This is a genomic window from Streptomyces sp. BI87 (genome assembly GCF_025957665.1).
GTDB lineage: Bacteria > Actinomycetota > Actinomycetes > Streptomycetales > Streptomycetaceae > Streptomyces > Streptomyces albidoflavus.
In genome coordinates this window covers 516,154-977,526 of sequence record NZ_CP110079.1, presented here as the reverse complement: position 1 = coordinate 977,526, position 461,373 = coordinate 516,154, and the positions used below count along the sequence as shown (strand labels likewise).

The following is a 461,373-nucleotide window of genomic DNA, read 5'->3' as shown; positions in this document are numbered from 1 at the left end:
CTGGGCGGAGTCCCAGTCCCGCTGGGTCATCGCCTCGCCCTCGGGGGTGTACCAGGCGATGTCGGAGAGGTCGTCGTGGGTGCCCTGCACCGGGCGGCCGTGGAAGAAGCGGCGGCGCCGGAAGACCGGGTGGTCGCGGCGGAGCCAGACCATCGCCCGGGTGAAGTCGAGCAGCGACTGCCCGTCCTCCGGCTCCTGCGGCGTCGCCTTCCCGTCTCCCGGCTCGGGCCAGTGCACCCAGGAGACCTCGCTGTCCTGGCAGTAGGCGTTGTTGTTGCCGCGCTGGGTGCGGGCGAACTCGTCGCCGTGGCTGAGCATCGGCACGCCCTGCGACAGCATCAGGGTGGCGACGAAGTTGCGCATCTGCCGTCTGCGCAGCTCCAGCACCTTCTGGTCGTCGGTGGCGCCCTCGGCCCCGCAGTTCCACGACCGGTTGTGGCTCTCGCCGTCCCGGTTGCCCTCGCCGTTGGCGTCGTTGTGCTTGTCGTTGTACGCCGTCAGGTCGTGCAGGGTGAAGCCGTCGTGGCAGGTGACGAAGTTGATGGAGGCCAGCGGGCGCCGCCCGTCGTCCTGGTACAGGTCGGAGGAGCCGGTCAGCCGGGAGGCGAACTCCGCCAGCGTGCGCGGCTCGCCGCGCCACATGTCGCGGACCGTGTCGCGGTACTTGCCGTTCCACTCGGTCCACAGCGGCGGGAAGTTCCCCACCTGGTAGCCGCCCTCGCCCACGTCCCACGGCTCGGCGATCAGCTTGACCTGGCTGACCACCGGGTCCTGCTGTACCAGGTCGAAGAAGGAGGAGAGCCGGTCCACCTCGTGGAACTGCCGGGCCAGGGTCGCCGCCAGGTCGAAGCGGAACCCGTCGACGTGCATGTCCGTGACCCAGTACCGCAGCGAGTCCATGATCAGTTGCAGGACGTGCGGGGACCGCATGAGCAGGGAGTTCCCGGTGCCCGTGGTGTCCATGTAGTAGCGGGGGTCGTCGCCGCTGAGCCGGTAGTACGAGGCGTTGTCCAGCCCCCGGAAGGAGAGGGTCGGGCCGAGGTGGTTGCCCTCGGCGGTGTGGTTGTAGACCACGTCGAGGATGACCTCGATCCCCGCCTGGTGCAGGGCGCGGACCGCCGACTTGAACTCCAGCACCTGCTGGCCCCGGTCGCCCCAGGAGGCGTAGGCGTTGTGCGGGGCGAAGAAGCCGATGGTGTTGTAGCCCCAGTAGTTGGCGAGGCCGGCGTCGGCGAGGCGGTGGTCGTTGACGAACTGGTGGACCGGCATCAGCTCCAGCGTGGTGATGCCCAGCTCGGTGAGGTGCTCCAGGATCGCCGGGTGGGCGAGGGCCGCGTAGGTGCCGCGCAGCTCTTCCGGCAGGGCCGGGTGGAGCATCGTCAGCCCCTTCACATGGGCCTCGTAGATCACCGTGCGGTGGTAGTCGGTGCGCGGGCGGCGGTCGTCGCCCCAGTCGAAGTACGGGTTGACCACCACCGAGGTCATGGTGTGCGGCGCCGAGTCGAGGTCGTTGCGCTTCTCCGGGGAGCCGAAGTGGTAGCCGTACACCTCCTCGCCCCACTTGATCTTGCCGCTGACGGCGCGGGCGTACGGGTCGAGGAGGAGCTTGGCGCTGTTGCAGCGCTGGCCGCGCTCGGGGGCGTAGGGGCCGTGCACGCGGAAGCCGTAGCGCTGGCCGGGCATGACGCCGGGCAGGTACGCGTGGCGCACGAAGGCGTCGGTCTCGCGCAGCTCCACCGCCGTCTCGGAGCCGTCGTCGTGCAGCAGCACCAGTTCGATCCGGTCCGCCGCCTCCGAGAAGACCGCGAAGTTCGTGCCGGCGCCGTCGTAGGAGGCACCGAGGGGATACGCCTGTCCAGGCCAGACCTGCATGGCTCGACTCTTCCATCTGAGGCCCGGGACAAGCCCGGAACAGTGGGACCGCTTCGTGCTGAGTCTTCCCGAAAGTGGAGCCAGTACCTAGGACTTCGGCCGGTCCACCCGGGTGACCACGGCGGGCCGGGCCCCCGGGGTCCATTAGGCTTCCGGCAACGGCCATGACGGCCCGTCGAGTTGGGAGAAGACCCCGGGCTTCGGGCTGCACACCCGCCACACCCGGAGTACCCTTCCTTGATCGTTGAACAGGGGAGTGCCGGGGGCCTCCGGGGAGCGGAAGGCGGTACGCGGGTGAGCTCGGGAGGGCTGGAGCTGCCCCCTGGTGACCCAGGTCACGAGGGGGGCTCCGGGGAGGTCCCGTCCGGAGCGGTGTCCCTGGCGCGGCCGGTGGAGACCGGCGCCCAGATAGGCCCCGAGCTGGACTGGGGCGCCGACGCCTGGAGCGAGGTCCGCACCCGCGCCCAGCGCGCCGGGCGCGCCTACATCTGGCTCAATCTGGTCGAACAGCGGCTGCGCGCCGTGGTCGCCGCCGTGCTGCGCCCGGTCTACGAACCGGTGCACGGCGAGGACTGGGTGGTGGCCGCCGCCGGACCCGCCGGCCAGGAGTGGGTGCAGCGCGCCGTCGCCGTCCGCGAGGTCAGCCGCCGCAAGGGCTACCTGCTCGACCCGGCCGACGACAACGTGCTGAGCTTCCTCACCCTGCCGCAGCTGCGCGAGCTGATGGTGCAGCACTGGCCCTGCTTCGAGCCGTACTTCGACGACCGGCGCGCCGTCGAGCTGGCCCTCGACGAGCTGGAGGTCACCCGCAACGTCGTCTCCCGCAACCGGGCCCTCTCGCAGGCCGTCCTCTCCCAGGCCGAACGGGCCTCGGCGGTCCTGCTGGAGATGCTCGGCGCCGGCTCCGACGTGCCCTCGGCCCGGCGACTGCGCGTCGACGCCGTCGAGGACCTGGTCGGCGACCGGTACGCGGACGTGGTCGGCGTCCACCCGGACCGGGTCCGGCTGCTGCGGCAGTTCCCCGCCGAGGACCTGTTCGGCGGGGCCCGGCGCCTGGACGCCATCGGGATAGGGCTCAACCTGCTGGTGCAGAACTTCTCCGGCCGCCGCCTGGTCCGCCTCGCCGAGGAGGGCAGCCGCGTCCGGCTCCTCTTCCTCAATCCCGCCTCCAGCGCCGTCAAGCGCCGCGAACGCGAGCTGGGCCTCAAGCGCGGCGAGCTGAGCCGCTCGGTGGAGATGAACATCCTCCACATGCGCCGGGTCCGCGCCCGCCTGCGCGACCCGGGCGCCTTCGAGATCCAGGTGTACGACGAGACGCCCCGTTTCACCGCCTACCTGGTCGACGGGGACGGCGCCGACGGGGTCGCCGTCGTCCAGTCCTACCTGCGGCGCACCCGGGGCATGGAGGCCCCGGTCCTCGTGCTGCGCGGCGGCGGGCGCGTGGTGCGCGGGGAAGGCCCCGGGGAGAACGGGCTGTTCGAGACCTACCGCGAGGAGTTCGAGCTGGCCTGGGCCGACTCGCGGCCCGTCTCCTGACCGGGTGTGGCCCGCGCTCCGCCGGGCAGGTGCCGGCCACGGCGGAACCGACGACGGGGGCGCTGTCGGTGGTGCGTGCGAAGGTGGGGCACCACTGGGGGAACGCACAAAAGGAGGGGCGGCCATGGGCTGGCACCGGGAGCTGCTGATCGGGTTCGACCTGGAGACGACGGGCACCGACCCGCGGGAGGCGCGGATCGTCACGGCCGCCGTCATCGAGGTGGCGGACGGGGAGCGCCGGGGCCACCGCGCCTGGCTCGCCGACCCCGGCATACCCATCCCGGCCGGAGCCACCGCCGTCCACGGCATCACCGACGCCCGCGCCGCCGCCGAGGGCAGCCCGCCCGACCGGGTCGCCGACGCGGTCGCGGAAGCACTCACCGGGTACTGGCGCGCGGGCGTCCCCGTCGTCGCCTACAACGCCCCCTTCGACCTCACCCTGCTCGCCGCCGAGCTCCGCCGCCACCGGCTGCCCTCGCTCGCGGAGCGGCTCGGCGGGGCGCCGGTCGGGCCGGTGATCGACCCGCTCACCGTGGACCGCGCTGTCGACCGGTACCGCAAGGGGAGCCGCCGCCTCTCGGCGGTCTGCGCGGAGTACGGCGTCGCGCTGGAGGAGGCCCACGATGCCTCGGCGGACGCCCTGGCGGCGGCCCGGCTGGCCCGGGCGATAGCCCTGCGCCACCCCAAGGTCGCCGCCCTCGGCCCCGCCGCCCTGCACGAACGCCAGATCGCCTGGGCCGCCGAGCGGGCCGCCCACTTCCAGGCGTACCTGCGGCGCAAGGGGGAGCGGGGCGCGGTCGTCGACGGAGGGTGGCCGCTGCACGCCGAGGCCGCCTGAGGGACGGGCCGGCCTGCCCCGGCGTCAGAAGGGGTGCCAGCGGACCTCGGTGTCGCCGTCGCGGAGCGAGGCGACCCGGCGGCGGAACTCCGCCAGTGCCTTCGGGTTGCCCGGGGCGTGCTGGGAGACCCAGGCGCAGCTGGCCGTCTCGCGGGCGCCGCGCAGCACCGCGCAGCCGTCCCACTCCCGTACGTCCCAGCCGTAGACCGAGGTGAAGCGCCGGTACTCCTCGTCGGGGAGGCCGTACCGGTCGCGGGAGAGGGCCAGGACCACCAGGTCGTGCTCGCGGAAGTCCGAGGAGAAGGTCTCCAGATCGGTGAGGACCGGGCCGTCGGTGCCGATGTGGACGTTGCGCGGCAGGGCGTCGCCGTGGATGGGGCCGGGCGGCAGGTGCGGGACGAGGGCGGCGGCGGCCTTGGCGAAGCCGTCCCGGCGCTCGCGGAGGTAGTCGGCGTCGGCCGGGTCGATCGCGTCGCCCGCCAGGCGCAGCCAGCGCTCGACGCCGCCGAGGAGTTCCCGGCGGGGCAGGCCGAACGGCGGCGGCTCCAGGGCGTGGACCTGGCGGAGCAGGGCCGCGAGGTCGGCGGGGGCGGCCGGGCGGACCGGCTCGGAGAGGCGGCGCCACAGGGTGACGGGGTGGCCGTCGACCAGCAGCGGCTCGGGCTGGACGGCGCGGACGGCCGGGACGCCCTGTTCCTGGAGCCAGACGGCGATGCGCAGTTCGCGGCGGGCGCGTTCCAGGAGTTCGGGGGCGCGGCCCACCTTGGCCACGACGTCGCCGAAGGCGAAGACGGCGTTCTCGCCGAAGGCGAGCAGGGTCGCCTCTTCGGCGGGGGTCGAGAGGCCGGCGGCGGCCAGTACGGATCTGGCCTGGGGCTCGTCCATCGTTCCTCCGTGGGTGTGGTGCGCGGCCAGTCTTTCACCCCGGTGGGGCGGCCGGTCCGGGGACCTGCTGTGCCCCGCCGGGGCGGGCCCGGCGGGGCGCGGCTGAGGGGAGCGGAGGGCGGTCAGACGGCGACCGACTCCTCCATCTCCTCCTCCGTCTCCTCCTGGGCGGCGGACTGGACGGCTGCCGACCGGCGCCCCCGGCGTTCGTGTGCGGCCGCCGCCAGCAGGGCGACGGCGCCCACGGCCAGCCAGACGACGAGGGTCCAGAGGTGGCCGGCCAGGCCGCGGCTGTCGAAGTAGAGGACGGAGCGCAGGCCCTCGACGAAACCGGCGCCGTTCCAGAAGGCGTGCAGCGAGCCGAAGAAGCCGTTCTGGAGGTGGGGCAGGAAGAGGCCGCCGGAGCTGGTGAAGTTCAGCATCACGAAGAGCACCATCATCGCGAGGGTGGTCCAGCGCTTGAGGAAGGTGTGCAGCCCGGTGCCGATGGCGAGGATGCCGGCCGCGTAGAGCCAGCTCAGGCCCCAGACCGCCCAGAGGCTGTGGTGGGCCAGGTGGAAGACGGGGCCGGCGAGGGCGGTGCCGATGAGGCTGACGACCAGGGAGACGCCGACGACCAGCAGAGCCCGCAGCCGCATCGGCAGGGCGCCGCCCGCGCCGCCGACCACGGCGACCGAGGCGTAGCCGCCGATGCTGACGGCGACCAGGAGGAAGAACAGGCCCTGGCCGGTGGGGTCGTCCTCGACCGGGGCGGCCACGTCGGTGACGGTGAGCGGCGCGCCCTGTTCGGCGGCGAGCGGGGTGAAGACCTTCTGGACCGCCAGGGCACTCATGTCGGAGGCGGCCGAGGCGATCAGCAGCTCCGGCCGGTCGGCGTCGGGGACGAAGGCGCCGGACAGCTCCTGGCCCCGCAGCAGCTCCTGGGCCTCGCCACGGTCGGCGACGGTGCGGACGTCGAGGGCGTCCCCGCCCTCGTCCTTCAGGGTCTGGGCGAGCACCTGGGTCTGCGGGCCGGAGCCGACCACCGCCACCGGGACCTGGTGCGGCTCGGGGCTGACGAAGGCGCTGAGGTAGGCGAGGCCCATCCCCAGGCACATCAGCAGCGGGGTGACCAGGTGGAGCAGGACGTGGCGCAGCGCGCCGGAGGAGGCGGAGGCGTGCGCCGCCGGTTCCCTGACTGAAGACATCGGATCGCTCTCCCGCACCGGCGAGGCGCGGGTCCCACGCCGATGGTTGGCTCATACAACTTCTTGATTACTTTGTACCATACAACTACTTTCTCGGAGGAAGAGGTGAAGCCGGTGAACCACCGGGACGAGGCGCTGGAGACCATCCAGCGCGAGATGACGGCCTTCGCCCGTCGCGCCCGCGCGGCCGCCGCGCACCTGCACCCGGAGCTGTCGCTCGTCTCGTACACCCTGCTCAGCCATCTGGAGACCCGGCAGGGGATGCGCGCCACCGACCTCGCCGCCCACTACCTGCTCGACAAGTCGACGATCAGCCGGCAGATCGGGGCGCTGGAGCGCTCCGGGCTGATCGAGCGGCGTACGGCCGAGGGCGACCACCGCGTCCATGTGCTCCATCTCACCGCGCGCGGCAAACAGGCCCTCGACGAGGCCACCGAGGTGCGCCGCGCCGCCTACCGGGAACGCCTGGGGGACTGGGACGAGGCCGATCTCGACCGGTTCGCCGGCTACCTGCTCCGCTACAACGGCGCCGACGGGAACTGACCGGGCGCCCGCCCGGGGGACCCGGGGCGCGGTTTCCTCCTCGCCGGGAAGGGCACGCGCACTGCGGACCGGCCGCACGCCTCGCGCTTCCCCCTCCCCCCCGGCCGGAGCGCGGGCGGCGGTACGGTCATGCCCCCGTCCCCGTCCCGCCTCAGGCATCCGGAGTCATGGAGAACGTACTGCGACCGCTGATCGTCGTGGGCGGTGCACTCGCCCTCACCCTGCTGCTCGGCTGGCTCGCCGACCTGCTGCTGAGGAGGGCCAACGCCCGTCACCCGGAGACCCCGCTCTGGGGCCTGCTGCGCCGGTGCCGGCCGCCGCTTCAGGTGGTGCTGCTCACCGCGATCCTGCGCGGCGCCTACCGGCAGACCGAGCTGGACATCATCCAGGACCACGAGGCGGGCATCGGACAGGTGCTCTCCCTCGTCCTGATCGCCTCCACCGCCTGGCTGGTGCTGCGCGCCGCGGCCGCCGCCGTCGAGTCGACGTACGCGCGGTACGCCTCGATGTCCGCGGACCGGGCGCGGGTGCGGCGGGTGCGGACCCAGGTCACGCTCATCATGCGGATCGTCACCGCCGTGGTCTGCGTGGTCGCGGGCGCGGCGATGCTGCTGACCTTCCCCGAACTGCGCGCGGTGGGCACCTCGATGCTCGCCTCGGCGGGCATCATCGGCATCGTCGCCGGTGTCGCCGCCCAGTCCACCCTCGGCAACCTCTTCGCCGGGTTCCAGATCGCCTTCGGCGACATGGTGCGGCTCGGCGACACCGTGGTGGTCGACGGGGAGTGGGGCGTCATCGACGAGGTCACCCTCACCGTGGTCGCGGTCCGCACCTGGGACGAGCGGCGTATCACCATGCCCGTCTCCTACTTCACCAGCCAGCCCTTCGAGAACTGGTCGCGCGGCGGCGTGCAGATGACCGGGTCGGTCTTCCTCCAGCTCGACCACCGGGCCCCGCTCGCCCTGATGCGCAAGAAGACCGAGGAGATCCTGGAGCACTGCGAGGCGTGGGACCGGCGTTCCTGGAGCCTGGCGGTCACCGACTCCACCGCCACCACGATGGAGGTGCGTGTGGTCGTCACCGCCCGGGACGCCGACGACATCTGGACCGCCCGCTGCACGGTGCGCGAACAGCTCCTCGTCTGGCTGGCCGAGGAGCACCCGTACGCCCTGCCCCGCGTCACCACGAGCCCCGCCGACCCGGTCCCGCCCCGGCCCGCCGGCGGCCTCCTCGGCAAGGACGGCACGGCGGCGGCCGACGAGTCCCGCGAACTGCCCGACACCGGGCGGGGCTGACGCCCCCTCTCATTCCCCCGCGCGCCGGGCCCGGTCCCTCGCCGCGTCGAGGAGTTCCAGGGCCTCGGCGGCCGTCCTGCCCGGAGCCCGGTTCCACGGGCCGATGAGGTCGCGCCAGCCCCGGTCGCGCAGCTCGGTCATGAGCCAGGCGGCCGAGCGGTTGGCGGTGTCCAGGCTGCCGTGGCCCAGGCGGTGGGTGGTGAGCAGGGCACCGCACAGACAGCGGGCGCCGCGCAGGTTCCTCATCCGGTACGGACGGTTCTGCCACCCCCACTCGACCAGGACGCGGCGCGCGTACGCCATGTGGACCGAGGGGGGCACCTCGACACGGCCGGCGCGTCGCCAGCCGTACAGGCGGTCGGGCAGGATCGCCCCGACTCTGCCCGGGAGCGGGGCCGCCTCGGCCGGGACCGGTGCGGGCAGGGCGCGGGCGGCCTCGGCGACCAGTTCGGCGACCGGGACGGAGAGCAGGGCGCGCCACTCCTCCTGAGGGGCGGCCGGGTCGGGGCCGGTGGCCTCCGGGGCGGCGGTGGCGGGCCAGGAGGCGACGAGTTCCTGCCAGACGGCGGACTCGTGGAGCCGGGCCGCCTCCTCGTCCAGGGCGTTGGGGGAGGGGGCGTGCGAGAGCGTCATGGGGGTCTCCAGCGACGGGCGGTATCCGGTATGCGTCGTTCGCTGTGCTATGTCGGCTTTCCCGCCCTTCCCCTGTACCGCTACGAGGTGGGTGGCGTCCGTTCGGCGGACGGGCCGCCGGGTCGGCGGCGAAGATTACCGGCCGATCGGGTGGCTTGATCTCGACGTCGCGGCGCGGAGGCGGCCGTGGGATTCCGGCCAGCCGGTGGCCGGTTCAACTGGGGTGCCGCGCTCCGGTCGTGCCGGGCGCGTGCGGCGTATCCACGAGTCGTCACGAGCTCCGACCGCGTGATCACCAAGTCGCCGGAACGCTCGCAGAACCTTCACGTGCGTGGCCCGCATGCCCCCGGAAAGTGGGGGAAGCGACCGCCGGTGCCCGAAGTGTCAGCAGGTCGCGGATTTGTGATTACGAAAACTTGTTGAACAAGTCACAGACTCATGAAGGTCTTGATCTGCGCGCGTCAATCAGACAGTGTTTCGTCCCAGCCCCAGCGATTCGCCAGAATTTCCGGGGCAGTTGGCGTCCGGCCGCATCACGCCCCACCCCCACTGCCGTACTCGGGCGGACGGTGCGCGCCGCTCACCCTCACAACCCCCCACACAGCGCGAGGAGATCCCTCTTCATGGCAACTCACCAGCGTGCTCGCAGGACCAAGCTCACCGCCGCGATAGCCACCACCGCCATGGCGGTCGGTGTGACCGTCTTCGCGAGCCCGTTCGCCGGTGCCGCTCCGGCGCCCGCCGAGGGCAAGGTCTACGGCACCGCCGCCAAGGGCGCCGTATCCGGCAGCTACATCGTCATGCTCGACGAGAAGGCCAGCAAGGCCGAGAAGAAGGGCCTGGCCAAGGAGTACGGCGGCACCTTCAAGCGCAACTACGGCTCGGCCGTCAACGGCTTCTCCACCGCCGGCATGTCGCTGGAGGACGCCAAGCGCCTGGCCGCCGACCCGGCGGTCGAGAAGGTCGTCCAGAACAAGAAGTTCACCATCGACGCGACCCAGACCAACCCGCCCTCCTGGGGCCTGGACCGCATCGACCAGACCGAGACCGCCGGCGACGGCGAGTACACCTACCCCGACGCGGCCGGTGAGGGTGTCACCGCCTACGTCATCGACACCGGCGTCCGCGTGACCCACGAGGACTTCGAGGGTCGCGCCACCTCCGGCTACGACGCGGTGGACGGCGACGACGACGCCGACGACGGCAACGGCCACGGCACCCACGTCGCCGGCACCATCGCCGGCGCCGCCCACGGCGTGGCCAAGAAGGCCGACATCGTCGCCGTCCGTGTCCTGGACGACAACGGCTCGGGCACCACCGAGCAGGTCATCGCCGGCATCGACTGGGTCACCGAGAACCACTCCGGCCCCTCGGTCGCCAACATGAGCCTCGGCGGCGGCGCCGACGAGGCCCTCGACGCGGCGGTCCGCAACTCCATCGCCGCCGGTGTCACCTACGGCGTCGCCGCGGGCAACGAGTCCAGCGACGCCTCGTCCAGCTCGCCCGCCCGCGTCGAGGAAGCCATCACCGTGGCCTCCTCCGACGAGGACGACGCGCAGTCCTCCTTCTCCAACTACGGCGACATCGTCGACATCTACGCCCCGGGCTCCGAGATCACCTCGGCCTGGAACACCGGCGACGACGCCACCAACACCATCTCCGGCACCTCCATGGCCACCCCGCACGTCGTCGGCGCCGCAGCCGTCTACCTCGGGGGCAACCCGGAGGCCACCCCGGAGGAGGTCGCCACCGCGCTCACCGACGGCGCCACCCCGGACGCCATCACCAACCCGAGCGCCGGCACGCCCAACCTGCTCCTCAAGGTCGTCGAGTAACCACGACGCACCCCGCCGACCCGTTCGGCACCGGGTGTCCCGGGCTCCGGCCCGGGGCACCCGCCCCGCAGCTGACGACCGCCGCGCCCACCCCCACGGGGCACGGCGGTCGTTCGCGTCTCCGTTCTCAGCGGGTCAGGGGGCGACGGCGCCCTGTACGCAGTCGCGCAGCAGGGCGCGGCGGCGTCGGTGGACCGCCGGGTCCTCGTCGGCGGTGGCCGCGTAGACCCCGCTCACCGGGGACCAGGCGCAGGACATCGCGATGACCAGGGCCATGAGGTCGAAGGGGTCGCCCTCGCGGACGACCCCGGCCGCCTGGGCCCGCGCGATGGCCTCGGTCTTGACGTCGTTGGCCGGGGCCGAGTGCGCGGTGAGGTAGCCGGCGGGGTTGCGCTCCAGCCGGACCCAGGTGGCGAGCCGCACCAGTTCGGGGGCCTCCAGGTAGGCGTCGTAGAGGCGGACGGCCCAGCCGGCCAGATCCTCGGCGTCGATCGGGACCATCGTGGTGATCCGGTCCAGCGAATCGCTCACGACCGCGTCGAACAGGCCGTCCTTGTTGCCGAAGTACCCGTACAGCTGGGCCTTGTTGGTCTGCGCGGCCTGGATCACGCGCTCCACCCGGGCGCCCGCGACGCCGTGGCGCGCGAACTCCTCCGTGGCCGCGTCGAGGATGCGCCGCCGGGTCGCGGCCCCGCGCTTCGTCGAGGGTTCCGGTGCCATGGCGCCACGCTAACAGACAGACCGGTCTGTTTGCCTGGCGGCCCGTGCCGCCGTACCGTGAGCAGACCGAACAGTCTGTCTGGGGAGCCATTGATGCGTACGACCACCGGCTGGCAGAGCACCGACGGGTCCACCGCCCTGCGCAAGGTCACGGTCGAGCGGCGGGAGCTGCGCACCGACGACATCGCCGTCAGGGTCGACCACTGCGGGGTCTGCCACTCCGACCTGCACGCCCTCCACGGGCTCGGGGAGGGGACGCTGATCCCCGGGCACGAGTTCACCGGCACCGTCGTCGCCACGGGACCGGACGCCGGGCGGTTCGCCGTCGGCGACCGGGTGGCCGTCGGCAACATCGTGGACTCCTGCGGCAGTTGTCCCCTGTGCGCCCGGGGACAGGAGAACTACTGCGAGGCGTTCCCGACGCTGACGTACGGAGGCACCGACCGCGTCGACGGGACGCCGACCCAGGGCGCCTACACCCGCGAGTACGTCCTGCGCGAGGCTTTCGCCCACCGCCTCCCCGACAGCCTCGACCCGGCCGCCGCCGCCCCGCTGATGTGCGCGGGCGTCACCGTGTGGGAGCCGCTGCGCGCCGCCGGGATCGGGCCCGGCAGCCGGGTCGCGGTGGCGGGGCTCGGCGGACTCGGGCACCTGGCGGTGAAGTTCGCGGTCGCGTTCGGCGCCGAGGTCACCGTGTTGAGCCGTACGACGGCCAAGGCCGGCGACGCCCGTGCCCTGGGCGCCGCCGGCCTGCCGCCCACTACCGACGAGCGGCGGACGGCCGAGGCGCGCGGCCGGTTCGACCTGATCGTCGACACCATCTCGGTGCCGCACGACGTCGCACCCCTGCTGGAGCTGCTCACACTGGACGGCACGCTCAGCCTCGTCGGTCACCTCGGCGAGGTCCAGGTGAACGTCCTGGACCTGTGCGTCGGCCGCAAGAAGCTGACCTCGGCGGGGTCGGGCGGGCTGCCCGCCACCGCCGAGATGCTGGAGTTCTGCGCCGAGCACGGGATCACCGCGGAGGTCGAGGTGCTGCCGTCGGCCCGGGTCGGAGAGGCGCTGGAGAGGCTGGAGCGCGGCGACGTCCGGTACCGCTTCGTCCTGGACATGTCCGACCTCGACGGGTGAGCCGACCGGCTCAGCGGGGCAGGACCGCCTCCACGGCCGCGGCGATCTCCTCGGCCTCGGGCTCGGTCTGCGGCGCGAAGCGCGCGGCGACCGTGCCGTCCGGGGCGATGAGGAACTTCTCGAAGTTCCAGCGGATGTCGCCGGTGTGGCCCTCGGCGTCGGCCGTCCCCACCAGACCGGTGTAGAGCGCGTGCCGGTCCGCGCCGTTGACGTCGGTCTTCTGGGTCATCGGGAAGCTCGTGCCGTACGTGGCCGAGCAGAAGGTGGCGATCTCCTCGGCGGTGCCGGGCTCCTGCCCCATGAACTGGTTGCACGGCACGCCGAGCACGGTGAACCCGCGTGCCGCGTACCGCTGGTGCAGCTTCTCCAGCCCCGCGTACTGCGGCGTCAGGCCGCACCGGGACGCCACGTTGACGACCAGCACCGCCGAACCCCGGTACTGGGCCAGGTCGGCGGAACCGCCGGTGAGGGCGTCGATCTCGACGTCGAGGACGGACATGTCGCTCCTAGGGGAGTAGAGGTACGGGTGCCAACGGGGCCGACGATACCCGCGGCCCGGTCGCGTCCCCGGCCCTCTGCTACGGACGCCGCCGCGCCCGCAGCACGGTGTCGTGGGTGTGGCCGGTGCCCGCGGGCGGCGGGGTGGTGCGCGGGCGCGTCTCGTCGACCAGGACCGTCCACTCCTCGCCGAGGAGGGCGGCCACTTCCGCGGGCTGGTAGAAGTCGTGCGGGGTGTACTCCTGCTCCAGGTGGTCCGCCAGGTCGGCCAGGTCGTGGCCGGTGAAGAGGAGGGTGCCGCCGGGGGCTACCGCCTCCAGCAGGCCGTGGAGCGCGGTGTGGTCCCCGGTGCGGGGGAGCGGGAAGTAGTGGGCGCTGACCAGGTCGTAGGTGCGGGGCGCCGGGGGTGTGCGGGTGATGTCGGCGGCCGTCCAGGTCACCTGGTCCGCCAGCTCGGGGGCGGCCTCGGCCGCCCGGCGCAGGGCGGTCGGGGCGATGTCCACGGCGGTGACCCGCCAGCCGTGGCGGGCCAGCCAGTGGGCGTCGGCGCCCTCGCCGCAGCCCAGGTCCAGGGCGTGGCCCGGGGTGAGCTGCGCGACCTCCGTCACCAGGACGGCGTTGGGGGCGCCGCTGAAGAGCTGGTCCGTGCTGCGGTACTTCTCGTCCCAGTACTGGGCGTCCATGGGGCTCCCTCCGCGGGGCGGCCTCGGTGACCGCCGGGGGTGCCAACCTGCGTCGGGTGCCCAGGGCGGGGCCAGTTTCTTTGCCGAACCGGCAAGGTGGCCTCAAGCGCCGGCCGGGCTGAATCGGCCTCAAACGCCGGCCGGGCTGGAGTTGTGCCGGTCCGGCTCAGAGTGCCGCTTCAAGATGGCCTCAAACGCCGGCCGGGCTCAGAAAGTGGCCTCAAACGCCGGCCGGGCTCAGAAAGTGGCCTCAAACGCCGGCCGGGCTGAGGGGGAGCGGGCTGAGGTTCAAGGCCGTGGGGAACCGGTGCCTGGTGTCGGAGATCAGCTGAAACTCAGCCTGGCCGGCGTTTGAGGCCATCAGTAACCGGTGTGTGGGGCCGGAGATCAGCCGAAACTTAGCCCGGCCGGCGCTTGAGGCCACCGAGCCCGGTCGGCGCTTGAGGCCACCGAGCCCGGCAGGCGCTTGAGGCCCCGGCAGGGAGAGATCAGGCCGCCACCAGCCGCGCCCCCGCCCCGGCCTCGCGGTAGCGCCGCAGCACCAGCCGAGCGACCTCGGGCGCAGCCCCCAGCACGGGTGCGAGGACATCCGCTCCGGCGGCCCCCGCCGCGATCCGGTCCGGCAGCCGCCCGGGCGCCAGCACGTAGGGCGCGACCACCACCCGACGCGCGCCCCCGGCGCGCATCGCGGCGACCGCGTCCTCGGTCCGGGGACGCCCGGGACCGCAGGCGGAGGCGAACGCAGGCCGCACGGCGCACCAACCGGTACGCCGCCACTCCCGCGCGATGTCTGCGATCACTGCGATCGCCTCCGGGTCGGAAGAGCCCGCCGAGGCCAGGACGACCCCGGTCGAGCCACGCTGCCCCAGCTCCACCCCGGCCTCGCCGAGCCGCCGCTCCAGCGCCGCCACCAGCAGCGGTGACGGGCCGAGCACCCCGGCCTGCCGCACGCGCAGCAGCGGCAGCCGGGCCGCGCTCCCGCGCAGGACGGCGGGCAGGTCGGCCTTGGCATGGAAGGCCCGGGTCAGCAGGAGCGGCAGCGCCACCACGTCCCGTACCCCTTCGGCGTACAGCCGTTCCAGTACGGCGGGCACCGTCTCCGCGTCGAAGTCGAGGAAGGCGGCCTCGACCCGCAGGCCGGGGGCGAGCCCGCGGACCCGCTCGACGAGGGCGTGCACCGTGGCGGCGTGCCGGGGGTCCCGGCTGCCGTGGGCGACCACCAGCAGGACGGGCGCGGCGGGCGCGGGGGAGGGAAGGGTGCGGTGGCGCATGGTCAGCTCCGGGCGAGCAGCCCGCGGTTGCGCAGTACCCAGCGCTCCAGCGGGCTGAAGATCAGCAGGTCGATGGCGATGCCGACGACGAGGATGAGCAGGATGGCGAGGAAGACCATGGACATGCTGCTCGCGACGCGGCCGTTCTCCAGGAGCTGGCCGAGGCCGATGCCGAGCTCCGGGGAGGAGGCGATGATCTCGGCGGCCATCAGCGACCGCCAGGAGAACGCCCACCCCTGCTTCAGCCCCGCCAGGTAGCCCGGGAGGGCGGCCGGCATCACGATGTGCCAGGTGCCGCGCAGCCCGGTCGCGCCGAGGGTGCGTCCGGCCCGCAGGTAGAGCGGGGGCACCTGGTCGACGCCGGAGACGAGACCGTTGGCGATGGAGGGGACGGCGCCCAGCAGGATCACCGCGAACATCATCTGGTCGTTGAGGCCCAGCCAGATCACCGCGGGCGGCACCCAGGCCACCGAGGGCAGCGACTGGAGGCCGGAGAGGATCGGCCCGATCGCGGCACGGACGAACTTCACCCGCGCCACCAGCAGCCCGAGCGGCGTGCCGATGGCCAGCGCGAAGAGGAAGCCGAGCAGGCCGCGCGAGACGCTGGTCCAGATGTAGCCGAGCAGCGTCCCCTGGTACCACGCTTCGGTGACCTCGGCCCAGACGGCGCCGGGCGAGGGCAGCTTGTACTCCTCGGTGACCTGCGCCCAGACCAGGACCTGCCAGACGACCAGGACCAGGGCGACCGCGACCAGCGGCGGCAGCACCTTGCGGAGGAAGGTGTCGCGCAGCGAGGTGCGGCGGGTGGGGACCGCGTCCAGGGCGTCGAGTCCCGCCTCCAGGCCGGCCAGGTCCTCGGAGGGCTTCTTCGGCTCGCGGGGCGCCTCCTCGGCGGCGTCGCGGGTCTCAGTGCTGGCCATGGCGGCGGATCTCCCCACGCAGTTCCTCGGTGATCTCGACGGACAGCTCCGCGACGGCCGCGTCCTCGATGCGGCGCGGCTGCGGGATGTCCACCGTCCACTGCCGGGCCACCCGGCCGGGACGGGACGACAGCAGCACGACGCGCTCGGCGAGCCGGACCGCCTCGCGGACGTTGTGCGTGACGAACAGGACGGAGAGCTTCCGGCCGTCGGGGTCGTCGTTCGCGGCGTGCCAGACCCGGGTCAGCTCGTCGTGGAGCACGTCGCGGGTGATGGCGTCGAGGGCGGCGAACGGCTCGTCCATCAGCAGCAGCCGGCTGTCCTGGGCCAGCGCCCGGGCCAGCGCCACCCGCTGGCGCATGCCGCCGGACAGCTCGTGCACCCGCTTGCCGTGGGCGCCCGCCAGCCGTACCCGCTCCAGGAGTTCCTCGGCGCGCGGACGGCGCTCCGGCTTGGGGACGCCGCGCAGCTTCAGCGCCAGCTCGATGTTCTTGCCCGCCGTCAGCCAGGGGAAGAGGGCGTGCTCCTGGAACATCAGCGCCGGGCGGCCCGGCGTCTCGATGGTGCCGGCGCTCGGCGCGTCCAGCCCGGCGACGAGGTTGAGCAGCGTGGACTTGCCGCACCCGGAGGCGCCGAGCAGGGTGACGAACTCGCCCGGCGCCACGTCCAGGGTGATGTCGTCGAGGACGAGCTGGTCCCCGGCCGGGCCGGGGAAGGACTTGGAGACGTGGGCGATGCGGGCGGCGGGGGACGGCGCGGCGCCGGCGGACGTACCGTCTGCGGGGCCTGCCTCGGTGACCGTGGTGGTCATGGGAGTCACCTCCGGGAAGGGGCCCGTCCGCCCGGGGTGGGCGGACGGACGGGCTGCGGTCGGGGGTACCGGGCGGGGCGGGTTACTTGACGCCGAGTCCGGCGTCGTCCACCGCGGGCGCGCCCTCGGCCTTGAGGACCTTGTTCAGCGGCCGCAGGTCGTAGATGCCGCCCAGGTCGGGCTGCTCCAGGAGACCGGCGTCGACCGCGTGCTCGGCCTGCGAGTCGAGGGTGGCGGCCAGCGGGTCGTCGGTGATCTGGATGGACTTCCACGCCGGGTCGAGGACCTCGGCGGGCAGCGGCTTGCCGGTGAGGGTCTTCAGCGCGTCGTTGGCGGACGCCTTCGCCTCCTCCGGGTTGTCGTTGATCCACTGGTTGGTCTTCACCGACCCGCGCAGGACCGCCTCGACGGCGTCCGGGTGCTCCTCGAGGAACTTCTGCGAGACGATGATGTTGGTGATCACGAACTTCTTGTCCGGCCACAGGTCGGCCTCGTCCAGCAGCACCTTCGCGCCGTCGGCGACCAGCTTGGAGGCGGTCGGCTCGGGGACCCACGCGCCGTCCAGCGAACCGGACTTGTAGGCGTCCGGGGTGATCTTGTTGTCGGTACGGACCACCGACACGTCGCCCTTGCCGGACTGCGCGTCGACCTTCCACCCCTGCTCGGAGATCCAGTGCAGGAAGGCCACGTCCTGGGTGTTGCCCAGCTGCGGGGTGGCGATCTTCTTGCCCTTGAGGTCCTTGACCGTCTTGATCTTGTCGGGGTCGACGACCAGCTTGACGCCGCCGGAGGCGGAGCCGCTGATGATGCGCAGGCTGTCGCCCTTCGACTTGACGTAGCCGTTGACCGACGGGGAGGGGCCGATGAAGCCGATGTCGATGGAGCCCGAGTTGAGCGCCTCGATCTCGGAGGGCCCGGCGTTGAAGGTGGAGGGGACCAGTTCGGCGCCGCCCAGCTCCTTCTCGATGAGGCCCTTCTCGACGCCGACCAGCGCGGTGGCGTGGGTCAGGTTCGGGAAGTAGCCGATCTTCACCTGGTCGGTGGAGAGCTTGCTGCCGCCCGCGGCCTTCTCGGGCTTCTTGTCGGCGGCGGCGTCCGAACCGTAGCCGCAGGACGCGAGGGCGCCGACGAGCAGCGGCAGGGCCGCGACGGCGGCCAGGGCGCGGGTACGGGTACGGAACGGGGGACGGCTGGCAGGCACGGGAGGTGTCCTCTCGCAGGCCCGGCGCTTCTCAGGGACCCCGTCGTCGGGGCGGCCGGGCAGTCGGCGGTCTTCGGTGGAGCGGGTGGGGGGTGTGGGCGCGCGAGCGGTGCGCGTACGTCAGCGCGCACATCGCGCGACCCCGCCCTGCCCGCTACCGAGCGCCCCGCTGCCGACCCGGCCGCCCTCCTTCGCGAACGTCCCGTAGACGTCGGCGAAGTGGCCGGAGTGGGCGTGCCGGGCGCGGTCCGCGTCCGGAGCGGTGCTGCCGTCCGTCGTCATCTCAGAAGTCCCAGCCCTTGTCGTCGGCCTCGGGGGCCGGCTCGGTGGCGGCCGCGCTGTCGGCGAAGGCGTCGCCGGCCATCCCGGCGGTGAGCGTCGTCCCGTCCGCCGGGTCGATCAGCAGGAACGATCCGGTACGCCGGGAGAGCGCGTAGGCGTCCAGCGCCAGCGGTTCGGCGGTGCGCAGCCGCACCCGGCCGATGTCGTTGGCCTCCAGCCGCCCGGGCTCGGGGTGCTGCGAGAGGTCGTCCAGGGTGAGCCGGGAGGGGATGGCCTCCACGATCGCCTTGACCGTGCGGGTGGTGTGCTTGAGCAGCACCCGGTGGCCCACGGCGAGCGGCGTGTCCGCCACGTGGCAGACGGTCGCCGTGACCTCGCGGGTCAGCTCCGGTGCCTCGGCCACCGGCGCGATGAGGTCGCCGCGCGAGACGTCCACGTCGTCGGTGAGGCGGACCGTCACCGACTGCGGCGCCCAGGCGATGTCGGTCGGCTCCCCGAGCGCGTCGATCGCCGCGACGGTGCTGGTCCGCCCGGACGGCAGCACCACCACCTCCTCGCCGACCCGCAGCGCGCCCGAGGCGATCTGCCCCGCGTAGCCCCGGTAGTCGGGGTGCTCGGCGCTCTGCGGCCGGATCACGTACTGCACCGGGAAGCGCGGGGCGCAGGCGGTGAGGTCGTGGCTGACCGGAACGGTCTCCAGGTGCTCCAGCACGGTCGGCCCGGCGTACCAGTCCATCCGCGCCGAGGGCTCCACCACGTTGTCCCCGGCCAGCGCCGAGATCGGGATGGTGGTCACCTCGGGCACGCCCAGCGAGGTGGCGTACGCGGTGAACTCCTCGGCGATGGCGGCGTAGACGGGCTCGGCGTAGTCGACGAGGTCCATCTTGTTGACGGCGAGGACGACGTGCGGGACGCGCAGGAGGGCGGCGACGGCGGCGTGGCGGCGGGTCTGTTCGACGACGCCGTTGCGGGCGTCGACCAGGACGACGGCGAGTTCGGCGGTGGAGGCGCCGGTGACCATGTTGCGGGTGTACTGCACGTGGCCGGGGGTGTCGGCGAGGATGAAGCGGCGCCGGGGGGTGGCGAAGTAGCGGTAGGCCACGTCGATGGTGATGCCCTGCTCGCGTTCGGCGCGCAGGCCGTCGGTGAGCAGCGCCAGGTCGGGGCCCTCGTGGCCGCGGCTGAGGGAGGCGGCCTCGACGGCTTCGAGCTGGTCGGTGAGGACCGACTTGGAGTCGTGCAGGAGGCGCCCGACCAGGGTGGACTTGCCGTCGTCGACGGAGCCGGCGGTGGCGAACCGCAGCAGCGTGGTGGCCGAGAGTTGCTCGGCGGTGGTGGTGGCGGTGGTGGTGGTCACGGTTAGAAGTACCCCTCCCGTTTACGGTCCTCCATGGCGGCCTCGGAGAGCTTGTCGTCGGCGCGGGTGGCGCCGCGTTCGGTGAGGCGGGAGGCGGCGATCTCGGTGATGACGGCGTCGAGTGTGGTGGCGTCGGAGTCGACGGCGCCGGTGCAGGACATGTCGCCGACGGTGCGGTAGCGCACCAGGCGGGTCTCGACCGGCTCGTCCTCGTGCGGGCCGCCCCACTCGCCGGCCGTCAGCCACATGCCGCTGCGGCGGAACACCGGCCGCCGGTGGGCGAAGTAGATCTGCGGCAGCGCGATCGACTCGCGGGCGATGTACTGCCACACGTCCAGCTCGGTCCAGTTGGAGAGCGGGAAGACGCGGACGTGCTCGCCGGGGGCGTGGCGGCCGTTGTAGAGCTGCCACAGCTCGGGGCGCTGGCGGCGGGGGTCCCACTGCGAGAACGCGTCCCGCAGCGAGAAGACCCGCTCCTTGGCACGCGCCTTCTCCTCGTCACGCCGCCCGCCGCCGAAGACCGCGTCGAAACGCTGCTCGCGGATGGCGTCGGTCAGCGGCACGGTCTGGAGCGGGTTGCGCGTCCCGTCCGGGCGTTCGCGCAGGTCACCCCGGTCGATGTACTCCTGCACCGAGGCCACGTGCAGCCGCAGCCCGTGCTCGGCCACCGTACGGTCCCGGTACTCCAGCACCTCGGGGAAGTTGTGCCCGGTGTCCACGTGCAGCAGCGAGAACGGCACCGGCGCCGGCGCGAACGCCTTGAGCGCCAGGTGCAGCATGACGATGGAGTCCTTGCCGCCCGAGAAGAGGATCACGGGACGCTCGAACTCACCCGCCACCTCCCGGAAGATGTGCACGGCCTCCGACTCGAGCGCGTCCAGGTGGCTCAGCGCGTACGGGGTCTCGGGGCCCGTGGCCCGCGCGGAGGAAGCGACGGTGGTCATGCGCTGCGCCTTTCGTCGTCGGAGCCGGCCGGCTGTGCGGGGGTGAGGAGGCCAAGACCGGCCAGCAGGGTCCGCAGGGTCTCGGCCGACTCGGCGACCGTCGAGCCGTGGGTCTCGATCCGCAGGTCCGGGGCCTCGGGCACCTCGTAGGGGTCGTCCACCCCGGTCAGGCCGCTGATCTCGCCCGCCGCCTGACGCGCGTACAGGCCCTTCACGTCACGCTCGGCGCAGACCTCCACCGGGGTGGCGACGTGCACCTCCAGGTACGGGGTGCCGTTCTTGGCGTGCCGCTCGCGGACGGCCGCGCGGCTGTCGGCGTACGGCGCGATGACCGGGACCAGCACGGTCACACCGTGCGAGGCGAGGAGTTCGGCGACGAAGCCGATGCGCTGGACGTTGGTGTCCCGGTCGGCGCGGTCGAAGCCGAGACCGGCCGAGAGGAAGGTGCGGATCTCGTCGCCGTCGAGCACCTCGGTGCGGTGGCCGTCGGCGGCGAGCAGGGCCGCCACTTCCCGGGCGAGGGTGGTCTTGCCGGCGCTCGGCAGACCGGTGAGCCAGACGGTGGCTCCCGTCACGTTCTTCTCCTGCCTCTGCGGATGGTGCTGCGGGGGATGGATCTGCGAGGTCGCCGCCCCGGTGGGCGGTGCGTCGGTGGTGGTCATGGCTCAGCCGTGCAGCCCGCACTCGGTCTTGCCGGTGCCCGCCCAGCGGCCGGCCCGGGCGTCCTCCCCGGCCGCCACCCGGCGGGTGCAGGGGGCGCAGCCGACGGAGGCGTAGCCGTCGGTGAGCAGCGGGTTGGTGAGCACGCCGTACCGGGCGACGTAGGCGTCCACGTCGTCCTGGGTCCAGCGGGCGATGGGGGAGACCTTGACCTTGCGGCGGCGGGCGTCCCAGCCGACGACCGGGGTGTTCGCGCGGGTCGGCGACTCGTCGCGGCGCAGTCCGGTCGCCCAGGCGGCGTAACCGGACAGGCCCTCCTCCAGCGGCTTGACCTTGCGCAGGGCGCAGCACAGGTCGGGGTCGCGGTCGTGGAGCTTCGGGCCGTACTCGGCGTCCTGCTCGGCGACGCTCTGACGCGGGGTCAGCGTCAGTACGTTGACGTCGAGAACGGCCTCGACGGCGTCGCGGGTGCCGATGGTCTCCGGGAAGTGGTAGCCGGTGTCGAGGAAGACCACGTCGACGCCGGGCCGTACCCGGGAGGCGAGGTGGGCGACGACCGCGTCCTCCATCGAGGAGGTGACGCAGAACCGCTCACCGAAGGTGTCGGCGGCCCAGCGCACGATCTCCAGCGCGGGCGCCTCCTCCAGTTCGGAGCCGGCGCGTTCGGCCAGTGCCCGCAGCTCCTCCTCGCCGGCGTCGGCGGCGGCCGGTTCGGTGCGTGTCCCGCTCATATCGCCTCGCCCTCTCCGTCCGGGGTGCGGGCCACTCCACGGGTGAGCAGGCCCAGGAACTTCAGCTGGAACGCGCGGTTGCAGGCGGCGCACTCCCAGGCGCCGTGGCCCTGCTCACCGGGGCGCAGGTCCTCGTCGCCGCAGTAGGGGCAGTGGAAGGGGGCGGCACGCTCGCTCACGACAGGGCCTCCTCGTCGGCACGGGCGGCCCAGGTCGCGAACCGCTCGCCGTCCTCGCGCTCCTCCTGGAAGCGCTTGAGCACCCGCTCGACGTAGTCGGGGAGTTCGTCGGCGGTGACCTTCAGCCCGCGCACCTTGCGGCCGAACCCGGCCTCCAGGCCGAGCGCCCCGCCGAGGTGCACCTGGAACCCCTCGACCTGCGTACCGTCCGGGCCCGTCATGAGCTGGCCCTTGAGGCCGATGTCGGCGACCTGGATGCGGGCGCAGGCGTTGGGGCAGCCGTTCAGGTTGATGGTGATCGGCTCGTCGAACTCCGGGATGCGGCGCTCCAGTTCGTCGATGAGCGCGGCGCCGCGCGCCTTGGTCTCGACGATCGCCAGCTTGCAGAACTCGATGCCGGTGCAGGCCATCGTGCCGCGCCGGAAGGGCGAGGGGGTGGTGGTCAGGCCGAGCGCCTCCAGGCCGGCGCTGAGCGGGGCGACCTGGTCCTCCGCCACGTCGAGCACGATCATCTTCTGCTCGACGGTGGTGCGCAGCCGGCCGGAGCCGTGTGCCTCGGCCAGCTCCGCGATCTTGGTGAGGGTGGTGCCGTCGACGCGGCCGACGCGCGGGGCGAAGCCGACGTAGAAGCGGCCGTCCTGCTGCCGGTGGACGCCGATGTGGTCGCGCCAGCGGGCCACCGGCTGGTCGGGGGCGGGGCCGTCGGCGAGCTTGCGGCCGAGGTAGTCGTCCTCCAGGACCTGACGGAACTTCTCGGTGCCCCAGTCGGCGAGGAGGAACTTCAGGCGGGCGCGGGTGCGCAGCCGGCGGTAGCCGTGGTCGCGGAAGATCGAGATGACGCCCTCGTAGACCTCGGGCACCTCCTCCAGCGGGACCCAGGCGCCGAGGCGCTGGCCGATCTTGGGGTTGGTGGAGAGGCCGCCGCCGACCCAGAGGTCGAAACCGGGGCCGTGCTCCGGATGGCGGACGCCGACGAAGGAGACGTCGTTGATCTCGTGGGCGACGTCCAGCAGCGGCGAGCCGGAGATCGCCGACTTGAACTTGCGCGGCAGGTTGGAGAATTCCGGGTTGCCGATGACGCGGCGCTGGATCTCGTCGATGGCCCAGGAGCCGTCGATGATCTCGTCCTCGGCGATCCCGGCGACCGGCGAGCCGAGGATGACGCGCGGGGTGTCGCCGCACGCCTCGGTCGTCGACAGGCCGACGGCCTCCAGCCGGTTCCAGATCTCGGGGACGTCCTCGATCCTGATCCAGTGGTACTGGATGTTCTGCCGGTCGGTGATGTCGGCGGTGCCCCGGGCGAACTCCTCGGAGATCTCGCCGATCACCCGCAGCTGCTGGGTCGTCAGGCGGCCGCCGTCGACGCGGACCCGGAGCATGAAGTACTCGTCGTCCAGCTCCTCCGGCTCCAGCACGGCGGTCTTGCCGCCGTCGATGCCGGGGCGGCGCTGGGTGTACAGACCCCACCAGCGCATGCGGCCGCGCAGGTCGTTGGGGTCGATGGAGTCGAAACCACGCTTGGAGTAGATCGTCTCAACGCGTGTCCGCACATTGAGACCGTCGTCATCCTTCTTGAACTGTTCGTTGCCGTTGAGCGGGGTGAAGTGACCCACGGCCCACTGACCCTCACCACGGTGACGGCCCGCCTTGCGGCGCGGCGTGGCGGCAGCGGGATTCTGCGGGGTTGCGGCCATGGATGGTACGTCCTTCGGGACAGCAGGAAGCGGCTCTGACCTGGGCATACGTGCGAGCGGGCAGGCGTGCGCGACGTGGTGCGGGCCGGGCGGGGAAAGAGAGGAAGGGCGGTGCTGCGAGAACTAGCAGCCGACCCGACAGATGGCGCTGGACATGCGGCCGAGATCGACGTGCCGCCGACTCACCAAGGCAATTCCAGCTGTAGACATGACGGAAGCGTGGCACGGCGCTCTTGCGGCAGTCCACCATAATCCAACATGCGGACACCCTTGTCCCGCATCATGGGACAAGGGTGTCGGTGAGGGGGCGCGGCGGTCGTCGCCCCCACGGAACGAACAAGATGATTTACGGACATAGCGGCCAGGGTCGTCCGGACGGACCGCCCCTGACGGCAGATCAGCTCCCGGCGGCCGGCCGCCCGGGCTCCTCGCTCCCGTACGGCAGCGGGCCGGCGCCCGGCCACGGACCCGGCGTCGCCACCTCGTCCTCCTCGGCGGTCTCCGTCCGGTAGAGCCGGAAACCCCGCCGCAGGTAGTTGTCCATCGCGTGCGGCCCGTCCTTGCTGCACGTGTGCAGCCACACCCGCCTGGTCGGCGTGAACCCCTCCCGCCGCTCACCGAGGTCCCAGGCGCGTGCCACCGCCTCCGACAGCAGCGGCCCGCCGATCCCGCGCCCCCGGAAGGCCGGGATCAGCCCGAAGTAGACGATCTCCACCGAACCGTCCGGGCCCGCCTCCAGCTCGGCATACCCGGCGGGCGTCCCCCGGTCGTACGCCACCCAGGTCTCCACCTCGGGCCGGCAGACCGCCCGCTCCCACTCGGCCCAGGTCAGCGCCAGCCGGTCGGTCCAGCGGATGTCCTGGCCGACGGAGGCGTAGAGGAAGCGGCTGAACTCCGGGGAGGGGGTCTCGGCCCGCATGATCAGCGGGCCCTCGCCGTCCGGGGCGGCCGCGCGGGCGCGGGCCGGGGTCGCGGGGCGCAGGTCCGCGGGCGAGGTCTGCTCCAGGTACCAGGTGGTCACGGTGATGCTCATGCGGCCAGGCAACCACGTCCCCGACCCCGCTCAGCGGCGGGGGGCCGTCCCCGCGCGGGCCCGGGCCACCGCCGGGGCCTGCGAGTGCGGCAGCAGCGCCGACCGGTCCTCGGGCAGCACCACCTCCACGCCGGCGCCCTCCCGGAAGCGGTACGGGCGGTGCTCCAGCAGCTCGCCGAGGTAGCGGCGCATCCGCGACAGCTCGGCCCGGACCGTCACCCGGCGCCCGGCGTCCCCGAAGACCGCCTCGGCCAGCGCGCCCGCCGAACACCCCGTCTCCTCGCCCGCCAGCAGGAACAGCAACTCGGCGTGGCGCGGCGAGAGGTCGTGCGTCCACGAGCCGACCTCACCCGCCACCGTCAGCGAGGGCCGGCCCGGCTCGGAGAGGTCAAGCCGCAGCCGGGCCACCCCCGCGTGCGGGCGCAGGGCCGGGCGCAGGAGCCAGCCGCCGGGCAGCGGTTCGGCCGAGCAGAGGCCGAGGGGGCCGAGCCGGACCGGGCCCGCGCTCAGCGTGCGGGGCAGCGGCAGCCGGTCCACCGGTGCCATGCCGGTGACCGCCGCGACCCAGCCCTCCTCGTCCACGGCCACCGCCCGGCCGCCGATACGGGCCAGCAGGGGCGCCGCGACCGACCGAAGCCGGTCGAGGCCGCGCAGATGGCGGGCGCGCAGCTCCGCCTCGGCCAGCTTCGCCACCGACTCCACCAGCTTCAGCATCGCCGGATGCAGGGTCTCCAGCAGACCGCTCACGTCGACCACGCCCAGCAGGCGGCCGTCGCGCGGGTCGGTGATCGGCGCGCCCGAACACGTCCACCGGTGATGGGCGCGGACGAAGTGCTCGGCCGAGAAGACCTGCACCGGGCGGCGGGCCACCAGGGGCGTGCCGAGGCCGTTGGTGCCCGAGGTCGCCTCGCGCCAGTCGGTCCCCGGGGCCAGCCCTATCGCGTCCGCCTGACGCAGCACCGACGGATGGCCCTCGCGCCACAGCACGACGCCGTCCGCGTCGCAGACGACCATGATGTGCTGCGCCGACTCCGCCACCGAGACGAGGCCGTCCCGCAGCAGCGGCAGGACCTCGGTCAGGTGCGAGCGCTGGCGGCGTTCGGCCAGTTCGGCCGGGCTGAGCGGGCGGGGGCGGACCGCGCGCTCCGGGTCGACGCCCCGGCGCAGCATCCGCTCCCAGGAGGCGCCTATCTCCGGGCGGGGCGGGACGGCCGGGGGCTTGCCGGAGAGCGCTGCCGCGTGCGCCTCGGCCATCAGCCTCGCCGCGCGGCCCACGTCCCGGCCGGCGAGGCGGCCTAGGTCGATGGCTGCCTGGGTCACGGTGTGTCTCCTCGATCGTCGCCCGGGGGTGCGCTCCCGCGCGGGGGATGCGGGGTGCGGGGTGCGCTCCGCGCGGGGGTGTGCCGGGTGTGCTGGGGACATCGTGCCTGGGAGCGGGGGTGTGGGGGTGGAGTTTGCCGATCGGGCTGCAACCCTTTGCAACTCTCGTGCGAGGTGGGGTGGGGGTTGAAGCTTGGGGGGTGGTTTCGCCTTCGGCTCTGGCCGAGGGGGTGGCTGCTTGGGGGTGGTGCCGTGTCGGCGCGGCATCACCCCCCTTTTTGTCCTCAGGCGCCGGACGGGCTTGGGGTGTCCTCGGGCTGTGGACGGCTGGGGTGGGGTGTCCTCAAGCGCCGGACGGGCTGGAAAAGTGTCCTCAAACGCCGGACGGGCTGGAAAGACGGGCTGGAAAAGTGTCCTCAAGTGCCGGACGGGCTGATTCTGGTGGGCTTGAGTCGTTCTTCAGTGTTCCGCGAGTGGTCCGCCCGTACTGAGTGCTCTGCCAGTGGTCCGCCCGTGCTCCGTGAAATGCGGACGGGGGGGGAGTCAGGGTGTGATGCCGAGGGTGTTGGTGAGTTCCGTGATGGTGTGTTCCGGTGGCTTGCCTGCGGTGTCCAGGGTGAGGTGGGGGCGGTCCCAGGGGTCGTAGGCGCGTTGGGTGATGTCCTGCCAGGTGGGCAGGGGGAGGCCGGGGATGTCGACGGTCCGGGTGGTTGCCCGGTGTTCGTGTTCCGCCGGGTCGGAGCAGAGGAGTTCGACCTCGTGGAACTGGGCGTCGGTGCGCCTGGCCACTGCCGCCCAGGCGTCCGGGGTCGCCTTCCTGGAGTTGACGCACTCGGCGAAGACGCACTGGCCCTGCCTGAGGAGATCCTCAGCCAGGGCGAACGCGACGCCGTAACCCAGCCCGTGGGAGACGGAGTGACGCAGAGCGTCGGTGTCCGTACCGCGCTCGGCGAAGGCGTAGAGCGACTGCCGGATGGTGTCGATCCTAGATGGCTGGCGCCGAAGCGCCGCGCGACGGCTCTGCCCACGGTCGACTTCCCCGTGGCCGGAAGTCCTCCGATCACGACCAGTACGGGCCGGTCCGGGGTGGTTCGGTCTGCCGCATCGTCTGGTCCTTCCGGGGGTCGGTCAGTGTGGGGTGGCGGAGGTGATCAGGGTGCGGGCCAAGGCCGTGGCCTCGGTGAGGGTGTCGAGGGGGAGGGGCTGGGTGGCGAGGGCGCCCTCGTGGAGGAGGAGGAGCCGGCGGGCCAGGGGAGTGGGGGCGGGGCAGTCCGCGGCGGCGGCCAGGGTTTCGAAGAGGTCGAGGAGCCAGAGTTTCTGGGCGGTGGCGATGCGGTGGGCCGGGTGTGCGGGGTCCGGGAGTTCGGCGAGGGCGTTGATGAAGGCGCAGCCGCGGGTGTTCGTCGTGCTCCAGGTGGCCAGGGCCTCGAAGGGGGCGAGGACGGCATCGCGCGGGGTGGCGGAGGCGTCCACCGTGGCCTGGACGAGGGAGCGCCAGCGCCGGTCGCGTTCGGTCAGGTAGACCGCGACCAGGTGGTCCTTCGAGCCGAACTGGTTGTACAGGGTCCGCTTGGTGACGCCCGAGTGCTCGGCGATCAGGTCCACGCCGACGCCGGTGATCCCCCGCTCGTAGAACAGTTCCTCGGCCCGTTCGGCGATGCGCCGTCCGGCCGCGGTCAGGGGCCGGGTCTCCGTCGCGTCCACCTCGCCTCCTTCACTGATCGGTGTACGGTGGGGGAAGTTCACCGATCAGTATACCTGCGAGGAGGTCATGGCCATGGCTCCGCCCGAGTTCATGCGAGCGGTACGGATCACCGAGCACGGGGGGCCGGAGGTCCTCGAACGGGCCGAGGTGCCCGTACCGGTCCCGGCGGCCGGGGACGTCCTGGTCGCGGTGGCCGCGGTCGCCCTGAACAACACCGACCTGTGGACCCGCGAGGGGGCGTACGGCCGCCCCGGGGACCCGGCGGCCCGGTCGGGCTGGCGCGGTCCGCTCGACTTCCCGCGCATCCAGGGCGCCGACGTGGCCGGCCGCGTCGTGGCGGTCGGCCCGGGCGTCGACGCCGGTCTGGTGGGGCGCCGGGTGGTGATCGACCCCGCGCTCTACGACGGCCCGGGGCCGGACGCCAACCCGGTCGGCCTGATGGGCAGCGAACGGGACGGCGGCTATGCCGAGTACGTCACCGCCCCCGCGCACCAGGTGCACGACATGACGGACTCCCCGCTCACCGACGAGCAGCTCGCGACCCTGCCGACCGCCTACGGCACGGCGCTCGGCATGATCGAGCGAGGCCGGCTGGGAGAGGGGGAGACCGTCCTCGTCTCCGGGGCCTCCGGGGGCGTCGGCGTCGCCCTCGTGCAACTCGCGCGAGCACGCGGCGCCCAGGTCGTCGCCCTCAGCAGCGGCAGCAAGATCGACGCGGTGCGCGAGGCGGGCGCCCACCACGTGCTCGACCGAGCGGGGGAGGTGGCCGAACAGGTCCGCGCCGCCGCCCCCGAGGGCATCGACGTCGGCCTCGACGTCGCCGCCGGCCAACTGCTGGGCGACGGGCTGCCGCTCCTGCGTGAAGGGGGCCGCTGGGTGGTCGCGGGCGCGCTCGCCGGGTACGAGGTCGCCTTCGACGTACGCCGCCTCTACCTCCACAACGCGCAGGTCATCGGCTCGGCCATGCACACGCCCCGCCACTTCGCCCTGCTCATGGACCTGGCCCGCCGGGGAGACTTCCGCCCGCTGGTCGCCGCCGCATTCCCCCTCGACCGGGCAGCCGAGGCCCAGCAGGAGCTGGCCCGCAGGCGCCACGTGGGGAAGCTCGTGCTGCGGCCCTGACCGGGGGCGGACGCGGGGCCGGTCTCCGCGCGCTCACACCCCCGGCGTCGCCCGTTCGACCACGGCGCCCAGATCGAGCGTGTGGGGCAGAGTGCCGAAGGCGTGCCCCCAGTCGCCGCCCAGGCGGGAGGCGCAGAAGGCGTCGGCGACCTCCGGCGGGGCGAAGCGGAGGAGGAGGGAGCCCTGGAGGACCAGGGCCATCCGCTCCACCAGGCGCCGGGCCCGTCCTTCGACGCCGTCGAGGTCGGCCAGCTCGGTGAGGAGCTGCTTGATCGCTCCGTCGAGCCGGTGGTCGGCGCCCCGGGCGAGCCCCACCTCGGAGAGGAAGGCGTTGAGCGCGGCGGGCTCGCGGCCGATCGCGCGCAGCACGTCGAGGGCCTGGACGTTGCCCGAGCCCTCCCACAGGGAGTTCAGCGGGGACTCGCGCAGGAGCCGGGGCATGCCCGACTCCTCCACGTACCCGTTGCCGCCCAGGCACTCCAGCGCCTCGGCGGCCACCGCGGTGCAGCGCTTGGTCACCCAGTACTTGGCGACCGGCACCGCGATCCGCAGGAACGCCTGCTCGGCCTCGCTCCCGTCGTCGTAGGCGGCGGCCAGCCGCAGCGCCAGCGTGGTCGCGGCCTCCGACTCCAGGGCCAGGTCGGCGAGGACGTTGCGCATCAGCGGCTTGTCGGCGAGCAGCCCGCCGAAGGCCGAGCGGTGTGCCGCGTGGTGGGTGGCCTGCGCGACCGCCTGCCGCATGGTCGCCGCGCTGCCGAGGACGCAGTCCAGGCGGGTCGCGGCCACCATGTCGATGATGGTGCGCACCCCGCGCCCCTCGTCCCCGACCCGCCGCGCCCACGTCCCGTCGAACTCGACCTCGCTGGAGGCGTTGGACCGGTTGCCCAGCTTGTCCTTGAGCCGCTGGAGGGCGAAGGGGTTGCGGGTCCCGTCCTGGAGCACCCGGGGCACCAGGAAGCAGGACAGCCCGTCGGGCGCCTGCGCCAGCACCAGGAAGGCGTCGGACATCGGCGCCGAGCAGAACCACTTGTGCCCGGTCAGCAGGTACGTGCCGGCCTCGGCGAGCGGCTCGGCGCGGGTGGTGTTGGCCCGGACGTCGCTTCCTCCCTGCTTCTCGGTCATCCCCATCCCGAACAGCACGCCGGCCTTCTCGGCGGCGGGCCGCAGCCCCGGGTCGTACGTCCGGGAGGTGAGCAGCGGCTCCCAGAAGGCGGCCAGCTCCGGATCGCGGCGCAGCGCCGGGACGGCCGCGTGGGTCATCGACAGCGGGCAGCCGTGCCCCGCCTCGGCCTGCGTCCAGACCAGGAACCCGGCCGCGCGCCGCAGGTGGCCGCCGGGACGGGACCAGGCGGTGTTGAGACCCGCCGAGACGGCGTGGCCCAGCAGCCGGTCCCAGGCGGGGTGGAAGGCGACCTCGTCGATGCGGTGGCCGTACCGGTCGTGGGTGCGCAGGACGGGGCTGTTCTCGTTGGCGAGGACGCCCCACTCCTGGGCCTGCGCGGAACCGGCGGCACGCCCGAGTTCGGACAGCTCCACCCGTGCCTCGTCGAGGAGCGCCGCGTCGAGATGGCGCTCCACGCCCTCGGTGAGCGCGTGGTCCGCCGCGTAGACGTCGTAGCCGACCAGGGGCGGGGGCTGATTGGTCACGGTGTGGGTGCTGGCTGCCATGCCGCTACGGTAAGGACGTGGACCAGGCAAATGAAACACCCGAGCGGCGCTCCGGCCGACTCCGGCGGGCCCGTGCGCTCTACCGCAACGTGTCGAAGCGGAAAACCGCCTGGCTGCTGCTGAAGGACACCGTCAACTCCTGCATGGAGTACCGCATCCTCGGGCTGGCCGCGGAGGCCGCCTTCTTCACGCTGCTCTCCGTGCCGCCCCTGCTGCTCAGCCTGGTCGGCCTGCTCGGCTACGTCGACAGCTGGACCGGCGCCGACACCATCGCCAGCGTCGAGCAGAACATCCTGGAGGCGTCCCGCGCCGTCCTCACCGACCAGGGCGTCCGCGAGATCGCCCAGCCGATCCTGCACGACGTCACCAAGGGCGGCAGCCCCGACCTGATCTCCATCGGCTTCCTGCTGGCGCTCTGGTCCGGCTCCCGCGCGGTCAACGTCTTCATCGACACCATCACCGTCATGTACGGCCTGGACGGCGTGCGTGGCATCGTCAAGACGCGGCTCCTCGCCTTCGGTCTCTTCATCGTGGCCCTGCTGATGGGCTCGGTGGTGCTGCCGCTGATGGTGATCGGCCCGGACACCCTGGTTTCGGTGGTGCCCTGGGGCGAGAACCTGATCCAGCTGCTCTACTGGCCGGTCATCCTCGTCCTCTCCGTGATCTTCCTGACCACGCTCTACCACGTGTCGGTGCCGGTCCGCTCCCCGTGGATCGAGGACACCCCGGGCGCCCTGGTCGCCCTCGGCATGTGGGTCCTCGGCAGCTTCCTGCTGCGGATCTACCTGACCAACACCGTCGAGGGCCCCACCATCTACGGCTCGCTGGCCGCCCCCGTCGCCGTGCTGCTCTGGATCGGCGTCTCCGCCTTCGCCGTGCTGGTCGGCGCGGCCGTCAACGCCGCCATCGACCGCGTCTGGCCCTCCGTGGCCACCGCCGCCGCCCGCGCCGCCAACGACGCCGCCCGCGAGGAGCGCGCGGCGGCCGTTCGGGCCGAGCGGGGGGAGTCCGGCGACCTTGACGACCCGGACGACCCCGACATGCCCTCCGAGTTCCCCGAGCGCTGGTCCAAGTTCCTGCCCCCGGAGGACGTCACCGGCCGCCTGCGCGGCCAGACCCGGCGCGGCGGCACCCCGGAGCAGGAGCCGGACGGCGACGAGAATCCCCTCAACGGCGCCCCGGCCCCCCGCCCCTCCGCCCCGCCGGAACCGGCGTACCGCCCGGGCGGCGAGCGCTCCGGCGACCGCGACCGCTGATCCCGTGCACCCGCGGCGCCAGGCCGACCCCGGCACGTATCGCGAGCGTCCCGCCCGGCTCACCGGCGCGGCCCTGTGGACCCGGACGACGCCCGCCACTCCCGTACGGCCGGTGCTGCCCGACGGCTGCATGGACCTGATCTGGGCCCGGCCGCCCGACGCTCCCGGGCGGCTGCTCGTGGCCGGCCCCGACACCGGCCCGCACCCGGCCGACGCCGCCCCGGGCACCCGGTACGCCGCCGTACGCTTCGCCCCCGGCACCGCCCCCGCCCTGCTGGGCGTCGCCGCCCACGAACTGCGCGACCGCCGGACCGACCTCGCCGACCTGTGGCCCGCCGCCCGGGTCCGCGCCCTGACCGGACACCTGGAGGCGGCCCACGCACCGGCCCGCGCCCTCGACATCTGGGCAGCGCGCCACGCCGCCGACCGCCCGGCACCCGATCCGCGCCTGCTCCACCTCGTGCCCCTGCTCGCCGCCGGCACCTCGGTCACCGACGCCGCCGCCACCCTCGGCCTGGGCCCCCGCCGCCTCCACCAGCTCTCCCGCGAGACCTTCGGCTACGGGCCCAAGACCCTCGCCCGCATCCTGCGCCTGGCCCGTGCCCGGGAACTGGGCGCCACCGGCCTGTCCGCCGCCGAGGTCGCCCACCGCGCCGGCTACGCCGACCAGCCGCACCTCAGCCGCGAGGTGCGGGCACTGACGGGGCTGACCCCGGGTGCCCTGTTGCGGGGCTAGGGGGCGTCCAGCGGCGCGAAGAGGTCGACGCCGTTCCCGTCCGGGTCGGCGACCACCGCGTACCGCTGCCCCCAGACGGCGTCCCACGGCGGGGTCGTCCCCCGGTACCCGGCGTCGGTCAGCTCGGCGTACAGGGCGTCCACCCCGGCCGGCGAGTCGCACAGGAAGGCCAGCTGCGGCCCGCCGCCCCCGGCCGGGGCCTCCTCGGCCGGCACCACGTCCCACATGAGGCGGATTCCGCCGGCGACCTGGGCCTCGACGTGCGGTGCGTGTTCGGCGCCCTCGGGGAACTCCAGCCCCAGCCGCCGGTAGAAGGCGAGGGAGGCGGTGAGATCGGTGGTGGCGATGCCGAGGGCGTCGAAGCGGACGCGGCGGCCGGGTGTCTGTGTGCTCATGGCGCGAGCGTAGGCGGCGGCCCCGCGCCCGGTCTTGAACACATCGGCATCGCGCTCGGCGGGCCTATCCCCGCACCACCCCCGCCACCTCCCGCACCGCCCCCGCCCCCACCCGGCAGCAGCCGCCGACCAGCCGGGCCCCCGCCCCCACCCACTCCTCGGCGAGGCCGGCGAATGGCTGGGCGGGGCCCCGCCAGTCGCGGGTGGCCGCGTCCCAGCGCTCTCCGCTGTTCGGGTAGGCCACCACCGGCTTGCCTGTGACCTGGGCGGCGAGCCGGACCGCCGGTTCCACCTCCCGCGGATCGCAGCAGTTGACGCCGACCGCGATCACCTCCGGGGCGTCGGCGGCCAGGGCGAAGGCGTCCGCGAGGCGGTCACCGGCGCGGGTCCGGCCGCCCGCCACGGAGTACGACAGCCAGGCCGGCACCCCGAGCCCCCGGACCGCCCGCAGCAGCGCCCGCGCCTCGTCCACGTCCGGCACCGTCTCCAGCGCCAGCACGTCCGGCCCGGCGGCGGCCAGCACCTCCAGCCGGGGCCGGTGGAAACGCTCCAGCTCCGCCACGCTCAGCCCGTACCGCCCCCGGTACTCGGACCCGTCGGCCAGCATCGCCCCGTACGGCCCCGCCGAGGCCGCCACCCAGAGCGGCCCCGCCACCCCGTCGACCTCCCGCGCCTCGTCCGCCGCCCGCCGTGCCAGCTCGACACTGGTCCCCAGCAGCCGCGCGGCCGCCGCCCGCCCCACCCCACGCCGCGCGAACCCCTCGAACGTCGCCTGATAACTGGCGGTGATCGCCACCTCGGCCCCCGCCACGTAGTACGCCCGGTGCGCCGCCACCACCTCCCCGGGCGCGTCCGCGAGCAGCCGCGCCGACCACAAGGCGTCCGACAGATCGTTCCCCTGCGCCGCCAGCTGCTCGGAGAGCCCCCCGTCCACCACCACGGCCCGCTCCCCGAGCGCCGCGACGAACGAACCAGCCCCACCCACGTACGAAGTCACCCCTCCTTCGTACCGCACCCGGCCCCGTGACAGCCCCTTGCCAAGCCCGACCGGCGCTTGAGGCCATCTCTGACCGGCACGGGCAACCGGAGAGCAACCACCGACCCCGGCCCAGCCAGCCGCAGGCTCACCCGCCCCGCAGATCCACCCGCGCCAGCAGAGGCAAATGATCACTCCCGGTCGCCGGGAGCGTGCGCACCCCCACCACGCTCACCGACCGCCCCAGCACATGATCGATCCGCGCCAGCGGAAACCGCTCGGGCCAGCTGAACGCGAACCCGCCCTGCGGCCTCCCCGTCCGCCCGGTCACGGGCGCGAGCCCGCGGTCGTCGAGGGTGCCGTTGAGATCCCCGACCACGAGGACCCGCCCGGCCCGCTCCCGCTCCAGCCGCGCGCCGAGCAGCCGCGCGCTCTCGTCGCGGCGCTGGGTCCGCATCCCCTGGGAGGTGATCCGCAGCGAGGGCAGATGGACCACGTAGACCGCGACGTCCCCGTGGGGCGTCCGCACCGTCGTGCGCAGGCCGCGCCGCCAGCTCTCGTCCACCCCGGCGGGACGCAGGTCCACCGGTTCGTCGGCGAGCAGCGGGTACCGCGACCAGAGGGCGACCGTGCCGTACGCGACGTGGTGCGGGTACGCCTCGCGCAGGGCCCGGCGGTAGGACGGGGCGGCCTTCTCGGTCAGCTCCTCCACCGCGATGAGGTCCGGCCCGGGTGCGGCCAGAGCCTGGGCGGTGCCGACCGGATCGGGGTTCTCGTCGCTCACGTTGTGCTGCACCACCGACAGCCGCGCCCCGTCCCCCGAGACCCCGCCCGCCACCAGCGGCGCGAAGAGCAGCAGCCACGCGGCCACGGGCACCAGCGCCGCCCCGACCGCGAGCGGCGAGCGCCGCGCCAGCCCCACGAGCAGGAGCAGGACGGCGAGCACCCCGAGCCAGGGCAGGAAGGTCTCCACCAGACTCCCCGCCCGGAAGCGGGCGTTGGGCACCAGCCCGGGGAAGAGGAGCACCGCCGCCAGCAGCACCGACACCGCCGCGCCGAACCGCCCCGGACGCCACCTCCGTACCCGCTCGCCGTCCTTCGGGGGCCCCGCCCCGCCCTCCGCCGTGGCGGAATCGTCGTACGCCGTCATCCCTCGCGCACCCCCGTGTGCGTCCGTCGTGAACTCCCGGCCGGCCGTGTCCGGGGGTTCCACCCTCCTGTACGGCGGGGCGGGCCCCTACAGCGGGGTCCCGGGCCAGCCTGCCAGGCGCGCCCCCAGCACGGCTGTCTGCAAGGTGTAACGATGCAGCGGGTCCGCCGGGTTGTGGCCCGTCAGGCGGTGGATGCGGGCCAGGCGGTAGGTGAGGGCGCGGACGCTCAGGCTCAGCTCCCGGGCCGCCTGGGCCGCCACGCAGCCGGCGTCGAAGTAGGCGATCAGCGTGTCCATCAGCGGCTCGGCGCCGCCGCGTGCCTCGGTCAGCGGTCCCAGGACGCTGGTCACCAGGTCGGCGATGGCCTGCCGGTCCCGGGTCAGGACCGGGTAGACCAGCAGGTCCGCCGAGCGCACCACCGGATCGTCCAGGTCGAGGCGTTCGGCCAGGTCCAGCGCGTTCAGCGCCTCCTCGTAGGACTGCACCACGCCGCCCGCGCCCGGATGGGGGCGGCCCACCGCTACCTGGCCACCGTCGGTCGCCGCGTGCGCCTGCTTGGCGAAGTACAGCAGCACCTCCTCCTGGTCGGCGGGGGCGACGCAGACCAGCCGCCCGTCCTTGGTGGTCACCAGGATCGACCGCTCCCCGAACCGCCCGGTCAGCGCCCGCTCCACCACCTGCGGCACCGGGTCCGTCTCGTCGTACGGCTCCGGGCCGACCGCCACCGCCACCGCGTGCGCGTGCGACAGCAGCAGCCCGAACCGCTCCGCCCGTTCCGCGACCCGGCCGAGGTCGCTGCGCCCGTACAGCAGGTCGTCGATGAACTCCCGGCGGGCCGCCTCCTCCTGGCGCACCGCCATCCGCTGCGCCCGCTCGTACCCCGAGGCGAAGGCGTCCACGGACTGCTCCACCGCCGCCAGCACCCCGTCGACCGCCGCCGGGGTGAGGGCCGAGGCCGGCCAGTGTTCCCTGGTCATGGCGAGATGGCGGCCGACGAGGGTGCGCAGCGGTATCCCGGCATCGGCGGCGCGCTCGCCGAGCGCCCTGCGGGCCTGTATCTCCTCACGGGTGAGGCGCCGTCCGGTCCCTCCCACCTCCGCGAGAATCCGGTCATAGCCGGACACCCATTCATCGGTCCGCTGCTCGATAGTCAAGAGCCCTGTCTCCTTCTTGGCGGGTTGTTAGCGCCTTCTTAACGCCTCGGATGCGGCCTCACGAGGGGCGTGGGAGGACCGCATCCGGCATTAAGGATGCATCAAGATTGCCGGAACACGGCAATGCGGGGAGAGCCGGCGGGCTGTCAGGATGCTCTCGGTGGAAACGGGGAGAGCGTCCCGGTGCAGCACTGTGGAAATCTTCGCGGTGCCGCCGGGACGTCCCGGCCGGACCGCGAGGCCCGGCCGGCGTCCACCCGGGGGAGCGGGGTGCGAGGGGCACCGCCGCAGGCACGGAGGGGGAAGCGGCATGGACGAGTTCATCGACACGGTCAGCCGCTTCCCCACCGTCGTCTTCACCGCCGCCCTCGCCGTCGTCCTGGTCTTCTGGGTCCTGGCCCTGATCGGCATCACCGATGCCGACGGCTTCGAGGCCGACGCCGACCTCGGCGGAATCGGCCTCGGCGGGGTCCCGGTGACCGTGGCGGTCTCCGTCTACGTCACCACCGGCTGGCTCGCCAGCCTCACCGGAGGGGTCCTGGTGGGACGCACCGGCACCACGGGGGTGGCCCACGCCGCCCTGGTGCTCCTCGTCCTCGCCGCCGCCCTGCTGGCGGCCTGGGGGCTGACCCGGCTGCTGCTGCGGCCCCTGCGCGCGCTCCTCCCCGACGAACCCGGGCCGTCCCGGCTCGACTTCGTCGGCTCCACCTGCACCATCCGCACCGGGCGGGTGGACGGCAGGTTCGGACAGGCCGAGGTGGTCGCCGAGGACGGCTCCACGGCCATCGTCCAGGTCCGCACCAGTGATCCCGACCCGGCCCTCAGCTCGGGCCGGACCGGACTGCTCTACGCCTACGACGTGGCCGGAGAGTTCTTCTGGGTGGCGCCCTTCGACGCGGCGCTCGACCCGCGCATCCGCCCCTGACCTGCCGACACCGCCCGTACGACACCGAAACCGCACCAGCCGCACCACCACCCGTACGTCCCGTACGACCTGATCCAGGCCCGCACGCGCGCGTCCCGGCCCCCGCTCCGGCGGTGGCGCCGGTGTGGCGCTGTCCCCGCGGGCCCGGGGACGCCCCGGAACTCCTGTCCGGTGCCCACGACGCCCGGCACTTCCCGAGCCACCGAGCTGGGGGAGCACCGGACACCGCGGACACGCACAGGACTTCAATGCGGCCCCGCGCCGGGCCCCGCCCGGCACCGCACACCGCCCATCCGGCGGACACGGCCGTACGCCGTATCCGCCCGGACGTGCCGACGCACGTCCCCGTGACCCCGTGAGGCCGCTTGTGAATGCCATCACCTGGGGGGTCGGCGCCGCCGGCGCCGCCGTCCTGCTGATCCTGATCGCCCTGCTGCTCGTCGTGACCCGCCTGTTCCGCAAGGTCGAACAGGGCAAGGCGCTGATCGTCTCCAAGGTCCGCTCGGTCGACGTGACCTTCACCGGGCAGGTCGTCCTGCCCGTGCTGCACAAGGCCGAGACCCTGGACATCTCGGTGAAGACGCTGGAGATCTCCCGGACCGGCCGGGAGGGGCTGATCTGCCGCGACAACATCCGCGCCGACATCCGCATCCAGTTCTTCCTGCGCGTCAACAAGACCGTCGAGGACGTCATCCGGGTCGCCCAGTCCATCGGCACCGCCCGCGCCAGCGACGCCGGCGCCCTCCAGGAGTTCTTCAACGCGAAGTTCTCCGAGGCCCTCAAGACCGTCGGCAAGCAGCTCGACTTCACCGACCTCTACACCCAGCGCGAGGAGTTCCGCGACCGCATCATCGCGGTCATCGGCACCGACCTCAACGGCTACAGCCTGGAGGACGCGGCGATCGACTACGTCGAGCAGACGCCCCTGGCCCAGCTCGACGCGCAGAACATCCTCGACGCCCAGGGCATCCGCAAGATCACCGAGCTGACCGCCGCCGAGCACGTCCGCACCAACGAGTTCCAGCGGCACGAGGAGAAGGAGATCACTCGCCAGGACGTCGACGCCCGCGAGGCGATCCTGGAGCTGGAGCGGCGCCGCTCCGACGCCGAGATCAGGCAACGCCGCGAGATCGAGACGCTCCGGGCCCGTGAGGAGGCGGAGATCGCCCGGGTCGCCGAGGAGGAGCGGCTGCGCGCGCAGACCGCCTTCCTGCACACCGAGGAGAACCTCGGCGTGCAGCGCGAGAACCAGGCCCGCGAGATCGCCGTCGCCCAGAAGAACCGCGAACGCGTCATCGCGGTGGAGTCCGAGCGGATCGAGAAGGACCGGCTGCTGGAGGTCATCGCCCGCGACCGGGAGACCGAACTGACCCGGATCGCCGCCGACAAGGAGGTCGAGGCCGAGCGCCGCGACATCGCCGAGGTCATCCGCGAGCGCGTCGCCGTCGACCGGACCGTCGCCGAGCAGGAGGAGTCCATCAAGCGCCTGCGCGCCGTCGAGGAGGCCGAGCGCGACCGGCAGGCCCTGGTCATCGCCGCCGAGGCGGTCGCCCAGGAGCAGCTGGTCAAGGACATCAAGGCCGCCGAGGCCGCCGAGCAGGCCGCCGTGCACCGCGCCAACGAGGAACTGACCCTCGCCGAGGCCCGGGTCAAGGCCGCCGGGCTCGACGCCCAGGCCAAGCTGAAGCTCGCCGAGGGCATCCAGGCCGAGCGGGCCGCCGAGGGGCTGGCCCGCGTCCAGGTCCAGGAGAAGGAGGCCGACGCGCTGGAGAAGACCGGCCTCGCCGAGGCCCAGGCCACCGAGGCGCGGCTGCGCGCCGAGGCCGAGGGCGAGCGCGCCAAGGCCCTGGCCCGCGCCGAGGGCACCACGGCGCAGGCGAGCGCGGATGCCGCCGCCGTCGGCGAGAAGCTGAAGGCGGAGGCGGCCGGACTGACCGAGAAGGCCGCCGCCATGGCCGCCCTGGACGAGGCCTCGCGCGGCCACGAGGAGTACCGGCTGCGGCTCGCCGCCGAGAAGGAGATCCGGCTCGCCGGGCTCCAGGCGCAGAAGGAGGTCGCCGAGGCGCAGGCCACCGTGCTCGCCACCGGCCTGGAGAGCGCCGACATCAACATCGTCGGCGGGGAGTCGGTCTTCTTCGACCGGATCGTGGACTCGGTCTCCTTCGGCAAGGGCCTGGACGCCTTCGTCAGCAACTCCGCCACCGCCCAGCGGCTCGGCGCCGACTGGCTCGACGGCACCAGCTCCTTCACCGGCGACCTGACCAGCGTCCTGTCGTCCGTCACCAGCGGCGGCCTGCGCGACCTCAGCGCCTCCGCCCTGATGGGCCGCCTGGCCAAGGAGGGCATCCCGGCCGACCGGGCCGGCGAACTCCTCGACCGGGCCCGCGAGGCGGGGCTGCTCACCGCCGACGCGACGCCCGCACCGGCCGGTGCCGCCCGCAACGGCGCCCCGGACACGGCGGGCTGACACCCCGCCACCGACCACGGCACCGGCAACCACGGACGCTCCCTACCCGACCACCGGGGGCGCCGTGAGCCGGGAGCCGACCCGCGGGGCCCAGGGGGAGCCCCGCACCCGACCGGAGCACCGGTCCGGGACCCGCAGCTGCCGGCACAGGGGGCGGCAGCTACGGCCCGGACCGGTCCTCCGACCGACGGGGGGACACGGGGGAAACAGGGGAGGGGGCGAGCCGTCCGGGTGAGAGCCCACCCGGACGGCTCGCCGCCGCCCCCGCCCCGCCGCCCGTGCGTCGTCCGTACGCCTCCCCGCAGCCCGGCCCCGCCGCCGCCCGGCCCGCCGGAACAAGCCCAAGGAGCACCAGAGATGACCACCCCGCCCACCGCCCCGCAGCCCCAGGACCAGGCCGCCGGCCAGGCCGCGCCCCAGCTCGACGGTGCCGCCTACGACGTGCTGCGGGACCGGCTCGCCGCCCAGGCGGGCGAACTGGCCCGCCGGGCCGAGGCGCTGGACGCCCGCCGCACCGAGGCGTTCGGGTCGACGGCCCCGGCCGCCACCGGCACCCTCACCCTGCGCACCGCCCACCCGGCCCGCGCCGCCGACCTGGCCGCCCTCGGCGACGTCCTGCTGTTCGGCGTGCGCGACCTGCCCGACACCGTCACCGCCGGGGGCGGACCCGCCGTCGGGGACGTCTTCTCGCTCCACGCCCGCGACGGTTCGCCGCTGCCCGAGGACGCCGTACCCGGACTGCTCGGCGACCCGGCGTTCCGCACCGAGTTCGCCGCCCTGCACCGCTACTACCGGAGGGCCCGGCTGCTGCGCCTGCGCCGCTCCGGTCAGAAGCTGCTCGCCGTCTTCCGGACCGGCGAGCGCGCGACGGACCTGCGGGTGCTGCGCTGGTCCGTCGCCGCCGACGGCTCCGTCGCCTTCCTCGACGCCCGGGGCGAGCGCGACACCCGCGAGCCCGCACCCGGCGGGGCCGGCGTCGAGTGGACCCCGGCCACCCGCGACGACCACGTGCTCGGCCGCCACCCCTACGTCGCCGTCGCCGAGGGCGTCGGCGTCTCCACCGTCGGCGGCCACCTCACCGTCACCACCGGCGAGGACGCCACCCCCGCCCACCGGGAGCCCGTCGCCGAACCCCTCCAGTCGCTGGCCGACGCCGACCTCGCCCACGCCCGCGTCGGCCCCCTCGTCCTGCTGCGGGTCCGCCCCTACAAGGAGGAGGAGTGGCGCCACCTCGTCGTCCACACGCCGACCGGCGCCGTGCACCGGCTCGACGCCTCCGACGGCGCCTTCCGCCGCCTCCCCGACGACCAGGGTGTCGTCCACCCCGGCGGCATGTTCCTCGCCGACGGCACCGGCAAGAACTTCGAGGACCGGACCGGCACCGCCCTGGAGTTCGACCGCGAACTGCGCTCCCCGCTCGGCGAGGACGTGCTCTACGCGTACCACGCCCACGGCCTCGCCCCCGGGCTGCTCCTCTCGTACAACATGCTCCGCAAGGAGCTGGCCGCCCCGCTGCGCTGCACCGGCTGGGCCCGGCACGAGGACGGCACCCTCGCCGTGCTCCGCGCCGACGACGGCGGCGAGCCCACCCGCGTCCACCCCGTCCAGCTCTGGCGGACCCCCTACGTCGCCGACACCCGGGCCGCGGCCTACGGCGGCGAGGGCCCGCTCGCCCGGGTCGGCAACCCGGACCTGGTGCGGGCGCTGGGCGCCTGCCTCTCGCTGGCCCGCACGGCGGGCGGCGCCACCCTGCCCACCACCGCCGTCTACCGCGCCCTGCGCGACGACTGCGCCGCCGTCCTCGACCGGCACCCCTGGCTCGGCGACCCGGAACTCGGCGCGCTGCACGAACCCCTGGAGCGCGTCCGGGAGACCGCCGGGCAGATCATCGACGAGTTCCAGCACGTCACCGACCTCACCCGGCAGGCCGCCCAGGCCCTCGACGAGGCCGCCGACGAGGCCGCCGCCCTGGTCCGCCGCGTCCGGGGCGAGGCGCCCAAGTCCGCCGACGGCTGGGTCGCCTCGCTCACCGCCCTGCGCCGCGCCCACGGCCGCATCCTCGCCACCAAGGAGCTGCGGTACGCCGACCCCGGGCGCGCCGACCGGCTCGCGGAGGAACTCGGCGAGGAGACGGCCGCCGCGGCCCGCCGGGCCGTCAGCCACCTCGCCCGGCCCGACGCCTTCGCCGCCCACCACCAGGACGCGGCCCGCCTCACCGAGGAGGCCGAGGCCCTGGCCACCGCCGCCGAGGCCGCCCCGCTCACCCGCGCCCTGGACGAGCACACCGAACGGCTCACCACCGTCTCCGAGGTCGTCGCGGGCATCGACATCTCCGACGCCACCGTCCGCACCGGCATCCTGGAGGCCGTCGCCGAGGTCCTCGGCGCCGTCAACCGGGCGCGCGCCACCCTCGCCGCCCGCCGCCGCGCCCTGGCCGAGACCGAGGGCCGCGCCGAGTTCGGCGCCGGACTCGCCCTGCTCGCCCAGGCCACCACCGCCGCACTGGCCGCCGCCGACACTCCCGAGAGCTGCGCCGGACAACTCGCCGCCCTGCTGCTGCGCGTCGAGGACCTGGAGAGCCGCTTCGCCGCACAGGACACCTTCCTCGACGAACTCGCCGCCCGCCGCGAGGAGATCCACGAGGCGTTCACCACCCGCGGCCAGACCCTCGCCGACGCCCGCGCCCGCCACACCCAGCGGCTCGCCGACTCCGCCGACCGCATCCTCGTCTCCCTCACCCGGCGCCTCGCCGCCCTCCCCGACCAGGAGGCGGTCACCGCCTTCCTCGCCACCGACCCGATGGCCGCCAAGGTCACCCGCACCATCGAGGCGCTGCGCGAGGCCGACGACCCGGTCCGCGCCGAGGAACTGGCCGGCCGCCTCAAGGCCGCCCGCCAGGAGGCCGCCCGCGCCCTGCGCGACCGCGCCGACCTCTACGCCGACGGCGGCCGCACCGTACGCCTCGGCCGCCACCGGTTCGCCGTCACCACCCGCCCCGCCGAACTCACCCTCGTCCCCGACGGCGACACCCTCGCCTTCGCCCTCAGCGGCACCGACTACCGCAGCCCCGTCACCGACCCCGAGTTCGCCGCCACCCGCCCCTACTGGGAGCAGACCCTCCCCTCGGAGTCCGCCGAGCTCTACCGCGCCGAACACCTCGCCGCCCGCCTCCTCACCGACCACGGCGCCGAGGCCCTCGCCACCGCCGACCTGCCCGCACTGGTCCGCGCCGCCGCCGAGGCCGCGCCCGAGGAGGGGTACGAACGCGGCGTCCACGACCACGACACCGTACGGATACTCCGCGCCCTCCTCCCGCTCCACCAGTCAGCCGGCCTCCTCCGCTTCCCCGCCGCAGAACGCGCCGCCGCCCAGCTCTTCTGGGCCCACCACACCACGGCCGACACCCGCGCCGGCCTCGCCCGCCGTGCCCGCTCACTGGCCCGCGCCCGCGCCGCCTTCGGCCCCACCGGCGCCGAGGACGAACTGCGCGCCGAACTCGCCGACGCCCTCGCCGCGAGCGGCACCCCCGGCACCGAAGGCGTCGACATCGGCCTCGCCGCCGCCTACCTCTACGAGGAACTGGCCGACGGGCGCCCGGGGTTCGTCACCGGCGGTGCCGCCCGCGCCCTGCTGGAGAAGTTCCGCCGCACCGCGGGCCCCGCCTACGACGAGGACCTCGCCGCCCTCGGCCCCGGCTCGCTGCCCGCCGCCCACCAGCTCGTCACGGCCTGGCTCACCGCCGCCACCACCGCGAGCGGCGACACCACCGAACCCGGCGACCTCGCCGAGGCCGCCGCCACCGAACTCTGCCCTGGGCTCGACCGGTACGAGGGGGACGCGCCGCTCACCGCCACCGCCGAAGGGCTCCTCGGCGACCACCCCCGCATCCACCACCGCACCCTCACCCTGCGCCTCGACACCTTCCTCGCCCGCACCCGGCACTTCACCACCCGCACCCTGCCCGGCTTCCGCGCCTACCAGGCCCGCCGCGCCGCCCTGGTCGCCGCCGAACGCGACCGGCTCCGCCTCGACCAGCACCGCACCGGCGTCCTCACCTCCTTCGTCCGCAACCGCCTCATCGACGAGGTCTACCTGCCGCTGATCGGCGACAACCTCGCCAAGCAGCTGGGAGCCGCCGGAGCCGCCCGCCGCACCGACCACAGCGGCCTGCTGCTCCTCCTCTCCCCGCCCGGCTACGGCAAGACGACGCTCATGGAGTACGTCGCCGACCGCCTCGGCCTGCTCCGGGTCCGCGTCGACGGGCCCGCCATCGGCCACCGCGTCACCTCGCTCGACCCGGCCGAGGCCCCCGACGCCACCGCCCGCCAGGAGATCGAGAAGATCAACTTCGCGCTGGCGGCGGGCAGCAACACCCTGCTCCACATCGACGACATCCAGCACCTCTCACCCGAACTCCTCAGCAAGTTCATCCCGCTCTGCGACGCCCAGCGCCGCGTCGACGGCGTCCAGGACGGCCGCGCCCGCAGCTACGACCTGCGCGGCAAGCGGTTCGCCATCTGCATGACCGGCAACCCCTACACCGAGTCCGGCCACCTCTTCCGCGTCCCCGACATGCTCGCCAACCGGGCCGACGTCTGGAACCTCGGCGACGTCCTCACCGGCAAGGAGGACGCCTTCGCGCAGAGCTTCGTGGAGAACGCCCTCACCTCCCACCCCGACCTCGCCCCGCTGGCCGGCCGCGACCGCGCCGACCTCGACCTCTTCCTGCGCCTCGCCCGCGGCGACGCCTCCGCCCGGCCCGACCACCTGCGCACGCCCTGCCCGCCCGCCGAGCGCGAGCGCGCCACCGCCGTCCTGCGCCACCTGCTGGCCGCCCGCGAGACGGTCCTCGCGGTCAACGCCGCGTACATCGCCTCCGCAGCCCAGGCCGACGAGACCCGCACCGAGCCGCCGTTCCGGCTCCAGGGCTCGTACCGCAACATGAACCGGATCGCCGAGCGCATCTCCCCGGTCATGGACGAGGCGGAACTGGTCGCGCTCCTCGACGACCACTACCGGGCCGAGGCCCAGACCCTCACCGGCGGCGCCGAGGCCAACCTGCTCAAACTGGCCGCCCTGCGAGGCCGGCTGACCGAGGAGCAGGCCGCACGCTGGGAGCAGGTGTGCGCCGCGTACGTACGCCACCAGGCGATCGGCGGCGCCGACGGCGACCAGCTCGGCCGGGCCGTCGCCGCCCTCGGGCTGCTCGCCGACCGGCTCGCTGCGGTGGAGGGGGCGATCCGGGGCGGAGGCTCGTAGGCCGGTCAGTGGGCGACCGCGAGGACCGCGCGGTCGTCTGTGGAGACCCCGCCCGTCCATGCGTCGACCCGGGTGAGGAGGCTGTTGACGGCCGCCTTCGCCGAGGAGCAGGACATGCCCTCCAGGCCGAGCACCGGGTCGAAGAAGACGCCCTGCGGGTTGCGCGACTCCGTCACCCCGTCGGTGACGAGGAGCAGGCTCGATCCGGGCGGGAAGGCGAACTCCTGGTGCGGCGAGACCTCCTGGCCGAAGCCGGACATGCCCAGGGGAAGGTTCGGCACCTCGGCGTCCAGCTCCCGTACGTGGCCGCCGGCGACCAGGTAGGGGCCGGGGTGGCCGAAGTTCAGCAGCCGCACCAGCTCCCCGCCGTGCGGGAACTCGGCGAGGACCGCCGTGGTGAACCCCTCGATCTCCAGCTCCTCGCCGAGCCCCGGCGCCTCGCGGGTCAGCCGCCGGTCGAGCCGGGCGCCGAGCGCCTCCAGCGTGGGCACGTCCTCGGTCGCCTCCCGGAACGCGCCGAGCAGCAGGGCGTCGGTGCTGACCGCGCCCATCCCCTTGCCGCGCACGTCCCCGATGAGGACCCGCAGCCCCCACGGGCTGTCGTGGACGGCGTACAGGTCACCGCCGATCCGCGCCTCGGTCTGCGCCGCCCGGTAGGAGGCGGCGATGTCGTACCCGGCCAGCCGGACCGGCGGCTCGGGCAGCAGGGCGAGCTGCACGCTCTCGGCGACCGTGCGGACCTCGGTGATCCGTCGGCCGTACCGGATCACCAGCCGGTTCAGGTCGAGCCCGAGGGCCCCCGCGACCACCACGTACGCCAGGTCGACGAACTGCTGGGCCCAGGCCGTGCCGGACTCCCAGAACCCCGTCAGCAGTTCCGCGAGGAAGGCCACCAGGACCAGCCGGAGCGTCGCCCGGAACGACATGATCACCCCGGACGCCACACAGGCGAGGACGATCAGGGGCCCGCCGCTGACCTCCTTCGGCGTCGCCAGGTCCATCACGATGCCCAGGACCAGCAGGGCCCACGGCACCACCCCCGCATAGGCGGGCCAGCGCCGTCCGATCCGGTCCACCGCGGGGTCCTTCCTGCCGTCGGGTCGCGCGGTCTCGTCCCGCGAGTTCACACGCCTTCACCGCTCAGACCGGGCAGACACGCTTACCTGTCCGTATCTTGTTCGATTTCGCCGTGCGGCATCCGGCTGGCCGCACCGGTCCGGCCCTGTAGTCCCAGCTCGGACATCAGGGAACGAGTGACCAGCCGGCAGCTTTCAGGGCTTCGCCGCGGTGGTCCTCGGTGGGCGGTGGGCGGTCGGCCGGCACGGACAGCAGCCCGAGCATCGCGCGGCCCTCCATGGTGGAGGTACCGACGCCCTGCTCGATGACGTGCAGCCCGATGCGGCGCTCGCCCGGATCGGCTCCGAGTGTCACCAGGTGGAGAACGGAGCCGGTCTGAAGACCGGGGTCCGGGTCGGCGGTCGAGACCCGCGCGTGGTCGATGAGCCTGTGCCGGAATCCATCGGTTGGGCCGTCCGCCGGTGTTCCTTTCCGGGACGCGTTGCCCTCATCGCCCATCTGAGGGTTCGTGATCGCCGCCCCGGGGGTCGGCGGGCGGTCGTTTTCCGACGCTCGCGAGCTGGCCGGCAAGGCGCCTGGGGTGTTGAGAAATCGGAGCGTTGGGGTGAGGGGCAGGTCTCGAACCACTGAATGTTAGTTGCTAACATTCAAGGGTGAGCAGATACGCCCGTACGCACGAAACCCTCCGCACCGCCGCACTTGAGATGTTCGCGGCCCAGGGTTACGACGCCACGACGACCGCGGCCGTCGCGGAGCGGGCCGGGGTCAGTGAGATGACGCTCTTCCGGCACTTCGCCACCAAGGAGGCACTGCTTCTGGAGGACGCCTTCGACCCGGCGGTCGCCGCCGCGGTGCGCGCCCGGCCGCCGCAGGAGCACCCGATGCGCGCGGCCGCCGAGGGTATCCGTACGGTCTGGCGACAGCTTCCCGAGGACCAGGTGGAGTCGGTCCGCGAGCGGATCCGGATCATCGCCGGCGCCAAGGGGCTGCACGGCGCAATCGAGCGGAACAGCCGGGCCACCGTCGACGCCCTCGTCGGCGCGCTGTGCGAACGCGGCACCGCGCGGACCGAGGCCAGGGTCGTGGCGAGCGCCCTCGTCGCCGGACTGAGCGTCGCTCTCCTCGACTGGGCGGGCGGCGGCACGGCAGAGGCGGTGGCGCCCGGTGCGGCCGGGCTGCGGGACGTGCTTGACCGCGTCCTGGACACCCTGGGCGGCGGACGATGAGCCTCACCCTCGCCGACGTCGGCGTCCGCCACCCGGGCGGCGCGGGCGTACACGGCCTCGATCTCACCGTCGCACCGGGCGAGATCGTGGCCCTCATCGGCCTCAACGGCGCCGGGAAGACGACCCTGATGCGCCTGGCTCTCGGCCATGCTGCGACCGGCCTCGGGCGTCGTCCGAATCCTGGGCCGCCCGCTCGGCGAGCTCCCGCGCGCCGAATGGGCCCACGTGGGCCAGCTCGTCGAGGTGCCGTCCGCCTACCCCGAACTCACCACGCGCGAGAACCTCCAGATCGCCGCCCGGCTGCGCGGAGCCGCGCCTGCGACGGCGGAGGAGGCCCTCGATGAATGGCACCTCGGCGCACTCGCCGGCCGCCGCTTCGGCCGACTCTCGCTCGGCAACCGCCAACGCGTCGGCCTGGCCGCGGCGCTCCAGCACCTCCCGCGCCTCATCGTCCTCGACGAGCCGAGCAACGCCCTCGACCCCGCCGCGGTCCTCCTGCTCCGCGATGCCCTGACCCGCAGGGCGCGGGCGGGGGCCGCCGTACTCGTCAGCAGCCACCATCTCGACGAGGTCGCCCGGATCGCCCACCGCATCATGATCATGAACGCCGGGCGGCTCATCGGAAACCTCGACCCGGTGGGCGCCGACCTGGAACGGGCGTTCTTCGCCCGCGTTCTGGCCGACGACGAAACCCGAACCCGCACGAGAAGGGGGGCCCTGTGACAGCCGCGTCCATGGTGACGCCCATGACCGCCCGCACCGCTCTGGCCGCCGCGTTCCACTGCGAGCTGCGCAAACTCGCCCGCTCCCGCGTCGGCGTGCTCGGCACCGCGGTCATCGCCGGCGGCATCCTCACCATCACGGCGGGCATCAGCGGGGCCCTCGCGGGAGGCAACCCCCAACTCGCCGCGAAACTCGGCCCGACCGCCACCCTGGACTGGCCGGGGCTGCTCACGACGGTCGCGCAGATCACCGGAGCGGGCGGGCTCCTCGGCTTCGGCACTGTCCTGGCCTGGATGTTCGCCCGCGAGTTCGCGGACGGCACCGTGGTCGGCCTCTTCGCCCTCCCGGTGAGCCGCGCCCAGACCGCGGCCGCGAAGCTCGCCGTGTACGGAGGCTGGCTGGCCGCCCTGAACACGCTGCTCGTCGCGGGTCTCCTCGTCCTGGGAAACCTGCTCGGCTACGGTCCCCCGGACGCCGCCGCCTGGTCCGGGATCGGTCGCCAGTTCTTCCTCGGCCTGCTCACCGGGCTCGTCGCGCTGCCCGTCGCCTGGGTCGCGACTGTCTCCCGCTCGATCCTGGGCGGCGTCTCGACGGCGATCGGCCTCGTCATCGTCGCCCAGGTCGGCGTCCTCGCCGGCGCGGCCGGCCGGCTGCCCCTCGCCGCGCCCGCCCTCTGGACGATGGGGCACACCGCGCCCGACGGCCCGATCGCACCCGCGACGACGGTCCAGCTCGCGGTGAGCGTCGCCTTCTCGCTGGCCTTCGCGGCGCTGACCGTGCTGGCCTGGTCACGTCTCCAGTTGCGGCGCTGAAGACCAGATGGCGTCGCGTACCCCGGCGGGACAGAGGGAGGCGGCGCCCCATCTGCGATGCGGACTCCGGACCGTGCGGCATCGGTCGCTGGCGTACGGGGACAGGGCACGGTCGCGGCGGACCGCACCGCGACCCTGGCCGGCCAGCCGCCGGGGCCCAGGTCAGTGACCGGCCTCCGGCGCCAGGAAGCGCACGAACGTCCCCCCGCCGTCGGCCACGACCCGGGCCCGCACCCCGTACACCTCAGCGATCAGCCCCTCACTGAGCACCTCCCCGGGAGCCCCGGAGACCACCGCGCGCCCCGCGCGCAACACCACGACCTCGTCGCAGAACATCGCCGCGAGATTGAGATCGTGCAACGCCACCACACAGGTCACCGGCAACCCCGCCACGAGCGACATCAACTCCAACTGGTGCTGTACGTCGAGGTGGTTGGTGGGCTCGTCGAGCAGCAGATGACGCGGCTCCTGCGCCAGCGCCCGCGCGATCTGCGCCCGCTGCCGCTCCCCGCCGGAGAGCGTGTGCCAGAGCCGGTCCGCGAAGGGCACCAGCCCGGTCTGCTCCAGCGCGGCCCGCACCGCCTCCCGGTCGGCCGCACCGGGCGCCGCCCAGGCCCGCCGGTGGGGTACGCGGCCGAGCCCGACCACGTCGCGGACGGTCAGGTCGGTGTCGGTGGCCGCGTGCTGGCCGACCACGGCGAGCCGCCGGGCCGTCTCGCGGCGGCCCAGCTCGGCTGGGGTGGAGCCGTCCACGGTGACGGTGCCGCCGCTCGGCGCGAGCAGCCCGGCCAGCAGCCGCAGCAGCGTCGACTTGCCGGAGCCGTTGGGCCCGATGAGCCCCACCGTGCTGCCGGCGCGCGCCTCCAGGTCGACGCCGTCGAGGACGAGCCGACCGCCGGCCGACCGCGTGACCCGCTCGGCCCGGAGCGCCGGCCCGTCGTCGGGAAGTGCCTCGCGGCCGGTCATGAGGGCCTCCGGGTGCGGTACATGATGAGGACGAAGGCGGGCACGCCGATCAGCGAGGTCACCACGCCGACCGGGATCTCCTGCGGCGCCAGCACGGTCCGGGCCAGGGTGTCCACCCAGACCAGGAAGACCGCGCCGCTCAGCGCCGCCACCGGCAGCAGCCGGCCGTGCAGGGTGCCGACCAGGGCGCGGGCCGCGTGCGGCAGCACCAGGCCGACGAAGCCGATCGCGCCGGCCGCGCTGACCAGCGCGGCGGTGAGCAGCGCGGTGACGCTCAGCAGGATCAGCCGGGTGCGCGTCACGGAGACGCCGAGCGCGGCGGCGCTCTCCGCGCCGAAGGCGAAGGCGTCGAGCTGGACGGCCCGCGCCCCGCACACCACCAGCGCCACCACCAGCACCGCCAGGCACGCCCACACGTCGGTCCAGGTGGCCCCCGAGAGGCTGCCGAGCAGCCAGAAGAGGAGGCCCCGGGTCTGCTCGGCGTCGGCGGCGAACATCACGACGAACGAGGTGAGCGCCGAGAAGAGCTGCATGCCCGCGACCCCCGAGAGCACCACCCGGTCGGTGGTGCCGCCCAGACTGTGGCTGAGCAGCAGCACCAGCCCGAAGGAGACCAGCGCGCCGAGGAAGGCGCCGGTGGAGATCGAGAGCGCGCCGCCGCCGAGGCCGAGGACGACCACCGCGACCGCGCCCGTGGAGGCGCCGGAGGAGACGCCGAGGACGAACGGGTCGGCCAGCGGATTGCGCAGCAGCGACTGCATGACCACGCCGCAGACCGCGAGCCCGGCCCCGCAGACCGCCGCCAGCACGGTGCGCGGCAGCCGCAGCTCCCAGACGATGCCCTCGCGGACGGGCGTCAGCCCGCTCTCGCCGTCGCCGAAGCGCGAGGCGACGACCGCCCACACGTCGGGGACCGAGACCCGGGCCGGGCCGATGGTGATGGCGACCGAGACGGAGGCCAGCAGCAGCGCGAGCGCGAGGAGGCCGAGCGTCCACGCCCCCGGCCGCCGCCGCGTCCGCTCCTTCCCGGTGGGGGGCCGCGCGGCGGTGGGGGTCACTTGGCGAACCCGAACTCACGCAGCTTGGCGGCGACTTCCTCGATGCCGTCGACGGTGCGGATCGAGGGGTTCATCGCGGCGCCGCTCAGCAGCACGTACCGCTTCTCCTTCACCGCCGTCATGGTGCGGGTGGCCGGGTTGGACTCCAGGAAGGCGATCTTCTTGGCAGCGCTCTCCGCCGTCTGCGACTTGCGGGTCAGGTCGCCGATGACCAGCACGTCGGGGTCGTGGTCGGCGACCGTCTCCCAGTTGATCTGCGGCCACTCGGCCTGGGTGTCGTCGAAGACGTTCTTCGCCCCGACGGCCTCGGTGATGATGCCGGGGGCGCCGCAGCAGCCGCCCATGTACGGCGCCTCGGCGTTGGCGAACCAGTAGAGCAGGGTGGGGCGTTCGTCCTCGGGCGCCTTCTTCGTGCTGAGCCCGTCGGTGGCCTTCTCGGCGCGCCGGGCGAGGTCGGCGACGAGCTTCTCTCCGCGCTCCTCGACGCCGAAGACCTTCGCCAGGTCGGTGACCTCGCCGTGGATGGCGGCCATGGTCAGCGGTTCGTCCCGGGAGCCGTCGCCGTCGCCGGTGTGGGACTTGGCGCAGTCGGCGGGCGAGACGTACGTGCCCACACCGAGGTCCTCGAAGGCCTTGCGGGTGGCGACGCCGCCCTTGCCGAGGGTCGACTCGAAGGAGGCGGTGACGAAGTCGGGTTCCTGGTCGAGGACCCTCTCGAAGGAGGGGTTGTTGTCGGCCAGCCGCTTGACCTTGGCGTTCTCCTTGGCCAGGTGGGGGAGGACCGGGTCGGTCCAGGTGGCGGTGCCTGCCATCCGGTCGGCGAGGCCGAGCGAGAGCAGGATCTCGGTGGAGTCCTGGTTGAGCGAGACGGCGCGCTCCGGCGGCTGCTCGACGGTGAGGGTGCGGCCGCAGTTCTCCAGCGTGGTCGCCTTGGCGCCCTTGGCGTCGCCGGCCGGCTGGGAGGCACCCCCTCCGCACGCGGTGAGCAGCAGGCCGAGGACGGCGCAGGAGGCGGCGAGGGAGGTTGGGCGGAAGGGCGCAACAGGCACAGGGGTGCGGCTTTCGGTGTCGAGGCTCGGTCGCGAAGCCTGGCGTACAGGAACCCCGTCCGTACGGACGGAGGGCCAGCAGGTCTTCGGACTCGGGGTCGTCCGGACGGCGCGCCTTCCCGGGGGCTGCCCCAGTGGCGTCCTGCGCCGCCCGTCGCCCTCACCGCTGCGCGTCAGTTCCGGGTTCGCACCGGATTCCCTGACCCGTTCGCATCGAGATGCGCGGGTACGACTGGCGTGCGAAAGCTAGCACAGCGGACCTCCCGCGCCCGGGGGCGGGGGAGGTCCGTGGTGCGCGTACGGCCTGCGGTTATGCGGGGGTGCGGGGCTCGCCCGCGGCCTCCTTCGCGGGCTGGGCCCGGCGGCTGAGTGCCCCCGGCCACCAGGAGGCGGAGCCGATGTCGCGGACCAGGGCGGGGACCAGCAGGGAGCGGACCACCAGGGTGTCGAGCAGCACGCCGAAGGCGACGATGAAGGCGATCTGGGCGAGGAAGGCCAGCGGGATCACGCCGAGCGCCGCGAAGGTCGCCGCCAGGACCACGCCGGCCGAGGTGATGACACCGCCGGTGGTGGTCAGGCCGCGCCGGACGCCCTCCCGGGAGCCGTGCAGCGCGGTCTCCTCGCGGACCCGGGACATCAGGAAGATGTTGTAGTCGACGCCGAGGGCCACCAGGAAGACGAAGCCGTAGAGCGGGACGGAGGCGTCGGTTCCGGAGAAGCCGAAGACGTGGGTGAAGACCAGCGAGGCGATGCCGAGGGTGGCGGCGAAGTTCAGCGCCACGGTGAGCACCAGGAGCAGCGGCGTCACCAGCGAGCGGAGCAGCGCGATGAGGATGACCAGGATGATCGCCAGCACCACCGGCATGATCAGGTTCCGGTCGGCCTCGGCGGTGCGCTGGGTGTCGTACTGCTGGGCGGTGTAGCCGCCGACCACGGCGTCGGCGCCGTCCACCGCGTGCACGGCGGTGCGCAGCCGGGCCACGGTCTCCTTGGCGGCGTCGCTGTCCGCGCCGTCCTGGAGGGTGGCGTCGATCCGCACCCGGCCGTCCACGACGCGCGGTGCGCCGCCGCCGGGCCGCCCCGACTCGGTGACCGGCGCGACCGAGGCGACGCCCTCCGTCTTCTCGGCGGCCGCGACCACCTCGTCCACCTGGCCGACGTCGGCGATGACGACGGCCGGGTTGCCGGCGCCGCCCGGGAAGTGACGGCTCAGCGTCTCCTGGGCGGAGACCGAGGGCGCGTCGTTGACGAAGATCTCGTCCAGCGGGACGCCCCGGCTGGTCAGCGTCGGGGCGAAGGCCGCGCAGGCCACGAGGGCGGCCAGGGTGATCGCCCAGACCTTGCGCGGCGTCCGGTCGACCCGGTCCGCGACCCGCTGCCACAGGCGGTGGCTGCCACCGGTGCCGGTGACCTTGGGGCGGGCCGGCCAGTAGGCGGCGCGGCCCAGCAGGACCAGGGCGGCGGGCAGGAAGGTGAGCGCGCTGAAGACCGAGCAGACGATGCCGATCGCGCCGACCGGGCCGAGCGCCCGGTTGTTGGTGAGGTCGCTGAGGAGCAGGGCCAGCAGGCCGAGCGCGACGGTGGCGGCGCTGGCGGTGATCGGGCCGAACGACTGCCGCCAGGCGAGTCGCATCGCGGTGAACCGGTCGCCGTGCAGGCTCAGTTCCTCCCGGAACCGGGCGGTGAGCAGGAGCGCGTAGTCGGTGGCGGCGCCGATCACCAGGATCGACAGGATGCCCTGCACCTGCCCGTCGACGCGGACCACGTCCCGCTGGGCCAGCGCGTAGACCACCGCGCAGGCGAGCCCGAGGGCGAGGACCGCGCCGAAGATGATCACCAGGGGCAGCAGCACGCTGCGGTAGACCACCAGCAGGATCAGCAGGACCGCGATCAGCGCGACCCCCAGCAGCAGTCCGTCGATCCCGGCGAAGGCGTCGGAGAGGTCGGCCTGGCTGGCGGCGGGACCGGCGATGACCGCCTCGGTGCCCGGCACCTTGCCGGCCGCCTCCTTGATCTCGTCCAGGACGGGCTGGAGTTCGTCCAGGTCGGTGCGGAGCGGGACGACGCCCTCCAGCGCCTCGCCGTCCTTCGAGGCGAGGGCGGGGGAGGGGCGCCCGGCGGTGAAGTCGGCGTCCGCGAGGGAGGCGAGGGTGCCGGTGGCGGCCTCGCGGGCGTCGGCCGGGAGCCGTCCGCCGTCCTTCGCGGTCCAGACGACGAGGGCGGGCAGGGCCTCGTCGGCGGAGAAGGCCTTCTGCTCCTCGGAGACCCTGGTCGACTCGGCGCTCTGCGGCAGGAAGGCGGCCTGGTCGTTGGTGGCCACCTCGCCGAGCTTCCCCGCGTACGGGCCGAGGGTGCCGCCGATGCCGAGCCAGGCGATCAGCAGGACGAGGGGGACGAGGATTCGGGCGGTTCGGCCCTTGCGGGCGGCGCTGGACATCGCACTCCTGGGACGGTGACGCGGACGGCGCGGAACGGGTGACGGGCGGACGGGCGCGGACGCACGGCGGCGCCCGCCGAACTCTCTCGATCACTGACTATCTCAATGATTGAGAGATTCTGTGGGTCGATGCTACGCATACCAGCCCTCGGCACCGACAAGGGGTACGCCACACAGCGTGCGGGCGGGGACGCGCGACAACGGCGCCGCCTCACTCTTCCGGGTGAGTGCGGCCACCGGATGCGCGCGAGCCGCGAAACCCGCGCGGGCCGCGGGAGGGACCGGCCGCCGCTCAGCCGCCGGGACGCCGCTCCGGCCCCCGGATCTGTGCGAACTCCCCGTTCATCGCGGCGAGGAAGCGCAGCGCGGCGTCCGCCTCCTCCTGGGTCAGCCGCGCCCTGGCCGTGGCGGCGGCCGTCGCGAGCGGCCGGAAGTGGGCGCGGGCCAGCGCCTTGCCGCCCTCCGTGTAGTGCAGGTGCACCACCCGCCGGTCGCGGGTGTCCCGGGTGCGGCGGATGTGCCCGGCGCGCTCCAGCCGGTCCAGGCAGGCGGTGACCGCGCCGGAGGTCAGGCCCAGCCGCTCCCGCAGCCGGCCCGGCGTCATCGGCTCGGGGGCGTCCAGGATCGCGCCGAGCGCCTGCACATCGGTGGCGTGCAGGCCCTGCCCGGCGGCGAAGGCGTGCGCCAGCCGGTTGACCTCGCCGTGCATGCGGCGCAGCTCCACGGCGAGCGCGTAGAGGTCCGCCCCGCCACTCGCCGGGCCGCCCGCCCGGTCCGTCTCCTCATCAGTCCCGGCCACGCCGCCAGCCTATCCGCGCGCCCCGGGCACCCGGTCCGCCCCCGCCGCATCCGCGTGCCCGGGACGCGCGGAAGAGGGGACGGCGCGAGACGGTGGAGGGCGGGGGCCGGCCCGTCGTCCCGTACGGCGGTCCGGACCCGGCCGTTCCACCAGGTCACAGAAGTCGGAGAGAGGACATGAGCGAGGCGATGAGCAGCGACGAGCACCCCACCGAGTCCGCCCCGCCCGGCGACGGCGCGCTGGCCCTGGTCACCGGCGCCACCGGCTACGTCGGCGGCCGCCTGGCCCCCGCCCTGCTGGACGCCGGCTACCGGGTCCGCGCCCTCGCCCGTACCCCGCGCAAACTGCGCGACCTGTCCTGGACCGAGCGCGCCGAGGTGGTCCAGGGCGACGTCACCGACGCCGGCTCGGTACGGGAGGCGATGCGCGGCGTCGACGTGGCCTACTACCTCGTCCACGCCCTCGGCACCGGCTCCGGCTTCGAGCGGACCGACCGCGAGGCGGCCCGGATCTTCGCCCGCGAGGCCCGCGAGGCCGGGGTCCGCCGGATCGTCTACCTCGGCGGCCTCACCCCCGAGGGCGTCCCCGAGAGCCGGCTCTCCCCGCACCTGCGCTCCCGCGCCGAGGTCGGCCGCATCCTGCTCGGCTCCGGGGTGCCCGCCACCGTGCTGCGCGCCGCCGTGGTGCTGGGCTCCGGCTCCGCCTCCTTCGAGATGCTCCGCTACCTCACCGAGCGGCTGCCGCTGATGATCACCCCGAGCTGGGTCAACACCCGCATGCAGCCGGTCGCCGTCCGCGACGTTCTCGCCTACCTGGTCGGCTCCGCCGCCATGCCCGCCGAGGTCAACCGCACCTTCGACATCGGCGGCCCCGACGTCCTCACGTACCGCGAACTGATGCAGCACTACGCCGCCGTCGCCAAGCTGCCCCGCCGCGTGATCCTCCCCGTCCCCGTCCTCACCCCGCGCCTGTCCAGCCACTGGGTCGGCCTGGTCACCCCCGTGCCGACCGCCATCGCCCGCCCGCTCGCCGAGTCGCTCCGCCACGAGGTGGTCTGCCGGGAGCACGACATCACCGAGTACGTCCCCGACACCCCGGGCCGGCCGCTCGGCGTCGACGAGGCGCTGGAACTGGCGCTGCGCCGCGTCCAGGACGCCCAGGTCGCCACCCGCTGGTCCTCCGCCTCCGTCCCGGGCGCCCCCAGCGACCCGCTGCCCACCGACCCCGACTGGTCCGGCGGCAGCCTCTACGAGGACCGCCGCGAACGCCTCGTCGACGCCTCCCCCGAAGCCCTGTGGCGGGTCGTCGAGGGCATCGGCGGAGAACACGGCTGGTACTCCTTCCCGCTCGCCTGGGCCGTGCGCGGCCGCCTGGACCGGCTGGTCGGCGGGGTGGGCCTCAGGCGCGGGCGGCGCGACGCCCAGCACCTGAGGGTCGGGGAGTCCCTGGACTTCTGGCGGGTCGAGGAGATCGAGCAGGGCCACCTGCTGCGGCTGCGCGCCGAGATGCGGCTGCCGGGCCTGGCCTGGCTGGAGATGACCGTCGACCGCGACGAGGCCGGGCGCACCCGCTACCGCCAGCGCGCCGTCTTCCTCCCACGCGGCCTCGCGGGACAGGCGTACTGGTGGTCCGTCTCGCCCTTCCACGCCGTCGTCTTCGGCGGCATGGCCCGCAACATCGCCCTCACCGCCGCCCGCGAGGAGAACGCGCCGGGAACCTCCCGCCCCGCCCCCGACGGCACCGTCTCCCGCCCCTCCCCCTGAACGCCCCCACCGCCCTCCGGAAAGAGCGTCATGACCGTCTCCATCGTCCTGTTCACGTCCGACCTGCGGCTGCACGACCAGCCCGCACTGCGGGCCGCCCTCGACGCGACCGACGCCGTCGTGCCGCTCTTCGTCCGGGACGACGCCGTCGCCGAGGCCGGGTTCGCCGCGCCCAACCGGGCGGCCTTCCTCGCCGACTGCCTCACCGACCTCGACCGCTCCCTCCGGGAACGCGGCGGGCGGCTGGTGATCCGCTCCGGCGACCTGGTCGAGGAGGTCTGCCGGGTCGTCACCGACGCCGACGCCGACGAGGTCCACCTCGCCGAAGGCGTCAGTGCCTTCGCCCGCCGCCGCGAGGAACGGCTGCGCGAGGCCCTGGAAGCCGAGGGGCGGCGGCTCTTCGTCCACGAGGGCGTCACCACCGCCCTGCCGCCCGGCGCGGTCACCCCCGCCTCCTCCGACCACTTCGCGGTCTTCACGCCGTACTTGCGCAAGTGGTCCGAACAGCACCTGCGCCACCCCCTCGGCGCGCCCCGCACCGTCCGGGTGCCCGACGGGATCGGCTCCGAGGAGGTGCCCGCCCGCAGGGACGTGCGCGGGGTCTCCGCCGGGCTCGCGGCGGGCGGCGAGAGCGAGGGCCGCGACCGGCTCACCGCCTGGCTGCGCCGGGACGCCGGGGACTACGAGGACCAGCACGACGACCTCGCCGGTGACGCCACCTCACGGCTCTCCCCGCACCTGCACTTCGGCACCCTCTCCGCCGCCGAACTGGTGCACCGGGCACGCCGCGAGGAGGGCGCCGGCCCGGCCGCCTTCGTCCGCCAGCTCTGCTGGCGCGACTTCCACCACCAGGTCCTCGCCGCCCGCCCCGACGCCTCCCACGCCGACTACCGCGCCCGCGACGACCACTGGCGCACCGGCCGCGACGCCGAAGAGGAGACCGACGCCTGGCGCGAGGGCCGCACCGGCTACCCGATCGTCGACGCCGCCATGCGCCAGCTCGCTCACGAGGGGTGGATGCACAACCGGGGGCGCCTGCTCGCCGCCAGCTTCCTCTCCAAGACCCTCTACGTGGACTGGCGGACCGGCGCCGACCACTTCCTCTCGCTGCTGGTCGACGGCGACATCGCCAACAACCAGATGAACTGGCAGTGGGTCGCCGGAACCGGCACCGACACCCGCCCCCACCGGGTCCTCAACCCGGTCCGCCAGGCCCACCGGTACGACCCCGACGGGGCGTACGTACGCCGCTGGGTCCCCGAACTCGCCGGCGTCGAGGGCAAGGCCGTCCACGAGCCCTGGAAGCTCGAAGGGTTCGACCGGGCGGGGATCGACTATCCCGAACCCGTGGTGGGGCTCTCCGAGGGGCTGGACCGGTTTCGGCGGGCCCGGGGCAGGGAGTAGGGGGTGCCCCCCCCCGGCCTGGCTCGGGTTCGGCTGGGCCGGGGGTTTGGTTTCGCCCGGTTCCCGGTGGCGGTGGGGTGGCCTCAAGCGCCGGCCGGGCTGTTTTTGGTGCGGTCCGGTTTTGACCGTGCCGGTTCACGATGGCCTCAAGCGCCGGCCGGGCTGAGTATGTCCGGCTGTGACTCTGGCGCGGGTCAGGTGCGGGCGACCGGTGCCTGGAGTTCTGTCACCCAGGCGTCGTGGCTCTCGGGGCATTCGAGGCTGATCTCGCGGGGGTACCCGGACGTGCGGTAGCCGTGGGTGTCGATCCAGTGGGTCAGGGCCTGGGCGGTGGGGAGTACGGCGTCCGTCGAGCCGTGGTGGACGAGGGTGGCCGCCTGTTCGAGGGGCGGCAGGCCGCGGACGTCGCCCGGCAGCCGTTGGCGGGGTCGACGTGGGCCGGGCGCAGCAGGCCGGTGGCGTCGTAGTGACGCGGCATCCGGACCGAGACGCGGCCGTGCCGGGCGAAGTCTCCGATGGTGAACATGGTGTCTCCGAGCTGACCGCCTGACACGGTGTGAGGGTCAAGGAGCCGGGGCCCCTTGCGGCCGCCGAGGGGGCACCGTAACTCCCTTCCGGTACGAGCTGGTTGACGCTATGCCGGCCACATCCAGCCCGGCCGGCGTTCGAGGCCACCCCAGCTTCGGGAGGGACGGCGGGTTCAGGTGGGCCCGGCCGCCTCCCCCGCCCCCAGCAGCCGCAGCGCCTCCCGCAGGCTGCGCGGGCGCAGTACCCCGCCAGGGGTTCCGCCGGCCCAGCCGGGCCCGGCCAGGAGGAGCGAGGCGCCGCCGCGCGCCCCCTTGACGCCCCAGGCGCGCCCCGCCACCGCGCGGGCGAGGCGGCGGTCGGCGGTGTCCCGGGACTGGGACCACAGGACGACGGCGGCGGGGCCGGTGCGGCGGACCGCGTCGTCGAGGGCGCCCGCCGGGACCGCCCCGCCGAACATCCGCAGCGGTACCCCGCGTTCCCCGAGCCCGGCGGCGAGCGCCTCCACCGGCAGGGTGTGCTGCTCCTCGGGGACGCAGGCCAGCAGGACAGGCGGGCCGGTGGTGGCGGGGACGGGCGGGACGCGCCGCAGGGCCGAGGAGACGTGCCAGGAGAGGAGGTGCTCCACCTCGACGTACCGCTCCCCGGCGGTCTCCCACTTACGGCCGACCGCCCGCAGCGCCGGCGCCATCACCTCCTCCCAGGCGGCGGCGGTCCCCAGCCGCTCCACCACCAGGGCGAGCCGCGCCTCCACCGCCGGCGCGTCGAGCCGTACCGCCGCCCGCGCGAGTCCCCGGGTCTCCTGCCGCACCGTGCCGAGCGGCAGCCCGCTGCCCGCCGCGCCGGGGCGCGGAGCCTGCGCCGGTACGGGGAGCTGCGGGGGAGCGTCCGCCGGTCGGCCGAAGGCGCGCTGGGCCGCCCGGGCGGCCTCGCCGGGCGGCACCCCGGTGGCCGTGAGGCGGCACATCTCCTCCAGCAGGGCCACGTCGCGCGGCGTCCAGCGCCGGTGCCGGCCGTCCTCGCGAGCGGCGGGCCCCAGGCCGTACCGCCGGTCCCACGACCGGAGCGTCGTCGGGGAGACCCCCAGCCGCCGTGCGACGGTACCGGTGGTCAGTCCGGCGTCCGGGACTGAGCCTGCGGGAGCGGGGTGGGTGGGGCGGCTTTCCATGGCGCTCACCATACGGTGCACAAACGGTGCGAGTTGTCGCTCCGGCGGAAGCCGCCCAGGGTGGGAACGCCGCCGCGGAAGCGCGCCGTCCGGCTCCGAGGCAGGCGCAGCCCGTGCCCGCGCAGGGCCCGATCCGCGGAAGGACCTGCCTTGACGACCGCAGCGACGACACCTCTCCCGCCCGCGCCGTCCACCGCCCAGGAGGCCGAGATCGCCGACGGGATCAGGGCGGGCGACGCACGCTGTCTCGCCCTCGCCTACCAGCGGTGGGGAGGCCTGGTGCAGGGACTCGCCACCCGCAGCCTCGGCGACCCGCTGGAGGCGGAGGACGTCACGCAGCAGGTCTTCCTCGCCGCCTGGCGCGGCGGCACCCACTACCGGCCCGAACGCGGGCCGCTCGCCGCCTGGCTGGTCGGTATCGCCCGGCACAAGATCGCCGACGCCCTCGCCTCCCGGACCCGCAGGACCGCGCTGACGGCCGCCGCCGCCAGCCTGCCGCAGGGGCCCGACCCCGCGGCCCAGCCCGAGATCTGCCTCGACCGCGCGCTGGTCCGGGCGGAGCTGGCGCGGCTGCCCGACCCGCACCGCCGGGTGCTGTGGATGGCGTACTTCGGGGAGCTGACCCAGGCCGAGATCGCCGCCAGGACCGGTCTGCCGCTCGGCACCGTCAAGAGCCACGCCCGGCGTGGCCTGCACCGGCTGCGGGCGAGCCTGGAGCGCGCCGAGAGCGAGTGACCCGGGAGCCGCCGGAAGCCGGGGCGCGGTCCGCCCGCCGCCCCGGCGCCGTGCGGGGCGGGGGAGCGGCGGGCGGCCGGGGGCGCTACTTCGCGGAGGTGTCGAGCGCGGCGAGCGCCTGGGCCCAGCGGGCGTACTTCAGCCCGGCGAGGTCGGAGACGGTCTTGACGCCGAACGCCTCGTCGAGGAGTTCACCGTCCCGGTCCGAGACGCCCTTCAGCGCGGAGACCGGTGCCGCCAGGATTTCCGGCAGACTCTTCTCCGCCCACGCCTTGTCCAGCACCTTGTCCAGGTCGATCGAGGCCACAGCTGTCCTTTCGGGAACATGCGAATCGGTGATCCGGGCGGCCGCCCCCGCGCTCTCTACACGCATGTAGAAAGTTAGCGGTGTGGATCTTCCCGTGGGGTCCGGTCCGGTGCATCTCGCCAGAGAGTGTCCGAAAGTGCTCCCATGGCGGGGCGGAGGGCGGTGCCGGTTCAGCCGGCGCCCCATCCCGCCCCCGTGCTCCCACGCCCCTCGCCCTCCTCCGGTCCGGTCCCCTCCGCGCCCCGGGGCCGTCTGCCGGAGGCGCCGGGGGCGAGGGTGTCGACCACCTCGGCCAGCTCCTGGCAGGCGTCCTCGATGCGCTCGCGGACGTGGCGGCGCTCGGTCACCAGGGAGGAGAGCAGCAGGCCGGTCAGGGCCACCGAGACGTTGAACGCCTGGAGGTTGACCATGATCTCGCCCATCGCCCGGCCGGCGAACGGCCCCTGCTGGTTGGTGGCCGCCGTCACCGCCAGCACGGAGACGATCAGGGCCGCCGGCGCGCTGCCGGTGAGCTCGAACCGCAGCGCCGCCCAGATCAGCAGGGGGAAGACGAGGAAGAGCAGGTCGAGCGGGCTGTAGATGGCCACCCAGGTGAGCGCGGCGGTCACCGCGAACAGCCCCAGCAGCTCGGCCCAGCCCAGCGCGTCGCGCGGCAGCCTGGGCCGGAACAGCACCACCAGCACCGGCACCACGACCAGCACGCCGAGCGCGTCCCCCGCCCACCAGGCGGCCCACACCGGCCAGGCGTTGGCCGACAGGAGCTTGTCGGTGGCCAGCAGGGTGCCGGTGCCGACGGCGGCGCTCACCGTCATCCCGCCCAGCGCCCCGAGGAAGACCAGCGCCAGCCCGTCCCGCAGCCGCTCCAGCGAGGGGCGGAAGCCGACGAGCCGCAGCAGGTACCAGGAGGCGAGCGGGGCGAGGGTGTTGCCGACCGCTGTCAGCACGGAGTACCCGGAGACGGGGCTGATGCTGGAGGTCACCGCGAGCATCCCGAGCGCGATGCCCGGGGCGATCCGCGGACCGAAGGCGAAGAGCGCGGCGACGGCCACTCCGGAGGGCAGCCACAACGGCGTCACGGTCGCCCCCTCCACCACCACCTGGCGCAGCAGCCCGAGCCGCCCCGCCCCGTAGTAGGCGAGGGCGACGGCGAGGATCAGCGTCATCAGGCGCAGCGTGCGCACCGACAGTGCCGCCGGGCGCCCTTCCTGGTCGGGGCCGGCCCCGGAGGACCGGCGCAACTGCTCCAGCGACAGTCCCGCCCGCCAGGAGCCGGTCCGCTCGGGGGAGGCGCCGTCCGGCGCGAGGGGCCGCACGGAGATGCCCGAGGGGGCGGCCTCCTCCGGCGGCGCCGGTTCGTGGGCGCCCGGCGCGTCGGCCGTCCCCGGGCCGGCCGCGCTCCCGTCGCGGAGGCGGTCCGGGTGCCACCATCGGCGCGGGGAGTCGGGGCGCGGGGTCACGGGCGCCCGCCTCCCGGTGCCAGGCCCTCGTGGGAGAGGACCAGGACCGCCGCGTCGTCCAGGTGGCCGGTGCGGCCGGCCACCCGCATCACGCGGTCGGCGAGCGAACCGGGGTCGAGCCCGACACCGGCGGTCACCAGCTCGGTGACCCGGGCCAGTCCCTCCTCGATCGAGAACGAGGGCCCCTCCACGACCCCGTCGGTCAGCAGCACGTACGCCCCGGGACGGGTCCAGCGGCGGCGGGTGACCGGGTAGCGCTCGCCGGAGATGATGCCGAGCGGCAGGCCGCCCACGTCCTCGGCGATGCCGCCCCGGCCGTCGGCGGCCGCCCAGACGGCGCCGACGTGCCCGGCCCGTGCGCTGTACAGCTCGTTGGTGGCCGGGTCGAAGCGAAGGAAGGAGCAGGTGGCGAAGAGCGGCCCGTCCACGGAGACCAGCAGGTTGTTGACGCGGCCCAGGATCTCGCCGGGGTCGCTGACGGTGCTGGCCACCGCCCGCAGCGCCATCCGGACCTGTCCCATGAAGGCGGCCGCCTCCACGTCGTGGCCCTGCACGTCCCCGATGGAGAAGCCGAGGGTGCCGTCGCCGAGCTCGAAGCCGTCGTACCAGTCGCCGCCGATGTCCAGCCCGTCGCGGGCCGGTGCGTACCGGGCGGCCGCGCGCAGCCCAGGGACCTGCGGCAGACGGGCGGGAAGCATCTCCCGTTGCAACGCCTCGGCCAGCTCCACCCGTGCCTGCTGCACCTCCACACGCTCCCGGGCGACCGCGGTGAGCCGTCCCAGCCGGGTCAGCAGGGCGTCCGCGCTCTCCTCGCGCGGGGGGCGTTGCCCGTTCATCGGCCGCTCCCGGGTCCGTCGGGTCGGCCGGGGTCGTGACCGAGACACCCGTCCGCAGAAAACCTCACATCATCCTATTTTGCCCCGCTTCGTCCTGCCTGGGGGGCGCGCGGACGGGTGCGCCCGGGATACTCCGCGCGGAGCAGGGATGACGGACCCGCCCTCCGGCCGGTCATGTGACTGCTCCGGGCTTGGGGCCGATGCGGCGGGGGAGAGCGACGGGGACGTCTCGGCCGGCTCCGCCGTCGTGCGGGCCCATCGGCACGCCTCCGGCGCACAAGACGGACCACCGCCCGCCTCGAAGCGGGGCACGGAGGCAGAGCACCGGGACGAGACGGCGCGGCAGAGCCTCCCGCCCGCCTGGCGGAGGCGGTGAGGGAGGCGAGGGCCTGGGCTGCTCGCGGGGCGGGTTCACCGCCAGCTTTCACCTGAGCGCGCACGGCCGCTGCCGCCGGCTGTCCCTGATCGTCACTCCGGGACAGCGAGCGGACCGCACGCGGTTCGAGCCCGCGCCGGAAAAGATTCGTGTCCCGCGGCCCGGGCCGGGCCCGTGTCCGGTGCCGGGGCCCGCAGCCGGGAGAAGGCGATGCAGGAGGCGGAGACTGCTCGGACCTGTCAGCCGGTCAGGTGAACAACACCGCACGAAGCGCTTCGACGGTCTGCCGGACTCGCGTCAACCTCTGGCCAACCGCCAGACGATGGACTTCAGCAGCTCATCCAGCACCGCCTCGCGCTTCCGCCCCCGAGGGCGGGCCAGCCCCACCCGGCTCGGCGAAACCCCGCTGACCGGGCGGAACACGACGTCCGGATGGGAGTGGAAACGGGCCACCGACGCCGGGGCCAACGCCACACAGCCGCCGGCCACAGCTGCGAGCCACTCGTCGGGACGGCTGGTGACGGCGCCGACCCGGACGGGACAACCGTCCCGTTCTCCCACTGCCAGCCAGTGCTCTCTCCAGGCTCCGGTTTGGTCTCCGGCCGCGACGAACGGCTCGTCCCACAGGTCCCGGAACTCCACCGTCTCGCTGTCCGCCAGCGGATGCCGGGCCGGTAGCAGCACCCCACGCTCCTCGACGAACAACTCCCGCACCGTCAACCTCTCCTGCCCCGGGAACGGCAGACGCACCACTGCCGCATCCACCTCACCGCGGGCCAGCCCGGCGCTCGGGTCGGACCAGTCGAACTGCCGCAGTTCCACACGCCACTCCGGCTGCGCCTGGCGGAAATCGGCGATGACCTCAAGGATGGCCCCCGCTGCGCCGGCGTCCAGGAAGCCCAGGCGTAGCACCCGCGCTGCCCGGCCGGCTGCCCGTACCGCCTCGCCCCAGCCGTCCAGCAGCTCGGGCACCCGCGAGGCGAGCTCACGACCAGCCTCGGTCAACGCCATCCCCGACCGCGAACGCGTGAAGAGGCGCACCCCCAGATCGTCCTCCAGGCGCCGGATCTGCTTGGTCAGGGCAGGCTGTGAGACAAACAGCCTCGCGGCTGCCCTGGTCAGGCTGCCCTCCTCCGCCACTGCGGCGAAGTACCGAAGCAGGCGCGTGTCCACGTCCATGCCGCCAGGTTATAGAAGCAGCTATTGGACGGTGCCGTAGTGCCTGCGGACCCTGTAGGCATGACCGGTACCCAGCTCGCATTCCTCGCTGTCACCCTGCTCACCGCCGCCGTCAACATCGGTATGGCCGCCGCCGACCTCCTCGGAGCGCGCTTCGTGCTGGCAAACTCGGCGGAGGTGGGTGTCCCCCGGTCCTGGTTGCCTCGGCTGGCCGCCCTCAAGCTGGCTGGTGCGGCGGGCCTCCTCCTCGGCCTCTGCGGCGCCGCACTGCGGCCCCTCGGCGCGGCGGCGGCCTGCGGTCTTGTCCTGCTCTACCTGGGCGCACTCGCGTTCCATCTACGCGCCCGCGTGCTCTACAACCTCGTGTTCCCCGGTTTCTACCTGGTCACCGCCGTTGCCTCACTGGCCTTGAACGTGTCCGGCAGATGACCACATCACTCAACGTTCGACGAGAACTCTCAATCATCGCTGCGAGTGGTCACCCCGCAACATCCGCGCTGCCGGGGGAGTGGCTGGGGAGCGCCCTGGGGGCGCTCCCCTTGGCCGGTGTGAATGACCCCTGCCCGGTACGAGCAGATATCAGCAGCTCAGAGCCCCCATGGGCGGCTTCCCCGTGAGTCTGCCGTGGTGACCGTGCGTGGAGGGAGTCACATGTTGATCATGTGCCCGGCCAGGCCGTGCACCGCTTCCTTCACCGCCTCGCCCAGCGTCGGGTGGGCGTGGACGTTGCGGGCGACCTCGTGGACGGTCAGGTCCCACTGCTGGGCCAGGGTCAGCTCCGGCAGGAGTTCGGTGACGTCGGGGCCGATCAGGTGGCCGCCGATCAGCTCCCCGTGCGTGCCGTCGCTGATGAGCTTGACGAAGCCGCCGGTGTCGCCGAGGCCGTGCGCCTTGCCGTTGGCCATGAAGGGGAACTTGGCCACCTGGACGTCGTAGCCCAGCTCCCGGGCCTGCGCCTCGGTGTAGCCGAAGCTGGCGATCTGCGGCTGGCAGTAGGTGGCCCGCGGGATCATCGCGTAGTCCAGCTCCATCGTCTCCGCGTCGCCGATCGTCTCGGCCGCGATGACGCCCATCGCCTCGGCGGTGTGCGCCAGCATCAGCTTGGCGGTGACGTCGCCGATGGCGAAGATGTGCGGCACGTTGGTCCGGCAGCGCCCGTCGATGTCGATGGCGCCCCGCTCGGTCAGCGCCACGCCGGTGTTCTCCAGGCCGTAGCCCGCCACCCGCGGCTGGAAGCCGATCGCCTGGAGGACCTTGTCGGCCTCCAGCACCTGCTGCTGCCCGTCCTTGCTGACCGTCACCCGCACCTGGGGCCCGGAGTCCTCGATCGACTCCACCCGGGTCGAGGTCAGCACCTCGATGCCGAGCTTCTTGTAGCGGCGCGCCAGTTCCTTGGAGACCTCGACGTCCTCGTTGGGGACCATCCGGTCCAGGAACTCGACGATCGTCACCTTCACGCCGTAGTTGTGCATGACGTAGGCGAACTCCACGCCGATCGCGCCCGCGCCGGCGATGATGACCGACTCGGGCAGATCGCGCGTCATGATCTGCTCCTCGTACGTCACCACCCGCTCGCTCAGCTCCGTGCCGGGGAGCAGCTTGGTGGTGGCGCCGGCGGCGATGACGCAGTGGTCGAAGGTGACCGTCTGCTCGCCGCCGGGGCCCTCGACCCGGAGGGTGTGGTCGTCGGTGAAGGTGCCCCGGCCGTCCAGCTCCGTGATCTTGTTCTTCTTCATCAGGTAGTGGACGCCCTTGACCCGGCCGTCGGCCACCGTGCGGCTGCGGTCGAAGGCGGGCCCGTACTCGAAGGTGACCTCACCGTCGATCCGGATGCCGAAGGTCTTCGCCTCGTTGTTGACCAGATGGGCGAGCTCCGCGTTGCGCAGGAGTGCCTTGGACGGGATGCAGCCCACGTTCAGGCAGACGCCTCCCCAGTACTTCTCCTCGATCACCGCCACCTTCAGCCCGAGCTGCGCGGCCCGGATCGCCGCCACGTACCCGCCGGGGCCTGCGCCCAGCACCACCACGTCGAAGTGTGTACTCATGGTCACAGCCTCGCGCCTCGCGCCGCCAAAGCAAAACGGAACCCGGCCCGCCGCCCTCGCCGGCGCCGCCGCCACCGGTACGGGGGACTACCGGCCGGGCCCCGCGCTGCCTACCGTGGACCCGCGCGGGCGCCTTCGCCCGCACCGGCCGCCGCCCGCGGCCGAAGTGACGCAGGGGGAGAAGAACTTGGACGCCGAACTCGCCGCGCTCGCCGCCAGCGGAGCCAGTTCCCTGGTCGGGCTGATGGTCTCCGACGCCTGGTCGGCCGCGCGCGACCGGGTCGCCCGCCTCTTCGCCCGGGGCGGCGACGAGGACCAGGTCGCCGGCGAGCTGACCGCCGCCCGCGCCGAGCTGGCCGAGGCCGACCGGAACGGCGACGAGGAGCACCGGGCCGACATCCAGGAGGAGTGGCAGCTGCGCCTGCGCCGCCTGCTCCGCTCCGACCCGGACGCCGCCGCCGAACTGCGCGCCCTCCTCGACGAGATCGCCCCCGCCGAGCCCGCCGCGGGCGGCGTCGTGATCAACAACACCGTCAGCGGCGGCACCCACCACGCCCCGGTGATCCAGGTCGGCCAGCTCGGCCACGGCACCTTCGGCTCCCGGGGCTGACCCCCGTCCGGACGCGCCCGCCGTCTTCCGGCGTGCGCCCCCGCCCCGCCCGGCCGACGATGACCGCATGGACTCGGAGCCGACCGGGCGGGCCGTCGAGGCCGCCACCGTCGCCAACCTGCGCGACCTCGGCGGCATCCCCCTGACCGGCGCCGGGCAGGGCCGGTCGGTGCGCCCCGGCGCGCTGCTCCGCTCGGCCGACCTCGCGCACCACGATCCGCGGACCGACCCGGTCCTGACCGAACGCGGCGTCCAGGTCGTCTTCGACCTGCGCACCACCGGGGAACGCGAGGCCGCCCCCGACGTCCTGCCACCCGGCGCCCGCCCCTTCGTCGGCGACGTCCTCGGCACCCGCCCGGGCGCCGCCCCGGCCCGCCTCACGCGGTACCTGGACGACCCCGTCCTCGCCGAACAGGAGCTGGGCGGCGGCCGGGCCGAGCGGCGGTTCGAGGACGCGTACCGGCGGATGGTCCTCTCACCCGGTGCCCGCTCCGCCTACGCCGCCCTCGTGCAGACCGCCGCCGACGACGGCACCCACCCGCTCCTCTTCCACTGCACGGCGGGCAAGGACCGCACCGGCTGGGGCGCGGCCGTGCTGCTCCTGCTGCTCGGCGCCGGCGAGGACGCCGTACGGAGGGAGTACCTGGCCGTCAACGACGCGGTCCGCGCCCGGTACGAGCCGTACGTCCGCCGGTTCGTCGAGCGGGGCGGGGACCCGGAGATCGCCGCGGTGCTCACCGAGGTCCGGCCCGCCTACCTCGACGCCGCCCTGGACGCGCTCACCGAACGCTGGGGCGACATCGAGCGCTACGCGCGCGAGGCGCTCCGGGTCGAAGCGGCCCCGGACCGGCTGCGCGCCGAACTGACCGTCTGACCCGGCCGCCGGGGTCACTCCCGGTCGCGGGCCGCCTCCCGCGCGGCCGCCCTGGCCACTCTGCGCCGCCGCACCACGACGACCAGGTCGGCCACGGCGATCAGGGTGAGCACGCCGAAGATGGCGGCGAGCACGGAGAGCGAGGTGCCGCTCGGGCTGTCCGTCTCGGAGGACGAGGCGGCCCAGACGGAGAGCAGCACGGTCACCACCGCGAAGAGCGGAACGGCGACGCTGGAGATCACCAGCCGCAGGCCGAGCGCGCTGCGGGCGAGGACGGGTTCGGTTCCGGTACGGCCGCCGGTGGGTCCGGGCTGGCCGGGCGGGTGCTGGGGCACGAGGACCACCTTCCCGTGGACGTGTCGCCCGCACGCGCGCCGCTGCACCCGTACGGGCCGTCCCCTCCACGCTAGGGGATGTCCGCAACGTCCCGCACGGCGCTGCCCCAATCTCTTCGAGCAGGGGGACCCCCAGAGCACGCACCGGACAGCGCGGACACCGCACAGGACTTCACGGACACCCTGGCGCGGGCGCCCGGGCCGGGCAGGTGCTGCGCGTGCGGTCACCGCGTCCGGGGCGGAGCATGGCTGGTGGTGGGCCGCCGCCCCCGCGTCCCGCCCCGCCCGTGACCGGCCGCACAACAACTTACGGAGGCCCCGTGACCGCGCACACCACGCTCGACGAGATCTTCTCCGCGATCGACGCCGTGGACTTCCCGGACATCCCGCGCAGCGCGGGGGAGAAGGGCGCGCAGGCCCGGCAGGGCGGCAAGCCCGGCCTCTCCCAGCACGTGCGCGAGGCCCCCGAGCCCCCGGTGGACGAGGAACCGGAGCGGTAGCGCACGTCACCCGGCACCGCCTCAGGTAGGACCCGGATCTTCGGGCAGGCGCTCCACCAGAGCCCCGGCCGCCGGTGGCCGGACCGCCGTCCGGCAATCGCCCACAGGGAAGGACGCACGCATGGCCGCCCAGAAGGTCTCCGACCACATCCTCGAACGTCTGCGCGAGTGGGGCGTGGAGTACGTCTTCGGCTACCCCGGGGACGGCATCAACGGCCTCCTCGCCGCCTGGGGGAGGGCCGAGGACCGGCCGAGGTTCATCCAGGCGCGGCACGAGGAGATGGCGGCGTTCGAAGCCGTCGGACACGCGAAGTTCTCCGGCCGGGTCGGCGTCTGCGCCGCGACCTCCGGGCCCGGTGCCGTCCACCTGCTCAACGGCCTCTACGACGCCAAGCTCGACCACGTCCCCGTCGTGGCGATCGTCGGCCAGACCGACCGGAGCGCCATGGGCGGCTCGTACCAGCAGGAGGTGGACCTGCACAGCCTCCTCAAGGACGTGGCCTCCGACTTCCTGGAGACGGTGACCGTTCCCGAACAGCTCCCCAACGTCCTCGACCGCGCCTTCCGTACCGCCGTCGGCCGCCGCACCGTCACGGCGGTGGTCGTCCCGGCCGACGTCCAGGAACTGGAGTACACGCCGCCGACCCACGCCTTCAAGATGGTGCCGTCCAGCCTCGGCGTCTCGTACTCCGCGCCCGTGCCCGCCGAGGAGGAGCTGCGCCGGGCCGCCGGGATCATCGACGCGGGCGAGAAGGTCGCCGTTCTCGTCGGGCAGGGCGCGCGGGGCGCCGCCGACGAGGTGCGGGAACTCGCCGACCACCTCGGCGCCGGTGTCGCCAAGGCACTGCTCGGCAAGGACGTTCTCCCCGACGACCTGCCCTGGGTGACCGGGGCCATCGGCCTGCTCGGCACTCGTCCGTCCTGGGAGCTGATGCAGAACTGCGACACCCTGCTGGTGATCGGTTCCAGCTTCCCGTACAGCCAGTTCCTCCCCGAGTTCGGGCAGGCCCGCGCCGTCCAGATCGACCTGGACCCGCACATGGTGGGGATGCGCTACCCCTTCGAGGCCAACCTGGTCGGCGACGCCGCCGCCACCCTGCGCCGCCTGCTGCCGCTGCTGGCGAGGAAGAAGCACGGGACGTGGCGTGCGGAGATCGAGGCCGGCACCGCCCGCTGGCGGGAGGTCATGGAGCGTCGCGCGGCGCTGGAGGCGGACCCGCTCAATCCGGAGCACGTCGTCCACGCCCTCGACGCCCAGTTGCCGGACGACGCCCTGATCACCGCCGACTCCGGCTCGGCCGCCAACTGGTACGCGCGGCACCTGCGGATGCGGGGCTCCATGCGGGGCTCGCTCTCCGGGACGCTGGCGACGATGGGGTGCGCGGTGCCGTACGGCATCGGCGCGAAGTTCGCCCACCCCGGCCGCCCGGTGGTCGCGCTCGTCGGGGACGGCGCCATGCAGATGAACGGCCTGGCCGAGCTCGTCACCGCGGCCAAGTACTACCGCGAGTGGGCCGACCCACGCCTGGTCGTGGCGGTGTTCAACAACGGTGACCTCAACCAGGTCACCTGGGAGATGCGAGCCATGAGCGGAGCCCCGCAGTTCGAGCCCTCGCAGCACCTCCCCGACCTGCCCTACGCGGAGGTGGCCGCCTCGTTCGGCCTCGACGGCGTGCGCGTGGAGCGGCCCGAGGAGGTGGAGCGCGCCTGGAGCCGGGCGCTCGCCGCCGACCGGCCCTTCGTCCTCGACTTCCGCACCGACCCCGCTGTCCCGCCCATCCCGCCGCACGCCACCTGGGACCAGGCCGAGGCCACCGCCGCCGCGCTGCTCAAGGGCGACAGCGACCGGGGCAACGTGGTCAAGCGCGGTTTCAAGGCGAAGGCCCAGGAGTTCCTGCCGGGCCGGGGGAAGAGCCGCGACTGAGGCGCCGCGGCACCCTCCCCCACCACCGACGCCAGCGGCGCCCCTTCCGGGCGCCCGGAAGGAATCTCATGCCCGACAGCACGCTGACCCTGCTCGCCCAGGGGTACGCCTGGCTCCCCGACCGCTTCCGCCGCACCGGCGGAGCTCCGGTCCGCACCCGGCTCCTCGGCAAGCCCGCCGTCGCCCTGCACGGCCCCGAGGCGGTCGCCTTCTTCTACGACGAGGACCATGTCCGCCGTCGCTCGGCCCTGCCCGAGCCGGTCATCGACACCCTCTTCGGGCAGGGAGCCGTCCACACCCTCGACGGTGCGGTGCACCGGGCGCGCAAGGCGATGTTCACCTCGCTCCTGAAGGACGGCGGCCGCGTCACCTCGCTCGCCGAGGAAGTCGGGCGCAAGTGGTCGGCCGCCACAGCCGAGTGGAAGGGCGGTGCGCCCGTGGTCCTTTTCGACGAGGTCGGCCTCCTCCTCACCAAGGCCGTCTGCGCCTGGGCCGGCGTCCCGCGACAGCCGCACGAGGCGACTGCCGTCGCCCGCGACCTGCTCGCCATGGTCGACGGCTTCGCCACGGCCGGTCCCCGGCACCTGCGTGCCCGCCGGGCCCGCGCCCGCCAGGAGGAGCACTTCGCGCGCGAGATCATGAAACTCCGCGCGAGCGGGGCCCCGGAGGCGGACGGCGGCGCCTCGGTGGCGTACGCGATCGCCGTCCACCGGGACGCCGACGGGCACCTCCTCGACGCCCGGACCGCCGCCGTCGAGCTCCTCAACGTTCTGCGGCCGACGGTGGCCGTCACCTGGTACACCGTCTTCGCCGCGCATGCCCTGCACCGGTGGCCCGGGCTCCGGGCGTTCCTCGCCGAGGGCGGCCCCGCCGAGGCCCGAGCCTTCGGCCACGAGGTGCGCCGGTTCTACCCGTTCGCCCCGTTCGTGGGCGGACTTGCCGCCCGCGACCTGGAGTGGCAGGGGACGCCGATCGCGGAGGGAGCCCTGGTCCTGCTCGACCTGCACGGGCAGAACCACGATCCCGCGCTCTGGCCCCGGCCCTACTCGTTCGAGCCGGAGAGGTTCCTCGGCCACGAGCCCGGCCGGGACGAACTCGTCCCGCAGGGCGGCGGCGACGTGGGCGCCGGCCACCGGTGCCCCGGCGAGGACGTCACCCTGGCCGTCCTCGCCACCCTCACCCCCGCCCTCGCGGGGCTGGAGTACACCGTCCCGGACCAGGACCTGCGCATCCCGCTCAGCCGCGTGCCGACGGCGCCCCGCAGCGGATTCCGCCTGGCGGTACCGGGCTGAGGCCGCCGGTCCGGGCGCCCGGCGAAAACCTGTGGCCCCCTCGCCCCGCCCCGGGCTACGGTCCTCACAGTTCACGACGGTGGCCGCGCGCAGGCGCGCCGCCACCGTCCCCATGCCGTACGAACCGGGAGGTGTGACCGATGGCTGTCGAGATCGAGACGGGCTTCGCCCGCACTCAGCGTGCCGCTGTTCTCACCCGCCGCCCCCGGGCGACCGGCCGGTAGCCGACCGGCCCGTACGACGCCCCGGGGGCCGCCCTTCGAAGGGTCCCCCTTGTCTCTCCACGCCTCCACCGAGGTCTCCACCCGCTCCACCTCCGCCGCCGCCCTCGCCCCGTACGGCTGGGACGCCGGCTGGCACGACGCCTTCCGCCCCTACGCCGGGCGCGGGCTCGTCCCCGGCCGGGTCATCCGCGTCGACCGCGGCCAGTGCGACGTCGTCACGCCGGACGGCACCGTCCGCGCCGACACGGCGTTCGTCGTGCCCCGCGACCCGATGAAGGTCATCTGCACCGGCGACTGGGCCGCCCTCGACCCCGAGGGCGCCAGCCCGCGCTACGTCCGGGAGTACCTGCCGCGCCGTACCGCCTTCGTCCGCTCCGGCTCCTCCAAGCGCTCCGACGGCCAGGTGCTGGCCGCCAACATCGACCGCGCCGTGGTCGCCGTCTCCCTCGCCGCCGAACTCGACCTGGCCCGGATCGAACGCTTCACCGCGCTCGCCTGGGAGTCCGGCGCCGAACCGGTGGTCGTCCTCACCAAGGCCGACCTGGTGCCCGATGCGGCCACCCTCGGCCACCTCGTCTCCGACGTCGAGCGGACCGCGCCCGGCGTCACCGTCCTCGCCGCCAGCAGCGCCGACGGCACCGGCCTGGAACGCCTGGCCGCCCTCGTCGGCTCCGGCACCACGGTGCTCCTCGGCCAGTCCGGCGCCGGCAAGTCCACCCTGGCCAACACCCTGATCGGCGAGGAGGCCATGGAGGTCCAGGCCGTCCGCGACATGGACGGCAAGGGCCGCCACACCACCACCACCCGCAACCTGCTGACCCTGCCCGGCGGCGGCGCCCTCATCGACACCCCCGGGCTGCGCGGCGTCGGCCTGTGGGACGCGGGCACCGGCGTGGAGCGGGTCTTCGCCGAGATCGAGGAGTACGCCCGGCAGTGCCGCTTCCAGGACTGCGCGCACGACAGTGAGCCGGGGTGCGCCGTCCTGGCCGCCCTGGACACCGGGGAACTGCCGGTGCGGCGCCTGGAGAGCTACCGCAAGCTTCAGCGGGAGAACCAGCGCATCGTCGCCAAGACCGACGCCCGGCTCCGCCAGGAGATCCGCCGCGAGTGGCGGATCAAGGGAGCCGAGGGCCGGGCCGCGGCCGACGCCAAGCGCGGCCGCATCCGCTGACCGACACCCGTGCCGGGCCAGGCGAGAGGCCCGGCACGCGAGGGTCCGGGGCGCCCCGGACCCCTCGGGGTCCGCCGGTCCGCCGTGGCGGCAGGACCGGCGGACCACGGCCCGAAACGCCATGTCGCATTTCCGCCAGCCCCCGCCCTGGGGGGTCGGCACACTGGGAGGTGCCCGCCGCACCCGACGGGCGCACGCCCGCACCGCGAGGAAGAACGATGACCGCGTACTGGACCACCCACCCCGGCCCCCTCGGCGACCTCCTCCTCACCTGCGACGCCACCGGCGCCCTCACCTCGCTCACCGTCCCCGGCGCCCCCGGTGCCAAGGGCCTCCCGGCCCCCGGCGCCATCCGTGACGACGCCCCGTTCGCCGAGGCCCGCCGCGAACTCGACGCGTACTTCGCCGGGGAGCGCGACCACTTCACGCTCCGCCTCGCGCCCCCGCCCGCCACCGACTTCCGGCGCCGGGTGTGGGCCGCCCTCGACGAGATCCCGTACGGCACCACCGTCAGCTACGGGCAGCTCGCCGCCTCCATCGGCGTCGGCGGCCCCGCCGTCCGCGCGGTGGGCGGCGCGATCGGCGCCAACCCACTGCTGATCGTCCGCCCCTGCCACCGGGTCGTCGGCGCCGACGGCTCGCTCACCGGCTACGCCGGGGGACTGGAGCGCAAGACCTGGCTGCTCGGCCTGGAGCGCGCGCGGACCGCCGTGCCCGCCGGCTGACCCGGGCTCACCCCCAGACCAGCGCGCCCACCCAGGCGCCCGCCACCAGCAGGCAGGCGAAGAGTTCGACCAGGACCCGCCAGCCGCCGCGCCGCAGCACGTCCCGGACCGAGGCCGCCGCGTCGTCCCGGCGGCCCAGCCGCACCCGCTCGGCCACGTACAACCCCACCAGTGCCCCCGGGACGGCCCCGACCACCGGCACCACCACGAACCCGGCGAGCGCCCCCCACCCCGCCCACTGGGCCAGCCGCGCCCCCATCGGGTCCCCCGAGCGGCCGGGCAGCTGCCACCGCACCAGCTGGGCCAGGAGCAGCAGCACCGAGGCGCCGACCAGGACCACCCAGGCCGTGGACGACTGGTCCTGGAGCGCCCACCACAGCGTCGCCGCCCACACCAGCCAGGTGCCCGGCAGGCCCGGTACCAGCACACCCGCGAGGCCCAGCGCCATCACCACCCCGACCAGCAGCAGCTCCCAGGCACCCATGGGCCCAGGCTGCGCGCACTCACCGCCGCGCGCAGGCCGGGCGGGGCGTCCGGGCGCCCGCCGCACGGGTGGCCCGGTCAGCCGCGCGCCACCCAGCCGCGCTCGTACGCGTGCCAGCCCAGCTGAAGGCGGGTCGTCACCCCCGCCAGCTCCATCAGCCGCTTCACCTTGCGCTGCACCGTCCGCAGCCCCAGGTCCAGCTGCTTGGCCACACTCACGTCGGTCAGCCCCGCCAGCAGCAGCGACAGGATCTCCAGATCGGTCACGTCCGGGCCGTCCGGCGCCTCCTCGACGGGCCCGTCGGCGCCCAGTCGCAGCGGCAGCGCGTCCCGCCAGACCGACTCGAACAGCCCCGACAGCGACTCCAGCAGCCCGCAGGCGTGGACCACCAGCGCCGCCGGCACCGCCGCCCCGCGCGGGGTCAGCGGCACCATCGCCAGCGAGCCGTCCGCGATCACCAGCTTGGTCGGCACCCGCTCCACCACCCGCACCCGCTCCTCGCGGCCCATCGCCTCGGCCACCTCACGCAGCCCCTCGGGCCCCGCGATCACCTCCCGCTCCAGCACCACCCGGTAGGCCACACCCCGGTCGGCCGCCTGGTCCTCCGCCGCGTTCTCCTCGCCGGTCACCGCCACCGGGGTGCCGGTGACCAGCGCGCACACCTCGTGCTTCGCCCCGTACTGCATCTGGAGGAAGCGCTGCGAGACCGCCTCCGCGCCGGTCACCACCTCCACCAGATCCTGCACCGCGGGTTCGGCCGCCCGGGCGCGGAACTCCTGCGCCAGCAGCGCCGCCGCCAGCTCGGCCCGGTCCAGTTCGTGCCGGCGCTGCGTCACCAGAGCGCCGAGCGCCACCCCCGGGGGAGCCGCCACCCAGCGGCCGGCCGCCGCCGTCGACCGGGCCGCGAGACCGTGCTGCTCCAGCCTGCGCAGCACCCGCGCCGCCTCCGCCTCGTCCAGCGCCAGGCGGTGCGCGAGTTCCGGCACCTCCGCCACCCCGACCGCCACCAGCGCGCGGTACGCCGCCTCGTGCCGCTCGTCCAGACCTATCGCCGCGAGCATCGCCACTCCCCTCCCGGTCGTTCACCGGCGGGGCCGCCGGCTGGCGGAAACCAGCCACGGCACAAACCCGCCCGCGCTCATCATCCCCGTACCCCCCGGCGGTCTGCCACTGTGTCCGCACCGCGACCCGGCAACCGGCCGGGCCTGCGGCGATTCCTCCCGGTCTCCGTCGCCGGAGCCTCGCCTGCCCGCTCGGGCCGGGCGCCCGCTCCCGCCGGACAGGGGAGAGAATCCGCCGTCGCCCGCCCTCCCGAAGCGCACCTGGAATGCGTCTTCGACGGGTCGTGCCGACGCCGCCGGGCGGCCTTCCCGTGGGGGGTGGGGCCGCCCGGCGGGCGTCGGGCCCCTCCGGACGGCGGCGGCCGAAAATCCCGCTTCCCCCGTTTTCCGGCGCCCCTCGCGGTGGACAATCAAGGGCATGAGCCATCAGGGGGACAGGCGCACCGGCACCTCCGCCCAGGAGGACGCCTGGTGGGCGCAGCTGTACGACGAGACCGTCGCGGACACGGGCCCGGCCCCGAGCGCCCGCGACAGCCTGGACGACCGTTTCGCCTCGGCCTCCGGCACGCTCGACTCCGTCCCGCGGCAGCCGTCCGCACCGCCCCGCGACCCGGACCCGGAACGCCCGAAGCGCCCGGAAGCCCGGCGGGAACCGGCCCCGGAGACCGCGTCAGGCGACCCGGAGCCCGGGGGCACCTCCGGCACGGCCCGCGTGGAGGACGGGGGAGGGGAGGCCACAGCCTTGCCGAAAACCCCGGACCGGACCGCGCCCGAGCCCCCGGACGACAGCGCCGCCCCCGCCCCGGGCGGGCGCCCCTCGGCAGGAGCCCCCTGGTCGGCCGCCACGACCTCCCCGCCTCCGGCCGCCGCCGAAGCCCGCCCGGACCCGCGCACCGCTCCGGCCGCCCCCCGGACCCCGCCGGCCGGTACCTGGAGCGCCTCCGGCGGCGAGAGCGGTGACACCCCGTCGACCGCCTCCACCAGGCCCCCGACCGCCCCGGCCCCGTTCACCGACGGCTGCCCGGACGCGGAGCCCGTGCCCGCGCCCCGAGCCGACGGAGCCGCGCCACCGGAACCACCCGTGCCGCCCGCCCCGGCCACCGACCTGCCGCCCGCCCCGGAGCGCCTGCCCCGCCGCTGGCACCGGCGCAAGGAGCGCGCCACGGCCCCCGCACCCCTACAGCCACCGCCGGACGAGCGGCGCTCCTCGCAGGAGTCCGCCACCGGGCCCCGGCCGCCCGCCGGGCCTGCGGAGCCGCCGTACGTGGGCGACGGGCCGCCGACCTACGACGCCGAGCCCGCCGCGCTGCCCGCCGCCGACCCCGACCACCTGGACCAGTTGGTTCCGGACACGGTCCTGGACGGCGGCCGCCACGGCTCCCTCACCCTGCGGGCCGTCTCGCTGCGCGGCGACTCCACCCGTTTCCGGGGTGAGCCGCGCCGGGACGCGCTGCTGACGGCCCGCTTCGGCACCGGCCCGGACGCCGTCCTGCTGCTGGCGGTGGCGACCGGGGCGCGTACCGGCGCGGGGACACACCGGGCGGCCGCGGAGGCGTGCGGCTGGATCGCCCGGGCCGTCGGCCGCAGCCACGCCCGCCTGGCGGGCGACCTGCGCGACGGGCGCCGGGCCGAACTCTCCTCCGGCCTGCACCGGCTCACCGACCACGCCCTGGGCAGGTTGCGGGCCCGCGCCGCCGAACTCGGCGTCGAACCGGAGGCGTACACCGCCTCGTTGCGCTGTCTGCTGCTCCCCGCCGACCCGGCCCGCACCACCCGGGTCTTCTTCGGCGTCGGCGACGGCGGCCTCCACCGGCTGCGCGACGGCGCCTGGCAGGACCTGGAGCCGTATCCGCGGCAGGCGAAGGAGGACGGCGCGCCCCGCCCCGAGGCGGACGGGGGCGAGCGGATCACCATGGATCTGGGGATCGCTGCGCCGCCAGGTCCCTGGGAGCCGGCCGTCGAACCGGTCCGCGAACCCTTCCGCTTCCGCGCCTCGGTAGCCCGCCCGGGTGACGTGCTGCTGCTGAGCACCGCGGGGTTCGCCGCGCCCCTGCGCGAGGAGCCGGAGTTCGCGGCACGGCTCCGCGCCCGCTGGGGCGTGGCCACCCCGCCCGGCCTCGACGGCTTCCTCGCCGACGCCCGCCTGCGGGTGAAGGGGTACGCCGACGACCGCACGGCAGCCGCCGTCTGGGAGGCGTGAGCGCCCGCTCCGTGACTTGATGGATCCACCGGGTACCCGATGCGGGAACCAGGTGAATCCGTCAAGCCGCACAGGTGCGGGAAATGGGGTGCGTGAGGCATGGCCAAGCAGAACGTCGCCGAGCAGTTCGTCGACATCCTCGTCCGTGCGGGGGTGAAGCGGATGTACGGCGTGGTCGGCGACAGCCTCAACCCCGTCGTCGACGCGGTCCGCCGCACGCCCGGCATCGACTGGGTGCACGTGCGGCACGAGGAGACCGCAGCCTTCGCCGCCGGGGCCGAGGCCCAGATCACCGGCCAGCTCACCGCCTGCGCCGGCTCCTGCGGCCCGGGCAACCTCCACCTCATCAACGGCCTCTACGACGCGCACCGCTCGATGGCCCCGGTGCTCGCCCTCGCCTCCCACATCCCGTCCAGCGAGATCGGGCTCGGCTACTTCCAGGAGACCCACCCCGAACTCCTCTTCCGGGAGTGCAGCCACTACTGCGAGATGATCTCCAACCCGGAGCAGATGCCCCGGCTGCTCCAGACCGCCATCCAGAACGCCATCGGCCAGGGCGGCGTCAGCGTCGTCACCCTCCCCGGCGACATCGCCGACAAGCCCGCCCCCGAGAAGTCCATCGAATCGGCGCTGGTCACCGAACGCCCCAGCGTCCGCCCGGGCGAGAGCGAGATCGCCAAGCTGGTCGAGATGATCGACCAGGCGGAGAAGGTCACCCTCTTCTGCGGCAGCGGCACCGCCGGGGCCCACGACGAGGTCATGGAGTTCGCCGAGAAGCTGAAGGCACCCGTCGGCCACGCCCTGCGCGGCAAGGAGTGGATCGAGTACGACAACCCGTTCGACGTCGGCATGAGCGGGCTGCTCGGCTACGGCGCCGCCTACGAGGCGACCCACGAGTGCGACCTGCTGATCCTGCTCGGCACGGACTTCCCGTACAACGCCTTCCTCCCCGACGACGTGAAGATCGCCCAGGTCGACGTACGCCCCGAGCACCTCGGCCGCCGCTCCAAGCTCGACCTCGCCATCTGGGGCGACGTCCGCGAGACGCTGCGCTGCCTGACCCCGCTGGTGCGGACCAAGTCCAGCCGCCGCTTCCTGGACCGGATGCTGAAGAAGCACGCCGAGGCGCTGGAGGGCGTGGTCAGCGCCTACACCCGCAAGGTCGACAAGCACGTCCCGATCCACCCCGAGTACGTCGCCTCGGTCCTCGACGACCTCGCCGCCGACGACGCGATCTTCACCGTCGACACCGGCATGAACAACGTCTGGGCCGCCCGCTACATCACGCCCAACGGCAAACGGCGCGTCATCGGCTCGTTCAGCCACGGCTCGATGGCCAACGCGCTGCCGCAGTCGATCGGCGCCCAGCTGCCCGAGCGGGACCGGCAGGTCGTCGCGATGGCCGGCGACGGCGGGTTCTCCATGCTGATGGGGGACTTCCTCAGCCTCGTCCAGCTGAACCTGCCGGTGAAGGTCGTCCTCTTCAACAACTCCTCCCTCGGCATGGTCGAACTGGAGATGCTCGTCGGCGGTCTGCCCGCCTTCGGCACCACCAACCACAACCCGGACTTCGCCGCCGTCGCTCGCGCCTGCGGCGCCTACGGCGTACGCGTCGAGAAGCCCAAGCAACTCGCGGGCGCGCTCAAGGACGCCTTCAAGCACGACGGACCCGCGCTCGTGGATGTCGTGACCGACCCCAACGCCCTCTCCATCCCGCCGAAGATCAAGGCCGAGATGGTGACCGGCTTCGCCCTCTCCGCCAGCAAGATGGTGCTGGACGGAGGGGTGGGCAAGATGCTCCAGATGGCCCGCTCCAACCTCCGCAACATCCCCCGGCCCTGACCCGTTCCCCGCCCGGCACGTGCCATGACGCCGCACCATGCGTGCGGGCGTGCTGGACGGGCATGCATCACCGTGAGCGTGTTCGACCGCCGCACGGCGCGGTGGCCGCACGCACCCGGCGGCGACGGGACCGCCGGGAACGCCACGGGAGGACGACCGATCGTGATGTGGGCGGGGGACCCTGCGAGGAGCGGGGAGAGCGGACGGAGCAGCAGCGCGGCGGGACGCGCCGCCGCACGGAGTGCGCGGCACGGCCCGTACGCCGGTTCCCCGCCGGGCCGGGGCGACCGCTCCGGCCCGGACCGGACCCCGGTCGGGCGCCTGCACCGGACCCTGCGCCACGCCGATCTGCGCTCGGTGCCGGAGGTCCGCCGTGCCCTGCGCGCCCTGCTGCGGCCCTGCCTCGCCGAGGAACAGGCCGCCACCGCCGAACTCCTCGCCTCGGAGGTCCTCACCAACGCCCTGATCCACTCCGACCACGACGCCCTCTTCACCGCGACCGTCCACGACGGCTCCCTCAGGGTCGAGGTCCGGGACTTCACCGGCCACCCGCCCCGCCCCCGCACCCCCCGCCCGCACGAGGCGACCAGCGGCCGGGGCCTCCTCCTGGTCGAGGCGCTCGCCGACGCCTGGGGGGTCCGCCGGCACGGGGTGGGCAAGGCGGTCTGGTTCGAACTGGGGCCCGCCGAAAACGCTGTGGAGCACGACGGGCAGCCGGACGCGGCCTAGAGAGGTGCACCCGGGTACGACGGAGGGGCGGTCGCCGGTACGCACCGGCGACCGCCCCTCCAGGGACGCGGAACAGCAGACGGCCTCAGCCGAACTGCTGCTCCAGATCCTTCAGTTTCTGCTCCAGCGAGTCGAGCCGGGGCAGGGCCTGGGTGTCGTCCTCGGCGGTGAGGTCGACGGTGGTGGCCTGTTGCTGCGGCCGGCCCGAGGAGTCGGCGCCGTTGACGGCCTGGAGCGAGGGCCGGTTGCGGACCGGCAGTTGCTCCGGTGTGGCCACCGGCGGCTCGGTGAGCTGCTGCTGCGGGATGGCCGGCGCCCCGGCGTGTGCCAGTTCCACCTGGGCGCCGCCCCGCCGCCCGCCCCAGATGGTGCGCTGGCTGCGGGCGAGCGCCTTGATCCGGGCCCGGTCCATCTTCTGCTGGTCCCGGCGGCGCATCCGGTCCTGCGTCTTCTCCCGCCGGTCCTCGCGGACCTCGTCCACCGCCTCGTCCAGCGACCGCACGCCCTCCAGCAGCATCAGCGACCAGGCGTGGTACGTCTCCCTGGGCGCCCGCAGCCAGCGGACGATACGAATCTGCGGAAGCGGCCTCGGCACCAGCCCCTGTTCGCGCAGCGCCGCCCGCCGGGTCTGCTTCAGCGCGCGGTCGAAGAGGACCGCCGCCGACAGCGACATCCCGGCGAAGAACTGCGGCGCCCCCGCGTGGCCCAGCCCCCTCGGCGCGTGCACCCAGTTGAACCAGGCGGCGGCGCCGGCGAAGGTCCACACCAGCAGGCGCGAACCCAGCGCGGCGTCACCGTGGCTGGCCTCCCGGACGGCCAGGACGGAGCAGAACATCGCCGCGCCGTCCAGGCCGAACGGGACCAGGTACTCCCAGCCGCCGGAGAGGTTGAGGTTCTGCCGGCCGAAGCCGACCAGGCCGTGGAAGGAGAGGGCGGCGGCGACGGCGGCGCAGCAGAAGAGCAGGAGGTAGGAGGCGATGCCGTAGATGGCCTCCTTGCGCCTGCGGCGCTCCTCGCTGCGTTCCCAGGAGTCGTCGGCCTCCGTCTTGGCCCCGGCACGCTTCCCTCGCGCGAGAACCGCCACCGCGACCAGCACACCCAGGAGCAGAACGGCGCCGGGAAGCAGCCAGTCAAGCGATATGTCGGTCATTCTCATCTGGGGTCCCTTGCGTAGCGGTGGGGCGTTCGGGCGCCATAGTGGCGCACGGGAACCACCGCGCAGAGGGTTTCGGGACAAGAGGACGCCAAAGGGGTGGCCTACCCCGCGGAACGCCCCTCCGAACTCGAATACCCGTATGAGAAAAGGGAGTTCAGTTCGAGCGGGCCGGGTGCCGGCGCGGGCGTCAGGCGGTCGTGGCCGCCGTGGCCGTCAGCTTGCTGACGCGGTCCGCGTCGCAGGTGCGCGGGCAGGTCACGCAGGTGTCCTCGGGCCGCAGCGTGTAGAACATGCAGCAGCTCGCCCGGTCCCGGGTCGGCAGCGCCTCGCCCTGGGGGCCGGTCAGCTCACGGAAGGCGGCCGTCCCCACGTACGGCCGGGTGGCGCCCGGCAGCAGCCGCTCCAGCTCGGTCATGACCCGCTGCTCCTCGCCGAGGAGGTGGCCGAGGTACCAGAGGCTCTCGACCAGCTCGTCGGTGGCCATGCCCCACAGCGCCCGCCCGCGCCGCCGCATCCTCGGCCCGAACCCGGCCAGCAGCGGCTCCAGGTGCTCGGCGACCGCGGCCCGCACCTCTCCCCGCAGCGCCTCCTCGTCCGGTACGACCCGGGCCCCGGGCATCCCCGCCGCCGGGTCGTCCGGCAGGCAGGCGAAGGCACCGGTGCGCACCGCCATCCGGCCCTCGGTCCGGTCGTACGCCACCTGGTCCACCGGGAAGCGCGGCACGCGGCCCAGCAGGAACCAGGGGAGCGTGATGAGCAGGCAGGCGGGCCAGGCGTACCGGTGGAGGCCGAAGGTGGCGATGACGTCCGGGCGGCCGGCCTGGCCGTAGTCCCGCAGGACCTGCTCGGCGTCCCAGGCGATGAAGGCGTCCAGCTCCGCTCCGCCGGCGGCGAGCCGGTCGGCCCGGGTCCACCCCCCGCCCTCGGGGAGCGCCTCGCCCGGGCGGACCTCTTCGACGCGCAGCGAGGGGAAGACCTCGGCCAGCCGGGTGTACGCGGCGGCCAGCGGGGAGGCCGGGAGGGGGTGGAGGGCGCCGGGCGCCGGAGCGGTGATGGACATGCGGGAGGACCACCGAATCGCGATCGTTTGCAGGTAAGCCTTACCTTACCCCAGCCTTCCTCCTGCTGACCTTGCCCTATCCTCGTCGCAGGCATCCGGGTGAACCGGCCGCCCAGGCGCCCTGGGGCGACACCCCTGGCAGCCCGCGCGAGGAGGAGGAATCCGAGTGGAGCACGCCCCGCCCCGGGCCGCCACACCGGGCGCTCCCGGCCACCCGGCCGAGGTCCTCCGCCCCCGGGTCCCCGTCCAGCCCACCGCCGAGGACCGGGCCCGCGGCGAGCACATCCACGGCGAGCCCCCGGCCCCCCGCACCCCGCTGCGGCGCACCTCGGTACGCGGCCAGGTCCTCGACGGCCTGCGCGCCGCCCTCGTCGCGGGCGACCTCACCCCCGGCGAGGTCTACTCCGCCCCCTGCCTCGCCGAGCGCTTCGGCGTCTCCGCCACCCCGGTCCGCGAGGCCATGCAGCAGCTCGCCGTCGAGGGCGCCGTCGAGGTGGTGCCGAACCGCGGGTTCCGCGTCATCGAACGGGACGCCCGCGAACTCGCCGAACTCGCCGAGGTACGCGCCCTCATCGAGGTCCCCGTCATGCTGCGGCTGGCCCACTCCGTCCCCGCCGACCGGTGGACGGCCCTGCGGCCGCTGGCCGAGGAGACCGTCGCCGCCGCCGAGACCGGCGACCGGGCCCGCTACGCCGACTCCGACCGCGCCTTCCACAGCGCCGTCCTCGGCCTCGGCGGCAACCGGCAGCTCACCACGGTCGCCGCCGACCTGCACCGCCGCGCCCAGTGGCCGCTGGTCACCGGCCCGCTCTCGCGCCGCCGCGCCGACCTGGTGGCCGACGCCGCCCAGCACCTCGCGCTCCTCGAAGCCCTCGCCGGCCGCGACCTGCCGGCCGTCCAGAGCCTGGTCCGGGAGCACTTCGCCGGAGCCCGCTGACCTCGTGGGCCGCAGGGCCTCAGAGGGGCTCGGGAGCGGGCGCCAGCTGGTCCGCCAGCCAGGTCGGCACTCCGCCCAGCAGCCCGAAGAGCCGCCGTGCCTCCGCCAGCAGGCGGGACGCCTCCGGCTCCGGCTCGGTCTGCGCCAGTGAGGCCAGCGCGGGCGCCGTCCCGACCAGGAAGCCCAGCTCCTCGCGGAGCCGCAGCGACTGGGCGAAACCGTGCCGGGCCTCCGCCACCTCGCCCTCGCGCAGGGCGAGCCCGGCCAGATGGCGCCAGGTCGAGGAGAGCAGCAGCGCGTCCTCGCGGGCGGTGGCGCCGGCGTGCGCCCGGCGGTAGGCGGCGCGGGCGGCCTGCGGGGAGTCGGAGATGTGCTCGGAGATCAGCCCCCGCCGGTAGTCGAGCAGGGCCCGGCCGGGCGCGGCGGGCGTCAGCAGCGCGGCGGCCCGCCCGAGCGCGGAGCGCGCCTCGTCGGCGCGGTCGCGGACCCCGAGCACGGTCGAGGCGTAGGCGAGGTGCCCTCGTTCGCAGGCGGCGGCCCCGCGCTCCTCGTCGGTGCCCGCCAGGGCCTCGGCCTGCCGCAGCCCGTCCTCCGCCTCCGCCCAGCCCCGCCCCGTGTAGAGACAGCGCTCCACCAGCAGCGCGGTGCGCTCCAGCGCGGCGGCGGGCCCGTGCGCCTTGGCGAGCAGCGCCGCCGCGTCCGCCCAGCAGCCGCGCGACCGCAGCCGCCACACCGCCGTGCGGGTCGCCTCCCAGGCCGTCCCGGGCGGGCGACCCGCCCCGTCCGGCCCTGCGGCGACCTCCGAAGAACCCGCATCGGACATGGCGGTGTCCGCCACATTCCCTCCCCCACGCGCACCGTTGAGTGTGGCGTGCATCTCAGCACGGAACGCGGCGGTGAGCCAAGAGGTCGGGTGAAAGATTTCACAATCCTTGGGGGCGCGCTGAAGCGCGCGCAAGATCACCTTCACGCGCGGGCTCCGGCGTGCGCCGGGGTACGAATCCTGGCGACCGGAGGGCGTCGCGGACAGCCGCCCCGCTGGTCACACACCTGGGCCGGCCGGGCGCACCCGGCTCAGCCGGGTATATCCAGCCCGGCCGGCGCTTGAGGCCACGAGCCGCGGAGCGGCGAGTCCGTGCCCCGGCCGGGCGGGGCCGAGCGCGAAGCCCGGCCCCGCCCCCGCCGAGCCGTCAGAGACGGCCGGGGCTCACTTGCGCATCAGCGCGAACACCCCCCAGCCCAGGAACTCGCGCTGATACCGCGCGTACCGCACGGGATCGGTGTCGAGCGTGGACCGGACCTCGGGGGCCAGCTCGTCGCCGGGGTGGGCGTCGAGCCAGCGCCGCAGGGTGAGCCACTGGGCCGCCTGGTAGCGGTCCCAGCTGTCCTGGTCGGCCAGGACCATTTCGACCACGTCGTACCCGAGGTCGCCGAAGAGTCCGATCAGCCCGGGCAGGAGGAGGAAGTCCTCCGGGCCGCGCGCGAGGCAGCCCTCGGCGGTCTCCTGGTCGGGCACCTCGCGGCGCCAGTACGGCTCGCCGACCAGCATCAGCCCGCCGGGGCGCAGGCTGTGGGCCAGCAGGTCGACGGTGCCGGGGACGCCGCCGCCGATCCAGGTGGCGCCGACGCACGCGGCGAGGTCGACCGGCTCGTCGGAGACGTGGCCGGCGGCGTCGCCGTGGACGAAGGAGACCTGGTCCGCGACGCCGAGTTCGGCGGCGCGGGCGCGGGCCTGCTCGGTGAAGAGCGTGCTGATGTCGACACCGGTGCCGGTGACGCCCAGGTCACGGGCCCAGGTGCAGAGCATCTCGCCCGAGCCGCTGGCCAGGTCGAGCACGCGCGTCCCGGGCGCCAGGCGCAGCGCCTCGCCCAGGGCGGCGAGCTTCTCGGGGGTGAACGGGTTGTGGAGCCGGTGCTCACTCTCGCGAACGGTGATGATGCGTGGCAGATCCACGAGGGGTATTCCTTAGGTTCGATGAGGTCATGGCGTCGGGGGCGGACGGCCGACCGGAGTCGGCAGCCATGGCTCGGACCGTCATCGAAAAGCACCTCGTTCGTCCGTGTGGATCAGCAACCCGGCAAAGCTAGACCCTCCGGACCAGCGGGTCCACCCGTTTACCGCGCCCTCAGCTCATCCGCAGGGCCAGGAAGAAGTCGAGCTTGTCCTCCAGGCGCGACAGGTCCCGGCCCGTCAGTTGCTCGATCCTGCCCACCCGATAGCGCAGGGTGTTGACGTGGAGATGAAGCCGGGCGGCGCACCGCGTCCAGGACCCGTCGCTGTCGAGGAACGCCTCCAGCGTCGGGACCAGCTCGGCGCGGTGGCGGCGGTCGTAGTCGCGCAGCGGGTCCAGGAGCCGGGCGGTGAAGGCGCGGCGCACGTCGTCCGGGACGAACGGCAGCAGCAGGACGTGCGAGGCCAGCTCCTGGTGCCCGGCCGCACAGACGCTGCCGGGGCGGGCGGCGGCGACCCGGCGCGCGTGCCGGGCCTCCTCCAGGGCGCCGCGCAGCCCCTCCGCGGAGTGGACGGCGGCGCTGACGCCCAGCGTGATCCGGTCGCCCTCGCCCAGTCCGGCGGAGAGCGGAAGGCGTACGGCTGCGAGGAGTTCCTCGGCGACCAGGCCCTCGGGAGCCTCGTCGTCCGCCTCCTCGCCGGTGGGCGCCCCGTCGGCGGCCACGGCGGGCAGCGGGACCAGCGCCACGGCCTCCTCGCCGAGACGGGCCACCGCGATCCGGTCGGCCGTCTCGGGCCCGGGGGCGTCCGGCGCCACCAGGATCTCTTCGAGAAGCGCCTGGGCCGCCTGTCCGCCGCCGACGCCCGGCCCCTCGGCGGTGGCGACCACCACCTGCCAGTGCGGGGCGGCACCGAGCCCGGGCAGCAGTACCGGGGCGGCGACCCGCAGCCGGGCCGCGATCTCGGCCGGGGCGGCGCCCGACTGGACCAGTTCCAGCACCTCCCCGGCGAGCCGGCGCCGTACCGTGCGGGCCGCGTCGCGCCGGTCGCGTTCGACGGCGATCAGCTGGGTGACCCCGTCGAGCAGGTCGAGCCGTTCCTCGGGCCAGTCGGCCGCGTCCGCGCGGACCGCCAGCAGCCAGTCGGCGACGGCGGGGCCCCGGGGCGTGCCCGAGGGCGCCGAACGGATCGGGAAGAGGGCGTACGCCTCACCGTCGGCGGTGGTCCGCACCGGGCGGCGGCGTCCGGCGCGGACCGCGGCGAGGCCGTCGGCGGCGAGGTGGGAGGCCGTCTCGTGGGAGAGCGGTTCCTGGTCGCGGGGGCCGGCGACGCGGCGGCCGGTGGGGGAGAGGACCCAGGCGCGCAGGTCCAGGTCGGAGCCGAGCAGGTCGAGGACGACCTCGGGGCCGCCGCCCGCCGGCCCGGCGGTCATCAGCCGCCGGTGCCGGTCGACGACGGCGGCCAGGTCCCCGGCGCGCTCGCCCGAGACGCGGCGGACGACGTGTTCGGTGATGGTGGCGAAGGCGACCGACTCGTTGACCGCGAGGAGCGGCAGGCGGTGCCGGGCGCACGCCTCGACCAGGTCCTCGGGGACCGCGCCCAGCTCCGCCTCACCGGCGGCGAGGGCGCTCACCCCGGCGGCCGTGAGGATGCGGACGAAGGGTTCGGAGTCGGCGGGGTCGCGCCGCCAGGCCAGTCCGGTGAGGACCAGTTCGCCGCCGGAGAGGTAACGGCTGGGGTCGCGCAGGTCGGTGGTCATCACACCGCGGACCGTGCGGTCCAGCTCGTCCTCGCCGCCGAGCAGCCGCAGGCCGAGGCCATCGGTCCGAAGCAGGGCGCGCAGCCGCATCTCGTCGCCGCCGATCTCTCGTTCAGGAACAGGTGGACAGGGGTAGGGCAGGTATCACGCCGGACGCCTCCGACAGGGCCGAGCGCACACCGCTCGGCCGCGTCTGTGGTTTCCGGGGCGAAACGGCGAGGTTACCGTTCCCCGCCGTTCATATGAATCTACAAGAAGCCTGCCGTGGCCAGCCAATTCCTTCATGCGTTCAGTGACTGACCCCGGCGCCCCGCAGCCCTGTGTACTGACCGCACTTCGCGTGAACAGCGCACGAACGGGGCCGGATTCCGCGGGCCGCACCGCACCGGGGCGGACCGCCGCACCGGCCCGTGACGCACGTCCGAGCTCCGCCCCGCACGGCACGGCCGGAACTGCCCGTACGCCATCGACGCCACGACACCGGAAGAGAGCCCCGCATGGACTTCCTTCGTCCCGCCGGCTGGGAGGAGGCGCTCGCCGCGAAGGCCGAGCACCCCGCCGCCGTGCCGATCGCGGGCGGCACGGACGTGATGGTCGAGATCAACTTCGACCACCGCCGCCCCGACCACCTGCTGGACCTCGGACGCATCGAGGAGCTGACCGCCTGGGAGGACCTCGGCGACAGCGTCCGCCTCGGCGCGAGCGTCCCGTACAGCCGCATCATGAAGCACCTCCGCGGCGACCTGCCCGGCCTCGCGCTCGCCTCCCACACCGTCGCCTCCCCGCAGATCCGCAACCGCGGCGGCGTCGGCGGCAACCTCGGCACCGCCTCCCCGGCCGGCGACGCCCACCCGGCGCTGCTCGCCGCGGGCGCCGAGGTCGAGGCCGAGTCCGTACGCGGCACCCGGCTCATCCCGATCGACGACTTCTACACCGGGGTCAAGCGCAACGCCCTCGCCCCCGACGAGCTGATCCGCGCCGTCCGTATCCGCAAGGCCGACGGACCGCAGCAGTTCTCCAAGGTCGGCACCCGCAACGCCATGGTCATCGCCGTCTGCGCCTTCGGGATCGCCCTGCACCCCGCCACGCGCACCGTGCGGACCGGCATCGGCTCCGCCGCGCCCACCCCGATCCGCGCCAAGGCCGCCGAGGAGTTCCTCAACGCGGCCCTGGAGGAGGGGAACCACTGGGAGAGCGAGGCGCCGCTGCCCGACTCCCTCGTCAAGCAGTTCGCCACCCTCGCCGCCGGCGCCTGCAACCCCATCGACGACGTCCGCGGCACCGCCGCCTACCGCCGCCACGCCATCGGCGTCCTGGCCCGCCGCACCCTCGGCTGGACCTGGTCCGCCCGCGAGAGGAGCACCGCATGCGCGTGAACTTCACCGTCAACGGCCGCCGCCAGGAGGCCGACGACGTCTGGGAGGGCGAGTCGCTGCTCTACGTCCTGCGCGAGCGGATGGGGCTGCCCGGCTCCAAGAACGCCTGCGAACAGGGCGAGTGCGGCTCCTGCACGGTCCGCCTGGACGGCGTGCCGGTCTGCTCCTGTCTGGTCGCCGCCGGACAGGCACAGGACCGCGACATCGTCACCGTCGAGGGGCTGGCCGCACTGGCCGCCTGCCGCACCGAGGGCGGCGACTGCGCCTCGGGCACCTGCGGCACCGGACTGGACGAGGCCAAGCAGTGGCGTGCCGACCCGGGCAGGGGCACCGACTCGCAGACCGGCGAGGGCACCGAACTCTCCCCGGTCCAGCAGGCGTTCATCGACGCCGGCGCCGTCCAGTGCGGCTTCTGCACCCCGGGCCTGCTGGTCGCCGCCGACGAGATGCTGGAGGCCAACCCCTCGCCCAGCGACGCCGACATCCGCGAGGCCCTCTCCGGCAACCTCTGCCGCTGCACCGGCTACGAGAAGATCCTCGACGCGGTCCGCCTCGCCGCCGCCCGCCAGGAAGGCACGGTGAGCCGATGACCGCCACCGGCGTCCCGGGCCACCTCACCCAGGGCTCCGCCACCCGGGGCGGGATCGGCGAGTCGACGCTGCGGCCCGACGGCACCCTCAAGGTCACCGGCGAGTTCGCCTACGCCTCCGACATGTGGCACGAGGACATGCTGTGGGGCCACACCCTGCGCTCCCCGCACGCCCACGCCCGCATCGTCTCCCTCGACACCGGCGAGGCCCTGGCCCAGGCCGGGGTCTACGCGGTCCTCACCTACGACGACCTGCCCGCCGAGGTCAAGAACTACGGCCTGGAGATCCAGGACACCCCGGCCCTCGCCAACGGCCGGGTCCGCCACCACGGCGAGCCGGTCGCCCTGGTCGCCGCCGACCACCCCGAGACGGCCCGCCGCGCGGCGGCCAAGATCAAGGTGGTCTACGAGGAGCTGCCCCTCGTCACCGACGAGGCCAGCGCCACCGCCCCCGGCGCGCCCCTGCTCCACGAGGGCCGCGACGACCACCACGCCGCGCACACCCCGCACCCGAACATCGTGCACCGCCAGCCCATCGTCCACGGCGACGTCGCCGCGGGCCGCGCCCGGGCCGACGTCGTGGTCACCGGCGAGTACGTCTTCGGCATGCAGGACCAGGCGTTCCTCGGCCCCGAGTCGGGGCTCGCGGTGCCCGCCGAGGACGGCGGCGTCGACCTGTACGTCGCCACCCAGTGGCTCCACGCCGACCTGCGGCAGATCGCCCCCGTCCTCGGCCTGCCCGAGGAGAAGGTCCGCATGACGCTCTCCGGCGTGGGCGGCGCCTTCGGCGGCCGCGAGGACCTGTCGATGCAGATCCACGCCTGCCTGCTGGCGCTGCGCACCGGCAAGCCCGTGAAGATGGTCTACAACCGATTCGAGTCCTTCTTCGGCCACGTCCACCGCCACCCCGCCAAGCTCCACTACGAGCACGGCGCGACCCGCGACGGCAAACTCACCCACCTGGTCTGCCGCATCGTCCTGGACGGCGGCGCGTACGCCTCCTCCTCGCCGGCGGTGGTCGGCAACGCGGCCTCGCTCGGCGCGGGCCCGTACAACATCGACAACGTCGAGATCGAGACCCTCGCCCTCTACACGAACAACCCGCCCTGCGGCGCCATGCGCGGCTTCGGCGCCGTCCAGGCCTGCTTCGCCTACGAGGCGCAGATGGACAAGCTGGCCGCCGCCCTCGGCATGGACCCGGTCGAGCTGCGGCAGCTCAACGCCATGGAACAGGGCTCCGTCCTGCCCACCGGCCAGTCCGTCGACTCGCCCGCCCCCGTCGCCGAGCTGCTGCGCCGGGTCAAGGCCCGCCCGCTGCCGCCCGAGCGCCAGTGGGAGTCGGCCGGTGGCGCCGCCGACGTCCGCGCCCTGCCCGGGGGCCTGTCCAACACCACCCACGGCGAGGGCGTCGTGCGCGGGGTCGGCTACGCCGTCGGCATCAAGAACGTCGGCTTCTCCGAGGGGTTCGACGACTACTCGACCGCCCGGGTACGCCTCCAGGTCGCCGGCGGCGAGCCCGTCGCCGTCGTGCACACCGCGATGGCCGAGGTCGGGCAGGGCGGCATCACTGTCCACGCCCAGATCGCCCGGACCGAGCTCGGCGTCTCCCAGGTCACCATCCACCCCGCCGACACCCAGGTCGGCTCGGCCGGCTCGACCTCCGCCTCCCGGCAGACGTACGTCACCGGCGGCGCCGTCAAGCACGCCTGCGAGGCGGTCCGGGAGAAGGTGCTGGAGATCGGGCGCGCCAAGCTCGGCACGTACCACCCTGCCTGGGCCACCGCCGAACTCCTCCTGGAGGGCGGCAAGGTCGTCACCGACGGCGGGGAGGTCCTGGCGAGCCTCGCCGAGGTCCTCGGCGACGAGGTGGTCGACCTGGAGCTGGAGTGGCGCCACCGGCCCACCGAACCCTTCGACCTGCGCACCGGCCAGGGCGACGGACACGTGCAGTACTCCTTCGCCGCCCACCGGGCCGTCGTCGAGGTCGACACCGAACTCGGCCTGGTCAAGGTGGTGGAGCTGGCCTGCGCCCAGGACGTCGGCAAGGCCCTCAACCCGCTCTCCGTGGTCGGCCAGATCCAGGGCGGCTCCACCCAGGGCCTGGGCGTCGCCGTCATGGAGGAGATCGTCGTGGACCCGGCCACCGCCAAGGTCCGCAACCCCTCCTTCACCGACTACCTCATCCCGACCATCCTCGACACCCCGACCATCCCGGTCGACGTCCTGGAACTCGCCGACGACCACGCTCCCTACGGGCTGCGCGGCGTCGGCGAGGCGCCGACCCTCTCCTCCACCCCGGCGGTCCTCGCGGCGATCCGCGCGGCCACCGGCCTGGAGCTGAACCGGACCCCGGTCCGCCCCGAGCACCTCACCGGGAGCTGACCGGCGCCGCCCCGCCCACGCGCGGGGCGGCCCACCCGCCTCCGGGCGGTGCGTGCCTCCCCGGAAACGTCACGCCTTTCCGTACGCCCGCACCGCCCGGAGCCACGGGGCCGCCCGCTCACGGCCCCGCCCCACCGCACCACCCCCGCCCGCCGCCCGAAGAGGGCGCCGGACGCGGACCGTTCGTCTCGGGCCGTCCCCCGGGTCGTGCGTCCAGCGCACCACCCCACCCGTACCGCGTCCGGCCGTACGGGCTCTCTGTGACCCACGGGAGACACCCTCATGTCCGACCAGTCCCTCAAGCCGGGGACGACCACCGCCGACGACGCGGGCGACGGCTCGCGCGTCCCGGCGGGGCGCTCCTGGCTCGACCGGTACTTCCACATCACCGACCGGGGTTCGACCTTCGGCCGCGAGATACGCGGCGGCGTCACCACCTTCATGGCGATGTGTTACATCCTTCTTCTCAACCCGCTCCTGCTCTCCGGCCCCGACGTCGCCGGCAACCGCCTCGACCACGCCGGGCTCATCACCGCCACCGCGCTCGCCGCCGCCGTCTCCACCCTGCTCATGGGCTTCGTCGGCAAGGTGCCCCTCGCGCTGGCCGCCGGACTCTCGGTCTCCGGCGTCCTCGCCACCCAGGTCGCCCCGTACATGACGTGGCCGCAGGCGATGGGCATGTGCGTCATGTACGGCCTGGTGATCATCCTGCTGGTGGTCACCGGGCTCCGCGAGACGATCATGAACGCCATCCCGCTCGCCCTCAAACACGGCATCACCATCGGCATCGGCGCCTTCATCGCCCTGATCGGCCTCTACAACGCCGGCTTCGTCGGCAAGGGCAACCCGGTCACCCTCGGCACCGGCGGCCAGCTCAGCGGCTGGCCCGTGCTGCTCTTCTGCGTCACCCTGCTGCTGATCTTCATGCTCCAGGCGCGCAACGTGCCCGGCGCCATCCTCATCGGCATCGTCACCGGCACCGTACTGGCCGTCATCGTCAACGCCGTCGCCGACCTCGGCCCCAAGGCGTGGGGCGGCAGCGCTCCCGAACTGAGCGGCAGCGCCGTCTCGATGCCCGACTTCGGCCTCTTCGGCCACGTCGAGTTCGGCGGCTGGGGGTCGGTCGGCGCGCTCACCGTCGGCATGATCGTCTTCACCCTGGTCCTCGCCGGGTTCTTCGACGCCATGGCCACCATCATCGGCGTCGGCACCGAGGCGAAGCTCGCCGACGAGCAGGGCCGCATGCCCGGCCTCTCCAAGGCCCTCTTCGTCGACGGCGCCGGCGGCGCGATCGGCGGCGTGGCCGGCGCCTCCGGACAGACCGTCTTCGTCGAGTCGGCCACCGGCGTCGGCGAAGGCGCCCGTACCGGCCTCTCCTCCGTCGTCACCGGCCTGCTCTTCGCCGCCGGGCTCTTCTTCACCCCGCTGGCGCAGATCGTGCCCGGCCCCATCGCGGCGGCCGCGCTGGTCGTCATCGGCGCGATGATGATGCAGAACGCCCGGCACGTCGACTGGGCCGACCGCTCGGTCGCCGTACCGGTCTTCCTCACCGTCGTCCTCATGCCGTTCACCTACTCGATCACCGCCGGAGTCGGTGCGGGCGTCGTCTCCTATGTCGCGATCAAGGCCGCGCAAGGTAAGTTCCGCCAGGTCGGAGCCTTCATGTGGGTTCTGGCCGCCGTCTTCCTCATCTATTTCGCCCTCAGCCCCATCGAGAGCTGGCTCGGCGTGAAGTGACGCCGCCCGCTCCCGCAGCCGCGTAACCCGCGCCACCGCGCAAAGGAGAAGGACCGTGCTGGACATCGCCACCGAACTGCACGGCTGGACCGAGCAGGACCGCGACTTCGCCGTCGCCACCGTCGTGGCGGTCTCCGGCAGCGCACCCCGCAGGCCCGGCGCCGCACTCGCCGTCGACGCCGGCGGAACCGTCATCGGCTCCGTCTCCGGCGGCTGCGTCGAAGGAGCCGTCTACGACCTGTGCCGCCAGGCCATCGAGGACGGCCACCCCGTCCGCGAACGCTTCGGCTACAGCGACGACGACGCTTTCGCGGTCGGCCTGACCTGCGGCGGTGTCATCGACATCCTGGTCACCCCGGTCCGCCGCGGCGATCCCGCCCGGCCGGTCCTGGTCGCCGCCCTCGCCGCCGCGATCCGCGGCGAGGCGGCGGCCCTCGCCCTCGTCACCGAGGGCCCCGCCGAACTCCTCGGCCTCCCCCTGCTGGTCCGCATCGACGCCCCGGCCACCAGCGCGCTGGGCGCCCAGCCCGCCGTGGAACGGGCCGCCGCCGGCCAGGCCGCCGCCCTCCTCGACGCCGGACGCACCGCCCACGTCACCGTGGGCGGCGACGGCAGCCCCGGCTGCGGCCCGCGCACCGGGCTGCTGGTGGTGGCGAACCTGCCCGCCCCGCGCATGATCGTCTTCGGCGCCATCGACTTCGCCTCGGCCCTGGTCCGCATCGGCCGCTTCCTCGGCTACCACGTGACCCTCTGCGACGCCCGTCCCGTCTTCGCCACCGCCGCCCGCTTCCCCGAGGCGGACGAGATCGTCGTCGACTGGCCCCACCGCTACCTGGAACAGACCGAGACCGACGCCCGCACCGTGCTCTGCGTCCTCACCCACGACGCCAAGTTCGACATCCCCCTGCTCCGCCTCGCCCTCACCCTCCCCGTCGCCTACGTCGGCGCCATGGGCTCCCGCCGCACCCACCTCGACCGCAACGCCCGCCTCCGCGAAGCCGGCCTCCCCGAAACCGCCCTGGCCCGCCTCCGCTCCCCGATCGGCCTCGACCTCGGCGCCCACAGCCCCGAGGAGACCGCCCTCTCCATCGCCGCCGAGATCGTCGCCCTCCGCCGGGGCGGTACCGGAGTCCCCCTCCGGGGCGCTCACACACCGATCCACCACGACGAGGCGGACGGGCCGGAGGGGCGGGTGGGGTCGGCGGCCTGAGGGCGGGCGCCACCGCACACCGCGCCGCGAACCGACGCGGACGCCCCCTGTCCGCGTACCTTCCTAACCTGGCCAGGTGACCCCACCCCGCCTCCTGACCTCCCACGCCCTCAACCGGGCCACCCTCGCCCGCCAGCACCTCCTGGCGCGGGCGCCGCTCACGCCCGTCGACGCCGTGCGCCACCTCGTCGGGCTCCAGGCGCAGAACACCGTGCCGCCCTATCTGGCCCTCGGTGCCTGGCTCGACGGCTTCGACCCGTACGGGCTGTCGGCGGCGATGGAGGCACGCCAGGTGGTGCGCATCGTCAGTATGCGGTCGACCCTGCACACCCTCACCGCGGCCGACGCCCGGCCCCTGCTCCCGCTCGTCCAGCCCGCCCGCGACCGCGAACTGCGGGTCTTCCGGAGCAGGCTGGCCGGGGCCGAGCCCGACCGGGTCGCCGCCAGGGCCCGGGGGCTGGTCGAGGAGGAGCCGCGCACCATGGCCGAGCTCCGCAGGCTGCTGGCACCGGCCTGGCCCGAGGCGGACCCGGCCGCGCTGGCCGTCGCCGCCCGCTGCGTGCTGCCGCTGGTGCAGGTCACCCCGCGCGGGCTGTGGGGCCGCTCGGGGCAGGTCGCGCTGACCACCCTCGACCACTGGCTGGGCGACCGCGCCGACCCGGGGGACGGGCCCGCGGACCTGACCGGGCTGGTCCGGCGCTACCTCGCCGCCTTCGGCCCCGCCTCCGTCCGGGACGTACAGCAGTGGTCCGGCCTGACGCGGCTGCGCCCGCGCCTGGAGGCGCTCCGCCCCGAACTGGCCGTCTTCCGTGACGAACAGGGCACCGAACTCTTCGACCTGTCCGACGCGCCCCGGCCCGATCCGGAGGTGCCCGTACCGCCACGCCTGCTCCCGGAGTTCGACAACCTCCTCCTCTCGCACGCCGACCGCACCCGCGTCCTGCCCGACGCCCACCGCTCCCGCCTGTGGACCGGCAACCAGTCCCACCCCGTCCTCCTCCTCGACGGCCGGACCGCCGGCCTCTGGCGCCACACCCGCGAGGGCGACCACGCGACCCTCACCGTCCGCCCCTTTGTCCCGGAAGCCGACCTCACCGGTGTCACCGAGGAGGCCCGCCGCCTTCTCGCGCTGCTGCACCCGGAGGCCACGGAGCACGAGGTCGTGACGGAGCCGGCGTAGCCGCTCCACGGCGGGAAGGCGGCGGCGGAAAACGTGAGTCCGGGGAATATCGTTTCTCTTCTTCCATTCTCCGGGATCGGTGAAGTCCTGGCTCTCCGGCAGGTGTTCCCGTTCAGGTGAATCACCTCCCGGACCGGCCGTCGCGACGCTATTTCTCCCTACGATGCGTCATTAGTGCCGCCCTGCCCGATGCGCGGGAGACGGCGGCCGTGTCGATCCGTATCCGACCGAGACGACTGAGACGACCGAAAGGGAATACGTGTTCTCGAGGACGATGAATACCGTACGCACGACGGCCATGGCGCTCGCCGCGGCCACCGCGTTCACCCTGGTGGGACCTGCGGGTTCCGCCTCCGCCATCGACCACGTCACCTGTGACCCGGACCGCGGATATCTGAAGATCTGGTCGCACCTGAACGGGCGCGACAGCGTGGACTGCTACGCGAATCGCGGCAAGACCAACTTCGGCAACTGGTGGGTCGACAAGATCTCCACCGGAAACAACGTCGTGAAGTACTACGACGCCAACGGTGATGTCGTCAAGATCGACCGCAACAAGGCGATTTCGTACCCGAACCGCCCGCCGAAGGTCAAGGCCATCGAAATTCTCTGACGCTCCGACGGTGAATTCCGGGGGCGGCCCCGGCCCGCGCCGTGTGCGGCGGCGTAGGGCCGGGGCCGCCCTGCCGGTCATTCCGGCCGGCACCGGATCGGGAAGGCGCCGCCACGGCTCGGGCAACGCGCCCTCGACGAGTGCGAGGGCCCCCGGACGCGCCGCATACCGGCTCCCCGGCCTCGGCCTCCACCGGTATCCCCGCGGACCGCGCGGCCTTGGCCCGGCCGTGGCGACGGAGGCCGGCGCGGGGTGGCGTCGGGCATGGCCGGACGTACGCGATCCGGCCGCGCCCCGCCCCTCACCGTCAGCGTGCCCGGGGCCCGCGTGGCCCGGCGTAGGGCAGCGGCTGCCCGGTGTGCGCGTCCAGCAGTACCCGCTCACCCACCGGACGCCCAGCTTCACGGTGACCCGCTGCCCGATCGCCTGTTTGGTGCAGTTCCCCGTCTTCTGTCCCTTCACCGAGCCCGACAGCACCACGCTGCCGCGCGACTCCAGGGCCTCCACCACCGCGCCGTCGTCGCACGCGCCGTGCCAGGCGATCACGGTCACCGCCCGCCCGTCGCGGGAGGTGGCGACAATCCGGTCGACCTGGGGCGCCCCGCCGGTCCGGGCGATCGGTGACCGGGGGAGCGGGGACGGCGTGACCGCGGCCCAGCTGAGGGGCGCGTCGTACCCTTCCAGCCGGAAGAGCCACGCCGGGACGGTAGCCGGTCCCCGGCTGGTGGCGAGCCGCATCTCGCCCCGTTCCACCCCGGTCACCGTGAGCGGCGCGCCCTCGCCCCCGCCTCCGGCGGCCAGCGCCCGGTACGACTCCGCCGCGCTCTGCACCGGGCGCTTCAGCGAGTCGCCCTTGCCCCACCGCACCGTTCCGTCTCCCGGCTGCTGCGCGGGAAGCTTGCCGTCCAACGCGAAGTGGCGCTCCTCGTAGGCCCGTTCGTCCGCCGCACCCCGCAGCCCGCCCCTCGGTGGCCGGACTGCCGCCTCCACGGGGTGGTAGCCGGTCCGCCACGCCTTGGCGGCCGCCGACCCCTCCCAGGCTTCGGCCACCTTCTGGGCGCGGTCCGCCCGCGCCTCCCGTTCACCGCTCCCGTCCGCGTCCGGGCTGCCGCAACCCGCCACGCCCGCCAGGCAACCGGCGGCCAGAGCGGCCACCGCCCTCGTGCTCGCCCGTCCCGCCGGCCTCATCGACCGCCCCGTCCGTCGCCGCCGTCGCCGTTGCCTCCGCTGTACTCGGCCAGCAGCGCGAACCCTTGTCGGTCGACCGATGCGGCGGTGGCCGAGAGGACGACGAGGCCGGTGCCCCTGGCGCGGTCGAGACCGAGCCAGGACCGGAAGCCGCCCGTGCCGCCGTTGTGCCAGGTGACCAGCCGGCCGTCGATCTCGACCGTGATCCACGCGGCGCCGATGCGGGCGCCCGCGCCGAACGGGGCGACCGGGTCGAGCGCGCCGACCCCCGCGGCGCTCCCGTCGAGCAGGGCCGCGGTGAGACGGGCCATGTCGGCGAGCGAAGCCCGGATGCCCCCGGCGGGCCCGAGCCCCTCGCCGGTCCAGGGTTGCCGTGGCCGTCCGCCGCGACTTCGGCCGGGGAGCGCCCCGGGCCGGAGTCGGGCGGCCGTGTCGGGGGCGTAGAGGCAGTCGAGGCCCAGCGGGGTGGCGAGGCGGTGCTGGAGGAGCTGTGCGTAGGTCGTCCCGGCGGCGCGGGCGAGGGCGTGGCCGAGGAGTGCGAAGCCGAGGTTGGAGTAGCGGAGGCGGGGCTTGCCGAGGGGAACGCCCCGGGCCTGGTGGAGGAGATGAGTGAGGGTCTCGCCGTACGGGTTGGTGCCGTGGCGCCACAGGGCGAGGGTGCGGCGCCACGGTCGCGCGGACGCGGGCAGCCTGGGCAGGCCGGAGCGGTGCGTGCTGAGGGACCGTAGCGTCACGTTCGCGGCGGGGGCGTTGCCCAGCGGCAGCAGCTCGCCGAGGGTGGTCTCCGGGGCGACCTCGCCTCGTGCCAGCGCGTCGGCGTACAGCAGTCCGGTGACGCCCTTGGAGACCGAACCGATCTCGAAGTCGCCGCCCGGGCCGGCGCCCTGGGCCGCCAGGACCGTCCCGCGCGGCGAGACGACGGCTGCCCCGGCCGCCGGGTGACGCGGCCCCAGCAGTTCGCCGAGCCGGGCGGCCAGCCGTTCGTCACCGTGGACCGCCGGGCTCACGACCGCCTGCCCGACAGACCTCGTCCGCTGTGCTTCTTGTGCACCGCCTGCTTCGAGACGCCGAGGGCGGCGGCGATCTGCGGCCACGTGGCACCGTTGTTGCGCGCGCGACGTACCAGCACCGCTTCGACACGTTCCGTCTCCGCGCGGAGCCGCGCCACGGAGCTCAGTCCCGTCAGGGGGTCCTCGTCGGCCGTCGATGCCGCGAGGCTCGTCAACTCTTCCGCGTCCACGCGTCAATCATGGTTGACCGCCCGCCGGGCGTCAATCAAAGTTGACGGACATGGGGTCGCGGCGTGGGTGGTGCTCACCAGCGGGCGACGAGCGTCTCGTCCGTGCCGTCGTTCCGGTAGAGCCACATCGTCCCCGGCGCCACCTCGCCCGACGGGTGTCCCGCGATCGGCTCCCGCTGCGCCGCGCTGTCCAGCCGGCCGAGCAGGCGTAGCGCCTCGGGCAGCCCGAAGAAGGCGGCGCGCTCGATGTCGTCGTCGCCCAGCCCTCCCGCACCAGCAGGATCTCGTCCCCCGGCGCACGATCCCGATGACCAGTCGCGCCCGGGGGCGGGGCGTCCGTGCCTGCTCTTCCGTCATCGCGCAGACGGTCCGGGACGGCTGCCGGCGGTCAGGCCACGCTGTCCAGGCTCGCCCCGATGAGCGCGAACGCCCGCTCGGCCAGGTCGGCCGGGTCGTCGGCGCCCTCGCTCTCGGTCCACCGCAGCAGGACGGTGTCGAAGGCGGTCAGGGCCATGCCGGCGGCCAGGTGCGGATACAGGTCGGTGGCCGGGTCGAGCCCCAGCCGTCGCCCCAGTTCCGTGCTCAGGCCCTCGCGCCACTGTGCCTGGCGTTCGAGGAAGCGGGCGCGCAGGGCCGGGGTGCTGAGGATGAGCCGGACCAGCGGCAACGCCTTCTCGGAGTGGGCGCCGCAGGTGGTGAGGGGGATCAGGACGGTGCGCAGGAGCGCGGTCGACGGGGGTTCCCCGGCGGGGCGGGAGGCCAGCTCCGCGCACATGTCGGTGCCCATGTCGGCGAGGAACTGGACGACCACGTCCTCCTTGGAGGCGAAGTAGCGGAAGAACGTCCGCTTGGAGACCCCGGCGGCGGCCACGATCTCGTCGACCGTCACTCCGTCGAAGCCCCTGAGCGCCAGCAGTTGCAGTGCCGCCTCGGTCAGCTCGTCCGCCACGAGTTGGCGTTTGCGCTGGGCCAGGGAGAGGTCGGGGCGGGAGGTCACGGAGCCATGCTACCCCGGTGTCTTCGGTTGCCCCTGGTGGCACTCGGGCGCACCTTGACACCAAGTGTCACGCGCGGCAGTATGCGCCACATGAAGAGACCTCCGCAGAGCTGGAGTGCCGGACAGATCCCCGACCAGAGCGGCCGGGTGGCCGTGGTGACCGGGGCCAACAGCGGTCTCGGCCTGGAGACCGCCCGTGCGCTGGCCCGCAGGGGCGCGCACGTGATCCTCGCCGTGCGCGACGAGGCCAAGGGGCACCGCGCGGCCGGGCTGATCACCGCCGAGTCGCCGGCCGCCCGCCTGGAGGTACGCCGCCTCGACCTGGCCGACCTCGACGCGGTCCGCGGCTTCGCCGACGGACTACGCGCCGCCCACGCCCGGCTGGACCTCCTGGTCAACAACGCAGGCGTCATGGCGCCGCCCCGCACCCTCACCGCCCAGGGCCACGAGGTGCAGTTCGCCGCCAACCACCTGGGCCACTTCGCCCTCACCGGGCTGCTGCTCGACCTGCTGGCGGCGGGCGACGACCCCCGCGTGGTCACGGTGAGTTCCCTCAACCACCGGCAGGGGCGCCTGCACTTCGACGACCTCTCCGGCGAGCGCGCCTACGCCCCCATGGGCTTCTACAACCAGTCGAAGCTGGCCAACGCCGTCTTCGGGCACGAGCTGCACCGGCGGCTGGGCGAGGCCCGCAGTCCCGTACGCAGCCTGCTCGCCCATCCCGGCTACACCGCCACCAGCCTCTCGACGAGCGGCACGTTCGGCCTGGTGAAGCTGGTCTTCGGCCGGCTCCTGCGGCCCTTCGCCCAGCCCCCGGAGCAGGGCGCCCTCCCGCAGCTCTACGCGGCGACGGCGCCCGAGGCGGAGAGCGGCCAGTTCATCGGCCCGGACGGCATGGGCGAGTTGCGCGGGGCGCCGAAGCAGGTCGGGCTGATCCACCGGGTGACCGACCCCGAGGCCGGCCACCGGCTCTGGTCGGTCTCGGAGGAACTGACCGGGGTGCGGTACGCGTTCCAGGGGGCGAGGTGAGACCGGCCCGCCCCGCGCACCTCAGGGCAGCAGCCCCAGCCGCCGCGCCGCCACCACCGCCTCCAGCCGCGTGTGGGCGCCCAGCTTGCGCATCGCCGAGCGCAAGTACCCCTTGACCGTCTCCGGCCGTACCCCGAGCCGTCCGGCCACCGCCGCGTTGGTCGCCCCGCCCGCCACGCAGACCAGGACGTCCACCTCGCGCGGGGTCAGCACGGTGGGCGGCAGCTTCGGCGCACCCGGCGGCGCCACCGCCCCCGGTTGTCCGGCGCGGGCCAGCCGGGTGCAGGCGGCCAGGAGTTCGGCGCGCAGCGCCGGGTCCGGGAGGCGGCCCGCCAGGGTGCGCAGCTCGCCGTGGATCTCCCGGACCTCCTCCCAGGCCGCGGGCGAGGAGGCGCGGGGCGGCTCCCCGGCCCGGGAGAGCAGGTGGGCCGCCTCCTCGCGGGCCACCAGGGCCTGTTCGATGTCGCGGGCGGCCGCCACCGCCGCCGACAGGGTCCGGTCGCCGACCGGGGTGGGCGCGCGCAGCGCCCCGTAGAGCACGCCCCGGACGTGGCGGTGGACGACGACGGGGACGGCGAGGACGGAGCGCAGGCCCTCGGCGGCGACCGCCGCGTCGTACTCGTGGCTGATCCGGCGCGAGGCGCGGTAGTCGGTGACCGCGCACGGGCGGGTGAGGGCGACGGCCTTGCCGCCCAGGCCGTTGCCGGAGGAGACGTTGAGGCCGCGCAGAGCGGTGGTGCCCGTGCCGCTCAGCTCCGCGATCCGCACCTGATGGCGTCCCTCGATCAGCCCGCCGAAGGCGATCGGCAGGCCGGTGGCGCGCCGCAGCCGGGCCAGCGCCTCCCGCATCTCGGCCCCTTCGAGATCGCCGCCACGCGCCCGCCCGCGTGGGCGATCCTGTCCGCCCGTCGTCACATCCGTGCTCCTTCCTGCCCCTCCGCCCCCGCTCGCCCCGGTCCCGGACGATCGGGCACGGTCCGTCCGTACCCCCGTCCGGGGGTGGTGAGACCTGCATCACGAATTAGACGATGGTAGGCAGTGGTCCGGCAATGAGGAGGACACATGGCGGCAACCAGCGCCACCGAACAGTTCCGCGAGGCCCGGGACTTCCTGCTACGGCACCGCACCGACTACGAGACGGCGTACGCCGGTTTCCGCTGGCCGAGGCCCGAGCGGTTCAACTGGGCCCTCGACTGGTTCGACGCCGTCGCCGAGGGGAACGACCGGACCGCCCTGCACATCGTCGAGGAGGACGGCTCCGAGACCCGGGTGAGCTTCGCCGCCATGGCCGAACGCTCCTCGCGGACCGCCAACTGGCTGCGCGGACTGGGTGTCGCCGCCGGTGACCGCGTCCTGGTGATGCTCGGCAACCAGGCCGAACTCTGGGAGACCGCGCTCGCCGCGATGAAGCTCCGCGCCGTCGTCATCCCGGCCACGCCGCTGCTCGGCCCGGCCGACCTCCGCGACCGGGTGGAGCGCGGGGGAGTGCGGCACGTGATCGCCCGTACGGAGGACACGCCGAAGTTCACCGAGGTCCCCGGGGGTTGGACCCGCGTCGCCGTGGGCGCGCCGGCCGAGGGCTGGCTGTCGTACGCCGAAGCCGCCGGAGCGCCGGCCGCGTTCACTCCGGACGGGCCGACCGACCCCGCCGACCCGCTGATGCTGTACTTCACCTCCGGCACCACCGCCCGCCCCAAACTGGTCGAGCACACCCACGTGTCGTACCCGGTGGGCCACCTCGCCACCATGTACTGGACCGGCCTGCGCCCCGGCGACGTCCACCTCAACATCTCCTCGCCCGGCTGGGCCAAGCACGCCTGGTCCAACCTCTTCGCCCCGTGGAACGCCGAGGCCACCGTCTTCCTCCACAACTACACCCGCTTCGACGCCGAACGGCTCCTCGGCGAGATGGAGCGAGCCGGCGTCACCACCTTCTGCGCCCCGCCGACCGTCTGGCGCATGCTCATCCAGGCCGACCTGACCCGCCTCGCCTCCCCGCCCCGCGAGGCGCTGGCCGCCGGTGAACCCCTCAACCCGGAGGTCATCGAACAGGTCCGCCGCGCCTGGGGCGTGACCATCCGCGACGGCTTCGGCCAGACCGAGACCGCCGTGCAGGTCGCCAACACCCCTGGCCAGCACCTGAAGACCGGCTCGATGGGCCGCCCCAGCCCCGGCTACACCGTCACCCTCCTCGACCCCGTCACCGGCGAACCCGGCGCCGACGAGGGCGAGATCGCGCTCGACCTCGCCGACCGCCCCGTCGGCCTGATGACCGGCTACCGCGGCGACCCGGAACGCACCGCCGAGGCGATGGCCGGCGGCTACTACCGCACCGGCGACATCGGCGCCCGCGACGCCGACGGCTACCTCACCTACGTCGGCCGCAGCGACGACGTCTTCAAAGCCTCCGACTACAAGATCAGCCCCTTCGAACTGGAGAGCGCCCTCCTCGAACACGAGGCGGTCGCCGAGGCCGCCGTCGTCCCCGCCCCCGACCCGCTGCGGCTCGCCGTCCCCAAGGCGTACGTCGTCCTCGCCGCCGGCTGGGAGCCGGGCCCCGACACCGCCAAGCTGCTCTTCGAGCACTCCCGGGCCGTCCTCGCGCCCTACAAGCGGCTGCGGCGGCTGGAGTTCGGCGAGCTGCCCAAGACCGTCTCCGGCAAGATCCGCCGCGTCGAACTGCGGGCCGCCACCGAAGCCGGCTCGGACGCCGAGTACCGGGAGGAGGAGTACCGGTGACCACCGTCCCCGCCCCCCGCTCCGCCCTCAGCTACGCACACGGCACCTCCGCCACCCCGCTGCTGCCCGACACCATCGGCGCCTCCCTCGCCCGCACGGTGGCCGCCCACCCCGACCGCGAGGCCCTCGTCGACGTGGCCTCCGGCCGCCGCTGGACGTACGCCCGGTTCGCCGAGGACGTCGAGCGGCTCGCCCGCGCCCTGCTCGCCCGGGGCGTCCTCAAGGGCGACCGGGTCGGCATCTGGGCCACCAACTGTCCCGAGTGGGTCCTCGTCCAGTACGCCACCGCGCGGATCGGCGCGATCATGGTCAACATCAACCCGGCCTACCGTGCCCACGAACTCGCCTACGTGCTGCGCCAGTCCGGCACCGGCCTGCTGGTCGCCACCCCCGGCCACCGCACCAACGACTTCCGCGCCCTGGTCAACGAGGTCCGCGAGGAGTGCCCCGCCCTGCGCGAGACCGCCTACCTCGGCGAGGAGAGCTGGACGGCGCTGCTCGCCGCCGCCGACGCCTGCCCGCCGGACGCCCTCGCCGCCCGCGAGGCGGAGCTGAGCTGCGACGACCCCATCAACATCCAGTACACCTCGGGGACCACCGGCTTCCCCAAGGGAGCCACCCTCTCGCACCACAACATCCTCAACAACGGCTACTTCGTCGGGGAGAACGTCGGCTACACCGAGCAGGACCGCATCTGCCTGCCCGTCCCCTTCTACCACTGCTTCGGCATGGTCATGGGCAACATCGCGGCCACCACCCACGGCGCCTGCATCGTCATCCCCGGCCGGGTCTTCGACCCGGTCACCACCCTCACCGCCGTCGCCCAGGAGCGCTGCACCTCGCTCTACGGCGTCCCCACCATGTTCATAGGAGAACTGAACCTCGCCGACTTCGCCTCCTACGACCTGACCTCCCTGCGCACCGGCATCATGGCCGGCTCGCCCTGCCCCGAGGAGGTCATGAAGCGGGTCGTCACCGAGATGCACATGGCCGAGGTCTCCATCTGCTACGGCATGACCGAGACCTCCCCGGTCTCCACCCAGACCCGCCGCGACGACAGCCTCGCCCACCGCACCGGCACCGTCGGCCGCGTCCTGCCCCACCTGGAGGTCAAGGTCGTCGACCCGGGCACCGGCATCACCGTGGAGCGCGGCGAGGCCGGCGAGCTCTGCACCCGCGGCTACTCGGTGATGCTCGGCTACTGGGAGGAGCCCGAGCGCACCGCCGAGGCCGTCGACCCGGCGGGCTGGATGCACACCGGCGACCTCGCCGTCCTCCGCCAGGACGGGTACGTGGAGATCGTCGGCCGCATCAAGGACATGATCATCCGGGGCGGGGAGAACATATACCCCAGGGAGATCGAGGAGTTCCTCTACACCCACCCGAAGATCGCCGACGTGCAGGTGGTCGGCGTGCCGGACGGGAAGTACGGGGAGGAGGTGCTGGCCTGCGTCATCCCGAAGCAGAACGCCGGGCCGCTCACCCTGGAGGAGCTGCGCGCCTTCTGCCGCGACCGCCTCGCCCACTACAAGGTCCCCAGCCGCCTCCAGCTCCTCGACGCCTTCCCCATGACGGTCAGCGGCAAGGTCCGCAAGATCGAGCTCCGCGAGCGCTACGGCCGCTGACCCGGGCCCCGCTCCGAGCGGCCCCGGACGCGCGGCTCCTCCCCGCCCGCGTCCGGGGCTCGTTCACGCCCCGCCGCCCGCGCCCCGGGCCAGTTCCCCGGCCGCCCCGCTGACCGGGCGGGCCGCGCCGCTCGCGTCGAGGGCGAAGAGGGCCAGCCCGATTCCCTCGGCCCGCTCCTTCGCCCCCGCCGTGTAGCCGGCCCGCGCGAAGTGCACCGCCGGCAGCCCCGCCGCCAGCCCGCTCAGCCACAGGCACTCCACCGCCCGCGCCCCGACCGGCCGCGCCGCCGTCTCCACCTCGGCCAGCACCCCGCTCGCCCGCAGCCCCACCGTGCTGGCCTCGCGCCGCTCCATCCGCCGCACCTCGCGGTGGCCGAGCCGCTCCAGCCAGTGCACCGCCAGCGCCACCGGGTCCCAGGCGGGCGCCGAGCCGTACCGGGCCGCCTCCGGTTCCCCGCGCCCGGCCGCCTGCGGCACGGAGAGCACCGGCAGCGCCAGCACCGCCCCGCAGCCGCAGTCCAGTTCGGGCTGCGGCCAGCGGTCCTGCCGCCCGCACACCCCGCACCGCACGGTGATCCAGGAGTCCTCCCAGACCCGGTGGACCAGCTGCCGGGCGGGAGCCCCGAGCGCCGGGGGCGCCACCACGGGCGCGCCGCACCGGCACGGGTACGCGGCCGGCGCGTACTGGTGGTCGCGGCGGCAGACCGGGCAGCGCACCGGAACGCGGTCGGGCATCGCGGGCTCCCCTCGCCGGGTCGGTCGGCGGCCCATCGTCCCCCACGCCTCCTCTTGACGCTGCGGGAACCGTGAATCTAGATTGATTCCACATCACAGAATCAGTATTCCGTATCGCGAAAGTGCCTCGTTCGAGGCCGGGTCGGCCGACCCCCGGTACGGAGAGCTGATGCGGTACCCGGCTACCGGCGGGCGCGACGGGAACCGGGGCCGCCGTCGAACCAGGAGACCTCCATGGCTCGTATGACCGCTGCCCGTGCGGCAGTCGAGATCCTCAAGCGCGAAGGCGTCAGCCGCGCGTTCGGCGTGCCGGGCGCGGCCATCAACCCCTTCTACGCCGCGCTCAAGGCGTCCGGCGGCATCCAGCACACGCTGGCCCGGCACGTCGAGGGCGCCTCCCACATGGCCGAGGGGTACACCCGCACCCACCCCGGCAACATCGGGGTCTGCGTCGGCACCTCCGGCCCGGCCGGGACCGACATGATCACCGGGCTGTACTCCGCCTCCGGCGACTCCATCCCGATCCTCTGCATCACCGGACAGGCGCCCACCGCCCGCCTGCACAAGGAGGACTTCCAGGCGGTCGACATCGCCGCCATCGCCGGCCCGGTCACCAAGATGGCCGTCACCGTCCTGGAGCCGGCCCAGGTCCCCGGCGCCCTCCAGCAGGCGTTCCACCTGATGCGCTCCGGCCGCCCCGGCCCGGTCCTGGTCGACCTGCCGCTCGACGTGCAGCTCGCCGAGATCGAGTTCGACCCCGAGACGTACGAGCCGCTGCCCGTCTACAAGCCCGCCGCCACCCGCGCACAGGCCGCCAAGGCGCTCGCCATGCTCCAGGCGTCCGAGCGTCCGCTGATCGTCGCGGGCGGCGGTGTCATCAACGCCGACGCGGCGGATCTGCTCACCGAGTTCGCCGAGCTGACCGGCGTCCCCGTGGTGCCCACCCTGATGGGCTGGGGCACGCTCCCCGACGACCACCCGCTCAACGCGGGCATGGTCGGCCTCCAGACCTCGCACCGCTACGGCAACGCGACCTTCCTGGAGTCCGACTTCGTCCTCGGCATCGGCAACCGCTGGGCCAACCGCCACACCGGCGGCCTCGACGTGTACACCGAGGGCCGCACCTTCGTCCACGTCGACATCGAACCCACCCAGATCGGCCGGGTCTTCGCCCCCGACTACGGCATCGCCTCCGACGCCCGCGCCGCCCTGGAACTCTTCGTCGAACTCGCCCGCGAGCAGCGCGACGCCGGAACCCTGCCGGACCGCTCCGCCTGGGCCGAGTCCGCCCAGGAGCGCCGCGCCACCCTCCAGCGCCGCACCCACTTCGACTCGATCCCGATCAAGCCGCAGCGGGTCTACGAGGAGATGAACCGCGCCTTCGGGCCGGAGACCCGGTACGTCTCCACCATCGGCCTCTCCCAGATCGCCGGCGCCCAGATGCTCCACGTCTACCGGCCCCGCCACTGGATCAACTGCGGCCAGGCCGGCCCGCTCGGCTGGACCGTCCCGGCCGCGCTCGGCGTCGCCGTCGCCGACCCCACGACGCCGGTGGTCGCCCTCTCCGGCGACTACGACTTCCAGTTCATGATCGAGGAGCTGGCCGTCGGCGCCCAGCACCGCATTCCCTACGTCCACGTCCTGGTCAACAACGCCTACCTCGGCCTCATCCGGCAGGCGCAGCGGAACTTCGACATCGACTTCCAGGTCAACCTGGAGTTCGAGAACATCAACGCGCCCGAGCTGGGGGTCTACGGCGTCGACCACGTCAAGGTCGCCGAGGGGCTGGGCTGCAAGGCGCTGCGCGTCACCGACCCCGCCGACCTCGCCGGGGCCTTCGCGGAGGCCCGCAAGCTGGCCGAGGAGTTCCGGGTGCCGGTCGTGGTCGAGGCCGTCCTCGAACGCGTCACCAACATCGCCATGAGCGGCAGCGACATCGACAAGGTCAACGAGTTCGAGGAACTCGCCACGGAGCCGGGGCACGCGCCCACGGCGGTGCGGACGCTCAAGGGGTGAGCCGGGGCTTCAGGAGGCGGCCGCCGGGTGTGGCCGCCTCCCTCGGGCCCGTCGTGGCGGAGCAGCCCGGCATGTCCGAATCCTGCGCCCCGGCAGTCTGTCGATGTCGTCAGCGGTGCCCGCCCCGGTGGGCCCCGGGGCCCGTATGACTGGGGCAGACACCGCTCGTCGACCGCAACGCCTGACCGCGCCCGGCGACGCTGGCCCGGCTGGGGCCGGGACGCCCGCGTCGTACGCGCTGCCGCGTGCTCGGCTGCCGCGGCTTTACTTCTCGCAGTGTTTGTCCTTGCAGTGCTTGCCGCGCGTGTTCTCGATCTGCTTGGTCAGGTGCTCGTCGCCTTCGATCGTGAGGGGGCCGGTCACCGGGGGCCGAGGCAGCCGGTAGCCGTGGGGGGCCTTGGTCTCCAGCAGGTAGTAGATGCCGTCGGCCAGGTCGGCGAAGGTGCAGACGCCCTGCCTGTCGGTGGAGCACTCCCTCCCGTCCCAGGTGTCGGTGTTGTCGCCGCGGGTCTGGAGCCCGGGAACTCCGTTGGTCTCGCGCCACAGTTCGAATACCGCGCCGGCCAGCGGCTTACCCTTGTGGGCGTCCACCTTGTTGATGGTGATGGACCCGCCTGCCGTTTCGCGTACGGGCAGGCTGAGGCTGTCCTCGGCGGGACCAACCGGCTGCCCGTCGTACGTAGCAGTGGCGGTAGCGGTGTTGAGCAGCTCGCCTCGTTCCGCGTCCGCGGCCGTCACGGTGCCGATGCCGGTGCACTGGACGCTCTCACCCGGGGAAAGGGATGTCTGAGGGCAGGTGATCGGGCCGAGACGGTCGTCGGTGACGACGACCTCGTCCAGTCGGGTGTTGCCAGTGTTGGTGACCGTGTAGGTGTAAGGAACGGTGTCGCCCTCCTCCAGCGGGAGCGGCAGACCGTCCGAAACAGACTTGTCCAGGCCCAGCGCCGGAGCGGGCTTGCCGATGACGACGTTGCGGATGAGGTGGACGTTGGACCAGACGCCTGTGGAGCCGGCGAGACCGAACTTGTAGGTACTGGGCACGGGAGAGGGCGCCGGCATGCTCAGTACCTGCTGGGCGCCCTGGCCGTCCTGGAAGTCGATCCACACCGTCATCACGGGGTCGGGTGCGGGGGTGATCTCCACGGTCACCGTCCGCTTGGACGGCTCCAGGTCCTGTTCGGCCTGGACCGGGTCGCCGGAGACCTCGGTCGTCGGCCCTTCGCGTGAGCCGGGCAGGCTGGACTCCCACCCCGCCGCGTCGTGCTCCCCGGTGTAGGTCGCGCCAAGCCAGCAGTAGCCTTCGAGGCCGTCGCCGGGACCGCGCACGGTGACCATGTTGGAGCCGGTGCTGGAGGGCGTGGGGAACGCAGTGCCGGCCGGGGACCGCTGGTCGGCGGGGCAGCCGCTGCCGCGGCCTTCGCCGTCGTTGAAGTAGTTGCCGAGCACGTCGAGGCCGATTCCGAGGTAACCCTGGTCGACACCGGGGACGACGGCCTCGTCGGGGTCGTTCTTCTGGGCGTAGCCCAGGCTGCCGCCGAAGGCGCCCGGCGCGTCCAGATTCGCGGTGCCGTCCACGAGGAAGAACGAGATCCCGTCCGCTGGGCGGATCTGCCCGCCGAACTCGGCGGTGGGGCCGTACTGCCACTGCTCGAACGTCACCACCAGCCCGTCCCCGGCGGGGATGGCCTGGTTGTACAGAGCCGCGCCGCTCTGGTCGGTCTTGGCGTCGGTCAGCTGGAGGTAGCCGTTACCGGCCGCCCCGGGTGGAGGTACGGGGCCGCCGACCGCTGAGGGAGTCGGGCAGCCCCCGAGGGGGTGGGAGCCGGTCGTCGGCCCGTCGTCGTCGGCGGGCGCTCCCGTCAGGCACGCCGAGCCGTAGCCGGTGAAGCCTGGCGCGGTGGCCCCCGTGAAGTCCTCGCCCACGTAGATCGGAGGCGGGGGCTGGGCCGCGGCGGACGGCACCGTGGCAGGCAGCCCCGCCAGCAGGGCGAGCCCGCCGAGCAGCCCGACAGCGCCCCGGGCCAGGCGCGGACGGCGGATCGGTCTCCCCGAGGGCGGGGAAAGGGGTACGGCGGACGTTCGGGCAGTAACGACGGGTGCTCCTCTCGCTAGGGCGGACGGGACGGCGGTGCTCATGGAAATCCGCCGCATCCGTAGGGAGGGGGAGGAGGCGCGAGCTTGCTGCCGTCCCGGGGCAGCGCATGTGCCCCGGAATCGTGAACCGCGACCCGGGGCACTCCCGAATGCCACACTCACCGATCACTCCGATGGCGCCCCACTTTCCGCCGCGCAGGAGGCAGACGGTCGAAAGCGGGGCCAGGAGCAGCACGCGGCGAAGCGGGAGCAGGCCGTGATCGGCCGCCGCGTCCCCTGCCCCCTCCCCGAGCTCAAGGCGCCCCGTTCGGGTCTGCGGCCGCCTCGCGCCGGATCGCCGGGCGAAGTCGAGAGGTACTACCAATGCCTGCATTACATGCGAAAAACGGCCTGAGGGATAGCTTGCTGATGATGGTGTATGCGCTGGGAAGGTGGCAGGGCCGGCGTGCCCGGACGCTATGGATCTCGCATTTCTGCAGCCCCTGTACGACACCGATGCCCCTGTGGTGTCGGTGCGTTTGAACACCACGCGCTCGGCGCACGACGCCGACGAGCAGATCGAGCTGTGGTGGCGAGCCGCGCGCGGCTCGCTGGCCGCCACGGACGGAGTCGCCGCCCTGCTGCGCTACTGACTTCCCCCTGCCCCCACCCCACAGCCCTCTTCCGGGCAGGTCCGCCAGGAACGGGCCGCACCCGACAGGGCACCCCACTCTGCCGACCTTCCTCGAAGGAGATCCCGTGCCTCAGCACATCATCGTCGGAGTCGACGGAACGTCCGACAGTCTCCTTGCGGCCGACTGGGCTGCTCGCGAGGCGCGACGGCGAAAAGCTCCGCTCCTGCTGCTGTACGGCTACAAGGGGTTCGGCTTCGGCAAGGACGGATAGGAGGACGAAGAGGCCAGGAACCTCCTCGACGCCTCTCTCACGTGGGTACGCGAACACCACGGCGACGTCGAGGTGGAGGCCGAGCTGGTGGTCCGTCCGGAGGCGGAGCTGCTCGTCGAGCGTGGCGACGACGCGCAGATGATCGTGCTCGGCTCGCGTCGGCCTGGGCCGGTGACGGGCTTCATTCTCGGATCGGTCGGACTTCGCGTTCTCAGCCAGGCCGCTTGCCCCGTGGTCCTGATCCGTGGCGGCACGGTCAGCCACCGGCCGCAGAACGGCGACATCGTGGTGGGCGTCCCCGAGGACGGAGAAGAGGCCGATGCGGTTCTGGAGTTCGCCTTCCGGGCCGCGGCCACGCGAGGCGTCCCGCTGCGTGCCGCACGCGCCTGGCAGCCTCCCCCCATCGTCAACCGCCACCCCGCGGTGCTGGCCCTGTCGGAAACGCGAGGCGGCCTGGAGTCGGCTCAGCAAAGTGACCCGTACGCCCGTCTGGGGCCGTGGCGCCGGACCTACCCCGACGTCACGGTGATCGAGCACATCGAACTCGGGCCGAGCGTGGAGATGCTGATTTCTCTTGCGGCTTCGGCGCAACTCCTTGTCGTCGGCCGTCGCAGCAGACTCGGCACGCGCTACGTCGGGCACGTTGCCCACGCAGTACTCCACTTTGCCGATGTCCCCATCGCTCTCGTCCCCACCCGGTGAGTTACCCGTCAGGTGCCGTGCGGTGACCGCATCGCCCGCGGAGCCGGCTTTCAGACCACGCCCACCAGCACGATGAAGGCGGAGCGAGCGGTGAGCCGCTGTCAAGGCGGCGACGGGAGTGGGCGCCTCACCCGTCGTCGCTCCCGGGCCGGCTGCCGGATGCGGCCTCCGGCATGAAACCGAGGCCAGGGGCTCCTGCCTGGCGGCGGCGCGCGAGGCTGAGCGCCCTTGTGGAACCGGGCGTTCTCCAGCGCCGGACGGTGGCGGGAGTGCCGGTGGGAACGACCCTGATGGGCCGGCGTGGGGACGTGGGGGACGGGCCCGGGGCGGGTCGGTCCGGTGGAGGATGGCCCGCGGGCGCGGGTGGGCGGACAGTGGCGGTATGCGAACTCAACGAGTGGTGAAACGCGGGCTGTTGATCGGGTTGTGCCTGGTCGTGGCGGCGGGGGGCGTGGCCTTGGCCGCTCCCCCCGTGTCGCCTCCGGTCCTGACGGGGGTGCGGTTCTCGTTGCCGGAGGCGACGGGGAGGTATCCCGTGGGGAGTGCCGAGGTGCATCTCGTCGACCGGGAGCGCCGGGACCCGTGGGTCGCGGACAGGGCGCGGGAGCTGATGGTCGGGGTCTGGTATCCGGCCCGACGCACGCAGGGACACCCACGGCAGCCGTACATGCCGCCCGGTGTGGCGCGTGTCGTGGACGAGTCGGGTTCCTTCGGGCTGGCCGGGCCCGGCCAGGTGGACTGGGCAGGTGTCCGTACCCAGGCGGCCGCGGACGCGCCGCCGGACGATCGCCGGAGCCGGCCCGTCGTGCTGTACTCGCCGGGGTTGCAGGTGTCCAGGACGCTCGGTACCGCGACGGCGATCGAGCTGGCGAGCAGGGGGTACGTCGTCGTCGCGGTCGACCACACCTACGAGGCACCCGCGGTCGAGTTTCCGGGCGGCCGCGTGGAGCCGCAGCAGCCGATGTCCGGTACCGGGGACCTGAAGAAGATGGTGGAGACCCGGGTCGGCGACACCCGCTTCGTCCTCGATCAGCTGGCGACGGGGCGCGGTCTGCCCGAGAGACTGGGCAAGGCGCTGGACCTGGAGCGCGTCGGGATGTACGGGCACTCGGGCGGGGGCGCCACGGCGGCCGAGGCCATGCGCGTGGACCGGCGTATCGACGCGGGCATCAACATGGACGGCACACTCCAGTACGACGACACCGATTTTCTCCCCGTGGCACGGGAAGGGCTGGACCGCCCGTTCATGCTCATGGGGAAGCCCGGCCAGAGCCATCTCGTGAAGGCGTCCTGGCGGTCCTTCTGGGACCGTTCGACGGGCTGGAAGCGTGACCTGAGCCTGACGCGGGGCAGCCACTTCAGTTACACGGACGCCCAGTCGTTCGTACCCGCGCTGGACGAGCACCTCGACATCCCCGGCCCGCTCCGGGAGCAGTACATCGGCACGGTGGACCCCGTGCGCAGCACCGCCGCCCAGCGTGCCTACATCGCCGCCTTCTTCGACCAGCATCTGCGGCAGCGGCCCCAGGAACTGCTGGACGGTCCCTCCGCAGCCCACCCCGAGGTGCGGTTCGTCGACTGAGCGCCGGCAGCACGAAAGGGCCCCGGACGCACATGGCGTCCGGGGCCCAGGTGCTCCCCCGGCGGGGAGAAGTCCGACCGCGGCGGCGGCGATCGCGTTCCGGTGAGGCTCCCTCAGGGCCGGGTGCGCGCACCGGAGCGCGTTGACCACCGCACTGGCTCGTCGCCGCCGCGGTCGTACGGGCCCTCGCGCGCGGCCGGTGAGGGCCGGGCGGAAGGGCGGTATGGGGCCCGCGCCCGCCGGTCGACCCCTCATCGGGACCGGCGGGCGCGGGGCACGCTCCGGGGACGGCCTCCCCGGCTGCCGCGGAGCGTGGTTGGGGGGAGAGGGTGAGGGGTCAGCCTTCGCGCAGGGTCTGCACGGCGGCTTCGACGCGCTTGCCGTACTCGGGGTCGGCGGCGTGGAAGTGGGCGAGGTTCTTCTCGATCACGTCCTCGCGGGAGACCTGGGAGAGGCCGCCGGCGATGTTGGCGACCAGCCGGGCGCGCTCTTCCTCGGACATCAGCCGGTACAACTCGCCGGCCTGGAAGAAGTCGTCGTCCTTGGAGTGGGCCGGGGCCTCGTGGGTCCCGGTGTGGCCGTGGACCGCGAGCGGCGCGGCCAGCGGGGTGCCGGTCTCGGTGGGGCCGCCGTACGAGTTGGGCTCGTAGTTCTTCTCACCGCGCGGCTGGGCGTTGACGGCCATGAGGCCGTCCCGGCCGTAGTTGTCGGCGGTGGTGGCGCGCGGCGCGTTGACCGCGAGCTGGGTGTGGTTGACGCCGAGCCGGTAGCGGTGCGCGTCGGCGTAGGCGAAGAGGCGGCCCTGGAGCATCTTGTCGGGCGAGGGGCCGATGCCGGGCACGAAGTTGTTGGGGGAGAAGGCGGCCTGCTCGACCTCGGCGAAGACGTTGTCCGGGTTCCGGTCCAGGACCAGGCGGCCGACGCGGCGCAGCGGGTAGTCGGCGTGCGGCCAGACCTTCGTCAGGTCGAACGGGTTGAAGCGGTAGCCGTCGGCCTCGGCGGCCGGCATCACCTGGACGTAGAGGGTCCAGGACGGGTGGACGCCGCGCTCGATGGCCTGGAGCAGGTCCGTCTGGTGCGAGTTGGCGTCCTTGCCGGCCAGTTCCTGGCCCTGCTCGGCGGAGAGCGAGCGGATGCCCTGGTTGGTCTTGAAGTGGTACTTCACGAAGAAGGCGTCGCCCGCGGCGTTGGTCCACTGATAGGTGTGCGAGCCGTAGCCGTTCATGTGCCGGTACGAGGCGGGGATGCCCCGGTCGCCCATGAGCCAGGTGACCTGGTGGGTGGCCTCGGGGGCGTGCGCCCAGAAGTCCCAGACGTTGTCCGGCTCCTGCTTGCCGGTGAACGGGTCGCGCTTCTGTGAGTGGATGAAGTCGGGGAACTTCAGCGGGTCCTTGATGAAGAAGACCGGTGTGTTGTTGCCGACGAGGTCGTAGTTGCCCTCCTCGGTGTAGAACTTCACCGCGAAGCCGCGCGGGTCGCGGACGGCGTCGGCCCCGCCGAGGTTGTCGGCGACGGTGGAGAACCGGGTGAACAGCTCGGTCCGCTTGCCGACGGTGTTCAGGAACGCCGCGCTCGTCAGGTCGGAGACGTCGTCGGTGACGGTGAAGTGGCCGTACGCGCCGGAGCCGCGGGCGTGCACGACGCGCTCCGGGATGCGCTCCCGGTTGAAGCGTGCCAGCTTCTCCAGGAGGTGCTGGTCCTGGAGGAGGAGGGGACCGCCGACGCCGGCGCTGGCGGAGTTCTGGTTGTCGGCGACAGGAGCGCCCGACTCGGTCGTGAGCACACGCTTCGACATGGGGACCTTCCGTACGGGTGAGCAACTACGGAATAACTCTTCCGCTGGGTGGAGCGTTGCGTGGAGCGTAGGTTCGGCGGAACCGAACGTCAACAGTTTGTTGAATCAGCGGGTGAGGCGAATCAGCAGGCAAGGGGTCGTCCGGGCGGTGCCGCCGCCTGGGCGCGACAGGACAGGTGTCAGCGACGGCACCACCCGGACGTTCAGGGGCCGGACCGTGCGGTCCGGGCCTCCGGGGCCAGGGTCAGGCCTGGCCGCCGGAGAGGCGCTCGACGCCGCGGAGCAGCGCCGAGTGGTCGAGGCCGCCGTCGCCCTGCGCCCGCAGCGAGGCGACGAGCTGGGCGACGGCCGAGCCGACGGGCAGGGCCGCGCCGACGGTGCGGGCGGCGTCGGTGACGATGCCCATGTCCTTGTGGTGCAGGTCGATCCGGAACCCCGGGGCGAAGTCGCGGCGCAGGAAGTTGTCCTTCTTGCGGGCCAGCACGGTCGAGCCGGCCAGTCCGCCGCCGAGCACGTCGAGCGCCGCGCCCAGGTCCACGCCGGACTTCTCCAGGAAGACCACGGCCTCGGCGCACGCCTGGATGTTGACGGCGACGATCAGCTGGTTGGCGGCCTTGACGGTCTGGCCCGAACCGTGCGGACCGCAGAGCACGATGGTCTTGCCCAGCGCCTCGAAGACGGGCCGGGCCTCGTCGAAGTCTGCCTGCTCGCCGCCGACCATGATGGAGAGCACCGCCTCCACCGCCCCGGCCTCGCCCCCGGAGACCGGCGCGTCCAGGACCCGGACGCCCTTCTCCTGCGCGGCCTTGGCCAGGTCGATCGAGGTCTGCGGGGTGATCGAGGACATGTCGATCAGCAGGGCGCCGCGCTTCGCGTGGGCGAGGATGCCGTCCGGGCCGTAGGCGATCGCCTCGACCTGCGGGGAGGCCGGGACCATCGTGATGACGAGGTCCGCCTCGCGCACCGCCTCGGCGATGGAGGTGGCGGCCCTGCCTCCGGCGGCGGTGAGCCGGTCCAGCTTCTCCTGTTCCAGCGTGTAGCCGGTGACGTCGTAGCCGGCCTTGATCAGGTTCTCGGACATCGGGGAGCCCATGATGCCGAGGCCGATCCAGGCGATCGACGGGCGGGCGGTGTCGGCGGTCTTGCTCATCGGGTGCCTCTCTCGGGGTCGGGGCGGGCCGGGCGGGGCCGGCTCAGGAGCGGGCGGCGCGCAGTTCGGCGGGGAGCCAGCCGAAGGCGTCGGCGCTCGGGCGGTCGCCGGGCTTGTACTCCAGGCCGGTCCAGCCGGTGTATCCGGCGGCGTGCAGCCGGTCCAGCAGCGCTTCCAGCGGGAGCGTGCCGGTGCCGGGGGCGCCCCGGCCGGGGTTGTCGGCGATCTGCACATGGCCGGTGCGGGCCGCGTGGGAGTCGATGACGGCGTACAGGTCCTCGGTGGACAGGCCGTTCATGGACAGGTGGTACAGGTCCATCAGGAAGGTGGCGTTGGCCAGGCCGCTCGCCTCGTTGACCCGGTCGGCGAGCGCGACGGTCTCGGCGGCGCCGAGCAGCGGGTAGCGGGGCGACTCGGGCTGGTTGAGCGCCTCCAGCAGGAGCTTCGCGCCGACCCGGTCGGCGGCGCGGGCGGCCAGGACCAGGTTCTCCAGGGCGAGTTCGTCCTGCGCGGCCGGGTCGGCGCCCTCGACACGGTTGCCGTAGAGCGCGTTGAGCGCCGTGCAGCCGGTGGACTCCGCGAAGCGGGTCGCCACGTCGAGGTTGGCGCGGAAGCGCTCGGACTCCTCGCCGGGGACCGAGAGCGCGCCCCGGTCCGGGCCCGGCAGCTCGCCGGCGTAGAAGTTGAGGCCGACGAGCTGGGTGCCCGCGTCCTTCAACGACCTGGCCAGGGCGTCGAGTTCGTCCTGCGGGGGAGTGGGGGTGGCCACCCAGGGCCACCACAGCTCGACCGCGGTGAAGCCGGCCGCCGCCGCTGCGGCGGGACGCTCCAGGAGCGGCAGTTCGGTGAAGAGGATCGAGAGGTTCACATCGAACCGCTGATTGGCGTAGCCCATGGGGGGACCGATGCTCCTTCCGTATTGCGGAAGTATCTTTCTGCTCAACGGAAGATTGCCTCGGTGTTTCGGCGGCTGTCAAGGGGGTCGCGCCCCCGTCCGGGCGTTCACCTCGCCGGAACCCGGCCCCCGCCCGGGTCCGTTAGGGTCGGGGCGGCGGCCGGGTGCGAGGAGAAACAGCCAGGTCGCGACGGAACAGCGAACAGGGGTGCCATGCGATTGCGAGTGGAGTTCACGACGGAACCCTTCGACCTGGACGAGGCGCCCCCGCACGCGCTGGTCGCCCGCGAGGTGATCTCCTCGGCCGACCTCGACGCGGTGGACGTCGGCCCGTTCGGCAACACCGCCGAGGGCGGGGCCGACCAGGTCCTCGGTGCCGTCGACGCCCTCCTCCGCCAGGCGCTCGCCTCCGGCGCCACCCGCGTCTCCCTCCAGGTCAACGTCATCGAGGGCGACCGGTGAGCGCGGACGGACCGGCCGGGCCGGTGGTGGGGGAGGCGGTCGTGGGCGGGCCCTTCGTGGACGCCGTCAAGCCGCTGGTCGACGCGATGGGCGGCGAGCTGCTGCCGCCCGCCCGGGCCGGCGAGGAGGACGTGGTCCTCTCCTGGGAGGGGCGCGAGGTCGTCGCCGTGCGCCTGCCGCAGCTCAGCGACTCCCTCGACCAGATCCTCGCCGCCCTGGAGCGCAAGCACGGCCGCCCCCTCGCGGAACTCGACCGCAAGACCAAGCAGGCCGTCGTCCGCTCGCTGGAGGCGCGCGGTGCCTTCTCCGTCCGCCACGGGGTGGAGACGGTGGCGGGCGCCCTGGGGGTGTCCCGCTTCACCGTCTACAACTATCTGAACCGCTCCGAAGGCCGCTGAGAAGGCGCCGCGAGCCCGCCCGCGCACCCCGCAACATCCGCCGCCGTCCGCTGTCCGGACGGCGGCTTTTGCGTGGCCGGTGGCGTTCGGCAGCGTGAAAATGAGTTCACAGCATTGTTTCAACAAAGTGTTGACGCCGACTCGTGGACGGCGTTAGCTATCCGCAGCCCGTCCAGCACAAGGCCACGGAGGCTCCCGTGACTACGAGTTCGCCGCCTGCGTCCGGGGCATCGCCCCAGGACAGCGCGGGCCTCACCCGGTTCAACGCCCTGCCCCGCGAAGCCGCCGCCACCGTCCTCGCCGAGGTCTGCGCGGCCCGCGACTGGGCCGCCGCCCTCACCGAGGGCCGCCCCTACGCCACCCCCGAAGCCCTCTACGCCGCGAGCGACGCCGCCCTGGCCGAGCTCGACGCGAAGGGCCTCGACGAGGCGATGGCCGGCCACCCGCCGATCGGCCGCCCCAAGCCGGGCGACCCCACCTCCTCGCGGGAGCAGCGCGGCATGGCCGACGCCGACGAGGGGCTCAAGGCCGAGATGCTGGAGATGAACCTCGCCTACCAGGAGCGGTTCGGCCACGTCTTCCTGATCTGCGCCACCGGCCTCGACGGGAAGCAGATGCGCGACGCGCTCGCCGCCCGCCTGGAGAACCCGCCGGAGCGCGAGCGGGAGAACGCCCGTACCGAACTGGTCAAGATCAACCGCATCCGGCTCGGCCGCCTCCTGGCGGAGCCGGCCGCGGACGCGCCCGCCTGAGGAGGAGCACGCATGAGCACCGACACCACCGCCTCGGTGTCCACCCACATCCTGGACACCAGCATCGGCCGGCCCGCGGAAGGGGTGCGCGTCACCCTGAGCGCGCGGACCGGCGCCGGGGCGCCCTGGGCGGAGCTCGGCGCCTCCCGTACCGACGCGGACGGGCGCTGCAAGGACCTGCCGGCGCTGCCGGCGGAGACGGCCCACGTACGGCTCGACTTCGACACCGAGGCGTACTTCGCGGCCGACGGCACAGAACCGAAGAAGCAAGCCGAGGCGCAGCAGGACGCCCCCCGCGTAAGGGACAGCGGTGCGTTCTTCCCCGAGGTGGCGATCACCTTCGCCGTCTCGCCGGGCGAGCACTATCACGTACCGCTGCTGCTCAACCCGTTCGGCTACTCCGTTTACCGAGGGAGCTAGCAGACAGATGACCGTCCGACCCCAGCCCGGCCGCCCGGCCGCTTCCCGCTCCAGCCGCCCGGTGATGCTCGGCCAGAACCAGTACGGCAAGGCCGAGAACCGCGTCGTCAAGATCACCCGCGAGGGCGCGACCCACCACATCAAGGACCTCAACGTCTCCGTCGCCCTCTCCGGCGACATGGAGGAGGTCCACTACTCCGGCTCCAACGCCAACGTCCTGCCGACCGACACCACCAAGAACACGGTGTTCGCCTTCGCCAAGGAACACGGCATCGAGTCGGCCGAGCAGTTCGGCATCCACCTGGCCCGCCACTTCGTCACCAGCCAGGAGCCCATCCACCAGGCGCGCATCCGCATCGAGGAGTACGCCTGGGAGCGCATCCCCGCCTCCGACGCCAACTCCCAGTTCATCGGCGCCGACGAGGTCAAGCACTCCTTCGTCCGCCAGGGCCAGGAGACCCGCCTCACCCAGATCACCTACGACGGCGAGCGGTGGGAGGTCGTCTCCGGCCTCAAGGACCTCGTCGTCATGAACTCCACCAACTCGGAGTTCTGGGGGTACGTGAAGGACAAGTACACGACGCTCCCCGAGGCGTACGACCGCATCCTCGCCACCCAGGTCGCCGCCCGCTGGCGGTTCAACTGGACCGACGACGAGCAGCGCATGCCGCAGTGGGAGACCTCCTACAAGCAGGTCAAGAAGCACATGCTGGAGGCGTTCGCGGAGACGTACTCGCTCTCCCTCCAGCAGACGCTGTACCAGATGGGCGCGCGCATCATCAACCACCGCGCGGAGATCGACGAGGTCCGCTTCTCCCTGCCCAACAAGCACCACTTCCTCGTCGACCTGGAGCCCTTCGGCCTCAAGAACGACAACGAGGTCTACTTCGCCGCCGACCGGCCCTACGGCCTGATCGAGGCGACCGTGCTGCGCGACGGCTGCGAGCCGCGCATACCGGAAGACCTCACCAACCTCTGAGCACCAGCCGGGCCGGAGGGGAGCGGGCGGCGCCACCGCCCGCCACCCCGCCGGCCGGGGCGGACCCCGTCGTGCGGACCGGGGCCCGCCCGCACCGGCCACCCTCTCGGCACCCGGGGGCGCACCCCGGGCGCGGGTTCCCTCCCCCGCCCGGCCCCGGCACTCAAACTCCCAGGGTCCTGCCGTACCCGGCCACTCCTCGCCAAAGGACTCACCATGGCAGCACCGGCAACCCCCGGCACCGCGGAAGACGCGGACCGCCTGGTCATCGAGAACGCCTACATCGCCACCGTCGACGCGGCCGGCACCGAGTACGCCCACGGCCACGTGGTCGTCACAGGCGGCCGCATCGAGTCGGTCGGCGCGGGCCCCGCCCCGGAGGGGCTGACCGGCGTCACCCGCCGGGTCGACGCCACGGGGCACCTGGTCACCCCCGGTCTGGTCAACACCCACCACCACTTCTACCAGTGGATCACCCGGGGCCTGGCCACCGACCACAACCTCTTCAACTGGCTCGTCGCCCTCTACCCCACCTGGGCGCGGATCGACGAGCCGATGACCTACGCGGCGGCGCAGGGTTCGCTCGCCATGATGGCCCGCGGCGGCGTCACCACCGCCATGGACCACCACTACGTCTTCCCGCGCGGCTCCGGCGACCTCTCCGGCGCGATCATCCGCGCCGCCGCCGAGACCGGCGTCCGCTTCACCCTGGCGCGCGGCTCCATGGACCGCGGCGAGAAGGACGGCGGGCTGCCCCCGGACTTCGCCGTGGAGAGCCTGGACGGGGCGCTCGCCGCCACCGAGGAGACCATCGACCGGTACCACGACGCCTCCTTCGACGCGATGACGCAGATCGCGGTGGCGCCCTGCTCGCCCTTCTCCGTCTCCACCGAGCTGATGCGCGAGGGCGCGGAACTCGCCCGCCGCAAGGGCGTCCGCCTGCACACGCACGGCTCGGAGACCGTCGAGGAGGAGCAGTTCTGCAAGGAACTGTTCGGCATGGGCCCCACCGACTACTTCGCCTCCACCGGCTGGCTCGGCGAGGACGTGTGGATGGCGCACTGCGTCCACATGAACGACTCCGACATCGACGCCTTCGCCCGCACCGGCACCGGCGTCGCCCACTGCCCCTCCTCCAACGCCCGCCTCGCCGCCGGCATCGCGCGCGTCCCCGACCTGCTCGCCGCCGGTGTCCCCGTCGGCCTCGGCGTGGACGGCACCGCCTCCAACGAGTCCGGCGAACTCCACACCGAGCTGCGCAACGCGCTGCTGATCAACCGCCTCGGCCCGCACCGCGAAGCCGCGCTGACCGCACGGCAGGCCCTGCGGCTCGGCACCCACGGCGGGGCGCGCGTCCTCGGCCGCGGCGACCAGACCGGCTCACTCGAGCCGGGCAAACTCGCCGACCTGGTGCTGTGGCGGATGGACACCCTCGCGCACGCCTCCATCGCCGACCCGGTGACCGCCCTGGTCCTCGGCGCACCGGCCCCCGTGACCCTCTCCCTCGTCGGCGGCCGCACCGTCGTCGAGGACAACCACCTCACCACGGTGGACGAGGACGCCGTCGCCCGCTCCACGCGGGAGGCGGCCCAGCGCCTGGCGCGGATCGCCGCAGGCGGCTGACCCCCTGAACTCCGGCCGGGAGGGACGGTTCCCGGCCGGGGTCCGAGCAGCCGAGCGGGCTGCTCGGACGCCGCCCCGGTGCGTGGCCCAACGCCTCACGCCACCGGGGCGGTCCGTACCGACCCGCGCCGCACACCGCGCGGCCGGTACGACCTGGGCGCACCACCGCACGACCAAGAACACGACAGAGAACGCAGAACCTCGCCGCTCGGGCGCGACGAGGCGCACCGCCGCACCCTCATCTCGGGTGCGTACCACCGTATTCCTGGCATTTCGCATCACCTCCCAGAAGCACGTGCCGCATCGCGACGGCACAGGAAAACAACCGGAGGAGCCGCAGTGGCCGACACGCCCAGGTTCAACCCGAAAGACCCGGCCCACGACCCCGCCGAGGGCGAGGGGCCGATACCCCGACAGCAGACCGGTGAGCAGCAGGCGGAGCCGGACACCGGCAAACCCGCCGTGCACCCCGTCGACGAGAAGCTGCCGCCGCTGAAGATGGCCACCACCGGCCTCCAGCACGTGGCCGCCATGTACGCCGGCGTGGTCGCGCCGCCGCTCATCGTCGGCGCCGCCGTCGGCCTCAGCGCCACCGAACTCACCTTCCTCACCGGCGCCTGCCTCTTCACCGCTGGCCTCGCCACCTTCCTCCAGACGCTCGGCCTCTGGAACATCGGCGCCCGGCTGCCCTTCGTCAACGGCGTCACCTTCGCCGGCGTCGCCCCCATGCTCGCCGTGGTCGACTCCACCGACGACAAGAAGGACGCCCTGCCGATCATCTTCGGCGCCGTCATCGTCGCGGGCGTACTCGGCTTCATCGCCGCACCCTTCTTCAGCAAACTCGTGCGGTTCTTCCCACCCGTCGTCACCGGTACGGTCATCACCCTCATCGGTGTCTCGCTCATGCCGGTCGCCTTCGGCTGGGCCCAGGGGCCCTCCCCGGACGCCCCCGACTTCGGCTCGGCCACCAATCTCGGCCTCGCCGGGATCACCCTCCTGGTCGTCCTGCTGCTGCGCCGCTTCACCAGCGGCTTCGTCAAGCAGATCGCCGTGCTGCTCGGCCTCGTCATCGGCACGGTCATCGCGATCCCGTTCGGCGCCACCGACTTCGGACCGGTCGCCGAGGCCGACATCATCGGCTTCCCGACGCCCTTCCACTTCGGCCCGCCGCAGTTCGCGCTCGCCGCGATCATCTCGCTCTGCGTCGTCATGGTCGTCTCCATGACCGAGTCGACCGCCGACATGCTGGCCCTCGGCGAGATCGTCGACAAGCCCGCCGACGAGAAGACCATCGCCGCCGGGCTGCGCGCCGACACCCTGGGCAGCGCCATCAGCCCGATCTTCAACGGCTTCATGTGCAGCGCCTTCGCGCAGAACATCGGCCTCGTCGCGATGACCCGCATCCGCAGCCGCTTCGTGGTCGCCGCCGGCGGTGGCTTCCTCGTCCTGATGGGGCTCTGCCCGATCGCCGCCTCGCTCATCGCGGTCGTCCCCCGCCCGGTCCTCGGCGGCGCGGGCGTCGTCCTCTTCGGTTCCGTCGCCGCCAGCGGCATCCAGACCCTGGTCAAGGCGGGCCTGGAGAAGGACAACAACGTCCTGATCGTCGCCGTCTCGCTCGCGGTGGGCATCATCCCGATCACCGCGCCGGAGTTCTACCACGCCTTCCCGGAGACCGCGAAGATCATCCTGGACTCCGGCATCTCCACCGGCTGCGTCGCCGCCGTCCTGCTCAACCTGGTCTTCAACCACCTCGGCAGGGGCCAGGGCCGCGACAGCGACGACGTCACCGCCCCCATGGAACCAGCCGCCGACCTCCCGGCCCACCGCCAGGGCGCGGGCGCGCACTGACGCCCCCCGGCCCCGGCCGTCGGCCGCCTGCCTCCGAAGGAGACGGGCGGCCGACGGCGTGCGCGATCCGGCAGCAGGGGGCGATGTGCTGTCCCACCGGGGGACCTACCGGGCCACTTGCGCTGCGAGCTGCTGATCACTCTGGGCCCGGACTGCGCGTGCGCAGCCTGCTGGACGTACTGCCCGCCGACGTCACCCCGCTGCCGAGGGCGACCGGCCGAGAGGAAGGTCTGCGCGTCGCCCGGCCGGCGGACCGGGCTCCCTCGGTCAGGGAATGGTCCCGGTCGATCAGGGTGGAGCTGCTCTCCAGCCCGTCCTGGGCGAAGTCGCGCTGCAACCCCGGCGGAGGTCCCGCCACTTCGGCGTAGCCGAGCCGGATCAGTTCCCGTGCGAGGGCGTCGGCGCCGTCCGCCCAGGTGAAACAGTCGATGCCGCCGTGGTCGAGGGTCACCCGCCCCAGCGTGAATTGCCTCGCCCAGCCGCCCCGCGGCCGACAACTCCGCGTCGGCACGCCCCTCTGCCCTCAACGCCTCACCGATGAGGGCCAGTTGGCGTCCCGCCCGCCGCTCGTCGACACCACTCACCGCCATCCCCCCCCGGCACCCTCACTCCTCGATCCGGTACGTGTCCCCGTACACCTGCCACACCGGCGGCGGATCGAGGCGCAGGTTCCCCTCGCGGAGGAAGGCGCGCTGGGCCGTGTCGATCCGTGAGGTGTCGGTGTGTGAGGGCTCCTCGGTGAGGGCGGCCAGCCGGGCGTCGAGGAAGGCGTGCAGGTACGCCGACTCGTCGCCGCCCCGTGAGGGAGGCCGGGCGGTGTCGAGGGCGCGGCGGCGGATGGTGGTGAAGCCGACGTTCCCCGGGGCGTCGCCGTGGCCGTGCAGGACCCGGGCGTCGTAGTAGCAGAACTGGCCCTGCGCGTCACCGCCCTCAACGTGCCCCCGTGTCGCCGCTGTTACGGAACGGCGAACCGCCGCCTCCGGCCTGAGAGCAATCGCGCCCCGCACACCCGCCGTCCTCTCAGCCCCGGCGGGGTGAGGCCAGCAGATACGGTCCGGGGGGACGTACCCCCTGGTGGTGGCTGACCTGCCAGCCGGCCTCGGTCAGGGTCCGCGACCACGCCTCGTCCACCCGATCGGGCGGTGTGCCGCCCACCGGCCTGACCTGGACCGCGTCCGGCTGCGGTGTCTCGCGGACCTCGTACCCGCCGGGCTTCTCGGAGGCCGGTGCGAAGCCGGCCGCCTCCAGGGCCAGCGCCGCCGCCCGCACCAGATGCTGCCGCTCCCAGCCGCAGAGCCGGTCCGTCGCCCCGTCCGCCCGCGTCATCCGGCGCAGCTCCCGCATCCCCGACCAGGCCGCCCGTGCCTCCCGCAGCCGCGCTGCCCCGCCCGGCGGATCGTCCGGCCCGCCGGTCCGCGCGCGGAACCCGCCGTCCTCCGCCGCCGGCCGTTCGGCAGTGCCGGGCGAGCCCGGAGGCGGCGGGGAGACCGGCGCGTCCCCCTCCCGCAACCGGTGCCCCGCCGGAGTCAGGAAGCAGGCGTGCGGTGGCCTCGGATGGCGGAAGGCCAGCCCCCGCTTCACCAGCCCGTCCAGCTGCGCGGCGGTCCCCGACAACCGCCCCGTGCCCGGCTCGGCCGCCTCGATGATCCGCTGTTGCGCCCCCGTCACCGGTTTCACCATGTCCCGCACCTCCCGTCCGCGCGCACCCCGGCACGCCCACCGTCCAGAGTGCCGCGCCGCACTGACAACGCGCCCGGCCACCCGGAGTACAGTCCGACGCGATCCGGTACGAGCGGAGGACGCGAGCGGACGAGGAGGACGACCGTGGCGCTGAACAGGAAGGGATCCCGGCTCATCACCGTCGACGGCACCACGTACCGCTGGCGGGTCCGGCACAAGCCCACCTACGCCCAGGGCCTCTGCTGGACCCCGCTCACCTACGCCGTCGAGGCGGCGGCCGGCGAGGGACCGGGCACGACCCTCGTCGTCACCACCGACCGGCCCCACCCCGGCAACCGGCTGCTCGCCGGGCCCGGCTCCGTACGGCCGGAGCACGTTGCCGCCGCCATCCGCGAGGCACGGGAACGCGGCTGGCACCCGGCCCGGCCGGGCTCTCCGTTCCCGCTCGACCGGTCGGCCGGATTCCGCTCGCCGCGCTGACGCCGGAGCCCGTTCACCGCCCCAACCCGCGCCCACCGAATCCGCCCTGCCCCGCCAGCCCCTCCCACCAGGCGTCCAGGGCCACCGCGTCCTGCGTGTGCCAGTCCGGCGTCGCCTCGACCAGGCCGTGGCCGAGCCGGCGGCCGAGCGCCGTCATGGCCCGGCCGACCGGTGCCCGGGCGGCGTCGTAGGCCGCTGCCGCCGACGCCCAGTCGGCGCCCCCGGCGAGCGACGACTCCAGCACGGCCACGTCCTGGAGCGCCTTGACCGCGCCCGCCCCGGTGTGCGGACGGGCCACCGTGGCGGCGTCGCCGAGCAGGAGCAGGCGGTCGGAGGCGTAACGGGGCGCCGTCACGTCGTACAGCCGCTGGAGGAAGACCGCGTCCGGGCCGGTGCGGCGGACCAGCTCGCCCCAGAACGGGGGCAGCAGCTCGTCGGTGATCTCGTCGAGGCGGGCCCGGTGGGCCGCGTCGAGGGTGCGGGAGGAGGTGGCGGCGCCGGGGACGGTGGCGTAGAGCACCCAGTTGACGAGGCGTCCGCCCTGCCTGTCGGGGATGCGGTAGACGACCAGGTGCCCGCCGTCGAAGACGACGTAGGCGCAGACGCCGTCGGCCCAGTCGGCGAGGCCGCGCAGCCGCTCCTCCGGGCAGGCGCCGCGCCAGGCGGGGTAGCCGGCGGGGTGCCGGGTGACGCCCGGGTGGAGGTGGTCCCGGACCAGCGAGTTGTGCCCGTCGGCGCCGACCACGGCGGCGTACCGCTCCTCGTCGTCGGTGCCGCGCACCACCACACCGTCGGCGCCGGTCGTGATCCCCCGCACGGTGCTCCCGGTGCGGAACTCCACCTCGCGCGGTACCCGCGCCCGCAGCGCCCGCCACAGGTGCCCCCAGCCGTACGCCCGGAAGGGGAAGGGCTGCACCCCCACCACCCGCCCGAGGGCCTCGGGCCCGTCCCGCACGTACCAGTGCCGGACCCGCATCGGCTCCCAGGGCACCGCCTCGTCCACCAGCCCGGTGGCGAGCAGTTCGGCACAGCGCTCGGTGTGCACCGCGACCCCCACGCCCCGGTCCGCCAACTCGGCCGTGGCCCGCTCATGCACGACGACCCGCCGCGCCCCCGCCCGGTGCAGCACCACCGCCGCCGCACACCCGGCGAGGGAACCACCGATCACCGCCACGGACTCGACCACGCCGCTCGCCATCGCACACCCCTTGTCAGCGGCGGCTCGGGTGCCACCGCGCTCATGGTGCCGGAACGCGCGGGGGCGGGGAGCGGTTACGGCAGGAGCGGGGCCCGGACGCCTTCGCGCAGGTACAGGTCGCGCAGCAGGCCTATCTCGCCGCCGTGATGGGCGACTTCGACCAGAGCGTGCAGGGCGAGCTTCTGGTAGGTCTCGTCGGTCCAGCCACCGGGCCCCCGGCCCATCGGCGCCAGCAGGCGAGTGTCGTCGAGGGCCGCGAGACGGGAGACGAAGTGCTGCCAGTCCTCGGAGAGCGCCCGGATGCCGGCCTCGGCGGTGCCCGGCCACACGTGGCGGTCGCCGAACTCAGGTGCGTCGTCGAAGAAGTGCGTCACGTAGCCGCGCAGGCAGAGGGCGCCGATGTGCCAGACACGCCAGGCGATCGTCGTGACGGGGTCCGGCGCCCCCGGAGCCGGTTCCGGGAAGAGCGTGGCGACGCGGAAGACGCCGTCGTCACCGGGGCGGACGCCGACGCAGTCGCCGACCGGCTCCCAGTGGTACTCGGCGTCGGTCAGGCCGTCGAGGCGCCCGAACAGCCGGGTCCGCGCGCGTTCGAAGGTGGCGAGAAGGTCACGTGTGGCGGGGCTGTGCACGGTCAGGTCGGTCATGTCCGCTCCGGGGCTCGGTGGTTGAGGGCCGGTCGGGAGGGAGGGGGCCGGCGGTGCCCATGTCCCGGGCCCGTGTTCTGGCTTTGGTGGCGCCCCGGGCTCAACGCGAGGCGAACTCCGCGACCTCCCGCCCGTACGGCGGCTCCGCCCCCGCCCGGGAGCAGGTGACGGCGGCGGCGCGGGCGGCGAAGGTGAGGATCTCGGTCCAGCCGTCCCCGGTCAGCTCCGCCAACGCCCCCGGTGTCAGGAGGTCGCGAGCGGCGAGAGCGTGGAGGAGGGCGGCGTTGACCGTGTCGCCCGCGCCGATGGTGTCGACCACCTCGACCTTCTCGCCCGGGACCGCGTACTCCCCGCCGTCCCGGGTGCGGACGGTCAGGCCGTCGCCGCCCCGGGTCAGGACGACGGCGGCGGGACCGGCGGCCGCCAGTTCCGGCAGGCCGAGGCCGAGGCCGAGCCAGGCGGCGTCCTCCTCGCTCAGCTTGAGCAGGGAGACGTAGGGGAGCCAGGAGCGGAAGCGGGAGCGGTAGGCGTCCGCGTCGGGGATCAGTTCGCCCCGGATGTTGGGGTCCAGGGCGACGAGGACGCCGCGCCCGGCCTCGCGCCGCATCAGCTCCTCGTAGGCGCTCGCCCCCGGCTCCAGCACCAGCGAGCAGGTGCCGAAGGAGACGGCGCGGGTCTGCTCCGGCAGGGCGGGCGGCAGGGTGAAGAGGCGGTCGGCGGTGCCGCCCGTGTAGAAGGAGTAGGAGGCGGAGCCGTCCGCGCCGACGGAGGCGACGGCCAGCGTGGTCGGCTCCGGGCCGCGCTGGACGAGGCCGGTGCCGACGCCCTCCTCGGTCAGCCGCTCCAGCAGCGAGGTGCCGAAGGCGTCGGTGGAGAGGCGGGAGCAGAAGGCGGCCGCGCCGCCCAGCCGGGCCAGGGCCACGGCGGTGTTGTACGGGCCGCCGCCGCGCACCGGCCGCAGCGGCGTCAGGGCGTCGCCCCGCTGCTGCGGCACCAGGTCGATCAGAGCCTCACCGGCGACGACGATCACAGGAATGTCCTTTCGGAGTGGTACGCGGCGGCCCGGCGCTCCATCGGCCGGGCCGCCAGGGTAAACCGGTCAGACCGCTGCCGGGGAGCGGTCCTCGGCAGCGCCCACCGCGGGCAGCCCGTGCGTGCCCTTGGCGTCGGCGCGCAGCGTGAAGACCGAGACCAGGGTGAAGGTGGCCACCAGCGCCGACATCACCAGGTACGTCGGGGCGTAGCCGAGCCGGTCGTAACCCAAGCCCGCCAAGGGGGAGATGACGGCGGCGCCGGCCTGCGTCGCCATCTGGAAGCCGATCAGGTAGATGGTGGAGGAGAGACGTGGCTCGAAGTGGCGGTTCACGTACTTGAAGATCGCGATGAGCATGATGGGCAGTTCGACGGCGTGCAGCAGCTTCACCGCCGAGATCGCGACCGGGTCGGTGACGATGCCGGAGAGGAAGATCCGGGTCGCCATGATGCAGCCGGAGACCAGCAGGGACTTCTTCGGGCCGAGCCGGTTGACGAGGAACGGCGCCAGCGCCATGCCGCCCGCCTCCAGGAAGACCTGGACGGAGTTGAGATCGCTGTACATCCGGTTGCCGTCGGCGTCCGTCGCGAAGAGCGAGGAGAAGTACGAGGGGAACATCGCGTCGTAGGTGTTGTACGTCGCCGTCACCGCGACCACGAAGAGGAGCAGCCCCCAGAAGGCCGGGTAGCGCAGGAGCGCGGCCACGTCCGCGAGGGAGACCGAGGCGGCGGCGTGGTCGACGGCGGCCGCGCGCCGTCCGTCGGTCACCCGGATCGCCACCAGCAGCCCGACGAAGACCACCGCCGTGCCGGAGGCGGCCCAGAAGGTCAGGTCCGGGTCGATGGTGAAGAGGCGGCCCGCCAGGAAGGTCGCCGCCGCCCAGCCGAGCGAGCCGAACATCCGGGCACGGCCGAACTCGAAGCCGTGGAAGCGGCTCAGCCGCTCGGCATAGCTCTCCAGGGTGGCCACCGCGACCGCGAACGCCATCGCGAGGTAGGCCGAGCCGACCACGAGGCCCAGGGCGAAGTGCGCCTTGAGCAGCGGGCCGTAGACGTAGATGTACACCGGGCCGACCAGCAGCATCAGGGCGCCGATCCAGTACAGCAGGTTCTTGCGCAGGCCCAGCCGGTCCTGGAGGAAGCCGTAGACCGGCATCGTGACCAGGCAGCCGATCGAGTTGGCGCCGATCACCAGAGAACTGCGGCCCGGGGTCAGGCCGATGTCCTGGGTCAGCCAGATGGAGAAGAGTGACCAGGAGAGCGACCAGGTCACGAAGAACATGAACAGGGCCGCGCTGATCAGGCCGAAGTTCAGGCGACGTCGGCCGCGCACCGGGGCGGCCGCGGCGGGGCTCGAAGCCGCAGGGCTCTGGACGGTCATGGGCGCTCCCTCGCGCTGGGCACCGTACCGCGTCCTCGGCCGGTGCCTGACTCCTGGAGACGGGCCAGTGCGCCCGCCCCCGAGCCCTAACACGTGCTAGGGCGGGATCACTATCACGTGTTAGCTTTCGAAAGACAAGGGTTCTACGACAGGGAAGTGAACGCCCCCATGACCGACCGGAACCTCCCTCGCCACCACGTCCGCCCGGCCGCCGGCCAGTGGTGCAACGACCCCAACGGGCCGCTGTTCCACGACGGCCGCTACCACCTCTTCTTCCAGCACAACCCCGCCGCCGCCGTCTGGGGCTCCATCCACTGGGGCCACGCCTCCAGCCCCGACCTCGTCCACTGGACCGACCACGGCATCGCCCTCACGCCCACCCCCGGCGGCAGCGACGCCCTCGGCGCCTGGTCGGGCTGCGCCGTGGTGGACGAGGCCACGCCGACCGCCGTCTACACCGGCATGGACCGTGAGGACGGCATCGGCTCGGTCATGCTGGCCCGCGCCACCGACGCCACCCTCACCACTCTCAAGGCCGAGCCGGAACCGGTGGTCCCGGGCCCGCCGCCCGGCCTGGACCTGAACGCCTTCCGCGACCCCTACCTCTTCACCCACGAGGGCGACCGCTGGGCCCTCGTCGGCGCCGGACACCGCGCCACCGGCACCGGCGACGTCCTCCTCTACCGCGTCCGCTCCCTCACCGACTGGAGCTACGCCGGCTCCCTCCTCGACGCCACCGACCCGGTCGCCGCCCGCGTGGCCGCCCCCGCCACCGCCTGGGAGTGCCCGGCCCTGCTGCCCACCGGCGACGGCCGCTGGGTCCTGCTGCTTTCCCTGTGGGCGGACTCGGTCACGTACACCACCTCCTACCTCATCGGTGATCTGCGGACCGTGGGGGAGGGGCTGCGCTTCGTGGCCGCGGGCGGCGGGATGCTCGACCACGGACGCGACTTCTACGCCCCGACCGCCCTGGTCGAGGACGGGCGGACGCTGCTGTGGGGCTGGAGCTGGGAGTCCCGCACCGAGGAGGAGTCCCTCGCCGCCGGCTGGGCCGGGTGCCTCACCCACCCGCGCGAGATCGGCGTCCACCCCGACGGCACCCTCCGGCTCGCGCCGGCCCGCGAACTCGCCGCCCTGCGCGGCCCCGTGCTGCCACCCGGCTCCCCACTGCCGCCCGCCTACGAGATCGAGGCCGAGGTCACCGCGCTGCTCGCCGACAGCGAGGTGGTGCTGCGGCTCGGCTCCACGGTCGCGCTGTACGTCAACCCCACCCGGGGCACCCTCGTCCTGGACCGCTCCGGCGCGCCCGCCACGGCCACCCACCCGCTGCCGCGCACCGACCGGGCCGTCGCCACCGTCCCCGGCGGCGTCCGCTCCCGCCTGCGGGTCCTCGTCGACGGCCCGCTCCTCGAACTCTTCCTCGACGAACGGGCGATGCTGACCGAGAAGATCTACCCGGCGCCCGAGGGGCCGTACACGGTGGAGACCGTCCGCGGCCGGGCCGCCACCGAGGTCAGGGGCTGGACGGTGGTCTGACGGAGTCCCGCTCCACCACCGGGCACGGCAGCCGCAGCGCCCGCGCGGTGTCGACCTCGCCGCCGGCGCCGGCCGCGTCGAGCAGCAGCCGCACCGCCGCCGCCCCCATCGCGTGGTGCGGCAGCGCCACCGTCGTCAACGCCGGGACCAGATGGGCCGCCATCTGGTCCTGGTCGTCGTACCCGACCACCGACAGCTCCTCCGGTACGCCGATGCCCAGGCGGGCCGCCGCCAGCAGCACCCCGGCCGCCACGCGGTCGTTGGCGCAGACCACGCCGGTCGGCCGGTCCGCCGTGTCCAGCAGCGTGAGCGCCGCCGCGTAGCCCTCGTCGATCTGCCACCCCACCCGCAGCCTCCACTCCGGGCGCACCGTCAGCCCCGCCGCCCGCATCCCGTCGCCGAAGCCCCGGCCGCGCGCCGAGGCGGCGATGTCCCCGGGCCCCCCGCCGAGCAGGGCGATCCGCCGGTGCCCCGCGACGATCAGCACCTCCACCGCCGCCCGCCCGCCGGCCCGTTCGTCGGGCACCACGCTCGCGTACGTACCGGTCTCCTGCGGGAGGCAGTTGGCGAGCGCGGCGTGGGCCGGGTCGATGTCGAACGGGACCGGGGTGCGCCGCATCGACATCGCCGCGTAGACGATCCCGTCCACCCGGCGGGCCCGCAGCTCCGCCACCGCCTCGGCCTCCGCCGCCGGGTCCCGCCGCGATTCGAGCAGCAGCACCTGGTGGCCGCGTTCACGGGCCGCCTCCATCGCGCCGAGCACCAGCCTGCCCGCGAACGGGCTGGTGGCGATCTCGTCGCTGAGCAGCCCGATCACACCGCTGCGCCGTCGCCGCAGCGACCGCGCCACCTCGTCCGGCCGGTACCCCAACTGGTCGGCGGCGCGCCGGATGCGCTGCTGCGTCTCGGCGGAGAGGTTGCCCTCGGCCCGCCCGGTGAAGACGAACGAGACGGCGGCCCGCGACACCTCGGCCAGCTCGGCCACGTCACGGGCGGTGGGGCGGTTCACGAGGGGTCCTCCAGGGGGTGCGCCGGGCGGGGGCCGGGCGGGCGTCGTCCAGTATCGCGGCAGTTGAGGCGGGCCGTCTCCGCCGGGCGCCGTCCGGGCAGGCGGGTTCTCGCGGGCCTCCGTCACCGGCCTCCTCGCGTCACGGGGACGAGGAGAGCTGCTCGCGTACCCACGCGGGGTCAGGGTTGGTGTGCGGCCGGCCTGCTATGAGGACGGTGGGGACGGTCTCGTTGCCGTCGTTGGCCGCCCGGGCCGCATCGGCTCCGGCCGCATCGCGCCAGATGTCGACCCAGTACAGCCCGCCGGCACTGCGGCCCAGCCGCAGGCGCAGGCGTATGCAGTACATGCAGCCCGGCCGCCACAGGACGACCGGCTTGCCGTCGGCCGCGCTGCGGCCCTGTGCCTCCCGAAGGCCGACCGGCTTCGGGAAGATCAGGGGTGAGTGCACCGCCGCGAGGACCAGGAAGACCAGCAGGAGCAGGGCGGCCGTGCCGGGGTTGCCCGAGACGGCCGAGGTCGCCGCGACGGCGGCGCCGCCGAGGGCGAAGAGCAGGGGGAGGGTCCAGACACGTTTCATGCGAGGAGGCTATCGACGGCCGGTCCCGCCCCGTCCACAGGAGCGAGCGGATTATCGGATGAATCGGGATCGCCGGGTCCGTACGCTCGGCCCGTGACCGAGCGGATTCAGGAGATCGTGGCAGGGCTGCCGGAGCTGAAGGACGTCACCGGGGTGTGGGCGGTGGCGGACGAGCGGGTGGCGCGAGGAGACGCGGCGTTCGCCGCCGACCTGGGCGTGGCTCTCGCCCGGGCGTACGGCCAGGCGGAGCCGCTCCCGTGGCAGTACCGGAGTGTCTTCGATCATCTGCTGAGGTTGCTGGCCACCACGGCGGGCCCGGGGAACGTCGCCGGGGCAGTGCGCCTGGTCTCCTCGCCCGAGGCCGCAGACCGCAAGCGGGACCGCTACGCCGCCTCGCTGCTGGCCTCCTGCCGGCGGCAGGAGGAGCTGGCCGTGGCGTTCTCGGGCCACGCCTCCGAGGAACTCCGGGCCTGTCTCGTCCACGAACTGGTGCTCAGGGGAGTGGCGGTGGACGAGGAGCCCGGCATCGCGCGCTGGGCCATGTCGCCGCACTGGCGGTACCACCCGTTGGGATGGCTGCCCCTGACCTTGTCCGGCATGGAGGACGGGGCGGATCTGCCGAGCTACAGCCTCGGTGGGAGCAGCCACACGATGCCGTACGGGCCGTTGGAAGCCCGCCCGTACAGGCAGACCGGTGGCGCGCGGATTCCCTCGGCGGCGGAGGTGACCACGCCGCAGCGCGCCGCCGGGTTGAGCAGCGCCGTGGCGAACTGGGCCGAGGAGTCCAACGGGGTCATCGAGGCGCGGGTCTTCGAGTTCGCCGGTCCGCTGGACGCCGGGGCGGTCCCGGCCGCGCTGCTCACGCTGGGGCTGGAGTCGCTGGCGGGGGCGGGGAGGAAGAAGGCGGCCCTGTCCGTCGCCGCCTGTCCGCCTGCTCAGGCGTGGCGTGTCCTGTTCGCCGCCGCCTCGACGGGAGGGGCGTACAACTCGGGTTCCCAAGGTGCCTACGGGCGTCTGGCGACCTGGCAGTCGCTGGCTGCGCTGGCCGGGGTGGCGGACGGCGCCGGTGCTGCCGAGGTCGAAGCGCGGGTGCCGGAGTGCGCGTGGTTCGGCTTCGGCGCCCGGACGGACTGGTTCGAGCAGGTGGCCTGGGACGTCGGGCTGGCCGCCCTCTCCCCGGACGGACGCCGTCTGGCCGTGCTCGCCGCGACCGACACCGACTGAGGCGCCGGGGCCCACCGCCTCGCCCCCGCCGATAGGGTGACCCGGGCACGGCGGCGGACGGTGGAGGCGGGTATGGGCAGCGGCGGAACCCGGGCGGCGGGCGGGCCCGCGCGGCCGACCTCGAAGGACGTGGCGCGGCTCGCCGGGGTGTCGCACACCGCCGTCTCCTTCGTCTTCAACGGCCGTGCCGAAGGCAACCTCTCCGCCGCCACCCAGCAGCGCATCCGGCAGGCCGCCGAACAACTCGGCTACCGGCCCAACGCCGTCGCACGCGGCCTGCGCCGCAGCCGTACGGCGGTGATCGGGCTGGTCACCGACCACATCGCCTCCTCCCCGTTCGCGGGGGCGCTGCTGCGTGGCGCCATGGAGACGGCCTGGGACCAGGGGCATCTCGTCCTCACCGTCGACTCCACCGGAGACCGGGCCAAGGAGAACGCGGCCGTCGCCGAACTCCTCGACCGGCGGGTGGACGGCATCATCTACGCCGCCATGTCGCTGCGCACCGCCCACCTGCCCGAGGGCCTGGAGCGCACCACGACCGTCCTCGCCAACTGCCTCCCCGCCGAGGGAGCCCATGCCGCCGTCATCCCCGCCGAGCGGGCCGGCGGCCGGGCCGCCACCCGGCTGCTCCTCGACGCGGGGCACCGACGGATCGCGGTGGCGGGCGGTCTCCACGACATCGCCACCGCCGAACGGCTGCGCGGCTTCCGCGACGCCCTGCGCGGGGCCGGGCTGCACGCCCCCAAGGAGTGGACGCGACGCGAGGGCGGCGAGATCTCCGCCGGGTACCAGGCGGCCGTACGGCTGCTGGACGGAGTGCCGCCCGCGGAGCGTCCCACCGGCATCGTCTGCTACAACGACCGCGTCGCGGCCGGGGTCCTGCACGCCGCCGCCCGGCTGGGCCTCGACGTCCCCACCGACCTCTCCCTGGTCGGTTACGACGACCAGGAGCACATGGCCGCCTTCCTCACCCCGGCCCTGACCACGGTGGCGCTGCCGCACCGGGCGATGGGGGAGGCGGCGGCCCGTCTCCTGCTCGACGCCCTCGCCGCCCAGGCCGCACCCCCGGCCGAGGTGGTGCGGCTGGAGTGCCCGGTGGTGGAGCGGGCCTCGGTGGCGGCGCCCGCCATCCGTAGCTGACACGTACAAGGTTCCACCACCCAGGCCCCTGTCCCACACCCGTCCTCACCTGCCGGGAACCGGGGAAAGATTCTCGCCCTCTCTTGACCTTTAACGAGTTAGGTCTACAGTCCTGAGTCACAGTCGGCGAGCGAGCTACGAAGGGGACGGACGCGGATGCGCGGGTTGACGAGGAGGAAGCTGTTCCGGGCCGGTGCGCTGGGGGCGGTGGGCGCGGCCCTGCCGTCCGCCGCGGCCCGGGCGGTATCCGGCGACCGGAGAGCGGCGCCGGTGAACCGGGCGCGGGAGGCGGCGAGTTACCGGGCGGAGTACCACTTCACCGTTCCGGACCAGTGGAAGAACGATCCGCAGCGGCCCGTCTGGATCGACGGCGAATACCTCTACTACTACCTCTACAACGCCGACTACCTCACCGGGGGCACCACCTCGGGCACCGCCTGGCGCCTCGCCACCAGCACCGACCTCGTCCGCTTCCACGACCAGGGCGTGGCGGTGCCGAAGGACACCACGCCCAACGGCGACGTGTGGTCGGGCTGCGCGGTGGTGGACACCCACGACACGGCCGGTTTCGGCGCCGGTGCCGTCGTCGTCCTGGCAACCATGGAGCCGGACGAGAACACCAACTCCCAGGCCCAGTACCTCTACTACTCCACCGACGGTGGCCGCACCTTCCAGCCACACGGCACCGGCCCGGTGCTGCCCAACCCGGGCGTCAAGGACTTCCGCGACCCCAAGGTGATCCGCGACGAGGAACGCGCCCGCTGGGTCATGGCGCTCACCGAGAACACCAAGGTCGGTATCTACCACTCCGACGACCTCAAGCAGTGGACCTACGCGGGCGGCTTCGTGAAGGAGGGCATCGGCGTCCTGGAGTGCCCCGACCTCTTCACCCTCCGGACGGCCGACGGCGAGACCCGCTGGGTGCTGGCGGTCAGCGCCAACGGCAAGGAGGCGGGACTGCCCAACACCTACGCCTACTGGACCGGCGACTTCGACGGCACCACCTTCACCCCCGACGCCGGGGAGCCGCAGTGGCTCGACCACGGCTTCGACTGGTACGGCGCGGTCACCTGGGAGAAGCGCGGCGAGGACGGCTCCGTCGACCCGGCGGTGCGGTACGCCATCGCCTGGATGAACAACTGGGACTACCCGAACACCACCCCCACCATCGACGCCGACGGCTTCAACGGCACCGATTCGGTCGTCCGCGAGGTCACCCTCCACCGCGACGGCTCCGGTACGTACTTCCTCGCCTCGCGCCCGGTCGCCGCGCTCGACCGGTACGTCTCGCGCACCGTCGACCTCGGGGACCTGGCCGTCGACGGCGAGCTGGTCCTGGAGTACACCGGTACCGCCTACGAGTTGACCACCGAGATCACCTGGGACGAGCTGGCCGGCGCCGGGGTCCAGCTGCGCCGCTCCGGCGACGGCTCCCGTCACGTCGACGCCGGGGTGCACGGGGACTACGCCTTCGTCAACCGGCGCGGCAGCGCCAACCCCGACACCAGCGGCAGGTGGCAGGAGAGCCGCAGCCCGTTCGACCCGGCGGCGGGCAAGGTCCGGCTGCGCGTCCTCGTCGACCGCACCACCGTCGAGGTCTTCTTCGACGACGGGCGCCACACCCATTCCATGGAGGCGTTCCCGTACCTGGTCGACACGGGTCTCGCCCTCTTCACCTCCGAGGGTCCGGCGGTCTTCAACTCCACCGTGATCAGGGAGTTCACCGTCTGAGGGGGAGGCGGGCGCGAGGGCTCCGGGCGGCGGGCGCGGGGCCCTTGGCGCTTCGCCACTTCCGGCGGGCGCGGATGCGTGGAATCGGACGGTACGGCTGGTTATATCTAGCGAGGTGAGAAGGCGGGATCCCGTGCCGCCCCCGCATCGTCCGGCTCAACGTCAGTGAGGACCGCATGACTTCGTCCACCACCGCAGAACCCACGACCGCCGAGCCGGTCCGAGGACGGCGGCCGGGAAACGCGGTGATCGGCTGGCTGACGACGACCGATCATAAGAAGATCGGGAAGCTCTATCTCATCACCTCGTTCGGCTTCTTCCTCGCCGCGGGCCTGATGGCGATGCTGATCCGCCTGGAACTGGCCCGCCCGGGAATGCAGCTCGTCTCCAACGAGCAGTACAACCAGGCGTTCACGATGCACGGCACGATCATGCTGCTGCTCTTCGCCACCCCGACCTTCATCGGCTTCTCCAACGTGATCATGCCGTTGCAGATCGGCGCCCCCGATGTGGCTTTCCCCCGACTGAACATGTTCTCGTACTGGCTTTTCCTCTTCGGCGGACTCATCGTGATCGGGAGTCTGCTCACCCCGGGCGGCGGGGCGGATTTCGGGTGGACGGCCTATTCCCCGCTGAGCAGCGCCGAGCACTCGCCGTCGATCGGCGGGGACCTGTGGATCATGGGGCTCGCGCTCTCCGGGTTCGGCACCATTCTGGGCGCGGTCAACTTCATCACGACGATCATCGTCATGCGCGCCCCGGGGATGACGATGTTCCGGATGTCGATCTTCACCTGGAACACCCTGCTCACCTCGGTGCTGGTGCTGCTCGCCTTTCCCGTCCTGGCCGCCGCCCTGCTGGTGCTGGAGGCCGACCGGCGGTTCGGCGCCATGGTCTTCGCCCCGGAGAACGGCGGCGCGATCCTCTGGCAGCATCTGTTCTGGTTCTTCGGCCACCCCGAGGTCTACATCATCGCCATTCCGTTCTTCGGCATCGTCACGGAAATCCTCCCGGTCTTCTCCCGGAAACCGGTCTTCGGATACTTCGGGCTCGTCGGCGCCACCATCGCCATCACCGCCCTCTCGGCCACCGTCTGGGCGCACCACATGTTCGCCACCGGCGCCGTCCTGCTGCCGTTCTTCTCCTTCCTGACCTTCCTCATCGCGGTGCCCACCGGCGTCAAGTTCTTCAACTGGATCGGCACCATGTGGCACGGCTCGCTCTCCTTCGAGACGCCCATGCTGTGGTCGGTCGGATTCCTCGTCACCTTTCTCTTCGGCGGCCTGACCGGCGTCATCCTCGCCTCCCCGCCCCTGGACTTCCACGTCACCGACAGTTACTTCGTCGTCGCCCATTTCCATTACGTGGTCTTCGGCACGGTCGTCTTCGCGATGTTCGCCGGCTTCTACTTCTGGTGGCCCAAATTCACCGGCAAGATGCTCGACGAGCGCATCGGGAAGATGCATTTCTGGTCGCTCTTCATCGGATTCCACCTGACCTTTCTCGTCCAGCACTGGCTCGGCGCCGAGGGAATGCCCCGCCGCTACCCGGACTACCTCGCCGCCGACGGCTTCACCGCGCTCAACACCGCCTCCACCGTCGGCGCCCTGCTCCTCGGCGCCTCCACGCTCCCGTTCCTCTACAACGTCTGGAAGACCGCCCAGACCGGTACGCGCGTCCTGGAGGACGACCCGTGGGGCTTCGGCCGGTCCCTGGAGTGGGCCACCTCCTGCCCGCCGCCCCGCCACAACTTCGTCACCCTGCCCCGCATCCGCAGCGAGTCGCCCGCCTTCGACCTGCACCACCCGCTCACCGCCCGCTGGGACGAGGCCGAGGGCGCCGGCAAGCGCGACGTGCTCGAACCCGGGGGCCACGGCAAGTAGGCCGCGAGCCCGGCGCCGGTCCGCGTGCCCGAGCCGGGAGCGGGAACACGCCCCACCTGCCCGACCGCGCGTACGACAGGAGCCAGCCCGATGTCAGCACACCCTCTCCCCGGCCGTGACGCGTCCTACTGGATGGCGACCGCACCGGGCCCGGAGCGACCGCCGCTCACCGAGGACATCGAGGTGGACGTCGCCGTGGTGGGCGGCGGCATCGCCGGGCTCAGCACCGCCTGGGAGCTGAGCCTGACCGGGCGGAGCGTCGCGGTGCTGGAGGCCGGCCGCCTCGCCGCGGGCGTCACCGGCTTCACCACCGCGAAGATCTCCGCGCTGCACTCCCTCGTCTACGACCCGCTGCGGCGCAGCCACGGCGCCGAGACGGCCCGCCACTACGCCGCCTCGCAGCAGGACGCCGTGGACCACCTGGCCCGGACCGTCGCCGGCCTGGACATCGACTGCGACTTCGAACGGGCCCCCGCCTACACCTACGCCGCCGGCCCCGCCTCGGCCGGCGCGATCGAGGCCGAGGCGCGGGCCGCCGCCGAGGCGGGGCTCCCGGTCCACCACGTCACCGAGACCGGCCTGCCCTACCCTGTCGCCGGGGCCGTCCGCCTCGACGACCAGGCCCAGTTCCACCCTCGTAAGTACCTCCTCGCCCTCGCGGACGGCCTGGAGGCCCGGGGCGGCCGCATCTTCGAACGGAGCCGCGTCACCCGCCTCCGGGAGGGGCAGCCGTGCCAGGTCACCACCGAGGACGGGCGGAAGGTCGCCGCCGGGTCCGTCGTCGTCGCCACGCACCATCCGGTCTTCGACCGCGCCCTGCACTTCGCGCGCCTCAGCCCCCGCCGTGAACTGGTGGTGGCCGCGCCGCTCGACCGCGACCGGGCGCCGCAGGGCATGTACATCACCGAGGACGAGGGCAAGCGTTCCGTCCGCACCGCCCCGCTCGACGAGGAGCGCCGCCTGCTCATCGTCACCGGGGAGAGCTTCACGCCCGGCACGGGCGACCCCGTCGCCGCCTTCCGGCGCCTGGACGCCTGGACGCACGACCGCTTCCCGGCCGCCGGTCCGACCGCCTGGCGCTGGGCCGCCCAGGACCTCGACCCGGCCGACACCGTCCCGCTCGTCGGCCCCTTCCACCCTGGCGCGCGCCACATCTACGTGGCGACCGGCTTCGGCGGCTGGGGCATGACCGGAGGCGCGCTGGTCGGCCGGCTCCTCACCGCCCTGATCACCGGTTCGGACGTACCGCCGTGGGCGGAGCTGTACGACCCGAGGCGGCTGAAGAGTCTTCTGCGGGAGGGCAAGGCCCTGCTCGGCACGCAGGTCGAGGTCGCCCAGCACCTCGCCGGTGACCGGCTGCACGTCCCGCGTGTCGACAGCGTGGCGGACATCGCGCCCGGAACCGGCGCGGTGGTACGGGTGGACGGCCGCCGCCGCGCCGTCCACCGGGCCGAGGACGGCACGGTCCGGGCCGTCTCCGCCCGGTGCACCCATCTCGGCTGTCTGGTCTCCTTCAACCAGGCCGAGACCACCTGGGAGTGCCCGTGCCACGGGTCCCGCTTCGGCACCGACGGGGCCGTGCTGCAAGGCCCCGCGACCCGGCCCCTGGAACGGTTCGACGTACCCGGGGAGCCCCCGGCCGAGGACGGCGGCCACACCGGGTGAGGAAAGCCCTCCGGCGGATGTCGAGAACCCGTGTCCGGCTCCGTCCCCGGGGTGAAGGCGGCCAGAATGGGCCGCCCGCACACCGAGGAGAACCACCATGGCCAAGTACCTGCTCCTGAAGCACTACCGAGGCGCCCCGGCCTCCGTCAACGACGTGCCGATGGACCGGTGGACGCCGGAGGAGATCACGGCGCACGTCGGGTACATGAACGACTTCGCGGAGCGGCTGCGGCAGTCCGGCGAGTTCGTCGACGCCCAGGCGCTCGCCCCCGAAGGCGCCTGGGTGCGGTACGGCGGGGAGGGGCGGCCGCCGGTCACCGACGGGCCGTTCGCGGAGACCAAGGACCTCATCGCCGGCTGGATGGTCATCGACGTGGACAGCTACGACCGTGCCGTCGAGCTGGCCGGGGAACTGTCGGCCGCCCCCGGAGCCGGCGGCGAGCCGATCCACGAGTGGCTGGAGCTGCGGCCCTTCCTGACCGAGCCGCCCACCGTCACCGAGTGAGGCCCCCGGTGGACGAGACCGTCCTGCGGAGCATCGTCCCGGGCGTCATCGCCGTCCTCGTCCGCCGCGGAGCAGATTTCGCCGCGGCCGAGGACGCGGTGCAGGAGGCCCTGGCCGAGACCGTGCGGGGACGCCCCGGCGGCGAGGAGTCCGTACGGGACGCCAAGGGCTGGCTGATCACCGTGGCCTGGCGCAAGTTCCTCGACGCCACGCGCGCCGACTCCGCCCGCCGGGCGAGGGAGGAGCGCGTCGAGGGCGAACCGGCGCCGGGCCCGGTGCCCGCGGCCGACGACACCCTCCAGCTGTACTTCCTCTGCGCCCACCCCTCGCTGACCCCGGCGTCGGCGGTGGCGCTCACCCTGCGCGCCGTCGGCGGGCTGACCACCCGGCAGATCGCCGAGGCGTACCTGGTGCCCGAGGCGACGATGGCGCAGAGGATCAGCAGGGCCAAGCGCACGGTCGCGGGCGTACGCCTCGACCGGCCGGGGGACGTCGCCACCGTGCTGCGCGTCCTCTACCTCGTCTTCAACGAGGGGTACTCGGGGGAGGTGGATCTCGTCGCCGAGGCGATCCGGCTCACCCGGCAGCTCGCGGCGCGGGTCGACCACCCCGAGGTGGCCGGGCTGCTCGCCCTGATGCTGCTCCACCACGCCCGGCGCCCCGCGCGGACCACCCCCGAGGGCAGCCTGGTGCCCCTGGCCGAACAGGACCGGAGCCGCTGGGACACCGGGGCGATCGCCGAGGGCGTCCGGATCCTCCAGGCGGCCCTGGCCCGCGACCGGCTCGGCGAGTACCAGGCCCAGGCCGCGATCGCCGCCCTGCACGCCGACGCGCCGAGGGCCGAGGAGACCGACTGGCCGCAGATCGTCGAGTGGTACGACGAGTTGGCGCGGCTGACGGACAACCCGGTCGTCCGGCTCAACCGCGCGGTCGCCGTCGGGGAGGCGGACGGACCGCGCGCCGGCCTGGCCGCCCTCGCCGAGGTCGACGCGGCGGTGCCCCGCCACACGGCGGTGGCCGCGCACCTCCACGAGCGCGAGGGCGACCTGGCGAAGGCGGCCCGGCTCTACGCCGAGGCGGCCCACAAGGCGTCCGGCCTGGCCGAACGGGACCACCTGACGCGCCGGGCCGCCCGGCTCAACGCCCGCCTGCGCTGACGGGCGGCGTGCGGCTCAGCAGGTGGGGACGCCCGGGAGCTTCGCGTCCGGATGGCTGATGTAGATGTTGCTGATGAAGCCGTTCTGGTCGCGCAGTTTGCTCCACCAGTTGTTGGTGTAGCCCTCGGCGTTGACGGTGTCGCCCTGCTTCTGGCAGACCACGCGCACCGCCGTCGGTCCGGCGAGGGTGGTCACGACGGGCGCGTTGAGCCGGGCGTCGGCGCGGACGTTGACCCCCGAGCCCCAGGTGTTGAAGGGGGTCCCGCCACCGCCGCCGCACCCGTTGGTGCTGGTCAGGTGGGCCTGGTGGTAGCTGCCCGGGTAGGGGAGGGCGGCGCCGTCGATGACGATGTTCTGGCCGACCCCGTTGAGCAGCTGCTCGTAGTGGATGTGCGCGCCGGAGGAGTTGCCGGTGCTGCCGGTGGTCCCGATCTGCTGCCCCTGGGCGACGAAGGCGCCGCTCGGCACGGAGAAGGCGTTGAGGTGGAAGTAGTACGTCGTCCAGCCGCCGCCGTGGTCGACGGAGATGTAGTTGCCCGCGCCGCTCGGCTGCGAGTGGCGGGTGGCGGTGCCCGCGGCGGAAGCCAGTACGGGGGCGCCGGCGGTCGCGCCGCCGTCGGAACGCACGAAGTCCAGCGCGCGCCGCACCTCGGCCGAGTGGTGGCTGTACGTCCAGCGCTGGCCGCAGGGGAAGGGCGCCTTGAAGCCGGGGGCGGCCGCCGCCGACGTGTCCTGGGCGGCAGCGGGGCCGGCCGCCAGCCCGGTGCAGGCCAGCAGGGCGGCGGCGGCCAGTGCGGGAAGGCGTCTGAGGAACCTCACGAATGCTCCTTGGTGGGGGAGTCGGCCCGGACGGGTGGCCGGGCCGGGGGCGCGGTGAGACCTGCGGAACGTAGCGAGTGCGCGCGCGGCTGACAAGCGTGCCGTGACCGGCGGGGAGGGGAGAGCGGGTCACTATGCTCGCGGGTACCGAAGCGAGCTTGGCGCGGAGAGCCGGGCGGAGAGCCTGAGGGTCTGGAAGATGCTGAGCCAAGTCACCGCCACCCGCTACGTGCAGCCGCTGACCACCGGCGGCTCCGTCCCCGGCGTCGTCGAGGCCGACGATCTGGGGACGTACGTCGTCAAGTTCACCGGGTCGGCGCAGGGGCGCAAGGCGCTGGTGGCCGAGATCGTGGTGGGGGAGCTGGCTCGGCGGCTCGGGTTCCGGGTGCCGGAGCTGGTGCTGGTCGACTTCGATCCGGCGGTGGCGCGGGACGAGCCGCACCAGGAGGTGCAGGACCTTGTGCGGGCCAGTGCCGGGATCAACCTCGGTATGGACCTGCTGCCCGGAGCCGTCGACTTCCACCCCGGTGACCTCGCGGTGGACCCGGCGGAGGCCGGGCGGGTGGTGTGGCTGGACGCGCTGACGGCCAACGTCGACCGGACCGTGCACAGCACCAATCTGATGATCTGGCCCCCGGCCGGGACGCCCCGCTCACCCCGGCGGCTCTGGCTGATCGACCACGGGGCGGCCCTCGTCTTCCACCACCGGTGGGACAGCGCCGCCGGCGCGGTGGCCAAGCGGTACGACTTCCGCCACCACGCCCTGGGCGGCTACGCCCCGCAGGTCGCCGAGGCCGACGCGGTACTGGCACCCCGGATCACCCTCGACCTGCTCCGCGAGGTCACCGCGCTGGTCCCCGATGCCTGGCTGGCGGACGAGCCGGGCTTCTCCTCGCCGGACGCGCTGCGCGAGGCGTACGCCCGTCAGCTCGCGGAGCGGGCGGCCGTCTCCGGGCAGTGGCTGCCGCTGGAGTTCCCCTCGGCCCGGCAGCTCGCCGAGGCCGACGCCGAGCGGGCCGCGGCCACCCGGGCGGGCCGCCCCGCCTGGCTCCAGCACGTACCGGATCTGCACGGCAAGCCGGACGCGGCGCCCGACTGGTCCCGCCATCTGGGGTGAGCCGGGGCGGACGTGGCTGTGCCCCGGCGGTGGGCGCCGGGGCACAGGGCGGTGCGGTGGGGGTCAGCCGACCAGCTGCTCGTAGGCGGGCAGCGTGAGGAAGTCGGCGTAGTCGTCGTCGAGCGAGACGGTCAGCAGCAGGTCGTGGGCCTGCTGCCAGCGGCCGGCGGTGAAGGCGTCCTCGCCGATCTCGGCGCGGATCGCGGCCAGTTCCTCGGCCGCCACCTCGCGGGCCAGCTCACGGGTGACCAGGACGGTGGCGCCGTCGCGCTCCACCTCGACCCCGGCGTTGATCCACTGCCAGATCTGCGAGCGGGAGATCTCGGCGGTGGCCGCGTCCTCCATCAGGTTGAAGATGGCGACGGCGCCGAGGCCGCGCAGCCACGCCTCGATGTAGCGGATGCCGACCTGGACGGCGTTGCGCAGGCCGTCGAAGGTGGGCTCGGCGTCGAGCGAGTCGATGGCGATGAGGTCGCCGGCGGCCACCGAGACGTCCTCGCGGAGCCGGTCCTTCTGGTTGGGCTTCTCGCCGAGGACGGTGTCGAAGGACTCCAGCGCGATCGGCACCAGGTCCGGGTGGGCGACCCAGGAGCCGTCGAAGCCGTCCCGGGCCTCGCGGTCCTTGTCGTCCTTGACCTTGGCGAACGCCACCTTGTTCACCTCGGCGTCGCGGCGCGAGGGGATGAACGCGGCCATGCCGCCGATGGCGTGCGCGCCGCGCTTGTGGCAGGTGCGGACGAGGAGTTCGGTGTAGGCGCGCATGAACGGCGCGGTCATCGTCACCGCGTTGCGGTCCGGCAGGACGAACTTGCGGCCGCCGTCACGGAAGTTCTTGACGATCGAGAAGAGGTAGTCCCAGCGGCCCGCGTTCAGCCCCGAGGCGTGGTCGCGCAGCTCGTAGAGGATCTCCTCCATCTCGTACGCGGCGGTGATGGTCTCGATGAGGACCGTGGCGCGGATCGTGCCGTGCGGGATGCCGACGTACTCCTGGGCGAAGGCGAAGACCTCGTTCCAGAGGCGGGCCTCCAGATGCGACTCGGTCTTCGGCAGGTAGAAGTACGGGCCCTTGCCGAGGTCGATGAGGCGCTGGGCGTTGTGGAAGAAGTACAGGCCGAAGTCGACCAGGGCGCCGGGGAGCGGGGTGCCGTCGGCGGCGCGCAGGTGGCGCTCGTCCAGGTGCCAGCCGCGCGGGCGGACGACGGCGGTGGCCAGCTCCTCCTGCGGCTTCAGGGCGTAGGACTTGCCGGTGCGCTCGTCGGTGAAGTCGATGCGGCGCTCGTAGGCGTCGGTGAGGTTGAGCTGGCCCTGGATGACGTTCTCCCAGGTGGGAGCGGAGGCGTCCTCGAAGTCGGCGAGCCAGACGCGGGCGCCGGAGTTGAGGGCGTTGATCGTCATCTTGCGGTCGGTGGGGCCGGTGATCTCGACCCGGCGGTCGGTCAGCGCGGGCGGGGCCTCGGCGACGCGCCAGGAGTCGTCCTCGCGGACCTGCGCGGTCTCGGGGAGGAAGTCGAGGGTCGAGGTGCGGGCGATCTCGGCGCGGCGCTCGGCGCGGCGGGCCAGGAGTTCGTTCCGGCGGGGGGTGAAGCGGTGGTGGAGCTCGCCGAGGAAGGCGAGCGCCTCGTCCGTGAGGACTTCCTCCTGGCGGGGGAGGGGCTCGGCGTCGACGGTGACCGGCGTCGCGGACGGGGACGCGGGTGCGGACATGGCTGTCACTTCCTTCAGCGGGTGGGCCCCTGGCGGGGCCGGTTTTCGGGGGCGGGGGTGGCGGCACTGGGTGCCAGGGGGGAAATGGGGCTTTTGGTGGGCCGTCTTTCGTGCGGGTGGTTCTGATCAGTGGATACTAGTTTCCTTATGGTGGAAGTTCAATGGTCTGTTGATGTCGAGAATCTTCGGGTCGACAGAGGGTGGCTCTGAGTGCCATGGGGATGACTACAAGTGGGGGGTGGGGGGTTGGTGGGGACCTCCTACCCGGAGCGGGTCCTTGGCCTCAAGCGCCGGCCGGGCTGTCAGGGGCCGGGCTGACGGCCGCCACCCGTTCGCGCCTTCCCAGGGGCGCGGTGAGGTGAGGTGGACGAGGGTGGTGGGGGATGCCGTAGTGGAGGAAGGGGACCTGTGTCTGCCGGAATGCTGGGGTCGCTGGAGGCGGGGCACACGTCGTCCGTGCGTCTGCGGGTCAACGGGGAGTGGTACGCGCTGAGTCTCGACAACCGGGCGGCATTGCTGGACGTGCTGCGGGACGGGCTCGGGCTGACCGGGTCGAAGAAGGGGTGCGACCACGGGCAGTGCGGGGCCTGCACCGTGCTGGTGGACGGGCGGCGGGTCAACAGCTGTCTGCTGCTCGCGGTGGCGCTCGACGGTGCGCGGATCACCACGGTGGAGGGGCTGGGGGAGGGGGACGGGCTGCATCCGGTGCAGGAGGCGTTCCTCGACCGGGACGCCTTCCAGTGCGGGTACTGCACACCCGGGCAGATCTGCTCGACCGTGGGCGTGCTGGAGGAGGCGGCGCAGGGCTACCCCTCGGCCGCCACCGACCCGGACCATCCGGCGGGGGAGCCGGTACCGCTCACCGGTGACGAGATCCGCGAGCGGCTCAGCGGCAACCTCTGCCGCTGCGGGGCCTACCCGAACATCGTCGACGCCGTACGGGACCTGAGCTGATGCGGACCTTCACCTACGTCCGGGCCGCCGACGCCGCCGAGGCCGCCCGCGCCCACGGCGGCCGGGACGGCTCGCGGTACCTCGCGGGCGGGACCAACCTGGTCGACCTGATGAAGCAGGGGGTCGAGACGCCCGACACCCTGGTGGACATCACCCGGCTGCCGCTGGACACCGTGACCGAAGAGGCCGACGGGGCGCTGCGGATCGGGGCGCTGGTGCGCAACAGCGACCTCGCCGCCCACCCCGCCGTCCGCGTCCGGCACCCGGCCGTCTCCGAGGCGCTGCTCGCCGGAGCCTCCGGGCAGTTGCGCAACGCCGCGACCACCGGCGGCAACCTGCTCCAGCGGACCCGGTGTGTCTACTTCCAGGACCTCTCCATGCCCTGCAACAAGCGGGAGCCGGGCACCGGGTGCGCGGCCCGCGAAGGCGTCCACCGCGACCACGCGGTTCTCGGCCACTCGCCCGCCTGCGTCGCCACCCACCCCTCCGACCTGGCGGTCGCGCTGGCGGCGGCCGACGCCGAGGTGGAGACCACGGGGCCGGCCGGGGAACGCGTCATCCCGGTCACCGAGTTCCACCGGCTCCCCGGCGAACTGCCCGAGCGGGACACGGTGCTGGAGCCCGGCGAGCTCGTCACCGCCGTCCGGCTCACCGCGCCGCCGGACGGCACCCGGGCCACCTACCGCAAGGTGCGCGACCGGGCCTCGTACGCCTTCGCGCTGGTCTCCGTCGCCGCCCAGCTCACCCAGGGCGGTGACGGCGCCGCCGAGCAGGTGCGGATCGCCTTCGGCGGGCTGGCGCACCGGCCGTGGCGGGCCCGGCGGGCCGAGACCGAACTGACCGGGCAGGCGCTCACCGAGGAACGGGTGACCGCCGCGCTCGACGCGGAGCTGACCGCCGCCGAGCCGCTGCGCGACAACGTCTTCAAGATCGGCCTCGCCCGTGACCTGGCCCGCACCGTCCTGCTCGGCCTGACCCGGCCGTAGCCCCACCCAGGGAGTCCGCTCAGATGACCGACACCACCTCGGAACTGGGAACGGGCCTGCCGCGCCGCGAAGGCCGGGACAAGGTCACCGGTGCCGCGCGGTACGCCGCCGAGTTCGCCCCGCCCGGCCGCCTCTACGCCTGGCCGGTGCCCGCCACCGTCGCCGCCGGGAGCGTCCGCTCGGTGGACGCCGCCGCCGCGCTGGGGCTGCCCGGCGTGGTCGACGTCCTCACCGCCGGGAACGCCGAGTCCCGCACCCCGGCCGACGACCCGACGCTCAACGTCCTCCAGGGCGACGACGTCCCCCACCGGGGCTGGTTCGTCGCCCTCGTCGTGGCCGAGACCCTGGAGGCGGCCCGGGCGGGCGCCCAGGCCGTACGCGTCCACTACGAGACCCGGCCGCACGACGTCACCCTCACCCGCGACCACCTGGAACGGTACGTACCCGAGGAGGCCAACGGCGGCCACCCGGCGGTCCGCGAACGCGGCGACGCCCCCGGCGCCTTCGACGCCGCGCCGATCCGCGTCGACGCCGCCTACGACGTGCCGCCGCTGCACAACCACCCGATGGAGCCGCACGCCGCCACCGCTTCCTGGGAGGACGGCCACCTCACGGTGCACGACTCCAGCCAGGGCAGCACCGCCGTCCGCGCCGCCCTCGCCCAGATCTTCGGCCTGGCCGAGGACCGGATCACCGTCACCTCCGCCCATGTCGGCGGCGGCTTCGGCTCCAAGGGCACCCCGCGCCCGCACGTCGTCCTCGCCGCGCTCGCCGCCCGCCACACCGGACGCCCCGTCACCCTCGCCCTGCCCCGCCGCGACCTGCCCGCCGCCGTCGGCCACCGGGCGCCCACCCTGCACCGGGTGCGGCTCGGCGCCGACCCGGACGGCATCCTGCTCTCGGTCGAGCACACCGCGCTCACCCACACCTCCCGCATCAAGGAGTTCGTGGAGCAGGCCGCCGTCCCCGCCCGCGTCATGTACGGCTCTCCGCACAGCAGCACCGTCCACGAGGTCGTCCCCCTCGACGTGGCCAGCCCCTCCTGGATGCGCGCCCCCGGCGAGGCGCCCGGCATGTACGCCCTGGAGTCGGCGATGGACGAACTCGCCGAGCGGACCGGTCTGGACCCGGTCGAACTGCGGGTGCTCAACGACCCGGCCGACGAGCCCGACAGCGGCCGCCCGTTCAGCAGCCGCCACCTGGTGGAGTGCCTGCGCGAGGGCGCCCGCCGCTTCGGCTGGGAGGAGCGCGACCCGCGCCCGGGCGTGCGCCGCGACGGGCCCCGCCTGACCGGCACCGGCGTCGCCGCCGCCACGTACCCGGTCCTGGTCTCGCCGTGCCGGGCCACCGCCACCGCGCTGCCTGGCGGCGACTACCTGGTCCGGGTCAACGCCACCGACATCGGCACCGGCGCCCGCACCGTCCTCGGCCAGATCGCCGCCGACGCCCTCGGCGCCCCCGGTGAGCGCGTCCGCGTCGAGATCGGCGACAGCGACCTGCCCTCCGCGCCGCTGGCCGGCGGCTCCTCCGGGACCGCCTCCTGGGGCTGGGCCGTCCACGAGGCGTGCGCCGCGCTGGCCGGGCGCCTCGCGGGGGACCCGGACCTTCCGCCCGAGGGCCTCACCGCCGAGGCCGACACCACCGAGGCGGTCGAGGCCGGATCGCCGTACGCCCGCCACGCCTTCGGCGCCCACTTCGCCGAGGTGAGCGTCGACACCGACACCGGGGAGGTCCGGGTGGTGCGCGCCTACGGGCACTTCGCGGCCGGGCGCATCCTCAACGCGCGTACCGCCCGCTCCCAGTTCCTCGGCGGCATGGTGATGGGCATCGGCATGGCCCTCACCGAGCAGAGCACCCTCGACCCGGCCTTCGGCGGCTTCGCCGAACGCGACCTCGCCGCCTACCACGTGCCCGTCAGCGCCGACATCCCGGCGCCGCCCGCCATCGAGGCGGGCTGGCTCGACGAGGCCGACCCGCACCTCAACCCGGTCGGCGGCAAGGGCATCGGTGAGATCGGCATCGTGGGCATGGCGGCGGCCGTCGGGAACGCCGCCCGTCACGCGACCGGGGTGCGGTTCCGCTCCCTCCCCCTGACGCCGGACAAGGTCCGGGCCGCTCTCGCCGGGGTGGTCTGAGCCCCGGGGCGCGCGGACGCCGGTCAGGCGCCCCCGAGCCGCCACAGGTCCTCCGGCGTGTCGATGTCGTACGGCTCGGCGATGTCCCCGCACTCCACCAGCGTGAGGGCGTCCGCGTGGGCGCGCAGGTACTCCCGCGCGCCCCGGTCGCCCACCGCCGAGGCGGCGATGTCCGCCCAGTGCGCCGACCCGAAGAGCACCGGGTGGCCGCGCCGGCCCGCGTACGCGGCCGCCGCCAGCGTGCCCGGACCCCGGTACGCCGCGCGCACCCGGGCGACGGCCGCCGCGCCGATGCCGGGCTGGTCGACCAGGCAGACCAGGGCGGCGCCCGCCCCGGAGCCGGCCAGCGAGGCGAGCCCGGTGCGCAGGGAGGAGCCCATGCCGGTCGCCCACTCCGGGTTCTCCACGATCACGCGGCCGGGCAGGTCCGCGCGCTCCCGTACCGTCGGCGCCGACGCGCCCAGCACGACGTGCACCCGGGCCACCCCGGCCGCCCGGAGCACCGCCACCGCGTGTTCCACCAGGGGGCGGCCGCCGTACTCCAGCAGGGCCTTCGGGCGGCCGCCCAGCCGTCGGCCGCCCCCGGCCGCCAGGACCACTCCGGTCACCTCGTCCTCGGACCTCTCCCCGGTCCCGCCGGGTGTCCGCGCTGTCGTCTCCACGCCCCCTGCATACCGCACGGCGGCCGGCGGCCGGGAGGCGGACGGAAGCGGAACCGGGGGTGCCGAAAGGGCGGCAACGGTGCCAACAGCGGCGAATTCGCCCCGCCCGCTGGCGCGTCGGGCCTCTGCTGGCGTTTACTGAACGGCCCCGGTGCGCCTGACCACCGCGCCAGGGAGCAGAACCATCACACAGGCACGGCGTACAACGGTGTGCGCAGGGGAGGGGCCGTGTTGCGCAGTATGGACATGGACAGGGAACAGCAGGACCGGCAGGTGGTGGCTGCCTGCCAGGACCCGCGGACCGAGGAACTGCGCGGTGCCACCGCGCAGTTGCGCAGGCGGCTCGCCGCCCACCGGACGGAGTTCCCGGACCGGGCGGTCGCCGAGGACGAGCTGGCGGCCATCGGGGCGATGGCCCGTGAGGGCGCTCCGGACCAGGGGCGGCTGCGCCGCTCTCTGCTCCTGGTCGCCGCCTCGCTCGGCTCGGTGAGCGCCTTCGCCGCGGAGCTGGCGCGGCTGCGCGCCGCCGTCGAGCTCTTCGGCACGGAGGACGGCGGCTGAGCCGCCGGGTCAGCCGGGCTGGCCGGAGGCGGCCAGTTCGGCGGAGAGCTCCGCCGCCACCTGCTGGAGCACCGGCACGATGGTGGCGACGGCCTCCTCGGTGACGCGCCCCGCCGGGCCCGAGATCGAGAGGGCGGCCGCCGTGGGGGAGTCGGGGACCGGGACGGCCAGGCAGCGGACGCCGACCTCCTGCTCGTTGTCGTCGACCGCGTAGCCGAGCCGCCTGACCTCCTCCAGGGCGCCGAGGAAGGCGTCCGGCGTGGTCAGCGTCTTCGGGGTGGCGGCCGGCATGCCGGTGCGGGCCAGCAGTGCGCGCACCTCCTCCGGCGGGGTGCCGGCCAGCAGGGCCTTGCCGACGCCGGTGGAGTGCGGCAGCACCCGGCGGCCGACCTCGGTGAACATCCGCATCGAGTGCTTGGACGGCACCTGGGCCACGTAGACCACCTCGTCGCCGTCGAGCAGGGCCATGTTGGCGGTCTCGCCGGTCGCCTCGACCAGGCGGGCCAGGTGCGGCCGGGCCCAGGTGCCGAGCAGGCGGGAGGCGGACTCGCCGAGGCGGATCAGGCGGGGGCCGAGCGCGTAGCGGCGGTTGGGCTGCTGGCGTACGTAGCCGCAGGCGACCAGGGTGCGCATCAGGCGGTGGATGGTCGGCAGCGGCAGGCCGCTGCTGGCCGAGAGTTCGCTCAGGCCGACCTCGCCGCCCGCGTCCGCCATCCGCTCCAGCAGGTCGAAGGCGCGTTCCAGGGACTGCACGCCGCCGGACGGCCGGGCGGCCGCGCTCTCGGCGGAGGCGTCGGGGGTGCGGGACGTCGGCACGTCGCGTTCCTTTCGGAGCAGGCGGGCAAGGCAGCAGCCTACCCGGCGGGCGGCTCCCGCCTCCGGGACGGCCTGTACGCCGGATCTTCATCTTCTGTTATTCGGAATAGTAATTTCGCAAAATGAAAACGTCCAGCGTACGGGGGTGCCTCTTGACGGAGATGGAGCAGGGCGGCAACACTCCTTCAACAGTTCGTTGAAGCGGCGGCATGCGCACACGGTCGCCATGCACGCGGGAACAGGAAAGGGGCCGGGGTGCCGGAACTGGAACGGGTACTGCGTTCGACACGGGTCATCACTCCCAGCGGGACACGGGCCGCCCAGGTCACCGTGGCCGCCGGGAAGATCGTGGACGTCCTGCCGCACGACGCGCCGCTGCCCGCCGGGGTGCCCGTCGAGGAACTGGGGGACGCGGCCCTGCTGCCGGGGCTCGTCGACACCCACGTGCACGTCAACGACCCCGGGCGCACCGACTGGGAAGGGTTCTGGACCGCCACCCGGGCCGCCGCGGCCGGGGGCATCACCACCCTGGTCGACATGCCGCTCAACTCGCTGCCGCCCACCACCACCCCGGCCCACCTCAAGGTCAAGCAGGACACCGCCCGGCCGCAGGCCCACGTGGACGTCGGCTTCTGGGGCGGCGCGCTCCCCGACAACACCAAGGAGCTGCGCCCGCTGCACGACGCGGGCGTCTTCGGCTTCAAGTGCTTCCTCTCGCCGTCCGGCGTGGACGAGTTCCCGCCGCTCGACCAGGACCAGCTCGCCGTCGCCCTCGCCGAGATCGCCGGGTTCGACGGGCTGCTCATCGTGCACGCCGAGGACCCGCACGCCCTCGACGGCGCCCCGCAGCGCCCCGGCCCGCAGTACGCCGACTTCCTCGCCTCCCGGCCCGGCGAGGCCGAGAACCAGGCGATCGAAAACCTCATCGGGCAGGCCGCGCGGCTCGGCGCCCGCGTCCACGTGCTGCACCTCTCCGCCGCCTCGGCGCTCCCGGCCATCGCCGCCGCCCGCCGTGCCGGGGTCCGGATCACCGTCGAGTCCTGCCCGCACTTCCTCACCCTCACGGCCGAGGAAGTCCCGGACGGCGCCACCGAGTTCAAGTGCTGCCCGCCCATCCGCGAGGCAGCCAACCAGGATCTGCTGTGGGCCGCGCTCGCCGACGGCACCATCGACTGCGTCGTCTCCGACCACTCCCCGTCCACCGCCGACCTCAAGACCGGTGACTTCGCCACCGCCTGGGGCGGCATCTCCTCGCTCCAGCTCGGTCTGCCGGCCATCTGGACGGAGGCGCGGCGGCGCGGCCACACCCTGGACGACGTGGTCCGCTGGATGGCCGAGGCGCCCGCCCGCCTCGCCGGGCTCACCGCCAAGGGCGCCATCGCCCCCGGCAAGGACGCCGACTTCACCGTCCTGGACCCGGAGGAGACCTTCACCGTCGACCCCGCCGCCCTCCAGCACCGCAACCGGGTCACCGCCTACGCCGGGAGGACCCTGCGCGGAGTGGTCCGCTCCACCTGGCTGCGCGGCCGGCGCATCCTGCACGAGGGCGCGTACGCCGAACCCTCCGGCCTCCTGCTGGAGCGGGACTGACGCGGCGGCACACCCGCACCGACGGCGGCCCCACCCCCTGCTCAGGGGATGGGGCCGCCGCTGTTCGCGCCGGGGGCGCACCACCGGCGGTACCGGGCGGCGCATCCGGCCTGTTCGTTAACAGCCGGAAAATTAACGGTCGCTGACCTTGACGGCCCCCTGTCTACGCGCGTCATCCTTATGCGCATGCGAATCCCCCCACGCTTCGCCACAGCCACCGCCCTCGCCGCCGCCCTGCTGCTCGGCGGTTCCGCCGCGGCCCAGGCCGTCCCGGCCCAGGCCCCCACCGCCCACAGCCTCCGGGCCACCGTCGCCGCGCAGGCCGTCGGTGACATCTGCTACTCCGCCCTCCCCGCGCAGGCCCACGACACCCTCGACCTCATCGACGCGGGCGGCCCCTTCCCGTACCCGCAGGACGGCACCGTCTTCCAGAACCGCGAGGGGCTCCTGCCCTCGCAGTCCACCGGCTACTACCACGAGTACACGGTCAAGACCCCCGGCTCCAGCGACCGCGGCGCCCGCCGCATCGTCACCGGCTCGGGTGCCGACGAGGACTACTACACCGCCGACCACTACGCCTCGTTCGACCTGGTCGACCACGGCTGCTGACCCGTCCGACTCCGGCCCTGCGCCTCCCCGCGAGGGCCGGCCCCACGGGCCGGCGGTGCCCCACACACCGCCGGCCCGGAGCGTACCCACGGCGGGCGCCGCCTACTTGGGGCGGCTCTCCGCCAGGGCGAACAGTGCCAGCGCCAGGACGAGCGCCGCGATGCTCGCGTACACCTCGTAGCCGTCCAGGAAGCCGACGCGGGAGATCAGGCCCACGTCGAAGCGGTCGGTGAACTCGGTGACCAGTCCCATGGCGCCCTGAAGGAGCAACAGGAAACCGGCAATCTCCAAGGTTTTCCTCATGCCGCGATCCTCGTCCCGCGGACCCCCCACCCACATCGGCCGCGGGGCGAGGTCGCACCCCTCTCCGGTAGGTCACCGGCGGAGGCGACCCCCTTCCAAAGTCGACACCGCGCCGACGCCGGTCCACGGCCGGCGTCGATCGCCCGCGTTCAAGCGAGGCGGTGCGTAGATTTGCCGACCATGGGCATCCGCGCCGACCACCACCGCACCACCCCCGCCCCCGGGCCCGAGGGCCGGCCCGCCCGGTGCGGGCCCCGTGACTGGGCGGCCGACTTCGCCTGCTTCGCGGTCGCCGTGGTGATCGGCCTCACCGGGCTCGACGTCCTGCGGCAGCACCCCGGGCTCCCCGCCGGCGTCGCCGTCGCCGACCAGGTCGTGGGGGCGCTCGCCTGCGCGGCGGTCTGGGTGCGGCGCCGGTACCCGCTCGGCTTCGCCGTCGCCACGGCCGTGGTCGCCGTCGTCGCGCAGACCGCAGGGGGCGCCGCCGTCGTCGCCCTCTTCACCCTCGCCGTCCACCGGCCCTTCCGGCAGGTCGCCTGGGTCTCCGCCTTCTCGCTGGCGACGGCGCCGCTCACCTTCTGGCTCTATCCCGACCCCGCCTTCAACACGCTCGCCGCCGTCGTCTTCGCCGCCGTGCTGCTCTCCGCCGTCGTCGGCTGGGGCATGTACGTCCGCTCCCGCCGCCTGCTCCTGGAGAGCCTGCGCGAACGCGCCCGGCGCGCCGAGGCCGAGGCCGGACTGCGGGCCGCGCAGGCCCAGCGGCTGGCCCGGGAGGCCATCGCCCGCGAGATGCACGACGTCCTGGCCCACCGCCTCACCCTGCTCAGCGTGCACGCCGGGGCACTGGAGTTCCGCCCCGACGCCCCCACCGCCGAGATCGCCCGCGCCGCCGGGGTGATCCGGGACAGCGCCCACGACGCCCTCCAGGACCTCCGGGCCATCATCGGTGTGCTGCGCACCGGGGACGACACCGACGGGGCTCGCCCCCAGCCCACCCTGGACGCCCTCGGCGACCTCCTCGACGAGGCCCGCGAAGGCGGCACCCCGCTCACCCTCGACCGGCGCGTCACCGACCCCGCCGACGTACCGCCCGCCCTGGGCCGCACCGTCTACCGCATCGTCCAGGAGTGCCTGACCAACGCCCGCAAACACGCCCCCGGCGCCCCCGTCACCGTCACCCTCACCGGCGGCCCCGGTGAGGGACTGAGCGTCGAGGTGGCCAACTCCGCCCCCGCCGGGCCCGTCCCGCCCGTACCCGGTTCCGGGCAGGGCCTCATCGGGCTCACCGAACGCGCCGCGCTGGCCGGGGGCCGTCTCACCCACGGACCTCGCCCGGAGGGCGGCTTCCGGGTCACCGCCTGGCTACCGTGGGCGCCATGAGCGACACGACCGAGATCACGGTGCTCCTCGTCGACGACGACCCGCTGCTGCGGGCCGGCCTCTCCTTCATGCTGGGCGGCGCCGGAGACCTCCGCGTCGTCGGCGAGGCGGGCGACGGCCGCGAGGTCCCCGCCCTGGTCGAACGGCTCCGGCCGGACGTGGTGCTGATGGACATCCGGATGCCGCACGTCGACGGCCTCACCGCCACCGAACGGCTCCGCGCCCTGCCCGACGCCCCCGAGGTCGTCCTGCTCACCACCTTCCACGCCGACGAGCAGGTCCTGCGGGCCCTGCGCGCCGGGGCGGCCGGGTTCGTCCTCAAGGACACCCCGCCCGCCGAGATCGTCGCCGCCGTCCGCCGCGTCGCCGCGGGGGACCCGGTCCTCTCCCCGGCCGTCACCCGGCAGCTCATCGGCCAGGTCGCCGAGGACGGGGCGCACACCCGCCGCGCCCGCGCCCGCGAACGCCTCAACACCCTCGCGCCGCGCGAACGCGAGGTGGCCCTCGCCGTCGGGCGCGGCGCCTCCAACGCCGAGATCGCCGCCGAGCTGTACCTCAGCGTCGCCACCGTCAAGGCCCACGTCTCCCGCGTCCTGGCCCGCCTCGGCCTCAACAACCGCGTGCAGATCGCCCTGCTCACCCACGACGCCGGCCACCCGGCGGCCCCGCCACCGGACGGCCCCGCCTCGCCGGGCCGCTGAGCCCGCTCCCCGGTCCTGACCGCGTGGTGTGACCTTCCGGCCGGCCTCGCCGCCCGGTTCGGGGCGCTGGAGTGCGCGATCCGGACACCGCCTCGACACTTCGGATGCGGAACAGTTTTTCTCGCCGTGACGACGTGATCTTGAGGAGCTGAGGATGTCCCGGAATCCTGATCCGGCTCACCCCCCGGTGGTGGACCGCGCCACTTTCGAGGAGCACCTGGAGAGGCTCCGGGTGAGGGAGAAGGCCCATACCCGCGAAAGCGACGCGATCGCCGCCGCGCGCCTGAGGCTGCCGATGGTGGAAGTGGCCGGGGACAGCCCGATTCTCGGGCCGGACGGCCCCACCACTCTCCTGGACGCCTTCGAGGGCAGACGCCAGCTCATCGTGTACTACTTCATGTGGTGGCCCGGCCGGCCGGCTGCCGAGCAGTGCGAAGGCTGCACGTGGGTGGTGAGCCATGTGAGTGAACTGGCCTACCTGCATTCTCGCGACATCACCTTCGCGGTCTTCTCGCAGGGGCGTAACACCGCCTACGGCTTCGCGGACGCCCAGAAGTCGTACGAGGAGAGCGTGAAGTACCGGGACTTCATGGGCTGGTCCATGCCGTGGTACTCCGCCCAGCCCGCGCTCGACTCACTCCTCGTCGGACGCGAGCCCGGTCTCTTCCACCTCGTGTGCTACCTGCGCGAGGGCGATCGGGTGTTCGAGACGTACTGGACCCGACGACGCGGCGCCGAAGTCGTGGACTACAGCTACGCCCTCATGGACCTCACGGCCTTCGGCCGCCAGGAGGCGTGGGAGGACTCACCCGCCCACTGGCCACGTCTGACCCAGGCCACCCGCACGCTGAGCGGTGCCCCTGACTGGACCCCTCTGGAGCAGTCCTCCGGCGGACGCCCCACCGCACAATGGCCACGCGTCGCCGCCCACCACGCCGACGACCTCGGCACGCCCCACTCCGACGCGGCCCAGCCGGGCGAGCCAGGGCACTGCCACTGACGGTTCCGGTGCACCGGCCGGCGAACCGGTGGCCGGGGGGAGGGGGCCCGCTCGGCCGCCGCGACGGCCGGGGCCAGCTCCGCCGGGCCTACCGCGACGGCCAGGAGTACCAGCCCGAGCTGTCGGTACGGTGGTTCGGTGGAGAGCGCCGTCCCGGGCGGGCGTGGCCGGTCAGGCGCTCGGCACGAAGGGGGCTGTCGACCGCCGGGTGCTGCGCGAGGACCGCGTCGGCTTCCTCGGTGCGGCCGGCTTCGTCCGGCAGGCCGGCCCAGGCCCAGGCCGCGTACCAGGTGTCGCCCTCGGGGTGCGCCCGTGTCTGCTCGATCGCCTCCTCGGTCCGGCCCTGGCGTTCCCTGAGGGGGACGACTGCGCAGAAGACACGCCGGGACGACCCTGGCGAATGCCGCCAACCCGCGTCCTGCGTAAGGTGGTTGGGCTGGCGAGGCGCCAGGAGGTACCTGGCGCGGCGCCGGCCGAAGGGGGAGCCATGACCGATGTCGTCGACCTCGCCGCCTACGGCGAGAGGTTCACCGCCGACCCGTACCCCGTCTACGCCGAACTCCGTGCCCGCGGCCCCGTCCACCGGGTCAGCCTGCCGGGGGTGGACGGGCCCGCCGAGGCGTGGCTGGTCGTCGGCTACGAGGAGGCCCGCGAGACCCTCGCCGATCCGCGCCTGTCCAAGGACCCGACCACCCTGGGCATCCAGATCCCCGAGGGCGAGCTGATCGGCCGCCACATGCTCGTGGCCGACCCGCCCGAGCACACCCGGCTGCGGCGGCTCGTCGCCCGCGAGTTCACCGCCCGACGGGTGCAGGCGCTCGCCCCGCTCGTGCAGCGGATCACCGACGAACTCCTGGACGCCATGGTGCCGCGCGGGCGCGCCGACCTCGTGCAGTCCTTCGCCTTCCCGCTGCCGCTCACCGTCATCAGCGAACTCCTCGGCGTCCCCGTCGCCGACCGGGCCGCCTTCCGCCGCATGTCCAGCGAGGTCGTCGCCCCCTCCGGGAAGGTCCCGCCCGAGGCCAACCTCGCCGAACTCGGCACTTTCCTCGACGCGCTGATCGAGGAGAAGCGGCGCTCGGGGACGACCGGTGACCTGATCGCCGACCTCATCCGCACCGCCGACGACGAGGGCGACCAGCTCAGCTCCAGCGAACAGCGCGCCATGGCCTATCTGCTGCTCATCGCCGGCCACGAGACCACCGTCAACCTCATCGCCAGCGGCGTCCACACCCTGCTCCGCCACCCCGAGCAGCTCGCCGCCCTGCGCGCCGACCCCACCCTGACCGAGGGCGCCGTCGAGGAGATCCTGCGGTACGAGGGCCCCATCGAGACGGCCACCTGGCGGCACACCGGCGAACCGGTGGAGATCGGCGGCGTACGCATGGGCCAGGGGGAACCCGTCCTGGTCAGCCTCGCCTCGGCAGGACACGACCCGGCCCGCTTCCCCGACCCCGAACGCTTCGACATCCGCCGCCGCACCCAGGGCCACCTGGCCTTCGGCCACGGCCTGCACTTCTGCCTGGGCGCGCCGCTCGCCCGCCTGGAGGGACGGATCGCCCTCACCTCCCTGCTGGCGCGCTGCCCGGAACTGGCCGCCGACGGCGAACCCTCCGGCTGGGCACCCGGCCTGCTCATCCGCGGCGTACGCGACCTGCCCCTGCGCTGGTGAGGCAGCGGGCCCCGGCATGCGCCGGGGCCCGCGCCCGATCAGCCGCCCGGGATCTCCGCCAGCCGCACCGGCCGCCGCTCCCGCCGGGACACCTCGCACGCCTCCGCGATCCTGAGCGCGGCCAGCGCCTCGCGGCCGTCGCACGGGTTGGCCAGCTCGCCCCGGGCCACCGCGAGGAAGGCGTCCAGCTCCGCCGCGTACGCCGGGGCGAACCGCTCCAGGAAACCGGGCCACGGGTCCTGTGGCGCCGCAGGACCGCCCGGCTCCGCCGAGGTCAGCGGCGCCCGGGCGTCCAGCCCCACCGTCAGCTGGCCCGCCTCGCCGGCCAGTTCCATGCGCACGTCGTACCCGGCGCCGTTGCACCGCGTCGCGGTCGCCGTCACCAGGGTGTTGTCCTCCAGGGTGAGCAGGGCCGCCGCGGTGTCCACGTCGCCCGCCTCCCGGAACATCGCCGGGCCCGCGTCCGACCCCGTCGCGTACACCTCGGTGACCTCGCGCCCCGTCACCCAGCGGACCATGTCGAAGTCGTGGACCAGGCAGTCGCGGAACAGGCCGCCGGAGAGCGGGACGTAGGCGGGCGGTGGGGGAGCGGGGTCCGAGGAGAGGGCCCGGACGGTGTGCAGGCGGCCCAGTTCGCCCGAGCGGACCGCGCGCCTGGCAGCCGCGTACCCGGCGTCGAAGCGCCGCTGGAAGCCGAGTTGGAGGAGTGTGCCCGCCGCCTCCACCTCCGCGAGCGCCGCCAGCGTTCCCGGCAGGTCCACGGCGACCGGCTTCTCGCAGAAGACCGGCAGCCCGGCCCGCGCGGCGCGGGCGATCAGCGGGGCGTGCGCCGCCGTCGCCGCCGTCACCACCAGCGCGTCGGGCCCCGCCGCGAAGAGCGCGTCCACGTCGGCGGCGGCCTCGGCCCCGGTGAGGCCGGCCAGCGCCGCCGCCCGCTCCGGGTCCGCGTCCGCCACCACCAACGACGACACCTTCGGATGTGCCGCGAGCGTCCGGGCGTGGGCCGAGCCGATCCGGCCGGTTCCGGCGAGTGCGATCCTCATGGACCCAACGTGCAGGGCCCCACCGGTCCCGTCAACCGGTTGTCAGGACAACCGGACCGCACACCTTCCCGCCCCGGCCACCCACCCTCTACGCTCGCCTGCGTGCCCCCGACCGACCACGACCCCACCGCCTCCCTCCACCTGCGCGTCGACCGCGGCAGCCCCGTACCCCTCTATCACCAGCTCGCCCAGCAGCTGGAGGCCGCCGTCACCGGAGGCGCCCTCGCCCCCGGCACCCTCCTCGGCAACGAGATCGGCCTCGCCCGGCGCCTGGGCCTGTCCCGGCCCACCGTCCGCCAGGCCATCCAGTCGCTGGTCGACGCGGGGCTGCTGGTCCGCCGCCGGGGGGTCGGCACCCAGGTCCTGCACGCCCCGCTGCGCCGCCCGCTGGAACTGAGCAGCCTCCACGACGACCTGGAGGCGGCCGGGCTGCGCCCCACCACCCGCGTCCTGCGCTGCGTCACCGAGACCGCGAGCCCCGAGACCGCCGCCGCCCTCCAGCTCGCCGAGGGCGCCGAGGTGGTCCGCCTGGAGCGGCTGCGGCTCAGCCACGGCGAACCACTGGCCCGCCTCACCAACCACCTCCCGGCGGGCCTGCTCGACCTCGCCCCCGACCGGCTCGCCGGCAGCGGCCTGTACGGACTGCTCCGCGAGGCGGGCATCACCCTGCACAGCGCCCACCAGTCGGTCGGCGCCCGCGCGGCCACCGCCGAGGAGGCCGCCCTGCTCGGCGAGGCGCCCGGCGCCCCGCTGCTGACCATGCGCCGCCTCAGCCGCGACCACACCGGACGCGCCGTCGAACTGGGCAGCCACGTCTACCGGGCCACCCGCCACTCCTTCGACTTCCAGCTCCTGGCCCGCCGCTGAGCGGGGGCGCCCCGAGCCGTACGGGAACGGTCGTACAACGAACCGCGAACGTGGCGTCGCACACATTGACGGTCCCCGCGGAGCCCACTACAACCTCCCCTGTCCCCGCAGACGCGGGCCTCGCGCCCCGGTGGCGCCGGTCCGCTCCGGCGGCCCCGGGCCCCCGGCCCGAGACCCCGCGGGCACGGTCGGGGATACTTGGGCGGTTGGGGCGGCTTCTCCGCCCCCTTCGCATGAAGCGTCACAGCGAGAAGGGCACGGCCTCGTGGCACGGTTTCGGACCTGGGTAAGCATCGCGCTGGCGGGGGTTCTCGGCGCATCCCTCGCGGGGTGCAGCAGTACGGGCGGCAAGCGCGCCGAGGACGCCGCCAAGGCCGAGGCGGCCCAGGGGAGGGCCGCGGTGGACACGCCCCGCTGGACCTTCGCCATGGTCACGCACTCCGGCGACGGCGACACCTTCTGGGACATCGTCCAGAAGGGCGCCCAGCAGGCCGCCGTCAAGGACAACATCAAGTTCCTCTACTCGCACCACGACGAGGCCCAGCAGCAGGCGCAGCTGGTCGACGCCGCCATCGACAAGAAGGTCGACGGGCTGATCGTCACCCTCGCCAAGCCCGGCGCGATGAAGGCCGCCGTCGAGCGGGCCGTGCAGGCCGGCATCCCGGTCGTCACCGTCAACTCCGGCTCCGAGAAGTCCAAGGAGTTCGGCGCGCTGACCCACATCGGGCAGGACGAGGAGATCGCCGGTGAGGCGGTCGGCGAGGAGCTGAACAAGCGCGGCCGCAAGAAGGCCCTCTGCGTCCTGCACGAACAGGGCAACGTCGGCCACGAGCAGCGCTGCGACGGCGTCCGCGAGAGCTTCGACGGCAAGCTGATCAACCTCTACGTCGACGGCACCAACATGCCCGACACGCAGGCCGCCATCGAGGCCCGGCTCCAGACCGACAAGAGCCTCGACTCCGTGGTGACCCTCGGCGCGCCCTTCGCGGACGCCGCCGTCAAGGCCAAGGAGGGCGCCTCCAGCAAGGCCGAGATCAACACCTTCGACCTCAACGCCAAGGTCGCCCAGGGGCTGAAGGACGGCACCCTCGGCTTCTCGGTCGACCAGCAGCCCTACCTCCAGGGGTACGAGGCGGTCGACCTGCTCTGGCTGTACCACTACAACGCGGACGTCCTCGGCGGCGGCCAGCCGGTCCTCACCGGGCCGCAGATCATCACCGAGAAGGACGCCGACGCCCTCGCCGACTACACCAAGCGGGGCACCCGATGAGCGCGCCCGCCCCCGCCACCCCCTCCGGCCCAGCGGACGAGCGGCTGATCACCCGCTCCCCGCTGAAGAAGCTCCTCGGCCGCCCCGAGCTGGGCGCGGTCGTCGGCGCCGTCGCGGTCTTCCTCTTCTTCACCTTCGCCGCCGACAGCTTCCTCCAGCTCTCCAGCCTCACGACGGTCCTCTACGCCGCCTCGACCATCGGCATCATGGCGGTGCCGGTGGCGCTGCTGATGATCGGCGGGGAGTTCGACCTCTCCACCGGCGTCGCCGTGACCAGCTCGGCGCTGGTCTCCTCGATGTTCAGCTACCAGATGACCGCCAACGTCTGGGTCGGCGTCGGCGTCTCCCTGCTGCTCACCCTCGCCGTCGGTCTCTTCAACGGCGTGTTGCTGACGCGGACCAAGCTGCCCAGCTTCATCATCACGCTCGGCACCTTCCTGATGCTGACCGGCCTGAACCTCGGCCTGACCAAGCTCATCAGCGGCACCGTCTCCACCAAGTCGATCGCCGACATGGAGGGCTTCGACTCGGCCCGGGCGGTCTTCGCCTCGACGCTGACCGTCGGCGGCGTCCACATCAAGATCACCGTGCTGTGGTGGATCGCCCTGGTCGCCGTCGCCACCTGGATTCTGCTCCGCACCCGGTACGGCAACTGGATCTTCGCGGCCGGCGGCGACGCCGACGCGGCCCGCGCGGTCGGCGTGCCGGTGCGCGCCACCAAGATCGGCCTGTACCTCGGCGTGGCGGTCGGCGCCTGGATCTCCGGTCAGCACCTGCTCTTCTCCTTCGACGTGGTGCAGTCCGGCGAAGGCGTCGGCAACGAACTCATCTACATCATCGCGGCCGTCATCGGCGGCTGCCTCATCACCGGCGGCTACGGCTCCGCGATCGGCTCCGCCATCGGCGCGCTGATCTTCGGCATGACGAGCAAGGGCATCGTCTACGCCGAGTGGAACCCCGACTGGTTCAAGTTCTTCCTCGGGGCGATGCTGCTGCTGGCGACCCTGCTCAACCACTGGGTCCGCAAGCGGGCGGAGGAGACGGCATGAACGCGCACCCCGAAGCCACGCCCGAGGCCGGGGCCGACTCCGGCGCCCTCGTCGAGCTGGCCGACGTCAGCAAGTACTACGGCAACGTCCGCGCCCTGGAGGACGTCTCGCTGGAGGTCCACGCCGGGGAGATCACCTGTGTCCTCGGCGACAACGGCGCGGGCAAGTCCACCCTCATCAAGATCATCGCGGGGCTCCACCCGCACGACACCGGCACGCTGCGGATCGCCGGCGAGGAGACCCACCTCTCCTCGCCGCGCCAGGCCCTGGACCGGGGCATCGCCACCGTCTACCAGGACCTCGCCGTGGTCCCGCTGATGCCGGTCTGGCGGAACTTCTTCCTCGGCTCCGAGCCGACCACCGGCAAGGGCCCCTTCCGCCGCATGGACGTCCGCTTCATGCGCGAGACCGCCCGCGCCGAGCTGGCCCGGATGGGCATCGACCTGCGCGACGTCGACCAGCCCATCGGCACCCTCTCCGGCGGTGAGCGCCAGTGCGTGGCCATCGCCCGCGCCGTCTACTTCGGCGCCAAGGTCCTCGTCCTGGACGAGCCGACCGCCGCCCTCGGCGTCAAGCAGTCCGGCGTCGTCCTCAAGTACGTCGCCGCCGCCCGCGACGCCGGCCTCGGTGTCGTCCTCATCACGCACAACCCGCACCACGCCTACCTGGTCGGGGACCGCTTCGTGCTGCTCAAGCGGGGCGCCATGGCCGGCAGCCACCTCAAGGGCGACATCGACCTGGACGAGCTGACCCGCCAGATGGCGGGCGGCTCCGACCTGGACGAACTGGGCGAGGCACTGGAGCGCGCCCCCGTCCCCGACCATCTCGGGGGCGCCCCGGCGCGCGGCCCGGAGCCCGGCGGCCGGTGACCCGCACCCCGAGGGGCGCGACCCGGCGAGGGCGCGCCCCCCGGGCGGGCGCGTGTGCGCCGGGCGTGCCCGGTAAGGCAGAATCGTCGCGATGAGCACCTACCGCGACCTCGCACACCGCGGCTCCGCACGGGCCACCGTCCTGCGTACCGTCGGCACGCGGGAGAGGCGGTCCCACCTGACCGCGCCCCGGGTGCCGACCGTCGGCATCGACATCGGCGGCACCAAGGTGATGGCGGGTGTCGTGGACGCCGACGGCACCATCCTCGAACAGCTGAAGACCGAGACGCCCGACAAGTCGAAGAGCCCCAAGGTCGTCGAGGACACCATCGTCGAACTGGTCCTCGACCTCTCCGACCGGCACGACGTGCACGCCGTCGGCATCGGCGCGGCCGGCTGGGTGGACGCCGACCGCAACCGGGTCCTCTTCGCCCCTCACCTCTCCTGGCGCAACGAGCCGCTGCGCGACCGCCTCTCCGGCCGCCTCGCCGTCCCCGTCATGGTGGACAACGACGCCAACACCGCCGCCTGGGCCGAATGGCGCTTCGGCGCCGGACGCGGCGAGGACCACCTCGTCATGATCACCCTCGGCACCGGCATCGGCGGGGCCATCCTGGAGGACGGCCAGGTCAAGCGCGGCAAGTACGGCGTCGCCGGCGAGTTCGGCCACATGCAGGTCGTCCCCGGCGGCCACCGCTGCCCCTGCGGCAACCGCGGCTGCTGGGAGCAGTACAGCTCCGGCAACGCCCTGGTCCGCGAGGCCCGCGAGCTGGCCGCCGCCGACTCCCCGGTCGCGTACAACCTCATCGACCGCGTCCAGGGCAACGTCCACGACATCACCGGGCCGCTCATCACCCAGCTCGCCCGCGAGGGCGACGCGATGTGCGTGGAGCTGCTCGGGGACATCGGGCAGTGGCTCGGTGTCGGCATCGCCAACCTCGCCGCCGCCCTCGACCCCTCCTGCTTCGTGGTCGGCGGCGGCGTCAGCGCCGCCGACGACCTGCTGATCCTTCCGGCCCGCGACGCCTTCCGCCGCCAGCTCACCGGCCGCGGCTACCGCCCCGAGGCCCGCATCACCCGCGCCCAGCTCGGCCCCGAGGCCGGCATGGTCGGCGCCGCCGACCTGGCCCGCCTGGTCGCCCGCCGCTTCCGCCGCGCCAAGCGCCGCCGCGTCGAGCGGTACGAACGGTACGAGCGGTACGCCCAGGACCGCCGCACCGGCGACGACCAGGCCGCCGTCACCAGCCAGGAGAGCCCGTCATGAGCCTCCCCACCCCCACCGAGCCGAAGCCGGAGCCGGCCGCCGCGCCGGTGCCGCCCACCCGCGAGCAGCGCCGCCGCACCGTGCGCAGACGGTGGATCACCGCCATCGTCATCGTGCTGCTCATCGGCGTCCCCGCCGGCTACCTCCTGGTCTCCGCCGGGCAGAGCCGCGACAGCGGCCGCGACAAGGAACGCAAGTGGTCGGCGACGGGCCTGACCAGCGGCTGGCCCTCCCAGGTGCAGCGCCGCATCTACCAGGTCCCCCTCCCGGACAACGCCTGGCACGTCGCCTACTACGAGACCAACAACTGGAAGACCAGCCGCCTCTACGTGCAGTTCCGCACCACCGAGGACCAGCTGGCCACCTTCCTCGCCACCTACGGCGCCACACCTGAAGACCTGGAGCAGGGCAAGGTCACCATCAGCGCCCGCAACCAGTCCGTCACCGGCTGGGACTTCGGCGTCTCCGGCCCCTGGTCCGGCCTCACCCACCAGCAGGACGACCCGCTGCCCACCCACAACATCACCGTCACCCGCAAGCCGACCGGCGAGGCCCTGGTCTACGTGGTCGCCACCAGCACGCCGTGAGCCGTACCGGAGCCCACCGGTGAGCGGGACCGGGCAGGGGGCCGTGACCTTCCTGCCCGCCGTGCTGCCCCGGCGCGGCCGCCTCGCCTGGTGGTCCCCGGACGGCGGCGCCCCGCCCCGCGACACCGGCGCCACCACCACCCTCACCGTCGCCCGCGCCCGGGGCGCCACCGTGCGCCGCGTTCCGGTGGAGGCCGCCGTCCTCGGCGTCGAGGAGGGCCTGGCCGCGCTGCTGGCCGACCCCGCCGCCAGTCCCTCCGCCGCCTGCTGGCAGGCGGCCGCCCGGCTCGCCCTCGACCTCGTCGCCCGGGGGCGCCTGCTGCCCGGCCTCACCGAGGCCGACGAGGACGCCTGGCGCGCGGGCCCGCTCGACGCCACCGACCTGCTCCGCCTCCGCGACCTGGCGGCCGCCCTGCCGCCCGAGGGCCACCCGGTCGCGCTGGAGGGCCGCTCCCCGCTCCTGGTCCCCGCACCGGAGGCGCTGCTGCGGGCCTTCCTCGACGCCGTCGCCGACACGCTGCCCCGCACCCCGGCCGCCGCCGACGCCCTCGGCGCGCCCTTCGCCGCCACCGCGCCCCAGCGGCTGCCCGCGGCACGCGGCTGGGCCGCGCTGGCCGCCGCCGGACAGGACGCCGGGGTCAGCCTCTCGCTCCGCCTCGACCTCTCCGCGTACGGCCTCTTCGACCCCGAGGGCGAGGAGGGCCGCCGGGGCGCCGGGGCCGCCGTCCTCCAGGTCCACAGCCTCGCCGACCCCACCCGGATCGCGGACGCCGCCGCGCTCTGGTCCGGGGAGCGGCTGCCCGGCTTCGGCCCGCGCGCCCGGATCGACGCCGCGCTCGCCCTGCGCCGCGCCGCCCGCGTCTGGGCCCCGCTGGAACGCCTCGCCGACCAGCCCGTCCCCGACGTCCTCTCCCTGGACGACGCGGAACTCTCCGACCTGCTCGGGGTGGCCGCCGAGCGGCTGCGCGCCGCCGGGGTCCCCGTGCACTGGCCGAGAGAACTGGCCCGGGAGCTGACCGCCGAGGCCGAGGTGCGCGGCGCGCCCGGCTCCGCCACCGACGGCACCCCCTTCTTCGACGCCGACCGGCTCCTGGAGTTCCGCTGGCAGGTCGCCCTCGGCGGGGAGCGGCTCAGCGAGGCCGAGATGGACGAACTGGCCGAGGCCCACCGGCCCGTGGTGCGGCTGCGCGACCAGTGGGTGGTGGTCGACCCGGAGGTGGTGCGCCGGGCCCGCAAACGCGACCTCGGCCTCCTCGACCCGGTCGACGCCCTCGGCGTGGCCCTCACCGGCACCGCCGAGGTGGACGGCGAACCCGTCCAGGCCGTCCCCGTCGGCGCGCTGGCCGCCCTGCGCGACCGGCTCGCCGCTCCGCCCGGCCGCGTCGAGCCGCCGGCCGGGCTGAACGCCACCCTCCGCGACTACCAGCTGCGCGGGCTGGGCTGGCTGGAGCTGATGACCTCGCTCGGCCTCGGCGGCTGCCTCGCCGACGACATGGGGCTCGGCAAGACCGTCACCCTCATCGCCCTCCACCTCAAGCGCACCGGCACCGGCCCCACCCTGGTGGTCTGCCCCGCCTCCCTGCTCGGCAACTGGGAGCGCGAGATCGCCCGCTTCGCCCCCGGCGTGCCCGTCCGCCGCTACCACGGGCAGGGCCGCAGCCTCGGCGACGTACCGGACGGCTTCGTCCTCACCACCTACGGCACGATGCGCTCCAGCGCCGAATCGCTCGCCGGAGTCCGCTGGGGCCTGGTCGTCGCCGACGAGGCGCAGCACGTCAAGAACCCGCACTCGGCCACCGCCCAGGCCCTGCGCACCCTCCCGGCCGCCGCCCGGGTCGCCCTCACCGGCACCCCCGTCGAGAACAACCTCTCCGAGCTCTGGGCCCTGCTCGACTGGACCACCCCCGGCCTGCTCGGCCCGCTCACCGCCTTCCGCGCCCGGCACGCCCGGCTCGTCGAGTCCGGGGAGGACCCCGAGGCGGCCGAACGGCTGGCCCGCCTCGTGCGGCCCTTCCTGCTGCGCCGCCGCAAGTCCGACCCCGGCATCGTCCCCGAGCTGCCGCCGAAGACCGAGACCGACCGGCCGGTGCCCCTCACCCGCGAGCAGGCCTCCCTCTACGAGGCGGTGGTCCGCGAGTCGATGGCCGCCATCGAACGCTCCGAGGGCATCGCCCGTCGCGGCCTGGTCCTCAAACTCCTCACCTCCCTCAAGCAGATCTGCAACCACCCCGCGCAGTTCCTCAAGGAGAGCCCCGCCCGGCTGGAGGGCCGCTCCGGAAAGCTCGCCCTGCTCGACGAACTCCTCGACACCCTCCTCGCCGAGGACTGCTCGGCCCTGGTCTTCACCCAGTACGTCGGCATGGCCAAGCTCATCGGCGCCCACCTCGCCGCCCGCGCCGTCCCCGCCGAACTCCTCCACGGGGGCACGCCCGTCGCCGAACGCGAGCGCCTGGTCGACCGCTTCCAGGAGGGCCGCACCCCCGTCCTCGTCCTCTCCCTCAAGGCCGCCGGGACCGGGCTGAACCTCACCCGCGCCTCCCACGTCTTCCACTACGACCGCTGGTGGAACCCGGCCGTCGAGGAGCAGGCCACCGACCGCGCCTACCGGATCGGGCAGACCCGCCCCGTCCAGGTCCACCGGCTCATCACCGAGGGCACCGTGGAGGACCGCATCGCCGAACTCCTCACCGCCAAGCGCGCCCTGGCCGACGCCGTCCTCGGCTCCGGCGAAGGCGCCCTCACCGAACTCACCGACCGCGAGCTGACCGACCTCGTCTCCCTGCGCAGGACCACGTGACGCGCCCCACCGGCGCCCGGGCCCGCGCCTCCGCCGACGGCCTGCGCCGCACCTTCCCCGCCCAGCCGGCCGGCGACACCGCCGCCACCACCTGGTGGGGCCGCGCCTGGGTCACGGCGCTCACCGGCCAGTCGCGCGATCCCGGGCGCCTGGCCCGTGGCAGCGACCTGGCCGCGCGCGGCAGCGTCGACGCGGTCACCGTCACCCCGGGCCTGGTCCTCGCCTACGTGCACGGCAGCCGGCCCCGCCCCTACCGGGCCCGGCTGCGGGTCCGCCCGCTCACCGACGAGGACTGGACCCGCCTCCTCGACCACATCGCCGACCACCCGGCCCACCTCGCCGCCCTCCTCGACCGCGAACTGCCGCCGGCCCTCGCCGAGGGACCGGTGCCGCTGCTGCCCGGCGCCGGCGACCTGATCCCCGACTGCACCTGCCCCGACCCGGTCCGCCCGTGCAAGCACGCGGCGGCGCTCTGCCACCGCACCGCCCGCCTCCTCGACCAGGACCCCTTCGTCCTGCTGCTCCTGCGCGGCCGGGGCGAGGACGACCTGATCGACACCCTGACCCGGCTCAGCGTCACCCGCGCCGCCCCCGCGCCGGCCGGGGACGAGACCCCGGACGACGAGGCCGGGGACCCGTACCGTCCGCCGCCGCTGCCCGGCGTCCGCGCCCGCGACGTGCTCGCCGCCGGGCCCCGGCCGCCGGTGCCGCCGCCCCCGCCGGTCCCGGCCGGGCCCGCCGCCCCGCCCTCGTACCCCTCCGGCCACGGCGGCCCCGACCCGCTCGCCCTCGACCAGCTCGCCACCCAGGCCGCCGCGCGTGCCCACGCCCTGCTGGCCACCGGGCGTGATCCGCTCGCGGGGCTGGGCCACTGGGCCGACGCGGTGCGGATCGCCGCCGCCCGGCCCGGCTCGGGGCTCACCTCGGCCGCCCGCGACCTGTACGCCCGCCTCGCCCGTGCCGCCGGACGGGACGTCACCGACCTGCACCGGGCCGTCGCCGCCTGGCAACTCGGCGGCGAGGCGGGCCTCGTCGCCCTCGAGGAACCCTGGGACCCGCCGGCCGGACCCTTCGACCGCGCCCGCCCCACCCTGCTCGCCGCAGGCCACCCGCGCCTGCGCCCCGAACGCAACCGCCTCACCCACCCGGCCGGCGACCGCCAGCTCCGGCTGGGCCGCGACGGCCTCTGGTACGGCTACATCTCCGACCCCGGCCGCGAGGACTGGTGGCCCACGGCGACGCCGGGCCTGGACCCGGTGGCGGTGTTCGGGGCGCTGCCAGGCGGCGGGGCCTGAACCCCGCCGCCCGGCAGCGGGCAGGTCAGAAGCGGCTCCCGCGCGAGGGGCCGAAGAACTCGATCTCCGCGATGGCGACCTGCTTCTTCGCGGAGGCGGCGTGGGCCGACTCGATGGTGAAGCGGACCTTGGTCACCTCGCCGACCCGGAAGGGGCGGCGCTGTCCGCCCGCGCCCTGGTCGAGCGTCATGTCGAGGGTCTTCGTCTTCCCGTCGGCCAGGGTCACCTTCGCCTTGACACGGTGCGGCAGCGCCGACTCGCGGACGTGCTCGGGGCGGGCGGAGACGCCGGGCGTGATGATGACGTCCAGCAGGCGGGTGGGCTCGCTGAACCCGACCTCGATCCACTCGCCCTGGCCCGACTGCGAGACGCCCGGCCCCCACCAGGTGTTGCTCAGCTGGTCGAAGGCGAGCAGCGGCTTGTGCCCGGAGTACGACCGGGACGCCTTGATGGTGTCCGGCGCCACCGGGGCACGCTTGGCGAAGTGGTCGCGGGTGGCCTGCACCCCGTCGGGGACGTAGAGGACGGCGAGGACGAGCAGGGCGAGGGCGACGGCCGCGCCGATCCAGGTGGCGATGCGGTCGAAGACCCGGCGCAGCGGCGGCCGGTCTCCGGCCCACGGCGTCTCCTGCTGCCGGCCGCCGAAGAGGCGGCGCCACCACGGGCGGCGGCCCGGCTCGCGCTCCTCGTGGTCGTCGAGGCGCATGGCGCAGTGGCCGCAGAAGTGGCGGTCGGGGTGGTTGGCCGTGCCGCACCAGGGGCAGGGCGGTCCTCCGGTGTGCTCCTCGCGGTGGAGCGGGGCACGGACCTGCGGCCGGTCGGCGTCGGGCCGTCCGGGCAGGACGGGGGTGACGACGGGGGTGGCGGCCGGAGCGGGTTCCGGGTCCGCGACCGGGACCAGCAGCGAACGGGCCCGCTCCGCACGGGGGTCGGGGGCCTGCTCCTCGCCGCCGGTCCGGGGTACGGGGACGGTCTCGGCCTCGTGGGAGGCGGGCTCGGTGCCGGGCGCCGGGGACGGTCCGGGGGTGGACTCGCCGGCCGGCGACGCCGGGGTCGTGGGACGGTCCGGGCCGGCGGTGGCGCCGAGGGCCGTCCGGGCGGGGGCCAGGCCCGTGCCGCCGGGGCCGGGCCGGTCGAAGGCGTCCCAGTTCGCGGGGGTGGAGGCGGAGCCGCCGTCGGCCGGGGCAGCCGGAGCGGGCGAGGTGGCCGGGGCGGGCGAGGTGGCCGGGGCGGAGGCCGGGGCCGCCGCGGTGGCGCGGGGGGCGGTGCCGCGTGCCGGGTCCCAGCTGAGGACCGCGCCGCAGGCGTCGCAGAAGGACTGGCCCGGTTCCGCGCGGGTCCCGCACTCGGCGCAGTTCTTGGTGGTCATCGCTCCGATGTCCTTTCGGCGGCGGTCACTTCGACCGTGTAGGGCATGTGGGCCGGGCGCGCCGCCGCGACGAGGGCGTCGAGGCGGTGGGTGTCGGCCGGGGTGGGGTCGGGCAGCCGGAGCGCGACGTGCAGGGCCGGCCGGGCAGGACCGGGGAAGGGGCCCAGCGGGCGGGCGCTCCACGCCGCACCGCCGGACTCGGTGATCTCCGGCGTGGCGCCGAACGCGAGCCGCACCGTCTCCACCAGCCCCTGCCGGGTCCCCCGGACGCGGTGCAGGCGGGCGGTGGCGGCGACGATGGCGCGCAGCCGGGGATCAGGCTCGGTGCCGTCGGTCTCGGCGCCGATCCAGGTGCCGAGCCAGCGGGCGAAGTCGACGGGCGTCAGCGCCGGGTCGAAGTAACGGTCCAGGCAGTCCAGGGTGTTGAGGATGGGGGCGAGGACCTCGTCGAGCCCGGCGACGAAGCGCTGGGCCAGGTCGTCGTCGGCGAAGACCGCGGGCAGCATCGCGGCGAGGGGGACGGAGGACTCCAGCCCGTCGACCGAACCCCGGGCGCTCACGGGGTGTCCCCGACGACCCGGACCCGGTGGTCGTAGGAGAAGACCAGCGCGGGTGCCTCCAGGTCGATGCGGTCGGTGGGGTCGCCGCGCTTGCCGGTCAGCGGGTCGGCCGGGTGCAGCACGACCTCGTCGACGAGTTCGACGCCGGGGACGCGTTGCAGTACCGCGAAGACCTCCCCCGCCTGCACCGGGCGGCCGAAGGGCCAGCCCCGCCCGTCGGCGCCGCCGGTGAACGGGTCGAGGTGGCGGTAGAGGGCGTCGTGGGCCTGGCGGCGTACCCGGTCGGTGTCGACGGCGCGGAAGGCGTGCACCGTGGCGACCACCGTGACGCCCTGGTAGAAGGGCGGGCCGACGGCGAGCCGGGTGCCGATGAGGCGGCGCTCGTCGAGCTGGCGGGTGATGCGGTCCAGCAGGGCGTCGCCGGGGACCAGTTGCTCGAAGCGCAGCCGCCCGCCGGGGTCGGGGACGGCCTGGGGGACGACCAGGACCCGCACCGCGTACGCCCCGTGTTCGCCCTCCTCGCCCTCCAGGCAGGTGATCCGGGCCGTCTCGGGGGCGGCGCGGCGGGCCAGTTCCTCGTAGTCCCGCAGGGTGACGGCCCGTTCCTGGGCGCGCAGGGTGATGGGGGCCCGCAGTTTGGCCTCCTCCACCGTCTCGCCGTCGACCCCGCCGCGCGCCGCCTCGCGGTTGACGACCTCCCCGACGTACGGGATGGAGGTGCGCAGGACCTGGACGGCGTGGCGGGCGACGTTGCCGGCGCGGCCGCCGCCGGTGCGGTAGCGGCGGGCCCGGATGACGGCGCCCTTGGGCGGGACGGCGCCGTACTGGCGCAGGGTGCCGTCGCTCTCGCGGACCGAGGGGCCGAAGGCGATCTCGCCGGTGGCGCCGTCCAGGGTGATGTGCGGGTCGTCGGGGCGGGAGGAGGCGAAGTGCGGGACGACCTCCCAGTCGTGCCAGCCCTCGTGCGTGGCGGTCTGGAGCAGCACGGGCGGGGAGTCCGCGACGACCGGGGCGTGGGCGAGCCGCAGCCGCTGGCCGGGCAGGCCGGTGGACTCGCCGAGCGCCTCGTCGCGCACGGTCTCGGCGTGCACGGCGCGGGTGGTGCCGCCGACCGTGTACGCCTCGGCCGAGCGGATGGTGGGGGAGGTGGTGTAGAAGGGCTGGCCGGTCAGCGGCTCGGTGACCCGGCAGCGCACCCAGCCGGCCTCGTGGCCGCCGTTGCGGGAGAGGACGTGGCCCTCGGGCAGGTGGAGCACGATGTCGCCGGGGCGGTTGAGGCCGCCGGTGCCGTCCCGGTCGACCTCGCAGGGCTGCCAGCCGTCCTCCGTCCACGCTTCCCAGGAGAGCGGGGGCTGGCGCGGGTCGACGCCGACACCGTCGACGCGGCTGTCCAGTTCGAGGGCGAGGGCGCAGTGCGGGGCGGCGGCGGTGAGGCCGATCAGCATGCAGTCGCCGGGTTCCGGTGCCTCGGAGAAGCACAGCAGGTCCTTGCCCTCGGCCAGTTCGGTGGTGCGGTCGGTGACCGGGCCACCCTGGCGCTGCACCACGAGGTGGCTGAGGGCGGTCGGCACGATGCTCAGCCCGCGCTCGGTGGCGAAGACCACGGCCTCGTCCCGCTCGGTGCGGGTGGTGGCGACCTCGGTGCCGACCGGTACCGCCACCGTCTCCTCCTGCGGCGCCGAGAGCCAGAAGGTCACCTCGGTGCGGGCGGCCGACGGCGGGAACAGCGTGATGCCGACCAGGTCGAGGAAAGCCAGATGGTTCTTGTCCGGTACCCGGTTGAGCCGGTAGACGATCTGGTCGGCCATGTGGGCGACGGTCTCGACGAGGGTGACGCCGGGGTCGGAGACGTTGTGGTCGGTCCACTCGGGCGCCCGCTGCTGGATGTAGCGCTTGGCGTCGTCCACGAACTGCTGGAAGCGGCGGTCGTCGAGGTTGGGGGAGGGCAGGGACATCAGCGTTCGCTTTCGGGGAGGGTCCCGGGGCCGCCCGGGCCGGCGGCGCCGCCGGGCGTGCCCGGCTCGTCGTGGGAGGGGATGACGTAGAAGGGGAAGACCAGGCTGCGCGGGTTGTTGGTGCCGCGGATGGCGTAGCGGACGTCGATGAAGAGGACGCTGCGGTCGTGGCCCGCGGTGACCTCCACGTCGTGCACCTCGATCCGCGGCTCCCAGCGGTCCAGGCTGGTCAGCACCTCGTGCTGGATGCGCCCGGCGGTCTGCTCGTTGACCGGCGCGAAGACGAGGTCGTGGATGGCGCAGCCGAACTCCGGGCGCATCGGCCGCTCGCCGGGCGCGGTGGCGAGGACCAGCCGGATCGACTCCTCGATCTCCCGTTCGCCGCTGACCAGGGCGATGCCGCCGGTGGGGCCGATCCGCAGGGGGAAGGCCCAGCCGGAGCCCACGAACTGTTCGGACATCAGGACTCCCCGGGGGACGGACGGAAGGGCAGGGGGCGGCGGTCGCGGGGGCGGTCCGTCACAGCGGCACCGGCTTCCCGTTGATGGTGACCACGCCCATGAGCGGGATGTTGATCGCCCGCATCCCGACGCTGGCCACCGAGTTGATCTGGACCGTGCCGGTGGCGTTGAGCAGGGCGGTGCCGCTGGCCTGGAGGTTGAGGACGCCGGTCGCGTTGACGTTGAAGCCGCCCGCCAGGGTCCGCAGGTTGGTGGCGCCCCGGCTCTGCATGGTGATGATCCCGCCGCTCTTGAGGGTGAGCTTGCGGCGGGCGCTCAGGGTGAGGTCGGTGCCCGCCTCGACGGAGACGGACCTGCCGCCCTTGATGGTGACGTCCCCGTCGCTGTCGACGGTGATCTCGGTGTTGGTGCGGTCGAGGTTGACGGTCAGCCGGCCGTCCCCGGAGGCGACCCGCACGCCCTGTTTGCCGCCGGAGCGCTGGCTGAGCAGGTCGACGCGGTTGCCCTGGCGGTCGGAGAGGGTGTGCCGGGTGGCCTGTTTGCGCAGCCCGTCGTGGAGCGGCACGTCCGGGACGCGGGTCGGCAGGTCGACGCCGTTGTACAGCCCGCCGATGACGAAGGGGTGGTCGAGCGCGCCCCGGTCGAAGGCGACCAGCACTTCGTCGCCGACGTCCATCGGGAAGATCCCGCCGCCGCTCTTCCCGCCCAGTTGCACGCACCGCGTCCAGTCGCTGACGTACGCGTCGTTCAGCCAGGGGAAGGTGAGCTTGACCCTGCCCTGGCGCAGCGGGTCCTGGACGTCGGTGACGACGGCGTTGGCGACGCTGGGCAGCCGGGAGGCGCCGCCGCCCGCCTCACCGCCGCCCGAGGCCAGTCCGTACAGCGAGCGCCACTGGCGGCCGCTGACGGTCACCCAGGACTCGTAGTGTCGGCCGTCGCCGAAGACGTGCCGCACCGAGGTCACCGTGTACTTGCCCTCGAAGGGCTCGCCCACGTCGGAGAGGGCCACCGGGACGCCGGGCCGCAGCTCGGGGTTGCCGCGCGCGGCCACCTCCAGCTCCGCGAAGGACGAGGTGACGTCGGTGGCGAGGGCCTCGGCGGCGTGCTGCACCTCGGACTGCGTGTCGTACGGCGACGCGGTCTCCACCAGCGTCGCGGACTTGAAGGCGCGGGCGATCTCGCCCGGGGTGACGCCGATGCTGATGCCCGGGTCGGTGGTGAGGGTCTTGACCTCGCTGATCTTCTTCTTGGTGGTGACGTTCCAGCCGCGTGTCTCCACCTTGTTGACCTGGTCGGCGGCGGTGACGGCGGCCCGCAGCCGCAGGATGTCGTGGCCGCCCTGGAGCACGAACGGGCTCTTGTCACCGTCCGTGCCCGGCGAGGGCGCCCCCGAGGACGCCTTGGGCTTCACGAACTGGAACTTGCCCTTCGCGTCCAGTGACATCACCGACTCGTTCTCGTCGGCGAGGCGCGAGAGGAAGTCCCAGTCGCTGATGTTGGGCTGGCTGATGAACTCGTACAGCGCCGGGGTGGACTGGACGCGCCCGATCGGCACGCCCGCCTTGGCGGCCAGCCTGCGGGCGATGTCGGAGGCGGTCTGGTTGCGGTACGCGGAGACCCGGCGGCGGCGCATCAGGCGGTGCCCGAAGTCGTAGCCCCGCACGACGGCGAAGCTTCCGGTGCCGTCGTAGTCCGCCTCCAGGCCGGTGACCTCGCCGGTGAGCAGCGGATCGCCGAGCCCCTCGCCGTCGGCGACCGGGGTCAGCACCACCTCGGTGCCGAACGTCACCCCCAGCTCCCCGAGGACGATCCGGTACGGGTCGCGGAAGGTCAGCCGGAAGGCGGCGGGCACGCCCGCGCCCTGGTCGACCCAGCCCTCCACCAGCAGCGGGGCGATGTCCTTCGGAAGCTCGGCCCCGCCGATCGAGACCTGGATGACGCTGGAGAACGCGGTGCGCACCATCAGCGCCGCACCTCCTCGGCGGCGGGCAGCACCAGTTCGGTCCCGGAGCGCAGCCGCGAGGGGTCGTCGATGTCGTTGGCCTCGGCGATGGCCCGCCAGGCCGACGCCTCCCCGTACTCCCGCCACGCCAGCGACTGGAGGGTGTCGCCCGCGACCACGCGGTGCACCCGCTGCGCGGTGAGCGCCCCCGAGGTCGGGTTCTGGCCCTTGGTCTTCGAGGGGATCTCGTGCAGCCGCATCTGGCAGGTCGCCCGGATCGGCACCCCGGTGGTCCCGAAGAGCGTGTAGGACGCCTCGACCGAGGAGACGTACGCCGTGAACCGCGCTGTGGAGAACGCCCCCCACTCGAACACCACCCACGGCGGCGACGGCTGCTTCGCCGCGATGCTGCGGGCCGTCGTCTCGCAGCAGCCGAGCAGTGCCTCCACCTTCTTCAGGACGGTGTTGCCGGTCGGCTCGCCCGAGGAGTCGAGGAAGACCTCCACCGTCATCTCGCGCGGCTCGGGGCCCAGGAACTCCGGCTTGCTGCCCTTGCGCACCGCCGGGCTCGGGGTGAACTTCCAGTTGGCGCCCCGGCTGATGGTGAGCTGTGCCGGGTTGAAGTCGAAGTGGAACGTCCGGATGAGCCCGCCCGGCGTCGTGCTCTTGCCGCGCGGCGGTTCGTGGATGGAGAGGGAGGCGCGTACCAGGCTCTTGCCCGCGCCCTTGCTGCTCTTGGCCATGGGGTCCTTCTCTGCGGTCCGTCAGGTGGTGCGGTTGCGGACCGCGCGTCAGTCGGTGAAGCCGTGGTGGGCGATCTCCAGGACCTCCGTGGCGACGGCCGGGCTGGCCGGGTCGAGGGAGGGGCCCTGCCAGCTGACCGGCAGGACCTCGATCAGCCCCCAGCGCGCCACCTCGGAGCCGTCCGCGCGCAGCGCCGCGATCTGCGCGGTGGGCCGCTTGATCCCGGTCTGCACGGAGGAGATCCACTTGGCGACCTTGGTGGTGTCCGGGGTGAGCGGACGGGTCAGCCGGATCGTGGAGAAGGTGACGCGGGTCGGCAGCGCCCACACGAAGCCGTTGCTGCCGCCCTCCTGCCGGTGCTCGATCTCGACCTGGGAGGACAGGCCGTCGCAGCCGTTGAAGTAGCCGAGGCTCTCTCCGTCGATGGTGAGGGTGAACCAGATCGTCGAACCCGGGTCCTGACGCGGCATCGGTACGGCGCCCTTTCTCTCGTGTCGCCGCCCGCCGCCGGAGCGTGCGGGCGGCCGGTCGGTGGTCGGCCGGCCCTCTCGGAGCGGTCGGCCCGGTCAGCCCCGGGGGTCCCGGAGCCGCCCGATCCGCTCCCGGTCCATCCGCAGTTCGGTCCGGACCAGCCGGGTGACGCGGCCGATGATCCGGTGCACCAGCTCGTCGAGCTGGAAGTCGGTCAGCTCCCGGGGGTCCATCCCGCCCTCGGCCACGGCGCGGTACGCGGGCGGGTCCTCCCCGGCCGAGGGGGACCCGGAACCGCCCGGCGTGTACGGCGGCGGGGCACCGGGCGCCGTCGCGCTGTAGGCCGGCGGCGGCTCGTACGGAGGCGGCGGCCCGGACGGCGCCGGGGCGGGCCGCGACCGGCTCAACGAGGCCGCCACCGCCGCCGCCGCCGAGGCCGCGAGCGCCCCGGTGGTACGGCCCGGGGAACGCTGCACGGTCGGCTCGGCCGGCACCGGGGGAGGCGTCGGCCGCACGAGCGGCGTGACCGGCGGCGCCGGGGGAGGCGTGAGCGGGGCGACGCTCGGCGCGGGCCCGGCGACGGGCGCCGCCACGGGCACGGGCCGCCGCAGCGGTACGACCGGCGCGGCGGGCGGGGTGGGAGCCTCGGCCGCCCGCTGGACGGGCGGAAGCAGGGCGGCGGACGGCGGCCGGGGCGCCTCTGCCCCGGGCACGGGCGGCGGAACGGGCCCCGGGGCGGCCGCCTGCGGGCTCACGGCGATGCCCGGGGGCGGTGACGCGGGCGTGGGCTCGGGCGGCGGGGCGGGCGCGTGCGTCGGCTTCGCGACCGGTACGGGCGCCACCGCCCGCTGCACCGGCGGGGACGCGGCGGCGGAACCCCGGGCGGCGAGGGGAGTGGCGCCCGCCGGGGGGCTGGTGAGCGGGGCGCCGATCGGGGAGCGGCGGCGTGCGGGGGTGGGGCTGGGGGGTGAGGGGAGGCCCGGGGCCGGGGCGGAGACCGGGGTGTCGGCGGGTGCCGGGGAGGCCGGCGTGGGAGTCGGCGCCGGGATCGGCGCGGCCGACGGGGTGCGCGTTCTCCTCGCGACCGGTGCGGAGGTGACCGGCTTGGAGGAGACGGGGGCGCCGAGACCGGAACGGGCACGCTGGACCGGGGGAGCGGACGACGAGTGAGGCGGGACGGGGGCGCGGCCCGTGGTGGCCGGGGGCGGTACGGGGCCTGCGCTGGGCGGGAGTTGAGAGCCGGGCGTGCGCGGCGTCTGCTCCGGCGAAGGCGCGGGGAGCGGTGAGGTGCGGGGAGCCGGTGTACCGCCGCTGTCCCTGTGAGACTCCGGCGCGGGCGTCCTCGCCTGCCCGGCGCGTTCCGCCGGTGCCGGCCTCGCGGCCGAAGGGGCTGCCTTTCGCTGGACGGGCGCGACCGCACCGGTCACGGGAGACCCGGCCGAGGGACGCGCGGCGCCTGCCGCGCCGGAACGCCGCTCCGGGCTGGGCGAACCGACGCCTCCGGTGCCCTTACGGGACACGGGTGCCCGGCTCGGCGAAGGCGTGGAAGCCGTACGGGTGTTGTGCGCCGGGGGAGCTTCAGCGGCGGTACGGCCGGAGGTCGTTTCCGGCGCCGGTCGGCTCGGGCCGGTAGAGGACGACGGGGCGGAGGACGAGGAGCCCGAGCCGCCCGGCGAGGGAGAGCCGGGCGTGGTGGCGGGCCTGCTCACCGGGGCGGGCCCGGAGGGCGCGGCAGGCACGGCGGGAGGTGCGGGCCGAGACGAGGGCACGGAGCCGGACGGCGCGACCGGCGGCACGTGAGTGCCGGACCTTGCCGGAGAAACGTGCCGGTTCGAGGACGTGCCGGCCGTCGGTGAGGCGCCCCCCGGCGCCCCGCCGGCCGGGCCCGACCCCGTGGCCGGGTTCTTGGCCGTGGCCCGCTGGACGGGCATGTCCGGTCGTGGCTGGGCGGGAGTGGGCTCGGCCGGGGTCGCGGAGGCGGGCCGTACGGCCGGAGCGGGCGCGGGAGAACCAGCGGCGGATTCCGTGCTGTTGCCGGTTCGGCCACCCGTCGGCGTGCTCCGGGCCCGCTCGCCACCGGCAGCCGGTACGGGCGTGGCCGGCTGTTCCTGACGGGAGACGGCACGCCGCACCGGCGCACCGCCCTGCGTGCTGCCGCCGCCGGTGCGCCTCGAAGACGGGCGGGCGGACGGGCGGGCGGGAGCGCTCGCGGCGCCGGAGACCGGGGCGGCATCGGCGGCCGCCCTGGTCTCCGGCGCCTGTCCCTGTAGGGGGCGCTCGGGCCGGGGTGCGGGCCCGGCCGGGGACGCGGGAGTGGGGCCACCCGTGGACGCGGCCGGCCGAGTCGGTACTCCGGAAGAGGCTTCGGCCCGGCCCGCCGGGGCGCGGGTCGCTCTGTCGGCACGGGCGACGGGGGCGGACGTGTGACTACTGGTCGATGTGTCGACAACTGGCTTGTCGGCAGGCTTACTTGCCGCCTCGGTCCGTGGAGCGGCGGCTCGCTGGACCGGGGCCTGCGCCGATGTGGTGCTGCTCGGGCGGGGCGACGCGGACGGGGTCTCACGGCTGCCTGCGGGACCCGGCGCCGGGGTGCTCCCGGGTTGAACGGGGCCGGACGGCGGCCGCCCGTCACGCACGGGCTGCCCCGGCGACGGCTCCTGCCCGGAGACGCGTTCGCCTCCGGTGTGTGCTCCCGCCCCGGACGGGGTCGCCGTCCGGGGCGGGGCGCTCGGTGCGGCGGGGCGGGCAGCGGGCAGGGCGCGCCGCCGCACCTGCCCCGCGCGGGAAGGGGCCTGGGTCAGCGGCTGCCGGGGCGCGGCCGGTTCCGAGGAGACCGGTGTCACTCGCGGCCCCTGCGGACCACGCGGGCCACGGGCGGCCGGGCCCGCCGCCGGAGCCGTTGCCGGAACCGCCGCGGGCGCCCCGCGCGGAACCGCCCGCTGGACCGGCGGAGCCGACTCCCGGCGTGCGGCGGGGCGTTCCGCCGCCCGCGCGCCCGGCGAGGGCCGCACCGGGGCGGAGCCGCCGGAGCCCAGCGCGGACGCCGTCCCGGGAAGCGCGCGCAGCGGTGCCGCCGGGGGCCTCGGGGCCGGGGTGCCGACCGCCGGAGCGCCCGAAGGCAGAGGTCCGGAGGGCCGCTCCATCCCCGTCACGGGCGTCCCGGAGGTGCTGAGCGCGCCCGGCAGCAGGCCCGCACCGGCCGCGGGGTTCAGCACGGCGGGGGAGGCGGTCGCGGTGAACGACGGGTTCTGCCAGGTCGGCAGGGTGGTGCCGAAGGCGTTGTCCGCCACCCCCGCGCCCCCGGCACGCGCGGCGAGCTGGACCGGCGGCAGCCCGGACCACGAGGGCACCACGGGCATGGGACCCGGCGACGCCTCCGCCACCGGCCCCGCCGGCTCCACCGGCCCCGCCGGCTCCACCGGCGCCGGGCCGGCGGAGCCCGCGCCGGGAGTCTCCGGCGTACCGCCCCTGCGCCCCCGCAGCCGCTCCAGGAATCCCACCGCTCAGCCCTCCGCGCGCGTCACCAGGGACGCGATCTGATCCGTGTACCGGCGGCGGTCGTGGTGCTCCAGGTCCAGGATCGCCTCCAGACCCCAGTGGAAGTGGAAGGCGACGTACGCGATCTCCTCGTGCAGCCGGTCGGTCGCGTACGTCACGATTCCCCCAGGCGGCTCCCGCCGAGTTCCACCTCGAACGGCTCGGAGCAGTGCGGGCACCGGACCCCGGCCCGGGTGTGGCCCTCCGCGTTGATCTGCCGGTAGAAGTCCTGGAGGAACGCCAGGTCGGAGGCGAACATGTTCTCCACGATCCCGTCGTGCACCATCGGCAGCTCGCCGAGCCGGGTGATGACCCGGCCCAGCAGCACCACCGAGAGGTACGCCGGGTTCTCCTGGACGCGTACGTCGCGCAGCGGGACCAGTTCGTCCCGCGCCGTCGACAGGCGCATCACCCCGTCCCGGTGGACCGTGCCCGACTCGTCGACGTACCCGCGCGGCAGCTCGAAGGGGAACTCCGTGCGCAGCCGCTCCCGCTCCGGTGCCGGAGCCTCGGGGGGCGCGGGCGCGGCGGCAGGAGCGGGACGGGGGAGATCCGCTCCTGCCGCCGCGGCCGAGGGGGCGGCGCCGTGCGCCGCGGCGGCCGTGCGCCGCATTACTCGATGACCAGTTCTTCGAAGACGATGGTCACGGACTCGGTCAGCGCGGCGGCCTCGCCCGCCTTCACCGTGCTGGTGTCGATCTTGCTGCACCAGGCGTTGCGCAGGTTGTAGCGTTTCACCGGGTTGTCCTCGAAGTCCATCATGATGATCGAGGCGTTCTTGCGGGCCGTGGCCATCCGGCCGTTGATCGAATCGTTGATCCACTGCGTGAACGAGGGCGACTGGGTCATGCCGCGCACCACCGTGCACTGGCCGTCCTTCTGCGTCCCCGGCAGCAGCGCGACCTCGGCCTTGCCCGTCGCGCCGTTGTTCTGCTGGTACTTGATGACGTCCTGTTCGAGGGTGAGGCCGCTGACCTCGGCGAGGTACTCGACCATCACCCCGTCGATCTGGAGGCCGAAGTTGTGTGAGGTGAGGGCGTCACCCGGCTGGAGACTCATCTGTTCGCCGTTCTTCTGGAATGCGGAAAAAGGGTGTGACCTGCGTGCGGGAGGGGGAGCCCGGCCTACTCCTCCAGCTCACCGCTGCCACTGGAGAACTGCGCCAGCCGGAAGATCACGAACTCGGCGGGCTTGACCGGCGCGATGCCGATCTCGCACACCACCCGGCCGAGGTCGACCGACTCCGGCGGGTTGGTCTCCTGGTCGCACTTGACGTAGTACGCCTCGTCGGGGCTCTGGCCGAAGAGGGCGCCGTTGCGCCACTCGTTGACCAGGAAGGCCGAGATGTTGCGGCGGATGCGCGCCCAGAGGTTGTGGTCGTTCGGCTCGAACACCACCCACTGGGTGCCGATCAGGATCGACTCCTCCAGGTAGTTGAAGTACCGGCGGATGTTCAGGTAGCGCCAGGCCGGGTCGGAGGCGAGGGTGCGGGCGCCCCAGACACGGATGCCGCGGCCCGGGAAGGCGCGGATGCAGTTGACGCCGATCGGGTTGAGCAGGTCCTGCTCGCCCCGGGTGATCTGGAGCTCCAGGTCGACGGCGCCGCGCACCACCTCGTTGGCGGGCGCCTTGTGCACGCCGCGCTCGGAGTCGTTGCGGGCCCAGATGCCGGCCACGTGGCCGCTCGGCGGGATCAGGCGGGCCTGCCCCGACGCCGGGTCGAAGGACTTGATCCAGGGGTAGTACAGCGCCGCGTACTTCGAGTCGTACCCGGCGGTCTCCTGGCGCCAGACGCGGATCTGCTGGGCGTTCTGGCCGGGCGGCGGGTCGATGATGGCGACCCGGTCGCCCATCAGCTCGCAGTGGGCGATGAGGCCGAGCTGGACGGCCTTGACCGACTCCAGGTCGATCGCGCCCCGCTGGTAGGCGGCCATCAGGTCGGGGACGGCGACCATGGAGATCTCGTCCACCGCCTCCAGGCCGCCGAAGCCGGTGCGGTCGGCGGAGTCACCGAGGTACTGGGCGGGGCCGGGGTGCGCCGGGTCCTTCGTGGCCGGGGCGCCCGCCGGCTCCGCCGGGGCGGTGGGCGGGGCCGCCGGGGTGACCGTCTGGTTCTCCGGGCGGGCCAGCTGCCCCGTCGGCGCGGCCTCCGTCACGGAGATCAGCTTGGACTGCTCCTTGACCTGCGTGACGACGTAGGAGCGGGTGCCCTTCTTGGCGCTGACGTCGAAGGTCTCGACGGCCTTGCCGCCGTCCTTGACCACCAGCCTGAACCGCTCGGCCGCCCCCTCGCCCTCGGGGTCGGCGACCTCCACGGTCAGCGGGCCCTTGGTGCCGGGCGCGAGCGCCGTCACCGCGAAGGTGCCGAGCTGCGCGGGCTCGGCGGCCGGCAGCGCGGCCGGCGCGGTGGTACCCGTCACCGCGGCCGGGCCGGCCTCGCCGGCGGTGCCCTCGGCCGAGCCGCCGACCCGGACCACGTAGGCGGCCGAACCGCCGTTGTTGAAGAAGCCGTAGACGGAGTGGGCGAGGAAGTACCCCTCGGTGAAGTCACCGAAGGCCGCGACGAACTGCGTCCAGTTGGTCACCAGCGTGGGTGCGTTCAGCGGGCCGGACGGGGCGAGGCCCACGAAGGCCGCCACCGAGGTGCCCACCCCCTCGATGGGGCGCGAACCGCTGGCCACCTCCTCGACGTAGACGCCGGGCGACAGGTAGGACGGCATGCTCTGCTCTCCTCGGGGTACGAGACAGGACGCCGCTCACCCTCGCGCGCGAGCCGCCCCCGCCGGAACGGCCGCGGGGGCCGGTCCCGGGGCAGCGGAGCTGCCCCCAACTCTGCCCGCAGGGGCAGCCGCCGCCAACGGGCCCACCGCCCCGGGAGCCCCGCCGTGGCACGGCCGCCCGGCAGGGCACTTCCCGGCCCGAGGACGCCTGGGCCCGTGCCCGGCGCAGGGGACAGCGGGCCTGGCCGGCGCTCCGGCGGCCGGGGGTAGGGGACACCGCCCTGTGTCCTTCCCCCGAGGACGTCTCCCCACGCGTCTTCGGCCCGAGCGGGCAGCGCCCTCTCGCCCGTACGGAGGCGGACCTCGTGCACGCGAAGGACGAACAGCCCGGCAGGAAGGCTCCCGTCGGCCCCCTTCCCGCGCGCGGCGGTGCCCGCCGCCGTGGTCTCGCCGAGCCGCCCGCCACCGGACGCCGGGGGTGGAGGCCATCTCAGCACTGCTCTGACCCGCGCGCAGGCACGGGTCCGCAGTGTTCACCTCAGCTCACGGGGCGCTTCTGGTTCTCGATGTACTGCGTGACTGTGGTCAGCGGTGCGCCGCCACAGCTTCCGGCGGAGCTGGACGAAGGACGAAGATCGAGAACGCGACGAAGGCGGAGCGGGACACCTCCTCCTTCTACGGCGAGTGGCGCAAGATCGAGAAGAAGGGCAGGTCCGGCACGTACATCCCGCCGGCCCAGATGCCCCCCGGGCTCGCCGCGACCGTCGCCGGACTGCGCTCCCGGTACACGGTGTCCTCGATGGCCGGACTGCTGCACATGTCCGAGAGCACCCTGCGCCACTTCCTCCTCAAGCACTTCGGCGAGCCGCAGGAGGAGACAGCCGCGGGCGACACCGAGACGGCCGAGACGGAGGAGCTGGTGCAGGTCAAGGAGGAGTCCCCCGAACCCGGCCCGTCCGCCGGCTACCCGGTCGCCGGCTGGACCCCCGAGCCCCGCGAGGAGCCCACCCTGTACACCCGGAGCTTCGGCGGGCTCTCGCCCGACGCGGAAGCCTCCTGGGAGCCGCCCGGCACCGGACCGGCCGGCGTGGGCCGTCCACGGTCAGCTTCGGCCATCCCGCCGTCACCGGGTACACCGTGGTCGTGGACGCCTACGGGCAGCGCCTCTACCAGGAGGACGACACCGGCGACCTCTCCGTGCGCGACCCGCGGACGGGGCGGATGACCAACCCCGACGAGGACGTGGAGACGACCGGCTGACCGGGGGCGGAACCGGGCCCCGCACGGCCGCCCGAATGCGCCGGACGACCCTGCCCGCGCGGGCAACCAGGTCTGCCCCCGTGGCCCGTGACGGGGCGTCGGCCGTTGTCTAGCGTGGCTGCGTGAGCCTATGGACTTCCCTTGAGCCCGCGTCGGCGAGCGTCGAGCCCGGTGGCTCCGCGCAGGTGCGGCTGCGGGTACGCAACACCGGCGACGTGGTGGACGAGTACCGGTTCGAACCCGTGGGCGCGCTCGCGCCCTGGACCCGTGTGGAGCCGCAGACGCTGCGGCTCTACCCCGGGACGACGGGCACGGTGGAGCTGACGTTCTCCCCGCCCCGTACGCCCGACGCGGTGGCCGGGCCCAACCCGTACGCGGTGCGCATCACCCCGACCGAACACCCCGAGGCGGTGACCGTCCCCGAGGGCAACCTCACCGTCTCCCCCTTCACCGAGGTCCGCGCGGAACTGGTGCCGGTGACCGTCAAGGGACGTTTCCGCGGCCGCCCCCGGCTGGCCGTGGACAACCTCGGCAACACCAAGGTGACCGCCTCCGTCAGCGGCAGCGACAACGGCGACCACCTGTCGTACGAGATCCGGCCGCAGAACGTGCAGATCGAACCGGGGCGCGCCGCCTTCGTCGACACCGTGGTCCGGCCGCGGCAGAAGATCTGGTTCGGCTCGAAGGAGGAGCGGCCCTTCACTCTGACCCTGCGCCGCTCCGGCGCCGAGCCGGGCGAGGTGGAGGGCACCTACGTCCAGCGCGGGTTCCTGCCGCGCTGGCTCGCCACCTTCCTCGGCATCTTCATGGCCCTGGCCCTGGCCTTCGTGATGATCTGGATCGCCTACAAGCCGCAGGTCCGCACCAGCGCCACCGAACAGGCCGCCGCGGCCGACGCCCTCGCCCCCAGCCCCACCCCGGAGCCGCCGAGCCAGGCACCGCCCCCCGAGCCCGATCCGGAGCCCAGCGAAGAGCCCGCGGGCGGAGCCGACGGCGGCGGAGGCGAGCCCTCACCGACCGAGGAGCCCGGCGTGGTGCCCGCCGAACGCGTCCTGCTGCGCAACACCACCACCGGCTACTGCGCCGACGTCCCCGACCGGGGCAAGGGCAGGATCAACGAGCGGGTCCAGCAGGCCACCTGCCACGAGACGGGCGACAACCAGCTCTGGGACCTCGTGGTGACCCAGGAGAAGGGCGGCCCCAACGGCGCCCCCCTCTTCCTGATCCGGAACACCATGGACCGGCTCTGCATGGACCTGCCGGACTTCGCCGGCCAGCCGATCAGGACCCCGGTCTCGGAGTTCACCTGCGACGGCACCATGAACGACAACCAGCTCTGGTGGGCCCAGGAACTCGACAACGGCGCCTACTGGATCCGCAACGCCGCCAGCAACAACCTCTGCCTGGAGGTCGCGGGCTCCGGCGACGGCAAGATCGGCGCCCGGCTGCTCATCTTCACCTGCACCCTCACCGACGACCAGGAGTGGGAGATCATGCCCACGCAGCAGAAGACGGGCTCCTGAGGGGCGGCCGGCGGGAGCCGCGGTGAGGCCGCCTCACCAGCCGCCCTCACCGGGCACCAGGCGGCCCGCCTTGCGGTACTCGCGGCGGGCGCCCTCCAGCAGGTCCTCGCCGGTCACCGGGGTGCCCCGGCCGGCCGCGAGATAGGCGGCCGTGACCACGGCGCTGCGGATCGACCCGCCGGCCAGCTCGAACTCCCGGGCCAGCTGCGACGGGTCGGTCCCCTCCTCGTGCGGTACGTGCGAGAGGCCGTGCCGCCACAGCGCCAGACGCTGACCGGCGTCGGGGAAGGGGAAGTCCACCTCCAGGTCCAGGCGGCGGGTGAACGCCTCGTCGATGTTGGCGCGCAGGTTGGTGGTGAGCAGCGCGATCCCCTCGAAGGACTCCAGCCGCTGGAGCAGGTAGGCGCTCTCCATGTTGGCGTACCGGTCGTGCGCGTCCTTCACCTCCGAGCGCTTGCCGAACACCGCGTCCGCCTCGTCGAAGAGGAGGACCGCGTCGGTCCGGTCGGCCTCGGTGAAGATCCGCTCCAGGTTCTTCTCGGTCTCCCCGACGTACTTGTCGACCACCGAGGACAACTGGACGACGTACAGGTCGAGTCCGAGATCGGCCGCGACCACCTCGGCCGAGAGCGTCTTGCCGGTGCCCGACTCGCCCGCGAACAGCCCGAGCACCCCCCGCCCGCGCCCGCCGCCGGCGTTCAGCCGCCACTCGCCGAGCACCCGGTCCCGGTGGCGGGCGCGCAGCGCCAGCTCCCGCAACTGGCTGAGCGGCCCCTCGGGGAGCACCAGATCGCCCCAGTCCACGGCCGGCCGGATGCGCCGGGCGTGCTGTTCGAGACCGGAGGCCGACTGGCGCCGGGCGGCGCGCCGGACGTGGCCCGCGTCCACCGGACCGCCCTCGAACTCCGCCAGCGCGCGGGCCGCCCGCGCCGCCCGCCGCACCCGGTCACCACCGAGCCGGTACGGGGCCACGGCGGCGGCCAGGTCGAAGCCGTCCGCGTCCGCGCCGAGCGCCGCCCGCCACGCGGCCGTCCCGCCGGCCCGGCGCCCCGGGGCGTCCAGCACCAGCACGTCGGCGGGCGACCACTCCGGGTCGTAGGGGCGCCGGTCCGTCAGCAGCACCGTCACGTCCGGCGCGGCGGTCAGCGCCCGCACCAGCGGGCCGGGCTGCTCGGGCAGGCCGGGGACGACCACGGGCCGCCCGGTCAGCCGCGCCTCGCGCAGCAGTTCCGGGACGCGCTCCTCGGTGGCTCGGCAGCACAGCGCGTCGAGCCCGGCGGCGGGCAGCGCGGCGGCGAGGACGGCGAGGCCGTCGCCCTCGCGCGGCTCGCGCAGGTAGGCCGTGGCCGGTCCCGCGCCGAGCCGGGCGGCGAGCAGCCGGGTGAACTCCGTGGCCTCGGGGTGCTGGGGGAGCGGCGGCGGCAGCGGATGCAGCAGGCCGAGCAGGGCCGCGTCCGGGGTGTCGTCGCCGAGGAGGTGCCCGGCCACCCGGTCGGGGACGCGCAACGATCGGGTCAGGAAGGGGCGTTCGGGTTCCTCCACCTCCAGCAGGCCCCAGGAGCGCAGCGGCGCCGAGGCGTGCATCCGGGCCCGGGCCGCCGCCTGCGAGGCGGGCACCCCGCACAGCTCCAGGGCCAGTCCGGCGGTGGCCCGGCGGCGGCTCACGTCGTCGTTGAGGTAGCCGTAGAGCGGCTCGACGCCGCGGTCCACGTCCGGGGCGAGCGCGATCACCAGGAGGGCGGTGTCCAGGCCGGTCAGCCCCGCCCGGGAGGCCAGCCGGGCCAGGCGGTCGCCGGGGGCTCCGTCCGGGTGGGTCCCGGCCGCGACGGTGCCCGGGGCGGGCGCGCCCGGCGCCGGGGAGCCCTCGGCGTCCTGATCCGGCCGCCACCGGTCCAGCAGGAGCCGGGCCGCCTCGTCGGAGACGTACAGCCCGCGCAGCGGGTCCTCGGCCGTCGGGTCGCCGGCCGCCCGTCGCGCCACCAGGGCCGCCACCCCGTCGCGCAGGACGGAGAGCCGGGCCAGCAGCGCCCGCGCCGCCGCGCCGGCTGCGTCCTCGGCGAGGCCGGGCAGGGGCGGGTCGTAGGCGGTCATCACGAACCCCGGCGGCGGCGTGCCGCCTCACGGGCCGCGCGGACGGCCGCCACCTGGCGCGGGCGGTGCGAGCGTTCGCCGGAGCGGGGCGGATCGCCGTTCACGCCGCGCAGCCGCACCGTCGCCCCCTCGGTGACCGGCGGGCCCGCGTCGTACTCCGGGTAGGACGGGAAGGGCACCGTCACCACCAGGTCCACCGAGGGCTTCAGCTCACCGCCGAGCGCCGACCAGATCTCGGCGAGGGAGCGGGACTCCGTCTGGATGCCCGCCACCGTCAGCGGCACGGACAGGCCCAGCGTCCCCAGCGCGCCCGGCAGTTCGGCCGGCGGCAGGACCTCGCGGGGCAGCAGCGTCGCCAGGACGGCGGAGAGCAGGCGGTGTTCGTCCTGCGGGGTCTTCGTCCAGGCCGTCACCAGGTAGGAGAGGCGGAACCAGCGGGGCGGGCGGCGGCGCCGCACCACGACGTCCTGCGCTTCGCGGACCGGTTCCTGGCCGCGCTGGCGCCGGGCCACGTCCTCCCGGATGTCGTACAGGTAGGCGTTGACCACGGGGGCGTTGCGCCGTGCCGCCCAGTCCCGGGTGGGCGCCTCGAAGGAGACGTCGATTCCCGACCCGGCCAGCACCCCGGTGCCGAACAGCCCCTTGAGGACCTCGTCCACCTCGTGGATCACTCTCGCGCTCCCGCCTCGCCGCCTGCCGCACCGCCCTGCCGCCGGTCCGCGTGCACCACCCCCGATCCTGCCCCGGGCCCGGCCGGGCCCGCAGGCACGGCGGGGACGGCGGGAGGGCACCCCGGGCTGCCCTCCCGGCCCTCTCGGCTGCCTGTTCGGTCAGATGTATCCTTCCCGCAGGGCATAGGCCACGGCATGGGCGCGGTTGCGCAGGTGGAGCCGGGTGGTGACCCCGTGGATCACGTTCTTGACAGTGCGTTCGGAGTACGACAACTTGCCGGCGATCTCCCCGGTGTCGAGCCCCTCCGCGATCAGCCGCACCACGTCCACCTCACGTGGGGTGAGCCCCAGCGAGGGACCGCCCTGCTGCCCCGCCGCCCCTCGGTGGAGCGTGCCCACCTGGTTCAGCAGGCTCCCCAGCAGGTCCGCCGGCAGGTCGCCGTCGCCGCGCGAGGCGGCCAGCACCGCGGAGACCAGCCGCCGGGCGGTCGCCTCGTGGCGCCAGACGATGGCGCCGACCCCGCACTCGACCACGTCCAGCAGCTCGCGCTCCTGGAGCGTGCCGACCACCAGGGCGGCCCGCGCCCCCTCGCCGCGCACGATCCGGCGCAGCCGCCCGACGGCGTTCTCGTCGAGCGCGCTCTCGACCACCAGCGCGACCGTGCCCGGCGCCGACTGCTCGCGCAGCTCGACCTCCGGCTGGCGGCGCAACTGGCTGACCGCGCCCTCCCTGCTGATCGGGTCCGCGGCGACCACCGCCACCGGCACGGGGCCGCCCCGAACGCCGTCCGGGCCGGGAGCGGAACCGCTCCACGATGAGTTGAGCAACCGTCATCCCCTGTCCACGAGCCCGCCGACCGGCGCCGACCACCGGCCCCCAGGCACGATCCACACTTCTGCCGCCACCGGCCCGGGCGCAATCGTGGACCACCACGACGCACACCACGAGACCGGTGCCACCCGGCCCGCGGACACCCGCGGAAGCCCTCTGTCCTCGCAGGTGGGAGCGGTCCCGGGGGAGGGCTGCGGGTCGCCCGCCCCCCACCGTGACCGTCACCACAGCGTGCGCCGTCGAGCGCGACACGCCGTATCCCCGCGTGGGTCTTCTCACCCCACCGAACCCCGGCGCTCCCGCGTCTCACAGAGCGAGGGAGCAGGATCGAGCACACGGAGGCACCGATGACCCGACCGCCACGCGAGCACCCTCACCACGGCGGGCCCCTCGCGGCCGAGATCGAGCGCGTCCGCAACGGCAGCGGACGCCTGGTGCTGCTGCGCGGCGCCACCGGCACCGGCCGCACCACCGCCCTGGCCGCCGCCGTCCGCGCCGCCGCAGCCCGGGGCCTGCGGGTGCTGCGGGCCCGCTGCTCACCCGAGGACACCGATGTCCCCCTCGCCGCCGTCCGGCAACTGCTCAGCCCGGACGACGAGTTCCCCGACCTCGTGCCCGAGGGCGACGAACGGGGCACCGCCGCCCGGCTCTGGCGGACCCTGCGGGCGTACGCCGCCGAGGCCCCGCTGCTCGTGGCGGTCGACGACGTCCACCTGGCCGACGACCCCTCCCGCCGCTGGCTCCTGGACGCCGCCCGCCGCCTCGACCGATTACCGCTCCTGCTGGTCGCCACCGAACGCAGCCAGTACGACATCGAACCCCGGCCCCCGGGGCTCGCCCAGTCGCTGGCCCCCTCCCTGGTCCGCACCCGCACCGTCGCCCCGCTCGCCGACGAGGCCGCCGCCACCCTCGTACGCGAGGCGTTCCCGGCGGCCGGGGAGGCGTGGACGGAAGCCTGCGTACGCGCCGGGGCGGGCGTGCCGCTCCTGCTCCACGCACTCCTCGACGACCTGGGCTCGACCCCTCGGCCGGAGCCGGACGCACCCGCCTCCGACGGGGCGCCGGCCCTGCCCGGGAGCTGCGCCGCGCTCTACCCCGGCTCCTACCCGGCCGCGGTCTCCTGGTGGCTGGAGAACGCCGGGTCGGCCACCGCCGAGGTGGCCCGGTGCCTGGCCGCGCTGGAGGAGGCGTGGCCGCCGCACTCCGCCCCCGGCGACGCCGCGACGGACGCCCCGCCGGAGCCGCCCCACCCGGCCGTGCGGGAACGTCCTCCCACCGCAGGCCGGTCCGGCGCGGCGGCCCGCGACCCGGCCGGGCTCCTCGCCGAGGCCGCCGGGGCCGACCCCGCCCGCGTCGCCGGCTGGCTCGCCGCCATGGGCCGGCTCGGCCTGCTCCGCACCGACACCGCCGGCCGCCCCCGCTACGCCCACCCCCTGCTCCGCGACGCCGTCCTCACCGGCTGGCCCCTGCGGCGCCGGCAGGCGGCCCACCGGGCGGCCGCCGAGACGATGATGCGCCGGGGCGACCGGGTCGAGGAGATCGCGCGCCACCTGCTGCGGGTCCCGGCCGCCGGACCGCCCTGGGCCCTGCGCGTCCTGCGCGACGCCGCCACGGTCGCCGTGCACGACGCCCGCCCCTACGACGCCGTCGGCTACCTGCGCCGCGCCCTGGAGGAGCAACTCACCGGCGCCCTCAGGCAACGGCTGCTCACCCAGCTCGGCTCCCTGGAGTACGCCTCCGCCGACGCCCCCGCCGCCATCGCCCGCCTCGCCGAGGCCCAGCACCTCCCCGCCGGGCCGCGCGACCGGGTCCGTACCGCCGTCGCGCTCGGTGCCGCCCTGGCCGCCCGGGGCGAGATCCGCACCGCCATGGAGGTACTGCGCCGTGCGGGCGGCAGGCTCTCGGACCACCCGGGGCTGGCCCGCACCGTACGGGCCGCCTCCGCCCTCGTCTCCGACGGCGACCTCGCCAGCAGGCAGGAGGTGTACCGCTGGCTCTGCGAGACCGGCGAACGCTCCCCCGAACTGGTGGGCACCGCGGGCCAGGCGCTCCTCGTCCGGTACGCCGCGACGGCCGCGCTCATCTCGGCGCCCGAGGCGATGCGCCGGATGCGGGAGCTGCTCGCCCAGCCCACCGATCCGCTCGCCGAGCCCTTCCTCGTCGGCACCGCCGCCGCCGTCGCCCACTGGGCCGACGAGCTCGACGAGGCGGACCGGCTGGTCGAGCGGGGGCTCGCGGGGCAGCACCCCGGCCTGCTCCACCCGATGCTCGCCGCCCTGCTCAACACCGGCTCCGACATCGCCGCCGCCCGCGGCGACCACGCCCGCCTGCTCGCGGCGGGCCGGTCCGGGCCCCCGGGCGGGGCCCGCGCCGTCCCCACCAACCAGGACGCCCATGTGCTGATGGCGCTGGTGCACACCGGACGCACCGACGAGGCACGGGACTTCGCGGGCCGCTTCGACCTGCACTCGGCGCCGGACGGCTGGGAGCTGAACCGTTTCCTCTACGCGCGCGGTGTGCTGCGGGCCGCCACCGGCGACCTGGCGGGGGCGGTCCACGACTTCCTGGAGTGCGGGCGGCGGCAGACCGCCCGCGAGGTGGTCAGCCCCGTCGTCACCCCGTGGCGCAGCGCTGTGGCCGCCTGCCGGCTGGAACTCGGCGGCGGCCAGGAGGCGCTGGACCTGGCGACGGAGGAGGTGCGGCTCGCCCGGGTGTGGGGCACGCCTCGCACGGTCGGCCGCGCCCTGAGCGTCCTCGGCACCGCCACCGGCGGCCGCCACGGCCTGGAACTGGCCGAGGAAGCCGTCGACACCCTGCGCGAGGTCCCCGGCGACGCCCTGACGGAGCTGATCCCGGCGCTCCTCGCCCAGGGCCGCCAACTGGTCGCGGCAGGGGAGCGCGGCCGGGGCCGCGCCCGGCTGCGGGAGGCGGCCGGACTGGCCGAACGCTCCGGCGCCGTGCGCTGGCTCGGGCTCGCCTCCCAGGCCCTGCGCGAGGGCGGGGCACGCCACCCGGCGGCGGCCCGCACCGGCTCCGTCGCCCTCACCGACAGCGAACACCGCATCGCCACCCTCGCCGCCGAAGGGCGCACCAACACCGAGATAGCCGACCTGCTGCACCTCGCCCGCCGCACCGTGGAGACCCACTTGACCAGTACCTACCGGAAGCTGGGCATACGGCGCCGGACGGAGTTGCCGGGGAGACTGGAGCGGGGGCCGGTCCGGGCGCCACGGCCGTAGGCGAACGCGCGTGCCCCGGATAGGCTCCCGTGCCTGTGAGCGTCGTAGAACTTCGCGGCCGGCTGCGCCGGTCGGACAGGCCGGTGTCCGTCGCCGTCGTCGTCGGCAACCTGCTGCTCTGCTGCGTCGTCCTCTGGTTGGTGGCCGGGGCCGGGGCCACCACCCGGGAGGAGGAGACCGCCTCCTGGGTCCTGGGCGCCAAGATCTACGGAATCTGGCTCGCCGCCGGGCTGGTGCTGTTCGCTGTGGCGGGTCTGCCACGGACCCTCCTCAGACACCTGGCCACGATGCTGCTCACCCCGAGCGCGCTGTTCCTGCTCATGGTGCTCCTGTCGCTCATGTAGCGAGGGCGGTCCGGTCCAGCTCGTCCGCGATCGCCTCGCGCAGCACGTCGTGCCCCGGGCCGAGGGCGTACCGCCGGTCGCTCCACCGGTCCCGGGGGTGGAGCCAGACCGGCAGGCGCACCAGGTCCGCGGGCTCCCAGGCGTACCGGGGCCAGACGTGGGCGTGCAGGAAGCCGTCGGTGTTGCCCAGGATCTCCAGGTTGACGCGGAGGAAGGCGAGGTCGGCGCGCCCGCAGGCCCGTTCGACGGCCTCGCCGAGGCGGTCCATGTCGGAGAGGAAGTCCAGCCGCTTGGCGCGGGGGAGGTCCGAGAGCCTGTCCACGGCGGGGTCGTCGGCCAGGAGTACCGAGTAGCCCGGGAGGAACTGCACGTCGCCGATGACCGCGAAGCCCGCGGTCAGGCGGCGCAGCACGGTGGGGTTCTCGCCGCGCAGGGCGCTGCCGATGCGGTCCGTACGCCAGTCGTCGGTCATGGGCCGAACCTACCCCGCCGCCTCGCTCCGGGGCCCGAGCCGCCGGTCCAGGGAGGCGCCGACGACCGGGCAGTTGGCGCGGACGACGTCGAGGAAGGCGTCCAGGACGGAGGAGCGGTCCTCGGGGGAGCATCCCGCGCACCTTCCTGCGGTGCGCGGAGGGCCAGGCGCCCGCCCCGGCGGTGCGGGACCTGATGATCGCGGAGGCAGACCGGGCCATGCCCGCCCGTCCGTCCACGGTCCGGACGCTTCCCGGCGGCCACAGCCCGTTCGCCGCCCGGCCCTTCGAACTGGCGGCGGCCCTGGTGCCCTGAGCCTCAGGTTCCGCCGCGGGCGTACCGGGCCGGGGTCCGCCCGTACTCCTTGGCGAACGCCACCACGAAGGCCGACGGGCTGGCGTATCCCACCCGCCGGGCGATCCGGGTGACCGGCTCGGTGCCGAGCAGGGCGCGCGGACGGCGCCTTCACCGCCGTCGTGGGCGCCAACGCCTGCGGCTCGTCCGGCTCCTGACCCCGAACGCCGGGACCGTCCGCTGGGGCGGCGAGGATCTGCACGCCCTGCGCCCCAGGACGACGGCCCGCCAACTCGGCTTCCTCCCGCAGGGGTTGACGGCGCCCGAGAACACCCTGGTGCGCCAGCTCGTGGCCCGGGGCCGCTACCCGCACCAGTCGCTGCTGGCCACCTGGGCCCCGGCAGACGGACAGGCCGTGGCCGAGGCGATGGCGGCCGCCGGCGTCGCCGAACTGGCCGAGCGGCGCGTCGAGGAGCTCTCCGGCGGCCAGCGCCGGCGGGTGTGGGTCGCCATGGTGCTGGCCCAGGAGACCCCGTACCTGCTCCTCGACGAGCCGACCACCTTCCTCGACCTCGCCCACCAGTACCAACTGCTGCGCCTGCTGGCCCGGTTGCGCGACGAGGGCCGTACGGTCGTCGCGGTCCTCCACGACCTCAACCAGGCCTGCCGCTTCGCCGACCACCTGGTGGCAGTGCGCGGCGGCCGGGTGGCCGCCCAGGGCGCACCCGCCGACAACGTCGACGCCACCCTGGTCGAGGCGGTCTTCGACCTGGAATGCGTGGTGGTCCCCGATCCCGTCACGGGGACGCCGATGGTGGTCCCGCACGCGTGACGGCGGGGGCGTCTCACTAGGCTGACCGGGTGAACGCGCCTGGGCCGTGTGGTCTCCGGCGTACGGGGGACGGGGGCGCGAACCATGGCGAGGAACGAGCGGCGAGATCGCGACGACGTAGGAGTACGCCCCGGCCACGCACGCCGGGTCCCCTACGCCGACCCGGGCGTGCCCGACCACCGCACGCCGCTCAGGTTCCTGTGGTGGCTGACGACCAGCCAGTGGCGCCGCGTGCTGCTCGGGTCCCTCTGGGGGACGGCCTGGATGTGCCTGCTCATGGCCCCGCCCTACCTGATGTCCCGGGCGATCGACGACGGCCTGCGCGGCCGGGACGCCGGGGCGCTGCTCCTGTGGACGGGCGCGCTGCTCGCCACCGGCGCCGCCCTCGCCGTCCTCGGCATCCTGCGCCACCGCACCATGACCCGGGTCCGGGTGGACGCCGCGTACCGGACCGTGCAGGTGGTCACCCGCCATGTCACCCGCCTCGGCTCCGCCCTGCCCCGGCAGGTCTCCGCCGGAGAACTCACCCATCTCCAGGCAGGCGACATCGGCCGGATCGCCCAGACCCTGACCGTCACCGGCCCCGGCGTCGGCGCGGCCGCCGCCTACGCGGTCACCGCCGTCCTGCTGCTCGGGATCTCCCCGCTGCTCGCCCTGGTCGTCCTGCTGGGCGTCCCCGCCCTCGCCCTGACGGTCGGCCCGCTGCTCGGCCGGCTGCACGGCGCCGAGGGCCGCTACCGCGAGGAGCAGGGGCAGCTGACCGCGCTCGCCGGTGACCTGGTGGCCGGGCTCAGCGTCCTCAACGGCCTCGGCGGCAAACCGGTCTTCGCCGCCCGCCACCACGCCCGCTCCCAGGCCCTCGTCCCGCTCGGCTACCGCGTCGCCGCCCTCACCAGCTGGGTGCAGGCCCTCACCGCCTGCCTCCTCGTCCTCTTCCTCGCCGTCGTCACCTGGATCGGCGCCCGGATGGCGGCCGCCGGCACCATCACCGTCGGCGAGCTGGTGGCGGTCTACGGTTACGTCTCCGCGCTGCTGGTCCCCGTCTCGGCCCTCATCGAGGGCGCCGACGACCTGCCCCGCGGCCTCGTGTCCGCCCGCCGCGTCACCGACATCCTCGCCCTGGCCCCCGCCCCCGGCACCGCCCACCCCCGCCTCGACCCGCCGAAGGCCCCGGCCGACTTGTACGACCCCCACTCCGGCCTCACCGTCGCCCCGGGCCGGGTGACGGCCCTCGTGGGCGCTCGCCCCGAGGAGACCCGTGCCGTCGCCGAACGGCTCGCCGGGCACGGCGCCTCCGGCGTCACCTGGGGCGGGACCGCCCTGGCCGCCTGGGACCGGGACGCCCTGCGCCGCCACCTCCTCCTCGCCGACCACGACGCCTACCTTTTCGCCGGCGACCTGCGCACCGCTCTCTCCGGCCGCACCGACCGCCCCGACGACGCGGTCCGGCGGGCCCTCGACGCGGCGGCCGCCACCGACATCGCCGACGGTCTGCCCGGCGGGCTCGACGGCCACCTCGACGACCAGGCGCGCAACGTCTCCGGCGGCCAGCGCCAACGCCTGCGGCTGGCCCGCGCCCTTCTCGCGGAGCCCGACGTCCTCCTCCTGGTGGAACCGACCTCCGCCCTCGACGCGCACACCGAGGCGACGGTCGCCGCCCGCCTCGCCGCCCACCGGCGCGGGCGGACGACCCTGGTCGTCACCACCTCGCCCCTCGTCCTCGCCCAGGCCGACGAGGTCGCCCACCTGGAGGACGGCAAGGTCCGCGCCACCGGCACACACGGCGAACTCCTCGCCACCCGCCCCGCCTACGCGGCCCTGGTCCTGCGGGGCGCCGCCGCCGAGGCCGCACCCCGGCCGCTGGAAGGGGACGCCCGATGAGCCGCCCCGCCCCCGCGCCCCGCCTGCCGGTCGCCGACGCCGCGACGGTCCGCCGGGCTGTCCGGCAGCTGATCAGGGAGGACTCCCGCGCCGTCCGGGGCACCGTCGTGCTGACCTGCCTCGCCGCCCTCGCCGGGGCGGCCGGCCCCTGGCTCCTCGGCCGCATCGTCGACCGGGTGCAGGCGGGCGGCCTGGCCGTCTCCGGCATCGACCTCCTGGCCGCGGCCGTACTGGGCTGCGCGGCGGCCCAGTTGCTGCTGACCCGCTGGGCCCGCGGCGTCTCCCACCGCTTCGGCGAACGTGCCCTGGCCCGCCTGCGCGAAGAGGTGGTCGACCGGGTCCTCGCCCTGCCCGGCCGCGTCGCGGACAAGGCCGGCACCGGGGACCTCGTCACCCGTGCGACCCTCGACGTGGCGACCGTCGCGGCCACCTTGCGCTCGGCCGCGCCGGACATCTTCGTCGCCGCCGTCCAGGCCGTCTTCCTCTTCGGCGCGATCTTCCTCCTCTCCCCGCTCCTCGGGGTCTGCTCCCTGGTGGGGCTGCCGCTGATTCTGGCGGTGAGCCGCTGGTACCTGGCCCGCTCCCGCGAGGCGTACCTCGCCGAGGGCGCGGCGGCGGGCGAGGTCTCCGAGATCCTCAACTCCACGGCGCTCGGCGCTCGTACGGTCGAGGCGTACGGGCTCCAGGAGCGGCGCGGCCGTGTACTCGACGAGGCCGTCGACACCACGTACCGGGCGGGTGAGCGCACCCTCGCGCTGCGGTCGGTGCTCTTCCCGGTCACCGAGTTCGCGCACACCCTGCCGCTGGCGCTGATCCTGCTGGCCGGCGGGTTCGGATACCTGGAGGGGACGCTCTCGCTGGGCGCGGTGGTGGCCGGGGGGCTGTACATGTGGCAGCTGGTCGACCCGCTCGACCAGCTCCTCGTCTGGGTCGAACAACTCCAGCGCAGCGGCGCCTCGTTCGCCCGCATCAAGGGGGTCGGACTCGTCGCCCACGAGCAGGACACCCCGGTGGCGGCTCCCGACGGCGACCTCGTCGAGGCCACCGGCGTGGGCTACTCCTACCTCCCCGGCCAGGAGGTTCTGAGGGATGTCACGCTGACCGTGCGCCCAGGTGAACGGCTCGCGGTGGTGGGCCGTTCCGGCGCGGGCAAGTCCACCCTCGGCAAGCTGCTGGCCGGGGTGGACACCCCCGACCGCGGCAGCGTCCTGGTCGGCGGGGTCCCCGTCGCCGAGCTGGCCGCCGCCGGAGAGCTGGGCAGCCGCGTCGTCCTCATCACCCAGGAGCACCACGTCTTCCTCGGCACCCTGCGCGACAACATGACCATGGCCGCGCCCGAGGCCGACGACGCCGCCGTGCTCGCGGCGCTGACCCTCGTCGAGGCGGAGTGGGCGGCCGGGCTGCCCGAGGGCCTGGACACCCGGCTCGGCCCCGGCGGGGTCGTCCTCGAAGCGGCCCAGGCGCAGCAGCTCACCCTCGCCCGGGTCCAGCTGGCCGACCCGCACACGCTGATCTTGGACGAGGCGACCTCCCTGCTGGACCCGGGGACGGCGCGGCAGGCCGAGCGCGCGATGGCCGCCGTCCGAGCGGACCGTACCGTCATCGCCATCGCCCACCGCCTCCAGACCGCCCACGACGCCGACCGGGTCGCCGTCATGGAGGCGGGCCGCGTCGTGGAACTCGGCACCCACGAGGAACTGGTCGCGGCCGGCGGCGTCTACGCGGCGCTCTGGCGGTCCTGGAACGGCGAGGACTGAGACCGGGGTCCGCCACCGCCCTCCCGACAGGTTCCAGCCATGGTCACGGAGGCTCGTGCACGAGGTCTGGACAGCGTGCGATGCGCGTGCTGTCATGCCAACTGCCGTTCCTTCCAACGTTGTACAAACGCGTTGCCCCGACCGGAACGGCGAGCCGCCACCTCCCCCCGAAGCGTTTCCGCAGTCCACGCAAGGAGGACCCGTGCGCACCACCGGCCTCAGACGTCACGGACGTCACCTGGCACTGCTCCTGACCACGGCCCTGGCCCTCACGGCCTTCGGCGTCGCCCCCTCGGGCGCGGCGTCGGGCGACGACGAACCGGTCGCCGCCCACGGCCTCAAGGGCGAGTACTACACCCAGTCCGCCGAGGGGGCCTTCGACTTCCACGAGCTGAAGGCCACCGTCTTCGATCCGGACATCGACTTCGCCGGCCTCGACTCCCGGCTCCAGTCCACGACGGGCCAGGCGGACAACGCCAGCGTCCGCTGGACCGGCAAGCTGGTCCCGGAGAAGACCGGCGCGACAACGTTTTCCATGATCGGTGACAACGGCTTCCGGCTCTGGGTCGACGACGAGCTGGTCATCGACCACTGGGTCGACGACTGGGACAAGGAACAGATCTCCGACGAGGTCGAGCTGACCGCCGGTGAGGAGGTGGACATCAAGGTCGAGTACTTCGAGCACATCGGCGGCTCCAGCCTCCGCCTGCGCTGGACCGAACCCGGAGAGCAGAAGGAGGCCGTCCCGTCGTCGGCCTTCCGGCTGCCCGACGACTGGGAGTACGACGGAGCCATCGGCTCCACCGTCCAGGCGGACGGCCGCACCCTGAAACTCGACTTCGCCCAGAAGCCAGGACCCCTCCCGGCCGGACTCGACGACCATCTCACCGCCGTCATCGGTGGCGCGAAGTGGCCGCTGGACGGGGTGAAGCCCGACCCCGACGACCCGCGTGCCCTCCTCGTCGGCCTGGAGGAACCGGTCGTCGGCAACAAGGACGGCGACGCCCCCGGCAACGCCGACCTGACCTACGACGGCGAAGGCGGCCTCGTCCAGAGCGACGGCACACCCGTCGACGCCTTCTGGACCAGCGGCGACAACCACTCCACGCACCAGCTGACCACCCGCTGGGGCGAGGAGGTCACCCCGGCCAACGCCCACCGCGAGTACCCGCGCCCCCAGCTCACCCGCGGCGAGTGGCGCAACCTGAACGGCACCTGGCAGTTCGCCGGCGCGAAGCAGGGCGAACGGCCGCCGGTCGGCAAGAAGCTCGGCGAGGAGATCCTCGTGCCGTACCCGGTCGAGTCGCAGCTCTCCGGCATCGAACGGCACGAGGACCGCATGTGGTACCGCCGCACCTTCACCGTGCCCGCCGACTGGAAGATCGGCCAGCGCCAGCGGCTGCGGCTCAACTTCGGCGCCGTGGACTGGAAGTCCGAGGTCTACGTCAACGGGAAGAAGGTCGCCGGTCACGAGGGCGGCTACGACAAGTTCAGCGCCGACGTCACCGACGCCCTGAAGCCCGGCCGTACCCAGGAACTGATCGTCGGCGTCTACGACCCCACCGACGCCGACAGTGGCGAGAACCCGCCGATGGGCAAGCAGCGCCTGGACCCCAGCGGCATCTGGTACACCCCGTCCTCCGGCATCTGGCAGACCGTCTGGATGGAACCGGTCGCCACCGACCACGTCGACGACCTCAAGCTGACGCCCGACGTCGCGAAGGAGCAGCTCACCGTCGAGACCGAGGGAGTCCGCGACGGCCTCCCCGTACGCGCCGAGGTCCACGCGGGCAAGCGGAAGATCGCCACCGCCACCGGCACCTCCGGCACCCCGCTCACCGTGAGGATCAGGAACCCGCGCCTGTGGTCGCCCGACGACCCCTACCTGTACGACCTCAAGGTCAGCGTCGGGAAGGACAAGGTCGGCAGCTACTTCGGGATGCGCACGATCTCCGTCGAGAAGGTGAACGGCACTCCGCGCACCGTGCTCAACGGCGAGCCCGTCTTCCTGATGGCCACCCTCGACCAGGGCTTCTGGCCCGACGGCCTGCACACCGCGCCCAGTGACGAGGCGCTCGCCCACGACCTCAAGCTGCACAAGAAGCTGGGCTTTAACTCGGTCCGCAAGCACATCAAGGTCGAACCCGACCGCTGGTTCCACTGGGCCGACAAGCTCGGGCTGCTGGTCTGGCAGGACATGCCCTCCATGGAGGCGGGACGCAACCCCGGCCAGGCCGCGCGCGCCCAGTTCGAGCGCGAGATGAAGACCATGATCGACCAGCACCGCAACCACCCGTCGGTCGTCATGTGGGTCACCCTCAACGAGGGCTGGGGCCAGTACGACGAGGCCCGCCTCGGCGACCAGGCCAAGTCCTGGGACCCGACCCGCCTGGTCAACGCGATGTCCGGGATCAACCTCGGCGTCGACGGCGGCACCGGCGACATCCTCGACGAACACGGCTACCCCAGCCCCGCCCTGCCGCCGAAGCCGGACGGCGAACGCGCCATGGTGACCGGCGAGTACGGCGGCCTCGGCCTCGCGGTCCCGGGCCACGCCTGGGCGGTGCAGCAGTCCTACGTCGACGTCGACCCGGCCACGTACACGGACGACTACCTCGAAAAGCTGGACGAGGTGCGCCAGTTGGTCTGCGAAGGCAGCAACGGAGCGGTCTACACGCAGATCTCGGACGTCGAGGGCGAGCTGAACGGCCTCACGACGTACGACCGCAAGGTCGTCAAACCGGACGTGAAGCGTGTGCACGACGCCCACCGGGCGCTGATCCGTGACGCCTCGCAGGACACCGTGCCGAACTGCTCCTGACCGGCCCGCCGGCCGAGGGGGCGGGCCCGCCACGGACCCGCCCCCTCACAGTCGTCCCACAGGCAGGACTCTCCTCATGACACTGACACGCCGAAGCGTGCCCCAGAGCAGTCCGGCGGTGGCCGCCGCCGCCCTGGCCGGCGTCGGCGCCGGTACGGCCGAGGCGGCCCTGCCCCGCCCGGCGCGCGCCGAAGGAGCCGTGGCCACCTTCGCCAGGTACGTCACCCGGGCCGAGCGGATGTAGGCGGCGGCCTGCGGCAGGCACGCGAGCAGGAGCAGGGGGAGGAGCAGCGGGTGCAGGACGGCCAGGACCGCGGCGCCCGCCGTGAGCGTCGCGGCCGCCGCGAGCACGTCCTGCGCCTCCTCCACCAGGTCGGGGGTGACCTGGGCGCCGCGGTCCGCGATGTCGAAGGCGTCGTTGCAGCCGGGCTTGTTGGTGGCGGCCAGTTCGGCACCGAGTGCGGCCTCGACCATCGTCACCTCCGCCGCCCGGGCGAGCACCGGCCGCAGCCGCCCGGTCAGCCAGACGACCGCGATGGCCAGCAGCCCCCGCAGACCGGTGGCCGCGGCGATCACGGCCAACTGCGGTGCCGCCTCCCACAGGCGCTCCGTGATGTCGCCCGAGGAGACCAGCGCGGTGATCGTCCCCGTGACGGCCGGCAGGCCGAGAGCGGCGAGGACGCCCGTGGCCGTCTGGCGGACCAGCAGCCCCGACGGTCGCGGCGCGGTCCACGCCCCAGGCCAGACGGAGCGAGCGCAGGACGAGGGCCGCCAGACACCGCGCCATCGTCCGGGTGGTCAGCAGCGAACCGGCCTGGAGCCGTGACTCGTCCCGGTAGAGGTACTCCTCCTCTCGAACACCGGCCTCCTCGGGCGGGACGCCCTGCGGCGCTCCGGCCGGCCGTCCCGGCGGCTGTTCCTGTGTGACGGACGAGGTCATCGGTCCCCCTGGGGTGGTGGCTGAGGCGGTGTCGTGGGGACCAACGACGCGGCGGGGATATCGAACACACCTCATTCGGCCGTGGTGCGAGTCCCGCCGACGGCGGGCGGCGGCGCACCCGGGCTCGAGTTCCCTGGTCCGCCCGGGAGCGGCTGCCGACGTGGGACGGCCGAAACGCCGGGCAGTGCCATCAAGCCCGTGCCCGAGTTCTCAGCCCTCCGCCGGCCCCGCCGCGGCCCGCCCCAGCTCCTCCCGCAGCACATGCTTGGTGACCTTCCCCGACGGAGTGCGGGGCAGCTCCGGGCGCAGGACCAGTTCGCGCGGGATCTTGTAGGGGGCGATGCGCGGCTCCAGCCAGTCGCGGAGCGCCGCCAGTTCCGGTGCGGTGCCCTCGCGGGGGACCACGACGGCGACGACGGTCTCACCCCACTGCGGATGCGGGCGGCCGACGACGGCCACGTCGAGGAGGTCCGGGTGGCCGCGCAGCGCGCCCTCCACCTCCTGCGAGGCGACGTTCTCGCCGCCGGTGATGATGACGTCCTTCATGCGGTCCACCACCGTGACGAAGCCGTCCTCGTCGACCCGGCCCAGATCGCCGCTGCGGTACCAGTCACCCGCGAAGGCCGCCGCGGTGGCGGCCTCGTCGTCGAGGTAGCCGACCATGCGGGTGTCCGAGCGCAGCCAGATCTCGCCGGTCTCCCCGGCCCCGGCGTCCGCGCCGTCCGGCCGCACCACCCGCAGATCCACCCCGGGCATGCCGCCGCGCCCGATCGCCCCGGCCTTCGCCACCTGCTCGGCCGGGGAGAGCGAGGCGCCCACCGGCCCGGTCTCGCTCATCCCGTACACCTGGTGGAAGCTGTCCGAGCCGTAGGCCTTCATCAGGCGGCGGGCCGTGTCGGCGTCCAGCGGGCCGGCGCCGTAGATCCAGGCACGTACCGAGGTGAGGTCGAAGTCGGCGAGGTCGGGGACGGTCTGGAGCGGGGCGATGAGCGCGATCGGGGCGCCGAAGAGGGCGGTGATCCGCTCGCGCTGGATCGTCTCCAGCATGCCGCGCGGGTCGTACGCGCGCTGGAGCACGACGGTGGCGCCGAGCAGCAGGGTGCTCATCGTCCAGTTGTTGAGCGGGGAGGCGTGCCAGATCGGCATGGAGATCAGGAACCGCTCGTCGCGGTGGAGGGGGATGGTGGCCGCCGTGTACGTGGCCGTCAGGGCGATCGAGCGGTGCGTGTGCACGCAGCCCTTGGGGCTGCCGGAGGTGCCCGAGGTGTAGAGGATCTGGGCGACGGTGTCGTCCGCGCCCGGCTCCTGCTCCCGCCACGGCTCGGCGAGCGCCAGCCGGGACTCGAAGGAGTCCGCGGGGCGTGACTGCGCCTCGGCGTCCGGGTGGCTGACCAGCCACGGCACGTCCACCCCTGCCGAGGCCGCCCGCTCACCGATCTCCGCGTCGACCACCCCGAGCCGGGCGCCGCAATGCCGCAGCAGGCGCTCCACCTCGGCGGTCCTCAGCTTGTGGTTGACCGGCACCAGCGTGGCCCCCGCGTACCAGGCGCCGAACGCCGCGAAGAGGAAGGCGGGGGTGTTGTACGTCATCACCGCCAGCCGGTCGCCGGGACGCAGCCCGGCCTCCCGCAGCACCGTCGCCGCTCGCCGGGCGCTCTCGGCGAACTCCCGGTACGTCCACCGCCGGTCGCCGTAGACGACCGCCTCCTTCTCACCGGCCGAGCGAACCGCGCTGTCCAGCAGGGCACTGAGGTGCATCACGTTCTCCTGACGAGCCACCGGCCGGCGGGAAGCGGCCGTAGCGGGAAAGTCTGAATGATGGTTCACTTCTTTCATGGCCTACCGCAAGACCCCTGCCGAAATCAGCCGGCTCGAAGCCGCCCGCGACCACCTCGTGGTCCGCGCCACCGAGGTCGTGGCGGAGGTGGGCTGGGCGCAGGCGTCCGTGACCGCCGTGGCGGACGCCGCCGGTATCGCGGCCGGCTCGGTCTACCAGCACTTCCCCTCCAAGGCGGCGCTCGCCGTCGAGGTCTTCCGGCGCGCGGCCGGACGCGAGGTGGAGGTGCTCGGCGAGGTGCTGCACGGTCCCGGCGACCCCGTCGAGCGCCTGGGCCGCGGCACCGAGGTCTTCGCCCGCCGCGCCCTGGAGAACCGGGGCCTGGCCTACGCGCTGCTCGCCGCCCCCGCCGAACCCGCCGTCGGCGCGGAACGCCTCGACTTCCGGCGCCGCTACCGCGCCCTCTTCGCCGAAGTGGTCCGCGAGGGAATCGCCGCGGGCGCCCTCCCGCCGCAGAACGCCGAGATCACCGCCGCCGCCCTGACCGGCGCCATCGGCGAAGTCCTCGTCGACCCGCTCGCCGTCCCCGACGAGAACGCCACCGAGGCGCTCCTCGCCGACCTCACGGGCACCGCCCTGCGCTGCGCCGGCGCCCCGGCCACCTGACCCACCCGTCACCGCTCCCGCCCCCGCACCCCGCCCCTGGAGGACGCCCCATGCACACCACCGGCTCCGTCACCCATGAAGTGACCAACCAGGCCCCGCCGCTGACCGGCCACGACGTCGCGGACGACCCGGTCCTGCTGGAGGGCGCGCGCCGGGAGGGAGCCGCGTGGCACCTGCCCGAGCTGCACCACTTCGGCCGCTACGCCGGCAGCGAGGAGGCCCAGCACTGGGCCGACCAGGCCAACCGCCACGAGCCCGAGCTGCGCACCCACGACCGCTACGGCCACCGCGTCGACGAGGTCGACTTCCACCCCGCGTACCACGCGCTGATGGACGCCTCGGTGAGCGCCGGCCTCGCGGGCGCCGCCTGGGCCGACGAACGCCCCGGCGCCCACGTGGCCCGCGCCGCGAGCTTCATGGTGGCCACCACGGTCGAGCCGGGACACCTCTGCCCGGTCTCCATGACCTACGCCGTCGTCCCCGCCCTGCGCCACGCCCCCGACCTCGCCAAGACCTACGAACCGCTGCTCACCAGCCGCGTCTACGACCCCGGGCTGCGCACCCCCGCCGGCAAGCGCGGCCTGCTCGCCGGGATGGGGATGACGGAGAAGCAGGGCGGCACCGACGTCCGCGCCAACACCACCACCGCCACCGAACAGGACGACGGGACCTGGCGGCTGCGCGGCCACAAGTGGTTCACCAGCGCCCCCATGAACGATCTGTTCCTGGTGCTGGCCCAGGCGCCCGGCGGACTCTCCTGCTTCCTGGTCCCGCGCGTCCTGCCCGACGGCAGCCGCAACACCTTCCGCATCCAGCGCCTCAAGGACAAGCTCGGCAACCGCTCCAACGCCAGCAGCGAACCCGAGTTCGACGCCACCGTGGCCTGGCTCGTCGGGGAGGAGGGCAAGGGCGTGCGGACCATCATCGAGATGGTGACGATGACCCGGCTCGACTGCGTCCTCGGCTCCGCCGCCGGCACCCGCGCCGCCCTCGTCCAGGCCGCCCACCACGCCCGGCACCGCTCGGTCTTCGGCGCCAAGCTGATCGACCAGCCGCTGATGCGCAACGTCCTGGCCGACCTCGCCCTGGAGTCCGAGGCCGCCACCACGCTCGCCCTGCGCCTGGCCGGCGCCGCCGACCGGGCCCGGCGCGACGATCCGGGGGAGCGTGCCTTCCTCCGCCTGGCCACCGCGATCGGCAAGTACTGGGTGTGCAAGCGCCAGCCCGCAGCCGTAGCCGAGGCCCTGGAATGCCTCGGCGGCAACGGCTACGACGAGGCGTCCGGCATGCCCCGCCTCTACCGCGAGGCCCCCCTCAACGGCATCTGGGAGGGCTCGGGCAACGTCAACGCCCTGGACATGCTGCGCGCCCTCGCCCGCGAGCCGGAGTCCCTGGAGGCCTTCCGCGCGGAGATCGAGGCGGCCTCGGGAGCCGACCGCCGCCTGGACACCGCCTGGCGCGAACTGCAGACCCAGCTCACCCTCACCGAGGACGCCGAACTACGCGCCCGCCGCGTCATCGAACGCGCCGCCCTGATCCTCCAGGCCTCCCTCCTGGTCCGCCACGCCCCCGCCCCCGTCGCGGACGCCTTCTGCGCCTCCCGCCTGGCCGGGGACCGGGGGCTGGCCTTCGGCACACTGGAGCCGGGGACGGACTTCGGCGGGGTGCTGGGGCGGATTCCTGGGTGACGGTGACGACGGGGGTCGCGGCGAGCTCCCTGGGCGGCGGCTCCCGGCTCCGTCGAACCAGTCCTGAGCCGGCGTGGTGCGGGAGGAAGCGCTGGATGTCCACCGTGAGGATCTTGGTGACCGGAACGAGCGGGCCAACGCCCCCAACTCGGTGGTCATGGCGCTCACCTCCGTCTCCTACGACAGGCCTGTCGCCCGCGAGCTCACCCGAGCTCCCCACGCGGAGCAGGTGGGCCTCTACAGCCGGGCCGACGACCGGAGGTCACACCACCCGCCGAATTCACCTCTCCGCAGGGCGCGTTCCTCGTCGTCACCGGTCCAGGCGGCACTGCCATGGCCTGCGGCGGCTGGCGCCCCGCGGCACAGGTCACCGCCGAGATCAATCGGATGTACGTCACGCCGGCGGCCCGGGGGCGCGGCCTGGGCCGACAGATCCTCGCGGCCTTGGAGGGCGACGCCCGTCGGCACGGCATGACGCAGGTGATCCTGGAGACCGGGGTCGCCAACACCGCCGCCCTCGCTCCCTACGCCAGCCGTACTCCTGATTTCACCACCAAGATCCGTCAGGCCGTCGTCTCGCAGAGTCGCTATCGCATCGAGGGCTGAAGGGGGAGCCTGAGCCGGTGACGAGACGACGGCATCCTCCGGACGCGCCGAGTCGGGCCCCGCATCGCTCTTCCCCCGGCTATGTGCGATTCCCCGCGGCGTGAGAAAGTCTGAAGCGTGAGTGAGACACCAGCGAACACCCTTCAGTACCGCTTCGACGGGCCGGAAGACGCCCCCGTTCTCGTCCTGGGTCCCTCACTGGGGACGACCTGGCACATGTGGGACCGCCAGGTTCCCGAACTGGCCCGTAGCTGGCGGGTGTTCCGGTTCGATCTGCCGGGGCACGGCGGGGCGCCGGCCCATCCGGCCGGGTCGGTCGCCGAGCTGGCCGACCGGGTGCTGGCCGCGCTGGACGCCGCCGGGGTGCAGCGGTTCGGGTACGCCGGGTGTGCGCTCGGCGGGGCCGTGGGGGCCGAGTTGGCGCTGCGGCACCCCGGGCGGGTCGCCTCGCTGGCGCTGATCGCCGCCTCGCCGCGGTTCGGGACCGCCGACGAGTTCCGCCAGCGCGGGGTGGTGGTCCGGTCGCACGGGCTGGACCCGGTGGCGCGGGCCGCGCCCGAGCGGTGGTTCACGCCGGGGTTCGCCGGGGCGCAGCCCGCCATCACCGAGTGGGCGGTGCAGATGGTGCGCACCACCGACCCCGGCTGCTACATCGCCGCCTGCGAGGCGCTGGCCTCCTTCGACATCCGTGCCGAACTGGGCCGGATCGGGGTACCGACCCTCGTCCTGGTCGGCTCCGAGGACCAGGTCACCGGGCCCGCCGAGGCGCGCACCCTGGTCGCCGGCATACCGGACGCCCGCCTCGCCGTGGTGCCCGGTGCCTCGCACCTGGCGCCGGTCGAGCAGCCGGCGGCCGTCACCGACCTGCTGGTGCGGCACTTCTCCGCGCCCTGGAGCCCCGCTCCGGAGGCGACCGGCCAGATGCTGTCGCCGGTTCCGGCGCCGGTGGTCGTGCCACCCCAGCCCACCGGCCCGGTCGCCGAGATCGCCCCCTGGGTCGACCCCGACGCCGCCGTGCGGCCCGACCCGTACGAGTCCGGCATCAAGGTGCGCCGCGAGGTGCTGGGCGACGCCCACGTCGACCGCGAACTGGCCGAGGCCGACGGCTTCTCGGGCGAGTTCCAGGACTTCCTCACCCGGTACGCGTGGGGCGAGATCTGGAGCAGGCCCGGGCTGGACCGCCGTACCCGCTCCTGTGTGGCGCTGACCGCGCTGATCGCCTCCGGGCACACGGCCGAACTGCCCGCGCAGGTACGGGCGGCGCTCCGTAACGGCCTCACCGTCGCGGAACTCCGCGAGGTCCTGCTCCAGGCCGCCGTCTACTGCGGGGTCCCGGCTGCCGAGGAGGCGTTCCGGGTGGCCCGCGCAGTGGTCGCGGAGGAGACGACGCCGCAGGAGTAGGCGGCGCGTTCTTGGCGTCCGTCCGGCGAGGATCGGCACCCCGGCCCGGTGCAGGGCGGCGACGCTCGCCCGCGCGTGGGCGTAGTCGAGCCCCAGGTGGCCGAGGGCCTCCGCGACGGCTTCCGTCATGGCGAGCGTCGGAACCGCGAACCGGCCCTCGGCGGCGGTCAGTTCGGCCTCCGAGCCGGGCAGCTCCGCGTCCAGCGGCACATGGGTGACCGCGTCCACCCCGGCCCGGCGGGCGGCGGCGAAGGCGAGGGCCACCGTGCGCAGCCCCCGCCCGCGGGCGGCGCGGACCACGGCCTCCAGCGTCTCCCGGGAGAGCGCCCGGGTGCTCCCGGCACCTCCGCGGTGATCTTGACGTAGTCCACGCCCTGCTCCCCCCGCTCGGCGACGAAGGCCTGCGCGTCCTCGGGCCCGGCGAGCAGGCTGCTCTCGGGGAAGTGCGGCATGCGTGACTGGAGGCTGCCGGGCGCGGCGGCCGGGGCCCGCGCCGCGCAGCAGGGCGGCGGTGCCGGGCAGGTCGCGCAGCGAGTCGAGGAGGGCCGGGGGCCAGCCGCCCATGTCCAGGGCGGTGGTTACGCCGTGGTCGGCGAGCCGGTCCAGGGTCTCGGCGTCGCGGACGTGCACATGGGCGTCGATCAGCCCGGGGAGCAGGGTGGCGCCCTGGCAGCCCACGACCCGGGCGCCGGCCGGGTCGGTGCCGATCAGCGGCCCGTCGATCACCACGGTTGCCGGCTCCCGCAGGCGCTCACCGTCGAGGACGCGGACGTGGGTGAGGGCGGTGACGGTGCTCGCGGTCGTACGGGGCTCCACCCGGGGTGGGCGTACGGCGGGCGCGCGGGAGCGTGGCCGGACGGGCCTCGCCCTCCGCGGACCGGCTGCTCGGCGCCTTCGCCGACGCCCTCGACCGCCCGCACGGCCGCGCCCTGCGCCCGCTGCTCGCCCAGCGCGCCCGCCACCCCGAGCTGTACGCGGAGGTGTACCGGCGGGTCGTCCTGCCCCACAAGGAGATCCTGCGCGGCATCCTGGGCGCCGCCGTCGAGCGCGGCGAGGCCGGCCCCGGGGCCCTCGGCGTCCGTACCGCCTCCACCGCGCCCCGCCTGGTCATCGCGGCCCACACGGAGCACGGCACGGTCCCGCAGGGCGAGGTGGAGGCGGTACGGACGCCGAGGTGCTGATGCCGCTCTTCACGGCCCGGGGTGGGGGGAACATGCCGGGCCGGGACGACAGGAGCACGATGGGACCATGAGGTTCATCAAGAAGCGCCATTCCTGTGTCCGGCTGGAGAAGGAGTCGGGCACGCTCGTCATCGACCCGGGCGGTTTCACCGAGCCCGACGCCGCCCTCGGCGCCGACGCCCTGCTGGTCACCCACGAGCACCCGGACCACTTCGACGAGGGCCGCCTGCGTGCCGCCCTGGAGGCCAACCCGGCCGCCCAGCTGTGGACCCTCGCCTCGGTGGCGGAGGCCATGGCCGCCGCCTTCCCCGGCCGGGTCCACACCGTCGGTCACGGCGACACCTTCACCGCCGCCGGGTTCGACGTCGAGGTCCACGGCGAGCTGCACGCCGTCATCCACCCGGACATCCCGCGCGTCACCAACGTCGGCTACCTGGTCGACGGCGAGGTCTTCCACCCCGGCGACGCGCTCACCGTCCCCGACCGGCCCGTCGAGACCCTGCTGCTGCCCGTCATGGCCCCCTGGAACAAGCTCTCCGAGGTCGTCGACTACGTCCGCGAGGTCCGCCCGACCCGCGCCTACGACATCCACGACGCCCTCCTCACCGACCTCGCCCTCCCCGTCTACGAGCGGCAGATCGGCGCGCTGGCCGGCACCGACCACCACCACCTGGGCCCCGGCACGTTCACCGAGGTCTGACGGGCGTTGTCGGCGGGGTCGGTTAGGTTGTCAGGCATGCGCATCGCCACCTGGAACGTCAATTCGATCACCGCGCGCCTCCCGAGGCTGCTGGCCTGGCTGGAGAGCAGCGGCACGGACGTGCTGTGCATCCAGGAGACCAAGACCACCGAGGAAGCCTTCCCCGCCGACGCCCTCGCCGAGCTGGGCTACGAGAGCGCGGTCCGCGCCACCGGCCGGTGGAACGGCGTCGCGATCGTCTCCCGCGTCGGCCTCGCCGACGTCGTCGGCGGCCTGCCCGGCGGCCCCGCGTACGACGGCGTGGAGGAGCCCCGGGCGGTCTCCGCGACCTGCGGCCCGGTCCGCGTCTGGTCGGTCTACGTGCCGAACGGCCGCGAGGTCGGCCACCCCCACTTCGCCTACAAGCTCCAGTGGCTCAACGCCCTGCGGGACGCCGTCGCCGACGACGCGGCGGGCGACCGGCCCTTCGCCGTCCTCGGCGACTACAACATCGCCCCCCACGACTCCGACGTCTGGGACCCCACCGCCTTCATCGGCGCCACCCACGTCACCCCCGAGGAGCGCGAGGCCCTCGCCGCCCTGCGCGCCACGGGGCTGGACGACGTGGTCCCGCGCCCCCTCAAGTACGACCAGCCCTTCACCTACTGGGACTACCGCCAGCTCGGCTTCCCCAAGAACCGCGGCATGCGCATCGACCTCGTCTACGGCAACGACCCGTTCCGCTCGGCCGTCTCCGACGCCTACGTGGACCGCGAGGAGCGCAAGGGCAAGGGCGCCTCCGACCACGCCCCGGTCGTCACCGACCTCACCGTCTGAGCCGCCGGGGCGCTCACCGCGCGCGTCCCCGCCGCCCGTCCAGCACGGTCAGGTCGACGGCGTCCGCCAGCGCCTGGAGCCCCGCCTCGCCCGGGTGCAGGTGGTCGCCGCTGTCGTAGGCGGGGAGCATCCGCGCCGGGCGGTCGGGGTCGCGCAGGACGCGGTCGAAGTCGAGGACGGCGTCGAAGGAGTCCCGGTCGGCGCGGAGCGCCCGGTTGATCTCGGTCCGCTCGGCGTCGACGGCGGGGGTGCACCGTGACTCGCCCTCGCACGGCGCGAGGGTGGTCACCACGGCCCGTACGCCCCGGGCGCGCGCCCGTTCGGCCAGCTGCCGCAGTCCGCTGACGACCTCGTCGGCGCGCGCGCCCCACCGGACATCGTTTATGCCCTCGAAGAGGACGACGGTCCGCACCGAGGTCTGGGAGAGCAGGTCCCGGTCCAGCCGGTTGAGGGCGCTGACGCCACCGGTGTCGTTGGAGACGCCGTCGCCCGGGTAGCGGTCGCTGAGCACGCGGTTGGCGGAGATGCCCTGGTTGAGCACGCCGTAGCGCGGCACGCGGTCCTGCTCGCGCAGCCGCCGGGCCAGCGCGTCGGTCCACCGCTTGTTGGCGCCCTCGGTGGTGCCGACCCCTTCGGTGATGGAATCCCCGAGCACTACGACCGAACCCGGCCCGCCGCTCACGTCGACACCGGTCAGCAGCGGCCAGGTCCCCACCGTCCCGGTGTACGCGGCGCCGTCGGCGTCGGCCGCGTGGTCGCCCGGGGTGCTCAGGTACGACTTCTGCACCGCCTTGTCGTGCAGCGGGACGGAGGGCACGGCGCCGGGCAGGTGCAGGCTGACCAGCAGATCGGCGCCCTCCTCCACGGCGAGGGCGACCGGGTCGCTGACCGCCTCGGCCCCGGCGGGCAGCACCGTCGACTCCTCACCGCCGAAGGTCAGCGGCACGGGCGTGGACCGGGCTGCGGCGCCCACGGCGCGGACGGCCACGGTGGCGCTGCCGACCCGCACCGGCGTCCCCGCGAAGGTGTTGGAGAGCCGCACCCGCGCCGTCGGCCCGGACTTGGTGGGGTTGACCACCAGCCGCAGCGTCTGGTCACGCCACGGCCCGACCTCCGGCAGCCCCGCCGTCGACGCCGACCAGCTCCCCGTCCAGCCCTCCGCCGCCGGACGGACCCGCAGGTCGAAGACGTGCAGCGAGCGGCCCAGCCCCCGTACGTGCGGCAGCCGTACCGACTCCACGGTGCGGCCCGCGTCCAGCGGCACCGTCACCACGTACAGCCGGGGGCGGTCCGCGACGGGGCCCTCGCGGCTGTTGAGGTACGGCAGGGCGACGGCCTTGGTGGCGAGCGGGCCGGTGCGCCAGTCGGGGGCGGTCAGCCGGTAGCGGCTCTGGCCGCCGTCGCGGTAGTGGACGGTGCCGGTACCGGTCGCCTCGCCGCCCGTTCCGGCGACCAGGAAGGTGAGCGCGTCGCCGCGCCCCTCGACGGCCACCCGCTGTCCGTGGGCGCGCACGTTGTCGGGTCTGCCGGGTCTGGAGACCGGCCAGTCGAGCCGGGTGCCCTCCACGGCGGGGCGGGCGCCGACCCGCCAGCCGGCGGCGCGCAGCGCGGCGGCCGGCAGGGAGCGGCCCTGCCCGTCGAAGTCGGCGGCGCCCGGCCGGCCGTCCTCGCTGACCGCCCGGTTGTCGTACAGCTCGCGCAGTGGCCGCGGCTCCCGTTCCTCGGCCGCGCCCGCCGAGGTCAGCGAGGCGGCGCTGGTGATCAGGGCCAGAACGAGGGCGGGCCCCCACAGCTGTCGGCGCACAGGCGCCCCCTTCTTCTTCGGTGTCTGTCCTCGGTCGTCCTGGCGGGCACACCCGGCACGTCGCGGCCCGCCGCCGACTCGATGGTGCCGGTCGGCGGCGCCGGTGCCGTGGTGCCGGAGGTCTTCGGTGCGTCGGGCGGGGCGGGCGAAAGTCCGGACCACGGTAGGAACGGCGCTGAGGGAGCGTCAACGGCGCCTCGGCCGACGGGGCGTGAACCAGGGGGTGTCTTCGACAGTCCCCACGGCGCCGTGCGGGACTTCGAAGACACCCCCTGGCGCCGAACAGGCCATGTCCGGTCTCCGGCCGCGCGCCTGTGGCCTCCCGGCGTCCGGCGGTGCCACGCTGGACGGCATGCACATCCCCTTCCTGGACAAGTGGCGCGAACGGCAGAGCGGACCGGGACGCTCGGCCGCCGCCGTCTTCGAGGACCACCCGGACGCCGCCGCCGACCTCTTCGCCGAGTGCGAACTGCTGCGCTCGCACGCGCAGGTGGCCGGGCTGGAGCTGGACGACACCCCGGCCTCACTGGCCGCCCTCGACCAGTTGCTGCCGCGCTGGCGCGACGACCCCGAGGTGCTGCCCTGGCTCGGCAACGACGCCGGGCTGTACCTGGGCACCGTCGTGGTGCGCACCGTGCCCGGCGCGCGCTGGCACGTCTGGCCGGGTGGGCGCGTCGTGGTCCGGCTGCCCTCCGGCCGCGAACTGCACGTCGTCGAGGCCGGTGTCGAGTGGGCGGTGCACGGTGCGCCCGAGCTCTCCCAGATGTACGCCGAGATCTCCGAGGGCTGACCTTTGGCCGCCCGGGTCGCGCCCGCCGGTACCCGCCGGGCGGCGGTGCGAGGATGGGCAAATACGGTTAATCCCGCCCTGTGCGTGTCGTTTGTCCGGCCCTGAGAGGCGCTGGATAGTTTGCGCGGACCGACACCGCTGGAAGTGGGTAGAGCTGGGCATGGCTGTCGATCCGTTGATCGAGTTGCACGACGTGAACAAGTACTACGGCGACCTGCACGTCCTGAAGGACATCAACCTCACCGTCGGCCGCGGAGAGGTCGTCGTCGTCATCGGCCCCTCGGGGTCGGGAAAGTCCACCCTCTGCCGCACCGTCAACCGGCTGGAGACCATCCAGTCCGGCACCATCCGCCTGGACGGGCAGCCGCTGCCGGAGGAGGGGAAGGCGCTCGCCGGGCTCCGCGCCGAGGTGGGCATGGTCTTCCAGGCGTTCAACCTCTTCGCCCACAAGACGGTGCTCCAGAACGTCTCGCTGGCCCAGATGAAGGTCCGCTCCCGCAAACGGCCCGAGGCCGACCGGCGCTCCCGCGAACTACTGGAACGCGTCGGCCTCGCCGAGCACGCCGACAAGCTCCCCGCCCAGCTCTCCGGCGGGCAGCAGCAGCGGGTGGCCATCGCCCGCGCGCTGGCGATGGACCCCAAGGCGCTCCTCTTCGACGAGCCAACCTCCGCGCTCGACCCGGAGATGATCACCGAGGTGCTGGAGGTGATGCAGCAGCTCGCCCGGGAGGGGATGACCATGGTGGTCGTCACCCACGAGATGGGGTTCGCCCGTTCCGCCGCCAACCGGGTCGTCTTCATGGACGGCGGGCGCATCGTCGAGGACCGCACCCCCGAGGACTTCTTCAGCAACCCGGAGAGCGACCGGGCCAAGGACTTCCTCTCCAAGATCCTCAAGCACTGAGGGGGTGACGCCATGACGCACACCGACCCGATCCGCCGCCGCACCCGCCCGGGCCGCACCACCCGCCTGCTGGCCCTGGCCCTGCTGGTCCTCCTCTCCCTGGTCGCCGCCTGCGGCAAGGAGGGCAGCCCGCCGGTCAAGGGCCCCCGCGCCGACCAGCTCCCCGACTACCGCGTGGACACCGGCTTCAGCCTCCCCGAGTCACCGACCTGGCGTAAGGCCAAGTCCCGCGGCGCCCTGATCGTCGGTGCCAAGGAGGACCAGCCGTACCTGGGCGAGAAGGACCCGGCCGGCGGCGGCTACACCGGCTTCGACATCGAGATCGCCAAGATGGTCGGCGCCTACCTCGGCTTCGCCGAGAACCGCGTCCGTTTCACCACCATCGCCTCAGCCAACCGCGAGACCGCCCTCCAGAACGGCCAGATCGACTACTACGTGGGCACCTACACCATCAACGACAACCGCAAGCGGCTCGTCGGGTTCGCCGGCCCCTACTACGTCGCCGGGCAGGGCCTGCTGGTCCGCACCGACGAGGAGGACATCAAAGGCCCCGAGGACCTCGACGGCAAGCGCGTCTGCTCCGCCGCCGGCTCCACGCCGTACCAGCGGATGCAGGAGGAGTTCCCGAAGGCCGTGCTCGTCTCCTACGACACCTACTCGATCTGTGTGGACAACCTGCTGACCTACCAGGTCGACGCCGTCACCACCGACGACGCCATCCTGCTCGGGTACGCGGCCAAGGTCCCCGAGGAACTGAAGGTCGTCGGCAAGCCCTTCTCCGAGGAGCCGTACGGCATCGGGGTGCTGCGCTCGGACAACGCGCTGCGGCTCGCCATCGACGACGCCCTGGAGGAGGGGGAGCGCAAGGGCTACTGGAAGGCGGCGTACGACGCGACGCTCGGCCTCTCCGGAGTCCCCGCGCCTAAGCCGCCCGCCATCGACCGCTACGCGGCCGGCTGAGGAGGGGAGCGCCCGTGAACGTCCTGACCGACAACTTCTCCGCCTACGGCAAAGGGTTCCTCGGCACCGTCGAACTCACCGTCTACGCCTCGCTGCTGGCCCTCGTCCTCGGCTTCCTGATGGCCTCCTTCCGGGTGGCGCCCGTCGCCTCGCTGCGTTTCTTCGGCACGGCCTGGGTCACCGTGCTCCGCAACACCCCGCTGACCCTGCTCTTCTTCGCCGTCCTGCTCGGCCTGCCGCGCTTCGGCCTCGTCCTGCCCTTCCAGCTCTTCGCGGTGCTGGCACTGGGGTGCTACACCTCGGCCTTCATCTGCGAGGCGCTGCGTTCGGGCATCAACACCGTGCCGCGCGGCCAGGGCGAGGCGGCCCGCAGCCTCGGGATGACCTTCGGCCAGACCCTCTCCGCCGTGGTGCTGCCGCAGGCGTTCCGGTCGGTGATCGCGCCGGTCGGCTCGACGCTGATCGCGCTGGCCAAGAACTCCGCCATCGCCGGGGCGTTCAGCGTCACCGAACTCCTCGGCACCTACCGCACCCTCAGCGAGCTCGGTTACAACATCATCTGGACCTTCGTCTGGATCGCGCTCGGCTACCTCATCATCACCCTCACCATCAGCGCCCTGTTCCACCTCATGGAGAAGCGCTGGGGAGTCGCCCGATGACCGCCAAGTACGAGCAGGAGCCCTCGGCCCTCTACGACGTCCCCGGGCCCAAGGCCCGCAGACGCCACCGGATCTTCAGCGTCCTCGCCACCCTGGCGATCGCCGTGATCCTCGGCTGGATCGTGTACCTGCTCTTCGACACCGACCAGTTCACCACCGCCAAGTGGCGCCCCTTCGCCTACACCGGCATCCAGGAACTGCTGCTGCGCGGACTGGGCAACACCCTCAAGGCGTTCGCGTACGCCTCGGTGCTCTCCCTGGTCCTCGGTGGGGTGCTCGCCGTCGGGCGGCTCTCCGACCACCGGCCGGTGCGCTGGGTGGCTACGGTGATCGTGGAGTTCTTCCGGGCCATGCCGGTGCTGGTGATGATCTTCTTCGTCTTCGTCGCGCTCCAGGTACAGGCGCTGCCCGCCCTGGTCACCGGCCTGACCCTCTACAACGGCTCGGTCCTCGCCGAGGTCTTCCGCTCCGGCGTCAACTCCGTGGACAAGGGCCAGCGGGAGGCCGCCTACGCGCTGGGCATGCGCAAGACCCAGGTCATGGTGCACGTCCTCGCCCCGCAGGCGCTGCGCGCCATGCTGCCCGCCATCATCAGCCAGTTGGTGGTGGCGCTGAAGGACACCTCGCTCGGCTACCTCATCACCTACGAGGAGTTCCTCCACGCCGGAAAACTCATCGCCTCCAACCTCGACTACGATTTGCCCTTCATCCCCGTGGTGATGGTGATCTCGCCGATCTACATCGGGATGTGCATGCTGCTCTCGTGGTTCGCCCAGTGGGTGTCCCGCAGACAGCGCCGCAATCCGAAGGCGAAGGCGGCCGCCGTCACCCGGGCCGAACCGGGAGGGCTGCTGCCGGGCGAACGGTAGCGGGGCGACCCGGGGCACACCGCCCCTGGCCTGCCCGGCAGCAGCCGGAGATCACTTCTCGCGGACCGGGACCGACACGTGACCCGGGGCGTCCGCAGGCGAGGAGAAGGTCAGCTGCGCGCCGGACGGGTTGTGCTCGATGTACAGCGGGTCGACGGTGTCCACGACGACAGCGAGCCGGTGACCGGCCGGAACGTCGTAGGCCGTGGAGTACAGCTCCAGGTCCACGGCGAACGGCCGGCCCGGCTCGCGGTCGTGGAAGGTGTACGGGGCGTGCGTGACCAGCTTGCCGACGCCCAGCGGCCCCACGTCGTACAGGTAGGCCACGAAGGTGCCGCTGCTCTTCGTCGGCGTCACCGTGGTGTGCACCTCGGGGGTGCCGCGCACGGCCGCCCCGCCGGTGTACCGCTCGGACTGCCAGACGGCCGCGTACCGGCGGGGGAGCAGCGGCATCGACGCCATCGGGGGCGTTTGGATCAGCTGGTCGAGGGCGTTGGTGAGGAAGATGATGCCGCCGTTGGCGCCGGAGTCGACGTTGGCGCGGATGGTGTGGGTACCGGCCAGGTCGATCTTGCGGCTGTCGGCGCCGACCGACTTCCAGTCCGGGTAGCTCTCGTAGGCGCCGGTGGATCGGGACTTGACGCGGACCGGCTGCTCGCGGTCGACGCCGTTCTCCTCGCCCTTGAGGTGGTGGTCGAACCAGCGGCGGGCGGAGGTCCAGGTGTCGTTGGGCAGGCCGAGCAGGCCGGTCGCCTCCGAGGTCGCGTGGTCGCCCGGGCGGAACTCCAGCCGCTTGGGGCCGGTCAGCTTCTCGTAGAAGTCGGCGTACTGGTTGGGCGGGAAGAGGCTGTCGCCCCAGGCGTTGCCGAGCATCACGGCGGTGCCGTTGGCGTTCAGCGCGTCGAGGTGGGTGGCGGGGGAGCGCTTCTTCCCCCAGTCGATCATCTGCTGCTCCTTGTCGAGCTTGGAGCCGAGGAAGTCGCCGAGGATCTGCTTCAGTTCGGCGCTCGGGCGGCCGGTGATCAGGCCCGAGCCGCCGAGCAGGAGGGCGGCCTGGAGGTGCTGGGTGCGGCCGCTGTAGATGGAGTCGATGAGGTCGGCCCAGCCGCTGAGCGCCGCCACCGTCTTGATCCGGGGGTCGTGGGCGGCGGCGAGCAGGCTGATCCCGGCGCCGTAGGAGACCCCGGCCATGCCGACCCGCTCCGGGTCCGCCGGGGTGTGGGCGAGGGCCCAGTCGATGACGGCGGAGGCGTCGGCGATGTCCGGCGGCCCGGCCACCTCGATCTCACCGCCGGACTGCCAGAAGCCGCGCGAGTTGTAACTGACCACCACGTAGCCGGAGTCGGCCAGCTGGGTGGCCTGGGCCAGGTACTCGATCTGGGGGACCGCCCAGCTGGTGGGCAGCACGATCACCGGATGGCGGTCGCCGGCGGCGGAGCCGGTGGGCGTCACCACGTTGGCCTTGAGGACGGTGCCGTCGGCGCTGGTGATGTCGACGAAGCGGATGCCCGAGGCCGCGGCGCCGGCCTGGGCCTTGGCCGGGGTCTCGGGGGCGGCGTGGGCGGGCGCGGAGAGCGTACCGACGGCGAGCGCGGCGGTCAGCGCGCAGGCCGCGGTGGTGGTGAGGGCGGGGCGGGGGCGTCTCATGGGTCACTCCTCGCTGCGGGCAGGACAAGTGCCCCGACGGTAAGCGGAATGACTTACCGACGGTAACCGGCGGGTAGGTTACGCACGAGTAACGATTGCGGGTCGCCCGCCCTCGCGCCTACTTGGCCCGGTGCGAACCGCGCGCGGCCGGCACCGGGGCCGGCTCCTGCGCCGCCTTCGTCACGTCCGCCACCAGCTCCACCACGTCCGACCCGTACGCCGCCGAGTTGACCACCTTCAGCAGCAGCACGAAGGTGCCCGTGCCGTGCTTGCGCGCCAGCTTCTCGTGGTGCCGGGCCAGGTAGCGCGTCGCCGCCTGCGGCGTGATCGGCCGCTGCCCGCAGAACAGGAAGACCGGGCGTCCGCCCTGGCCGCCCGTCAGCCGCGCCAGCAGCACGTGCTCGCCCACGCCCTGCTCCATCCGGTACCGCTCCCCGCCGATCAGGAACGCCCCCCGGTCGGGTCCGGGCTCCGGCTCGGTGTTGATCCGCACGCCCGGCAGGAGGGAGGTGAGGTGGGCGGCCATCCGGCGATTGGACGAGGGATGGCCGACGCAGAACTCGGTGCGCTCGCCGAAGCCCTGCTGCGCCGTGTCGTGGGTGACGATCTGGGTGTGCGCCCTGCACTGCTTCACCAGCGCCGCCAGCTCCAGCAGGGCGAACATGTCGGGCCGCGAGACCACCGGCTCCGGCCCGCCCCCGTCCCGGCCGACCACCAGAAGGGACTCCGAGTGGTCCGGCAGACCGAGGAATGCCTGCCGGCGGCGGAGCCTCCGCTGCGACCACTGGGCACGTGCCAGCCAGCCGGCCGCCAGGCACACCACCGCGCCGAGACCACCGAGGAGGAGGGAGAGGTGTTCTGCTGTCATGGGCGCGCATGGTAGTGCCTCGAACGGGTGTTGCAGCACCGGCGGCGACGGCCGGGAGGCGCAACGGGGGTGCGACGGGGCGGTGTTGAACCCCGGAGCGTCCGTCGCCCTACACCCGGGCGGCTCCTACACTGACGAAATGGAGGACCACACGGCCACCGGGGCCGGTGCCCGTCCGGCGCCCGCCCTGAGGCGGTACGTCGACTCGTACGTCGGTTTCGACCTCCGCGGGCTCCCGGCCGGGGTGCACTGCGGTCCGCCGGGGCGCGCGCTCACCGTGGTGATCAGCCTGTCGGACGACCCGCTGCGGGTGGCGGCGGGTGTGGACGACGGGTCACCGGTCACCCGGTTCAGCGGCGTGGCCGGCGGTCTGATGTGCCGGTCCGTCGCGATTCACCACGACGGGCGCCAGCGGGGGGTTCAGGTGGCGCTCACGCCGCTCGGGGCCCGGGCCCTCTACGGCATGCCCGCCGCCGAGCTCGCCCATCAGCTGGTCCCGTTGGACGAGTTGCTCGGAGCGCTTGCCGGCGAGCTGTCCGACCGGCTCCGCGCGGCGAGCACCTGGGCGGCGCGGTTCGCCGTGCTGGACGAACTGCTGCTCAGGGCCGTCGGCCGTGGCGCCCACGCCGGCCACGAGCACCGGGTGCGCCCCGAGGTGGCCGAGGCCTGGCGCCGCCTCGTCGCCGCGCGGGGTGGCGTCCAGGTCGGTGCCCTCGCCGCGGAACTCGGCTGGAGCCGTCGGTATCTCACCGAGCGGTTCCGCGGTGAGCTGGGCCTGTCGCCGAAGACCTTCGCCCGGGTCCTGCGGTTCGCGCAGGCGCACGAACTGGCGGCGGTCGCGGACCCGTTGCCGTGGGGCGAGGTGGCAGCCGTCTCCGGCTACGCCGACCAGGCCCATCTCGTGCGGGACTGGCGCGAGTTCACGGGCCGGTCACCGACGGTCTGGCGTCGCGGCGAAGTCCTCCTCGGAGCCGGGTAGCCGCCGCCCGCCCCTCGCACCGGCTGCTGTTCCCTTTTCTTCAAGACTGCTCCCGCGCTGTCCCGGACGATCGTCGGCATGAGACTCGTCGACCACGCAACCGAAGCCGTGGACCTGCGGACCACTCCCGTGCACCTCGGACGGGGATCGAGAGCGAGACCCGTCGAGGGCTTCGCCTGGGACCCGGAGGTGCTCCACGCGTACACGGCCGCCGTCGCGGAGGACGGCGCCGAGGGCCGGATGGTGATGATCTTCGACGGTGAGGGGCCTGGCGGCCACTGGGAGTGTCACCCCGCCGGTGACGAACTGGTCGTCTGCCTTTCCGGTTCCGTGGCGGTCACCCGCGAGGTGGGCGGGGTGCCCGACCGCGTGGTGCTCGGGCCGGGCGAGGCCACCGTCAACCCGGCCGGGGTGTGGCACGCGGTCGACCTGGAGGGGCCGGCGTCCCTCCTGTCCGTCACCGCGACCCTCGGCACCGAACACCGCCCCCGGACCGCCACCACCCCCCGCCCGGAGGAAGCGCCGTGACGACCCGCGTCGCGTGCCTCGGCGACAGCCTCACCCGCGCGCAGGTGAGCGTCGACTACCTGGATCTTCTCGAACGCCGACGCCCGGCCGGTGACGTGCGGCTCGCCCGGTTCGGCGTCAACGGCGACTTCGCGTACCACCTCCTCCAGCGTCTCGACGCCGTCGTCGCGGACCCGCCCGAGGTGATCACCGTGCTGATCGGGACCAACGACGCCCGGGCGAGCCTCGCCGGCTACCCCGTCGAGCAGGTCATGAAGCGCAAACGGCTCCCCGAGCGCCCGTCGGCAGGCTGGTTCCAGCAGTGCCTGGGCGCCGTCGTCGCCCGGCTGCGAGCCGAGACCGACGCGAGGATCGGCCTGCTGTCGCCTCCGGTGCTCGGCCAGGAACCCGACGGGCCGGCGGCGCGGGCGTCGCTGGCGTACAGCCGCATGATCGCCGAGGTCGCCGCCGCCGAGGAGGTGGCCTACCTTCCGCTCCACGAACGCCAGACGGAGGAACTGCGCCGGGCGGACGCGCCGCCGATTCCCTACCGGGAGGCGACGCCGGCAGCCGGTGTCGGCGTTCTCCTCCAGCACGCCGTGCTGCGCCGCAGTTTCGACGCGATCTCGCGCCGGCGCGGTCTCCTGCTCACGACCGACCACATCCACCAGAACAGCCGCGGCGCCGCCCACATCGCCGAGGTCATCGACACCGGTCTGCTGGTCCGGAGCGGGTAGCCGGTCCCGGCGGCCGGCGAGCAGTCCGGCCCGGCCGAGGCGTCCTGGCCGGGCGCCCCGGGTGAAGTTACGCTGCGCGGACGGCTGCTGACTGGAGGTAAGGAATGCGTCCGTCCCCCACGCGCAGGCTCTCGCTCTGCGCCCTCGCCGTGGCGATGCTCTCGGTGGGCGCCGCCGCGCCACCCGACGCGGGGGCGCCCGAGCGGGCGGCGCCCGGCAAGTCCCCCGTCGCGGTCGGCCACGGCGGCGCCGTCTCCAGCGTCGACGAGGACGCCTCCGCCGCCGGGATCGAGGTGCTGCGCCGGGGTGGCAACGCCGTGGACGCGGCCGTCGCCACCGCCGCCGCGCTGGGCGTCACCGAGCCGTACTCCGCCGGCATCGGCGGCGGCGGGTACGCCGTCCTCTACGACGCCCGCACCGGCACCGTCCAGACCGTCGACGGGCGGGAGACCGCGCCCCGTACCGCGGGACCCGACCTCTTCCTGGAGGACGGCAAGCCCATCCCCTTCGCCGAAGCCGTCACCAGCGGCCTCGGCGTCGGCACCCCCGGCACCCCCGCCACCTGGCGCACCCTGCTCGGCCGCTGGGGCAGCAAGCCGCTGGGCGAGCTGCTGAAACCGGCCGAGCGCCTGGCCCGCGACGGCTTCACCGTGGACGAGACCTTCCGCGCCCAGACCGCCGACAACCAGGCCAGGTTCGCCGACTTCCCCGCCAGCGCGAAGCTCTTCCTGCCCGGCGGGAAACTTCCCGAGACCGGCTCCACCTTCCGCAACCCCGACCTGGCCCGCACCTACGCGGAGCTGGGCCGCAAGGGCGTCGAAGCCCTCTACCGGGGCCCGCTCGCCCGCGACATCGTGCGCACCGTCAACAAGCCGCCGGCCGGCCCCGACACCGACCGCGTCGTCCGCCCCGGCCGCCTCACCGAGGCCGACCTCGCCCGCTACCGCACCGAGCGGCACGCGCCGACCCGTACCCGCTACCGGGGCCTGGACGTCGCCTCCATCGCCCCGTCCTCCTCCGGCGGCACCACCGTCGGTGAGGCGCTCAACATCCTGGAGTCCACCGACCTGAAGGCGGCCTCTCCGGAGCGCTACCTCCACCGGTTCATCGAGGCGAGCCGGATCGCCTTCGCCGACCGCAACCGCTGGGTGGGCGACCCCGCCTTCTCCGAGGTGCCCACCACGGAGCTGCTCAGCTCCCGCTTCGCCGCCTCCCGCGCCTGCCTCATCCGCGACGACGCCGCCCTCACCAGCCCGCTCGCCCCCGGCGACCCCCGCGACCCGGCCGGCTGCCCCTCCGGCGGCACCCCCGCCCCCACCACGTACGAGGGGGAGAACACCACCCACCTGACCACCGCCGACCGCTGGGGCAACGTCGTCGCCTACACCCTGACGATCGAGCAGACCGGCGGCAGCGGCATCACCGTGCCCGGCCGGGGTTTCCTGCTCAACAACGAGCTGACCGACTTCTCCTTCACTCCCACCACCCCCGGCGTTCCCGACCCCAACCTGCCGGGCCCCGGCAAGCGCCCGCGCTCCTCCATCGCGCCCACCATCGTCCTGGACGGCGGCAGGCCGGTGCTCGCCCTCGGCTCGCCCGGCGGGGCCACCATCATCACCACCGTGCTCCAGACCCTCACCGGCGTCGTCGACCGGGGCCTGCCCCTGGTCGACGCCATCGCCGCGCCCCGCGCCAGCCAGCGCAACGCGGCCGCCACCGAGATCGAGCCCGGCCTGTGGGACTCCCCCCTGCGAGGGAGGCTGGAGAAGCTCGGCCACACCTTCCGGCAGAACCCCGAGATCGGCGCCGCCACCGCCGTACAGCGGCTCCCCGACGGCCGCTGGCTGGCCGCCGCCGAGACCGAGCGGCGCGGCGGCGGGTCCGCGATGGTGGTCAGGCCGGGCCGGCCCTGACCGTCCGGCGGCCGGCCGCTCCCCGCGCGGCCGGCCGTCAGTCGGCGGTGTCCTCGCGCAGGACCCGCCCGTCGCCCGCGTCCACGTCGACCGCCGTCGTACGGAACGACTCCTGGTCGACCACCTCCACCTGCCACACCGCCGTCCCGCCCGACTCCTCCAGCTCCGCCTTGATCGCCGTCCCCGGGCGGCGGTCGGTGGCCGCCTTCGTCGCTTCCGACGCGTCGGTCTCCGCCCCCTCCAGCAGCGTCTTCCGCTCCTCGCGGTCGTCCGGCTCGTCGTCCGGCCGGTCGTCGGCGGGGCTGTCGGAGACGGCGCCGGAGGCCGCGTCGACCTGCCGGGCGACGGCCGAGCCGTCGTCCTCGGCCAGCGTGACCGTCCAGTGCGGCGCGTCCCGCTCGGACCGGCCGAGCTCCACCGCGACCGGGCGGGCGTCCGGCTCGTCCTCGCCCGCCGCCTTCACCGCCTGGGGAAGCGAGACGGTGGTGGCGGCGAGCAGCGCCTGGTTCTCCCGCGCGTCGTCGTCCATCGGAGTGGCGGTCTCCTCCTCCGACACGGTCGGCGAGGGCGTCGGGGTCCCGCTCTGCGAGGTGCCGGGCGTCGTCCCCGTCTCCGGCTCGTTCCCGTCGGAGCAGCCCGCCGCGCCCAGTGCCACCAGGGCCAGCAGAGCGGCGGCCGGGGCACGGGAGGGGCGGCGGTGCGGGGAGCGGGGAGTGCTGCGGTTCATCGAGGGCCTCTCACAAGCGGAACGTCGTACTCCTAGCTCACTGACCCGAACCCGGGCCCGCAAACGGACCGCCACCCGGCGCATGGGCCGCCCGGGGCGCGCCCCCGCACTCCCGCGCGCCCTACCCTCTCCCCATGACCCCCGACACGACCCTCGACGAGCTGGGCAAAGCCCCCTACGTCAGCCTCACCACCTTCCGCAAGGACGGCACCGGCGTCGCCACCCCCGTCTGGGCGGTGCGCGAGGACGACACCCTGTACGTCTGGACCCGTAGCGACTCCTGGAAGATCAAGCGCCTGCGGCGCGACCCCCGCGTCCGCGTCACCGTCTGCGACGTGCGCGGCAAGGTCGCCGAGGACGCGCCGCGCGCCGAGGGCACCGCCCGCCTCGTGGAGGACGCCGACGGGCTCAAGCGCCTCCGCAAGCGCTTCGGCCGCAAGTACCGCCTCCAGTTCTACGTCCTGGACATCGGCGGGATGATCGGCCGGCTCGGCAAGCGCCCGCACACCGGAGTCGCCATCACCTTCTGACGCGGCGGCCCCACGAAAAACGCCCGTAGCCCCGCCGAAACAACCGTGGTGTTTCCTACCGGACCTGAGGAACCCCGCCCGGTGCTCCGGCGCCGGGCCTTCGGTCTGTTGGGGGCGGGCAGCGATGGCAGTGGCACAACTCCCGGGCGCGGCAGTCGACTTCGCGCGATTCCTGGCCGGGCTCACGGCCCGGCTCGACCGGCGGTCCGGGTGGCTGGCCGTCTTCCTGGAACGCGACCCCGACGGCATGCGGGCCTGCCTCGCCGGGAGTGAACTGCCGCCCTGGGACGTGGTCGACGCGCTGCTCCAGGACCTTGCCTCGGACCAGGGCGCGGCGGTGGCCCGTACCGAGGCGGCCGCCGCCCGGGCGCTGCACGCCGCCGCCACGGCCGCGCACGACGCCTTGCCTGGTGCGGCAGCCGCCCTCGCCGGCCGGCTCGACGTGATGCTCCGCGAGCAGCGGTACGCCGCCGAACGCCTCCAGGAACTCACCGCCCACCGCGCCACCGCCACCACCGAGGAGGCGGCCGCCGCCCTCGACGTCGACCTCGCCTGGGCCGAGGACGACCACCGGCGCGCCACCGCGCGCCGCGCCGAACTCCGCGCCCGCGCCGACGCCCTCGCGGCCCCGGCCGCCCCCGCCCCCGAGCGCCCCGCCCAGCTGGCCAAGCCGAAGAAGCGACCCCGGGGCGGCGCCCGCTTCGCGGGGATCGCGGAGGAGGCCGCCGAGCCGCCGCAGCCCCCCGCCCCGGTCGCCCCGGCCCCCGCGGCCGCCCTCCGGGGTGCCCGCTTCGCCGGTGTGGCCGGCCCGGCCGAGGAGCCTGCCCCGTCCCGCCCCGACCCGGAGGGTGCCCACGCGGCCACCGGTGCCGTCGCCCGGCTGCACGCCCTGCGGGCCCAGGGCAGGGGAGGCGAGGCACACGTCGTCCTCGCCGAGCTGGCCGGCTGGCCCGCGCCCCGGCTGCCGTTGCTCGCCGCCGAACTCCACCGGGCCGGGCTGGAGGCCGACTGGGCGACGCTGCTCTGGGAGGTGGCCGCGCTGCCCCCGGCCGGGCTGGTCGCCGCCGCCGACGCGCTGGCCGCCGCGGGGCGCGGCGCGGACGCCCGGCAGCTGTTGCGGCAGGGGGTGGCCCGGCCCGTCCCCGAGATCGCCGACGCCCTGCGCCTGCTCACGGGTGACGGCCGCGACCGCCAGGCCCGCGCCCTCGCCGGGGCCTACCTCGCGGTCCGCTCGCCCGAGGACGCGGCGGGCGTCGCGCGCAGCGACCCGGACCGGCTGGTCCCGCTGCTGCTGGACGCGGCCCGGGGTGTCTCCGAGGAGCGCCACTGGGACCTGGTGCACGCCTTCCGGGTCGCCGGGGTCCTCGCCTGATCCGTTCCCCGAGGAGGCGTGCGCCCGCACGGGTGCCGAACGCGGCCGACTCAGGACGTGGGCGGAGATGGTCTTGCCCCGCGCCTGCGAGGGGCTTACGTTCGTCCTCCTACGTCCCTTCTACGGGCGTAGAAAGCCCTTGCTGACGACCGGTCGAAGGAGCACCCCATGGCCCCTGTCGTACGCGCAGCACTCGTCCAGGCGACCTGGACGGGCGACACCGAATCCATGATCGCCAAGCATGAGGAGTACGCCCGCGAGGCGGCCCGCGCCGGAGCCAAGGTGATCGGGTTCCAGGAAGTCTTCAACGCCCCCTACTTCTGCCAGGTCCAGGAGGCCGAGCACTACCGCTGGGCCGAGGCCGTGCCCGACGGGCCGACCGTCTCCCGGATGCGCGCCCTGGCCCGTGAGACCGGCATGGTGATCGTGGTGCCGGTCTTCGAGGTCGAGCAGGAGGGCTTCTACTACAACACCGCCGCCGTCATCGACGCCGACGGCAGTTACCTCGGCAAGTACCGCAAGCACCACATCCCGCAGGTCAAGGGCTTCTGGGAGAAGTACTACTTCAAGCCCGGCAACCTCGGCTGGCCGGTCTTCGACACCGCGGTGGGCCGCATCGGCGTCTACATCTGCTACGACCGGCACTTCCCCGAGGGCTGGCGCCAGCTCGGCCTCAACGGCGCCCAGCTCGTCTACAACCCCTCCGCCACCTCCCGCGGCCTCTCCGCCTACCTCTGGCAGCTGGAGCAGCCCGCCGCCGCCGTCGCCAACGAGTACTTCGTCGCCGCCATCAACCGGGTCGGCCAGGAGGAGTACGGCGACAACGACTTCTACGGCACCAGCTACTTCGTCGACCCGCGCGGCCAGTTCGTCGGCGACCCCGCCGACGACAAGACCGAGGAACTGCTCGTCCGGGACCTGGACTTCGGCCTGATCGAGGAGGTCCGCAACCAGTGGGCCTTCTACCGGGACCGCCGGCCCGACGCCTACGAGGGCCTCACCGCGCCCTGACCGGCTCCACCGGACCCCCGGGCGGGGCCGCCGCACCGGCCGCCCCGCCCGCGCGCCCGCCCCCTGCACCGGTACCGGAGGGAACCCCATGAACCGTACGGTCATCCGCGGCGGCCTCGTCATCACCGCCGCCGACGAACTGCACGCCGACGTCCTCGTCGAGAACGGCCGGGTGGCGGCCCTCGCCGCCCACGGCACCGACGCGGCCGCCGGCTGGAGCGCCGAGCACGAGATCGACGCCACCGGGACGTACGTGATCCCCGGCGGCGTCGACGCCCACACCCACATGGAGATGCCGTTCGGCGGCACCCAGGCGTCCGACACCTTCGAGACGGGCACCCGGGCAGCCGCCTGGGGCGGCACGACCACCATCGTCGACTTCGCCATCCAGTCCAAGGGCGGCTCCCTGCGCGAGGGGCTCGACGCCTGGCACGCCAAGGCCGACGGGCAGTGCGCCGTCGACTACGCCTTCCACATGATCATGTCGGACGTGAACGCCGCCTCCCTCAAGGAGATGGACGCGCTCGTCGGTGAAGGCGTCACCTCGTTCAAGCTGTTCACCGCCTACCCGGGCGTCTTCCTCTCCGACGACGGCCAGATCCTGCGCGCCATGCAGCAGGCCGCCTCCAACGGCGGCCTGGTCATGACCCACGCCGAGAACGGCCTCGCCATCGACGTCCTGGTCGAACAGGCCCTCGCCCGCGGTGAGACGGACCCGCGCCACCACGGCGAGGTCCGCAACGCCCTGCTGGAGGCCGAGGCCACCCACCGGGTCATCAAGCTGGCCCAGGTCGCGGGGGCGCCGGTGTACGTCGTGCACGTCTCCGCCGAGGAGGCCGTCGCCGAACTGGCGCGCGCCCGCGACCAGGGACTCCCGGTCTTCGGCGAGACGTGTCCGCAGTACCTCTTCCTCTCCACCGACAACCTGGCCGAGCCGGACTTCGAGGGCGCCAAGTACGTCTGTTCCACCCCGCTGCGGCCCAAGGAGCACCAGGCCGCGCTCTGGCGGGGACTGCGCACCGACGACCTCCAGGTCGTCTCCACCGACCACTGCCCGTTCTGCTTCAAGGGGCAGAAGGAGCTGGGCCGGAACGACTTCTCGAAGATCCCCAACGGCATGCCGGGCGTCGAGAGCCGCATGGATCTGCTCCACCAGGCCGTGGTCGACGGCCACATCAGCCGCCGCCGCTGGATCGAGATCGCCTGCGCCGCCCCGGCCCGGATGTTCGGCCTGTACCCGAAGAAGGGGACCATCGCCCCCGGCGCCGACGCCGACATCGTCCTCTACGACCCGCACGCCGAGCAGACCCTCTCGGCCGAGACCCACCACATGAACGTCGACTACTCGCCCTACGAGGGCAAGAAGGTCACCGGCCGGGTGCGCACCGTGCTCTCCCGCGGCGTGCCGGTGATCGACGGCGGCCGGTACACCGGCCGGGCCGGCCAGGGGATGTACGTGCCCCGGGCCACCAGCCAGCACCTCGACTGAGCCGGGCGCGGGGGCGCACAGCGGTGCGGCCCCGGGGACCGTGTCCCAGGGGCCGCCGCGGTGCCGTGTGCAGGCCCGGACCTGACGGTCCGGAGGTGATCAGGAGTGCGAGGCGGTGGTGCTGGTGCCGGCGCCCTTGGGGCCGGCGAACTTGAAGTCGTTGTAGTAGTACGCCTTGCCGTGCTTGCCCTTGCCCTTGACGCCGCTGGCGGTCTTGTTGACCCAGGCGCCCTTCGGGCCGGCGAACTTGGTGACGTTCTTGTAGCTCGGGCCGCCCTTGCCCTTGCCGTGCTTGCCCTTGTCCTTGCCGTGGGCCTCCACGGAACGCTTGCCGTGGTCGTGCTTGCCGTGCTTCCCGTGGAAGCCGGAGAGGACGAAGGACGAGGCCGCGCCCTTGGGGCCCGCCACCGCGGTGTGCTTGGCGTACGAGGGGCCGTCCGAGGCGGCGGCCACGGAGGCGCCGGCGAGGACCAGGGGAGCGACGACGGCGCCGACGGCGGCGGCCTTGAGGAGGTTGCGCATGAGAGACCTTTCGGAACTGCCACACCCGCTACGAACGTGGCGGGCTTCAGAAGGAGTCTGCCGTTCTTCTTCACATTCGCGCGGAGCGAAACGGGGCCTTCATTCGGATGGATCAGCAATTACCGCGGAGCCGCAGATCGGTGGCGCGTGCGCTCGCCCCGGCCGTACCGGCCCGGGCGACGCGCGTCGCGGGCTCCCGGCTCGGTGCGCCCCGCGCCCTACTGTGAAACGCCTCCGCGCCGGCCGGGCCCCGCCCGCGCCCCGGACCACCAACTCCCACCGCCCGTACCGCCACCGAGGAGAGAGCTGGACATGGACTTCGGACTCGTTCTACAGACCGATCCCCCCGCGTCGACCGTGGTCGGGCTGATGCGCCGCGCCGAACGGAACGGCTTCCGCTACGGCTGGACCTTCGACTCGGCCGTGCTCTGGCAGGAGCCGTTCGTCATTCACAGCCGCATCCTGGAGCACACCAGCCGGCTGACCGTCGGCCCGATGGTCACCAACCCCTCCACCCGCACCTGGGAGGTGACCGCCTCCACCTTCGCCACCCTCAACGACATGTACGGCAACCGCACCGTCTGCGGCATCGGCCGCGGCGACTCCGCGATGCGTGTCGCCGGGCGCCCGCCCAACACCCTCGCCCGGCTCGGCGAGGCGGTCGACGCCATCCGGGACCTCGCCGAGGGCCGCGAGGCCTCCGTCGGCGGCGAACCCATCCGGCTCCCATGGGTCAAGGACGGCAAGCTGCCCGTATGGATCGCCGCCTACGGCCCGAAGGCGCTCGCCCTCACCGGGCAGCGCGGCGACGGCTTCATCCTGCAACTGGCCGACCCCTACCTCACCGAGTGGATGATCAAGGCCGTCCGCACCGCCGCCGCCGAGGCCGGACGCGACCCCGACGCCGTCAAGATCTGCGTCGCCGCGCCCGCCTACGTCGGCGACGACCTCGCCCACGCCCGGGAGCAGTGCCGCTGGTTCGGCGGCATGGTCGGCAACCACGTCGCCGACCTCGTCGCCCGCTACGGAGCCCACTCGGACATGGTCCCGGAGGCGCTCACCGCCTACGTCGAACAGCGGCAGGGGTACGACTACGCCCACCACGGGCGCTCCGGCAACCCCGACACCGCCTTCGTCCCGGACGAGATCGTCGACCGGTTCTGCCTGCTCGGCCCGGCCGAGGCGCACATCGAACGGCTGCGCGCTCTGCGGGAGCTCGGCGTCGACCAGTTCGCCGTCTACGCCATGCACGACGCCCGCGAGGAGGTCATCGACGCCTACGGCTCGACCGTCATCCCCGCCCTGAGCTGACCGGCGCCCAACTCGCCGGTGACGGCGGGCCGGTGGGGGCCCGGGGTCCGGCGCCGGACCTCCACCGGCCGTACGGCATGATCCCCGGCATGAGACTCCCGCGCCGGGCGCGCCTTCCGCTCCTCGTCCTCGTGCCGGCCCTGGCTCTCACCGGCTGCGGCCTCGCCGCCGAACTGGAGCGCGAGGCCGACCCGGCGCGCACCTCCCGGCCGCCGTCGCCCGACCCGTCGCCGACCCCGCCCGTACCGGAGGCGGCGCCGCCCGCCACCGAGTCCTCGCCGGCCGACGACCCGGGTGCCGCCGAGGACTGCCCCGCCTCCGGCTTCCGGGCCCGGGCGGCCGCCACCGACGCCGCGATGGGGCTGCGGGTGGGGAACGTGATCGTCTTCAACTGCGGTACGAAGACCCTGAAGCTGAAGGGCTACCCCGTGCTCCAGGTGCTCGACACGGAGCGCGAGCCGATGGAGACCGAGGTGGCCGAAGGCACCGGCCGCATCTCCATGGGCCCCGAGGACCCCGGACCGAGCCCCCTGGTCCTGGAGCCCGGCATGTCCGCCCGCTCCACGCTCGCCTGGCGCTACTGGGCCGTCGACCCCCACACCGGGAGCGGCCTCGGCGCGTACCTGCGGGTCGCTCCCGACGGGGGGACGGAGCCGCAGACCGTGGAGGTGGCCGGCGGCGGGCTCGACGTGGGGGAGGGGGTGCTGGGGACGACCGCCTGGCAGTACGACATCAGCGAGGCGCCGCCGGAGCGGTCCTGAAGGCCGGGCGAACCGGGACAGAGTTACCGTGGGCGCAGGTCACGAGCGCTGGAGGCGGAACGCGATGCACGGTGAGTACAAGGTCCCCGGGGGCAAGCTGGTCGTGGTCGACCTCGACGACGACCAGGGTGTGCTGCGCAACGTCCAGGTGGCCGGGGACTTCTTCCTGGAGCCCGACGAGGCGCTCGGCGCCATCGACGCCGCGCTGGAGGGCGTACCGTCCGACACCGACGCCACCGGCCTCGCCGCCCGCGTCGAGGCCGCCCTGCCCGAGGGCACCGTCATGTACGGGATCACCGCCGAGGGCGTCGCCGTCGCCGTCCGCCGCGCGCTCGCCCACGCCACCGACTGGACCGACTACGACTGGCAGCTCATCCACACCGAGCCGCAGTCGCCCGCCCTGCTGATGGCCCTGGACGAGGTACTGACCACCGAGGTCGCCGAAGGGCGGCGCCCGCCGACGCTGCGGGTCTGGGAGTGGGGTGGACCGGCCGTGATCATCGGCTCGTTCCAGTCCCTGCGCAACGAGGTCGACCCCGAGGGCGCCGCCCGCCACGGCATCGACGTGGTCCGCCGGATCAGCGGCGGCGGCGCGATGTTCGTGGAGCCCGGCAACACCATCACCTACTCCCTCTCCGTCCCCGCCTCCCTCGTCTCCGGCCTCTCCTTCGCCGACTCCTACGCCTACCTGGACGACTGGGTCCTCGGCGCCCTCGCCGACATGGGCATCAAGGCCTGGTACCAGCCGCTCAACGACATCGCCACCGAGGCGGGGAAGATCGCGGGCGCCGCCCAGAAGCGGGTGGTCGCCGGGGACGGCGCCGTGCTCCACCACGTGACCATGTCCTACGACATCGACGCCGAGAAGATGCTCGACGTGCTGCGGATCGGCAAGGAGAAGATGTCCGACAAGGGCACCACCTCCGCCAAGAAGCGCGTCGACCCGCTGCGCCGGCAGACGGGCCTGTCCCGCGCCGACGTCATCGACCGCATGATCGGCTCCTTCCGCGACCGCTACGGCCTGAGCCAGGGCGCCGTCACCGACCGGGAGACGGCGCTCGCCGAGGAGCTGGTCCGCACCAAGTTCGCCACCGAGGAGTGGCTCGCCCGGATTCCCTGACGGGACGCGGGAACAGCCGTTCGGGCCGGGCCGATAGCCTGCGGGGCAATCGGCACCGACAGCAAGGCGAGAGGCTGCATGTTCACCACGCGTCCCACCCTCCAAGGCACCTTCGGCATGGTCTCCTCCACCCACTGGCTCGCCTCGCAGTCCGCGATGGCCGTGCTGGAGGACGGCGGCAACGCCTACGACGCGGCCGTCGCCGCCGGGTTCGTCCTGCACGTGGTGGAACCGCACCTGAACGGCCCGGCAGGCGAGGTCCCCCTGCTCCTCGCGCCCCACGACGGCGAGGTCCAGGTCCTCTGCGGCCAGGGCGTCGCCCCCGCCGGCGCCAGTGCCGCCCACTACCGCTCGCTCGGCCTCGACCTGGTCCCCGGCACCGGCCCCCTCGCCGCCGCCGTCCCCGGCGCCTTCGACGCCTGGATGCTCCTCCTGCGCGACCACGGCACCCGCACCCTCGCCGAGGTCCTGACATACGCCATCGGCTACGCGGAGGACGGGCACGCCCCCGTCGAGCGGGTCACCGCCACCGTCGAGACGGTCCGCGAGCTGTTCACCACCGAGTGGACCAGCTCCGCCGAGGTCTACCTGCCCGGCGGCGAGGCCCCCGCCCCCGGCGAGCTGTTCCGCAACCCCGCCCTCGCCGCGACCTGGCGCCGCCTGATATCCGAGGCCGAAGAGGCCGGGGGCAGCGACCGCGTCGCGCAGATCGAGGCGGCCCGCGCCGTCTGGCGCACCGGCTTCATCGCCGAGGCCCTGGTCCGCCAGGCCGCCCGGCCCACCACGGACACCACCGGCACCCGCCACACCGGCACCCTCACCGCCGAGGACCTGGCCGGCTGGTCCGCCTCGTACGAGGCGCCCGTGACCTACGACTGGCGCGGGTGGACGGTCTGCAAGGCCGGGCCGTGGAGCCAGGGGCCCAGCCTGCTCCAGCAACTCGCCCTGCTCCCGGAGGAGCTGCCCGCCTACGGCTCGGCCGACTACGTCCACCTGCTGGTGGAGGGCTGCAAGCTCGCCATGGCCGACCGCGAGGCCTGGTACGGCGACGCCGCCGAGGTGCCGGTGGGCGCCCTGCTCTCCGAGGAGTACAACAAGGAGCGGCGCGCGCTGATCGGCGAGCGGGCCTCGCTGGAGCTGCGGCCCGGCAGCCCCGAGGGGCGCACGCCCGCGCTCGCCGCCCACGCCCGCGCGGTCGCCGCCGGGCACTCCACCCACGCCCCCGCGCCCGGCGCCGCCGGTGCGGGCGAGCCGACCGTGGCGCGCGACGGGGCGACCCGGGGCGACACCTGCCACCTCGACATCGTCGACCGCTGGGGCAACATGGTCTCGGCCACGCCCAGCGGCGGCTGGCTCCAGTCCAACCCGGTCGTCCCCGAACTGGGCTTCCCGCTCGGCACCCGGCTCCAGATGACCTGGCTCGACGAGGGCCTGCCCAACACCCTCACCCCCGGCGTGCGCCCGCGCACCACGCTGACGCCCTCCATCGCGCTGCGCGACGGCGTGCCCGTCATGGCCTTCGGCACGCCCGGCGGCGACCAGCAGGACCAGTGGCAGACCCACTTCTTCCTCGCGGTGGCCCTGCGCGAGCCGGTGCGCGGCGGACTCGACCTCCAGGGCGCCATCGACGCCCCCAACTGGCACACCGACGCCTTCCCCGGTTCCTTCTACCCGCGGGAGATGGACCCCGGCGCCGTCACCGTGGAGTCCCGGACGGACGCCGAGGTGGTCGAGGAGCTGCGCCGGCGCGGCCACCGCGTCACGGTCGGCGGCCCCTGGTCCGAGGGCCGCCTGTGCGCCGTCGCCCGCGACCCGCGCACCGGCCTCCTCTCGGCCGCCGCCAACCCGCGCGGCATGCAGGGGTACGCGGTCGGGCGCTGAGCCCGGCGCCGGCGCACCCGGAGTTCACCGAGGCGCCGCCCCCGGTTGGTCCGCCGGTGCGGCGCTGTCGGTGCGGCATGGTCTGATGGGAGACATGATCGAACACTTCTCCGAACTGAGGGGATTCCTCGACCGCCACCTCGACGACGTCACCGAGGCCGTCCGGGAGGCGGCGGCCGCCGAGATCGTCCCGCGCTTCCGGCAGCTCGCCGAGGACGACGTGGTCCAGAAGTCCGGCCCGCACGACCTCGTCACCTCCGCCGACCGCCTCGCCGAGCTGCGGCTCACCGACGCCCTCACCGCCCTCCTCCCCGGCTCCGTCGTCGTCGGCGAGGAGGCCGTCCACGCCGACCCGGCGGTGTACGGCGCCCTGGAGGGCGACGCGCCCGTCTGGATCGTCGACCCGGTCGACGGCACCCGCCAGTTCGTCCACGGCGACCCCGGCTTCTGCACACTGGTCGCCCTGGTGCGGGGCGGCGAGACCCTCGGCTCCTGGACCTACGCCCCCGCCCTCGACGAGCTGGCCATCGCCGTGCTCGGGGACGGCGCGACGCTGAACGGCACCCGGCTGGCCGCCGGTACGCCCGGCGACGGGGCCCCGCTGGACGTCGCCACCTCCCACCCGGACTTCACCACCCCCGAGCAGAAGGAGGCCCTGCTCGGCCTGTGGACGCCGGGCGTCGCGCCGCGCCCCTGCGGCTCGGCCGGGCTGGAGTACCTGGCGGTGGCGCGCGGCACCGGCGACGCCACCGCCTTCTCCTGGGAGGCAGCCTGGGACCACGCCGCCGGACTCCTGCTGGTCACCGAGGCGGGCGGCGCCCACCTCACCCGCGACCGGGTCCCCTTCCGCTACCGGGGAGGCAACGCCCTGCCCTTCACGGCCGCCCGCGATCTGGCCACGGCCGAGCGGGTGGTGAAGCTGCTGGGCGGCTGAGCGGGGCGCGGGCGCCAGGGCCCCGGCGCGTCAGGCGTCCACCACGGCGCGCACCTTGCGGACCAGCCCGGCCGCCGCCTCGACCGCCCCGGCGTCCAGCGCGGTCAGGCAGGCGGTGACCCGGTCCGCGAACCGCTCCGGCGTCCCCGGCAGCGCCGCCGTGGCCGCCAGGGCGCCCTTCTCGTTCAGCAGCCAGCGGCGGTGATGGGCGTGGAGCGTCTGCGTCAGCACGCCGAACGCCCGCGCCAGGCAGAGCGAGACGTGCAGGCTGTCGCCGCCCGGCGCCGACTTCGCGGCCGCCGCCACCGAGAACTCCGCCTCCCAGGCCGCCTCCGCCAGCGCCCGGCGCAGCGGCTCCGGGTAGCCGGGCTCCTCGCACACCTGGTGCCGCAGCGCGGCCAGCTCGCCCGCCGGGTCGGCGAGAATCCGCCCGTACGCCACCTCACCGGCGTAGGCCGGCGACCAGAAGCCCAGCGGGTGCCCGGCCTGCACCCCCACCTCGTACCGGCCCTCACGGCACTCCTGCCACACCCGCTCGACCCGGTCCAGATCGCGCAGAATCCAGTTACGCCGTCCACCCGCAGCCAGGCCCCGCCGTTGACCCACGGGCCCCAGCCGCCGGGCCCCGCCACCTCCACCGGCGAGCCCTGCGCGGCGGAGGCCAGGGCGGCCAGGCGGCCGAGGTCGGGCGTGCCCCGGTAGTAGACGCCGAGGTCCCAGTCGGAGTCCGGGCGGTGGGTGCCGCGGGCCCGGCTGCCGCCGAGGACCACGGCCCGGACACCGGGCACGGCGGCCAGCTCCCGGGCCATCCGCGTGACCGGCTCCCAGGCCACGGGCGTGTCCGCGCCGCCCTCCGGTCCGTCCGTCGTCCCCGTCATCGCGCCCCTTCGGCCGGGCGGTCCCGGCCGGAGGCCGACGCCGCAGCTGAGACCGGGTTCCGGCCCCACGGCACCGTACCGGCGGCCCCGCGCGGGCCGCACCCGCATATCCTGGGCGTCCCGGCCCGGCCGACCTAGGAGTCCGCGCATGCCCACGCTGCTCGATGCCGTCGTCGTGGGCTCCGGGCCCAACGGACTGACCGCCGCCGTCGAGCTGGCCCGGCGCGGCATGGACGTCGCCGTCTTCGAGGCGAGGGACGGCATCGGCGGGGGAGCGCGCACCGAGGAGCTGACCCTCCCCGGCTTCCGCCACGACCCCTGCTCCGCCGCGCACCCCCTCGGCGTCACCTCCCCGGCCTTCGACGCCCTGCCCCTGGAGCGGTACGGACTGCGCTGGCTCCACGCCGACCTGCCCATGGCCCACCCCTTCCTGGACGGCGGCCCGGCCGCCGTGCTGGCCCGCTCCGTCGGCGAGAGCGCCGCCTCCTTCGGCCCGCGCGACGCCGGCGCGTACCGGAGGCTGATCAGCCCCCTCCTGCTGCGCTGGGAGGCCCTCTTCCGCGACTTCATGGCGCTGCCCTCCACCGCCCTGCCCCGCGACCCGCTCACCCTGGCCCGTTTCGGCCTGGCGGGCCTGCCCCCGGCCTCGCTGCTGCTGCGCCGCTTCCAGGACGAGCGCGCCCGCACCCTGCTCGCCGGGCTGGTCGGCCACATCATGGCGCCCCTCAGCGGCATCGCCACCGGCGCCGTCGCCCTCGTCTTCGCCCTCGCCGCACACGCCCGGGGCTGGCCGGTCGCCCGGGGCGGCTCGCAGGCCATCTCCGACGCCCTCGCCGGGCTCCTCACCGACCACGGCGGCACCCTCCACACCGGTTACGAGGTCAAGCGCCTCGACGACCTCCCGCCGGCCCGCGCCTACATCTTCGACACCTCACCCACCGCCCTGGCCCGCATCGCCGGTCTCGGCGGCTATTACGACGGCTACCGCTACGGCGCCGGCGTCTTCAAGCTCGACTACGCCCTCGACGGCCCCGTCCCCTGGGCCTCCCCGGACGCCCGCCGGGCCACCACCGTCCACCTCGGCGCGAGCCCCGGCGAGATCGGCGCGGCCCTGCGCGCCGTCTCCCGCGAGGACCGGCCGCCGTCCCCGCCGTTCCTCATCACCGTCCAGCCGAGCGTCGCCGATGCCACCCGCGCCCCCGAGGGCAAGCAGGTCTTCTGGGTCTACGGCCACGTCCCCAACGGCTGGCGAGGCGACCTCACCGACGCGATCGAACGCCGCCTGGAGGAGTACGCCCCGGGCTTCCGCGACCGGGTCCTCGCCCGCGCCGCCGCCGGCCCGCCCGAGCTGGCCGCCCGCAACGCCAACTACGTCGGCGGGGACATCGCCTGCGGCGCCGCCTCCGGCCTGCAGCTCCTCCTGCGCCCCAAGCTCACCCTCTCCCCGCACACCACCCCGCACCCGGCCGTCTTCCTCTGCTCCTCGGCCACCCCACCGGGCCCCGGCGTCCACGGCATGTCCGGCCACAACGCCGCCAAGGCCGTCTGGCGCCACCTGCGAGACCCGCGGCGCCGTTAGGCTCGCCCCATGACGGACCTCACGCTGGTCAAGGGCAGCATCACCGAGCAGGCCGTGGACGCGGTGGTCAACGCCGCCAACTCCTCGCTCCTGGGCGGTGGCGGGGTCGACGGCGCCATCCACCGGCAGGGCGGCCCCGAGATCCTCGCCGCCTGCCGCGACCTGCGCGCCTCCCACTACGGCAAGGGCCTGCCGACCGGCGAGGCCGTCGCCACCACGGCGGGACGGCTGCCGGCCCAGTGGGTCATCCACACGGTGGGCCCGGTCTGGAGCGCCTCCGTGGACCGCTCGGAGCTCCTGGCCTCCTGCCACCGCAACGCCCTGCGCGTCGCCGGCGAACTGGGGGCACGCACGGTCGCGTTCCCCGCCATCTCCACCGGCGTCTACGGGTGGCCGCTGGAGGACGCGGCCCGCATCGCCGTCGAGACGGTACGGACTTCACCGACCTCCGTGGAGGAGGTGCGGTTCGTCCTCTTCGACGACCGGGCGTACGAGGTATTCGCGGCGCGCGTCGGCTGACCGCCGACAGCGCGCGCCCGGCTCGGTTCGCCCCGAGGGGTGACACCGAGTCACCGTGCGGGTCACCCGCCTGTGTGAACCCGCCCGTGCGTCTCCTTCCCCCGGGCCGGGCCACCGGGCTCCGTCTGCCGTAACGATTCCCTCCAAGCGGGACCAATGTCCCGGAGCCCGCGGTGGGTGCCGGAGGGCGGCCGAGCGGCTGTTCGCGCGCTCTCGCGCCTCGTACGAGACCCCGGTTCACGACCTTGACGCTGGGCGGACGGCGCCGCCCGGGTCGACCTGGGTGCACCCCGGGTCGGCACCGGCCGGTGCCGCGACGTGATTGCCGAAGAACCGTCATCGAAGGAGACCGATGTCCACGTTCAGCCCGCTGCGTGCCCTCACCGCGACCGCGGCCGCCGTCACCCTGCTCGCCACCTTCGGCGCGGGAAGCGCCTCGGCGGCCGACCGCACCGGCCAGGACCTGATCAACCGGACCGACGGGAGCCGCCTCGCGCTCTACGGCGACTCCACGGCGGAGGGCGCCACCGCGGTCTCCCTCCGCGACCCGGGGTGGAAGCACAAGACCGAGGTCTGGGACGAGGTCGGCGGCCGGTGGGAGAACGGCCGCTACACGCTGACCTTCAAGAACCAGGCGGCCGGCAAGTGCCTCCAGCCGGCCACCGCCGAGCCCGTCCGCGGCACCACGATCGTCGTCCGGACCTGCGACGGCTCCGACCTCCAGCGCTGGGTCCTGCGTCCGGAGGGCGACAACAACTCCCGCTGGTGGATCTGGCAGCCCAAGGTCGACACGGGGCTCGCCATGACCCTCAACCGCTACAGCGACGGCAGCTGGAACTCCCTGTACCTGGACACCTCGTACCCGAGCGCCGACCGCCTCTGGCACCTGGCGGACGACAACACCAGCTGGTGACGGAAGCCGCACGCCCCCGGAGTCCCCGGCCGCCCGGCCGGGGACTCCGCGCGTCCCCCGCCCCAGCGCCCGTACCGCACGCCCGGACGTGCCGTCAACGGGCAGCTCAGGGACGCCCTTTGGAGCAAGGTCCGAGATCTACGCCGATGTGACTCGTCCTCGCCCGCCTGACCGGTGCGGCGCTGCTGCACCTCGGCCACACCAAGGTGCCCGCGATCCTGCCCGCCATCGCCCAGGCGCAGGAGGTCGTCTTCACGATCGTCGGCTTCGTCATGCGCCTCGCCCCGCTGGCAGTCTTCGGTGCCACCGCCCACCTGGTGGGGGAGTACGGCATCGGCGCGCTCTCCACGTACGGCAAGCTCATCGCCGTCTGTTACGCGGTCGCCTCCCTCTTCCTCGTCCTGCTCGGCCTCGCCCTCAAGGCGCTCACCAGGCTGAGCCTGTGGAAGTTCGTCCGTTACACGCGCGAGGAGATGCTGCTGGCGCTCGGCACGGCGTCGGGCGAGGCGGTCATGCCGCGCATGATGCAGAAGCTCCGGCACGCCGGCTGCCGCGACGACGCGGTGGGGCTGGTCCTCCCCACCGGCTACTCCTTCAACCTCGACGGCGCCTCCATCTACCTCTCCATCGGCACGCTCCTCGTCGCCCTGCTGCTCGGCGTCGACCGCATCACGGACGCGATGCGGGTCGCCACCAACCTGCTCGACAACTGTGTGGCCGTCTTCGTCGTCTCCCGCTGGAAGGGCGCCCTCGACCGGTCCCGGGCCCGCCAGGTCCTCGCGGGTGAACTGGCCTTCGTGCCCGACCAGGACGGGCCGGACCCGGAGCAGGCCGAGGAGCGGGCGGAGCGCGTACCGGAGCGGGCCGGGTCCGCCACGCGCAAGGCCCCGCCGGGGCCGGCGGCCCCGGGCGGCTGCGCCGCCTCGCGCGCGGCCCCGCTCCCGCCCGCCCCCTCACACCGGCAGCACCGGCAGCACCGGCAGCACCGGCTGCTCCGCCACGCACACCGCCCGCGCGAACTCCTCCACCAGCGCCGGAGCCTCCTCCGGATCGGCCGCCAGCGCCCGCAGGACGGGGCTCCCGACGACGATCCCGTCGACCACGGGGGAGACCGCCGCCGCCAGGGCGGGGGTGGAGATGCCGACGCCCGCCACCACCGGCAGCGGGGTCACCGAGCGCAGCCGGCGTACGGACGCCTCCAGGCCGTCCAGGTCGAGGGGGCCCCGGTAGCCGGTGGGGGCGGTGCTGGCGGGGGCGTAGAGCCAGCCGGAGGCGAGGCGGGCAAGGAGGTCCAGGTCGGCGTCGGGGAGGCCGGGGGCGGCGAAGCGGGGGGCGGTGATCCCGGCCCGGGCCGCGATCTCGTGCCAGGCGGCGGCGTCCGCGTCCGGCAGGTCCACGATCATGGCGCCGGACGCGCCCGCCTCGGCCAGCGCCAGTGCCGTCCGCTCCGGCCCGTACCGCCGCACCGGCTCCCAGTAGCTCATCACCACCACACAGGCGCGGGCGGCCGCGTGCTCCACGGTCCGCAGGAGGTCCGCCATGGTGGCGCCCTCCTGGAGGGCCTGGCGGTAGACGGCCCGGATGAGGGGGCCGTCGTAGACCGCTTCCGCGTGCGGGATGCCGATCTCGAAGAAACCCTCCTGCCCGGGGAGCGCGGGGGCCAGCGCCTCGATGTACTGGTGGACTCCGGGCAGGCCGGAGGGAAGGAAGACACCGAGCGTGGTCCGGCGGGACTCCGAGGGCGGGGCGCTGGGGAGGTCGGTGGCGGAAGAGTGAGACATGCGTGGTCTTTCGGCGAAAACGAAACGATGCGGGCAGCGCTTCAACGATCGTGCCTGGCTGCCGATGCGGGGCGGCTCGTCCGGGTGGCGGAGCCGGACCCTCCGCGGGGCCGCCCGTAAGGCCCCGGAACACCGGTTCACCAGGGACGCGGCAACCTCCCGGGGCCGTGGTGGGGGAGCGGAATTCCCTTCCGGGGGTCCGGGCCGGGGCCGCCGCCGGCCGCCCGCACGCTGATGTCGGATTCTCGCCAGCGTTCACCCCGGGGAGCGGCGATGCTGGAGTCATGTACACCGACACCGAGCGCTGCGTACGGGCCGTGCGGTCGAAGGACGCCCGGTTCGACGGCTGGTTCTTCACCGCCGTGCTGACCACCGGGATCTACTGCCGTCCCAGCTGCCCGGCCGTGCCGCCCAAGCCGGCCAACATGGTGTTCCATCCCAGCGCCGCCGCCTGCCAGCAGGCCGGTTTCCGGGCCTGCAAGCGCTGCCGCCCCGACACCAGCCCCGGCTCACCGGAGTGGAACCAGCGCGCCGACGCCGTCGCCCGCGCCATGCGGCTCATCGCCGACGGCACCGTCGACCGCGAGGGCGTCCCCGGCCTCGCCGCCCGGCTCGGCTACAGCACCCGCCAGATCGAGCGCCAGCTCCTCGCGGAACTCGGCGCCGGCCCGCTCGCGCTGGCCCGCGCCCAGCGGGCCCAGACCGCCCGGCTGCTGATCGAGACCACCGCCCTGCCGATGGCCGACCTCGCCTTCGCGGCGGGCTTCTCCTCGGTCCGCACCTTCAACGACACCGTCCGCGAGGTGTACGCGCTCTCCCCGACCGAGCTGCGCGCCCGCAGCCGCACCCGGCCCGGCGCGGCCGGCGACCCCGCGCCCGGAGCGGTCTCGCTGCGGCTGCCGCTACGCGCCCCCTTCACCCCGGACAACGTCTTCGGGCACCTCGCCGCCACCGCCGTCCCCGGCGTCGAGGAGTGGCGTGACGGCGCCTACCGCCGCACCCTCGACCTGCCGCACGGCCCGGGCATCGCCACCCTCACCCCCGCCGCCGACCACATCGGCTGCCGCCTGGCCCTCACCGACCTGCGCGACCTCACCCTCGCCATCAGCCGCTGCCGCCGCCTGCTCGACCTCGACGCCGACCCGGTCGCCGTGGACGAGCGGCTCGCCGCCGACCCCGCCCTCGCACCGCTCGTCGCCAAGGCGCCGGGCAGGCGGGTGCCGCGTACCGTCGACGCCGCAGAGTTCGCCGTCCGCGCCGTCCTCGGCCAGCAGGTCTCCACCGCCGCCGCCCGCACCCACGCGGCCCGCCTCGCCACCGCGTACGGCACGCCCGTCGAGGACCCGGCCGGCGGCCTCACCCACCTCTTCCCGAGCCCCGCTCAGCTGGCCGGGCTCGACCCGGAGCAGCTCGCCATGCCCCGCAGCCGCCGCGCCACCCTGACCACGCTGGTCGCCGCCCTCGCCGACGGCTCGATCGGCCTGGGGCCGGAGGAGGACTGGGACGAGGCGCGCGCCCGGCTGCTGGCCCTGCCGGGCTTCGGCCCGTGGACCGTCGAGATCATCGCGATGCGCGCCCTCGGCGACCCGGACGCCTTCCCCGCCACCGACCTCGGGGTGCGCCGCGCCGCCGAACGCCTCGGCCTGCCCGGCGCTCCCGGCGGCCTCACCACCCGCGCCGCGGACTGGCGCCCCTGGCGGGCGTACGCCGTGCAGTACCTGTGGGCCACCGACGACCACCCGATCAACCTCCTGCCCGCCTGACCGCCACCAGCCCCCACCGGAGCACCGCCATGTCCAGCACCGCGGCACCGCCCACCGCCCGCTGCCACACCGTCCTCGACAGCCCTTGCGGCCCGCTCACCCTGGTCGCCACCGGCGGCGTCCTCAGCGGCCTCTACATGGAGGGCCAGCGGCACCGGCCCGCCCAGGAGACGTTCGGCCCGCGCGACGACCGCCCGTTCGGCGAGGCCGCCGACCAGCTCACCGCCTACTTCGACGGCAGCCGCACCACCTTCGACCTCGAACTCCGTCTGGACGGCACCCCGTTCCAGCGCTCCGTGTGGGAGCGGCTGCGCGCGATCCCGTACGGCGAGACCCGAAGCTACGGCCGGCTCGCCGAGGCCCTGGGCAGCCCCGGTGCCTCCCGCGCCGTCGGCCTCGCCAACGGCCGCAACCCGGTCGGCATCATCGTCCCCTGCCACCGCGTCGTCGGCGCGAGCGGCTCCCTGACGGGGTACGGCGGCGGCATCGACCGCAAGCGCGCCCTCCTCGCCCACGAGCGCGGGGAGGGGTACGCCACCACCGGCGCCCTGTTCTGAGCCCGGCTCAGCCCCGCACCTCGGGATGGGCCGCCGCGTACGCCTGCTCGAAGAGGGCCCGGACCTCGGGTCCGCTCAGCCCGGCGGCGCGCGCCTCGGCCAGCCAGGCGTCCAGCCCCTCGCGCAGCGGCGAGCCCGGACCGCCGCCGGCCGGGGCCAGCGAGCGGGTGACGAAGGTGCCGGCGCCCTGCCGCACCTCCGCCAGGCCCGCACTCTCCAGGGCGCGGTACGCCTTCAGGGTGGTGTTCGGGTTGACCTTGGTGGACGCCGCCACCTGGGCCGCCGTCGGCAGCTGGTCCCCCTCGCGCAGCGCACCCATCCGCAGGGCCTGCTCGACCTGGTGGACGATCTGGAGATAGGTGGCGACCCCGCTGCGCCGGTCGATCCGGAACACGACCATCGCCCTCACCTCCCGCTCGGCTGCCGCAACTCTACGGAGTCCCGCCGCGCCCCGCTCACAGCGGCCGCCTGCCGACTCTCACCACGACGAAGGCGGTCAGCAGTACCGTTCCGGCGAGCAGGATGCCCGCGCCGGTCCACTGCATGGCGGGCATCTGGTCGTAACCGAGGTACTCGATCACGTCGTTGACGATCCCCTTCTCCCGCAGGCACGCCTCGGAGGCGGCCTCCGTCTCCTCGGCGCAGGAGCCCCAGCCGTACAGCCGCCCGTCGGCGCTGCCCACCCAGCGGTCCAGCTCGTACGCCTCGGAGAGGCGGCCGGGCAGCTCCGTGTCGAGCGGGTAGGTGAGCATCCGGGAGGGTGCCAGACTCGTGCGGACCCGGTCCCAGACCATCTCGACGGCGAGGGCGAGGACGAAGGTGGCGGTCATCGCGACGAACACCCGGCGTGTCAGCAGCCCGACGGTGATGCCGACGGCGGTGAGGAAGAGGGCGAACGCCGGCAGCATCGGGCCGGTGTTGTCGAAGACGGCTCCTTCGATCCACTGGTTGGGCATCAGCGACCGGTGCGGCTCCCAGTACCAGGTGTGGAGCAGCCCGAGCGGGACAGCCGCCAGCAGCGCCAGCGAGTAGCACCAGGTCAGCTTGGCCAGCAGCCACTTCCGCCGGGTGACCGACTGGGTGGTGACCAGCTGGGCGGTGCCCTGTTCCTGGTCCCCGGAGATGAGCGGCGCGCCGACGAAGACCGCGAGCGCCACCGGGAGGGCGCTGAGCCCGAGCATCAGGTACCCGTGGAGACTGCCGCCGACCACGGGCTGCGGCACGTCCTTCGCGGGCCAGCCGGCCCGGTCCAGGAGACCCACCAGCTGGAATCGCTGTTGCACGATGAGCGCGCAGCCGACGGCGACCGCGGCCAGCACGCCGAGCGCGGTCGCCCGGTGCTGGCGGGCGACGAGCCAGGGCAGGCCGCGCAGCAGCCTGGGCCGGGAGACGGTCGCGGCGGGGGCGGCGGGCGCAGTGGTGGTCACGGCGTGGTGATCCCTTCGGCGGTGCGGGCGTCCGGTGCGTACAGCGCGGGCGCGTCGGGGGAGCGGAGGTGGGCCAGCAGCACTTCCTCCAGGCTGGGCCGGTCCACCGACCAGGCGTCGGGGAGCGGCCCCGAGGCGCGGATCAGCGCCTGGAACTGGCGGCCCTCCGTGCGTACCTCCACCACGGAGTGCGCGGCCAGCTCCGGCGGCGGTGTCCCGTCCGGCGCGAGACCGGTCACCAGCGTGTGCGCCGGGACCAGTTCGTCGGCGCTCCCGGCCAGCCGCACCCGCCCGTCGGAGAGGACCAGCAGGTAGTCACACATGTCCTCGACCTCGGTGAGCTGGTGCGAGGACATCAGCACCGTCGTGCCGCGCTCCACCGCCTCCGCCATCAGCAGGGTGCCCATCTCGTCCCGCGCCAGCGGATCGAGGTCCGCCATCGGCTCGTCGAGCAGCAGCAGATCGGGGCGTTTGCCGAAGGCGAGGGCGAAGCCGACCCGGGTGCGCTGGCCGCCGGAGAGCGTGCCCACCCGGGCGTCCAGCGGTACGCCGCCGGAGCGGACGATGCGCTCGGCCGCCGCCATGTCCCACCCCGGGTTGAGCTCGCCGCCCATCCGCAGCGTCTCCGCCACCGTGAACCGCTTGAAGAGCGGCTTGTCCTGCCCCAGGAAGGCGAACCGCGGCATCACCGCCGGATCGTCCACCGGGGTCCCGAAGAGCCGCAGGTCGCCCTCGGTCGGCTGGAGCTGGCGGGTCATCAGCCCGAGCAGGGTGCTCTTGCCGGCGCCGTTGGGCCCCACCAGTCCGCAGATCCGCCCCGCCGGAAGCCGGAAGGAGCAGTCCCGCAGGGCCCAGCCGCGCCGGTAGCGCTTGCCGATCCCGTCCGCCCGGACCGCCCACTCCCCGGCACCCGGGGTGCCGGTCGCTGTGCTCATCTCTCTGTTCCCTGCCCTCGGTCGTCGATCGGTGGTCGACTGTCAATCAGTCATTCCATTAATGGAATCATGGACTTGGGGGAGGCGTGTGTCAAGAAACGGACAGGGCGAAGCCGAGGGAGGAGAGGAGGGCGGGGGCGGGAGCGGGGAAAGGCGGGCGGAGAGTCAGTCCGCCGACCCGGCCCGCAGGCGCTGGGTGCCGATCGCGGCGAGGAGGGCGAGCTTGCTGTCGGACGGGCTGCCGGGCTCCGCCGAGTACGTGACGATGCGCAGGTCACCCCGGTGGGTGCGGAGGATGTCGCAGTCGAGTTCGAGCAGCCCCACCTCGGAGTGGGTGATCCGCTTGACGGTCGGGCCGTGCTCGGCGACCTCGGGCCGCCGCCACAGCTCGCGGAACTGCTCGCTGCGCTCGCTCAGCCGCTCGACGAGCCGGTGCAGCCGCGGGTCGTCGGGGCAACGCCCCGCGCTGCGGCGCAGGTCGGCGACGAACGAGGCGTCGAGCGCCTCGGGGGAGCCGGGGCCGTGGAGGTGGCAGTCCGAGTCGCTGGTGAAGTGCAGCCACAGCAGATTGCGGTCGGCCTCCCGCAGAGTCGACAAATCGCCCATCAGCGCGGCCCACAGCGGGTTCCACAGCAGCAGGTCCCACATCGCGTCGACGACCGCCACGGGCCGCTCCCCGGTGCGCTCCACCAGCCGCCGCACGCTCGCCGGGACCAGCCGGTTGATCCGGCCGCCGTCCATCGCGTGCCCGGCCAGGCGGAACAGGTGCTCCTGCTCGGTGTCGGAGAGCCGGAGCGCCCGCGCGAGCGCCGCGCACACCTGGGCGGAGGGCGCCGCCGCCCGCCCCTGCTCCAGCCGTACGACGTAGTCCACCGAGACCCCGGCCAGCACCGCCACCTCCTCGCGGCGCAGCCCGGACGTGCGCCGGCCGGTGTGCGCGGTCAGGCCCGCCTCGGCCGGCGCCAGCCGCTCGCGCCAGGCCCGCAGCAGGGTGGCCAGCTCACCGGAGGCATTCATTCCTCCATGGTCGCAGCCCGCCCGGGGAGACAGCCTGGTACTGCCGGTACCAGGAAGAAACCTCTCTGGCCCCCGGCCACGGCCCGGCGCAGACTCGCTGCCATGACCGCCACCCTGATCACCGGGGCCAACAAGGGCCTCGGCTTCGAGACCGCACGCCGCCTGACCGCCGCGGGGCACACCGTGTACGCGGCCGCCCGCAACCCGGAGAAGGCCGCGCGCGCCGCGCGCGAGCTGGGCGCCCGCCCGCTGGTCCTGGACGTCACCGACGAGGCGTCGGTCGCGGCGGCCGCAGCCCGCGTCGAGGAGCAGGGCGGACTCGACGTCCTGGTCAACAACGCGGGCATCAGCGGCGGCCCCAAGCCCGCCGGCGCCTTCACCGCCGCCGACGTCACCACCGTGCTCGACACCAACGTGGTCGGCATCGTCCGCGTCCTGAACGCCTTCCTGCCGCTCCTGGAGCGCAGCACCTCGGGCGTCGTGGTCGACGTCGGCAGCGGACTCGGCTCCTTCGGCCGCGTCCACGACCCCGAGCGCCCCGAGTTCCAGCTCCCCGGCGTCATGGCGTACGCGGCCTCCAAGTCGGCGGTGTCGATGCTCACCGTCCACTACGCCCAGGCGTACCCCGGACTGCGCGTCAACGTCGTCGACCCCGGTCCCACCGCCACCGACCTCAACGGCCACCGTGGGTCCCAGACCGTCGAGGAGGGCGCCGAGGCCATCGTCCGCGCCGCCCTGCTGACCCCCGAGGGCCCCACCGGCACCTTCTCCGACGCCGCCGGCGTCAGCCCCTGGTGAACCCCCTCCTCCCTCCTGGGAAACGAGCCGCCGCATGATCGTCGCCACCGGTGCCACCGGCCCCTACGGCCGCCAGGTCGTCGAACACCTCCTGGACCTCGGTGTACCGGCCGCCGGCATCGCCGCCGCCGTCCGCACCCCGGCCAGGGCGGCCGGCCTCGCCGCCCGCGGCGTCGAGATCCGCACCGCCGACTACGACCGGCCGCGGACCCTGCGTACCGCCCTCGCCGGGGCCACCAAGGTCCTGCTGGTCTCCTCGACCGGGCCCGACGAGGTACGCGTCGCCCAGCACCGCGCGGTGATCGACGCCGCCCGCGAGGCCGGGGTGGAACTGTTAGCCTACACCTCGGTCACCGACGCCCCGGCCAACCCGATGGGCCTGGCCCGGGTCCACCGGGACACCGAGGCCGCCCTCGCCGCCTCCGGGCTGCCCGTCGCCCTGCTCCGCAACGGCTGGTACACCGAGAACCACACCGGCACCCTGCGCGACGCGGTCGCCCGGGGCGTCCTCGCGGGCAGCGCGGGCACCGGCCGCATCGCCTTCGCGAGCCGCGCCGAGCTGGCGGAGGCGGCCGCGCGCGTCCTCACCCTCGACGGCCAGGGCGGCCGGGTGTACGACCTGACCGGCGACACCGCCTGGACCCTGGCGGAGGGGGCCGCCGAGGCGGCCGCGCAGACGGGGACCCCGGTGGCCTACCAGGACCTGCCGCCCGAGGCGTACCACCGGCTCCTCACCCAGGCCGGCCTGCCGGCCCCCGCCGTCGAGCTGATCGTCGACTCGGACCAGTGCATCGCCCGGGGCGCCCTGGAGCACTCCAGCGGCGACCTCCGCGCGCTGCTCGGCCGCCCCACCCAGACCCTGGCGGCCGCCGTCACCCGCGCGCTCGAGGAGTGACGGGCGGCGGGGCCGTCACCTCCGCAGCCCCCGCAGCAACTCCGGCAGCGCCGTGCCGATCGGCTCCCTGACCACCTCGTCGGCGAGCGCGTCGTACGGGGTGGGCTCGGCGTTGACGACGATCAGCCGCGCCCCGTGCTCCGCCGCCAGCCCGGCCAGCGAGGCGGCGGGCTGCACCTGGAGGGTGGAGCCGACCGCCACGAAGACGTCGCACGCCCGGGCGATCTCCCTCGCCTGGCCCAGCACCCGGGGGTCCAGGGCCTCGCCGAACATCACCGTCGCGGCCTTCAGCACGCCGCCGCAGGCGCGGCACGGCGGATCGGCCTCGCCGGCCTCCACCCGCTCCAGCTCCCCGTCCATCGAGCTGCGCACCCCGCACACCGTGCAGACCACCTCGCGCGCCGTGCCGTGCAGCTCCAGCACCTTCCGGGCGGGCAGCCCGGCCCGCTGGTGCAGCCCGTCGACGTTCTGGGTCAGCACCCGCACCGGGGTTCCGGACCGCTCCAGCTCGGCCACCGCGCGGTGCGCGGCGTTCGGCTCGGCCCGCAGCGCCGGGCTGGTCCGCCGCATCTGCCAGGACCGCTTCCGCACCTCGGGGTCGGACATGTACGCCTCGTACGTGACCAGCCGTTCCGCCTCGGGGTCGCGGCGCCACAGCCCGTTCGGCCCCCGGTAGTCGGGGATGCCGGAGTCGGTCGAGATGCCGGCGCCGCTCAGCAGTGCGACCAGCGGGCGGGAACCGGGGGAGGATTCGGTGGCGGACATACCGGGAGGGTAGGTCCTGGCCCCCGTCCGGCGCCCGGGCTTGTTCCGCCGGGGGCCGCCCGCTGCTAGAGATCGTCTTCAAAGGTGATCAGGTGATGAGGAATCATGCTTGTCATGGTGCGTCGTCATGAACTGTCCGATGCCGAGTGGGCTGTGTTGTCGCGGTTGCTGCCGAGTTCGGGGACTGCGGGGCGGCCTCGTTCGGACGACCGGCTGGTACTGAACGGCATCGTGTGGAAGCTGCGGACCGGATCAGCCTGGCGTGATGTGCCGGAACGTTATGGCTCCTGGCAGACCTTGTACACGCGTTTTCGCAGGTGGGCACTGGACGGGACGTTCTCGCGCATGCTGCGGGCCGTTCAGGCGGAGAAGGACGCGGCCGGGGACATCGACTGGCTGGTGTCGGTCGACTCCACCATCGTTCGGGCGCACCAGCATGCCGCCGGCGGCAAAAGGGGGCGGTTGACAGGGACGAAGCGGGTGATCACGCCCTCGGCCGATCCCGTGGTGGACTGAGCACGAAAGTCCACCTGGCCTGCGACGGGCGCGGCCGCCCTCTCGGATTCGTCCTGTCGGGCGGCAACGCCAACGACTGCACCCGCCTCGAGAAGGTGATGGACTCGATCAGCGTGCCCAGAGTCGGGCCCGGGCGTCCACGCTCCCGGCCCGACCGTGTGGTCGCCGACAAGGGCTACAGCTCTCGAAAGATCCGCGCCTACCTGCGACGACGCGGCATCCCGCACACAATCCCCGAACGCGCCGACCAGATCCTGGGCCGGCTGAACCGCGGCACACGCGGCGGACGGCCGCCCGGCTTCGACCGGTGCATCTACCGCCGTCGCAACGTCGTCGAGCGCTGCTTCAACCGCCTCAAGCAGTGGCGCGGACTGGCCACCCGCTATGACAAAACCCGCGAGTCCTACCAGGCGGCCGTCACCATCGCCTCAATCCTGCTCTGGATCTGACCTTTGAAGACGACCTCTAGCTACGCCCCATGGCCAAGGTGACCGTAAGTATCGATGCCGAACTCGCCGTCGAAGTCATGGTCCTGGCGGGCGTCAAGAGCCCGCAGGACGCCGTGGAACTCGCCGTGCGCGACTTCATCGCCCGCGGCCACCGCACCGAGGCCCGCGTCGCCACCCAGGAGGAGCTGCGCGAGCGCACCCACCGCGAGGTCCACGGCCCGCAGGACCACCGGCACGGCGGCTGAGGGCGGCACCGGCAACTCGTTTGCCCCCGGGCCGTCGCTGCTGATGGGATGCCCGCATGGGACATCTCGAAGTGGCGCACCTGGAGTACGACCTGCCCGACGGGCGCACTCTGCTGGGCGACGTGTCGTTCCGGGTGCCCGAGGGCGCCGCCTACGCCCTGGTCGGGCCGAACGGCGCCGGCAAGACCACGCTGCTGCGGATCGTCTCCGGTGAGCTGAAGCCGCACGGCGGCACCGTCACCGTCAGCGGCGGCCTCGGCGTGATGCCCCAGTTCGTCGGCAGCGTCCGCGACGAACGCACCGTCCGGGACCTGCTGGTCTCCGTCGCCCCGCCCCGCCTGCGCGAGGCCGCGGCCGCCGTCGACCGCGCCGAGCACGCCGTCATGACCGTGGACGACGAGGCCGCGCAGATGGCGTACGCCCAGGCCCTCGCCGACTGGGCGGAGGTCCAGGGGTACGAGGCCGAGACACTCTGGGACATGTGCACCACCGCCGCCCTCGGCGTCCCCTACGAGCGGGCCCAGTGGCGCGAGGTCCGCACCCTCTCCGGCGGCGAGCAGAAGCGCCTCGTCCTGGAGTACCTGCTGCGCGGCCAGGACGAGGTCCTCCTCCTCGACGAGCCGGACAACTACCTCGACGTGCCCGGCAAGCGGTGGCTGGAGGAGCAGATCCGCCAGACCCGCAAGACGGTGCTCTTCATCTCCCACGACCGCGAACTCCTCGCCCGCTCCGCCGAGAAGATCGTCAGCGTCGAGCCGGGGCCCGCCGGGGCCGACGTCTGGGTGCACGGCGCCGGGTTCGACACGTACCACGAGGCGCGCAAGCAGCGGTTCGCCCGCTTCGAGGAGCTGCGCCGCCGCTGGGACGAGAAGCACGCCCAGCTCAAGAAGCTGGTGGTCAACCTCCGCCAGGCCGCCGCCGTCTCCCACGAGATGGCCTCCCGGTACGCCGCCGCCCAGACCAGGCTGCGCAAGTTCGAGGAGGCCGGGCCCCCGCCCGAGCCGCCCCGCGAGCAGGACATCCGGATGCGGCTGCGCGGCGGCCGCACCGGCGTCCGGGCGCTCACCTGCGAGCAGCTGGAGCTGACCGGCCTCATGCACCCCTTCGACCTGGAGGTCTTCTACGGCGAGCGGGTCGCCGTGCTCGGCTCCAACGGCTCCGGCAAGTCCCACTTCCTGCGGCTGCTCGCGGGCGAGGACGTCGCCCACACCGGCGAGTGGCGGCTCGGCGCCCGTGTCGTCCCCGGCCACTTCGCGCAGACCCACGCCCACCCCGAACTGCACGGGCGGACCCTGCTCGACATCCTGTGGACCGAGTACGCCCACGACCGGGGCGCCGCCCACTCGGTCCTCCGCCGCTACGAACTGACCCTCCAGGCCGAGCAGCGCTTCGACCGCCTCTCCGGCGGCCAGCAGGCCCGCTTCCAGATCCTCCTGCTGGAACTGGCCGGGACCACCGCCCTCCTCCTGGACGAGCCCACCGACAACCTCGACCTGGAGAGCGCCGACGCCCTCCAGGACGGCCTGGAGGCGTACGACGGCACGGTCCTCGCCGTCACCCACGACCGCTGGTTCGCCCGCTCCTTCGACCGCTTCCTGGTCTTCGGCTCCGACGGCCGCCTGCGGGAGACGAGCGAGCCGGTCTGGGACGAGCGGCGGGTGGAACGGGCCCGCTGAGCCGGGACGGCGCCGCCGCCCGCCACGGGAAGAATCCCCAGGTGGCCTGGGCAGCGCCCCCGCCGGGAGGTTAGTGTCGCAGCGGCGCGACCGCCCTGCCCCCGGGCAGGGCCCGAGGAACAAGGGGATGCAACGGGTGGCTGACACTCGCCGTACGACACACGCACGTGTGCTGATCGCCGCGGACAAGTTCAAGGGGTCACTGACCGCCGTCGAGGTGGCCGGGCACGTGGCCGCGGGGCTGCGCCGGGCCCGGCCAGGCGCCGAGGTCGAGGCGCTGCCGGTGGCCGACGGCGGGGACGGCACGGTCGCCGCCGCCGTCGCCGCCGGGTTCGCCCGGCACACCCGGGAGGTGACCGGCCCCACCGGCGAGCCGGTGACCGCCGCCTGGGCCCTGCGGGGCACCACGGCCGTCGTGGAGATGGCTGAGGCGTCCGGTCTCCAGCACCTCCCCGGCGGCGTCCCCGCGCCGCTGACCGCCACCACCCACGGCTCCGGGGAGCTGATCGCCGCCGCCCTGGACGCGGGCGCCCGCACCCTGGTCTTCGGCGTCGGCGGCAGCGCCACCACCGACGGCGGCGCCGGCATGCTGACCGCCCTCGGCGCCCGCCTGCTCACTGCCGACGGCACCCCGGTCGGGCCCGGCGGCGCCGCCCTCGCCGAGCTGGCCCGCGCCGACCTGAGCGGCCTCGACCCGCGCCTGGCCGAGGTCGACCTGGTCCTCGCCAGCGACGTCGACAACCCACTGACCGGCCCCACCGGCGCCGCCGCCGTCTACGGCCCGCAGAAGGGCGCCGACGAGGACGACGTCCGCGCCCTGGACGCCGCCCTCGCCCACTACGCCCGCGTCCTCACCGAGGCCCTGGGCGACCGCGCCGCCGAGGCGGCGAAGGCGCCCGGCGCCGGAGCCGCCGGCGGCATCGGCTTCGGCGCCCTGGTCGGCCTCGGCGCCCGCTTCCGCCCCGGCATCGAGGTGATGCTCGACGTCCTCGGCTTCTCCGACGCCCTGGACCGCGCCGACCTCGTCATCACCGGCGAGGGCTCCCTCGACACCCAGACCCTGCACGGCAAGGCCCCCGCCGGCGTCGCCGCGGCGGCCCGCGCCCGGGGCATCGACACGGTGGCCGTCTGCGGCCGCCTGGCCCTCGGCCCCGAGGCCCTGGAGAAGGCCGGCATCCGCCGTGCCTACGCCCTCGCGGAGATCGAGCCCGACCCCGAGCGCTGCTTCAGCGAGGCGGGACCGCTGCTGGAGAAGGTCGCCCGGACCCTGGGCGAGGAGTGGCTCGCCTGAGGCGGGCCCGTACCGCGCACGCGAGAGGGGCCCCGGACCGATCCCGGTCCGGGGCCCCTCTCGTACGTACTGTCCCGCCTCGCCCGTCAGGGCAGCTGGGCCGCCCGTGCCTCGCGGCGGTTGTCGCGGAAGTTGTTCACCCGGCGCGCCGTGGCGAAGAGCGGGATGACCGCGCCCAGCACCAGCTGGAGTGCGCAGCCCGTCTGGAGCAGGAGCTGCCCGCCGGGGGCGTCGAACGCCCAGGCGGCCAGCAGGCCCATCGCGGCCACGATCCAGCTCAGCATGGCCACGGCCAGCGGACCCCGCGGCTTCGGGTACTCGACGCGGCTCACCATCAGCCAGGCCGTACCGAGAATCGCCAGCAGCGTCGCCACGAAGGGCAGCTCCAGGAGCACGATGGAGACCACCGTGAGCGCTCCGAAGGGGCTCGGCATGCCCTGGAACATGCCGTCCTTCAAGGTCACGCAGGAGAACCGGGCCAGTCTCAGCACCACCGCCAGCAGCACCACGACCGCGCCGAGCGCGGCCACCCGCTGGTGGGCGTCGTCCGCCACCATGCCGTACACCAGGACGAAGTACGCCGGTGCCAGGCCGAAGCTGATCAGGTCCGAGAGGTTGTCCAGCTCGGCGCCCATCGGCGAGGAGCGGAGCTTGCGCGCCACCAGCCCGTCGAAGAGGTCGAAGACCGCCGCGCAGAGCATCAGGATCACGGCGGTGGCGGCGGAGTGCCGCGCCATGCCGCTCTCGTCGCTGCCGGTCAGGTGCGGGATGAGGATGCCGGTGGTGGTGAAGTACACCGCCATGAACCCGCACGTGGCGTTGCCCAGGGTCAGGGTGTCCGCTATCGACAGGCGCATCGACAGCGGCATCTCCTCGCCGCTGTCCTCGTCCTCGTCGGCCTCGGGCACCCAGCCCGCCTGGGTATCTGAGTCAGACACGGTCAATGCGAGTCACCCCCGCAGTTGTCGGTTGGCCGACCTCCACGTCGACCTCCACACCCTCGGGGAGGTAGATGTCGACGCGGGACCCGAAGCGGATCAGCCCGATGCGCTCACCCTGCTCCACCTTGGTGCCCTGCGGGACGTACGGCACGATGCGCCGTGCGACCGCGCCGGCGATCTGCACCATCTCGATGTCGCCGAGCTCGGTGTCGAAGTGCCAGACGACGCGCTCGTTGTTCTCGCTCTCCTTGTTGAACGCCGGAACGAAACCGCCGGGCACGTGCTCGACGGAGGTCACCGTGCCGGCCAGCGGCGCGCGGTTGACGTGGACGTTCAGCGGGCTCATGAAGATGGCGACACGGGTGCGCCCGTCCTTCCACGGCATGATGCTCTGCACCACGCCGTCGGCCGGGGAGATGACCCGGCCCGGAGCGATCTCGCGCTCCGGGTCGCGGAAGAACCACAGCATGCCCGCCGCCAGAGCGGTGGCGGGCACCGCCAGGGCCGCCGCGCGCTTGGAGCGGCGCGAGCGGACCAGGCTGACGGCTGCGGTGGCGACGGTCGGCAGGAGCCACGGCGATGCGCCGCGGGCGATGCGGACCGAGCCGCGCGGTGCAGTGTTTTGGCTGTGGGGCATGGATGACCTTCGTAGCGGATGATGCCGCGCTGCAACGGGGGACGGCGGCTTTCCGGGGATGGTATCGGGTGGCGACCACAACTGGCCAAGCCAGAAACCGTAGTCGACGGCTGAAGAGCGCCGGTCAGGTGTGATCTTCTTCTCGAAAAAATCCCTCAAAGAGGACAATCAGCCCTGGAAACGGTACTCCTCCAGGAGCCTCCTGCCGATGATCATTTTCTGGATTTCGGCGGTCCCCTCACCGATCAGCAGCATCGGGGCCTCGCGGTACAGCCGCTCGATCTCGTACTCCTTCGAGAAGCCGTACCCGCCGTGGATGCGGAAGGCGTCCTCGACGACTTCCTTGCAGTATTCCGACGCGAGGTACTTCGCCATCCCCGCCTCCAGGTCGTTTCGTTCCCCGGAGTCCTTTTTGCGGGCCGCGTTCACCATCATCGCATGGGCCGCCTCGACCTTGGTGGCCATCTCGGCGAGCTTGAACTGGATCGCCTGGTGCTGCGCGATCGGCTTGCCGAAGGTGTGCCGCTGCTGCGCGTAGGAGACGCCCAGCTCGAAGGCGCGCTGGGCGACGCCGCAGCCGCGGGCGGCCACGTTGACGCGCCCGACCTCGACGCCGTCCATCATTTGGTAAAACCCTCGGCCGGTGGTGCCGCCGAGCACGCGATTGGCCGGAATGCGCAGTCCGTCCAGAATCATCTCGGTGGTGTCGACACCCTTGTAGCCCATTTTCTCGATCTTGCCGGGGATCGTGAGTCCCGGCCGGACCTCGCCGAAGCCGGGCTCCTTCTCCACCAGGAAGGTCGTCATCGACTTGTGCGGCGCGGTGCCCTCGGGGTGCCCCTCGTCGGTCCGGCAGAGCACCGCCACCAGGGTCGAGGAGCCACCGTTGGTCAGCCACATCTTCTGGCCGGTGAGCGCGTACTCGTCGCCCACCTTGACGCCCTTGGTGGAGATCGCCGAGACGTCCGAGCCGAGCGCCGGCTCCGACATCGAGAAGGCGCCCCGCACCTCGCCGGTGGCCATCCGCGGCAGGAAGTACTCGCGCTGCTCCTGCGTGCCGTGCTGCTTGAGCATGTACGCGACGATGAAGTGCGTGTTGATGATGCCGGAGACCGACATCCAGCCGCGGGCGATCTCCTCCACGCACAGCGCGTACGTGAGCAGGGACTCGCCCAGCCCCCCGTACTCCTCGGGGATCATCAGCCCGAACAGGCCGAGCTCCTTCAGCCCCTCCACGATCTGCGTGGGGTACTCGTCACGGTGCTCCAGCTCGGTGGCGACCGGAATGATCTCCTTGTCCACGAAGTCGCGGACGGTGGAGAGGATCTCCTGCTGGATGTCGGTGAGGCCGTGGGTCTGGGCGAGTCGGCTCATGACTACTTCTCCTGTGCCTTCAGCTCGGGGCGGCCGGGCTGCTCGCCGCCGCGCTCCTTGATGTACGTCTCGGTGGGGACCATCACCTTGCGGCGGAAGACGCAGACCAGCGTGCCGTCCTGCTTGTAGCCCTTGGTCTCGACGTGCACGATGCCGCGGTCGTTCTTGGAGCGGGACGGCGTCTTGTCCAGCACCGTCGTCTCGCCGTAGATCGTGTCGCCGTGGAAGGTCGGCGCCACGTGGCGCAGGGACTCGATCTCCAGGTTGGCGATGGCCTTGCCGGAGACGTCCGGCACCGACATGCCGAGCAGCAGCGAGTAGATGTAGTTGCCGACCACCACGTTCTTGCCGAAGTCGGTCGTGGACTCGGCGTAGTTGGTGTCCATGTGGAGCGGGTGGTGGTTCATGGTCAGCAGGCAGAAGAGGTGGTCGTCGTACTCGGTGACCGTCTTCCCGGGCCAGTGCTTGTAGACCGCGCCGACCTCGAACTCCTCGAAGGTGCGTCCGAACTGCACGGCTCAGCCCTCCGGCGCTTCGAACTTGGAGGTACGGGTCATGCCGGCGGCGCGTCCCTTGCCCGCGATCACCAGGGCCATCTTGCGGCTGGCCTCGTCGATCATCTCGTCGCCGAGCATCGCCGAGCCCTTCTTGCCGCCCTCCTCGGAGGTGCACCAGTCGTAGGCGTCGAGGATCAGCTCGGCGTGGTCGTAGTCCTCCTGCGAGGGCGAGAAGATCTCGTTGGCCGCGTCGACCTGGCCGGGGTGCAGCACCCACTTGCCGTCGAAGCCGAGGGCGGCGGAGCGCCCGGCGACCTCGCGGAACGCGTCCACGTCGCGGATCTGGAGGAAGGGCCCGTCGATCGCCTGGAGGTCGTGGTGGCGGGCGGCCATCAGGATGCGCATCAGGATGTAGTGGTAGGCGTCGGCCGGGTAGCCGGGCGGCTGCTGGCCCACGACCAGGGTCTTCATGTTGATCGAGGCCATGAAGTCGGCCGGGCCGAAGACGATGGTCTCCAGGCGCGGCGAGGAGCCGGCGATCTCGTCGACGTTGACCAGGCCCTTGGCGTTCTCGATCTGCGCCTCGATGCCGATCCGGCCGACCTCGTACCCCATCGTCTTCTCGATCTGGGTGAGGAGCAGGTCCAGGGCGACGACCTGCTGGGCGTCCTGCACCTTCGGCAGCATGATGCAGTCGAGGTTGGCGCCGGCGCCCTCCACGACCGTCACCACGTCGCGGTAGGTCCAGTGGGTGGTCCAGTCGTTGACGCGCACGACGCGGGTCTTGCCGGTCCAGTCACCGTTGTTGAGCGCGTCGACGATGGTGTGCCGGGCGCCCTCCTTGGCCAGCGGCGCGCAGGCGTCCTCCAGGTCGAGGAAGACCTGGTCGGCGGCGAGCCCCTGGGCCTTCTCCAGGAAGCGCGGGTTGGAGCCGGGGACGGCGAGGCAGGAGCGGCGCGGCCGGAGCCGGTTGACGGTCGTCATGCGGGGACCTCCAGAGGGTCGAGCTTGTTCACGAGGCGGATCTCGTCGACGATACGGCCGATGATCTCCGTGATGCCGAAGTCCTTGGGCGTGAAGACGGCGGCCACACCGGCCGCCTTCAGGTCCTCGGCGTCGCTGTGCGGAATGATGCCGCCGACGATGACCGGGATGTCGGCGGCCCCCGACTCCCGGAGCCTGACCAGGACGTCCGGCACCAGTTCGGCGTGCGACCCGGAGAGGATCGACAGGCCGACGCAGTGCACGTCCTCGGCCACGGCGGCGGACACGATCTGTTCGGGCGTGAGGCGGATGCCCTGGTAGACCACCTCGAACCCGGCGTCGCGGGCGCGGACCGCGATCTGCTCCGCGCCGTTGGAGTGGCCGTCCAGACCGGGCTTGCCGACCAGCAGGCGGAGCTTGCCCACCCCGAGGTCGGCCGCGGTCCGGTCCACCTTGGCGCGCACCGCCGCCAGTGGTGAGCCCTCCTCGGCGGCGACGGCCACCGGCGCCCCGGACACCCCGGTGGGGGCGCGGAACTCGCCGAAGACGTCCCGCAGGGCCCAGGACCACTCGCCGGTGGTCACCCCGGCCCGGGCGCACTCCAGGGTGGCCGGCATGAGGTTGGCGGTGCCGGCCGCCGCCCGCTTCAGCCCCTCCAGGGCCTGCTGGGCGCGGGCCTCGTCGCGCTCGGCCCGCCAGGCGTGCAGGGCGGAGACGACGCGGGCCTCGTTGGCCGGGTCGACGGTCATGATCGCCGTGCCGAGGTCGGCGGTGAGGGGGTTGGGCTCGGTCGTCTCGTAGCAGTTGACGCCGATGATCTTCTCCTCACCGGCCTCGATCCGGGCGCGCCGCTCGGCGTGCGAGGAGACCAGCTGCGACTTGAGGTAGCCGGACTCGACGGCGGCCATCGCGCCGCCCATCTCCTGGATGCGGCCGATCTCGGCGAAGCACTCCTCGACCAGGGCGGAGACCTTGGCCTCGATGACGTGCGAGCCCTCGAAGATGTCCTCGTACTCCAGCAGGTCCGACTCGTGGGCCAGCACCTGCTGTATGCGGAGCGACCACTGCTGGTCCCAGGGCCTGGGCAGGCCCAGCGCCTCGTTCCAGGCGGGCAACTGGACGGCGCGGGCGCGGGCGTCCTTGGAGAGGGTGACGGCCAGCATCTCCAGGACGATCCGCTGGACGTTGTTCTCCGGCTGCGCCTCGGTCAGGCCGAGGGAGTTGACCTGGACGCCGTAGCGGAACCGGCGCTGCTTGGGGTTCTCGATGCCGTACCGCTCGCGGGTGACGCGGTCCCAGATGCGGCCGAAGGCGCGCATCTTGCACATCTCCTCGACGAACCGCACGCCGGCGTTGACGAAGAAGGAGATCCGGGCGACGACCGAGCCGAACTCCTCCTCGGGGACCTGCCCGGAGTCGCGTACGGCGTCCAGCACGGCGATGGCCGTGGACATGGCGTACGCGATCTCCTGGACCGGGGTGGCCCCCGCCTCCTGGAGGTGGTAGCTGCAGATGTTGATCGGGTTCCACTTGGGGATGTTCGCCACGGTGTACGTGATCATGTCCGTGGTGAGCCGGAGGCTCGGCCCGGGCGGGAAGACGTGCGTCCCGCGCGAGAGGTATTCCTTGACGATGTCGTTCTGGGTGGTGCCGGAGAGCCGGGTGATGTCGGCTCCCTGCTCCTCGGCCACCACCTGGTAGAGCGCCAGCAGCCACATGGCCGTGGCGTTGATGGTCATGGACGTGTTCATCTGGTCCAGGGGGATGTCCTGGAACAGCCGCCGCATGTCACCGAGGTGCGAGACGGGGACCCCGACCCGGCCGACCTCGCCGCGGGCGAGGATGTGGTCCGGGTCGTAGCCGGTCTGGGTCGGCAGGTCGAACGCGACCGAGAGTCCGGTCTGCCCCTTGGCGAGGTTGGACCGGTACAGCGCGTTGGACGCTTCGGCCGTCGAGTGACCCGCGTACGTCCGCATGAGCCACGGCCGGTCCTTCTGGCGCTCTGTCATGGAGGGAACCTCAGATGTTCCGGAAGCGGTTGATGGCGTCGAGGTGCTGGGCACGCATCTCGTGGTTCCGCACACCGAGGCCCTCCTCGGGGGCCAGCGCGAGCACGCCGACCTTGCCCTGGTGGAGGTTGCGGTGCACGTCGTAGGCGGCCTGCCCGGTCTCCTCCAGGGAGTAGACCTTCGACAGGGTCGGGTGGATCTTTCCCTTGGCGATGAGGCGGTTGGCCTCCCAGGCCTCGCGGTAGTTGGCGAAGTGGGAGCCGATGATGCGCTTCAGCGACATCCACAGGTAGCGGTTGTCGTACTCGTGCATGTAGCCCGAGGTGGAGGCGCAGGTGGTGATGGTGCCGCCCTTGCGGGTGACGAAGACGGAGGCGCCGAAGGTCTCGCGGCCGGGGTGCTCGAAGACGATGTCGATGTCCTCGCCGCCGGTGAACTCGCGGATGCGCTTGCCGAAGCGCTTCCACTCCCTCGGGTCCTGGGTCCGCTCGTCCTTCCAGAACTTGTAGCCCTCGGCGTTGCGGTCGATGACCGCCTCGGCGCCCATGTTCCGGCAGATCTCCGCCTTCTCGGGGGAGGAGACCACGCAGATCGGGGTGGCGCCGCCGGCCAGCGCGAACTGGGTGGCGTAGGAGCCGAGGCCGCCGCTGGCGCCCCAGATCAGCACGTTGTCGCCCTGCTTCATGCCGGCGCCGTTGCGGGAGACGAGCTGCCGGTAGGCGGTGGAGTTGACCAGGCCCGGGGCGGCCGCCTCCTCCCAGCTCAGGTGGTCCGGCTTGGGCATCAGCTGGTTCGACTTGACCAGGGCGATCTCGGCGAGGCCGCCGAAGTTGGTCTCGAAGCCCCAGATCCGCTGCTCGGGGTCGAGCATCGTGTCGTTGTGGCCGTCGCTCGACTCCAGCTCGACCGAGAGGCAGTGCGCGACGACCTCGTCGCCGGGGTTCCAGGCGTTGACGCCGGGTCCGGTCCGCAGGACGACGCCCGCGAGGTCGGAGCCGATGACGTGGTACGGCAGGTCGTGGCGCTTGGTCAGCTCCGAGACGCGGCCGTACCGCTCCAGGAAGCCGAAGGTGGAGAGCGGCTCGAAGATCGAGGTCCAGACGGAGTTGTAGTTGACCGAGGAGGCCATGACGGCCACCAGGGCCTCGCCCGGGCCGAGTTCGGGGAGTGGCACGTCGTCGAGGTGGAGCGACTTGCGCGGGTCCTTCTCGCGGGTCTCGAGGCCGGCGAACATCTCCGTCTCGTCCTTGTGCACGGTGACGCCCCGGTAGGACTCGGGGAGCTTCAGTGCGGCGAAGTCCTGCGAGGTGGCGTCCTGCGACTGGATCGCTTCGAGGATTTCCTTCACGGTGGTGCCTCCGGCGAAGGGCGTAGTGAGGGCTGAGGGGTGAGGGACCCCTGAGCGAGGGGCGTTGGACTGCTGTGGTGCCGTCGGTCCGGCGGTGGTGCGGGTCGTGCGGTGGTGCGGCCGCGCCGGTGAGCGCGAGTGCCTGTGACGCAGGCGTCCGGGCGCACGGTGAGGGAACCGCGGGGACAGCCGGCGTACGCGGGATACGTGTGCGCCGGCCGCCCGGACTCCCTCAACGTATGGCACTGCGTGACAGCACACAAGGCACCGAGTGCCAAGAATTTCTCTCGTTTGAAATCTGCTGGTCACATATGAGCGATGATCGATCAAGGGGGTCCCACAACGCCGGGTATGACCCCTTTCGGCCGCCGAGGTTCACCCCGGCGGCCGACAGCCCCGCCGAGGCCCGGAACGCCGACGAGCCCGGTGGGCCGCGGCATCGTGTGCCACGGCCCACCGGGCTCGTCTCTCGCGGCCCTCGCGGGGCCACGCGCTCCGCTACGGCTGCCGCAGCGCCTCGCGGATGGTCCGCATCACCTCGTCGAGCGGGGCGTCCGTACGCGCCACCGTCACCAGCACCTCGTCCTGCCGGGTGGTGGCCGCCGCCGGGGCCTGCCCGGCCTCCTCGGTGGACTTGCGGCCGGCCCCTATGCCGCTGCCGAAGGTGTTCCGGACGATGCCGAAGGCGTGGTCGAGCTGGCTCTCCACGTCGCCCTGGCCGTCCGCCCGCAGCCAGCGTCGCAGCACGTGGTTGTGGGCGGTCACCACCGCCGAGGCGGCCACTTCGGCGAGCAGCGGGTCGTCGCTGCCGTCCATGTGGGCGTGCTCGTCGAAATGGCCCAGCAGGTAGCGGGTGAACAGTCGCTCGTACCGGGCCACCGAGGCGATCTCCGCCTCCCGGAGGGTCGGCACCTCGCGGGTCAGCTTGTAGCGCGCCACCGAGATCTCCGGATGGCCCGCGTACATCTTCATGACTTCCTTGATGCCCCGGCAGACCGTGTCCAGCGGATGCTCGTGCGCGGGTGCCGCGTGGAGCACCGCCTCCACGCGGGTCAGCGTGTCGTCGTGGTCCGCGAAGATCGCCTCTTCCTTGGAGCGGAAGTGGCGGAAGAAGGTCCGGCGGGCCACCCCGGCGGCCGCGGCGATCTCGTCGACCGTCGTCGCCTCGTACCCCTTGGTGGCGAAGAGTTCCATCGCCGCCGCCGACAGTTCGCGCCGCATCTTGAGGCGCTGCGCCGCCGCGCGGCTCCCGGCGGAGCTCTCCGGGGTCTCGGCGGGAGTGGCGGTTCGGGTGGTCCGTCGTGCGGAGTCAGCGGGCTGGGCCATGGACTGAACGTACTCCATCGGCGCGTCGGCCCGCGCCCCGCCCGGGAGCGGGACGCCGCGTGCGCCCCGCTCCCGGGCGGGCGGCCCGAGCAGCCCGCCCCACTGACCTGCCGGCTCAGCGGCGGGCATGTTCGCGGAAACCCCGGCCCGACTTGCGGCCGAGGCAGCCCGCGGCCACCAGGTGTTCGAGGAGCGGGGCGGGGGCCAGGCCCGGGTCGCGGAACTCGCGGTGCAGCACCTGCTCGATGGCGAGCGAGACGTCGAGGCCGACCACGTCGAGGAGTTCGAACGGCCCCATCGGGTAGCCGCCCCCGAGCTTCATCGCCGCGTCGATGTCGTCCAGCGAGGCGTAGTGCTCCTGGACCATCTTCACCGCGTTGTTCAGGTACGGGAAGAGCAGCGCGTTGACGATGAAGCCCGCCCGGTCGCCGCAGTCCACCGGGTGCTTGCGGATCTTGGCGCAGACCTCGCGGACGGTGGCGTGCACGTCGTCGGCGGTCAGCACGGTGCGGACCACCTCGACCAGCTTCATCGCCGGGGCCGGGTTGAAGAAGTGCATCCCGACGACGTCCTCGGGACGGCTGGTGGCCGTCGCGCAGGCCACCACCGGCAGCGAGGAGGTGGTGGTGGCGAGCACCGCGCCCGGCTTGCAGACCTTGTCGAGCGTGGTGAAGAGCTGCCGCTTGACCTCCAGGTCCTCGGCGACCGCCTCCACGGCGAGGTCCACCTCGGCGAAGGCGTCCAGGGTGCCGGCCGGGGTGATCAGCTCCAGCGTCGCCGCCGCCGCCTCGGCGGTCATCCGCCCCCGGTCGACCGAGCGGGCCAGCGACTTGCCGATCCGCGCCTTGGCCTTCTCCGCCTTCTCCTCGCTGCGGGCGGCGATCACCACGGAGTACCCCGCCTTGGCGAAGACCTCCGCGATGCCCGAGGCCATCGTCCCCGACCCGGCCACACCGACCGAGCTGACCGGGCGCCCCTCGGCCGGACCCGCCTCGCCGGAGAGCGGGGTCAGCGCGTCCCGCACGACGGTGGCCGAACCGGGGCTCTCGTACGTGTAGAAGCCGCGGCCCGACTTGCGGCCGGTCAGCCCGGCCTCGCTGAGCTGCCGCAGGATGGGCGCGGGGGCGTGCAGCCGGTCGTGGGACTCGGCGTACATCGCGTCCAGCACGGTACGGGCGGTGTCCACGCCGATCAGGTCGAGCAGCGCGAGGGGCCCCATCGGCAGGCCGCAGCCCAGCCGCATGGCCGCGTCGATGTCCTCCCGCGAGGCGTACTTGGCCTCGTACATCGCGGCCGCCTGGTTGAGGTAGCCGAAGAGCAGGCCGTCCGCCACGAAGCCCGGCCGGTCGCCGACGGCCACCGGCTCCTTGCCCAGTTCGAGGGCGAGTTCGGTGACCCGGGCGACCGCCTCGGGCGAGGTCAGCACCGAGGAGACCACCTCGACCAGCTTCATCGCCGGCGCCGGGTTGAAGAAGTGCAGCCCCAGCACCCGTTCGGGGAACCGCGACTCGGCGGCGAGGCGGGTCACCGACAGGGCGTTGGTGCCGGTGGCCAGGATCGCGTCCGGGCGGACCACCTCGTCCAACTCGCGGAAGAGCCGCTGCTTGATCTCGTACGACTCCGGGACGACCTCGACGACCAGGTCGGCGTCGGCCGCGGCCTGGAGGTCGGTGAAGACGCGGAACCGGGTGAGCGCGTCGGTCCGCTCGCTCTCGGTCAGGCGGCCCTTGGCGACGGCGCGGGCGGTGGAGTTCTCCAGCGCGGTCACGGCGAGGGCCGCCTGCGCCTCGCTGACGTCGATGCCGACGACCTCGCGCCCGGCGCGGGCCAGCACCTCGGCGATGCCCGTGCCCATGGTGCCGAGGCCCACGACGGCGACGGTGCCGAAGGCGGGAGCGGGGGAGGACGCGGAAGGGGACAGGGAAGGACGGTCCATCGAGGACTCCTGGGATGAGGGGTGACGACGGCCGGGGCGCCTGGCGCACCCGGATGAGGGGAGAGCGGCGGGCCTGTCCCGGGCCACACCGTCGTACGTACTGCTGCCGGACCGACCGGCGGGTCCCCGTGGGCGGTGGCTGCGTCACCAGGCCACCGAGGGGAGCGATGCGCGGGTGTCCGGCCCGCGCTCCTCTGAGCATAACCAGTGGGTAATGAGCGCGCCAGTCCCTTGTTCGCCGCCCTGGCGCTCCCGGCCGGTGTGCGGACCCTCGTCACGGGCCCGCACACGGGCGCGGGGATCAGCCGCTCGCCGCCCGGGCCGGTACGGCCTTCCCGGGCTCGCCGGTGGCGCCCGCCGCGTGGTGGCGGCCGATCGGGAGCATCAGAGGGCGGCCCGAGACCGGGTCCTCGATGATGCGGCTCTGAAGGCCGAAGACGGCGCGGACGGTCTCCTCGGTCAGCACCTCGGACGGGGTGCCCTGGGCGTGCAGCCTGCCGTCGGCCAGCGCGATCAGGTGGTCGGCGTACCGGGCGGCGAGGTTCAGGTCGTGCAGGACCATGACGATCGTGGTGCCTCGGGCGGCGTTCAGGTCGGTCAGCAGGTCCAGGACCTCGACCTGGTGGCTCACGTCGAGGAAGGTGGTCGGCTCGTCCAGGAGGAGCAGGTCGGTCTGCTGGGCCAGCGCCATGGCGATCCAGACCCGTTGGCGCTGGCCGCCGGAGAGTTCGTCCACGGCGCGCTCCGCCAGTTCCTCGGTCTGCGTCGCCTCCAGCGCCGAGGCCACGGCCGCGTCGTCCTCCCGGCTCCAGCGCGAGAAGACCCCTTGGTGAGGATGGCGGCCCCGCCCGACCAGGTCGGAGACGGTGATTCCCTCGGGCGCGAGCGGCGACTGCGGCAACAGGCCCATGGTGCGGGCCAGTTCCCTGGCCGGGAAGCGGTGCACCTGGCGCCCGTCCAGCAGGACGCGGCCCGCCCGGGGGGCCAGCAGCCGCGACATCGACCTCAGCAGCGTCGACTTGCCGCAGGCGTTGGCGCCGACGATGACCGTGATCCGGCCCGGCGGAACCGCCAGGTCGAGCGAGTCGATGACGGTGCGGTCGGCGTAACCGAGGGTCAGTTCCTCGGCGGTCAGGGAGTGTTCGGTGGTCACAGAGAGCCTCCCGCCCGGTTGGTGCGGACGATCAGGTAGACGAGGTAGGGGGCGCCGAGCACACCGGTGACGATGCCGACCGGGTAGCGCTCGCCGAAGGCGAACTGGCCGCAGAAGTCGGCGACGAGGACCAGCAGGGCGCCGACGAGACCGGCCGGGACGAGCAGCGAGCCGCCCGCGCCGACGATCCGGGCGGCGATCGGGCCGGAGAGGAAGGCCACGAAGGCGATCGGCCCGGCCGCCGCCGTCGCGAAGGCGATCAGCCCGACGGCCGCGACGATCACGGTGATCCGGGTCCGCTCGACGCGGACGCCGAGCGCCGAGGCGGTGTCGTCGCCCAGTCGCAGCGCGGCCAGGTTGCGGCCCTGCCCGAGCAGCAGCGGGGTGAGGACGGCCGCCGCGACCGTCGCCGGGACGACCTCGTCCCAGGTCGCGCCGTTGAGGCTGCCGGTCAGCCACCGCATCGCCTCCTGGAGGTCCCACTCGGCCGCCTGGGACAGCACGTACGAGGTGACGCTGTCGAGCATGGCGGAGATGCCGATGCCGATCAGGATGAGCCGGGTGCCCGCGACCCCGCCCTTGAACGCCAGCGAGTACACCAGCAGGGCGACGCCGAGGCCGGCCGCGATGGCGATCACCGAGACCTGCACCTCGCCGAGGTGGAGGGTGACGATGGCGATGGCGGCGGCCGCGCTCGCGCCGGAGCTGATCCCGATGATGTCCGGGCTGGCCAGCGGGTTGCGCAGCATGGTCTGGAAGGTGACGCCCGCCAGGCCGAAGCTGAACCCGGCCACCAGAGCGAGGACCGCGCGCGGCAGCCGCAGCTCGCCCACGGTGAAGGAGGCGCCCGGCACCTGCTCGCCGAGGATGACCCGCAGCACGTCGGCCGGCGGGTAGTAGGTGCGCCCGGCCACCAGCGTCACGGCGAAGGCGGCGACCACGAGGACGGCCAGCGCCAGGACGACGAGGCGGCGGCGGGAGGCGCCCCGGAGGCGGCGCCGGGTGGCGGCCGCGACGGAGGCGGGGGCCGGTGCGGCGCCGGGCCGGGTGAGGACGGGGGCGCTCACAGGGCACGCACCTTCTGTCGGCGGACGATGTAGATGAAGAAGGGCGCCCCGATCAGCGCCGTCACGATGCCCACGTCGATCTCGGAGGGCCGCGCCACGACCCGCCCGACCACGTCGGCGGCGGTCAGCAGGACCGCGCCCAGCAGCATGGAGAGCGGCAGCAGCCAGCGGTGGTCGACGCCGACCAGCAGCCGGCAGGTGTGGGGCACGACGAGGCCGACGAAGGCGATCGGCCCGGCGACGGCGGTGGCCGCCCCGCAGAGCAGGACGGCGCCGAGCGCGGCCACCGCCCGGACGAGGGCGACGCGTTCGCCGAGCCCGGCCGCCAGTTCGTCGCCGAGCGCCAGCGAGTTGAGGGCCCGTGCGGAGAGCAGGCAGAGCAGGAAGCCCGCCACCAGGAAGGGCAGCACCTGGCCGATCCGCTCGTAGGAGGCGCCGCCCACGCCGCCGATCTGCCAGAGCCGGAAGCTGCCCGCGATGTCGTTGCGCGGCAGGACCACCGCGCTGACCAGCGAGGCGAACGCCGCCGAGGTGGCCGCCCCGGCCAGCGCCAGCTTCAGCGGGGTGGCGCCGCCGCGGCCGAGGGTGCCGACGGTGTAGACGAAGAGCGCGGAGGCCGCCGCCCCCACGATGGCCACCCAGATGTACGAGGTCGGGGAGGTCAGCCCGAAGAAGGCGACGCCGGTCACCACGGCGAGCGAGGCGCCCATGTTGACGCCGAGGATGCCCGGGTCGGCCAGCGGGTTGCGGGTCACGCCCTGCATCACGGCGCCGGAGAGCGCGAGCGCCGCCCCGATCACCACCGCCAGCAGGGTGCGCGGGATGCGTTTGGCGGCGGCCGCCTCGCCCAGCGTGCCGTCGGCGCCGCCGATCGCGGCCTGGACGTCCGCCCAGGGCACGTCGCGCGAACCGTGGGCGAGGGAGGCGACCATGACGGCGGCCAGGACCAGCAGGGCGGCGAGGAGCCAGAGAGTGCGGACACCCGCCGGACGCCGGGGAGCGGCGTCCGGCGCGCGCCGGGTGTCGAGGGTCGTCACTTGACCTTGTCCGCGGCCTTGGCCAGCGCGGCGGCGTAGTCGTCGAGCACGTACGAGATCGACAGCGGGGTCGGGTTGGCGGCGGTGGCCAGCGGAGAGGAGCTGCCGGGCAGCAGGTAGACCGAACCGCGGTCGATGGCGGGCATCTTGGAGAGGACCTTGTCCTTGCTGACGTTCTCGAGCAGCTCGCCCTTCTCGTCGCCGTAGCCGGTGACGATGTCGACGTCGTCGAAGGTGTCGATCTGCTCGGCGCTCCGCGTCAGCGCGAACTTCTCGGTGCCCTTCGACGCCTTCTCGATGCTGCCAGGGGTCTTCATCCCGAGGTCGAGGAAGAACTGCGTCCGGGTGTCGTGCGTGGTGTAGAAGCCGATCTCGCTGACGTCGTTGGGGTCGAGGTGCGTCATGAACATCGCCGTCTTGCCCTTGAGCTGCGGGTACTTGGCGGCGGTGGCGGCTATCTCCCCGTCCAGCTCCTTGATCAGCTTCTCGCCCTCGCCGGAGAGGCCGATCGCCTCGCTGTTGGTGCGGATGATCTCGCGCCACGGGGTGGCCCAGGGGGCGTCCGGGTAGGCGACGACCGGGGCGATCTTGCTGAGGGTGTCGTAGTCCTTCTTGGTCAGCCCCGAGTACGCGGCGAGGATCACGTCGGGCTTGGTGTCGGCCACCGCCTCGAAGTCGATGCCGTCCGTCTCGTCGAAGAGGACCGGGGTCTTCGCGTCCAGCTCGTCGAGCTTCTCCTCGACCCAGGGCAGCACCCCGTCGCCGTCGTCGTCACCGAAGTTGGCCGCCGCCATGCCGACGGGGACGACTCCGAGGGCCAGCGGTACCTCGTGGTTGGCCCAGTTGACCGTGGCGACGCGCTTCGGCTTGGCCGGGATCGTGGTCTCGCCCAGAGCGTGCTCGACGGTCAGGGGGAAGCTGCCGGCGGAGCCCTTCTGCTCCTTGCCGCCGGCGTTGTCCTTGCTTTCACCCTCTCCGCCGCTGCCGCAGGCGGAGAGGGTGAGCAGGGCGGCGGCCGCTGCGACCAGGCGAAGGCGGTGTGAGGACATGGGTGCGTGCCCAGCTTTCGGGTGTCGGGGGTGACGCTGCTCGCGCGGGAGGGCAGGGGGTGCCGTCGCGGAAGGGCGCACCGCGCTTGCACAAGCGACTTAGGTAAGGCTTGCCTTGGCACTTTATGAGAGGGGAGTGGCGTGTCGCAATCAACCGGATGCGACATCCGCTGTAGCGATCGGGACAGCGAAAGGGGCGTGACGGTACGCCGGAGGCGCCGGTGTCCCGGCCGCCACCCGGATCAACTCGGCCGGAACGTCCCCGGGGTGAGCCCGGTCGCCCGCCGGAAGGCGGCGCCGAAGGCGCTGGAGGAGCGGTAGCCGACCTGCTCGGCCACGGCCTCCACCTCCCAGCCCCGGGTGAGCAGCCCGATGGCGTGCTGGGCGCGGACGGAGGCGACCCAGCGCGCGAAGCTGGTCCCCGTCTCGGCGGTGAACGCCCGGGTCAGCGTGCGCGGGCTGACCCCCAGCGCGGCCGCCCAGTCGGTCAGTGTCCGCCGGTCGCCCGGGTCTTCGCGCACCGCCTCGGCGATCGGCCGCAGCAGGGCGGAGGACGGCAGCCGGACCAGCAGTTCACGCGGGGCGGGGGCGAGCACGTCCAGCACCAGCGCCTCGGTGGCCGCTCGCGAGGAGGGGCGCAAGTCCGGTTCGCCGAGCCGCTCCAGCAGGAGCCGCAGCAGCGGGGTGATCTCGACCGCCACCGGGGTGTCCGAGATCGACGAGGTGGTGCGGAAGCCGAAGAAACTGGCGCGCAGGCAGGTTCCGGCGGCCGCCACCCCGCCGTGCAGGGTGCCCGCGGGCATCCAGAGCCCGACCGTCGGGGTGATGGTCCAGATCCGCGACCCCACGATCGCCGAGGAGGCGCCCCGCTCGTTCCAGAGCAGCTCGTGGAAGGGGTGGGAGTGGTCGTTCCACGCCGTGTCGTGCGGGACGACCTCCTCGTACCCCTGGATGACGAAAGGCGTCTCCACCGCGCCGGGCGCGTGGGCCGGCAGCGTGCGGGTCTCCCTGGTCACGCGGCCAGCTTATGAGGTGGTCGGCCCGGGCCTGCGAGGAGCCCCGATCCGCCGGGAACCACCGGATTCGGACATTCCCCGGATACCGGCCCCGGTCCCGGCCTAGGGTCGGGGAATGGACCAGGATGTGTGGCGGAACCTGCTGGCGCGGGTCTCCCGGGAGGCCGGGGAGGACCCCAGGGTGGAGTGGCTCGCGGCCACCGGTGTCGAGGAGCTGAACGCCGTCCTCACCGCGCCCCAGGAGCCGTTGTGGGCAAGGGAGCTGGCGGCCTTCCGGCTCGGTACGGCGGGGGACACGCGGGCCTTCGAGACGCTGGTGCTGCTGCTCAACCACCGCGAACCCGCCCGGTGCGCGGCGGCGGCCCACGCCCTCGCCGAACTGGGCGACCCGAGGACGGCCCGGGCCGCCGCCGCCCTCGCCACCAACGAACTCCGCGTCGCCTACGCCCTGCACCCGGTGCGCCTGCTGGTCGCCCTCCGCGCCCCCGAGGCGGTGCCCGCCCTCATCGCGGTGCTGGAGCGCCGGCTCGCCCCCGGCGACCGCTACCAGGCCGTCGCCCTCGCCTGCGCCGACGGCCTCGGCGAACTGGGCGACCCCTGCGCCCGTCCCGTGCTGCGCGCGGCGCTGGGACGCCCCGGGCTGGCGATCGTCGCCCGGGGCGCCCTGGACCGGCTGCCGCGCTGAGCGCGACTCAGCCGCGCCTGGGGAGCAGGCCGTGCAGCGCCTGGCCCGCGGTGCGCTCCGAGGCATCCGGCGCCGCACCCTTCGCCGCGGCCGGCTTCGGCTCGGGCAGCGCGGCACAGGTCGCGTCCGCCTCGCCAAAGCCGGTGCCGCGCGGCACCGTGCCGTCGGCGAGGTAGCGGGCCAGGTGCCGGTCGAGGCAGGCGTTGCCGCCGAGGGTCACCCCGTGGTTGCCGCCGCCCTCCTCGACCACCAGTGAGGAGCCGCGCAGCTTGCGGTGGAGCGAGACGGCGCCCTCGTACGGGGTGGCGGCGTCGCCGGTCGCCTGGAGGATCAGGGCCGGGGGGAGCTTGGTGTTGGTCACGTCCGGCGGGGTGAGCGGCGGGACCGGCCAGCTCGCGCACGGCGCGTTGTACCAGGCGTTGTTCCAGGCCAGGAAGGGCGCCTTCGCGTGCACCCGCCAGGTGTCCGCCCGCCACTGGTTCCACTCGCGGGGCCAGGCCGCGTCCCGGCACTGCACCGCCGTGTACACGCTGTACCCGTTGTCGCCGGCCGCGTCGCTCTCGGCCAGCGCCCGGTACGCCGTGACCAGCGGCCCGCTCTCCCCGTCCTTGGCGTACGCCGCGAAGGCGGTGGCCAGCCGGGGCCAGTACCCGTCGTAGTACCCGCCCGGCAGGAAGGTGTCCTCCAGCTCGGCCGCGCCGACCTTCCCGCCCGCAGGCTCAGCGGCGACGGCGGCCCGCATCCGCGACCAGGCCCCCTCGACCGCGGCCGGGTCCCCGCCCAGGCCGTAGACCGCGTCATTCTTTGCGACCCAGGCGAGGAAGGCGCGGTGACGGTCCTCGAACGCGTAGTCCTGGGCGAGGTTGCTGTCGTACCAGACGCCGTCCGGGTCGACCGCCGAGTCCAGCGCGAGCCGCCGCACCCGCTCCGGGAAGAGCTTGGCGTAGACGGCTCCGAGATAGGTCCCGTACGAGTACCCGAGATAGCTGATGCGCGGGGCGCCGAGCGCGGCCCGGATCACGTCGAGGTCGCGGGCGGCGCTCCGGGTGTCCAGGTACGGCAGCAGGTCACCGTGGCGCTCCCCGCAGGCGGCCGCGAAGGCCGTGGCACGCTCGCGGTTGGCGCGCTCGACGGCCGGGGTCAGCGGCAGCGTGTCGGGGCGTACAGCCGCGAAGTGGCCGGGCCGGCAGTCGAGCGCGGGCTCGCTCCGGCCGACCCCCCGCGGGTCGAACCCGATCACGTCGTACCGGCCCGCCACCTCTTTCGGCAACGCCGACGCCACATGTCCGGCCAGGCTCAGCCCACTGCCGCCCGGCCCGCCCGGATTGACCAGCAACGGCCCCAGCGAGGACTTCGCGGTGTGCGGCACCCGGCTGAGCGCCAGCGTGATCCGCCGCCCGTCCGGCTTGGCATGGTCGAGCGGAACCTTCACGGTGCCGCACTGGAGCGTGGGGTACGCCTTGGTCGCGCAGTCGCTCCACCGGATTGGTGCGGGCGCGGCCGGGGCTTGCGGTGCGGCCGCCGAGGGCACCGTCGGACCGAGCACGGCAACCGAGACGGCGGCACCGCACACCGCCAGGACACGTCTGTTCACTTGGCCTCCAGGCTCCACAACCGGGCACCGCACCCTGCGGCCCCCGCCGCATCGTCCCGGACCCGGATGCCCCGAGTGGGCGATTCGTCCGACAGTCGGCGTGGTCGGGCGGGGCGGTTGTAGTGCAGGGTGGGCGCGCGCCCCGGGGCGCACGCCCACCTGGCGGCGCCCTCACCCTGCGAGCTGGTGAGCTGCCTCGACTCGTCCGATGCCACGGCGAGGCCGTAGGTGCTGAACCGGCCGGTGATTCGGCGCTCCGATTCATGTGGTTCTGCGGTCTCTTGACGGATGGTGCCCGGCGGATGACTCTCATAGAGCATCCTGCAACTCCGCGCGATTCGGGCGGCGTTATGACGTTGCGATGCATCTCCAAGGACCCCAACACGAACGGGGATCACTGCCCTACTGTGTGGTACGACGACGTGGCAAAGGAGTTCGTCGTTCAAGGGTGGAAGGCGGGGGTGGAACTGGAAGCCGCGTGCCTGACCACCGGTCCGATCCCGGACACCGAGGCTGTCGTCCGTCTGCCCGCCCGCATGATGGAGATCCTGAGGGAGGCGTGTGATGTCGCAGCCGAAGACGGCGCCTCCGTTCGCTGAGCTGATCGCGGGGTGCGAGCGGTCGGCGGTTCACCTGGAGACACGCGACGTCTACGGCGTGCCCGAGGAAGACGCGGACTTCTGCGCCTTCTTGGCTGGCCAGCGGTGCGACCAGGCCGACCGTGGCTCGTGGTGGAACGATTTCCACTCCACCATTGCTGACGCCGTCGGGCGCGGAGTCTCAGTCCGGCGCATGCGGGTGGTGTCGGAGCCCGTCACCGACTACATCCGGTTTGAGTACGCGGATCTCTGGATCTTCGACGACCGGCTCGTGCGGTACAGCATCTTCTCCGGCGGCGGAGCTTTCGTAGAGGATCTGCTCGATGACGACCCTGCCACGGTCAAGAGCTACGCCGAAGCCTGCGAGCTGATCTGGAAGCGCGCCACCCCGCACGACGAGTTCACCGTCTGACGCACGTGGCAGCAACGCATCACCAGTCGTCCGCAGCTCTCGCGGCCCGTCAGCGTCTCGCCGACCGGCTGCGTGAGCTGCGGCTCGACGCCGGACTCAGCGGCCGGGACGTGGCCGCCCGCACAGGCTGGCAGCCCTCGAAGGTGAGCCGGCTGGAGACCGGCAAGACCCCGCCCGCCGACGCCGACATCAGAGCCTGGTGCGCGGCGTGCGAGATGGACGAACTGGCGCCGGACCTGATCGCGGCCGGCCGCGCGGCAGCTTCCATGTACAGGGAATGGCGGCGCCTCCAGAGGGCGGGCCTGAAGTACCTCCAGAACTCCTACGTGCCCTCCTACGCGCGGACCAAGGAATTCCGCGTCTACTCCTCCACCGTCGTCCCCGGCATGCTCCAGACACCTGACTACGCCCTGGCCATGCTGCGGAGCGTGGCGGCGTTCCACGGTGGCGTGGGCGACGTGGAGGCGGCGGTGCAGGCGCGCATGGAGCGGTCGGAGATGGTGCGGAACAGTGGCAGCCGCCTTGTCGTCGTCCTGGAGGAATCCGTCCTCCGGCACGTACTGGGCGGGGCGGAGGTCATGGTCGCGCAGCTGGGGGCCCTGCTCTCGGCCATGTCCGCGCCGCCCGTCTCCCTCGGGATCATCCCCGTCGGCACCCTCCGCCAGGACCTGTGGACCCTGGAGACGTTCACGCTGCTCGACGCCGAGCGCGTGTCCGTCGAACTACTGACGGCGGCCGTCACGGTCACGGCGCCGTCCGAGATCGCCCAGTACCGGCGAGCCTTCGCCGCGATGGCTGAGCACGCCGTCTACGGGGCTCCGGCACGCGAGCTGGTCGCGGGGGCGATTCAGAGCCTCTCGCAGCTGCCGTGGAACTCGGTAGAACGATGTGGAATCCCGGAAACAGGAGCTTCTACTTTCGTGACACCTAACGCGTTGTCACGGAGGGTGGCCATGAATCCCATTATCGCGCTGACCGGCCCCGTCTTTCTCACCGACCCCTTGTTCGACCCGCCCGAGCCCGCGCCCGGCTGTGATGTCTGCGGGGCCCTGATCGAACAGTGGCGGCGTGCCTCGGTGGTCGGGGCGCCCGAGTACGACCCCGGTCGGGCCTCCGATTTCGCCGTGGAGATCCGGCGGCATCCGCACGGGAAGGGGCGGCAGGCGTGAGGGCGTTGCTGCGGCACGTGGTGTGGCGGCTCGGGCTGGCCTCGCCGGTCGCGGATCTCTACGCCGAGTGCGTCGTCTGCGGGGAGCGGTCGCCTGTGATGCACGACCGGGACGTGAGGGCGGCCCGGAGGACTGGTGCATCGCCCACTCCGGCGGGCACCCCTCCCACCGGGCCTTCCGCGCCTTCGTCGTGAGCGCCCGGCGGACGGAGCCGGACGACACCGTGGGGGACCCGTCCGCGACGGGCTGATGGGTTCACGGGCCCCGTGCCGAGGCGGGGCGGGGCTGCCCCGGACCGCCCGCCTCACAGCAACGTCAGCTGCTCCGGCTCCGACCGCGTCGGCACGTCCTCCCGCTCCGGCCGTATCCGCCGCGCCGCCCCCGAGCGGGCCGGTCCGATCCCGTACTCCCGGGCCAGTTCGTGGACCTGGCCCGTGATGCGGCGCTGGTAGCTCTTGGGGGCGTAGGCGCCGGAGGCGTAGAGGCGTTCGTAGTGGGGGACCAGGTGGGGGTGGTGTGCGGTGAGCCACTGGAAGTACCACTCGCGGGCGCCGGGACGCAGGTGGAGGACGAGCGGGGTGACCGAGGTGGCGCCGGCCTCGGCGATGGCGCGGACGGTTGCGCGGAGCTGGTCGGGGTGGTCGCCGAGGTAGGGGATGACGGGGGCCATGAGGACGCCGCAGTCGATGCCGCGTTCGGCGAGGGCGCGGATGACGTCCAGGCGGCGTTCGGGGGCGGGGGTGCCCGGTTCGACGGTGCGCCACAGTTCGCGGTCGGTGAAGCCGACGGAGACCGAGATGCCCACGTCGGTGACGGCGGCGGCCTCGGTGAGCAGGTCCAGGTCGCGCAGGATCAGCGTGCCCTTGGTCAGGATGCTGAACGGGTTGGCGTGGTCCCGCAGGGCCTCGATGATGCCGGGCATCAAGCGATAGCGGCCCTCCGCCCGCTGGTAGCAGTCGACGTTGGTGCCCATCGCGATGTGACCGCCGTGCCAGCGCGGGCCGCCCAGCTCGCGGCGGAGCAGGTCGGGGGCGTTGGTCTTGACGACGATCTGCGAGTCGAAGCCGAGCCCCGTGTCGAGGTCGAGGTAGCTGTGGGTCTTGCGGGCGAAGCAGTACACGCAGGCGTGACTGCACCCCCGGTACGGGTTGACCGTCCAGGTGAACGGCATCCGTGAGGCGCCCGGGACGCGGTTGACGATCGAACGGGCGCGGATCTCGTGAAAGGTGATTCCCCGGAACTCGGGGGTGTCGACGGTACGCGTGACGACGGCGTCGGCTCCGAAGAGCGCGGCGTCGGAGCCCGGGCGGACCGGCTGCTCGGCAAGGTTCTCCCAGCGCATGGTCTTCCTCCTGACGTCGTTCGCCACAATAGAACATCTGTTCCCATGATCGCCGCAGGGTGGTCCGGGCCGGGATTTGAGCGGCCGGGGCGGGGGTGGTTGGCTTTGTCCGACCCGTAACCCGAGTGCTGGAGGAAGTGGACATGGCACAGGTCGAGGCCACGACGGAGCGGACGATCGCGGCGAAGCCGGACGACGTCTTCGACGCGCTGGCCGACTACAGCGGTACCCGTCGTACGGTCCTTCCCGAGCAGTACAGCGAGTACGAGGTGCGTGAGGGCGGCGACGGCGACGGCACCCTCGTCCACTGGAAGCTCCAGGCCACCAGCAAGCGGGTGCGGGACTGCCTGCTCGACGTCAAGGAGCCCGCCGACGGCGAGCTGGTCGAGACCGACCGGAACTCCTCCATGGTCACCACCTGGACGGTCACCCCGGCCGGGCAGGGCGGGGCGCGGGTGCAGGTGCGCACCGTCTGGAACGGGGCCGGCGGGATCGGCGGCTTCTTCGAGCGGACCTTCGCCCCCAAGGGGCTGGCCCGCATCCACGACCAGACCCTCGCCAAGCTCGCGGCCGAGCTGGAGAAGTAGCCCCGGGGAGGGGGCGCCGCCCGCGCGCGGCGCCCCTTGCCCGTCGACTCCGGCGCGCTGCCACCTCACCGTTTCGAGTGGTTTTCGCGGGCGGCGCCCGGTCGCCCGCAACGCTCCCACCGGCGCGGATGCCCCTTGTCCGGGCCCGCGCGCGTGTCGCCCCTCTTGCCCCGACTTGTGTGCGGGCGCGCAGACTTGGCGCCAGTCGTCGGCGCAGTCGGCGCGGCGCGACGAGGGGAGAGTGACGTGGGCGGGACGACGCTGGAGCACAGGACGGCCTCGGAGGAGGAACCCTCCGGGCCCCCCGCGCCCTCCGGCGCCCCGAAGCCCGAGGGGGCGTACACCGCCGACGACGCGCCCACCCTGCCCCTGGCGGCCGGCGAAGCGTTTCCGCCCGGCGAGGGCCACGGTGACGACGGCGGCGACGGTGGTTCGGCCGCCCCCGCCACCGGTGACGCGGGGCTCAGCCCCCGCCAGGTGCGGATGGTCTTCATCGGGCTGATGCTCGCGCTGCTCCTCGCCGCGCTGGAGCAGATGATCGTGGCCACCGCGCTGCCGAAGATCGTCGGCGAGCTGCACGGTCTCGACAAGATGTCCTGGGCCATCACCGCCTACCTGCTCACCTCGACCATCTCGCTGCCGGTCTACGGCAAGCTCGGCGACCTCTTCGGCCGCAAGGGCGTCTTCCAGTTCGCCATCGTCGTCTTCATCGTGGGGTCGGGGCTCGCGGGCTGGTCCCGTTCGATGGACGAACTCATCGCCTTCCGCGCCCTCCAGGGGCTCGGCGCGGGCGGCCTCATGATCGGCGTGCAGGCGATCATCGCCGACATCGTGCCGCCCAGGGAGCGGGCCCGCTACATGGGGCTGATCGGCGCCGCCTTCGGCCTCGCCTCGGTCGCCGGGCCGCTGCTCGGCGGCTTCTTCACCGACCACATGTCGTGGCGCTGGTGCTTCTACTTCAACGTCCCCTTCGGCCTGGTCACCCTCGCCGTGGTCGCCGTCGTCCCCAAGCTCCCCAAGCCCGCCACCCGCGGCCGCCTCGACGTGCTCGGCATCCTGCTGCTGGCCACCGCCTCCACCTGCCTGGTGCTGCTGACCAGCTGGGGCGGGACCGAGTACGCCTGGGGGTCGGGGGCCATCCTCGCGCTCGCCGCCGGAGCCGTCCTCTCGACCGTGCTCTTCCTCGTCGCCGAGCGGTACGCGGCCGAACCCCTCATCCCGCTGCGGCTGTTCCGCGAGTCGATCTTCAACCTCACCGGCCTGATCGGGGCGGTGGTCGGCATCGCCCTGTTCGGCGCCGCCAGCTACCTGCCGACCTTCCTCCAGATGGTCGACGGCGCCAGCGCCACCGAGTCCGGCCTGCTGATGCTCCCCATGATGGGCGGCGTGGTCGGCGCCTCGATCCTCTCCGGCCAGCTCATCAGCAAGACCGGGCGCTACCGCCCGTACCCGATCGCGGGCGGGGTCCTCGCCGCGCTCGGCATGTGGCTGCTCTCCCTGCTGGAGACCGGCACCTCCCGGCTGCACTACAGCATCTGGATGGCGGTGCTCGGCGCCGGGATCGGCCTGATCATGCCGGTGCTGGTGCTCGCCGTGCAGAACAGCGTCCGCCCCTCCGACCTGGGCACCGCCACCAGCGCCAACAACTACTTCCGGCAGATCGGCGGCAGCGTCGGCGCCGCCGTGTTCGGCACCCTCTTCGCCCAGCGCCTCACCGACGCCCTAGCCGACCGGCTGCCCGCCGGGGCGCCCACCGGGACCGTCGACGCCGAGGCGATCACCCCGCAGGCGGTGCACGCGATGCCGGCCGCCCTGCGCGACCCGTACATCCAGGCGTACGCCGACGCCATGCCCCGGATCTTCCTCTACCTCGTGCCGGTCCTCCTCCTGGGCCTGCTGCTCGCCTTCTTCCTCAAGGAGACCCCCCTCGTGTCCCACGCCGCGTCCCGGCCCGCCTCCGTCCCCGCCGCCGAACCGCACGCCGCACCCGCGCCCGAGGCCGCCGTCCCGCCCGTACCGCAGCTGCCCGCCGCCCGGACCGGGCACACCGCCGGGGTCGCGGTCTGCGGCAGCGTCCAGCACTCCGACGGCACCGCGGTGCCGCGCGCCGCCCTCACCCTCATCGACGTGACCGGCCGCCAGATCGGGCGGGGCGCCAGCGACGGCGACGGGCGGTACGCGCTCGCCACCCCGGGCAGCGGCAGTTTCGTGCTGATCGCGGCGGCCGGCGGGCACCAGCCGCAGGCCGTCACCGTCACCGTCGGCGAGCGGCCGGTCGAGCTGGACGTGGTCCTCGGCGGCGCCGGACGCCTCGCCGGTTCCGTCCTCACCGCCGACGGCCTGCCCGTCCGCGACGCCACGGTCACCCTGACCGACGTACGCGGCGAGGTCGTCGCCTCCACCCGCAGCGGCCGCGAGGGCGGGTACGTCATCTCCGAGCTGGTCGCCGGGGAGTACACGCTCGCCGCCAGTGCCCATGCCTACCGCCCGACCGCCCTGCCGGTGAGCGTCCAGGCGTCCCGCGAGACCCGGCAGGACGTGGAGCTGGCCGGGGGAGCGGTGCTGCGCGGCACCGTCCGCGCGGGCGGCGGGCGGCCCGTCGAGGACGCCCGTGTCACCCTGCTCGACGCCGGGGGGAACGTCGTCGACTCCCAGACCACCGCCGCCGACGGCACCTTCCGCTTCGTCGACCTCTCCTCGGGCGAGTACACCGTCATCGCCTCCGGCTACCCACCGGTCGCCACCGTCCTCCAGGTGGCGGGCGGCGGCCGCACCGAGCGCGACCTGCTCCTCGGCCACGAGGACTGAGCCACCCGGGCGGCACCGGCCGGGGCGCCCGCGCCCCGGCTGAATCCCCCTACCCGCCGACCCCGCCAAGGCGTACGGTGACCCCGCCGGGCGGAACAAGATCCGCCCCCGTAGCCGAACGGAGCGGGTGTGAAGATCCTGATCAGCGCGGACATGGAGGGCGCCACGGGGGTGACCTGGCCGCACGACGTGCTGCCGGGGCACGCCCAGTGGGAGCGGTGCCGGTCGATGTTCACCTCCGACGTCCAGGCCGCCGTCCTCGGCTTCTTCGACGGGGGCGCCGACGAGGTGCTGATCAACGAGGCGCACTGGACGATGCGCAACCTCTTCCTGGAACGCCTCGACCCGCGCGCCCAGATGCTCACCGGCCGCCACAAGAGCCTCAGCATGGTGGAGGGCGTCCAGCACGGCGACGTCGACGGCATCGCCTTCCTCGGCTACCACGCGGGCGCCGGCATGCCGGGCGTCCTCGCCCACACCTACCTCGCCAACTCCCTCACCGGCGTCTGGCTCGACGGCGTCCGGGCCAGCGAGGGCCTGCTCAACGCGCACGTCGTCGCCGAGTACGGGGTGCCCGTCGTCCTGGTCACCGGCGACGACGTGGCCTGCGAGGACTCCCGGGGGTACGCGCCCGAGGCCGAGCGGGTCGCGGTCAAGGACCACGTCTCGCGGTACGCGGCCGTCTGCCGCACCCCCGAGCGGACCGCCGCCGACATCCGCACCGCCGCCCGCGACGCCACCCGCCTCGCCGTCCGCCACGAGCCGGTGCAGGCCGGGCCGCACACCGTCGACCTGGAGTTCGACGCCGCCCACCTGGCGGCAGCCGTCACCGTCGTCCCGGGTGTCGCCCTGACAGGGGACCTCCGCGCCAGCTACACCAGCGAGACCATGTACGAAGCCATCCGGACGTTCAAGGCCGTCACCACGGTCGCCCAGAACGCCGTGGAGGAGACCTATGGCTGACCAGCCCGCCCCCACGACCACCCTCACCGGCGTCGACGCCGCAGCCCTGGAGGAGGTGGTCACCTACACCTCCGAGCTGATCCGCATCGACACCACCAACCGGGGCGGCGGCGACTGCCGCGAACGCCCCGCCGCCGAGTACGCCGCCGAGCGGCTGGCCGGTGCCGGACTCGACCCGGTGATCCTGGAGCGCACCCCCGGCCGGGGCAACGTCGTGGCCCGCATCGCCGGCAGCGACCCCAGCGCCGACGCCCTCCTGGTCCACGGCCACCTCGACGTCGTGCCCGCGCAGGCCGAAGACTGGACGAAACACCCCTTCTCCGGCGAGGTCGAGGACGGCGTCGTCTGGGGACGCGGCGCCGTCGACATGAAGAACATGGACGCGATGATCCTCGCGCTGGCCCGCTCCTGGGCCCGCACCGGCGTCCGCCCCCGCCGCGACCTCGTCATCGCCTTCACCGCCGACGAGGAGGCCAGCGCCGAGGACGGCTCGGACTTCCTCGCCGACCGGCACGCCGCGCTCTTCGAGGGCTGTACCGAGGGCATCAGCGAGTCCGGCGCCTTCACCTTCCACGATGGTTCCGGCCGCGAGATCTACCCCATCGCGGCCGGCGAACGCGGCACCGGCTGGCTGGAGCTGACCGCGCGCGGCCGCGCCGGGCACGGTTCCAAGGTCAACCGCTCCAACGCCGTCACCCGCCTCGCCGCCGCCGTCGCCCGCATCGGCGCCCACGAGTGGCCGGTCCGCCTCTCCCCGACGGTCCAGGCGGCCCTCACCGAACTCGCCGCCCTCTACGGCATCGATGTCGACCCCGGCGCCGAGGGCTTCGACGTCGACGTGCTGCTCGCCAAGCTCGGCCCGGCCGCCTCCCTGGTCGAGGCGACCGTCCGCAACAGCTCCAACCCGACGATGCTGAACGCCGGTTACAAGGTCAACGTCATCCCCGGCGAGGCCACCGCCATGATCGACGGGCGGTTCGTGCCGGGCGGCGAGGACGAGTTCCGGGCCACCCTGGACGAGCTGACCGGGCCCGACGTGGAGTGGCGGTTCCACCACCGCGAGACGGCGCTGACCGCGCCGGTGGACTCGCCGACCTTCGCCCTGATGCGCGAGGCCGTCGAGGAGTTCGCCCCCGGCGCCCGCGCCGTGCCGTACTGCATGTCCGGCGGCACCGACGCCAAGCAGTTCTCCCGCCTCGGCATCGCCGGCTACGGCTTCTCCCCGCTGAAGCTGCCGCCCGGCTTCGACTACCAGGCGCTCTTCCACGGTGTGGACGAGCGCGTGCCCGTCGAGGCCCTGCACTTCGGTGTCCGCGTACTCGACCGGTTCCTGCGCAGCGCCTGACCCCGGGCCCGCCCCGCGACGGCGCGGGGCGGGCTGCCGCCGCCCAACGAGGAGTTGGAAGACTTCATGAGCACGCCCGCGCCGTACGGTGCCTGGCCTTCGCCCATCGACGCCCGCCTCACCGCCGCCCACGACGGCCGGCCCGAATCCGTCGCCCACCTCGGCGACGACCTGTGGTGGACCGCGCCCCGGCCCGCCGAGGGCGGCCGCCGCACCCTGGTGCGCCGCCGCCCCGACGGCACCGAGGAGTCCGTACTCCCGGCCCCGTGGAACGTCCGCAGCCGCGTCGTCGAGTACGGCGGGCAGCCCTGGGCCGGCGCGCCGGGCCCCGACGGGCCCCTCGTCGTCTTCGTCCACTTCGCCGACCAGCGGCTCTACGCCTACGAGCCGGACCGGCCCGGCGCCGAGCCGCGCCCGCTCACCCCGCTCTCCGGCGTCGGCGGCGGGCTGCGCTGGGTCGACCCGGTGGTGCACGCGGCCACCGGCGAAGTCTGGTGCGTCCTGGAGGAGTTCATTGGCGAGGGCCCCACCGACGTGCGGCGCGTCCCGGCCGCCGTACCGCTCGACGGCAGCGCCGCCGAGAACCGCGACGCCGTCCGCGAACTCGACACCGACCGGCACCGGTTCGTCACCGGACCCAAGCTCTCCCCGGACGGGCAGCGCGCCGTCTGGATCGCCTGGGACCACCCGCGCATGCCGTGGGACGGCACCGAGCTGAAGATCGCCGAGGTGACGGCCAGTGGCCCGTTCACCGGCGTGCGGACCCTCATCGGCGGGCCCGAGGAGTCCGTCTGCCAGGCCGAATGGGCCCCCGACGGCTCCCTGATCGCCGCCACCGACCGCTCCGGCTGGTGGAACCTGCACCGCGTCGACCCCGCCACCGGCGAGGCCAAGCCGCTCTGCCCGCGCGAGGAGGAGTTCGGCGGGCCGCTGTGGCGGATCGGGTCGCGGTGGTTCGCGCCCATGGAGAACGGCCTGATCGCCGTCGTGCACGGCCGGGGCTCCACCCGCCTGGGCATCCTCGACCCGGACGCCGGGGAGATCTGCGACGCCGCCGGACCGTGGACCACCTGGACCGCCTGTCTCGACGTGCGCGGCAGCCGCGTCACCGGGGTCGCCGCCGGGCCCCTCAGCGCCGCCGAGATCGTCGAGCTGGACACCGTCACCGGCCGGGCCAGGGCCGTCGCCGCCCGCCACACCGACGCGGTCGACCCGGCCTACCTCCCGCACCCCGAGGAGCGGGTTTTCACCGGCCCCGGCGGCCGCGAGATCCACGCCGTCGTCTTCCCGCCGCGCCACCCCGAGCGGCACGGTCCCGAGGGCGAACTCCCGCCGTACGTCGTCCGGGCACACGGCGGGCCCACCGGGCAGGCGACCGCCGATCTCTCCCTGGACATCGCCTACCTCACCTCGCGCGGCATCGGCGTCGTGGCGGTCAACTACGGCGGCTCCACCGGCTACGGCCGCGCCTACCGCAACCGCCTGCGCGGGCAGTGGGGCCTGGTCGACGTGGAGGACTGCGCGGCGGTCGCCGCCGCGCTGGCCGCCGAGGGCACCGCCGACCCCGGCCGCCTCGCCGTCCGGGGCGGCAGTGCGGGCGGCTGGACGGCGGCCGCCTCGCTCGCCGGGACCGACGTCTACGCCTGCGCCACCGTCATCTACCCGGTGCTCGACCTGGCCGGCTGGGCCACCGGCGGCACCCACGACATGGAGTCCCAGTACCTGGAGTCGCTGATCGGCCCGTTCGCGGAGGTCCCCGAGCGGTACGCCGAGCGCTCCCCGACCGAGCGCGCGGACCGGATCAGCGCCCCCTTCCTCCTCCTCCAGGGACTGGACGACCCCATCTGCCCGCCCGAGCAGAGCGGGCGGCTCCTGGAGCGGATGGCCGGACGCGGCGTCCCGCACGCCTACCTCGCCTTCGAGGGCGAGGGCCACGGCTTCCGCCGCGCCGACACCATGATCGCCGCGATGGAGGCCGAACTCGCTCTGTACGCGAAGGTGTTCGGGTTCGCCGCCGAGGTGCCGGAGCTGGAGTTCCGGAACTGAGCCACCCGTACGTCCCGGGCCGCCACCCCTCGCCGGGTGGCGGCCCTTCCCCCTGACACCGCACCGGAGCGTCCCCCTTGCCGTACTCCCTGAGCCCGCTCACCCGCCCCGCCCGGCTCGCCCCCGGCGCCCGGGTCGCCGTGGTCGCCCCCGCCGGGCCGGTGCCCGAGGAGTCGCTGGAATCGGGCCTCGACCTGCTGCGCGGCTGGGGCCTGGACCCCGTGGTCGCCCCGCACGTGCTCGACCGCCACCCCGCCTTCCCCTACCTCGCGGGCGAGGACGCCGACCGGGCCGCCGACCTCCAGAACGCCTGGTGCGACCCCTCGGTCGACGCGGTGTTCTGCGCCCGGGGCGGCTACGGCTGCCAGCGGATGACGGGGCTGCTGGACTGGGAGGCGATGCGCGCCGCACACCCCAAGCCATTCGTCGGCTACAGCGACATCACCGCCCTGCACGAGCAGTTCGCGGTCCGCCTCGGCGTGGCGACGCTGCACGCCCCCATGGCCGCGACCGCCGGTTTCCTCAAGAACGAGGCCGCCCGGGAGCACCTGCGAGCCACCCTCTTCGACCCCGAGTCGGTCCGCGTGCTGACCTCCGCCACCGGCCGCGTCCTGGTCCCCGGCCGCGCCCGGGGCGTCACCCTCGGCGGCTGCGTCAGCCTGCTCGCCGCCGAACTGGGCGTGGCTCACACCCGCCCCTCGGCCACCGGCGGCCTGCTCCTCATCGAGGACATCGGCGAGGAGGCGTACCGCCTCGACCGCATCCTCACCCAACTGCTGCGCGCCCGCTGGCTCGACGGGGTGAGCGCCGTCGCCCTCGGCTCCTGGGAGGAGTGCGGCCCGTACGAGGAGGTGCGGGCCGTGCTGCGTGACCGGCTCGCGCCGCTCGGGGTGCCGGTGGCCGAGGAGTTCGGCTTCGGGCACGGGGAGGGGGCGCTGACCATGCCGTTCGGGGTGGGGGGCGAACTGGACGCCGAGGCAGGGACGTTGACGTTGGATGTGCCGGCGTTGGTCTGAGGAGCGGGGCGAGGGGAGCCCCCGCGGGGCCGGGTGGACCGAGGCTCGTGCAGGGCTACAGCGCCAGTGAGCGGCGAGGACATCCTCAAGAAGGAACGAGGCGTCCGCCGGAACGCCGCCGCCTCCGCGTACCGCCCCGGCGCAGACGCCCAGGGCCTTCCTGAGCGCCCATGACCGCCCTGCCAGATCGCCTCGTCCACCTCCGGCCGGTCGCGGAACGCGGCCCGGCTCTTCCCGGTCGGCATGGCCCCGAGCGCCGTCTCGTCCTCGACGACGGCGGCGTCCAGGACGCCTCTGGCCGGCGGGACCGGAGGGGCCGGCGGCAACGCGGGGGCGAGTGCCGGCAGCCACCGGTGTTCCTTCTCGACCGCCGGCGCGTACTCCTGGGCCGTCGGCAGCCGTGCCCAGCATCTCGTCACCGAGGCGAAAGGCGCAGTTGTCCCACCCCTGCCCGTCGACCGGCCGGATCTCAAGGCGGGACCATCGCGGGAACTGGGCGGCGATCAGCCTGGCCGCCACGACGGCGTCCACGGGTTCCCGGTCCGGGAGCCGGCAGAAGCTCGGGCGTCTCGGTCACCGTCCGCGACCGTACGAGCCCCTGCCGGCCGGAACGAGCGATTTCCGGGCGCCCGGTCCCGCCGCATGGGGGGAGCGGACGGCGCACGCCCGCGCGCGCCTTCACCGAACCTCCCGGAACAAACCCCGGTCGCGTCCGTTGACCCGACAGTGAGCTGGGCCACACGATGAGCGCTGCCCGTGTTTACCCGCGGGTAAGTCCGTCTCAGTGTGGAGGCCCCCGTGACCCGTGCCCCGTCCCGTTTCCGCCCGCCGCTGGCGGCCGCCCTCGGTCTCGCTCTCGCCGCCGCGCTCGCGCCCGCCGGTGCGGCGCACGCCGACGCGGTGGCCGAACCGGCCGTCACCGCGCTGAAGTTCACCGTGGACGTGGGCGGCAAGCGGTGTGCGGTCGATGCCGACCTGTACGTACCGGCGGGCGTCGACGCGGGGAACCGGGCCCCCGCGGTCCTCACCACCAACGGCTTCGGCGGCGACAAGGCCGACGGCTCGACCGCCGCCACCGCCCGGACCTTCGCCGCGCGCGGCCTGGTCTCGCTCGCCTACTCGGGGCTGGGCTTCGGCCGGAGCGGCTGCCCGATCTCGCTCAACGACCCGGCCGTGGACGGTCGCGCCGCCTCCGCGCTCATCGACTTCCTCGCCGGAACCAGAGCCGCCGACGACGGCACCCGCCTCGACCTCGTCACCCTCGACGCCGAGGGCGACCCGCGCGTGGGGATGATCGGCGGCTCCTACGGCGGCTCCATCCAGCTCGCCACCGCCGCCGAGGACGACCGCGTCGACGCCCTCGTCCCGATGATCACCTGGAACGACCTCTCGTACTCCCTCAACCCCAACAACGCCGAACAGCACCAGGGTGTCTCCTCCGACACTCCGGGCGTCTACAAGAAGCAGTGGACCGGCGGCTTCTTCCTCATCGGGGAGGCGCAGGGGCTGCTCAACCCCAGCCTCGACCCGTCCCGCATCGGCGGCGGGGGCTGCCTGCACTTCGTCGCCGCCGCCTGCGACACCAAGCGCGTCCTGGACTCCGGCAAGCTGCCGAAGGAGAAGGCGGACAGGGTCCTCGGCTACGCCCGCAGCGTCTCCCCGGTCTCCTACCTCGACCGGGTCAGGACCCCCACCCTGCTCGTCCAGGGCCAGGCCGACACCCTCTTCAACCTCAACGAGGCCACCGCCACCTACGAGACGCTCAAGGCGCAGGGCGTCGACACCGCCATGATCTGGCAGTCCTGGGGCCACAGCGGCGGCATGACCGACCCGGCCTCCGGCGAACTCGACCTCTCCGACCCGGACCTGGAGTCCAGCTACACCGGCAGCCGCATCGCCGCCTGGTTCGACAAGTACCTCCTGGACAAGGAGACCGACACCGGCCCGGCCTTCGCCTACTACCGCGACTGGGCCCCCGCGGGCCAGGCGTACGCCACCGCCGACGCGCCGCCCGCCCCCTCCCGCGCCCTGCACCTCTCCGGCGACGGCGCCCTCGTCGACCAGCCGGACCAGGTGGTGCGCGGCAGTCGCGAGTACCGCAACTGGCTCATCCCCACCAGTCACTCCGAATCCTCCCTCGCCGGGGTGATCGGTCTGCCCGACCCCAAGCCGCACGACCTCAAGGGCACCGCCCTCGACTGGACCACCGCCCCGCTCGACACGCCCCTCGACGTGGTCGGCGCCCCGCAGCTCCGCCTGAAGGTGGTCTCCCCGCGCGCCGAGAAGAACCAGGACTCCGGCGACGCCGCCGACCAGCTCGTCCTCTTCGCCAAGCTCTACGACGTCGCCCCCGACGGCACGAAGACCCTGGTCCACCGGCTCACCGCCCCTGCCCGCGTCGCCGACGCCACCCAGCCCTTCACCGTCACCCTCCCGGGCATCGTCCACCGCTACGAGGCCGGGCACCGGCTGCGCCTGACCGTGGCCGCCAGCGACGGCGCGTACTCCGGCAACCGGGGCGTCAAGCCGGTGACCGTCACCCACGCCCCGGGCGACTCCGGCACCCTCACCCTGCCGCTCGCCCAGGACTGACCGGACCGCCCGCTCCCCGCCGCCCCGGCCGCCGCCCGGGGCAGCGGGAGCGGGGGAGCGGACCCCTGTTACGGTGCCGCGCATGCGCGCACCCCTCGGCTCCTTCGACAACGCCCTCCCCGCCGCCGACCGCCTGGACCTGCTGCCCGCCCCCGTGGCCGAGGCCGTCAAGGAGGGCGGGCCCGGGACCGCGGAACTGATCCATGTCGACACCGACCCGGCCATCGCCGACACCACCGCCTTCGTCGCGCACCACGGCGAGGACCTCATGGAGGCGTCCGCCAACTGCGTGATCGTCCTCGGCAAGCGCGGCGCCGACACCACCCCCGCCGCCTGCCTGGTCCTCTCCCGCCACCGGGTCGACGTCAACGGCGCCGTCCGCAAGCACCTCGGCAGCCGCAAGGCGTCGTTCGCGCCCCGCGAGTTCGCCACCGGCGAGACCGGCATGGAGTACGGCGGGATCACGCCGGTCGGCCTGCCCGCCGGCTGGCCGTTGCTGGTCGACCCGGCCGTGGCCGACGCCCCCTGGGTCCTGGTCGGCAGCGGCGCCCGCCGGGGCAAGCTGATCCTGCCCGGCAGGGAGGTGGCCGCCCTCCCGTACGCCGAGATCGTCCCGGGACTGGGCCTGGCCCCCTGAGACCCCCGCTCCCCGTGGTGCGGGAGCGGCCCGCCTCCGTGATGCTGACGGGAGGCACGAAAGACGTACGGCAGGAGTGAACGACTTCGCATGAACAGAGACACCGTCACCGAGGGCGGCCCCGCGGACCACAGCGGCGCCCGCCGCCCGGCCCCCGCACCCGTCGCCGAGGGCGAGCGCACCACGCTGCGGCCCCTCACCCTCGCCGACGGGCCGGAGTTCACCGCCCGCGCCCGGGAAAGCCGCGAGCTGCACCGGCCCTGGCTCTTCCCGCCCGCCGACGCCCGCGCCTACGCCGTCTGGGCCGGCCGCCTGATCGGCGACGAGGACCGGGCCGGCTACCTCGTCCACGAACGGGCCACCGGCGCCCTCGCCGGCTACGTCGCCGTCAACAACATCGTCGGCGGCGCCTTCCGCTGCGGCGCCCTCGGCTACGGAGCCTTCGCGGGGTGCGAGGGGCGCGGCCTGATGACCGAGGCCCTCGGGCTGGTCGTCGCCCACACCATGGACACCCTCGGGCTGCACCGGCTGGAGATCAACGTCCAGCCCGGCAACGCCCCCTCGATCGCCCTCGCCCGCCGCGCCGGCTTCCGCCTGGAAGGGTTCTCGCCCGACTTCCTCCTCATCGACGGGGCCTGGCGCGACCACGAACGCTGGGCCCTCACCCAGGAGATGCGCGAGGCCGCCGGCTGACCCACTCCGCCGCAGACGCCCCCTGGCCCCGGCACCCGGTCAGGGGGTTCCATGGCGGCGAGGGGCGCGAAGGAGCGCCCCGGTGAGGGGAGTTACGCCTTGGCGACCACGATCCGGCACGACCGGCTGACCCTGCCCGCCGCACCCCTGGGGGCGGTCAACCCACTGGCCCCTTTGCGCCCGCTCGACGAGACCCACACCGTCGACCCGGCGACCGTCCCCGGGCTCCCGCCGGACATGGCGCGCGGACTCGCCTGCGCCCCGCTGACCTCACTCCTTCCCACCCGCGTCCTCGACGGCTACGAACGCCGCCGTGTCCCCACCGCCCTGCCCACCCTCGTCCTGGAGAACAGCCGGTTGCGCGCCACCGTCCTGCCCGGCCTCGGCGGACGCGTCCACTCCCTGTTCCACAAGCCGACCGGCCGTGAACTGCTCTACCGCAACCCGGTGTTCCAGCCCGCCGACTTCGCCCTCAACGGAGCCTGGTACTCCGGCGGCATCGAGTGGAACATCGGAGCCACCGGCCACACCACCCTCTCCTGCGCCCCGCTGCACGCCGCCCGCGTCCCCGCCCCCGACGGAGGCGAGATGCTCCGCCTCTGGGAGTGGGAGCGGCTGCGGGACCTGCCCTTCCAGGTCGACCTCTGGCTCCCGGAGGACTCCGACTTCCTCCTCGTCGGCGTCCGTATCCGCAACCCGCACCTCACCACCGCCCCGCTCTACTGGTGGTCCAACACCGCGGTCCCCGAGGAACACCGCGTCCTCACCCCGGCCGACACCGCCTGGCACTTCGGCTACGAACGCCGCCTGCGCCGCGTCCCGTTCCCGCACCACGACGGCGCCGACCGCAGCCACCCCGCCCACTCCCCCCACCCGGCCGACTACTTCCACGAACCCCGCGACCCCACCGCCCGTCCCTGGATCGCCGCCCTGAGCGGCGACGGACACGGCCTCGTCCAGACCTCCACCGGCGAACTCCCCGGCCGCAAACTCTTCGTCTGGGGCTCCGGCCCCGGTGGCCGCCGCTGGCAGGAGTGGCTGACCGAGCCCGGCACCGGCGGCTACGCCGAGATCCAGGCGGGCCTCGCCCGCACCCAGCTGGAACACGTCCCGCTCCCCGCCGGCGCCGAGACCGCCTGGCTGGAGGCGTACGGGCCGCTCCACGTCGACCCCGGCGCCGCCCACGGCCCGGACTGGGCCGCCGCGACCACCGAGGCGGGCGCCGCCCTGGACCGTGCCCTGCCGCCGGAGGAACTGGCCGCCGCCCGCGACGCCTGGCGCGCCGTCGCCGACGCACCGCCCGGCGAGCGCCTCGCCACCGGCTCCGCCTGGGGCGCCCTGGAGGTCCGCCGCGCCGCGCTCGACCTGCCCGGTACCCCCTTCGACGACGCGCCGGGCCCCGAACAGCGCCCGTGGGCCGCCCTGCTGGACACCGGCGCGCTGCCCGCCGAGGCCCCCGGGCCGGACCAGGACCCCGGCCCGACCCTGGTCTCCCCGGCCTGGCGCGACCTGCTGGAGACCGCCCCGCCCGACCCGCTCACCGAGTACCACCTCGGCGTCGCCCAGTGGCACGCGGGCGACCTCGCCCAGGCCGTCCGCAGCTGGGAACGGGCCCTGACCGCCACCGGAGCGGCGGACACCGCACGCTGGCCCGCCCTGCGCGCCCTCGCCGTCGCCGACACCGCCGCACGCCATCCCGTACGCGCTGCCGAACGGTACGCCGAGGCGCTGGCCGACGCCCTGGCGCGGCGCGGCACCCCCGCCGGAGAGGACCCGGACGACGAACCCTCGCCGCTGGTCGCGGCCCTGGTCCGGGAGGCCGTCCCGGCGCTGCTCGCGGCGGACCGGGCGGGGGCGGCCCGCGAGGCGTACGGGCGGCTGCACCCGGCGACGCGCGCCCGGGGCCGATTCCGGCTCCTGGAGGCCCAGTTGCTGCTGGCCGAGGGGGAGCGCGAGGCCGCGCTCGCCGTCTTCACCGGCGGGTTCGAGGTGGCCGACCTGCGCGAGGGCGACGAGGTGCTGAGCGAGACCTGGGCCCGGCTCAGCGACGCACCCCTGCCCGCCGCCTACGACTTCCGGATGCGGCCCGCCGGGCAGGACGGCTGAGGAGGCGTCAGGCGGAGGCGCCGAGCCGGTCGGCGTACTCGAAGACCGAGCCGTCCGGGTGCATCGCGACCAGCGTGCGCCCGGCCGGTGTCGCCACCGGGCCGGCGATCACGGCGGCACCGGAGGCGGCGAGGACCTGCCCGGTCTGCTCCACGTCGGCCACGGCGATGGTCGCGGCGACCTTCCGCAGCACGTCCAGGTCGGCCTTGGGCCCGCTCATCAGCAGGAAGCAGCCGACGGCGGCGACGGAGACGCCGCCCTGCTGGTGCCGCATCGCCCGGCTGCCCGCCAGCCGCTCGTAGAACGGCACCGCGGCCTCCAGATCCTCGACGCAGATCCGCAGTGTGGTCCCCAGGATTTCCACGCTTCACCCATTCCAGACGCTCCGGCCCGCACGCTCGCGGTTGACCTCGCCGCACGACACCGGGCGGAGGAAGATCCGAAGCCCGCGCGACGCCCTCATGATGGCACGCCACGTCCGTAGCGTCAGGTCCCTGCCGGAGCCTCAACTCCCTTCAGGGGAACGGCCTTCTCCGGCGATGAGCCGTGACGTGGCGTCTCGTCGCGAGACCGTCTCTCGTGGACGCAGCTCTTGGCCGCGTTCGGCACCTCGGGGAGCGGGGTGCCGGCCACCGAGACGTAGCGGCCGTCCTCGGTGAGGCCGGTGGAGAGGTCGGCCCAGGCGGCGTCGAGTACGGCGTCGTAGGCGCCCCCAGGGCAGCGACGCCGGGTCGTACGCCACGGTCGCGGCCCCCAGCTCCTGCGCCACCTTCACGTGTCCGGAACGGGAGACCAGCCCGTCCTCCGCCATCCCCGCCCGCCGGGCCGGTTGTACGGCGAGCCCGCCCACGGCTGCGGCGGCCCCGGTCACCAGCGGACGCCCGCCGGGGCGGGGGCGTAGCGCGGCCGCTCCGGCAGGGCGGCCGGTTGGGCCCAGGTACCGAGGCCGGTGTGCACGTCCGTCCGCACGGCAGGACGTCGAGACCGTGCGGCGCGTCCGCACGCTGCTCACCGCCGGGCTCACCACCGCGACCATCGCCCGCGTCCTGCCGTGCGTCCGCGAGGAGGGCGAGCAACTGGTGCCGACCTGGTCGCCGGGCTCCGGCACGAGCGTGAGCGGATCCCCCGGGCCATCGACGACCTGCTCTCCTCGCGCACCATCCTGGACGGCGTCATCGAGGCCCCCCGAACAACTCGTCCAGGTGGTGGGTGAGGACGGCGAGCGCCGCGTCCCCGGTGCGCTGTCCGCCCAGCACGCCGGAGCCCAGCCCGTTGACCATGGCGAGCAGCCCGGCCGCCGTCATCACCGGGTCCCGCTCCGGGGCGACCTCCCCTGCCTGCTGGGCCGTGCCGATCTGCCGGGCGAGGAACCCCTCCAGCAGGTCGGGCTGGGCCGTTGCCTGCTTCTCCAGTGCCGGATCGCCCAGGACCAGCGTGTAGTAGGCCGCGTAGGTGCGGGTGATGCGGCGGCTCTCGGCGTCGGTCGGCAGGATGCTGGTCAGGATCGCCGTCACGGTGGAGCGCGGTGTTGGCGGGGTGCCGGCCGCCCGGACGAACCGGTCCATCCGTGCCTGGAGCTGGGTGCCGAGGCGGGCCAGCGCGTCCAGCAGCAGGGCCTGCTTGGTCGTGAAGTAGTACTGCACCAGCCGCAGGGAGACTCCCGCCTCGGCGGCGACCGCCCGCATGCTCGCCGACTGGAGTCCCTCGGTGTCGGCGATGCGCAGCAGTGCCTCGGCGATCTGCTTCCTGCGTTCCTCGTGGTCGACCGGCATGACGCCGCCCCCTCCCCTTCCGGTTGTGGTACAGGTGTACCAAGGTTGTGGTACATCTGTACCATGAGCATGGGCGAGTTCAAGAGCGACAAGGCGGCAGAGCGGTACCGCGCGGTTCACGCGTACGTCCTCGACCAGGTCTGGCCCGGTCCGCGCACCGCCGTCGACGTGTCCACCTCCTTCGGCACCACCCGGGTCCTGCGTGTGGGCCCGGCGAGCGCCGAGCCGATCGTCCTGCTGCCCGGCGCGGGCGGCAACTCCCTGATGTGGCACGGGTACGTCGAGGCGCTGGCCGCCCACCGCACGGTGATCGCCGTCGACACGATCGGCGAGGCCGGAGCGAGCACGCAGACCGCGCCGGTCGCCGACGGGCGGGACGGCGCGGCCTGGCTGGAGGAGGTGCTCGACGGCCTGGAGGCGAGCGCGGCCCACGTGGTCGGCTGCTCCTACGGCGGCTGGCTGGCGCTGAACCACCAGATCCACCACCCCGGCCGGACCGCCACCCTGACCCTCCTCGACCCGGCCGGATTCGCCGACCCCGGCCGGCGCTTCTACGCCTGGCTGATCGCCGGCGGACTGGCCGGCCTGGCGCCGCGTGCCCTCCGTCCGCGCCTGGCCGGGCTGGTGGGCAACACCGCGATCCTGGACACGGAGCTGATGCGGCTGGGTCGCGCCGGGGTCGGGTTCCGCCGCGCGCTGCCCGCCGCCCGGGCCCTGACCGACGAGGAACTGGGCCGGCTGACCGCGCCCGCGCTCTTCCTGCTCGGTGAGCGCAGCGCCCTGCACGACGCGCGCGAGGTGGCCGCCCGGGTCGGCGCGCTGGTGGACACCGCCGAGGTGGAGATCGTGCCCGGCGCGGGCCACGCGCTGCCCACGGACCGGCCCGCCCTGGTCGCCGAACGCATCCTCAAGATGGCGGCCGGGCGGTAGGGGGTGGCGGCACGCACGCGGCCGGGGCCGGAGCCGGGCGGTGTGTGCCCGGCTCCGGCCCCGGCCGGTGGTGAGGAGAGACCCGGCGGTGCCGGGGTGCGTCAGACGGAGACGCCGTGACCGCGCAGGTAGGCCAGCGGGTCGATGTCCGAGCCGTAGCTCGGGCCGGTGCGGACCTCGAAGTGCAGGTGCGGGCCGGTGGAGTTGCCGGTCGAGCCGGAGAGGCCGATCTGCTGGCCCGGCGTGACGCTCTGGCCGGACGAGACCGAGAGCGACGACAGGTGGGCGTACTGGGAGTACTTGCCGTCGGCGTGCTTGATGACGACCTCGTTGCCGTACGAGCCGCTCCAGCCGGCGGAGACGACGGTGCCGGCGCCGATGGCCTTGACGGAGGTGCCCGAGGAGGCGGAGAAGTCGACACCGGTGTGGTAGCCGGAGGACCAGCTGCCGCCGGAGGCGCGGTACGCGGTGGAGGCGGACGCCTCGACCGGGCGGACCCAGTCGCCGGAGACGGCGGGCTGCTCGGCCTGCTCGGCCTCCGGCTTGGCCGGGGCGGCCGGCTTCGGCGCGGTCTCGGTCTTCTGCGCGGCCGAGGCGCCGGAGTCGGCCTTGGGCGCGGCCGGCTTCGGCGCGCTCTGCGGCTTGGCCGGGGCGGGCTTCGGGGCCTCGGCGGCGGTGCCGTCCACCGAGAGCTTCATGCCCGGGCGGATCAGGTTCGGGTTGGAGCCGACGACCTCACGGTTGTCCTGGTAGAGCTGCTCCCAGCCACCGTCGACGTGCTGCTCGTCGGCGATCTTGGCCAGGTAGTCACCGACGACGACCTCGTAGGTCTCGGCGTCGGCGGCGGCGTTCTTCGGCGCCTGCTGCTGAGCGGCGGCGACGGCCTGCTGGACGGCGACGGACTCCGGCGCCGACTTCTCGGCGGCCTGTGCGTGGGCGGCGCCCATCAGCGGCAGGGCCAGAGCGGCGCTGCCCGAGCCGGCTACGGCCAGCGTGCGGGCTATGCGCATGGTCCTGGTACGGCGGTGCTTCCCCTTGGCGGGCATGAAGGTTCCTCTCCGGCGCCTGCGAGGTGAGCTGTCGGGTTCGGGCTGGAGCTGCCCGGCCGCGCCGTGTGGCGCGGCTTCACCCCTAGCCGGGGCCGGTGGCGTGCGCGGCGCGCTGCTCCCGGTTCCGGCGGCTTACCTGGGTCCCCCGCTCCTGCCGTGGAAGGGTCGATGTGCGGATACCGGACGGCGGCAGGATTCGGCGGTCCATCCGGAATGACGGTGACCGTAGACGAGCCCGACTCCCGCGAACAAGCAGCGTCCGCGCCCAGGAAGTCGCTTTCTTGATCCTTTGTTCCGAGGGCGGTCACCCTCCGTAGACTCGCGATCTTTCCGGGCGTGGCGGGCGTTGTGCCCCGGCTCGCGGCGGCTGCCACGGACCGTGACGGCTATGACGCTGCTCACGGGGCAGGCACAACGGCCTCCGGCGCGGCGGCAATTGATGCATATGCAGCTTGATGCCCCATTTGTCCCCAATGTGGGGTGGTGTAGGAGCCGCATAAGGGTGACGCTCTGTCACCTCGGTCAGGTGCGGGCCCCGGTCCGCTCCGCTCAGGCGCGGCAGAGCAGCTCCCCGTGGAGCACCGCGAACCAGCCGTCGGGTGCCGTCGCCCACTGCCGCCAGGCCGCCGCGATCCGTTCCAGCTCCGCCCGGTCCGCGTACCCGAGGCCGGCCGCCCGCTCCGCGTACCCGGAGGCCGTCGTCCGGTCCGCCCACAGCCCGCCCCACCAGGCCCGTTCCTCCTCGTCGGCGTAGCACCAGGCCGAGGCGGCCGCCGTGACCTCGGTGAACCCGGCCGTCAGGGCCCACGCCCGCAGTCGCCGCCCCGCGTCCGGCTCGCCGCCGCCCGCCCGCGCCACCGACCGGTACAGCTCAAGCCACGCGTCGAGCCCCGGGTTCGCCGGGTACCAGGTCATCGCCGCGTAGTCCGCGTCCCGTACGGCGACCAGGCCGCCCGGCACGCAGACCCGGCGCATCTCGCGCAGGGCGCCCACCGGGTCGCCGAGGTGCTGGAGCACCTGGTGGGCGTGGACCACGTCGAAGGAGGCGTCGGGGAAGGGGAGTGCCTGGACGTCGCCGGTGCGGAAGGTGGTGTTGACCAGGGAGCGTCCGGCGGCGGCCGAGCGGGCCGTGTCCAGGATCTCCCCGGCGCTGTCGATCCCGGTGACGTGCCCCTGCGGGACCAGGGCGGCGAGGTCGGCGGTGATCGTTCCCGGGCCGCACCCCACGTCCAGGGCGCGGTGGTGCGGCTCCAGTGAGGGCAGGAGGTACCCGGCCGAGTTGGCTGCGGTGCGCCAGGTGTGGGAGCGCAGGACGGACTCGTGGTGGCCGTGGGTGTAGACGACGGCGGCGGGATCGGTGGGCACGGGCGGTCTCCTCGCGGCGGCGGGGTGGGCGGCGGTCCGGATGCCGGCGGCGGAGTGGCGCGACCGTTCCCGGTGTCGCGACCGTACACGCGGCGGCCCGCATGATGAGACCCCCGTCTCACCATGCGGGCCGCCGGGCTGACGCGCGATCAGAGGGTGAGCGGGCGGTACACCCGCAGCCCCTCGTGGAGCTTGTCCAGTCGCAGGTTCGGGCCCGCGTCGGTCACCTCGCCGTCGAAGGCCAGCGGCGTGCCCGGGGTGATCCCGTCGATCCGCAGCCGCTGGACCCGTACCGCCGCGTGGAAGGGCGAGCGGGTCAGCGGGCCCGCCAGGGCCGCCGCCATCAGCCGGAACCCGGGGCCGCGCCCGCCGTGCACCGCGCGGACGTCGATCAGGCCGTCGGCCAGGTCGGCCCGGCGCCCGCCGGTCAGCCCCATCCGGCGGTAGGTGCAGTTGCCCGCGAAGAGCAGCCACAGGGGGCGCCGCTCACCCTCCACCACCGCCTCCAGCGGATGGTCCCGGCGCCGTACCCGGGCCGCCGCCACCACGTCCGCGAGCCGCCCGCCGACCCGTCCCGACCAGCGCTCCCGCTCCCGGACCAGCTCCGGGTAGACCCCGAGGCTGAAAGTGTTGAGGAAGTACCCGGTCCGCTCCCCGGAACGGAAGCGGCCCACGTCGACCGCGACCGCGTCGCCCGTCTCCACCGCCCGGCACAGCTCCTTCGGGTCCTCTATCCCGAGGTCGTACGCGAAGTGGTTGAGGGTGCCGCCCGGCAGCACCGCCAGCGGCAGCCCGCGGTGCAGCGCCACCCCGGCCGCCGCGTTCACCGAGCCGTCGCCGCCGCAGATGCCGAGGGCCAGCGCGTGGCCCGCCGCCTTCTCCAGTTCCGCCACCAGCCCGTCGCCCTCGCACTCCACCACCTCGGCCTCGGGCAGCAGCTCGCGCAGCACCCGCGCCTTGTCGGGCGTACCGGCGCCCTGGTTCACCACCATGACCAGGCCGTGGCCCCGGGGCAGCGCCGGTACGTCCACCAGCGGGCGGCCGGGCGAGGGGAGCTGGTCCCGGGTCGGCACCAGGCCGCGCACGGCGAAGGCGGCGCCCGCACCCAGTGCCGCCCCGGCCAGCACGTCCCCCGGGTAGTGCGCGCCGGTGTGGACGCGGGAGACGGCGACCGCCGCCGCCAGCGGGGCCACCGCCGCGCCCAGGCCCCGGGACTCCATCGCGACCCCGGTCGCGAAGGCCGCCGCCGAGGCCGCGTGGCCCGAGGGGAACGACGAGGTGATCGGCTGCCGCTTCAGCTGCCGTATCAGCGGCACCGACTCCAGCCCCGGACGCTGCCGCCGCACCGTCCGCTTGCCGAGCGTGTTGATGGTCGCCGAGGCCAGCCCGAGCGAGGCGAGCCCCCGCACCGCCGCACGGCGGGCGCGCGGCGAACCGGTCACCGCGAGCCCCGCCGCGATCGCGCCCCAGAGCAGGCCGTGGTTGGCGCTGCGGCTCAGCTTCGGCAGCACCCGGTCGGCGCCGGGCCAGCGGCGTGCCGCGACCGCCTCGAAGACGGTGCGGTCCAGCGCGACCAGCCGGGCGGCCAGGGAAGCCGGGGGCTCCGGTGCGAACACGGCGGCCACCTCGGGGCGCAGCCGGGCGGGCAGGGAGTTCACTGGGTCAGGACGCATGCGGCACGGGTACCCCCGCGCGCCCCGCTCACCCGCGACGGCGCGCGACGGCGGGCGCGCCCGTCACCGGAACGGGCGCCCGCCCCCGGCGTACGCGCCCGCGCGGGGTGAGAATGGGCCCCATGTCCTCCGAGACGAGCACCCCCAGCCACTCCGAACTCCTCGCGGCGCACGCGGCCGCGCTGGACCTGTTCGACCGGCGGGTCCACGACATCCTCGACGACCAGTGGGACCACCCCACGCCCTGCACCGACTGGAACGTCCGCGACCTCGTCGCCCACCTGGTCTCCGAACAGCTCTGGGCGCCGCCGCTGCTGGCCGGCGAGACGATGGAGTCGGTCGGTGACGCCCTCGACGGCGATCTGCTCGGCGAGGACCCGGTCGGCGCCTGGGAGGCGGCCGCCCGTGGCGCCCGCGAGGCGTTCGCCGCACCCGGCGCCCTCGACCGCACCGTGGAACTCTCCTACGGGCCGAGCGGCGCCGACCACTACTGCGGTCAGATGACCACCGACCTGATCATCCACGCCTGGGACCTGGCCCGCGGCATCGGCGCGACCGAGCACCTCCCCGCGGAACTGGTCTCCTTCGCCGACCGCGAGACCGCCCCCTACGCCGACGACCTCTCCGGCAGCGGCGTCTTCGCCCCGCCCCTCACCCCGCCCTCGGGCGCCGACCCCCAGACCCGCCTCCTGGCCCGGCTGGGCCGGGAGGCGTAGGGGCCCGGCGCCCGTGATTCAGTGAGCGGCCGCCGCCGCCGTCGTGAAGACGCCCACCAGGGCCTCGTTGAAGGCCGGCAGGTCGCGCGGGGTGCGGCTGGTCAGCAGAGTGGTCGGGCCCGAGGAGTCGACCCGGACCTCCTCGTCCACCCAGGTGCCGCCGGCGTTGCGGATGTCGGTGGCCAGGCTCGGGTACGAGGTCAGGGTCCTGCCGCGGACCGCGTCCGCCTCTATCAGCAGCCACGGGGCGTGGCAGATCGCGGCGATCGGCCGGCCCTGGTCGACGAAGTCCCTGACCAGGTCGACGGCCTCCGCGTCGGTGCGCAGATGGTCGGGGTTGGCCACGCCGCCGGGGAGGACGAGCGCGTCGAACATGCCTGCCGAGACCTCGCCCACCACCTGGTCGACGACGAAGCGGTCACCCTTCTCCAGGTGCCGGAAGGAGAGGACCTCGCCCGGCCAGGTCGAGACCAGGACGGCCTCACCGCCCGCCTCGGTCACGGCCTCCCACGGCCCGGTCAGTTCGCTCTCCTCCACGCCCTCGGGGGCCACCAGGAATGCGACACGCATCGGCGTTCCCGCCCTTCGAATCGTCGTCCCGGCTCTCCGGTCCGCCCCGTCCGGCGGCCCGGGGTGGCCTGCCCGCCGCCATCCGGGTGTCCTTCCAGGGTCGCGCGGACCACCCCCCGGACGCAAAGGGGACCGGAGGGGCGATCCGTGACCCCTGCCTCAGGCGTCGGCGCGGGCCGCCACCACGGCCGTCGCCAGCTCCTGCACGTTGCGGTACGTCTCGTCGGCGGGCAGCGGCTCCAGCAGCGCCACCACCTCGTCCGGGCAGTGCCCGGCGTCCAGCACCCTGGCCAGCTCCGGCGCGCACGCCGGGAAGGGCGTACGGCCCAGCCGCCGCCCCAGCTCGTGCCGGACCTCCGCGATGTCCGGATGCGTCCCCAGCGGGTCGCCGGGCTCCGCGTCGTGCCACTCCTCGGACCGGGTCGGATGGCCCGACCTCAGGTAGTCGCGGAGCTCGTGCTTCATCCCCTCGTCGCGGTGGACGCTCATCCGGTCACTGCCTCGCTGCATGCTGTGCCCTTCTGTACGGGTCCGTTCTGCGGTACGGCCGCCCCGGACACGCGGCCCGGCCGGCCGTGGCCCCACACGTACCCGGCGCTCCCGGCCCGAACCATCCCGTCCGTTCCCCGGATCGGAGGCCCCCGGTGGTGGGCGGGGCCGGGGCGCGGCACAGTGCGAGAGGGGTAATGCGTTCGAGCGGAGGTACGGCGGATGGAGAGCGCCCTGGAGGGCCGTGGACCCCTCCGGTACGGCCCGCCCGTGCCGGAGCCGGGCCTGCCCGTCGTCCCCGAACTCGCCGCCGTCCTCGCCCGCGCCGCCGAGCGCCCCCACGCCGAACCCCCCGGCGGCGGCCCCGCCCTCCTGGCGGCCGCCCAGGGGTACTGGGCCCGGCGCGGCCTCGCCGCCGACCCGGCCCTGCTCGCCGCCGCCCCCGGCGCGCCCGCCCTGCTCCTCGCGCTGACCGCGGCCGTCGGCGGGGACGTGCTGCTGCCCCGGCCCTGCCCGGCCTGGTGGGCGCCGCAGGCCCGGCTGCTGGGCCGCCCCACCTTCTCGGTGCCCTCGCCGGCCGCCTGCGGCGGGGTACCCGACCCGTACGCCCTGCTGGAGACGGTCCGCCGGGTCCGGGCCGAGGGCGGCGACCCGCGGCTGCTGGTGCTCGCCGTCGCCGACGACCCGACCGGCACGGTGGTACCGCCCGAGGTGATGAGCCGGGCCGTCGAGGCGGCCGCTGCCGAGGGGCTGCACGTGGTCAGCGACGAGACCTGGCGGGACACCGTCCACCGGCCCCAGGAGAACCCCGTCGTGGGCCCGGCCGAGATGCTGCCCGAGGGGGTCACCGTCCTCAGCGACCTCTCCGGCGGCTGGCTCCCGCCGGGCTGGCCCGCCGCCGTCGCCCGCTTCCCCGAGACCGCCGCCGGCGCCCAGCTGCGGGCCCGCTGCCTCGACATCCTCACCGCCCTCGACGCGGCCCTGCCCACCCCGGTCGCGGCCGCCGCCACGCACGCCCTCGGCGAACCCCGCGCGCTCACCGCCCGCCTCGCCCACGCCGTGGCCCTGCACGGCCGCCTCGCCGGCGCCCTGTACGAGGTCCTGCACACCGCCGGCGCCCTGGTCCGCCCGCCCCAGGCCGGGCGCCACCTCTACGCCGACCTGGCGCCGTTCGCCCCCGGCCTCGCGGCGCGCGGCGTCACCGACGCGCTGGAGCTGGAGAACGACCTCACCGCCCGGCTGGGCATGCCCGCCCCCGGCGGCCACCGCTTCGGCGACGACCTCGACCAGCTCCGCGTCCGGCTCTCCACCGGCCCGCTCCTCGGCGACGACGAACGGGTCCGCGCCGACCTGCTCACCGGCGCCCCCGACCCCCTCCAGGCGGCCCCCGTGCGACGGGCCCTGGACCGGGTGGCCGAGGTCCTCGGCGCCCTCGCCGCACCCCCCGCCGGAGCCGAGGAGGCCACCCGATGACCCAGCAGCGCGACCCCGCCCCCGCGCCCGCCGCCCTCGCCCCCGCCGCCGCCGCGACCGCCCTCCCCGACCCGGACCCGGCCGCCCCCGGCCGCCACCGCCGCCGCTCCTACCGGGACCGCCTCACCGCCCCGCTCCCCGGCGTGCGCGCCGTGACCCGGCTGGCCCGGGAGGCCGGCGCCCTGCGCCCCGGCACCGAGGCCCGGCGCGACGTCCCGCTGCTGCCCTGCGCACCCGCGCCGCTGCCCCCGGCGGGCCCCGGCGTCCTCGCCCTCACCTGGGCCGGACACGCCAGCTGGGTCCTGCGGATCGGCGGCCTGACCGTGCTCACCGACCCCGTCTGGTCCCACCGCATCCTCGGCACGCCGCCGCGCGTCACCCCGGTCGGCGTCCCCTGGGCCTCCCTCCCGCCCGTCGACGCCGTCGTCATCAGCCACAACCACTACGACCACCTCGACGCCCCGACCCTGCGCCGCCTGCCGCGCACCACCCCGGTGCTGGTCCCGGCCGGGCTGGGGCGCTGGTTCCGGCGCCGCCGCTTCACCCGCGTCCACGAGCTGGACTGGTGGCAGGGACGCGAGATCGGCGGCGTCACCTTCGACTTCGTCCCCGCCCACCACTGGTCGCGGCGCGGCCTCCTCGACACCTGCCGCACCCTGTGGGGCGGCTGGGTGCTGACCGACCCGCAGGGCCGCAAGGTGCACTTCGCGGGCGACACCGGCTACGGCCACTGGTTCACCGAGATCGGCCGCCGCCACCCCGGCATCGACCTCACCCTCATGCCGATCGGCGCCTACGCCCCCCGGTGGTGGCTGCGGGACGTCCACTGCGACCCGGAGGAGGCCGTCGCCGCCTGCGCCGACCTCGGCGCCCGCCGGATGGCCCCCATGCACTGGGCGACCTTCCTGCTCTCCGCCGAACCCGTCCTCGAACCCCTCACCCGGGTCCGGGCCGCCTGGGCCCGCACCGGCCGCCCCCGCGAGGACCTGTGGGACCTGCCGGTCGGCGGCTCCCGCACCCTGTGACCGCCCGGGCCGCCGTCGCCCTCAGTGCGAGGACGAGGCCGTCCGCCCCCGCAGCCGCCGCCACACCCCGGGAGCCGCGCTGATCAGCACCGTCAGCGCCACCGCCGCCGCCACGCCCTCCCAGGGCTCGGCGAAGAGCGACCCGCCGACGATGCCGATGAGCTGGTACGTCGCCGTCCACGCCAGGCACGCCGGGCCGTCCCCGCGGGCGAACCGGGCCAGCGGCATCCGCGCCAGCAGGCAGGCCAGCATCACCGGGATGCGCCCCGCCGGGATCAGCCGGGAGAGGACCAGCACCGCCACGCCGTGGTCGTCGAGCTTGGCGCGGGCCTGCTCCAGCCGGTCCGGCGCCGCCCGCTGCCGCAGGGTATCCAGCCACCGCGAACCGCCGCGCGACCGCACCCCGCGCTGCCCCAGCCAGTACAGGACCAGGTCGCCGAGGAAGGCCGCCAGCGCCGAGACGAGGAAGAGCAGCAGCAGCGTCAGCGGCGACGCCTCGTGGAAGGCGACCACGGCGGCGCCGCTGACGATCGCGCCCGTCGGCACCACCGGCACCAGCGCGCCCAGGAAGATCAGCAGGAAGAGCGAGGGGTAGCCGAGGGCCTGCTGCGTGGTGGCGTCGGGCACCTCGGCGGCGCCCAGCAGCACCAGCGCGGACAGCTCCGGGCCCGTCACCGGCGGACCTCGGGCCGCACACTCTGTCCGTGGGCCAGCAGGTGCACCCGCACCCCGGGGGCGCTCACCGCCGCCTTGCGGACGAACTCGTCACCGGGGGAGTGGAACTCGTGCGGCCGCACCGCGTCCATCCCGATCGGCCAGTACGTCCCGTAGTGCACCGGCACCGCCGAGGCCGGGGCGAGCCGCCGCAGCGCCTCGGCGGCCCGGGCCGGGTCCAGGTGGTGGTGGCCGAGCCCCGGGCCCCAGCCGCCCACCGGCAGCAGCGCCACGTCCAGCGGTCCGGTCTCCTCGGCCATCGTGTCGAAGAGCCCGGTGTCCCCCGCGAAGTACGTCCGCGCCCGGCCGTCGACGACGAAGCCCAGTGCGGGCGAGCGGCGCGGACCGACCGGCATCCGCCGCCCGTCGTGCAGCGCCGGGACCACCCGTACCGTCACCGGCCCGACCTTCTCGGTGTCCCCGGGCTCGACCTCCACCACGTCCAGCCGCGCCAGCCGCCGCAGCCCCGGCACGGCGCGGACCGCTCCCTTGGGCACCAGCAGCTTCGTCCCCGCCGCCAGCCGCGCCAGCGACGGCAGGTGGAGGTGGTCGGCGTGCAGGTGCGAGACGAGGACCGCGTCGGCGACCGCCGCCCGGGCCGGCGGGGGCGCGCCCCGGCGCCGCCGCAGATGGGCCAGCCGCCGCGCGAAGACCGGGTCGGTGAGCAGCCGCACCCCCGAGTCCTCCACCGTGCAGGTGGCATGACCCCACCAGGTGATCTCCACCGTCCGCGCACTCCTCCCTGCGGCCCCCGTCCCGCGTCACCCGGACGGGGGACGGCCGGAAGACCGCTCCCTACGAGCCTAAGGGCCGGGATAGGGTCGACGGACGCCAACGGCCGGGGCCCCAGCCCGGCGGGGGACGTCAGGGAGGACGCCATGGAGGACGCCGGGCGGGCGCCGCACCCACGGGCGGCGGCCATCGCCAGCCTCACCCCGCTGGAACACCTGGACCAGGACCCCTTCCTCGTCGACACCCGCAGCCAGCAGGACATGTGCGCCCGCTGGGCCGCCGCCCACGACCACGTCATCACCCGCGAACTGCTGCTCCACCGGCTCGCCCCCGACCACCCCGAGCTGTGGGCCGACTTCGACGCCGGGCGCGTCGACCTCTTCCTCACCCCCAGCCGGCGCGTCCTCGACCAGGCCGTCACCTGCGCCGAGGAGTTCACCGCCCTCTGCGCCCGGCGCGGCGCCCGCGTCGTCACCGCCGACCTCGCCGAACCCCACTACGGCCCCCGCTCCAAGGCCCGCGTCCACCGTCGCCTCTCCATGCCCACCGCCGGATACGACGGCTGCTGACGCCACGGCCGGCCGCGCGGCCCGGGCGCATACCGGAACGGACCGGCCGAAGCCGGTGTGAAACGCTGGACCGGGCCCGGCGTGCGGGACCCGCCAGTGTGACGAGGTGAGGGCAGGCGTGGCGGAGAGGCCGTGGCGGAGGTTCGCGGGAGCGCTGTGGCGGATGGGTGCGGTCTGGGCCGTCTCCACCGTCACCATGCTGGTGCTCGCCGGAATCCTGCCCGACTTCCGCCTCCAGTCCGCCGACGGCGACAGCGCCACCCGCATCGGCATCACCGCCGCCGCCGGGGCCGGGGTCTTCGGCGTTCTCTCCGCCCTGGTCTGGCCGCTGGTCGTCCGCGCCCTGCTGCTGGTTCCCGCCCTCGTGCTGGGCCTGCTCGCCTTCGCTCTCAACGGCTCGCTGCTCACCCTGGCCCTCTGGGTCATCCCCGACGGGCGGGGCACCGCCGCCCCCGAGACGGCCGTCCTGGTCGCCGCCGTCATGTCGGCGGTCGCCTCCGCCACCGGCACCGCCCTCGCCGTCCGCGACGACAACGCCTACCGGCGCCGCCTCTACCGCCTCTCCGACCGGCGCCGCCGCCGCGCCCTGCCGGTGCCCGCCACCCCCGGCACCCTCTTCCTCCAGCTCGACGGGGTCGGCCACGACGTCCTCGCCTCCGCCGTCGCGCGCGGGCTGCTGCCCACCGTCGCCCGCTGGCTCGGCCACGGCACCGCCCCCGCCACCCACCGCCTCACCCCCTGGCGTACCGACTGGTCCAGCCAGACCGGCGCCAGCCAGCTCGGCATCCTGCACGGCACCACGTACGACATCCCCGCCTTCCGCTGGTACGAGAAGGACCGGCGGCAGGTCATGGTCAGCAACCGGCCCGCCTCCGCCGCCGAGCTCCAGCGCCGCGCGGTGCGCCGCACCGGGAACGCCGGGCTCCTCGCCGACGACGGCGCCAGCCGGGGCAACCTGTTCAGCGGCGGAGCCGGCCAGGTGGCTCTGGTCCTGTCGGTCTCCGCCCGCCGCGAGCGCGGGCAGCGCTCCCGCGCCGGGTACTTCGCCTACTTCTCCGACCCCGCCAACGCCGTCCGCACCGCCATGTCCTTCGTCGCCGAGGTGCTGCGCGAGATGGTCCAGTCGACCCGCTCCCGGCTGCGCGGCGACACCCCGCGGGTCGGCCGGGCCGGGCTCTACCCCTTCGTGCGGGCCTTCGCCACCGTCGTCGAGCGGGACGTGGTCGTCGCCGCCGTCATGGGCGACATGCTGGCCGGCCGTACCTCCGTCTACGCCGACCTGGTCGCCTACGACGAGGTCGCGCACCACTCCGGGCCCACCGGCCCCGACGCCGACCAGGTCCTCGCCCGCCTCGACCGCTCCCTCGCCCTGATCGAGAAGGTCGCCGACCACGCCCCCCGCCCCTACCGGATCGTCCTCCTGTCCGACCACGGCCAGAGCCCCGGGGAGACCTTCCGCTCCCGGTACGGGCTGACCCTCGCCGACCTCGTCCGCGCCGGCTGCGGCCTGCCCGTGCCCCGCCGCGCCCGCCGCACCCCCAGCGGGGCCGAGGCCCGCGCCGCCGTCCGGGCCGCACTGCACCGGCCCGTCGAGGAGGGCCCCGCCGACGAGGTCCGGCCGCGCCGCTCCGAGCCCGTGGTGCTGGCCTCCGGCAACCTCGGCCTCGTCTCCTTCCCCGACGTGCCGCACCGGATGACCCGCGAGGAGATCGACCGCCGCCATCCGGCGCTGCTCACCACCCTCGCAGCCCACCCCGGCATCGGTTTCCTGCTGGTCCGCAGCGAGGAGCACGGCGCGGTGGTCCTCGGCGCGGGCCAGGCCGTACCGCTGGCCGAGGCGGACCGTCCCGGCGGCCCGCTGGAGCCCTTCGGTCCCGGAGCCGCCGAGGCGGTGCGGCGCACCGACGGCTTCCCGCACACCGCCGACATCATGATCAACTCGGCCTGCTTCCCGGAGACCGGCGAGATCCACGCCTTCGAGGAGCAGATCGGCTCCCACGGCGGCCTCGGCGGCGCCCAGAGCCACCCCTTCCTGCTCTCCCCGCTCTCCCTCCCCGACCCGGCCTCGGCCGACGGCCCCGGCCTGACCGGCGCCGAACAGGTCCACGCCGTCCTGCGCAGCTGGCTGGAGGCGGCGTCGCCCGCAGGCCGGGCGGGTGGGGAGCCGGGGGCCGCCGTCAGCCCGCCACAGCCTCGATGAGGCTGTACGGCGCGGCCTCGGCGAGCGGGGTGACCGAGGTGAGGGCCAGGCCCGCGCGCCGGCACAGCTCCGCGAACTCCTCCCGGGTGCGCTCCCTGCCGCCCAGGTTGACCAGCATGTTGAGGTCGCTGAGGTAGGTGCCCGCGCCGGCGGCGCGGACGGTTTCGGGAAGCACCGGTTCCACGATCAGGACGATGCCGCCGGGCGGCAGCGCCGCGCGGCAGCGGCGCAGGATGGTGACCGCCCGCTCGTCCGGGCAGTCGTGCAGCACGCTCTTCACCAGGTGGAGGTCCGAGCCCTGGGGCACCGAGCGGAAGAAGTCCCCGGCGACCGGAGTGCGGCGCCCGCCCAGCCCGTGCCGTCCGAGCGTCTCCGGCGCCCTGGCCAGCCCCTCCGCCGTGTCGATCACCGCGCCGGCGAGGTGCGGATGGGCGGCCGGCACCCGGGCCAGGGGGGTTCCGCCGCCCCCCGCCGACGTCGGTGAGGTGGCTGAACCGGCCGAAGTCGAAGGCGTGCGGCAGCGCGGCGGCGGTCCCGGCCACGGCCTGGCTCATCGCCGCGTCGAACTCGGCCGGCGGCTGGGGATGTTGGCCGGGATGGCTGAAGAAGTCGGTGCCGAAGACGGTGTCGAAGGCGACCTCACCGGTGCGGACGCTCTCGTCCAGGTGCTCCCAGGCCCCGATGAGCGCGGGACCGGTGACATCCGCACGAACGACGCGACCGAGCCGGGCGCGTCCGGGCGGAGGAGCACGCCCACAGGGGTCACCGCGAAGGTGCCGGGGGCGCGTTCCTCCAGCAGCCGAGCTTCCTTCTGGCCGTACGTGCCCCCCACCGTGGCAGTCCTCGGCGCTCCTGTCCCGGGAGACGGCGTCCGGAGTCCCCTGAGCGACAGGGACGGACCGCTGCCGCCCGGGTCCGGACACGGCGACGCGTCACCGCACGGACCCGTCCTCGCCCCGCCTGTGATCGGATAGGCCCCGGGACCGGCATCCCGCCGGTCCGCCGTGATGAAGGGAACTCACCGATGGCCACCACGCGTTCGGCCCACACCGTCTGGGAAGGCGACCTGCTCAAGGGCAGCGGGACCGTCTCGTTCGACTCCTCCGGCATCGGCGACCAGCAGGTCTCCTGGCCGTCCCGCGCCGAGGAGGCCAACGGGAAGACCTCTCCCGAGGAGCTGATCGCCGCCGCTCACTCCAGCTGCTTCTCGATGGCCCTCTCCAACGGCCTGGCCAAGGCCGGCACCCCGCCGACCCGGCTCACCACCTCCGCCGACGTCACCTTCCAGCCCGGTACCGGCATCACCGGCATCCACCTGAAGGTCGAGGGCGAGGTCCCCGGCATCTCCGCCGAGGACTTCGAGGCGGCCGCCGCCGACGCCAAGGCCAACTGCCCCGTCAGCCAGGCCCTGACCGGCACCACGATCACGCACAGCGCCAAGCTGGCCTGAACGGCCTGACGGTGTGCAGCCCCGGGGCAGGAGAGGCAGACCTCTTCCGCCCCGGCGGCGCCCGGTCAGCCGTGCGTGGCGAACAGCTGATGCAGCGGTACCACGCTCAGAGCTTCCGGCGGCACGTGGCCTGCGAGCCACGTGTTGCCTCCCGCGTGCCGCCAGGCGAGGCCGGCCGGATCGGTCACCCGGAGCAGCACGCTCGGGCCGTGCCTGCGGCCGGTGGCGAGGGCCGCGGCACGGTCGGTCGTCAGATGAACCCACTGACGGGACATCGGGCGCAGCCCCTCGCCCCGTTCGAAGATCTCGCGGAGCGCCGAGGACGAGGTGCAGTGGTAGAGAGGGCTGTCGGGCAGGCGCTCCTGGTACTCGACGATCGCGGGCCGTGAATGGCCGTAGCGAGCCCTGACGCAGTCGCCCCGGACCTCGAAGCGCGTCTCCGTCAGCGCGCGGGCCACACTGACGATCTCCTCCGCGGTGACCTTGATCCCGGGGCTCAGAACGTGCGCCAGCGTGCCGACCTCCACCCAGCCACTCGCGTCCCGCGTGATGTGGGGACTGTGCCGCAGGTGGTAGGCGAGCGCCTTGCTGATGCGGCGTCTGCGCCCGTCTTTGAGTTCCCGCAGCGGGGCGCCACCAGGAGTTCCGCGCCGCTCGGCCCAGGCGTTGCGCAGGAGGACCGCCAAGCCGGACAGGGACTCTTCCTCAGGCCCGCCGGGCTGCCCCGGGTCCCTGTGCGGCGAGCAGAGTTCGTCCAGCAGGGCCTCACCGTGCTCCCGGATGCCGGGTTCACCCGTGCGGTCGCTCAGCGCCCGCACGGCCCGGATGAGCAGGGACGCTCGGTAGGCGAGCCACAGCTTGTCTCCGTCGACCGGCGGCGCCCCCTGACAGTGGGCCAGCGCCTCGGTGTAGGCCGTGACGACCTGGCGGCGCAGGTCCCAACGGTCCACGGGGAGCGCGGGTACGTCGTCGGTCAGCTGGGCCAGTTCGTACCCCATGGGCCGGTGGTGCGATGCCTCCAGGTCGACCGCGACGATCTGGCCGGTGTCGGTCACCAGCCAGTTGAAGGCGTGCGCGTCCCGGCGGGGCTGAGGCGGGAGGCCGGTTCCCGCCAGCAGCGCCCACCAGGCGTCGAACACCTCGTCGCAGCCAGGCGCCGCCGTCGGTTCGTCCGGCAGGACGGACCGCAGCCACATCCGGGCCTCCTTGCGGACGTTCTTGCGCACCCCGTGCACCTGCTTGCCGGCGGAGGCGCCGTCCGAGCCGTGCATGTAGGCGAGGAACCTCGCCGTACGTTCGAGCAGGGCGCACGACTGCTCCGGCAGGGTGGGGGAGACCTGTTTGGCCAGCTCCGTGCCCCCGGCGAACCGGCGTACGGAGATCAGTTCCGTGCCCGACGGGAACTGCTCCTGGCTGTGTGCCACGTCGGCCGCACTGATGGTGGTGATGAGGTCGATGACGCCGAACTGCTCCTCCGCGCCCATCCGGCGCACCGTCTCGCGTACCGCGGCCGACCGCTCGGCGTCGCGGTCGAAGCAGAGCCGCGTGGTGGGTTTGAACACCAGGGTGGAGTCGGTGAATCCGAGGTAGTCGTCGATGGTCACGACGTTGCTGCGGCCCCCGAGGTTGCGGCGCATCAGGTCGGGGCTGCTCAGTGCGCGGCCGGCCGCCTGCTCGTAGAAGAAGTCGGGGTCGCCCTCCACGACCGCCTGAATCCATCTGTCGGCCCCGGGAACGTCGCCGAGGCGGACCCGGAGCTGTCCGCGCGCGACCTCGTCGAGCGGTCTGCCCCCGTGCTCCAGCGTCCGGCCGAGCCTGACCAGCGGCACACACGACGTCGTGTTGGTCCCCGCCTCCCGGATCAGCAGGGCGATCCCGTCCAGCCGGCGCTTGGCGTTGTCCCGCAGCTCGGCGAGGGCCAGGAGGTCGTCGGCGTGCCGCATCCGGCTCAGTTCGTCGGTCAGCGCCGTGGTCTTGGCGAGCGTGCCCTCCTGAAGGGCGAGCGCGTCGTGGAGCAGCCGGGCGTTCTCCAGCTCGCCGTCGAGGTTCCCGAGCTGGACGTACGCCCGGAAACAGTCGGCCAGCAGGCGACGGTGCAGTGGTTCGCCGGATTCCAGGAAACGCGTCCGCAGATCGTGGACGAGTACGCCCGGCAGTTCCACGGCGGGATGCCCGGCCTCCGCGAAGCGGCGCAGATGGTCACCGAGGCCGAAGGGGTTGTTGAGCCGACGCAGGCCGAGCCTGACGCTCGGCAGCAGGGCCGGCGCCCTTCGCGCGGCCGCGGCGACGGAGAGCAGCAGCGCGTGCTGCACGGCTTCGCCGCCGCCCGGCTCCCCGGCGCGCACGAGGGACACCTCGGCGTTGCGCAGATAGAAGGCGAAGCGACTGTTCCTGGGGCTGCCGTCGGCCAGCCGCAGCCACACCTCGGCCATCATCAGGTGCCAGGTGGGCCCCCGAGAGGCGTCGGCGAACTCACGGTCGGTGAGGGCCGCCCGGCCCAGATACTCCCGGTCGCCCGAGTTGTCGTGCAGCCGCAGGTAACACTCGAGGAGGTAGGGCACGGCGTCCGCGGCGGGGTTCCCCTCCGCGACCGACATCCGGAACTGCTCCGCCGAGGCTTCCAGGTCGGCCGTACCGACCGGTTCGAACCGGGCCAGGAGCACCGCGGCCTGCCCGAGCCGCCCGGAGAACTGAAACCTGCTTTTCTCGTCGGTCAGTTCGTGGTTGGCGACGACGGCCGTCAGGTAGGTCCTGGCCAGGCGCAGACTGCGGCAGAAGACGACCGGCCGCCGCCAGTTCACGGACAGGGCGTGTTCCCAGAGTGAGAGCGCCACCCGCTGCCGCACAACGTGGAGGGTCTTCGCGTACCGCATCCCACCCGGCATGCGTGTGGACGCGCGGGCCGCGAACCTGCCCATGTTGGTCTCGAAGACGAGCGATTCGAGGACGGAGATCGCCTGGTCGTCGGAGCGGAGCACGTCCTTCCAGGCGGCGAGCACTTGGCCGGGCTCGGACTCCGCGTCGAGCACCCGCCACACCCAGCCGGCCCCTCGGCCGTGCGCCCAGGCGGTGACCAGCTCCGCTGGGGAGTCACAGCCGATCCAGCCCAACAACCGCACCACCTCCGGGTAGCGGTCCTCCAGCAAGCCGGTCAGCGCTTCGACAGGGGGAGGCGGGTCCTTCTCCGACGCCTGCGGAGGGACGAAGGTGGACAGGGCGTCGCGTCCTGGCCGGCGTGCCGGGGGCCGGCGGGGCATGTCCGACGGAGTGGGTCTGTTCTGCACGGCGCCTCGGATGTCCAAGTGTCGGCCGCGTCCCCCGAGTGGATGCGCGCGACCAGAGGCGCCCGAGTGTAGCCATCCGCTTTCAGGCCGGGGCCCGTTTCGCCCGGTCTCCGTCCGCCCACGTGGCACCCCCGCTCACCACCCCCGCGGCGCCCCCCGCCGCGCCAACTGCCGCTCGTCCGGGCTCCGGTAGACGATGTACGGCCGGAACAGGTACTGCACCGGGGCCGCGAACATGTGGATGAGGCGGGTGTACGGCACCAGGGCGATCAGGATCATGCCGGCCACCGCGTGGATCTGGTAGAGCACGGGGACGCCGCTCATCAGCGACACGTCGGGGCTGAGGCGGAAGAGGCTGCGGGCCCAGGGGGCGATGGTGTCGCGGTACTCGTAGCCCGCGGTCGGGGTCGAGTGGGCCACCTTCGCCCACATGCCCAGCACGATGGCGGCGACCAGGACCAGGTACATCACCTTGTCGTTGGCGGTGGTGGCCCGGAAGACCGGGGCCCGGGTGCGCCGCCGGTAGACCAGCAGGGCGATCCCGGCCAGCGCCACCGCCCCGGCCAGCGTGCCCCCGTAGAGCGAGAACAGGTGGTACGTGTGGGCGGTGACGCCGATCGCGTCGGTCCAGGAGGCGGGGACGAAGAGGCCGAGGAGGTGGCCGGCGAGGACGAAGAGGATGCCGTAGTGGAAGACGGGGGAGGCGATGTTGAGCAGCTTCGACTCGTAGATCTGGGAGGACCGGGTGGTCCAGCCGAAGCGGTCGTAGCGGTAGCGCCAGACGATCCCGGCCACCAGCAGGGCGAAGGCCACGTAGGGCAGGGCGCCCCACAGCAGCACGTTCATGCGGACTCCTCAGTTCAGCAGCGGCAGGGTCGGGCGGCCGTACGGGGCGAGGGCGCCGTCCAGGCCGACCTCCTCGCGGGGCGGGCCCGAGCGGGCCAGCGCCGCCGCCTCGGCCCTGTCCTTGGGGGAGGGGCCGGGCAGAGAGGCGCAGACGGCGTCCAGGACCCGGGCGTAGGGGGTGCCGGACTCGGTCAGCGCGATGCGGAGCAGTTCGACGCCGGGCCGGTTCTCCAGGAGCAGCCGGGGGCCGACGCGGGCGGAGAACTCCAGTACGGCCGGGAGGAAGTCGGGCAGCTCCTCGCCGGTGAACTCCAGGCCCTGGGCGCGGTAGGCGGCCTTGAAGGAGACCAGGGAGGCGCCCCGGCGGCGGGTGTCGCCGTCGCGCCACCAGGAGAGGTAGAGGCTGTGCTTGTTGCGGAAGTCGAAGGTACGGACGTAGTGCGCGGCCAGTTCGCCCGGCTCCTGCTCCCCGGCCCAGGCGACGAACTCGGCGAGCGCCGGATCGTCGGCGGCGGCCCGCAGCAGCGGCAGCCGCTCGTGGAAGGTCTCGTCCGGGTAGACCAGGCAGAGCGCGGCGGCCTGGTGGAGCACGGCGGTGTCCATCACTTCTCTCCCCGGGCTTCGGCGACGTCCCCGACGTGCGGCTGCACGTCGGCGGTCTGCTGGGCGCGCAGCGCGTGGAAGGTCTCCAGGGAGACCAGCGGCAGTTCGGTACGGCCGGAGTCCTGGCCGAAGGCGCCCTCGCCGCCCATGCCCGGCCCGTCGGCGTGGTCGAGGCTGCACGAGGTGGGCACCGCCGACTCCTCCAGCCGCCGGGCGTCCCCGACGGCGGCGGTCGGGATGACGTACCGCTCCTCGTACTTGGCGACGGCCAGCAGCCGGTACATCTCCTCCATCTCCGTCAGCTCCATGCCGACGGAGGCGGCGATGGCCGGGTCCGGGCGCTCGCCGAGGTTGACGGCGCGCATGTGGGAGCGCATCGCCGCCAGCTTCTCCAGCGAGGCGCGGACCGGTCCGGTGTCGCCGGCGGCGAACAGCTCCGCCAGGTACTCCAGCGGGATGCGCAGGGTGTCGATGGCGCCGAAGAGGTTGTCGGGGTCCTCCCCGTCGAAGCCGGTCTCGTTCAGCGCCTCCACCACCGGTGACAGCGGCGGGATGTACCAGACCATCGGCATCGTGCGGTACTCCGGATGGAGCGGCAGCGCCACCTTGTAGCGGCTGACCAGCGCGTGCACCGGGGAGCGGCGGGCCGCCTGGACCCAGTCGTGCGGGATGCCCGCCGCCTCCGCCTCGCGCCGCACCTCGGGGTCCTCGGGATCGAGGAAGACGCCGAGCTGCGCCTCGTACAGCCCCGTCTCCTCCTGCGTCGCCGCGGCCGACGCCACCTTGTCCGCGTCGTAGAGCAGCACCCCGAGGTAGCGCAGCCGGCCGACGCAGGTCTCCGAACAGACCGTGGGCAGGCCGACCTCCGTCCGCGGGTAGCAGAAGGTGCACTTCTCGGCCTTGCCGGTGCGGTGGTTGAAGTAGATCTTCTTGTACGGGCAGCCGGTGACGCACTCCCGCCAGCCCCGGCAGCGGTCCTGGTCGACCAGGACGATGCCGTCGTCGCTCCGCTTGTAGATCGCGCCCGAGGGACAGGCGGCCACGCAGGACGGGTTGAGGCAGTGCTCGCAGATCCGCGGCAGGTAGAACATGAAGGTCTGCTCGAAGGCGAACCGGACCTTCTCGGACGCCTGCGCACGGGTCCTGGCCACCATCGGGTCGAGGTCGCCGTACTGCGGGGCGCCGCCGAGGTCGTCGTCCCAGTTGGCGCCCCACTCGATCTTCATCGGCTTGCCCGTGATCAGCGAACGCGGCGCGGCCACCGGGTAGTCGTCGCCCAGCGGCGCGTCGGTGAGGTTCTTGTACTCGTACGTCCAGGGCTCGTAGTAGTCCTTGATCTCCGGCAGTCTGGGGTTGGAGAAGATCGTGGCGAGCTTCTGGAAGCGGCCGCCGGAGCGCAGGGTGAGCTTGCCGCGCTTGTTGAGCCTCCAGCCGCCGCGCCACTTCTCCTGGTCCTCGTAGCGGCGCGGGTAGCCCTGGCCTGGCCGGGTCTCGACGTTGTTGAACCAGACGTACTCCATGCCGTCCCGGTTGGTCCACGCCTGTTTGCAGGTGACCGAGCAGGTGTGGCAGCCGATGCACTTGTCGAGGTTCATCACCATCGCGAGCTGGGCCATGATGCGCATGTCGGCACTCCCCTCCGGTCAGTACGTGACGTCCTGCGCGCGGCGGCGGATCACGGTGACCTCGTCGCGCTGGTTGCCGGTCGGGCCCAGGTAGTTGAAGGCCCAGGTGAGCTGGGCGTAGCCGCCGATGAGGTGGCTGGGCTTCATCAGCAGGCGGGTCAGCGAGTTGTGGATGCCGCCTCGCTTGCCGGTGGTCTCGGTCTTCGGGACGGCGACGGTGCGTTCCTGGGCGTGGTGCATGTAGACCGTGCCGGCCGGCATGCGGTGCGAGACGACCGCGCGGGCGGTGACCACGCCGTTGCGGTTGACCGCCTCGATCCAGTCGTTGTCCTTCACCCCGATCGCCTCCGCGTCCCGGGGAGCCATCCAGATCGTCTGGCCGCCCCGGGAGAGCGCCAGCATGAAGAAGTTGTCCTGGTACTCGGAGTGGATGGACCACTTGTTGTGCGGGGTCAGATAGCGGACCGTCACCTCGTGTCCGCCGTCCTCGCGAGTGCCCGGGCGCGGCTCGCCGAAGAGCTGGTTCATGTCGAGCGGCGGCCGGTAGACGGGCAGCGCCTCACCGACCTCGTGAATCCAGTCGTGGTCCAGGAAGAAGTGCTGGCGCCCGGTGAGAGTGTGCCAGGGCTTCAGGTGCTCGGTGTTGATGGTGAACGGCGCGTACCGCCGCCCGCCCGACTCGCTGCCCGACCACTCCGGCGAGGTGATGACCGGCACCGGCGCCGCCTGCGTGTCGGCGTAGGTGACGCGCTTGCCCTCGTGCTCGGCGGAGAGCTGGGTGAGTTCCCGCCCGACCCGCTCCTGGAGGGTGCGGAACCCCTGCGTGGCCAGGCGCCCGTTGGTGGTGCCGGAGAGGGCGAGGATGGTGTCGGCCGCCTTGACCGCGGTGTCCAGCGCCGGACGCCCGTCGGCGGGACCGCCGAGGACGACGCCGTTACGGGCCCTCAGCTCCTCGACCTCCCGGTCCGGGTGGAGCGTGACGCCCTTCGCGGGCAGCCCCAGCTTCTCCACCAGCGGCCCGAGCGAGGCGAACTTCGCCCCGACCGCCGTGTAGTCCCGCTCGACCACCGCCAGGTTCGGCAGGGTCCGCCCCGGCACCGGCTCGCACGCGCCACGCCGCCAGTCGAGCGCCACCCCGCCGGGCTGCGCGATCTCGCCCGGAGTGTCGTGCTGGAGGGCGCTCGCCACCACGTCCTTGCGGACCCCGAGGTGGTTGGCGGCCAGCTCACTCAGCCGCCTGGCCAGCGACAGGAAGATGTCGAAGTCGGTCCGCGCCTGCCACGGCGGGTCGACGGCCGGGGTGAACGCGTGCACGTACGGATGCATGTCGGTGGTGGAGAGGTCGTGCTTCTCGTACCAGGTGGCGGCCGGCAGCACCACGTCCGACAGGAGGGTGGAGGAGGTCTGCCGGAAGTCCAGCGAGAGGAGCAGGTCGAGCTTGCCCTCCGGCGCCTCCTCGTGCCAGCGCACGTCGCGCGGCCGCAGCCCCTCCGGCGCCTCGGCGGCCCGCAGCGAGGACTGGGTGCCCAGCAGGTGCTTGGTGAAGTACTCGGCGCCCTTGGCCGAGGAGCCGAGCAGATTGGCCCGCCACAGCGTCAGCACCCGGGGCCAGTTCTCCGGCGCGTCCGGGTCCTCGCAGGCGAACCCCAGCTCCCCGGACTTCAGCTGCCGAACCACCTCCGTCACCGGGTCGTCCAGGTCGCCGAGGTCCAGCGGGTTCCGGTCGAAGGTCGGGTACGAGGGCATCCACCCCGAACGCGCCGCCTGCGCCACGCAGTCCGCGCCGGTCATCCCCGCGAACGCCCCGCTGCCCAGCGGCGAGGAGAGCACGTCGGCCGGGTACGTGTCGTACCGCCACTGGTCGGTGTGGAGGAACCAGTAGGCGGCGCCGATCGCCTGGCGCGGCGGGCGGCTCCAGTCGAGGGCGCCCGCCAGCGTCGCCCACCCCGTGGAGGGGCGGCACTTCTCCTGGCCGACGTAGTGCGCCCAGCCGCCGCCGTTGCGGCCCTGGCAGCCGGTGAGCTGGAGCAGGGCCAGGAAGGTGCGGTAGATGGTCTCCGAGTGGAACCAGTGGTTGGTCCCGGCGCCCATCAGGATCATGCAGCGGCCCCGGGACTTCTCGGCGGTCCGCGCGAACTCCCGGGCGATCTTCACCGCCTTCGCCGCCGGCACCGAGGTGTGCGTCTCCTGCCACGCCGGGGTGCCCGGCTGCGAGGCGTCCCCGTACCCGGTGGGCCAGCTGCCCGGCAGCCCGGGCCGCCCCACGCCGTACTGGGCGAGCAGCAGGTCGAAGACGGTGGTGACCAGCGGTCCCTCCGGGCCGCCGAGCCGTGTCGCGGGCACGCCCCGCCGCAGCACCTCGCCCCGCCCCTGACCGTGCGTCCCGCCCTCGGTGTCGAAGCGGGGGAGGAGCACCTCGACCCCGGCCGCCACCGCGTCGCCGTGCAGGGAGAGCTGGGGGACGACCGAGCCGAGCGCGAGGTTCCACTTCCCCTTTCCCGACTCGGTCCAGCGGAAGCCGAGCGAGCCGTTCGGCACCGCCGCGCGGCCGGTCGCCTCGTCCAGGACCACCGTCTTCCACTCGGCGCCCTCGCCGGTGTCCCCGAGGTCCGAGGCGCGCAGGAACTTGGCCGGGACCAGCGCGCCGTCCCGCTCGGTGAGGGTCACCAGGAACGGCAGATCGGTGTAGGAGCGCACGTAGGAGTCGAAGAACTCCGTGGTCCGGTCGACGAAGAACTCCTTGAGCACCACGTGCCCCAGCGCCATCGCCAGCGCCCCGTCGGTCCCCGGGTGCGGGTGCAGCCACTCGTCGGCGAACTTGGTGTTGTCGGCGTAGTCGGGGGAGACCACCACGACCTTCTGGCCCCGGTAGCGGGCCTCCGCCATCCAGTGGGCGTCCGGGGTCCGGGTCACCGGGACGTTCGAGCCCCACATCATCAGATAGGCCGCGTCCCACCAGTCGCCCGACTCCGGGACGTCCGTCTGGTCGCCGAAGACCTGCGGGGAGGCCACCGGCAGGTCGGCGTACCAGTCGTAGAAGGAGAGCATCGGCGCGCCGATGAGGCTCATGAAGCGGGCACCGGCGGCGTGCGAGACCATCGACATGGCCGGGATGGGGGAGAAGCCCGCGACACGGTCGGGGCCGTACGTCCTGATGGTGTGCACATGGGCGGCGGCGGTGATCTCGATCGCCTCGTCCCACGAGGCGCGCACCAGCCCGCCCTTGCCCCGCGCCCGCTGGTAGCGGCGCCGGCGTTCCGGGTCCGCCTGGATGTCCGCCCAGGCCAGCACCGGGTCCCGCAGCCGCTCCTTCGCCTCGCGGTACAGCTCCAGGAGCACCCCGCGCACGTACGGGTAGCGCACCCGGGTCGGCGAGTACGTGTACCAGGCGAAGGCGGCGCCGCGCGGGCAGCCGCGGGGCTCGTACTCGGGGCGGTCGGGGCCGACCGAGGGGTAGTCGGTCTCCTGGGTCTCCCAGGTGATGATGCCGTCCTTGACGTACACCTTCCAGCGGCAGGAACCGGTGCAGTTGACGCCGTGGGTGGAGTTGACGACCTTGTCGTGGCTCCACCGGTCGCGGTAGAAGGCGTCCCCCTGCCGGCCGCCCTTCAGCTCCTCGCTGTGCAGGTCGGGCGCGGTGGTGCCGCGCCGGAAGAACCGTCCGGCACGCAGCAGCGCCGCGTCCGGCTCGGACGGTGTCGTCGTGTCGGTCACCTGAGGCGCTCCCTGGGTCGGGCCGTGCTGCGACCGTAGGAGCGCCGCCCGCGGCGCACATCCCGGCACGGTCCGTCAGGGGCGCCGCCGACCGGGTGGTCTGCCCGGGGCCGGACATGCCGGTGCCCGGGCTGGGGGTTCGCACCCCGGCCCGGGCACCGGCGTTCCTGGGGGACGCGTCAGAGCTTCAGCAGCCGCTCCGACGCCTCCCGGTACGACTGGAGGGCCACCCGCAGCCGCTCCGTGTCGGGCTCACCGGCCGGCTCCTCCCAGCCCGAGCGCAGCACCCGCCGCTGCTCGGCCAGGGCCTCGGTGACCCGTCCGGCCAGCTCCGCGAAGACCTCGTCGGCCTCGGCGACCGCCTCCCGGGGCCGGTCCACGAAGCCGTTCACGGCCTCCCTGAGCCGGCCCGACCAGCGGTCGCCCTCCCCGGCGCCGAACATCGGCACGTCCGGGGTGGAGTCGCCGCCCCGGGACCGGGGCACCGTCTCCGTCCGCCCGGCGGCCGGGTCCGCGGTGTTCTTCCCGGCCAGCGGCTGCGGCTTCACGGTGGCCTGCCCCGCGCCCGTGGCGACGGCGCCCGGCGCACCCAGGGAGCCCGGCGGCTCGGTGCCCGGCGGCGGGGGCGGCACGTCGGCCGGGGCGCGGTGCGGTGCGCCGGCCGCGCCGGGCACGTCGGCGGCCGCCTCGCGCGGGGCGGTACGGGTCTCGGGGCGCGGGTAGTTCTCCACGGGAATCTCCTTCGCCTGGATGTCGTCTGTGTGCTTCTCGGCCCACTTGCCGCTCTCGGCCGCCATGCCCGTCAGATCCCCTTCGGGGCACGGGTGTCGGCCGCCGGGCTCTCGGGCCGGGCCGTGGCCGGGATGTCGTCGTGGGCGCGAGGGGTGCGCGGGTCGTCGCCCAGCTCCGCGTGGTCGGCCGGGCGGCCGGCCTCGGGGTGTCCGGCCGAGCCGGTGAGCGCCTCGTACAGGGAGCGGGCGGAGAGCAGCGACTCACGCATCCGCTCGGTGTCGCCGCCGTGCTCGGCGGCCTTGCGGACGGTGCGGTACCCCTCGACCTGGTGGGCGTGGTGCACCGACAGCGCCGCGATCTGCTCGTCGCCCTGCTCGGGGCCCGGGTAGCCGCGCTCCTGGGCGAGCCGGGCGAGCAGCGCGCCGGCGTCCGCCATCGCCTGCTGCGGCGAGTCGACGAAGCGGCGCTGCACACCCGCCCATTCGGCCTCGTACCGGGCGAGCGACTCGGCGCTCAGCGGGCGCTCCCTCAGTGAACCGTGGCGCTTCAGCCTCTCGCCCAGCTCCTGCCGGGCGGCGGCGGTGTCGCCGTTGTGCCGGGCGAGGGTCCGGTCGTACTCGGGGCCGAAGCGCTTCTTCAGCGCGGGCCCGGTGTTCTCACGCCTCATCAGGGCGTAGGCGGCCACCGCCACGACGATGACGGCCGCGACGATGATCACGACTGTGAGCATGGCTGTTCCCTTCGGCTCCGGTGTGCACGGGTACGGCACCTCCGCCGGACGCGGTCGCGTGGCGTCGGCGGGGCGCGGGGGAACCGGCGTGGAGCCGGCCCCCGGAAGCGTTTCTCCGGTGAGGCACGGGCCCGGCGGGCCCGGTGCCGGGGCCGCCGTACCTCCCGGTGGTGACCGCATGCCCCGAAGCGCACTGCCAATGCACGCACAGGTGAGCGAAGCCGGAGCGAAGGGTGAAGGCCCTGCTCAGCGCCGGTTGCCGGGGCCTTCCGCCGGGGCCGCGCAGCGCTCGGCGAAACGGCGCAGGGTGGCGGCGATGTTGCGCCGCTGGAAGTCGGCGAAGGAGTGGCCCGAGGTCACCACGTGGTCGAAGAGCCACGCGGCGGCGTCCGGCCAGCCCCGCCGGTCGTCCGTCCACGTCTCGGTGACCCGCGTGCCGCCGCCGGGCTCCGCAGCGAAGCGGTACTCCCAGGTGGCGATCGGGCCGCGCACCACCGGGCGGCGCAGCCCGATCGCCCGCACCTTGAAGGCGAACCGCTCCCCGGGCTCGGCCGCCGTCACCGTGCACCGCGTCGTCCACCGCACGAAACCGCGCCGGTTGCGCCCGTCGAACACCATCCCCGGGTACGGAGCGCCGTCCTCCCCGCGCACCACCGCCCCCTCGTTCTCCGGACTCCACCGCCCCATCCCGGCCGGATCGGCGATCAGCGCGTACGCCTCCCGGGGCGCGATCGGTACGACGACACTGCCGGAGACGGTCAGGACACGGGGCACGGCTGCTCCTGGAGGGCGGACCGGACGAGGGTGCGGCGCACGCTACAGGGCACCGCCCGGCCCCCGGACGGCGGGCACCGCCCACCCCCGTACGATCCGGGGGCCGGGCCCCGCGGCCCGGTGAACCGTCTTGTCAGCACCCCGCACCGAGAAGGACCACCGTGCCGATCTACGCCGTCACCTACACCTACGCCGACGACTCCGCCGCCGCCCGCGACACCCACCGCCCGGCCCACCGCGCCTACCTCGCCACCCTCTCCGAGCAGGGGATCAACCTGGTCTCCGGCCCGTTCGGCGCCGACGAGCCGGCCGGTGCTCTGCTGCTCTTCCGCGCCGGGTCCAAGGACGAGGTGCTCGCCCTCACCGAGAAGGACCCGTTCCGCGTCGAGGGCCTCGTCGCCCGCACCGACGTGGCCGAGTGGCTGCCGGTGCTCGGCCCCCTCGCCGACTCCTTCGGTACCAGCTGAAACGGCCCGTCCCCTGGCGCACCACCGCACGGCGGACGCCAGGGGACGTTCTCCCGCGCGCCCGGGCGAACCCCAGGCGCGCATCAGCCGGTCGGCGCCGCCGGTGTGGCAGGGTGACCCCGACCGCAGTCGCACCGGCAGTCGTACCGAAGGAGGCAGGTCATGACCGCCGACCCTCTGCCGCGCGGGCAGATCGAGGACCGGCTCGCCCAACTCCCCGGCTGGGCCCTGGAGGACGACGGGATCACCCGGACCTACCGGCTGGGCTCCCACTTCGCCGCCGCCGCGCTCACCACCCACATCGCCCAGGTCCAGGACGAGCTGAACCACCACTCCGACCTGACCCTCGGCTACGACACCGTGCGGCTCGCCGTACGGACCCACAGCGCCGACGGCGCGATCACCGCGCTCGACCTGGACCTCGCGGCCCGGATCGAGCAACTGGCACCGGCCCACGGAGCGCACTGACGTGCTGGACTACACACGCGAAGCCGCCGTCTACGACGCCACCCGCGGCGGCGTCCCCCGCGCCAGAGCCGCCGCCGAGGCGGTCGACGCCCTGCTGCCCGCCACCGCCCGCGACCACCTCGACCTGGCCTGCGGCACCGGCCTGGTCAGCGAGCGCATCGCCCAGCCCGGCCGCCGCGTCGTCGGCGTCGACCTGGCCCCCGGCATGCTCACCGTCGCCGCCGGACGGCTCCCCGGCCACGCGCTGCGCGCCGACTGCCGCCGCCTGCCCTTCACCGCCGCCGCCTTCGACTCCGTCTCCGCCGTCTGGCTGCTCCACCTGCTGGACGACGCCGCCCCCGTGGTGGCCGAGGCGGCCCGGGTGCTGCGTCCCGGCGGGGTCTTCGTCACCACCGTCGACAAGGCCGACGCGCACGACGTGGGCAGCGACATCGACACCCTGGTCGGCCCCTACCGGCTGCGCCAGGTGGCCGACGCCCACGCCACCGTCACCGCCCTCGCCGAGCAGCACGGCCTCACCCCCTGCGGCGAGGCCCTCTTCCAGGGCCACGGCCAGGGCCGCACCCCCGCCGAACTGGCCCGCAGGGTCCGGGCGGGCGACATGTACCGCGAGGGCGGCAGCGCGCTGGCCGCCCGCCTCGCCGCCCTCCCCGACCCGGACACCCCGCGCCCCGAGCCGGTCTTCCGGCTGATGTCCTTCCGCGCCGCCTGACCAGGACGCCCCGCCTCCGCTGGCCGGAACGGCAACACGACTGGCCCGCTCGCCCCGCCCGTACCAGGCTGGACGCAGCATCGGGCGAGCGGAGGGCGGCGTACATGAGTGAGCACGGCCACGGGCACGGTCACGAGCACGGGGATCTCGACTGGTCCGTGATGGGGCCCGTCATGGAGCAGGAGGCCGAGGTGAGCCTCCCGCTGTACCGGGAGATCGCCGGCTGGGCCGCCGAACGCAGCGACCGGGTCCCCGGCCCCGTCGTCGACGCGGGCAGCGGCCCCGGCGTCGTCGCCGCCCTCCTCGCGGAGGTCTTCCCGGACCGCGAGGTGTACGCCGTCGACGCCGAGGCGGCGCTGCTGGAGCGGGCCGCCGACCGGGCGCACCGCACCGGCCTGGAGGGCCGGCTCCACACCCACCGGGCCGAACTCCCCGGCGGCCTCGACGCGCTGCCCGCCGCCTCGCTCGTCTGGGCCGGGCGCTCGCTCCACCACGTCGGCGACCAGCGCGCGGGGCTCGCCGCCTTCGGCCGGGCGCTGCTCCCCGGCGGCCACCTCGTCCTGCTGGAGGGCGGTCTGCCGCCGCGCTCCCTCCCGCGCGAACTGGGCTTCGGACGACCCGGCATCGAGTCCCGGCTCGACGCCGCCCAGGAGGAGTGGTTCGCCGGGATGCGCGAGTCGCTGCCCGGCACCGTCAAGGAGACCGAGGACTGGACGGCCCTGCTGGAGGCCGCGGGGCTGCGCCACGTCGCCACCCGCAGCTTCCTCCTCGACCTGCCCGCCCCGGTGCCCTACGAGACCCGCGCCAACCTGATCGCCCAGTGGCAGCGCAGGCTGGACCACGTCGAGCTGGACCCGGTGGACCGCGCCACCGCCGACCGCCTCCTCGACCCCGAGGACAGCGCCGGCCTGTACCACCGGCCGGACCTCTTCCTGCTCAGCGCCCAGACGGTCCACCTGGCCGTACGCGAGGAGTGAGCCGGTCCCGTACGCACGGGTGCCCCGCACCGCGCGACGGCGGTACGGGGCACCCGTGCGTACGGGGGAGCGGTCGCTCAGCCCTCGTTGAACTCGGCCGGGTCCGGGCCCAGCCGGCGGTCCTCGTTGAGGGCCCTGATCGCGGCCATGTCCTCCTCGTCCAGCTCGAAGCTGAAGACGTCGATGTTCTCCACGATCCGGGACGGGGTCACGGACTTCGGGATGGCGACGTTGCCCAGCTGGACGTGCCAGCGCAGCACCACCTGGGCGGGGGTGACGTTGTGCTTCCGCGCGATGGCGACGACAGCGGGCACCTCCAGCAGGCCCTTGCCCTGGCCGAGCGGGGACCACGCCTCGGTGGTGATGCCCTGCTCGTCGTGGTACTCCCGGGCGGCCCGCTGCTGGAGGTGCGGGTGGAGCTCGATCTGGTTGACCGCGGGGATGACCGAGGTCGCGTCGATCAGCCGCTCCAGGTGCTCCGGGAGGAAGTTGGAGACGCCGATGGCGCGGGCCCGGCCCTCCGAGTAGATCTTCTCCAGCGCCTTGTAGGTGTCGACGGCGGTGTCCTTGGCCGGCAGCGGCCAGTGGATCAGGTACAGGTCGACGTGGTCCAGGCCCAGCTTCTCCAGCGAGGAGTCGAAGGCGCGCAGCGCCGCGTCGTACCCGTGGTCGCTGTTCCACAGCTTGGTGGTGACGAAGAGTTCCTCACGGGGGATGCCGGAGCGGGCGATCGCCTTGCCGGTGCCCTCTTCGTTCCCGTAGGCGGCGGCGGTGTCGATGGAGCGGTAGCCCGCGTCCAGGGCCGCGCCGACAGCGGTGAACGCCTCGTCGTCCGGTACCTGCCAGACCCCGAAGCCGAGCTGGGGCATCTGGACGCCGTTGTTCAGGATGATCGGGGGAACCTTGCTCACGAGCGATTGGTCCTAACGTGGTCGGTGGGAACTCCCATGGTCAACTATGACCCGCCCGCACGCATTCCCACCGGCGGACCGCCTCACGCCCCCGCGAGTTCCCCCGCCCGGCCGCTCACCGGCGCCCGGACACCGCGTCAGCCCCGGTACAACGCCTCCAGTTCGGTGGCGTACGACTCCTCTATCGCCTTGCGCTTCAGCTTCAGTGACGGGGTGAGCAGTCCGCGCTCCTCGGTGAACTGGTGGCCCAGGATGCGGAAGGTGCGGATCGACTCGGCCTGCGAGACGAGGGTGTTGGCGGCGATGACCGCCCGCCGCACCTCCGTCTCCAGATCCGGGTCGCGGACCAGCTCGGCCGGGGTCAGCTCCGGCTTGCCGCGCATCGCCAGCCAGTGGCTCACCGCCTCGGCGTCGAGGGTGACCAGCGCCGCGATGTAGGGCCGGTCGTTGCCGACCACGACGCACTGGGCCACCAGCGGATGGTCGCGGACGCGTTCCTCCAGCGGCCCCGGGGAGACGCTCTTGCCGCCGGAGGTCACCAGGATCTCCTTCTTGCGGCCGGTGATCGTCAGGTAGCCGTCCTCGTCGAGCCGGCCGATGTCCCCGGTCGCCAGCCAGCCCTCGCGCAGCGCGGTACGGGTGGCCTGCGGCGCGTTGAGGTAGCCGCGGAAGACGTGCTCGCCGTGGAGCCAGACCTCGCCGTCGTCCGCGATGCGCACCGTGGTCCCCGGCAGGGGCAGGCCCACGGTGCCGTACCGGGTCCGCTCGGGCGGGTTGGCGGTGGCGGCGGCGGTCGACTCGGTCAGGCCGTACCCCTCGTAGATGGTGATGCCGGCGCCGGCGAAGAAGAGGCCGAGCCGCCGGTTCATCCCCGAGCCGCCCGACATGGCGTGCCGCACCCGGCCGCCGAGGGCCGCCCGCACCCGCGAGTAGACCAGCTTGTCGTAGAGCTGGTGCTGCATCCGCAGCCCCGCCGCCGGGCCGGGACCGGTGCCGAAGGCGCGTGCCTCCATCGCCTCCGCGTACCGCACGGCCACCTCCACCGCCTTGTCGAAAGGGCCCGGCCGCCCGTCCCGTTCGGCCCTGCGCCGTGCCGCGTGGAAGACCTTCTCGAAGATGTACGGGACGGCCAGCACGAAGGTCGGCCGGAAGGCGGCCAGGTCCGGCAGGAGCGCCGCCGCGTTCAGCTCCGGCTGGTGGCCGAGTGTGACCCGGCCCCGGACGGCCGCCACCTGCACCATGCGGCCGAAGACGTGCGCCAGCGGCAGGAAGAGCAGGGTGGACGCCTGGTCGCCGGGGCGGGAGTGGAAGACCGGCTCCCACCGGCTGATCGCGGTGTCCGTCTCGAACATCAGGTTGGCGTGGGAGATGACGCAGCCCTTGGGGCGGCCGGTGGTGCCCGAGGTGTAGATGAGGGTCGCGGTGGTGTCGGGGGTGACGGCCCGCCGGTGCCGGTGGACGGTCTCGTCGGTGATGTCCGCGCCCGCCTTCACCAGGTGCGCCACCGCCTCCCCGTCCACCTGCCACAGCCGGCGCAGCCCCGGCAGCCGGTCCACCACCGAGCCGATCGTCATCGCGTGGTCCTCGTGCTCGACCACCGCCGCCGAGACCTGCGCGTCGTGCAGCATCCACGCGACCTGCTCGGCCGAGGAGGTCGGATAGACCGGCACCACCTGCGCGCCCACCGTCCACAGCGCGTAGTCGAAGAGCGTCCACTCGTACCGGGTGCGGCACATGATGGCGACCCGGTCGCCGAACCGTACGCCGTCCGCCAGCAGCCCCTTGGCCAGCGCCAGCACCTCGTCCCGGAACCGCGCCGAGGTCACGTCCCGCCAGACCCCGTCCGCACCCTTGCGGGACAGCGCGACCCGGTCCGGACCGGTGTCGGCGTGGTCGAAGACGACGTCGGCGAGACCGCCCACCGGCGGGGCCGACGCCGTCGGGGGAGAGGTGAACTCGCGCACGCACTGCTCCTGAGGGGACGCCCTGCCTGAAAGCCCTGACAGCGCGGTGACGCTACCCCAGTCGTGTTCCGTGCGGGAGAGACGGCACACGACCGGCCTCCACGGCATCTGCACTGGTCAGCCAGGGAAATGCGGCCACAAGGGGGAAGGGCGGGACAGAATACTGACCCACCGGTACGGGGAATCGGGCCGATCTGCACCGGATCTGTACAGGACGGTCACCCGGGAGCGGGCGGCGTCCCCGGCGATCCTGCTGAGGCGGTGAGGCGGGCGCTCCACCCCGTACCGGCGCGGGCGTTCGCTCAGAGAAAGCTCAGATCCGGATAACGATCGCGTCACCGGACGTACGAAATGCCCTCCGGCGTCTTCCCTGGTGTGATTCACGCCACGACGGTGAGGAGGTGGTGCGTGCTATCAATGCGCAACTTCGCCCACCGGCCCGCCTCGGCGTCATCCCCTCGGGGTCCCGTCCCGGCAGGTCAGGCGGACGGCTGCGGTCACGACCGGACGATGTTGTCCGTTCCCGTTCGCAACGCCCCGCGTGCCAGTCGCGCCCCATGCGTTCCCAGAGGAGCCTGATGTCACTCGACTCCATCACCCGCACGATCGATGAATCGGTCGGCGGTTTCTTCGAACCGATAGCGACGTGGCTCGGCGGCGTCGTCTTCTACGCCGTCGACATCAACGGGGCCGAAGTCCCTCTGATCGTGGCCTGGCTGGTGATCGCCGGACTGGTCTTCAGCGGCTGGTTCGGCCTGATCCAGTTCCGCAAGTTCGGCCTCGCGCTCCGCGTCGTGCGCGGCAAGTACGACGAGAAGGGCGCTGCGGGCGAGGTCAGCCACTTCCAGGCCCTGACCGCCGCGGTCTCCGGCACCGTCGGCCTGGGCAACATAGCCGGTGTGGCGGTCGCCGTCAGCATCGGCGGCCCGGGCGCCACCTTCTGGATGATCATCTGTGGCCTGCTCGGCATGGCCACCAAGTTCGTCGAGGTCACCCTCGGCGTGAAGTACCGAGAGGTGCACGCCGACGGCACCGTCTCGGGCGGCCCCATGCACTACCTGCCGAAGGGCCTCGCCGAGCGCTTCGGCGCGGGCGGCGCCAAGCTGGGCAAGGTCCTCGCCGTCCTGGCCTCCGCGATGATCCTCTTCTTCGGCCTCTTCGGCGGCAACCTCTTCCAGGTCAACCAGTCGTACGCGCAGCTGACCGCCGTCACCGGCGGCGAGGACGGGCTCATGGGCTCCTCCGGGGGCGCGCTGCTGTTCGGCATCGTCATCGCCGCCCTGGTCGGTGTGGTCCTGCTCGGCGGCATCCGGTCGATCGCCTCGGTCACCAGCCGCCTGGTCCCCGCGATGGCCGCGGTCTACGTCGCCGCCTGCCTGGTCGTCATCACCGTCAACATCACCGCCGTCCCGGCCGCCTTCGAGAGGATCGTCAGCGAAGCCTTCAACCCCCAGGGGGTCGCGGGCGGCATCCTCGGCGCGCTGATCGTCGGCTTCAAGCGTGCCGCCTTCTCCAACGAGGCCGGGCTCGGCTCGGCCCCGATCGCCCACTCCGCCGCCAAGACGCGGCACCCCGCGAGCGAGGGGCTGGTGGCTCTCCTCGAACCCTTCATCGACACGGTGATCGTCTGCACCATGACGGCGCTCACCATCGTCATCGCCAACCCGGAGAGCTGGGGCGAGGCGCGGGCCGGCGAGTCCATCGGAGGCGTGACCATCACTTCGGACGCCTTCGCGACGGTGCTCCCGTGGTTCCCGTACATCCTCACCGTCGCCGTGCTGCTCTTCGCCTTCTCGACCGTGCTGACCTGGGGCTACTACGGCCTGAAGGCGTGGACGTACCTCTTCGGGCGCAGCCGGGCCAGTGAGCTGACCTTCAAGGCGCTCTACACGGTCTTCGCCGTCGCCGGGTCGCTGCTCACCCTCCAGACCCTGATCGACCTGGCCGACGCGGTCCTGTTCACCCTCGCGGTCATCAACATCATCGGGCTGTACCTGCTGGCCCCGGTGGTCAAGCGGGAGCTGAGCTCCTTCCTCCAGTTCGTCCGGGCCAGGGACCGCGGTGCGGACACCGGGGCCGGCGACGCCGAGCCCGAGACCGGTGAGGACGCCATGACGCCGACGCGCTGACCCTCGCGCCGTGTACCGGGGCCCGTACCGCAGCCGCCAGGCCGTGCGGTGCGGGCCCCACGTCGCTCACCCCGGCCCCCGCAGCCGGTCGCCGCCCTCCAGGATGGCCCGGGCCAGCGCCCGGGCCGGCGCCGGGTCGCTGCCGCCGCGCCCCTCGCCGTGGGCGAGGACGAACTCCACCTCGCCCAGTTCCGGGAGGCCGGCGCGCTCGGGGACGCGGACCAGGCCGGGCGGGATCAGGCCCCGCGCGTGGGCCATCACGCCGAGCCCCGCGCGGGCGGCGGCCAGCAGGCCGTTGAGGCTGCCGCTGGTGCAGGCGATCCGCCAGGGCCGGCCGTGGCGCTCCAGGGCGTCCAGTGCCCGGGCCCGCGAGATGCCCGGCACCGGGTAGACGATGAGCGGCACCGGGTCCTCCGGGTCGAGCCGCAGCCGGTCCGCGCCGATCCACACCAGCCGGTCGCGGCGAACCAGCGGCGCGGGCGGGTCCTCGGGGCGCCGCTTGGCGAGGACCAGGTCGAGCTTGCCCGCCGCCAGCCGCTCGTGGAGCGTCCCGGACAGCTCCACGGTCAGCTCCAGCTCCACCTCGGGATGGTCGCGGCGGAACGCCTCCAGGATCTCCGGCAGCCGGGTCAGCACGAAGTCCTCCGAGGCGCCGAACCGCAGCCGCCCGCGCAGCCGGGGCCCGCCGAAATAGGCGGTGGCCTGCTCCTGGACCTGAAGGATGCGGCGGGCGAAACCGAGCATGGCCGCCCCGTCGCCGGTCAGCTCCACGGTGTGGGTGTCCCGCAGGAAGAGCGCCCGCCCCACCTGCTCCTCCAGCCGCCGCACGTGCTGGCTGACGGTGGACTGGCGTACGCCGAGCCGCCGGGCCGCCTGGGTGAAGCTCAGGGTCTGCGAGACGGCGAGAAAGGTGCGCAGCAGCGCGGGATCGTACACACCGGGCATGTTATCGCCGTCCGTGATGACAGTCAGAGCCGTGTGCGGGATTCCCGATCGCGGGGGACCGGGAGATGCTGGAGACGCCCTTCCGGCGCCGCGCTCCCACGCCGGTGACCGGCCCTTTCGTGCCGCCCGCGCCCCGGACGGCACCCGTACCGACCGAGGAACACCGTGACACGCCCGCGCCGGCGGCTGAGGCTGCCCGTCGACCCGTACATCCTGGCGCTGCTCGGGATGGTCGTCCTCGCGACGCTGCTGCCCGCCCGCGGGGTGGCCGCCGAGGCCGCCTCCGGCGCCTCCACCGTCGTGGTCGGGCTGCTCTTCTTCCTCTACGGCGCCAAGCTCTCCACCCGCGAGGCGCTGGACGGGGTGCGCCACTGGCGGCTCCACACCACCGTGCTGGCCTGCACCTTCGTCGTCTTCCCGCTGCTCGGGCTGGCGGCCGGGGGACTGGTGCCGTGGCTGCTGACCCCGGCGCTGTACAGCGGGTTCCTCTTCCTGTGCCTGGTCCCCTCCACCATCCAGTCCTCGATCGCCTTCACCTCGATCGCCAAGGGCAACGTGCCGGCCGCCATCTGCGCCGGGTCGTTCTCCTCGCTGCTGGGGATGGTGCTGACCCCGCTGCTCGCGGTGGTGCTGCTGGGCTCCTCCGGCGGCGGCTTCTCGGCCGACTCCGCGCTGAAGATCGCCCTCCAGCTCCTCGCGCCCTTCCTCGCCGGGCAGCTCCTGCGGCGGTGGATCGGCGGCTTCCTCGCCCGGCACAAGCGGATCATCGGCTTCGTCGACCGGGGCTCGATCCTGCTCGTCGTCTACACCGCCTTCAGCCAGGGCGTCGTCGCCGGCATCTGGCAGCAGGTGACCTGGCCCCGGCTGCTGGCGCTGCTCGCCGCGGAGGCCGTCCTGCTCGCCGTGATGCTCTCGCTGACCTGGTACGGGGCGGCGCGGATGGGCTTCGCCCGGGCGGACCGGATCGCCATCCAGTTCGCCGGGTCGAAGAAGTCGCTGGCGGCCGGACTGCCGATGGCCACGGTGCTCTTCGCCTCGCACGCCTCGCTGGCGGTGCTGCCGCTGATGCTCTTCCACCAGATGCAGCTGATGGTCTGCGCCGTCATCGCCAAGCGCCGCTCGCGCGACCCGGAGGCGGCCGCGGAACCGGTCCCGGTGGCGGGCCCCGGCGCGGCCTGACCGCCCGGGCGCCGGTCAGCCGGCGTCGACCGGCAGCGCGATCCGCTCCTCGCCCGCGTACACGTTCATCGACGCTCCGCGCAGGAAGCCGACCAGCGTCATCCCGCTCTCCCGGGCCAGTTCGACGGCGAGGGAGGAGGGAGCGGAGACCGCCGCCAGCATCGGGATGCCGGCCATCACGGCCTTCTGCACCAGTTCGAAGGAGGCCCGCCCCGACACCAGCAGCACCGACTCGCTCAGCGGCAGCCGCCCCTGCTGGAGGGCGCGTCCCACCACCTTGTCGACGGCGTTGTGCCGCCCCACGTCCTCGCGCAGGTCGACCAGCTCGCCCTCCGGGGTGAACAGCGCCGCCCCGTGCAGGCCGCCGGTGCGGTCGAAGACCTGCTGGGCCGCGCGCAGCCGGTCGGGGAGGACGGAGAGCTGGGCGGGGGAGAGGCGGACCGCGTCGTCCCCGGTCAGCGGATGGCGGGTCTTGGTGCGGACGGCGTCCAGGCTGGCCTTGCCGCACAGGCCGCAGGAGGACGAGGTGTAGACGTTCCGCTCCAGGGAGATGTCCGGCAGCACGACGCCCTCGGCGAGCCGCACGTCCACCACGTTGTACGTGTTGGAGCCGTCGGCGGTGGCGCCCGCGCAGTACACGACGGAGGCCAGCTCCGAGGCGTCGGCGAGCACCCCCTCGCTGACCAGGAAGCCCACGGCGAGCGCGAAGTCGTCGCCCGGGGTGCGCATGGTGATCGCCAGCGGCCTGCCGTTCAGCCGGATCTCCAGGGGCTCCTCGGCGACCAGGGTGTCCGCCCGCGCGGAGACGGCACCGTCCCGGATACGGAGGACGCGGCGGCGTTCGGTGACTCGGCCCATGGAGCGGTCCTGGTTCTGTGCGTACGGCGGCCGGTCGGCCCTGCGCGGAGAGAGCGCGGGGCGCCCGGCCGGGGCGGGGAACGCCCGGTCTCCACCCTGCCATTCTTCTCCAGGACCGCCGTCGCGAACCGGGCCGGGGGCACCGACACGCCTGCCGCAGGCCACGGACGGTGTCCGGGCCGGCAGCAGCCCGTACCCGCCTGGTCGAGACTCTTCCCAACTCCGCAACCGGTTCCTAGGGTTCCGGATCATGACGACTCCCTCCACCCCCGCTCGCCGCGGCGGCCCGGTCGCGCCACCCGGCTGGAGCCGGTGGCTGGTCCCGCCGGCCGCGCTCTCGATCCACCTCTCCATCGGCCAGGCGTACGCCTGGAGCGTCTTCAAGCCCGCCCTGGAGTCCGGGCTCGACCTGAGCGGCACCCAGAGCGCCCTGCCCTTCCAGCTCGCCATCGTGATGCTCGGCCTCTCCGCGGCCTTCGGCGGCACCCTCGTCGAACGCAACGGGCCCCGCTGGGCCATGACCGTCTCCCTGCTCTGCTTCTCCTCCGGCTTCCTGATCTCCGCGCTCGGCGCCGCCACCGCCCAGTACTGGCTGATCGTCCTCGGCTACGGCTTCGTGGGCGGCATCGGCCTGGGCATCGGCTACATCTCACCCGTCTCCACCCTGATGAAGTGGTTCCCCGACCGCCCGGGCATGGCCACCGGCATCGCCATCATGGGCTTCGGCGGCGGCGCCCTCATCGCCTCGCCCTGGTCGGCCGCGATGCTCGACTCCTTCGGCAGCGACAACCGGGGCATCGCCCTCGCCTTCCTCGTCCACGGCCTGGCCTACGCCGTGTTCATGAGCCTGGGCGTGCTGCTGATCCGTACCCCGGCCGCCCGGGTGAAGGACGAGGAGAGCGGGGAGACCGCCCGGGTCCCGGTGACCGGTCACGGCGTCTCCGCCCGCTCCGCCCTGCGCACCCCGCAGTTCTGGTGCCTGTGGGTGGTCCTGTGCATGAACGTCACGGCGGGCATCGGCATCCTGGAGAAGGCCGCGCCGATGATCTCCGACTTCTTCGCCGGCACCGACACCCCGGTCTCGGTCGCGGCCGCCGCCGGCTTCGTCGCCCTGCTCTCGGCGGCCAACATGGCCGGGCGGATCGGCTGGTCGAGCACCTCCGACCTGATCGGCCGCAAGAACATCTACCGCGTCTACCTGGGCGTCGGCGCCGTGATGTACCTGCTCATCTCGCAGTTCGGGGACGCCTCCAAGCCCTTGTTCATCCTCTGCGCGCTGGTGCTGCTCTCCTTCTACGGCGGTGGCTTCGCCACCATCCCCGCCTACCTGAAGGACCTCTTCGGCACCTACCAGGTCGGCGCCATCCACGGCCGCCTGCTGACCGCCTGGTCCACCGCGGGTGTCCTCGGCCCGCTCATCGTCAACCAGATCGCCGACCGCCAGGCCGCCGCCGGACACAGCGGGCCCGAGCTGTACGGGCTCTCGCTGACCGTCATGACCGGGCTGCTCGTCGTCGGCTTCCTCGCCAACGAACTGGTCCGCCCCGTCCACCCCCGCCACCACGTCACCCCGGCCGAGGCGGCTCCCGCCGCCGCGCCGGTGCCCGCCCAGAAGGAGGCCGCCGCCCATGACGACGCCCGCTGACACCCCGGCGCCGCCCCAGCGCCGCGCCCTGACCGCCGTCGCCTGGCTCTGGGTGGGAGTGCCGCTCTGCTGGGGCCTGTACGAGCTGGGAGTCAAGGCCGCACAGCTGTTCACCGGCTGACCCCCGCGCGGGAAGGCGGGCCCTCCGGGGTGGGTGATGTCTCCAAGGGTCGAGCCCGAATCCTGTGGCATCACCTGCCCTGCTACCCGTGAGTCGCTGACCAGACTGGAGGGTCCCGTTCGCCATCCGGACACAAGGGGGACCCCGTTCCATGATCGGCACCCGCATCGCCGCCGTCGGCCACTACCAGCCCGCCCGGGTACTCACCAACGAGGAGCTGGAGGAGATGGTCGACACCAGCGACGCGTGGATTCGCAGCCGGGTGGGCATCCGTACCCGGCGGATCGCGGGCCCCGACGAGCCGGTGGACGAACTGGCGGCGCACGCCGCCGCCAAGGCGCTGGCCTCCGCGGGGATCGAGCCGGCCGCCGTCGACCTGGTCGTGGTCGCCACCTCCACCGCCATCGACCGCTCCCCGAACACCGCCGCCCGCCTCGCCGCCCGGCTCGGCATGGTCTCCCCGGCCACCCTCGACCTCAACGTGGTCTGCGCCGGCTTCACCCACGCCCTGGCCACCGCCGACCACGCGGTGCGCGCCGGTGCCGCCGAACGCGCCGTGGTCGTCGGCGCCGACAAGATGTCGCAGGTCGCCGACTGGACCGACCGGGGCACCTGCGTCCTGGTCGGTGACGGGGCGGGCGCCGCCGTCGTCACCGCCGACCACGCCGACCATGCCGAGAGCGGCGGCGCGGGCATCGGCCCCGTCCTGTGGGGCTCGGTCCCCGGCCTCGGCCACGCCGTCCGCATCGAGGGCACCCCGCCCCGCTTCGCCCAGGAGGGCCAGAGCGTCTACCGCTGGGCCACCACCACGCTGCCGCCGATCGCCCGCAAGGTCTGCGAGCGCGCCGGGACCACCCCCGAGGAACTGGCCGCCGTCGTCCTCCACCAGGCCAACCTGCGCATCATCGAACCGGTCGCCGCCAGGCTCGGCGCGGTCAACGCCGTGGTCGCCAAGGACGTCGTGGAGTCCGGCAACACCTCCGCCGCCTCCATCCCGCTCGCCCTCTCCAAGCTCGTCGAACGCGGCGAGATCAGCACCGGCGACCCCGTCCTCCTCTTCGGCTTCGGCGGCAACCTCTCCTACGCGGGCCAAGTCGTCCGTTGCCCCTGATCTCCCCCGCCACCTGGGCGGACGGTCCGGGAGCCGGGTGTGCGGGGGAGGGCGCCGCGGGAGACCCGCCCTCCCGGCTTTGTCCTGCGAATGGAAAAAGTCGGGGGTAATTCCCGCTCAACTTCTTCCCACACCCGGCAGGCACTGCTACGTTCCCCTCGAAAGCGCGAGCGGTGCGAGCCCGGCCGGCCCCCACAAGGCAGGCCCGTGGCACCGCCGTTCGCAGAGGTTTCCCCGCACCGTCAGGCCAGGGGGAGGGAGGGGCGCGTGAGACGCATGACCGCAAGACCCGCCAACGCACACCAGGCGCGCCTGCTGCGGCTGCTCCGTGACGGCGGCGCTCACTCCCGCGCCCAGCTCGGCGAGGAGGTCGACCTCTCCCGCTCCAAACTCGCCGTCGAGGTCGACCGGTTGCTGGAGACCGGCCTCGTCGTCGCCGACGGCCTCGCCGCCTCGCGCGGCGGACGCCGTTCGCACAACATCCGCCTCGCGCCCCACCTGCGCTTCCTCGGCGTCGACATCGGCGCCACCTCGGTCGACGTGGCCGTCACCAACGCCGAGCTGGAGGTGCTGGGCCACATCACCCAGCCGATGGACGTCCGCGAAGGGCCGGTCGCCGTCTTCGAGCAGGTCCTCGACATGGCCGAGAAGCTCAAGGCCTCCGGCCTCGCCGAGGGGTTCGACGGCGCCGGCATCGGCGTACCCGGCCCCGTCCGCTTCCCCGAGGGCATCCCGGTCGCCCCGCCGATCATGCCCGGCTGGGACGGCTTCCCGGTCCGCGAGGCGCTCAGCCAGGAACTGGGCTGCCCCGTCATGGTCGACAACGACGTGAACCTCATGGCGATGGGCGAACAGCACGCCGGAGTCGCCCGCACCGCCCGTGACTTCCTCTGCGTCAAGATCGGCACCGGCATCGGCTGCGGCATCGTGGTCGGCTCCACCGTCTACCGCGGCACCACCGGCAGCGCCGGCGACATCGGCCACATCCAGGTCGAGCCGGACGGACTGCCCTGCGCCTGCGGCAACCAGGGCTGCCTGGAGGCCCACTTCAGCGGCTCCGCCCTGGCCCGCGACGCCGAACAGGTGGCGCGCGAGGGCCGCTCCGCGGAGCTGGCCGCCCGGCTGGAGGCCGCAGGCCGGCTCAGCGCCGCCGACGTGGCCGCCGCCGCCTCCGGCGGGGACACCGCAGCCCTCGAACTGATCCGGCGCGGCGGCCGCCACACCGGCCAGGTCATCGCCGGCCTCGTCTCCTTCTTCAACCCCGGGCTCGTGGTGATCGGCGGCGGGGTGACCGGCCTCGGCCACACCCTGCTCGCCGCCATCCGCACCCAGGTCTACCGCCAGTCGCTGCCGCTCGCGACCGGCAACCTGCCCATCGTCCTGGGCGAGTTGGGGCCCGCCGCCGGAGTCATCGGCGGCGCCCGGCTCATCAGCGACCACCTGTTCTCGCCGGCCTGACAGGCCCGGCGCGCACCACCCCGCCCGGCCCCGCCGGACGGACGCACCACCGGCACCACCGGCACCACCCGCAAGGCCGCACCACCGCAAGGCGCACCACCCGCCCGGCCGAGCCGCGCCGGGACCGGGCCGCACCCCGAGCCGTACGTACCCAGGCACCACCGCACCACCGAGCCGCACCACCCGCGCCCGCTCCGGGCGCCCGCACGGGACCGCCGTGCCCGCGCCCCGCCCGTACGAAGCAGCACCCGTACCGCAGCAACCCTGCCCCTGACCCGTTCCGCACCACCGGCACCGTCAGCACCCGTACCCGCAGCAGCTCCGCACCGCCCACGCACCGCACCACCGCGCCGTCGGCGCGCGGTCCGCCCTGCCCGCTCACCGGCCGTCATCCGCCGAGGGGAACCGCCATGGCACCAGAACCACCCCTGCTCACCATGTCCGGCATCGCCAAGTCCTTCCCGGGCGTCCGCGCCCTCGACGGGGTGGACCTGGAGGTCGCCGCCGGTGAGGTCCACTGCCTCCTCGGCCAGAACGGCGCCGGGAAGTCCACACTCATCAAGGTGCTCGCCGGAGCCCACCAGCCCGACGAGGGCACCATCACCTGGCAGGGCGAGCCGGTCACCCTCAAGTCGCCCATCGCCGCGATGCGCCTCGGCATCGCCACCATCTACCAGGAACTCGACCTGGTGGAGGGGCTCAGCGTCGCCGAGAACGTCTACCTCGGGCACGAGCCGACCAGCGCCGGCTTCGTCGTCAGGGGCGGCGAAGCCCGCCGGCGTGCGGCCGCCCTGCTGCGCCGCCTGGGCCACCCGGAGATCGACGCCGGCACCCTCGTCGGCGACCTCTCCGCCGCCCACCAGCAGATCGTCTCGATGGCCCGCGCCCTCTCCCACGACGTCCGCCTCATCGTGATGGACGAGCCGTCCGCCGCCCTCGACCCGGACGAGGTCGCCAACCTCTTCAGGATCGTCGCCTCGCTCACCGCCGAGGGTGTCGCCATCGTCTACATCTCCCACCGCCTGGAGGAGATCCGCCAGATCGGCGACCGCGTCACCGTCCTCAAGGACGGCCGGGCCGTCGCCCAGTCGCTCTCGGCGGACGACACCCCCACCCGTGACATCGTTTCCCTCATGACGGGCCGCACCGTCGAGTACGTCTTCCCGCCCCGGCCCGAACAGCCCGCCCCGGCAAAGACGGCACCGGTGCTGACGGTCGAGAACCTCTCCAGGGAAGGCGAGTTCGAGCCGCTCGACCTCCAGGTGCGGCCCGGCGAGATCGTCGGCCTCGCCGGACTGGTCGGCTCCGGCCGCTCCGAGATCCTGGAGACCGTCTACGGCGCCCGCAAACCCGCCACCGGCCGTGTCGCCGTCGACGGGAAGTGGCTGCGCACCGGCAGCGTGCGCGCCGCCGTCCGGGCCGGCGTGGGCCTCGCCCCCGAGGAGCGCAAGGCGCAGGGCCTGCTGATGCTGGAGTCGGTCACCCGCAACGTCTCGGTCTCCACGCTCTCCCGCTTCTCCCGGGGCGGCTGGGTCGACCGGGGCCGCGAACGCGCCGACGCCCGTGCCGCCACCCGCGAACTGTCGCTGCGCCCCGACAACCCCGAGACCCCGGTCCGCACCCTCTCCGGCGGCAACCAGCAGAAGGCGGTCCTCGCCCGCTGGCTGCTGCGCGGCTGCCGGGTGCTGCTGCTGGATGAACCGACCCGAGGCGTCGACGTGGGCGCCCGCGCCGAGCTGTACGCGGTGATCCGCCGGCTCGCCGACGACGGCCTCGCCGTCCTCCTCGTCTCCAGCGAGGTCCCCGAAGTGCTGGGCCTCGCCGACCGTGTCCTGGTGCTCCGCGAGGGGCGGGTCGTCCACGAGGCGCCCGCGACGGAACTCGACGAACACCGCGTACTGGATCTAGTGATGGAAGGGACCCCGACGACATGACGCAGCCTGCCCCCTCGGATCAGCTGGGCGGGCCCGGTGCCGGCCCGCCGCTCGAACTCGGCAAGGACGACCCCGGCCCCGCCGCCCCGGGCGGAACGCGGTTCTTCCGCCCGGACCTGCGCACCCTCGCGCTGCTCGGGGTACTCGCCGCCCTGATCCTCGTCGGCGGCCTCACCCGCCCCGACGAGTTCCTCGCCACCACCAACCTCCAGCTGGTGCTGGTCCAGTCCTCGGTGATCGGCGTGGTCACCGTCGGCATGACCTTCGTGATCATGTCCGGCGGCATCGACCTCTCGGTGGGCGCCATCGTCGCCCTCGCCTCGGTCTGGGCGACCACCGTCGCCACCCAGGACTTCGGCTTCACCGGCATCCTCTTCACCGCCGTCCTGGTCGGCCTCGGCTGCGGCCTGGTCAACGGCGTGCTCATCGCGTACGGCCAGATGGTGCCGTTCATCGCGACGCTCGCCATGATGGTCTCGGCGCGCGGTCTCGCCCTGCTGATCACCGACGGCAACACCCAGATCGTCACCGTCGAGTCGGTGCTCGACCTCGGTTCCCGCAGCTCCTACGTCCTGGGCATCCCGCCGCTGGTGATGGTCTTCGCCCTGGTCACCGTCGTCGGCTGGCTGGTGCTCAACCGCACCACCTTCGGCCGCCGCACCGTCGCGGTCGGCGGCAACGCGGAGGCCGCCCGGCTCGCCGGGATCGACGTCCGCCGCCAGCGCCTCTACCTCTACCTGCTCTCCGGCCTGTGCTGCGGCATCGCCGCCTTCCTGCTGGTGGTCCTCTCCGGCTCCGGTCAGAACACCAACGGCAACCTCTACGAACTCGACGCCATCGCCGCGGCGATCATCGGCGGCACCCTGCTCACCGGCGGACGCGGCACCATCGTCGGCTCCGTCCTCGGCGTCCTGATCTTCACCACGATCACCAACATCTTCGCGCTCAACAACCTCCAGAGCGACGTCCAGCAGATCGCCAAGGGCGCCATCATCGTCGTCGCCGTCCTGGTCCAGCGCCGCTCAGCCCAGCACACCACCTAGCGCACCGCTCTCCCCCCCCAGCCGAGCACCGCCCACGAGCCGCATCCCGAAAGGGCCACCACCATGCCAGAGATCCCCAGCCGCAGAGGACTGCTCCTCGGTACCGCCGCCCTCGGCGCCGGCGCCTTCCTCACCGCCTGCACCAGCAACGAGCCGAAGGAGTCCTCGGGCTCCACCGACAACCAGGCGGCCGCCGCCGACGACAAGCCCGGCAAGAAGGTCACCATCGGCTTCGCCGGCCCCCAGGCCGACCACGGCTGGCTCAACGCCATCAACGTCAACGCCCGCGAGCGCGCCAAGAAGTACTCCGACGTCACCCTCGACATCACCGAGGGCTCCAACGACACCGCCGCCCAGATCGGCCAGATCGACACACTGATCAACAAGAAGGTCGACGTCCTGGTCATCCTGCCCGCCGACGGCAAGGCGATGACCCAGGCCGGGCTGAAGGCGATGCGCGCCGGGATACCCGTCGTCAACCTCGACCGGGTCTTCGCCAACCCGCAGGCGTACCGCTGCTGGGTCGGCGGCGACAACTACGGCATGGGGCTCAACGCCGGCCACTACATCGGCGAACTCCTCAAGGACAAGAAGAACGCCAAGGTCGTCGAGTTGTCCGGCCCCGACAACCTGGAGCTGACCAAGCAGCGCACCCAGGGCTTCGACGACGCCCTGAAGAACTACCCGAACATCAAGAAGGTCGCCCGCCAGCAGGCCGAGTTCACCGTGGAGACCGGCCAGGCCAAGATGGCCCAGATCCTCCAGGCGCAGAAGAGCTTCGACGCCATGTGGAACCACGACGACGACCAGGGCGTCGGCGCGCTGCGCGCCATCGACCAGGCCGGCCGCGACGACTTCGTGATGGTCGGCGGCGCCGGGGCGCTCTCCGCGATGGAGGCCATCCAGGCCGACGACAGCGTCCTGAAGGCGACCGTGCTCTACCCGCCGACCATGGCGGCCTCCGCCATCGACCTGGCCCGCGCGCTGGGCCAGGGCAAGGGCGTCAGCGGCCTCGCCGAGCACGAGATCCCCACCTCGCTGACGCTCTACTCGGCCGTCGTCACCAAGGACAACGTCAAGGAATACCTGCCGACCGGCTTCAAGTAGGCCGAGAGCACCGCGTACCCAGGACGGCCCCCTCGCTCTTACCGAAGGCCCCCGCGGCGCGCGCCGCGGGGGCCCGGGGCCGCCCCATTCCCAGGAGGAGGAAGACTGCATGCGAGAGACGGAGCAGGAGGCGGCCGGCGGCCGCCCGGCCCCGCCCGGGACCCCGCGTCTCGGTGTGGGCATGGTCGGTTACGCGTTCATGGGCGCCGCCCACTCCCACGGGTGGCGGACCGCCGGACGCGTCTTCGACCTGCCGCTCCAGCCGCATCTGGCCGCGGTCTGCGGCCGCGACCCCGAGGCGGTGCGCACGGCCGCGGCCAGGCTCGGCTGGGACGCGGCCGAGACCGACTGGCGGGCCCTGATCGCCCGCGAGGACGTCCAGCTGGTCGACATCTGCACCCCGGGTGACAGCCACGCCGAGATCGCGATCGCCGCCCTGGAGGCGGGCAAGCACGTGCTGTGCGAGAAGCCGCTCGCCAACACCGTCGAGGAGGCCGAGGCGATGGTGGCCGCGGCCGGCCGGGCCGAGGAGCGCGGCCAGGTCGCCATGGTCGGCTTCAACTACCGGCGCGTCCCGGCCGCCGCCTACGCCCGTTCGCTGGTGGCCGAGGGGCGCCTGGGCAGGCTGCGCCACGTGCGGGTCCGCTACCTCCAGGACTGGCTGGTCGACCCGGCCTCCCCGCTGACCTGGCGGCTGCGCAAGGAGAGCGCGGGCTCGGGCGCGCTCGGCGACCTCGGCGCGCACGCCGTCGACCTCGCGCAGTACCTCACCGGCGAGGCGGTCGCCGGGGTCTCGGCGCTCACCGAGACCTTCGTCAAGGAGCGGCCGCTGCTCGCCGGGGCCTCCTCGGGGCTGAGCGGCACCGGCTCCGCCGAGACCGGGCCCGTCACCGTGGACGACGCGGCGGTCTTCACCGCCCGGTTCACCTCGGGGGCGCTCGGCACCTTCGAGGCCACCCGGTACGCCACCGGCCGCAAGAACTCCCTCCAGGTCGAGCTGAACGGCGAACGCGGCTCGCTCGCCTTCGACCTGGAGCGGCTCAACGAGCTCTCCTTCCACGACGAGACCGAGCCCGCGGTCACCAGCGGCTTCCGCCGCATCCTGGTGACCGAGCCGGAGCACCCGTACCTGGAGGGCTGGTGGCCGCCGGGCCACGGCCTCGGCTACGACCACACCTTCGTCCACCAGGCCCGCGACCTGGTGCACGCGGTCGCGGCGGGCACGAGCCCCGCCCCCTCGTTCGCCGACGGGCTCCGCGTCCAGCGGGTGCTGGCCGCCGTGGAGGAGAGTGCCGCCAAGAACGCCGTCTACACCCCTGTACCGGACCTGGAGGCGTCCTGACATGCCGCGCGAATTCACCCTCTTCACCGGGCAGTGGGCCGACCTCCCCCTGGAGGAGGTCTGCCGCCTGGCCCGCGACTTCGGGTACGACGGACTGGAACTTGCCTGCTGGGGCGACCACTTCGAGGTCGACAAGGCGCTGGCCGACCCGGCGTACGTCGCCGGGCGCCACCAGCTGCTCGACAAGTACGGGCTGAAGTGCCGGGCCATCTCCTACCACCTGGTCGGCCAGGCGGTCTGCGACGCCATCATCGACGAGCGGCACCAGAACATCCTGCCCGCCCGCATCTGGGGCGACGGCGAGCCCGAAGGGGTCCGGCAGCGGGCCGCCGCCGAGATCAAGGACACCGCGCGGGCCGCGGCCGCCTTCGGCGTCGACACCGTCATCGGCTTCACCGGCTCGGCCATCTGGCACCTGGTGGCGATGTTCCCGCCGGTCCCCGACGGCATGATCGACCGCGGCTACCAGGACTTCGCCGACCGCTGGAACCCGGTCCTGGACGTCTTCGACGCCGAGGGCGTCCGGTTCGCCCACGAGGTCCATCCGGGCGAGATCGCGTACGACTACTGGACCACCCACCGGGCGCTGGAGGCGGTCGGCCACCGGCCCGCCTTCGGGCTCAACTTCGACCCGAGCCACTTCGTGTGGCAGGACCTCGACCCGGTCGGCTTCCTGTGGGACTTCAAGGACCGGATCTACCACGTGGACTGCAAGGAGGCCCGCAAGCGCCTCGACGGGCGCAACGGGCGGCTCGGCTCCCACCTGCCGTGGGGCGACCCGCGGCGCGGCTGGGACTTCGTCTCGGCCGGCCACGGCGACGTGCCCTGGGAGGACGTCTTCCGGATGCTCCGCTCGATCGGCTACGAAGGACCCGTCTCGGTGGAGTGGGAGGACGCCGGGATGGACCGGCTGACCGGCGCCCCCGAGGCGCTGGCCGCCCTGCGCAAGCTCGACTGGGACCCGCCCCAGGCCTCCTTCGACGCGGCCTTCGGCGGCCGCGACTGACCAGGGCCCGCTGAGCGTGACGGCCCCTGACCGGCCCGGCGGCCACCGCCGACGGGCCGGTCAGGGCTGCCCGCACCCCCCTTTGTCCTCTGCTGGGAGAAAGTTCAAGTTCCCTGCTGTGCAAGGGGTTTCGGGCGGGAACAAAGGTCGCTACGGTCCAGAGCGAGACCAGTACGGCTCTCCGGGGTGACGGCGCACCCCGGCAGCACCCCCACCCGCACGACGTCTTCCCGGAGGAACTCCGTGCACAGGAAACGTCCAAGACTCCGCCAGGCGGTGGCGCTCCTCACCGGCGCCCTTCTCACCAGCGCCTCACTGGGCCTGGCCGCGCTCCCCGCGAGCGCCGCCGACCCGGAGGCCCTCGACAAGCCCGCCGCCGCCCCCACCTTCCAGCAGGTCACCCTCGCCAAGGGCGTGGAGGAGACCGGCGAGCCGATGACCATGGCCGTCCTGCCCGACGGCGGTGTCCTGCACACCGCCCGCGAGGGCGACCTGCGCCTGACCGACGCGGGCGGCACCACCAAGGTGGCCGGCACCCTCGACGTGTACAGCCACGACGAGGAGGGGCTCCAGGGGGTCGGGATCGATCCCGGCTTCGAGGAGAACCGTTTCATCTACCTGTACTACGCGCCCAAGCTCGACACCCCGTCCGGCGACGCCCCCGAGAACGGCACCGCCGCCGACTTCGAGCCCTACGACGGCGTCAACCGCCTCTCCCGGTTCGTCCTGGCCGAGGACGGCACGCTCGACAAGGCCAGCGAGCAGAAGATCCTCGACATCCCCGCCTCGCGCGGCATGTGCTGCCACGTCGGCGGCGACATCGCCTTCGACGCGGACGGCAACCTCTACCTGTCGACCGGCGACGACACCAACCCCTTCGCCTCCGACGGCTTCACCCCCATCGACGAGCGCGAGAACCGCAACCCGGCCTTCGACGCCCGCCGCAGCTCCGGCAACACCAACGACCTGCGCGGCAAGATCCTCCGCATCAAGGTCAAGGACGACGGCTCGTACGACATCCCCGAGGGCAACCTCTTCGCCCCCGGCACCGAGAAGACCCGTCCCGAGATCTACGCGATGGGCTTCCGCAACCCGTTCCGGATGAGCGTCGACCAGGCCACCGGCATCGTCTACGTCGGCGACTACGGTCCCGACGCCGGCTCCGCCGACCCGGACCGCGGTCCGGCCGGACAGGTCGAGTTCGCCCGCGTCACCGAGGCCGGCAACTTCGGCTGGCCGTACTGCACCGGCGACAACGAGCCGTTCAACGACTACGACTTCGAGACCAAGGAGTCCGGCGAGCCCTTCGACTGCGCCGCGCCGAAGAACACCTCGCGGCACAACACCGGCCTCACCGACCTGCCGCCGGCCCAGGCCGCCTGGATTCCGTACGACGGCGACAGCGTCCCGGAGTTCGGCAACGGCTCGGAGTCGCCGATGGGCGGCCCGGTCTACCGCTACGACGCCTCTCTCGACTCGGCGGTGAAGTTCCCCGAGGAGTTCGACGGGAACTTCTTCGCCGGAGAGTTCGGCCGCCAGTGGATCAAGCGGATCGAGCAGGGCGAGGACGGCACCGTCGAGGCCATCAACGACTTCCCGTGGTCCGGCACCCAGGTCATGGACATGGAGTTCGGCCCGGACGGCGCCCTGTACGTCCTCGACTACGGCACCGGCTACTTCGGCGGCGACGCCAACTCGGCCGTCTACCGCATCGAGAACGCCACCGACGGCTACGCACCGGTCGCGGTCGCCAAGGCCGACAAGACCTCGGGCCAGAGCCCGCTGGAGGTCACCTTCTCCTCCGAGGGCACCACGGACGCCGACGGCGACCCGCTCACCTACAGCTGGGACTTCGGCGACGGAGCCACCAGCGACGAGGAGAACCCCACCCACACCTTCGAGGAGAACGGGGTCTACTCGGCGACGCTGACCGCCACCGACCCGTCCGGCCTCAAGGGCACGGCCTCGGTCCAGGTGACCGTCGGCAACACCGCGCCGACCGTCACCCTCCAGCAGCCGAAGGACGGCACGCTCTTCAAGTTCGGTGACACCATCTCCTTCAAGGTCGAGGTGACCGACCCCGAGGACGAGGAGATCGACTGCTCCAAGGTCACCGTCCGCTACATCCTCGGCCACGACAACCACGGCCACCCGATCACCTCGGCAGAAGGCTGCGAGGGCACCCTCAACGTCCCCGCCGACGGTGAGCACGACCCCAACGCCAACATCTTCGGCGTCATCGACGCCTCCTACACCGACACCGGGGCGAACGGCCAGCCCGAACTGACCGGCTCCGACCAGATCCAGCTCCAGCCCCGCCACCGGCAGGCCGAGCACTACGGCGACTCCGAGGGTGTGGCCCCGCAGAACAAGCCCTCCGCCAACGGCGGCAAGACCGTCGGGGACATCCACGACGGCGACTGGATCTCCTTCAAGCCGTACAACCTCACCGGCGCCGACAAGTTCACCGCCCGCATCTCCTCCGGCGGCAGCGGCGGCACCCTGGAGGTCCGCAGCGGATCGCCCACCGGCACCCTGCACGGCACCGCGACCGTCCCGGTCACCGGCGGCTGGGAGACCTTCGAGGACGTCGAGACCGAGCTGACCGACATCGGCCCGGACACCACCGAACTCTTCCTCGTCTTCAAGGGCGAGGGCGACGGTGCCCTCTACGACGTGGACGACTTCGTCATCGACGGGGCCGCCCCGGCCGCCGCCGACAAGAAGCTCCTGGTCTTCTCCAAGACCGCCGGCTTCCGCCACGACTCCATCCCGGCCGGTATCGAGGCCCTGAAGGAGATCGGCGCGGAGAACGGCATCGCGGTCGACGCCACCGAGGACGCCGGCCAGTTCACCCCGGAGAAGCTCGCCGAGTACGACGCCGTCACCTTCCTCTCCACCACCGGCGACGTCCTCGACGGCGACCAGCAGAAGGCGTTCGAGGAGTACGTCGCGGGAGGCGGCGGCTACGTCGGCGTCCACGCGGCCGCCGACACCGAGTACGAGTGGGAGTTCTACGGCGGCCTGGTCGGCGCCTACTTCGACTCCCACCCGCACATCCAGGAAGCCACCGTCGAGGTCGAGGACCACGACCACCCGGCCACCGCGCACCTCGGCGAGACCTGGGAGCGCACCGACGAGTGGTACAACTACCGCACCAACCCCCGTGAGCAGGCCCGCGTCCTTGCCACCCTGGACGAGTCCAGCTACGAGGGCGGCACCATGGACGGCGACCACCCGATCGCCTGGTGCCAGACCTACGAGGGCGGCCGCTCCTTCTACACCGGCGGCGGCCACACCGTCGAGTCCTTCGCGGAGGCCGACTTCCGCACCCACCTGGCCGGCGGCCTGAAGTACGCCACCGGCCTGGCCGACGCCGACTGCTCCCCGAAGGGCGGCGGCGAGGAGGAGGACGGCTACGAGCCGATCTTCGACGGAAAGACCCTCGACGGCTGGAAGCAGGCGGGCCCCGGCGAGTTCACCATCGACAACGGTGAACTGAAGACCACCGGCGGCATGGGCCTGCTCTGGTACGAGGCCAAGGAGCTGTCCTCCTACTCCCTCACGCTCGACTGGAAGATGGAGGGCGACGACAACTCCGGTGTCTTCGTGGGCTTCCCGGCCTCCGACGACCCCTGGTCGGCCGTGAACAACGGCTACGAGGTGCAGATCGACGCCACCGACGAACCCGACCGCACCACCGGCGCCGTCTACACCTTCCAGTCCGCCGACATCGAGGCCCGCGACAAGGCCCTCAAGCCGCCGGGGGAGTGGAACAGCTACGAGATCAAGGTCCAGGGCGAACGCCTCCAGGTCTTCCTCAACGGAGTCGAGATCAACGACTTCACCAACGAGGACCCGGCCCGCTCCCTGACCGACGGGTACATCGGCCTCCAGAACCACGGGGACGACGACCACGTGTCCTTCCGCGACATCCAGCTGAAGGAACTGCCCGCCCAGGGCGACTGAGCGACGGCGGGCGGCGGACGCCGGACCTCCGCCCGCCGTCTCACCCCTCTCCGGCACCCACCACTCACCCCTCCGGGGACGGGCGGCCCACCCGCCGCCCGTCCCCCGGCCCGGGCCCGGTCCCGCCACGGGACCCCGCCCCCCACCGGTTCCGCTTCCCGTTCCGGATGCTCACCCCCGGCCTCGTGAAGGCCCCGGCCGGCCCGGCGGCGGACGACCGCCGAGTCCCGGCCCCCACGCACCACCGCCCCATCGGATCACTGCTGTTCGCTGGTAACAGGAGGCTGCCTGTGTCCACCGAGTCGTTCCCCACTCACACCCCCGCTCCCGCCCACGACCCCGGGCAGACGCCCGCCGGACCCCGCACCGGCGTCTGGCTGATCGGCGCCAGAGGCTCCGTCGCCACCACCGCCGTCGCCGGCTGCGCCGCCACGGTCGCCGGGCTCCATCCGCCGACCGGGCTCGTCACCGAGACCCGGCCCTTCGCCGGAGCGGGCCTCGCCCCGCTCTCCTCCCTGGTCTTCGGCGGCCACGACACCGCCGACTGCCCGCTGCCCAAGCGCGCCGAGGCACTGGCCGAGGGCGGCGTCCTGCCGCACGGGCTGCCCACCGCCGTCCGCGCCGAACTGGAGGCCGCCGACCGCGCCATCCGCCCCGGCGGCCCGCAGTCCGGAGACCCCCGCTCCACCGAGGAACTGGTCGACGCCTTCGCCGCCGACCTCACCGCCTTCCGCGAGGAGCACGGCCTCGCCCGCGTCGTCGTGATCAACGTCGCCTCCACGGAGCCCGCCCCCGCCGCCGGAACCCTCCCCGCCAGCTCCCTCTACGCCGCCGCCGCCCTGCGCGCCGGCTGCCCGTACGCCAACTTCACGCCCTCCACCGGCATCCACCACCCGGACCTCGCCGAGCAGGCGCGCGCCTCGGGGCTGCCGTACGCCGGGCGGGACGGCAAGACCGGGCAGACGCTGCTGCGCTCGGTGCTCGGACCGATGTTCCGCGACCGGGCCCTCGCGGTGCGCGCCTGGTCCGGCTCCAACCTGCTCGGCGGCGGTGACGGCGCGGCCCTGGCCGACCCGGCGGCCGCCGCGGCCAAGAACGCCGGCAAGGAACGCGTCCTCGCCGACACCCTGCCCACCGTCCCCGAGGGCGAGGTGCACATCGACGACGTGCCGGCCCTCGGCGACTGGAAGACCGCCTGGGACCACATCGCCTTCGACGGCTTCCTCGGCACCCGCATGGTCCTCCAGACCATCTGGCAGGGGTGCGACTCCGCCCTCGCCGCGCCTCTCGTCCTCGACCTGGCCCGGCTCCTCGCCCGCGCCCACGAGGCCGGGATCAGCGGCCCCCTCGGCGAACTCGCCTTCTACTTCAAGGACCCCGACGCCCTCCGGGCCCCGGACGGCGAGTCGCCCCCCACCCCGGCCGGCCTCGCCGAGCAGCACCAGCTCCTCCTGGGCTTCGCCCGCCGCCTGGGGGCCGCCGCGTGACCCGCCCCCGCACCCCGGGCGGGCGCCTGGCCGCCTGGGCCGAACTCCTGCGCGTCTCGGCGGCGTTCAGCGTCCCCGGCGACGCCCTCGCCGGAGCCGCCGCCTCCGGGACGCGCCCCGGCCGCCGCACCCTGCTCGCCGCCGGCTCCTCGCTCTGCCTCTACGAGGCGGGGATGGCCCTCAACGACTGGGCCGACCGCGAGGAGGACCGCGCCGAACGCCCGCACCGTCCGCTGCCCTCCGGCCGGATCAGCCCGACCGCCGCCCTCACCGCGGCCGCCGGGCTGACCGCCGCCGGGCTCGGCCTCGCCGCCGCCGCCGGACGCCCCGCCCTCGCCACCGCCTCCGCCCTGGCCGGCACCGTCTGGCTCTACGACCTGAAACTGGCCGGTACGCCGGCGGGCCCGGCCGGGATGGCAGCCGCCCGCACCCTCGACGTGCTCCTCGGCGCCACCGCCACCGCCCGCACCGGCGCCGCGGCCCGCACCGCGCTGCCCGCCGCCGCCCTGCTCGGCGCGCACACCTACGCCGTGACATCGGTGTCACGCCACGAGACCCGCGGCGGCTCCACCCGCGCCCCGCTCGGCGCCCTCGCCACCACCGCGGCCACCGCCGCCACCGTGGCCGGGCTCCGGCGCGGCGCGCCCACCCGACTCCCGGCGGACCGGCGGGAAGCAGCCGCCCCCGGTCCGCCGGGTCCCCGTGCCGCGCGGACCGCCGCCCGCGTCGGCCTCGCCGCCCTGTACGGCACCACGGCCGCCGTGCCCTACCTGCACGCCGCGCTCAACCCCTCGCCGCCGCTCACCCAGCGCGCCGTCGGCGGCGGCATCCGCGCCATGATCCCCCTCCAGGCGGCCCTGTCCGCCCGCGCCGGAGCCCTCGGCGGGGCGCTCGCCACCCTCGCGCTGGTGCCACTCGCCCGCCTCGCCGGGAAGAAGGTGAGCGCCACATGACCGCCGCCCCCGCCCCGCTCCGCCTCGGCTACGGCACCAACGGCCTCACCGACCTCCGCCTCGACGACGCCCTCGCCCTCCTCGCCGACCTCGGCTACGACGGCGTGGGACTGACCCTCGACCACATGCACCACGACCCGCTCGCCCCCCACCTCGCCGCCCGCACCGCCCGCATCGCCGGACGCCTGGCGGAACTGGGCCTCGCGGTGACCGTCGAGACCGGCGCCCGGTACGTCCTGGACCCGCGCGAGAAGCACGGCCCGGGCCTGCTCGACCCCGACCCGGACCGGCGGGCGCGGCGCACCGGCCTGCTCGCCACCGCCGCCCAGGTCGCCGCCGACCTCGGCGCGCACGCCCTGCACTGCTTCACCGGGGCCCCGCCGCCCGGCGTCACCACGCAGGAGGCGTGGGCCGCGCTGCCCGACGCCCTCGCCCCGGTCCTGGAGGCGTCCCGGGCCACCGGCGTCCCCCTCGCCCTGGAGCCCGAACCCGGCCACCTGGTCGCCACCCTCGCCGACTTCCACCGCCTGCGCGCCCTGCTGGGCGACCCCGGCGAACTCGGCCTGACCCTGGACATCGGTCACTGCCAGTGCCTGGAGCCCGAGCCGCCCGCCGCCTGCGTGCGCGAGGCCGCACCCTGGCTGCGGCACGTCCAGATCGAGGACATGCGGCGTGGTGTCCACGAGCATCTGCCGTTCGGCGAGGGCGAGATCGACTTCCCCCCGGTCCTCGCCGCCCTGGCGGCCACCGGCTACCAGGGGCTCACCGTCGTCGAGCTGCCCCGCCACTCGCACGCCGGGCCCACCCAGGCCGCCCACGCCCTGCCCTTCCTGCGGCGCGCCGCCCGCGCGGCCGGCGCCGCCCTCACCCCGGCCGGACCCGCATGAGGCGGCCCGCACCCCCCACCCGCACCACGTCGCGACAGGAGGACCCCGTATGAACCACCCCGCCTCCGCCCCGCCGCAGCCCGACCCGGCCGCGATCCGCCGCACCCTCGCCGGACAGCTCGACGCCGGCGCCCGCGCCTGGCTCGACACCGCTCTCACCGAGGCCGCCGAGGACCCCGGCACCGGGCCCCTGCCCGCCTGGGAGCGCCGCTTCGCCGAGGCCGGACGCCGGGTCGGCGCCGACCACGCCGACACCGCCCGCGTCCTGCTGCTCCACGCGGCGGGCGCCGGCACCGCCACGCTCACCCGCCTCTACCAGGAGGGCAGCGGCGCCGAACGCCGCGCCGTGCTCGACGCGCTGGCCCTCGCCGTGGAAGGCCCCGACGCCGTCGGCCTGGTCGAGGACGCCCTGCGCGCCAACGACACCGGCATCGTCGCCGCCGCCGTCGGCCCGTACGCCGCCCGCCACCTGGACGCGCACGCCTGGCGGCACGCCGTCCTCAAGTGCCTGTTCACCGGCGTCCCGCTGACCGCCGTCGCCCGGCTCGCCGAACGCGCCGCCGGCGACGCCGAACTCGACCGGATGCTGGCCGACTTCGCCGCCGAACGCGCCGCCGCCGGCCGCGCCGTCCCCGCGGACCTCACCGCCGCCCGGGCCCTCACCCAGGCCGCGCCCCCCGGCCGTACCACGACCCCGCCCGCCGGCGGCGGCGCCAAGGAGAACTGATGCGCATCTTCGACCCCCACATCCACATGACCTCCCGCACCACCGACGACTACCAGGCCATGTACGACGCCGGAGTGCGCGCCCTCGTCGAACCCGCCTTCTGGCTCGGCCAGCCCCGCACCTCGCCGGAGAGCTTCCGCGACTACTTCGACGCGCTGCTCGGCTGGGAGCCCTTCCGCGCCGCCCAGTACGGCATCGCCCACCGCTGCACCCTCGCCCTCAACCCCAAGGAGGCCAACGACCCGCGCTGCACCCCGGTCCTCGACCTCCTGCCGCGCTACCTCCTCAAGGACAACGTGGTCGCCGTCGGGGAGATCGGCTACGACTCCATGACCCCGGCCGAGGACGCCGCCCTCACCGCGCAGCTCCAGCTCGCCGCCGACCACGGCCTGCCCGCCATGGTCCACACCCCGCACCGGGACAAGCTCAGCGGACTGCGCCGCACCCTCGACGTGGTCCGCGAGTCCGCGCTCGACGTGGAACGCGTCCTCATCGACCACCTCAACGAGACCACCGTCAAGGAGGCCAAGGACTCCGGCGCCTGGCTCGGCTTCTCCATCTACCCCGACACCAAGATGGACGAGGAGCGCATGGTCGCCGTCCTCACCGAGTACGGCCCCGAGAAGGTCCTGGTCAACTCCGCCGCCGACTGGGGCAAGAGCGACCCGCTGAAGACCCGCGCCGTCGGCGACGCCCTGCTCGCCGCCGGTTTCGACGAGGACGCCGTCGACCAGGTGCTCTGGCGCAACCCCGTCGCCTTCTACGGCCTCAGCGGCCGCCTCGGCGACCTGACCGTGCCCGCCCCCACCGGCCCCGCCGAGCACGAGGGCAACAGCATCCAGCGGGGCGCGCCCCGCACGGCGGGGGAGTGAGCCGATGCGCTTCCGCCACCCCGACGGCTCCACCGTCCACCTCGCCTACTGCACCAACGTCCACCCCGCCGAAACCCTGGACGGGGTCCGCGCCCAGCTCCGCGACCACTGCGAGCCCATCCGCAGACGCCTGGGCCGCGACCGCCTGGGCATCGGGCTGTGGCTCGCCCGCGACGCCGCCTCCGCCCTCGTCGCCGACCCCGCCGCCCTGCGTACCCTCCGCGGCGACCTCGACCGGCGCGGCCTCGAAGTGGTCACCCTCAACGGCTTCCCCTACGAGGGGTTCGGCGAGGCCGAGGTCAAGTACCGCGTCTACCGGCCCGACTGGACCGAACGCACCCGCCTCACCCACACCACCGACCTCGCCCGCCTCCTCGCCTCCCTGCTCCCCGACGACGTCACCGAGGGCTCCGTCTCCACCCTGCCCTTCGCCTGGCGCACCGACTACGACAGCGGCCGCCACCGCACCGCGCTGGGCGCCCTCACCACCCTCGCCGAACGGCTCGACGCCCTCGCCGACCTCACCGGACGTTCCATCCGCATCGGCCTGGAACCCGAACCGGGCTGCACCGTCGAGACCACCGCCGACGCCGTCGCCGCCCTCGCCCCGCTCGGCGACACCACCGCCCACCGCGTCGGCGTCTGCCTCGACACCTGCCACCTCGCCACCTCCTTCGAGAACCCCGCCCGCGCGCTCGGCACCCTGGAGGCGGGCGGCGTCCGCATCGTCAAGGCCCAGCTCTCCGCCGCCCTGCACGCCGAGGAACCCCACCGGGCCGAGGTCCGCGAAGCCCTCGCCGCCTTCGACGAACCCCGCTTCCTCCACCAGACCCGCACCGCCACCCCGGCCGGACTGCGCGGCACCGACGACCTCGACGAGGCCCTCACCGGCGGCCTCCCCGACACCGGACCGTGGCGCTCCCACTTCCACATCCCGCTCCACGCCGACCCCGAACCACCCCTCACCTCCACCCTCCCGGTGCTCCGCGAGACCCTCGCCGGCCTCGTCGGCGGCCCCACTCCGCGCACCCACCACCTGGAGGTCGAGACGTACACCTGGCAGGCCCTGCCGCCCGCGCTGCGCCCCAAGGCCCGCGCCCGCCTCACCGAGGGCATCGCCGCCGAACTCACCCTCGCCCGCGACCTCCTCATCGACCTGGGCCTCAAGGAGCTGCCGTGACCGCCGACCGACCCCAGCCGCTCCTCGTCCTCGACGTCGTCGGCCTCACCCCGCGCCTGCTGGAGCACATGCCGCGCCTCGCCGCCCTCGGCGCCCGCGGCAGCCGCTCCCCGCTCGGCACCGTCCTGCCCGCCGTCACCTGCTCGGCCCAGTCGACCTTCCTCACCGGCACCCTCCCCGCCGACCACGGCATCGTCGGCAACGGCTGGTACTTCCGCGAACTCGGCGACGTCCTCCTGTGGCGCCAGCACAACGGCCTGGTCAGCGGCGACCGCCTCTGGGACGCCGCCCGCCGCGCCCACCCCGGCTACACCGTCGCCAACATCTGCTGGTGGTACGCGATGGGCGCCGACACCGACTGGACCGTCACCCCGCGCCCCGTCTACTACGCCGACGGCCGCAAGGAACCCGACTGCTACACCCGGCCGCCCGAGCTCCACGACGAACTCACCGAGAAACTCGGCACCTTCCCCCTCTTCCACTTCTGGGGCCCCGGCGCCGACCTCGTCTCCTCCCAGTGGATCATCGACGCCACCCGCCACGTCATGGCCACCCGCGACCCCGACCTCACCCTCGCCTACCTGCCCCACCTCGACTACGACCTCCAGCGGTTCGGCCCCGACGACCCCCGCTCGCACGCCGCCGCCCGCGAACTGGACGAGGCCGTCGGCCCGCTGCTGGACCAGGCCGAGGCGGCCGGCCGCACCGTCGTCGTCCTCTCCGAGTACGGCATCACCTCCGTCAGCCGCCCCGTCCACCTCAACCGGGTGCTGCGCGAGGCGGGGCTGCTGGAGGTCCACACCCAGGACGGCATGGAGTACCTCGACACGATGGCCTCCCGCGCCTTCGCCGTCGCCGACCACCAGCTCGCCCACGTCTACGTCAAGCGCCCCGAGGACCTCGACACCGTCCGCGCCCTCCTCGCCGACGTGCCCGGAGTCGAGAGCCTGCTGGACGAGGAGGGCAAGAAGGAGCAGGGCCTGGACCACCCACGCTCCGGAGAGTTCGTCGCCGTCGCCGCACCGGACGCCTGGTTCACGTACTACTACTGGCTCGACGACGCCCGCGCCCCCGACTTCGCCCAGCTGGTCGAGATCCACCGCAAACCGGGCTACGACCCCGTCGAGCTCTTCATGGACCCGAACGACCCCTACGTGAAGCTTCGCGCGGGAGCCGCCGTCGCCCGCAAGAAGCTCGGCATGCGCTACCGGATGGCCGTCGTCCCGCTCGACGCCTCGCCCATCCGCGGCAGCCACGGCCGCCTGCCCGCCGACGAGGCTGACGGGCCGCTCCTCCTCAGCTCCCGCCCCGGAGCCACCGAAGGCCCCGTGGCGGCCACCGACGTCAAGGCGCTCCTGCTGCGCCTCGCCGGTCTCACCACCACCCCCGCACCCGACACCGCCCCTTCCCGGGAGGACCGTTCATGAGCCGCACACCCCGCCACCTCCGCGACGTGACCGACCCCGAGCTGAGCAGCCGCCTCAGCCGCCGCACCATGCTCGGCGTCGCGGCCGGCACCGGCGCCGCCGCCCTGCTCGCCGCCGCGGCCTCCGCCTCCCCGGCCCTCGCCGCCGGCACCGACCTGGCCACCCAGGGCGAGGGCAAGCCCGGCAAGGGCGACCCCGTGCTGCCCCCCGGCCGCCTCGGCATCCAGCTCTACAGCCTCCGCGACAAGGTCGCCACCCTCGGCTTCGCCACCGTCTTCAAGGAACTCGCCCTCTACGGCTACGACGAGATCGAGTTCGCCGGCTACACCCAGGGGGAAGCCGGCCCCCTCACCCTGCGCGAACTCAAGCGCCTCGCCCGCGACCACGGCCTGAAGCCCATCGGCAGCCACGTCAACTACTACGACGACAACAACCCCGACGCCTACAGCTTCGCCCAGAACCTCGACAAGGTCCTCGACGAGGCCGCCGAACTGGGCCTGCCGCACATCGGCACCGCCTCCGGCCCCTGGCGCTACGGCGACACCGTCGACGGCTGGAAGCGCTGCGCCGAGGAGTTCAACCACTACGGCGCCGAGGCGAAGAAGCGCGGCATGAAGTTCTACCAGCACAACCACGCCGAGGAGTTCTCCTTCGCCTCCGACCGGCCCGACGTCCGCCTCTACGACGTCCTGCTCGCCGAGACCGACCCGGACCTGGTCCACCTGGAGATGGACATCTACTGGGCCTACTGCGCCCAGTTCCGCTTCTCGAAGCGCGCCGACGGCACCCCGGACCCGCTCGACCCGCTCGCGTACGTCCTCAAGCAGCCCCACCGCTACCCGCTCTTCCACGTCAAGGACGGCGAGCACGACGAGACGACCACCGACGGCTACCGCATGACCGACGTCGGTGACGGCGACATCGACTACCAGCACTTCATCTCCACCGTCACGGGCCTGCGCGGCCACCGCCACGCCCACCACTGGCAGACCGAGCACGACAACCCCACCGACTCCCTCCGCTTCGCCCGCCGCTCCAGCGCCCACCTGCACTCCCTCCGCAAGAGGAAGCGCTGACCCACCCCTGCCGGGAGGGTGCCGGAAGAGGCCGTGGGGGCCCTTTCCGCACCCTCCCGGCACCCTGTGCACGCCCCCGCTCACGCTCCGTGCCGCCCCGCCCCTGACCACCCGCTATGCAGGTGAACAGCACCCCAAACCCCTGGTAGAGTTTTCTCTGTCAGCGCGGGAAACACCCCGCAACGGCAGACACCTTGTCCGGGTGGCGGAATGGCAGACGCGCTAGCTTGAGGTGCTAGTGCCCTTTATCGGGCGTGGGGGTTCAAGTCCCCCCTCGGACACTCACGGAGAACCCCGCACGCTGTGCGGGGTTCTCCACGTTTCCGGCGGCCGCCTCAGGCCGCCGCTCCCGGGCGCGGAAAGCGGGCGCGGATCGCGTCGACGAAGAGGTCGCGTGAGGTGGGGCCGCCGAACCGGAGACGGTCGTAGGCGCAGAATGCCGGTTCCAGCCGGTCCAACTCGTCGACCAGCGCGTGCAGCCGCTCCGCCCACGGCCCCCGTGGATCGCCCGGTGCGTCCGCGGCGGCGGCGATCGCCGCCGTCAGCCGGTCCTTGCGCCGGATCGTGGCCGGGCTCACCGCGTGCAGGCAGACGTACTGTCCGCTCAGGTACGCCGCCCACTCCGCCTTCCCCTCGGCGGGGTCGGCCCAGTGCCCGGTGAACCACGCCTCCAGCCCGTCCACGCCACCCGCCTCGTCGGCGAGGGAGAACAGGTCGCGCGGCACCATCTCCGCACCGTCGGAGCGCAGGTAGCCCGGCAGCGGCAGCAGCCCCTCCAGCATCAGACGGCGGGCCGCGTCACCACCGCCCCTCCCCACGCAGACGGCCTCCAGCTCGGCGAACTGCTCACTGACGTAGGCGTCGTCGGCCGCGCTCATGGGGTGGTCGCCGTTGACCTCGCGAAAACGCGCGGCGAGCCGCTGCCTCAGCTCCGTGTCCGACATCGGGTGATCCTCCGGGGTGTGCGTGCCGTGCGGGCCTGTGCCGCACGGGTTCCCGCACGCTATCGACCGGACGTTTCGCCGCTCACCGAACCGAGGCCGCGCCGGCCGCCAGGCGGGACGTTCGGCACGGCCGATACGGGTTACGCCTACGGGTATGGCACCGAACAGGGATGGAACGAAGGACGACACGTCACCGCCGGGCCTGCGGGCGGAGCACGGGGGCGACGGCTCCGCGGCGCCGGGGCCCGCGCCCGAGGTCGAGCGGGAGGCACCCGAGCAGCCCACCGACCTGCGGAAGAAGTCGTGGAAGGCGGTGTCGCGGCGGACGGCGGCGGAGTTCCAGGACGACGAGCTGGCCGACCGGGCGGCGGCCCTGACGTACTACGGCGTGCTCGCGCTCTTCCCGGGGCTGCTGGTGCTGGTGTCGCTGCTCGGGATAGCGGGGGAGTCGGCGACCCGGCGGGTGCTCGACGCCATCAAGAAGATGACGCCGGGACCGGCGCGGGACGTCGTCACCAGCGCCGTGGAGCAGTTGCAGGGCGCGGGAGGGCTGGGCTCGCTGCTCGCCGTCGTCGGTCTGCTCGCCGCGCTGTGGTCGGCCTCCGGGTACGTGGGCGCCTTCATCCGCTCCTCCAACGCGGTCTACGACATGCCGGAGGGGCGTCCGGTGTGGAAGGTCCTCCCGGTACGGATCGGGATCACCGTGGCCCTGGTGGTCATGGCGGGCGTGAGCGCGCTGATCGTCGTCTTCACCGGTGACCTGGCGCGGCGTGCGGGGTCCGTGCTGGGGGTGGGCGACACCGCGCTGACCGTGTGGTCGATCGCCAAGTGGCCCGTCCTGCTGCTCCTGGTGATCATGATGATCGCGCTGCTGTTCTGGGCCGCCCCCAATGCCAAGACCAAGGGCTTCCGCTGGGTCTCGCCGGGCAGCTTCCTGGCGCTGGTGATCTGGCTGCTCGCCTCGGCCGGGTTCGCCGTCTACGTGGCCAACTTCGGTTCCTACAACAAGACGTACGGAACGCTGGCGGGTGTCGTCATCTTCCTCGTCTGGCTGTGGATCAGCAACATCGCCATCCTCCTCGGCCTGGAGTTCGACGCCGAGCTGGCACGGGAGCGGGCCGTGGTCGGCGGCCATCCGGTGGACGAGGAGCCGTACGTCGAGCCGCGCGACACCCGGTCCTGGTCCGAGGAGGACCACCGCGAGGCCGAGAGCGGCTGAGGCGCCTGCCGTCCGCCCCCGCCCCGGGAGCCGTACCCGTACGGAGTACATCCCGGGCGCCCGTCGGGGTAGGCGGCCGGGACGCCGCGCCGGACGCCGAGTGGCGGCCGGGCGGCCTGTCCGCCATCTTTCACCTGACCCGACCACCACCGCAGGAAGGAGCGAGGATGAGCACCCTCTCCGGCAGGCCCCCGTCTCCTGACGGCCCGGCAGGCACGACCGGCCAGCAGTCCGTCGGCGACCTCGTGAAGCAGGCGTCCGAGCAGATCGCCGAGCTGACCCGCCAGGAACTCCGCCTGGCCCGGGCCGAGATGACCGAGAAGGGCAAACGCGCAGGGCTCGGCGGTGGCCTCTTCGGTGCCGCGGGGATCGTCGGCTTCCTCGCCCTGGCGGCACTGGTGGCCACCGCGATCATCGCCCTGTCCCTGGTGTGGCCCCCGTGGTGCGCCGCCCTCGTGGTGGCGCTCCTCCTCGGGGCCCTGGCAGGACTGCTCGCCGTACTCGGCAAGAAGGAATTCGGCCGGGCGGCACCGCCCGTCCCCGAGGAAGCTATGGACAACGTGAAGGCCGATGTGGCCCAGATCAAGGAAGGAACCCGTCGATGAGCCCGCAAGCCGGCAACGACGACTCCACGCCGACCCCCGAGGAGCTCCGCGAACAGGTGGAGGGCACCCGAGAGGAGCTCGGCATGACCGTGGAGGCTCTGGCAGCCAAGGCGGACGTGAGGGCCCAGGCCCAGGCCAAGGCGGCCGGCCTCAAGGCCCAGGCGCAGGCCAGGGCGGCCGACGCCCTGGACCGTGCCCCACAGCCGGTGCGCGAGAAGGCGTACCAGGTGACCGAGGCCGCCCGGGGCGGCAAGACGGGGCCGCTGCTCGGCGTCGGCCTGGCGGCGCTCGCGCTGTGCGTCGTCGTCGCGCGGAGCAGGAGGCGTCGATGAAGGCGTCCAAGGTGCTCTACAAGCCGTTCGGGATGGCGCTGGGCGCGGCCGGCGGCGCGTTGGCCGGAGCGGTCTTCCGGAAGGTGTGGAAGGTCATCGGCCACGACGACGAGGCGCCCGGCGCCACCGACCAGGAGCGCGGCTGGCGGGAGATCGTGCTGGCGGCGGCCCTGCAAGGCGCGATCTTCGCGGCCGTCAAGGCCGCGGTGGACCGTGGCGGCGCCACCACCGTCAAGCGGCTCACCGGCTCCTGGCCCGCCTGACGTGCGAGCCCGCGCGGGAGCCCGGGCGACCGGGACGCGCGGACATCGGCAGCGAGGGCGCCCCACCCGTGACAGCACGGGCGGAGGCGCCCTCGGCCTGTCCGCGGGGGCCGCCCCCGCCGCTTCGCTCATCTGAGCGCGCTCATCACGATCTGATTTCTCACAGCGGTACCCCCTTGCCCTCTGCCCCTGTAATCGTTTCCAATCCTCCTTGTAATCGTTTCCACGCCCCGTGGTCACCTTCAGCTCCGCGCTGACGGCCACCACGGTGGACGGAGCCACAAGGAGGTGGTCCGGACATGGCGGGCATCAAAGATGTCGCCGCGGCGGCGGGGCTTTCCGTCGCCACGGTCTCCCGGGTGCTCAACGGGCACCCGTCGGTGAGCGAGGACGCCCGTAAGCGGGTGACGGCCGCGGTGGAGGGGCTCGGGTACCGGCCCAACGCCCTCGCCCGGTCGCTGCGCACCGACCAGACGCGCGCCCTCGGCCTGGTCATCAGCGACGTGCTCAACCCGTACTTCACCGAGCTGGCCCGGTCGGTGGAGGAGGAGGCGCGGGCGCTCGGCTACAGCGTCGTCATCGGCAACGCCAACGAGCGGCCCGAACTCCAGGACCACCACGTGCGGACCCTGCTCGACCGGCGGATCGACGGACTCCTCGTCTCACCCGCCGACGGCAGCTCCCCGCTGATGCGGCAGACCGCCGAGGGCCCCACCCCGATGGTCTTCGTCGACCGCTGGATGCCCGGCCTCGACGTGCCCGTGGTCCGGGCCGACGGCACCGGCGCCATCCGCGACCTCGTCGCCCACCTGCACGGCCTCGGCCACCGCAGGCTCGCCATCATCGCCGGGCCCGCCGCGACCACCACCGGCCACGAGCGCGTCGAGGCCTTCCGCGAGGCGCTGCACGCCTACGGCATCCCGCTCCCCGCCGAACTGGTCGGCCAGGGCGACTTCCAGGCGGACAGCGGGCGGCGGGTCACCGAGGGATTCCTCGCCCTGCCCGAGCCGCCCGACGTGGTCTTCGCCGCCGACAACCTGATGGCGCTCGGCGCGCTCGACGCGATCCGCGCCCGGGGCCTCGCCGTCCCGGACGACATCGGGCTCGCGGCCTTCGACGACATCCCCTGGTTCGTGCACACCGGGCCGCCGATCACCGCGATCGCCCAGCCCACCGCCGAACTCGGCCGGGCCGCCGTGCACGCCCTGACCGACCTGATCGAGGGCAGACCCCCGCAGTCGGTCACCCTCCCCTCCCGCCTCGTCGTCCGCCGTTCCTGCGGCGAGCCCGCCACGACGGCACCCGACCCCCGCGACCCCAGGAGCCAGCTGTGAGCAACCCGGACGAGTTGCTGCGCATCGAGAACATCCGCAAGACCTTCCCCGGCGTCGTCGCCCTCGACTCGGTCGACTTCGACCTGCGCCGCGGCGAGGTGCACGTGCTGCTCGGCGAGAACGGGGCCGGCAAGAGCACGCTGATCAAGATGCTCTCCGGCGCCTACCGCCCCGACAGCGGCACCCTCTACGCCGAGGGCCGCGAGGTGCGCATCCAGAGCGCCCAGGACGCCGAGCGCCTGGGCATCGCCACCATCTACCAGGAGTTCAACCTGGTGCCGGACCTCACGGTGGCCGAGAACATCTTCCTCGGCCGCCAGCCGCGCCGGTTCGGCCTCATCGACCGCAAGAAGATGGAGGCGGACGCCGAGGAGCTGCTGGCCCGCGTCGGCGTCCAGGTCTCCCCGCGCGCCCGCGTCCGCGACCTCGGCATCGCCCGCCTCCAGATGGTGGAGATCGCCAAGGCGCTCAGCCTCGACGCGCGCGTCCTGATCATGGACGAGCCGACCGCCGTGCTCACCTCCGAGGAGGTGGAGAAGCTCTTCGTCATCGTGCGGCAGCTCCGTGCCGACGGCGTCGGGATCGTCTTCATCACCCACCACCTGGAGGAGATCGCCGCCCTCGGCGACCGCGTCACCGTGCTGCGCGACGGCCGCTCCGTCGAGCAGGTCCCCGCCTCCACCCCCGAGGACGAGCTGGTCCGTCTGATGGTCGGCCGCAGCATCGACCAGCAGTACCCGCGCGAGCACCCGGAGCAGGGCGAGCCGCTGCTGACCGTGCGCGGCCTCACCCGGGACGGCGTCTTCCAGGACGTCGGCTTCGAGGTCCGCGCCGGCGAGATCGTCGGCCTCGCCGGACTGGTCGGCGCCGGGCGCACCGAGGTGGCCCGCGCCGTCTTCGGCGCCGACCCCTACGACCGGGGCAGCGTCGAGGTGCTCGGGCGCGAACTGCCCCGCCACGACGTCAACGCCGCGATGACCGCCGGGCTCGGCCTGGTCCCCGAGGACCGCAAGGGCCAGGGCCTGGTGCTCGACGCCTCCGTGCAGGAGAACCTCGGCCTGGTCACCCTCAAGGCCGCCTCGCGCGGCGGCCTGGTGGACCTCAAGGGCCAGCGCACCGCCGCCGCCCGCATCGCCGAACAGCTCGGCGTGCGGATGGCCGGCCTCGGCCAGCACGTGCGCACCCTCTCCGGCGGCAACCAGCAGAAGGTCGTCATCGGCAAGTGGCTGCTGGCCGACACCAAGGTGCTCATCCTCGACGAGCCCACCCGCGGCATCGACGTCGGCGCCAAGGTCGAGATCTACCAGCTGATGAACGAGCTGACCGCCTCCGGCCACGCCGTGCTGATGATCTCCAGCGACCTGCCCGAGGTCCTCGGCATGAGCGACCGCGTCCTCGTCATGGCCCAGGGCCGCGTCGCCGGTGAACTCGCCGGAGACGCCGCCACCCAGGACGCCGTGATGGCCCTCGCCGTCACCACACCCCCCTCGAACGACCCCGCAGTGAAGGAAGTGGAGGCCCCCCGTGGCCACTGACACCGTCAAGAACAACACGGGCAGCGGCGGCGGCTCCGCCTCGGCACTGCGCCGCGTCCTGCTCGACAACGGCGCGCTCAGCGCGCTGGTGGTCCTGGTCATCGCCATGTCGGTGCTCTCCGGCGACTTCCTGACCACCGACAACCTGCTCAACGTCGGCGTCCAGGCCGCGGTCACCGCGATCCTCGCCTTCGGCGTCACCTTCGTCATCGTCTCGGCCGGCATCGACCTCTCGGTCGGCTCGGTCGCGGCCCTCTCCGCCACCGTGCTGGCCTGGCTCGCCACCAGCGAAGGCGTCCCCGTGGTCATCGCGGTGCTGCTCGCCGCCGCCACCGGCCTCGCCTGCGGCCTGGTCAACGGCGCGCTCATCTCGTACGGCAAACTCCCGCCGTTCATCGCGACGCTGGCCATGCTCTCCATCGGGCGCGGTCTCTCCCTGGTCATCTCGCAGGGCAGCCCGATCGCCTTCCCCGACTCGGTCTCCAAGCTCGGCGACACCCTCGGCGGCTGGCTGCCGGTGCCCGTGCTGGTCATGATCGTGATGGGCCTGATCACCGCCGTCCTGCTGCGCCGCACCTACATCGGCCGCTCGATGTACGCGATCGGCGGCAACGAGGAGGCGGCCCGCCTCTCCGGCATCCGCGTCAAGCGCCAGAAGCTCGTCATCTACGCCCTCTCCGGCCTCTTCGCGGCCGTCGCCGGTGTCGTCCTCGCCTCCCGCCTCTCCTCCGCGCAGCCGCAGGCCGCCCAGGGGTACGAGCTGGACGCCATCGCCGCCGTCGTCATCGGCGGGGCGAGCCTCGCCGGCGGTGTCGGCAAGGCGTCGGGCACCCTCATCGGCGCGCTGATCCTCGCCGTGCTCCGCAACGGCCTCAACCTCCTCTCCGTCTCCGCCTTCTGGCAGCAGGTCGTCATCGGTGTCGTCATCGCGCTCGCCGTCCTCCTCGACACGCTGCGCCGCCGCACCGGCTCCACGGCCGGCGCCGCCGGAGCACCGGGAGCGCCCGGCTCGGGCGGGAAGAAGAAGAGCGCGGCCAAGTTCGGCACAGCCGCCCTCGTCGTGGCCGCCGTCGTCGCCGCCGTCTCGGTGCTCAACCCGGGGTCGTCCTCGACCACCACCAGGATCGGCATGTCGCTCTCCACCCTCAACAACCCCTTCTTCGTCCAGATGAAGGAGGGCGCCCAGGCCGAGGCGAAGGCCGCCGGGGTCGAACTGACCGTCACCGACGCCCAGAACGACGCCTCCCAGCAGGCCAACCAGCTCCAGAACTTCACCAGCTCCGGCGTGGCCTCGGTCATCGTCAACCCGGTCGACTCCGACGCCGTCGGCCCCGCCGTGCGCGGCGCCAACAAGGCGGAGATCCCGGTGATCGCCGCCGACCGCGGGGTCAACAAGGCCGACACGGCCGCGTTCGTCGCCTCCGACAACGTCGAGGGCGGCAAGCTCGCCGCCCGCTCGCTCGCCGGGGAACTGGGCGGCAAGGGCAAGATCGTCGTCCTCCAGGGCACGGCCGGCACCTCCGCCAGCCGTGAGCGCGGCGCCGGCTTCGCCGAGGGGCTCAAGGAGTTCCCGGGCATCGAGGTCGTCGCCAAGCAGCCGGCCGACTTCGACCGCTCCAAGGGCCTGGACGTCATGACCAACCTGCTCCAGGGCAACGGCGACATCGACGGCGTCTTCGCCGAGAACGACGAGATGGCGCTCGGCGCGGCGAAGGCGCTCGGCGCCAAGGCGGGCAAGGATGTCGCCGTGGTCGGCTTCGACGGGACCCCGGACGGGCTGAAGGCGGTCGAGGCGGGCACCCTGTTCGCCTCCGTCGCCCAGCAGCCCGCCGAACTCGGCAAGGCCGCCGTGCAGAACGCCGTCAAGGCCGCGCGCGGGGAGAAGACCGAGGCCCAGGTGATGGTGCCGGTCAAGGTCGTCACCGCGAAGAACGTCGCCGACTTCTCCTGAGGAAGGCCGAGTTGAGGAAGCGGGAAACCATCGTGCAGGAAGAGCACGCGGGCCACGACCTGCTGGTCGTCGGTTCGGCCAACGCCGACCTGGTGATCGGCGTCGAGCGCAGGCCGGCCCCCGGCGAGACGGTGCTCGGCTCCGACCTCGCCGTCCACCCCGGCGGCAAGGGCGGCAACCAGGCCGTCGCCGCCGCCCGCCTCGGCGCCCGTACGGCGCTGCTGGCGCGGGTCGGCGACGACGCCCACGGCCGGCTGCTGCTCGACGCGCAGCGCGCGGCCGGCACCGACACCACCGGGGTGCTGGTGGGCGGGGCCCCCACCGGGGTCGCCCTGATCACCGTGGACCCCTCGGGCGACAACAGCATCGTCGTCTCCCCGGGGGCCAACGCCCGGCTCACCCCGGCCGACGTCCGGGCCGCCGCGCCCCTCGTGGCCGGTGCCCGGGTCGTCTCCACCATGCTGGAGATCCCGCTGGAGACGGTGGCGGAGCTGGTGGCGGTCCTGCCCGCCGAAGGGCGGCTGGTGCTCAACCCGTCGCCGCCCGCGCCGCTGCCGGCCGAGGTGCTGGCCGCCTGCGACCCGCTGGTGGTCAACGAGCACGAGGCCCGGTTCATCCTGGGCGAGCAGGCGGGCGAGCTCCCCGAGGAGTGGGCGCGAGGGCTGCTGGCCCTCGGCCCGCGCTCGGTGGTCGTCACCCTCGGCGCGGAGGGCGCCCTGGTAGCGGACGGCGAGGACAAGGACGGTGTCCGCGTGCCGAGCCTCACGGTGGAGGCGGTCGACACCACCGGCGCGGGCGACGCCTTCGCGGCCGCCCTCGCCTGGCGGCTCGGCCGCGGCGAGAGCCTGGTCGAGGCGGCCCGGTACGCGGTGCGGGTCGGCGCCGCCGCCGTCACCCGGCCCGGCGCCCAGGCCTCGTACCCGACCGCCGAGGAGGTGCCGGCCCCGTGAAGCGCTCCGGCATCCTCAACCGGCACCTCGCCGGGGCACTGGCCGAACTCGGCCACGGCGACGAACTCCTCGTCTGCGACGCGGGCATGCCCATACCCGCCGGCCCGCGCGTGGTCGACCTGGCCTTCCGGGCCGGGGTCCCCTCCTTCGCCGAGGTCCTGGACGGGCTCCTCGCGGAACTGGTGGTGGAGGGCGCGACGGCCGCCGAGGAGGTGCGCACCGCCGCCCCCGCCACGGCCGGGCTGCTCGCCGAACGGCTCCCCGGGCTGGTCTACGTCAGCCACGAGGAGCTGAAGGCCCGCACCGCCCGGGCCCGGCTGGTGGTCCGCACCGGCGAGGCGACGCCGTACGCCAACGTCTCCCTGCGGTGCGGGGTCTTCTTCTGACCCGACCCGCTCGGCCACGCGTCCCGTACCCCTCTCCCGGGGGTGCGGGACGCGTCGCGTTGCGGGCCGGCTCAGCCGGAGACCCGGTCGACCAGGTCGGCGAGGGACTTGGCGAGCGTGGTGAGGCCCGCGTGGGTGGGCCCGGCGGGCTCGGTGAGGTAGGTGTCGCGGCGCAGTTCCAGCATGAGGGCGGTGACGCGGGCGTCGGTGCCGTGGAAGCGGAGCGGTACGTACGCCCCGGCGAACGGGGTGTCGAGCCCGCTGGTGGGCGCGTCCCCGAAGGCGGCCCGGGCGTGGGCGAGCAGCGCGGGCGGGGTGTGGAAGGCGTCGGTGCCCAGGCAGACCGGCGGGCGGGGCGTGGCCGGCGGCAGCTCGTAGGGGAGCACCCGGGACGGGTAGGAGTGCACGTCGAGGACGACGGCCCGGCCGGTGGCGTCGAGGCGGTCCTGCACGGCCGCGGTCATCGCCTCGGCGTACGGGTGGAAGTAGCGGTCGAGCAGCGGGGCCGGGTCGAATCCGTCGGGGCGCAGCGGGGCGCGGTGCGCCGTGCGGGTGTAGACGGCGCCCATGCCGACGGCGGTCATCTCCTCGCGGTCGTCGGGGAACCGCTCGGGGTCGACGACGAGCCGGGAGAGCCCGTTGACGAACCGCCACGGGGTGTGCGGCGCCAGCGCGGTGGCGAGGGCGGCCAGCTCGGCGGTGTGCGCGTCCGTCATCAGGTCCAGTTCGCGCACGAGCGCCGCGTCGTCCAGCAGCAGCTCGCGCCGCACCTCGGGCGGAACGGCCCGTGAGGAGTGCGGTACGTGGAGCAGTACGGGGGAGTCCTCGGCGCCGGGGAGGAGTCGGTACGGGGCGGGGGCCGGTGTCGGGGTCATGAGGTGGGTGTACCCCAGGACGGGTGCCGGGCAGTCCGGGCGCGCGGGCGGCCGCCCGGGGCCGGCGGTGCGGCCCCGGGCGGTCCGGGCAGGTCAGCCGCGCAGGAGCAGGACGACGCCCGCCGTGATCACGGCCAGCGCGAGGGCGCCGACGCCGTGTGTGGTGCGGTGCTCGCGCAGCGGCGGCAGGGCGCGGTCGGCGGCGAGGCGGCCGGGGCCGGTGAGGGCGAGGGCGGCCGCGGCGGCGACGAGGAGCAGTTCGTACTCGACGCCGTCCGGGGAGAAGAAGCCGCCGTTCCACTTGACCGCGAGGGCGTTGATCATGGTGCCGGTGACCGCGGCGGCGGCCAGCGGGGTGAGCAGGCCGAGGATCAGGGCCAGGCCGCCGAAGGTCTCGGTGAGCGCGGCGACCGTGGCCATCGCCTCCCCGGCCGGATAGCCGACGGAGGTGAAGAACTGGGCGGTCCCGTCGATGCCGCCGCCGCCGAACCAGCCGAACAGCTTCTGCGCGCCGTGCGCGGCCATGATCGCGCCGACCGCGATCCGGAGCAGCAGCAGCCCGGCGTCGGGACCGGCCCCGCGCGGGCCGGCCCCGTCGGGGCCTTCGGTGTCGGGCGTGCTGGTGGGGGAGGTGCTGGGGGCCGTCATGGAGGGGTACTCCCGCGTGGTGTGGGGGCAGGCGGACACAGCAGCCTTGCTTGAAAGCTCAAGCAAGGCTCGGGCCGAGCATAGCGGATGCTTGAGAGTTCAAGTGAAAGGTTCCGGAGGGCGGGGTCGCGAAAGGCCGGTCTCCGCATCGCACGTCCGGACACGCCGGAGCCCCGCGCGGCCGTACCGCGCGGGGCTCAAGAGGGCTGCCAGGTTCAGGAGTTCAGCTCCTCCAGGGTCTTGCCCTTGGTCTCGACGGCGAAGAAGGCGATCAGCGCGCCGACTGCCGCGACCACGGCGAGCTGGGCGAAGACCAGGCGGAGGCTGCCGCCGGCCGCGATGATGCCGCCGACCACGATGGGGCCGATGATGACGCCGAGGCGGTTCCACAGGCCGCCGAAGGCGGCGCCCTTGGCGCGGTTGCGGGTGGGGTAGAGCTCGGGGGAGTAGAGGTAGAGCCCGGCGTTGATGGCGAAGATGCAGAAGGTGGTGCAGGAGGCGAAGAAGGCGACCTGGGGGCCCGAGGAGGCGCCGACGATCGCGAGGACCGCGAGGGCGGCCGAGGCGCCGGTGAGGGCGGCGATCAGGGAGGGCCTGCGGCCGATCCGGTCGATGAAGAGCGCCATCAGGAAGTTGCCGAGCAGGCCGGTGGCGTTGCTGATCAGGGAGAAGGTCAGCGCCGTCGTGAGGTCGAGGCCGAAGGTGTCGGTGTAGAGCGAGGGCAGCCAGGTGGCGATGCCGTGGTTGACGTAGTAGGCGACGAACCAGAGGCCGGAGAGGACGGCGGTGCGGCGCAGGTAGCGGCCCTTGAAGAGGTCGGCGAGGCGGCCGGTGCCCTTCTCGTCGGGGATCTCGGCGCGCGGCGCGGGCAGCGGCTCGCGGGTGGACTCCTCGACCTCGCGCTCGATCTGGGCGATGACCGCCTCGGCCTCCTCGGTCCGCCCCTTCGCCAGCAGCCAGCGGGGCGACTCGGGGACCTTGCGGGGGAGCAGGGCGGCGATCAGGACCGGCAGGGCACCGATGAGGAACATGGCGCGCCAGCCGTAGTGCGGGATGACCCAGACCGCGACCAGGGTGGCGGCCGAGAGTCCGGCCGGGAAGATCATCTCGTAGAGGAGGACGAAGCGGCCGCGGTTGTCGGAGCGGGCGATCTCGTTGATGTACGTGGCGGCGACGGGGACCACGCCGCCGATGCCGAGCCCTTGCAGGAAGCGGAAGAGCGCGAACATCTCGATGTTGCCGGAGGCGGCCACGGCCAGGGAGGCGAGGCCGGTCAGGGCGACGCCGAGGGCGACGGTGCGGACCCGGCCGATCCGGTCGCCGAGCCAGCCGGCGCCGAGCGCGCCGAAGAGCATGCCGATCGAGCCGGTGGTGACGGCCATGGTCGCCTGGCCGGTGGAGAGGTTCCACTCGTCCATGAGGACCGGCAGGGCGGAGGCGGCGAGCAGATGGTCGAACGCCTCGAAGAAGGTGACGGCGCCGATGAGGACGCGGACCTTGACGTGCCAGCGGGAATGGGGCAGCCGTTCCAGCCGGGCGGCGATGGAGCCCACAACAGGGTTGTTGGCCACGGTCGACATGGGGTTCCTTCCGCGAGCAGAAGAGGGAGTGCGGAATCTTGCGGGGATGCGGCGACCCTAGGAGTACTTATCTAAGGACTCAATATGTAAGTGCTTAGAATTTACGGCGAGGAAACTCCCGGACGGGAAGCGGTACTTGGCGCACCGGGGGCACGCCGACGGCCCCGACCGCGAGGGATCGGGGTGCCGGGGCGAGGGGTCACTCCGCGGGCGCGGTCGCGGACTCCCTGAGGGCGTGGAAGACCCGCTCCGGAGTGAGCGGCAGGGTGCGCACGCGGGCGCCGACGGCGTCGTGGACCGCGTTGGCCACGGCGGCGGCGACCGGGACCATCGGCCCCTCACCGGCGCCCTTGGAGCCGAACGGGCCCGGCCCGTGGCCCTGTTCCTGGGTGATCGAGACGAACTGCCCTGGCAGGTCCTCGGCCATCGGCACGCTCCAGGGCCTCGCCGTTGACCAGGACGCCGTTGTCGTACCGCATCTCCTCGAAGAGGGCCTGGGCGTACCCCATCAGGGCGGAGCCCTCGTCCTGGCCGCGGCAGACCAGCTTGTTGACGGCGCGGCCCACGTCGCCGCTGGCGACCAGCTTGAGGACGGTGACCTTGCCGGTGTCGGGGTCCACCTCGACCTCGGCGCCCGCCCAGCCGGTCTCCCAGAAGACGCAGGGGGATTCGAGCGGCGCCTCGGTGGAGTTGGGCGCCTTGAAGAAGCCCTCGCCGGTGAACTCGTAGCCGGTGCCGCCGAAGACGGGCGCGACCAGGGAGGGGAGCGGCACCGTCTCGCCGCCGTCCTTGCGGACGCCCCAGTCGACCAGTTCCAGGGCCTCGGGCGCGCAGCCGAGGCGGGAGGCGGCGAAGGCGAGGACGCGGTCGCGGGCGTCCTCGGCGGCGAGCTGCACGGCGCGGCCGGTGACGACCATGCCGGAGGAGGCGTTGGTGCCCTGGTCCCAGGGGGTGGTGTCGGTGTCGACGGCCGCGTACGTGACGCGCTCGGCGGGCACGCCGAGGACCTCGGCCGCGACCTGGCAGAGCGCGGTGGAGATGCCCTGGCCCATCTCGACCGAGCCGGCGTTGACGTACACCTCGCCGGTGGCGGTCACCTTGACCCGGGCCTGGGCGGGCTTGTTGACCCCGCCGCCGTCCTTGAAGCCGATGGCCAGGCCCATGCCGCGGTGCGGGTGCGCGGGCCGCTCGTGGTAGCCCAGCTCCTCCGCGACGGCGTCCAGCCCCTCGACCAGGTCGCTGTCGATGCCGCTGTCCCCGGGCATGAAGGGCTCGCCCAGCCCCTTGAGGTTCTTCACCCTCAGCTCGTACGGGTCCATCCCCAGCCGGCGCGCGATCATGTCGACCTGGCTCTCGCTCGCCCAGGTCGCCTGGGTGGCGCCGAAGCCGCGGTACGGCCCGGCCGGGGTGGTCGTCGTCATCACCGCCGAGCAGGTGGAGCGGACGTGCTCCCAGCGGTAGGGGCCGGGTATCCGGTAGCAGGCCTTCTCGGCGACCAGCGGGGAGCCGTCGGTGTAGGCGCCGGCGTCGAGCAGGATCTCGGAGTCGCGGGCGACGAAGGTGCCGTCGGTTTTGACGCCGGTCCGCACCCGCAGCAGCGCGGCGTGCTGGCTGAGGGTCAGGAACGCCTCCTCGGTGGTGAGGCAGTAGCGGACCGGGCGGCCCGCCATCCGGGAGAGCAGGGCGGCGACCGGCTCGGTCTTGCAGTTGTTCTTGGCGCCGAAGCCGCCGCCGACGAACGGCACGTGGACGCGGATGCGGCTCTCGTCCGTGGCGAGGACGCGGGCCAGTTCCTTGCGGAGCGGGAAGGGGTTCTGGGTGGAGCTCCACAGCTCGACGCGGTCCCCCGGACGTCGGCGACGGTGACGAAGGGCTCCAGGTGGAAGTGGTTCATCCGGGAGAAGGCGAAGGTGTCCTCGAAGACGTGGTCGCACCCCTCCCAGACCTCCTCGGAGCCGGTGGCGTACCGGAACTCGTAGCAGACGTTCGGGCGCGGCCACAGGTGGCCACTGGCCCCGGTCCCGTACGGCGGGACGACGCCCGGGGGCTTGTCGCCGGGGAAGAGTTCGGGGGCGTCGCCGGCGAGGGCGGCCGGGATGTCCGGGAGCGGGGGCAGTTCCTCGTAGACCACGTCGATGACGGCGAGGGCCGCCAGAGCCGCGGCCTCGTCGTCGGCGGCGACCGCGGCGACCACGTCGCCCGCGTACCGCACGCGGTCGCGGGCGACCACCGGCTGGTCCTTGACGAAGAAGCCGTAGCCGGGGGTTTCGCCGAGCTCGTCGCGGGTGAGCACGGCGCGGACGCCGGGCACCGCGCGGGCCCGGGAGGCGTCGAGCGAGACGATCCGGGCGTGGGCGTGCGGGCTGCGCAGCACCTTGGCGTGGAGCATGCCCGGCAGGGTGATGTCGGCCGTGTACCGGGCGGCGCCGGTGGTCTTCAGGACCGCGTCGTGCCGGCGTTCCGTGCGGCCGACGGAGGTCAGGGGGCGGTCGCTCACGCGGATTCCTCCTTGAGCAGCGCGGCGGCGCGGTGCACCGAATCGATGATCATCTGGTAGCCGGTGCACCGGCAGATGTTGGAGGAGATCCACTCGCGGACCTGGGTGTCGTCCGGCTCCGGGTGCTCGCGCAGCAGCGCGGTGGTCAGCATGATCATGCCGGGGGTGCAGTAGCCGCACTGGAAACCGCCGCACTCGGCGAAGGCCCGCTGCACCGGCCCCGGCACCCCGGCGGCGGACTGCCCGGCCACCGTCTCCACCGAGCTGCCGTCGGCGCTGAAGGCGAACATGCTGCACGAGGCGGTCGGGACGCCGTCGACCAGTGTGGTGCAGGCGCCGCAGACGCCGCGCTCGCAGGAGGCCTTGACGCCGGTCAGCCCGTGCCGCTCGCGCAGCAGGTCGAGCAGGACGAGGGGGGCTCGCGGGTCGGTCGGCCTGCCCTCGCGCGCGGGGGTGCGTGCGCGAAGGGCGTATCAGGTACGGAAGTTGAGTGGCGGCGGTGGTTGCGCGGAGTGACGGTGGGCGGACCCTTGCGCCTGAATGATTAAGCCCTTAGGTTTTTTCCACCAAGCCCATTCCGGCGCCGAAAGGGGCGTGCCATGCCGTCGCAACCGCTGCCGTCCGGCGAAGAACTGCCGGCCGACGAAGTGCTCATCGGCGGTGTGTGGACCCGTGGTTCGGGCCACGCCAACGAGGTCACCGACCCCGCCACCGGCCGCGTCCTCACCACGCTGCACACCGCGAGCCCCGAGGACGTCGACACCGCCGCCCGCGCCGGGGCCCGCGCCGCCGCCGACCCCGCCTGGCGCGAGCTCGCCCCGCACCGGCGCGCCCGCCACCTGCACCGCGTCGCCGACCTCATCGACCGCGACGCCGACCGGCTCTCCGCCGTGCAGACCGCCGACACCGGCAAGACCCGCGCCGAGACCGCGGCCCTCGCCGCCAGCGCCGCCGGGACCTTCCGCTACGCCGCGGCCCTGCTGGAGACGGCCGAGGACGCCATCACCCCCTCGCGGGGCCCCTGGACGACCTTCGCCACCCACGAACCCCTCGGCGTGGTCGGCGCCATCGCCCCCTGGAACTCGCCGATCGCCTCCGACGCCCAGAAGCTCGCCCCGGCCCTCGCCGCCGGGAACGCGGTCCTCCTCAAGCCCGCGGACTGGACCCCGCTCACCTCGCTCGCCCTCGGCCGGCTGCTCACCGAAGCCGGGCTGCCGCCGGGGCTGGTCTCGGTCCTGCCCGGCCCGGGCCGCACCGTCGGCGACGCCGTCGTCCGCCACCCGCTGGTCGCCAAGGTCAGCTTCACCGGCGGCACCGACACCGGCCGCGCGCTCGCCCGGACCGCCGCCGACAAGCTGATGCCCGTCTCCCTCGAACTCGGCGGCAAGTCCCCGACGATCGTGCTGCCCGACGCCGACCGCGAACAGGCGCTCGCCGGAGTGCTGTTCGGCGTTTTCTCCTCCAGCGGGCAGAGCTGTGTGGCCGGTTCACGGCTCTTCGTCGCCCGCGAGATCTTCGACGACTTCGTGGGCGAACTCGCCGCCCGCGCCGCCAAGCTGCGCATCGGCCCCGGCACCGACCCGCGCACCCAGGTCGCCCCCCTCGTCCACCACCGCCACCGCGACGCCGTCGCCGCCCACGTGGAGGCGGCCCGCGCCGAAGGCGGCCGCGTCCTGTGCGGCGGCGGCCCGCCCGAAGGACCCGCGTACGCCGACGGCGCCTACTACCGGCCCACCGTCATCACCGGCCTGCCCAACTCCGCCCGCACCTGCCAGCAGGAGATCTTCGGGCCCGTCCTCGTCGCCCTCCCCTTCGACGACGAGGACGACCTGATCGCCCAGGCCAACGCCACCGACTACGGCCTCGCCTGCGGCATCTGGACCCGCGACCTGGCCCGGGCCGGCCGCATCGCCCGGCGGATCGAGGCGGGCACCGTCTGGATCAACACGTACAAGCAGTTCAGCTCCGCCACGCCCTTCAGCGGCTGGAAGGAGAGCGGCCTCGGCAGCGAGAAGGGCCGCGACTGGCTCCGCGGCTACCAGCGGCAGAAGTCGCTCTACGTCGCCGACGACGCCACCCCGCTGCCCTGGGCGAGCTGACCGCCCCACCCGACGATCAGGAGAGCACCATGGCTCCCTCGGAGCGCCCCCCGATAGCCCGGCTGCGCAAACTGCGCGCCGTGGAACTGCGCGTCCCCACCCTCACCGAGTCCGCCGACTTCTACGCCGAGGTCTGGGGCCTGGAGGTGGTCGACCGCGACCAGGACACCGCCTGGCTGCGCGGCACCGGCGACGAGCACCACGTCCTCGGCCTCACCCGCGCCCCGCGCAACGGCCTCGGCAAGCTCTCCTTCGCCGTCGCCACCCGCGAGGAGATCGACGAGGCGGCCCGCCGCCTCCTCGCGCGGGGCATCACCCCGGTCGCCGGGCCCGGTCCGCTCGACCAGATCGGCGGCGGCTACGGCGTGCGCTTCACCGACCCCGAGGGCCGCCTGATCGAACTCAGCGCCCTGGTCGAGGCCGTCGCCCCGCGCCCCCAGGACGACGCGGTGCCGGTCGGCGTCACCCACACCGTCCTCAACACCGTGGACATCGACGCCGCCGTCGCCTTCTACACCTCCGTCCTCGGCCTGCGCGTCTCCGACTGGTCCGAGCACCAGATGGCCTTCCTGCGCTGCAACAGCGACCACCACTGCGTCGCCTTCAACCAGGCCGCCTGGACCAGCCTCAACCACGTCGCCTACGAGATGCGCTCCATCGACCACTTCATGCGCGGCCTCGGCCGGCTCCGCCACCACGGCGTCGGCCCGCACTGGGGCCCCGGCCGCCACGGGCCGGGCAACAACACCTTCTCCTACTTCGCGGACCCCGCCGGGCTGGTCTGCGAGTACACCTCCGAGGTCGCCCAGGTCGTCGAGGACCGGTGGATCGCCAAGGTCTGGAAGCGCGTTCCCGACCTCTCCGACCTGTGGGGCACCGCCGGTCCGCCCACCGAGGAGATCCGCTGCCACATGGCCGGCACCCCCGACCCCGGCCCGCTCGCCCCCGCCCCCGAGGCGGACACCACCGAGGAGGCCGCCGCGTGACCACCACCCTCCCGCAGGCCACGACGGTGGCCGCCGGACACCGGCCCGTCCGGGACGTGGCCGTCGTCGGCTGGGGCGCCATCGGCCGGGTCGTCGGCACCGCCCTCGCCGAGGGCGCCCTGCCGGGGGCCCGCCTCACCCGCGTCGTCGACAACCGCCCGCTGCACGGCGCCCCCGCCCCGCAGGCCGACCTCGCCGAGGCGCTCGCCCACTGCGACCTCGTCGTGGAGGCGGCCGGACAGGGCTTCGTCCGCGACCTCGGCACCACCGTCCTCACCACCGGGACCGACCTGCTCATCGCCTCCACCGGCGCCCTCACCGACCCGGAACTGGCCCGCGAGATCGCCGAGGCCGGACCCGGCCGCGTCTACTACACCGGCGGCGCCGTCGGCGGCCTCGACCTCCTCCAGGCCGTCCGCGGCCTCGACGATCTCACCCGGGTCCGCCTCACCACCGCCAAACTCCCCGCCACCCTCCACCAGCCGTGGATGGACGCCGGGCTCACCGAACGGCTCCGCACCGCCACCGGCCCCGTCGAGGTCATGCGCGGCACCGCCCGCGACGTACCCGCCCGCTTCCCCCGCTCCACCAACGTCGCCGCCACCGTCGCCCTCGCCGTCGGGGACCCCGACCGCGTCGAGGTACGCGTCCTCGCCGACCCCGGCGCCACCCTCACCCGGCACGTCGTCGAGGCCGAAGGCCCGCACGGCCACTACCGGTTCGAGGTCAACCACGCCCCCGACGCCGCCAACCCGGCCACCAGCCAGGTCGTCCCGCACGCCGTGCTGCGCTCGCTGGCCGCCCTCACCGGACGCGGAGGCCAGATCCTGTGACCGCCCCCGCCACCCCCTACGTCACCGAGGCCGGTACCGAAGGCCCCCTCGTCCTCTGCCTGCACGGCATCGGCTCCTCCTCGGCCTCCTTCGCCGCCCAGCTCGCCGGGCTCTCCCCGGTCGCCCGCGTCGTCGCCTGGGACGCCCCCGGCTACGGCCGCTCCGCCGACCCCGACACCGCCCCCGGCCTGGACGGCTACGCCGACGCCGCCGCCGGACTCATCCGCGCCCGCGGCGGCAGCGCCCACGTCATCGGCGTCTCCTGGGGCGGCGTCATCGCCCTCAGGCTCGCCCTGCGCCACCCGGACCTCGTCGCCAGCCTCGTCGTCGCGGACTCCACCCGGGGCTCCGGCGCCGACCCGGAGAAGGCGGCCGCCATGCGCGGCCGCGCCGCCGAACTGGCCGAGGCCGGACCCCGCGCCTTCGCCGAGGCCCGCGCGCCCCGGCTGCTCGCGCCCGGCGCCCCGGCCGAGCTGGTCGAGGCCGTGACCGCCACCATGGCCGAGGCGATCCGGCTGCCCGGCTACGGCCACGCCGCCGCCTCCATGGCCGACACCGACCTCGGGCCCGAACTGGCCGCGATCAGCCAGCCCGCCCTGGTGCTCTGCGGCGAGGAGGACCGGATCACCGGCGTCGCCGAGAGCCAGCTCATCGCCGGCGCCATGCCCAAGGGCGTCTTCGTGATCCTCTCCGGCGCCGGGCACCTCGCCAACCAGGAACAGCCCGCCGCCTTCAACGACTGGGTCCGCGCCCACCTGCGCATCGCCGCCCGTGTCCCCGAGTCCGCCTGAGACCCGGCCCCCAGACCCCCGTACCGCCGACGCCCGGACGGGCCGCGCGCGGACGGCTGCCACCCCATCCTCTTACGCAAGGAGCACCCGTGCCCATCAGCACCGACCCCTACGTCCAGGGCGAGGACCTCGCCGCCTACACCGACTCGCTCATCGCCACCAAGGACTCCCGCGACGCCGACTTCGACACCCTCTCCTTCCAGACCAAGGCCGGGCCGCAGTACCGCCGCGCCCAGATCCGCTACGTCGGCTCCGGCGCCACCGGCAACCACGAGGGCGACAGCCGCATCCTGCCCTCCGGCGGCTTCACCTTCTCCAACATGCTGCTGCCGCCCGGCGCGGAAGGCCCCGAGCACACCCACCACGACGTGGAGGAAGCCTTCTTCGTCCTGGAGGGCCAGGTCCGCGTCGGCATCCACCGGGGTGACGGCGAGGCCGAGTACCGCACTCTCGGCTACCGCGACATGATCGTGGTGCCCGCCGGGGTCGCCCGCTCGCTGAAGAACGAGGGGGACACCGACGCCCTGTTCTGCGTCATCATCGGCACCCAGAAGCCGCAGATCCCGACCTACCCCGAGCACTCGGCGATGCACGGCGTGACCCGCGACTGATGGCCGCCACCGCACCGGTGGTCGTCGTCACCGGCGCCGGCCGTGGCCTGGGACTGGCCACGGCCCGCCGGGTCGGCGCCGACGGCCACCGCGTCGTCCTCGCCGAACTCGACCCCGCCCGGGGCGAGGAGGCCGCCGCGAGCCTGCGCCGCGACGGCCTCGACGCCCACTTCGTCCCCTGCGACGTGGCCGACCCCGGCTCCGTCGCCGCCATGGCCGAGGCCACCGCCGCCCTCGGCCCCGTCCACGGCCTCGTCAACAACGCCGGGCTCGCCGACGCGGTCGGCGGCACGTACTTCCACGAGATCGACGTCGCCACCTGGGACCGCATCATGACGGTCAACGCCCGCGGCCCCTGGCTCGTCGCCCGCGCCCTGTTGCCCCACCTGCTCGCCGACGGCGGCGGACGCATCGTCAACGTCGCCTCCGACGCCGCCCTCTACGGCTCACCGCGCCTGGCCCACTACATCGCCTCGAAGGGCGCCCTCATCGCCCTGACCCGCGCCATGGCCCGCGAGACCGGAGACCGGGGCGTCACCGTCAACGCCGTCGCCCCCGGCCTCACCGAGAGCGAGTCGGCCGAACGCATCCCCGCCGAACGCCACGAGCTGTACCGGCTCAACCGGGCCATCCCGCGCCCCCAGCTGCCCGACGACCTCACCGGCCTCATCGCCTTCCTGATCGGCGAGGAGTCCCGCTACATCACCGGCCAGACCTTCGCCGTCAACGGCGGCTTCACCATGCACTGAACCAGGAGAACCCACCATGGACCTAGGCTTCACCGGCCGCACGGTCCTCGTCACGGGCGGCAGCTCGGGCGTCGGACGCGCCACCGTCCGCATGCTCCTCGACGAGGGCGCCCAGGTCGCCACCTGCGGCCGCCGCCCGGAACCGCTGGCCGCCCTCGGCGACCACGACCGGCTGCACACCGCCGTCTGCGACATCCGCGACCCCGAGGCGGTACGCCGCCTGGTCGACGGCGTACAGGACCGCTTCGGCGGGCTCGACGGTCTCGTCAACAACGCCGGCCAGTCCCGCATGAAGCCCTTCGCCGCGTGCACCACCGCCGACTGGCGCGACGAGCTGGAGCTGAAGTTCGACGGCGTCCTCAACCCGCTGCACGCCGCCCTGCCGCTGCTGCGCGCCTCCGACGCCCCCGCCGTCGTCAACGTCAACGCCGTCCTCGCCCGAGAACCCTCCCCGCGCCTGATCACCACCAGCGCCGCCCGCGCCGGCCTGCTCAACCTCTCCAAGTCCCTCTCCCGGGAACTGGCCCCCGACGGCATCCGCGTCAACTCCGTCTGCCTCGGCCTCGTCGACACCGGCCAGTGGGAACGCCGCCACCGCGCCGAGGGCGGCCCCCTCGACTACGACCGGTGGCAGGCAGCCCTCGCCGCCGACCGGGGCATCGCCCTCGGCCGGCTCGGCCGCGCCGAGGAGGTCGCCTACGCCGTCACCGGGCTGCTCTCCCCACGGGCCTCCTACATCACCGGCACCAGCATCGACGTCTGCGGCGGCATCGGCCGCGGGATCTGAAGGAGCCCCACCATGTCCATCCCCAACGGCGGCGACCTCCTCGTCCGCGTCCTGCGGGACCTCGGCGTCGACACCGTCTTCGGCATCGTCTCCGTCCACAACCTGCCCCTCGTCGAGGCCGTCGCCCGCGACCTGCGCTTCGTCCCCGTCCGCCACGAGGCCACCGCCGTCAGCGCCGCCGACGCCTACGGCCGGGCCCGGGGAACCCTCGGCTGCGCCCTGACCTCCACCGGCACCGGCGCCGGGAACGCGGCCGGCTCCCTCATCGAGGCGCTCTCCGCCCAGACCGCCGTCCTGCACGTCACCGGCCAGATCGACAGCCCCTACCTCGGCCAGGGCCGCGGCTTCATCCACGAGACCAAGGACCAGCCCGGCATGCTGGCCGCCGTCTCCCACCACGCCGCCACCGTCACCGACGCCGCCGACGCCGACCGCGTCCTGCGCACCGCAGCGGCCGCCGCCCTCACCGCCCCCGGCGGCCCCGCCAGCGTCGAGTGGCCCATCGACCTCCAGTACGCGCCCCAGGACCTGGCCGGCGCACCGGCCCGCCCGGAGCCCGCCCCCGTACCGCAGGCCGACGCCGACGCCCTGGACCGGGCCGCCGTGCTGATCTCCCGCGCCCGGCGCCCCCTCGTCTGGGCCGGCGGCGGCGCCCGCCTCGCCGGAGCCGCACTCGGCGCCCTCCTCGACGCCACCGGCGCCGGAGTGCTCACCTCCAACTCCGGGCGCGGCACCCTCCCCGAGGACGACCCGCGGGTGCTCGGCAACTTCGCCAACGGCCCCACCGGACGGGCCCTGCTCGCCGAGGCCGACCTGCTGATCAGCGTCGGCACCCACTTCCGCTCCAACGAGACCGGCGACTACACCCTGCCGCTGCCCGCCACCCACGTACAGATCGACCTGGACGCCGCCGCCCTCGGCCGCGTCCACCCCGCCACCGCCCCCCTGCACGGCGAGGCCGCCACCACCCTCGCCGCCCTCACCGCCCGGCTCGACGGCGCGGGCGCCGAGGAGGGCTGGGCCGCCCGGCTCGCCGCCGCCCGCCAAGGAGCCCGCGCCGCCCTGCGCGAGTCGATCGGACCGCACGCCGCCGTCTGCGACGCCATCCGCGCCGCCCTGCCGCGCCGCGCCGTCGTCGCCCGGGACGTCACCATCGCCTCCTCCAGCTGGGGCAACCGCCTTCTGGAGCTGTACGACCCGCGCGACAACCTCTTCCCCCGGGGCGGCGGCATCGGCCAGGGCCTCGGCATGGGCATCGGCGCCGCCCTCGCCGCCCCCTCCCGGCCCACCCTCGTCATGGCCGGCGACGGCGGCCTCGCCGTCCACCTCGGCGAACTCCTCACCGTCGCCCAGGAACGCCCCCGCCTCACCCTCCTCGTCTTCAACGACGGCGGCTACGGCGTGCTGCGCAACATGCAGGACGCCCACTTCGCCCGCCGCTCCGGCGTCGACCTCACCACCCCCGACTTCGCCGCCCTCGCCGCCGCCGTCCACCTGCCCTACGCCCGGATCGGCGCCGCCGAGGAGGCCGAGCAGGTCCTCGCCGACGCCGTCGCCTCCGACGGGCCAGTCCTCGTCGAGGTCGACCTCGAAGCGCTCGGCCCGATGAAGTCCCCGTTCACCCCGCCGGTCTCCCTGCCCGGCACCTGAGGCAGGCCCCCGTGACCCTGCCCGCCGCCCCCGCCGTACGAAGGAGGAGACCATGACCCTGCCCCAGGAGCCCTCGCTCGACCTGCTGGTGCACCGGATGACCTGGGAGGCCGACGAGGTCCTCTCCGTCGAGCTGACCCACCCCGAGGGCAAGCCGCTGCCCGCCTGGGAACCCGGCGCCCACCTCGACCTGCACGCCGGCGGCCAGGTCCGCCAGTACAGCCTCTGCGGCGACCCGGCCGACACTGGCCGCTACCGGATCGCGGTCCTCAACGAGCCCTCCTCGCGCGGCGGTTCACGCCACGTCCACACCGTGCTGCGCCCCGGCGCCACCGTCACGGTGAAGGGCCCGCGCAACCACTTCGCGCTCGCCGAGGCACCCCGCTACGTCTTCCTCGCCGGCGGTATCGGCATCACCCCGATCCTCGCCCAGGTCCGCGAGGCCGCCGCGCGGGGCGCCGGCTGGACCCTGTGGCACGGCGGACGCACCGCCCGCTCCATGGCCTTCGGCGCCGAACTGACCCGCCTCGCCGACGCCTGCCCCGCCGGCACCGTCCACTTCCGCCCCCAGGACCGCTACGGCCACCTCGACCTCCCGGCCGCCCTCGACGGGCTCACCCCGGGCGACGGCGCCCTCGTCTACTGCTGCGGGCCCGAACCGCTGCTCGCCGCCGTCGAGGAGGCGTGCGCCGCGCGCGGGCTCGGCGGGCAGCTGCGCCTCGAACGGTTCGCCGCCGCCCCCGTCGCCGCGCCGCCCGGCGGGGAGAGCGGCTTCGAGGTGGAGTGCGCCCGCTCCGGCGTCACCGTCACCGTCGGCCCCGACGAGGCCGTGGTCGACGCCCTGGAACGCTCCGGCGTCCAGGTCGAGACCTCCTGCCGCGACGGCATCTGCGGCACCTGCGAGACCCGCGTCCTGGGCGGCGTCCCCGACCACCGCGACATGCTCCTGTCCACCGAGGAACAGACCGCCGGACGCACCATGATGGTCTGCGTCTCGCGCTGCGCCTCGGACCGCCTCGTCCTGGACCTCTGATCCGTCCCGGCCCTCCGCGAAGGAACCCCATGACTCTCTACGTCGAGGTGCACCAGACCCGCACCCACGAGCCCACCCCCTACGAGCACAAGCTCGCCGCCGTCCTGGAGGAGGTGTACGCCACCGGCGCCCACACCCTCCCCGAACTGGTCCGGGGGCTCAACGAGCGCACCGTCTACCCGCCCGACGGCGGTGCGTGGACCGAGGAGAACTTCACCGCCGAGATCGCCCGCCTGGGAGCGTGAGATGACCACCACCGCCACCACCACCGACCCGGTCGCCGAGGCCGCCGACCATCTCCACGCCACCGGCCTGCGCAACCAGTGGTACCCCGTCCTGCCCTCGCACTTCGTGGCGAACGGCGAGATGAAACGCGTCGTCCGCCTGGGCGAACCCTGGCTGCTCTTCCGCCGCCCCACCGGCGAACTCCACATGATCGCCGACCGCTGCCCGCACCGCAGCGCCCCGCTCTCCCTCGGCCAGCACCTCGGCGACCGCGTCGCCTGCCTCTACCACGGCGTGCAGGTCGACGGGGACGGCACCGTCGTCAAGGTCCCCGGCCTGCCCGGCTGCAACCTGGAGGGCAAGCGCCTCGTCACCAGCCTCCCGGTCCGCGAGGAGCACGGCGCCGTCTTCGCCTGGTTCGGCGACGAGGCCCACCCCGAGCCCGCGCCGCTGGTCCTGCCCGAGCGGCTGACCGACCCGGACACCGCGGGCTTCCTCAACTACGCCGAGTGGGGCGCCCCCTGGCGCTTCTACATCGACAACGTCCTCGACCCGATGCACGGCGCGTTCCTGCACGGCACCTCGCACTCGATGGCCGGCGGCGCCAAGTCGGCCCGGTTCCGCATCCGCGAGACCGGCCACGGCTTCTTCTTCGAGAAGACCGACCAGGTCGGCGTCAACTTCGACTGGGTCGAGTTCGGGCGCACCGGCGTCGACTGGGTCGACCTGGAGATCCCGTACCAGCCGTACGCGGGCCCCGGCGGCGCCTTCGGCATCGTCGGCATGGTCACCCCGATCACCGCCACCGAGTCGGCGATCTTCCACTGGCGCACCCGCGCCGTCCAGGGCTGGGAGCGCGACTCCTGGCGCTTCCTGTACCGGATGACGCTGGAGGCCCGCCACCACGAGGTGCTGGAGCAGGACCGCACCATGCTGGAGGAGATGCCCGAGGACGCCGACACCGGTGAGAACCTCTACCAGCACGACCTGGGCGTGGTCCGCATCCGCCGCATGTACCGCGCCGACGCCGCCCGGCAGGCCGCCGAACTCGCCGCGCACCGGGGCGAAGCCGGATGAGCGGCGAGGGCACCGTCCTGCTGACCGTGGTGCTCCGGCACGACCAGTCGCAGAACCTCGACCAGATCCAGTCCACCCTCGGCGCCCGCGCCTGGTGGGACAGGTTCCCGCCCGGCGACGCCGAGATCGTCTCCTGGGTGGTGGCGATGGGCATCGGCCAGATCGTCACCCTGCGCCTGCCCGCCGACCAGATCAACCTGGTCAACGTCGAGCTGGAGCGCAGCGCCTGGGGTGTCTTCCGTACCGAGTTCTACCCGACGTACGACTTCGTGCCGGTCCGCGAGCGGCTCGCCCGCGAGTGGGGCGAGAGCCAGGCCGGGGGAGGGGAGCCGGAGTCGGGGCGCGCCGGCACCGCGCGGGCCGTCGACAGCGAGGAGGTGGCGGGGCCGCCGCGCCCCGGCATGTTCTCCAACGCCAAGGTGGTCGGCGACCGCTTCTCCCTCTCCGGGATGCACGCGGGCGACGGGCGCGGCGGCGTGCTCGGCGACGGCTCCGCCTACGACCAGACCCGCCGCGCCCTCACCAAGGTCAAGGCACTGGTGGAGGCGGCCGGCGGGGTCATGGACGACGTGCAGAACCTGCGCGTCTACCTCACCGACATCCAGGACAAGGGCGAAGTCGGCCGTGCCCGCACCGAGTTCTTCACCGGTGACTTCCCCTGTTCCACCCTGGTCGGGGTCTCCGCGCTCGTCGAGCCCGGGCTCACCGTCGAGATCGAGGCCGAGGGAGTGATCGGCTCCGCACCGCGCACCTGAACGGCGTACGGAAGACCAAGAGGCGGGCCCGTTCGAACGGGCCCGCCTCTTCCGCGTCTCCCGCCGCCGGGTCAGCCCGCCTCGGGCAGCTCCTCCAGCGACCGTTCCAGCTTGGCCAGCAAGGTGCCCAGCTGCGCCGACTCCTCGGTGGTCAGCCCGGCCAGCATCCGCCGCTCGTTGTCCAGGTGGACGGTGAACAGCTCGTCGATCAGAGCCAGCCCGGCCGGGGTCAGACGGCAGTGCACCACCCGCCGGTCCTGCCCGTCCCGCTCGCGGACGATCAGCCCGTCCTTCTCCAGCCGGTCGAGGCGGAGCGTCACCCCGGCCGAGCTGATCAGCCCGCTCGCCGCCAGCTCACCCGCGGTCAGCTGGTACGGCGCGCCCGCGCGGCGCAGCGCCGTCAGCACGTCGAACCCGGCCATCGACAGGCCCCGCTCGGCCAGCGGACGGCTGGTCCGCGTCTGGTACAGCAGGAAGGTCCGGTGCAGCCGCGCGAGGACGTGCAGGGGCGCCGTGTCGAGCCCGGGGCGCTCGCGCCGCCAGTCGGCGATGATGCGCGCGACCGCGTCGTCGGTCTCCTGCCGGGGGGCGGTGGCCGCCGCCTTGTCCTTGCCGGGCAACTCGCGTCTCCCTCGACTCGTACTCCGGGGTGAGGGAAGCCTACCCGCCGGGACGGGAGGGCAGGACGGGACGGCCGGTCCCCTCAGGCGAGCTGCCGGCGCACCAGCGCCCGCAACCGCCCGTCCGGCAGGGCCAGCAGCGCGGCGGGGGAGCCCTCCTCCACGATCCGGCCGCCGTCCATGACCAGCACCCGGTCGGCGTCCATCACCGTCGACAGGCGGTGCGCCACCACGATCCGGGTCGCCCGCAGGGACCGCGTCGACTCCATCACGGTGCGCTGCGTGCCGTTGTCCAGGGCGCTGGTCGCCTCGTCGAGGAAGAGGAGGCGGGGCCTGCGGATCAGCGCCTGGGCGATCATCAGCCGCTGGCGCTGGCCGCCGGAGACCGCCCCGCCCTGCGCGATCATCGTGTGCAGCCCCATCGGCATCCGCCGGATGTCCTCGGCGAGTCCCGCCGCCTCGGCCGCCGCCCACGCCTCCTCCTGGGTGAACACCTCCGCACCGCAGATGCAGTCCAGCACGGTCCCGGTGAGCGGCTGGGCGTTCTGGAGGACGACGCCCAACTGCCGCCGCACCGCCGCCTGGTCGAGGGCGGCCAGGTCCTGGCCGTCGTAGAGGACGGTGCCCGCCTGCGGCCGGTCGAAGCCGATGAGCAGGCGCAGCAAGGTCGACTTGCCGCTGCCGCTCGGGCCGACCACCGCCACGAACTCCCCGGGCCGGACCGACAGTGACACGTCGTCCAGGACCAGCGGCCCGTCCTCGGCGTACCGGAAGGAGAGCCCGCGGGCGGCCAGTTCGCCGGTCAGCTCCCCGGGGGCGCTCGCCGAGGCGCGCACCTCCGGCTCCGCGTCCAGCACCGGGCGCACCTGCTCGTACAGCGGGAGCACCGCGACGGCCGAGACCAGGGCGCCGGTCAGCTGCGTCACCGAGGTCAGCATCATGGTGACGGCCGTGTTGAAGGTGAGGAACTCGGCCGCCGACAGGGTGCCCCGCGCCGGACCGGCCAGCAGCATGAACATCAGCAGCGAGCAGAGCGGCAGGTAGACCGCGCTCAGCACGGTGGAGAGGTTCCTGATCCGTCCGGCCTTCTGCTGCATCCGGCGGCTGCGCGCGAAGCCGCGCGCCCAGGCGGCGTACGCGAAGCTCTCCGCCGCCGCCACCCGCAGCTTCGGCAGGCCGCGCAGGGTCTGGAACGCCTGGTTGTTCAGCCGGTTGCCGAGCTCCACCAGCTTCCGCTGCCATTTCACCTGCCAGAGCCCCAGCACCAGGAAGACCACCGAGACCACCAGCAGCACCCCGATCGCCGCCAGCGCCATCGGCACGCTGTGCACCAGCAGCAGTACCAGGTTGACCCCGGCCACCGTCACCGACTGCACGGCGGTCGGCCCGATCCCCGACAGCACCCGGCGGATCGCGCTGATCCCCATCGCGGCACTGGCCAGCTCACCGGTGGAGCGGTCCGCGAAGAAGGCCGTCGGCAGCCGCAGCAGCCGGTCCCAGACGGCCGGCTGCAACGCCGCCTCGATCCGCCCCTCCAGACGCAGCAGCGTCAGCGACTGGAGCAGCATGAACGCCGCCGAGACCACCCCGGCCACCATCACCGCCACACACATCTGCGCGATCAGCCCGGTCTGCGCACTGGGCACGTACGCGCCGAGCACCTGCCCGGTCGCCACCGGCACCAGCGCGCCCAGCGCCACGGTGACCAGGCCGCTCAGGACGAGGTTGCGCAGGTCGCCCCGGGAGCCGCGCAGGCTGAAGAGCATCAGCCGGCGCAGCGTCAGCGGGCCGTCGGGGAGCGGCCGGTAGAGCATCGTGGCGCGTTCCTCGAACTCGGCCGCCTCCCTGGCGCCGATCCGGATACGGGCGCCGGTCGCCGGGTTGAGCGCCTCGTACCGGCCGCGCCGCCAGAGCAGGGCCACCGGCGCGCCGGACTTGGCGCGCCGCCCCACCAGCGGCCCGGCATCGGTGCGCCACCACTCGCCGGCCAGCCGGACCGGGCGGGTCCGCAGCCGGGCGGCGGTGGCCATCCGCTCCACCGGGTCGAGCCGCCCGCCGCCCGCGACCGAACGCGCCGCCGCCTCCGGCAGCGCGATGCCGCTCGCCCGCGCCACCTGGCGGAAGACCGCGTACACCGCGTCGTCGCCCGCCTCGCCGCGCGCCCTCGGGGAGCGGTCACGGCGGCCGATCGAGTCGAGCAGCGCCTGGTCGGCGCGCTCCCGTACCGCCTCACCGGCGCGGATACCGGCCGCCGCCCGGTCCTCGTGGGCCCGCTCCAGCCGCTCCACCCAGCCGTCGACGGCGGTCAGCAGGCGGTACTGCTGGTCCACCAGGGACTGCCACAGCGCCCCGTCGACCAGCAGGTCGGACGCCGCCTCGGCGGCGAACTCCGCCCCCAGCCGGACACTGCCCGGCGGTACGTCCACCCACAGCACGTCCTCGTCGGCGGGCCCCGCCCCGGGCGCCGGGCCGTCCGCCTGCGGTGCCGCGAACAGCACGGCGAGCCCCCGGCCGAGGCCGAGCCCCACCGCGTGCTCCAGCGGCCCGGCGACCGGCTTGTATCCGGGGTACCCCTCGTATCCCTCGTACCCGTCGGTGCCCTGCGGCGCGTACAGCTCGCGCAGCGGCAGGCGGCGTACCGCGCAGCGGGAGGAGAGGCGGCCCACCAGGGTGTGGCGGGGGCCCTCGACGGCGCCGAGCAGGAGCGTGCCGGCCTCCAGGCGGCCGAGGTAGTGCCAGTGGCCGTCCTCGGCGGCCGCCACCGCGAAGAGGTCGAGGCTGCCCTCGGTGACCAGCCAGAGCGCCGACGGCCCGCCGAGCGGCAGGGCCGACCCGTCGGCGCCCTCCACCGGTGCGCCGAGTCCGCCGAGCGCCGCCGTCACCGGGTCGGCGGCCGGGGTGGGATGGGAAGCCTGCTGGGTGCCCGTCATCTCACTTCTCCTCGACCAGGGCCGCGTACGCCCCGCCCCGGGCGACCAGTTCGGCGTGGCGGCCGCGTTCCACGACCCGCCCGCCGTCCAGCACCACGATCTCGTCGCTGTCGCGGACGGTGGAGAGGCGGTGCGCGATGATCACGCAGGCGCAGCCGCGCCGCCTGAGCGCCGCCATCACCCGCTGCTCGGTCTCCGCGTCCAGGGCGCTGGTCACCTCGTCCAGCACCAGCACGCTGGGGCGGCGCACCAGGGCCCGGGCGATCTCCAGCCGCTGCCGCTGGCCGCCGGAGAAGTTCCGCCCGTCCTGCTCGACGCGGGCGTGGATGCCGTCCGGGCGGCGGGCGATCACCTCCTCCAGCCCGGCGTCACGGAGCGCGGTGCGGACCGCCTCGTCGGGCAGCGAGGGGTCCCAGAGGGTGACGTTCTCCCGCACCGTGCCCTCGAAGAGGAAGATGTCCTGGTCGACGAAGGAGACCGAGGCGGCCAGCGCGGAGCGCGGGATGTCGGTGAGCGGCTGGCCGTCGATGCGGATGGTGCCCTCCCACGGCTGGTACAGGCCCGCCAGCAGCCGGGAGACCGTCGACTTGCCGCTGCCCGACCCGCCGACCAGCGCCACCTGCCGGCCCGGCCCGACCGTCAGCGAGAACTCCGTCAGCAGCGGCGGGTCCAGCGGGCTGTAACCGAAGGTCAGCCCCTCCAGCTCCACCCGGCCCGCCAGCCGCCGGGTGTCCGCCTCGCCGCTCCCGCCGCCCTCCCGCTCGTACAGCCCGTCCGCCGGGAACGCCTCGACGTCCCGCAGCCGGGTCACGTCGGCCGCGAAGTCCTGGATGCGGCCGGCGACGCCGTTGAGCCGGGTCAGCGGCGCCGTGAACCGCACCATCAGCGCCTGGAAGGCCACCAGCAGCCCGACCGAGAGATGCCCCTCGACCGCCCGCAGCCCGCCGATCCACAGGATCAGCGCGCTGTTGAGGGTGGCGAGAGCCGGGGCCACCACCGACAGCACCGCCATCGGCACCCCGAGCCGCTGCTGCTCCTCCAGCGTCGTCGCGTGCTGCCCCGCCCACCGCCGGAAGAACCCGTCCTCGCCGCCGGTCGCCTTCATCGTCTCGATGAGCTGGAGCCCGGTGTACGCGGTGGTGGTGAGCCGGGCGTTGTCGGCCCGCAGCTTCTGCGTCCGGGTGGCCCGCAGCTGGATCACCACCCGCATCGCCACGATGTTCAGCAGCGCGATCCCCACCCCGACCAGGGTGAGTTGCGGGTCGTACGTCCACAGCAGCAGCGCGTACAGCACCACCACCACCCCGTCGACGGCGGCCGCCGCCAGGTCGCGGGCGAGGGTCTCGGCCACCGTGTCGTTCGACTGGAGCCGCTGCACCAGGTCGGCGGGGGAGCGCTGGGCGAAGAAGGTCACCGGCAGCCGCAGCAGATGGCGCAGGAACCGGGCACTGCTCAGCGTCGAGGAGATGATCCGCCCGCGCAGCAGATTGGCCTGCTGGAGCGCGGTCAGCGAGGCGGTCAGCGCCACCAGCGCGCCCATCGCCGCGAAGAGCGGCCCGAGCACCGAGGTCCGCTCACCGATCAGGAACAGGTCGATGTACGTCCGGCTCAGCGCCGGCAGCGCCGCGCCCACCACCACCAGCAGCAGGCTGGCCAGGAGCGCCGTCAGCAGGGTGGGGCCGGTGCCGCGCAGCCGGGCAGGGAGCGCGCCGAGCAGCCCGGGCTTGCGGCCGCCCTTGCGGAACGAGGGGCCCGGCTCCAGGATCAGGGCGACGCCGGTGAACGAGGCGTCGAACTCCTCGGCGCTCACCACCCGGCGCCCCTTGTCGGGGTCGTTGAGGCGGACCGCGCCGCGCCGCCCGGGGCGCCGCAGGAACCCCTCGTGGACGACGTAGTGGTTGAACTCCCAGAACAGCACGGCGGGGGCCTGCACCTCGCGCAGGGCGGCCGGTTCCATCTGCATGCCCTTGGCGGTCAGGCCGTAACTGCGGGCAGCCTTCAGGACGTTGCTGGCGCGCGAACCGTCGCGGGAGACGCCGCAGGCGATCCGCAGCTCCTCCAGCGGGACGTGCCGTCCGTGGTGGGCGAGGACCATGGCGAGGCAGGCGGCGCCGCACTCCACCGCCTCCATCTGGAGGACGGTGGGGGTGCGGACGGGCCGCCTGCGGGGCGTACGGCGCGGGGGCGCGGCGCGGCGGCGGCCGGAGGAGGGGGCGGCGCGGCGGCCCCGGCGCCCGCCCGGGGTGGGCGGGGCGGTGGAGCCGGTCCCGGCGGCGGGGGCGTCGGCGGGTGCGGTCACGGGAGGAGCCAATCGGCCGGGCGCTGTTCGTCCAGGTGGACGGCGCCGTCGACGAGGGTGAGGGTGGTGAGCGGGTGCGGCGGGCCGTCGGAGGTCGACCAGGTGTAGCCGCTGCGGGTGCTCTTCGTGGGGTGGAGGCGGACCTCGACGGCGATCGGCGGCCCGTTCCGGGAGAACTCCTCGCCGAGCTGGGTGGAGCCGAGGTCGTCGGAGATCTGCTGCCGGGTCCGGGCGGTACGGCCGACCGACTTCACGGTGCCGCGCAGCACCCCGTAGCTCTGGGCGGGCACCGACTGCACGGTGAGGTCGACCTTGGCGCCGGGCCGGAGGGAGGCGCCGCTGTCGGCGGGCGCGTAGAGCACGGCGAGGAGCGGGTCGTCCGGGTTCTCCTGACGCTCGACGGCGGCCAGGTCGGAGCCGGTGGTGACGACGGCGCCGGTGGCGGCGGCCAGCGCGGTGACGCGCCCGGCGGCCAGGGCGCGGATGGTCACGTCGCCCCGGGCGGTGCGGACGGTCAGCAGCGGGGTGCCGCGGGCGACGCGGCGGCCCTCGGCGGTCCGGACGGCGGTGACCTGGCCGGAGACGGTGGACTGGACGACGTAGCTGCCCTGGGCGTGGGTGAGGACGCCGGGCGCGGTGAGGGTGGTGGCGACCGAACCGGTGACGGCCCACACGCCGCCGGCCGCCATCACGACGAGGGTGACGGCGAGGACCAGAAGCCCCTGCGGGCGGGCGAACCGCACCGGCAGGTCCAGCTGTTCGGGCGACTGGAGCTTGGTCAGGGCCTGTTGGCGAAAGCGCACGGAAGACTTCCTCGACTGCCGGGCACCGGCCTCTCGGCCGCGCGGCCGGGTGTCGCCGTGGTGCTGCGGACGCCGCGCGGGCGCCCGGGGAGGACGAAGGAGGCGGCCGGTGCCCCGGAACCCGAGCGGGTCCGGGGCACCGGCCGAGCGGTCCGCCTCAGCGGGCCGCACGCGTCGTCAGGCGACGCGCGGGGTCTCAGAGACCGGCGACGAGGCCGGTGACCGGGGCGGTGTTCAGACCGGTGGTCTGCTCCACGACGCCGGTGACGGTGCCGAGGGTGTCGGAGACCGGGGCGACGGAGTCGAGGCTGGAGGTGACCGAGCCGACGAGGCCGTTCACGAGGCCGCCGGAGATGTTGTCCAGCTCGCTGTCGGCGATCTCGGCGGTCTCGACCTGGGGGGTGTAGCTCATGGGGGGAGTTCCCTTCGCATCACTGACGGAAATAGTCACCGCGGCGCACTCGTGCAGAAGAAGGGGAAAATCCTCTGGCGGCCCCCGGGCGAAAGGCGTTGAGCCCTCGGAACCGTGGGCGGTGCCGCAGTGCGATGGATCAAAGCACGGCGGTGCGCGGGGCGGCCAATCGGTGAGAGCGGAATGCGGCGGGCGGTGCCCTTCTCCTCACCGCCGTGTGCGGAATCGGGCACAGGAGAACGGCATCACCTTCACACCTTCCCGCCGCCGTGCGGGGCGGGGTCACGCCCGCGTGTACACCACGCCCCTTGCTGTGAAGCCCTGGTGCGAGCCGTCGACCTCGGCCGTTCACACGGGGTGAAGGTATGGGTGGCGGTGACGGAGCTGCGGCACGGCTGTGCAGATTTACCGCAGGAGAACCCGCCCCGGGGTGCGGCGGATTCGTGTGCGGACGGCTCTGAGAAGGCCATGTTTCCAACATGTGGAGGAACAGCGTCCGCCGCGAGGAGGAGAAGGAGTGGAAGTGGCGTAATTGCCATCGCCCGGCGAATTCATGCGCACTGCGAAGAACGGGCGGAGAGCCAGGAGCGGGAATACCGGCAGGGCCATGAAAGGAGAGACCGGGGGCGTGCATTCCCCGGCGGAGAAGCCGGACTCTCTCCGGCGACCGCGCTCACACCTCCCGGCGCATGCAGCAGCGGGGCCACCGGTCCAGTCCGTGCGCCGCCTCGGCCCGCCGGATCTCCCTCAGCACAGCCGTCAGCTCACCCTCCGCCAGAAGGCGGAAGCCGCACCGCACGTAGTACGGCGCGTTCCACGGCACCTCGGTGAAGGTGGTGAGCGTCAGCGCCGCGGCCCCCTCGCTCCGGGCCCGGTCGGCGGCATGGTCCAGCAGGGCCCGGCCGACCCCCCGGCGCGCGCTCTCCGGACGCACCGTCACCTGCTCGACGTGGAGGTTTCCGTCGACCCGCTCGGCGACCAGGTACGCCACGGGCCGGTCCGCCTCGTCGGCCGCGACCCAGGCGAGCCCCGCCCGTACGTACCGCGCCAGCTCCGCCACCGAAGGCGGCTCGTCCTCCGCGATCTCGGCCATGCCGATCTCCCGGAACCAGACTCCGGCGGCCCGCTCGATCTCCTGGAGGGCCGTCAGTTCGGCGTGGTGCACGGCTCGGATGCGCATGGGGGCATGGTCCGGTGCGCGGGGGCGGGAAGCAACGGGAAACAGGGGTGCCCCCTCCCGGCGACGGACGGCCCGAACTCGAACCTGCGAGCACCGTCCCGGAACTGTGTGGCACGGGAGGCCGGCACACCCCGTTCGTTCGTCGGCGTTCGGCCAGATCACGTCGGCACGGGGATGTTTCGCGTCGTTCGAGCCTCGCGGCGCCGTCGCCGTCGGTAGGGTGCTGGGCCAGCGTGGCAGGTGTCGTGAAGGGGGGAAGCATGGCGTATCTGGTCGAGTTGCCCATGTCCGGGGCTGGTGGCACCGGAGGGGATGGACGGGGGGCCGCGTCCGGTCCTGCGGACGCGGCCGGTGTCGTCAGGGTCGAGATCGACGAGGTCGCGGACGGGCTGGTGCAGGTCGCGCGTCCCGGGCAGGTGGTGGCGCGGGCTACCCGGCCGCTGAAGGAGATGCTTGCCGGGATCAGGCCGGTCGCGGAGAACTTCGTGGAGGGGTTCCGTGACATGGCGCAGCGACCCGACGAGATCGTCGTCGAGTTCGGTCTCTCCGTGTCGGCCGAGGCTGACGTGGTGATTTCCCGGACGAGCGGCCAGGCCAACTTCCAGGTCACCCTGACCTGGTCCAGCCCGCCCTCCGGCGACCCCGCTGCCGACGCGGCGGTCTGAGGGTGCCCGGGACGCCACCCGCGCACCCGGTGGTCCCGGGGCCCCGGTCGCTGGACGCGGCCGTCCTGCGGGTCCGCGACAGCCGTGGGCAGGGGGTCGGTGTCGCCTTCCTGGTCTCCGACACCCTCGCCTTGACCTGCGCGCACGTGGTCCAGGCAGCCCTGGGGACGACGGGGGACGCGGCGCCGGACGCCGCTGCCCGGGTCCACGTCGACCTACCTCTGGTGCCAGCCCCGCAGCGCGACGGCGGCACGCCGGTGACAACGGCCGGTGTCGAACAGTGGGTGCCGCCGCGGGCGCCCGCCGAGGGGCCACCGGTGCCCGCCGCCCGTACGGAGTCCTCCGCCGGCCGTGACGGGGTCGTCGTGCCCGCCGATGTCGCTCTGCTGCGGCTGGAGGCACCGCTTCCGGGGGCGGGACCGGTGCGGCTGGTGGAGGCGGACGAGGTGTGGGGGCACCCGTTGCGAGCGTACGGGCTGCCCGCCGGGCGCCCGGGTGGGGTCTGGCACGCGGGCGTGCTGCGCGGGCGGCAGGCGGACGGCTGGGTGCAGGCCGATCTCGCCGGAGACGGCTATCCGGTCTCGCGGGGTTTCAGCGGCGGCCCGGTCTGGGACGACCAGCTCTCGGGTGTGGTTGGCATGGTGACGGTGGCTGAGGTGGGAGAGCCGCCTGTCAGCTACCTGGTCCCCACGAGCGGCTTGCTGGCAGTCTGTCCCCAGTTGCGCGCGGTCGCGCTGCCGGCGTCGCCGTTCCGGGGCCTGGCGGCGTTCGAGGAGGCCGACGCAGCGCTCTTCCACGGCCGGCAGGCGGAGAGCGAGGAGGTGGCGCGGGCGCTGTCCACCGAGCGCCGTGTCACCGTCGTGGGACCGTCGGGCTCGGGCAAGTCGTCGCTGGCCCTGGCCGGAGTCGTGCCCCTCTTGCGCGCCCAGGGCGCCCAGGTGGTGGTGGTGCGGCCGACGCGTGGCAGCGCCCCGTTCGCTTCCCTCGCGGCAGGACTGCTGCCGTTGCTGGAACCCGGCCTGGCCGGGACCGAGCGCCAGGAGCGGACGGCCGAACTCGCCGCTGTGCTGCGCCGCCACGGCCCGGCAGACACGGTGTCACGGCTGCTCCAGCTGCGACACGGCAGCCGACTGCTGCTGGTGGTCGACCAGTTCGAGGAGGCCCTCGGCCTCGACCCGCCCGAAGCCGACGAATTCGCCGACCTGCTCACGGGCGGCACCCTGCCGGACACCGTCCGCGTGCTGATGACGCTGCGCGCCGACTTCCTGGAGCCGGTGCTGGCCGATCCGCGCCTGGGCCCGGTGGCCGGCGAGCACCTGTACGCGCTCGCCCCGCCGGGCCCCGGGCGCCTGCGCGAGATCGTGACCGCACCCGTCGACGCCGTACCCGGGGTGTCCTACGAGCCTCAGCTCGCCGAGCGCATCATCGCCGACACCGGCGCGGGACCGGGCGAGCTGCCGCTCCTCGGCCTCACCCTCGACCTGTTGTGGCGGCGGCAGGAGGGCGGCCTGCTGACCCACCGCGCCTACGAGCGACTCGGCGGCGTCAGCGGTGCCCTGGGCCGGCACGCCGACGACGGGTGGAGCGCGTGCGTGCCCCCGGAGGACGAGGAGGTCGCCAGACGGCTGTTCACCCGGCTCGTCCAGGCCACCGCCGATCTGCCCGCGCCCGCCCGACGGACGGCACTGCGCACCGAGCTGGGAGCAGGGGAGTGGCGTGTCGCGCAACGCCTGGCGAGTACACGGCTGTTGGTGACCGGCCGGAACGCCGAGGGCATCGAGACCGTGGAACTCGCCCACGAGGCCCTGATCACCGGGTGGGACAAGCTCTCCGACTGGGCCACCGGTGACCGTGCCTTCCTGGAGTGGCGCGCCGGGCTGCGAAGGGACGTGAACCGCTGGGAACAGGCCGAACGCCCACCGGAACTGCTGCCGACGCCGCTGCAACTCGCCCGGTCCGAAGAGTGGCTGGACGCACGCGGCGACGAACTCACCGACGCCGAGCGCCGCTATCTGGAGGCCGCCCACACCCGACGCCGGGCGAGGGCCCGCCGGAGACGGGTGATGCTCTCGGCGATCAGCTTCGTCGTGCTCCTGGTCATCGTGGCCCTGGCGGCGTTCCACGCCACACGAGAGGAGAGCCGGAAACGTGCCGCGGAGGCCGCGTCCCGCGCACTGGCTCTGGCCGCGGCGGACGAGACGCGCACCGCACCCGCCCTAGGCGTGCTGAAAGCCCTGGCCGCCCACCGGACCGCACCGACGCAGGAGGCGCGCGACGAACTCCTGAGGCAGTACTTGCGGTACCAGGGGTACGACCGGGTGCTCTCCGGCGTCCTCGGCACCGTCAGGGAGTTCGAGACCAGCGCGGACGGCGACGTGGTCCTCGCCGTCTCGCAGCTCGGCCGGGCCATCCTGTTCACCGGCGTCACCTCCGGGCGGGTCCGCAGCGCACAGGTGCCCTCCACCGGGCAGGTCATGCACGGCGTGGTCGCCGCGGACGGGAAGCGCATCGCCTACGTCCAGGCGGACGGCAAAGCGGTCCGGTTCGACGTCGTCAGCGACGCCGCGGGCCTGCTCGGGCCGAAGCGGCCGGCGAGCGACGGGCCGGACGTGCGTCTCGATCCTGACGTGATTCCCGCGATGTCGGCGGACGGGCGCAGCCTGGCCTCGGTCGTCGGGGACCGGCTGGTGCGGTGGAACCTGGAGAGCGGCACACGCACCGGTGACGCTCCCGCGCCCCCGGACCTGACGGGCCCGCTCGCCTTCGCCCCGGACGGGCGGACGCTCCTGGCGACGTCCTACGGGGAAGGAGGCACCCGGCTCCTGAACTCCGTCGACCTGACCACGGGCCGTGCCACGCGGCTTCTCTCCGGGAGGCAGGAGATCTACCTCTCCGGCGACCGCAGCACCGCCGTCTCCTGCCGCGAGGAGAAAGGGCAGTCCGTCATCCGCCGCTACCGGACCTCCGACGGCTCCGAGGCCGGCCGCTCCTACCGCGAGCGGGACGAGGCGTACACCACGGACATGTGCACGGTGGAAGCGGTCGACGAGGCCGGGCGGCGCGTCGTGCTCCAGTGGGGCGACGAAGTGCGTGTCCTCGATCTGGACCGAAGCGAGGCCATCTCCCGAGCGCCCCTGTCCGGGGGCGTTTCCACCCAGATTCGTTCCCACGGTCGTCTCATCGAGTCCCACGGCAAGCTCTTCCACGTGGGCCGGAACGACGCGCTGATCGCTTTCATGGAGATCACCCCGGGCCGGCGGCCCCTGGAGAAAGCCGGCCAGCACCGGCTCACTCCGGACGGGAAGCGGTCGCTCATCGTGCAGGAAGACGGCTCCCGGACCGAACTCCATCAGGCCGCCCCGGGGCGCAGCACGCGGGTCCTCGCGCGGGCGACCCGCGCCGAGCCGTACTGGGTGCCCGAGAAAGCCGACATCCCTGTCTTCGACACCACCGGCGAGCTTGTCGCCGACCGTGAGGGACGGAACCTCGTGGTCGTCCGCGACGCGTCGACCCTGCGGAAGGTGGCCACCGTGAAGTCCGTCCGGCCCCCGCCCACCGTCCCCGACACCCGATCCGTCCGTGACCTGGACATGAGCGGGGGACTCAGCAACTACCCCCAGGACTACGAGTTCCGTTACTTCTTCGACCACGCCGGTCGTCTGCTGACCGTCTCCGGAACCGTCGTCCAGCAGTGGGACCCCCGTACGGGCCGGCAGACCGCCCGCTTCGACGCCGGTGACCTGCGTCCCGACGACGAGCCGGACGCCGTCATGACGATCGCTCCGTACCCGGCCCGGAACAAGGTGTCGGTGCTGGTGACGGGGAGCCCCGGCCTGCGTGTCGTCGACATCACCACGGGAAAGGTGACGGACCGCGTACGCACCGAGGACGACACCCTTTCCGTGCAATTCTCCGCCGACGGCGCGTACTTCGCGGTGCTGCGACGTGACACGGGCCTGGAGGTACGGCGGCGCGGGGTCCCCTCACACCGGGTGCTCGGCCCGTTGAGCACCCTGGGCGAGGTAGGTGCGAACGTCCGTTACCGCGCCGTCTTCCTCGACGACGGTCGCTACCTGGTCGCCTCGGACAACGCGGTACGCACCTACCGTCTGGGCGAGCGTGGCTACGAAGACTCCTACGTGCTCGGCGCACCGGTCACCGTGTCCGATCGGTACTACTTCCTGGACGTGTCCGGGGACGGAAAGACCGTGGTCCACGGCGCCTTCGAGGAGCCGGGCACGGTGCTGGTTCTCGACCCGGAGGTGTGGAGCCGGGAACTGTGTCGCGTCATCGGCCACCGCGCGTTCACGGCCGAGGAACGCGAGGGCCTGCCGGCCGAGTCGAAGAGCCGGCGCCCCTGTCCGTAGCGCCGCACGGGTGCGTTGGCGACGAAGGCTGAGCGAAGGAGGACCGAGGTGCTGGAACAGGCGCTGCTGCGGATCTGCGACGGCCGGGGCACCGCTGTCGGCCTGGGCTTCCTGGTGTCCGACACGGTGGCTCTGACCTGCGCGCACGTGGTCACGGCCGCGCTCGGCACGCCGGTCGGCACACCACCCGGGCCCGACGCCCGCGTCTCCGTCGACCTGCCCCTCGTGGCCGGAAGGCCGCGGGCGGAGGTGGCCGTCGAGTGGTGGCTGCCGCCCCGGGGGCCCGGTGACGGGCCGGGCGGTGCCGGGGATGTGGCAGTCCTGCGGTTCGACGCTCCGCCGCCGGGGGCGCGGCCGGTGCGGCTGGTCGACACCGAGGCGTCGACGGACGGGCTGTGGGGCCATCGGGTACGGGCGTTCGGCCTGCTGACCGGGCGCCCGGGCGGGGTGTGGCACGCGGGGGTGCTGCGGGGGCGTCAGGCGGACGGCTGGGTGCAGGCGGACCTTGTGGGCGGCGGCTACGCGGTGTCGCACGGGTTCAGCGGCGGTCCGGTGTGGGACGACCGCCTGTCGGGGGTGGTCGGCATGGTGACCGTCGCCGACACAGGGGAGACGCCCGCCAGTTACCTGATCCCGACGGACGGTCTGGCGGCTGCCTGGCCCGCACTGGTGCCCCTGGTGTCGCCGCCGTCCCCGTTTCGCGGACTCACCGCCTTCGAGGAGGCCGACGCGGCGGTCTTCCACGGCCGGCGGAATGAGAGCGACCAGGTCGTCGGAGCGCTCGAACAGCACCGGTGGGTCACGGTGGTGGGCCCGTCCGGCTCAGGCAAGTCCTCGCTGGCGCTGGCGGGTGTGGCACCCCGGCTGCGGGCGCGCGGAGCCTGTGTCGCCGTCGTGCGGCCCGCGTCCGGGAGCACCCCCCTCGCCGCGCTCGCCGCCGCGCTGCTGCCGCTGCTGGAGCCCGGCCTGTCTGAGACCCGCCGGCTGGCCCGACTGCCCGGTCTCACCGACGAACTGCGGGACCATGGCCTGGGCGGGACGGTCGACCGCCTGCTCGCCCGCCAGGGCGCCGATCACCTCCTCCTCGTCGTCGACCAGCTGGAGGAAGTTCTCCAGCAGCCCGAGGACGCCGAGGGTGAACTGGCCGAGGTCCTGTTCGCGGCGGACGCCCTGCCGCCGCCCGTCCAGGTGCTCGCCACCCTCCGGGCCGACTTCCTCGAACCCGTCCTGAACCATCCGCGCCTCGGTCCGGCCGCCGGCCGGCACCTGCACGCCCTCCGTCCGCTCGGCGCGGACGGCCTGCGCGAGATCATCACCGCCTCCGTCGACGCCCTCCCCGGGGTCTCCTACGAACCCGGTCTCGCCGGACGCGTGCTCGCCGACACCGGAACCGAGCCGGGGGCCCTGCCACTTCTCGCCCTCACCCTGGATCTGCTGTGGCAACGACAGGAGGACGGCCTCCTCACCCACCGCGCCTACGACGGACTCGGTGGGGTCACCGGGGCACTCGGCAACCACGCGGACCGGATCTGGGCCGCACACGTGGAACCGGGCGAGGAGACCGACGCCCGTCGGCTCTTCGTCCAACTCGTCCGGCTGCCACTCGGCTCGGCGGTGGCAACCCGGCGCCTCGTCCGCCGCGGCGACCTCGGCGAGGAGCAGTGGCACCTCGCGCAGCGGCTCGCCGCGCACACCCGGCTGCTCGTCACCGACCGCACAACCGACGGCACCGAGACCGTCGAGCTGACCCACGAGGCGCTGATCACCCGCTGGGAGAAACTCACCGCCTGGGTCGCCGAGGACAGGTCCTTCCTCCGCTGGCGGGAGACCGTACGGCACGAGAGGGACCGCTGGCAGGAGGCGGACCACGCCCCCGAGCACCTGCCGACCGCCGCCGCGCTGGCCGGCGCGGAGCAGTGGCTCCCGGACCGCGAGGCGTCCGTCGACCAGGCCGAACGGGAGTACCTGGCAGCCGGCCGGACCCACCGCCGCACCCGCGCCCGCCGACGCCGCGCCCTGCTCTCCGGACTCGCCACCGCCATGGCGCTCATCCTGGTGTTCAGCGTGCTGTACCTCGTCGAACGCCGCAGCAGCCAGGAACGCGCCGCCCTGGGCGCCTCCCGGGCCCTCGCCCAGGCGGCCGCGGCGGAGTCCTCGGCCACCGACCCGGCCCACGCCGCGCTCCTCTCCCTCGCCGCCTACGACACCTCCCCGACGCAGGAGGCCGAGAACGAACTGCTGCGCCAGTACCTCCAGAACGCGTCCTACGACCGGGTGCTCTCGGGCGACATCGCCGACAGCTACAGCTACTTCGACACGAGTCGCGACGGCGAGGTGGTGCTCACCGCATCCAGGCGCTCCGGCGCGGTGCTGTTCGTACGGGCCCTCACCGGGCCGGTACGCATGGTGCGGTTGCCCTCCGCCGGAGCGGTCCGAGGGGTCGCGGTCTCCGCCGACGGCAAGCGGGCCGCCTACATCCAGCGCGACGGCAGAAGCGTCTGGTTCGACGTGCGTCCCGACGCGCAGCGGCCCCTCGGTCCGCTGCACCGGCTTCCTCATGCCCCTGACACCGAGCGGAGCGACACGTTGGCCCCGGCTCTCTCCGCCGACGGTACGACGTTCGTCGCCCGGGTCGGGAAACGCCTCGTCCGGTGGGACCTGGACAGCGGTCGGCACGGCACCGTCGCAGGGAACCTCCCGACCCCCGAGAACACCTTCGAGGTGTGGCCGGCGCCCGACGGACGGACCCTGCTGGCCCTCGTCCGCGAAGGGGGCGCCTCGGGCCAGGCCCGGAGAAGCCGCCTGCTCGCGCTGAACCTCGCCACCGGCAGCAGCCGGGTCGCGGCGCAGGCCGACACGATCCACGTCTCCGGGGACCGGACGCGGGCAGCCCTGTGTCACCGGCGGGGCGGGACCACCGAGGTCAGCGGCCACCGGCTGTCGGACGGCGCTCGTGAGGGCGTCGCCTACCGCGAGAAGGACCGCCGCTTCGCGTCGGAGGGCTGCCAGGTGCAGTCCGTCGACCACGCCGGCCGGCGCGTGGTCATCCGCGCTCCCTCCGGCTTCACGGTCGTGGACCTGCGGAGCGGTACGGTCCTCTCCCGCAACGGCCTGCCCGCCCCGTCATCCGACGGAAACTGGGGAACGGCCCGCCCCTGGATCGTGGAGTCCGGCCGCAACCTCTACTACGTACACAAGGGCGCGTCGAAGATCGGATTCCTCCCCCTGCGACCCGGCAACTGGTTCGTCGAGATCGGCCAGCAAACCCTGACGCGCGACGGCAGACACATGATCACCGTGCTCGCGGACGGCTCCCGGATGCAGGTGCACCGTGTGCGCGAGGCTGACGGCCGGGTGCTCGCCGATGTGCCACGCCGCAAGCCGTACCACGTGCCGGAAGCCGGCGAGCTTCTCTCTCTGGACCGCACGGGACGCCTCGTGGCCGCCCGCGAGGGGGCGGGCCTCGTCACTGTCCGCGAGGTGACCACCTTGCGCCGCACCGCCACGATCACCGCCGCCGCACCTTCGCGGTCGTCCGACGGCGGGGGTGGCTCCGCCGGGCCGGAGGACGACTTCGGGTACTTCTTCGACGGCGGGGGGAAACTGGTCACCGTCTCCGGAACCGTCGTCGAACAGTGGGACCCGCGCACCGGCCGGCGGCTCGCGCGCTTCGACGCCGCGACGGTCCGTTCGCGTGTGGGGGGCGCCGAGGATGCGCGGCTGTGGATCGGGCCCGTCCCGGAGGCGGGCCGGGTCAGCGTCATCGTCCTGGACCGGCCCGGCATCCACCTCGTCGACGTCGCCACCGGACGGACCGTCGAAACGGTGAGGACCGGTGACGACATCCTCGCCGCCCAGTTCGACCCCAGCGGGAAGTACTTCGCCATTCTGCGCCGGGGCTCCATCTTCGAGCTGTGGCGGCGTGGCGATCCGCCCCACAAGGAACTCGGCCCCCTGCGCAGCCTCGCCGAGTTGGACGCCACGCCGTACGTGGCGAGCTTCCTGGAAGGCGAAGGCCGTTATCTGGTGGCCGCCGACAACGCCCTGCGCATCTACCGGATCGGCGAGCCCGGCTATGAGACGTTCTACTCCTTCGTCCGCCCGGGCGACAGGCAGACCCGTGCGCAGCACACCTTCAGGGGTGTGTCCGTGGACGGCAGCACGGTGCTCCACTGGGGGCCCGACGACAGGGGTGGCCCCCTCCATCTCTCACCCCGCCGCTGGTACCGCGACCTGTGCGACATCATCGGCGACCGGGAGTTCACCGCCAGGGAGGCGCAGCTGCTGCCGGCCGAGCCGAGGACCCTGCGCCCGTGCGCCGGGGACGACTGACCGCCGGGACCGGGGAAAAGGGGGCGGCCCCACCGGGCGAAGGGGGGAAAGCCCGGTGGGGCCGAGGCAACCTGCCAGGCCAGGGGGAAGGGCCGTCAGGTCGGTCTGAGGGGCGTGTGCCCGGGGCGGGGGCGGTCATGCCACCCGGGCGGGGATTTCTTTGCGCGGGTCCTCGCGGCACGCCCCGCACCGCCGCTCAACGCGCGTACAGCGCCTCGATGACCTCCGCGTAGGTGTCGGCGACGGCGCTGCGGCGGAGTTTGAACGAGGGGGTCATCAGCCCCTCCTGGCGGGTGAAGTCGACCGGGAGGATCTCGAAGGCCCGGATCGACTCGGCGCGTGAGACCAGGGTGTTGGCCTGGTTGACCGCCCGCTGGAGCTGGGCCCGCAGCTCCGTGTCGTCCGCCGGGGCCGAGGCGGCCCGGCCGGAGACGCCATGCAGGCGCCGCCAGTGGGCCAGGGCCTCCTGGTCGACGGTGAGCAGCGCCGCCACGTAGGGCCGGTTGTCGCCGACCACCAGGCACTGGGCGATCAGCGGGTGGCGGCGCAACTGCTCCTCCAGCAGCTGCGGGGAGACGCTCTTGCCGCCGCTGGTGATGATGACGTCCTTCTTGCGGCCGGTGATCACCAGGTAGCCGTCCGGGTCGAAGCGGCCGGTGTCCCCGGTGGCCAGCCAGCCGTCGGCGAGCCCCGGCGGGTCGTGCAGATAGCCCCGGAAGACCGTGTCCCCGCGTACCCACACCTCGCCGTCGCCGGCGATCCGGACGGTCGAACCCGGCAGCGGGCGCCCGACGGTGCCGAAGCGGACCCGGCCCGGTGGCTGCGCGGTCACCGCCGCCGTGGTCTCGGTCAGCCCGTAGCCGTCGTAGACGGTCACCCCCGCGCCCTGGAAGAACAGCCCCAGTTCGCGGCGGAGGGGGGAGCCGCCCGAGACGGCGGCGCGGACCCGTCCGCCGAAGACCGCCCGCACCTTGGCGTAGACGGCCCGCTCGTAGACGGAGTGCCGCAGCCTGGTGACCGGTCCCGGGCCGGGTCCGGTGCCCGCCGCGCGCTCCTCCCGGGCCTCGGCGTGCGCCACGGCGGCCGCCCGTGCCTTCTCGAAGATCACCCCGTGCCCGGCGCCCTCGGCCTCCCGGCAGGCCTCGTCGAAGATCCGCTCGAAGATGTAGGGAACGGCGAAGAGGAAGGTGGGCCGGAACGAGGCGAGGGCCGGGAGGAGCAGGGCGGGGGCCATCTCCGGCTGGTGGGCGAGGAGATAGCCCCCGCGTACGCAGGTGACCGCCACCATCAGGCCGTAGCAGTGGGCCAGTGGCAGGAAGGCGAGGACCGAGGGCTGTTCGCCGCGGGGGGCCAGCAGGTGGCCCCAGCCCGCGATGAGGGTGTCGCACTCGGCGGCCAGGTTGGCGTGGCTGATCACGCAGCCCTTGGCGGCGCCGGTGGTACCCGAGGTGTAGCAGATGACGGCGGTCGCCTCCGGGCGGACCGCCGCCCGTAGCCGCAGCACCTCGGTCTCCGGCACCTCGGCTCCGCGCTCGGCGAGTTCGGCCGTGCAGCCCAGGTCCAGCTGCCAGAGCCCGAGCAGGGCGCCGGGGTCGGCGCTGGCCGCCGCGACCGTCATCGCCTGGCCGCTGTGCTCCACCACGGCCGCCCGGACGCCCGCGTCGGCGAGGACCCAGCGGACCTGCTCGATGGAGGAGGTCGGGTAGACCGGCACCACCTCGGCCCCCAGCGTCCACAGGGCGTACGCCAGCAGCGTCCACTCGGGGCGGGTACGGGACATCAGCACCACCCGGTCGCCCGGCCGCACCCCCTCGGCCAGCAGGCCCCGGGCCAGCGCCAGCACCTCGTCCCGGAACCGGGCCGCCGTGACGGTGAGCCAGGGGGCGCCCGGTTCCGTGGGCTCCAGGGCCAGTTGGGGGCGTTTCGGGTGGGTGGCGGCCGTGTGGAAGACCGAGTCGGCGAGGCCGCCGGAGACCGGCGGGGCCACCAGGCGCTCCACACTCACTTCCCGCACCGGGCGCGCCTCCGTTCCTCATCCCGGCCGTGTGCCGCACCAGCGCGGGGCCCGTACCTGACGGATGGCCGGCTCGGCAACCTACAGCGCCCCGCACGCCCTGGCCAGGGGTGACGGGGGAGTTCACCACCGTGCGCCGGGGGCGGCTCCGCGCGCCGCCCGGCCGGGGACGCGCGGAGCCGTCGGCCCGTCAGGCGCCGGGCGGCACCCGGCCGGGACGCCCGCTGCCGCGGGTCAGGGTGTAGCCGAAGACGCCGGCGAGGGCGGCCAGTACGGCACCCCCGGCCGTCCACAGCCACCGGTCGGTCCACCAGCCGGAGGACCAGCCGCCCTCCGGCTCGGCGAGCGCCGCCGGACGCGGCGCCTGCTCGGCACCGTCCTCCCCGCCCGTCTCCTCGTCGGCCTGCTCCTCGCCGGAGACCGCCGAGATGCCCGGCGTCAGCGGCTGCGAGAGCTTCCCGCCGACGGCCGTGGAGCCGCCGGTCTCCCGGGAGTCGACCGCCACCTCGGCCCGGAACGGCCGACCCAGGTCGTCGGCGGCGAGCCGCGAGACGGTCAGCCGGACGTAGTACGCCCCGGGCAGCGGGTCGTTGGCCCACGGCTCCGAGAAGGCCCGCACGGTACGCAGCGTGCAGGTCAGCCGCACCTCGGCGGCGTCCTCGGCGGCCCGCCGCTCCTGGAGACCGTAGGTGCACGGCTGGCGGCGGCGGAGCCCGTCGTAGACGTCGATCCGCCAGGTGGAGGCCCCCTGCCGGGCCTGTTCGGCGGGGAGCGACACGGTCGCCCGCACCGTCGGTCGCTGGCCAGTGTCGGCCGGGAAGACCCAGTAGAGGTAGTCACCGGTCGAGGCGGAGGCGGTGCCGCGCTGCCCCTGCGCGAGCCGCGCCGCCGTGCGGAACGCGGTGCCCGCCTCGGTCGGACCGGCCTCGGCCTCCTCGTCCTGCGAGGCGGAGGGCGAGGGCGAGGTGTCGGCGAGGGCCGGGGGCGCCGCGGTGAACAGCGCCGCCGCGACGAGGGCGGCCCCCACGGCGACGCGCCCGCGCCGGCGCCGGGACGGCGCGGGGTGGGAGCTGCGAAGAGCGGTACGCATCAGTGGGTCCTCCAGACGGCGAAGCGCCAGCGCGACAGCCAGCCGAAGATCAGACCGCCGAGGAACCCGGCGAGCACCAGCACGCCCAGCAGCCACCAGCCACGGCCCAGCCCGAAGGCGGCGGTGTCCGAGGCGTCGGACGGGCCGTCGACCACGTCGACCGTCAGCTCCAGCGGCATCCCCGGCGCCGAGGCGTCGGCGGCCTTGGCGGAGGCCGGGGCGAAGGAGTTGCTGACCTCCAGGCAGACCGGGGTCGCGGCCGGCTTGTCGGTGTCGGCGTCCTCCCGCTCCCGCTCCGGGTGGCGCAGACCGGACGAGATCACGTCGGTCCGGCCGCTGCCCGCCTCCGAGCCGCGTACCAGCTCGCGCCCGTGCGCGGTCACCGCGCGCAGCAGCACGCCGTAGTCGTCGGCGAGCGGGCGGTCGGCCGCCACACTCACCGAGGCGCGCAGCTCCTGGCCGGGCAGCACGTCCACCCGGTACCAGCGGTGGGTGCCGAGCGGCTGGCGGTCGGTGTACAGACCCGGCTCGATCTTCGGCGCGTCGGCGCAGGCCGCGGCGCCCTCGACCGGCACCGGCGTGACCACCGGGTCGGCCGCGCGGTCCACCAGCTGCTTCACCTTGTCGGAGAGGTCCTCCTTGTGCTGCACGGCGGTGTAGGTGCCGCCGGTCGCCTCCGCGATGCAGGAGAGCTGCTGGCGGATCTTGGCGTTGGGCACCAGGCCGAGCGTGTCGATGACCAGGTCGACGCCCTTGGCCGCGATCTCCCGCGCCACCTCGCACGGGTCGAGGGGGCCGCAGGTGTCCTCGCCGTCACTGATCAGCACGATGCGGCGGCTGCCGCCCTCGTCGCCGTCCAGGTCGTCGGCGGCGCCGAGCAGTGCCGGGCCTATCGGGGTCCAGCCGGTGGGGCTGAGCGTCGCCACCGCCGTTTTGGCCTCGGTACGGTCGATCGGCCCGACCGGGTAGAGCTGCCGGGTGTCCTTGCAGCCGCGCGCCTTGTCCTCGCCCGGGTAGTCGGCGCCCAGGGTGCGGATGCCGAGCTCGACCTCCTCGGGCACCGCGTCGATGACGTCGTTGAACGCCTGCTTCGCCGCCGACATGCGGGACTGCCCGTCGATGTCGCGGGTCTTCATGGAACCGCTCACGTCGAGCACCAGCTCGACCTTGGGCGCGGGACGTGCGGTGGGCCCGTCGGCGGTGGTGGCCGCGGCCGCTGTCGACGCGGCGGGGAGAGCCCCCGCCACCACCGCCAGCAGCGCGGCCACCACAACCGCTGCCCGTCTTGTTGTGATCATCGGCGGATCTTATTGAAGAAGGTGACAGACCCCCAAAACGTGTCCGGGAGGTCGGGGTTGGGGCGCCGGCGCACGGTTCCCGGAGCTTTCTGGGCGTGTGCCGCCGACGTCCCGCGTCGCTGTTGACCTTCAGGTTGGTCGAAGCCCAATGATGGCGGCGTGACCAGATCCGACCTGATGCCGATCGGGGCCTTCGCCCGCCGCACCGGCCTGACCTCCAGCGCTCTGCGCTTCTACGCCGACTCCGGGCTGCTGCCCCCGGCCGAGGTGGACCCCGTCACCGGCTACCGCTTCTACGACCCCGCCCAGGTGGAGCGGGCCCGGACCCTGCGCCGGCTCCGGGAGATCGCCATGCCGCTCACCGGCGTCGAGGCGGTCCTCGGGGCCAGTGCCGAGGAAGCGGCCCGGCTGCTCGACGAGCATCTCGCGAGGATCGAGGAGGACGCGGGGGCGGCCCGGCAGAAGGCCGCGGTCGTCCGGGCCGCGCTCGGCGGCGACCCGCCCGGCCTGCTGATCGCCACGGTGAAGGGCCCCGTACTGGCGGACGCGGTCGAGCAGGTGCTGACGGCCACCGCGCACGAGCCGGGGCTGGCGGTGCTCGGCGGCCTCCACATCGAGGCGAACGGCGAGGCGCTCGCCCTCACGGCGACCGACCGGTACCGGCTCTCCACCCGGACCCTGGCGCCGGCGCGCCCGGCGGAACAGACCTGGACCGGCACGGTCGACGGCGGCGACCTGCGGCCCGCCGCCCCCGAGCTCCGCCGCAGCCCGCTGGTCCGCGTCGAGGCGGTGCCGCACGGGATCTGGCTGCGGATGCCCGGACGGGAGGACCGCCACTGCCGGACGCTGCCCGTGGAGTTCCCCGACCGCCGGCAGCTGTTCGCGTCGCTCGGCGAGGTCACCACCCGCGCGACGCTCGCGAAGGGGCCGCTGCTGCGCGCCCTGGAGGAACACCCCGGTGACCACGTCACCCTGTGCGTCTCCGGCCACGAGGTGACCGTCGGGCTCCCGGGCGACGGCCACCCGGGCATCCCGGTCGCCGCCACCGTGCGGGGCGAGCCCCTGGAGATCCGGTTCGGGACGACCACGCTCTACCCCGCCCTGAGCACGGCGATCGGCCCTGACGTGATGCTCGACCTGAGAGGCCACGACCAGCCCGTCACCATCCGCTCCGCCGACCGCGGCGACCTCACCACCCTGGCCATGCCGGTCGCCCGCGATCATCCGGGGCCTGACAGCGACGACCCCGGCAACCCCCTCCCATGACAAGGACGACGAAAGACCTCATGAGCACCGCCGCCACCACCACCACCGCCTCCGCCGATACCGACCCGACCATGGACGCCATAGGCCAAGCCGTTGTCGCGGGCAGGGCGGGCGACACGCGTTCCGCCCGACGCCGGCTCCTGGAGCTCTGGTCGGAGATCGGCGTCACCGGGGACCCGCTGCACCGCTGTTCCCTCGCCCACTACCTGGCCGATCTCCACGACGATCCCGCTCAGGCCCTCGCCTGGGACGTCCGGGCCCTGGACGCCGCCGACGCCGTGACCGAGCAGCGCGTCCAGGAGCACCACGCCGGGCTCCACATCGCCGGGTTCTACCCGTCCCTCCACCTCAACCTGGCCGACAACTACCGCCGGCTCGGCTCGTTCGACGCGGCCGCCGAGCACCTCGACGCGGCCAGGGAGTACGCCCCCGAGCTCCCGCAGGACGCCTACGGGGACACCCTGCGCACCGCCCTCGACGAGGTGGCGGAGGCCGTCGCCCGGCGGGACACGGCCAGGCGCCCCTCCGCGCCCGGCCCCACCACGTGATCCGTCGAGGCCGTCAGGTCGGCCGAGCGGAGACGCCCGGCGCCAGCACCTCGACCGGGCCCGCCTGGGGCTCCGGCTCGCGCGGCTCCCGCGCGCCCCGCGCCGCCGCCCGGCTCAGCGCCGCCACGCCCGCCCCGGCGACCAGCGCCCCCGCGAGCGCGGGCAGTATCCCGGCCGCCCCGCCGTGGAGCCGTTCGCCGAGGAGGGTGAGGCCGACGACCGAGGCGGCCAGCGGATTGGTCAGGGTGACGACGGCCAGGGGCGCTCCGAGGCCGGAGCGGTAGGCGGTCTGGGCCAGCAGCAGCCCGGCCGAGGCGAAGGCGGCGACGAGCAGGGCGACCAGGACCGTCTGGAGCACCGGCGGTGCCGCCTTGCCCGGGGCGGCCAGGGCGACGGTCGCGGTCTGGGTGAGTGCCGAGGCGATGCCGGAGGCGATCCCCGAGGCGGTGGCGTGGCGCAGCCCCGGGGCCCGGCCCCGGCGCCCGAGCGCGCCGATCAGCAGCAGGGTCGCGGCGCCGACCGCCAGTGCCTCGGTCAGGGTGAGGCTGTCCTCGGGGGCGGGCCCGGAGGCCGCGTACATCAGCAGGCCCAGACCGCCGAGGGTGAGCAGCGCCCCGCGCCATTCGAGCCGGGCCACCCGGCGGCCCGCGTACCGTGCGCCGAGTGGGACCGCCGCGACCAGGGTGAACGCGCCCAGCGGCTGGACCAGGGTGAGCGGGCCGAACCGCAGCGCGACCACGTGCAGCAGGGCCCCGGCGGCGTTGAGGCCGACCGCGCCCCACCAGGCACCGGCGGTCACCAGCCGGACCAGGCCCCGGGAGGCGTCCGCCGCGGTACGGGCGGCAAGGCGTTCCTGGGCCACGGCTGCCGCGGCGTAGGCGAGGGCGGAGACCAGGGAGACGGCGACCGCGACGGCCAGGTCGCCGCTCACCGCCGGCCGCCCGGCAGCGGTGCGTGGCCGAGCAGGTGATGCCCCCGGGAGGCTGCCGTCTCCGCGAGCCGGACGGTGGCCAGGGCGGCGGCGAGGAGGCCGGTGGCGGCCAGCGCGTCGAGCCAGTAGTGGTTGGCGGTGCCGACCACCACGAGCAGGGTCAGCGCGGGGTGGAGCAGCCACAGGTACCGCCACCGGGAGCGGGTCGCCGCGATCAGGCCGACCGCGACCATCAGGGCCCAGCCGAAGTGCAGCGAGGGCATCGCCGCGAACTGGTTGGCCAGCGGATCGGCCTCCGGCGCCGCGCCGTACACCGTCGGGCCGTAGACCTGGCCGGTGTCGACGAGCCCGGCCGCCTCCAGCATCCGGGGCGGTGCGAGCGGGACCAGCAGGTGCAGGACGAGGGCCGCGCCCGTCAGGACCGCGAGGACCCGCCGGGACCACAGGTAGTGGCGCGGCCTGCGCCAGTACAGCCAGACCAGGAAGAGGGCGGTGGCCGGGAAGTGCACGGTGGCGTAGTACGTGTTGGCGATCCGTACCAGGGTGTCGCTGTGCAGCAGCAGGCTCTGCACGGTGCCCTCGTCGGGCAGGCCCAGCGCGCGTTCCGCGTGCCAGACGCCGTCGGCGTGGTGGAAGGCGGTGGCGCTCTCGCCGGCGGCGAGCAGGCGGCCGCACTTGTAGACGAGGAAGAGTCCGGCGACGAGGAGGAGTTCGCGGACGAGCGGCGGCCGGGACGCGAGGTCCGGCCGGTCCTCCGCGGCAGGCGCGGAACGGGCTTTCATGCCCCGGCCCCTTTGCTGAAGGTGTGGATGTGGTGCGGTCGGCGGATGCGGTCGGAACGGCGGCCGGATCGATACGCCAGTGTACCGATACGACTCCGTATCGGTACACTGGCGTATCGATGGGCTGTGTGGCCGGAAAAGGATCTTCCCGGGCCGTCCGGCGGCCGCCCGCCACCGCGAAGCGAGAGGGTTGACGCATGACGTCGCAGAGTGAAGAGCGCAGCGGGCTCTCCTCCCCCCGCTCCAAGATCACCCCCGAGCGCGAGCACGAGCTGTACGAGGCCGTCCTCGACCTGCTCCGCGAAGGCGGGTACGAGGCGCTGACCATGGAGGGCGTGGCAGCCCGCACCCGGTGCGGCAAGTCGACCCTCTACCGCCAGTGGGGCAGCAAGCCCCAGCTCGTCGCCGCCGCCCTGCGTGCCCAGCGCTGCGTCCGGTTCTCCGGGATCGACACCGGCTCACTCGCCGGGGACCTCCGCGAGGCCGCGCGCGCCGGGGCCGAGCGCGGCGACCGCGACAGCCTCCTGGTGCAGGCGCTGGCCCACGCCGTCCTCCAGGACGAGGATCTCCGGCAGGCGCTGCGCGAAGCGCTGATCCACCCCGAGATCAGCATGGTCGACTCCATGCTCGACCGGGCCGAGGAGCGCGGGGAGATCCCTGCCGGGCACCCCGCGCGGGAGTTCGTCGCCGCGCAGATCTTCGGCGTCCTGCGGGTCCGGCCCGTCCTGGAGGGCCGCAGGCCCCATCCGGCCGAGGACACCGCGTACCTTCAGCGCTTTGTCGACGTCTGTATCCTGCCCGCGCTGGGCCTCGAAGCCCCGGCCGAAGCCGCCGCGGCGGGCGGGAGTTGAGACGGGGCCGCCGTCCCCGCGGATGAGGGACGGCGGCCCGAGGCGCCGCTCCGTGGGGACGGGTGCGGCGCGCCGCGGGACCGGGTGGGGACTCCTCTGAGCGGAGGGAGCCCCGCCCGGCAGCCCGCACACCGGCGTCCGGGGCGGCGCGGCCCGTTCAGACCTCGCGGCCGGGCCCCGTCCCCAGTTCCGCCTTCTGTATCGCCCGGGGTATCTGGTCCAGCACGGTCGGCTTCGGGGCCTTGGGATGGTCGTCCAGGCCGAAGCGGACCAGCACCATCAGCTCCGGCGAGGCCGGCGAGGGGAACGCCAGCGACTGCACGTACCCCTCCACACCCGAGGCGGTCTCCACCTTCCAGCGCACCAGGTACCCGCGCTGCCCGGCCACCGTCACCGCCTTCGCCGCCACCTCCTCCTGCGAGGTGATCTTCCCGTACGTCCCCCCGCCGTACGCCTCCTCGGTGTTGGCCTCGATGTCGGCCTCCGCCGTGGCGCGCGCCGTCTTCTCCTTCAGCCCCACCACCTGGGCGGGCATGGAGAAGGCCCCGCTGCGCACACAGGTCTGCTCCGGCGAACCCGGGCACGGGTACGGACGGGTCGTCACCTGCGCCCCCGCCTCCCCGGACGCGCCGGTCCACCCCTCCAGCACCGGCAGGCTGATCCCGCTCGCCCCGTCGGTCGCCGCGTCCGCCGCGCCCTCGCCGGGCGCCCCGCGCTCCTCGGTGTCCTCGTGGGCGCTCCCGGCCCGGTCGTCCGCCCGGTCCTGGGTCAGCGCGTACACCCCGCCGCCGATGCCGGCGAGCACCACCAGGCCCACCACCGCCGCGACCACCGTCCGGGCCGTCCGCCGCGACTTCGGCGGCGGGGCGTACGGCTGCCCGTGGGCCCAGGGGGCCGGGCCGCCCCAGCCGGGCGCGGCCTGGGGGCCGGGCGCCCCGGGGCCGCCCGCCGGGCGGAGGCTGTCCGTCCACCGTCCGCCGTCCCACCACCGTTCCTGGCGGGGGCCGTCACCTTCATGGCCGGGATCGGGGTACCAGCCGGGGGGAGTCACCTGTGTCATGGGCGCCACAGTAAGAGCCCGGAGTGAGGGAGTCATGAGAGGGGGCGGACCCGAACTCGGGCGCCCCGGCGCGGCCTTCTCGTCCGCACCGCCGGCCCGGCGTCCGTAATCGGACGTATCTCCCCGTTGTCACCCCGGGATTCTCACCCCGCGCACCAGGGAACGCACGGAGTGTGCACCGCGCGGGAGCCGCGTTGGCTACGCTCGGAGCCGCAGCGCAGCCAGGTCCGGGCGCCGGACCGCGAACTGACGGGGGAGGAGCGGCATGGCAGAGGGGAACGCCCAGGCCGTACCGTCCGGAACACTCTGGGAACGGGACGCGGAACTGGCCGCCGTCACCGCCGCGGTCGACGGGCTCTGCGAGGGACACGACACCGGCGGCCTGCTCGTCTTCACCGGCGAGGCGGGCATCGGCAAGACCGCGGTGCTCGGCGAGGTCGAGCGGGTCGCCGCCGGCCGCTGCACCGTCTGGACGGCACGTGGCGGCGAGACCGTCACCTCCGTCCCCTTCCACGTCGTCCGCCAGCTCCTCCAGCCCGCCCTGGTCTCCCTCGGCCCCGTCGAGGCCCGCGAGTACCTCGGTGACTGGTACGAGATCGCCGGTCCCGCCCTCGGCATCGCCCAGCCCGGCGGCCGGCAGGTCGACCCGCAGGGCGTCGTCGACGGACTGGTCGCCGCCGTCAGCCGCCTGGTGATGCTCCACTGGCCGCTCATCCTCATCATCGACGACGCCCACTGGGCCGACCAGGAGTCCCTGCGCTGGCTCGCCGCCTTCGCCCAGCGCCTCGACGACCTGCCCGTCCTGCTCGTCGTCGCCCACCGGGACGGCGAGGCGACCGGCGACAGCGCCCGCCACCTGGAGACCGTCGGCCGGGCCGCGCGCCCCGGTACCAGCCTCGCCACCCTCACCGCCTTCACCCCCGACGCCACCGCCGGCCTGACCCGCGCCACCCTCGGCGAGGGCGCCGACGACCCGTTCTGCCGGGAGGTCTGGGCCGTCACCGGCGGCAACCCGTACGAGACCGTCGAACTCCTCGCCAAGGTCGGCGCCGCCGGGATGGAACCGGTCGAGTCGACCGCCGCCGCCCTGCGCGAACTCAACGCCAAGGCGCGCGGCCGCGGCCTGGTCGCCACCCTCGAAGGGCTCGGCACCGACGCCACCAAGCTCGCCTGGTCCGCCGCCGTCCTCGGCACCAACATCACCCTGCGGCTCGCCGCCGAACTCACCGGGCTCGGCAGGGAGGACGCCGCCCACTGTGCCCGCCTGCTGCGCGAGGCCCGCATCCTCACCGGCGCCGACGACGCCCTGGAGTTCGTCCACCCGCTCATCGCCACCGCCGTCTACCAGTCCGTCCCCGCGGCCGCCCGCACCGCCCTGCACGGACAGGCCGCCTGGGCCGTCACCCGCTCCGGCCGCAGCGCCGCCGAAGCCTCCCGCCACCTGCTGGAGGTCCACCCCGACGACGACCCCGAGATCGTCGACCAGTTGCGCCGCGCCGCCCGCGAACACCTCGCCGTCGGCGCCCCCGAGGCCGCCTACCGCTGTCTGGAACGGGCACTCGCCGAACCCCCGCTCCCCGAGACACACGCCACCGTCCTCTACGAACTGGGCTGCGCCGCCCTGCTCACCTCACCCAACGGCACCGTCGCCCACCTGCGCGCCGCCCTCGCCATGGACGGCCTCGAACCGAGCACCCGCACCGACGCCGTCTGCCGCCTCGCCCAGGCCCTCGTCCACCTCGGTCACGTCAGCGAGGCGGTGCAGACCATCGGCCGCGAGGCCGCCCGGCTGGAACCGGGACCCGACCGGATGCGGCTCCAGGCCGTCCACTACATGTGGGAGGGCATCCACACCGGCGAGGCCGACGCCCTGGAACGCTCCCGCGTGCTGCGGGAGATCGCCCAGCCCCTCACCGGCCGCGACAACTCCGAGCGGGCCCTGCTCATCCTCCGCGCCTTCGACGCCATGACCCGCGGCGAGAACGCCGAACTCGTCGTGGAACTCTGCGACCGCGCGCTCGTCAACGGCCGCCTCGCGCCGGGACTCGGCTGGACCGACACCGAGTGGAGCTTCGAACTCCTCATCATGCTCGGCGGCAGCTACCTCTTCGCCGACCGCCTCGACCGCGCCGAGGCACTCTTCGGCGAGGCCCTGCGCATCTACGAGATCTCCGGCTGGAGCGGCGGCCACCTCGCCATCGCCCACGCCTTCGTCGGCTACGTCCACCGCCGGCGCGGCCGGCTGGTCGAGGCCGAGGGCTTCCTGCGTGAGAGCCTCAGGCTCGCAGACCGCGTCGGCGAGGAACTGCCCATGCACTGGGACGCCGCCTGCATGCTCATCGACACGCTGCTCTGCCGCGGCCACCACGGCAAGGCCCAGGAGATCGCCGACCGCTACCACTTCGGCCCGCCCTACCCGTCGATCCTGATCCTCCCCGACGCCCAGTCCGTCCGCGGCCGTCTCCTCCTCGCCCAGGGCCGCACCAAGGAAGCCGTCGACGAACTCGAATCCGCCTCCCACGCCGCCGCCGAGACCGACCGCTACAACACCGTCCTGGCCCCCTGGCAACACCTCCTCGCCCGCGCCGTCGCCCCACGCGACCCCCGCCGCGCCGCAGAACTGGCCGCCGACGCCCGCCGCCAGGCCGAACGCTTCGGCACCGACACCGCCATAGGAGAGGCCCTGCGGTGTGCGGCCGCCCTGGAAACGGGGCAGCGGGCGACGAGTCTGCTGGCGCGAGCGGTGGCTTACCTGGAGTCGTCGCCGTGTGCTTACGAGCACGCGGAGGCGCGGGTGGCGTACGGTATCGCGGCTCGGGATGCGGGGGAGCTGACGCGGGGGCTGACCTTGGCCAGGGCTTGCGGGGCGGACACGTTGGCGGCGCGGGCGCGGGAGGTGCTGCGGGAGGGGAGGGGGTGGGGGTGAGCGCCGTGAGCGCCCGCATCCCGCGCTCCTCTTCCGCGGCCCCGGCCCGTCAGGATGAGCATGCTTTCTCCCCGCGCGCCGCACGGGCGAAACCCCTTCATCAGTGCGCCCCCCATGCCCCACGCACCCCCCTGACCGGCACTTCTGCCCGGGCACCCGAGCACCTAGGGTGGAGTCGATCACTGCTGAGCGGGAGAGGGGACGGCGATGACCGAGGAAGCGGTACGCGTGCGGGTCGAGGGGCGGGCCGGGCGGATCACGCTCAACCGGCCGCGTGCTCTCAACGCCCTCAACCACGCCATGGTGGAGCGGATCGCCGAGGCGCTGGACGCCTGGGAGCACGACCCGGCCGTCACCGCCGTCGTCGTGGACGGCGCGGGGGAGCGGGGGCTGTGCGCGGGCGGTGACGTGCGGGCCATCCGGGAGGACGCCCTGCGCGGCGAGCTGACCGCCCCGCTCGCCTTCTGGCGCGACGAGTACACGCTGAACGCCCGGATCGCCCGCTACCCCAAGCCGTACGTCGCGCTGATGGACGGCATCGTCATGGGCGGCGGGGTCGGGATCTCGGCCCACGGGAGCGTCCGTGTCGTCACCGAGAGGTCGCTGGTGGCCATGCCGGAGACCGGGATCGGGTTCGTGCCGGATGTCGGCGGGACCTACCTGCTCTCCCGTGCCCCTGGCGAACTCGGCACCCACCTGGCCCTCACCGGCCGGCCCGTCGGTGCCGGCGACGCGCTGCTCTGCGGGCTCGCCGACCACTACGTCCCGTCCGCCGAACTCCCCGCCCTGGTCGAGGCGCTGGCCCAGGCCCCGGTGGGTGAGGACGCCGCCACGACCGTCGCCCGCCTGGCGCACCCCGCCCCCGAGGGTGAACTCGCCGCCCAGCGCGGGTGGATCGACGCCTGCTGGTCCGCGTCGACCGTCGAAGAGGCGCTGGAGCGGCTCCAGGAGTCGGGTGAACCGGATGCCAAGGAGACCGCCGAGGCGGTGCGTGGCCGCTCGCCGCTCGCCCTCAAGACCACCCTCGCCGCCGTGCGCAGGGCCCGCGCGCTGACCAGCCTCGAAGCCGTCCTCGACCAGGAGTACCGGGTCTCCGCGCACGCGCTGACCTGGCCCGACCTCTCCGAGGGCGTCCGGGCCCAGGTGGTCGACAAGGACCGGGCGCCCAAGTGGGTGCCCGCGACGCTGGACGCGGTGACGGACGAAGCGGTGGCCGAGGCCTTCGTGCCGCTGGGCGAAGGCCGGGAACTGGGCCTCGCCTGACGGGGACCGGTCAGCCGGACTCGCCGAGCACCGCGCCCAGGTCGTACCGGACCGGCTCCGCGAGCTGTGCGTACGTGCAGCTCTCCGGGGTGCGGTCCGGGCGCCAGCGCTTGAACTGGGTGGTGTGGCGGAAGCGGGTGCCCTCCATGTGGTCGTAGCCGACCTCGCAGACACGCTCCGGGCGCAGCGGGACCCACGACAGGTCCTTCGTGCCCGACCAGCGGCTCGGCGCGCCCGGCAGCCGGGCCTCCTCGTGGGCGGCCGCCTCGCCCCACGCCGCCCACGGGTGGTCGGCCACCGACTCCAGCCGCAGCGGCTCCAGTTCGGCGACCAGCTCGGTGCGCCGGCGGGCGGTGAAGGCGGCGCAGACGCCGACGTGCTGGAGGGTGCCCGCGTCGTCGTAGAGGCCCAGCAGCAGGGAGCCCACGCCGGTGCCACCCCGGTGGGTGCGGTAGCCGGCCACCACGCAGTCGGCGGTGCGGCCGTGCTTGATCTTGTACATGACGCGCTCGTTCGGCCGGTAGCCGAGGTTCAGCGGTTTGGCGACCACGCCGTCCAGCCCTGCCCCCTCGAACTGGTCGAACCACCGTTCCGCCAGCTCGGGGTCGCGGGTGGCGGGAGCCACGTGCAGCGGCGGGGTGGCCTCACCCAGCTCCTCCTCCAGCAGCGCCCGCCGTTCGGTGAGGGGGCGGGCGGTCAGGTCCTCGTCGCCGAGGGCCAGCAGGTCGAAGGCGATGAAGGAGGCCGGGTTCTTCTCCGCCAGCATCCGCACCCGGGAGGCGGCCGGGTGGATGCGCTCGGAGAGCAGCTCGAAGTCGAGCCGCCCGTCCCGCGCCATCACGATCTCCCCGTCCACCACGCACCGCTCGGGCAGCCGCTCCAGCAGCGCCGCCACCAGCTCCGGGAAGTACCGGGTGAGCGTCTTGCCGGTGCGGCTGCCGAGCTCCAGCTCCGGCCCGTCCCGGAAGACCAGGGCCCGGAAGCCGTCCCACTTCGCCTCGTACTGCATCCCCGGCGGGATCCGCGCCACGGATTTGGCGAGCATCGGCTTCACGGGGGGCATCACCGGCAGGTCCATACCCCGAGTCTGCCCGATATGCGGCATATCCGCTGGCGGCCTACGGTGGCCGCATGGGATCGGAAGCGGTGCAACTCGAGGTCGACGGGCACAGCGTGCGGCTCTCCCACCCGGACAAGATGTGGTTCCCCGAGCGCGGCTTCACCAAGCTGGACGTGGCCGAGTACTTCCTCGCCGTCCAGGGCGGCGTCACCCGCGCCCTGCGCCGGCGGCCCACCACCCTTCAGCGCTTCCCCGACGGCGTGGACGGCGAGTTCTTTTACCAGAAGCGCGCGCCCAAGAACAAGCCCGACTGGCTGGACACCGCCCGCATCTCCTTCCCCAGCGGCCGCCACGCCGACGAGATCTGCCCCGACTCCCCGGCCGCCGTCCTGTGGGCCGTCAACCTCGGCTGCCTCACCTTCCACCCCTGGCCGGTGCGCGCCCCCGACACCGAACACCCCGACGAGCTGCGCATCGACCTCGACCCGCAGCCCGGCACGGACTTCCGCGACGCCGTCGCCGCCGCCCAGACCCTGCGCGCGATCCTCGACGAGTACGGGCTGCGCGGCTGGCCCAAGACCTCCGGCGGGCGCGGCCTGCACGTCTTCATCCCGATCGAGCCGGTCGAGCCCTTCGTGGAGGTCCGCAGGGCCGCCATCGCGCTGGCCCGCGAGATCGAGCGCCGCATGCCGGAGCGGGTCACCACGGCCTGGTGGAAGGAGGAGCGCGGCGAGCGCATCTTCGTCGACTACAACCAGACCGCCCGCGACCGCACCATCGCCGGCGCCTACTCCGTCCGAGGCAAGCCCCACGCCCCGGTCTCCGCCCCGCTGCGCTGGGACGAACTGGACGACGCCGACCCCCACGACTTCGACCTGCTCACCATGCAGGACCGCTACGCCGCCCTCGGCGACGTGCACGCCGACATCGACGACCACGCCTACCGCCTCGACCCCCTCCTGGAACTGGCCGCCCGCGACGCGGCCGAACACGGCCTGGAGGACCTGCCCTACCCGCCGGACCACCCCAAGATGCCGGGCGAACCCCGCCGCGTACAGCCGAGCAGGGCCCGCCGCGACCGCGACGAGCCCGGCGGCTCCGGAGACTGAGGCGGGCCCGTGCCCCCTTGCCCCTACGTCCCCGGCCCCTACGCTCCGGGCCCCTGCGGCGCCGACCCGTCGGCCCGGCCGTAGCGGCGTTCGAACTGGGCGACACGGCCCTCGGTGTCCACCGTGCGGGCCTTGCCGGTGTAGAAGGGGTGGCTCTCGGAGGAGATCTCGACGTCGATCACCGGGTAGGTGTTGCCGTCGTCCCAGTCGATCGTCCGGTCGCTGGTCGCCGTCGACCGGGTCAGGAACGCGTACCCGGCCGACTTGTCACGGAAGACGACAGGGCCGTACGCGGGATCGTTCTGCTTCATACCGGCGCTCCTCGGAAATCGGCCGTACGGGCGCCGGAGGCCCGGCGCCCACCCTCTCCAGCCTGAGGGCCCGGGCGGATGCCCGCCAGCGCACGCCGTCCTACGGGCGAGCGGCCTCGCCGGCCGGGGGAACCAGGTGCCGTACCTCGGGCTCGCCCTCGGCCAGGCCGCGCGCCGCCGTCAGCAGCTGTGCGTCGTAGCCGGTGAGGCGGGCGTCGTGCTGGCGCAGGTGCTCGGCCCAGGAGGCCACCTCGAAGACCTCCACCTTCCGGGCACCTCCGTCGTGCTTCCGGCGCGTCATGGCCGCTCTCCCGCCGCGAGGCCGGTGTCCGTCGTCCGGCAGAGCCACGCTGGCCGGCATCCGCGCGCCTCGCATCCGTACACCCCCGGACGGCCGCCCCCGGCACGACGAAGGGGCCGCCGGCGCGAACGCCGACGGCCCCCGGTTTCCGTGGTGCGGGCTACAGCTCCTTGATGCGGATGTCGCGGTACGAGATGACGTCGGTGACGCCGTGGACCTGGAGGCCGATGTAGCCGGAGGCGTAGCGCCGGCCGTCGGTGCCCGGGTCGTCGTCCCGCGGCGGGTTGAAGGACTGGCCGCCGGTGTTGTCGAACTCGTTGATCAGGGTGCCGTTGCGGTAGATCTCGTAGTGCTGCCCGGTCACCTTGATCTCGTAGTCGTTCCAGGTGCCCTTCGGGGTCACCCCGGCGCCGCCGAGGCCGACCCGGTCGAAGCCGTAGACCGAGCCCGACTTGTACATGTCGCCGTCGGGGCGGTCCAGGATCTGGAGCTCATGGCCGTACTTGATGGCCACCCACTCCGGGCGGGGCTCCTCCGGGTGGTCGTAGGGGTGGGGGAAGCGGGCGAAGACGCCCGCGTTGGCGTTGCCGCCCTCGGGCGCGTCGTCCCGCCACTGGAGCTTCAGCGAGAAGTCGTCGTACTTGCGCTCGGGGAACCACAGCATCCCCATGCCCTCGACCTCGGTGGAGCTGGTCATCGAGCCGTCCTCGTTCAGGACGAAGGCGCCGCCGCCGGCCTGCTCCCACTGGGCGAAGGACTTCTCGGTGCCGTCGAAGAGCTTGCGGTAGCCCTCGGTCTGGCCGGGCTTGCCGATGCCGGAGGCCTTGGCGGCCTGCCGGATCTGGCGGGTCTCCCGCTTGTCGATGACGCCTTCCTTGCCGAGCGCGGTCAGGACCGTCTCGACGTGCTTGAGGAAGAGGGCGTTGGAGGACCACTCACGCTCGTCCTCGATCCGCTCGTTGATCCGGCAGCGGTTGTTGGTGATCCGGTTGGGGACGCCGCTGTCCTCGTCGCCGACGAAGACGGTCTCCCGCTCGTCGAACTCCGCGCACGGCGGCGCCGGGACGTCGCCGCCGATCACCGAGAACGACACCTGGCGGGCCTCGGAGGTGTTGCCCGCCTTGTCACTCGCCCGGTAGGCGACGGTGTGCCGGCCGACCCGGTCGACGACGACCGGGTCGGCGTAGGCGAGGTACGGCCCGCCGTCGAGCGAGTACTCGACCTTGTCGACGCCCGACTCCTCGTCGGTCGCCTTCACCGTGACCGTGGCCTTGCCGAGGTAGGCCCCGGCAGAGTTGCGGTCGCCGGTCAGGGCGGCCGAGACCTCCGGCGCGGTGGTGTCCTCGGCCGGCTGCTCCACCACGGTGAACTCGGTGGTCTGCGCCTCGGAGCGGTTGCCCGCCTTGTCGGTGGCGCGGTAGCGGAACTGGTGCGCGCCCACCTCGTGGACCATCACCGGCGCGTCGTACGCCTGCCAGGCGCCGTCCGCCCCGAGCGCGTACTCGATGGTGTTGACGCCCGAGCCGGTGTCGGAGGCGGTCACGGTGACCGTCGCCATGCCGACGTAGGCGCCGTCCGCGTCCTGGTCCCCGGCGACGGTCGCCGAGGTCTCGGGCGGGTCGGTGTCGTCGGTGTCCGGGGCAGCCACCGTGAACTCGGCGGTCTGCTCCTGCGACTGGTTGCCGGCCTTGTCGGTGGCGCGGTAGCGGATCACGTGGTCGCCGACCTCGTTCACCACGACCGGCTCCGCGTACGGCTCCCAGGCGCCGTCGGCGCCCCGGGCGAACTCGACCGTGTCGACGCCCGAGCCCTCGTCCTTCGCGTCCAGCGAGACGGTGGCGCTGCCGACGTAGTCACCGTCGGCGTTCTGCTGGCCGTCGACGGAGGCGGTGACCTCGGGGGCGGTGGTGTCGTCCCCGCCGCCGCCGTCCTCGCTCACCACGAGGGTGCCCTGCATCTGCCCGTGGCCCGGGATGGTGCAGTGGTAGCGGTAGGTGCCCGGGGTGAGCACCACCTCGGCGGTGTGCTTGCCGCCGTTGGCGTCGGAGGGGTTGGCGAGGATGTTGAGCTGGACGTCGCTGTTGTAGTCCGGGTTGCCGGTGTCGAAGGTCAGCGTGTGCGGCATCGACGTGGTGTTGCCGGTCGCCTCGCTGTTCTCGAAGACGATCGTGGTGGGCCCGGGGGCCGCGGTGGTGGGCGCCGACAGGTACGTGTCGATGTCGTTGCCCGCGGTCCAGGTGAGCGTCTGCTCGGCCGCCGCCTTCGGGTCGCCGCCGCCGATCTCGCCGGCCGCCGCCGGGGCGGTCAGCCCCAGCAGCATCAGCAGCGCCGCGATCAGCGCGGTGCCCACGCGCGGGGATCCGCCCCGCCGTGTCCTTCTCATCACTTCCCCTTCCCGGCCAGGTCACCGGCGGCCGGGGTGGGTCCGCCGCCGGTGTAGGTCACGCGCCACAGCGCCGACTTGTCGTCCGAGGTGAAGAAGCCGCGGCCGTAGTCGAGGACGTACAGGGCACCGTCCGGACCGAACTTCCAGTCCATGAGGTTCCTGATGCCGTTCTCGCCGACGGGCACGATCTTCTTCAGCGACTCGGCGTGCACCGGCAGTCCGCCCTTGCCGACCGTCTTCGGGTCGGTGAGGACGGCGTGCCGCGGCTGGTCGGCGTCGTAGAGGTCGCCGACGAACCACTTGCCGTCCCAGTACGCGGGCCACTTGACGTCCGAGTCGCTGTCGGCGTCGTAGCGGTAGAGCGGGCCGTTCATCGCGGCCTGCCCGCCGCCCTTGAGCCAGGGCAGCCGGAAGAACTGCTCGGCGTCGTCGTAGGAGGGCACCCCGTTCTCGTCACGCGGGAAGTCGGGGCCGCCGCCGTCGGGCGAGTACCAGATGGTGTTGCCCGTCACCGGCGGCAGGTTGACCAGGCCGTCGTTGTTGGGCGACTCGTTCTTCGGGGCGTCGCAGTCGTACCAGTCGAGCGGCTTGGCCGGGTCGGGCAGGTTGCGGTCCCGGTAGGGCTGCTTGTTGCCCATGCAGTACGGCCAGCCGTGGTTGCCGGGGCCGGTGATGGCGGCGAAGGTGTCGTACTTGGCCGGGCCCCAGGTGGTGGAGGGCGCGCCGGCGTCCGGGCCGACCCAGCCCGCGTAGAGCGTGTCGGTCTTCTTGTCGACCGCGATCCGGGACGGATTGCGCACGCCCATCACGTAGATCTCGCCACGCGTCTTGCCGCCGCCCTCGTCCGGCTCGTCCCCCGTGAAGAGGTTGCCCTTGGGCAGGGAGTACGTGCCGTCGTCCTCGGGGTGGATGCGGAGGATCTTGCCGTTGAGGTTGTTGGTGTTGCCCGAGGTGCGGCGGGCGTCGGCGAAGGAGAGGCCCTTGAAGTTCGGCTCCGGGTTGTTGCCCGAGTAACCATCGGTGAACTGGCTGGAGTTGGTGTCACCGGTGGCGATGTAGAGGTTGTCGTCCGAGTCCCAGGCCATGCCGCCGCCCGCGTGGCAGCAGCTGTGGATCTGGACGGGCCAGTCCAGCAGCACCTTCTCGGAGTCGAGGTCCAGTTTGCCGGTGGACTCGTCGAAGGTGAAGCGCGAGACGCGCCGCTCGCCGACGTGCTTGTCCCGGTCGATCTCCGAGTGCGGGGTGTAGTGCAGGTAGACCCAGCCGTTGTCCTCGAACTCCGGGTCCAGCTCGATGCCGAGCAGCCCCTCCTCGTTCTTGACCAGTTCGTCGCCGCCGCCCTTGTTGCCGAAGACGGTCAGCGAGGCGGCGAGGCTCACCTCGTCGGTCTTCGGGTCCCAGACGTGGACCTGTCCCTGGCCCTTGCCGACGTTGGGGTCCGCCCAGTCGGTGACGACCGGCTGGGAGGAGTCGGCGCCGCCGCGGCCGATGTAGAAGACCCGGCCGTCCTTGGCGGTGACCAGACCGTGCGGCTCGCCGATCTGGTCGTTCTGGCCGGGCTGGTTGGGCTCGGTGAGCCGCTCGGCCTTGTAGTTGGCGTCGATGGACGCCTTGCAGTCGGCCTGGGTCAGGCGCGCGGTCCACATCAGGGCGCCGCGCAGGTGGTCGCGGAAGTCCGCCTCGGCGAAGCTCTCGGCGGTACCGCCCATCGCGGTGTAGAAGGAGCGGCCGCCGTCGTAGTCGCGGCACCAGGAGACCGGGTGGTCCGCGCCGTTGGCCCCGTCACCGGGGGTGTAGGTGGCCTCCCGGACCCGGGCGATGGTGTGGACCTTCCCCGAAGGGTTCTCCTTCCAGTTCAGCCACTTGTCGGGACGCTTCCACTCCAGCGGCAGGCTCTTGGTCGCCGGATGGACGCGGTCGCCGACCTCCACGGTGGCCCGCTGCGCCTTGGCGCCGCTGCCCGCGGTGGGCCGCGCGCCGATCAGCTCGCCGAACCACGTCGAGTACGGCTCGGTGCGGGCCGCGTCGTGGATGCCGAGGAAACCGCCGCCCGCCTCGACGTACGCCTCCAGGCCCGCCTCCTGCTCCGCGTCGAGGATGTCCCCGCCACCGGTGAGGAAGACGATGGCGTGGTAGCGGCCGAGCTTGCGCTCGTTGGTGAAGACCGAGGCGTTCGAGCTGGCCTCGGTGGTGAAGCGCTCCTCGGCCGGGCCGGAGTTGCCGATCTTCTCGATCGCCTCGATGCCGGCGTCCACGTTGGGCGCCTCGGCGCCGGTGGAGCCGTGGAAGACCAGGACACGCGTCTCGGCGCCGCCCGGCGGGGACGGCAGCGACATCGTTGTCCCGGCCGGCTCGTCGGGGAACGGCCGCGCGCTGGCCGTCCCGCCGGAGAGCATGCCGGTCAGCAGCGCGCCCGAGACCACGGCCACGGCCGCGGTACGGCCGGCGGCGGATCTGCCGGCCCGTGCTCCGGAGCCCCGTGGCTCCGGTGTCCCGCCTGGTGTGCCGGGTCGCCGATGCGGTAGCAACCGCATGTGTTCACCCACCCCTCGTCGGTCACAGGAAACAGCGCGGATGAAGCTAGACCTCTTTTCGCGAGTCGCCAAGGTCTATAACCGGAATCGATCAAACTTTGTCCTGAGTGTGGATAAACGAGGGCCGCGCCGATACCGTGTGGCCGTCGTCGGAGCCCCAGACGCACCGTCGGCCCGCCCAACACCCCCATGTTTCCGAGGAGTTCAGGCGATGAGCGAGGCGAACGGGTCCATCGGCAGGCGTGGCTTCCATCGCGGCCTCCTGGCAGGAGGAGCGGTCCTCGCCACCGGTGGTCTGACATCGATGTCGCAGTCCTCGGCCGCGGCGGACACCCCGCCGAAGACCGCACCGGCCGGCGGGGAGGTCAAGCACCTCACCATGTACTGCGAGAAGATGGCCGACGGCATGACCGGCTACGGCCTGGAGAAGGGCAAGCCCTCCATCCCCGGCCCGCTGATCGAGCTGAACGAGGGCGACACCCTCCACATCGAGTTCCACAACCTCCTCGACGTGGACGCCAGCCTCCACGCGCACGGCGTCGACTACGAGATCAGCAGCGACGGCACCCGCCAGAGCAACAGCCACGTCGAACCGGGCGGCAGCCGCACCTACACCTGGCGCACCCACGCCCCCGGCCGCCGCAAGGACGGCACCTGGCGGCCCGGCAGCGCCGGCTACTGGAACTACCACGACCACGTCGTCGGCACCGACCACGGCACCGGCGGTCTGCGGCAGGGGCTCTACGGCGGGCTCATCGTCCGGCGCAAGGGCGACATCCTGCCCGACAAGACCTTCCAGATCGTCTTCAACGACATGACGGTCAACAACAAGCCCGGCCACGAGAGCCCCAACTTCGAGGCCACGGTGGGCGACCGGATCGAGGTCCTGTCGATCACGCACGGCGAGTTCTACCACACCTTCCACATGCACGGGCACCGCTGGGCCGACAACCGCACCGGCCTGCTGACCGGCTCCGACGACCCCAGCCCGGTCATCGACAACAAGATCACCGGACCCGCCGACTCCTTCGGCTTCCAGTTCATCGCCGGCGAGGGCGTCGGCGCGGGCGCCTGGATGTACCACTGCCACGTCCAGAGCCACTCCGACATGGGCATGGCCGGCCTCTTTCTCATCGCCAAGGCCGACGGCACCATCCCCGGATACGACCCGGACGCGCCCCACCACATGGCGCCGAAGAAGTCCTCCAAGGAAGCCGCCGAGGAGAAGAAGGCCGCCGAGAAGAAGGGCGAGGCCCAGTCCGGCAAGAGCAGCCAGGCGGAGTCCGGCGACCACGCGCACCACTGACCCGGCCCCCTTCCTGGGCACGCGGCGTACGCTGACCGGCGAACCTCTCCCGTCCGCCGTCCCGCAGGAGTGCCCGCCGTGCCCGTACCGCCCGCCACCCCCCGCCCGACCCTGGAGGCCGTCGCGGCCCGGGCGGGGGTGAGCCGGGCGACCGTCTCCCGCGTCGTCAACGGCGGCGCGGGTGTCACGGAGCAGCTTGCCGCCCGGGTCCGGCGGGCGGTGGACGAACTGGGCTACGTCCCCAACCGGGCCGCCCGCGCCCTGGTGACCCGGCGCCACGACGCCGTGGCCGTCGTCATCGCCGAGCCGGAGACCCGGGTCTTCACCGACCCGTTCTTCGCCCTCCAGTTGCGCGGCATCAGTGAGGAACTGACGGCGCGCGACGCCCAGTTGGTCCTCATGCTGACCCGTGGCGACGAGGACAGCGAACGGGTCGGCCGCTACCTGGCCGGCGGCCACGTCGACGGCGCCCTGGTCTTCTCCGTCCACCTCGACGACCCGCTGCCCGGCCTGGTCCGCCGCACGGGGCTGCCTGCCGTCTTCGGCGGCCGCCCGGGCGACCCGGCCGCCACCCCGTACGTGGACTGCGACAACCGGGGCGGGGCGCGCGCCGCCGTCCGCCACCTGGCCTCGCTCGGGCGGCGCCGGATCGCCCACATCAGCGGACCCCTCGACCAGACCTCGGCGGTCGACCGGCTCGACGGCTGGCGGGACATCACCGGGGCCCCCGGGTCCGGTCTGGACACCGCCCCCGACCTGCTCGCCTCCGGCGACTTCACGCCCGAGGGCGGGGCCCGGGCGATGAGCACCCTGCTGGAGCGCCGCCCCGACCTCGACGCGGTCTTCGCCGCCTCCGACCTGACCGCCTCGGGGGCGCTGTGGACGCTGCGCGGCGCCGGGCGCCGGGTGCCCGAGGACGTCGCTGTGGTCGGCTTCGACGACCTGCGCACCGTCGCGCAGCACACCGATCCGCCGCTGACCACGGTCCGCCAGGACATCGAGGAGATGGGCCGGCTGATGGCGCGCAGCCTGCTGGACGCCGGCGAGGGCGCGGACCGCCCCGACAGCGCGGCCCCGGACGGGATCGTCCTGCCCACCACCCTGGTCCGGCGCGCCAGCGCGTGAGCGCCCGGGCGCGGCCACCCCGAAGGGGAACCGCGTCCGGGCGCCGGGTGGTACCGCCGGGGTCAGGCGCCGACCCGCACGGTGAACCGCACCGGGTTGTCGTCGTGCGCCGCGCCGGAGACGTCGGGCTCCCCGTCCGGGCGCACGTCGTCGTAGGGGAAGGCGTACCCGATGGGCGAGTTGGCGTGGACCACGCGCGACCAGTGGTTGGTGACCGGGTCGCGGTAGTAGTCGTCCGCGCCGCCGCCCGGCTGGTCCGGGTGGGTCAGCAGGGTGCTGCGGTTGAAGCCGGCGGCGAGCCGGGCCAGCAGCCCCTTCTTCTCGTCCGAGTCGTTCGGGTTGTTGGTGAACGGGCCGTGGTCGCAGGTGAAGATGTCCCGCGAGACCGGCCGGACGAACTCGTGGCCGCCGTTGAAGGTCAGCACGTCACCCTGGACCCGGCCGGTGAAGACGCCCCGGCCGCCCTGGAGGTCGATCTTCAGGTCCTCGCCCGCGTACTTCTCCCAGACCTGGTCGATGTACGGCTCCCAGACGTCCTTGAACGGCATCTTGTCCGGCTCGCCGAACCACGGTGCCATGATGGCCTGCGGCGAGACCACCCGGAGCACCTTGCCGTCGTCGCCCCGGATGACCAGCTGGTCCCAGGGCTGTCCGTCGGCCTGGGCCTGCGCCTCCAGGTCGGCGGCGATCCGGTCCACGGCGCCATCGGGCATCGGGGCGACGTTGTGCGTCCCGTCGCCCTCCAGGGTGATGCCGATCGGCAGCGCGGTGACCAGGTCGACGTAGCTGATGTTCGAGTAGAGCTGCGTGGTGTTGAAGGTGAACTCGCAGAACGACCAGATGCGCCCGTAGTTGGGGTCGTCCGGCGAGGCGAAGGCGGGCTCGACCAGGGACGGGCCCGGGTTGAGGTAGAAGTCCAGGGTGTCGTCGCGGACGAAGTACACCCGGGAGCCGTACATCTGCGGCAGCGTCAGCACCAGCGGGTCGGAGCCGGCCGGCGGCAGCGGGATCGCGCAGTCGGCGGGCAGCGGGGTGTTGGGCTCGGCGGGGGAGTCCGGGCGGAAGACGCTGCCGTCGGCGCGGAGGATGATCCAGCGGTCCGTGGCCAGCTCGCGCCCGGTCACGTAGGCGTTGACCTGACCGGACAACGAGGTGTTCTCCAGCGCCAGTTCGCAGGTCTCCGGCGCCGCGGCCCCGGACCGGGTGGTGGCGGCGGAGAGCTGCGGGACACCGATGACGGCGGCGGCGCCGGCCGCGCCCGCGACACCGGTGAGGAACACTCTGCGTGAGATCACGGAAGCCTCCTGGCTCTGTGCGTGTGGGGGTACGCCGCAGGGCCGTGGGAGGAGTGGGGGGTGGCCGCTGCGGCTGGCCCCCACTGTTGCGGTGTGGAATGAACGCGTCAAGGGATGGGATTGAGAGCGCTCTCAGATTTTCCGAACGGCTGAAAGTCGCCGGTGTGAGGGGAGGGTGCGCGGCGCGGCGCCGGTGCCCTCCGGAGCGCTCGCCCAAGGCTCGGGGCGGGTTCCGTGCCCGGCCGGGTGGGCGTGCGCCGCGCGTCCTCACGACGGCCCGCGCGGCGGTGGCTTCCGGACCAGGGCGCCGCTCGCGTCCCCTCGCCCACACCCCCCACCCCGGCGTTGCCTCAGGAGGCCCCGGCGGGGTCAAGTCCCGGCGTGAGCAGGCGTGCCAGGTGTTCTGCGGAGGCGCCCCAGGTCCAGGACCGCTCGACCCAGCGCCGCCCTTCCCGGCCCATCGCCGCGCCCTGCGCGGTGGTCAGCATCCGCACCACCGCCGCCGCGACCGCCTCGACGTCCCGGCCGTCGACGACGGCGCCGGTGCGGCCGTCGAGTACCGCGTCCGGGGCCCCGCCGGAGTCGCCGACGACCACCGGCAGGCCGCTCGCCGCCGCCTCCAGATAGACGATTCCCAGCCCTTCGGCCTCCAGGCCGGCGCGACGGGTGCGGCAGGGCATGGCGAAGACGTCGGCGGCCGCGTAGACATCGGGTGTCCGGTCGTGCTCCACGCCGCCCGCGAAGACGACCGAGCCGGGCGGAGACGCAGCGGCCAGCCGCCGCAGCCGCCCCTCGTCCGGACCCTGGCCCACCAGCAGCAGGGCGGCCTCCGGCACGGCCCGCCGGATCTGCGGCAGAGCCCGTACGAGCACGTCCTGCCCCTTGCGGGGGACCAGCCGCGCCACGCTGAGAACGACCTTGCGGCCGCCGAGCCCGTACCGCTCCCGCACAGCGCGACCCCGCTCTCCCGCCGGGTCCGGACGGAAGGCGTCCACGTCGGCCCCGGGCACCAGCCGGCTGAGCCGGGCCCGCGGCCCCAGCGCCGGCGCGATCCGCTCGCGGGTGTACGCGCCGAGGTAGGTGACGGTGTCGGCGCTCTCTCCCACCCGCCGCAGCAGGCGCCGGGCGCCGGGCACCCGCGCCCACCAGATCTCGTGGCCGTGCGTGGTCGCCACGATCCGCTCGACCCCGGCCCGGCGCAACGCGGGCGCCATCGCCGCCAGCGGCGCCGCCGCCCCGAACCAGACGCGGTCCACGCCGTGTTCGCGGACCAGCGCGAGGACCCGTTCGGTGGTGCGCCGGGTCGGCAGCAGCATGCGGCTCCGGTCGCGTGAGACCGGGAACGGCAACGTGGCGTCGAAGGCGGCCGCACCCGGTTCGGACGAGGTGTGCACCACCACGTCGTTGCCCGGCACCCGGGTGGCCATGGCGTGGACGAAGGTCTCTATGCCGCCCTGACGCGGCGGAAAGTCGTTGGTGACGACGAGGGTGGTGCCCATGGTTGCTGCTCTCTTCCGGGAGGGAGGGGTACGCGGTCGGTGCGGGGCGTGGGGCCGTGCCCGCTCAGCGGCGGCCGGGCAGGGCGGCGGCGGGCACGTGGCGCGCCACGTGAGTGGCCTGCGGCAGCGCTGTCGGCCGCGTCGTGGGCGGTCCGCCTCGGCGCCGCGGCCCCGCTTGCGACCGGGCTCCCGGCAGCACGCCGGTGGCGAGCCGGGACCAGACGACCAGCAGGAGCGGCAGGGCGAAGTAGCCGAACCGCCCGGCCGGGGCGAAGAGGAAGGCCACACAGAGCCCCGCCGCCAAGCGGTCGGCGGCCGCGACGCAACCGGCCGGCGGACGGGTGACGAGCGAGACGGCGACCGCCACACCGCCGCAGACCAGCAGCAGGACGGCCGTGTACCGGCCGGCCGGGCCCAGCTCCGCCAGCAGACGCCCGGGGAGCGGGCTCGCCGCCGGTGTCGCGACCTCGGCCTGCCCGGTGGGGAAGGCGAAGACCTGCTCGACGAGCGCGCCCGGTGAGCGAAGGGCGACGGGCAGGACCAGCGCCACGACCCCGGCCGACCAGGCCGACGCGCACCGCAGCGCCTGCCTGGTCCCGTAACTCCCGGCGAGCAGCGCGGCGGCGACCGCGACGGCGGGCAGTGCCGTCCACTTCAGGGCGCAGGCGGCCGCCAGCGCGAGACCCGCCGCCCCGCCCCGTCCGCGTGCGGCGAGCGCGAGCCCCAGCCAGCACAGCCCGGCGAGCGGAAGGTCCACACCACTGACGCAGAGCGGGAACGCCACCAGCGGCGAGGCGATCAGCACCGCCAGAACGGTGGACCCACCCGGCGCGGCCACGTGCCCGGGACCCCCACGCCGCAGCACCGCCCGCCCGCCGACCAGGCAGAGCAGCAGCACCACCGCGCACCACAGCCGGGCATCGCCCAGGAGCCGCGCGACCGGACTGCCGTCGCCGAGCAGCGCGGCCGGAATCCCGAAGAGGGCCATGCCTGGCAGGTACGGGTTGTAGTCGGTGACGGCCTGAGGCTCCGCCAGATACGGCGTCCCGCTGTGCAGCAGCAACGCGGCCGAGCGCTGGATCACCCCGACCTCGCTCTGCCCCTCACCGGTGAGCAGCAGGTAGCCGAACGGCACCGCCACCGCGCCGGTCAGCGCGGACCCGAGGGCGACCGATCGGGCGCGCGGTCCGCGCAGCAGCCCGGCGGCGAGCGCCGCGCCCAGGTACCCGACGGCGGCGCTCGCGCCCCAGATCCGGTGCGGCGCCAGGGTGGAGAAGGCCACGAACCCGGCCGCCCACACCCCGGCCCCCGCCCACCCCGCGACCCACTTCACGGCTGCGCTCGTCACTGTTCCCCCTGTCGTCCGGCTCCCGTTCATTGCAGTCGGGAACGACAGCGGGGTCATGACGGCCAGGTCGACACCTCATGGTCGGGTTTCCCCTACCGACAGCCGCCGGCCGCTTGGCTAGAGTCCTTCACGATCACGGGGCAGGAGCGGCACGCGCCTGCGCGCACGAGGGAGTCCGGGGGACGGATGAACGGCACAACGGCGGAGCCTGACGGAGCCGTGGACTCGGACCTGCCCGCGCCCCGGCCCGCCGTCCGCGAGGCGCTCCGCCGGCCCGTACGGTTCCTGCTGTCGGCCTGGCCGCTGCGCTGCTGGCTCCACCTGCTGGGCGGGGTGCTGTCCGGTGCCGTGGTGCTGGTGGTCCTGGTCGTGGCCGTCTCGCTGGGCGTGGTGCTCTCGGTGATCGGGGTGGGTCTGCTGCTCCTGGTTGCCGTCCCGCTGCTCGGCATCCCGGTGGCGGCCGTGGAACGGCGTCGGCTGCGGCTGGTGGAGCCCGCCCGGCTCCCCGGTCCGCACTCACCGCCCGCCGCCGGTGGCCCGTGGCGGTGGCTGCGCCACCGGTTCGGCGAGCGCGCCACCTGGCGCGAACTCGGGTACGCCGTGCTCTCCTCGACCGCCTTCACCTGCGCCGGGCTCGGCGTGCTCGCGCTGACCGCCCTCGCGGCGATCCTGGTCCCGACCCCCGTGGTGGTGTGGGCGCTGGCCCCGGAGACCGTCATGGTGATCCCGGGCGAGGCCATAGGGAGCCCCCTCGCCGCCCTGCCGTTCACGGCACTCGGCGTCGCCGGGCTGGCCCTCGCCGCGTACGCCGCGGGCTGGCTGACCACGGCGCAGGTGCGGACGGCCTGGTTCCTGCTGGCCCCCCGCGACGACGGGATGACCCGGCGGGTCCACGAACTGACCCGTTCCCGGGTGCGGCTCGCCGACGCCTTCGAGGCCGAGCGACGCCGGATCGAACGCGACCTCCACGACGGCGCCCAGCAGCAACTGGTGGCGCTCACCATGACCTTGGGGCTCGCCGAGATGGAACTGGCCGGCACCGAATCCGAGGCCGCCGCCCTGGTGGCCCGGGGCCGGAAGGAGGCACTGCGCGCCCTCGGCCAGCTCCGCGAACTGATCCGGGGCATCCACCCCCAGGTGCTCACCGACCACGGGCTCGCCGCCGCCGTCGCCGAGATCGCCGAGCGCGTCCCCGTCCCGGTCGACGTCTCCATCGACCTGCCGCACCGGCTGCCCGCCCTGGTGGAGACGACCGCGTACTTCACGGTGACGGAGGCGCTGGCCAACGCGGCGAAGCACAGCGGGGCCACGGAGATAGGGATAGCGGGCAGGATGGCGGGGGACCGGCTCGTCCTGCTGATCACCGACGACGGCAGGGGCGGCGCCGATCCCGCCGCCGGCACCGGCCTGACGGGGCTCGCCGACCGCCTCGCGATCCTGCGGGGCCGGCTGTCGGTCTCCAGCCCGGCCGGCGGTCCGACTCAGCTCCGGGTGGAGGTCCCGTGCTCCGTGTAGTCCTCGCCGAGGACGCCGTCCTGCTCCGGGCGGGCCTCGTCGAGCTCCTCGACCGGAGCGGCCACCAGGTGGTGGCCGCCGTGGGCGACGCGCCTGCCCTGGCCCGCGCGGTCGAGGAGCACCGGCCCGACATCGTCCTCACCGACGTCCGCATGCCGCCCGGCTTCCGCGACGAGGGCCTGCGCGCCGCCCTGGAACTGCGCTCCCGCCACGAGAGGCTGCCCGTCCTGGTCCTCTCCCAGTACGTCGCGACCGCGTACGCCACCCAGCTGCTCGGCGGCGGACCGGGCACCGGCGGGCTCGGGTACCTCCTCAAGGACCGGGTGGGGGAGGTCTCCGAGTTCATGGACAGCCTCGGGCGGGTCGCCGCCGGGCAGACGGTCATCGACCCCGAGGTGGTCAGGGTGCTGCTGGCGCAGCGGACGGCGAGCCGGCCGCTCAACCGCCTCACCCCGCGCGAGCGCGAGGTGCTCTCGGTCATGGCGGAGGGGCGCTCCAACCGGTCCATCGCCCAGCGCCTGAACATCACCGAGGCGTCCGTGGTGAAGCACGCCGGCAACATCTTCATGAAGCTGGACCTCGACCCGGCCGAGGGCAACCGCCGGGTCCTCGCCGTCCTGGCCCACCTGCGCGGCGAGCGGGACTGAGCGGCCCGCTCCCGTTCGGCGCCTCCCGGGCGGCGCCCTCGGCACCCCGGTGCCAGACTCGCACCAGGACCACGCGAGGGGCCCGGTGACGACGGAGGGGCCCGACGAAGGAGCTCATCCATGCTCACCACCCGCTATGTCGACGGATCGCCGAACTGGCTCGACCTCGGCACCCCCGACCCCGGCGCGGCGACCTACTTCTACAGCGCCCTGTTCGGCTGGACCTTCCGCCCCTCCGAGCGGCCGGAGGCGAGCGGTTACGGCTTCTTCGAGCTGGACGGCCGGGTCGTCGCCGGTGCCATGCACATCTCCGTCGAGCAGGCGTCGCCCTCCTGGACCGTCTACTTCCGCACCTCCGACGCCGACGCCACCGCCGACGCGGTCCGCGCCGCCGGCGGCCACGTCGGCTTCCGGCCCATGGCCGTCTACGACCAGGGCCGCCTCGCCCTCTTCAGCGACCGCTCCGGCGCCTCCTTCGGCGCCTGGCAGCCCGGCGCCACCGAGGGCCTCGGCGTGGTCGGCGAGGACAACTCCCTCTGCTGGGTGGAGCACTACGGGCCGACCGTCGAGGACGCCGTCGACTTCTACCGCGCGGTCTACGGCTGGAACGTCTACGAGGTCCCGGCCCCGGGCGGCAGCTACACCACGCTGGGCCCCGCCGGGGAGGGCGAGGACCGCATGTTCGGCGGCGCCATCGACCTCGCCGAGCGCATCGAGCGCGGCTCCGCCGCCCACTGGCTGCCGTATTTCGCCGTCGACGACCCCGACGCGGTGTGCCGCCGTGCGCGGGAGCAGGGTGGCAGCGTACGAATGGAGCCGGCCGACCTGGAGGGGGTGGGCCGGCTCGCCAAGCTGAAGGACCCGTGGGGTGCGCGGTTCGCCGTGCTGAAGCCGCTTCCGCCGGAGTCCCGGCCCGACATGTAGGGCGCCGGGGGCGGCGTTGATCAGACGTTGATGAGACGTTTTTCCGTGCCCGTCATCATCGCTCCATGCGGATCGACAGCACGGCCGCGCACGATCTCGCCTGGCAGGAGCAGGCGCTGTGCGCACAGACCGGATCAGAGTTCTTCTTCCCCGAGCCGGGCAGCTCGGTACGTGAGGCCAAGCTCATCTGCGAGGCCTGCGACATGCGGGCGGCCTGCCTCTCCTACGCCCTCGCCCATGACGAGCGCTTCGGCGTGTGGGGCGGGCTCTCCGAGAAGGAACGCGAACGGATGCGGCGCGACAGACGCTGACCGTCTGCCGCCCCCGACGCCGCCCGCCCCGCCCGTACCGGCCGTAGCCGTACGGGCGGTGGCTTGTTCCGCGGCTCGAACTCAGCCCTTGGCGGCGCGCTCCCGCATCCGCGCCTTGCGGGCGGCGAGCCGCTCGTCGAACTTGGCGGCCTCGGCGTCCAGCCCGCCCATGTACAGACCCAGTTCCTCCTGCGCCTTCACGCCCTCCGGGCCGAGTCCGTCGATCTGCATGACCTTCAGGAACCGCAGCACCGGCTGGATCACGTCGTCGTGGTGGATACGCAGGTTGTAGACCTCGCCTATGGCCATCTGCGCCGCCGCCCGCTCGAAGCCGGGCATGCCGTGGCCGGGCATCCGGAAGTTGACCACCACGTCGCGGACGGCCTGCATGGTCAGGTCGGGCGCCAGCTCGAAGGCGGCGCCGAGCAGGTTCCGGTAGAAGACCATGTGCAGGTTCTCGTCGGTGGCGATCCGGGCCAGCATCCGGTCACAGACCGGGTCGCCCGACTGGTGGCCGGTGTTGCGGTGCGAGATGCGGGTGGCGAGCTCCTGGAAGGCGACGTACGCCACCGAGTGGAGCATCGAGTGCCGGTTGTCGGACTCGAACCCCTCGCTCATGTGGACCATCCGGAACCGCTCCAGCTCGTCCGGGTCGACGGCCCGCGAGGTCAGCAGGTAGTCCCGCATCACGATGCCGTGCCGGCCCTCCTCGGCGGTCCAGCGGTGCACCCAGGTGCCCCACGCGCCGTCGCGGCCGAAAAGCGAGGCGATCTCGTGGTGGTAGCTCGGCAGGTTGTCCTCCGTGAGGAGGTTGACGATCAGGGCTGTGCGGCCGATCGGCGTCACCTTCGACTGCTCCTTGTCCCACGCCTCGCCGTCCTCGTAGAAGCCGGGGAAGTTGCGGCCGTCGGACCAGGGCACGTACTCGTGCGGCATCCAGTCCTTGGCCACCTTGAGGTGACGGTTGAGCTCCTTCTCCACGACCTCCTCCAGCGCGTGCAGCAACTGGGCGTCGGTCCATCCGCCGGACGGGGCGAGGTGGGGTGTGGTGACGGTCATGCGGGACTCCTGGGGACGGGGAGTTCTTGCGATGATGCAACTTACGGGAACGTAGGTTACGAACCCGTAGGTTAAGGCCGCGGTAAAGAGCGACCGAAAGCGGGGTCGTGCAAACGTCTGTTTTCGGCCGAACGCGGGTGCGAGAAGGGCTCGCGGCCCCCGATTCCGGGGACCACGAGCCCTGTGTCAGGCTCTTCCGGCCCGTCTCAGCCCTTCAGCGCCTCCTCCACCTCCTCGGGCGCCAGCTCGCGCAGCTCGCCGTCGAGCAGCAGCCAGCGGGTGATCCCGAGCGAGCGCAGGAACGGCAGGTCGTGGGCGGCGACCAGCAGCGCCCCCCGGTACGCGGCCAGGGCCGAGGTGAGCTGCCGGACGCTCGCCAGGTCGAGGTTGTTGGTCGGCTCGTCCAGCATCAGCAGCTGCGGGGCCGGCTCCGCCAGCATCAGGGAGGCCAGCGCCGCCCGGAACCGCTCACCGCCGGAGAGGGTGCCCGCGAGCTGGTCGGCGCGGGCGCCCCGGAAGAGGAACCGGGCCAGCCGGGCCCGTACCTCGTTGCGGTCGCTGCCGGGAGCGGCCCGGGCCACGTTCTCGGCGACGCTCAGCCCCTCGTCGAGCACGTCCAGGCGCTGCGGGAGGAAGCGCAGCGGGACCTCGACGCGCACCTCGCCCGCCTGCGGCGCCAACTGGCCGGCGAGGGTGCGCAGGAGCGTCGTCTTGCCCGCCCCGTTCCGCCCCACCAGCGCGATCCGCTCCGGTCCCCGCACCTCGAAGGTGCGCTCGGCCGCGCCCCGTGCCGCAGCCGCAGCTTGTTCAGGGTCAGCACGGTCCGCCCGGCCGGGAGGGCGGTGGCGGGCAGGTCGACGCGGATCACCTCGTCGTCCCGGACCGCCTCCTCGGCCCTGTCGAGGCGTTGCCGGGCGGTGGCCAGCCGGCCCTCGTGCAGGGCGCGGTGCTTGCCCGCCGAGACCTGGGCGGCGCGCTTGCGGGCGTTCATGACGATCTTCGGCTCGCGCTTGGTGTCGCTCATCTTCTGCCCGTACCGCCGGCGTCTGGCCAGCGTGACCTGGGCTCCGGCCAGTTCGCGTCGCCGGCGCCGGACGTCGTTCCCGGCCGCCCGTACGGCCCGTTCGGCGGCCTCCTGCTCGGCGGCGACCGCCTCCTGGTAGGCGTCGTAGTTGCCGCCGTACCAGGTGACCTCGCCGTCGCGCAGCTCCGCGATGCGCTCGACGCGCGCCAGCAGCTCCCGGTCGTGGCTGACCACGACGAGGACGCCGGGGAAGGACTCGACGGCCGCGTAGAGGCGGTGGCGGGCCGCCAGGTCGAGGTTGTTGGTGGGCTCGTCCAGGAGCAGCCCCCCCGGCCGGGCCAGCAGCAGCGCGGTCAGCCGCAGCAGCACGGACTCGCCGCCGGACACCTCGCCGACGGTGCGGTCGAGGCCGATGTGGCCGAGGCCGAGGGAACCGAGGAGGGCCAGCGCGCGCTCCTCCACGTCCCAGTCGTCGCCGACGGTGGCGAAGTGGTCCTCGGTGGCGTCGCCCGCCTCGATGGCGTGCAGCGCGGCCCGGAGCTCGCGGATACCGAGCGCCTCGTCGACCCTCAGGGAGGTGTCGAGCGTGACGTGCTGCGGGAGGTGGGCCGGCTCGCCGGAGACCTGGACGGTGCCGGAGGAGGGTGTCAGCTCCCCGGCGGCGAGTTTGAGCAGGGTGGACTTCCCGCAGCCGTTGTCTCCGGTCAGGCCGGTGCGGCCGGGGCCGAAGGTGAGCTGGAGGCCGTCCAGCACGCGGGTGCCGTCGGGCCAGGAGAAACTGAGGTCGGCGCAGGTGAGCGCGGTGGTTGACATGAGGGCCTCGCGGTTGCTGACGCGTCGTCGTACGACGCGGAGGGAAGGGGGCAACGCGGAGGACAGCGCGGGCCGGTGGACCGGGAGCGCGCGCCGCGGCGGCCGTCAGGGCGGCGGGGCGGTCACGCGGGAGGGGCCGGACGAGCGGTGGGCTCGAACGCCGAGGTCACACGCGGCACGACGCACGCCGGGAACAGGGCGTACGGGCGGTGTCCAGGACCTCAGACGTACAACGGCCTACTCCGATCGGCGGCAACAGAAGCGCTCACGACGGTACGAGCGGGTGCGGGGGAGCGTCAACGGCTTTTCCCGCCGGTCAGCGCGTGTCGCGGATGAGCAGGGCGAGGTCCCGGTCGAGGTCGAGGTGGAGGTACTCGCGGCCCGGCGGCACCAGGGCGATCGTGCGGGCCGCGAACCGGCGCAGCTCCTCGGCGCGTACCCGCACCACGGCGGTGCCCTCCGGCGCGTGGAACTCCATCACCACCTGGTCCTCGCCGTGCGGCCGCAGCCGGACGTCGCCCATCCCGGCCTCGCCGGTCAGCCCCGCGGTGAGCAGGTCCCGGGCGAACGACCAGGTCACCTCGACCCCTTCCAGCGTCGAGCGCGCCGGAAAGGTCATGGTGACGGCGAACGGTTCGGTGCGGTCGTACCGCAGCCGCGCCGGAATGGTCGCCATACGTGGCGAGGCGGCGACGAGCTGCGCCTCGACGGACTGCTGGATGACGGTCTCCATGGTCCCCCCTGGGTCCTCAGGCCGTTGGGGCGGTCAGGCCCCGGCAGTCGGCTAGACGGTGGAACGGGGCAGTCCGTGCACAGGGAGTGGCGTGAGGTGCGTCACGTTCCGCGTCCTGGCGGCGGGGCGGGCGTCCGGCTCGCCCCGCCGCCGTGCGGGTGGTGCGTCAGACCACGGCCCCCGTGCCCTCCCGGACGCGCTTGCGGGGGCGGTCGGTCGAGGCCGCGGGGCCGCGACGCCGCTCCAGCCGTACCGCCAGCGGCATCGCGGTGAAGATGGTGGAGGCGATCCCCACGGTGATGCCGGCGAGGAGCGCCACCGCGAAGTCGGTCAGGGTGCCGCCGCCCGAGAGGGCCAGCGCCAGCAGGACGAAGACCGCGCCCAGACCGGTGTTGACGGTACGCGGCAGCGTCTGGCCCACCGCCAGGTCGCCCAGCGTCTCCCAGGGCGCACCGGGGCGGAGCCGGCGCAGCTCCCGCAGCCGGTCGAAGACGACCACGGTGTCGTTGACCGAGTAGCCGACCACGGTCAGCAGCGCCGCCAGGAAGACGCTGTCCACCGGCTTGCCCAGCCAGGCGAAGAGCCCCACCACCAGCAGCACGTCCTGCGCCATCGCGACCACGGCGGCCAGCGCCAGCGTCCCCCGGAACCGCACGGTGAGGTAGATGAGCTGGGCCCCGACCGCCACCGCCAGCGCCAGCACGGCCTTGTCCCGCAGCTCCGCCCCGAGGCTCGGGCCGACCAGGTCGTCCCGTTCGACGGTCACCTCGCCGCCGTGCTCGGCGAGCGCCGCCCGCACCCGCCGTTCCTCGGCGTCCTCCAGCGGCCCGGTGCGCACCGTCACCAGCGAGGCGCCGTCCTGGTCGGCGCGCTGCACCACCGCCTCGGGGAAGCCGGCCGCGCTCACGGCGGCCCGCGCGGTCTCGGCGTCCACCGGGCGTTCGGTGGCGTACTGGGTCTGGCGGCCGCCGGTGAACTCCACGCCCAGTTCCAGCCCGCGCACCCCGACCCCGGCCAGCGCCACCAGCAGCAGCCCGCCGGAGAGGAGCAGCCAGCGGCCGCTGGAGCGCATCAGCCGCGGCGGGCGCTGCTCCAGCCGGGTCCGCAGCCGCCCCTTGCCCGCCATCCCGGTGGCCTGCGGCCGCCGTCGCACCAGGCCCCGGCCCAGCGCCCAGTCGGCGAGGACCCGGGTGATGACCAGCGCCGAGACCATCGAGGCGAGCACGCCGACGGCCAGCGTCACCCCGAAGCCCTTCACGGGGCCGGTCGCCAGGGCGAAGAGCAGCCCGGCGGCGATCAGCGTGGTGACGTTGGAGTCGAGGACCGCGCTCCACGCCTTGGCGAAGCCGCGCGCCAGCGGCCGCCGCAGGTCCTTGGGCCGGCGGGACGCCTGGCCGTACTCCTCCCTGGCCCGCTCGAAGACGAGCACGTTGGCGTCGACCGCCATGCCGACGGCCAGCACGAACCCGGCGATGCCCGGCATGGTCAGCGTCGCGCCGAGTGCCACGATCGCGGCGTACGAGATCAGTCCGTACAGGGAGAGGGCGATCGTGGCGAGCAGGCCGAGGAGGCGGTAGACGGCGGTGATGAAGACGGCGGTGCAGGCGAGGCCGATCAGGGCCGCCCAGGCGCCCGCGCGGATGGCGTCGGCGCCGAGCGAGGGGCCGACGGTCGACTGCTCGACGATGTCCACCGGCAGCGGCAGGGCGCCGCCCTTGACCAGCGCCGCCAGTTCGCGGGCGCCCTCGGCGTCGAAACCGCCGGTGATCTGGGTGGAGCCGCCGGTGATGCCGGTGCCGCAGGGGACCGTCTCGCGCATGCCGGGTGCCGAGACGACCCGGTCGTCCAGGACGATCGCGACCCGGCGCCCGGGATCGCCGGGGGCGGCGCAGGCCGCCTCACCGGTCAGCTTGGTCCACGCCCCGGCCGCCTTCTTCTCGAAGGAGAGCGCGACCGCCCATCCCTCGCCGGAGGTGGCGTCGAAGTCCGGGCGGGCGTCGCTGACGCCCTCCCCGGTGAGGGCGGGCGGTCCCAGCTCCAGGAAGGCGTCGGGCCGTTCCGGGTCGGCGAGGGCGCGGGAGCCGTCCTCGGCCTGGGGCGCGGCCTTCCGGGCCTCGCCCTTCACGGGGTGGAAGGTGAGCTGGGCGGTACGGCCGATCACCTCGGCGGCCTCGCGGGGGTCCTGGACCCCGGGGAGTTCCACCACGATGCGGTCGGAGCCGGAGCGGACCAGTTGCGGTTCGGCGACGCCGAGCGCGTCGACCCGCTGCCGCAGCACCTCCAGGGCCCGGTCGGTCGACTCGGCGTCGGGGGTGCGGCCCTGCGCCTCCTGGGCCTGGAGAACGATCCGGGTGCCGCCGCTCAGGTCGAGGCCGAGGCGGGCGGGGGTGGTCAGGGCGAGGAAGAGGGACACGGCGACGACGGCGAACGCGATCAGCGCACGCCAGGCCGTGGCACGTCGGGACATGAGGGCTCCACGGACGGCCCGCACCACCCGGGGACCCCTCGGTCCTGTGTCCGGGCGCGCGAGCAGCGGTCAACGGCGGGACGGCGCGCGTCCGGCGAACCCGCGTACCGCGCGGGTACGGGTCTCAGGGCGCGAGCCGGGTCGTCAACTGCTCCGTGCGAAGGGCGGGCCCCGGGCCGACCAGGGGCCCGGTGCGGCACCGGGCGGCGCCCGTTCCTGGCGCGGCCGGTCCAGCGGGCGGCCGGGCGCGAGAGGCTGCTCCGGGCCGCCGGACGGCGCCGCCGCGAGGATCAGGAGCTGGGCCTCGCCCGGGTCCGGCGGTGCGGCGGGGGCGAGTTCGGCCTCCCCGGCGGCGTGCCCGTCGGCCCGCTCCCGCGCCGGGGCGTGCGCCCGTACCCACGCCGGGGTGTGGACGGCGCGTGGCGTGGGGAGGGCGCGTTCGGGGACGGCCGAGGGCGCCGGGGCGGCCTCCGGGCCGTGGCCGGCGGCGGGGGCCGAGGCCCCGGCCACGGAGAGGACCGCCGTCCAGACGGCGCAGACCAGCGCCAGTACGATCCGGGAGGCGGTGGCCGTGGGCCTGGGGAGCGGGACACCGTGGCGCGCGGACGGTTCCGCCATGTGCGCCACCCCCTCCCCGCCTCGGCCGAAACGCTCACCCTAGCCGACCCGCGAACCCGGCCCGCGACCTCCACACTTCCACCCCGGCAGCCACCGGGCCACGGGGCCTGAACCATGTCAGCATCGGGGCATGGTGGCACTGAGTGAGCTGATTCCCCCGGAGGCGATCCGGCTGGACGTGGCGGCCCCCGACTGGCGGGCCGCCGTCCGCGCGGCGGGCGACCTGCTGGTGGCGGAGGGGACGAGCACGGACGCGTACACCGACGAGATGATCCAGAACGTCGTCGACAACGGTCCCTACATCGTCATCGCCCCGGGCTTCGCCTTCGCCCACGCGCGCCCTTCACCCGCCGTCCGCAGAACGGGCATGTCGTGGGTGCGGCTGGCCGAGCCGGTGGAGTTCGGGCACGACGCCAACGACCCCGTCGACCTGGTCGTCGCCCTCGCCGCCCAGGACAGCGCCGCCCACACCGACGCGATGGCCGCCCTGGCCCGGCTGCTCGCCGACCCGGAGCAGCACGACCTGCTCCAGTCGGCCGCCACCCCCGAGGCGCTGCACGCCCTGCTGCGCGCCCACGACGGGGTGGAGGAACCCGCGACCGGGCCGGAGCCCGCGTCGGCGGCCCCCGCCGCCGGGCGCACCGGGACCGAGCAGCACAAGATCCTCACCGTCTGCGGCAACGGCGTCGGCACCAGCCTCTTCCTGAAGAACACCCTGGAGCAGGTTCTCGGCCGGTGGGGCTGGGACCGGCAGGTGTCGGTGGAGGCCACCGACACCATCTCGGCCAAGGGGAAGGCGTCCGAGGCGGTCGCCATCCTCACCTCCCGGGAGATCGCCCGGACCCTCGGGGACGTCGGCATCCCGGTGAAGGTGGTCCAGGACTTCACCAGCACCGACGAGGTCGACCACGTCCTCCGTGACACCTACGACGTATAAGGGAGGCGGCGAACCCCGTGGACTGGCTCGTATCCTTCGCGAAGTTCCTGGTCAACGAGATCCTCAGTGAACCCGCGTACCTGATCGGCATCATCACCGCCGTCGGCCTGATCGCCCTGCGCAAGAGCGTCGGGCAGATCCTCGGCGGCGCCATCAAGGCGACCCTGGGCTTCCTGCTCATCGGCGCCGGCGCCACCCTGGTCGTCGCCGCGCTCGCCCCGCTCGGCGACATGATCCAGGGCGCGACCGGCGCCCAGGGCGTCATCCCCACCAACGAGGCCATCGTCGGCATCGCCCAGGCGGAGTACGGCTCCCGGGTGGCGTGGCTGATGATCCTCGGCTTCGCCGTCGGCCTGCTGCTCGCCCGCTTCACCCCGCTGCGGTACGTCTTCCTCACCGGTCACCACATGCTCTTCATGGCGACCCTGCTGACCATCGTCCTCGCCACCGCCGGGCAGCCGTCCTGGCTGGTCGTGGTCGTCGGCGGCGTGCTGCTCGGCATCATGCTGGTCGCGATGCCCGCACTGGCCCACCCCTGGACCAAGCGGGTGACCGGCAACAACACCGTGGCCATCGGCCACTTCGGGACCGCCGGCTACATCGCGGCGGGCGCCACCGGCCAGCTCGTCGGCAAACGCAGCCGCAGCACGGAGGACATGAACCTCCCCGAGGGGCTGCGCTTCCTGCGCGACTCGATGGTGGCCACCGCCCTGTCGATGGTCCTCATCTACCTGATCGTGGCCGTCCTCTACCTGATCAAGGCCGGCAAGGAGACCGCGTACGCCGTCTTCGGCACCGGTGGCGGCGAACCGGCGGCGGGCATCGGCGAGTACCTGATGCAGTCCGTCATGCAGGGCCTCCAGTTCGGCATCGCCGTCGCCGTGATCCTCTTCGGCGTCCGCACCATCCTCGGCGAACTCGTCCCCGCCTTCCAGGGCATCGCCAAGAAGATCGTCCCCGGCGCCGTCCCCGCCCTGGACGCCCCGATCGTCTTCCCCTACGCGCAGAACGCCGTGCTCGTCGGCTTCATCTCCAGCTTCATCGGCGGCCTGGTCAGCCTCGCCCTGCTCGCCTGGGTCTTCGAACCCGCCTTCGGCCTCGCCCTGGTCCTGCCGGGCCTGGTGCCGCACTTCTTCACCGGCGGCGCGGCCGGGGTCTACGGCAACGCCACCGGCGGGCGGCGCGGCGCGGTCCTCGGCGCCTTCGTCAACGGCGTCCTCATCACCTTCCTCCCCGCCCTGCTGCTGAAGGTCCTGGGCGCCTTCGGCGAGGAGAACACCACCTTCGGCGACGCCGACTTCGGCTGGTTCGGCGTGGTCGTCGGCAACGCCGCCAAGCTCGGATCCACCCCCGGCCTCATCGTGATGCTCGCCTTCGGCGCGGTCATCCTCGCCGGGGCCATCCTCGTCCAGAAGCGCGTGGTGGAGGCCGGCTGGGACCCGGGCGCCCGCCGCGACGCCCTGCTCCCGCCCTCGGAGACCGCCGGCGACGACCCGATGGGCGGCGTCGACAGCGCCCGCGAGGGCGTCGGCGACGGCGGCCCGGTCCGCACCCGGGCCCGCATCGCGCCGCCCCGGGGCGCGCCCAAGCCGCCCCCGCCGCCGGGGGAGGGGTGACACCGTCCCAGCACCGCGCGAACAGGGGCGCCCCCGTCCACGGCGGACGGGGGCGCCCCTGTTCGCGTCACGCGGGCCGGATCAGTCCGCCTCCCACACCGTCGTCACGTTGCAGAACTCGCGGATGCCCTCGGCGGCCAGCTCCCGGCCGTACCCGGAGCGCTTGATGCCGCCGAAGGGGAGCCCGGGGTGCGAGGCGGTCATGCCGTTGACGAAGACGCCGCCCGCCTGAAGGTCCCGCACGCAGCGGTCGATGTCGTGCCGGTCGCGGGTCCAGACGTTGGAACTCAGCCCGAAGGAGCTGTCGTTGGCCAGCTTCACCGCCTCGTCCAGGCTGCCCACCCGGTACACCGTCGCCACCGGGCCGAACGCCTCCTCGCGGTGGATGCGCATGGAGGCGTCCACTCCGGCCAGCACCGTCGGCGCGTAGAACCAGCCCCGGTCCTCGTACCCGTCGGGGCGGCCGCCGCCGCACAGTACCGCCGCGCCGTGCTCCACCGCGTCGTCCACCAGCTCGGCGAGGTCGCTGCGGCCCTGCTCGCTGGAGAGCGGGCCGACGTCGGTGGTGTCGTCCATCGGGTCGCCCACCCGCAGGGCCCGCATCCCCTCCGCGAACCGCTGGGTGAACGCGTCGTACACCTCGGTGTGCACGATGAACCGCTTGGCGGCGATGCAGGACTGGCCGTTGTTCTGCACCCGCGCGGTCACCGCCGTCCTCGCCGCCCGCTCGACGTCGGCCGAGGGCAGCACCAGGTACGGGTCGCTGCCGCCCAGCTCCAGCACCGTCTTCTTGATCTCGTCGCCCGCCACCGAGGCCACCGACCGCCCGGCCGGCTCACTGCCGGTCAGGGTCGCCGCCACCACCCTCGGGTCGCGCAGGATCGCCTCGACCGCGCCGGAGCCGATCAGCAGTGTCTGGAAGCAGCCCTCCGGGTACCCGGCCCGGCGGAAGAGAGCCTCCAGGTAGAGCGCGGTCTGCGGCACGTTCGAGGCGTGCTTCAGCAGCCCCACGTTGCCCGCCATCAGCGCGGGAGCGGCGAACCGGATCACCTGCCACAGCGGGAAGTTCCACGGCATCACCGCCAGCACCGGTCCCAGCGGCCGGTACACCACCCGGGCCCGCGCCGCCCCCGAGTCCGCCACGTCGGCCTGGTCCGGGTGCTCGTCGGCGAGCAGCCCTTCCGCCCGGTCGGCGTACCAGCGCATCGCCTTCACGCACTTGGCCGCCTCCGCCCGGGCGGAGGCCACCGTCTTGCCCATCTCCAGGGTCATGGTGCGGGCGATCTCCGGGATGTCCTCCTCCAGCAGATCCGCCGCCCGGTGCAGCAGCCGCGCCCGGTCCGCGAACGAGGTCAGCCGGTGCTCGCGGTACGCCTCCTCGGCCCGCACCAGCCGCTTCTCGATCTCCTCGGACGTCAGCGCCTCGAACGTCCTCAGGGTCTCCCCGGTCGCCGGATTCACCGTCGCGATCGCCATGCCCACACCTCTCGCTCCGGTACGCCGCGATCTGGGCGCGGCGTACGTCCACTCCAACCTGCCGCCCGCCCACGGACCCCGCAAACGGACACGGGGGCCGCGCACGCGACCCCCGCCCAGCCCCGTGCCCCCGCCCCCGGCCTCTACACCCCGGCCACGCCCTCCTCCTCGGCGAGCCCCGCCACCAGCCGCTCCACGAAGGCCCGCTGCGCCACCACCAGCAGCGCCCGGGCCCGTCCCGGCGGCCACCACGCCACCCGGTCCAGCTCCGGGAACTCCCGGGTACGGCCCGAGCCGCGCGGCCACTCCAGGGTGAAGGTGCCCGGAACCACCGTCTCCGGATCGAGGTCCGCCTCCACCGCCCAGGCCGTCACCGTCTTGCCCCCGCTCTGCCGCACCTCGCCCAGTTCCCGCGCCGGCCCCTCCGGCGGCGCCAGCCCCAGCTCCTCCCGGAACTCCCGCCGCGCCGCGTGCCAGGCGTCCTCGTCCTCGGCGTACTCGCCCTTCGGCACCGTCCACGCGCCGGTGTCCTGGCGCGCCCAGTAGGGCCCGCCCATGTGCCCGAGCAGGACCTCGATGCCGTCCGGCACCCGCCGGTACAGCAGCAGACCCGCACTGCGCCGTCCACCCATCCGCCCAGTCTGGCCGACCCGCCGCCACCTCGCCTGCCCACACCGCGTACCCTCACCGCCCATGCGCGCCCGTCCCGCCCCCGCCGCCGTCACCGTTCCCGCCGACTGGCCCGCCACCGAGGCCGAGGCCCGGGCCGTGCAGGACACCCTGCGCGTCCGCGTCGACCTGACCGGCCCCGGCCCCGAGGTGGGCGCCGGCACCGCCACCGGTGTGGACGTGGCCTACGACGACGCGCGCGGCCTGGTCGCCGCGGCCGCCGTCGTCCTGGACGCCGCCACCCTGGAGGTGGTCGAGGAGGCCACCGCCGTCGGCCCGGTCTCCTTCCCGTACGTCCCCGGGCTCCTCGCCTTCCGCGAACTGCCCGCCGTCCTCGCCGCCCTGGCCGCCCTCACCGCCCCGCCGGGCCTGGTCGTCTGCGACGGTTACGGCGTGGCCCACCCGCGCCGCTTCGGCCTCGCCAGCCACCTCGGGGTCCTGACCGGCCTCCCGGCCGTCGGCGTCGCCAAGAACCCCTTCACCTTCACCTACGAGCCCCCAGGCGACCGGCGCGGCGACCAGACCCCGCTCACCGACGGCACCGAGGAGGTCGGCCGCGCCCTCCGCACCCGCACCGCCGTCAAACCCGTCTACGTCTCCACCGGCCACGGCGTCCCCCTCGACCGCGCCGTCGCCCACACCCTCCACCTCGCCCCCGCCTACCGCCTCCCCGAGACCACCCGCCACGCCGACGCCCTCTGCCGCGCCGCGCTCAAGGCCGCCGTGACCGGGGGAGCGGCCCGGGACTGAGCCTCAGGCCAGGGCGGCTCAGCCCTCTGCCCCCGGGGCGCCACAGACCCCTCAGACCCCGGGCGCCCGCCGTACCGCGATCCCGTTCCGCTCCAGCAGCGCCGCCGTCACCCCGTCCCCGGGCACCAGCACCCCACGGAACTCGCCGTCGTACACCTCACCCCGCCCGCACGAGGGACTGCGCGGCATCAGTACCGCCTCCGCACACCCGGCCCGTCGCGCGGCGTCGAGCGCCCGGTGTGCCCCCGCCACGAACGCCTCGGTCACCTCCACCCCGTTCACATCCACCACCCGGGCCCGCCCGTCCAGCACGTCGTACCCGTCCCCACCCACCAACTCGGCAGCGGCCCGAGGAGTACCAAGCCCACCCGCCTGCTCCGGACAGAACGCCACCACCCGCCGCCCCGCCAACGCCTCGTCAACCCCCCGCACCGCCTTGTCCCGCCCGTCGAACCGACAGGGCACACCCCGCAGACAGGCGCTGACCAGCACAGGAGGGTCCACCGGTTCATCAGTCACCGGTCCAGCGTAAAGCCCCCGACGGCAGCCCGGCCGACCCCCAAGCCAGCCCCGCCCCCAACAACCAGCCCGGCCGGCGCCTGAGGCCATCCGGGCAGCTCCCGGAATTGAGCTGAGCGCTTGCTTTCCAGGGCTTGTGGCCCGGGCCCCCCGTCCATAACATCGACACTGTTACATCAGTTGTGTCACAAGGTCGGCGCGCGACGGAGCGAGGAAGACATGACGGACACGGCCACGACCGGCCCCCTGCACGGCGTCCGGGTGGTGGAACTGGCGGGCATCGGCCCGGGCCCGTTCGCCGCGATGCTCCTGGCCGACCTCGGAGCCGACGTGGTCCGCGTCGACCGCCCCGGCGGCGCCGGCCTCGGCATCGACCCCGCCCTGGACCTCACCAACCGCAACAAGCGCTCCGTCCTGGTCGACCTCAAGGCCGAGGACGGCGCCGCCCGCGTCCTGGACCTGGTGGAGCGCGCCGACATCCTCGTCGAGGGATACCGCCCGGGCGTCGCCGAACGCCTCGGCATCGGCCCCGACGCCTGCCTCGCCCGCAACCCCCGCCTGGTCTACGGCCGGATGACCGGCTGGGGCCAGGAAGGCCCGCTCGCCGACCGCGCCGGACACGACATCGGCTACATCGCCGTCACCGGCGCCCTCGGCCTGGTCGGCGAGCCCGACGCACCCCCGGCCGTCCCCGCCAACCTGGTCGGCGACTACGCGGGCGGCTCCCTCTACCTCGTCACCGGCGTCCTCGCCGCCCTCCACCACGCCCGCGCCCACGGCACCGGCCAGGTGGTCGACGCCGCCATCGTGGACGGCACCGCCCACCTCACCACCATGATCCACGCCATGTTCGGCGCGGGCGTCTGGCAGGACCGCCGCCGCAGCAACCTCCTCGACGGCGGCGCCCCCTTCTACGGCTGCTACGCCACCGCCGACGGCGGCCACGTGGCGGTGGGCGCCCTGGAGCCCCGGTTCTACGCCGAGTTCGCCCGCGTCCTCGGCCTGCCCGAGGACACCCCGGACCAGTTCGACCTGGCCCGCTGGGACGAACTGCGCGAGGCGGTCACGGCCCGCTTCGCCACCCGTACCCGCGAGGAGTGGACCGAGCTGTTCGCCGGCACCGACGCCTGCGTCGCCCCCGTCCTCTCCCTCGCCGAGGCGGCCGGTCACCCGCACCTCGCCGCCCGGGAGACCTTCACCACCCACGAGGGCCGCGTCCAGCCCGCCCCGGCCCCCCGCTTCTCCGCCACCCCGACCGCCGTCCGCACCGGCCCCGCGCTCCCCGGCGCCGACACCGCCGAGGTCGCCCGCGACTGGGGCCTCGGCAGCCCCCGCTGACGTACCGGCACCCCCCTCCGCACACCGACCACGGCGGGACCCGACCCGCGACCCCGCGCCCCAGGAGGCACCGAGCATGGAACGGCAGATCTACAGCGCCGAGCACGAGGCGTTCCGCGACACCGTCCGCACCTTCCTCGCCAAGGAGGTGCTGCCCCACTACGACCAGTGGGAGCAGGACGGCATCACCAGCCGCGCCGCCTGGCTCGCCGCGGGCCGCCAGGGCCTGCTGGGCCTCGCCGTCGACGAGGAGTACGGCGGCGGGGGCAACCCCGACTTCCGCTACAGCGCGGTCCTCGGCGAGGAGTTCGCCCGTGCCGGGGTGCCCGGCCTCGCCATCGGCCTGCACAACGACATCGTCGGCCCGTACCTCACCGGCCTCGCCACCGAGGAGCAGAAGCGCCGCTGGCTGCCCGGCTTCTGTTCGGGCGAGACCATCACCGCCATCGCCATGACCGAGCCCGGCGCGGGCTCCGACCTCCAGGGCATCCGCACCACCGCCGAGGACCAGGGCGACCACTTCCTGCTCAACGGCGCCAAGACCTTCATCTCCAACGGCATCCTCGCCGACCTCGTGGTGGTCGCCGCCAAGACCACCCCCGAGGGCGGCGCCCACGGCCTCTCCCTGCTGGTGGTGGAGCGCGGCGCCGAAGGATTCGAGCGCGGCCGCAACCTCGACAAGATCGGCCAGAAGTCCCAGGACACCGCCGAGCTGTTCTTCCACGACGTCCGCGTCCCCAAGGAGAACCTGCTGGGCGAACGGGACGGCGCCTTCCTCCACCTGATGACCAATCTGGCCCAGGAGCGGATGGCCATCGCGGTGGCCGCCATCACCGCCGCCGAGCACCTGGTGGAGATCACCTCCACCTACGTCAAGGAGCGCGAGGCCTTCGGCCGCCCGCTCTCCCGCCTCCAGCACATCCGCTTCGAGATCGCCGAGATGGCCACCGAGTGCGCCGTCACCCGCGCCTTCCTCGACCGTTGCATCGCCGACCACGCCGAGGGGAAGCTCGACGCGGTGCACGCCTCGATGGCCAAATGGTGGGCCACCGAACTCCAGAAGCGCACCGCCGACCGCTGCCTCCAGCTCCACGGCGGCTACGGCTACATGAACGAGTACCCCGTCGCCAAGGCCTTCACCGACGGGCGCATCCAGACCATCTACGGCGGGACGACCGAGATCATGAAGGAGATCATCGGCCGCTCCCTGCTGGGCTGACCGGCCCGCCGCTCCGCACTCCCCGAAAGGCTCAAGTCTTGACCACCGAAGCGTACGTCTACGACGCGATCCGCACCCCGCGCGGTCGCGGCAAGGCCAACGGCTCCCTGCACGGCACCAAGCCGATCGACCTCGTCGTCGGCCTCATCCACGAGATCCGCGCCCGTTTCCCGGGCCTCGACCCGGCCGCCGTGGACGACATCGTCCTCGGCGTGGTCAGCCCCATCGGCGACCAGGGCTCCGACATCGCCCGGATCGCGGCCATCGCCGCCGGGCTGCCGGACTCCGTCGCGGGCGTCCAGGAGAACCGCTTCTGCGCCTCCGGCCTGGAGGCCGTCAACCTGGCCGCCGCCAAGGTCCGCTCCGGCTGGGAGGACCTGGTCCTGGCGGGCGGCGTCGAGTCGATGTCCCGCGTCTCCATGGGCTCGGACGGCGGCGCCTGGGCGATGGACCCGATGACCAGCTTCGAGACCGGCTTCGCCCCCCAGGGCATCGGCGCCGACCTCATCGCCACCATCGAGGGGTTCAGCCGCCGCGACGTCGACGAGTACGCCGCCCTCTCCCAGGAGCGCGCCGCCACCGCCTGGAAGGAGGGCCGGTTCGCCCGCTCGGTCGTGCCCGTCCGCGACCGCAACGGCCTGACCGTCCTCGACCACGACGAGCACCTGCGGCCCGGCACCACCGCCGACTCCCTCGCCGCCCTCAAGCCGTCCTTCGCGGGCATCGGCGACCTCGGCGGCTTCGACGCCGTGGCGCTCCAGAAGTACCACTGGGTCGAGAAGATCGACCACGTCCACCACGCGGGCAACTCCTCCGGCATCGTCGACGGCGCCTCCCTGGTCGCCGTCGGCAGCCGCGAGACCGGCGAGCGGTACGGCCTGACCCCGCGCGCCCGGATCGTCTCCGCCGCCGTCTCCGGCTCCGAGCCCACCATCATGCTGACCGGCCCCGCCCCCGCCACCCGCAAGGCGCTCGCCAAGGCCGGGCTGACCATCGACGACATCGACCTCGTCGAGATCAACGAGGCGTTCGCCGGTGTGGTGCTGCGCTTCGTCAAGGACATGGGGCTCAGCCTGGACAAGGTCAACGTCAACGGCGGCGCCATCGCGCTCGGCCACCCCCTCGGCGCCACCGGCGCGATGATCCTCGGCACCCTCATCGACGAACTGGAGCGGCAGGACAAGCGGTACGGCCTCGCCACCCTCTGCGTCGGCGGCGGCATGGGCGTCGCCACCATCGTCGAACGCCTCTGATCCGCCCGCGCCCCCGCCCTTCCGCCCGCCTTACGGAGCAGCCACACATGAGTGAGTCCACCACCGCGTCGACCATCCGCTGGGAGCAGGACGACACCGGCGTCGTCACCCTCGTCCTCGACGACCCGGCCCAGTCCGCCAACACCATGAACGCGGCCTTCATCCGCTCGATCGGCGAGATCGCCGACCGCGCGGAGGCCGAGAAGGACACCATCCGCGGGATCATCGTCACCTCCGCGAAGAAGACCTTCTTCGCCGGCGGCGACCTCAAGGACATGATCCAGGCCACGCCCGACCAGGCCCAGGAGGTCTTCGAGCGCGGCCTCGCCATCAAGAAGGCGCTGCGCCGCATCGAGACCCTCGGCAAGCCGGTCGTCGCCGCCATCAACGGCGCGGCCCTCGGCGGCGGCTACGAGATCGCCCTCGCCTGCCACCACCGCATCGCCCTGGACGCCCCCGGCTCCAAGATCGGCCTGCCCGAGGTCACCCTCGGCCTGCTGCCGGCCGGCGGCGGCGTGACCCGTACCGTGCGGCTGCTCGGCGTCACCGACGCGCTGCTCAAGCTGCTCCTCCAGGGCACCCAGTACAGCCCGCGCCGTGCCCTCGACAACGGCCTCGTGCACGCGGTCGCCGAGACGCCCGAGCAGATGCTGGTGGACGCCCGCGCCTTCATCGACGCCCACCCGGAGTCGGTCCAGCCCTGGGACGTCAAGGGCTACCGCATCCCGGGCGGCACCCCGGCCCACCCCAAGTTCGCCGCCAACCTCCCGGCGTTCCCGGCCAACCTCAAGAAGCAGACCTCCGGCGCCCCGTACCCGGCCCCGCGCAACATCCTCGCGGCCGCCGTCGAGGGCTCCCAGGTCGACTTCGAGACGGCCCAGGTCATCGAGGCCCGCTACTTCACCGAGCTGGTCACCGGGCAGATCGCCAAGAACATGATCCAGGCGTTCTTCTTCGACCTCCAGGCCGTCAACTCCGGCGCCAACCGGCCGAAGGACGTGGAGCGCTCCACCGTCCGCAAGGTCGCCGTCCTCGGCGCCGGGATGATGGGCGCCGGCATCGCCTACTCCTGCGCCCGCGCCGGCATCGAGGTCCTGCTCAAGGACGTCACCCCCGAGGCCGCCGCCAAGGGCAAGGCGTACTCCGAGAAGCTGTGCGACAAGGCCGTCTCCCGGGGCCGTACCACCCGGGAGAAGGCGGACCAGGTGCTCGCCCGGATCACACCGACCGCCGAGGTCGCCGACCTCGCCGGGTGCGACGCGGTGATCGAGGCGGTCTTCGAGGACACCTCGCTCAAGCACAAGGTGTTCCAGGAGATCCAGGACGTGGTCGCCCCCGACGCGCTGCTCTGCTCGAACACCTCCACCCTGCCCATCACCGCCCTCGCCGAGGGCGTGAAGCGGCAGGAGGACTTCATCGGCCTGCACTTCTTCTCGCCGGTCGACAAGATGCCGCTGGTGGAGATCATCAAGGGCGAGCGGACCGGCGACGTGGCGCTGGCCCGCGCCTTCGACCTGGTCCGGCAGATCAAGAAGACCCCGATCGTGGTCAACGACTCCCGGGGCTTCTTCACCTCCCGGGTCATCGGCCACTTCATCAACGAGGGCGTCGCCATGGTCGGCGAGGGACTCGACCCGGTCTCCGTCGAGCAGGCAGCCGCCCAGGCCGGCTACCCGGCCAAGGTCCTCTCCCTGATCGACGAGCTGACCCTCACCCTGCCCCGCAAGATCCGCAACGAGACGAAGAAGGCGATCGAGGAAGCCGGCGGCACCTGGCCCGACCACCCCGCCGACGCGGTGGTGGACCGCATGGTCGACGAGTTCGGCCGCACCGGCCGCAGCGGCGGCGCCGGCTTCTACGACTACGCCGAGGACGGCTCCCGCGCCGGGCTCTGGCCGGGCCTGCGCGAGCACTTCACCCGGCCCGGCACCACCATCCCGTTCAAGGACATGCAGGAGCGGATGCTCTTCTCGGAGGCGCTGGACACCGTCCGCCTCGTCGAGGAAGGCGTCCTCACCTCGGTCGCCGACGCCAACATCGGCTCCATCATGGGCATCGGCTTCCCCGCCTGGACCGGCGGCATCCTCCAGTACATCAACGGCTACGAGGGCGGCCTGCCCGGCTTCGTTGCCCGCGCCGAGGAACTGGCCGCCACCTACGGCGAGCGGTTCACGCCCCCCGCGCTGCTGGTGGCCAAGGCCGAGAAGGGCGAGCGGTTCACCGACTGACCCGCCCCCTCCCGCACCGGTGCCCCCGTCCGCCTGGCGCAGGCGGACGGGGGCACCGTCGTACGAGCCGTCCTACTCCTTGTCCGCGCCCGCCGGCAGCCAGCTGCGCAGTTCGTCCCTCAGCGAGCGCTGGAACGTCGCCACCAGGGCCTGCACCACCAGCGGCTGCATGTGGGCCGAGAGCGACTTGATCCGCTCCACCTCGCCGGGATCGCCGGAGGCCCCGGCGTGCTCCCACACCTCGTCCTTGAAGAGCCGCGACAGCTCCGCCGCGGCCGCGCGGGCGTGCTCCATGAGGATGGCCCGCGCCGCGAGGATCGCCTCGTGCGAGATCGGCACGTCCAGCAGTTGCAGGCCGAGCCGGAGCATCCCCGGGTCGACCAGGAAGGCGTCCGGCTCGGCCCCGCCCGCCAGCGCGCCCATCGCGGTCAGCCGCGCCACGTCCTGCCCGGTCAGCGGCCGCCCGGCCCGCCGCTCCAGCTCCGCCCGGGAGGTCTCCTCGGCCGCGTCCGGCACCCAGGCCGCGACCAGGGCCCGGTGCAGGGCGAGGTCCTGGTCGCTCAGGTCGGCCGGGAGCCGCTCCAGGTACCGCTCGATCGCGGCCAGGGTCAGCCCCTGGTGCTGGAGGTCCTCGATCAGCGCCAGCCGCGACAGGTGCGCGGGGCCGTAGTGGCCCACCCGGCGCGGGCCGATGGCCGGGGGCGGCAGCAGGCCGCGGGTGGAGTAGAAGCGGATGGTGCGGACGGTGACCCCCGTCCGGGCGGCCAGCTCGTCGATCGTGAGCGTCGGCCCGCCGGTCTCCGTCGTCATGTCAGCGCCTCCTGTCGAGTGCAACAGTATTGCTGTCTCACCGGTGTGGTGAAAGTGGCCACGGCGTCCGGAGAGGCGGAACCGGACCTTCCCTCAGGGAGGAACCGGACATGTCCGGTTCTGGACTTCGCGCGACCGGAAACGGGCGGCCCCATGCGCACACAATCCCCGCTTTTGGCAGGTGCAAGATGCGCCGGTCTGGGCAGGGGCGAAGTGCTGTGGCCCCATGGGCCCGCGCCCGCCCAGGTCCCCCGGCCGGCAGGCCGGACGTACCGCCTGACGGCGGGAACCGTCCGACACCGGCCCTCACCGGCCTGTCCGGGTGCGGCCCTGTGGTAGGCGTCAGCGGATACATGTCCTTTTGTCCCCCTACCCACGTCCATCCCGAAAGGTGCCGCCTGTGACGCGCGACAAGCACACACCAGGGACCGGCGACGGCCCGAAGCTCGCGCCGGACACCCCACCCGGCGGCCCCGCCGAACGCAGCGGGCCCACCACCGACCGCATCGTGTTCGGTGTGACCGCGGCCCTCACCCTGGCCTTCGTCCTGTGGGGCGCTCTCGCCACCGACGCGCTGGAGTCCGCCTCCAGCACGATGCTGAACTGGCTCATCCACAACGGCGGCTGGGCCTTCATGCTCGCCGCCACCGGCTTCGTCGTCTTCGCCCTGTGGCTGGCGATGAGTCGTTACGGCAAGATCACCCTGGGCGCCGAGGGGGAGGGACCGGAGTTCCGGACCGTCTCCTGGATCGCCATGATGTTCAGCGCCGGCATGGGCATCGGCCTGATGTTCTTCGGCGTCAGCGAGCCGCTCGCCCACTTCGCCGACCCGCCGCCCGGCACCGACCCGGCCGACGCCGGCGAGGCCATGCAGACCGCGATGGCGACCACCCTCTTCCACTGGACGCTCCACCCGTGGGCGATCTACGCCGTGGTCGGCCTCGCCATCGCCTACAGCACGTTCCGGCGGCGCCGCCGTCAGACCATCAGCGCGGTCTTCGAGCCGCTCATCGGTGAGAAGCGCTCCCGGGGCGTCTGGGGCCGCGTCATCGACATCATCGCGATCTTCGCGACCCTCTTCGGCTCCGCCGCCTCGCTCGGCCTCGGCGCCCTCCAGATCGGCAGCGGCATCGAGGAGCTGGACTGGCTCTCGGTCGCCGGGACCGGCCTGCTGGTCGTCATCATCGCCGTGCTGACCGTGGCCTTCGTCGCCTCCGCCGTCTCCGGCGTGGAACGCGGCATTCAGTGGCTCTCCAACATCAACATGGTGCTGGCCCTGCTGCTCGCGCTCTTCGTCTTCATCGCCGGGCCGACCGTCATCATGCTCGACATGCTGCCGACCTCCATCGGCGCCTACCTCCAGGACCTCCCGCAGCTCATCGGCCGCACCGAGGCCTCCACGGGCGAAGGCGTCGGCGACTGGCTCGGCTCCTGGACGGTCTTCTACTGGGCCTGGTGGATCTCCTGGACGCCGTTCGTCGGCATGTTCATCGCCCGGATCAGCCGGGGCCGCACCATCCGCCAGTTCGTCGGCGGCGTCATCCTGGTGCCCAGCACCGTCAGCCTCATCTGGTTCGCCGTCTTCGGCACCACCGCGATGACCCTGTCGGAGGAGGGCCGGCTCGCCGCCGACGCCACCCAGGAGGCGCAGCTCTTCGGCGTCCTCGCCGAGTACCCGATCGCCACCGTCACCAGCATCCTGGTGATGGTCCTGGTCGGGATCTTCTTCGTCTCCGGCGCCGACGCGGCCTCCATCGTGATGGGCACCCTCTCGCAGAAGGGCCGTCTGGAGCCGGGCCGGTTCGTCGTCGTCTTCTGGGGTGTCGTCACCGGAGCCGTCGCCGCGATCATGCTGCTGATCGGCGGGGGCGAGGACGACGCCCTGGCGGGCCTGCAGAACCTCACCATCCTGGTCGCCGCGCCGTTCGTCCTGGTGATGATCGGCATGTGCGTCGCCCTCATGCGCGACCTGCGCCGCGACCCGCTCATCGTGCGCGGTGTGATGGGCAACGAGGCCGTCGAGATGGCCGTCGTCGCCGGTCACGAGAAGTACGACGGCGACTTCGAGATCCGCATTGGACCCGGCCAGGGGCCCGAGAGCGCGGGTGACCCGATCGGCATCACCGGTCCCGAGGACGACGGGGACGGCGGGGAGCGCATCCACGTCAAGTCCTGACCCCGCGCCACCGAGCCCGTGCCCGCCCCGCCTTCCGAGGCGCGGCGGGCACAGGCGTCCCGGGGGCGGGAGCCGGTACGCCCCTCCGGTTACGCGTCCACCAGCGCCGCCACCTCGTCGGCGCACCCCCAGGCCACGGTCACCCCGGCCCCGCCGTGCCCGTAGTTGTGCACCAGCACGCCACCGCCGGGCAGTTCCTCGCGCTCCAGCCGGACCCCGCCGGCCCGCTCGGGGCGCAGCCCCACCCGGTGGCCGAGCACCCGGGCCCCGGCGATCTCCGGCCGCAGCGCGGCGCAGCGCGCCACGATCTCCCGCGCGGTCGCCGGGTCGGGCTCCAGGGAGTCCGCCCCGGCCTCGGCGGTCCCGCCCAGCAGCAGCCGGCCCGGCTGCGGGATGAAGTACGTGGACGCGGCGCCCGTGCCGGTGTGGGTGAACCAGGTGTCCACCCCCGGGTTCTCCACCACGACCAGCTGCCCGCGCACCGGCCGCATCCCCGCGTCGGGGACCAGCCGGGCCGCGCCCAGCCCGGTGCAGTTGACCACCGCCCGGGCACCCTCGGCGGCCTCCGCCAGCGATGTGGCCGTCCGTCGCTCGACGCGGCCCCCGGCCGCCTCCAGCCGCCGCACCAGCCAGGTCAGATGCGTCGGCATGTCCAGCACCGGCAGCCGCGCCCACAGCCCGTCGCCCGGCGTGTACTCCGCCTCGGTCGCCGCCCGCAGCCCGTCCACGTCGGCGGCCCAGGCGCCGAGCCCGTCGAGCGGGGTCGCCGCGTGCACCCCTGAGACCAGGCGTGCGCCGGTCTCCTCGGGCCGGTCCAGCAGCCCCGCGTAGACCTCCAGCGAGCGCAGCGCCCAGGCGCCGACCCGCTCCTCCGGCTCGATGCGGTACGGCCACCACAGGCCGCCCGCCACCGCCGAGGTCGTCGCCCCCAGCTCCTCGGGGCTCCACAGCCGGACCCGGTGACCCGCTTCCGCGAGCACCACCGCCGAGGTCAGCCCGATGACTCCGCCGCCCACCACGATCGTTTCGCCGTTCATGGCCGGACCGTAACGGAGGGGCCGCCTCCCGGGGGAGGGCGGGGTCGGCGGCCGGTCTGTGTGACCATGGCGACCGGTCGAGGGGGAGGAGCCGGGGATGGCGGCACACCAGGAGCAGCGGGAGCACGAGGCGCCGGAGGGAAACACGGCGGAGCGGCTGCGGGCCGTCTGCGGCGAGCTGTCCGAGCGTTTCCACGAACGGGCCGACGTGGTGCGCACCCTCTGGGCCACGCTGCTGGCCGGCCAGCACTCGCTGCTGCTCGGCCCGCCGGGGACGGCCAAGTCGGAACTGGCCCGCGAGGTCACCGGCCGCGTGGAGGGTGCCGCGTACTGGGAGATCCTGCTCTCCAAGTTCACCGCGCCGACGCGGATGTTCGGGCCGGTCGACGTCGGCGCGCTGGCCCGGGGCGAGTACCGGCAGGTCTTCGAAGGCCGGGCCACCACCGCGCACATCGCCTTCGTCGACGAGATCTTCAAGTGCTCCACCGCCGCGCTCAACGAGACCCTCGGCTTCCTCAACGAACGGCTCTACCACCCCGAGAACGGCGGCGAGCCCATCCGCTGCCCCCTGATCGGCGCCATCACCGCCAGCAACGAACTCCCCTCCGGCGAGGAGAGCGCCGCCGTCTACGACCGGCTGCTGGTACGGATCGAGGTCGGCTACCTCGCCGACCCCTCGAACTTCGCCGCCCTGATCCGCTCCGCCGTCACCCCGCCCGCCCCGCCGAGGCGCACCACCGTCACCCTGGCCGCGCTCCAGCACGCGGTCACCGAGGAGGTGCCGGCCGTGCCCGTCCCCGACGCGGTGGTGGACGCCCTCTGCACCCTGCGGGCCGCCCTGCGCCGCAAGGAACTGATCGCCTCCGACCGCCGCTGGCGCCAGTCGGTACGCCTCCTCCAGGCCGGCGCCTACCTCGACGGCCGCCCCGAAGTCGCCGAGACCGATCTCTCCGTCCTCACCCACGTGCTCTGGGACTCGCCCGCCCAGCGGCCGACGGTCGAGCGCGAAGTGCTCCAGCTGGTCAACCCCGACGCCCGGGAGGCGCTCGACCTGGCCGACACCATCGAGGAGCTGGAGGCGCAGCTCGACTCGATGGCCGGCCAGTCCCGGGAGGCGCTCAGCGAGTGGGTCATCAAGAACGCCCACCAGAAACTGGCCCTGGCCGGCACGCGCCTGGAGAGGCTGCGCGAGGAGGCGGCCGCCGCCGGATGCTCCACCGCCGCCATCGAACGCGTCACCGGCCGTCAGCGAGCGGTACGCGCCCGCGTCCTCACCGAGGCGCTGGGCGTGGACGCCAGCACGGTCCAGGCGCAGCTCTGAAGGCGGGGGAGCCCGCCATGGCGGACAGCACAGGGCAGGAGCCGGCCGAACCGGGTCACACCGGCGCGGTGGTCGCGGACCCGTACGACAGGATCGCCTGGCGCGACCTCTATGCCCAGTCGGCCGCGCTGCGGGAGCTCGCCGCCGAACTGGCGGCCCGCCACGCCCACACCACCGACCTGCTCGCCGACGCCTTCCTCGCCGCCTACCTGGCCGCGCCCCGGGTGCGCGAGGCGGCCGAGATGGCCCCTTCCCGGCGCTTCAACCGCCAGGTCGTCGCGGAGCTGGCCGCCTCCCCGGGCTTCGCCGCGCTGCGCCGCGAGACGGCCGGAGACCCGTACGCGGCGGCCCTGGCCGTGCTGGCCGAGGCCCCGGCCCTGCGGCTGCTGCTGGACCGTACCGAGCCGGCCCGGGAGGCGGCCGCCCGGGCGGCCGAGGCCCGCCGGAGCGCCGACCGCCTGTCCCGGGAGGCGGGTCAGGCGGCGCAACAGGCCGGAGCAACCGCCGGCGCCCTCGGCGCCGGGGCGACCTCGGCCGACGGCGCGGCGGGGCCCGCCTCCGCGCCCGCCGCCACCGCCGGGCAGGCGGCCTCCCGGGCCGAGGCCGCCGCTCGTCAGGCCCTGGAAGCGGTGGCCCCCGGCATCCGCGCCGCCGCCCGCACCGCCACCGCACAGGCCGTGCGCGTCACCCGCGAGGAGGCCGCGCTGATGCGGGCCTGGGGTGTGGGCCACGGCGAACTGGAACGGATGCCCTACGAGCAGCGCGCCCGCCTCGCCGAGCGGCTGCGCACCAGCCGCCTGGCGCGATGGGCCGAACTGATCGGCCGCTTCCGGCAGATGGCCGACGGTGAGCGCGCCCGCAAGGTCGAGAACGCCACCGGCGAACTGATCGGCGTCACCGTCGGCGACGACCTCTCCCGGGTCCTCCCCTCCGAACTGGCCCACCTCGGACTGCCGGAACTGCGCGCGGTCTTCGCGGCCCGGTACGCGGCCGGGGAACTCATGCTCTACGACAGCCGGGGCGAGCAGACGACGGGCCAGGGGGCGGTCATCGCCTGCGTCGACACCTCCCACTCCATGTACGAGGAGGGGCCCGGCGGCATCACCCGCGAGGCCTGGTCCAAGGCGTGCGCCCTGGCCCTGCTCGACCAGGCCCGCCACGCCCGGCGCGACTTCGTCGGCATCCTCTTCTCCGCCGCCGACAAGCTCCAGGTCTTCCGCTTCCCGGCCGACCGGCCCGCCCCGGTCGCGCGGGTCCTGGAGTTCGCGGAGACCTTCCTCGGCGGCGGCACCAGCTACCAGCGCCCCCTGTCGGCCGCCGCCGACCTCCTCGCGGAGGAGTTCGACACGGACGCACGCGGACGGGGCGACATCGTGCTCATCACCGACGACGAGTGCGGCGTGACCGAGCAGTGGACCCGCGACTGGCTGAAGGCCAGACACCGCCTCGGCTTCCGCCTCTTCGGCCTCGCCGTCGGCGCGCCGACGGCCACCGCCTCCGGTTCGGTCCTGGAGGCCCTGTGCGACAACCTCCGCCCGATCGAGGACCTGACGGACGTGCGGGCGGCGGCGGATCTCTTCCGGCTGATCTGACGGGGAGGGGACGATGGGCGGAATGCGGACACGAGGGGTGCCGGAACCCGCCCTGACCGGGCTGGGAGCAGTACGCCCGGTGGGCTGGGGCGCGCTCCGTCAGCGCCCGGTCAGTTCCCCGTCGCGGGCCACCACGCGCCCCGCGCGGACCACCAGGTCGCGCTGAGGCAGGTCCACCAGGATCTGCGGCAGGCATGCGCCGCGTACGAGGAGGAAGTCGGCCGGGGAGCCGGGCTTCAGGTCGGTCTCCGGGAGGCCCAGGAGGCGGGCCCCGCCGTCGGCGCCGGCCCGGAAGGCGGCCTCCAGTTCCTCGTCGAGGCGGGCGTCGCGTACCCAGGCGAGCAGGTGCGCGCGGTGCAGCATGTCGGCGTTGCCGAAGGGGCTCCAGGAGTCCCGGACGCCGTCCGAGCCGAGGCCGACCTCGACCCCGTGTGCGCGCAGCCGGCCGATGGGGAGGACCAGGCCGGAGCTGGGCGCGACGGTGGTGAGGGAGATTCCGGCGTCCGCGAGTTCCGCCGCCAGCTGGTCCAGCTCGCGTTCGGGCAGGCCGGGGACGCAGAAGACGTGGCTGACCGTCACCTTCCCCTGCAGGGAGAGGGCCCGGATACGGGCGATGATCGCGCGCAGCGACTGGAGCCCGGTCGCCGCCCGTTCGTGCAGATGGATGTCGACGCCCACACCGTGCCGGTCGGCGATGCCGAAGACCACGTCGAGCTGCTCGTCGAGGGCCTCGTCGAAGCCGATCGGGTCGATGCCGCCGATCCGGTCGACCGCCCCCGTACGCGCCGCCTCCTCCAGCAGCTCCCGGGTGCCCGGCGTGCGGATCACCCCGTGCTGGGGGAAGGCCACGATCTCCACGTCGAGCGCGTGCCGCAGATTCCGGCGCGCCGAGCCGACGCCCTCGACGCCCGCCAGGTCGAAGGCGGGGGCGACGTCGGCGTGGGCGCGCATCGCCCGTGTACCCCGGGTGACCGCGTGGCCCATCAGCCGCTCCGCCCGCTCCTTCAGGGGCGTCCGCAGGGCGTGGTGGAGCTTCACGTCCTCCTCGGTGTACTCGGCGATGGAGCCGGCCGGGTTCCGGCTCACCCAGGGCTCCCCCCACGCCGTCTTGTCGGGGTGGATGTGGGCGTCCACCAGGGTCGGCAGCGCGATCCGGCCCCCGCAGTCGACCACCTCGGCGCCGTGCGGGGCGGGGCCGGAGGCGAGGAGGCCGTCGACGGCCACGAGGTCGGTGGGCCGCTTCGCGCCGTAGGGCCGGACGTTCCTGAAGACCGTGGCGCGCGCCGGGCGGCCCGGCGCGGCCTCGGCACCGGAAGCGGTGGCGGTCGCGGCGGCGCCCGCGAAGGCGGCGGTGCCGACCAGCACGCCGCGCCGGGTCAGGCCGGTGGCGGCGGGGGAGTGGGGGTGCATCACAAGCTCCTTCGGGGACGGGGGATCAAGCGGCCTGGGCCTGGACCTGGAACCCGGCGCGCACGACGTGCGCCGGGCGGGTCAGCACACCGGGGTCGGCCAGCGGGTCACCGTCCACGACGAGCACGTCCCCCGCGTAGCCCCGGGCGAGACGGCCGACCGTGGAGCCGAGGCCGAGGAGCTTGGCGGCGCCGGTGGTCGCCGTGCGGAGGGCGTCGAGGGCGGGCAGTCCGGCCGCGTGCATGAGGACCACCTCGCCGCCGACCGGGTCGACCGTCCCGCCCGAGGAGTCCGTCCCGGCGGCGAGTGGCACGCCCAGCTCGTGCGCGGCCAGCACGGCCCGCTTCAGGACCGGCAGGTAGGTACGGCCCCGCTCGGCCAGCACCGGGTCCGAGGAGTCGGCGAGCCCCGCGATGGCGGTGAGCGTCGGCGTAAAGCAGGTGTCCCGGCGGCGCATCTCGTGCAGGGTGCGCTCGCCGACGAAGGCGCCGTGCTCCAGGGAGCGGATGCCCGCCGTCACCGCGTCGTGGCAGCCCTTCTCGCTGTAGCTGTGGCAGAGCACGCCCTTGCCGCCGCGCCGGGCCGCCGCGACGATCGCGGAGAGCTGCTCGTGGTCGTAGACCTGGGTGAGCGGGTCCTGGTCCGGCAGCCCGGCGCGCTCGTTCACCCGGGTCTTGACCGTGTCGGCGCCGCGCGCGAGGTTCACCTCGACGACGCGCCGCAGCGCCTCGGGCGAGCGCACCCCGTCGCGGAGCCGGGCCAGCGGGGCGAGTTCCGGGTCGGCGAGGAGGGTGTCACCGAGGTCCGGCGTGACGAAGACGCCCGCCGCGCGGAGCCGGGGCGCCTGCTCGGGGGCCTGGCGGGCCAGCTCGCGTACGGCGATGTCCTGGAAGAAGCTGGTCGAGCCGCTGCGCGCGCTGGTCGCGCCCTTGAGGACGGCGTCCCGCGCCTCGGCGGCCGTGTTGAGGTGGATGTGGGAGTCCACCAGTCCGGGCAGGACCCACCGGCCGTGCGCCCGCAGCACCGGCACGCGGGACGGTACGCGGTTGCCGAGGCGGGCCCGGGACCCGGCCGCGCGGACGACGCCCCCGGTGATCACGACGACGGCGTCCTCGGTGACCTCGCCCGTCGCCGGGTCGAGCAGGGTGCCGCCCTCCACGACCAGGTCCCCGCCCCGGCCGGCCCCTCCCCGGCCGGCGGCCGGCGCACCGCCCGAGGCGGCGGCGGGGGAGGCCGCCTGGGCCAGCACGGCCGAGGTCCCGGCCAGGGCCGCCGCGCCCGCGAGGACACCCCGCCGGGTCAGACGGCCGGAGGGTGGCGGGGTGTTCTCGACACACATGGAGGGCTCCTTCAGCCGCGAAAAGCAGAACAGGGAGCACTTTGTATACCAGGGGAGCCGAGAGGCTGGGAAGGAGCGGTTCCGCTCTGCGGGCAGGCGGGAAGAAGGCGCACTATGCGGCGCATGGGGAGGTTGTGGGGTGGGAGCTGGAGGGGTCTGCTTTCAGCCCGGCGTCCCTGGTATACCAACCTAGGCGTCGTCGAAGAGGGAGCGCAGGGCCACCGTCCGGCTGTCCCGGACGTGCAGCAGCGTGCTGGCCGCCGCCGACTCCTCGTCGCCCGCCGCGATGTACCGGAACATGACGGCGTGCTGCGCCCGCATGTGCTCCGGCTCCTCGCGCATCCCGAAGAGCAACTGGAGCTGTCCGCTGAGCTGTTCCATGGTGCGGGCGAGCATCGGGTTGCCGCTCAGCGCCACGATGTCCTCGTGGAAGGCGGTGTGCGCGGCCACCTCACGCGCCCCCTCGTCGGCCCGGGCGGCCTGCTCGGCCCGGTCGAGGGAACTCCGCAGCGCGACGGTGCCCGGCAGCTCCCCAGGGGCGGCCCGCGCCACCCGGCGGGCGGCGAGCCGGGACGCCTGGACCGCGAGCGGTTCCCACACCTCGTACAGGTGCTCCACGTCCGCCCGCTCCAGCCTGCGCACCCGCACCCCGCTGTGCGGCAGGAGTTCGAGGAGTCCTTCGCCGACCAGGGCCCGCAGCGCCTCACGCACCGGGACACGGGACATCCGCAGCTCCTCGGCGACCTCCCGTTCCACCAGGCGGGCGCCCTGCGGATAGCGGCGGTCCACGATCCGCTGCCGGACCGCGTCCCGGGCCCGGGCGCTGAGCGAGGTGCGCCCGGGGGCCTCCTCGCCCGGCCGCGTTCCGTCCCGCCCCGCGCTGCTGCCCGCCACGTCCGCCATCCTCCGCTCGGCCTGCTCCCGGGCGAGGATACGCGCGGCACAACCGCCCTGCTCACGGCGCTATGCTCGCGACCTGTGACTGCCACCCTCGTCGCCAGGGACCTCAGCGCCCAGCACGGCGACCGCACCCTCTTCGAAGGGCTCGACCTGGTCGTCGCCCCGGGCGACGTGATCGGGCTGGTCGGTGCCAACGGCGCCGGCAAGTCCAGCCTGCTGCGCCTCCTCGCCGGACTCGACGCGCCCGGCCGGGGCAGCGTCGGCCGCACCCCGCCCACCGCCACCGTCGGCCACCTCCCGCAGGAGCCCGACCGGCGCCCGGGCGAGTCCGTACGGGACTTCCTGGCCCGCCGCACCGGCGTGGCCCGCGCCGAGGCGGAGCTGGACGCCGCCACCGAGGCGCTGGTCGCCGGGGCCGAGGGCGCCGACGACGCGTACGCGACGGGACTGGAGCGGTGGCTCGCCCTCGGCGGCGCCGACCTCGACGAACGGGCCGAGGAGACGGCCGCCGCGCTCGGCCTGACCACCGGCCTCGACCACCCCATGACCGCCCTCTCCGGCGGCCAGGCCGCCCGCGCCTCGCTCGCCTCGCTGCTCCTCTCCCGCTACGACGTCTTCCTCCTGGACGAGCCCACCAACGACCTCGACCTCGACGGCCTGGACCGGCTGGAGGCGTTCGTCACCGGACTGCGCGCCGGAACCGTCGTCGTCAGCCACGACCGCGAGTTCCTCACCCGCACCACCACCAAGATCCTCGAACTCGACCTCGCCCAGCAGCAGATCCGCCTCTTCGGCGGCGGCTACGCCGCGTACCTGGAGGAGCGGGCCACCGCCCGGCGGCACGCCCGCGAGGAGTACGAGGAGTACGCGGGGAGGAAGGCGGCGCTGGAGGAGCGCGGGCGCACCCAGCGGGCCTGGATGGACAAGGGGACCAAGAACGCCCGCCGCAAGGCCGGGGACAACGACAAGCTCAGCCGCAACCTGCGCAGCGAGGCGAGCGAGAAGCAGGCCGCCAAGGCCCGCCAGACCCAGCGGATGATCGAGCGGCTGGACGAGGTCGAGGAGCCGCGCAAGGAGTGGGAGCTGCGGATGGAGATCGCCGCCGCGCCCCGCTCGGGCGCGGTCGTCGCCACCCTGCGCGACGCGGTGCTCCGCCGGGGCGGCTTCCAGCTCGGCCCGGTCTCGCTCAGCGTCGACTGGGCAGACCGCGTCGCCATCACCGGCGCCAACGGCTCCGGCAAGTCGACGCTGCTCGCCGCCCTGCTCGGCCGCGTCCCGGTCGACGAGGGCTCGGCCGCCCTCGGCTCGGGCGTCCTGACCGGCGAGGTCGACCAGGCCCGGCGCCTCTTCGACGGGCCCGAACCGCTCCTGGAGGCGTTCCGGACGGCCGCCGACGACATGGACCCGGCCGAGGCGCGCACCCTGCTGGCCAAGTTCGGCCTCAAGGCCCACCA

At 73.9% G+C, this 461,373-nt stretch carries 392 protein-coding genes, 1 tRNA gene, 14 pseudogenes and 2 riboswitches (2 of these 409 cut by a window edge); of the genes and pseudogenes, 220 read left to right on the top strand and 187 right to left on the bottom strand.

Annotation, left to right across the window (positions count from 1 at the left end; all coding sequences use genetic code 11):
- Positions 1–1,872, bottom strand: partial view of a glycogen debranching protein GlgX gene (glgX, locus tag OIM89_RS04185; protein WP_030699423.1) — the 5' portion only. The gene continues 276 nt to the left of window position 1, outside the view; the window shows 1,872 of its 2,148 coding nt (coding positions 1–1,872); the start codon lies at positions 1,870–1,872; its stop codon lies off the left edge, out of view.
- Positions 1,873–2,166: 294 nt separating this feature from the next.
- Between glgX and OIM89_RS04180 the strand changes: the two genes are divergently transcribed.
- Both OIM89_RS04180 and OIM89_RS04175 read left to right on the top strand, forming a co-directional pair.
- Positions 2,167–3,408, top strand: a complete 1,242-nt coding sequence (locus tag OIM89_RS04180; protein WP_033947543.1) for an SAV2148 family HEPN domain-containing protein — start codon at positions 2,167–2,169, stop codon at positions 3,406–3,408.
- Positions 3,409–3,532: 124 nt separating this feature from the next.
- Complete coding sequence (locus OIM89_RS04175; protein ID WP_264491004.1) at positions 3,533–4,246, top strand: exonuclease domain-containing protein; 714 nt, start codon at positions 3,533–3,535, stop codon at positions 4,244–4,246.
- A gap of 24 nt (positions 4,247–4,270) precedes the next feature.
- On the opposite strand, the gene OIM89_RS04170 is transcribed toward OIM89_RS04175, so the two are convergent.
- Together OIM89_RS04170 and OIM89_RS04165 are read right to left on the bottom strand one after the other, a co-directional pair.
- A complete protein-coding gene (locus tag OIM89_RS04170) occupies positions 4,271–5,131 on the bottom strand; it encodes an aminoglycoside phosphotransferase family protein (protein ID WP_151167744.1) in 861 nt (286 codons plus the stop codon).
- A 122-nt stretch (positions 5,132–5,253) separates the two neighbouring features.
- Positions 5,254–6,318 (bottom strand): hypothetical protein, encoded by a 1,065-nt coding sequence (locus OIM89_RS04165; protein WP_151167742.1) that lies wholly within the window; start codon positions 6,316–6,318, stop codon positions 5,254–5,256.
- Positions 6,319–6,432: 114 nt separating this feature from the next.
- Between OIM89_RS04165 and OIM89_RS04160 the strand changes: the two genes are divergently transcribed.
- The gene (locus tag OIM89_RS04160; RefSeq protein ID WP_030699427.1) at positions 6,433–6,861 is read left to right on the top strand and encodes a MarR family winged helix-turn-helix transcriptional regulator; all 429 of its coding nucleotides are present in this window, start codon (positions 6,433–6,435) and stop codon (positions 6,859–6,861) included.
- Positions 6,862–7,028: 167 nt separating this feature from the next.
- Positions 7,029–8,156, top strand: coding sequence for a mechanosensitive ion channel family protein (locus OIM89_RS04155; protein ID WP_264491003.1), 1,128 nt, complete (start codon positions 7,029–7,031; stop codon positions 8,154–8,156).
- A 9-nt stretch (positions 8,157–8,165) separates the two neighbouring features.
- Here the strand turns inward: OIM89_RS04155 and OIM89_RS04150 are convergent, their stop codons facing one another.
- Complete coding sequence (locus tag OIM89_RS04150; protein ID WP_264491002.1) at positions 8,166–8,789, bottom strand: hypothetical protein; 624 nt, start codon at positions 8,787–8,789, stop codon at positions 8,166–8,168.
- A 623-nt stretch (positions 8,790–9,412) separates the two neighbouring features.
- On the opposite strand from OIM89_RS04150, the gene OIM89_RS04145 reads away from it, so the two are divergent.
- Entirely contained in the window at positions 9,413–10,624 is a 1,212-nt protein-coding gene (locus OIM89_RS04145) for a S8 family peptidase (RefSeq protein WP_264491001.1), read from the top strand.
- A 135-nt stretch (positions 10,625–10,759) separates the two neighbouring features.
- Here OIM89_RS04145 and OIM89_RS04140 read toward each other — a convergent pair whose 3' ends face one another.
- On the bottom strand, positions 10,760–11,344 hold the full coding sequence (locus OIM89_RS04140; RefSeq protein ID WP_030699431.1) for a TetR/AcrR family transcriptional regulator: 585 nt from the start codon (positions 11,342–11,344) through the stop codon (positions 10,760–10,762).
- A 93-nt stretch (positions 11,345–11,437) separates the two neighbouring features.
- On the opposite strand from OIM89_RS04140, the gene OIM89_RS04135 reads away from it, so the two are divergent.
- On the top strand, positions 11,438–12,475 hold the full coding sequence (locus tag OIM89_RS04135; protein ID WP_264491000.1) for an NAD(P)-dependent alcohol dehydrogenase: 1,038 nt from the start codon (positions 11,438–11,440) through the stop codon (positions 12,473–12,475).
- Between the two features lie 10 nt (positions 12,476–12,485).
- On the opposite strand, the gene OIM89_RS04130 is transcribed toward OIM89_RS04135, so the two are convergent.
- The 18 genes from OIM89_RS04130 to OIM89_RS04050 all read right to left on the bottom strand — a co-directional run bounded on the left by OIM89_RS04130 (position 12,486) and on the right by OIM89_RS04050 (position 27,763).
- Positions 12,486–12,974, bottom strand: coding sequence for a glutathione peroxidase (locus OIM89_RS04130; RefSeq protein WP_030699433.1), 489 nt, complete (start codon positions 12,972–12,974; stop codon positions 12,486–12,488).
- A 79-nt stretch (positions 12,975–13,053) separates the two neighbouring features.
- A complete protein-coding gene (locus OIM89_RS04125; protein WP_030699434.1) occupies positions 13,054–13,656 on the bottom strand; it encodes a class I SAM-dependent methyltransferase in 603 nt (200 codons plus the stop codon).
- A 488-nt stretch (positions 13,657–14,144) separates the two neighbouring features.
- A complete protein-coding gene (locus tag OIM89_RS04120) occupies positions 14,145–14,927 on the bottom strand; it encodes a sirohydrochlorin chelatase (protein ID WP_047464161.1) in 783 nt (260 codons plus the stop codon).
- A 2-nt stretch (positions 14,928–14,929) separates the two neighbouring features.
- Entirely contained in the window at positions 14,930–15,847 is a 918-nt protein-coding gene (locus OIM89_RS04115) for an ABC transporter permease (protein ID WP_030699436.1), read from the bottom strand.
- Positions 15,834–16,658 (bottom strand): ABC transporter ATP-binding protein, encoded by an 825-nt coding sequence (locus tag OIM89_RS04110; RefSeq protein WP_003951625.1) that lies wholly within the window; start codon positions 16,656–16,658, stop codon positions 15,834–15,836. Before OIM89_RS04110 ends, OIM89_RS04115 begins: the two co-directional genes overlap by 14 nt.
- Before the next feature lie 82 nt (positions 16,659–16,740).
- A complete protein-coding gene (locus tag OIM89_RS04105) occupies positions 16,741–17,859 on the bottom strand; it encodes an ABC transporter substrate-binding protein (RefSeq protein ID WP_030699437.1) in 1,119 nt (372 codons plus the stop codon).
- A 120-nt stretch (positions 17,860–17,979) separates the two neighbouring features.
- Positions 17,980–18,141, bottom strand: coding sequence for a hypothetical protein (locus tag OIM89_RS04100; protein ID WP_030699438.1), 162 nt, complete (start codon positions 18,139–18,141; stop codon positions 17,980–17,982).
- Position 18,142: 1 nt separating this feature from the next.
- Positions 18,143–19,498, bottom strand: a complete 1,356-nt coding sequence (locus OIM89_RS04095; protein WP_264490999.1) for a sulfate adenylyltransferase subunit 1 — start codon at positions 19,496–19,498, stop codon at positions 18,143–18,145.
- 2 nt (positions 19,499–19,500) lie between these two features.
- Positions 19,501–20,442, bottom strand: a complete 942-nt coding sequence (cysD, locus tag OIM89_RS04090; RefSeq protein ID WP_117348766.1) for a sulfate adenylyltransferase subunit CysD — start codon at positions 20,440–20,442, stop codon at positions 19,501–19,503.
- Positions 20,439–21,104 carry an adenylyl-sulfate kinase gene (gene cysC, locus OIM89_RS04085; protein ID WP_030700207.1) on the bottom strand — a complete coding sequence of 222 codons (666 nt, stop codon included), beginning with the start codon at positions 21,102–21,104 and terminating at the stop codon, positions 20,439–20,441. Before cysC ends, cysD begins: the two co-directional genes overlap by 4 nt.
- Positions 21,105–21,107: 3 nt before the next feature.
- Positions 21,108–21,833 (bottom strand): phosphoadenylyl-sulfate reductase, encoded by a 726-nt coding sequence (locus tag OIM89_RS04080; RefSeq protein WP_030700206.1) that lies wholly within the window; start codon positions 21,831–21,833, stop codon positions 21,108–21,110.
- Positions 21,830–22,012 (bottom strand): hypothetical protein, encoded by a 183-nt coding sequence (locus OIM89_RS04075; protein WP_030700205.1) that lies wholly within the window; start codon positions 22,010–22,012, stop codon positions 21,830–21,832. Before OIM89_RS04075 ends, OIM89_RS04080 begins: the two co-directional genes overlap by 4 nt.
- Positions 22,009–23,706: a nitrite/sulfite reductase gene (locus OIM89_RS04070; protein ID WP_264490998.1), complete on the bottom strand. Its 1,698-nt coding sequence runs from the start codon at positions 23,704–23,706 to the stop codon at positions 22,009–22,011. The genes OIM89_RS04075 and OIM89_RS04070 overlap by 4 nt, the downstream gene beginning before the upstream one ends.
- A gap of 123 nt (positions 23,707–23,829) precedes the next feature.
- Positions 23,830–23,916, bottom strand: coding sequence for a putative leader peptide (locus OIM89_RS29970; RefSeq protein ID WP_354830035.1), 87 nt, complete (start codon positions 23,914–23,916; stop codon positions 23,830–23,832).
- A gap of 187 nt (positions 23,917–24,103) precedes the next feature.
- Positions 24,104–24,739 (bottom strand): GNAT family N-acetyltransferase, encoded by a 636-nt coding sequence (locus tag OIM89_RS04065; RefSeq protein WP_264490997.1) that lies wholly within the window; start codon positions 24,737–24,739, stop codon positions 24,104–24,106.
- A 30-nt stretch (positions 24,740–24,769) separates the two neighbouring features.
- Complete coding sequence (locus tag OIM89_RS04060) at positions 24,770–26,059, bottom strand: GAF domain-containing protein (protein WP_238469424.1); 1,290 nt, start codon at positions 26,057–26,059, stop codon at positions 24,770–24,772.
- Positions 26,060–26,602: 543 nt separating this feature from the next.
- On the bottom strand, positions 26,603–26,848 hold the full coding sequence (locus OIM89_RS04055; protein WP_247860026.1) for a hypothetical protein: 246 nt from the start codon (positions 26,846–26,848) through the stop codon (positions 26,603–26,605).
- Between the two features lie 339 nt (positions 26,849–27,187).
- Complete coding sequence (locus tag OIM89_RS04050) at positions 27,188–27,763, bottom strand: TetR/AcrR family transcriptional regulator (RefSeq protein ID WP_030700135.1); 576 nt, start codon at positions 27,761–27,763, stop codon at positions 27,188–27,190.
- 73 nt (positions 27,764–27,836) lie between these two features.
- Here OIM89_RS04050 and OIM89_RS04045 point away from each other — a divergent pair, with 73 nt between their 5' ends.
- Positions 27,837–28,886, top strand: coding sequence for a zinc-binding dehydrogenase (locus tag OIM89_RS04045; RefSeq protein WP_030700136.1), 1,050 nt, complete (start codon positions 27,837–27,839; stop codon positions 28,884–28,886).
- 33 nt (positions 28,887–28,919) lie between these two features.
- Here OIM89_RS04045 and OIM89_RS04040 read toward each other — a convergent pair whose 3' ends face one another.
- A complete protein-coding gene (locus tag OIM89_RS04040) occupies positions 28,920–30,554 on the bottom strand; it encodes an acyl-CoA dehydrogenase family protein (RefSeq protein WP_047468416.1) in 1,635 nt (544 codons plus the stop codon).
- Positions 30,555–30,571: 17 nt separating this feature from the next.
- On the opposite strand from OIM89_RS04040, the gene OIM89_RS04035 reads away from it, so the two are divergent.
- Both OIM89_RS04035 and OIM89_RS04030 read left to right on the top strand, forming a co-directional pair.
- Positions 30,572–31,810 (top strand): YihY/virulence factor BrkB family protein, encoded by a 1,239-nt coding sequence (locus OIM89_RS04035; protein WP_030700138.1) that lies wholly within the window; start codon positions 30,572–30,574, stop codon positions 31,808–31,810.
- A gap of 4 nt (positions 31,811–31,814) precedes the next feature.
- Positions 31,815–32,546, top strand: a complete 732-nt coding sequence (locus tag OIM89_RS04030) for a helix-turn-helix domain-containing protein (protein WP_047468418.1) — start codon at positions 31,815–31,817, stop codon at positions 32,544–32,546.
- On the opposite strand, the gene OIM89_RS04025 is transcribed toward OIM89_RS04030, so the two are convergent.
- From OIM89_RS04025 to OIM89_RS04010, 4 genes are all read right to left on the bottom strand, one after another.
- The gene (locus OIM89_RS04025) at positions 32,543–32,941 is read right to left on the bottom strand and encodes a VOC family protein (protein ID WP_030700140.1); all 399 of its coding nucleotides are present in this window, start codon (positions 32,939–32,941) and stop codon (positions 32,543–32,545) included. The two genes, OIM89_RS04030 and OIM89_RS04025, sit on opposite strands and share 4 nt — an antisense overlap.
- A gap of 64 nt (positions 32,942–33,005) precedes the next feature.
- The gene (mmuM, locus tag OIM89_RS04020) at positions 33,006–33,881 is read right to left on the bottom strand and encodes a homocysteine S-methyltransferase (protein WP_264491771.1); all 876 of its coding nucleotides are present in this window, start codon (positions 33,879–33,881) and stop codon (positions 33,006–33,008) included.
- Between the two features lie 184 nt (positions 33,882–34,065).
- On the bottom strand, positions 34,066–35,067 hold the full coding sequence (locus tag OIM89_RS04015; RefSeq protein ID WP_037665752.1) for an endonuclease/exonuclease/phosphatase family protein: 1,002 nt from the start codon (positions 35,065–35,067) through the stop codon (positions 34,066–34,068).
- Positions 35,068–35,154: 87 nt separating this feature from the next.
- Complete coding sequence (locus tag OIM89_RS04010) at positions 35,155–36,222, bottom strand: PucR family transcriptional regulator (protein ID WP_047468422.1); 1,068 nt, start codon at positions 36,220–36,222, stop codon at positions 35,155–35,157.
- Positions 36,223–36,532: 310 nt separating this feature from the next.
- Here OIM89_RS04010 and OIM89_RS04005 point away from each other — a divergent pair, with 310 nt between their 5' ends.
- From OIM89_RS04005 to OIM89_RS03995, 3 genes are all read left to right on the top strand, one after another.
- Positions 36,533–37,147, top strand: coding sequence for a hypothetical protein (locus OIM89_RS04005; RefSeq protein ID WP_030700161.1), 615 nt, complete (start codon positions 36,533–36,535; stop codon positions 37,145–37,147).
- A 367-nt stretch (positions 37,148–37,514) separates the two neighbouring features.
- Positions 37,515–39,614 carry a hypothetical protein gene (locus tag OIM89_RS04000; RefSeq protein WP_030700162.1) on the top strand — a complete coding sequence of 700 codons (2,100 nt, stop codon included), beginning with the start codon at positions 37,515–37,517 and terminating at the stop codon, positions 39,612–39,614.
- A gap of 357 nt (positions 39,615–39,971) precedes the next feature.
- Complete coding sequence (locus OIM89_RS03995; RefSeq protein WP_264490996.1) at positions 39,972–44,873, top strand: DNA repair ATPase; 4,902 nt, start codon at positions 39,972–39,974, stop codon at positions 44,871–44,873.
- A 5-nt stretch (positions 44,874–44,878) separates the two neighbouring features.
- On the opposite strand, the gene OIM89_RS03990 is transcribed toward OIM89_RS03995, so the two are convergent.
- Both OIM89_RS03990 and OIM89_RS03985 read right to left on the bottom strand, forming a co-directional pair.
- Positions 44,879–45,949 carry a PP2C family protein-serine/threonine phosphatase gene (locus OIM89_RS03990; RefSeq protein WP_260679523.1) on the bottom strand — a complete coding sequence of 357 codons (1,071 nt, stop codon included), beginning with the start codon at positions 45,947–45,949 and terminating at the stop codon, positions 44,879–44,881.
- A gap of 166 nt (positions 45,950–46,115) precedes the next feature.
- Complete coding sequence (locus OIM89_RS03985; protein WP_226964647.1) at positions 46,116–46,448, bottom strand: hypothetical protein; 333 nt, start codon at positions 46,446–46,448, stop codon at positions 46,116–46,118.
- A 155-nt stretch (positions 46,449–46,603) separates the two neighbouring features.
- Here OIM89_RS03985 and OIM89_RS03980 point away from each other — a divergent pair, with 155 nt between their 5' ends.
- The 4 genes and pseudogenes from OIM89_RS03980 to OIM89_RS03970 all read left to right on the top strand — a co-directional run bounded on the left by OIM89_RS03980 (position 46,604) and on the right by OIM89_RS03970 (position 48,711).
- Entirely contained in the window at positions 46,604–47,176 is a 573-nt protein-coding gene (locus OIM89_RS03980; RefSeq protein ID WP_221933367.1) for a TetR/AcrR family transcriptional regulator, read from the top strand.
- Positions 47,173–47,280 (top strand): annotated as a pseudogene (locus OIM89_RS29965) (ABC transporter ATP-binding protein); the annotation flags it as partial. The gene OIM89_RS03980 and the pseudogene OIM89_RS29965, both read left to right, overlap by 4 nt.
- 43 nt (positions 47,281–47,323) lie before the next feature.
- Positions 47,324–47,899 (top strand): ATP-binding cassette domain-containing protein, encoded by a 576-nt coding sequence (locus OIM89_RS03975; RefSeq protein WP_229359969.1) that lies wholly within the window; start codon positions 47,324–47,326, stop codon positions 47,897–47,899.
- Between the two features lie 23 nt (positions 47,900–47,922).
- On the top strand, positions 47,923–48,711 hold the full coding sequence (locus OIM89_RS03970) for an ABC transporter permease (RefSeq protein WP_030699601.1): 789 nt from the start codon (positions 47,923–47,925) through the stop codon (positions 48,709–48,711).
- A gap of 162 nt (positions 48,712–48,873) precedes the next feature.
- Here OIM89_RS03970 and OIM89_RS03965 read toward each other — a convergent pair whose 3' ends face one another.
- The 5 genes from OIM89_RS03965 to OIM89_RS03945 all read right to left on the bottom strand — a co-directional run bounded on the left by OIM89_RS03965 (position 48,874) and on the right by OIM89_RS03945 (position 55,020).
- A complete protein-coding gene (locus OIM89_RS03965; protein WP_175458254.1) occupies positions 48,874–49,677 on the bottom strand; it encodes an ABC transporter ATP-binding protein in 804 nt (267 codons plus the stop codon).
- Complete coding sequence (locus tag OIM89_RS03960) at positions 49,674–50,735, bottom strand: FecCD family ABC transporter permease (RefSeq protein ID WP_226964648.1); 1,062 nt, start codon at positions 50,733–50,735, stop codon at positions 49,674–49,676. The genes OIM89_RS03965 and OIM89_RS03960 overlap by 4 nt, the downstream gene beginning before the upstream one ends.
- The gene (locus OIM89_RS03955; protein ID WP_030699604.1) at positions 50,732–51,784 is read right to left on the bottom strand and encodes an ABC transporter substrate-binding protein; all 1,053 of its coding nucleotides are present in this window, start codon (positions 51,782–51,784) and stop codon (positions 50,732–50,734) included. The genes OIM89_RS03960 and OIM89_RS03955 overlap by 4 nt, the downstream gene beginning before the upstream one ends.
- Positions 51,785–51,843: 59 nt before the next feature.
- Positions 51,844–52,036, bottom strand: a riboswitch (cobalamin riboswitch).
- Between the two features lie 58 nt (positions 52,037–52,094).
- Entirely contained in the window at positions 52,095–54,221 is a 2,127-nt protein-coding gene (locus tag OIM89_RS03950; protein WP_226964649.1) for an MMPL family transporter, read from the bottom strand.
- 292 nt (positions 54,222–54,513) lie between these two features.
- Positions 54,514–55,020 carry a MarR family winged helix-turn-helix transcriptional regulator gene (locus OIM89_RS03945; RefSeq protein WP_047468438.1) on the bottom strand — a complete coding sequence of 169 codons (507 nt, stop codon included), beginning with the start codon at positions 55,018–55,020 and terminating at the stop codon, positions 54,514–54,516.
- 188 nt (positions 55,021–55,208) lie between these two features.
- On the opposite strand from OIM89_RS03945, the gene OIM89_RS03940 reads away from it, so the two are divergent.
- On the top strand, positions 55,209–56,783 hold the full coding sequence (locus tag OIM89_RS03940) for an SDR family oxidoreductase (protein ID WP_030699607.1): 1,575 nt from the start codon (positions 55,209–55,211) through the stop codon (positions 56,781–56,783).
- 30 nt (positions 56,784–56,813) lie between these two features.
- Positions 56,814–58,187, top strand: coding sequence for a cryptochrome/photolyase family protein (locus OIM89_RS03935; protein ID WP_047468443.1), 1,374 nt, complete (start codon positions 56,814–56,816; stop codon positions 58,185–58,187).
- Between the two features lie 194 nt (positions 58,188–58,381).
- On the opposite strand, the pseudogene OIM89_RS29960 reads toward OIM89_RS03935, so the two are convergent.
- The 3 genes and pseudogenes from OIM89_RS29960 to OIM89_RS03925 form a co-directional block, all read right to left on the bottom strand.
- Positions 58,382–58,591: pseudogene (locus tag OIM89_RS29960) on the bottom strand (MerR family transcriptional regulator); the annotation flags it as partial.
- Entirely contained in the window at positions 58,504–58,713 is a 210-nt protein-coding gene (locus tag OIM89_RS29955; RefSeq protein ID WP_374118781.1) for a hypothetical protein, read from the bottom strand. The gene OIM89_RS29955 and the pseudogene OIM89_RS29960, both read right to left, overlap by 88 nt.
- Positions 58,714–58,887: 174 nt before the next feature.
- Positions 58,888–59,892, bottom strand: a complete 1,005-nt coding sequence (locus OIM89_RS03925) for a MerR family transcriptional regulator (protein WP_030699609.1) — start codon at positions 59,890–59,892, stop codon at positions 58,888–58,890.
- 138 nt (positions 59,893–60,030) lie between these two features.
- Between OIM89_RS03925 and OIM89_RS03920 the strand changes: the two genes are divergently transcribed.
- The gene (locus tag OIM89_RS03920; protein ID WP_030699610.1) at positions 60,031–60,615 is read left to right on the top strand and encodes a sigma-70 family RNA polymerase sigma factor; all 585 of its coding nucleotides are present in this window, start codon (positions 60,031–60,033) and stop codon (positions 60,613–60,615) included.
- Between the two features lie 85 nt (positions 60,616–60,700).
- Here OIM89_RS03920 and OIM89_RS03915 read toward each other — a convergent pair whose 3' ends face one another.
- From OIM89_RS03915 to OIM89_RS03900, 4 genes are all read right to left on the bottom strand, one after another.
- A complete protein-coding gene (locus OIM89_RS03915; protein ID WP_008411999.1) occupies positions 60,701–60,922 on the bottom strand; it encodes a hypothetical protein in 222 nt (73 codons plus the stop codon).
- Between the two features lie 170 nt (positions 60,923–61,092).
- Positions 61,093–62,379: an MASE1 domain-containing protein gene (locus OIM89_RS03910; protein WP_264490995.1), complete on the bottom strand. Its 1,287-nt coding sequence runs from the start codon at positions 62,377–62,379 to the stop codon at positions 61,093–61,095.
- Positions 62,376–63,215: a PP2C family protein-serine/threonine phosphatase gene (locus OIM89_RS03905; RefSeq protein WP_030699612.1), complete on the bottom strand. Its 840-nt coding sequence runs from the start codon at positions 63,213–63,215 to the stop codon at positions 62,376–62,378. The genes OIM89_RS03910 and OIM89_RS03905 overlap by 4 nt, the downstream gene beginning before the upstream one ends.
- A gap of 673 nt (positions 63,216–63,888) precedes the next feature.
- Complete coding sequence (locus OIM89_RS03900) at positions 63,889–64,770, bottom strand: LysR family transcriptional regulator (protein ID WP_030699613.1); 882 nt, start codon at positions 64,768–64,770, stop codon at positions 63,889–63,891.
- 60 nt (positions 64,771–64,830) lie between these two features.
- Here OIM89_RS03900 and OIM89_RS03895 point away from each other — a divergent pair, with 60 nt between their 5' ends.
- On the top strand, positions 64,831–65,199 hold the full coding sequence (locus OIM89_RS03895; protein WP_047468456.1) for a DoxX family protein: 369 nt from the start codon (positions 64,831–64,833) through the stop codon (positions 65,197–65,199).
- Positions 65,200–65,417: 218 nt separating this feature from the next.
- On the opposite strand, the gene lpdA is transcribed toward OIM89_RS03895, so the two are convergent.
- Positions 65,418–66,815, bottom strand: a complete 1,398-nt coding sequence (gene lpdA, locus OIM89_RS03890; RefSeq protein WP_030696706.1) for a dihydrolipoyl dehydrogenase — start codon at positions 66,813–66,815, stop codon at positions 65,418–65,420.
- A 187-nt stretch (positions 66,816–67,002) separates the two neighbouring features.
- On the opposite strand from lpdA, the gene OIM89_RS03885 reads away from it, so the two are divergent.
- Both OIM89_RS03885 and OIM89_RS03880 read left to right on the top strand, forming a co-directional pair.
- A complete protein-coding gene (locus OIM89_RS03885; protein WP_030696707.1) occupies positions 67,003–67,425 on the top strand; it encodes a hypothetical protein in 423 nt (140 codons plus the stop codon).
- A 67-nt stretch (positions 67,426–67,492) separates the two neighbouring features.
- Positions 67,493–68,299: a tyrosine-protein phosphatase gene (locus OIM89_RS03880; protein WP_264490994.1), complete on the top strand. Its 807-nt coding sequence runs from the start codon at positions 67,493–67,495 to the stop codon at positions 68,297–68,299.
- Positions 68,300–68,313: 14 nt separating this feature from the next.
- Here the strand turns inward: OIM89_RS03880 and OIM89_RS03875 are convergent, their stop codons facing one another.
- The gene (locus OIM89_RS03875) at positions 68,314–68,634 is read right to left on the bottom strand and encodes a DUF6343 family protein (protein WP_030696709.1); all 321 of its coding nucleotides are present in this window, start codon (positions 68,632–68,634) and stop codon (positions 68,314–68,316) included.
- A 320-nt stretch (positions 68,635–68,954) separates the two neighbouring features.
- Here OIM89_RS03875 and OIM89_RS03870 point away from each other — a divergent pair, with 320 nt between their 5' ends.
- The 5 genes from OIM89_RS03870 (at position 68,955) to OIM89_RS03850 (ending at position 74,470) form a co-directional block, all read left to right on the top strand.
- A complete protein-coding gene (locus tag OIM89_RS03870) occupies positions 68,955–69,134 on the top strand; it encodes a hypothetical protein (protein WP_030696710.1) in 180 nt (59 codons plus the stop codon).
- A 121-nt stretch (positions 69,135–69,255) separates the two neighbouring features.
- Positions 69,256–71,058 carry a thiamine pyrophosphate-requiring protein gene (locus OIM89_RS03865; protein WP_047468463.1) on the top strand — a complete coding sequence of 601 codons (1,803 nt, stop codon included), beginning with the start codon at positions 69,256–69,258 and terminating at the stop codon, positions 71,056–71,058.
- Positions 71,059–71,126: 68 nt separating this feature from the next.
- Positions 71,127–72,350 carry a cytochrome P450 gene (locus tag OIM89_RS03860; protein ID WP_047468467.1) on the top strand — a complete coding sequence of 408 codons (1,224 nt, stop codon included), beginning with the start codon at positions 71,127–71,129 and terminating at the stop codon, positions 72,348–72,350.
- Positions 72,351–72,623: 273 nt separating this feature from the next.
- Positions 72,624–73,745, top strand: a complete 1,122-nt coding sequence (gene rsgA / locus OIM89_RS03855) for a ribosome small subunit-dependent GTPase A (RefSeq protein ID WP_030696713.1) — start codon at positions 72,624–72,626, stop codon at positions 73,743–73,745.
- A 218-nt stretch (positions 73,746–73,963) separates the two neighbouring features.
- Positions 73,964–74,470 carry a methylated-DNA--[protein]-cysteine S-methyltransferase gene (locus tag OIM89_RS03850; protein WP_030696714.1) on the top strand — a complete coding sequence of 169 codons (507 nt, stop codon included), beginning with the start codon at positions 73,964–73,966 and terminating at the stop codon, positions 74,468–74,470.
- A gap of 7 nt (positions 74,471–74,477) precedes the next feature.
- On the opposite strand, the gene OIM89_RS03845 is transcribed toward OIM89_RS03850, so the two are convergent.
- Positions 74,478–74,954 (bottom strand): DUF456 domain-containing protein, encoded by a 477-nt coding sequence (locus OIM89_RS03845; RefSeq protein ID WP_030696715.1) that lies wholly within the window; start codon positions 74,952–74,954, stop codon positions 74,478–74,480.
- A 77-nt stretch (positions 74,955–75,031) separates the two neighbouring features.
- On the bottom strand, positions 75,032–76,015 hold the full coding sequence (locus OIM89_RS03840) for a helix-turn-helix domain-containing protein (protein WP_030696716.1): 984 nt from the start codon (positions 76,013–76,015) through the stop codon (positions 75,032–75,034).
- Positions 76,016–76,433: 418 nt separating this feature from the next.
- On the opposite strand from OIM89_RS03840, the gene OIM89_RS03835 reads away from it, so the two are divergent.
- The 3 genes from OIM89_RS03835 (at position 76,434) to OIM89_RS03825 (ending at position 80,786) form a co-directional block, all read left to right on the top strand.
- Positions 76,434–78,215, top strand: coding sequence for a protein phosphatase 2C domain-containing protein (locus OIM89_RS03835; protein ID WP_264490993.1), 1,782 nt, complete (start codon positions 76,434–76,436; stop codon positions 78,213–78,215).
- A 99-nt stretch (positions 78,216–78,314) separates the two neighbouring features.
- Positions 78,315–80,057 (top strand): pyruvate dehydrogenase, encoded by a 1,743-nt coding sequence (locus tag OIM89_RS03830; RefSeq protein ID WP_264490992.1) that lies wholly within the window; start codon positions 78,315–78,317, stop codon positions 80,055–80,057.
- Between the two features lie 165 nt (positions 80,058–80,222).
- Positions 80,223–80,786: an ATP-binding protein gene (locus OIM89_RS03825; protein WP_217467644.1), complete on the top strand. Its 564-nt coding sequence runs from the start codon at positions 80,223–80,225 to the stop codon at positions 80,784–80,786.
- 85 nt (positions 80,787–80,871) lie between these two features.
- Here the strand turns inward: OIM89_RS03825 and OIM89_RS03820 are convergent, their stop codons facing one another.
- The gene (locus OIM89_RS03820) at positions 80,872–81,942 is read right to left on the bottom strand and encodes a DUF2637 domain-containing protein (protein ID WP_264490991.1); all 1,071 of its coding nucleotides are present in this window, start codon (positions 81,940–81,942) and stop codon (positions 80,872–80,874) included.
- A gap of 187 nt (positions 81,943–82,129) precedes the next feature.
- A complete protein-coding gene (locus tag OIM89_RS03815) occupies positions 82,130–83,002 on the bottom strand; it encodes a (2Fe-2S)-binding protein (RefSeq protein ID WP_030696720.1) in 873 nt (290 codons plus the stop codon).
- A gap of 166 nt (positions 83,003–83,168) precedes the next feature.
- On the opposite strand from OIM89_RS03815, the gene OIM89_RS03810 reads away from it, so the two are divergent.
- Positions 83,169–83,939 (top strand): GntR family transcriptional regulator, encoded by a 771-nt coding sequence (locus tag OIM89_RS03810; protein ID WP_030696721.1) that lies wholly within the window; start codon positions 83,169–83,171, stop codon positions 83,937–83,939.
- A gap of 19 nt (positions 83,940–83,958) precedes the next feature.
- Here the strand turns inward: OIM89_RS03810 and OIM89_RS03805 are convergent, their stop codons facing one another.
- The 3 genes from OIM89_RS03805 to OIM89_RS03795 all read right to left on the bottom strand — a co-directional run bounded on the left by OIM89_RS03805 (position 83,959) and on the right by OIM89_RS03795 (position 87,739).
- Positions 83,959–84,777 carry a hypothetical protein gene (locus OIM89_RS03805; RefSeq protein WP_030696722.1) on the bottom strand — a complete coding sequence of 273 codons (819 nt, stop codon included), beginning with the start codon at positions 84,775–84,777 and terminating at the stop codon, positions 83,959–83,961.
- Between the two features lie 369 nt (positions 84,778–85,146).
- A complete protein-coding gene (locus OIM89_RS03800) occupies positions 85,147–85,893 on the bottom strand; it encodes an SAM-dependent methyltransferase (RefSeq protein ID WP_030696723.1) in 747 nt (248 codons plus the stop codon).
- Between the two features lie 172 nt (positions 85,894–86,065).
- Positions 86,066–87,739, bottom strand: a complete 1,674-nt coding sequence (locus OIM89_RS03795; protein WP_151167696.1) for a PucR family transcriptional regulator — start codon at positions 87,737–87,739, stop codon at positions 86,066–86,068.
- A 407-nt stretch (positions 87,740–88,146) separates the two neighbouring features.
- Here OIM89_RS03795 and OIM89_RS03790 point away from each other — a divergent pair, with 407 nt between their 5' ends.
- From OIM89_RS03790 to OIM89_RS03760, 7 genes are all read left to right on the top strand, one after another.
- Positions 88,147–89,025 (top strand): FAD binding domain-containing protein, encoded by an 879-nt coding sequence (locus tag OIM89_RS03790; RefSeq protein WP_030696725.1) that lies wholly within the window; start codon positions 88,147–88,149, stop codon positions 89,023–89,025.
- On the top strand, positions 89,016–89,615 hold the full coding sequence (locus OIM89_RS03785; RefSeq protein ID WP_030696726.1) for a (2Fe-2S)-binding protein: 600 nt from the start codon (positions 89,016–89,018) through the stop codon (positions 89,613–89,615). The genes OIM89_RS03790 and OIM89_RS03785 overlap by 10 nt, the downstream gene beginning before the upstream one ends.
- Positions 89,612–91,996, top strand: coding sequence for a xanthine dehydrogenase subunit D (gene pucD, locus OIM89_RS03780; RefSeq protein WP_030696727.1), 2,385 nt, complete (start codon positions 89,612–89,614; stop codon positions 91,994–91,996). The genes OIM89_RS03785 and pucD overlap by 4 nt, the downstream gene beginning before the upstream one ends.
- 282 nt (positions 91,997–92,278) lie before the next feature.
- Positions 92,279–93,733: an NCS2 family permease gene (locus tag OIM89_RS03775; RefSeq protein WP_030696728.1), complete on the top strand. Its 1,455-nt coding sequence runs from the start codon at positions 92,279–92,281 to the stop codon at positions 93,731–93,733.
- A 55-nt stretch (positions 93,734–93,788) separates the two neighbouring features.
- The gene (locus tag OIM89_RS03770) at positions 93,789–94,943 is read left to right on the top strand and encodes an XdhC family protein (RefSeq protein WP_264490990.1); all 1,155 of its coding nucleotides are present in this window, start codon (positions 93,789–93,791) and stop codon (positions 94,941–94,943) included.
- A gap of 76 nt (positions 94,944–95,019) precedes the next feature.
- Positions 95,020–96,123 carry a winged helix DNA-binding domain-containing protein gene (locus OIM89_RS03765; protein WP_264490989.1) on the top strand — a complete coding sequence of 368 codons (1,104 nt, stop codon included), beginning with the start codon at positions 95,020–95,022 and terminating at the stop codon, positions 96,121–96,123.
- Positions 96,124–96,421: 298 nt separating this feature from the next.
- Complete coding sequence (locus tag OIM89_RS03760) at positions 96,422–96,736, top strand: beta/gamma crystallin domain-containing protein (protein ID WP_030696731.1); 315 nt, start codon at positions 96,422–96,424, stop codon at positions 96,734–96,736.
- A 307-nt stretch (positions 96,737–97,043) separates the two neighbouring features.
- On the opposite strand, the pseudogene OIM89_RS29840 reads toward OIM89_RS03760, so the two are convergent.
- From OIM89_RS29840 to OIM89_RS03745, 4 genes and pseudogenes are all read right to left on the bottom strand, one after another.
- Positions 97,044–97,924: pseudogene (locus OIM89_RS29840) on the bottom strand (hypothetical protein).
- The gene (locus tag OIM89_RS03755; RefSeq protein WP_264490988.1) at positions 97,921–98,931 is read right to left on the bottom strand and encodes a serine hydrolase domain-containing protein; all 1,011 of its coding nucleotides are present in this window, start codon (positions 98,929–98,931) and stop codon (positions 97,921–97,923) included. The pseudogene OIM89_RS29840 and the gene OIM89_RS03755 overlap by 4 nt, the downstream one beginning before the upstream one ends.
- Positions 98,928–99,164, bottom strand: coding sequence for a helix-turn-helix domain-containing protein (locus OIM89_RS03750; protein ID WP_264490987.1), 237 nt, complete (start codon positions 99,162–99,164; stop codon positions 98,928–98,930). Before OIM89_RS03750 ends, OIM89_RS03755 begins: the two co-directional genes overlap by 4 nt.
- A gap of 388 nt (positions 99,165–99,552) precedes the next feature.
- Entirely contained in the window at positions 99,553–100,161 is a 609-nt protein-coding gene (locus OIM89_RS03745) for a TetR family transcriptional regulator (RefSeq protein ID WP_030696735.1), read from the bottom strand.
- Between the two features lie 90 nt (positions 100,162–100,251).
- On the opposite strand from OIM89_RS03745, the gene OIM89_RS03740 reads away from it, so the two are divergent.
- On the top strand, positions 100,252–101,190 hold the full coding sequence (locus tag OIM89_RS03740; protein WP_052231074.1) for an oxidoreductase: 939 nt from the start codon (positions 100,252–100,254) through the stop codon (positions 101,188–101,190).
- 21 nt (positions 101,191–101,211) lie between these two features.
- On the opposite strand, the gene OIM89_RS03735 is transcribed toward OIM89_RS03740, so the two are convergent.
- On the bottom strand, positions 101,212–102,039 hold the full coding sequence (locus OIM89_RS03735; protein ID WP_030696737.1) for a helix-turn-helix transcriptional regulator: 828 nt from the start codon (positions 102,037–102,039) through the stop codon (positions 101,212–101,214).
- Positions 102,040–102,252: 213 nt separating this feature from the next.
- Between OIM89_RS03735 and OIM89_RS03730 the strand changes: the two genes are divergently transcribed.
- Both OIM89_RS03730 and OIM89_RS03725 read left to right on the top strand, forming a co-directional pair.
- Complete coding sequence (locus tag OIM89_RS03730; RefSeq protein WP_264490986.1) at positions 102,253–103,929, top strand: AMP-binding protein; 1,677 nt, start codon at positions 102,253–102,255, stop codon at positions 103,927–103,929.
- Positions 103,926–105,554: an AMP-binding protein gene (locus OIM89_RS03725; RefSeq protein ID WP_264490985.1), complete on the top strand. Its 1,629-nt coding sequence runs from the start codon at positions 103,926–103,928 to the stop codon at positions 105,552–105,554. Before OIM89_RS03730 ends, OIM89_RS03725 begins: the two co-directional genes overlap by 4 nt.
- Before the next feature lie 63 nt (positions 105,555–105,617).
- On the opposite strand, the gene OIM89_RS03720 is transcribed toward OIM89_RS03725, so the two are convergent.
- Positions 105,618–106,289, bottom strand: a complete 672-nt coding sequence (locus OIM89_RS03720; protein ID WP_264490984.1) for a hypothetical protein — start codon at positions 106,287–106,289, stop codon at positions 105,618–105,620.
- Between the two features lie 234 nt (positions 106,290–106,523).
- Here OIM89_RS03720 and gcl point away from each other — a divergent pair, with 234 nt between their 5' ends.
- The gene (gene gcl, locus OIM89_RS03715) at positions 106,524–108,305 is read left to right on the top strand and encodes a glyoxylate carboligase (protein WP_047468505.1); all 1,782 of its coding nucleotides are present in this window, start codon (positions 106,524–106,526) and stop codon (positions 108,303–108,305) included.
- A gap of 264 nt (positions 108,306–108,569) precedes the next feature.
- Here gcl and OIM89_RS03710 read toward each other — a convergent pair whose 3' ends face one another.
- Positions 108,570–110,267, bottom strand: coding sequence for a SpaA isopeptide-forming pilin-related protein (locus tag OIM89_RS03710; RefSeq protein ID WP_264490983.1), 1,698 nt, complete (start codon positions 110,265–110,267; stop codon positions 108,570–108,572).
- 870 nt (positions 110,268–111,137) lie between these two features.
- Here OIM89_RS03710 and OIM89_RS03705 point away from each other — a divergent pair.
- The 3 genes and pseudogenes from OIM89_RS03705 to OIM89_RS03695 form a co-directional block, all read left to right on the top strand.
- Positions 111,138–111,518 (top strand): annotated as a pseudogene (locus tag OIM89_RS03705) (universal stress protein); the annotation flags it as partial.
- A complete protein-coding gene (locus OIM89_RS03700; protein ID WP_264491769.1) occupies positions 111,516–111,986 on the top strand; it encodes a universal stress protein in 471 nt (156 codons plus the stop codon). The pseudogene OIM89_RS03705 and the gene OIM89_RS03700, both read left to right, overlap by 3 nt.
- Before the next feature lie 346 nt (positions 111,987–112,332).
- The gene (locus tag OIM89_RS03695; RefSeq protein ID WP_308404848.1) at positions 112,333–113,568 is read left to right on the top strand and encodes a lipase; all 1,236 of its coding nucleotides are present in this window, start codon (positions 112,333–112,335) and stop codon (positions 113,566–113,568) included.
- Between the two features lie 337 nt (positions 113,569–113,905).
- On the opposite strand, the gene OIM89_RS03690 is transcribed toward OIM89_RS03695, so the two are convergent.
- The 3 genes from OIM89_RS03690 to OIM89_RS03680 all read right to left on the bottom strand — a co-directional run bounded on the left by OIM89_RS03690 (position 113,906) and on the right by OIM89_RS03680 (position 117,408).
- The gene (locus tag OIM89_RS03690) at positions 113,906–115,363 is read right to left on the bottom strand and encodes a catalase (RefSeq protein ID WP_195730159.1); all 1,458 of its coding nucleotides are present in this window, start codon (positions 115,361–115,363) and stop codon (positions 113,906–113,908) included.
- Positions 115,364–115,607: 244 nt separating this feature from the next.
- Positions 115,608–116,513: a 2-hydroxy-3-oxopropionate reductase gene (locus OIM89_RS03685; protein ID WP_151167678.1), complete on the bottom strand. Its 906-nt coding sequence runs from the start codon at positions 116,511–116,513 to the stop codon at positions 115,608–115,610.
- A gap of 43 nt (positions 116,514–116,556) precedes the next feature.
- Positions 116,557–117,408, bottom strand: coding sequence for a TIM barrel protein (locus tag OIM89_RS03680; RefSeq protein ID WP_047468513.1), 852 nt, complete (start codon positions 117,406–117,408; stop codon positions 116,557–116,559).
- A 213-nt stretch (positions 117,409–117,621) separates the two neighbouring features.
- Between OIM89_RS03680 and OIM89_RS03675 the strand changes: the two genes are divergently transcribed.
- The 7 genes from OIM89_RS03675 to OIM89_RS03645 all read left to right on the top strand — a co-directional run bounded on the left by OIM89_RS03675 (position 117,622) and on the right by OIM89_RS03645 (position 123,890).
- Positions 117,622–117,870: a hypothetical protein gene (locus tag OIM89_RS03675; RefSeq protein ID WP_026048217.1), complete on the top strand. Its 249-nt coding sequence runs from the start codon at positions 117,622–117,624 to the stop codon at positions 117,868–117,870.
- Positions 117,867–118,268 carry a helix-turn-helix domain-containing protein gene (locus OIM89_RS03670; RefSeq protein WP_010641105.1) on the top strand — a complete coding sequence of 134 codons (402 nt, stop codon included), beginning with the start codon at positions 117,867–117,869 and terminating at the stop codon, positions 118,266–118,268. Before OIM89_RS03675 ends, OIM89_RS03670 begins: the two co-directional genes overlap by 4 nt.
- A 197-nt stretch (positions 118,269–118,465) precedes the next feature.
- Positions 118,466–119,020: a 2-oxo-4-hydroxy-4-carboxy-5-ureidoimidazoline decarboxylase gene (gene uraD, locus OIM89_RS03665; RefSeq protein ID WP_151167676.1), complete on the top strand. Its 555-nt coding sequence runs from the start codon at positions 118,466–118,468 to the stop codon at positions 119,018–119,020.
- A gap of 12 nt (positions 119,021–119,032) precedes the next feature.
- Positions 119,033–119,440, top strand: a complete 408-nt coding sequence (uraH, locus tag OIM89_RS03660; RefSeq protein ID WP_003951712.1) for a hydroxyisourate hydrolase — start codon at positions 119,033–119,035, stop codon at positions 119,438–119,440.
- A 7-nt stretch (positions 119,441–119,447) separates the two neighbouring features.
- On the top strand, positions 119,448–120,419 hold the full coding sequence (gene pucL, locus OIM89_RS03655; protein ID WP_008412274.1) for a factor-independent urate hydroxylase: 972 nt from the start codon (positions 119,448–119,450) through the stop codon (positions 120,417–120,419).
- A 216-nt stretch (positions 120,420–120,635) separates the two neighbouring features.
- Positions 120,636–122,042, top strand: a complete 1,407-nt coding sequence (locus OIM89_RS03650; RefSeq protein ID WP_195730158.1) for an 8-oxoguanine deaminase — start codon at positions 120,636–120,638, stop codon at positions 122,040–122,042.
- 339 nt (positions 122,043–122,381) lie between these two features.
- Entirely contained in the window at positions 122,382–123,890 is a 1,509-nt protein-coding gene (locus OIM89_RS03645) for a nucleobase:cation symporter-2 family protein (protein WP_195730157.1), read from the top strand.
- Positions 123,891–124,026: 136 nt separating this feature from the next.
- Here OIM89_RS03645 and OIM89_RS03640 read toward each other — a convergent pair whose 3' ends face one another.
- The 3 genes and pseudogenes from OIM89_RS03640 to OIM89_RS03630 form a co-directional block, all read right to left on the bottom strand.
- Complete coding sequence (locus tag OIM89_RS03640) at positions 124,027–124,341, bottom strand: hypothetical protein (protein WP_052231075.1); 315 nt, start codon at positions 124,339–124,341, stop codon at positions 124,027–124,029.
- 154 nt (positions 124,342–124,495) lie between these two features.
- A pseudogene (locus OIM89_RS03635) lies at positions 124,496–124,843 on the bottom strand (chitosanase); the annotation flags it as partial.
- Positions 124,844–124,910: 67 nt separating this feature from the next.
- A complete protein-coding gene (locus OIM89_RS03630) occupies positions 124,911–125,570 on the bottom strand; it encodes a hypothetical protein (protein WP_030696753.1) in 660 nt (219 codons plus the stop codon).
- Between the two features lie 144 nt (positions 125,571–125,714).
- Between OIM89_RS03630 and OIM89_RS03625 the strand changes: the two genes are divergently transcribed.
- The gene (locus tag OIM89_RS03625) at positions 125,715–126,050 is read left to right on the top strand and encodes a hypothetical protein (RefSeq protein WP_151167672.1); all 336 of its coding nucleotides are present in this window, start codon (positions 125,715–125,717) and stop codon (positions 126,048–126,050) included.
- 13 nt (positions 126,051–126,063) lie between these two features.
- On the opposite strand, the gene OIM89_RS03620 is transcribed toward OIM89_RS03625, so the two are convergent.
- The 4 genes from OIM89_RS03620 to OIM89_RS03605 form a co-directional block, all read right to left on the bottom strand.
- A complete protein-coding gene (locus tag OIM89_RS03620) occupies positions 126,064–127,248 on the bottom strand; it encodes an FAD-dependent monooxygenase (protein WP_264490981.1) in 1,185 nt (394 codons plus the stop codon).
- A gap of 74 nt (positions 127,249–127,322) precedes the next feature.
- Positions 127,323–127,895 (bottom strand): DinB family protein, encoded by a 573-nt coding sequence (locus tag OIM89_RS03615; RefSeq protein WP_264490980.1) that lies wholly within the window; start codon positions 127,893–127,895, stop codon positions 127,323–127,325.
- 100 nt (positions 127,896–127,995) lie between these two features.
- Positions 127,996–128,925: a carbohydrate kinase family protein gene (locus OIM89_RS03610; RefSeq protein ID WP_264490979.1), complete on the bottom strand. Its 930-nt coding sequence runs from the start codon at positions 128,923–128,925 to the stop codon at positions 127,996–127,998.
- A 69-nt stretch (positions 128,926–128,994) separates the two neighbouring features.
- Positions 128,995–130,308, bottom strand: coding sequence for an oligosaccharide MFS transporter (locus OIM89_RS03605; RefSeq protein WP_257203378.1), 1,314 nt, complete (start codon positions 130,306–130,308; stop codon positions 128,995–128,997).
- Between the two features lie 168 nt (positions 130,309–130,476).
- On the opposite strand from OIM89_RS03605, the gene OIM89_RS03600 reads away from it, so the two are divergent.
- Positions 130,477–131,844, top strand: a complete 1,368-nt coding sequence (locus tag OIM89_RS03600; RefSeq protein ID WP_264490978.1) for a glycoside hydrolase family 32 protein — start codon at positions 130,477–130,479, stop codon at positions 131,842–131,844.
- Here the strand turns inward: OIM89_RS03600 and OIM89_RS03595 are convergent.
- Together OIM89_RS03595 and OIM89_RS03590 are read right to left on the bottom strand one after the other, a co-directional pair.
- Entirely contained in the window at positions 131,822–132,853 is a 1,032-nt protein-coding gene (locus OIM89_RS03595; RefSeq protein ID WP_030696760.1) for a LacI family DNA-binding transcriptional regulator, read from the bottom strand. The genes OIM89_RS03600 and OIM89_RS03595 overlap by 23 nt on opposite strands.
- Positions 132,854–132,992: 139 nt before the next feature.
- The gene (locus OIM89_RS03590) at positions 132,993–133,430 is read right to left on the bottom strand and encodes a membrane protein (protein ID WP_030696761.1); all 438 of its coding nucleotides are present in this window, start codon (positions 133,428–133,430) and stop codon (positions 132,993–132,995) included.
- A gap of 93 nt (positions 133,431–133,523) precedes the next feature.
- On the opposite strand from OIM89_RS03590, the gene OIM89_RS03585 reads away from it, so the two are divergent.
- From OIM89_RS03585 to OIM89_RS03555, 7 genes are all read left to right on the top strand, one after another.
- Positions 133,524–134,654, top strand: coding sequence for a DUF6183 family protein (locus OIM89_RS03585; protein WP_264490977.1), 1,131 nt, complete (start codon positions 133,524–133,526; stop codon positions 134,652–134,654).
- 72 nt (positions 134,655–134,726) lie between these two features.
- Positions 134,727–135,794, top strand: coding sequence for a LacI family DNA-binding transcriptional regulator (locus tag OIM89_RS03580; RefSeq protein WP_047468545.1), 1,068 nt, complete (start codon positions 134,727–134,729; stop codon positions 135,792–135,794).
- A 156-nt stretch (positions 135,795–135,950) separates the two neighbouring features.
- On the top strand, positions 135,951–137,525 hold the full coding sequence (locus tag OIM89_RS03575; protein ID WP_151167664.1) for a glycoside hydrolase family 32 protein: 1,575 nt from the start codon (positions 135,951–135,953) through the stop codon (positions 137,523–137,525).
- 176 nt (positions 137,526–137,701) lie between these two features.
- Positions 137,702–139,408, top strand: coding sequence for a cytochrome c oxidase subunit I (ctaD, locus tag OIM89_RS03570; RefSeq protein ID WP_030696765.1), 1,707 nt, complete (start codon positions 137,702–137,704; stop codon positions 139,406–139,408).
- A 90-nt stretch (positions 139,409–139,498) separates the two neighbouring features.
- A complete protein-coding gene (locus OIM89_RS03565) occupies positions 139,499–141,073 on the top strand; it encodes an FAD-dependent oxidoreductase (RefSeq protein ID WP_264490976.1) in 1,575 nt (524 codons plus the stop codon).
- 97 nt (positions 141,074–141,170) lie between these two features.
- On the top strand, positions 141,171–141,578 hold the full coding sequence (locus OIM89_RS03560) for a YciI family protein (RefSeq protein ID WP_030696767.1): 408 nt from the start codon (positions 141,171–141,173) through the stop codon (positions 141,576–141,578).
- Between the two features lie 8 nt (positions 141,579–141,586).
- Positions 141,587–142,735 carry an RNA polymerase sigma factor gene (locus OIM89_RS03555; RefSeq protein WP_264490975.1) on the top strand — a complete coding sequence of 383 codons (1,149 nt, stop codon included), beginning with the start codon at positions 141,587–141,589 and terminating at the stop codon, positions 142,733–142,735.
- Positions 142,736–142,750: 15 nt separating this feature from the next.
- Here OIM89_RS03555 and OIM89_RS03550 read toward each other — a convergent pair whose 3' ends face one another.
- Positions 142,751–143,554 (bottom strand): peptidoglycan DD-metalloendopeptidase family protein, encoded by an 804-nt coding sequence (locus tag OIM89_RS03550; protein WP_030696769.1) that lies wholly within the window; start codon positions 143,552–143,554, stop codon positions 142,751–142,753.
- A 199-nt stretch (positions 143,555–143,753) separates the two neighbouring features.
- Here OIM89_RS03550 and OIM89_RS03545 point away from each other — a divergent pair, with 199 nt between their 5' ends.
- The gene (locus OIM89_RS03545) at positions 143,754–144,671 is read left to right on the top strand and encodes a HipA family kinase (protein WP_030696770.1); all 918 of its coding nucleotides are present in this window, start codon (positions 143,754–143,756) and stop codon (positions 144,669–144,671) included.
- A gap of 63 nt (positions 144,672–144,734) precedes the next feature.
- On the opposite strand, the gene aceB is transcribed toward OIM89_RS03545, so the two are convergent.
- On the bottom strand, positions 144,735–146,375 hold the full coding sequence (aceB, locus tag OIM89_RS03540; RefSeq protein WP_264490974.1) for a malate synthase A: 1,641 nt from the start codon (positions 146,373–146,375) through the stop codon (positions 144,735–144,737).
- Positions 146,376–146,795: 420 nt separating this feature from the next.
- Here aceB and OIM89_RS03535 point away from each other — a divergent pair, with 420 nt between their 5' ends.
- From OIM89_RS03535 to OIM89_RS03525, 3 genes are read left to right on the top strand one after another with little or no spacing between them, the layout of a single operon-like run.
- Complete coding sequence (locus tag OIM89_RS03535) at positions 146,796–147,329, top strand: (2Fe-2S)-binding protein (RefSeq protein ID WP_030696772.1); 534 nt, start codon at positions 146,796–146,798, stop codon at positions 147,327–147,329.
- Positions 147,329–148,315: an FAD binding domain-containing protein gene (locus OIM89_RS03530; RefSeq protein WP_175457898.1), complete on the top strand. Its 987-nt coding sequence runs from the start codon at positions 147,329–147,331 to the stop codon at positions 148,313–148,315. The genes OIM89_RS03535 and OIM89_RS03530 overlap by 1 nt, the downstream gene beginning before the upstream one ends.
- A 23-nt stretch (positions 148,316–148,338) precedes the next feature.
- Entirely contained in the window at positions 148,339–150,450 is a 2,112-nt protein-coding gene (locus OIM89_RS03525; RefSeq protein WP_047468568.1) for a xanthine dehydrogenase family protein molybdopterin-binding subunit, read from the top strand.
- 23 nt (positions 150,451–150,473) lie between these two features.
- Here the strand turns inward: OIM89_RS03525 and OIM89_RS03520 are convergent, their stop codons facing one another.
- Positions 150,474–151,049, bottom strand: coding sequence for an NTP transferase domain-containing protein (locus OIM89_RS03520; protein WP_175457905.1), 576 nt, complete (start codon positions 151,047–151,049; stop codon positions 150,474–150,476).
- A 309-nt stretch (positions 151,050–151,358) separates the two neighbouring features.
- Between OIM89_RS03520 and OIM89_RS03515 the strand changes: the two genes are divergently transcribed.
- Positions 151,359–151,673, top strand: coding sequence for a DUF5955 family protein (locus OIM89_RS03515; RefSeq protein WP_175457900.1), 315 nt, complete (start codon positions 151,359–151,361; stop codon positions 151,671–151,673).
- 9 nt (positions 151,674–151,682) lie between these two features.
- Here the strand turns inward: OIM89_RS03515 and OIM89_RS03510 are convergent, their stop codons facing one another.
- Positions 151,683–152,489 carry an IclR family transcriptional regulator gene (locus tag OIM89_RS03510; protein ID WP_030696777.1) on the bottom strand — a complete coding sequence of 269 codons (807 nt, stop codon included), beginning with the start codon at positions 152,487–152,489 and terminating at the stop codon, positions 151,683–151,685.
- 255 nt (positions 152,490–152,744) lie between these two features.
- Between OIM89_RS03510 and allB the strand changes: the two genes are divergently transcribed.
- Together allB and OIM89_RS03500 are read left to right on the top strand one after the other, a co-directional pair.
- Positions 152,745–154,079, top strand: a complete 1,335-nt coding sequence (gene allB, locus OIM89_RS03505; RefSeq protein WP_047468576.1) for an allantoinase AllB — start codon at positions 152,745–152,747, stop codon at positions 154,077–154,079.
- Between the two features lie 180 nt (positions 154,080–154,259).
- The gene (locus OIM89_RS03500; protein WP_030696779.1) at positions 154,260–154,688 is read left to right on the top strand and encodes a ribonuclease domain-containing protein; all 429 of its coding nucleotides are present in this window, start codon (positions 154,260–154,262) and stop codon (positions 154,686–154,688) included.
- 102 nt (positions 154,689–154,790) lie between these two features.
- Here the strand turns inward: OIM89_RS03500 and OIM89_RS03495 are convergent, their stop codons facing one another.
- Positions 154,791–154,991, bottom strand: a complete 201-nt coding sequence (locus OIM89_RS03495; RefSeq protein WP_030696780.1) for a hypothetical protein — start codon at positions 154,989–154,991, stop codon at positions 154,791–154,793.
- A 180-nt stretch (positions 154,992–155,171) separates the two neighbouring features.
- Between OIM89_RS03495 and OIM89_RS03490 the strand changes: the two genes are divergently transcribed.
- The 4 genes from OIM89_RS03490 to OIM89_RS03475 all read left to right on the top strand — a co-directional run bounded on the left by OIM89_RS03490 (position 155,172) and on the right by OIM89_RS03475 (position 159,744).
- Positions 155,172–156,371 (top strand): sensor histidine kinase, encoded by a 1,200-nt coding sequence (locus tag OIM89_RS03490; RefSeq protein ID WP_047468579.1) that lies wholly within the window; start codon positions 155,172–155,174, stop codon positions 156,369–156,371.
- Positions 156,368–157,072 (top strand): response regulator, encoded by a 705-nt coding sequence (locus tag OIM89_RS03485; protein ID WP_030696782.1) that lies wholly within the window; start codon positions 156,368–156,370, stop codon positions 157,070–157,072. Before OIM89_RS03490 ends, OIM89_RS03485 begins: the two co-directional genes overlap by 4 nt.
- A gap of 154 nt (positions 157,073–157,226) precedes the next feature.
- On the top strand, positions 157,227–158,072 hold the full coding sequence (locus OIM89_RS03480) for a DUF899 family protein (protein WP_195730146.1): 846 nt from the start codon (positions 157,227–157,229) through the stop codon (positions 158,070–158,072).
- Between the two features lie 487 nt (positions 158,073–158,559).
- Entirely contained in the window at positions 158,560–159,744 is a 1,185-nt protein-coding gene (locus OIM89_RS03475) for a cytochrome P450 family protein (RefSeq protein ID WP_264490973.1), read from the top strand.
- Between the two features lie 38 nt (positions 159,745–159,782).
- Here OIM89_RS03475 and OIM89_RS03470 read toward each other — a convergent pair whose 3' ends face one another.
- Positions 159,783–160,787, bottom strand: coding sequence for a Gfo/Idh/MocA family oxidoreductase (locus tag OIM89_RS03470; protein WP_047468587.1), 1,005 nt, complete (start codon positions 160,785–160,787; stop codon positions 159,783–159,785).
- Positions 160,788–160,889: 102 nt separating this feature from the next.
- Between OIM89_RS03470 and OIM89_RS03465 the strand changes: the two genes are divergently transcribed.
- The 8 genes from OIM89_RS03465 to OIM89_RS03430 all read left to right on the top strand — a co-directional run bounded on the left by OIM89_RS03465 (position 160,890) and on the right by OIM89_RS03430 (position 170,785).
- Complete coding sequence (locus OIM89_RS03465) at positions 160,890–161,654, top strand: GntR family transcriptional regulator (protein WP_030696786.1); 765 nt, start codon at positions 160,890–160,892, stop codon at positions 161,652–161,654.
- A 265-nt stretch (positions 161,655–161,919) separates the two neighbouring features.
- Positions 161,920–162,924, top strand: coding sequence for a sugar ABC transporter substrate-binding protein (locus tag OIM89_RS03460; protein ID WP_047468589.1), 1,005 nt, complete (start codon positions 161,920–161,922; stop codon positions 162,922–162,924).
- On the top strand, positions 162,921–163,973 hold the full coding sequence (locus tag OIM89_RS03455) for an ABC transporter permease (protein WP_030696788.1): 1,053 nt from the start codon (positions 162,921–162,923) through the stop codon (positions 163,971–163,973). The genes OIM89_RS03460 and OIM89_RS03455 overlap by 4 nt, the downstream gene beginning before the upstream one ends.
- Entirely contained in the window at positions 163,970–164,842 is an 873-nt protein-coding gene (locus OIM89_RS03450) for an ATP-binding cassette domain-containing protein (RefSeq protein WP_047468592.1), read from the top strand. Before OIM89_RS03455 ends, OIM89_RS03450 begins: the two co-directional genes overlap by 4 nt.
- 91 nt (positions 164,843–164,933) lie before the next feature.
- Positions 164,934–166,106, top strand: a complete 1,173-nt coding sequence (locus tag OIM89_RS03445) for an ROK family glucokinase (protein WP_030696790.1) — start codon at positions 164,934–164,936, stop codon at positions 166,104–166,106.
- On the top strand, positions 166,103–166,693 hold the full coding sequence (locus OIM89_RS03440) for a hypothetical protein (RefSeq protein ID WP_047468595.1): 591 nt from the start codon (positions 166,103–166,105) through the stop codon (positions 166,691–166,693). Before OIM89_RS03445 ends, OIM89_RS03440 begins: the two co-directional genes overlap by 4 nt.
- Positions 166,694–166,736: 43 nt before the next feature.
- Positions 166,737–169,490, top strand: coding sequence for a DEAD/DEAH box helicase (locus OIM89_RS03435; protein WP_030696792.1), 2,754 nt, complete (start codon positions 166,737–166,739; stop codon positions 169,488–169,490).
- On the top strand, positions 169,487–170,785 hold the full coding sequence (locus tag OIM89_RS03430; protein ID WP_264490972.1) for a hypothetical protein: 1,299 nt from the start codon (positions 169,487–169,489) through the stop codon (positions 170,783–170,785). The genes OIM89_RS03435 and OIM89_RS03430 overlap by 4 nt, the downstream gene beginning before the upstream one ends.
- A 25-nt stretch (positions 170,786–170,810) precedes the next feature.
- On the opposite strand, the gene OIM89_RS03425 is transcribed toward OIM89_RS03430, so the two are convergent.
- The 8 genes from OIM89_RS03425 to OIM89_RS03390 all read right to left on the bottom strand — a co-directional run bounded on the left by OIM89_RS03425 (position 170,811) and on the right by OIM89_RS03390 (position 178,763).
- Entirely contained in the window at positions 170,811–172,154 is a 1,344-nt protein-coding gene (locus OIM89_RS03425) for an NADase-type glycan-binding domain-containing protein (RefSeq protein WP_264490971.1), read from the bottom strand.
- Positions 172,151–172,714: a phage tail protein gene (locus tag OIM89_RS03420; RefSeq protein WP_264490970.1), complete on the bottom strand. Its 564-nt coding sequence runs from the start codon at positions 172,712–172,714 to the stop codon at positions 172,151–172,153. Before OIM89_RS03420 ends, OIM89_RS03425 begins: the two co-directional genes overlap by 4 nt.
- Positions 172,711–174,669: a putative baseplate assembly protein gene (locus tag OIM89_RS03415; protein ID WP_264490969.1), complete on the bottom strand. Its 1,959-nt coding sequence runs from the start codon at positions 174,667–174,669 to the stop codon at positions 172,711–172,713. The genes OIM89_RS03420 and OIM89_RS03415 overlap by 4 nt, the downstream gene beginning before the upstream one ends.
- Complete coding sequence (locus OIM89_RS03410) at positions 174,669–175,130, bottom strand: GPW/gp25 family protein (protein ID WP_030696797.1); 462 nt, start codon at positions 175,128–175,130, stop codon at positions 174,669–174,671. Before OIM89_RS03410 ends, OIM89_RS03415 begins: the two co-directional genes overlap by 1 nt.
- A gap of 58 nt (positions 175,131–175,188) precedes the next feature.
- The gene (locus tag OIM89_RS03405) at positions 175,189–177,093 is read right to left on the bottom strand and encodes a VgrG-related protein (RefSeq protein WP_047468605.1); all 1,905 of its coding nucleotides are present in this window, start codon (positions 177,091–177,093) and stop codon (positions 175,189–175,191) included.
- Positions 177,093–177,815 (bottom strand): LysM peptidoglycan-binding domain-containing protein, encoded by a 723-nt coding sequence (locus OIM89_RS03400; RefSeq protein WP_030696799.1) that lies wholly within the window; start codon positions 177,813–177,815, stop codon positions 177,093–177,095. Before OIM89_RS03400 ends, OIM89_RS03405 begins: the two co-directional genes overlap by 1 nt.
- Positions 177,816–177,863: 48 nt before the next feature.
- On the bottom strand, positions 177,864–178,286 hold the full coding sequence (locus tag OIM89_RS03395) for a phage tail protein (RefSeq protein ID WP_030696800.1): 423 nt from the start codon (positions 178,284–178,286) through the stop codon (positions 177,864–177,866).
- A 96-nt stretch (positions 178,287–178,382) separates the two neighbouring features.
- Entirely contained in the window at positions 178,383–178,763 is a 381-nt protein-coding gene (locus OIM89_RS03390) for a hypothetical protein (protein WP_264490968.1), read from the bottom strand.
- A 70-nt stretch (positions 178,764–178,833) separates the two neighbouring features.
- On the opposite strand from OIM89_RS03390, the gene OIM89_RS03385 reads away from it, so the two are divergent.
- A complete protein-coding gene (locus tag OIM89_RS03385) occupies positions 178,834–179,457 on the top strand; it encodes a hypothetical protein (RefSeq protein WP_264490967.1) in 624 nt (207 codons plus the stop codon).
- Positions 179,458–181,380: 1,923 nt separating this feature from the next.
- Positions 181,381–181,827: a hypothetical protein gene (locus tag OIM89_RS03380; RefSeq protein ID WP_264490966.1), complete on the top strand. Its 447-nt coding sequence runs from the start codon at positions 181,381–181,383 to the stop codon at positions 181,825–181,827.
- Here OIM89_RS03380 and OIM89_RS03375 read toward each other — a convergent pair.
- The 5 genes from OIM89_RS03375 to OIM89_RS03355 form a co-directional block, all read right to left on the bottom strand.
- Positions 181,791–181,943, bottom strand: a complete 153-nt coding sequence (locus OIM89_RS03375; RefSeq protein WP_008413748.1) for a DUF6760 family protein — start codon at positions 181,941–181,943, stop codon at positions 181,791–181,793. The genes OIM89_RS03380 and OIM89_RS03375 overlap by 37 nt on opposite strands.
- Positions 181,940–182,437, bottom strand: a complete 498-nt coding sequence (locus OIM89_RS03370; RefSeq protein WP_030699842.1) for a hypothetical protein — start codon at positions 182,435–182,437, stop codon at positions 181,940–181,942. The genes OIM89_RS03375 and OIM89_RS03370 overlap by 4 nt, the downstream gene beginning before the upstream one ends.
- A complete protein-coding gene (locus OIM89_RS03365) occupies positions 182,437–182,883 on the bottom strand; it encodes a phage tail protein (protein ID WP_030699841.1) in 447 nt (148 codons plus the stop codon). Before OIM89_RS03365 ends, OIM89_RS03370 begins: the two co-directional genes overlap by 1 nt.
- Positions 182,884–182,948: 65 nt before the next feature.
- Positions 182,949–184,544, bottom strand: coding sequence for a phage tail sheath family protein (locus tag OIM89_RS03360; protein ID WP_030699840.1), 1,596 nt, complete (start codon positions 184,542–184,544; stop codon positions 182,949–182,951).
- A 675-nt stretch (positions 184,545–185,219) separates the two neighbouring features.
- Entirely contained in the window at positions 185,220–185,363 is a 144-nt protein-coding gene (locus OIM89_RS03355; protein WP_192831782.1) for a hypothetical protein, read from the bottom strand.
- Between the two features lie 563 nt (positions 185,364–185,926).
- On the opposite strand from OIM89_RS03355, the gene OIM89_RS03350 reads away from it, so the two are divergent.
- Positions 185,927–187,327 carry an RICIN domain-containing protein gene (locus OIM89_RS03350; protein ID WP_229359963.1) on the top strand — a complete coding sequence of 467 codons (1,401 nt, stop codon included), beginning with the start codon at positions 185,927–185,929 and terminating at the stop codon, positions 187,325–187,327.
- Positions 187,328–187,360: 33 nt separating this feature from the next.
- Here OIM89_RS03350 and OIM89_RS03345 read toward each other — a convergent pair whose 3' ends face one another.
- The 3 genes from OIM89_RS03345 to OIM89_RS03335 all read right to left on the bottom strand — a co-directional run bounded on the left by OIM89_RS03345 (position 187,361) and on the right by OIM89_RS03335 (position 190,857).
- A complete protein-coding gene (locus tag OIM89_RS03345; protein WP_264490965.1) occupies positions 187,361–189,418 on the bottom strand; it encodes an ATP-binding protein in 2,058 nt (685 codons plus the stop codon).
- A complete protein-coding gene (locus tag OIM89_RS03340; protein WP_264490964.1) occupies positions 189,418–190,089 on the bottom strand; it encodes a DUF4255 domain-containing protein in 672 nt (223 codons plus the stop codon). Before OIM89_RS03340 ends, OIM89_RS03345 begins: the two co-directional genes overlap by 1 nt.
- A 159-nt stretch (positions 190,090–190,248) precedes the next feature.
- Positions 190,249–190,857 (bottom strand): helix-turn-helix transcriptional regulator, encoded by a 609-nt coding sequence (locus tag OIM89_RS03335; protein WP_229359962.1) that lies wholly within the window; start codon positions 190,855–190,857, stop codon positions 190,249–190,251.
- A gap of 411 nt (positions 190,858–191,268) precedes the next feature.
- Between OIM89_RS03335 and OIM89_RS03330 the strand changes: the two genes are divergently transcribed.
- Together OIM89_RS03330 and OIM89_RS03325 are read left to right on the top strand one after the other, a co-directional pair.
- Complete coding sequence (locus OIM89_RS03330) at positions 191,269–194,160, top strand: helix-turn-helix transcriptional regulator (protein WP_264490963.1); 2,892 nt, start codon at positions 191,269–191,271, stop codon at positions 194,158–194,160.
- A gap of 35 nt (positions 194,161–194,195) precedes the next feature.
- Positions 194,196–194,504, top strand: a complete 309-nt coding sequence (locus OIM89_RS03325) for a hypothetical protein (protein ID WP_226964682.1) — start codon at positions 194,196–194,198, stop codon at positions 194,502–194,504.
- On the opposite strand, the gene OIM89_RS03320 is transcribed toward OIM89_RS03325, so the two are convergent.
- Positions 194,497–194,976 (bottom strand): diadenosine tetraphosphate hydrolase, encoded by a 480-nt coding sequence (locus OIM89_RS03320; protein ID WP_030699833.1) that lies wholly within the window; start codon positions 194,974–194,976, stop codon positions 194,497–194,499. The genes OIM89_RS03325 and OIM89_RS03320 overlap by 8 nt on opposite strands.
- Positions 194,977–195,101: 125 nt before the next feature.
- On the opposite strand from OIM89_RS03320, the pseudogene OIM89_RS03315 reads away from it, so the two are divergent.
- Positions 195,102–195,290, top strand: a pseudogene (locus tag OIM89_RS03315) (alpha/beta hydrolase); the annotation flags it as partial.
- Positions 195,291–195,293: 3 nt separating this feature from the next.
- On the opposite strand, the gene OIM89_RS03310 reads toward OIM89_RS03315, so the two are convergent.
- On the bottom strand, positions 195,294–195,383 hold the full coding sequence (locus OIM89_RS03310) for a hypothetical protein (RefSeq protein WP_239655786.1): 90 nt from the start codon (positions 195,381–195,383) through the stop codon (positions 195,294–195,296).
- A 68-nt stretch (positions 195,384–195,451) separates the two neighbouring features.
- Here OIM89_RS03310 and OIM89_RS03305 point away from each other — a divergent pair.
- The 4 genes and pseudogenes from OIM89_RS03305 (at position 195,452) to OIM89_RS03290 (ending at position 202,560) form a co-directional block, all read left to right on the top strand.
- A pseudogene (locus OIM89_RS03305) lies at positions 195,452–196,101 on the top strand (ABC transporter ATP-binding protein).
- Positions 196,102–196,185: 84 nt separating this feature from the next.
- Positions 196,186–197,982, top strand: a complete 1,797-nt coding sequence (locus OIM89_RS03300) for an ABC transporter transmembrane domain-containing protein (protein ID WP_226964683.1) — start codon at positions 196,186–196,188, stop codon at positions 197,980–197,982.
- A complete protein-coding gene (locus OIM89_RS03295) occupies positions 197,979–199,739 on the top strand; it encodes an ABC transporter ATP-binding protein (protein WP_226964684.1) in 1,761 nt (586 codons plus the stop codon). Before OIM89_RS03300 ends, OIM89_RS03295 begins: the two co-directional genes overlap by 4 nt.
- A 202-nt stretch (positions 199,740–199,941) precedes the next feature.
- Positions 199,942–202,560: a PA14 domain-containing protein gene (locus tag OIM89_RS03290; RefSeq protein ID WP_226964685.1), complete on the top strand. Its 2,619-nt coding sequence runs from the start codon at positions 199,942–199,944 to the stop codon at positions 202,558–202,560.
- Positions 202,561–202,743: 183 nt separating this feature from the next.
- Here OIM89_RS03290 and OIM89_RS29835 read toward each other — a convergent pair.
- Positions 202,744–203,500 (bottom strand): annotated as a pseudogene (locus OIM89_RS29835) (ABC transporter); the annotation flags it as partial.
- 210 nt (positions 203,501–203,710) lie between these two features.
- Positions 203,711–205,258: a class I adenylate-forming enzyme family protein gene (locus tag OIM89_RS03280; RefSeq protein WP_030694762.1), complete on the bottom strand. Its 1,548-nt coding sequence runs from the start codon at positions 205,256–205,258 to the stop codon at positions 203,711–203,713.
- 76 nt (positions 205,259–205,334) lie between these two features.
- On the opposite strand from OIM89_RS03280, the gene OIM89_RS03275 reads away from it, so the two are divergent.
- The 7 genes from OIM89_RS03275 to OIM89_RS03245 all read left to right on the top strand — a co-directional run bounded on the left by OIM89_RS03275 (position 205,335) and on the right by OIM89_RS03245 (position 212,335).
- Complete coding sequence (locus tag OIM89_RS03275; protein ID WP_030694763.1) at positions 205,335–205,943, top strand: TetR/AcrR family transcriptional regulator; 609 nt, start codon at positions 205,335–205,337, stop codon at positions 205,941–205,943.
- Positions 205,944–205,993: 50 nt separating this feature from the next.
- Positions 205,994–207,631 carry an acyl-CoA dehydrogenase family protein gene (locus tag OIM89_RS03270; protein WP_030694764.1) on the top strand — a complete coding sequence of 546 codons (1,638 nt, stop codon included), beginning with the start codon at positions 205,994–205,996 and terminating at the stop codon, positions 207,629–207,631.
- 333 nt (positions 207,632–207,964) lie between these two features.
- Positions 207,965–208,237, top strand: coding sequence for a GNAT family N-acetyltransferase (locus OIM89_RS03265; RefSeq protein WP_257203458.1), 273 nt, complete (start codon positions 207,965–207,967; stop codon positions 208,235–208,237).
- A gap of 117 nt (positions 208,238–208,354) precedes the next feature.
- Positions 208,355–209,638, top strand: coding sequence for an alpha/beta fold hydrolase (locus OIM89_RS03260; protein ID WP_047468646.1), 1,284 nt, complete (start codon positions 208,355–208,357; stop codon positions 209,636–209,638).
- An 848-nt stretch (positions 209,639–210,486) separates the two neighbouring features.
- A complete protein-coding gene (locus tag OIM89_RS03255; RefSeq protein ID WP_229359958.1) occupies positions 210,487–210,819 on the top strand; it encodes a TetR-like C-terminal domain-containing protein in 333 nt (110 codons plus the stop codon).
- Positions 210,820–210,886: 67 nt separating this feature from the next.
- Positions 210,887–211,519, top strand: coding sequence for an MBL fold metallo-hydrolase (locus OIM89_RS03250; RefSeq protein ID WP_030694766.1), 633 nt, complete (start codon positions 210,887–210,889; stop codon positions 211,517–211,519).
- A gap of 36 nt (positions 211,520–211,555) precedes the next feature.
- Positions 211,556–212,335, top strand: a complete 780-nt coding sequence (locus OIM89_RS03245; RefSeq protein WP_030694767.1) for an exodeoxyribonuclease III — start codon at positions 211,556–211,558, stop codon at positions 212,333–212,335.
- A 13-nt stretch (positions 212,336–212,348) separates the two neighbouring features.
- On the opposite strand, the gene OIM89_RS03240 is transcribed toward OIM89_RS03245, so the two are convergent.
- Entirely contained in the window at positions 212,349–214,139 is a 1,791-nt protein-coding gene (locus OIM89_RS03240; RefSeq protein WP_264490962.1) for an SGNH/GDSL hydrolase family protein, read from the bottom strand.
- Positions 214,140–214,491: 352 nt separating this feature from the next.
- Between OIM89_RS03240 and OIM89_RS03235 the strand changes: the two genes are divergently transcribed.
- From OIM89_RS03235 to OIM89_RS03215, 5 genes are all read left to right on the top strand, one after another.
- Positions 214,492–214,929 (top strand): DUF6278 family protein, encoded by a 438-nt coding sequence (locus OIM89_RS03235; protein WP_003951849.1) that lies wholly within the window; start codon positions 214,492–214,494, stop codon positions 214,927–214,929.
- Positions 214,930–215,089: 160 nt separating this feature from the next.
- Positions 215,090–215,833 (top strand): amino acid ABC transporter ATP-binding protein, encoded by a 744-nt coding sequence (locus OIM89_RS03230; RefSeq protein ID WP_003951850.1) that lies wholly within the window; start codon positions 215,090–215,092, stop codon positions 215,831–215,833.
- Between the two features lie 12 nt (positions 215,834–215,845).
- Positions 215,846–216,793, top strand: a complete 948-nt coding sequence (locus OIM89_RS03225; RefSeq protein WP_030694769.1) for a glutamate ABC transporter substrate-binding protein — start codon at positions 215,846–215,848, stop codon at positions 216,791–216,793.
- A 14-nt stretch (positions 216,794–216,807) separates the two neighbouring features.
- Positions 216,808–217,452 carry an amino acid ABC transporter permease gene (locus OIM89_RS03220; protein WP_030694770.1) on the top strand — a complete coding sequence of 215 codons (645 nt, stop codon included), beginning with the start codon at positions 216,808–216,810 and terminating at the stop codon, positions 217,450–217,452.
- On the top strand, positions 217,449–218,321 hold the full coding sequence (locus OIM89_RS03215) for an amino acid ABC transporter permease (RefSeq protein ID WP_030694771.1): 873 nt from the start codon (positions 217,449–217,451) through the stop codon (positions 218,319–218,321). The genes OIM89_RS03220 and OIM89_RS03215 overlap by 4 nt, the downstream gene beginning before the upstream one ends.
- A 51-nt stretch (positions 218,322–218,372) precedes the next feature.
- Here the strand turns inward: OIM89_RS03215 and OIM89_RS03210 are convergent, their stop codons facing one another.
- Positions 218,373–219,968, bottom strand: a complete 1,596-nt coding sequence (locus tag OIM89_RS03210) for a CocE/NonD family hydrolase (protein ID WP_175458654.1) — start codon at positions 219,966–219,968, stop codon at positions 218,373–218,375.
- A gap of 118 nt (positions 219,969–220,086) precedes the next feature.
- On the bottom strand, positions 220,087–220,836 hold the full coding sequence (locus OIM89_RS03205; RefSeq protein ID WP_175458653.1) for a hypothetical protein: 750 nt from the start codon (positions 220,834–220,836) through the stop codon (positions 220,087–220,089).
- A 139-nt stretch (positions 220,837–220,975) separates the two neighbouring features.
- Here OIM89_RS03205 and OIM89_RS03200 point away from each other — a divergent pair, with 139 nt between their 5' ends.
- The 4 genes from OIM89_RS03200 to ggt all read left to right on the top strand — a co-directional run bounded on the left by OIM89_RS03200 (position 220,976) and on the right by ggt (position 224,972).
- Positions 220,976–221,815 carry a helix-turn-helix domain-containing protein gene (locus OIM89_RS03200; protein ID WP_047468662.1) on the top strand — a complete coding sequence of 280 codons (840 nt, stop codon included), beginning with the start codon at positions 220,976–220,978 and terminating at the stop codon, positions 221,813–221,815.
- Between the two features lie 78 nt (positions 221,816–221,893).
- Entirely contained in the window at positions 221,894–222,343 is a 450-nt protein-coding gene (locus OIM89_RS03195) for a cupin domain-containing protein (RefSeq protein ID WP_264490961.1), read from the top strand.
- On the top strand, positions 222,340–223,059 hold the full coding sequence (locus OIM89_RS03190; protein WP_030694776.1) for an SGNH/GDSL hydrolase family protein: 720 nt from the start codon (positions 222,340–222,342) through the stop codon (positions 223,057–223,059). The genes OIM89_RS03195 and OIM89_RS03190 overlap by 4 nt, the downstream gene beginning before the upstream one ends.
- Positions 223,060–223,163: 104 nt before the next feature.
- Positions 223,164–224,972 carry a gamma-glutamyltransferase gene (gene ggt / locus OIM89_RS03185; protein WP_264490960.1) on the top strand — a complete coding sequence of 603 codons (1,809 nt, stop codon included), beginning with the start codon at positions 223,164–223,166 and terminating at the stop codon, positions 224,970–224,972.
- 37 nt (positions 224,973–225,009) lie between these two features.
- On the opposite strand, the gene OIM89_RS03180 is transcribed toward ggt, so the two are convergent.
- On the bottom strand, positions 225,010–225,699 hold the full coding sequence (locus OIM89_RS03180) for a PepSY domain-containing protein (RefSeq protein ID WP_151167640.1): 690 nt from the start codon (positions 225,697–225,699) through the stop codon (positions 225,010–225,012).
- A 134-nt stretch (positions 225,700–225,833) separates the two neighbouring features.
- Between OIM89_RS03180 and OIM89_RS03175 the strand changes: the two genes are divergently transcribed.
- From OIM89_RS03175 to hydA, 4 genes are all read left to right on the top strand, one after another.
- Positions 225,834–226,229, top strand: a complete 396-nt coding sequence (locus tag OIM89_RS03175; RefSeq protein ID WP_003951860.1) for a PPOX class F420-dependent oxidoreductase — start codon at positions 225,834–225,836, stop codon at positions 226,227–226,229.
- Positions 226,230–226,359: 130 nt separating this feature from the next.
- Positions 226,360–227,601, top strand: a complete 1,242-nt coding sequence (locus tag OIM89_RS03170; RefSeq protein ID WP_151170348.1) for a hypothetical protein — start codon at positions 226,360–226,362, stop codon at positions 227,599–227,601.
- 168 nt (positions 227,602–227,769) lie between these two features.
- Positions 227,770–228,612 carry a nitrilase-related carbon-nitrogen hydrolase gene (locus OIM89_RS03165; protein WP_030694781.1) on the top strand — a complete coding sequence of 281 codons (843 nt, stop codon included), beginning with the start codon at positions 227,770–227,772 and terminating at the stop codon, positions 228,610–228,612.
- Positions 228,613–228,700: 88 nt separating this feature from the next.
- Positions 228,701–230,101 carry a dihydropyrimidinase gene (hydA, locus tag OIM89_RS03160; RefSeq protein WP_226964695.1) on the top strand — a complete coding sequence of 467 codons (1,401 nt, stop codon included), beginning with the start codon at positions 228,701–228,703 and terminating at the stop codon, positions 230,099–230,101.
- A gap of 99 nt (positions 230,102–230,200) precedes the next feature.
- Here the strand turns inward: hydA and OIM89_RS03155 are convergent, their stop codons facing one another.
- A complete protein-coding gene (locus OIM89_RS03155; RefSeq protein WP_030694783.1) occupies positions 230,201–230,623 on the bottom strand; it encodes a hypothetical protein in 423 nt (140 codons plus the stop codon).
- Between the two features lie 312 nt (positions 230,624–230,935).
- On the opposite strand from OIM89_RS03155, the gene OIM89_RS03150 reads away from it, so the two are divergent.
- From OIM89_RS03150 to OIM89_RS03130, 5 genes are all read left to right on the top strand, one after another.
- A complete protein-coding gene (locus tag OIM89_RS03150; RefSeq protein ID WP_030694784.1) occupies positions 230,936–231,934 on the top strand; it encodes a TIGR03842 family LLM class F420-dependent oxidoreductase in 999 nt (332 codons plus the stop codon).
- A gap of 89 nt (positions 231,935–232,023) precedes the next feature.
- Positions 232,024–232,695, top strand: a complete 672-nt coding sequence (locus tag OIM89_RS03145; RefSeq protein WP_226964696.1) for a DUF4232 domain-containing protein — start codon at positions 232,024–232,026, stop codon at positions 232,693–232,695.
- A gap of 64 nt (positions 232,696–232,759) precedes the next feature.
- The gene (locus OIM89_RS03140) at positions 232,760–233,815 is read left to right on the top strand and encodes a biotin/lipoate A/B protein ligase family protein (RefSeq protein WP_030694785.1); all 1,056 of its coding nucleotides are present in this window, start codon (positions 232,760–232,762) and stop codon (positions 233,813–233,815) included.
- 78 nt (positions 233,816–233,893) lie between these two features.
- On the top strand, positions 233,894–235,696 hold the full coding sequence (locus OIM89_RS03135; protein ID WP_047468681.1) for a gamma-glutamyltransferase family protein: 1,803 nt from the start codon (positions 233,894–233,896) through the stop codon (positions 235,694–235,696).
- Positions 235,697–235,790: 94 nt separating this feature from the next.
- Positions 235,791–236,630, top strand: coding sequence for an inositol monophosphatase family protein (locus OIM89_RS03130; protein WP_264490959.1), 840 nt, complete (start codon positions 235,791–235,793; stop codon positions 236,628–236,630).
- Between the two features lie 30 nt (positions 236,631–236,660).
- Here OIM89_RS03130 and OIM89_RS03125 read toward each other — a convergent pair.
- Positions 236,661–237,508 (bottom strand): annotated as a pseudogene (locus OIM89_RS03125) (nucleotidyltransferase domain-containing protein).
- Positions 237,509–237,656: 148 nt separating this feature from the next.
- Here OIM89_RS03125 and OIM89_RS03120 point away from each other — a divergent pair.
- The 4 genes and pseudogenes from OIM89_RS03120 to OIM89_RS03105 form a co-directional block, all read left to right on the top strand.
- Positions 237,657–239,087: a phytoene desaturase family protein gene (locus OIM89_RS03120; RefSeq protein ID WP_047468686.1), complete on the top strand. Its 1,431-nt coding sequence runs from the start codon at positions 237,657–237,659 to the stop codon at positions 239,085–239,087.
- Between the two features lie 9 nt (positions 239,088–239,096).
- Positions 239,097–239,606 carry an O-acetyl-ADP-ribose deacetylase gene (locus OIM89_RS03115; protein WP_247859993.1) on the top strand — a complete coding sequence of 170 codons (510 nt, stop codon included), beginning with the start codon at positions 239,097–239,099 and terminating at the stop codon, positions 239,604–239,606.
- 352 nt (positions 239,607–239,958) lie between these two features.
- Entirely contained in the window at positions 239,959–240,519 is a 561-nt protein-coding gene (locus OIM89_RS03110; RefSeq protein WP_030694791.1) for an RICIN domain-containing protein, read from the top strand.
- Positions 240,520–240,671: 152 nt separating this feature from the next.
- A pseudogene (locus OIM89_RS03105) lies at positions 240,672–241,433 on the top strand (cation:dicarboxylate symporter family transporter); the annotation flags it as partial.
- Between the two features lie 39 nt (positions 241,434–241,472).
- Here the strand turns inward: OIM89_RS03105 and OIM89_RS03100 are convergent.
- Positions 241,473–242,300 (bottom strand): tryptophan synthase subunit alpha, encoded by an 828-nt coding sequence (locus OIM89_RS03100; protein ID WP_264490958.1) that lies wholly within the window; start codon positions 242,298–242,300, stop codon positions 241,473–241,475.
- A gap of 284 nt (positions 242,301–242,584) precedes the next feature.
- Here OIM89_RS03100 and OIM89_RS03095 point away from each other — a divergent pair, with 284 nt between their 5' ends.
- Together OIM89_RS03095 and OIM89_RS03090 are read left to right on the top strand one after the other, a co-directional pair.
- Positions 242,585–244,063: an AlkA N-terminal domain-containing protein gene (locus OIM89_RS03095; RefSeq protein ID WP_030694793.1), complete on the top strand. Its 1,479-nt coding sequence runs from the start codon at positions 242,585–242,587 to the stop codon at positions 244,061–244,063.
- Positions 244,064–244,092: 29 nt separating this feature from the next.
- Positions 244,093–244,620, top strand: coding sequence for a methylated-DNA--[protein]-cysteine S-methyltransferase (locus OIM89_RS03090; RefSeq protein ID WP_030694794.1), 528 nt, complete (start codon positions 244,093–244,095; stop codon positions 244,618–244,620).
- A 7-nt stretch (positions 244,621–244,627) separates the two neighbouring features.
- Here the strand turns inward: OIM89_RS03090 and OIM89_RS03085 are convergent, their stop codons facing one another.
- The 4 genes from OIM89_RS03085 to OIM89_RS03070 all read right to left on the bottom strand — a co-directional run bounded on the left by OIM89_RS03085 (position 244,628) and on the right by OIM89_RS03070 (position 247,999).
- Positions 244,628–245,020, bottom strand: coding sequence for a GntR family transcriptional regulator (locus OIM89_RS03085; protein ID WP_030694795.1), 393 nt, complete (start codon positions 245,018–245,020; stop codon positions 244,628–244,630).
- Between the two features lie 55 nt (positions 245,021–245,075).
- Positions 245,076–246,047, bottom strand: a complete 972-nt coding sequence (locus OIM89_RS03080; RefSeq protein ID WP_151167637.1) for an ABC transporter permease — start codon at positions 246,045–246,047, stop codon at positions 245,076–245,078.
- Entirely contained in the window at positions 246,044–246,982 is a 939-nt protein-coding gene (locus OIM89_RS03075) for an ABC transporter ATP-binding protein (protein WP_030694797.1), read from the bottom strand. Before OIM89_RS03075 ends, OIM89_RS03080 begins: the two co-directional genes overlap by 4 nt.
- Positions 246,983–247,147: 165 nt before the next feature.
- Positions 247,148–247,999, bottom strand: coding sequence for a helix-turn-helix transcriptional regulator (locus tag OIM89_RS03070; RefSeq protein ID WP_217465859.1), 852 nt, complete (start codon positions 247,997–247,999; stop codon positions 247,148–247,150).
- A gap of 102 nt (positions 248,000–248,101) precedes the next feature.
- Here OIM89_RS03070 and OIM89_RS03065 point away from each other — a divergent pair, with 102 nt between their 5' ends.
- Positions 248,102–248,797: an SDR family NAD(P)-dependent oxidoreductase gene (locus tag OIM89_RS03065; protein ID WP_175457643.1), complete on the top strand. Its 696-nt coding sequence runs from the start codon at positions 248,102–248,104 to the stop codon at positions 248,795–248,797.
- Positions 248,798–248,831: 34 nt separating this feature from the next.
- On the top strand, positions 248,832–249,692 hold the full coding sequence (locus tag OIM89_RS03060; protein WP_264490957.1) for an NAD(P)H-binding protein: 861 nt from the start codon (positions 248,832–248,834) through the stop codon (positions 249,690–249,692).
- 15 nt (positions 249,693–249,707) lie between these two features.
- On the opposite strand, the gene OIM89_RS03055 is transcribed toward OIM89_RS03060, so the two are convergent.
- Complete coding sequence (locus tag OIM89_RS03055) at positions 249,708–250,457, bottom strand: SIR2 family NAD-dependent protein deacylase (RefSeq protein WP_030694801.1); 750 nt, start codon at positions 250,455–250,457, stop codon at positions 249,708–249,710.
- A gap of 117 nt (positions 250,458–250,574) precedes the next feature.
- On the opposite strand from OIM89_RS03055, the pseudogene OIM89_RS03050 reads away from it, so the two are divergent.
- The 4 genes and pseudogenes from OIM89_RS03050 (at position 250,575) to OIM89_RS03035 (ending at position 254,634) form a co-directional block, all read left to right on the top strand.
- Positions 250,575–251,422 (top strand): annotated as a pseudogene (locus OIM89_RS03050) (IS5 family transposase).
- A gap of 29 nt (positions 251,423–251,451) precedes the next feature.
- Positions 251,452–251,667, top strand: a complete 216-nt coding sequence (locus OIM89_RS03045) for a type II toxin-antitoxin system VapB family antitoxin (RefSeq protein WP_030694802.1) — start codon at positions 251,452–251,454, stop codon at positions 251,665–251,667.
- 56 nt (positions 251,668–251,723) lie between these two features.
- Positions 251,724–253,343: an ABC-F family ATP-binding cassette domain-containing protein gene (locus tag OIM89_RS03040; RefSeq protein WP_030694803.1), complete on the top strand. Its 1,620-nt coding sequence runs from the start codon at positions 251,724–251,726 to the stop codon at positions 253,341–253,343.
- A gap of 169 nt (positions 253,344–253,512) precedes the next feature.
- On the top strand, positions 253,513–254,634 hold the full coding sequence (locus OIM89_RS03035) for a glycerate kinase (protein ID WP_217465862.1): 1,122 nt from the start codon (positions 253,513–253,515) through the stop codon (positions 254,632–254,634).
- Positions 254,635–254,720: 86 nt separating this feature from the next.
- Here OIM89_RS03035 and pssA read toward each other — a convergent pair whose 3' ends face one another.
- The 14 genes from pssA to OIM89_RS02965 all read right to left on the bottom strand — a co-directional run bounded on the left by pssA (position 254,721) and on the right by OIM89_RS02965 (position 271,008).
- A complete protein-coding gene (gene pssA, locus OIM89_RS03030; protein WP_078493235.1) occupies positions 254,721–255,578 on the bottom strand; it encodes a CDP-diacylglycerol--serine O-phosphatidyltransferase in 858 nt (285 codons plus the stop codon).
- Positions 255,565–256,212 carry a phosphatidylserine decarboxylase gene (locus OIM89_RS03025; protein WP_003951891.1) on the bottom strand — a complete coding sequence of 216 codons (648 nt, stop codon included), beginning with the start codon at positions 256,210–256,212 and terminating at the stop codon, positions 255,565–255,567. The genes pssA and OIM89_RS03025 overlap by 14 nt, the downstream gene beginning before the upstream one ends.
- A gap of 168 nt (positions 256,213–256,380) precedes the next feature.
- Positions 256,381–257,586, bottom strand: coding sequence for an acyl-CoA dehydrogenase family protein (locus OIM89_RS03020; protein WP_008410560.1), 1,206 nt, complete (start codon positions 257,584–257,586; stop codon positions 256,381–256,383).
- Between the two features lie 2 nt (positions 257,587–257,588).
- Positions 257,589–258,101, bottom strand: a complete 513-nt coding sequence (locus OIM89_RS03015; protein ID WP_023421306.1) for a MaoC family dehydratase — start codon at positions 258,099–258,101, stop codon at positions 257,589–257,591.
- Positions 258,102–258,104: 3 nt separating this feature from the next.
- Positions 258,105–259,067 carry an HpcH/HpaI aldolase/citrate lyase family protein gene (locus OIM89_RS03010; RefSeq protein WP_008410564.1) on the bottom strand — a complete coding sequence of 321 codons (963 nt, stop codon included), beginning with the start codon at positions 259,065–259,067 and terminating at the stop codon, positions 258,105–258,107.
- Positions 259,064–261,076, bottom strand: a complete 2,013-nt coding sequence (locus OIM89_RS03005) for a protein meaA (RefSeq protein ID WP_047141340.1) — start codon at positions 261,074–261,076, stop codon at positions 259,064–259,066. The genes OIM89_RS03010 and OIM89_RS03005 overlap by 4 nt, the downstream gene beginning before the upstream one ends.
- Positions 261,077–261,086: 10 nt before the next feature.
- A complete protein-coding gene (gene ccrA, locus OIM89_RS03000; protein WP_030694806.1) occupies positions 261,087–262,424 on the bottom strand; it encodes a crotonyl-CoA carboxylase/reductase in 1,338 nt (445 codons plus the stop codon).
- 498 nt (positions 262,425–262,922) lie between these two features.
- On the bottom strand, positions 262,923–263,768 hold the full coding sequence (locus OIM89_RS02995; protein ID WP_191835052.1) for a TetR family transcriptional regulator: 846 nt from the start codon (positions 263,766–263,768) through the stop codon (positions 262,923–262,925).
- Positions 263,769–263,865: 97 nt separating this feature from the next.
- On the bottom strand, positions 263,866–265,686 hold the full coding sequence (locus OIM89_RS02990; protein WP_151167629.1) for a 3-hydroxyacyl-CoA dehydrogenase family protein: 1,821 nt from the start codon (positions 265,684–265,686) through the stop codon (positions 263,866–263,868).
- A 301-nt stretch (positions 265,687–265,987) separates the two neighbouring features.
- Entirely contained in the window at positions 265,988–266,839 is an 852-nt protein-coding gene (locus OIM89_RS02985) for an ABC transporter ATP-binding protein (RefSeq protein ID WP_047141344.1), read from the bottom strand.
- The gene (locus OIM89_RS02980) at positions 266,836–267,906 is read right to left on the bottom strand and encodes a FecCD family ABC transporter permease (protein ID WP_217465863.1); all 1,071 of its coding nucleotides are present in this window, start codon (positions 267,904–267,906) and stop codon (positions 266,836–266,838) included. Before OIM89_RS02980 ends, OIM89_RS02985 begins: the two co-directional genes overlap by 4 nt.
- Positions 267,903–268,943, bottom strand: a complete 1,041-nt coding sequence (locus tag OIM89_RS02975) for a FecCD family ABC transporter permease (RefSeq protein ID WP_217465864.1) — start codon at positions 268,941–268,943, stop codon at positions 267,903–267,905. The genes OIM89_RS02980 and OIM89_RS02975 overlap by 4 nt, the downstream gene beginning before the upstream one ends.
- Positions 268,940–269,992 (bottom strand): iron-siderophore ABC transporter substrate-binding protein, encoded by a 1,053-nt coding sequence (locus OIM89_RS02970; protein WP_264490956.1) that lies wholly within the window; start codon positions 269,990–269,992, stop codon positions 268,940–268,942. The genes OIM89_RS02975 and OIM89_RS02970 overlap by 4 nt, the downstream gene beginning before the upstream one ends.
- A gap of 242 nt (positions 269,993–270,234) precedes the next feature.
- Positions 270,235–271,008: a helix-turn-helix transcriptional regulator gene (locus OIM89_RS02965; protein ID WP_030694813.1), complete on the bottom strand. Its 774-nt coding sequence runs from the start codon at positions 271,006–271,008 to the stop codon at positions 270,235–270,237.
- Positions 271,009–271,123: 115 nt separating this feature from the next.
- Between OIM89_RS02965 and OIM89_RS02960 the strand changes: the two genes are divergently transcribed.
- Positions 271,124–271,693: a hypothetical protein gene (locus OIM89_RS02960; protein ID WP_030694814.1), complete on the top strand. Its 570-nt coding sequence runs from the start codon at positions 271,124–271,126 to the stop codon at positions 271,691–271,693.
- Positions 271,694–271,700: 7 nt separating this feature from the next.
- On the opposite strand, the gene OIM89_RS02955 is transcribed toward OIM89_RS02960, so the two are convergent.
- The gene (locus tag OIM89_RS02955) at positions 271,701–273,287 is read right to left on the bottom strand and encodes an alpha/beta hydrolase (protein WP_413747416.1); all 1,587 of its coding nucleotides are present in this window, start codon (positions 273,285–273,287) and stop codon (positions 271,701–271,703) included.
- Between the two features lie 350 nt (positions 273,288–273,637).
- Between OIM89_RS02955 and OIM89_RS02950 the strand changes: the two genes are divergently transcribed.
- The 3 genes from OIM89_RS02950 to OIM89_RS02940 are packed head-to-tail and all read left to right on the top strand — an operon-like array spanning position 273,638 to position 275,467.
- Entirely contained in the window at positions 273,638–273,886 is a 249-nt protein-coding gene (locus OIM89_RS02950) for a hypothetical protein (protein WP_030694816.1), read from the top strand.
- Positions 273,852–274,298, top strand: coding sequence for a DUF6879 family protein (locus OIM89_RS02945; RefSeq protein WP_030694817.1), 447 nt, complete (start codon positions 273,852–273,854; stop codon positions 274,296–274,298). Before OIM89_RS02950 ends, OIM89_RS02945 begins: the two co-directional genes overlap by 35 nt.
- A 5-nt stretch (positions 274,299–274,303) precedes the next feature.
- Positions 274,304–275,467 (top strand): helix-turn-helix transcriptional regulator, encoded by a 1,164-nt coding sequence (locus tag OIM89_RS02940; RefSeq protein WP_319802325.1) that lies wholly within the window; start codon positions 274,304–274,306, stop codon positions 275,465–275,467.
- Positions 275,468–275,771: 304 nt separating this feature from the next.
- Here the strand turns inward: OIM89_RS02940 and OIM89_RS02935 are convergent, their stop codons facing one another.
- On the bottom strand, positions 275,772–276,809 hold the full coding sequence (locus tag OIM89_RS02935; RefSeq protein ID WP_047468740.1) for an Rv2578c family radical SAM protein: 1,038 nt from the start codon (positions 276,807–276,809) through the stop codon (positions 275,772–275,774).
- Positions 276,810–276,952: 143 nt separating this feature from the next.
- Here OIM89_RS02935 and OIM89_RS02930 point away from each other — a divergent pair, with 143 nt between their 5' ends.
- The 10 genes from OIM89_RS02930 to OIM89_RS02885 all read left to right on the top strand — a co-directional run bounded on the left by OIM89_RS02930 (position 276,953) and on the right by OIM89_RS02885 (position 291,602).
- A complete protein-coding gene (locus OIM89_RS02930) occupies positions 276,953–277,396 on the top strand; it encodes an SRPBCC family protein (RefSeq protein ID WP_030694821.1) in 444 nt (147 codons plus the stop codon).
- 246 nt (positions 277,397–277,642) lie between these two features.
- Positions 277,643–280,204 carry an MFS transporter gene (locus tag OIM89_RS02925; protein ID WP_264490955.1) on the top strand — a complete coding sequence of 854 codons (2,562 nt, stop codon included), beginning with the start codon at positions 277,643–277,645 and terminating at the stop codon, positions 280,202–280,204.
- 129 nt (positions 280,205–280,333) lie between these two features.
- Positions 280,334–281,167: a M55 family metallopeptidase gene (locus OIM89_RS02920; RefSeq protein ID WP_030694823.1), complete on the top strand. Its 834-nt coding sequence runs from the start codon at positions 280,334–280,336 to the stop codon at positions 281,165–281,167.
- Complete coding sequence (locus OIM89_RS02915; RefSeq protein ID WP_047468748.1) at positions 281,160–282,512, top strand: M20/M25/M40 family metallo-hydrolase; 1,353 nt, start codon at positions 281,160–281,162, stop codon at positions 282,510–282,512. The genes OIM89_RS02920 and OIM89_RS02915 overlap by 8 nt, the downstream gene beginning before the upstream one ends.
- Before the next feature lie 66 nt (positions 282,513–282,578).
- Entirely contained in the window at positions 282,579–284,558 is a 1,980-nt protein-coding gene (locus OIM89_RS02910) for a prolyl oligopeptidase family serine peptidase (protein WP_030694825.1), read from the top strand.
- A 77-nt stretch (positions 284,559–284,635) separates the two neighbouring features.
- A complete protein-coding gene (locus tag OIM89_RS02905) occupies positions 284,636–285,574 on the top strand; it encodes a S66 peptidase family protein (RefSeq protein ID WP_030694826.1) in 939 nt (312 codons plus the stop codon).
- A 798-nt stretch (positions 285,575–286,372) separates the two neighbouring features.
- Positions 286,373–288,166, top strand: coding sequence for a CocE/NonD family hydrolase (locus OIM89_RS02900; protein WP_175459038.1), 1,794 nt, complete (start codon positions 286,373–286,375; stop codon positions 288,164–288,166).
- Positions 288,167–288,248: 82 nt separating this feature from the next.
- A complete protein-coding gene (locus tag OIM89_RS02895; protein ID WP_264490954.1) occupies positions 288,249–288,803 on the top strand; it encodes a YbaK/EbsC family protein in 555 nt (184 codons plus the stop codon).
- 90 nt (positions 288,804–288,893) lie between these two features.
- A complete protein-coding gene (locus OIM89_RS02890) occupies positions 288,894–289,496 on the top strand; it encodes a GNAT family N-acetyltransferase (RefSeq protein ID WP_217465869.1) in 603 nt (200 codons plus the stop codon).
- A 51-nt stretch (positions 289,497–289,547) separates the two neighbouring features.
- Complete coding sequence (locus OIM89_RS02885; protein WP_264490953.1) at positions 289,548–291,602, top strand: DUF5107 domain-containing protein; 2,055 nt, start codon at positions 289,548–289,550, stop codon at positions 291,600–291,602.
- Between the two features lie 7 nt (positions 291,603–291,609).
- On the opposite strand, the gene OIM89_RS02880 is transcribed toward OIM89_RS02885, so the two are convergent.
- The gene (locus tag OIM89_RS02880) at positions 291,610–291,966 is read right to left on the bottom strand and encodes a VOC family protein (RefSeq protein WP_003951918.1); all 357 of its coding nucleotides are present in this window, start codon (positions 291,964–291,966) and stop codon (positions 291,610–291,612) included.
- Between the two features lie 808 nt (positions 291,967–292,774).
- Positions 292,775–293,374, bottom strand: a complete 600-nt coding sequence (locus tag OIM89_RS02875) for a TetR/AcrR family transcriptional regulator (protein ID WP_226964706.1) — start codon at positions 293,372–293,374, stop codon at positions 292,775–292,777.
- A 45-nt stretch (positions 293,375–293,419) separates the two neighbouring features.
- Here OIM89_RS02875 and OIM89_RS02870 point away from each other — a divergent pair, with 45 nt between their 5' ends.
- The gene (locus tag OIM89_RS02870; protein WP_030694832.1) at positions 293,420–294,304 is read left to right on the top strand and encodes an alpha/beta fold hydrolase; all 885 of its coding nucleotides are present in this window, start codon (positions 293,420–293,422) and stop codon (positions 294,302–294,304) included.
- A gap of 101 nt (positions 294,305–294,405) precedes the next feature.
- On the opposite strand, the gene OIM89_RS02865 is transcribed toward OIM89_RS02870, so the two are convergent.
- From OIM89_RS02865 to OIM89_RS02855, 3 genes are all read right to left on the bottom strand, one after another.
- A complete protein-coding gene (locus OIM89_RS02865) occupies positions 294,406–295,350 on the bottom strand; it encodes a LysM peptidoglycan-binding domain-containing M23 family metallopeptidase (protein WP_264490952.1) in 945 nt (314 codons plus the stop codon).
- Between the two features lies 1 nt (position 295,351).
- A riboswitch (cyclic di-AMP (ydaO/yuaA leader) is annotated at positions 295,352–295,531 on the bottom strand.
- Positions 295,532–295,902: 371 nt separating this feature from the next.
- Entirely contained in the window at positions 295,903–296,718 is an 816-nt protein-coding gene (locus tag OIM89_RS02860) for a methyltransferase domain-containing protein (protein ID WP_264490951.1), read from the bottom strand.
- Positions 296,719–296,867: 149 nt separating this feature from the next.
- Complete coding sequence (locus tag OIM89_RS02855) at positions 296,868–298,391, bottom strand: bifunctional phosphatase PAP2/diacylglycerol kinase family protein (protein WP_264490950.1); 1,524 nt, start codon at positions 298,389–298,391, stop codon at positions 296,868–296,870.
- A gap of 122 nt (positions 298,392–298,513) precedes the next feature.
- Between OIM89_RS02855 and OIM89_RS02850 the strand changes: the two genes are divergently transcribed.
- Positions 298,514–299,107: a TIGR03086 family metal-binding protein gene (locus tag OIM89_RS02850; protein WP_030694836.1), complete on the top strand. Its 594-nt coding sequence runs from the start codon at positions 298,514–298,516 to the stop codon at positions 299,105–299,107.
- Between the two features lie 18 nt (positions 299,108–299,125).
- On the opposite strand, the gene OIM89_RS02845 is transcribed toward OIM89_RS02850, so the two are convergent.
- Both OIM89_RS02845 and OIM89_RS02840 read right to left on the bottom strand, forming a co-directional pair.
- Positions 299,126–299,677 (bottom strand): type 1 glutamine amidotransferase domain-containing protein, encoded by a 552-nt coding sequence (locus OIM89_RS02845; RefSeq protein ID WP_030694837.1) that lies wholly within the window; start codon positions 299,675–299,677, stop codon positions 299,126–299,128.
- A gap of 159 nt (positions 299,678–299,836) precedes the next feature.
- Entirely contained in the window at positions 299,837–300,187 is a 351-nt protein-coding gene (locus OIM89_RS02840) for a DUF2795 domain-containing protein (protein WP_030694838.1), read from the bottom strand.
- Positions 300,188–300,388: 201 nt separating this feature from the next.
- On the opposite strand from OIM89_RS02840, the gene OIM89_RS02835 reads away from it, so the two are divergent.
- Entirely contained in the window at positions 300,389–301,639 is a 1,251-nt protein-coding gene (locus OIM89_RS02835) for an aminotransferase class I/II-fold pyridoxal phosphate-dependent enzyme (RefSeq protein WP_030694839.1), read from the top strand.
- Positions 301,636–302,664 (top strand): MBL fold metallo-hydrolase, encoded by a 1,029-nt coding sequence (locus OIM89_RS02830; protein WP_151167616.1) that lies wholly within the window; start codon positions 301,636–301,638, stop codon positions 302,662–302,664. The genes OIM89_RS02835 and OIM89_RS02830 overlap by 4 nt, the downstream gene beginning before the upstream one ends.
- 21 nt (positions 302,665–302,685) lie before the next feature.
- On the opposite strand, the gene OIM89_RS02825 is transcribed toward OIM89_RS02830, so the two are convergent.
- On the bottom strand, positions 302,686–303,339 hold the full coding sequence (locus OIM89_RS02825; protein WP_078858161.1) for a DedA family protein: 654 nt from the start codon (positions 303,337–303,339) through the stop codon (positions 302,686–302,688).
- On the bottom strand, positions 303,336–304,103 hold the full coding sequence (locus OIM89_RS02820) for an MBL fold metallo-hydrolase (RefSeq protein ID WP_030694842.1): 768 nt from the start codon (positions 304,101–304,103) through the stop codon (positions 303,336–303,338). Before OIM89_RS02820 ends, OIM89_RS02825 begins: the two co-directional genes overlap by 4 nt.
- A 153-nt stretch (positions 304,104–304,256) precedes the next feature.
- Here OIM89_RS02820 and OIM89_RS02815 point away from each other — a divergent pair, with 153 nt between their 5' ends.
- Together OIM89_RS02815 and OIM89_RS02810 are read left to right on the top strand one after the other, a co-directional pair.
- A complete protein-coding gene (locus tag OIM89_RS02815) occupies positions 304,257–304,679 on the top strand; it encodes a hypothetical protein (protein ID WP_030694843.1) in 423 nt (140 codons plus the stop codon).
- 163 nt (positions 304,680–304,842) lie between these two features.
- The gene (locus OIM89_RS02810; protein ID WP_264490949.1) at positions 304,843–306,879 is read left to right on the top strand and encodes a phage holin family protein; all 2,037 of its coding nucleotides are present in this window, start codon (positions 304,843–304,845) and stop codon (positions 306,877–306,879) included.
- On the opposite strand, the pseudogene OIM89_RS02805 reads toward OIM89_RS02810, so the two are convergent.
- A pseudogene (locus OIM89_RS02805) lies at positions 306,857–307,888 on the bottom strand (methyltransferase). The gene OIM89_RS02810 and the pseudogene OIM89_RS02805 overlap by 23 nt on opposite strands.
- Before the next feature lie 15 nt (positions 307,889–307,903).
- On the opposite strand from OIM89_RS02805, the gene OIM89_RS02800 reads away from it, so the two are divergent.
- Positions 307,904–308,329, top strand: coding sequence for an OsmC family peroxiredoxin (locus OIM89_RS02800; protein WP_003951937.1), 426 nt, complete (start codon positions 307,904–307,906; stop codon positions 308,327–308,329).
- A gap of 65 nt (positions 308,330–308,394) precedes the next feature.
- Here OIM89_RS02800 and OIM89_RS02795 read toward each other — a convergent pair whose 3' ends face one another.
- The 8 genes from OIM89_RS02795 to OIM89_RS02760 all read right to left on the bottom strand — a co-directional run bounded on the left by OIM89_RS02795 (position 308,395) and on the right by OIM89_RS02760 (position 320,637).
- Positions 308,395–311,586: an RNA 2'-phosphotransferase gene (locus OIM89_RS02795; RefSeq protein ID WP_229359956.1), complete on the bottom strand. Its 3,192-nt coding sequence runs from the start codon at positions 311,584–311,586 to the stop codon at positions 308,395–308,397.
- Positions 311,587–311,748: 162 nt separating this feature from the next.
- On the bottom strand, positions 311,749–312,459 hold the full coding sequence (gene narI, locus OIM89_RS02790; protein WP_030694846.1) for a respiratory nitrate reductase subunit gamma: 711 nt from the start codon (positions 312,457–312,459) through the stop codon (positions 311,749–311,751).
- A gap of 9 nt (positions 312,460–312,468) precedes the next feature.
- On the bottom strand, positions 312,469–313,062 hold the full coding sequence (narJ, locus tag OIM89_RS02785; protein ID WP_030694847.1) for a nitrate reductase molybdenum cofactor assembly chaperone: 594 nt from the start codon (positions 313,060–313,062) through the stop codon (positions 312,469–312,471).
- A complete protein-coding gene (gene narH, locus OIM89_RS02780; RefSeq protein WP_195730115.1) occupies positions 313,062–314,687 on the bottom strand; it encodes a nitrate reductase subunit beta in 1,626 nt (541 codons plus the stop codon). The genes narJ and narH overlap by 1 nt, the downstream gene beginning before the upstream one ends.
- Before the next feature lie 18 nt (positions 314,688–314,705).
- Positions 314,706–318,401, bottom strand: a complete 3,696-nt coding sequence (locus OIM89_RS02775; protein ID WP_030694849.1) for a nitrate reductase subunit alpha — start codon at positions 318,399–318,401, stop codon at positions 314,706–314,708.
- Positions 318,402–318,580: 179 nt separating this feature from the next.
- On the bottom strand, positions 318,581–319,198 hold the full coding sequence (locus tag OIM89_RS02770; RefSeq protein WP_030694850.1) for a hypothetical protein: 618 nt from the start codon (positions 319,196–319,198) through the stop codon (positions 318,581–318,583).
- Between the two features lie 5 nt (positions 319,199–319,203).
- On the bottom strand, positions 319,204–319,863 hold the full coding sequence (locus OIM89_RS02765; RefSeq protein WP_264490948.1) for a hypothetical protein: 660 nt from the start codon (positions 319,861–319,863) through the stop codon (positions 319,204–319,206).
- Positions 319,864–320,109: 246 nt separating this feature from the next.
- On the bottom strand, positions 320,110–320,637 hold the full coding sequence (locus tag OIM89_RS02760; protein ID WP_047468796.1) for an SRPBCC family protein: 528 nt from the start codon (positions 320,635–320,637) through the stop codon (positions 320,110–320,112).
- Positions 320,638–320,798: 161 nt separating this feature from the next.
- Between OIM89_RS02760 and OIM89_RS02755 the strand changes: the two genes are divergently transcribed.
- From OIM89_RS02755 to OIM89_RS02740, 4 genes are all read left to right on the top strand, one after another.
- A complete protein-coding gene (locus OIM89_RS02755; protein ID WP_030694853.1) occupies positions 320,799–321,104 on the top strand; it encodes a YciI family protein in 306 nt (101 codons plus the stop codon).
- A gap of 162 nt (positions 321,105–321,266) precedes the next feature.
- Positions 321,267–321,572 carry a 4a-hydroxytetrahydrobiopterin dehydratase gene (locus OIM89_RS02750; RefSeq protein ID WP_030694854.1) on the top strand — a complete coding sequence of 102 codons (306 nt, stop codon included), beginning with the start codon at positions 321,267–321,269 and terminating at the stop codon, positions 321,570–321,572.
- 1 nt (position 321,573) lies between these two features.
- A complete protein-coding gene (locus tag OIM89_RS02745) occupies positions 321,574–322,284 on the top strand; it encodes a class I SAM-dependent methyltransferase (protein ID WP_030694855.1) in 711 nt (236 codons plus the stop codon).
- A gap of 104 nt (positions 322,285–322,388) precedes the next feature.
- Positions 322,389–323,261 carry a class I SAM-dependent methyltransferase gene (locus tag OIM89_RS02740; RefSeq protein ID WP_264490947.1) on the top strand — a complete coding sequence of 291 codons (873 nt, stop codon included), beginning with the start codon at positions 322,389–322,391 and terminating at the stop codon, positions 323,259–323,261.
- A 77-nt stretch (positions 323,262–323,338) separates the two neighbouring features.
- Here the strand turns inward: OIM89_RS02740 and OIM89_RS02735 are convergent, their stop codons facing one another.
- Positions 323,339–324,172 (bottom strand): aldo/keto reductase, encoded by an 834-nt coding sequence (locus OIM89_RS02735; RefSeq protein ID WP_047468803.1) that lies wholly within the window; start codon positions 324,170–324,172, stop codon positions 323,339–323,341.
- Positions 324,173–324,309: 137 nt separating this feature from the next.
- On the bottom strand, positions 324,310–326,136 hold the full coding sequence (locus tag OIM89_RS02730; RefSeq protein WP_264490946.1) for an AMP-dependent synthetase/ligase: 1,827 nt from the start codon (positions 326,134–326,136) through the stop codon (positions 324,310–324,312).
- 578 nt (positions 326,137–326,714) lie between these two features.
- Here OIM89_RS02730 and OIM89_RS02725 point away from each other — a divergent pair.
- Positions 326,715–328,265, top strand: coding sequence for an alanine/glycine:cation symporter family protein (locus OIM89_RS02725; RefSeq protein ID WP_030694859.1), 1,551 nt, complete (start codon positions 326,715–326,717; stop codon positions 328,263–328,265).
- Between the two features lie 66 nt (positions 328,266–328,331).
- Here OIM89_RS02725 and OIM89_RS02720 read toward each other — a convergent pair whose 3' ends face one another.
- A complete protein-coding gene (locus OIM89_RS02720) occupies positions 328,332–329,210 on the bottom strand; it encodes a LysR substrate-binding domain-containing protein (protein WP_195730111.1) in 879 nt (292 codons plus the stop codon).
- Positions 329,211–329,375: 165 nt separating this feature from the next.
- Here OIM89_RS02720 and OIM89_RS02715 point away from each other — a divergent pair, with 165 nt between their 5' ends.
- The gene (locus OIM89_RS02715; protein ID WP_030694861.1) at positions 329,376–330,389 is read left to right on the top strand and encodes a bile acid:sodium symporter family protein; all 1,014 of its coding nucleotides are present in this window, start codon (positions 329,376–329,378) and stop codon (positions 330,387–330,389) included.
- 15 nt (positions 330,390–330,404) lie between these two features.
- On the opposite strand, the gene fdhD is transcribed toward OIM89_RS02715, so the two are convergent.
- Positions 330,405–331,247 carry a formate dehydrogenase accessory sulfurtransferase FdhD gene (gene fdhD, locus OIM89_RS02710; RefSeq protein ID WP_030694862.1) on the bottom strand — a complete coding sequence of 281 codons (843 nt, stop codon included), beginning with the start codon at positions 331,245–331,247 and terminating at the stop codon, positions 330,405–330,407.
- Positions 331,248–331,497: 250 nt separating this feature from the next.
- On the opposite strand from fdhD, the gene OIM89_RS02705 reads away from it, so the two are divergent.
- From OIM89_RS02705 to OIM89_RS02615, 19 genes are all read left to right on the top strand, one after another.
- Positions 331,498–332,892, top strand: a complete 1,395-nt coding sequence (locus tag OIM89_RS02705; protein ID WP_030694863.1) for an OFA family MFS transporter — start codon at positions 331,498–331,500, stop codon at positions 332,890–332,892.
- Positions 332,876–333,013 (top strand): MFS transporter small subunit, encoded by a 138-nt coding sequence (locus OIM89_RS02700; RefSeq protein ID WP_175457054.1) that lies wholly within the window; start codon positions 332,876–332,878, stop codon positions 333,011–333,013. Before OIM89_RS02705 ends, OIM89_RS02700 begins: the two co-directional genes overlap by 17 nt.
- 151 nt (positions 333,014–333,164) lie before the next feature.
- Positions 333,165–334,124 carry a beta-ketoacyl-ACP synthase III gene (locus OIM89_RS02695; RefSeq protein WP_047142724.1) on the top strand — a complete coding sequence of 320 codons (960 nt, stop codon included), beginning with the start codon at positions 333,165–333,167 and terminating at the stop codon, positions 334,122–334,124.
- 276 nt (positions 334,125–334,400) lie between these two features.
- On the top strand, positions 334,401–335,582 hold the full coding sequence (locus tag OIM89_RS02690; protein WP_030694865.1) for an ROK family transcriptional regulator: 1,182 nt from the start codon (positions 334,401–334,403) through the stop codon (positions 335,580–335,582).
- Positions 335,583–335,992: 410 nt separating this feature from the next.
- Positions 335,993–337,516 carry a sugar ABC transporter ATP-binding protein gene (locus tag OIM89_RS02685; RefSeq protein WP_030694866.1) on the top strand — a complete coding sequence of 508 codons (1,524 nt, stop codon included), beginning with the start codon at positions 335,993–335,995 and terminating at the stop codon, positions 337,514–337,516.
- On the top strand, positions 337,513–338,559 hold the full coding sequence (locus OIM89_RS02680; RefSeq protein ID WP_030694867.1) for an ABC transporter permease: 1,047 nt from the start codon (positions 337,513–337,515) through the stop codon (positions 338,557–338,559). Before OIM89_RS02685 ends, OIM89_RS02680 begins: the two co-directional genes overlap by 4 nt.
- A 63-nt stretch (positions 338,560–338,622) precedes the next feature.
- A complete protein-coding gene (locus tag OIM89_RS02675; RefSeq protein WP_030694868.1) occupies positions 338,623–339,666 on the top strand; it encodes a substrate-binding domain-containing protein in 1,044 nt (347 codons plus the stop codon).
- A gap of 109 nt (positions 339,667–339,775) precedes the next feature.
- Positions 339,776–341,008 (top strand): Gfo/Idh/MocA family protein, encoded by a 1,233-nt coding sequence (locus OIM89_RS02670; protein ID WP_030694869.1) that lies wholly within the window; start codon positions 339,776–339,778, stop codon positions 341,006–341,008.
- Between the two features lies 1 nt (position 341,009).
- On the top strand, positions 341,010–342,014 hold the full coding sequence (locus tag OIM89_RS02665) for a sugar phosphate isomerase/epimerase family protein (RefSeq protein ID WP_264490945.1): 1,005 nt from the start codon (positions 341,010–341,012) through the stop codon (positions 342,012–342,014).
- 243 nt (positions 342,015–342,257) lie between these two features.
- Complete coding sequence (locus OIM89_RS02660; RefSeq protein WP_030694871.1) at positions 342,258–345,983, top strand: ThuA domain-containing protein; 3,726 nt, start codon at positions 342,258–342,260, stop codon at positions 345,981–345,983.
- A gap of 290 nt (positions 345,984–346,273) precedes the next feature.
- Positions 346,274–347,470 carry an inositol-3-phosphate synthase gene (locus OIM89_RS02655; protein ID WP_030694872.1) on the top strand — a complete coding sequence of 399 codons (1,197 nt, stop codon included), beginning with the start codon at positions 346,274–346,276 and terminating at the stop codon, positions 347,468–347,470.
- A complete protein-coding gene (locus tag OIM89_RS02650; RefSeq protein ID WP_047468810.1) occupies positions 347,467–348,423 on the top strand; it encodes an SCO3242 family prenyltransferase in 957 nt (318 codons plus the stop codon). Before OIM89_RS02655 ends, OIM89_RS02650 begins: the two co-directional genes overlap by 4 nt.
- A complete protein-coding gene (locus OIM89_RS02645) occupies positions 348,420–349,310 on the top strand; it encodes a sugar phosphate isomerase/epimerase family protein (protein WP_047468813.1) in 891 nt (296 codons plus the stop codon). Before OIM89_RS02650 ends, OIM89_RS02645 begins: the two co-directional genes overlap by 4 nt.
- Before the next feature lie 49 nt (positions 349,311–349,359).
- A complete protein-coding gene (locus tag OIM89_RS02640) occupies positions 349,360–350,037 on the top strand; it encodes an EboA domain-containing protein (protein WP_047468815.1) in 678 nt (225 codons plus the stop codon).
- On the top strand, positions 350,037–350,909 hold the full coding sequence (locus OIM89_RS02635; protein WP_030694876.1) for a TatD family hydrolase: 873 nt from the start codon (positions 350,037–350,039) through the stop codon (positions 350,907–350,909). Before OIM89_RS02640 ends, OIM89_RS02635 begins: the two co-directional genes overlap by 1 nt.
- Positions 350,910–350,913: 4 nt before the next feature.
- Positions 350,914–352,089, top strand: coding sequence for a metabolite traffic protein EboE (eboE, locus tag OIM89_RS02630; RefSeq protein ID WP_047468818.1), 1,176 nt, complete (start codon positions 350,914–350,916; stop codon positions 352,087–352,089).
- Entirely contained in the window at positions 352,086–353,516 is a 1,431-nt protein-coding gene (locus OIM89_RS02625; RefSeq protein WP_030694878.1) for a nucleotide pyrophosphatase/phosphodiesterase family protein, read from the top strand. The genes eboE and OIM89_RS02625 overlap by 4 nt, the downstream gene beginning before the upstream one ends.
- Positions 353,513–354,592 (top strand): sugar phosphate isomerase/epimerase family protein, encoded by a 1,080-nt coding sequence (locus tag OIM89_RS02620; RefSeq protein WP_030694879.1) that lies wholly within the window; start codon positions 353,513–353,515, stop codon positions 354,590–354,592. The genes OIM89_RS02625 and OIM89_RS02620 overlap by 4 nt, the downstream gene beginning before the upstream one ends.
- Positions 354,593–354,788: 196 nt before the next feature.
- Positions 354,789–354,873, top strand: a tRNA-Leu gene (locus OIM89_RS02615).
- 54 nt (positions 354,874–354,927) lie between these two features.
- Here OIM89_RS02615 and OIM89_RS02610 read toward each other — a convergent pair.
- A complete protein-coding gene (locus tag OIM89_RS02610; protein WP_030694880.1) occupies positions 354,928–355,536 on the bottom strand; it encodes a DUF6058 family natural product biosynthesis protein in 609 nt (202 codons plus the stop codon).
- A 154-nt stretch (positions 355,537–355,690) separates the two neighbouring features.
- Here OIM89_RS02610 and OIM89_RS02605 point away from each other — a divergent pair, with 154 nt between their 5' ends.
- The 9 genes from OIM89_RS02605 to rbsD all read left to right on the top strand — a co-directional run bounded on the left by OIM89_RS02605 (position 355,691) and on the right by rbsD (position 364,111).
- Positions 355,691–356,755 carry a YihY/virulence factor BrkB family protein gene (locus OIM89_RS02605; protein ID WP_408907848.1) on the top strand — a complete coding sequence of 355 codons (1,065 nt, stop codon included), beginning with the start codon at positions 355,691–355,693 and terminating at the stop codon, positions 356,753–356,755.
- A gap of 167 nt (positions 356,756–356,922) precedes the next feature.
- Complete coding sequence (locus tag OIM89_RS02600) at positions 356,923–357,360, top strand: phage holin family protein (RefSeq protein ID WP_047141178.1); 438 nt, start codon at positions 356,923–356,925, stop codon at positions 357,358–357,360.
- Positions 357,357–357,692 (top strand): DUF3618 domain-containing protein, encoded by a 336-nt coding sequence (locus OIM89_RS02595; RefSeq protein WP_047468829.1) that lies wholly within the window; start codon positions 357,357–357,359, stop codon positions 357,690–357,692. Before OIM89_RS02600 ends, OIM89_RS02595 begins: the two co-directional genes overlap by 4 nt.
- Positions 357,689–357,955, top strand: coding sequence for a DUF4235 domain-containing protein (locus OIM89_RS02590; protein WP_030694884.1), 267 nt, complete (start codon positions 357,689–357,691; stop codon positions 357,953–357,955). Before OIM89_RS02595 ends, OIM89_RS02590 begins: the two co-directional genes overlap by 4 nt.
- 299 nt (positions 357,956–358,254) lie before the next feature.
- Positions 358,255–359,289 carry a LacI family DNA-binding transcriptional regulator gene (locus OIM89_RS02585; protein ID WP_047468833.1) on the top strand — a complete coding sequence of 345 codons (1,035 nt, stop codon included), beginning with the start codon at positions 358,255–358,257 and terminating at the stop codon, positions 359,287–359,289.
- Positions 359,286–360,824 carry a sugar ABC transporter ATP-binding protein gene (locus tag OIM89_RS02580; protein ID WP_030694886.1) on the top strand — a complete coding sequence of 513 codons (1,539 nt, stop codon included), beginning with the start codon at positions 359,286–359,288 and terminating at the stop codon, positions 360,822–360,824. The genes OIM89_RS02585 and OIM89_RS02580 overlap by 4 nt, the downstream gene beginning before the upstream one ends.
- Entirely contained in the window at positions 360,814–362,775 is a 1,962-nt protein-coding gene (locus OIM89_RS02575; RefSeq protein ID WP_151167594.1) for a substrate-binding domain-containing protein, read from the top strand. Before OIM89_RS02580 ends, OIM89_RS02575 begins: the two co-directional genes overlap by 11 nt.
- A 32-nt stretch (positions 362,776–362,807) precedes the next feature.
- A complete protein-coding gene (locus OIM89_RS02570) occupies positions 362,808–363,725 on the top strand; it encodes a ribokinase (RefSeq protein WP_047468840.1) in 918 nt (305 codons plus the stop codon).
- Positions 363,722–364,111 (top strand): D-ribose pyranase, encoded by a 390-nt coding sequence (rbsD, locus tag OIM89_RS02565; protein ID WP_030694889.1) that lies wholly within the window; start codon positions 363,722–363,724, stop codon positions 364,109–364,111. Before OIM89_RS02570 ends, rbsD begins: the two co-directional genes overlap by 4 nt.
- A gap of 71 nt (positions 364,112–364,182) precedes the next feature.
- On the opposite strand, the gene OIM89_RS02560 is transcribed toward rbsD, so the two are convergent.
- The 7 genes and pseudogenes from OIM89_RS02560 to OIM89_RS02530 all read right to left on the bottom strand — a co-directional run bounded on the left by OIM89_RS02560 (position 364,183) and on the right by OIM89_RS02530 (position 370,001).
- Positions 364,183–365,004 carry an N-formylglutamate amidohydrolase gene (locus OIM89_RS02560; RefSeq protein WP_078951547.1) on the bottom strand — a complete coding sequence of 274 codons (822 nt, stop codon included), beginning with the start codon at positions 365,002–365,004 and terminating at the stop codon, positions 364,183–364,185.
- A 75-nt stretch (positions 365,005–365,079) separates the two neighbouring features.
- Complete coding sequence (locus OIM89_RS02555) at positions 365,080–365,634, bottom strand: DoxX family protein (RefSeq protein ID WP_030694891.1); 555 nt, start codon at positions 365,632–365,634, stop codon at positions 365,080–365,082.
- A gap of 215 nt (positions 365,635–365,849) precedes the next feature.
- On the bottom strand, positions 365,850–367,214 hold the full coding sequence (locus OIM89_RS02550; protein ID WP_175457047.1) for an MFS transporter: 1,365 nt from the start codon (positions 367,212–367,214) through the stop codon (positions 365,850–365,852).
- Positions 367,215–367,413: 199 nt separating this feature from the next.
- Positions 367,414–367,545 carry a hypothetical protein gene (locus tag OIM89_RS02545; RefSeq protein WP_262418036.1) on the bottom strand — a complete coding sequence of 44 codons (132 nt, stop codon included), beginning with the start codon at positions 367,543–367,545 and terminating at the stop codon, positions 367,414–367,416.
- 7 nt (positions 367,546–367,552) lie between these two features.
- Positions 367,553–369,148: a xanthine dehydrogenase family protein molybdopterin-binding subunit gene (locus OIM89_RS02540; RefSeq protein ID WP_264490943.1), complete on the bottom strand. Its 1,596-nt coding sequence runs from the start codon at positions 369,146–369,148 to the stop codon at positions 367,553–367,555.
- Between the two features lie 188 nt (positions 369,149–369,336).
- A pseudogene (locus tag OIM89_RS02535) lies at positions 369,337–369,711 on the bottom strand (xanthine dehydrogenase family protein molybdopterin-binding subunit); the annotation flags it as partial.
- A complete protein-coding gene (locus OIM89_RS02530) occupies positions 369,708–370,001 on the bottom strand; it encodes a (2Fe-2S)-binding protein (protein WP_226964716.1) in 294 nt (97 codons plus the stop codon). The pseudogene OIM89_RS02535 and the gene OIM89_RS02530, both read right to left, overlap by 4 nt.
- A 309-nt stretch (positions 370,002–370,310) precedes the next feature.
- On the opposite strand from OIM89_RS02530, the gene OIM89_RS02525 reads away from it, so the two are divergent.
- The 12 genes from OIM89_RS02525 to OIM89_RS02470 all read left to right on the top strand — a co-directional run bounded on the left by OIM89_RS02525 (position 370,311) and on the right by OIM89_RS02470 (position 381,307).
- Positions 370,311–371,810, top strand: coding sequence for an aldehyde dehydrogenase (locus tag OIM89_RS02525; RefSeq protein WP_047468862.1), 1,500 nt, complete (start codon positions 370,311–370,313; stop codon positions 371,808–371,810).
- Positions 371,811–371,839: 29 nt separating this feature from the next.
- Positions 371,840–372,796, top strand: a complete 957-nt coding sequence (locus OIM89_RS02520) for a VOC family protein (protein WP_264490942.1) — start codon at positions 371,840–371,842, stop codon at positions 372,794–372,796.
- Entirely contained in the window at positions 372,793–373,629 is an 837-nt protein-coding gene (locus tag OIM89_RS02515; RefSeq protein ID WP_264490941.1) for an aspartate dehydrogenase domain-containing protein, read from the top strand. The genes OIM89_RS02520 and OIM89_RS02515 overlap by 4 nt, the downstream gene beginning before the upstream one ends.
- Positions 373,626–374,420 carry an alpha/beta fold hydrolase gene (locus OIM89_RS02510; protein ID WP_030694899.1) on the top strand — a complete coding sequence of 265 codons (795 nt, stop codon included), beginning with the start codon at positions 373,626–373,628 and terminating at the stop codon, positions 374,418–374,420. The genes OIM89_RS02515 and OIM89_RS02510 overlap by 4 nt, the downstream gene beginning before the upstream one ends.
- 89 nt (positions 374,421–374,509) lie before the next feature.
- Positions 374,510–375,031 carry a cupin domain-containing protein gene (locus tag OIM89_RS02505; RefSeq protein ID WP_264490940.1) on the top strand — a complete coding sequence of 174 codons (522 nt, stop codon included), beginning with the start codon at positions 374,510–374,512 and terminating at the stop codon, positions 375,029–375,031.
- Positions 375,031–375,780: an SDR family oxidoreductase gene (locus OIM89_RS02500; protein WP_226964717.1), complete on the top strand. Its 750-nt coding sequence runs from the start codon at positions 375,031–375,033 to the stop codon at positions 375,778–375,780. The genes OIM89_RS02505 and OIM89_RS02500 overlap by 1 nt, the downstream gene beginning before the upstream one ends.
- 16 nt (positions 375,781–375,796) lie before the next feature.
- Complete coding sequence (locus OIM89_RS02495; RefSeq protein WP_030694902.1) at positions 375,797–376,567, top strand: SDR family oxidoreductase; 771 nt, start codon at positions 375,797–375,799, stop codon at positions 376,565–376,567.
- A 12-nt stretch (positions 376,568–376,579) separates the two neighbouring features.
- Positions 376,580–378,217, top strand: coding sequence for a thiamine pyrophosphate-binding protein (locus OIM89_RS02490; protein WP_151167585.1), 1,638 nt, complete (start codon positions 376,580–376,582; stop codon positions 378,215–378,217).
- A 52-nt stretch (positions 378,218–378,269) separates the two neighbouring features.
- Positions 378,270–379,250 (top strand): PDR/VanB family oxidoreductase, encoded by a 981-nt coding sequence (locus OIM89_RS02485; RefSeq protein WP_226964718.1) that lies wholly within the window; start codon positions 378,270–378,272, stop codon positions 379,248–379,250.
- A 29-nt stretch (positions 379,251–379,279) separates the two neighbouring features.
- Complete coding sequence (locus tag OIM89_RS02480; RefSeq protein WP_003951996.1) at positions 379,280–379,495, top strand: recombinase-like helix-turn-helix domain-containing protein; 216 nt, start codon at positions 379,280–379,282, stop codon at positions 379,493–379,495.
- A 1-nt stretch (position 379,496) separates the two neighbouring features.
- Positions 379,497–380,552: an aromatic ring-hydroxylating oxygenase subunit alpha gene (locus OIM89_RS02475; protein ID WP_030694905.1), complete on the top strand. Its 1,056-nt coding sequence runs from the start codon at positions 379,497–379,499 to the stop codon at positions 380,550–380,552.
- On the top strand, positions 380,549–381,307 hold the full coding sequence (locus OIM89_RS02470) for a RidA family protein (RefSeq protein WP_226964719.1): 759 nt from the start codon (positions 380,549–380,551) through the stop codon (positions 381,305–381,307). The genes OIM89_RS02475 and OIM89_RS02470 overlap by 4 nt, the downstream gene beginning before the upstream one ends.
- Before the next feature lie 71 nt (positions 381,308–381,378).
- Here OIM89_RS02470 and OIM89_RS02465 read toward each other — a convergent pair whose 3' ends face one another.
- The 6 genes from OIM89_RS02465 to OIM89_RS02440 all read right to left on the bottom strand — a co-directional run bounded on the left by OIM89_RS02465 (position 381,379) and on the right by OIM89_RS02440 (position 389,551).
- Positions 381,379–381,927, bottom strand: coding sequence for a MarR family winged helix-turn-helix transcriptional regulator (locus OIM89_RS02465; protein WP_175457040.1), 549 nt, complete (start codon positions 381,925–381,927; stop codon positions 381,379–381,381).
- 83 nt (positions 381,928–382,010) lie between these two features.
- Entirely contained in the window at positions 382,011–384,857 is a 2,847-nt protein-coding gene (locus OIM89_RS02460) for an NHLP bacteriocin export ABC transporter permease/ATPase subunit (RefSeq protein ID WP_226964720.1), read from the bottom strand.
- 1 nt (position 384,858) lies between these two features.
- On the bottom strand, positions 384,859–387,156 hold the full coding sequence (locus OIM89_RS02455; protein ID WP_226964721.1) for an NHLP family bacteriocin export ABC transporter peptidase/permease/ATPase subunit: 2,298 nt from the start codon (positions 387,154–387,156) through the stop codon (positions 384,859–384,861).
- Entirely contained in the window at positions 387,153–387,959 is an 807-nt protein-coding gene (locus OIM89_RS02450; RefSeq protein ID WP_195730098.1) for an HlyD family efflux transporter periplasmic adaptor subunit, read from the bottom strand. The genes OIM89_RS02455 and OIM89_RS02450 overlap by 4 nt, the downstream gene beginning before the upstream one ends.
- Positions 387,960–388,155: 196 nt before the next feature.
- A complete protein-coding gene (locus tag OIM89_RS02445; protein WP_008412458.1) occupies positions 388,156–388,371 on the bottom strand; it encodes a hypothetical protein in 216 nt (71 codons plus the stop codon).
- 673 nt (positions 388,372–389,044) lie between these two features.
- Positions 389,045–389,551, bottom strand: coding sequence for a GNAT family N-acetyltransferase (locus tag OIM89_RS02440; RefSeq protein WP_264490939.1), 507 nt, complete (start codon positions 389,549–389,551; stop codon positions 389,045–389,047).
- Between the two features lie 260 nt (positions 389,552–389,811).
- Here OIM89_RS02440 and OIM89_RS02435 point away from each other — a divergent pair, with 260 nt between their 5' ends.
- Genes OIM89_RS02435 through OIM89_RS02425 form a run of 3 tightly spaced genes read left to right on the top strand, consistent with a single transcriptional unit; the run spans position 389,812 to position 398,915 of the window.
- Positions 389,812–390,216: a CU044_2847 family protein gene (locus OIM89_RS02435; RefSeq protein WP_047466587.1), complete on the top strand. Its 405-nt coding sequence runs from the start codon at positions 389,812–389,814 to the stop codon at positions 390,214–390,216.
- A 2-nt stretch (positions 390,217–390,218) separates the two neighbouring features.
- Positions 390,219–394,583 carry a trypsin-like peptidase domain-containing protein gene (locus OIM89_RS02430; RefSeq protein WP_195730096.1) on the top strand — a complete coding sequence of 1,455 codons (4,365 nt, stop codon included), beginning with the start codon at positions 390,219–390,221 and terminating at the stop codon, positions 394,581–394,583.
- Positions 394,584–394,631: 48 nt separating this feature from the next.
- Positions 394,632–398,915 (top strand): serine protease, encoded by a 4,284-nt coding sequence (locus tag OIM89_RS02425; RefSeq protein WP_264490938.1) that lies wholly within the window; start codon positions 394,632–394,634, stop codon positions 398,913–398,915.
- A gap of 196 nt (positions 398,916–399,111) precedes the next feature.
- On the opposite strand, the gene OIM89_RS02420 is transcribed toward OIM89_RS02425, so the two are convergent.
- From OIM89_RS02420 to OIM89_RS02410, 3 genes are all read right to left on the bottom strand, one after another.
- Positions 399,112–400,929 carry an AMP-dependent synthetase/ligase gene (locus tag OIM89_RS02420; protein ID WP_264490937.1) on the bottom strand — a complete coding sequence of 606 codons (1,818 nt, stop codon included), beginning with the start codon at positions 400,927–400,929 and terminating at the stop codon, positions 399,112–399,114.
- A 190-nt stretch (positions 400,930–401,119) separates the two neighbouring features.
- Positions 401,120–402,019, bottom strand: coding sequence for a hypothetical protein (locus OIM89_RS02415; RefSeq protein WP_175457035.1), 900 nt, complete (start codon positions 402,017–402,019; stop codon positions 401,120–401,122).
- On the bottom strand, positions 402,019–403,317 hold the full coding sequence (locus OIM89_RS02410; RefSeq protein WP_151167568.1) for a VWA domain-containing protein: 1,299 nt from the start codon (positions 403,315–403,317) through the stop codon (positions 402,019–402,021). The genes OIM89_RS02415 and OIM89_RS02410 overlap by 1 nt, the downstream gene beginning before the upstream one ends.
- A gap of 159 nt (positions 403,318–403,476) precedes the next feature.
- Between OIM89_RS02410 and OIM89_RS02405 the strand changes: the two genes are divergently transcribed.
- Positions 403,477–404,583, top strand: coding sequence for a MerR family transcriptional regulator (locus OIM89_RS02405; RefSeq protein ID WP_264490936.1), 1,107 nt, complete (start codon positions 403,477–403,479; stop codon positions 404,581–404,583).
- Positions 404,584–404,603: 20 nt separating this feature from the next.
- Entirely contained in the window at positions 404,604–405,131 is a 528-nt protein-coding gene (locus tag OIM89_RS02400) for a hypothetical protein (protein ID WP_030694919.1), read from the top strand.
- Between the two features lie 13 nt (positions 405,132–405,144).
- Here the strand turns inward: OIM89_RS02400 and OIM89_RS02395 are convergent, their stop codons facing one another.
- Complete coding sequence (locus OIM89_RS02395; RefSeq protein WP_264490935.1) at positions 405,145–406,062, bottom strand: DMT family transporter; 918 nt, start codon at positions 406,060–406,062, stop codon at positions 405,145–405,147.
- Positions 406,059–406,844, bottom strand: coding sequence for a phosphatase PAP2 family protein (locus OIM89_RS02390; protein ID WP_030694921.1), 786 nt, complete (start codon positions 406,842–406,844; stop codon positions 406,059–406,061). Before OIM89_RS02390 ends, OIM89_RS02395 begins: the two co-directional genes overlap by 4 nt.
- A gap of 197 nt (positions 406,845–407,041) precedes the next feature.
- Between OIM89_RS02390 and OIM89_RS02385 the strand changes: the two genes are divergently transcribed.
- The gene (locus OIM89_RS02385; protein WP_030694922.1) at positions 407,042–407,695 is read left to right on the top strand and encodes a TetR/AcrR family transcriptional regulator; all 654 of its coding nucleotides are present in this window, start codon (positions 407,042–407,044) and stop codon (positions 407,693–407,695) included.
- A 157-nt stretch (positions 407,696–407,852) separates the two neighbouring features.
- On the opposite strand, the gene OIM89_RS02380 is transcribed toward OIM89_RS02385, so the two are convergent.
- Positions 407,853–408,755, bottom strand: coding sequence for a DUF2510 domain-containing protein (locus tag OIM89_RS02380; RefSeq protein ID WP_217685081.1), 903 nt, complete (start codon positions 408,753–408,755; stop codon positions 407,853–407,855).
- A gap of 265 nt (positions 408,756–409,020) precedes the next feature.
- On the opposite strand from OIM89_RS02380, the gene OIM89_RS02375 reads away from it, so the two are divergent.
- Positions 409,021–411,681 carry an ATP-binding protein gene (locus OIM89_RS02375; protein ID WP_047466595.1) on the top strand — a complete coding sequence of 887 codons (2,661 nt, stop codon included), beginning with the start codon at positions 409,021–409,023 and terminating at the stop codon, positions 411,679–411,681.
- A 207-nt stretch (positions 411,682–411,888) separates the two neighbouring features.
- On the top strand, positions 411,889–412,944 hold the full coding sequence (locus OIM89_RS02370) for an enoyl-CoA hydratase/isomerase family protein (protein ID WP_264490934.1): 1,056 nt from the start codon (positions 411,889–411,891) through the stop codon (positions 412,942–412,944).
- Between the two features lie 10 nt (positions 412,945–412,954).
- On the opposite strand, the gene OIM89_RS02365 is transcribed toward OIM89_RS02370, so the two are convergent.
- On the bottom strand, positions 412,955–414,022 hold the full coding sequence (locus OIM89_RS02365) for an ATP-dependent DNA ligase (protein WP_030694926.1): 1,068 nt from the start codon (positions 414,020–414,022) through the stop codon (positions 412,955–412,957).
- 53 nt (positions 414,023–414,075) lie between these two features.
- Here OIM89_RS02365 and ligD point away from each other — a divergent pair, with 53 nt between their 5' ends.
- Positions 414,076–415,113 (top strand): non-homologous end-joining DNA ligase, encoded by a 1,038-nt coding sequence (gene ligD, locus OIM89_RS02360; protein WP_264490933.1) that lies wholly within the window; start codon positions 414,076–414,078, stop codon positions 415,111–415,113.
- A 38-nt stretch (positions 415,114–415,151) separates the two neighbouring features.
- Here ligD and OIM89_RS02355 read toward each other — a convergent pair whose 3' ends face one another.
- The 4 genes from OIM89_RS02355 to OIM89_RS02340 form a co-directional block, all read right to left on the bottom strand.
- Positions 415,152–415,424: a type B 50S ribosomal protein L31 gene (locus tag OIM89_RS02355; protein WP_003952031.1), complete on the bottom strand. Its 273-nt coding sequence runs from the start codon at positions 415,422–415,424 to the stop codon at positions 415,152–415,154.
- Positions 415,425–415,524: 100 nt separating this feature from the next.
- Positions 415,525–415,725 (bottom strand): MFS transporter, encoded by a 201-nt coding sequence (locus OIM89_RS02350; protein WP_030694928.1) that lies wholly within the window; start codon positions 415,723–415,725, stop codon positions 415,525–415,527.
- Between the two features lie 160 nt (positions 415,726–415,885).
- On the bottom strand, positions 415,886–418,108 hold the full coding sequence (locus OIM89_RS02345; RefSeq protein ID WP_264490932.1) for an OmpL47-type beta-barrel domain-containing protein: 2,223 nt from the start codon (positions 418,106–418,108) through the stop codon (positions 415,886–415,888).
- On the bottom strand, positions 418,108–420,540 hold the full coding sequence (locus tag OIM89_RS02340) for a ThuA domain-containing protein (protein WP_047466601.1): 2,433 nt from the start codon (positions 420,538–420,540) through the stop codon (positions 418,108–418,110). Before OIM89_RS02340 ends, OIM89_RS02345 begins: the two co-directional genes overlap by 1 nt.
- A gap of 316 nt (positions 420,541–420,856) precedes the next feature.
- On the opposite strand from OIM89_RS02340, the gene OIM89_RS02335 reads away from it, so the two are divergent.
- Together OIM89_RS02335 and OIM89_RS02330 are read left to right on the top strand one after the other, a co-directional pair.
- Positions 420,857–421,951 (top strand): multicopper oxidase domain-containing protein, encoded by a 1,095-nt coding sequence (locus OIM89_RS02335; RefSeq protein ID WP_264490931.1) that lies wholly within the window; start codon positions 420,857–420,859, stop codon positions 421,949–421,951.
- Positions 421,952–422,029: 78 nt separating this feature from the next.
- Complete coding sequence (locus tag OIM89_RS02330; protein ID WP_047466603.1) at positions 422,030–423,076, top strand: LacI family DNA-binding transcriptional regulator; 1,047 nt, start codon at positions 422,030–422,032, stop codon at positions 423,074–423,076.
- Positions 423,077–423,138: 62 nt separating this feature from the next.
- Here OIM89_RS02330 and OIM89_RS02325 read toward each other — a convergent pair whose 3' ends face one another.
- The 3 genes from OIM89_RS02325 to OIM89_RS02315 form a co-directional block, all read right to left on the bottom strand.
- On the bottom strand, positions 423,139–424,371 hold the full coding sequence (locus tag OIM89_RS02325; protein WP_030694932.1) for a glycoside hydrolase family 64 protein: 1,233 nt from the start codon (positions 424,369–424,371) through the stop codon (positions 423,139–423,141).
- A 350-nt stretch (positions 424,372–424,721) separates the two neighbouring features.
- Positions 424,722–425,870, bottom strand: coding sequence for a glycosyltransferase family 4 protein (locus tag OIM89_RS02320; protein ID WP_238470030.1), 1,149 nt, complete (start codon positions 425,868–425,870; stop codon positions 424,722–424,724).
- Between the two features lie 64 nt (positions 425,871–425,934).
- Positions 425,935–427,218, bottom strand: a complete 1,284-nt coding sequence (locus tag OIM89_RS02315; RefSeq protein WP_226964735.1) for a glycosyltransferase 87 family protein — start codon at positions 427,216–427,218, stop codon at positions 425,935–425,937.
- Positions 427,219–427,404: 186 nt separating this feature from the next.
- Between OIM89_RS02315 and OIM89_RS02310 the strand changes: the two genes are divergently transcribed.
- From OIM89_RS02310 to OIM89_RS02295, 4 genes are all read left to right on the top strand, one after another.
- Positions 427,405–428,733 (top strand): sensor histidine kinase, encoded by a 1,329-nt coding sequence (locus OIM89_RS02310; protein ID WP_257203670.1) that lies wholly within the window; start codon positions 427,405–427,407, stop codon positions 428,731–428,733.
- Positions 428,721–429,380: a response regulator gene (locus OIM89_RS02305; RefSeq protein WP_030694936.1), complete on the top strand. Its 660-nt coding sequence runs from the start codon at positions 428,721–428,723 to the stop codon at positions 429,378–429,380. The genes OIM89_RS02310 and OIM89_RS02305 overlap by 13 nt, the downstream gene beginning before the upstream one ends.
- Positions 429,381–429,500: 120 nt before the next feature.
- A complete protein-coding gene (locus tag OIM89_RS02300) occupies positions 429,501–430,304 on the top strand; it encodes a VOC family protein (protein WP_047466608.1) in 804 nt (267 codons plus the stop codon).
- Between the two features lie 65 nt (positions 430,305–430,369).
- Positions 430,370–430,615, top strand: coding sequence for a WhiB family transcriptional regulator (locus OIM89_RS02295; RefSeq protein ID WP_003952039.1), 246 nt, complete (start codon positions 430,370–430,372; stop codon positions 430,613–430,615).
- A gap of 81 nt (positions 430,616–430,696) precedes the next feature.
- Here the strand turns inward: OIM89_RS02295 and OIM89_RS02290 are convergent, their stop codons facing one another.
- The 5 genes and pseudogenes from OIM89_RS02290 to OIM89_RS02270 form a co-directional block, all read right to left on the bottom strand.
- Positions 430,697–431,674, bottom strand: coding sequence for an acyl-ACP desaturase (locus OIM89_RS02290; RefSeq protein ID WP_030694938.1), 978 nt, complete (start codon positions 431,672–431,674; stop codon positions 430,697–430,699).
- A gap of 206 nt (positions 431,675–431,880) precedes the next feature.
- Positions 431,881–433,511, bottom strand: a pseudogene (locus tag OIM89_RS02285) (ABC-F family ATP-binding cassette domain-containing protein).
- Positions 433,512–433,827: 316 nt separating this feature from the next.
- Complete coding sequence (locus OIM89_RS02280; protein WP_023416026.1) at positions 433,828–434,244, bottom strand: SsgA family sporulation/cell division regulator; 417 nt, start codon at positions 434,242–434,244, stop codon at positions 433,828–433,830.
- A 166-nt stretch (positions 434,245–434,410) separates the two neighbouring features.
- On the bottom strand, positions 434,411–436,711 hold the full coding sequence (secD, locus tag OIM89_RS02275; protein ID WP_264490930.1) for a protein translocase subunit SecD: 2,301 nt from the start codon (positions 436,709–436,711) through the stop codon (positions 434,411–434,413).
- 144 nt (positions 436,712–436,855) lie between these two features.
- The gene (locus tag OIM89_RS02270; protein ID WP_047466618.1) at positions 436,856–437,329 is read right to left on the bottom strand and encodes a hypothetical protein; all 474 of its coding nucleotides are present in this window, start codon (positions 437,327–437,329) and stop codon (positions 436,856–436,858) included.
- 130 nt (positions 437,330–437,459) lie between these two features.
- On the opposite strand from OIM89_RS02270, the gene OIM89_RS02265 reads away from it, so the two are divergent.
- Positions 437,460–438,266 (top strand): PTS sugar transporter subunit IIA, encoded by an 807-nt coding sequence (locus OIM89_RS02265; RefSeq protein ID WP_030694942.1) that lies wholly within the window; start codon positions 437,460–437,462, stop codon positions 438,264–438,266.
- A gap of 17 nt (positions 438,267–438,283) precedes the next feature.
- Positions 438,284–439,882, top strand: a complete 1,599-nt coding sequence (locus OIM89_RS02260; RefSeq protein ID WP_030694943.1) for a PTS ascorbate transporter subunit IIC — start codon at positions 438,284–438,286, stop codon at positions 439,880–439,882.
- A gap of 81 nt (positions 439,883–439,963) precedes the next feature.
- On the opposite strand, the gene OIM89_RS02255 is transcribed toward OIM89_RS02260, so the two are convergent.
- Positions 439,964–441,358, bottom strand: coding sequence for an NADP-dependent succinic semialdehyde dehydrogenase (locus tag OIM89_RS02255; RefSeq protein ID WP_030694944.1), 1,395 nt, complete (start codon positions 441,356–441,358; stop codon positions 439,964–439,966).
- Positions 441,359–441,501: 143 nt separating this feature from the next.
- On the bottom strand, positions 441,502–441,990 hold the full coding sequence (locus OIM89_RS02250) for an NUDIX domain-containing protein (RefSeq protein WP_030694945.1): 489 nt from the start codon (positions 441,988–441,990) through the stop codon (positions 441,502–441,504).
- Positions 441,991–442,051: 61 nt separating this feature from the next.
- Between OIM89_RS02250 and OIM89_RS02245 the strand changes: the two genes are divergently transcribed.
- A complete protein-coding gene (locus OIM89_RS02245; RefSeq protein ID WP_195730084.1) occupies positions 442,052–442,777 on the top strand; it encodes an endonuclease V in 726 nt (241 codons plus the stop codon).
- 51 nt (positions 442,778–442,828) lie between these two features.
- Here the strand turns inward: OIM89_RS02245 and OIM89_RS02240 are convergent, their stop codons facing one another.
- The gene (locus OIM89_RS02240; RefSeq protein ID WP_030694947.1) at positions 442,829–443,281 is read right to left on the bottom strand and encodes a DUF523 domain-containing protein; all 453 of its coding nucleotides are present in this window, start codon (positions 443,279–443,281) and stop codon (positions 442,829–442,831) included.
- A gap of 234 nt (positions 443,282–443,515) precedes the next feature.
- Between OIM89_RS02240 and OIM89_RS02235 the strand changes: the two genes are divergently transcribed.
- From OIM89_RS02235 to OIM89_RS02220, 4 genes are all read left to right on the top strand, one after another.
- Positions 443,516–444,634 (top strand): CaiB/BaiF CoA transferase family protein, encoded by a 1,119-nt coding sequence (locus OIM89_RS02235; protein ID WP_175458364.1) that lies wholly within the window; start codon positions 443,516–443,518, stop codon positions 444,632–444,634.
- A 76-nt stretch (positions 444,635–444,710) separates the two neighbouring features.
- Complete coding sequence (locus tag OIM89_RS02230) at positions 444,711–445,853, top strand: acyl-CoA dehydrogenase family protein (RefSeq protein ID WP_030694949.1); 1,143 nt, start codon at positions 444,711–444,713, stop codon at positions 445,851–445,853.
- 38 nt (positions 445,854–445,891) lie between these two features.
- Positions 445,892–447,106 (top strand): acetyl-CoA C-acetyltransferase, encoded by a 1,215-nt coding sequence (locus tag OIM89_RS02225; protein WP_030694950.1) that lies wholly within the window; start codon positions 445,892–445,894, stop codon positions 447,104–447,106.
- A 47-nt stretch (positions 447,107–447,153) separates the two neighbouring features.
- Complete coding sequence (locus tag OIM89_RS02220) at positions 447,154–449,334, top strand: 3-hydroxyacyl-CoA dehydrogenase NAD-binding domain-containing protein (RefSeq protein WP_030694951.1); 2,181 nt, start codon at positions 447,154–447,156, stop codon at positions 449,332–449,334.
- A 72-nt stretch (positions 449,335–449,406) separates the two neighbouring features.
- On the opposite strand, the gene OIM89_RS02215 is transcribed toward OIM89_RS02220, so the two are convergent.
- A complete protein-coding gene (locus OIM89_RS02215) occupies positions 449,407–450,144 on the bottom strand; it encodes a MerR family transcriptional regulator (RefSeq protein WP_030694952.1) in 738 nt (245 codons plus the stop codon).
- A gap of 400 nt (positions 450,145–450,544) precedes the next feature.
- On the opposite strand from OIM89_RS02215, the gene OIM89_RS02210 reads away from it, so the two are divergent.
- Positions 450,545–452,320 carry a BCCT family transporter gene (locus OIM89_RS02210; protein WP_030694953.1) on the top strand — a complete coding sequence of 592 codons (1,776 nt, stop codon included), beginning with the start codon at positions 450,545–450,547 and terminating at the stop codon, positions 452,318–452,320.
- Between the two features lie 89 nt (positions 452,321–452,409).
- On the opposite strand, the gene OIM89_RS02205 is transcribed toward OIM89_RS02210, so the two are convergent.
- On the bottom strand, positions 452,410–453,357 hold the full coding sequence (locus OIM89_RS02205) for an NAD(P)/FAD-dependent oxidoreductase (RefSeq protein ID WP_257381138.1): 948 nt from the start codon (positions 453,355–453,357) through the stop codon (positions 452,410–452,412).
- Positions 453,358–453,454: 97 nt separating this feature from the next.
- On the opposite strand from OIM89_RS02205, the gene OIM89_RS02200 reads away from it, so the two are divergent.
- Both OIM89_RS02200 and OIM89_RS02195 read left to right on the top strand, forming a co-directional pair.
- The gene (locus OIM89_RS02200) at positions 453,455–454,678 is read left to right on the top strand and encodes an AAA family ATPase (protein ID WP_264490929.1); all 1,224 of its coding nucleotides are present in this window, start codon (positions 453,455–453,457) and stop codon (positions 454,676–454,678) included.
- Positions 454,679–454,695: 17 nt separating this feature from the next.
- Positions 454,696–456,270, top strand: coding sequence for a VWA domain-containing protein (locus OIM89_RS02195; RefSeq protein WP_030694956.1), 1,575 nt, complete (start codon positions 454,696–454,698; stop codon positions 456,268–456,270).
- 99 nt (positions 456,271–456,369) lie between these two features.
- Here the strand turns inward: OIM89_RS02195 and OIM89_RS02190 are convergent, their stop codons facing one another.
- From OIM89_RS02190 to OIM89_RS02180, 3 genes are all read right to left on the bottom strand, one after another.
- Positions 456,370–457,680, bottom strand: coding sequence for an amidohydrolase family protein (locus OIM89_RS02190; protein ID WP_264490928.1), 1,311 nt, complete (start codon positions 457,678–457,680; stop codon positions 456,370–456,372).
- 25 nt (positions 457,681–457,705) lie between these two features.
- On the bottom strand, positions 457,706–459,019 hold the full coding sequence (locus OIM89_RS02185; protein WP_030694958.1) for an amidohydrolase family protein: 1,314 nt from the start codon (positions 459,017–459,019) through the stop codon (positions 457,706–457,708).
- A gap of 189 nt (positions 459,020–459,208) precedes the next feature.
- The gene (locus OIM89_RS02180; RefSeq protein WP_195730078.1) at positions 459,209–459,922 is read right to left on the bottom strand and encodes a GntR family transcriptional regulator; all 714 of its coding nucleotides are present in this window, start codon (positions 459,920–459,922) and stop codon (positions 459,209–459,211) included.
- Between the two features lie 75 nt (positions 459,923–459,997).
- Between OIM89_RS02180 and OIM89_RS02175 the strand changes: the two genes are divergently transcribed.
- Positions 459,998–461,373: the 5' portion of an ABC-F family ATP-binding cassette domain-containing protein gene (locus OIM89_RS02175; RefSeq protein WP_264490927.1), read on the top strand. The gene runs 262 nt beyond the window's last position; only the first 1,376 of its 1,638 coding nucleotides appear in the window; it begins with the start codon at positions 459,998–460,000; its stop codon lies beyond the right edge, outside the window.

Coding starts and splice junctions, on each gene's coding strand:
- OIM89_RS04175 (WP_264491004.1), top strand. CDS start 3,533: ATGGGCTGGCACCGGGAGCTGCTGATCGGGTTCGACCTGGAGACGACG.
- OIM89_RS04170 (WP_151167744.1), bottom strand. CDS start 5,131: ATGGACGAGCCCCAGGCCAGATCCGTACTGGCCGCCGCCGGCCTCTCG.
- OIM89_RS04165 (WP_151167742.1), bottom strand. CDS start 6,318: ATGTCTTCAGTCAGGGAACCGGCGGCGCACGCCTCCGCCTCCTCCGGC.
- OIM89_RS04155 (WP_264491003.1), top strand. CDS start 7,029: ATGGAGAACGTACTGCGACCGCTGATCGTCGTGGGCGGTGCACTCGCC.
- OIM89_RS04150 (WP_264491002.1), bottom strand. CDS start 8,789: ATGACGCTCTCGCACGCCCCCTCCCCCAACGCCCTGGACGAGGAGGCG.
- OIM89_RS04145 (WP_264491001.1), top strand. CDS start 9,413: ATGGCAACTCACCAGCGTGCTCGCAGGACCAAGCTCACCGCCGCGATA.
- OIM89_RS04140 (WP_030699431.1), bottom strand. CDS start 11,344: ATGGCACCGGAACCCTCGACGAAGCGCGGGGCCGCGACCCGGCGGCGC.
- OIM89_RS04135 (WP_264491000.1), top strand. CDS start 11,438: ATGCGTACGACCACCGGCTGGCAGAGCACCGACGGGTCCACCGCCCTG.
- OIM89_RS04130 (WP_030699433.1), bottom strand. CDS start 12,974: ATGTCCGTCCTCGACGTCGAGATCGACGCCCTCACCGGCGGTTCCGCC.
- OIM89_RS04125 (WP_030699434.1), bottom strand. CDS start 13,656: ATGGACGCCCAGTACTGGGACGAGAAGTACCGCAGCACGGACCAGCTC.
- OIM89_RS04120 (WP_047464161.1), bottom strand. CDS start 14,927: ATGCGCCACCGCACCCTTCCCTCCCCCGCGCCCGCCGCGCCCGTCCTG.
- OIM89_RS04115 (WP_030699436.1), bottom strand. CDS start 15,847: ATGGCCAGCACTGAGACCCGCGACGCCGCCGAGGAGGCGCCCCGCGAG.
- OIM89_RS04110 (WP_003951625.1), bottom strand. CDS start 16,658: ATGACCACCACGGTCACCGAGGCAGGCCCCGCAGACGGTACGTCCGCC.
- OIM89_RS04100 (WP_030699438.1), bottom strand. CDS start 18,141: ATGACGACGGACGGCAGCACCGCTCCGGACGCGGACCGCGCCCGGCAC.
- cysD (WP_117348766.1), bottom strand. CDS start 20,442: ATGACCACCGTCGCTTCCTCCGCGCGGGCCACGGGCCCCGAGACCCCG.
- cysC (WP_030700207.1), bottom strand. CDS start 21,104: ATGACCACCACCGACGCACCGCCCACCGGGGCGGCGACCTCGCAGATC.
- OIM89_RS04080 (WP_030700206.1), bottom strand. CDS start 21,833: ATGAGCGGGACACGCACCGAACCGGCCGCCGCCGACGCCGGCGAGGAG.
- OIM89_RS04070 (WP_264490998.1), bottom strand. CDS start 23,706: ATGGCCGCAACCCCGCAGAATCCCGCTGCCGCCACGCCGCGCCGCAAG.
- OIM89_RS29970 (WP_354830035.1), bottom strand. CDS start 23,916: ATGTCTACAGCTGGAATTGCCTTGGTGAGTCGGCGGCACGTCGATCTC.
- OIM89_RS04065 (WP_264490997.1), bottom strand. CDS start 24,739: ATGAGCATCACCGTGACCACCTGGTACCTGGAGCAGACCTCGCCCGCG.
- OIM89_RS04045 (WP_030700136.1), top strand. CDS start 27,837: ATGGCTCCGCCCGAGTTCATGCGAGCGGTACGGATCACCGAGCACGGG.
- OIM89_RS04040 (WP_047468416.1), bottom strand. CDS start 30,554: ATGGCAGCCAGCACCCACACCGTGACCAATCAGCCCCCGCCCCTGGTC.
- OIM89_RS04025 (WP_030700140.1), bottom strand. CDS start 32,941: ATGAGCACACAGACACCCGGCCGCCGCGTCCGCTTCGACGCCCTCGGC.
- OIM89_RS04015 (WP_037665752.1), bottom strand. CDS start 35,067: ATGACGGCGTACGACGATTCCGCCACGGCGGAGGGCGGGGCGGGGCCC.
- OIM89_RS04005 (WP_030700161.1), top strand. CDS start 36,533: ATGGACGAGTTCATCGACACGGTCAGCCGCTTCCCCACCGTCGTCTTC.
- OIM89_RS03995 (WP_264490996.1), top strand. CDS start 39,972: ATGACCACCCCGCCCACCGCCCCGCAGCCCCAGGACCAGGCCGCCGGC.
- OIM89_RS03985 (WP_226964647.1), bottom strand. CDS start 46,448: ATGGGCGATGAGGGCAACGCGTCCCGGAAAGGAACACCGGCGGACGGC.
- OIM89_RS03975 (WP_229359969.1), top strand. CDS start 47,324: ATGCTGCGACCGGCCTCGGGCGTCGTCCGAATCCTGGGCCGCCCGCTC.
- OIM89_RS03970 (WP_030699601.1), top strand. CDS start 47,923: ATGACCGCCCGCACCGCTCTGGCCGCCGCGTTCCACTGCGAGCTGCGC.
- OIM89_RS03965 (WP_175458254.1), bottom strand. CDS start 49,677: ATGACCGGCCGCGAGGCACTTCCCGACGACGGGCCGGCGCTCCGGGCC.
- OIM89_RS03950 (WP_226964649.1), bottom strand. CDS start 54,221: ATGTCCAGCGCCGCCCGCAAGGGCCGAACCGCCCGAATCCTCGTCCCC.
- OIM89_RS03940 (WP_030699607.1), top strand. CDS start 55,209: ATGAGCAGCGACGAGCACCCCACCGAGTCCGCCCCGCCCGGCGACGGC.
- OIM89_RS03935 (WP_047468443.1), top strand. CDS start 56,814: ATGACCGTCTCCATCGTCCTGTTCACGTCCGACCTGCGGCTGCACGAC.
- OIM89_RS29955 (WP_374118781.1), bottom strand. CDS start 58,713: ATGTTCACCATCGGAGACTTCGCCCGGCACGGCCGCGTCTCGGTCCGG.
- OIM89_RS03925 (WP_030699609.1), bottom strand. CDS start 59,892: ATGGTGAGCGCCATGGAAAGCCGCCCCACCCACCCCGCTCCCGCAGGC.
- OIM89_RS03905 (WP_030699612.1), bottom strand. CDS start 63,215: ATGAACGGGCAACGCCCCCCGCGCGAGGAGAGCGCGGACGCCCTGCTG.
- OIM89_RS03900 (WP_030699613.1), bottom strand. CDS start 64,770: ATGGACGTGGACACGCGCCTGCTTCGGTACTTCGCCGCAGTGGCGGAG.
- OIM89_RS03895 (WP_047468456.1), top strand. CDS start 64,831: ATGACCGGTACCCAGCTCGCATTCCTCGCTGTCACCCTGCTCACCGCC.
- lpdA (WP_030696706.1), bottom strand. CDS start 66,815: ATGAGTACACACTTCGACGTGGTGGTGCTGGGCGCAGGCCCCGGCGGG.
- OIM89_RS03880 (WP_264490994.1), top strand. CDS start 67,493: ATGGACTCGGAGCCGACCGGGCGGGCCGTCGAGGCCGCCACCGTCGCC.
- OIM89_RS03865 (WP_047468463.1), top strand. CDS start 69,256: ATGGCCGCCCAGAAGGTCTCCGACCACATCCTCGAACGTCTGCGCGAG.
- OIM89_RS03860 (WP_047468467.1), top strand. CDS start 71,127: ATGCCCGACAGCACGCTGACCCTGCTCGCCCAGGGGTACGCCTGGCTC.
- OIM89_RS03850 (WP_030696714.1), top strand. CDS start 73,964: ATGACCGCGTACTGGACCACCCACCCCGGCCCCCTCGGCGACCTCCTC.
- OIM89_RS03845 (WP_030696715.1), bottom strand. CDS start 74,954: ATGGGTGCCTGGGAGCTGCTGCTGGTCGGGGTGGTGATGGCGCTGGGC.
- OIM89_RS03840 (WP_030696716.1), bottom strand. CDS start 76,015: ATGCTCGCGGCGATAGGTCTGGACGAGCGGCACGAGGCGGCGTACCGC.
- OIM89_RS03835 (WP_264490993.1), top strand. CDS start 76,434: ATGAGCCATCAGGGGGACAGGCGCACCGGCACCTCCGCCCAGGAGGAC.
- OIM89_RS03830 (WP_264490992.1), top strand. CDS start 78,315: ATGGCCAAGCAGAACGTCGCCGAGCAGTTCGTCGACATCCTCGTCCGT.
- OIM89_RS03825 (WP_217467644.1), top strand. CDS start 80,223: ATGTGGGCGGGGGACCCTGCGAGGAGCGGGGAGAGCGGACGGAGCAGC.
- OIM89_RS03820 (WP_264490991.1), bottom strand. CDS start 81,942: ATGAGAATGACCGACATATCGCTTGACTGGCTGCTTCCCGGCGCCGTT.
- OIM89_RS03815 (WP_030696720.1), bottom strand. CDS start 83,002: ATGTCCATCACCGCTCCGGCGCCCGGCGCCCTCCACCCCCTCCCGGCC.
- OIM89_RS03795 (WP_151167696.1), bottom strand. CDS start 87,739: ATGCGGCTGCGCGCCCTGCTTCGGACCGATGGCCTCGGCCTGCGGCTG.
- OIM89_RS03790 (WP_030696725.1), top strand. CDS start 88,147: ATGGACTTCCTTCGTCCCGCCGGCTGGGAGGAGGCGCTCGCCGCGAAG.
- OIM89_RS03785 (WP_030696726.1), top strand. CDS start 89,016: ATGCGCGTGAACTTCACCGTCAACGGCCGCCGCCAGGAGGCCGACGAC.
- pucD (WP_030696727.1), top strand. CDS start 89,612: ATGACCGCCACCGGCGTCCCGGGCCACCTCACCCAGGGCTCCGCCACC.
- OIM89_RS03775 (WP_030696728.1), top strand. CDS start 92,279: ATGTCCGACCAGTCCCTCAAGCCGGGGACGACCACCGCCGACGACGCG.
- OIM89_RS03760 (WP_030696731.1), top strand. CDS start 96,422: ATGGCGCTCGCCGCGGCCACCGCGTTCACCCTGGTGGGACCTGCGGGT.
- OIM89_RS03740 (WP_052231074.1), top strand. CDS start 100,252: ATGAAGAGACCTCCGCAGAGCTGGAGTGCCGGACAGATCCCCGACCAG.
- OIM89_RS03735 (WP_030696737.1), bottom strand. CDS start 102,039: ATGCGGGAGGCGCTGGCCCGGCTGCGGCGCGCCACCGGCCTGCCGATC.
- OIM89_RS03730 (WP_264490986.1), top strand. CDS start 102,253: ATGGCGGCAACCAGCGCCACCGAACAGTTCCGCGAGGCCCGGGACTTC.
- OIM89_RS03720 (WP_264490984.1), bottom strand. CDS start 106,289: ATGCCCGACCGCGTTCCGGTGCGCTGCCCGGTCTGCCGCCGCGACCAC.
- gcl (WP_047468505.1), top strand. CDS start 106,524: ATGGCTCGTATGACCGCTGCCCGTGCGGCAGTCGAGATCCTCAAGCGC.
- OIM89_RS03695 (WP_308404848.1), top strand. CDS start 112,333: ATGGCCCGCGGGCGCGGGTGGGCGGACAGTGGCGGTATGCGAACTCAA.
- OIM89_RS03690 (WP_195730159.1), bottom strand. CDS start 115,363: ATGTCGAAGCGTGTGCTCACGACCGAGTCGGGCGCTCCTGTCGCCGAC.
- OIM89_RS03685 (WP_151167678.1), bottom strand. CDS start 116,513: ATGAGCAAGACCGCCGACACCGCCCGCCCGTCGATCGCCTGGATCGGC.
- OIM89_RS03680 (WP_047468513.1), bottom strand. CDS start 117,408: ATGGGCTACGCCAATCAGCGGTTCGATGTGAACCTCTCGATCCTCTTC.
- OIM89_RS03675 (WP_026048217.1), top strand. CDS start 117,622: ATGCGATTGCGAGTGGAGTTCACGACGGAACCCTTCGACCTGGACGAG.
- uraH (WP_003951712.1), top strand. CDS start 119,033: ATGAGCACCGACACCACCGCCTCGGTGTCCACCCACATCCTGGACACC.
- pucL (WP_008412274.1), top strand. CDS start 119,448: ATGACCGTCCGACCCCAGCCCGGCCGCCCGGCCGCTTCCCGCTCCAGC.
- OIM89_RS03650 (WP_195730158.1), top strand. CDS start 120,636: ATGGCAGCACCGGCAACCCCCGGCACCGCGGAAGACGCGGACCGCCTG.
- OIM89_RS03630 (WP_030696753.1), bottom strand. CDS start 125,570: ATGGTGAAACCGGTGACGGGGGCGCAACAGCGGATCATCGAGGCGGCC.
- OIM89_RS03620 (WP_264490981.1), bottom strand. CDS start 127,248: ATGGCGAGCGGCGTGGTCGAGTCCGTGGCGGTGATCGGTGGTTCCCTC.
- OIM89_RS03615 (WP_264490980.1), bottom strand. CDS start 127,895: ATGACCGACCTGACCGTGCACAGCCCCGCCACACGTGACCTTCTCGCC.
- OIM89_RS03605 (WP_257203378.1), bottom strand. CDS start 130,308: ATGACCGTCCAGAGCCCTGCGGCTTCGAGCCCCGCCGCGGCCGCCCCG.
- OIM89_RS03600 (WP_264490978.1), top strand. CDS start 130,477: ATGACCGACCGGAACCTCCCTCGCCACCACGTCCGCCCGGCCGCCGGC.
- OIM89_RS03590 (WP_030696761.1), bottom strand. CDS start 133,430: ATGAAACGTGTCTGGACCCTCCCCCTGCTCTTCGCCCTCGGCGGCGCC.
- OIM89_RS03580 (WP_047468545.1), top strand. CDS start 134,727: ATGGGCAGCGGCGGAACCCGGGCGGCGGGCGGGCCCGCGCGGCCGACC.
- OIM89_RS03575 (WP_151167664.1), top strand. CDS start 135,951: ATGCGCGGGTTGACGAGGAGGAAGCTGTTCCGGGCCGGTGCGCTGGGG.
- ctaD (WP_030696765.1), top strand. CDS start 137,702: ATGACTTCGTCCACCACCGCAGAACCCACGACCGCCGAGCCGGTCCGA.
- OIM89_RS03565 (WP_264490976.1), top strand. CDS start 139,499: ATGTCAGCACACCCTCTCCCCGGCCGTGACGCGTCCTACTGGATGGCG.
- OIM89_RS03560 (WP_030696767.1), top strand. CDS start 141,171: ATGGCCAAGTACCTGCTCCTGAAGCACTACCGAGGCGCCCCGGCCTCC.
- OIM89_RS03545 (WP_030696770.1), top strand. CDS start 143,754: ATGCTGAGCCAAGTCACCGCCACCCGCTACGTGCAGCCGCTGACCACC.
- aceB (WP_264490974.1), bottom strand. CDS start 146,375: ATGTCCGCACCCGCGTCCCCGTCCGCGACGCCGGTCACCGTCGACGCC.
- OIM89_RS03535 (WP_030696772.1), top strand. CDS start 146,796: ATGCTGGGGTCGCTGGAGGCGGGGCACACGTCGTCCGTGCGTCTGCGG.
- OIM89_RS03530 (WP_175457898.1), top strand. CDS start 147,329: ATGCGGACCTTCACCTACGTCCGGGCCGCCGACGCCGCCGAGGCCGCC.
- OIM89_RS03525 (WP_047468568.1), top strand. CDS start 148,339: ATGACCGACACCACCTCGGAACTGGGAACGGGCCTGCCGCGCCGCGAA.
- OIM89_RS03515 (WP_175457900.1), top strand. CDS start 151,359: ATGGACAGGGAACAGCAGGACCGGCAGGTGGTGGCTGCCTGCCAGGAC.
- OIM89_RS03500 (WP_030696779.1), top strand. CDS start 154,260: ATGCGCATGCGAATCCCCCCACGCTTCGCCACAGCCACCGCCCTCGCC.
- OIM89_RS03495 (WP_030696780.1), bottom strand. CDS start 154,991: ATGAGGAAAACCTTGGAGATTGCCGGTTTCCTGTTGCTCCTTCAGGGC.
- OIM89_RS03490 (WP_047468579.1), top strand. CDS start 155,172: ATGGGCATCCGCGCCGACCACCACCGCACCACCCCCGCCCCCGGGCCC.
- OIM89_RS03485 (WP_030696782.1), top strand. CDS start 156,368: ATGAGCGACACGACCGAGATCACGGTGCTCCTCGTCGACGACGACCCG.
- OIM89_RS03480 (WP_195730146.1), top strand. CDS start 157,227: ATGTCCCGGAATCCTGATCCGGCTCACCCCCCGGTGGTGGACCGCGCC.
- OIM89_RS03475 (WP_264490973.1), top strand. CDS start 158,560: ATGACCGATGTCGTCGACCTCGCCGCCTACGGCGAGAGGTTCACCGCC.
- OIM89_RS03470 (WP_047468587.1), bottom strand. CDS start 160,787: ATGAGGATCGCACTCGCCGGAACCGGCCGGATCGGCTCGGCCCACGCC.
- OIM89_RS03455 (WP_030696788.1), top strand. CDS start 162,921: ATGAGCGCGCCCGCCCCCGCCACCCCCTCCGGCCCAGCGGACGAGCGG.
- OIM89_RS03450 (WP_047468592.1), top strand. CDS start 163,970: ATGAACGCGCACCCCGAAGCCACGCCCGAGGCCGGGGCCGACTCCGGC.
- OIM89_RS03445 (WP_030696790.1), top strand. CDS start 164,934: ATGAGCACCTACCGCGACCTCGCACACCGCGGCTCCGCACGGGCCACC.
- OIM89_RS03440 (WP_047468595.1), top strand. CDS start 166,103: ATGAGCCTCCCCACCCCCACCGAGCCGAAGCCGGAGCCGGCCGCCGCG.
- OIM89_RS03425 (WP_264490971.1), bottom strand. CDS start 172,154: ATGACCACCAAGAACTGCGCCGAGTGCGGGACCCGCGCGGAACCGGGC.
- OIM89_RS03415 (WP_264490969.1), bottom strand. CDS start 174,669: ATGTCCCTGCCCTCCCCCAACCTCGACGACCGCCGCTTCCAGCAGTTC.
- OIM89_RS03410 (WP_030696797.1), bottom strand. CDS start 175,130: ATGTCCGAACAGTTCGTGGGCTCCGGCTGGGCCTTCCCCCTGCGGATC.
- OIM89_RS03405 (WP_047468605.1), bottom strand. CDS start 177,093: ATGGTGCGCACCGCGTTCTCCAGCGTCATCCAGGTCTCGATCGGCGGG.
- OIM89_RS03400 (WP_030696799.1), bottom strand. CDS start 177,815: ATGGCCAAGAGCAGCAAGGGCGCGGGCAAGAGCCTGGTACGCGCCTCC.
- OIM89_RS03395 (WP_030696800.1), bottom strand. CDS start 178,286: ATGCCGCGTCAGGACCCGGGTTCGACGATCTGGTTCACCCTCACCATC.
- OIM89_RS03370 (WP_030699842.1), bottom strand. CDS start 182,437: ATGCGGCGCACGGCCGCCGCGGCGCACGGCGCCGCCCCCTCGGCCGCG.
- OIM89_RS03365 (WP_030699841.1), bottom strand. CDS start 182,883: ATGAGTCTCCAGCCGGGTGACGCCCTCACCTCACACAACTTCGGCCTC.
- OIM89_RS03360 (WP_030699840.1), bottom strand. CDS start 184,544: ATGCCGTCCTACCTGTCGCCCGGCGTCTACGTCGAGGAGGTGGCCAGC.
- OIM89_RS03355 (WP_192831782.1), bottom strand. CDS start 185,363: ATGTGCAGCAGTCCGGCCATCGAGGACACCGTGTACCGGGAGCGCAGT.
- OIM89_RS03345 (WP_264490965.1), bottom strand. CDS start 189,418: ATGACCGCCTACGACCCGCCCCTGCCCGGCCTCGCCGAGGACGCAGCC.
- OIM89_RS03330 (WP_264490963.1), top strand. CDS start 191,269: ATGACCCGACCGCCACGCGAGCACCCTCACCACGGCGGGCCCCTCGCG.
- OIM89_RS03320 (WP_030699833.1), bottom strand. CDS start 194,976: ATGACCGACGACTGGCGTACGGACCGCATCGGCAGCGCCCTGCGCGGC.
- OIM89_RS03300 (WP_226964683.1), top strand. CDS start 196,186: ATGGCGAGGAACGAGCGGCGAGATCGCGACGACGTAGGAGTACGCCCC.
- OIM89_RS03295 (WP_226964684.1), top strand. CDS start 197,979: ATGAGCCGCCCCGCCCCCGCGCCCCGCCTGCCGGTCGCCGACGCCGCG.
- OIM89_RS03280 (WP_030694762.1), bottom strand. CDS start 205,258: ATGCACCTCAGTGCCCTGCTGGACAGCGCGGTTCGCTCGGCCGGTGAG.
- OIM89_RS03275 (WP_030694763.1), top strand. CDS start 205,335: ATGGCCTACCGCAAGACCCCTGCCGAAATCAGCCGGCTCGAAGCCGCC.
- OIM89_RS03270 (WP_030694764.1), top strand. CDS start 205,994: ATGCACACCACCGGCTCCGTCACCCATGAAGTGACCAACCAGGCCCCG.
- OIM89_RS03265 (WP_257203458.1), top strand. CDS start 207,965: ATGGCCTGCGGCGGCTGGCGCCCCGCGGCACAGGTCACCGCCGAGATC.
- OIM89_RS03250 (WP_030694766.1), top strand. CDS start 210,887: ATGAGGTTCATCAAGAAGCGCCATTCCTGTGTCCGGCTGGAGAAGGAG.
- OIM89_RS03245 (WP_030694767.1), top strand. CDS start 211,556: ATGCGCATCGCCACCTGGAACGTCAATTCGATCACCGCGCGCCTCCCG.
- OIM89_RS03235 (WP_003951849.1), top strand. CDS start 214,492: ATGCACATCCCCTTCCTGGACAAGTGGCGCGAACGGCAGAGCGGACCG.
- OIM89_RS03230 (WP_003951850.1), top strand. CDS start 215,090: ATGGCTGTCGATCCGTTGATCGAGTTGCACGACGTGAACAAGTACTAC.
- OIM89_RS03225 (WP_030694769.1), top strand. CDS start 215,846: ATGACGCACACCGACCCGATCCGCCGCCGCACCCGCCCGGGCCGCACC.
- OIM89_RS03215 (WP_030694771.1), top strand. CDS start 217,449: ATGACCGCCAAGTACGAGCAGGAGCCCTCGGCCCTCTACGACGTCCCC.
- OIM89_RS03210 (WP_175458654.1), bottom strand. CDS start 219,968: ATGAGACGCCCCCGCCCCGCCCTCACCACCACCGCGGCCTGCGCGCTG.
- OIM89_RS03205 (WP_175458653.1), bottom strand. CDS start 220,836: ATGACAGCAGAACACCTCTCCCTCCTCCTCGGTGGTCTCGGCGCGGTG.
- OIM89_RS03200 (WP_047468662.1), top strand. CDS start 220,976: ATGGAGGACCACACGGCCACCGGGGCCGGTGCCCGTCCGGCGCCCGCC.
- OIM89_RS03195 (WP_264490961.1), top strand. CDS start 221,894: ATGAGACTCGTCGACCACGCAACCGAAGCCGTGGACCTGCGGACCACT.
- ggt (WP_264490960.1), top strand. CDS start 223,164: ATGCGTCCGTCCCCCACGCGCAGGCTCTCGCTCTGCGCCCTCGCCGTG.
- OIM89_RS03180 (WP_151167640.1), bottom strand. CDS start 225,699: ATGAACCGCAGCACTCCCCGCTCCCCGCACCGCCGCCCCTCCCGTGCC.
- OIM89_RS03175 (WP_003951860.1), top strand. CDS start 225,834: ATGACCCCCGACACGACCCTCGACGAGCTGGGCAAAGCCCCCTACGTC.
- OIM89_RS03165 (WP_030694781.1), top strand. CDS start 227,770: ATGGCCCCTGTCGTACGCGCAGCACTCGTCCAGGCGACCTGGACGGGC.
- hydA (WP_226964695.1), top strand. CDS start 228,701: ATGAACCGTACGGTCATCCGCGGCGGCCTCGTCATCACCGCCGCCGAC.
- OIM89_RS03155 (WP_030694783.1), bottom strand. CDS start 230,623: ATGCGCAACCTCCTCAAGGCCGCCGCCGTCGGCGCCGTCGTCGCTCCC.
- OIM89_RS03150 (WP_030694784.1), top strand. CDS start 230,936: ATGGACTTCGGACTCGTTCTACAGACCGATCCCCCCGCGTCGACCGTG.
- OIM89_RS03145 (WP_226964696.1), top strand. CDS start 232,024: ATGAGACTCCCGCGCCGGGCGCGCCTTCCGCTCCTCGTCCTCGTGCCG.
- OIM89_RS03140 (WP_030694785.1), top strand. CDS start 232,760: ATGCACGGTGAGTACAAGGTCCCCGGGGGCAAGCTGGTCGTGGTCGAC.
- OIM89_RS03135 (WP_047468681.1), top strand. CDS start 233,894: ATGTTCACCACGCGTCCCACCCTCCAAGGCACCTTCGGCATGGTCTCC.
- OIM89_RS03130 (WP_264490959.1), top strand. CDS start 235,791: ATGATCGAACACTTCTCCGAACTGAGGGGATTCCTCGACCGCCACCTC.
- OIM89_RS03120 (WP_047468686.1), top strand. CDS start 237,657: ATGCCCACGCTGCTCGATGCCGTCGTCGTGGGCTCCGGGCCCAACGGA.
- OIM89_RS03115 (WP_247859993.1), top strand. CDS start 239,097: ATGACGGACCTCACGCTGGTCAAGGGCAGCATCACCGAGCAGGCCGTG.
- OIM89_RS03110 (WP_030694791.1), top strand. CDS start 239,959: ATGTCCACGTTCAGCCCGCTGCGTGCCCTCACCGCGACCGCGGCCGCC.
- OIM89_RS03100 (WP_264490958.1), bottom strand. CDS start 242,300: ATGTCTCACTCTTCCGCCACCGACCTCCCCAGCGCCCCGCCCTCGGAG.
- OIM89_RS03095 (WP_030694793.1), top strand. CDS start 242,585: ATGTACACCGACACCGAGCGCTGCGTACGGGCCGTGCGGTCGAAGGAC.
- OIM89_RS03090 (WP_030694794.1), top strand. CDS start 244,093: ATGTCCAGCACCGCGGCACCGCCCACCGCCCGCTGCCACACCGTCCTC.
- OIM89_RS03085 (WP_030694795.1), bottom strand. CDS start 245,020: ATGGTCGTGTTCCGGATCGACCGGCGCAGCGGGGTCGCCACCTATCTC.
- OIM89_RS03075 (WP_030694797.1), bottom strand. CDS start 246,982: ATGAGCACAGCGACCGGCACCCCGGGTGCCGGGGAGTGGGCGGTCCGG.
- OIM89_RS03070 (WP_217465859.1), bottom strand. CDS start 247,999: ATGAATGCCTCCGGTGAGCTGGCCACCCTGCTGCGGGCCTGGCGCGAG.
- OIM89_RS03065 (WP_175457643.1), top strand. CDS start 248,102: ATGACCGCCACCCTGATCACCGGGGCCAACAAGGGCCTCGGCTTCGAG.
- OIM89_RS03060 (WP_264490957.1), top strand. CDS start 248,832: ATGATCGTCGCCACCGGTGCCACCGGCCCCTACGGCCGCCAGGTCGTC.
- OIM89_RS03055 (WP_030694801.1), bottom strand. CDS start 250,457: ATGTCCGCCACCGAATCCTCCCCCGGTTCCCGCCCGCTGGTCGCACTG.
- OIM89_RS03045 (WP_030694802.1), top strand. CDS start 251,452: ATGGCCAAGGTGACCGTAAGTATCGATGCCGAACTCGCCGTCGAAGTC.
- OIM89_RS03040 (WP_030694803.1), top strand. CDS start 251,724: ATGGGACATCTCGAAGTGGCGCACCTGGAGTACGACCTGCCCGACGGG.
- OIM89_RS03025 (WP_003951891.1), bottom strand. CDS start 256,212: ATGCCCCACAGCCAAAACACTGCACCGCGCGGCTCGGTCCGCATCGCC.
- OIM89_RS03020 (WP_008410560.1), bottom strand. CDS start 257,586: ATGAGCCGACTCGCCCAGACCCACGGCCTCACCGACATCCAGCAGGAG.
- OIM89_RS03010 (WP_008410564.1), bottom strand. CDS start 259,067: ATGACGACCGTCAACCGGCTCCGGCCGCGCCGCTCCTGCCTCGCCGTC.
- OIM89_RS03005 (WP_047141340.1), bottom strand. CDS start 261,076: ATGACAGAGCGCCAGAAGGACCGGCCGTGGCTCATGCGGACGTACGCG.
- OIM89_RS02995 (WP_191835052.1), bottom strand. CDS start 263,768: ATGGAGTACGTTCAGTCCATGGCCCAGCCCGCTGACTCCGCACGACGG.
- OIM89_RS02990 (WP_151167629.1), bottom strand. CDS start 265,686: ATGGACCGTCCTTCCCTGTCCCCTTCCGCGTCCTCCCCCGCTCCCGCC.
- OIM89_RS02970 (WP_264490956.1), bottom strand. CDS start 269,992: ATGTCCTCACACCGCCTTCGCCTGGTCGCAGCGGCCGCCGCCCTGCTC.
- OIM89_RS02960 (WP_030694814.1), top strand. CDS start 271,124: ATGGACCAGGATGTGTGGCGGAACCTGCTGGCGCGGGTCTCCCGGGAG.
- OIM89_RS02950 (WP_030694816.1), top strand. CDS start 273,638: ATGACGTTGCGATGCATCTCCAAGGACCCCAACACGAACGGGGATCAC.
- OIM89_RS02945 (WP_030694817.1), top strand. CDS start 273,852: ATGTCGCAGCCGAAGACGGCGCCTCCGTTCGCTGAGCTGATCGCGGGG.
- OIM89_RS02935 (WP_047468740.1), bottom strand. CDS start 276,809: ATGCGCTGGGAGAACCTTGCCGAGCAGCCGGTCCGCCCGGGCTCCGAC.
- OIM89_RS02930 (WP_030694821.1), top strand. CDS start 276,953: ATGGCACAGGTCGAGGCCACGACGGAGCGGACGATCGCGGCGAAGCCG.
- OIM89_RS02915 (WP_047468748.1), top strand. CDS start 281,160: ATGGCTGACCAGCCCGCCCCCACGACCACCCTCACCGGCGTCGACGCC.
- OIM89_RS02910 (WP_030694825.1), top strand. CDS start 282,579: ATGAGCACGCCCGCGCCGTACGGTGCCTGGCCTTCGCCCATCGACGCC.
- OIM89_RS02895 (WP_264490954.1), top strand. CDS start 288,249: ATGCGCGCACCCCTCGGCTCCTTCGACAACGCCCTCCCCGCCGCCGAC.
- OIM89_RS02890 (WP_217465869.1), top strand. CDS start 288,894: ATGAACAGAGACACCGTCACCGAGGGCGGCCCCGCGGACCACAGCGGC.
- OIM89_RS02885 (WP_264490953.1), top strand. CDS start 289,548: ATGGCGGCGAGGGGCGCGAAGGAGCGCCCCGGTGAGGGGAGTTACGCC.
- OIM89_RS02875 (WP_226964706.1), bottom strand. CDS start 293,374: ATGCCGGTCGACCACGAGGAACGCAGGAAGCAGATCGCCGAGGCACTG.
- OIM89_RS02865 (WP_264490952.1), bottom strand. CDS start 295,350: ATGCCCGCCAAGGGGAAGCACCGCCGTACCAGGACCATGCGCATAGCC.
- OIM89_RS02855 (WP_264490950.1), bottom strand. CDS start 298,391: ATGCGTCCTGACCCAGTGAACTCCCTGCCCGCCCGGCTGCGCCCCGAG.
- OIM89_RS02850 (WP_030694836.1), top strand. CDS start 298,514: ATGTCCTCCGAGACGAGCACCCCCAGCCACTCCGAACTCCTCGCGGCG.
- OIM89_RS02845 (WP_030694837.1), bottom strand. CDS start 299,677: ATGCGTGTCGCATTCCTGGTGGCCCCCGAGGGCGTGGAGGAGAGCGAA.
- OIM89_RS02840 (WP_030694838.1), bottom strand. CDS start 300,187: ATGCAGCGAGGCAGTGACCGGATGAGCGTCCACCGCGACGAGGGGATG.
- OIM89_RS02835 (WP_030694839.1), top strand. CDS start 300,389: ATGGAGAGCGCCCTGGAGGGCCGTGGACCCCTCCGGTACGGCCCGCCC.
- OIM89_RS02830 (WP_151167616.1), top strand. CDS start 301,636: ATGACCCAGCAGCGCGACCCCGCCCCCGCGCCCGCCGCCCTCGCCCCC.
- OIM89_RS02815 (WP_030694843.1), top strand. CDS start 304,257: ATGGAGGACGCCGGGCGGGCGCCGCACCCACGGGCGGCGGCCATCGCC.
- OIM89_RS02810 (WP_264490949.1), top strand. CDS start 304,843: ATGGGTGCGGTCTGGGCCGTCTCCACCGTCACCATGCTGGTGCTCGCC.
- OIM89_RS02800 (WP_003951937.1), top strand. CDS start 307,904: ATGGCCACCACGCGTTCGGCCCACACCGTCTGGGAAGGCGACCTGCTC.
- OIM89_RS02795 (WP_229359956.1), bottom strand. CDS start 311,586: ATGCCCCGCCGGCCCCCGGCACGCCGGCCAGGACGCGACGCCCTGTCC.
- narI (WP_030694846.1), bottom strand. CDS start 312,459: ATGAACGTGCTGCTGTGGGGCGCCCTGCCCTACGTGGCCTTCGCCCTG.
- narJ (WP_030694847.1), bottom strand. CDS start 313,062: ATGGACACCGCCGTGCTCCACCAGGCCGCCGCGCTCTGCCTGGTCTAC.
- narH (WP_195730115.1), bottom strand. CDS start 314,687: ATGCGCATCATGGCCCAGCTCGCGATGGTGATGAACCTCGACAAGTGC.
- OIM89_RS02770 (WP_030694850.1), bottom strand. CDS start 319,198: ATGGCGGCCGAGAGCGGCAAGTGGGCCGAGAAGCACACAGACGACATC.
- OIM89_RS02765 (WP_264490948.1), bottom strand. CDS start 319,863: ATGCTCACAGTCGTGATCATCGTCGCGGCCGTCATCGTCGTGGCGGTG.
- OIM89_RS02750 (WP_030694854.1), top strand. CDS start 321,267: ATGACCGCCGACCCTCTGCCGCGCGGGCAGATCGAGGACCGGCTCGCC.
- OIM89_RS02740 (WP_264490947.1), top strand. CDS start 322,389: ATGAGTGAGCACGGCCACGGGCACGGTCACGAGCACGGGGATCTCGAC.
- OIM89_RS02725 (WP_030694859.1), top strand. CDS start 326,715: ATGTCACTCGACTCCATCACCCGCACGATCGATGAATCGGTCGGCGGT.
- OIM89_RS02720 (WP_195730111.1), bottom strand. CDS start 329,210: ATGCCCGGTGTGTACGATCCCGCGCTGCTGCGCACCTTTCTCGCCGTC.
- fdhD (WP_030694862.1), bottom strand. CDS start 331,247: ATGGGCCGAGTCACCGAACGCCGCCGCGTCCTCCGTATCCGGGACGGT.
- OIM89_RS02705 (WP_030694863.1), top strand. CDS start 331,498: ATGACGACTCCCTCCACCCCCGCTCGCCGCGGCGGCCCGGTCGCGCCA.
- OIM89_RS02700 (WP_175457054.1), top strand. CDS start 332,876: ATGACGACGCCCGCTGACACCCCGGCGCCGCCCCAGCGCCGCGCCCTG.
- OIM89_RS02695 (WP_047142724.1), top strand. CDS start 333,165: ATGATCGGCACCCGCATCGCCGCCGTCGGCCACTACCAGCCCGCCCGG.
- OIM89_RS02690 (WP_030694865.1), top strand. CDS start 334,401: ATGACCGCAAGACCCGCCAACGCACACCAGGCGCGCCTGCTGCGGCTG.
- OIM89_RS02685 (WP_030694866.1), top strand. CDS start 335,993: ATGGCACCAGAACCACCCCTGCTCACCATGTCCGGCATCGCCAAGTCC.
- OIM89_RS02680 (WP_030694867.1), top strand. CDS start 337,513: ATGACGCAGCCTGCCCCCTCGGATCAGCTGGGCGGGCCCGGTGCCGGC.
- OIM89_RS02675 (WP_030694868.1), top strand. CDS start 338,623: ATGCCAGAGATCCCCAGCCGCAGAGGACTGCTCCTCGGTACCGCCGCC.
- OIM89_RS02670 (WP_030694869.1), top strand. CDS start 339,776: ATGCGAGAGACGGAGCAGGAGGCGGCCGGCGGCCGCCCGGCCCCGCCC.
- OIM89_RS02665 (WP_264490945.1), top strand. CDS start 341,010: ATGCCGCGCGAATTCACCCTCTTCACCGGGCAGTGGGCCGACCTCCCC.
- OIM89_RS02645 (WP_047468813.1), top strand. CDS start 348,420: ATGACCGCCGCCCCCGCCCCGCTCCGCCTCGGCTACGGCACCAACGGC.
- OIM89_RS02640 (WP_047468815.1), top strand. CDS start 349,360: ATGAACCACCCCGCCTCCGCCCCGCCGCAGCCCGACCCGGCCGCGATC.
- OIM89_RS02635 (WP_030694876.1), top strand. CDS start 350,037: ATGCGCATCTTCGACCCCCACATCCACATGACCTCCCGCACCACCGAC.
- eboE (WP_047468818.1), top strand. CDS start 350,914: ATGCGCTTCCGCCACCCCGACGGCTCCACCGTCCACCTCGCCTACTGC.
- OIM89_RS02620 (WP_030694879.1), top strand. CDS start 353,513: ATGAGCCGCACACCCCGCCACCTCCGCGACGTGACCGACCCCGAGCTG.
- OIM89_RS02610 (WP_030694880.1), bottom strand. CDS start 355,536: ATGTCGGACACGGAGCTGAGGCAGCGGCTCGCCGCGCGTTTTCGCGAG.
- OIM89_RS02605 (WP_408907848.1), top strand. CDS start 355,691: ATGGCACCGAACAGGGATGGAACGAAGGACGACACGTCACCGCCGGGC.
- OIM89_RS02600 (WP_047141178.1), top strand. CDS start 356,923: ATGAGCACCCTCTCCGGCAGGCCCCCGTCTCCTGACGGCCCGGCAGGC.
- OIM89_RS02595 (WP_047468829.1), top strand. CDS start 357,357: ATGAGCCCGCAAGCCGGCAACGACGACTCCACGCCGACCCCCGAGGAG.
- OIM89_RS02590 (WP_030694884.1), top strand. CDS start 357,689: ATGAAGGCGTCCAAGGTGCTCTACAAGCCGTTCGGGATGGCGCTGGGC.
- OIM89_RS02585 (WP_047468833.1), top strand. CDS start 358,255: ATGGCGGGCATCAAAGATGTCGCCGCGGCGGCGGGGCTTTCCGTCGCC.
- OIM89_RS02555 (WP_030694891.1), bottom strand. CDS start 365,634: ATGACGGCCCCCAGCACCTCCCCCACCAGCACGCCCGACACCGAAGGC.
- OIM89_RS02550 (WP_175457047.1), bottom strand. CDS start 367,214: ATGTCGACCGTGGCCAACAACCCTGTTGTGGGCTCCATCGCCGCCCGG.
- OIM89_RS02545 (WP_262418036.1), bottom strand. CDS start 367,545: ATGGTCCCGGTCGCCGCCGCCGTGGCCAACGCGGTCCACGACGCCGTC.
- OIM89_RS02530 (WP_226964716.1), bottom strand. CDS start 370,001: ATGTTCGCCTTCAGCGCCGACGGCAGCTCGGTGGAGACGGTGGCCGGG.
- OIM89_RS02525 (WP_047468862.1), top strand. CDS start 370,311: ATGCCGTCGCAACCGCTGCCGTCCGGCGAAGAACTGCCGGCCGACGAA.
- OIM89_RS02520 (WP_264490942.1), top strand. CDS start 371,840: ATGGCTCCCTCGGAGCGCCCCCCGATAGCCCGGCTGCGCAAACTGCGC.
- OIM89_RS02500 (WP_226964717.1), top strand. CDS start 375,031: ATGGCCGCCACCGCACCGGTGGTCGTCGTCACCGGCGCCGGCCGTGGC.
- OIM89_RS02495 (WP_030694902.1), top strand. CDS start 375,797: ATGGACCTAGGCTTCACCGGCCGCACGGTCCTCGTCACGGGCGGCAGC.
- OIM89_RS02490 (WP_151167585.1), top strand. CDS start 376,580: ATGTCCATCCCCAACGGCGGCGACCTCCTCGTCCGCGTCCTGCGGGAC.
- OIM89_RS02485 (WP_226964718.1), top strand. CDS start 378,270: ATGACCCTGCCCCAGGAGCCCTCGCTCGACCTGCTGGTGCACCGGATG.
- OIM89_RS02480 (WP_003951996.1), top strand. CDS start 379,280: ATGACTCTCTACGTCGAGGTGCACCAGACCCGCACCCACGAGCCCACC.
- OIM89_RS02475 (WP_030694905.1), top strand. CDS start 379,497: ATGACCACCACCGCCACCACCACCGACCCGGTCGCCGAGGCCGCCGAC.
- OIM89_RS02470 (WP_226964719.1), top strand. CDS start 380,549: ATGAGCGGCGAGGGCACCGTCCTGCTGACCGTGGTGCTCCGGCACGAC.
- OIM89_RS02460 (WP_226964720.1), bottom strand. CDS start 384,857: ATGACGGGCACCCAGCAGGCTTCCCATCCCACCCCGGCCGCCGACCCG.
- OIM89_RS02445 (WP_008412458.1), bottom strand. CDS start 388,371: ATGAGCTACACCCCCCAGGTCGAGACCGCCGAGATCGCCGACAGCGAG.
- OIM89_RS02440 (WP_264490939.1), bottom strand. CDS start 389,551: ATGCGCATCCGAGCCGTGCACCACGCCGAACTGACGGCCCTCCAGGAG.
- OIM89_RS02435 (WP_047466587.1), top strand. CDS start 389,812: ATGGCGTATCTGGTCGAGTTGCCCATGTCCGGGGCTGGTGGCACCGGA.
- OIM89_RS02415 (WP_175457035.1), bottom strand. CDS start 402,019: ATGCGTACCGCTCTTCGCAGCTCCCACCCCGCGCCGTCCCGGCGCCGG.
- OIM89_RS02410 (WP_151167568.1), bottom strand. CDS start 403,317: ATGATCACAACAAGACGGGCAGCGGTTGTGGTGGCCGCGCTGCTGGCG.
- OIM89_RS02400 (WP_030694919.1), top strand. CDS start 404,604: ATGAGCACCGCCGCCACCACCACCACCGCCTCCGCCGATACCGACCCG.
- OIM89_RS02390 (WP_030694921.1), bottom strand. CDS start 406,844: ATGAAAGCCCGTTCCGCGCCTGCCGCGGAGGACCGGCCGGACCTCGCG.
- OIM89_RS02385 (WP_030694922.1), top strand. CDS start 407,042: ATGACGTCGCAGAGTGAAGAGCGCAGCGGGCTCTCCTCCCCCCGCTCC.
- OIM89_RS02380 (WP_217685081.1), bottom strand. CDS start 408,755: ATGACACAGGTGACTCCCCCCGGCTGGTACCCCGATCCCGGCCATGAA.
- OIM89_RS02375 (WP_047466595.1), top strand. CDS start 409,021: ATGGCAGAGGGGAACGCCCAGGCCGTACCGTCCGGAACACTCTGGGAA.
- OIM89_RS02370 (WP_264490934.1), top strand. CDS start 411,889: ATGACCGAGGAAGCGGTACGCGTGCGGGTCGAGGGGCGGGCCGGGCGG.
- OIM89_RS02365 (WP_030694926.1), bottom strand. CDS start 414,022: ATGGACCTGCCGGTGATGCCCCCCGTGAAGCCGATGCTCGCCAAATCC.
- ligD (WP_264490933.1), top strand. CDS start 414,076: ATGGGATCGGAAGCGGTGCAACTCGAGGTCGACGGGCACAGCGTGCGG.
- OIM89_RS02355 (WP_003952031.1), bottom strand. CDS start 415,424: ATGAAGCAGAACGATCCCGCGTACGGCCCTGTCGTCTTCCGTGACAAG.
- OIM89_RS02350 (WP_030694928.1), bottom strand. CDS start 415,725: ATGACGCGCCGGAAGCACGACGGAGGTGCCCGGAAGGTGGAGGTCTTC.
- OIM89_RS02345 (WP_264490932.1), bottom strand. CDS start 418,108: ATGAGAAGGACACGGCGGGGCGGATCCCCGCGCGTGGGCACCGCGCTG.
- OIM89_RS02335 (WP_264490931.1), top strand. CDS start 420,857: ATGAGCGAGGCGAACGGGTCCATCGGCAGGCGTGGCTTCCATCGCGGC.
- OIM89_RS02320 (WP_238470030.1), bottom strand. CDS start 425,870: ATGGGCACCACCCTCGTCGTCACCAACGACTTTCCGCCGCGTCAGGGC.
- OIM89_RS02310 (WP_257203670.1), top strand. CDS start 427,405: ATGAACGGCACAACGGCGGAGCCTGACGGAGCCGTGGACTCGGACCTG.
- OIM89_RS02300 (WP_047466608.1), top strand. CDS start 429,501: ATGCTCACCACCCGCTATGTCGACGGATCGCCGAACTGGCTCGACCTC.
- OIM89_RS02295 (WP_003952039.1), top strand. CDS start 430,370: ATGCGGATCGACAGCACGGCCGCGCACGATCTCGCCTGGCAGGAGCAG.
- OIM89_RS02290 (WP_030694938.1), bottom strand. CDS start 431,674: ATGACCGTCACCACACCCCACCTCGCCCCGTCCGGCGGATGGACCGAC.
- OIM89_RS02280 (WP_023416026.1), bottom strand. CDS start 434,244: ATGGAGACCGTCATCCAGCAGTCCGTCGAGGCGCAGCTCGTCGCCGCC.
- secD (WP_264490930.1), bottom strand. CDS start 436,711: ATGTCCCGACGTGCCACGGCCTGGCGTGCGCTGATCGCGTTCGCCGTC.
- OIM89_RS02270 (WP_047466618.1), bottom strand. CDS start 437,329: ATGGCGGAACCGTCCGCGCGCCACGGTGTCCCGCTCCCCAGGCCCACG.
- OIM89_RS02265 (WP_030694942.1), top strand. CDS start 437,460: ATGGTGGCACTGAGTGAGCTGATTCCCCCGGAGGCGATCCGGCTGGAC.
- OIM89_RS02255 (WP_030694944.1), bottom strand. CDS start 441,358: ATGGCGATCGCGACGGTGAATCCGGCGACCGGGGAGACCCTGAGGACG.
- OIM89_RS02250 (WP_030694945.1), bottom strand. CDS start 441,990: ATGGGTGGACGGCGCAGTGCGGGTCTGCTGCTGTACCGGCGGGTGCCG.
- OIM89_RS02245 (WP_195730084.1), top strand. CDS start 442,052: ATGCGCGCCCGTCCCGCCCCCGCCGCCGTCACCGTTCCCGCCGACTGG.
- OIM89_RS02235 (WP_175458364.1), top strand. CDS start 443,516: ATGACGGACACGGCCACGACCGGCCCCCTGCACGGCGTCCGGGTGGTG.
- OIM89_RS02230 (WP_030694949.1), top strand. CDS start 444,711: ATGGAACGGCAGATCTACAGCGCCGAGCACGAGGCGTTCCGCGACACC.
- OIM89_RS02220 (WP_030694951.1), top strand. CDS start 447,154: ATGAGTGAGTCCACCACCGCGTCGACCATCCGCTGGGAGCAGGACGAC.
- OIM89_RS02215 (WP_030694952.1), bottom strand. CDS start 450,144: ATGACGACGGAGACCGGCGGGCCGACGCTCACGATCGACGAGCTGGCC.
- OIM89_RS02205 (WP_257381138.1), bottom strand. CDS start 453,357: ATGAACGGCGAAACGATCGTGGTGGGCGGCGGAGTCATCGGGCTGACC.
- OIM89_RS02200 (WP_264490929.1), top strand. CDS start 453,455: ATGGCGGCACACCAGGAGCAGCGGGAGCACGAGGCGCCGGAGGGAAAC.
- OIM89_RS02195 (WP_030694956.1), top strand. CDS start 454,696: ATGGCGGACAGCACAGGGCAGGAGCCGGCCGAACCGGGTCACACCGGC.
- OIM89_RS02190 (WP_264490928.1), bottom strand. CDS start 457,680: ATGCACCCCCACTCCCCCGCCGCCACCGGCCTGACCCGGCGCGGCGTG.
- OIM89_RS02185 (WP_030694958.1), bottom strand. CDS start 459,019: ATGTGTGTCGAGAACACCCCGCCACCCTCCGGCCGTCTGACCCGGCGG.
- OIM89_RS02180 (WP_195730078.1), bottom strand. CDS start 459,922: ATGGCGGACGTGGCGGGCAGCAGCGCGGGGCGGGACGGAACGCGGCCG.